The organism is Streptomyces sp. S186, assembly GCF_051603415.1.
Taxonomy (GTDB): Bacteria; Actinomycetota; Actinomycetes; order Streptomycetales; family Streptomycetaceae; genus Streptomyces.
The window spans coordinates 4,331,439-4,789,055 of the sequence record NZ_CP193932.1 but is presented as its reverse complement, the minus strand read 5'-3'; the positions used below and the strand labels follow the sequence as shown (position 1 = coordinate 4,789,055).

Sequence of the window (457,617 nt, the reverse complement as noted above, 5' to 3'; positions counted from 1 at the left end):
TTCGTTGTAGTCGTCTTCGGTGTCGGTCTGGGCCAGTTGCCACTCCAGGGCTTGCATTTCCCCGAGGGCATCTGCGAGTTCCCTGCGTGTCGGAGCTGTGGTGGTGGACATTTCGCCCGCGAGGCCGCTGTAGCAGCAATCCAGTACCGTCACGCGGTACCGCGCCCTGTGGCCTGCCTCCCGCACGACGGCGCGCAGGTCTCCGTAGTTCAGCGTGCCGACTTGTGGGTGATCCGCATCTGCTTTCGCCAGCGCCAGGTTCAACCGGTGGCTGCGGTCACGCAGGCCGTGCCCGGCGAAGTACACCAGCAGCGTGTCGCGGGCCTTCTTGGCCGCGTCGCGCACGGCGGCCTGCACCTCTTCCGCGGAGTGCTCGGCTCCGAGCACCTGAACGTGCTCGGCTGGGAGGCCCCAGACGGACGGGTCACGAAGGAGTTCAGCCAGCCGCCGTGCGCCGGCTGTCGCTTCAGGCATCGGCCGCAGCGCCGGGTGGGTGTAGGCATCGATCCCGATCAGGACCGCGCGGCTCCGGGCGGGGTCAGGAACCGCCATCGCCGTCGTTCTCCACAGACGTACCCTCGGCGGACGCAGAGGGGGGAGGCGATTCCGTCCCAAGCTGCGGCTCGGACGCGGACGCGGACGTGGATGCGGACTCGGACTCGGCGAGGGCGCGTGCGATGCGTGCTGCGTCCTGCTCGGTTCCGTTCTCCACGACCAACCGCACACCGCCGATCTCGATCACCATCCGCGCCCCCGGCCGCAGGCGCGGCGGCAGCGACGCACGGAAGGACCTGTGCGCCCGGAGCAACGACAAGGTGCTGAACCCGGAGGAGACCGCCAGGCTGATCCACTCCACGAGGTCGCCGGACATCGCGCCGTTGGTCGTGTCCGGACGGACGCGTCGCATCTCCGTATGCAGGCCCACATTTCGGTCCTGAGCGAGCCAGTCCGCGAAGTCGGCGGTCAGACGGGCACCCTCGCCCCGCGGCCCACTGCCATCGCCCGTTCCGTCGCTGTCGATCCATACCCGCAAGGCAACCCCCTGGCCACCGGTCAGCGGGGCATGGCTGGCTGATAGCGCCCCCGCTGCACCACCCGGATTCGTCGCCATCACAGTAGGACCGCATCGCCACGAGCGTCCTCAATATGCGGAAACCCACTGGGAACGCCTGCTGCGAACCCTTTCCATGGATATGCCTTCTGGTGGTGCTGGAGAGGCCGCGGCCGGTTGCGTGGCCTGCATCACACGGCTGCGGGTGTGCCAAGTGCGTGTCACGGCTGGCCGACTGTCCCGGCAGGCAACTGTCCCGTCAGGCAAGGGAGGGGCGTGGGTGGGGTGGAGTTATCCACAGGGTCGGCGGGGAGGGGGGTGGAGCTCGTAGGCTTTCGGGGTGGCTCGGCGGACGTGGGAGTGATCGTGGTGGACGTGGACGTGGATCTGGATGTGGCCGGCGGCGCGGAGGGGGCGTCGGGGGGCGGCGAGGCGGTGCAGGTGCTGCGCCGGGTCTTCGGGTACGACGCGTTCCGCGGCGATCAGCAGGAGATCATCGAGCATGTCATCGGGGGCGGGGACGCGGTCGTCCTGATGCCCACGGGCGGCGGCAAGTCGCTGTGCTACCAGATCCCGTCGCTGGTGCGGCCGGGTGTCGGGGTGGTGATCTCGCCGCTGATCGCGTTGATGCAGGACCAGGTCGACGCGCTGCGGGCGCTGGGGGTACGGGCCGGATTCCTCAATTCGACGCAGGATCTGGAGGAGCGGCGGCTGGTCGAGGCCGAGTTCCTGGCCGGCGAGCTGGATCTGCTCTATCTGGCGCCGGAGCGGCTGCGGGTCGAGCAGACGGTGCAGCTGCTGGACCGCGGGAAGATCTCGCTCTTCGCCATCGACGAGGCGCACTGTGTGGCGCAGTGGGGCCATGACTTCCGGCCGGACTATCTGGCGCTGTCGATGCTGCACGACCGCTGGCCGGACGTGCCGCGGATCGCGCTGACCGCGACGGCGACGGAGGCGACGCACACCGAGATCACCTCCCGGCTGCGGATGGACGGCGCCCGGCACTTCGTGGCGAGCTTCGACCGGCCCAACATCCAGTACCGGATCGCGGCGAAGAGCGAGCCCAAGCGGCAGCTGCTGGAGTTGCTGCGGAGCGAGCATGCCGGGGACGCGGGGATCGTGTACTGCCTGTCGCGGGCCTCGGTGGAGAAGACCGCGCAGTTCCTGGTGGACAACGGGATCGACGCGGTCCCGTATCACGCCGGGCTGGACGCCCGGGTCCGCGCGTCGAACCAGGCGCGGTTCCTGCGGGAGGACGGGCTGGTCGTCGTCGCCACCATCGCGTTCGGCATGGGCATCGACAAGCCCGATGTGCGGTTCGTGGCCCATCTGGATCTGCCGAAGTCGGTGGAGGGGTACTACCAGGAGACCGGGCGCGCGGGACGGGACGGCCAGCCGTCCACGGCCTGGCTGGCCTATGGGCTGCAGGACGTGGTCCAGCAGCGGAAGATGATCGACGGCTCGGAGGGCGACGACGCGCACCGGCGCCGGCTGGCCACCCATCTGGACGCGATGCTGGCGCTGTGCGAGACGGTGGCGTGCCGGCGGGTGCGGCTGTTGGCGTACTTCGGCCAGGAGAGCGGCCCGTGCGGCAACTGCGACACCTGCCTCACCCCGCCGCAGACCTGGGACGGGACGGTGCCGGCGCAGAAGCTGCTGTCGACGGTCGTACGGCTGAAGCGCGAGCGGGGGCAGAAGTTCGGCGCGGGGCAGATCATCGACATTCTGCTGGGCCGGAAGACCGCCAAGGTCATTCAGTTCGACCATGACGCGCTGAGCGTCTTCGGGATCGGGGAGGACCTGCGCGAGTCCGAATGGCGGGGCGTGGTACGGCAGTTGCTCGCCCAGGGGCTGCTGGCCGTGGAGGGGGACTACGGCACGCTGGCGCTCACCGAGGCGAGCGGTGAGGTGCTGCGCGGGCAGCGCGAGGTGCCGATGCGGCGGGAGCCGGAGAAGCCGGCGCGCGCGGCCAAGGCGAAGGCCAAGGGCAAGCGGGCCCCGGTGGATCTGCCGGAGGAGGCGCTGCCGCTCTTCGAGGCGCTGCGCGGCTGGCGGGGCCGGACGGCCAAGGAGCAGGGCGTTCCCGCGTATGTGATCTTCCACGACGCGACGCTGCGGGAGATCGCGGTGGCGCGGCCGGCCGGCATCGCCCAGCTGGGCACGATCAACGGCGTCGGCGAGAACAAGCTCGCGAAGTACGGCGAGCAGATCCTGGAGGTGCTGGCCGGAGGGGACACCGGGGGCGATGGGGCCGCACCGGGTGGGGTCGGCGGGCCGGGAGCTGCGGCGGCCGCCGGGACGGCTGTGGCGGAGCCGGCGCCGGAGGAGGAGGTGCTGCCGGAGCCGCCGGATGACATCGACTGGTGAGGTCGGGGGCCGCGGCCCGGCGCGGCGGACCGGCGGACCGGCGGACAGCCGCGGACCGCGGCCGGGGAATGACGACCGGCGGCCGGCGGACGACGGCGGCCGCCGGCCGGCCCGTCACGGGGTGAGCGGCGTGCCCGTAGGCGGCTGAGGCGGGAAGGTGAGAGTGGCGCGGGCGCCGCCGTCGGGTGGGTTGTCGAAGCGGAGGTCGATGCCCAGGACGGCGGCCTGTCCGACGGCGATGGTCAGGCCGAGGCCGTGCCCGCGGCCCCGGCCGGGGGCGTCGGTGCGGAAGCGCTGCGGGCCGTGGCGGAGCAGCTCGTCGGGATAGCCGGGGCCGTGGTCGCGGACCTCGATGGCGGGGGTGCCGCCGGACGGGGCGTCGACGGTGACGGTGGCCGGGGGCCGACCGTGCCGGTGGGCGTTGAGGACGAGGTTGGCGAGGATCCGGTCCAGCCGGCGCCGGTCCGTTTCGACGACCGTGTCGGTACGGATCCGTACCTCGGCGTCGAGGCCGGTGGCGCGCACGGACCGCAGTACCAGCGGGCCGAGTTCGTAGGCGGCGAGGTCGGCGTGCTCGGTGCCGGAGTCCAGCCGGGAGATCTCCAGCAGGTCCTCGGTGAGGCGGTGCAGGGCGTGCAGCCGGTCGTTGATCATCTCCTTGGGGCGGCCCTCCGGGAGGAGCGCGGCGGAGGCGAGGATGCCGGTGAGCGGGGTGCGCAGCTCGTGGGCGACGTCGGCGGTGAAACGCTGTTCGGCCTGGAGGCGGCTCTGGAGGGTGGCGGCCATGGAGTCCAGGGCGGCCGCGACGGCGGCCACCTCGTCCTGTGCCGCCCGCCCGCCGCGGCGCGGCTGACCTGCCGTTTCGCCGACCCTGGCGTCCAGGTCGCCGCCGCTGATCCGGCGGGCGACAGCCGCCGTGCTGGTCAGCCGGCGGCCGATGCGCCGGGCCAGGAAGAGCCCGGCAGCGGCGACGGCGGCGGCCGCGAGCACGGCCGAACCGAGGATCGCGGTGTCGAACTTCTCCAGCGTCCCCCGGGTGTTCGCGTAGGGCGACCAGACGGCCATGATCTGGTTGTCGGCGGGCGCCGCCGCCCACATGACGGGCCGCCCGCGATAGCTGCCGACCATGCTGCCGCGCCGCCCATGGTGCACCAACTTCCGTAGTTCGTCGGGAAGTTGGGGTGGATCGAGGAGGGAGTTGATGCCTTCGCGTGAGGTGCCGTACTCGAAGAGGTCCAGTGCGGTGTCGAGGTCGGCGCGGGTCTCCTTGCGGACCTGGCCGACGGTCTGGCGGGCCACCGCGTTGTGCACGAGCACGCCGAGGACGGCGGCGACCGCGCAGCACACCGCCGTCACGGTCAGCGAGATCTTCCAGCGGAGCGAGACGGCGGGGCGGGGGCGCCTCACGGCGGATTCCCGGCGAGGGGGAGGGCGAGTGCGGGCGCGGGGCCCGGGGTGGCGGCCGGTGTGGCGGCTGACCTGGAGGACTGCGGCTTACGGGCCACGTCGAGGGTGAGGTCCCACAGGCCCATGGTGTGACCGTCCCAGACGTAGTCGGTGACGCTGACATAGCGCGGGTCCTTGGTGGGTTCGCGGACCGCGAGGTGGCCCGCCGCGAGCTCGACGCCGGCCAGCACGGCGCGCAGCGCGAGGATCCTGGTGACCACCCCTTTCCGGACGGTGTAGACGCGCAGCTCGCTGGTGCGGCGGTCGAGGTCGACGACGGCGATCAGGTCGGGCTTGCCGTCGTCGGTGAGGTCGTGCAGCTCCGGGCGGCGTACGGAGCGGGGTGCGGGCGGGGTGCCGCCGGAGGAGGTGAAGTCCGCGTCGAGGACGGCGAGCGGGTCGGCGGCGGCCATGGTGCCGCCGGGGATACGGGGCAGGGCGGGGAGCGGTTTGAGGACGGCCGGGTTCTCGTTCTCCCGCAGCGGGGCGGGCGCATACGTCGGCCAGAGGGCCAGCGGGGCGTTCACCCGGCGCGCCCGGCCCTCGTCCTGGAGGCCCTCGGGGCTGGCGCATCCGGCGAGGAGGGCCAGGGGGACGACGGCGAGCGCGAGAACGGCGGGCACGGCGAGGGCGCGCGGCGCTGCCCCGACGGGGGGCCGCGGCACGGGCCCGGCGAGGGCGCGGGAAATCGCCGCCCGGGTGCGGTGGCGGGGACGGCGGGGGCGGGGGCCGGCGGCCGCTGCGTTCCCTGTAGGGAAAAATGCGGACATAGCCTGACCAAGCTACCCAAGGTGCGGGGCTCGGGAATCTTCGAGACGGCCGTTCCGGCGGCGCGGCCCGGGGCGGCGGGCCCGCTTCGTCACAGGAATGACCACAGCTTCACAGGAATGACCGCAGCTTCGTCACAGGAATGACCAGAGAGGAGGGGCCGGCTGTTACACAACGTACGGGTCGCCGTTATGGACGCTCCGTAGCGTGCTCTCACGTAACGCACCCCAGGGCAGCCGCCGGCCGCCCCCGTCGAGGAGTTCCCATGCGTGCGCAGCGCCGCTCCGTGATCCGCACCGCCACCGTCGCCGCCGGTGCGCTGGCCGTCCTACTGCTCCCCACGGGCGCCGCGTTCGCCGCCGACTCCACCGGCCCGACCGGCCGGACGTCGGTCATCCTCCCCGACGAGGGGCTGCTCGGCCTCGCCGAGAAGGCCGGGCATCTGCCGAAGGCGGGCGTCATCGGCGGCGCCACGGCGCTGGGCGCGGTGGGCGTGGGCGTCGCGGTGCAGCGCCGCCGTCACACGTCGACGGACCGGACCCGCTGATCACGGACCGGACCCGCTGAATCACCGAGGCCGGGCAGCGGAGCCGCTCCGCTGCCGGGCCTTGTCCGTAGCACCCCGACCTCCGGTAGTGCCCCGACGGCCGGTCGCGACAGTGCCCCGACTGCCGGTCGCGACGTCTCCGGCCAGGTGCTGCACCTCCCCGTAGGCCGGCGCATCGTCGATGGCGTACGGCGGGACGGGCCCGGAGCCACGACTCGGCCCCTGCCCCGCGAGCGCGTCCGCCGCCGCGCAGGCCGCCCCCAGGGCCGTACGGAAGAGCAGCGAGCCGGTGCTGATGCGGCGCACGCCGAGTTCGGCCAGGTGGCGAACGGTGTGCCGGCCGGGGGTGAAGAGGATGTTCAGGGGCGCGGCGATCTCGCGGACGAGCACCCTGATGTCGGCGTCGGCGGTGACGCCCGGTACGAAGATGCCGTCCGCGCCGGCGGCCAGGTAGGTCTCCGCCCGGGCGAGCGTCCGCGACAGGGGCGGCGGGGAGTCCGCGAGCCAGTGGGTGTCGATCCGGGCGTTGAGGAAGAGGTCGGGGACGCGTGCCTTCACCGCGGCGATCAACTCGGCCTGGCGGGTAGGTACTTGCAGCCCTCCGCTGCCGGGCAGTCCGTCCTCCAGATTGATCCCGGACGCGCCGCAGTCCGCCAACTCGACTGCCAGCTCGGCGACTTGGACGGGCCCGCCGCCGAATCCGCCCTCGATGTCGACGGTGTACGGGCAGGGCAGCCGGCCCGCGAGCCGGCGGGCCAGGGCGAGCGTGGCGTCCCGGACGGCGGGGAGGCCCTCGCCGTCCGGGTGGCCGTGGGCGGCCGCGATGCCCAGGCTGGTCGTGCCGATCGCGGCGTGGCCGGCGGCGGCGAGCGCGGCGGCCGAGGCGCTGTCCCAGGCGTTGGGGAGCAGCAGCGGGCGGCCGGGGGTGTGGTGGAGGGCGTGAAAGGCGCAGGCATGGACGTGGGCGTGAGCATCGTCGTCGGCGCGGTGCGGGCCGGGCCGCCGTACCGCTTCCTTGCGCGTATCGCTGGTCATGCGGGCACCGTAGGACGATGACGTATCGGCGCTCGCCGAAGTGTCGCGGCGGACAATGGACCCATGACGTCGCCGAAGCGGAAGCGGACACCAGCGAAACCGGCAGGCGCCGCAGTGCCCGACTACAGCCATGACCTGGCCCGGCTGGCCGCGCTGCTGGCGGACCGTACCCGGGCCGCGTTCTGCCTGGCGCTGCTCGACGGGCGGGCCTGGACGGTCGGCGAACTCGCCGCGTACGCGCGGGTGGCGCCCTCGACCGCGAGCGAGCATGTGTCCCGGCTGATCGACGGCGGGCTGCTCGTCGAACGGCGGCAGGGCCGGCACCGTTACGTCCAGCTCGCCGGGCCGCGCGTCGCCGAGCTGCTGGAATCGGTGACCGCGCAGCTCGACCCGCCGGCCGCGGCGCCGCGCGGGCTGCGGGCCGCCACCGCGTCGGCGGCGCTGGCCCGCGGCCGGACCTGCTACGACCACCTGGCCGGGCGCCTCGGGGTCGCCGTCACCGACGCACTGATCCGGCGCGGACTGCTGGACCAGGGCGGCGGATTCGCGCTCACCGACGGCGGCCGGGCGTGGTTCGAGGACGCCCTGGGCGTCCCGCCCGAAGCGCTCCGCGCCGGCCGCCGCCCGCAGGCCCGCGGCTGCCTGGACTGGACCGAACGCCGCGAGCACCTCGCCGGTACGGCCGGCGCGCGGCTCTGCGAACGGCTGCTGGAGCGGCACTGGATCCGCCGGATCGGCACCGGCCGCGCGGTCCGCCTCACCCCGGAGGGTACGACCGCGCTACGGGACCTGCTGGGGATCGACGAGGAGGCGGCCGGCCCGGCGTAACGGACGCGCGCCCCTCAGCACCACAACACCCCGCACGCACCACGGCCCTCAGCCCTGAGCCCTCAGCAGCTCAGCGCTCAACAGCGCCCGCTCCCCCCGGGCCCGCCCACCCGCGCGTAGAGCGTGATCCGCGCCCCGCGCACCTCCGTGCTGCGGCACACCACGAACGCCGAACGCAGCGTGGCCCGTTTGGCCAGCTCCTGGTCGTTGGTGTCGAGCGGCTGCCCGGCCGGGTCGCCGGCGACCACGATGCGGCGGCCGGCCAGCATCCGGTTGCGGATCTCGTCGCCGGACACCTCCGTCCCGTAAAGGCTGTGCGACGCCACCGGGCTCCGGTCCAGGGCCAGATCGCGCAGTCCGCGGAAGTCGTGCGGCCGGGTCGCGCTCCAGATTCGGCGGCGGGACGGCGTGAACAGCAGCCCGTCGCCCGGTTCGGACAACTGCCGGACGGCCTGGGCGACCGCGGTGACGTCGTCGACCCGGCTGTCCGGACTGCGCAGATGGACGTCCACGGGCAGCAGGGCGGCCGGCACCAGCGCCACCGCGGCCAGCCACCCCAGCCGCCGGCCGCGGGTCTGCCCCGCCTCGCCGGCCGGGCGCAGCAGCCGGGCCAGCGCGGCGCCCGCGACCAGCGCGAAACCGGCGACGTAGTAGAGGACGTAACGGTCCACGTAGGCGGGCTCGACGTTCGACAGGAGCAACAGCAGGACGGTGGGCAGGAGGAGCAGCGGGATGCCGAGGGCGCGCAGGCCGATCGGGCCGCGGGAGCACACCGGGACGCGGGCGCAGAGGCCGCCGAGCACGGCGAGCACGGCGAAGGTGAGGAGCTGCACCGGATTCGGCCACAGCAGCCAACTGATCTGAGCCGCCTGGCTGGTGCTGAAGACGGCGACCGGGGTGAGCAGGGCGACGACGGTGCCGGCGGCGTACCTCCACGACCGCCGGACGCGGCGGGGCAGCCGGCCCAGGGCGACGGCGGCGCCGTGCGCGGGCAGCGCCAGCGACGCGAACTCGTGCAGCAGACAGGCCAGCAGCATCAGCGCGGCGTAGCCCGGCCACAGCGCGCGGCGCGAACCGGAGGTGCCGCCGTGCGGCGGCACCTGGGCGCACGCGACCACCAGCAGGTACGAGGCCCAGACCACCAGGGCGCAGACCATCGCGTAGGAGCGGCCCTCCTGCGCGTACTGCTGGACGACCGGGATCAGCGCGAAGGTCAGCCCCGCGCACAGCCCGGCCCGCCGGCCGACCAGGCGCTGTCCGAGCAGGGCCACCCCGGCCGCGGCGGCCGTCATGGCCACGACGGACGGCAGCCGCAGGCCGATCACCGCGCCGAGGGCGTCGCCGAGGGTGGCGTCGTAGACGGCGAACCAGCAGTGCATCAGCGCGTAGTACAGGCCGTGCACGACGTCGACGTGCAGCAGCGTCGCCCACAGGTCGGGGAGGCTGCGGTGCGCCATGTCGTAAGTGACCGCCTCGTCCCGCCAAATGGCGTCCTGGCGGCGGATCCCCCACGCCCCCAGGAACAGCATCAGCCCCGCGGGCACCAGTACCACCGCACTCCGCACGGCCCACGCGGGACGGACACGGACACCGGCGAAGGGGAACGGGAAGCCGGCGACCGCCCCGGCGCCGGCCGACGACTGCTGCGATTGCTGCTGCGGCGCTTGTGACGCGTCGATGGCGGGCTCCGGTCACATCAGGGGGCGGCGGACAACGACCGCCGAGAGAGAGGAAAGGGAAAGGGAAAGGCAAACGGAAAACGGCCGGACGGCCGGGGGATGCTGGCCATCCACCCGGCCGTCCGGCCGTCATCTCAGCCCAGTCGCGTCAGCTTGGCGCCGAACGTGGGCTTGGCCAGGTCCGACTGGAGCGCCACCGGCACCTTCTGCCGGCTCGCGCCGTTGCCGACGGTCAGCTCGCCGACGACGGTCCCGGCCTTCGCCTCGTGCGGAACGGCCTTGCCGCCGCTGTCGACGCTCAACTCCAGCTTCTGGCCCGGCACTCCGACCGCGCTCAGGTCCTTGGTGGCGACGACCGGCGTCAGCCCGTCCAGGCCGTCGTCGACGTAACCGACGACCTGCCCCTTCTTCACCGCCGTGGCCGAGGTCAGCGCGGAGCGCACCGCCTCGATGACCTTCTTGCTGTTGTCCTTGACCATGGTGAGGCTGTTGGAGGCGTTGGGGTCCAGACCCTTGAAGTGCTGGTCCATCATCGCGCCCAGTATCAGCCTGTCCTTGCCGTCCACGGTCTTGTAGGCCGCCCAGGACAGCGTGCCACCGGCCGGCGTGCTGGAACCGGTCTTGATGCCCTTGATGCTCATCCCGGCCAGCAGCAGGTTGTCGTTGTTGTTGTTGATCCGCTTCGGCAGGCCCGGGATCTCGGCGTTGGGCATCGCCACGATCGGCCGGAAGGCGTCGAACTTCATGACGGCCTCGGCCAGCTTGATCTGGTCGACGGCGGTGCTCACCGTCTTGGCGTCCAGGCCACTGGGGTCCGTGTAGGTGGTGTTGGTCATCCCCAGGTCCTTGGCGGCCGCGTTCATCTTCTTGACGAACGCCGCATGGCTATCGGAGTGGGAGTCCCAACGGCCCAGCAGCCGGGCGATGTTGTTGCCGGACGGGATCATCAGCATCTTGAGCATGTCCTGCTCGCTGAACTTCTGCCCCTCCTTGAGCCCCTCGATCCGCGACTCGCCCTCGGCGTTGCCCTCGGCCACCGCCTTGGCGTCGACCTCGATCTGCGGACCCTTCTCGTCCTTCTTGAGCGGGTGCTCCTTGAGGATGACGTAGGCCGTCATGATCTTGGCGACACTGGCGGTCGGCACCGGCTTCTGCTCACCGAACGTGCCCACGTCGCCGGAGCCCACGACCTTGACCGCCGCCTGCCCCTGCGCGGGCCACGGGATGGAGAGCTTGCCGCCCGCGAAGGTGAACGAGGACTTGGCGTCGCCGAGGACCAGCGTCGGGCCGGGCAGCGGCCGCACCGCCTGGACGACCGCGAAGACGATCAACAGCAGCACCACCAACGGGGTCCAGATCTTGAACCGCCGGACGACGGTGCGCAGCTTGGTCTCGGGCGGCGGCGGGGTGTTGGTGAGCTTCGCCAGCAGGTCGAGCGGCGGCAGCGGCTCCTGACGGGTCCGCTCGGATTCGGCCTCGGCCGCGGACGCGCCGGCCTCGGCGGTGGCGCCTGTGGCGGCGGTGCCCGTGGCGGAAGCCGGGGCGGCACCGGCGTCGGGCTTGCGTTCCGGCTTCGGCGGCGCGGCGGGCGGCATGGCACCGGGCGCCTTGCCCGCGGCGGACTTGTCGCCCGCCTTCTCGCCCGCCTTCTCGCCCGCCTTGTCGGCAGCCTTCTCGGGCGCCTTGTCGGGAGCCTTCTCAGGGGACTTCTCAGGCGCCTTCGCCGCGGCGCCGGCCGACGCCGCACCCTTGGTGGCACCCGCCGCGGCCTCGCCGTCCTTCTCCTGGCCCTTCTCCTGGTCCTGCTTGGACTCTTCGGTGCTGCCGGGCTTACGGAGCGGGGTCCGGGGCGCGGTCTTGCCGATCGACCGCTCCGCCGAGCCGTCGTCCGACGACTTCAGCGCCACGAACTGGCTGGTCCGCTCGGCATCCCGCTCATCGGCCCCGGCGACACCGGCGGCAGCGCCCTTTTCCTTGGCGTCGCCCCCCTCGGCCTTGGCGTCCTGACCGGCCTTACCGTCGGAGTCCTCCGCTTCGGCGTCCTTACCGAGCTTGAAGACCGCGGTCGGCTGGTCGACGGGCCCCTCCGCGGCGCCCTTCCCGGACGCCCCCGGCTTTCCGTTCTTCGCTACGGCAAACACCCGCGTCGCGTCATCGGCGGGCGCCTCCCCGGCACTCCCGCCCTTGCCCTGCTCCGCGCCGGCCTTCTTCGATTCACCGGCCTTCTTCGGCTCGACCATCTTGAAGACGGCGGTCGCCTGGTCGACGGCCTTGGCCTCAGCAGGCTTCCCAGCAGCCTTGACCTCCCCGGAAGACTCGGCCTTCCCGCCAGGCTCGGCGCTCTCCGCAGGCTCGCCGTCCGCCGGCTCGCCCTTCGCATCCGCGGACGCGCCGCCCCGAGGACGACCAGCACCACTCTCGGCTTCGGCCGCACCCTCGGCACCGCCCTTGGCGGCCTCCTGAGCCTCCTCAGGAGCCTTCACAGCCTTCTCAGCGGCCCCGGCCGCAGCCGCGGACTCAGCCCCGGCCTCAGCCGCGGTCTCGGCCTCGGAGCCCCCCTTCCCGGAACTCCCGGCCTTCACCGCAGCCTTCGCCGGACCCTTCGCAGCGCCCTTGCCGCCGCCGCTGCCGTTCTTCCCGCTCTTCCCGGTCTCCCCCGCGCCGTCCCGTTCGCCCCGCTCCTCGCGGAGGACCGCCAGCCGCGGGTCCCGTTCGGTGCGCGCCGTCTCCCCCGACGACTGCTCCTTGCCCGACTTCTTGTCCGACTTGTCGGGGGACTCGCCCGCCACCGATGTCTCCTTCACTACGTCGCACTGCCCTGCCTGGTGCCACCTGGTACCGAACGGAACCAGTGTTCCCAAGTCTCCTGTGTCCGAGCTGCCGCCTCGCACCGCCACGCGAACCGGTATCGGCCGCGCCCCTCGGAAGGTGTCGCCGACCTGCTAGACGAGAACGACATACCTACCGGTTCCCTATCGAACCCCCCACGCACCCTCGACAGATGAATGTGAGAGGGGTCACCCTGTCATTCATCCACGCGGGGAGGCTTGGATGGGCAGGAGCCGCAGAACAATTCCGGAGGAGCTTCTGCTGCTGGCTTTGGACCCGGCCACGGGCACCACAGCACAGCCGCAGTCGCTCGACCTCGGCCTGGCCGGGGCCCAGCTAGTGGAGCTGGCCCTGGCAGGACGGATAGCCCCAGACGGGGATCGTATCGCCGTGGTGATGGCACGGCCGACAGGAGATCCGACTCTGGACTCCGCACTCGAACTGCTGCGCCGTCGCGGCAGTCCGGTGCGCGCGGTCCACTGGATCGGCGGGCCCCGGCTGGGGCTGCGCCAGACGTACCTCACCCATCTCGAACGGTGCGGCATGGTGCATGCCGTGGCGGGCCAGATGTGCGGGGTACTGCCGACGACGCGCTACCAGGCGACGGAGACGGCCATCAGCCGGGAGATCAGGGCCCGGCTCGACAACGCGATCCGCACCGGCGTCCCACCGGACCCGCGGACCGCGGCGCTCGCCGCACTGGCCCACGCGGTCGGCCTCGGCAAGCACCTCTACCCAGGGAACGAGGGGCGGTCATCGCGCTCCCGTCTGAGGGATCTGATCCGGCACGACCCGATGGGCGGCCTGGTCGCACACGCGGTCATGGACGTGCAGAACGGCGTCGCCGCACAGCCGCGCCGGGGCTCGGGACCGGGCGGCGGGACGGCACCCCGGAAGACGTCGGGCCGCGCGACGTCCGACACGGCCGGCGTACCCGGCCAGTCACGGCGACACGGGCACGGGCACGGCAGCATGGCGCGGGTCGGCGCCCGCTGAGGCCGCCGGCACCGCGGGACACGCCGGGTACCACCGCGCACCCACACGCACCACCGCGCACCACCAGGGCCGCGCCCGCACACCCGGGCGCGCCCGTCAGCGTCACCGCAGCACCCCTTCCCGGACCCGTTCGGGAGCCGCAGTGAGAAGCACGGGGTGGCGGGCCGGACCGTTCGGACGACGGCCCGGTCTGCCACCCCGTGCACATGTGCGCTCGCCTACTGTGTTCATTTGACTGCGCGCCGTCCACGGGAAGTGGCAGTCTGCTCAACAGGAAATGAAGCAGTACGGAGCCGGAGGTGCACGTACCGTGGCGTCCAACGTCAACCCGACCGTCAGGCGACGCCGATTGGGCCAGGAGCTGCGCAGGCTCCGGGAGGACAAGGGCCTGACGGCGGAGCAGGTGGCCGAGCGGCTGCTGGTCTCCCAGTCGAAGATCAGCCGACTCGAGAACGGCCGCCGCAGCATCAGCCAGCGCGATGTCCGCGACCTGTGCGGGGTCTACGAGGTCGAGGACCGCCGGATAGTGGATTCGCTGATGCAGATGGCCAAGGATTCCCGCCAGCAGGGCTGGTGGCACGCCTTCGGCGACATTCCGTACAGCGTCTACATCGGTCTGGAGACCGAGGCGGCGTCACTGCGGACGTACGAGTCCCTGCTGGTGCCCGGTCTGCTGCAGACGCCGGGGTACGCGGAGGCGGTCATCCCGGGCGCGGTCCCGGAGCTGGCGCCGGAGGATCTGGACAAGCGCATCCAGGTGCGGATGAAGCGCCAGGACCGGGTCCGGGACCCGGAGCGGCCGCTGCGGCTGTGGGTCGTACTGGACGAGAGCGCGCTGCGGCGGGTGGTCGGCAGCCACCTGATCATGCGCGAGCAGCTGGAGCACCTCGTCGAGGTGAGCAGGCTGCCGCATGTGACGGTGCAGGTGCTGCCCTATGGCGCCGGTGCGCACGCCGGGATGTCGGGGACGTTCTCGATCCTGGAGTTCGACGACGCCGCGGATTCCAGCGTGGTCTACATCGAGGGTGTCACCAGCGACCTCTATCTGGAGAAGACCAACGATGTGCACAAATACACCATCATGTACGAGCATCTGCGGGCGCAGGCGCTGAGCGCCGACGCGAGCCGCGAGTTCATCGCGGAGGCCGCCAAGCGGCATGCGGATGCCACGAGTTGATGTCGTGTCGAGGTCGTGGTGTGACCGATGGGGCGGGAGCGGCGGCCCCGGGAGCCCGGAATGTTGAATTCCGGTGAACGGGGTCGCACGGTACACCTGAGCCAGCTGGCCTGAAAAGGGATCACGGAATACGCCATTCGGACGGGTGAACGGCCCTCTGCGGCCGGTGATGTTGGCGCGTAGCGTCGTTCTCACCGAATCCGCGGTAACTCAGAGTAAGATGGAGTGAACATGGCCGTTCAGCCCAATTCCGCGTTCTCCTGGACCAAGTCCTCGTACTCCGGCGGCAACGGCGCCTGCGTGGAGATCGCCACGCCGTCCACTGCGGCCATCGCGGTGCGTGACTCCAAGGTCCCCGACGGTGTGCGCCTCACCTTCGACAACGCCTCCTGGAACAGCTTCGTTTCGGACGTCGCCACGGGCGCGTTCGACCTCTCCTGAACCGCGTCGTCACCGACCACGGTCCGTGTGACACCCACGCGGCAATCCGTGTGAGACCCACGCGGAAACGAGCCCTCTCGACTGGATCGCCGTCCCGGCCGAGGGGGCTCGGCCATGTCCGCGTTCAGGTTCAGCATGCGGGCAGCTCTGCCCGGGTGGCCGGAAAACGTCTAAGCTTCCTGCCGCCCACAGCTAACGGTGGTTAACGCAGCTCACGAGCGAGCGGACCACGAGCGAATTGGAGCTGCCATGTCGAACCCGGCCCCGCGCCTTGCCTCCGCCCCGGTGCCCGAGCTCGCCGCGCGGGCGGCCCGGACCGGCAGCTCGCCCGTACGCGACATCCTGGCGCTGACCGCACGGCCCGAGGTGATCTCGTTCGCCGGCGGGCTGCCGGCGCCCGAACTCTTCGACGCCGAGGGGATATCCACGGCGTTCCGGGAGGTGCTGGCGCAGGCGCCGCGGCGGGTCCTGCAGTACTCGACCAGTGAGGGCGATCCGGCGCTGCGGGCGGCCGTCGCGGCGCGCACCACGGCGCGCGGGCTGCCCACCGACGCCGACGACCTGCTGGTCACCACCGGTTCCCAGCAGGGGCTGACGCTGCTGGCCACGGCCCTGCTGGAGCCGGGCGACGTGGTGCTGGTGGAGGATCCCTGCTATCTGGCGGCGCTGCAGACCTTCTCCCTCGCGGGCGCGCGGGTGGTGCCGGTGCCGACCGACGACGAGGGACTGGACCCGGCGGCGCTGGACGAGATCGCCGCCCGTGAGAACCCCAAACTCCTCTACCTCATACCGACGTTCCAGAACCCCACCGGGCGCACGCTGAACGCGGAGCGGCGGGCCGCGGTCGCCGAGGTCGCCGCGCGGCGCGGGCTGTGGATCGCCGAGGACGACCCGTACGGCGAGCTGCGCTTCGAGGGCGAGCCGCAGCGCTGGGTCGCGTCCTTCCCCGGCGCCGAGGACCGGACGGCGCTGCTCGGCTCGTTCTCCAAGGTGATGGCGCCGGGGCTGCGGCTGGGCACGCTGCGGGCGCCGGCCGGGCTGCGGCGGGCCTGCGCCATCGCCAAGCAGGCCGCCGATCTGCACACCTCGACCGTCGACCAGGCCGCCGCGGCACGGTACTTGGCGGCCTCGGACCTGGACGCGCATCTGGCACGGGTCCGGGACGCCTACCGGGAGCGGCGGGACGCCCTGTTGGCCGGGCTGCCCGCGGCGCTCCCCGAGGGCTCGCGGTGGAACCGCCCGGCGGGCGGGATGTTCGTGTGGGCGACGCTGCCGGCCGGGTACGACGCGACCGCGCTCCTGCCGGAGGTGGTGCGGCACGACGTGGCGTACGTCCCGGGGGCGCCGTTCTTCGCCGGGCGGCCGGATCCGGCGGCGATCCGGCTGTCGTTCGTGACCCATGGGCCGGCGGAGATTGCCGAGGGGTTGCGGCGGCTGCGGACGGGGCTGGCGGCGGCGGAAAATCTGCTTTCCCGCGAGCCCGGCCCGGCCGGATACTGAAGGGTCCAGTCCACGGCATATGCCCCGGGGGAGCCGCTCCGGGGCGTACGGCCCGATGGCCGGCGCCCGCGGCGGTTCGCCCCGAGGGCAGATGGCCCAGGGCCCGCTCAGGAGGCCGGATGACCAGTGGCCCCGATGTGCGGGATCCCGCGGATCCCCCGACTCCCCCGTCCCCCTCTCTCCCCCGGCGCCTGCGGGCCCTGTTGCGCGGCGCCGGCCGGCGGCTCCGCGCAGCCGGGCGCTGGCTGCGCGCGCACGCCCGGCACGCCCTGGTGGTGGGCGTGGTGACGTCCGTCGTCGGCGCGCTCGCCACGTTCGCCTTCGACCAGCTCCCCAAGCTCTACGAGGACCCGCCGCCCTCCTGCCCCGGCACCGGGTGCGACGGCAAGAACCCGCAGGCCACCGGGTGCGGGGTGGACGCGGCGACCTTCGAGCCGACGGAGGGCAACCCGATCCGCCTCCACCTGCGGTACAGCAGGCGCTGCGGTGCGGTGTGGGGCCGGATCACGGCCGGCACGGTCGGCGACTCGGTCACGGTGAGCGTGTCGGGCGGCTCGTCCCACAGCGCACTCATCAGCGCGAACCATGATGTCTTCACGCCGATGGCGTCGGTGGGCGGCACCTTCCGGGTGCGGTTCTGTGCGGTGCCGACGAGTAGTCCTGAGCGGGCCCGCTCGTGGGTGAAGTACTGCTTCGAGGCGACGGCGGGGTCAGCGTGGCAGTAGTTTTTGCGCCTGGCGGCGCGGTGCCCGCCTGACGGCGGGATCGTTGTCCGCTGCGCGGGGCTGTTCGGCCGCGGTGCCGGGCCTCCGGGGCAGGGGGTGTGTCCGGACTGCTGTCGCTTTACGTCCGGACACACCCCCTGCCCCTCCGACCCGTCCCCTCCCGTTTGATGGGTGGTTTCCAGGTGCGTTGGGGCGCGCGCCCGGTGGGCCAGTGCAGGCTCCGAGCTGATGGGTGACTGTCTGCTGACGGGTGACGTCCACTTGATGAGCAGCCGTCAGAGGACCACTGAGGTCAGCCCCCTCCCACCGTCTTCATGACCCTCAACGGGAGGGGACGGGTCGGAGGGGGTGGTGTGCCGGACGTAAAGCGAAGCAGTCCGGCACACCACCCCCGGAGGCCCGTCACCGCACCCGACAGCCCCGCGCAGCGGACAACCAGCCCGCGAAGCGGGCCGGGAAACGCGCCGTCAGGCGCAAGGGCGAACCCCTACGGCGGGAAAGCCGGCTACGTGGGAAGCCAGCCAAGCGCAGCGCTCAGCGGGGGTACCGCGCCAGCCACCCCGCCGCCGACCCCGCGGGCCCGTGCAGGGTAGGCCCCTGCGTCATCTCCATGGCGAAATCATCGGCGAGTTGGAGAATCGTGGCACGGCCCTCCACTTCGACCAGCCAGTCCGGGGGGAGCGCGGTCTCGCCGTGCAGGGTGCCCAGGAGGTTGCCGCAGACGGAGCCGGTGGAGTCGCTGTCGCCGCCGTGGTTGACGGCGAGCAGCAGACCGTGCCGGACGTCCTCGGCGACCAGCGCGCAGTACACGCCGATGGACAGTGCCTCCTCGGCCGTCCAGCCCTCGCCCAGCGACTCGACCCGGGCGGCCGTCGGCATCCCCTGCCGTACGGCGCCCAGCGCGCGTTTGAGGGCGTCGGTGGTCTCCTCGTGGCCGGTGCGGGTGGCGAGGTGGGCCAGGGCCTTCTGGACGGCGCCGTCGAGGTCCTCGCCGCGCGCCAGGGCGTGGCTGATCACGGCGAACGCGCCGGCCGCGAGGTAGCCGGTGGGGTGGCCGTGGGTCTGCGCCGCGCACTCGACGGCGAGTTGGAAGACCAGCTGCGGTTCCCAGCCGACGAGCAGGCCGAACGGCGCGGAGCGCATCACCGCGCCGCAGCCCTTGGAGTCCGGGTTCTTCGGCTGGTCGAGGGTGCCCATCACCTCGTCGCCGAGGCCGCTCAGACAGGCCCGGCCGGGGGCGCGGCGGGCGTAGAGCCACTCCTCGCGGGCGAGCCAGCCGTCGTCCTCCTTGCGCTCGTCGGGGCCCCAGTCGCGCTGGGTGGCGGCCCAGCGGAGGTAGGCGCGGTGGACGTCGGTGGGCGGGTGCCAGGCGCCGGTGTCGCGGCGGACCTGGGCGCGGATCAGGCCGTCCACGGTGAAGAGCGTCATCTGGGTGTCGTCGGTGACCGCGCCGCGGCGCCCGAAGGCGGGCACCATGCCGGTCACGCCCTTCTGGCCGTGTGCCTCGCGGATCGCGTCCAGGGAGTCGAACTCGACGGCCGCGCCGAGCGCGTCCCCGATGGCGCCGCCCAGCAGGCAGCCGCGCACCCGGCTGCGGAAGTCCTGCTGTTCGGCGCGGCCCCAGATGGCGGTGCCGCCCGCCGCTGCGCCCATGTCCACACCTCGCTCCGCTCGGCCTCGACAGTTCGGGGCCTTGCGGTTTGCCCCTGGCTCAGCACTGTATCGACCGGGAATGATCGGAACTGGGCCGGGTTTGTTTCAGCTTCGTATCGTGATGGGGCGGGCGGGACGGCCCACCGTCCGCCCCTCAACGGGGGACGCCATGGCCTCGCCCGGCAGCGGGCACGTACGGGAGCTATCGGGCGCGGCCCCGGACGGCGGTCAACTGGCGCGTTCCCTCTCCGGCCAAGCGTTCGATGATGGGGGATCCGTCCGCTGGGCATGCTCTCCCCATGTCCGAGTACGAGTGGGATCGCACGACGATGGCCGTCGTCGCCTCGGCACTGTCCGGCGACAGCGACGGCGCGGTGGAACTCCTCCGGCCGCTCCCCCAGCGCGATGTGTGCCATGTCGCGGTACGGCTGGCCGCCATGGCCGCGGATGCGCTGATCGTCGCCGCGCAGGACGCCGGCGGGGACCGCGAGGAGGCCCTCTCGCAGTGGCAGCAGTGCATCCTCCAGCACGAGGCGGAGCACGGCGGGGAGTGAGGCACCGGGCCCGGCGGGCAGGAGCAGGCGCCGCCCCGCCAGGCCGGGCCCGCAGCGGACCGCGGGCCGCTGCCCCCTACTCCACGACGGGCAGCAGCTCCGGCAGATGGCCGTCGGACGCCAGCGCGGCGGCCCGGCGCTCGGCGGGGACGTCGGCGTAGGTCGTCGTCCGGGGACGGGCCGGGCGGCCGGCCAGCTCGGCGATGCCGACCAGATCCCGGATGGAGCGGTAGGAGCCGTAACTCGACCCCGCCATACGGGAGATGGTCTCCTCCATCAGGGTGCCGCCGAGGTCGTTGGCACCGGAGCGCAGCATCTCCGCGGCGCCCTCCGTGCCGAGCTTCACCCAGCTGGTCTGGATGTTGGTGACGTGCGGGTGGAGCAGGATGCGGGCCATCGCCGTCACCGCGCGGTTGTCGCGGGTGGTGGGGCCGGGGCGGGCGATACCGGCCAGATAGACGGGGGCGTTGGTGTGGATGAAGGGCAGCGTGACGAACTCGGTGAAGCCGCCCACGCCCTTGGACACCGCGGACTGCTGGATCTCGGCCAGCAGCCGGAGGTGGCCGAGCCAGTGGCGGGGCTGGTCCACATGGCCGTACATCATCGTCGACGAGGAGCGGATGCCCAGCTCGTGGGCGGTCTTGATGACCTCGACCCAGGTGGCGGTGGGGAGTTTGCCCTTGGTGAGGACCCAGCGGACCTCGTCGTCGAGGATCTCCGCGGCGGTGCCGGGGATGCTGTCCAGGCCCGCGGCCTTGGCCTCGCTCAGCCACTCCCGGATGGAAAGGCCGGTGCGGGTCGCCCCGTTGACCACCTCCATCGGCGAGAAGGCGTGCACATGCATGCCGGGGACCCGCTCCTTCACCGCGCGGGCGATGTCGAAGTACGCCGTGCCCGGCAGGTCGGGGTGGATGCCTCCCTGCATGCAGACCTCCACCGCGCCCACGTCCCACGCCTGCTGGGCGCGGTCGGCGACCTGGGAGAGGGAGAGGGTGTAGGCGTCGGCGTCGGTGCGGCGCTGGGCGAAGGCGCAGAAACGGCAGCCCGTGTAGCAGACGTTGGTGAAGTTGATGTTCCTGGTGACGATGTAGGTGACGTCGTCGCCGACCGTGGCGCGGCGCAGGTCGTCGGCGATCCGGCAGAGCGCGTCCAGCGCCGGGCCGTCGGCGTGCAGCAGGGCGAGCGCCTCGGCGTCGGTGAGCTTCGTCGGGTCGTCGGCGGCCTGCGAGAGGGCCTGCCGGACATCGCCGTCCAGACGGGAGGGCACCATGCCGGGGGCGGCGGCCTCGCGCAGCGCCGCCCAGTCGCCGTAGACCTCGTCGAAGTCGTCCCGGCGGTCGGCGGTGCGGCCCTCGGTGTCGATGGTGCGGTGCAGGTCGGTGCGGCCGGAGGCGACGAACCCCTCGTCGGGCTCCTGCCAGGGGCGCCCCGTCACCACGGCGTCCTCCCTGGCCAGGCCCGTCTCCGGGTCGGCGAGGGCGGTGACGTGGGGCAGCAGCCGCGGGTCCAGCCAGGGCTCGCCGCGCTGGACGAACTCCGGGTAGACCGCGAGGCGTTCGCGCATCCGGAAGCCCTCGGCGGCGGACTTCTCGGCGAGTGCGTCGATCTGCGGCCAGGGGCGCTCGGGGTTGACGTGATCGGGGGTGAGCGGGGAGACGCCGCCCCAGTCGTCGATGCCGGCCCGGATCAGCCGGCCGTACTCCTCGTCCACCAGATTGGGCGGCGCCTGGAGGCAGGCGGCCGGGCCCATGATGTGCCGGGCGACGGCCACCGTGGCGACCAGCTCGTCCAGCTCGGCGTCGGGCATGCCGCGCATCGCCGTGTCCGGTTTGGCGCGGAAGTTCTGCATGATCAGTTCCTGGACGCCGTGGTAGGCGCGGGAGATCCGGCGCAGCGCGAACAGCGACTCGGCGCGCTCCTCGTACGTCTCCCCGATGCCGATCAGCAGGCCGCTGGTGAACGGGACGGAGCTGCGCCCGGCGTCCTCCAGGACGCGCAGCCGCACGGCGGGCTCCTTGTCCGGCGAGCCGTAGTGGGGGCCGCCGGGCTCGCTCCACAGGCGCTCGGCGGTGGTCTCCAGCATCATGCCCATCGACGGGGCGACGGGCTTGAGCCGCTGGAAGTCCGTCCAGGACAGCACGCCCGGATTGAGGTGGGGCAGCAGCCCGGTCTCCTCCAGGATGCGGATCGCGATGGCGCGGACATAGGCGATGGTGTCGTCGTACCCCTCGGCCGCCAGCCACTCGCGCGCCTCGGGCCAGCGCTCCTCTGGCTTGTCCCCGAGGGTGATCAGGGCTTCCTTGCAGCCGAGTTCGGCGCCGCGGCGGGCGATCGCCAGCACCTCGTCCGGCGACATGAACATCCCGTGCCCGGCCCGACGGAGCTTGCCGGGGACGGTGGCGAAGGTGCAGTAGTGGCACTTGTCGCGGCACAGGCGCGTCAGGGGGATGAAGACGCTCTTGGAATACGTGATGACACCGGGGCGGCCGGCGGCCTCCAGGCCCGCGTCGCGCACCCGGGCCGCCGAGGCGCACAGCGTCTCCAGATCCTCGCCGCGCGCCTGGAGGAGCACCGCGGCCTCGGTGACGTCCAGCGCCACGCCGTCCCGGGCCCGCTTGAGCGCCCGGCGCATGGCGTTGGCCGTCGGCCGCGGGGCCGCCCCACCCTGGCCGGCCCGGCCCGATGCCTGGTCAGATCCCCGGTGCGACCCCTGGTCGGATCCCTGCGCGCGCGAAGTCATGCCCCGAGCATACGAGCGACCACCGACATCTCCGCTGCCGGAAGGCGGGCGATCGATGTGCCACTGATCACGTCAAACGGAGGTGGTCTCCGCCAGGGCGTTCACCCCTGCTGTCACAGCGAGTTCAGCAGTTCCTCGGAGTACGTCCGGGTCAGGAACTCCATGGCGTGGCCGTCGGGATCGTCGACGTAGACGCCCCGCCCGCCGTCGCGGTGATTGATCTCCTGCGGCCTGCTGTGCATCGGATCGGCCCAGTAGGGCAGCTCGCGCTCCTGGATGCGGGCCAGGATCCCGTCGAACTCCTCCTCCGTCACCAGGAACGCGTAGTGCGTGGGGACGAACTCCCTGTCGCCGGCGACGTGCTCCGCGTAGTCGAGGGTCACCCCGTTGTCCATCTTGAGCGCCGCGAACGGGCCGTACGCCTTGGGTTCGGGGGCGTCCAGCAACGCCGCGAGGAAACGGGCCGAGGCGAAACGGTCCTTGCTGTGCACGATGGTGTGGTCGAGGAGGGGCATGGCGTCTCCTTTGGTCTCCGAGAGCGGATGGTCTCCGAGTCGGAAGTCGGGAGTGCGGTCCGTTGTGCCTTCATCTGTCATCTGTGCCTTCACCAACGACGCTACGCCGGGACGCGTCCGACCGGATCGGTCTGTGGTACCGGCCCCGTGCGGGAGGCCGTACGGCGGTGGTCCTAGTCACTGACCGGCGTCGTGCGTCACTGACCGGCGTCGCGCACGAGCGCTGCGCTCACAGGTACTGCGCGTAGTCGTCCAGCGCCCGCAGGACCTCCGCCTCCCCGGCCGGCGGCAGCTGGAGGACCACTTCGCGCAGGCCTAGGTCCCGGTAGTGCGACAGCTTGCCGGGGGTGGGGCGGACCGCGTACGGGACCACCTCGGGCGCCCCCGTGCGGCCGGCGTCCGCCCAGGCGCGCCGCAGGGCCGGGAGGGTCTTCGAGAGGCCGCCGCCACCGATGGGCAGCCAGCCGTCCGCGGAGGCCGCGATCTCCGCCAGGAGCCTGGGGCCGGCCGCGCCGCCCAGCAGGACGCGCGGTGCGCCGCCGGCCGGCTTGGGGTGGGCGAAGGAGGCGCGGACGGAGCCGAACGCGCCCTCGTAGCCGGTGGGTTCGTCGGCCCACAGGGCACGCATCAGCGCCAGCCGGTCGCGGACCAACGCCCGCCGGGACGACCACTCCACCCCGTGGTCGGCGGCCTCCTCGACGTTCCAGCCGTAGCCGACGCCGAGGGTGAAGCGGCCGCCGGAGAGGTGGTCCAGGGTCGCGATCCGCTTGGCGAGGTCGATCGGGTCGTGCTGGGCGACGAGGGTGATGCCGGTGCCCAGGCGGAGCCGCTCGGTGACCGCGGCGGCCTGGCCGAGGGCGACGAACGGGTCGAGGGTGCGGCCGTATTCACGGGGCAGCGGGTCGCCCATGGGCGCCGGGGTGTCCCGGCAGACGGGGATGTGGGTGTGCTCGGGCAGATACAGGCCGTCGAAGCCGCGCTGTTCCAGCTCGTGGGCCAGCCGGACCGGCCGGATCGTCTCATCGGTCAGGAAGATCGTGGTCGCGATCCGCATGCTGGGGTACCTCCGCGTCGGGCGTGGGTGGGGTGGTCGGGCGGGGTCGTCTGGCGAGGTGGAGTGACCGCATGTTCCGGGTTGAGTGCCCGCATGTTGCCGCACCGTCCGCGAGTTATCCACAGGGCTTTTCCCGCGTGTCACACGCGCGTAGAACAGTTTTCACAACGCGCGACGACGCGGCGGACGACACGAGGGACGAGGGACGAGGGACGAGGGAGGCACGCGGGCCGACGGTTGGCGCGGGCGCGCACGAGGTGCCGTGGCGGACGGGCCACGCCGGGACAGGACGGGAACGGACGAGACGAGGGGGCGGAGAGGGAGATGGAACGACGTGAAGTGCTCAAGCTGTCCGCGGCGGCCGGCGCGGCGGGTGCGCTGACGCTCGGACGGGTGAGCTTCGCCGCGGCGGAGCCGACCGCCGGGCGGGGCGAGGGCGGACCAGTCGGGGGCGGGCCGGCCGGGGGCGGGCCGGCCGGGCAGAGCCGCACGGTCACGGTCACCGGCCATCTCCCCGTCGGCGCACCGGACTTCGTCTATCTCCCGGTGGACGTCCCGCACGGCGTACGGGAGCTCGCGGTCGCGTATCGCTACGACAAACCGCCCGTGCCCGACGGCACCGCGGGGAACGCCTGCGACATCGGCCTCTTCGACGAGCGGGGCACGGCGCTCGGCGGCGCCGGTTTCCGCGGCTGGTCGGGCGGGGCGCGCCCGGAGTTCTTCCTGCGCGCCGACGACGCCACGCCCGGCTATCTCCCGGGCCCGATCAACGCCGGCACCTGGCACATCGCCCTCGCCCCGTACACCGTCGCCCCGCAGGGCCTGGACTACGAGGTCACGGTCACCGTGCGGCACGGCCCCCGGGGGACGACCCCGGCGCCCGTCCACCCGCCGGAGCGGGCCCGGGGCCGCGGCCGCGCCTGGTACCGCGGGGACAACCACCTGCACTCCGTCTATTCGGACGGCAAGCGCACCCCGGCGCAGATCGCGGCGCTGGCGCGGGCCGCGGGGCTCGACTTCATCACCACCACCGAGCACAACACCACCGCCGCACACCGTGCCTGGGAGGGGCTGTGGGGTGACGACCTGCTGATCCTCACCGGTGAGGAGGTCACCACCCGCAACGGGCACGTGGTGGCGATGGGCACCGACCCCGAGGTCTTCATCGACTGGCGCTACCGCGCGCGGGACAACGCCTTCGGCCGCTACGCCAGGGCCATCCGGCGGGCCGGCGGCCTGGTCATCCCGGCGCACCCGCACGCCACCTGTGTGGGCTGCAACTGGAAGTTCGGGCTGAACGACGCGGACGCGGTCGAGGTGTGGAACGGCCCGTACGGCCCCGACGACGAGGCCACGCTCGCCGAGTGGGACAACACCCTGGTCGCCAACTCCCGCCGCGGCGGCGACACCGGCTGGCTGCCGGCCGTCGGGCACAGCGACGCGCACCGCGATCCGGACGTGGTCGGCCTGCCGCAGACGGTCGTCCTGGCCGACGACCTCTCGCGCCGCGCTCTCCAGGAAGGCATCCGTGCGGGCCGGGTCTGGATCGCCGAATCCGCCCGTGTGGACCTCGCGTTCACGGTCACCGGCGAACGCGGCGGACACGCCGGGATCGGCGAACGCCTGGCCGTGCCGGACGCGTCCGCGGTCACCGCGCGGCTGACGGTCTCCGGCGTGCCCGGCTGCACGGTCTCCTTCGTCACCGACCAGGGCCGCAGACACACCGCCCCGCTCCCTCCGTCGGGTGCAGGCACGCTCACCTGGCGCACGACCCCCGCCAACGCCGCCTACATACGTGCCGAGGTCCGCCACCCGTCGCCCTCGGCGGACCTCCCGGGCCCCATGGCAGCACTCACGAACCCGGTGTTTCTGGGCAAGAGGTGAGGTGACGAGGGCCTGAGTTGGAGTCGGAGTCGGAGCGCCGCTGGTCGACTCATGCGGGCGGGGTTGCGCCCCCATCGAGGGCACGGCGAGCCGCTACGGCATCTGTGTACATCTCTGTCGTGAAGTCGTCCCCATGGATGCCGAGTTCACTCATGACGGACCGTACGTCGTCTAGGGCCGCGGGGAGTTCGCGATCTTCCGGAACCATGGTCTCGACTTCCAGGAAAGTTCCTTCGATTTCCGGAATTTGGACCAGTGTGGCGAGCAAGCCGCGGCCATGAGAACTGAATTCGTAGTTTCGGCATCGCTTCTGGAATGCGATCACCGGAACGTACCCGAGTCCCCGCAGCATGGCGTGAACGGCTTCCGGGTTGTCCACGCGCGTTTCGTGCTCCGTCTTCGAGCCGGACTCCGAATCGACGCGAGCACCCTTGTACGTAAGGACGGATCGCGTCGAGTTCGCCCCGTGGATCGTGCGGACTCTCAGTTCTTGATCCCGCGCATCGAGACTTCCCGACGGTTCGTCGTAGTAGGTGTCCCGGTAGACCTCGACCCGCCCTTCGGCCTTCTGATCAAGCTTCCCCAAGACGTAAGCGGGGTTTCGGACATACGCTTTCAGCTCCGCCTCGATCAACACGCGAACCTTCCGCTCAGACGGCACGGATTCCTGTTGCCACCATGGACGAGAACATTCTCTTGAACCCTCGATACAGTGGGCCCCGTGGCGTTTTCATGACCAAGTTGGATGCATTCGGTACCGATAGACCTGAACGTCACAGACGCTTGACAGGTCACGCAACCGAGCCTCGGCCAGTCTGACGCCTCCAGCCAGCGATTCCGTCGATCCCGCGTTCGCCGCTGCGCACGTCGTGCGCCGGCGCAAGGCCGAGCAAGTGCCGGGCGTCATCGGGCATGTTCAGCCCAGTCGCGACGCGTTCGAAAACGTCGAGACGCGTGATCTCCCGCCGCCCGTTGATGATCTCGTTCACACGTGCCTGTGTCATGGCCACGGCCGTAGCGATCCTGGATGGGCTGCCGGAAGAGGAGCTGGCGGAGGTGCTGTGCAGTCGTCTGGCTGCGTGCATCGACGCCGTGGAGGCGGCGGGCAGCGACGGACCCGACCATGCGGAGGGTGCACCCGCGAGGTAGCCGCCCCTCACCCCGGCCAGACAACCGACTGCAGCTCGCTGTACGCATGCAGTGCGTACGAGCCCACGTCGCGGCCGACACCGCTGCGTTTGAAGCCGCCGAACGGTGCCTCCATGTTGCGGCCTACCGTGTTGATGCCGACGCCGCCGGACCGCAGCCGGCTCGCGATCCGGAAGGCCCGGGGCACATCGCCGGTCCAGACGTAGTTCAGCAGCCCGTAGTCGCTGTCGTTGGCCAGCGCGATGCCCTCTTCCTCGTCGTCGAAGGGCACCACCGTCACCACCGGCCCGAAGATCTCCTCGCGGACCGCCCGCATGGCGCCGGTGCAGTCCGCGAAGAGCGTCGGCGCGACATAGAAGCCGCGCGCCGGCGACGGGCGTTCGCCGCCGGTGATGAGCCGGGCGCCCTCCTTCACCGCCAGCGCGACGTACCCCTCGACGCGGTCCCGGTGCGCGGCGGAGATCACCGGGCCGACGACGGTGGCCGGATCCCGCGGGTCGCCGATGGTCAGCCCCTCCGCATACCGCGCCAGACCGGTCACCAGCCGCTGGTAGATGCCGCGTTGGGCCAGCACCCGGGTCGGCGCGGTGCAGATCTGGCCGCTGTAGAAGGAGAAGGTGGTGCCGATCCCGGACACCGCGGACGCCAGGTCGGCGTCGTCGAAGACCAGCGCCGCGCCCTTGCCGCCCAGCTCCATCAGCTGCCGCTTCATCCCGCGGCCGCACTCCTGGGCGATCCGCTGCCCGACCGCGGTGGAGCCGGTGAAGCTGACCATGTCCACGCCGTCGGCCGCCACCGCCGCCTCGCCGACCTCCGGCCGCGTCCCGCTGACGACGTTGACCACCCCCGGCGGGGCCCCGGCCTCCGCCAGCGCCTCGGCCATCCGGTACACCGACAGCGGGTCCTGCGGCGCCGGTTTGACGACGACGGTGTTGCCCATCGCCAGCGCCGGGGCGACCTTGCCCGCCGGGTTGGCCCACGGGTTGTTGTACGAGGTGATGCAGGTGACGACGCCGACCGGGCGGCGGACCGCGACCGCGCCGAAGACGCCCCCGCCCCCCATCGGTCCGGCCGCGTTGACCTGCGGCGGCACCGCGGTCTCGACCGGTTCCAGGGCGCCGCGGGCGTACCGCGCGAAGCGGGCCGCGGCCACCCCTACCTGGAGTGCGCGCGCCGTCCCGGTCGTCGCCCCGCTCTCCGCCTGCGCCAGCTCCGCGTAACCGGCGGCCTCCCGGCGGATCACCCGGGCCGCCCGGTCCAGCACGGCGGCGCGCTCCTCGGGCGCGGTCCGCGACCAGCCGTCGAAGGCGTCCCGGGCGGCGTCCACGGCCGCGGCCACCTGCGCCGGGCTCGCCTCCGGCGCGGGCCCGACGACTTCCTCGGTCGCCGGGTCGATCACGTCGTAGTGCCCGCCCTCGGGCGCCACCCACTCGCCGCCGATGAACAGCCGCGCACCCGCCGAACCCGCCGCCCCGGTCGCGCGCCCGCGCCCCCGACGGCCTCCGGCGCCGGCCCGGCCTCCCTGCCCTCCGGTGCTCACCTGGTGCTCACCGTCCGCGTGTCCCGCCCCGACCGCAGTACGGTCCCGGGCACCGCGCCGGTCACCACGTCGTCCCGGATCGTCTCCACCCCGTTGACGCGTACGCTGACCACGCCGATCGGGCGGGAGTCCAGCCGCGGGCCGTCCCCGGGCAGGTCGTGCACCAGCGTCGCGGCGCCCGCGTCGATCCGTTCCGGGTCGAAGAGCACCAGGTCGGCGTGGTGGCCCTCGGTGATCCGGCCGCGTTCGCGCAGGCCGAAGAGGCGCGCGGGGTCGTCGGTCAGCATCCGCACCGCCTGTTCCAGCCCGACCAGTTTCCGGCCGCGCAGGCAGTCCCCGAGGAAGCGGGTGGTGTACGGGGCGCCGCACATCCGGTCCAGGTGCGCCCCGGCGTCGGAGCCGCCGAGCAGGACGTCCTCGTGCTGCCAGGTCTGCTGCCGCAGGGCCCAGCTGGCGGGGTCGTTGTCGGTCGGCATCGGCCAGAGCACGGTGCGCAGTTGGTCGGCGGCGCAGATCTCGGTCAGGCAGTGGAAGGGGTCCTGTCCGCGTTCGGCGGCGATGTCGCGGACCACGCGGCCGGTCAGTCCCTCGTTGGCCGCGGAGTAGGTGTCGCCGATGACGTACCGGGTGAAGTCGGTCAGCCGGCGGAAGACCCCGGCCTCCTCGCCGTGCGCGCGGCGCAGCATCCCGGCCCGGATGTCCGGGTCGCGCAGCCGGGCGATCCGCTCGGGCACCGGGAGACCGAGGATGTCGCCCCAGCCGGGGATGAGGTTGAGGGCGCAGAAGGTGCCCAGGGACATGTTCATCGGGGTGAGGATCGGCATGGTCAGTGCGACGATGCGGCCGCCGGCCCGGCGGGCGCGTTCGCCGGCGAGCAGTTGCCGGGGGACGCGTTCGGGGACGGCGGAGTCGATGGTCAGTACGTTCCAGTTGAGCGGGCGGCCGGCCGCCGCCGACATCGCCACCAGCAGGTCGATCTCGTCGTCGGTGAAGCGGTCCAGGCAGCCGGCGACGATCGCCTCGGTCTGGGTGCCCTCGTGCTCGGCGACCGCGCGGGAGAGCGCGAGCAGTTCGTCGGGGCGGGCGTGCCGGGAGGCGACCGGCCGGCCGTCGCCGTCGGAGTGGCTGGACGACTGGGTGGTGGACAGCCCCCAGGCCCCGGCGTCCATCGCGTCGTGGAAGAGCCGCAGCATGGCGTCGAGTTGGGCGGCCGTGGGCTGCCCGCCGACCGCGTCCGGGCCCATCACGTACCGCCGCAGCGCGCAGTGCCCCACCATGAAGCCGGCGTTGACCGCGATCCGCCCCTCCAGCGCGTCCAGGTAGTCCCCGAAGCCGTGCCAGTTCCAGGGCGCGCCCTTCTCCAGGGCGACGAGTGACATTCCCTCGACGCGGCTCATCATCCGCCGGGTGTAGTCGGCGTCCTCGGGCCGGTCGGGGTGGAGCGGGGCGAGGGTGAAGCCGCAGTTGCCGCCGGCGACGGTGGTCACGCCGTGGTGGAGGGACGGGGTGGCGTACGGGTCCCAGAACAGCTGGGCGTCGTAGTGGGTGTGCGGGTCGATGAAGCCGGGGGCGAGGACCAGGCCGTGCGCGTCCTCGCTCGTCCGGGCCGCCTCGGTGACGGTGCCGGGTCCGGCGATCACCGCGATCCGCCCGTCCCGGATGCCGACGTCGGCCGCGAAGGCGGGCGCGCCCGTGCCGTCCACGACGGTCGCGGCCTGGATGAGGTGGTCGAGCATGGCGTGCGTCCCTTCTCGGGTGCGGGGCGGATGCGGGCGCATACGGGGCGGCATGCGGAGGGGTACGGAGCGGGTGCCGGGCCCCCGGGCCGGATCGGCGTCAGCCGGCCCCCGTCGTACCCGCCGCCCCCGCCGTACCCGCTCCCCCCGCCGCACCTGCCGCCCCCGCCGCCTGCCGGAAGCGGGTCGTCCGGTGCACCGGATCGGTGTCGATCTTCGGGATGACGTGCTCGCCGATCAGCCTGATGGTGTTCATGGTGTCCTCGTAGGACACCCCGATCGGCAGCCCGAAGGAGAGCTGGTCGGCGCCGGCCTGCTCCCAGCGCTTGCACTGCCGCAGCACCTCGTCGGGGTCGCCGCAGATCATCAGCTCCTCGTCGATCAGCAGCTCGACGAGCTCCTCGGTGTAGTCCGGGAGCAGCGCGGGCCACTCCGGGATGCCGTCCGGGCGCGGGAAGGTGTCGTGGTAACGGAAGAGCAGCGACTGGAGGTAGTTGAGCCCACCGCCCACCGCGATCCGCACCGCCTCCTGGTGCGTCTCCGCGCAGATGGCGGTCGACGTCACCATGACATTGTCATTGACGAAGTCCCCGACCGGCTCGGCGTCCTTGACCGCGTTCTTGTACGAGTCGACGACCCACTCCATGTCGGCGACCTTCTGCACGCTGAAGCCGAGGACCCCCAGCCCCTTCTTCCCGGCCATCGCGTACGAGGACGGCGACCCGGCCGCGTACCACATCGCCGGGTGCGAGGCCCCGTACGGCTTGGGCAGGACCTTGCGCGGCGGCAGCTGCCAGTGCTTGCCCCGGAAACCCTGGTACTCGTCCTGGAGCCACATCTTGGGGAACTCCGCGATGGTCTCCTCCCAGATCTCCTTGGTGTGGTTCATGTCGGTGATGCCCGGCAGGAACCCCAGGATCTCGTGGCTGCCGGCGCCCCGGCCGGAACCGAACTCGAACCGTCCGGCGGAGAGGTGGTCGAGCATGGCGACCTTCTCGGCGACCTTCACCGGGTGGTTGACCGGGGCGAGCGGGTTGAAGATCCCCGAGCCGAGGTGGATCCGCTCGGTCGCATGGGCGAGGTAGCCGAGGTAGACGTCGTTGGCGGAGAGGTGGGAGTACTCCTCCAGGAAGTGGTGCTCGGAGGCCCAGGCGTACTTGAAGCCCGACCTGTCCGCCTGGATGACGTACTCGGTCTCCTCCATCAGCGCGTGGTGCTCGGCCTCCGGGTCGGCCTGCGCTCGCGCGGCGGGCACATAGCCCTGCACAAAGAGCCCGAATTCCAAGGGGGTTCACCGTCCCTCTTCCGCTGCGGCGGCTCCTTCTGACGTACCGTCAGATTTGATGGCATCGACTGTTCCAGCGGCACCGGAGCCCGTCAATACCCGCAGCGAGCAAAGCTGATGGTCCATCAGGTGCAACGCCTCGGGAGCCAGGCCCTCAGAACGGACTCACCCCCGCCAGCCACCCCCCGTCGATCACGAACGGCTGCCCCGTGATGTACGACGAGTCCTCCCCCGACAGGAACAGCGCCAGCCGGGCCACCTCCTCCGGCCGCCCGATCCGCCCGAGCGGCACCAGCTTCCGGTACAGCTCCTCCACCGCCCGCACGGACTCGGCCGGGTCACCCGACGGATCCACCGCCGCCGGATTCGTCATAGGCGTGTCGACCGCCCCCGGGCACACCGCGTTGACCCGGATCCCCTGGGCCGCCAGCTCCAGCGCGGCAACCCGGGTCAGCCCCACCACCGCGTGCTTGGTGGCGGCGTACGCCCCGACGAACGCCATGCCGGTCAGGCCCGCGTACGAGGCGGTGTTGACGATCGTCCCGCCGCCGGCCGCCGCGATCCGGGGTGCCACCGTCCGGATCCCCAGAAAGCACCCGGTCTGGTTGACGTCGAGCACCCGCCGGAACTCCTCCAGCGGGGTGTCCACCAGCGCGTTGAACCGGAGGATCCCCGCGTTGTTCACCAGCCCGTCGATCTTGCCGAACGCCTCCTCGGCGGCCTCGACGAGCGCCGCCCAGTCCCCCTCCACCGCCACGTCCAGCCGCACGAACCGGGCTCGCTCCGCCCCCAACTCGGCCGCCAGCGCCTCCCCCTGCTCCTCCAGCACATCGCCGAGCACCACCCGCGCCCCCTCCGCCACGAACAGCCGCGCCTCCTGCTCCCCCTGCCCCCGCGCCGCCCCGGTGATCACGATGACCCTGCTGTCGAGCTTGCCCATGCCTGCGCTCCTGTGATGTCCGTCCACGAAGGCCCCACCGCCCCGCCCTCCCCCGAGAGAGGATGGGGTCAGTCATTCAGCAACGGGCCGACCTCGGCCCCGAAGGCCGCCATCTGCTCGACCAGTTCCGACCGGCCGCGGCTGCGGAACCGCACCTGGATCTGCCGCACCCCCATCGCCCCGTACTCCCGCAGCGAGGCGGCGATCCGCTCCGGCGCCCCGACGAGCGTCCGCCGCCCGACGTCCCATCCGGGCTCGCCCACGTACACCGGCTCCGCGATCGCCCCGATCTCGATCGGCTCCGCAACCCCCGCCGCCTCCCGCACCCTCAACAACTCCCCTATTTTTCGGGGCAGTTCATCCCGTCCGCCCCCCTGCGGCAGCCACCCGTCCCCCCGCACCGCGGCCCGCCGTACGGCCGCCGGGGACGAGCCGCCCACCCAGACCGGCGGCCGCGGCGTCTGCGCGGGCCGCGGGGCCTGCGCCAGCCCCCCGAACGCGAACCGTTCCCCCTCGACCCCCGGAAACTCCTCCTCCCCCCACACCACCTTCAACACGTCGATCGCCTCGTCGAGCACCGCCCCGCGCCGCGCGAAGTCCACCCCCAACGCCTCGAACTCCTCCCGCACATGCCCGGCGCCGACCCCAAGGATCAGCCGCCCACCCGACAGCCGGTCCAGCGTCGCGTACTGCTTGGCACTGACCAGCGGGTGCCGGAGCCCGACCACGGCCACATGGCTCAGCAACCGCACCTGCTCCGTGATACCCGCCAGATAGGCGAGCGTGGCCACCGGGTCGTACCAGACCGTCCCCATCGCCGCGGCCAGCCGCCGCGGAACCGCGACGTGATCGCAGCACGCCACATACGCGAACCCGCTCCGGTCCGCCACCCGCGCCACTTCCGCCAGGTCCTCCGGCCCGGCCGCCGCCTCCCACCCCTCCGCGAAGATCATGCTCTGCGCCTGCACGGGAAGCTGCATCCCGTACGACAGCCGCCCCGGCGGCAACACCTGCACCATGCCCGCGGCCCTCGTTCGCCCCGACGACGCCACTCCGCGTGGCGTCTCACCGTGCGGTCATGGTGGTACTAGCTGACGCCTCATCAGGCAAGGGCCTGGGGCTGCCCCCGCCCGCCGATGAACTCCCATTCAGAATCGGCCATCTGGCGACGGCCGCCCTCGTCGCACTTCGGCCAGACCACCCGATCAGGCCGACCGCTTCCTCGGCCGGGCCGGCAGCGCCGCCCCCTTCCCCACCACACGCCGCCGGTCACGCCCGCAGTCGGCTTGACAGCGCCATGGCCAGGAACGGCTCCTCAGGCGATATCCACCCTGACCGTAACTACACCCGTACCGTAGGCGATCGTCGCCAACATCATTACGGTCCCTCTCCTAGGCGTCTCCTAGACGAACCTTGGCGACTCCTAGGCAACCCGACACCCGCAGAGAGGGCCAAACCGGCATGACCGAAATCAAGGGCTTCCACACGCTCACCTCCGTCAAGAGCGGAAAACTCCTGGACGTGGCGGGCGCCAGCACCCAGGACGGCGCCAACGTCTACCAGTGGGACGCCAACGGCACCGACGCCCAGGCGTGGGAGTTCCTGCCCGACGGCGAGGCGGGCGTCTACACGCTGCGCGCCCGTTGCAGCGGCAAGGTCCTCGACGTGCACGAGAGCTCGACCGAGAACAGTGCGAACGTCGTCCAGTCAACCGGCAAGGTCGAGCGCCTCAGCCAGAAGTGGCGCCTGACCCCGCTCGGCGAGGACGTCTACACCCTGACCAACGTGCACAGCGGCAAGCTCCTGGACGTCACGGACAACAGCCTGGACGCCGGCGGCAACGTCATCCAGTGGTCCGCCAACGACGGCGACAACCAGAAGTGGCGCGTGGCTGCCACGAAGTAGGCACAGCAGGCGCAGGCAGCCAGCCGAATCATTGAGCACCGGGACTGCTGGCCCGGGTGCTCAATGCGGCGGGGCTGCACCGGCGCGCTCAACAGATGCCCTCAGGCAATCAGCGCCCGAGCCCGTGCCATGACCTCCGGATCGGCGAAGGTAAGGCGTCCGACATGGACCCCGTCGCTGTTGTACGCCGGAACCTTGAGCATCGCGGTCCGGGCCACGGCGACGGTCCATTCGCTGCCGTCCACCGTGAGGCCCTCCGGATGCGGCATGACGGAGAGCCCCCAGCCACTGTCGATGATCCACCGGCCGTACGCTTCCTGCTCGTCCGAGACGTTCGTCGGCAGGTGCCCGCCGGCCACGTCCCACAGGGTCGGGTCACCGTCCGGGACGTCCGGGACCGGAACGGTGGCGACGACGGCCATCGTGTCCTCCCGCGCGTAGGCGAGGACGCAGTGCCCGGACCGCCAACGATGGGTGAACGGGGCCAGCAGCACGCGCGAGTCACGGGTGAGCTTCTTCACGGGGTCCTCCCCGGGGTGCGCCCCGCCCATACGGAGGTGAGCGGGGGCTCGGCTCAAATTCCTTACGACCAGGGCCACTTCTCCCCCATACAACGTGCTCACCTCCGCGAGGTCTCGCCTCATCACCGGCCCCGATCCCGCTGGGGATGACCTCCCGACGACGTCACGCCGACCTCAGGACGGCCTCATGCAGCGCCGGAGCCGGGGGACATCGCCCGTACGAGCTCGTTCGGGGTGTCCAGCCACGGGTGTGCGCCGTCCCGGTCCACGGTCAGCCCGAAGCGCTCGAAGCCCGGCCGCCCTCGTTCGACCCACCACCTGTACGCCGCTTCGACTTCTTCCCAGAGACGTCGCGGACCCGACTGGTACACCTTGGCCTCTGTGGCCGCCGTGGCCTCCGTACGGTCGTCGTCGCGGAAGACGACCACCGCCCATGACATATCGGAGAGTCCGTAGAACCACACGGCGCGCTTGCCGTCGCGCTTGCGATCGGCGAGATGGGCCACGTCGGGCACGCGCAGGCCCAACGCGAAGGTGACCGGATCGAAAGCGCCCGTACCCCCCGTACCGCACAGTTCCGCTTCGGTCACCGGCGTGGTCGACGTCTCCGCGGCGTCCATGGCACCCGCAGCTACGTACGCGTCGTGCCGGGGCCACACGAAGCGCTGGGAGCGCATACGCATGAAGGCAACCGGCCGCGTGAAAGGCCCTGTTGCGCTCCGACGGTCATCGGCTACCACAAGCCGCGCGGTGGCCTCGCCGGGCCCGTAGTAGGTCCCCCAGGGAACGAGGATCACGCCTCCGGGGTTGGACTGTTCCACCCACGCGAACGGGATCTCGCGCAGTCCGCATGTGGCGATGATGCGGTCGTAGGGTGCCTTTTTCGTGCACCCGAGGAAGCCGTCTGCGTGCACCACCTCGACCGGGAGCCCGAAGCGAGCCAAGGACTCCTGTGCCTGGGCGGCGACCGTGCCGTCCACCTCGACGGTGACCACGTTGGCGGCCCCCAGCCGGTGGGCGAGGAGCGCGGCGTTCCAGCCGGTCCCGCTGCCGATCTCCAGCACCCGCTGCCCGGGCCGCACGTCCAGGTCGGACAGCATGGCGAACACCAGGCTCGGCATGGACGACGAAGAGCTGAACGCCTTTCCCGGCTCGCGGCCGTCATGCCGGCCGTCGTCCCACTGCGTGACGATCGGGTCGTCCGAGTCGGCGTGCCTCTGCCACGCCTCAGGGTCCGCCAACCTGTCGACCACGAGATTCCGGCCGGTGGCCATGTCGTGCGGCCACATGAGATCCGGCAGGAAGCCGGCACGGGGCACGGCCTCGAAGCTCGGTGCCCAGTCGGGTGCCATCGCTTTGGTTTCCAGGAGGAGACGGCCCAGCTCCTCACGAGTGGGCCGTTCCCTCTGCTCAGAAGGGCGTGTCACTTCCGGTGCGTCCCGTCGCCAGGGGGCGTCGTCCCGTCCGGGTACGGCTCGTCGGTCGGCGTCCAGGGCTGTCCAGGGTGGTCGTCTCCCCCGCCGCCCTCGTCCTTACCGTGCCCGCCGCCTTGCGCGAAGTGGTTGCCGAATCGGGTGTTCACTGCGTCTCCTTCTTGAGGGGTTGGGATTTGATTACCGTCGTCCTCAACGGGCGAGCCCCGCCGTGCTGAGGTGCGCCGATTGTCTGTTCCGGTCAAGGTGCCGATAAACGGGGTCAGTTACGGGTACGGGCGGACGGTCCCCGCTTCCGATGGGGATTCCGATGAGGATGGCGACGCATCTCGACGTTGCAATCGGTCGCCTTCGACCAGTCGCCGACGGCATAGGCGGCGGCACGCTGCTCGGCCAGCGCCCCGCACACATCGCATCCGGCGACCGGTACCGGCTCCGGCAACGGTTCCTTCAGGTAGACCGGGAGGCCCATGCCGCTCATCAGCCGCTCACCTCAATACCGTGAATCCAGCGCGGCCCGGCATCGATCCCGTGCACCGCGAGCCACAGCGCTCGCCGCCGTACGCGCTGCATTCGCCGTTGTTGCCGTTCCTCGGGCGTGAGGACGTACGGACGGACCAGGGACACGTCCTCGCCGCGCAGCAGCCTCGGCCGCCGCCGGGCGGGTACGCGGGGAACGGCCAGCGTCCCCACGTCCACGCGCCTCGCGGCAGCCGGCGCCCCAGTGCGACGGTGATGCCCTCGCGCGGGCAGTAACAGCCGCAGCAGCGGCTCGAAGATACGGGCGATACAGTGCGGCATGTCGACGCTCCTACGAGGCGTTGGCCATGCCCCCGGGCCGTTCGCCGCGGCCGCGGGGGTCTTGCGTACTGATCGACCGTATGGCGCCCCAGGAAGACGAAGGGCCACAGTATGTAGCCCCTCTGTCACGCCGCGAACGCTCGCATGCGACGGCGAGTTGAGACCTTGCGAAGCGCCAATGGAATCAGCCCCGGTTGGGTGATGGAAGGCCGATCGCTACGCGCCGAGTCCAGCCAGGCGTACCGTGCTGAGTGTCGACGTCAGAACGGAGCCCACCATGGCGCACTTCCCTGACATGCAGGCGGCGGACAGCAACGGCCAGCGACTCGCGCGCATCCGAATGCGGCGTCGGTGGACCCAACAGCGGCTTGCCACGGAGACCGGATACAGCCTCTCAGCAGTAAAGGCTTTCGAGCAGGGGCGCAGGGCGCTGGACCGGCCCGCAGTCATCCTCTCTCTGTGCCGCGCCCTCGACTGCCACCCCACCGAAATCACCGGAGGACCCGTAATCCCGCCGCAATCCGACCTCGCCGGGCAAGCAGCCGTCGCCGGTGTAGCCCCGGTCCGTCGAGCGATCCTTCGGCACGGCCGACCTGCGCGCCCGTCTGAGGAAGAAGCGGCCAACGTAGACCTCGTCGAGCTCCGCACACGGACCCTGGCCGCAAACAACGACCGCCATGCGGCGCAACTGGCAAATACCGGCGAGACTTTGCCGGCCTTGATTCGAGACCTACAGGTAGCCGCCGAGGTTTCCGAAGGCACCGCACGCCGAGCGGCATTCTCTTTGCTGACCACGGCGTACGAATGCGCGATGCAGTACCTGTACAAATTGGGGCACGTCTCAGACGCCACCCTCGCGACAGAACGTGTCGTGTGGTCTGCCGAGGCCACCGGTGATCCGCTGCGCGTGCTGGCAGCGCAGTGGTACGACGCCGGGGAATTCCTGAGCATCGGCGAGCACGACGAGGCGGGTGCCATCATCGATGACGCGCTGACGGCGCTTACGCGGATGCCGTCACCACCCGCCGAGGCAGTGTCACTACGCGGCGCATTCGAGCTGAAGGCCGCGTTGAACCACGCACGCGCAGCTGAGCAGGACACTGCCGAACGACATTGGCGTCGAGCGGAGGCCGCGGCGGACGAGCTCGGCGGGGACCGTAACGATTGGCACCTCCAGTTCGGTCCCACGAACGTAGCGATCTGGGGTGTAAGTCTGCCCGTCGAGATGGGACAGGGGCGCCTGGCCGTCGACCGGGCGAAGAAGGTCAAGCTGCCAGAGACCTACAGTCGCGAGCGCCGCTCACACCACCACATCGACGTGGGGCGCGCACACTTCTACAACGGGCAGCGTGACCTGGCGCTGGAGGCGTTTCTCCACGCTGAGCGCCTTGCTCCGCAGGCAACCAGGATGCATGCCGGAGTACGCGAAACGGTGGGCACGATGCTCCGCACCCAGAAGCGCGGCCGGCTGGTCGAATTGGGCATTCGACTGGGGGTTGTGTGAACAACGGTGGGAACCCGTTGAAATCGCGGCTCGTTGACCCCATGCGCTGCCGGTGAGGATGGCCGGGCGGTAGAGAACGAACGACCGGACCGGAGCGCGGCTCGGTGGAATGCCGGCCAGCGGGACGTCAGGAAACGGGGGAATTCGATGAACAGCGGGTACTCGATCTTCGCGGGGACGATCGCCGACCTCACGTATCCAGAGGTGGAGGCGGCAGCCGGGCGGGGCGCATGCGTCCTGCTGCCTACGGGGGTCATCGAACAGCACGGGCCGCACCTGCCGCTGGGCACCGACGCCTACGGTGCCTACCAGCTCTGCCTGCTCGTGAAGGGGGAGTTGGAGCGGCAGGGAGTGGAGCGGCAGGTGGTGGAGTCGCTGATCGCTCCGCCGGTCTTCTGGGGGATCAACCAGGTGTCGTCGGCGTTCCCGGGAACGTTCCGCACCCGCCCGGAGACCGCTGCGGCACTCCACACCGACATCCTGGACTCGCTGGCCACCGACGGCTTCGATCGCATCTTCGTGATCAACCACCAGGGCGACATCGCCCACAACCGGATGCTGCTGGACGTGGTCCGGCGCCAGCATGAGCAGGGGAACACCGGTGTCGTGCTGCTGGAACCGGACTTCATCGCCGACCGCCTCGACTGCTCGCCCCCCGAGGCGGTGGCCTCCTACGCCATGCAGCCGCTGTTCGAGGGCTTGGAGCTGACGGGTGAACTCGGCGTGCATGCCGAGGAGATCGAATCCGCCCTGATGATGCGCTGGTTCCCCGAACTTGTCGACTACGACGCCATGGCCGAACTGAAGCCAACCGGGCTGGGCCCCGATGACCTGGCGGAATGGCGCAAGGGAGGCGATCACGCCCGGCGGGTGACACCGCAGGGTTTCTTCGGCGCACCCAGCCCACGCGACCCCTTCCTGTGGCGGTTTCACCAGCGGATGGCGACGGCCATGGCAGATCTCGTGCGGACGCGCCTGTCGTCGTAGTCCTTTCCGTGGTCTCGCCGTAGTCCTTGCCGTCACCACTTGCCGGGTACACCCGGGCCTTCGACGGCAGGGAACGGCCGCTCGCTGCGGGGCGTTGAGCCGGCATGGTGATGTTGGCAAGCCTGATGGCGATATTGGTGCCGGTAATCGGTGGATTTCTGCTGGCTGCGGCGCGGCAGGTGGTGCTCAGGTCAGGTCGTCCGGCGTGGCTGCGGCGCCGACTGGCCGGCCGTACTCCGGCCGGCGGCGTGGGCCTGGGCGCCACCATGACCGAGGAACTGCACACGATGTGGAACGGCAACAAGCACATTCAGCTGGAACAGCGTCGGGTGGACATGACCTTGCAGGACGACCAGCACGACGGAGCCCCGCGCCGGACGGGCATCGACTTGGATGCGGGCAGAGCCGTGATACGTCGGCATGGTTAGTCGGCGTGATTAGGCGTCGCGTGAAGGGGTTGGCGTCCTGATCGGGAAACCGCTTGTTCAATGGGGGGCTGCCGACGGCCCCCAAAGCCCCTCCCCCGTCAGTCCAAGCAACTCGATCGCGTTGCCGCGGACGATCCGTTCGACGACGTCGGGGGCGAGGTGACCCATCTGGGACTCGGCGACCTCCCTCGACCTGGGCCAGGTCGAGTCCGAGTGCGGGTAGTCCGTCTCGTAGAGGACATTGGCGACGCCGATCGCGTCGAGGTTCCGCAGGCCGAAGGCGTCGTCGAAGAAGCAGCCGTAGACGTGCTCGGCGAAGAGTTCGGAGGGCGGCCGGAGGACCTTGTCGGCGACACCGCCCCAGGCGCGGTTCTCCTCCCAGACGACGTCGGCGCGCTCCAGGATGTACGGGATCCACCCGATCTGCCCTTCGGCGTACATGATCCGCAGCCGCGGGAAGCGGTCCAACTTGCCGCTCATCAGCCAGTCGGTCATCGAGAAGCAGCAGTTGGCGAAGGTGATCGTGGAGCCGACGGCGGGCGGGGCGTCGGCCGACGTCGACGGCATCTTCGAGGACGAGCCGATGTGCATGGCGATGACCGTGCCGGTTTCGTCGCAGGCGCGCAGGAACGGGTCCCAGTGGGTGGTGTGGATGCTGGGGAGACCCAGGTGGGGCGGGATCTCGCTGAAGCAGACGGCACGGACGCCGCGGGCCGCGTTGCGGCGCACCTCTTCGGCGGCGAGCTCGGCGTCCCAGAGGGGGACGATCGTCAGCGGGATGAGCCGACCGCCGGCCTGCGGGCCGCACCACTCCTCCACCATCCAGTCGTTGTACGCGCGCACGCCCAGCAGTCCCAGTTCGCGGTCCTTGGCCTCGGTGAAGGTCTGTCCGCAGAAGCGGGGGAAGGTAGGGAAGCAGAGGGCGGACTGGACGTGGTTGACGTCCATGTCCGCCAGCCGTTCGGGGACGCTGTAGGAGCCGGGGCGCATCTGTTCGTAGGTGATGCCCTCCAGCCTGATCTCGTCGCGGGGGTAGCCGACGGCGGTGTCCAGGCGGGTCAGCGGGCGGCGCAGGTCCTCGTAGACCCACCAGTCGGCTGTCGGGCCGCCGTCGCCCGGAGCACCCATCGTCGGGGTGAACTTGCCGCCGACGAAGGTCATGTCCTTGATCGGCGCCCGGACGATACGCGGGCCGGTGTCGCGGTACTTCGACGGGAGCCGGTCCCGCCAGACGTCGGGGGGCTCCACGGTGTGGTCGTCGACCGAGATGATCCGGGGGAAGGCTTCGTTCGACCCGTCGGCGTTTGATCCGTCGGCCTTGCTGGAGCTGCTGGAGCTGTTGGATTTGCCGGGTTCCGTGGTCTCCATGGGCGTTACGGTAGCGCTGATCTGACGAAGCGTCAGTAACGCGGGAGGAATGAACGCGGAGGGGAGGGCGTTACTGCGTGGGCGGGCGGGACGGGCAGGACCGGCAGGAGCGGCAATCGGAGAACCGACCGGCCCCGTGCCGCGTGTACGCAGGCGGATCGGGCGAACCGTGGGCACCCGGCGGCCGGTAACGGTCCGCCGGCAGAAACAAACCAGCCAGCCGGGAATGGGGGCCGTGGCCCCGGGTAGGGGGCGACGGGTGCGTGGCGACTACATCGGGAACGCCGCGCGCGGGCGGACCCGTAAGGGGCGCGCAGGCGGGCGGCTTGCGCCGAACACCCCCGCCCACCTGGGCAAACGCCCCGGCGGGCGGCCCGGGCGGCGGCTCGGGGCGGGAACGGAGGGTTCCCCTCCGACGGCCCGGCGGGGCCCGGCGCCAGGCCCGTCCGACCGCACGGGGAGGCTTTGTGCACGCTCCGGACCCCTACTGACGTAGAGGGTCGCGACAGGGCAGACTGACCGTTGCGCTCGGCGCAAAGCTTTGGACGGACGGTCATGACAGCGCGAACGGACGGGACACGGCAGGGGGACACCATGGACGACGGTCCGGGACAGGTGCGGGAGCGGCTCCGCTTCACCGTGCTCGGTCCCGTGCGGGCCTGGCGCGGCGAGACGCCGCTGGCGGCGGGTTCGCCGCAGCAGCGCGCCCTGCTCGCGGCGCTGCTGCTGCGCGGCGGCCGGACCGCCACCGCGCCCGAGCTCGTCGACGCCCTGTGGGGCGACGAACCGCCGCATGCCGCGCTGGCCGCCCTGCGGACCTACGCCTCCCGGCTCCGCAAGGCGCTCGGCGCCGACGCGGAGACCCTGGTCAGCGAGTCCGGCGGCTACGCGCTGCGGCCCGTGGACGGACTGCCCCTGGACCTCGACCACGACAGCGCCGAGCAGTTCGCCGCCGACGCGGAGAAGGCCAAGGCCGCCGGCGACCGCGGCCGGGCCCGCGAACTCCTCGACGCCGCGCTGGACCTGTGGGACGGCGAGCCGCTCGCCGGACTGCCCGGCCCGTATGCCGAGAACCAGCGGACCCGCCTCCAGGAGCGGCGGCTGTCGCTGACCGAGACCCGTCTCGAACTCGACCTGGAGGCCGGCTGCCACGCCGAGGCGGTCTCCGAGCTGACCGCGCTGACCGCCGCGCACCCGCTGCGCGAGCGGCTGCGGGAGCTGCTGATGCTGGCGCTGTACCGCAGCGGCCGCCAGGCCGAGGCGCTCGCGGTGTACGCCGACACCCGCCGGCTGCTCGCGGACGAGCTGGGCGTGGACCCCTGCGCCTCGCTCTCCGAACTCCACCAGCGGATCCTGCGGGCCGACACCGAACTGGACGCACCGGCCGTCGGCGGCGATCAGAACGGCGCCGGGGCGACGTTCGTCCGGCCGCGCCAACTCCCGGCCACGGTCGCCGACTTCACGGGCCGGGCCGCGTTCGTCAACGAGCTGAGCGACCAGCTGGCGACGGCCGAGGGCAGCGTGATGGCGGTCTCGGCCGTCGCCGGGATCGGCGGCGTCGGGAAGACGACCCTGGCGGTGCATGTCGCACACACCGCCCGGGAGCACTTCCCGGACGGCCAGCTCTACGTCGACCTCCAGGGGGCGGGGCACAACCCGGCCGAACCGGAGGCGGTGCTCGGCGCGTTCCTGCGCGCCCTGGGAACGGCGGACTCCGCCATTCCGGACGGCCTGGAGGAGCGGGCGGCGCTGTACCGCTCCGCGCTCGCCGGACGGCGCGTCCTGGCGCTGCTGGACAACGCCCGGGACGCGGCCCAGGTCCGCCCCCTCCTGCCCGGTACGGCGGGGTGCGCGGCCCTGATCACCAGCCGCTCGCGGATGATCGACCTGGCCTCCGCCCATCTGGTCGACCTCGACGTGATGAGCCCCGAGGAGGCCCTGACCCTCTTCACCCGCATCGTCGGCGAGGAGCGCGTCACCTCCGAGCGGAAGGCCGCCATGGCGGTCGTCGGCGCCTGCGGCTTCCTGCCGCTGGCCATCCGCATCGCCGCCTCCCGGCTGGCCGCCCGCCGCACCTGGACGGTCTCGACGCTGGCCAGCAAGCTCGCCGACGAGCGGCGCCGGCTGGACGAACTCCGCGCCGGCGACCTGGCCGTGAAGGCCACCTTCGAACTGGGCTACAAGCAGCTGGAGCCCGCCCAGGCCCGCGCCTTCCGCCTCCTGGGCCTGGCCGACGGCCCGGACATCTCCCTGACCGCCGCGGCGGCCCTCCTCGACCTGGACGCGGAGGCCACCGAGGAACTCCTCGAATCCCTCGTCGACACCTCCCTTCTGGAGTCCGCCGCACCGGGCCGCTACCGCTACCACGACCTCGTCCGCCTCTACGCCCGCGCCTGCGCCGAGCGCGACGAACACCCACCGTCCGAACGGGACGCGGCGCTGTCGCGGTTGCTGGACTTCTACGTGGTGACGGCATCACGGGTGTACGCGCTGGAGCGCCCCGGCGACCGGCTGATCGCGCACCTGGCGGAAACCAGCCACCCGGGCCTGGAGTTCCAGGACCGGGCGTCGGCTCTGGAGTGGCTGTTCAGCGAGGCGGGGTGCGTGCTGGCCTGCGCCCGGCAGTCCACGACCCCGGCCATGCTTCGCCGCGCCGCCGACCTGCTGCTGCTCACCAAGGACTTGGCCGAGTCGGGTGCCGATGCCCTCCAGTACGAGCAGGCGAACACCACGCTGCTGGCGGCGGCCCGCGAGGTCGGCGACGCACACGCCGAGGCCCGCATCCACACGGCCCTCGCGTACGTCCGCACCCTGTCGGGCCGGCTGGAGGACGCCGACGAGAACGCGAAGTCCGCGATGCTGCTCGGTCTCGCCTCCGGAGATGCGTTCTCCTCGTCATACGCACCCAACGACCGCGGCATCATCGCCAACGCGCAGCGCCGCCACAAGGACGCCGAGGCATATCTCCTGCAGGCCCTGGCGGCCTTCCGCGACGACGGGAACCGGCAGTCGGAGGCCAGTGCGCTGTGCAACCTCTCCCGGGTGCACCTGGACACCGGCCGGGTGCAGAGCGCCATCAGCCTGGCGGAGGACGGCATCGCCATCTACCGCGAACTCGGTGCCAAACGCCGCCTCGCCAACGGCATGTACGCGCTCGCCCTGGCATACACCCAGGCCGGGCGGCTGGCCGAGGCATCCGAGCGACTGGCTGCCGCCCTCGGCATTTTCCAGGACAGCCGGCAGCGTTTCTGGGAAGGCATGACCAATTTCCGCCTGGCCGAGGTCGATCTCGCGGCCGGCCGCCCCACTGCCGCCGCCAACCGCGCCGAGCAGGCGCTGACCGCGCTACGCGGAATCGGTGGGGAATCCTGGCGAGCCAGCGCCCTGACCACGCTCGGCCGGGCGTTGAACGAGATAGGGCACAGCGGTCGGGCACGCGTGTGCTGGCAAGAGGCACTGGCCATCTTCGAGCGTCTCGGCTCCGCGGAAAGCACCGCGGTCCGGAACCTCCTTGCCCCGGCGACGGTCGGCTGACCTCCCGTTTCGCCGGTCGCCGCCGACGTTTATCGATCGTTCATCGGTCCGGGCCACTCTTATTCCTACCGATCCGCCGCCTCGGGGGGCAAGCGGCTCGGTGCCCAGGCCGCACAGTTATCGTGAGCGGCCATGTCACGCCCGTCCGGCGGCCAACGGGGGAGTCGCCGGGCGGGCGGACAGCCTCAAGCGCCCATCAGGAGTTGATCGCAATGAGCACCGAGAACACAGTTCAGAATTCGGGGGAGCGAGACGTCGTCGGCCCGCGTGACAGCCACCAGCCGATCGTCACACCGCGTGACAGTCACCAGCCCATCCTCGGCCCCGGCGCCACGCCGCAGGTCCCGCAGCCCCGGGACCGCGAGGTCGTCAGGCCGATGGACAGTCACCAGCCCAGCGCCGCGTCCGACGCCGGCACCGCGGAAGCACCCGCAGGCGCCACCGATAAGACACCGGCCAGGGACAAGAACATCACCACCATGGACAGCCACCAGCCCGTCGGCGGAGTCAAGTAGTCCACCGACGAACGGGGGGATACGGGGGATACGGGGGATACGGGGGATAGGGGGATACGGGGGAGCACGACCGGGGGCCGGGTCCCCCGATGGAAATCCGGGGGACCCGGGGGGAATTCGGGGGAATCCGGGGGATCGCAGGGGTCGTTTTCCCGTGGCTGGGAGGGGAAGCCACGGAAAAACCGGCCCCTGCGGCGTTTCTGCCCGCGAGGTAAAACCTGCGATATTCCGCGACTTTCCCCGACAACAGTCGAACATCTGCACGCACTTAGCGCTAGTTTGTTTCTGGGAACAGCAACGATCCCTGGATCCTTAGGAGTTGGCATGACCCGTAGAAGGAAGTCCCTGGCCGTCGCCGCCATCGCCGTGGCTGCGCTCGGCGCCGCCGCGGTGCCCGCCTTGGCCGACAGCCACATACCCAGCCCGTCGAATTCCGTGACGGCTCGGAGCAGTCACACGCTCGTGGTACCGCAGGACAGCCACATCCCGGTGGCGCCTCAGGACAGCCACATTCCGGTGGCACCGCAGGGGGGCCATGCGGGGCTGTCGCCTCTCGACAACCACATGCCCTGACGCGTCCCGAAGGGTAATTCCCCACTCGCGGCATCGCGGACGGGGCCGGGCGGAAGACCCGGCCCCGTCCGCCTTTCGAGGACCGGAAAGACCGGGAGGACCGGACGTTTTCATTCCGAAACACTCGTCGCGGCGTCGACGAGACAGGCGGCGCCCGCACTAGCTGACGCTACGTCAGCTCCACTGCTACAGTCGCGCCGTCCGGACCGGACCTGCCCCGCCCATCCATCCCAGGAGGCGCGCCGTGTTCGAAGCAGTCGCCCGTGTACGCACGTTGTGGGAACTGGTCGAGTACCGGGCGCGGGCCTCCGGGGGTGCGCCGATGTTCTTCGACGGGGGCGGCGGGCCGGGCGTCACCTTCCGCGAGGTGCGGGACGCGGCGCTGCGCACGGCGGCCGGGTTCCGGGAGCTGGGGATCGGCGCCGGGACGCGGGTGATGTGGCAGTTGCCGACGCGTATCGAGACGATCGTGGCGTCGCTCGCGCTGGCCCGGCTCGGGGCCGTGCAGACCCCGGTGATCCCTCTGCACCGGGCCCGTGAGGTCGGGTTCGTCCTGGCGGAGTCGGCGGCGGAGTTCGTCCTCGTACCCGGGGTGTGGCGGGGGTTCGACTACGCGGCGATGGTCCGTGGGGTGGCCCGGGGGCGTGACGGCGTGCGGGTGCTCTCCGTGGCGGACGGGCTGCCGGACGGGGATCCGGGCACGCTGCCGGAGCCCCCGCTAGACCCCTCGCAAGAATCCCCGCAAGAACCCTTGCGAGAAGAGGACGGCCGCACCCGCTGGATCTACTGCACGTCCGGGACGACCTCCGTGCCCAAGGGAGTTGAGCACACCGACGCCTCGCTCATCGCGGGTGGGGTGGGGCTGGCCACGGCACTGGGGATGGCGGCCGACGACATCGGCTCGATCGCGTTCCCGTACGCGCACATCGCCGGGCCGGACTACGTCATCGCCATGCTGGTCAGCGGCTTTCCGGCGGTCGTACTGGAGACGTTCGACGCGGAGCGGGCAGCCGAGGTCTACCGGCGCCACGGGGTGACCATGGCGGGCGGCAGCACCGCGTTCTACCAGGCGTTCCACGATGCGGCGCGGCGCCGCCGGCAGGCCGCGCCGGACGCCGGGCCGCTGATTCCCTCGCTGCGTCTGCTGTCCGGCGGCGGCGCGCCGCTGCCGCCGGAGCTGTACCGGGCAGCCGGGCGGGAGTTGGACTGCGCGATCGTGCACGGGTACGGGATGACGGAGTGCCCGATGATCGCGATGGGGACGCCGTACGACAGCGACGAGCAGCTGGCGCACACGGTGGGCAGGCCGGTGGCGGGCGCACGGGTGCGGATCGTGCGGGCGGACGGGAGCGAGGCCGCGACCGGGGAGACGGGGGAGGTCACGGTCTCCGGGCCGATGGTCTGCCGGCGGTACACCGATCCCGCGCTGACGGCAGAGGCGTTCACCGCGGACGGCTACTTCCGCACCGGCGATCTGGGCCAACTGCGCGCCGACGGGCACCTGGTGCTCACCGGGCGGCTGAAGGACATCATCATCAGGAAGGGGGAGAACATCTCCGCGCGGGAGATCGAGGACCTGGTGTGCACCCACCCGGCGGTGGCGGAGGCGGCGGTGATCGGCCTGCCGGACCGGGAGCGGGGAGAGCGGGTGTGTGCGGTGGTCACGCTCGCCCGGGATGGGGGTGGGGATGGCGACGGGGACGGGGCGGGGGCGCTGACGCTGGCCTCGCTCGGCGCGCATCTGCTGGCGGCCGGGCTGATGACGCAGAAGCTGCCCGAACAGCTGGAGATCATCGACACGCTGCCGCGCGGCGGACCGCTGAACAAGGTGCTGAAGGCGGCACTGCGGGAACGGTACGGGGGGCGGTAGGCCCCTTCGTGCAGGACGGTGGGCCCTTCGTGCAGGGCGATAGGCCCCCGTACCTTGCCCCTCACACCCATGTCAGGCCATAGAAAGGCGGGCGTCCGACCCAGTCACACCCTTTCACGTGCTTTCACGTGCTTTCACGTGCTTTCGGAAGCGGAGGCCACCCCGTGAGCGACGCCCCCAGTACGCAGCGCCCTACCAGTACGAGGCGCTGACCACGCTCGGGTACCTGGCCGCGGTGACCGAACGGGTCGTGCTGGGGACGTCGGTGCTGGTCGTCCCGCTGCGCGAACCGCTGCTGCTCGCCCGGCAGTCGGCGACTCCGGCGCGGCTGAGCGGCGGCCGGTTCGTGCTGGGCGTCGGAGTGGGGTGGCAGCCCTACGAGTTCGACGCGGCCTGGGTCGGCTTCGGCGACCGGGGCACGCTGACGGACCGTGCGCTGCGGCTGGTACGGCATCTGCACACGGGGGCGGGCGGGCCGTACGACGACGGGCAGCCGGCGTTCGACGGGCGGGCGGTGTTCGAGCTGCGGCCCGAGGAGCCGGTGCCGTTCCTGATCGGCGGGAACTCGGACGCGGCGCTGCGGCGCGCGGCGGAGTTCGACGGCTACTGGCAGGCCGTGGGGCTCGCGCCGCAGGAGTTCGCGGAGCGGGCGGCGCGGCTGCACCGCCGGGCCGCCGGGCGCGGGACGCGGGTGGCGGCCGGGACCCCGATCGGCTGGGACGGCCCGGACCGGACGGCGGCGGAGCTGGCGGCCGAGGTCGCGGCCTGGGAGGCGGCCGGCGCGGCGGACCTCGGGGTGTGGTTCGGGGCGGCGGACGACGGCTTCGCCGACCGGATGCGGGCACTGGCGGAGGCGACGGGGGTGATGGACGGCCGCGTCCCCCACCTCACAGGGCAGTAGAGCCAGCCAGACCGTGCGCTGCCCCTCTAGCCGGACTGCGCGCTGCCCCCTCCCCCACCCGAACCCCCGCCCCTCAGCTGCCCCTTCAGTACCTTTCCGCTGGCGTTGCGCGGGAGCCCAGCGACGAACTCCACCTCCCTGGGCACCTTGTAGTTCGCCATCTCTCGGCGGGACCAGGCGATCAGGTCGTCGGCGGTGAGCCGGGAGCCGGGGCGGCGGACCGCGTATGCCTTGCCGACCTCGCCGAGGCGGCGGTCGGGGACGCCGATGACGGCGACCTCGGTGAGGTCCGGGTGGCGGGTGAGGAGTTGCTCTATCTCGGCGGGATAGGCGTTGAAGCCGCCGACGATGAACATGTCCTTGATGCGGTCGGTGATGCGGAGGTTGCCGTCCGCATCGAGGACGCCGACGTCGCCGGTGCGCAGCCAGCCGTCGGAGGTGATCGCGCGGACGGTGGCAGCCGGGTCCTCGAAGTAGCCGGACATGACGTGGTAGCCGCGGACCAGGACCTCGCCGGGCTCGCCGGGCGGCTGCGGGCGTCCGGCGGCATCCACGATCCGGATCTCGGTGTCCGGTATGGCGCGGCCCGCGGTCGACGCGATCACCTCGGGCGGGTCGCCGCGGCGGCACATGGTGACCAGGCCGGTGCTCTCCGACAGGCCGTAGGCGGTCAGGACGGTGGCCACCTTCAGCTCGCCGCGCAGCCGTTCCACCAGCTCCAGCGGGACGACGGCGGCGCCGGTGACGACCAGGCGGAGCGCCGAGAGGTCGTGCAGGCCGCGGTCGGGGTGGTCGAGGAGCTGCTGGTGGAGGGTGGGCGGGCCGGGGAGGACGGAGATGGCCTCGGCGGCGATGTTGGCGAGCGCGGTCTGCACGCTGAAGACCGGCTGCGGGACCATCGTGGCGCCGCGCAGCAGGCAGGCGACGATGCCGGCCTTGTAGCCGAAGGTGTGGAAGAAGGGGTTGACGATGAGGTAGCGGTCGCCCTGCTGGAGGCCGGCCAGTTCGCTCCAGACGTCGTAGGCGCGCAGGGTCTGGCCGTGGGTGAGCACGGCGCCCTTGGGGTGACCGGTGGTGCCTGAGGTGAAGATGATGTCGGAGGGGTCGTCGGGGCCGAGGGCATCGGCCCGGGCGCGGACCGTGGCGGGCGGCACCGCGGCGCCGCCGGCGAGGAAGTCGCGCCAGGTGGTGAAGTCGGCGGGGGCGTCGTCGGCGAGCACCACGACCCGTTCCAGGTGCGGGAGTCCGGGCAGCGGGCCGCGGCCGTCGCCCCGCTCGGCGGCGCGGCGCAGCGAGGCGACGTAGGACGTGCCGAGGAAGGTGCCGGTGACGAAGAGGACCTTGGCGCGGGTGCGGCGCAGGACGTCGGCCGCCTCGGTGCCCTTGAAGCGGGTGTTGACCGGGACGAGGACCGCGCCGGCGGTCACCGCGCCGAGGGCGGAGACGATCCAGTCGAGGGTGTTGGGCGCCCAGACCGCGACCCGGTCGCCGGGGGCGACGCCGGCCGCGACGCAGGCCGCGGCGGCCCGCTCCACCCGCGCGCCCAGCTCGGCGTAGGACACCCGGGTGCGGCCCTCGACGACGGCCTCCCGGGGGCCGTACCGTGCGGCGGCCGCGCGCACCAGGTGGGCCAGCGAGCCGTACGCCAAGTCCGCCCGCGCATCGAGCCGTTCGCCCATCGCATGCCTCCCGCCGTCGGCAAAGACCCCGCACCACACTGGCTGTCCGTCCGCACTTGCTGACTGGTCGTCAGATTAACGGTAGCCTCCTCCGCTGTCAGCAGTGACGGCCGACCACGGAGGTGGCGATGGGGCCGACCCTCAAGGACGCTACGGCGATCGTCGGTATCGGACAGACACCCTTTGCCAAACGGCTTCCGGAATCCGAGAAGACCTTGGCGTGCCGGGCGATCGTCGCCGCCCTGGACGACGCGGGGATCGCCCCCTCGGAAGTGGACGCCTTCGCCTCCTACACCATGGAGGAGACCGACGAGGTCGAGATCGCCAAGTCCATCGGCGCCGGCGACGTCACGCACTTCTCCAAGGTCGGCTACGGCGGCGGCGGTTCCTGCGCGACGGTGGGGCACCTCGCCGCGGCCGTCGCCACCGGGCAGGCGAGCGTCGGCGTCGCCTGGCGCTCCCGCAAACGCGGCTCCGGACCGCGGCCGTGGACCGACACCCGCGCCCAGCTGCCGACCCCGGGGCAGTGGACCCGGCCCTTCGGCCTGCTCCGCCCCGCCGACGAGATCGGCATGCTGGCCCGGCGCTATATGCACGAGTACGGCGCCACCCGCGACCACTTCTTCAACGTCGCCCTCGCCTGCCGCAACCGCGCCAACCAGAACCCGGCCGCGATGATGTACGACCGCCCGCTGACCCGCGAGATGTACATGACCGCCCGCTGGATCAGCGAACCGCTCTGCCTCTTCGACAACTGCCTGGAGACGGACGGCGCACTGGCCTGTGTGGTGGTGTCCGCCGAGCGCGCCCGCGACTGCCGCCGGCGCCCCGTCTACGTCCACGCCGCAGCCCAGGGCCTGCCCGCCCAGCACCACGGCATGGTCAACTACTGGAACGACGACCCGCTCACCGGCCCGGCCTGGACCGCCGCCCGCCACCTCTGGAAGGGCGCCGATCTCAGCCCGCAGGACGTCGACGTGGCACAGATCTATGACGCGTTCACCCCCCTGATACCCCTCTCCCTGGAGGGCTACGGCTTCTGCGGACGCGGCGAGGGCGCGGCCTTCACCGAGGGCGGCACCCTGGAGATCGGCGGCCGGCTCCCCCTCAACACCGGGGGCGGCGGCCTCTCCGAGGCGTATGTGCACGGCTTCAACCTCATCACCGAGGGCGTCCGGCAGCTGCGCGGCACCAGCACCGCGCAGGTCCCGGACGCCGCCACCTGCCTCGTCACCGCGGGCGAGGGAGTGCCCACCTCCGCACTGCTGCTGAGGAGTTGAGAACCGATGCGCCCGAACCGCGCCCCGTACGACACCACCCCCGATTCCGCGACCTCCCGTGACTCCATGCCCGCCCCCGATTCCGTGACCACCCACCAGCCCGTAACCGCCCGCGATTCCATGACCGCCCCCGACTCCGTAACCATCCGTGATTCCATGACCACAAGCCTGCCACCCGCCACTGACAATCCCCCTGACCCCGGCGCCGACCTGCTGCTTCCCGTCCCCGACGACGACGGGGCGCCGTTCTGGGAGTACGCGGCCCGCGGCGAACTCCGCGTACAGACCTGCACCGGCTGCGACGAACCGCGCTTCCCGCCCCGCCCCTGCTGCCCGCACTGCCAGTCGTTCACCGCCCACTGGCAGCGGATGAGCGGCCGCGGCCGGATCTGGTCCTACGTCGTGCCGCACCCTCCGCTGCTGCCCGCCTACGCCGCCCAGGCCCCCTACAACGCGATCGTCGTGGAGCTGTCCGAGGCCCCGCGGATCCGCCTGGTGGGCAACCTCGTCGCCGCCGCGGACGCCGCCCTGAACTCCGCCGACCGGGCCCGGCTGCGCATCGGCGCGCCGGTGAAGGCCGTCTTCCACACCCTGCCCGGCGGGGTGACCGTCCCCCGCTGGGTCCTGGAGCGGCCATGACGTCCCCCGGAGTCCGCACCGAGACCGACGAAGGGGTCGCCCTGGTCACCCTGGACCGCCCCGCCCGCCACAACGCCCTCGACCTGGCCACCGCCGCCGAACTCGCCGATGTCTGGCGGGAGTTCCGCTACGACGACACGGTGCGCGCAGCGGTGCTCACCGGCGCCGGCGGCCGCGCCTTCTGCACCGGCCTCGACCGCTCCGCCGACGTGCCCCAGCCGGCCTCCCCGTTCTCCCTCGACGACCCGCTGCTGCGGATCGGCCCCAAGTCCAACGACCTGTGGAAACCGGTCCTCGCCGCGGTCGAGGGGATGGCCTGCGGCGGCGCCTTCTACCTGCTCGGCGAGGCGGAGTTCATCATCGCCGCCGAAACCGCCACCTTCTTCGACCCGCACACCACCTACGGGATGGTCAGCGCCTACGAGTCCATCCTCATGGCCCAGCGGATGCCGCACGGCGAGATCGCCCGGCTCGCCCTGATGGGCACCGCGGAGCGGCTAGGCGCCCGCCGCGCCCACGAGGTCGGCCTGGTCTCCGAACTGACGCCGCCCGGCGCCGCGGCCGAGACCGCACTGCGCCGCGCCGCGGTACTGGCCGCACAGCCCACCGACGCCGTCCAGGGCACCGTCCGCGCACTGTGGGCCGCCAAGGAGGCCACCCGGGCCCAGGCCCTGGCACACGCCCCGCAGCTGATCGCGCTCGGCAACCTCCCACCGGACCGCCAGGCGGCCCTGTTCGCCGCCCGCCCGCGGAACACCGGGGGCGCCCCACCGCCCGTCAGATGACACCGCACGCCGCTGCCCACCGGAGGCGCCCAACTGCCGGGGACGTCAACGGCCGCAGCCGTCAACGGCCGGGCTCGGCTCAAATCTTGGACTTGGTCGCCCGCGTGATCTGGCAGGTGTACCAGAACGCCTGCCAGGAGGACTGGTTCAGCGTGTACTTGGCGGTGTAGGTCTCGGTCGCGCCGGGCGCCACCACGACGCTGCGCTGGTGCACCCCGTAGGTCGAGCCGTCCGCGGGCTTGTCCTTCATCCAGTCGATCCGCATGTCGTAGGAGTACGTGCTGGTCGTGGACGGGTTGGTGATGGAGACGGTGTAGGTGAACTGACGCAGCGAGGAGGAGAAGTCGCAGCCGCTGCCGTGGACGTCGGACCGCCCGTCGGGGTCGTAGGTCTCCTGCGTCGGCGACGGCGAGTAGGTGTCGTAACTCGGCGTGTACGAGGACGACGGCGTCGGGTTGGCGGGGTCGTAGCTGGCGGAGGCCGAGGCCGAGGCGCTCGCCCAGCTCGGTGGCACGACGACCTTGGGCCGGCCGAACGCGCAGCCGGCGGCCGTGGCGATCGTCAGCGCCGCCAGCCCCGCCGCGACGCCCGCCCTGAGTCCCTTGCGAACCCGGCCCGTGGTACCCGTGGCGCCCTTGGTGCCTGCGGCGGCCGTGCCCATGCGCGTACGCGTGCGCTGCTCCATGTCCTTCGACCATCCCCCGTTGTTCCGTGCGAAGACGCGCCCACCCCGTGGGTTGACGCGTGCACGGCACCCTAGCAAGCGCCGGGGAGGGCCGGTGCGGGCCCCTGGGCGGAGACGGTCCACATCCGGCCGTGCCTGTCTAGCGGGGGCAGACGGGCAGGCGTAGCGTCGGTCACGAGGCGGGCAGGACGAGTCGAAGCGAGGCGACGCCCGTGGTGCGCAACGTTCTCGGCTCCCTGATCGCCCTCGCCGGAGCGACGGCCGCCGTCTGGAGCCCCTTCCGTCCCTGGTACGACGGCCGTCACGGCAGCGACATCCGGATCGAGGACCTCCTCAACGGCCTCACCGGCAGCGGCGCCACGCTCTTCGGCTCCCTGGTGCTGCCGATGGCCGTCGCGGGACTGCTGACGCTGGCCGGGGTGGCGCTGCGCTCCCGGCTGCTCGTCACCGTCGCCGGGCTGGTCGTGCTGGGCTTCACCGTCCTGTGGATGGTCCGCCAGGCCCAGCGCTCCGGCGAACTCACCGCCGGCGCACACGGACTGGGCGTCGGGGTCGCCAACGCCCTGGGCGGCGGCGCACTGCTGGTCCTGGGCGCCCTGGTGATGCGCGGGCGCACTCGCCGGGTCCTCGCGCACGAGGACGAATACGACGAATACCGCGAATTCGGGGACGCCTACGAGGACGCGTACACGCGCTACGAGCCGCCGCCCGCCCCCTGGGGCCCTGCCCACCGGCCCACCGAGGAGTGGCACCCGGGACCGTACGGCCCGCCGCCCCGCGCCCCGGACCCGACCCGGCCGGACCACCCCGTCCCGCCCCTGTCCCCGCCCCAGCGGCCGACGCCGCCCGTGGAGTGGGGCCGGGAGCTACGGCAACGAGACACGCTGCCCGCCCACGAACACGAAGAGGACGACCGGCCGACCCTGCCGAACCGACCGGCCGCGCCGGACCGACCGACCTCGCCGGACCACCCGACCCTGCCGGACCTCCCGACCCTGCCGGACCGGCCCAACTGGCCGGATGAACGGGAGGCGGCGGACGGAGCCGAGACGCCCAACGAGACGCCCAACAGGCCGGAGAAGCCGGACGGGCCGCAGGGGCCTAACAGGCCGGACGGACCGGACGACCACAGGCCCACCGGGCCGGACCGCGGCTAGCCCGCAACGCCCCGCTGCCAGACAGCCCGACAGCCCGGGGCACAGGAGCCAGGCAGCCCCGAAGTCCCTCCCGCCCTGCCCGCCCGGCCCCGCCTACGGCCGCCGCGCCAGCCCCGTCCCCTTCGCGGCGTCCAGTGCGTACACACAGCGGTCCTTGCTGCAGGCGTAGACCACGCCGCCGACCGCCACCGGCGAGCCGGTGATCTCCCCGCCGGTGGCCAGCTTCCAGCGCAGCTGACCGCCCATCGCGTCGAGGGTGTAGAGGCAGTGGTCGGCCGACCCGAAGTGCACCCGACCCTCGGCGACGACCGGCGAGCCGACGACCTCGGCGCCCGCCTGGAAACGCCAGCGCGGGGTGCCGGTCACCGCGTCGAGGGTGTAGAGCGCCTTGCCGCTGCCCAGGTGGACGGCGCCGTGCGCGACCAGCACCGGCTCGGTGGACTGGCGGGCCTCGGTGGCGATCCGCCAGCGGTCCCGGCCGTCCGCCGCGTCGAGGGCGTAGACCGTGCCCAGATAGTCGGCGAGGTAGAGGCCGCCACCGGTGACGGCGGGGCCGGGCGCGAAGGCGGGCGGGCTCAGGAAGACCGCGGGCGCCTCGAAGTGCCAGCGCAGCTCGCCGCGGACGGCGTCCAGGGCCAGCACCCGGGGGCCGGCGACGACGTACACCACACCGTCCGGCGCGGGCAGCAGCCGCATCGGGACGCCGCCGCAGGACGCCGCGTCGCCGACCGGGTGCGACCAGCGCTCGGTGCCGGTGCGTGCCTCCAGCGCCCTGAGCCGGCCGTCGGCCCAGACGTAGACCGTGCCGTCCTGCTGCACGGGCGCGGACTCCGGGTTCTCGAAGTCGGTCTGGGCGCCGGTGAGCTCCCACAGCAGCTCGCCGGTGGCGGCGTCCCATGCCTGGACGCCGCCGCCCCGGGTGGCGGTGACGACGGTGCCGCGCTCGGCGGTGAGGGCGTAGATCCAGCCGTCGCTGTTCAGCCGCCAGCGCTCGCCGCCGTCGTCGGCGTCCAGGGCGTAGAGCGTGGGGCCGTCGGAGGCGTGGATCCGGCCCTCGGCCACCGCCATCGCCCAGGCGACGTCGCGGGTCTTGAACTTCCGCCGCCCGCTGGCCACATCGAGGACGTGCACCTCGAACGACGTGACGTAGAGCAGCTCGTCGGCGACCACGGGGGTGCCCCAGACGTCGTTGGACATCCGGAAGCGCCAGGGGCGCCAGCGGCCCGGCTCGGCCGGCGATGCCTCCGGCGGGGTGGCCGGCGCGGCCTCGCCGTGGCCGCCGCTGCCCGTGGCGCCGCCCTGCTGCGGCACACCGCCCACGGGGGCGCCGGCCGGCGGGCGGACCCAGTTCGTCGCGGGGGCGGCCGCGCCGTGATGCTGCGGGGCGTCGGCGGCGCGCGGTCCGGGCCCTATCGGGGCGTGCGAACCGCCCAGCCGCACGGGACCGCCGGCACCCTCGGGGGCCGGCGGAGCGGATGGCGGGGCGGCGGAGGCCACCGGGGCGGGCGCGCCACGGGGGTCGGCGGCGCGGTGCGCGCCGGGTCCCGCGCCGATCCGGCCGGGCCAGCCGTCGGCGGCCGGCCGGCCGCTCTCGGGCCGCGGGGCGGGCGGCGGTGACTGCGGCACGGGCGGCGCGGCCACCGGCTCCTGACGGCCGGTGTCACGGGGCGCGGCGGGGGACCGTGCGGCGCTGGGGGCGACGGCGCCCCGGCCGCCGCCGCGCCGCCGCTCGATGAGCGCCACGGCACCGGGCGGCAGCCAGGCCGACGCCGTGCCGCTGTCGTCGCTGCCGGAGCTGAACAGGTGCGGCGCGAGCTGGGACTGGAGGTCGGCCGGGGACGGCCGGTGGGCCGCCTCCATCTGCATACAGGACTCCATCAGCGGCCGGAGATCCTCCGGCAGCCCGGCGAGGTCCGGCCCCTCCCGGAGCAGCATGAAGACCGTCTCGACGGGGTTGGCGCCGTGGAAGGGGGCATGCCCCGTGGCGGCGAAGACCAGGGTGGAGCCGAGCGAGAAGACATCGCTGGCGCCGGTGACGCTGCGGGAGTCGCGGGCCTGCTCCGGTGACATGTAGGCCGGGGTGCCGACGGCGACGTTGGTCATCGTCAGCCGGGTGTTGGACACCCCGGAGGCGATGCCGAAGTCGATCACCCGGGGGCCGTCCTCGACCACCAGGACGTTGGACGGCTTCAGGTCGCGGTGGACGAGCCCGGCGCCGTGGATGGACTGGAGCGCCTCCGCGATCCCGGCGGCCAGCCAGCGCACCGCCTGGACGGGCAGCGGCCCGCACTCATTGACTATCTCCTCCAGGGAGGGCGCGGGGACGTACGCCGTCGCCAGCCAGGGCACCGCGGCCCGCGGGTCGGCGTCGACCACGGCCGCGGTGTAGAAGCCGCTGACCGCGCGGGCCGCTTCTACCTCGCGGGTGAACCGGACCCGGAACAGCTGGTCCTCGGCGAGTTCGGACCGGACCGTCTTGATCGCCACGCGCCGGCCGGATGCCGAGCGCGCCAGATAGACCAGGCCCATGCCGCCGGCCCCGAGACGGCCGAGCACCTCGAACGGGCCGATCCGCCGAGGATCGTGCTGCGTCAGCTGCTCCACCACTTGCCTGCCACCTCCCCGTGGGGCGTAGAACGAGACTCTCCATAGCCACGGGCCGCCGAGAGCCACTGCCCCGCGCAGCGTCTCACCGCCTGGCCGAAACGGCCGTACGCACCCTGATTCTTCCTGGCCGGGCCGACGGTTGCGAACCCGGGGCCTGTCGGCCGTGTCACGACTCACCCCCTGCGATACGCAACAAGGCCATTACCCGGCGTATTCCACCCCGCCCTGACGTGCGTGGATACGTCCGGCGTCGGGCGATTGCCGAGGGGTTACCGGCCGGTTGCGGACTACCCGGAGGGGCCGTACGCGGAACTTCCGCCGCCCTTCGCCCCATCCGGACGGAAGGATTCCGCGCGGACGGGCCGACGGCGGGGCCCCGGACGCCCCGTCGACACCCGGCGGATGCCCGGATCCGCGGCCGACCCCCGTGGCCGAAACTCGTCCATCCCCCCGCCCACGTCCCCCGCCCGTGTCCGTGCGCATGCCCTCCCCCGCGGTCCGCCCAGCATCGGTGGATCACTTCTGCGTCGGATCAATTCTGCGTTGCCCGGGGCGATTTCGGGGCCACGACACCGCGCGTGGCGCACGGATTCCGGCGCCGCCCCGGCCCGGTGCCGCCGGTCCTGCGCCGACCCCTTGTCCACCAAAGTTGTCCACAGGCTGTTGATAACAGCATTCACTGGATCGGACCAATGGCCGCCCATCCGGTCCGGGCCGCGACCGGGCCCGCAACCAGGGCGGCAACGGGCGCCCGACGGCCCGAACTCCCCGGTCCCCATTTGCAGGCAGCCAAATCGCGCTCCGATCACCCCTCGGTAAGCTGACGGCATGACAGGACAAGTTCGAACCGTAGACGGCAGAGTTGCCGGCCGCCGCGGACAGGCGACGCGGCAAAAGCTCCTCGACTGCCTCAGTGAAATGCTCAGTTCGTCCCCCTATCGGGACGTCAAAGTCATCGATGTGGCCCGAAAAGCGGGCACTTCACCCGCGACGTTCTATCAGTACTTCCCCGACGTCGAAGGCGCGGTCCTCGAAATCGCCGAAGAGATGGCGAAAGAGGGCGCGAGCCTGACCGGTCTGGTCGCCGAACGCTCCTGGGTGGGCAAGTCCGGTTGGCAGGCCGCGGAAGAACTGGTCGACGGCTTCCTCTCCTTCTGGCGCAAGCACGACGCGATCCTGCGCGTCGTCGACCTGGGTGCCGCCGAGGGCGACAAGCGGTTCTACAAGATCCGCATGAAGATCCTCAACGCGGTCACCAACTCCCTTACGGAGTCGATCCAGGAGCTCCAGGCCAAGAACAAGGTCGACAAGGACGTCAGCGCGGCGGCCATGGCCGGTTCCCTCGTCGCGATGCTGGCGGCGGTCGCCGGCCACCAGAAGGGCTTCCAGAGCTGGGGCGTCAAGCAGGCCGAACTCAAGCCCAATCTGGCGCTGCTGGTCCACTTCGGCATCACCGGCAAGAAGCCGACCAAGTAGCCGACCAAGTAGCCGACCAGGCAGCTGGCCAAGCAGTCGGCCGATTAGCCAGCCTCCCGAAGCGCCGGCCCCAGTAGTCCGCGCAGGGCCGCCGCACCAGCGGGAACACCGCGCCGCCTGTACGGCCGCATCGCCGGTGCCACCGCGCCGGGAGCGCCGCGCCTCGGCAGCCGCTCTGCCGCCGGGGAAACCGGAGTCTGCCGGAGCTTCCCCGATGTCCCGTCATTTCAGGGGCAGTTCGACCTCCGTCCTGTAACCGTCCTGCCATAGCTGTACACCACACGCAGCCGGGTGCCGACCGCCCTCCAGGGGCCGTACGGCACCTGCTGCGTGTATGGGGTCGGTTCGCGTCGCGTACGGGGCCAGTCCGCGTCGCACCCGGCATCCGGCATCCGGCACACGACACCCCGCATCCGGCATCCCGGCCCCGCCAACTCACCTCCGCCTCAGGGTCCTTGAGGAGATTTCCGGTCCAGGCCGGATGCCCAGCCGCGCACGGCGGTCCCTCAGGCGCCGACCGCCTCTCGCGCCGCCGGATCCGCAACGGCGCCCACGCCCTCCCCGGCCCCGAACAGGCCCGCCCACTCGGCCGCCCGGGCTCGCAGCCGGTGCACGGGCCCCAGCAGCAGCTCGTCGCCGGCCACCCGCTGGAAGCAGAGGTGCGCCGCGCCCTCCCCTGCGGAGCCGACCCCGCCGGGCAACCGCACCGCCTCCCCGGCCACCGCACGCAGCGCCTCCAGCCCCTGGGCCAGCGCCAACGCGCCCACCCCGGGCTCGGCGCGCCCGCCACCCGCCACCCAGGCCGCGTGGTACGCCGCCGAGCGCGCCGCCTGCGCCCCCGCATACAGCTCGACCAGCCGACGCCGCACCGCCTGGGAGGCGCCGTCCGGCCGCCCACCCCGGTTGTGCTCCCTGAACCAGCCGGCCATACGGGACAGCATCGCGTCTGCCGCCCCGACCGCCTCGGCCGCAAGGCACGCGGCCGCCGTCACCCCGGTCGCGGCCAGCGCCACGGCCGCCGCCTCCGACGCGGCGCCGCCGCCCCCGTTTCCGTTCCCGGCTGCCGCCTCTCCCAGCAACTCGGCTTCCACATCGCGGAGTTCGACGCGCGCTTGTGGCCGGGCACCGTCCAGCACCGTCTGCCGGGTCCGCAGCAGCCCCGGCGCCGCCGCCCCTTCCGCCCCCTTCGCCCGTACGGCGAAGAGCAGGGTGCGGCTGCGCGCGAAGCCGCCGGTGTGCGCCGCGACGACCAGCACGTCCGCGGTGTGCCCGTCGAGGACGTGGCCAGCCTCCCCGTAGAGCCGCCAGCCCTTGTCGACGGCCCGCGCCTGGATTCCGCCGGCCCGGCCGCCGCCGGCCCAGTCGCCGTCGTTCGGCCCGGTCAGCGCCAGTGCGGTGGCCAGCCGGCCGCCCGGTACGACGAGTGTGGCGGTCAGCTCCCCGGCGGCGAGGCCCGGCAGCAGTTCGGCACGCAGGCGCTCCCCGGCCAGCGCCAGGATCAGCGGGGCGGCCAGCACGGTGGTGGCGATCAGCGGCGCGGGGAGGACGGCGCGGCCGGTCTCCTCGCAGGCCAGGGCGAGTGCGGTGGGCCCGTGGCCGCGGCCGCCGTACGCGGTGGGCAGGACCAGACCGGGCAGGCCGGTCTCCCGGGCGAGCCGCCGCCACAGCTCCGGGTCGTAGCCCGGGTCGTAGCCCGGATTGCGGGCCGCCGCCCGGGCCTCCTCCGGGCCGCCGCGTTTGTCCAGCAGTGCGCGCAGGGTGCGGCGGATCTCGTCCTGCTCCTCGGTGAACGCGGCATCCATCGGCGGGCTCCTCCCGGCCGTGCGGCGAACCCCGCCCAGCTCGGCCGAGGTCCCGAAACTGACGGGGCGTCATAGTAGGGACAGGGGTGGCACTTTCCTAGGGAGGCGGCGCTCCCTCAATGCGGAGACCATGAAGCCAACCCGGAGCAGCAATGGCTTACCTGATGTACCGTCAAATTATGACGCTGACGTCAGGGCCCCTCTCCCGGATACGCAAGGTCGCCGTCGCCGGAGTCGCGCTCTCCGACTGCGGACGGGTGGACGAGGCCACCCCGTACACCCTGCACGCCCAGGCCGCCCGCCGGGCGCTCGCCGACTCCGGGCTCGACCGGTCGGTGATCGACGGCTTCGCCTCGGCCGGCCTCGGCACCCTCGCCCCCGTCGAAGTCGCCGAATACCTGGGGCTGCGCCCCACCTGGGTGGACTCCACCGCGGTCGGCGGCGCCACCTGGGAGGTGATGGCCGCGCACGCCGCCGACGCGATCGCGGCCGGCCACGCGAACGCCGTCCTCCTCGTCTACGGCTCCACCGCGCGCGCCGACCTCAAGGCCGGGCGCCGCACCGCCAACCTCTCCTTCGGCTCCCGGGGCCCGCTCCAGTTCGAGGTCCCCTACGGGCACACCCTGATCGCCAAGTACGCGATGGCCGCGCGCCGCCATCAGCACCAGTACGGGACCACCCTGGAACAGCTGGCCGAGATAGCCGTCCAGGCACGCGCCAACGCGGCCGCCAACCCCGACGCCATGCACCGCGAACCGATCACCGTGGACGAGGTGCTGTCCGGCCCGATGATCGCCGACCCGTTCACCAAGCTGCACTGCTGTATCCGCTCCGACGGCGGCTGCGCGGTACTGCTGGTCGCCGAGGACTACGTGCCCGACCTGGCCAAACGCCCGGTCTGGGTGCTCGGTTCGGGCACCGCCGTCTCGCACACCACCATGTCGGAGTGGGACGACTTCACCCTCTCCCCCGCCGCCGTCTCCGGCCGCCTCGCCTTCGAACGCGCCGGCGTCCGCCCCGCCGAGATCGACCTCGCCGAGATCTACGACGCATTCACCTATATGACCCTGGTGACGTTGGAGGACCTGGGCTTCTGCGCCAAGGGGGAGGGCGGCGCGTTCGTCGAGAAGGGGCGGCTGCTGCGGGACGGCGCGCTGCCGGTCAACACCGACGGCGGCGGACTGGCCGCCTGCCATCCCGGTATGCGGGGGCTCTTCCTGCTGGTCGAGGCGGTCCGCCAGCTCCGCGGCGAGGCCGGCCCGGGCCGCCAGGTCCACAAGCCGGGCGGCGCCCTGCCGCGGCTCGCGGTGGCGTCCGGTACCGGCGGCTGGTTCTGCTCGTCGGGGACGGTGGTGTTGGGGGCGGGGTGACGCGCGTACGCTGCCCGACATGCCCGATCACACGGATCGCCCTGGTCACACGGATCGCTCTGATCGCCCTGATCGCACGGATCACCGTGCCGACGGGGTCACGCCCGGCCCTGGACCGTCCCCGGAAACCGGCGCCGACAGCGACAGCGACAGCGACAGCAGCAGCGACGCAGGCACCGGCACTGGCACCAGCACTGACGCAGGCGACGACGCTCGCGCGTTCCGTGCGCTGCTGCGCGGCCTGCGGGTCTGGGAGGGGGAGCTGCCGTCCTTCGCCCCGGAGCGGGCGCCCGGCGAGCCGCTGCCGCTGTTCCGGCAGTGGCTGCGGGAGGCCGCCGAAGCCGGCGTCCCCGAGCCGCACACCATGTCGCTGGCCACGGCGGACGCGGCCGGGGACCCGTCCGTGCGCATCGTGATGCTGCACGACGCGGACGAACGCGGCTGGCACTTCGGCACCCACCGCGACAGCCGCAAGGGCCGTGAGCTGGCCGCCCGTCCGCGGGCCGCGCTGGCCTTCTACTGGGCGGCGGTCGGCCGCCAGGTGCGGGTGCGGGGCACGGTGACCGCGGCGAGCCCGGAGGAGAGCGCGGCCGATCTGCACCGCCGCTCCACGGGCGCGCTGGCCGCCGCCCTGGTGGGCCACCAGAGCGCGGTACTCGGCTCGGCCGCCGAGCTGGCTCGCGCCGCGGACGCCGCCTGGGCACGCGCCCGGCGCGAACCGGACGCGCCGGTCCCGAGCTGGACGCTGTATGTGCTGCGCGCCGACGAGGTCGAGTTCTTCCAGGGCGATCAGCATCGACGCCAGCACGTACGCCTCAACTACCGTCGCACGGAGGGTGGTTGGAGGCGAGAGCTGCTCTGGCCGTGAGTCGGGCGCACCGGCCGTCGACAGTCAGCCATCGGCAGCCGGCAGCCGGCAGCCGAAGGGTTCAGGCCGGACGGAAGACCGGTATACGCAAGACCGGTAGGGCATATCCACCGCCCACCGCCGGACCGCCACCGGCCCCCTCTGCCGGCACGGTGCGGAAGTGGACCATGAGCGGCATCCCGATCCGCAGGTCCGGCTCCGCGCAGTCGATCACCTCGGTCATCATCCGGGGGCCTTCGGCCAGTTCGACGACGGCCGCCACGTACGGGACGCGGCCGCCGAAGGGCGGGAGGTCGTTGCGGTGCACGACGGACCAGGTATAGAGGGTGGCACGGCCGCCGGCCGGCTCCCAGCCGACGTCCTCGCTCCAGCAGTACGGGCAGAACTCACGCGGGTAGTGGTGCGCCGCCCCGCACCCCCCGGCCCGGCACCGGCGCAGCAGCAGCCGCCCCTCGGCCGCCGCCTCCCAGTAGGGCCGGGTAAAGGCGTCCACCTCCGGCAGATCGAACCGCGCCACCATCGAACCACCCGCCCTCGCGCTCGCTCTCACCAAATCGACCTGACGGTACGTCAGTTCATCCCATCCCAACCCCGCACCTCTCCACAAGAGGGGGCGACCCAACCTTTACGCCACACACCCATTCCTGACATGACGTCAGTTCAAGTAATCTGACTAAGTGTCAGCTATGGCTGGGCGCGGCGCGGTACGGCGCGCAGTCCACGAGAGCCGTCACACAGGAGCGGGCGTCTGCGATGCTTGGATCGACTCACGGCACCCTCACCACGCACTCCCGGCCGGCCCGCGTCGTGGCCTGCGGGGAGCACTCACCCCACACCGTCCACGGCACCAGCGACCTCGGCGGAACCGACGGCCCGGGGTCCGCCGGCAGCGACGGCTCCGCGGCCGTCCGGGCCGCCGCCGACCGGGACGTCAGCGGCCGCCCGCTGTACGCACCCGTGCCCGACCTGGACCGCTTCTTCCGGCCCGAGTCGGTGGCCGTGATCGGCGCCTCGGACAGCGAGGGCCGCCCCAACACCGGCATCACCCGGCAGCTGATCGCCTGGGCGGAACGGGTCGGCGCCCGGCTCCACCCGGTCAACCCCGGGCGCGAGCAGGTCTTCGGCCTGCCCTGCCACGCCACCGTCGCCGACCTGCCGGAGACCGCCGACCTCGCGGTGCTGCTGGTCGGCGACCCCCTGCCGGTCATCGAGCAACTGACCGAGGCCAAGGTGAAGTTCGCGGTCGCCTTCGCCTCCGGCTTCGCCGAGACCGGCGAGGACGGCGCGGCCGCCCAGGCCCGGCTGGCCGAGGCCGTCGCCCGCTCGGGCCTGCGGCTGCTCGGCCCCAACACCAACCTCAACGCCTTCGAGCGGTTCCGCGACGACCTCGACGGCCCGGCCATCGCCCTGATCACGCAGTCGGGCCACCAGGGCCGGCCGGTCTTCGCCCTCCAGGAGCTGGGCATCCGCCTCTCACACTGGGCCCCGACCGGCAACGAGGCCGATCTGGAGACCGCCGACTTCCTCTCCTATTTCGCCTCCCGTCCCGAGGTCGGCGCGATCGCCGCGTATGTGGAAGGGCTGAAGGACGGCCGTAGCTTCCTGCTGGCCGCCGACCGCGCCGCCCGTAACAAGGTGCCGGTGGTCGTCGTCAAGGTTGGCCGCACCGAGACCGGTGCCCGGACCGCCGCCTCGCACACCGGCAAACTCACCGGCGCGGACGAGGTGGTGGATGCCGCGATGCGGCAGTTCGGTGTGATCCGGGTGGACGGGCTGGACGAGCTCCAGGACACCGCGGCGCTGCTGGCACGGGCCAGGAAACCCACCGCCGAGGGTGTCGCGGTGTATTCGATCTCCGGCGGCACCGGTGCGCACTTCGCCGACCTGGCGACCGCGGCGGGCCTGACCCTCCCCACGCTGTCCGACGCCAAGCAGGCCGAACTCCACCAGTGGATACCGGGCTATCTCCACGTCGCCAACCCGATCGACAACGGCGGGCACCCGGTCGGCGACTGGCGCGGCCGCAAGATCATCGACGCGATCCTCGCCGACCCGTCCGTGGGCGTCCTGATCTGCCCGATCACCGGCCCCTTCCCGCCCATGAGCGACAAACTGGCGCAGGACCTCGTCGGCGCGGCGGAGCACACGGACAAGCTGGTGTGCGTCGTCTGGGGCTCGCCCGTCGGCACCGAGGACGCCTATCGCCGCACCCTCCTCGGCTCCTCCCGGGTGGCGACCTTCCGCACCTTCGCCAACTGCATCACCGCCGTCCACGCCTATCTGGACCACCACCGCTTCACCGCCCACTATCGCTCCCCCTTCGACGACGCCCCCCGCGTGGCCTCCCCCTCCGCCCGCAAGGCCCAGGCCCTGCTGCGCCCCGGCCGGCAGCTCAGCGAGCACGCGGCGAAGCAGCTGCTGCGCGCCTACGGCATCCGCGTACCGCGGGAACAGCTGGTGACCAGCGCGGCGGCGGCCGTCCGGGCGGCGAGCCTGGTCGGCTATCCGGTGGTGCTGAAGGGCTCCGGGCCCGAGCTGGCCCACAAGACCGAACTCGGGCTCGTCAGGGTCGGGTTGACCTCGGCCAGCCAGGTCCGCGAGACCTACCGCGAGCTGACCGAGATCGCCCGCTACGAGGACCTGCCGCTGGACGGCGTCCTCGTCTGCCAGATGATCGAACGCGGCGTCGAGATGGTCGTCGGCGTCACCCCCGACCCGCTCTTCGGGCCGACCGTCTCCGTCGGCCTGGGCGGGGTGCTGGTGGAGGTCCTCCAGGACATCGCGGTGGGCGTCCCGCCCTTCGGGGAGCAGCACGCCCGCACCATGCTCCGCCGCCTGCGCGGCCACGCCCTCCTGGAGGGCGTCCGCGGCATGCCGCCCGCGGACACCGACGCACTGGTCGAGACCGTGCTGCGGGTGCAGCGGATGGCGATGGAACTCGACGGCGAACTGGCGGAGTTGGACATCAACCCGCTGGTCGTCCTGGAACGCGGCCAGGGCGCGGTGGCCCTGGACGCCCTGGCGATCTGCCACTGACCACCACCACGCCGACCGCCCGGCCGACCATCCGCCCGCCGTACTCCGCCCGCTTTCCTGGAGCCGCTCCCCCATGACGTCCACACCTTCCCCCCGTCCCACGGCCGCCGGACCCGCCGAACCCGTCGGCCCGTCCGACCCCACCGAACTCACCGAACCGGCCGAACTCCCCGCCCCCCTCGACTCATTGATACTCCACACCACTGACAACGGCGTCGCCCAGCTCACCCTCAACCGCCCGGACGCCCTCAACGCCCTCACCTCGGAGATGCGCGAACGCCTCATCGGCCTGCTCGCCGACGCCTCCGCCGACCCGGACGTGCGCGCCGTGGTGCTCACCGCGACCGGCAAGGGCTTCTGCGCCGGCGCCGACCTGCGCGGCGCGCCGGCCGCCGGCGACCGGGTCGCGGGCGACGTCGCGCGGATGATCCGGAACGGCGCCCAGCGGTTCATCGCCGCCGTAATGGACTGCGAGAAGCCGGTGATCGCCGCCGTCAACGGCACCGCCGCCGGGATCGGCGCGCATCTCGCGTTCGCCTGCGACCTGGTGCTGGCCGCCGAATCGGCGCGCTTCATCGAGGTGTTCGTCCGCCGCGGGCTGGTCCCGGACGGCGGCGGCGCCTATCTGCTGCCGCGGCTCGTCGGCCCGCAGCGCGCCAAGGAGCTGATGTTCTTCGGCGACGCCGTACCGGCCGCCGACGCCGCCCGGCTGGGCCTGGTCAACCGGGTCGTGCCCGACGGAGAGCTGGCGCCGACCGCCCGGGGGTGGGCCGAGCGCCTCGCCGCCGGCCCCACCCGCGCCCTCGCCCTCACCAAGGCGCTGGTCAACGCCTCCCTCGACGCCGACCGCGGCGCGGCCTTCGCGGCCGAGGCCACCGCCCAGGAGGTCAACATGACGACGGCGGACGCCCGGGAAGGCGTCGCGTCCTTCGTCGAACGCCGCCGACCCACGTTCCGGGGCAAGTGAAGCCCGCGCCCCGCCCACCCTGGTAGCTCACCCCCCAGGGCACTCCGGTACCTCCCGGGTATTACGGGTGCGCACCCCGGGCAGCCATCCCTCCGCCCCCTGCCCGGTGCGCACCAGGTACCACCGCGTGGAGGTGACGCCCTGCTCGTCCCGCACCAGCTGTCCGTCCGGCACCACGCACCGGGCCGTCACCACCTCGCCGTGCCACACCCGGCCCACGGTGTTCCCGCGCGCCGCGTACGCCCGATGCGGGTCCCTGGCCAGCCGCAGCGCGCACTCCAGGGTGTGCGGGGCGCGGCAGGCCGTCTCGCTGTTGTAGACCGTGAGCGGCACCGTCGGCGGCGGCCCGGCCGGTCTGACGTCCACGGCTCCCGGCCGCAGCAGCACCCACCAGACCCCGAGGACCACCGCCGCCACGGCTGCCGCGACCGCCAGCGCGACGGCATACGGGCGCCGCCGCGGCAGCCCGACCACGGTGGCGCCGCCCCGGGACGCCCGGCCCGCCGCCCGCCCGTCCGCCGTGGGCTCCCTGATCCGCTCCCACAGGCCGCCGGGCGTCCCGATCGCCTCGTCGGCCGCCCGCAGTCTCGCCCGCAGCAGGGTCTCGACCTCGTCCTGCCCGCCCGCGCCGTCCCGTCTCCCCGCGCCCACTGTGCCGCTCACCTCCCGGTCTGCCCGTGCTCGGATTCAACGAGGTACGCGCGCAGCCTGTCCAGGGCCCGCGCCCGGTGCCGGGCGGCGGTGCCGCGATGCACCTTCATGATCTTCGCGGCCTGATCGATCGTGTACCCGTCCAGGTCGACGAGGATGACGATGCCCGCCTGCCGGTGCGAGAGCTGCCCCAGCAGCCGCACCGCCTCCAGTTCCGCGTGCCGCCGCGCGACTCCGCCGTCCCACTCGCCGAACCCGCCGCCGGCGGCCGGCCCCGCGCCGACGCCGGCCCCCTCCACCTCGTCGACCTCCTCGACCAGCACCTGCCGCCGCTCCTTGCGGTACGCGTCCCGGGCGACACTGAGGACGGCGGTGAAGGCGTAGGCGTACGGCTCCGGGTGGGCGAGGAAGCGCTGTGGACGGGCGGCGAGCTTGAGGTACGCCTCGTGCACCACGTCCTCCGCGGACTGGCGGGTGCCGGCCAGCATCACGGCCCGGCGGTAGAGCCGCGGCAGCAGCCCGCAGAAGACCTCGTCGAACGCCGCCGCGGGGGTGGCCCCGGAGTCCGGCGGGCCCCCGGAAGCCGTCGGCGACCGCGGCGGGGACGAACTGACGGGGCCACCTGGACGGGCCCCGTGGGAACCTGCATCCGACCCGGAGGTCGGCGGTGTCGCATCGGCCATGTACCGGAACACTCCCCCGTGCTTGGCTACGGCGCGGCCGAGGTGGAAGGTACCCGAGCGCTCGGCAGCCAATCAGGAACGCGTCCCCCAATCTCCCCCGAACCCTTGTGATCCGGCCCACGGTTCACCGCCGAACCACCCGTGTGAGTGGCGCCCGCCATCTTCCCATCTGACGGCCCATCAGCTTCAATGGACGGCATGATGGGACACGCCGGAATGGCGGCCACGGCCATCCACTATCTCCGCTCCGTCGGCGCCCCCACCGCCGCGGCGCCGGCTCCCCCGCCCGCCCGCACCGCCGCCGCGCGCCCCTCGCTGCGCGCCGTCCGCGACGACGAGCGCGCCCCCCTGGACGCGGCCGAATTCCGCTCCGTCCTGGGGCACTTCGCGAGCGGCGTCACGATCATCACGGCCCCCGGTGAGCCGGGCCCGGCCGGTTTCGCCTGCCAGTCCTTCGCCTCGCTCTCCCTGGACCCGCCCCTGGTGGCGTTCATGGTGGGCCGCACTTCGACGACCTGGCCTCGTCTGGCGCGGGCCGGCGTCTTCTGCGTCAACGTGCTCGGCGCCGAACAGGGCGGCCTCTGCCGAGCGTTCGCCGTCAGCGGCGCCGACAAGTTCGCCGGCGTCCACCACACCCCGGCCCCGGTCACCGGTTCCCCCCGCCTCGCGGACGTCCCCGCCTGGGTCGACTGCACGATCCACGCCGTCCACACCGGCGGCGACCACCTCATCGTCGTCGGCCGCGTCGAGGCCCTCGGCACCGACCCGGCCGCCGCACAACAGGGCCCGCTCCTCTTCCACCGGGGCGCGTTCGCCCGCCTCGCCCCGTAGACGCGGCCCCGCGCGAGCAACCGGGACTACCCCCCGAAGACCAGCACCGCCCGCGCCACCCGCCCGCCATGGGTGTCGTCCGCGGCCTTGGCGAAGTCGTCCACCTCATACGTCCTGGTCACCAACTCGTCCAGCAACAGCCGCCCTTCGCGGTACATCCGGGCATAGAGGGCAATGTCCCGCTGCGGACGCGACGACCCGTAACGGCACCCCAGGATGGACTTGTCCAGATACATGGCGGAGACCAGGAAGGACGCCTCGGCGGTGGCCGGCGGGACGCCCAGCAGCACCGCCTGCCCGTGCCGGTCCAGCAGGTCGATCGCCTGCCGGATCAGCCGCGTGCTGCCCACGCACTCGAAGGTGTGGTCGGCCCCGCTCGGCAGGATCTCCTTCACCGCCCGGACACTGTCCGGCACCGCCGACGCGTCCACGAAGTGCGTGGCGCCGAACTGCCGCGCCGACGCCTCCTTCGCCGGGTTGGCGTCCACCGCCACGATCACCGACGCGCCCGCGATCCGCGCGCCCTGGAGCACATTGAGCCCGATCCCGCCGGCCCCGATCACCACCACCGAGTCCCCGCGGTCCACCCGCGCCCGGTTCAGCACCGCGCCCACACCGGTCAGCACCCCGCACCCGATCAACGCGGCCGAGGCAAGCGGGATCTCCTTCGGGATCTTCACCGCCTGCACCGCCTTGACGACCGTACGCTCCGCGAACGCCGAGTTCGAGGCGAAGTTGAACAGCTCCGTGCCGCCCCGCCGGAACGGTTTCGCCGGCATCCCGATCGCCTTGCGGCACATCGTCGGCCGGCCCCGGTCGCACTCCGCGCACGCCCCGCAGTTCGCCAGCGTCGACAGCGCCACATGATCCCCCGGCACCACATGGGCAACGCCCGCCCCGACGGCCTCGACCACCCCCGCACCCTCGTGCCCCAGCACCACCGGCACCGGAAACGGAATCGTCCCGTCGATCACCGACAGATCGCTGTGACACAACCCGGCCGCCCGTATCCCCACCAGCACCTCACCGGGCCCCGGATCCCGTACCTCCAGATCCTCCACAACCCGAACCTGCTCCCCGTCGAACACCACACCCTTCATCCCCACTCCCCTCCGAACAGGCCAACCACCGACAACACCGCCCCCGCACCGGACCACTCACACCAGCCCCCACCCACCGTCTTTCATGACCACCCACGGGAGGGGACGGGTCGGAGGGGCAGGGGTGTGCCGGACGTAAAGCGAAGCAGTCCGGCACACCCCTGCCCCGGAGGCCCGGCACCGCACCCAACAGCCCCGCGCAGCGGACCGGCCCCGCGCCGCAGGCGCAAAAACAACCCACGGCGGGAAAGCCGACAACGTGGGAAGCAAGCCGAGCGCAGCTACTCCTCGGCCCCCGCAGCCCTGGCCATCTCCTCCAACTGCGCCAGCATCGGCATCGGGTCGACCCCCACCGACCCCGCCACCACGTCGGCGACGCGCTCCGGGGTCCAGCCACCCTCGTCGGCGTAAACGGAGCGCAGCTCCCTCGGCTGGGCCCACACCGCGATCTTCGGCCCCGCCACCGTGTACACCTGGCCGGTGACCCCGTCGGCCCGTGCCCGTTCACTGAGCAGGTAGACGACGAACGCCGCCACGTCCTCCGGTTCGCCGATCTCCGTCAGCTCCATCGGCACCTTGGCCGACATCCGCGTCCGGGCGACCGGCGCCACCGCGTTGGCGGTGACCCCGTACTTGTGCAGGCCCAGCGCCGCGCTGCGCACCAGCGAGATGATCCCGCCCTTGGCCGAGGCGTAGTTGGCCTGGGCGACGCTGCCCTGGTGGTTGCCGCTGGTGAACCCGATCAGCGTGCCGGACCGCTGCCGGCGCATCACCGCGGCCGCGGCCCGGAAGACGGTGAACGTCCCCTTCAGATGCGTGGCGACGACCGGATCCCACTCCTCCTCGGACATGTTGAAGAGCATCCGCTCACGCAGGATGCCGGCCACGCACACCACCCCGTCGATCCGCCCGTACTCGGCAAGCGCGGTGTCCACGATCCGCTGCCCGCCGGCCATCGTGGCGACGTCGTCGGCGACGGCCGTGGCGGTGCCGCCCGCCGCCTCGATCTCCTTGACCACGGCCCGGGCCACCTCGCTGCTGGGATCGCCGCCGTCGATGGCGACGCCGTAGTCGTTGACCACCACCTTCGCGCCCTCGGCGGCGGCGGCCAGAGCGACGGCCCGCCCGATGCCGCGGCCGGCGCCCGTGACGGCGACCACCTTGCCGGCCAAGAAGTTCCCCATGCCGCGCCCCTTCCCACGATTTCTGACGGACCGTTAGATTTTTGAGCAGACGCGATACGAGCACAAGCCCCCGAACCAACACCGAACCAACACCGGCCGGCCGGCCACCCACCCCCGCCCCGGAGCCGCCCCCAAGGAGCACCCCATGCCCCTCCCCCAGGAGTTCCACGACATCGCCCGCCGCGTGAACAACTGGGGCCGCTGGGGCCCGGACGACGAGATCGGCACCCTGAACCTGATCACCCCGGACGTGGTGCGCGCCGCCGCCGCAACCGTCCGCAGCGGCCGCCGCGTCCCGCTCGCCCTGCCGCTACGGCAGGACGGCGTGCAGACCGGCGCGATCCCGGGGCGGGTCAACCCGCTGCACACGATGGTCGCCATCAACCAGGAGCTCTTCGGGCCGGGGACCGTCGCCACCTCCGACGACACCGTCACCATGGGCCTCCAGGCCGCCACCCACTGGGACGGCCTCACCCATGTCTCACACTCGGGGCGGCTCTACAACGGCCGGCCCTCCGACGCCGTCACCGCGCACCGCGGCGCCACCGTCCTGGGCATCGAGAAGGCCACCCCGCTCGTCTCCCGCGGCGTGCTGCTGGACGTGGCGCGGGCCCGCGGCACCGACCGGCTGCCGGGCGGGCACGCGGTCACGCCGGAGGACCTGGACGCCGCCGAGGAGTTGGCCGGGACGGCGGTCCGCTCCGGCGACGTGGTCCTGGTCCGGACCGGCCAGCTCCGGCACTACCTGGCCGGCGACCGGGAGGCGTACGCGTTCCCGTCGCCGGGGCTGTCGCTGCGCACCCCGGAGTGGTTCCACGCCCGCGGGGTCGCCGCGGTCGCCAACGACACCCTGACCTTCGAGATCTTCCCGCCGGAGGTCGAGGGCCTGTGGCTGCCGGTGCACGCCCTGCACCTCGTCGAGATGGGCATGCTCCAGGGCCAGAACTGGAACCTGGAGGAGCTGTCGGCGGCCTGCGCGCAGGAGGGCCGTTACGCCTTCCTGCTGTCCGCGGTGGCCGAGCCGTTCGTCGGCGGCACGGGCAGTCCGGTCGCGCCGGTGGCGGTGCTGTGAGGCCCGGCGCACCGTCCAAACCGTCCGCGGTGCCCGACCGGCGCCGGACCGGCCAGGCGGCGGCGCGCGCTGCGCGCCCCGAGCACGGCATCGTGGGCCGCCACCTGGCTCCGGGCCGCGATCCGCACTCGCCAAGGCCGCGGGCCATCGGCCCTGCACGCCCTTGCCGTCCCCTCACGGCGCATCGCTTCCCCAAGAGTGATCACCAGGGAACGCCACGTCAACACCTGGTCTGGACTAATTCCGCGTCAGGCGAACCGATTCAGCGATTTACGACCGATTTGTCGTGACGCTCGTTGACGCTCGTTACGGCGCAAGGCGGGTCATATGCCCCCAGGTCGGCGCCGGCCGCCATCAGCAGCGGCTGCCCGCGGTCGACTTCGCACCAGATCCGCTTGCCGGCTCCCTCGTGCTGCCAGCCCCAGCGGTCCGCGAGGCCGTCGACCAGCTCCAGGCCACGGCCGTTGGTGTCCTCGCCGTCCGCGTGCCGTTGGCGCGGCGGGCGGGCGCTGGCGTCCACCACCTCGACCCGCACGGTGCCCACCACGGCACCCGTGCCCGAGAAGCACATCCGCAGCCGGGCCGACGAGCCCGTGTGCACCACGGCGTTGGTGACCAGCTCCGAGATCAGCAGGATCAGCGTCTCGGCGAGCGGCTCGTCCGCCCCTATTCCCGACCCCGCGAGCCGCGACCGGGCCCACCGCCGCGCCCGCCCCACTTCCGCGGGGTCGGGCCGCACTTCCAACTGCACTTGAAGCACCTGCACCGCTCACACCATCCGAACCGGCGGAAACATCGCCTCGCGCCTCCACGGAGTCACGGTGCGTGACTCCGGCGAAGCACAGCATGGTTGACGTTCAGTCACCGCAACAACCGCTTCGGGCATATTCCAGCGCAAGGGAGTATGCGTGCGGCATACTGTGCGACGCACAGCGCGGGGAGTCGAACATGGGGGGTCGTCGGGGCCTCGCCCGAGGCGAGCGGCGCGCACCCGATGCCCCGGAGCCGTCCTTCCGACGGCACCGTGACATTTGCGCCACAGAACCACTCGCACCCCACGGAGCGTACCCGAGCACGGCGCCGACTCCCCCCTGTGACGAGTCACGCCTAGGACACAACCCGATATCGACCCTCCGTGATCGCTTGTGCGTGAGGGGTCCGACATTTCGCACATCGGTTGGCGGAGTCTGACATCGGCGGCGCGACCCCTGCGCCCGGTACGCCTCCGCGGGCGCCGGCGCACGCCGTCACTCCGCCAGCGCCCGCGCCAGGCGCTCCTCCGCCTCCCGGGCGCCGCCCCAGCGTTCGGCCCGCAACCAGGCCCGTTTGAGGTGCAGATGGACCTCGGCCTCCCAGGTGAAGCCCATCCCGCCGTGCACCTGGAGACAGTCCCGGGCATTGCCCACCGCGGCCTCGTCCGCCAGCAGCTTGGCGCCCGCGATGTCGAGGGCGTCCCCGGTCACCGCCGCCGCGTAGACCGCCGCGCGGGCGAGCTCGGAGCGCACCAGCATCCCGGCACACAGGTGCTTCACCGCCTGGAACGAGCCGATGGGCGCACCGAACTGGGTGCGCTGACGGGCGTACGCCACCGCCGTCTCGACCGTCCGGCCGGCGCTGCCCAGCTGTTCGGCGGCGGTCAGCAGGGCCGCCTCGCGGCGCAGCCGGGACGCGTCCAGGCCCGGCAGCGGGGTGGTACGCGGGCGCCCGGTGACGCGGGCGAGCGGGGTGAGCGGGTCGACGGAGGCGAAGGGCGCGCGGGCCACCTCGGCGGGCGCGCTCCCGTACACCGCGCCGGCGCGCTCCGGCGCACCACCGTCGACGAAGACCAACGCGTCGCAGTGGTCCGGGTGTTCCCACAGCACCGGGTCGGCCGCGCCGTCACACAGGGCGACGATCCGCTCGCCGGTCGCCACGCCGTCCACCGCCCCGGCCAGCAGCTGCCCGGCCACCAGCGGCCCCGGCAGCAGCGCCCGGCCCGCCTCCTCGAAGACCAGCACGGCCTCCGGCAGCCCCAGCCCGACCCCGCCGTCCGCCTCCGGGAGCCGCAGCGCGAAGAACCCGGCGCCGGCCAGTTCCCGCCACAGCCCCCGGTCCGGTGCCGGGGCGTCGACGGCCGCCCGCAGCCGGTCCCGCCCGAAACGGCCGGCCAGCAGCTCCCGGGCCCCGTCCCGCAACGCCCGTTGATCTTCTGTCAATTGGAAGTCCACCTGGCCCGCTCACCGTCCCTTCGGCAGGCCGAGGATCCGCTCGGCGACGATGTTCCGCTGGATCTGCGAGGTGCCCGCGGCGATGGTGTAGGCGAGCGCGGCGAGCCGGTCGGCGACCCAGGGGTGCGCGGCGTCCAGCGCCTGCCCGCCGAGCACCTCGGCCGCCGCGTCGTAGAGCTCCTGGCGGGCGTGCGAGTACCGCAGCTTGAAGACCGAACCGCCGGTACCGGGCACGCCACCCGTACTCTGCGCCTCACTGACGTTCCACTGGGTCAGCCGCCACAGCGCGGCGAACTCGGCGTTCAGCCGGCCCAGACGGCGACGGAGCACGGCGTCGTCCCAGCGCCCGTTGGCGTGCGCGGTGCGGGCGAGTTCCGCGAGCACCCGGCGGCAGGCCACCACCTCGCCGACGAAGGCGGTGCCGCGCTCGAAGGAGAGCGTCACCATCGTCACCCGCCATCCGTCGTGCTCGGCGCCGACGCGGTTGCCGACCGGCACCCAGACCTCGTCGAGGAACACCTCGGCGAACTCCGTGGAGCCGGCCAGCGTCCGCAGCGGTCGCACGGTCACCCCGGGCGCGTCCATCGGCATCGCCAGCCAGCTGATACCGCGGTGCCGGGGGGCCTCCGGGTCGGTGCGGACGAGCAGTTCGCACCAGTCGGCGACCTCGGCGTGCGAGGTCCAGATCTTGCTGCCGGAGACGATGTACGCGTCCCCGTCCCGTACCGCCTTCGTCCGCAGCGCGGCCAGGTCGGAGCCGGCGTCCGGTTCGCTGAAGCCCTGGCACCAGATCTCGTCGCCGCGCAGGATCGGCGGCAGCCAGCGGGCGCGCTGCGCGGCGGTGCCCTCCGCGGCGATGGTCGGGCCCGCGTGCAGCAGCCCGACGAAGTTGGCGCCGACGTACGGGGCGCCGGCCTTCTCGGTCTCCTCCAGGAAGATCAGGTGCTGGGTGGGCGTGGCACCCCGGCCGCCGGCGTCGGCGGGCCAGTGCAGGCCCGCGTACCCCGCGTTGTACAGCATCCGCTGCCAGGCCGCGTCGTAGGCCCGCCGGCCGGGCCAGTCGGTGGCGGCGGGCTTCGGCGGCAGCTTCGGCAGCACCTCGGCGAGCCAGCCGCGCAGCCGGTCCCGGAAGGCTTCTTCCTCGGCGGTGTAGGCGAGGTCCATTTTCTGATGGTGCATCAGATTTCTGGGTCAGGGATACCCCCTGTCGCCGATCGGGCGGAGTCCGTCCGATCCCGCGTACTGGATCAAGGACCTGAACTACCGTGCGTGGACCGGTCGTTACGCGAATGGACCCGAAGCAGGAAACGGAACACGCCATGCCACCGAGGTCGCCGACGACCTCCCCGCCCTCGTCCCCGTCCGTGACAGCAAGGACCAGCACGGCCCCGCGCTCATCTTCTCGGCGGCTGCCTGGTCGTCGTTCGTCGCCGACGTCAAGGGCGGTCAGCCCGGCGGCCGGTAGGAGCTGCTCGCCTGCGCGTACAGCCGGTCCACCTCACCGCGTCCCGTTGCCGGGCCGATGACCAGGACGAGGTGGTAGCGGCCGTTCTGGATCACCGCGAGGTTGCGGGCGTAGAGCCGGCGGCCGGTGGCGTCCGTCCAGGCGAAGGTACCCTCGGCCATCGCCGTCTGACCGACGTCGATCCGCCGCAGTCCGGAGGCCGACGACCAGCCCGCGTCCCGGAACGCCGCCAACTCCGGCTCCCCGGACTGCTGGTACGCCATCGGGTCGGCGCCGAACCGCACGGTGGTGTCGCGGCCGGGCACCACCAGCAGGGTGTAGCCGCCGCCGGTGTAGCGCGCCTGGCCCTGCGGGCTGCCGGTGGCGCGCTGCCAGCCCTCGCGCACCGCTATCCGGAAACCGAGGGGGTCGGTGCGCAGCGCGAAGCCGGGGGCGGCGGTCCCGGGGATGGTGGTCTGCGGGGCGGTGGTGCCCGGCGGGCGGGCGGCGCCCCCGACCGTGCCGTTGCTCTTGCGGTCCGTGTCGGACCCGCCGCCCGCCCCGGACTTCGGCAGGAACACCATGGCGTAGGCGATTCCGGCGACCATCAGCAGCAGGATGACGGTGAGCAGCACCCGCCCCAGGCTGCGCGGGCCCCGCCCCGTCCGCGTCCGCGACCGCTGCGGCGCCGGGCCGACCTCGACCTGGCCCAACAGCTCATGACCCAACAGCTCATGGCCCGGCGGCTCCGGCAGCGCGCCCGGCCAACGGCCCTTGGGCCGCCGCCGGCGCACCAGCTCGCCCCGCCGCCGGACGATCGGCAGCCGCCGCGGATCGGCGGGCCCCGCCGGCGCGGGCAGGGCCACCATCCGGCGGCCCAGATCCGGTTCGGGCGCCGTGCGCACCAGCGCCCGCAGGCGGCCGAGCAGCTCCTCGGCCGTCGGCCGCCCGGCCGGGTCCTGGCACAGCAGCGCCGCGACGACCGGCCGCAGCACCCCGCCGTCCACGGCCTCGGCGGGCCGCTGCGTCCGCACCAGCCGCAGCAGTTCGGCGGCGCTCTCCTCGGGATACGGCGGATACCCCTGCACCGCGCGGAACAACAGCACGCCCACCGCCCACAGATCCGCGGCCGGCCCCACCGGTCCCGCCGGTCCCGCCGGTCCCGCCGCCTCGGCGTTCCCGTCCGCCGGCCCGGCCTGCTCCGGCGCCCAGCGCTCGGCGACCGCGCCGACGAGCTGCAACCGCGCCTGCCGGGCCCGTTCGGCGGCAAGCCCGGTGAGCACCGCGCCGGACGCCGTGTCCACGGCCGCCCCGCCGCCCCCGGCCGCCTCCTTGGCCGGCGATACGGATGCCGACGCCTTGGCCGGCTCCCTCGGCATCGGGTCGTACCCGCACAGCGCCTCCTGCGCCGCGCCCGCCGCCAGGCCCGTCAGGACCGCCCGACCGTCGTCGCAGACCAGGACCGTGCGGGCGGTGATGTTGCGGTGCAGCCAGCCGTGCGCGTGCACGGCGCGCAGGGCGGTGAGCAGATCGGCGGCGAGCTCCGCGGCGCGGTGCGGGCTCAGCGTCCGTCCGGCGAGCAGCTCGGCCAGCGGGCGGGCGGACAGCAGCTCCCCGACGATCCACAGGCTGCCGTCCTGCGCGAAGACGTCGAAGACCTGCTCCAGCAGGGCGTGGTCGGGGAGTTGGGCGGCGGCAGTGGCGGCCTGGACGGCGCGCCGGGCGACCGGGTCCGAGGGGGCGCGCTCGGCACGCCCGCTGACGCTCCCACCGAGGACCGCCGCCGGGCCGCCGCCGAAACCATCCTCCGCACGCCCGTCCGCCGGCCGGCCGTCCGGCGCCAGCACCTCGGCCTCCACCACTTCCGGCAGCGGCACCTGACGGATCAGCACGTCCTGCCGGCTGTAGGTGTCGAAGGCCAGGATCGCGGTGAACGGGCCGGAGCCGTCGGCCGGCGGCGCCGCCAGGCGGTAGCGGTCGGCGAGCACCCGCCCCCCGTCGGCGAGCACCCTCCCCCCGGGCCCGAACGGACGCGGGGACGCCCCCCGTGCGTGCTCGTCCACGATGCGCCTCCCCTCCAGCGGGCGCCACGTCCGCCGGGGCGGCGGCGTACGACTCCGGACTTCTCACGATACGTGGCAGCACCGACAGTTGAGCCCACGGTTGAGCCCGCCGGACCGCCCCACGCGCCGCATCCGTCCCCGGCGACCGCACACCGGACCCGCCAGCCCTACCGCCCTACCGGGGAGTCAGTCCTTGACCGCGAAGGTCCGGAAGGCGGTGTCCCGCAGCTCCCGGCACTCGTCGTCGTCCCAGGCGTCCGCCTGGCAGGTGATCATGATGGCGTAGCCGTGGTGGTCGTCGGCGCGGAAGCCGCGGTTGAGCACCCGCACGTCCTCGCCGCCCTGGTTGCGGGTGAACGCCCAGTCCGCGACGGTCGGATAGCCGCGCCAGCCGATGGCCTTGATGCCCAGCAGGTGGTAGTCGTCGCTGGAGCCGGCCACGCTGGGCTCCAGGCTGCGCCAGGCGGCCGCGGCGTCCTTGCCGGGCGAGTCGTTGTAGTCGACCTGTATGCGCGGGAAGCCGCCGTCGGCGCTGTATATGGCGCCGGAGTGCGACCCCGCCGTGGCGGTCTGGTGGAACCCCTCGGGCATCGCCATGGCGAAGTGGAAGGCGCCGTTGGTGACCTGCGTGAAGCCCTCCGGGGGCGCCGCCCCGTCCTTCTTCCCGCCGTTGCCGTCCTTGGCGTTACCGTCCTTGCCGTCGTTGCCGTTGCCCCCGGTGCCGCCGTCCTTGGCACCGCCCGACGTGCCACCGCCCGACGTCCCGCCGCCCGGGGTGCCCGCGCCGTCCGTGGCGGCGGTACCGCCCGCGTCGGCCGCCTCCGTCGCGTCCCGGCTCGCGGCCGTGCCCTTGGCGCTCTTGCCACCCGTGGCCGCGGAGTCGCCGCCGCTGCTGAACAGCAGTGCCAGCAGCGTCCCGAGGACGACGACCACCACGACGGCCCCGATGATCAGGGTGCGGCGCGGGACGACGTCGGTCACCGAGGCGCGCGGCGGGGCGGGACGGCCGTCACCGTCACCGGGTCTGGAGTCCGGCCGGACCGCCGCGGCGGCGTTCCGCACGGACGCCAGGGCCGCGCGCACCCGCTCCTTGGCGGCGTCCGCGTCGAAACCGGCGCGGGGCGGGGTGCCGGCGCCGGGCGCGGCCGGCCGCGCCACCGCACTGTCCTTGCCGGACTCCCGTGCCGCCGCCGGCTTCGCCGAACCTCCCGAACCGCCGTCCGTGCGCGCGGTGTTCGTCGCGCCCTGAGCCGTCCCGGCGCCGGCACCGGCCGCCGCCGCGGCCGCAGGCTTCGGCTTCTTCGACACCCGCGGCCCGGCCGCGCCACCGGCGGACTTGGTGGCCTTGGCGGACTTGGCGGGCTTGCCACCGGTCCGCTCCGGCCGCTCCGCCCGCTCCCGCTGCTCCGCGGGCACAGTCGGCAGCGTCATCGCCCGCGTCGCGTCCATCGGCGGCTCCGGCTTGGGCTCCGGGGCGTGGATGACCTCCAGCAGCAGGGCCCGCGCCCCGGCCTCGTCCAGCCGGCTCTCCGGGTCCTTCACCAGCAGGCCGTAGATGACGTCCTCCAGCGGGCCGGCGCTCTTGGGCGGCTCGACCGGCTCGGTCATCACGGCGGTGAGGGTGGCGATCGCCGAGCCCTTGTCGTACGGGGGGCCGCCCTCGACGCAGGCGTACAGCAGGCCGCCGAGCGACCACAGGTCGGCCGGCGGGCCCGGCTTCTGGCCGCGGGCCCGCTCCGGCGATATGTACGAGGGCGCGCCGACGAGCATGCCGGTGGAGGTCACCGAGGGGTCGCCCTCGACCTGCGCGATACCGAAGTCGGTGAGCACGACCCGGCCGTCGTCGGAGATCAGGACGTTGGACGGCTTCACGTCGCGGTGCAGGATGCCCTGGCCGTGGGCGGCGCGCAGGACGTCGAGCACCGCGAGGCCGACCTCGGCGGCGCGGCGCGGGGTGAGCGGGCCGTCGTCGCGGACGACCTCGGCCAGCGAGCGGCCCTCGACCAGCTCCATCACGATCCACGGCCGGTCGTCCTCGTCGACCACGTCGTAGACCGTCACCGCGCCGTTGTTGCGGATCCGGGCGATCGCCTTGGCCTCGCGCAGGGTGCGGGTGATCAGGCGCCGCTTCTCGTCCTCCTCGACGCCGCCGGGGAAGCGGAGTTCCTTGACCGCGACCGTGCGGCCCAGGACCTCGTCGTCGGCCCGCCAGACGGTGCCCATCCCGCCCCGGCCGAGAACACCGGCGAGCCGGTACCGGTCGGCGAGCAGCCTGCCCTCCTTGCCGTCCATCTCGACCTCGTCGCCCACGGAATCCCCTCTGCATTCCAGCCGAGTTGACAGCCCCGATACTCCATCGACCGCCAAACTGACCCAACTCGGACAACCCACCCTGGCAGAGCCTTCATTCTCCCTCATCCACGGCCGTGCGGAAGGCCGGGTGGGTGCCGGAAGGTGCCACCCGCCCGTCATGATGTCCCCGACGACGGGAGTTCTTTTTGCCGCTGCGCCCACCTCGCCCGGTCACGCCGGGCCGACCGCACCCGATCGTCCGCCTGCTCCCGGCCGCGCTGGCCGCCCTGTCCCTGACGGCGTGTACGAGCACCCCGCCCGCCTCCGTCGCGCCGACGGCCGGGCCCCGGACCGCCGAGGCGGCCGCGCTGCACCGCCTGGTGGCCGACGGCGCGCCCGGCGCGGCCTCGCTCGTCACCCGGAACGGCCGGCCGTCCTCGTCGCGGTTCGCCGCGGCCGGCGTCGCCGATCTGCGCAGCGGCCGGAAGATGGGCCCCCTGGACCACTTCCGGGCGGGCAGCCTCACCAAGACCCTCGTCGCCACGGTCGTCCTGCAACTCGCCGGCGAGGGCCGGCTCTCGCTCGACGACCGCGCCGCGGACCACCTCCCGCCCGGAATGCCGCTCAGCGGCGCGCACGGCGCGAGCGATCTGCGCCGGGTGACCATCCGCCAACTCCTCGACCACACCAGCGGCCTGTTCAACTACACCGACGACCCCCGCCTCGCCGAACAGCTCTACGGCAAGGGCTTCCTGGCCCACCGCTACGACCGCCACACCCCGGCCGAGCTGCTGCGGATCGCGCTCGGCCACCCGCCGACCGCCGCCCCAGGCGCCCGCTACGCCTACTCCAACACCAACTACCTGGTTCTCGGCCTGGTCATCCGGGGCGTCACCGGGCACCCGTACGCCGAGGAGCTGCGCCGCCGCATCCTGGCCCCGTTCGACCTGCGCGGCACCTCGTTCCCCGGCGACAGCCCGGCGCTGCCCGCGCCGCACGGCCGCGGCTACTCCCGGATCGGCGGCCGCGAGGTGGACAGCACCGCCCTCGACCCCAGCCGGGCCGGCGCGGCCGGCGAGATGATCACCACCCTCGGCGACCTCAACCGGTTCTTCGCCGCGCTGCTCGGCGGCCGGCTCCTGGCGCCCCGCCAGATGGCCGAACTCCGCGGCGAGCAGGCCACCCACGGCGCCTACGGCCTGGGCGTCTACGCCACCCGGCTGCCCTGCGGCGTGACGGTCTGGGGCCACAACGGCGACATCAACGGCTCGTACGCGCAGACCGCCGGCACCGCCGACGGCCGGCACCTGGTCAGCTTCCGGGTCAACACCGACGCCCCGGCCGGCCGGGCCGCCGGCACCGCCGTCCTGGCCGCCGCGTTCTGCCCACCCCACCGCAACCGGCGCGCCTGACCGGAACGGACACGGGGGCCGCCTGCCGCTACGTCAGCGGCACGATGTCCGGCGCCCCCAGCCGGGCCGCGTCCGCCGTCAGGTCGTCCGGCTGGCGCTGCGACTCGCGCTCGGCCTCCACCCGCTTCTCGTAGTGCGCGATCTCCTTCTCGATCTGCGCGCTGTCCCAGCCCAGCGCCGGGGCCATCAGTTCGGCCGCCTCCCGGGCGCTGCGGGTGCCGCGGTCGAAGGTCTCGATGGAGATCCGGGTGCGCCGGGTCAGCACGTCGTCGAGATGCCGGGCGCCCTCGTGCGTACAGGCGTAGACGACCTCGGCGCGCAGGTAGTCGTCGGCGGCGGCGAGCGGCCGGCCCAGCGAGGGGTCGGCCACCACCAGTTCCAGCAGCTCCTCGGTCAACGAGCCGTAGCGGTTCAGCAGATGCTCCGTGCGGGCCACGTGCAGTCCGGTCCGGGCGGCCATCCGGGCCCGCGCGTTCCACAGCGCCCGGTAGCCCTCGGCGCCCGCCAGCGGCACGTCCTCGGTGACGCACTCGGCGACCCGGGCGTCCAGCGCGTGCACCGCCTCGTCCACCGCGTCCTTCGCCATCACCCGGTACGTCGTGTACTTGCCGCCCGCGACGACCACCAGGCCCGGCACCGGGTGGGCCACCGTGTGCTCCCGCGAGAGCTTGCTGGTGGCGTCCGACTCCCCGGCCAGCAGCGGCCGCAGCCCGGCATAGACGCCCTCCACGTCGTCCCTGGTCAGCGGCGTGGCAAGCACCGCGTTCACATGCTCCAGCAGATAGTCGATGTCGGCGCTGGAGGCCGCCGGATGCGCCTTGTCCAGATCCCAGTCGGTGTCCGTCGTCCCGATGATCCAGTGCCGCCCCCACGGGATGACGAAGAGCACGCTCTTCTCCGTCCGCAGGATCAGCCCGGTCGTCGAATGGATCCGGTCCTTGGGGACGACCAGGTGAATCCCTTTCGACGCCCGGACGTGGAACTGGCCGCGCTCCCCGATCAGCGCCTGGGTGTCGTCGGTCCACACCCCCGTCGCGTTGACGATCTGCCGGGCCCGGATCTCGTGCTCCACACCGCCCTCGACGTCCTGCACCCGCGCGCCGACCACCCGCTCGCCCTCGCGCAGGAAACCCACCACCCGCGCCCGGTTGGCGACCTGCGCGCCGTACGCGGCCGCGGTGCGCACCAGGGTCATGACGTACCGCGCGTCGTCCATCTGCGCGTCGTAGTACTGCAACGCGCCGACCAGCGCGTCCTTCCGCAGACAGGGCGCCACCCGCAGCGCCCGCCGGTGCGAGAGATGCCGGTGGACGGGCAGCCCCCGGCCGTGCCCGGAGGAGACCGACATCCCGTCGTAGAGCGCCACACCGGAGCCCGCGTACCAGCGCTCCCAGCCCTTGTGCCGCAGCGGATAGAGGAACGGCACCGGCTTGACCAGATGGGGCGCCAGCCGCTGGAGCAGCAGCCCGCGCTCCTTCAACGCCTCCCGCACCAGCGCGAAGTCCAGCATCTCCAGATAGCGCAGCCCGCCGTGGATGAGCTTGCTCGACCGGCTGGACGTGCCCGACGCCCAGTCACGGGCCTCCACCAGCCCGGTGTCCAGCCCGCGGGTCGCGGCGTCCAGCGCCGTACCGGCACCGACCACACCGCCGCCGACCACCAGCACGTCCAGTTCCCGCTCCGCCATCTGGGTGAGCGCCTTGGCGCGCTGCGCCGGTCCGAGTGTCGCTGTCTTCACCACTGCCTCCCGCTGTGATTCGGAACCGGCCCCCCCGTCCGTCGATTGTGGCCGCGGCCGCCGCTGGCAACCACCGTCCGCCCGCGGGGCAACACCCGGCCACCTTGATCCACCAATACCCATTCTGGGTCAAATATCCGCTTAGTCTACTTATGCCCTTTCGGTGGCCGGCTCCCGCGCACGGCGCCCGGCCGCCACGAGGACACGCGCAGGGCCCACACACTCGCTCGGGAAGGACGGCCGCAGCATGCCCGCAGATCTCGCCGTCATCGGACTCGGTCACCTGGGTCTCCCCCTCGCCCAGGCCGCCACCGCCGCCGGCCTCACCACCCTCGGCTACGACCCCGATCCCCAGGTGGCCGCGCTCCCCGGCAGCGGCGGCCCGCTGTCCGCCACCGAGGTCCGCCGGCTGCTCGCCGCCGGCTTCCGCACCACCGCCGACCCCGCCGCCCTGGGCCGGGTCCGTACGGCCGTCCTGTGCAGCCCCACCCCGCTCGGCGCCGACCGCACCCTGGACCTCTCCGCCCTCGCCGAGGCCGCCCGCACCCTCGCCGCCCGCCTGCGCCCGCACACCACCGTCATCCTCGAATCGGCCGGCTACCCGGGCACCACCGAGAAGTTCCTCCGCCCCCTCCTCGAAGCCGGCTCCGGACTCACCGCCGGCCGCGACTTCCACCTCGCCTGCTCCCCCACCCGCCACGACCCCGGCAACCGCACCCACCGCTACCGCAACACCCCCAAGGTCATCGGCGGCCTCACCCCCGCCTGCACCGAGGCAGCCGCCGCCTTCTACGGCCGGCTCACCGACAAGGTCGTCCGCGCCCGCGGCCCCCGCGAGGCCGAGACCGCCAACCTCCTGGAAACCAACTACCGCCACATCAACATCGCCCTGATGAACGAAATGGCCGTCTACTGCCACGAGATCGGCGTCGACCTGTGGGACGTCATCCGCTGCGCCGAGACCAAACCGTTCGGCTTCCAGTCCTTCCGCCCCGGCCCCGGCGTCGGCGGCCACGCCGCCCCCATCGACCCCAACCACCGCACCCCGCGCGGCAGTTCACCCGGCTCCCCGCTCCGCCTGGTCGAACTCGCCCAGGAAATCAACGGCCGCATGCCGACCTACGTCATCCAGCGCTGCACCACCCTGCTCAACGAACACGGCAAGTCCGCCCGCGGCGCCCGCATCCTGCTGCTCGGCATCACCTACAAGCCCGACCTCGCCGACCTCGCCGGCACCCCCGCCGCCGAGGTCGCCGCCCGCCTGAGCGACCTGGGCGCCCACCTCACCTACCACGACCCCTACGTCCCCCACTGGGAAATCCACGGCCGCCCCGTCCCCCGCGCCGACTCCCTCTACGAAGCCGCCGCCACCGCCGACCTGACGGTCCTCCTCCAACCCCACCGCACCTACGACCTCCAGGGCCTGGCCGTCAAGGCCCAACTCCTCCTCGACACGCGGGGAGCCACCCCCACAGGGGCGGCGCATCGACTCTGAAAGGGGGCGCGCACAGCCGCCCGGACTCCGGAGCTGGTGGCACCCGGCCCCCGCCACGGGTACCGTACGGAACCAGACGGAGCCCATCGCAGAGGCCACTGCGGCAGGCTCCTGAAGATGGACGGAGTGTCCACCCCTAGACCTTTTAGGGGTGGCCGCTCGCCATCACCGCAAAAGGTGGAGCCCACCGCAGAGGGCACTGCGGCAGGCTCCTGATGGATCACGGGTGTCCGCCCCTAGCCTTCTTGGGGGCGGCCGCTCACCATCACCGCAAAAGGTGGAGCCCACCGCAGTGGCCACTGCGGCAGGCTCCTGAAGATGAACGGAGTGTCCACCCCTAGCCTCTATAGGGGTGGCCGCTCACCTTCCGTGAATCCGCAAGATCCACCTCCTCCGGCACTTCACCATCCGAAGACGGATCCGGTCCCAGCGAGTGGGCTTGCGGTGGCGTCCCATGGGCGCCGCCCCCTTCCACGACACCGCCCCATTGGCCCGGTGAGGCGGTCCGTCGGAAATCGGGCCGGGCCCCGACGGCCGGGGTCCGGAACCAAGTCCTTGGAAGGGGGCGCTCCCGAAAGGCCGGGGCGCCACGTGAACGCTATCGGCCCCGGCCCCGTTGACCGGGCCGGATTCGCCGCGAAGACAACCGTGCGCCCCCGCACCACACAAGGCGCCCCCACAGACATCCGGGCATGCGAACGTCCGGGCATGCGAAAGGGCCGGTCACCCGCTCTTGGATGACCGGCCCTTCGTAGGTCCTAGGCTTACCGCCCCGGCGCGACCGTGACCTCAACCCGCTGGAACTCCTTCAACTCCGAGTACCCGGTCGTGGCCATCGCCCGCCGCAGCGCCCCGAAGAAGTTCATCGTCCCGTCCGGCGTCGTCGACGGACCGCAGAGGATCTCCTCGGTCGTGCCGACCGCACCGAGGTCGACCCGCTTGCCGCGCGGGACGTCCTCGTGGACCGCCTCCATGCCCCAGTGGTGGCCGCGGCCCGGCGCGTCCGTCGCCCGCGCCAGCGGCGAACCCATCATCACCGCGTCCGCCCCGCAGGCGATCGCCTTCGGCAGGTCGCCGGAGTACCCGACCCCGCCGTCCGCGATGACGTGCACATATCGGCCGCCGGACTCGTCCATGTAGTCCCGGCGGGCCGCGGCCACATCGGCCACCGCGGTCGCCATCGGGACCTGGATGCCCAGCACGTTGCGGGTGGTGTGCGCGGCGCCACCGCCGAAGCCCACCAGCACGCCCGCCGCGCCGGTCCGCATCAGGTGCAGCGCCGCGGTGTACGTCGCGCAGCCGCCGACGATCACCGGCACGTCCAGCTCGTAGATGAACTGCTTGAGGTTCAGCGGCTCCGCGGCGGACGAGACGTGCTCCGCCGACACCGTCGTCCCGCGGATCACGAAGATGTCCACGCCGGCGTCCACGACCGCCTTGGAGAACTGCGCGGTGCGCTGCGGGGAGAGCGCGGCGGCGGTGACCACACCGGCGTCCCGCACCTCCTTGATCCGCTGCCCGATCAGCTCCTCCTTGATCGGCGCGGCGTAGATCTCCTGGAGGCGCCGGGTCGCGGCGGAACCGTCCAGCTCCGCGATCTCCGCCAGCAGCGGCTCCGGGTCCTCGTAGCGGGTCCACAGCCCTTCGAGGTTCAGCACCCCGAGGCCGCCCAGCTCACCGATGCGGATCGCGGTCTGCGGCGAGACCACCGAGTCCATCGGGGCCGCCAGGAACGGCAGCTCGAAGCGGTAGGCGTCGATCTGCCAGGCGATCGAGACCTCCTTCGGGTCGCGAGTGCGCCGACTGGGTACCACGGCGATGTCGTCGAACGCGTATGCCCGGCGGCCGCGCTTGCCGCGCCCGATCTCGATCTCAGTCACTGGTTCTGCCTTCCTACGGATACGCCCCCAGTATCCCCGACGGGGAAGACTGGGGGCGCATCCGGCCGCCACTCGGCGAAGCGGACCTCGGCGAGGCCGTCAGCTCCGCGCGTAGTTGGGCGCCTCGGTGACCATCTGGACGTCGTGCGGGTGGCTCTCCTTCAGGCCCGCCGCGGTGATCCGCACGAACCGGCCCTTCTCCTTGAGCTCGGGAATGTCGGCCGAGCCGACGTACCCCATGGAGGCGCGCAGACCGCCGACGAGCTGGTGCGCGACCGACGCCAGCGGGCCGCGGTAGGGCACCTGGCCCTCGATGCCCTCCGGCACCAGCTTGTCCTCGGAGAGGACGTTGTCCTGGAAGTAGCGGTCCTTCGAGAACGACTGCGCCTGGCCGCGCGACTGCATCGCGCCCAGCGAACCCATGCCGCGGTACGACTTGAACTGCTTGCCGTTGACGAAGACCATCTCGCCCGGCGACTCCTCGCAGCCGGCCAGCAGCGAGCCCAGCATCACGGTGTCCGCACCGGCCGCGATCGCCTTGGCGATGTCGCCGGAGTACTGCAGACCGCCGTCGCCGATCAGCGGCACGTCCGCCGCGTGGCACGCCTGCGCGGCCTCGTAGATCGCGGTGACCTGCGGGACACCGATGCCGGCGACCACCCGCGTGGTGCAGATCGAGCCGGGGCCCACGCCGACCTTCACCCCGTCCACGCCGGCGTCGATCAGCGCCTGGGCGCCGTCCCGGGTCGCGACGTTGCCGCCGACGACGTCCACGCCGATGTTGGACTTGATCTTGGCGATCATGTCGAGGATGCCGCGGCTGTGGCCGTGCGCGCTGTCCACGACCAGGAAGTCCGCACCGGCCTCGACCAGCGCCTGCGCCCGGTCGTACGCGGAGTCGCCGACGCCCACCGCGGCGCCGACGATCAGCCGGCCCTCGGCGTCCTTGGCGGCGTTCGGGTACTTCTCCGCCTTGACGAAGTCCTTGACGGTGATCAGACCCTTGAGCACGCCCGCGTCGTCGACCAGCGGCAGCTTCTCGATCTTGTGGCGGCGCAGCAGCTCGATGGCGTCCTCGCCCGAGATGCCGACCTTGCCGGTGACCAGCGGCATCGGCGTCATGACCTCGCGGACCTGGCGGCTGCGGTCCATCTCGAAGGCCATGTCGCGGTTGGTCACGATGCCCAGCAGCTTGCCCGCGCCGTCGGTGACCGGCACCCCGCTGATCCGGAACTTGGCGCACAGCGCGTCCGCCTCCGCCAGCGGCGCGTCCGGCCGGACCGTGATCGGGTCGGTGACCATCCCGGACTCGGAACGCTTGACCAGGTCGACCTGGTTGGCCTGGTCCTCGATCGACAGATTGCGGTGCAGCACGCCCGCACCGCCCTGACGCGCCATGGCGATCGCCATCCGCGCCTCGGTGACCTTGTCCATGGCGGCCGAGAGCAGCGGGATGTTCACCCGGACGTTCCGCGAGACACGGGACGCGGTGTTCACGGCGTTGGGCAGCACCTCGGACGCGCCGGGCAGCAGCAGCACATCGTCGTATGTCAGCCCGAGCATGGCGAATTTGGCGGGCATACCCTCGACGTTGTCACTCATGACACCTTCCCCAATGCTCTTGCCTCAGCGCGGACTCCCATGCTAACGGCCTCGTAGAGTGTCCCAACCCACGAGCAATGAGGGCCTCATCACTCGTACGTTCCTACGGCGACTTCCCGCCGCGGACGGGCCTGCGGGACGGGCCAACGGGCCTACGGGACGGCGGCACATCGGAACGCCCGCGCGCATCGCGAACTGCCGGCGGGCTACTGCTCGGCGAGCGCCCGCAGCCTGCTCAGCGCCCGGTGCTGGGCGACCCGCACCGCACCCGGCGACATTCCCAGCATCTGCCCCGTCTCCTCGGCCGTCAGCCCCACCGCCACCCGCAGCAGAACCAGCTCCCGCTGGTTCTCCGGCAGATTGGCCAGCAGCTTCTTGGCCCACTCGGCGTCGCTGCTCAGCAGCGCCCGCTCCTCGGGCCCCAGCGAGTCGTCCGGCTGCTCGGGCATCTCGTCCGACGGCACGGCCGTGCTGCCCGGATGCCGCATCGCGGCCCGCTGGAGATCGGCGACCTTGTGACCGGCGATGGCGAAGACGAACGCCTCGAAGGGCTTCCCGGTGTCGCGGTAACGGGGCAGCGCACACAGCACCGCCACACAGACCTCCTGCGCGAGGTCCTCGACGAAGTGCCGGGCATCGCCGGGCAGCCGGGAGAGCCGGGTACGGCAGTAGCGCAGGGCGAGAGGGTGGACGTGCGCCAACAGGTCGTGGGTGGCCTGCCGGTCCCCCTCGACGGCACGTGCGACGAGAGCGCCGATCTCCTGCTTCCCGTCATCGCGCATCGGTCCATGGTGCCCTGACGCCGAACGATCCGCGGCATCAGGTCCACGCTTGTGCGCTGAAGCGTTGTGCGCGGCAGGTGCGCCGGCTGTCATTTCCTGCGCCCTCCCCTCGTGCCCGACCGGCCCGTCCCCGAGGAACTCCATGCCTCAAGCATGCGGCACCGCGCGGCGAATCGGGCCGCCGTGGCACCGGGCGGCGTGCGGGGCCTCATGCCGCCCCGCCCGCCAGAGGGCGGGCGGGGATCTTCACTCCCCCGCATCGCTGCACGTCACAAGGGTTCAGCGGACCAGACCCCAGCGGAAGCCGAGCGCCACCGCGTGCGCACGGTCGGAGGCGCCGAGTTTCTTGAACAGCCGTCGCGCGTGCGTCTTGACCGTGTCCTCGGAGAGGAACAGCTCACGTCCGATCTCGGCGTTGGAGCGGCCGTGGCTCATGCCCTCCAGCACCTGGATCTCCCGGGCGGTGAGGGTCGGGGCGGCACCCATCTCGGCGGACCGCAGCCGGCGCGGGGCGAGCCGCCACGTCGGGTCGGCCAGGGCCTGGGTCACCGTCGCGCGCAGCTCGGCACGCGAGGCGTCCTTGTGCAGATAGCCGCGGGCGCCGGCGGCGACCGCGAGCGCCACCCCGTCCAGATCCTCGGCCACCGTCAGCATGATGATCCGGGCACCGGGGTCGGCGGACAGCAGCCGGCGCACGGTCTCGACACCGCCGAGGCCGGGCATCCGTACGTCCATCAGAATCAGGTCCGAGCGGTCGGCCCCCCAGCGGCGGAGGACCTCCTCGCCATTGGCCGCGGTGGTCACGCGCTCGACGCCGGGCACGGTTGCAACCGCCCGTCGGAGCGCCTCTCGGGCAAGCGGGGAGTCGTCGCAGACGAGGACGGAAGTCATGACCGCCCTCCGCAGCTGATGCGCGTCACCTTGAGCCTCCAGGCTGGTACGTATCGTCACCTGGGCGATCGACGAACCGCTCGGACACCTGCCCGAGGGCTACCTCTGCCAACCGCCTCCGCACACTCAACGACGGTCACTCGAAAGAGTTACGGCTTCGGCGACCGAGTTCAGCACGCTCCGTGAGGAGCCGGATACGCAAACGTCTTGCTGAGCAGCCGGCATCCGCGCGTGCACCCTATGCCCTATTTGGCTCTGTTTCTTCCATTTTCGCGTTGACTGCGGCTAGATTCGCAATGAGTCATATTTACATCTACTTAGACAGTAGATGTAACGTCGTGAAGACCGAGCCCGAAACGCATCGCTTCCGAGGGGACAAGCAATGGCAGATTTCTCCCGCCTCCCGGGCCCGAACGCAGACCTCTGGGACTGGCAGTTGCTCGCCGCCTGCCGCGGCGTGGACAGCTCGCTCTTCTTCCACCCCGAGGGCGAGCGAGGCGCGGCCCGCAGCGCGCGGGAGGCATCGGCGAAGGAGGTCTGCATGCGCTGCCCGGTGCGGGCCCAGTGCGCGGCGCACGCTCTGGCCGTCCGCGAGCCCTACGGCGTGTGGGGCGGCCTCACCGAGGACGAACGCGAGGAACTCATGGGACGGGCCCGCCACCGGATGGTCCCGGCGAGTTCCCTGCCCGGGCACGCGACCATGCCGGGCGCCTGACCGACCACCCTGACCATCGTTCGCAGAAACGTTCCTGCAGTTATCGGGGCGGACTTCTGCAGTCATCGGGACGGAGCGGCGACCGATGATGCGCGCGTCACCACCCGCCCCACCACCTCAAGATCCGCACGGCCCGCGGCCCGTACCCCGTCGCGGCCCCGCCCCTCCGGGGCCGGCGGCGGTCAGCGGCCCGCGGCGTCCGCGAGCTGGTCGAGCATCGCGCCGACCGCCGGCACATGCGCCAGATCCGGCAGGGTGAGCGCGACGATCTCACGGTGTACGGCGGGCTCCATCCGCACCGTCGCCGCACCCTTGGGCCGTACCGACTCCAGGGTCAGCTGGGGCAGCGCCGCGACGCCCAGGCCGGCGCCGACCAGGCCGATCACCGCCGGATAGTCGTCCGTCGCGAAGTCGATCCGCGGGGTGAAGCCGGCGCGTTCACAGACCTCGACGAGATGGGTGCGGCACCGCGGGCAGCCCGCGATCCACGGCTCGTCGGCCAGGTCCGCGAAGCACGCGGTGCCGGCCCGCGCCAGCCGGTGCCCCTCCGGCACCAGGCCGACCAGCCGGTCCGCCAGCACCGGCCGGACCACCAGGTCCTCCCACTCCGCCCCGGCCGACGGGTCCGCGCCGCGCACCTCCGGATAACGGAAGGCCAGCGCGATCTCGCACTCGCCGTTGCGCAGCAGGTCGATCGAGCGCGGCGGCTCGGCCTCGTCCAGCGACACCCGGACGCCGGGATGGGCGGCCCGCATCCTGGCCAGCGCCGTCGGCACCAGCGTCGAGCTGCCCGACGGGAACGACACCAGCCGCACCCGCCCCGCGCGCAGCCCCGCGATGGCCGCGACCTCGTCCTCGGCGGCGGTGAGCCCGGCCAGGATGCCGGCCGCGTGCCGGACCAGTGCCTCGCCGGCCTGCGTCAGCCGCATCTCGCGGCCGGCGCGCACCAGAAGCGGGGTCCCGGCGGACTGCTCCAGGGCCTTCATCTGCTGACTGACCGCGGGCTGGGTGCAGCCGAGCTCCCGCGCCGCGGCGGAGAAGGAGCCGGTCCGGGCGACGGCGCGCAGCACGCGGAGATGACGGGCTTCGATCACCCTTTGACTATAAGCGATTCTTGGGCAGGTCGCGAAAAACAGCGTGCCGGCTTTTGACCTTTGGCCTATGACCTATGGCCTAGCGTGCGCTCATGGAAGCGAAGCTACTGACCGTGAACATCGGGCGGGCCACCCCCTCTGCCCACACCTCCGCAGAGCGCGGAACGGGCATCGACAAACGGCCCGTGAACGGCCCCGTCGCGGTGGCCGCCCCGGGCCCCAAAGGCACGGCCGGCAGCGGCCTCGCGGGCGACACGGTGGTGGACCTGCGTCACCACGGCGGCGACGACCAGGCCGTCTACGCCTACGCGCGCGAGGACCTGGACGACTGGCAGCGGGAACTGAACCGCGAACTGGCCAACGGCGTCTTCGGCGAGAACCTCACCACCGCCGGCCTGGACGTCACCGACGCCCGGGTCGGCGAGCGCTGGCGGGTCGGCCCGGAGGTACTGCTGGAGGTCACCTCGCCGCGGATCCCCTGCCGGACGTTCCAGGGCTGGCTGGACGAGCACGGCTGGATCAAGCGGTTCACCGAGGCGGCAGTGCCCGGCGCGTATCTGCGGGTACTGGAAGCCGGCGAGATCCGGGCCGGCGACACCGTACGGGTCGAGCACCGGCCGGACCACGACGTGACCATCGGGCTGATGTTCCGCGCCCTGACCACCCGCCGCGAACTGCTGCCGCGCCTGCTGGAGGCGGGCGAGGCACTGCCCCAGGAGGCCCGGGCGACGGCGGCCAAGTATGCGCAGCGGGCGGCGAGCTGACGCGGCGGGGCGGGGGCAGGACGGTGTACGCGCGAGGCGGCGGGCAGCGGAGGGTGGTGCCTGACCCTGCCCCAAGTCTCCCCAACTCGCCGCCCCCGGGCCGCAGTTGGTTGCGACCAACCGCAGTCGGCCCAGCTGGCCGCAGCTGACCAGTGGCAGTCGGCCACACTTGGCCGCAGCAGACGCTACCTGGGGCCGTACTTCCGACCCGTGCGCGAGGTGAGGCCGCCGAGCAGCCCGCGCGGCGCCAGCTTCACGGCGCCCATCAGGGCCTTGTAGCGCGGGTCCGGGATGGACAGGGACTTGCCGCGGGCCAGATCCTTCATGGCGGCGTCCACGAGATTGTCCGCGTCCAGCCACATCCAGCCCGGGATGTTGTCGGTGCCCATCCCGGCCCGCTGGTGGAACTCGGTCCGTACGAAGCCGGGGCACAGCGCCATCAGCCGCACCCCGCTGCCGGCCAGGTCGCGGGCGGCGCCCTGGGTGAACTGCACGACCCACGCCTTGCTCGCGCCGTAGGTGCCGCGCGGGACGAACGCCGCGACCGACGCCACGTTGACCACCGCGCCGCGCCGGCGCTCGCGCATCCCGCGCACCCCGGCCGTGGTCAGCCGCAGCACCGCCTCGCAGTGCACCTTGAGCATCGCCAGTTCGTCAGCCATCGGGACCTCTAGGTACTCGCCCTTGTTGCCGAAGCCGGCGTTGTTGACCAGCAGGTCCACCGGGCGCCTGGTGTCCGTGAGACGCGCCTCGACGGCGGCGATCCCCTCATCGGTCGCCAGGTCGGCGCTCAGCACCTCCGCCTCGATCCCGTGGCGGTCGTGCAGTTCGGTGGCCTGCGCCCGGAGACGCTTCTCGTCGCGGGCGACCAGCACCACGCTGTGGCCGTCGCCCGCGAGCCGACGGGCGAACGCGGCGCCGATGCCGGCGGTTGCTCCTGTGATCAGTGCAGTCGTCATACCGGAACCGTAGCGGGGGGCCTGGGACTTGCCGCGTTGCGGTGGCGGTGGGTTGGCCCTTCCCCCCGGCCTGGCGGCGTCCCCCGCCGGGCCCGCCCGGCCGCCAGGCCGTCTCGGCCACCGGGCCGTCTCGGCCATCCGCAACACCACCCACCGCCGCACACACTCGACCACAACTCGACTACAATCAGTAACGGAGTAGGGAACTCCTCACGCACCGTAATTCGTTGCCGAAACAAGAGGAGGCGGCGGCGCACAGGCAGCGAGGCTCACAGCGGGAGAAGGGGGTCGAGTAATGCACCAACCAGCGCAGTCGCGTCTACACCCAGCAGTGCTCCTGGCCATGGGCCCGGGGATCGCCGAGCGGTTGCTCGGGCAGCCGCAGCGGGAGCGGCTGGAGAGCCTGGCCCGGACGGACCCTCGGGTCGTCGCGCACCGATGGGACGCGCCGGGGCCCGGGGTGGCCGCCGCGCTCGCCGAGGCGGAGGTGCTGTTCACCTGCTGGGGCGCACCGGCACTGACGGCAGAGGTGCTGGCCGCGGCGCCGCGACTGCGGGCCGTCGTGCACGCGGCCGGGTCCGTCAAGGACCATGTCACCGACGCCTGCTGGGCACGGGGCATCGCGGTCAGCTCGGCCGCCGGGGCCAACGCGCTGCCGGTCGCGGAGTACACCCTGGCCGCGATCCTCTTCGCCAACAAGCGCGTGCTGCACGCCGCCCACCGCTACCGCACCCTGCGCGCGCCGCACGACTGGCTGCGCGAGCTGGACGGCGCCGGCAACCACGGCCGCACCGTCGGCATCGTCGGGGCCTCCCGGATCGGCCGGCGGGTCGTCGAACTGCTGCGCCCGTTCGGACCACGGGTGCTGCTGTACGACCCGTATGTGGACGAGGAGGAGGCGGGGCGGCTGGGCGTGGAGCGGGTTCCGCTGGCGGAGCTGTGCGCGGGGAGCGACGTCGTCAGCGTGCACGCGCCGGAGGTGCCGGCCACCCGGCATCTGATCGGCGGGCGCGAGCTGGCGCTGATGCCGGACGGGGCGACGCTGGTCAACACCTCCCGCGGTTCGCTGGTGGACGAGGCGGCGCTGGTCGCCGAGTTGTGCAGCGGGCGGCTCTCCGCGGTGCTCGACGTCACCGAGCCCGCGCTCCCGGCCGCGGACTCGCCGCTGTACGAGCTGCCGAACGTGCTGCTCACCCCACATGTCGCCGGGTCGATGGGGACCGAGCTGCACCGGATGGCCGACCATGCGCTCGACGAGCTGGAGCGGTACGCGCGGGGGCTGCCGTTCGCGGATCCGGTGCGGCGGGAGGAGCTGGGGCACTCGGCCTGACCGGGAAGGGCTGGGGCACTCCGACTGACGGGGAGGGGCTGAGCACTCCGACTGACGGGACACCAGGAAAGGCGAGGGGTATGAGGGGCATGAGGGGCGCGAGGAACGCCTGACGCTCCGTCAAAATCTGATGTCCCGTCAGGGAGAGGCCCGGGAACGAGCCTCGTGAACGGGCAAGGCTCAGGAACGAACGAGGCTCAGGAACGGTCCGGAGCAGGACGTCGGGAACGGCCGGAGCCGGGCGTCAGGAACGGGCGAGGCCCGGCTCGCTGGGGAGCGGGCCGGGCCTCGTCGGGTGCCGGCGCGGGTGCGGCCGGCGGGAAGCGCGGGTCAGTGCGCGTGGCCGTGACCGTGGCCGGCCGCGGCGGGCTCCTCCTCTTCCTTCTTCTCGACGACCAGGGTCTCGGTCGTGAGCAGGAGGGAGGCGATGGAGGCGGCGTTCTCCAGGGCGGAGCGGGTGACCTTGACCGGGTCGATGACGCCGGCCTTGACCAGGTCGCCGTACTCGCCGGTGGCGGCGTTGAAGCCGTTGCCCTTGTCGAGCTCGGCCACCTTGGCGGTGATCACGTAGCCCTCCAGGCCGGCGTTCTCGGCGATCCAGCGCAGCGGCTCGACGGCGGCGCGGCGGACCACGGCGACACCGGTGGCCTCGTCGCCGTCCTTGCCGAGGTTGCCGTCCAGCACCTTGACGGCGTGGACGAGGGCGGAGCCACCACCGGAGACGATGCCCTCCTCGACCGCGGCGCGGGTCGCGGAGATGGCGTCCTCCAGGCGGTGCTTCTTCTCCTTGAGCTCGACCTCGGTGGCCGCGCCGACGCGGATCACGCAGACGCCGCCGGCGAGCTTGGCCAGGCGCTCCTGAAGCTTCTCGCGGTCCCAGTCGGAGTCGGTGGTCTCGATCTCGGACTTGATCTGGGCGACGCGGCCCTGGACGTCCTCGGCGTTGCCGCCGCCGTCCACGATCGTGGTGTCGTCCTTGGTGATGGTCACGCGGCGGGCGGTGCCGAGCACGTCCAGGCCGACCTGGTCGAGCTTGAGGCCGACTTCCTCGGCGACGACGGTGGCGCCGGTGAGGGTGGCCATGTCGCCGAGCATCGCCTTGCGGCGGTCGCCGAAGCCGGGGGCCTTGACGGCCACCGCGTTGAAGGTGCCGCGGATCTTGTTGACGACGAGGGTCGACAGGGCCTCGCCCTCGACGTCCTCGGCGATGATCAGCAGCGGCTTGGAGGCGTTCGCCTGGATGATCTTCTCAAGCAGCGGCAGGAGGTCCTGGATGGAGGAGATCTTGCCCTGGTGGATCAGGATGTAGGGGTCGTCGAGGACGGCCTCCATGCGCTCCTGGTCGGTGACCATGTAGGGCGAGAGGTAGCCCTTGTCGAAGGCCATGCCCTCGGTGAAGTCCAGCTCCAGGCCGAAGGTGTTGGACTCCTCGACGGTGATCACACCGTCCTTGCCGACCTTGTCCATCGCCTCGGCGATGAGCTCGCCGACCTGCGGGTCCTGGGCGGACAGCGCGGCGACGGCGGCGATGTCGGCCTTGTCGTCGATCGGACGGGCGGTCGCCAGCAGGTCGTCGGAGACGGCCTTGACGGCGGCGTCGATGCCCTTCTTCAGGGCGGCCGGGGAAGCACCCGCGGCGACGTTGCGCAGACCCTCGCGGACCAGCGCCTGGGCCAGCACGGTGGCGGTGGTGGTGCCGTCACCCGCGATGTCGTTGGTCTTGGTCGCCACCTCCTTGACGAGCTGGGCGCCGAGGTTCTCGTACGGGTCCTCGACCTCGACCTCGCGGGCGATGGTGACGCCGTCGTTGGTGATGGTCGGGGCGCCGAACTTCTTGTCGATGACGACGTTGCGGCCCTTGGGGCCGATGGTGACCTTGACGGTGTCGGCCAGCTTGTTGACGCCGCGCTCAAGGGCGCGACGGGCGTCCTCGTCGAACTTCAGGATCTTCGCCATGAGTTGCTTCAAGTCCTCTCGTTGCGATCGTCGGCCTCGCCGCCGTGACCGCTATCGCTCATCTCGCTCATACGAACTGCGCCCCTGCCCCGGTCGGTGAGAACGCGGGAACCAGGGGCGCAGATCAGGGCAAATCCGGGTGACTTACTTCTCGACGATCGCGAGCACGTCGCGAGCCGAGAGGACGAGGTACTCCTCGCCGCTGTACTTCACCTCGGTGCCGCCGTACTTGCTGTAGAGCACGACGTCGCCGACCTTGACGTCGAGCTCGACGCGCTTGCCGTCCTCGAAGCGGCCCGGACCGGTCGCCAGGACGACGCCCTCCTGGGGCTTCTCCTTCGCGGTGTCCGGGATGACCAGGCCCGAGGCCGTGGTCTGCTCGGCGTCGAGCGGCTGGACCACGATGCGGTCCTCGAGCGGCTTGATGGCAACCTTGGAGCTGGCGGTCGTCACGATCCGACCTCCCCCTTCGGAGATCTCACGGGGTTAACTGTCTGAGGTGGCGACCAGGTCGATCCGTCGTCGCGGGTGCCGGACCTGCCCGTCGCTGTGTTGGCACTCCCCAACGGAGAGTGCCAACGCTGAGACTATGACGCGGTTAGCACTCGGTCAAGCGGAGTGCTAGGGCCTGTCGCTCGGGGCGGCCGGTGTTCGCCCGGAGGGCGGGCGGGAGTCCGGTGGCCGGGGCCCCGGCCACCGGAGACGCGTACCGTGTCTGCTGCCGGTGGCCGGGCGTGGATTCCGACACACCTCCCGCCCGGCGGCAACCGTGCCCGCGGCCGCCCCCGTCTAGTCCCAGGGACCGCTGACCACCGGGCCGCGACCCGGCCGCCCCGCGGCCCTGACCATCGATGGCGGAGGAACCGTGCGTGGACTGACCAGCGCCCCCCTGGATTCGGGGGGACCGGAGAGCGACGCCGAACGCACCATGACGTTCACCGCGCTGGCCCATGCCCCGAACCGCCGGCGCACCGAGGCATGGCTGCTCGGCTTCGTCGTGCTGATCACCGTCTTCGGCTACGCCTACACCGAGCTGTCGATGAACGGGCGGCTCCCGGGCGGGCTGGCCGGCTTCGCGCTGAGCGTCTTCTTCATCGCGCTGGTACCGCACCTGGTCGTCCGGCGGTTCGCGCCGCGCGCCGATCCGCTGATCCTGCCGCTGGCGACGCTGCTGACCGGGATCGGGCTGGTGCTGCTGCACCGGCTGGACATCACCTACGCGGAGAAACCCCGGCTGAAGATCGCCCAGGCGGCGACCGGGCAGCTGGTGTGGACGGTCATCGGGGTCGCGGTCTGCATCGTGATCCTGATGGTGCTGCGCAACCACCGGCTGCTGCAGCGCTACATCTACCTGACGATGGCGGTCGCGCTGGTGCTGCTGATGGCGCCGGCGTTCTTCGGAGCGGACCAGTTCGGTGCCAAGCGCTGGATCCTGCTCGGGCCGCTGTCGCTGCAGCCCGGCGAGTTCGTGAAGATCATGATCGTGGTGTTCTTCGCGGGCTATCTGACCGTCAACCGCGACGCGCTGGCGCTGACCGGGCGCCGGGTGATGGGGATGCAGCTGCCGCCGGGCCGGCAGCTCGGGCCGATCTTCACGATCTGGGTGATCAGCCTGCTGGTGCTGATCTTCGAGCGCGACCTGGGCACCTCGCTGATCTTCTTCGGCGCCTTCGTGATCATGCTCTACATGGCGACCGAGCGGACGAGTTGGGTGGTCTGCGGTCTGCTGATGGCCGTTGTCGGCGCGGGGGTCGTCGGCTCGCTCGAACCGCATGTCCACGGCCGGGTCACCGCCTGGCTCGACCCCATGCGGGCCTTCACCGAGCAGGGCCGCGCACAAGGCATGTCCGACCAGCTCGGCCAGGCGCTGTTCAGCTTCGGCAGCGGCGGGATAGGCGGCTCCGGGCTCGGCCAGGGCCATCCCGAGCTGATCGGCTTCGCCGGCAACAGCGACTTCATCCTCACCACCGTCGGCGAGGAGCTGGGCCTGGCCGGGGTGATGGCCATCCTGCTGCTCTACGCACTGCTGGCCCAGCGCGGGCTGCGGGTGGGGCTGACCGCCCGCGACCCGTTCGGCAAGCTGGTGGCGGTCGGGCTCGCCGGGGCGCTGCTGCTCCAGGTCTTCGTCGTCACCGGTGGCGTCACCGGCCTGATCCCGCTGACCGGCAAGGCGCTGCCGTTCCTCGCCAAGGGCGGTTCGTCGCTGGTCGCGAACTGGGTGATGGTGGCGGTGCTGCTGCGGATCAGCGACAGCGCCCAGCAGCGGCGGGAGCCGGTCCGGCCGACCGCGCCGCGGCCGGACGCGGACGCGACGCAGCGGGTGCCGCGGGTCGGCGGGCCGGCGTCCGGGGCCTGACCGCGGGCGGCGCGACCGGCCCGCGGGACCGTCCGCGGACCGGTCCGGCCGCTGGCCCACAATGGTGCGGGTGACCGACCTCGACACCTTCTCCGCGCTGCTCGCCCCCGAGGGGCAGGAACTGCTGGCCGTCCTGCGGGACCACGACCCGGCGGACGAGCTGGCGGCCGCCACCCGGCTGCGCCGCGACCACCCCGCGCCGCTGGTCTCCGCGGCGCTCGGGCAGGCCCGGCTGCGGCAGCGGGCGGCCGCGAAGTTCGGCGCGGACGCCGCGCGGATGTACTTCACCCCCAACGGCGTCGAGCAGTCCACCCGCGCCACGGTCGCCGCCCACCGCGCCGGCCGGCTCGCCACGCTCGGCGTGCGGACCCTGGCCGACCTGTGCTGCGGGATCGGCGGCGACGCGCTGGCGCTGGCCCGGGCCGGTATCCGGGTGCTGGCCGTGGACCGCGATCCGCTGGCCTGCGCGGCGGCCCGGGCGAACGCCGAGGCGCTGGGCCTGGCGGAGCTGATCGAGGTGCGGTGCGCGGACGTCACGGAGGTCGACACCGCCGGCTACGACGCGGTGTTCGTGGACCCGGCGCGGAGGACCAAAGCACGCGGTGGCCGGATTTTCGATCCGGAGGCGTACGCGCCGCCGCTGTCCTGGGCGGTGGGGACGGCCCGTTCGGCACCGTACGCGGCGTTGAAGATCGCGCCGGGGGTGCCGCACGAGGCGCTGCCCGAGGACGCCGAGACGGAGTGGATCTCCGACGCGGGGGACGTGAAGGAGGCCGTCCTGTGGTTCGGCACGGGCCGGGGCGGCGCCCGCCGGGCCACCCTGCTGCCGGCCGGCGACTCCCTGCTCGGCGCCGGCCTCCCCGATCCCGAGCCGGGTCCCGTGGGCGACTGGCTCTACGAGCCCGACGGCGCGGTGATCCGCGCCCATCTGGTCGCCGACGTCGCGGAGCAGGTCGGCGGGCGGCTGATCGACCCGACGATCGCCTATGTGACGGCGGACCGGCTGGTGCCGACGCCGTATGCCACCGCCTACGCGGTCACCGACGTGCTGCCGTTCAATGTCAAGAAGCTGCGGGCGCTGCTGCGGGAGCGCGAGGTGGGCGTCGCGGTGATCAAGAAGCGTGGGTCCGCGGTGGAGCCGGAGGAGCTGCGGAAGAAGCTCCGGCTCGCCGGGCCGCACTCCTGCACGGTCTTCCTCACCCGGGTCGCGGGGGCGCCGACGATGCTGCTGGGGCACCCGGCCGGGGAGCGCGCCTGACGGCCGCTCAGGCCAGGTCCGGCAGGCCAGGTCGGTCAGGCCAGGTCGGTCAGTTCGTCGGCGTAGACCTGGGAGAGCGGCTGCGGGCCCACGTACTGCTGGCAGGCGCACTGCCGGGCCTCGTAACGGACGGGGCGGTCGTCCGCGTCCCAGGCGACGGCGGTCCGCACCGCCTCATGGCACCTGCCCTGCTTGTCGTGCTTGGCGAGGTGGTGCTCGCAGCCGCACACCGGGGCAGGCGTCCGGTCGGCGGCCTCCAGGGCCAGGCGGTCCTCCCGGCGCGCCTCGATGAGGGCCAGCTTGCGCTTGTGCCGGGTCTTCAGCGCCGTGCGGACCACGCTCCGCATCCGGGATCCGGCATAGAGCGCCGGCCCGGTCAGCATGAAGAGGTACCACCATTCCATCGCGCCGATCCCCCGTCGTCCCCGTGTGTGCGAGCGGGGCGGCTCCCCGCGCCCCGGCTCTCAGGATAAGGCGTCGCGCGGGGCCTCCCCCGGGCCCCTACGAGTACAGGTTGTCCTTGCTCAGCTCGTGGAAGTGGTCGTGGTCGTGCTCGTGGCCGTGGGTGTGCGCGTCCGGGTCCGGGACGTGGGTCTCGGTGACCGGCAGCGAGGAGTCGGCGGAGAGGTCCCAGGCGGACGCCGGGCGGTTGCGGGCCACCATCTCGGCGCCGAGGGCCGCGACCATCGCGCCGTTGTCGGTGCACAGCTTGGGGCGCGGCACCCGCAACCGGATGCCGGCGTCCTCGCAGCGGCGCTCGGCCATCGCCCGCAGCCGGGAGTTGGCCGCCACCCCGCCGCCGATCATCAGGTGGTCCACGCCGTTGTCCTTGCAGGCCCGGACGGCCTTGCGGGTCAGGACGTCGACGACCGCCTCCTGGAAGGACGCCGAGACGTCGGCGACCGGGACGTCCTCGCCGGCCGCCCGCTTCGCCTCGATCCAGCGGGCCACCGCGGTCTTCAGGCCGGAGAAGGAGAAGTCGTAGGCGGCGTCGCGGGGGCCGGTCAGGCCGCGCGGGAAGCGGATCGCCTCGGGGTCGCCGTCGCGGGCGATCCGGTCGATGACGGGGCCGCCGGGGAAGCCGAGGTTGAGCACCCGCGCCACCTTGTCGAACGCCTCGCCGGCCGCGTCGTCGATGGTGGCGCCCAGCGGCCGGACGTCGGAGGTGATGTCGGGGGCCAGCAGGAGGGAGGAGTGACCGCCGGAGACCAGCAGCGCCATCGTCGGTTCCGGCAGCGGGCCGTGTTCCAGCTGGTCGACGCAGATGTGCGAGGCGAGGTGGTTGACGCCGTAGAGCGGCTTGCCGAGGGCGTAGGCGTACGCCTTGGCGGCCGAGACGCCCACCAGCAGGGCGCCGGCCAGGCCGGGGCCGGCGGTGACCGCGATGCCGTCCAGGTCGGCGGCGGTGACGCCGGCGTCCTTCAGGGCGCGCTGGATGGTGGGGACCATCGCCTCCAGGTGGGCGCGGGACGCCACCTCGGGCACCACCCCGCCGAAGCGGGCGTGCTCGTCGACGCTGGAGGCGACCGCGTCGGCGAGGAGGGTGTGGCCGCGGACGACGCCGACACCGGTCTCGTCGCAGGAGGTCTCGATGCCGAGGACGAGCGGTCCGCCGCGGGAGTCAGCCATGTTCACGTTCCTTGTACGGAGGGTGCTTCGGAGGAGGTCTGGGAGGGGCGGCGCATCACCAGCGCGTCGACGTTGCCCGGCTGGTAGTAGCCGCGGCGGAAGCCGATCGGCTCGAAGCCGAAGCGTTCGTAGAGGCGCTGTGCACGGGTGTTGTCGACCCGCACCTCCAGCAGCACCTCGTGGCATTCGAAGTCGCCGGCGGCGGCGAGCAGTGCGGTCAGCAGCCGGGCGCCGAGGCCGGTGCCCCAGTGGTCGCGGGCGGTGGCGATGGTCTGGATGTCGCCGGTGCCGTCGATCGCGGCCAGCCCGCCGTAGCCGACGATCCTGCCGCCGGCCTCGGCGACGAGGTAGCGGCGGGTGGCCAACGGGCCGCGGGCGTGCGCGAGTTCGGACCAGAACATCCCGGGCGACCAGGCGTCCTCGGGGAAGAGGGCACGCTCCAGCGCCAGCACCGGCTCCACGTCCCACCAGCGCATCTCCCGCAGCTCGACGTGCGGGGACGGGCCGGTCACGTCGGGCCCGCTCACTTCGGGGTGACCACCTTGTAGTTGGCCGGCACCTGGGCGTCGGGGCGGCGCAGGTACAGCGGCCGCGGCGGCAGGAGCTCCTCGCCGGCGGCGAGCTTCTCGGCGGCCAGGCCGGCCAGCGCGGCGGCCGACTGGTGCGCGGGGCCGTCCCGGCGGACGCCGGTGAAGACGGTGTCGTAGAGCAGCGCGCCGGCGCCGACGGCCGGGACGCCGGCGACCTCGTCGGCGAGGTCGGCGGGGCGGTCGACGGCGGGCTCGGTCAGCCGGGTCCGCGCGTCGCCGTAGCGGGCCCAGTAGACCTCCTTGCGGCGGGCGTCGGTGGCCACGACGAAGGGTTCGGTCAGCCCGGAGGCGTAGGCGATGCCGTCGAGCGAGCACAGGCCGTGGACGGGCACGTCCAGCGCCGCCCCGAAGGTGGTGGCCGTCACCAGCCCCACCCGCAGCCCGGTGTACGGGCCGGGGCCCACGCCGACGACGATGTCGGTGACCTCGGCGAGCTTGTGCCCGGCCTCGGCCAGCACCCGGTCGACGGCGGGCAGCAGGAGTTCGCCGTGCCGGCGCGCGTCCACCTCGCCGGCGGCGGCGAGGGTGCGGGAGCCGTCGTGGAGCGCGACGGTGACGGCGGGGGTGGCGGTGTCAAGAGCTAGCAGCAGCACGCCTTAAAGACTACGGCGCGGCCGGCGGTGCCCGTTCCGGTGCTACCGTCGGTCCCCGGCCGGCTCCGGTCGGCCCCGTCCAGCACAGCCAGCCTCCCCGCCCGCGGGCGGGGTCGTACCGAAAGGTGGCACCGCGGTGCCCGCTAAGAGCAGCACGATCGTCACCGGTCTCACCGCGGCCGCCCTGGTCGCGATCGGCGTGCTCGGCTTCCAGGCGTCCGCGTCCGCCTCCGGTCCGCTGACCCCGGTCCGGGGCGACGCCCCGTCGGCCGGCGAGAAGCCCGCCGCCGGCGGCGGGCACGACAAGCAGGACAAGCCGCCGGCCACGGTCCCGGTCCCGGCGCAGTCGGGCACCGGCAAGCGCGTGGTGTACGCGCTGGGCGCCAAGCGGGTCTGGCTGGTCGGCGCGGACGGCGCGGCACAGCGGACGTTCGCGGTGGCGCCGAGCGCGGTGAGCCCGCGGCCGGGGACGTATCCGGTCACCTCGCGGTCGGTGAGCGTGACCGGCTCGGACGGGGTGGCGATCGAGCACGTGGTGCGGTTCGCCGGTGTCGACGGCGTGGTCGTCGGTTTCAGCGCGGCGGTCGACGGCTCCACTCCGACGCCGGGCGGTGCGCACGCGAAGAAGACCGGCGGCATCCGGGAGTCGCGCGAGGACGGCGCGGCGCTGTGGGACTTCGCGGTGCGCGGGGTGAAGGTCGTCGTGGTGCGCTGAGCCCGCGCGCGGGCCCGGCCGCTTCGTCCCTGTGGGTTACGCGGCGTCGCGTCCCGGGGTGGACGGCCCGCCCTCGGGCCGGGTGCCGCCGCGCGCCCCGGCCGCCCCGGGGTTTTCCGCGTCGCCGTTCTCGCCGTTGTCGCCGTTGTCGGCCTTCTCCTCCACCACGCCGTTCCGTTTCTCCGCGCGGGTGTCCTTCGCGGCGTCCTTCGCGGTGTCGGGCGGGGTGGAGACGGCGGTGGCCGCGGCGCAGGCCGCGAGGAGTTCGTTCATCGTCGGCGGGGTCTTCCGCGCGTCCTCGGCGCGCGCGGCCGCCGCGACGGGGCCGCCCGCGCGCCGTGCGGGCGGGGGTGAGGGCTGGTGGGGGGACATGGACGCCTCCCGGGCTCCTGGGCAAGCAACAGCGGTCAGGCTCTACTTAGGCACACCTAACCAGGCTTCTCGCACCCCATGTGACCACGCCCGGGCCCGCGGATGCAACATCTTGCCGACGGCCTGTCGGAAACTACCGCGACGGATGGCCCGACAAGGGCCCATATGCCCCGTTCGTCAGCAGATCGTCAGCAGATCTCCAGCTCCGGAAGCCCGGCGTCCGCCCAGCGCGCACCGACCCCGGTGACCGTCACCTCGCGGACGTCGTCCACGTCCTCCTCGGGGTGCCCGCCCAGTCCGCCGGGGGCGTCCGCCCCCACGGCCCGCCCGATGACGACATGCAGCCGGTCCTCCGCCAGCTCCTCGACCTTGCCCTCGCCCCACTCGACGACCACCACCGACTCCGGCAGCGAGACGTCGAGGTCCAGGTCCTCCATCTCGTCCAGGCCGCCGTCGAGGCGGTAGGCGTCGACGTGCACCAGCGCCGGGCCGCCGGTGAGCGACGGGTGCACCCGGGCGATCACGAAGGTCGGCGAGGTCACGGCGCCCCGCACGCCCAGGGCCTCGCCCAGGCCGCGGGTGAGCGTCGTCTTGCCCGCGCCCAGCTCACCGGTGAGCAGCACCAGGTCGCCGGGGCGCAGCAGCGGCGCCAGGCGGCGGCCCAACTCCTGCATCTGATCGGGGGACTTGACGGTTACGCGGGCGGTGGCGCCAGTGGTGCTCATGCCGCAAATGGTACGGCGCGGACGGGCCCGCGGTCCTGCACCGGGCCGGGGAGCGGCGCCCGGATCCGGGAGCGGCGCCCCGGTCCGGCTTCAGGCCCGCGCGCCGCGCGACCCGCGGGCCGCCGCGCCCACCCGCTCCACCAGCGCCACCAGGTGGTCGTTGACCAGCTCGGGCCGCTCCAGCATCACCAGGTGCCCGGCCTCCGGGACGCACACCAGCTCCGCGTCGGGCAGCACCTCGGCGATGGTCCGGCTGTGCTCGGCCGGGGTGATCAGGTCCTTCTCGCCGGCGAGCACCAGCGCGGGCACCGCGTCGTACGCCACCAGCGCCTCGGTCTTGTCGTGCACCGCGAACGCCGGGAAGAACTCGGCGACCACGTCGATCGGCGTGGCCTCGATCAGCCGCTCCCCGAACCGCGCGATCGCCGGATCCACGTCCTGGGTGCCGAAGGAGTAGCGCTTGATCAGCCCCGCGAAGAGATCGGCCGTGGCCCGCCGCCCGCGCTCGACGATCTCGCTCTGCCGGCCCAGTGCCTTGAGCACCCCCGGCGCCAGCCAGTGGAACGCCTTGGAGCCCATCGACGGCAGCCCGAACCCGACCTCGCTCAGCCGGCCCGCGGACGTCCCGATCAGCGCCACGCCGACCACCCGCTCCGCGACGTACTCGGGGAACTGGTCGGCCAGCGCCATCACCGTCATGCCGCCCATGGAGTGTCCGACCAGCACGATCGGGCCCTCGGGCACCGCGGCGTCCAGCACCGCCTTCAGGTCCCGGCCCAGCAGGTCGATGGTGACCGGTTCCGTGCCGTCGATCTGGGCGTGGCCGCGGCCCGAGCGGCCGTGGCTGCGCTGGTCCCAGTGGACGGTGCGCAGGGTGCCGCGCAGCGCGGCGCGCTGGAAGTGCCAGGAGTCCTGGCTCAGGCAGTAGCCGTGGCTGAAGACCACCGTGGGCGCCGGGGAGCGCCGCCCCAGGGCCGCCAGGAGGCGCCTGTGCAGCCCGCTCCGGGCGTCCTGGGCGGCCCGGGCCGGCTTGCCGGCGCGCCCGCCCTTGGTGCCGTTGACGACCGTCCTGCCGCCCTTGGGGGCCTTGGGCGCCGGGCCGTCCGCCACCTCGTCGACCTCGTAGTACAGCTCGGTGCCGTCCTCGGCGATCGCCGCGCCCGGGGTGCCGCGCAGGGTGCCGTAGGGGCCGGACGCGTCCAGCGCCAGCCGGGCCCGGCGGCGCATCCCGCGGCCGACCGTCAGCCGCTCTATGGCCACCCCGGCCGCGGCGCCCGCCGCGACCACGCCGATCGCCAGGCCGGCGATGCCCGCCTGGCGGCCCGCCCGGGCCCAGTTCCCGGCCGCCTCCGCGGCCGTCTCCACGGCGTGCGCCGCCGCCTCCGTGCCATCCGTCATGCCAGACCCCCCGTGAGCGCGGTGTCGTCCTCGCTGCGGCCCCCGCCCTGGGCGGGCACCTCGCTGTCCACATAGACGCGCGGCACCCGCTTGCCGATCCGCGTGACGATCTCGTACCCGATCGTGCCGGCCGCCCGCGCCCAGTCCTCCACGCTCGGCTCGCCGCGGTCGCCGGGCCCGAACAGCACCGCCTCGTCGCCGGGCTCGGCGTGATCGCCGCCCAGATCGACGACGAACTGGTCCATCGCCACCCGCCCGGCGACCGTCCGCCACTTCCCCGCGACCAGCACCGGGCCCGTCCCGGAGGCGTGCCGCGGGATGCCGTCGGCGTATCCCAGCGGGACCAGCGCCAGCGTCGTCTCCCCCGGCGTCGTGTAGTGGTGCCCGTACGAGACGCCGTGCCCGCCCGGCGCCCGCTTGACCGACGCCAGGGACGCCGCCAGCGTCATCACCGGCCGCAGCCCGAAGTCCTCCGGCGTGCCGATCTCGGGGCTGGGCGAGACGCCGTAGACCCCGATCCCGCTGCGTACGAGGTCGAAGTGGGACTCGGGGAGGGTGAGCAGCGCCGGGGTGTTGGCGAGGTGGCGCACCTCCGGGCGCAGCCCGGCCGCCTCGGCGACCGCCAGCGCCCGGCGGAACTCCGCCAGCTGGGCGGCGATCGACGGGTGTCCGGGCTCGTCGGCGCAGGCGAAGTGCGACCAGACGCCGGTGACCTTCAGCAGACCCTGTGCCTCGGCGGCGCGGGCGGCGGCGGTCAGCTCCGTCCAGTCCGCGGGCGGGCAGCCGTTGCGGCCCAGCCCGGTGTCGATCTTGAGCTGGACGCGGGCGGCGCGGCCGCAGGCCCGCGCGGCGTCCGCGACCTCCCGCAGCGCCCACATGCCGCTCACCGAGACATCGACGTCCTGCTCGATCGCCCGGCCCCAGGGGCCGCCGGGCGTCCACAGCCAGCACAGCAGCCGGCCGGTGTCCCCGGCCGCGCGCAGCGCCAGCGCCTCCTCGGGGAGCGCCGTGCCCAGCCAGGGCGCGCCGGCCTCCCGGGCGGCGCGGGCGCAGCGGATCGCGCCGTGGCCGTAGGCGTCGGACTTGACGACCACCATCAGCTGCGCCCCGGGGGCGAGGTCGCGCAGTGCGCGGACGTTCGACCGCACGGCGGCGAGGTCGATGGCGGCACGGGCTCGCTTCGCTGTCTCGTTCATCCCCCTCAGTGTCGCAGGCGAGGCGCTCCGGCGGCCGCCTTCCCGCGTTGTGGTGGCGGCGCGGTTCGTATTCCGCCACCGCCGGCCGGCCCGCGCGGACCCCTCGGACACGCCCTACGCCAGCACGTTCGCCCATGCCTCGCGCAGGGCGCCGGCGACCTCCGAGGCGGCGATCGGCTCGCCGTGCGGAGCGGACGCGTGGCGGCCCGCGAGGCCGTGCAGATAGGCGCCCACCGAGGCCGCGTCGCGCGGCGCGAGGCCCGCGGCCAGCAGCGACCCGGCCAGGCCGGAGAGCACGTCGCCGCTGCCGGCGGTGGCGAGCCAGCCCGTGCCGGTGGGATTGACCCGCACCGGAACCCCGGCGTCCGGATCGGCCACCAGCGTCGTCGAGCCCTTCAGCAGCACCGTCGCCCCGAACCGCCCCGCCAGCTCCCGCACGGACTCCAGCCGCGCCGCCTCGACCTCCTCACGGCCCCGCCCCAGCAGCGCCGCCGCCTCCCCGGCGTGCGGCGTCAGCAGGGTCCCGGCGGTCCGCCGCCGCACCCGATCGGGCGTCAGGAACCGCAGCCCGTCCGCGTCCACCAGCACCGGCACGTCCGCCGCCAGTACGTCGTCCAGCCCCGCCGACTCGTCGCCCAGGCCCGGCCCGACGACCCACGCCTGGACCCGGCCCGCCTTCCGCGGCGGCCCGGCGTGCACCAGCGTCTCCGGGAAGCGCGCCAGCACCGCGTCGGCCGCCGGCCCCACGTACCGCACCGCCCCGGCGCCGCCGCGCAGCGCGCCGGCCACCGCCAGCACCGCCGCCCCCGGATAGCGCGCCGACCCGGCGACCACCCCGACCACGCCCCGCCGGTACTTGTCGCTCTCCGCGGCCGGCCGCGGCAGCAGCTCCGCCACGTCCGCGTGCTGGAGCGCCTCCACGTCGGCGACGGCCGGCGGGCGCAGGCCGATGTCCACCAGCCGCAGCGCGCCGGCCCGTTCCCGCGCCGGGTCGATCAGCAGGCCCGGCTTGTACGCGCCGAACGTGACGGTGGCGTCCGCCCGGACCGCGTCCCCGGGGACCTCGCCGGTGTCGGCGTCCACCCCGCTCGGCAGGTCCACCGCCACCACGGTCGCCGCCTCCCGGGCCGCGCGGGCGAGCCGGGCGGCCTCCGGGCGCAGCCCGCCGCGGCCGCCGATGCCGACGATGCCGTCCACCACCAGATCCGCCCGGCCGAGGTCGCGCGGCGGGTCGGCCGACACCCGGCCGCCGGCCGCGCGCAGGGCCGCCAGGCCACCGGCGTGGGCCCGTTCCGGCGCGAGCAGCACGGCGGCCACCCCGGCGCCGCGGCGGGCCAGCCGGGCGCCGGCGTACAGCGCGTCCCCGCCGTTGTCGCCGCTGCCCACCAGCAGCACCACCCGGGAGCCGTACACCCGGCCCAGCAACTCGGCGCAGGCGACGGCCAGTCCGGCCGCGGCCCGCTGCATCAGGGCCCCCTCGGGCAAACGGGCCATCAGCTCCTGCTCGGCGGCCCGCACGGTCTGAACGCTGTAGGCAGTCCTCATGCGGCCAGTCTCACACCGGAGCGGGACGGGGCGGAGCATCACGGGCCCGCCCGCCCGCCCACCTCGCACGCCAACTGACGTGACATCAGGTCTCTGCCCGTGCAGGCCCCTACCCCTCGGCGATCACCACCGCCGAGGCCACCCCCGCGTCATGACTGAGCGACACATGCCAGGACCGCACGCCCAGTTCCTCGGCGCGGGCCGCGACCGTGCCGCGCACCCGCAGCCGCGGCCGGCCGCTGTCCTCCACGTACACCTCGGCGTCCGTCCAGTGCAGCCCGCCCGGCGCACCCAGCGCCTTGGCCACCGCCTCCTTGGCGGCGAACCGGGCGGCCAGCGAGGCGATGCCGCGCCGCTCACCGCTCGGCAGTGTCAACTCCGTCCCGATGAACAGCCGGTGCGCCAGTTCCGGCGTCCGCCGCAGCGCCGCCTCGAACCGGTCGATCTCCGCGACGTCGATCCCGACCCCGATGATCACCCGGTCACTCCACCGTCACGGACTTGGCGAGGTTGCGCGGCTGGTCGACCTCGTTGCCGCGGGCGGTGGCCAGCTCGCACGCGAACACCTGCAGCGGCACCGAGGACACCAGCGGCTGGAGCAGCACCGGCGTCCGCGGGATCCGGACGAGGTGGTCGGCATACGGGACCACGGCCTCGTCGCCCTCCTCGGCGATGACGATGGTGCGGGCGCCGCGGGCCCGGATCTCCTGGATGTTGGAGACGATCTTGTCGTGCAGGACGGACCGGCCGCGCGGCGAGGGGACGACCACGACGACCGGGAGGTCCTCCTCGATCAGCGCGATCGGGCCGTGCTTCAACTCGCCGGCGGCGAACCCCTCGGCGTGCATGTACGCCAGTTCCTTGAGCTTGAGCGCGCCCTCCAGCGCCACCGGGTACCCCACGTGGCGGCCCAGGAACAGCACGGTGTTCTTGTCCGCGAGGGAGCGGGCCAGCTCGCGGACCGGCTCCATGGTGCCGAGGACCTGCCGCACCTGCGTGCCGATGGCGGCGAGTTCGCGCACCACGTCCCGGATCTCGTCGCCCCACTTGGTGCCCCGCACCTGCCCCAGGTACAGCGCGACGAGGTAGACCGCGACCAGCTGGGTCAGGAACGCCTTGGTGGAGGCCACCGCGACCTCCGGCCCGGCGTGCGTGTACAGCACCGCGTCCGACTCGCGGGGAATCGTCGAGCCGTTGGTGTTGCAGATGGCGAGCACCTTCGCGCCCTGCTCGCGGGCGTGCCGCAGCGCCATCAGGGTGTCCATGGTCTCGCCGGACTGGCTGATGGCGATCACCAGCGTGCGGTCGTCCAGGATCGGGTCGCGGTAGCGGAACTCGCTGGCCAGCTCGGTCTCGCAGGGGATCCGCGTCCAGTGCTCGATGGCGTACTTGGCGATCATCCCGGCGTGGTAGGCGGTGCCGCACGCCACGATGACGACCTTGGTGACCTCCCGCAGCACCGCCGGCGGGATCCGCACCTCGTCCAGCGAGAGCACCCCGGCCGCGTCCACCCGGCCCAGCAGGGTGTCCGCGACCGCCTTCGGCTGCTCGGCGATCTCCTTGAGCATGAAGTAGTCGTAGCCGCCCTTCTCGGCGGCCGAGGCGTCCCAGTCGACGTGGTACGCGCGGACCTCCGCGGGCGCCCCGTCGAAGTCGGTCACCGTCACCCCGTCCCGGCGCAGCTCCACGACCTGGTCCTGGCCCAGCTCGACGGCTTCCCTCGTGTACGCGATGAACGCCGCCACGTCCGAGGCCAGGAACGCCTCGTCCTCGCCGATGCCCACCACCAGCGGGGAGTTGCGGCGCGCGCCGACGACCACGTCCGGCGCGTCGGCGTGCACCGCGACGAGGGTGAACGCCCCCTCCAGCCGCCGGCACACCAGCCGCATCGACTCGGCCAGCTCCCCGCACGACGAGTACGCCTCGGCCAGCAGGTGCGCGACCACCTCGGTGTCGGTCTCGGACGTCAACGCGTGCCCGCGGTCGGTGAGTTCGGCGCGCAGCGCGGCGAAGTTCTCGATGATGCCGTTGTGGACGACGGACACCCGGCCGGCGTTGTCGAGATGCGGGTGGGCGTTGGCGTCCGTCGGCCCGCCGTGCGTCGCCCACCGGGTGTGGCCGATGCCCACCGTGCCCGAGGGCAGCGGCCGGTCGGCCAACTCCTTCTCCAGATTGGCCAGCTTGCCGGCCTTCCTGGCCGCGGCCAGCCCGCCGTCGGCCAGCACCGCCACCCCGGCCGAGTCGTAGCCCCGGTACTCCAGCCGCCTCAGCCCGGCCAGCACCACCTCAAGGGCGCTCTGCCCGCCCACGTATCCCACGATTCCGCACATGGGGGCAGCCTAAGGGTTGTTCCCCTACCTTCCGCGGGCCATCCGCTCCCGTGCCTCCCGGACCCGTTCGAGGAGTTCCTCGTCGGCCTCCGGGTCGGGGCCCGGCTCGTGGCGGTCCAGGAACTCCGTCAGACCTGCCAGGTCCCCGCCGAGGTCCTCGTCCGGGAACTCCTCGGCCAGCTCGGCGTGCACCCGCGCCGCGAAGCCGTCCGCCGCGGCCCGCGCGCCCGCGGCCCGCAGCCGGCGCTCCCGGGCCCGCTCGCGCAGCAGTTCCCTCAGGCGTGCCCGCACGCCACCCCCCTGTGTGCTCCACGGCGCGCCCCCTGCCGCCGCCCCCGGCCACCGACCGTACCGGGCGCCCGCCCACCGGGTACAGACGCGCAGGTCCGGCCGCACCGGGCGGCGCCGGCACCACCCCGCCGCGGAACGCCCGGGCCCGCCGCGGACAATGGGCCCGTGCCTCTGACGACGGATCCGCAGCAACGACGCCGCTCCGACAGTTCGCCGTACGTCGACCTGACGCGTGCCGAATGGAGCGCCCTGCGGGAGAAGACGCCGCTGCCGCTGACCGCCGAGGAGGTCGAACGGCTCCGCGGCCTGGGCGACGTCATCGACCTCGACGAGGTCCGCGACGTCTACCTCCCGCTCTCCCGGCTGCTCAACCTCTACGTCGGCGCCACCAGCAACCTGCGCGGCGCGCTCAACACCTTCCTGGACGACACCGGCAACGGCCACGGCTCGCAGCCCGGCACCCCGTTCGTCATAGGGGTCGCCGGCAGCGTCGCGGTCGGCAAGTCCACCACCGCCCGGCTGCTCCAGGCGCTGCTGGCCCGCTGGCCCGAGCACCCGCGCGTCGAGCTGGTCACCACCGACGGCTTCCTCCACCCCAACGCCGAACTGCACCGGCGCGGGCTGATGTCCCGCAAGGGCTTCCCGGAATCCTTCGACCGCCGGGCGCTGACCCGCTTCGTCGCCGACGTGAAGTCCGGCAAGGCGGAGGTCACCGCGCCCGTCTACTCACACCTGATCTACGACATCGTGCCCGGCGAGCGGCTCACCGTGCACCGGCCCGACATCCTCATCGTCGAGGGCCTCAACGTCCTCCAGCCGGCCCTGCCCGGCAAGGACGGCCGCACCCGGCTGGGCCTCGCCGACTTCTTCGACTTCTCCGTCTACGTGGACGCCCGCACCGAGGACATCGAGCAGTGGTACCTCGGCCGCTTCCGCAAGCTGCGCGCGACCGCCTTCCAGAAGCCGTCCTCTTACTTCCGCAAGTACACCCAGGTCTCCGAGGAGGAGGCTCTGGACTACGCCCGCATGATGTGGCGCACCGTCAACCGGCCCAACCTGGAGCAGAACGTGGCCCCCACCCGCGGCCGCGCCAACCTGGTGCTGCGCAAGGGCCCGGACCACAAGGTGCAGCGGCTGTCGCTGCGGAAGCTGTAGACATGGCAGCGGGGTCGCTCCCGTGGGGCGGTGGCACCGCCGCACGGGAGCGACCCCGCCCGGACGAACTCCGTTACCCCAGCGCGGACTTGACCGCGTCGGCGAGCCGCTGGGCCACCGCCCGCGCCTGCTCGGCGTCGGCCGCCTCGACCATCACCCGGACCAGCGGCTCGGTGCCGGACGGCCGCAGCAGCACCCGCCCGGTGGCGCCCAGCTCCCGCTCCGCCTCGGCGACCGCCGCGGCCAGCTCGGCGGAGCTGCCCACCCGCGACTTGTCGACGTCGGGGACGTTGATCAGCACCTGCGGCAGCCGCTCCATCGCGGCGGCCAGCTCGGCCAGCGGCCGCCCGGTCGCCGCGACCCGCGCCGCCAGCATCAGGCCGGTCAGCGTGCCGTCGCCGGTGGTGGCGTGGTCCAGCACGATGACGTGCCCGGACTGCTCGCCGCCCAGCGCGTAGCCGTGGGCCTTCATCTCCTCCAGGACGTACCGGTCGCCGACCGCGGTCTGCACCAGCTCGATGCCCGCGCCCTCCATGGCCAGCTTGAAGCCCAGGTTGGACATGACGGTCGCGACGACGGTGTTCTTGCGCAGCGTGCCGGCCTCGCGCATGCCGAGCGCCAGCACGGAGAGGATCTGGTCGCCGTCGACCTCCGCGCCGGTGTGGTCCACCGCCAGGCAGCGGTCGGCGTCGCCGTCGTGCGCGACACCCAGGTCGGCGCCGTGCTCCACGACCGCGGCCCGCAGCTTGTCGAGGTGGGTGGAGCCGCAGCCGTCGTTGATGTTCAGCCCGTCCGGCTCGGTACCGATGGTGACGACCTCGGCACCGGCCCGCGCGAACGCCTCCGGCGAGACCCGGGCCGCGGCACCGTGCGCCCCGTCGATGACGATCTTCAGCCCGTCCAGGCGGTTGGGCAGCACCCCGACCAGGTGCGCGACGTACTTGTCGAAGCCCTCGCCGTACTCGTCGACCCGGCCCACCCCGGCACCGGTCGGCCGCTCCCACGGCTCGCCGGAGCTGTGCGCGCGGTAGGTCTCCTCGATGCGGTCCTCCAGCTCGTCGGCGAGCTTGTGGCCGCCGCGGGCGAAGAACTTGATGCCGTTGTCCGGCATCGGGTTGTGGCTGGCGGACAGCATCACGCCCAGGTCGGCGCCGAGCACCCCGGTCAGATGCGCGACCGCCGGGGTCGGCAGCACGCCCACCCGCAGCACGTCCACCCCGGCGCTCGCCAGGCCGGCGACCACCGCGGCCTCCAGGAACTCCCCCGACGCGCGCGGATCGCGCCCGACCACCGCCACCGGCCGATGGCCTTCGAACGTGCCTGCCTCGGCCAGCACGTGGGCCGCCGCGACCGACAGGCCGAGCGCCAGCTCCGCCGTCAGGTCCGCGTTGGCGACGCCGCGCACACCGTCCGTGCCGAAGAGTCGTGTCACTGCTGTCCTCCATTGCGATCCGCCAGGCGCCGTCCCGGACGCCCGCCGCTGAGTGCCTAAACGAACGCCCCGGCCAGCACTCAGCGTGCCGCCGGGGCGAACGTGCCGTACAAGCAGGCAGCGATTAGCGCTTGCTGTACTGCGGAGCCTTGCGGGCCTTCTTGAGACCGGCCTTCTTGCGCTCGACCGCACGGTCGTCACGCTTGAGGAACCCGGCCTTCTTCAGGGCGGGACGGTTGGCGTCCACGTCCGCCTCGTTCAGCGCACGGGCCACGCCCAGGCGCAGCGCGCCGGCCTGGCCGGAGATGCCGCCGCCGGCGATGCGGGCGATGACGTCGTAGCGGTTGTCCAGCTCGAGCACCTTGAAGGGCTCGTTGACTTCCTGCTGGTGCACCTTGTTGGGGAAGTAGTCCTCAAGGGTGCGGCCGTTGATCTTCCACTGGCCGGAGCCGGGGACGATCCGCACGCGGGCGATGGCGTTCTTGCGGCGGCCCAGGCCGGCGGCCGGCTGCGGCTCGCCGAAGCGGGACGCGAGGGACTCGGAGGTGTACTCGCCCTCCACGACCTCGGTCTCGGTGGTGTACTGCTCGACCTCGACCTCGTCCAGCGGGGTCTCGGGGGTGGTCTCAGCCACGATGCTTCCTCAGATTCTCTGTCGTCTTGGGGTGGCCGGACTTACTGCGCGACCTGGGTGATCTCGAACGGGACCGGCTGCTGCGCAGCGTGCGGGTGCTCGGCACCCGCGTAGACCTTCAGCTTCGAGAGCATCTGACGGCCGAGGGTGTTCTTGGGGAGCATGCCCTTGACGGCCTTCTCGACGGCCTTCTCGGGGTTCTTGTCCAGCAGCTCGTCGTAGCGGACGGAGCGCAGACCACCCGGGAAGCCGGAGTGGCGGTAGGCCATCTTCTGGGTGCGCTTGTTGCCGGAGAGGTGCACCTTGTCGGCGTTGATGATGATGACGAAGTCACCGGTGTCAACGTGAGGGGCGTAAACCGGCTTGTGCTTACCCCGCAGGAGGGACGCGGCCTGGCTGGCCAGACGGCCCAGGACGACGTCCTGCGCGTCGATGATGTGCCACTGGCGCTGAACGTCGCCGGGCTTGGGGCTGTACGTACGCACGTCTTAGCCTTCGCTTCGTGAGTTGGGTACCCCCTCGGTCCCGGGGAACCGTGGGGAAGGGTCCTGTACTGGCACCGCGACTGCTCACACAGCATGTGGCACTACGGGCGACGCAACCCGATCGTCCACCGCTGGTCAGCGACTCGGCTAGCCGGCGTAAGGCCCCTCACGTGAGATAGAGCAAGCCCATACGCATAACGAACCAGCAGGATACTGAACCGACCCCGGACGGGTCAAAACGCGCCCCGGACGCGCGTGCGGACCGGTCCCCCCGCACCCCGTACCGCACCGGTTCCGCTCCGCCCGCCACGGCCGCGAGCCCGCGCACTAGGATGCGCGGCATGAGTTTTGGGCAAGGGGGGCCGTTCGACGGCCCGGGGGGTTCCACTCCGGACTGGGCGGCGCTGGCCGAGGAGAGCGAGGCGCGCTCCCGCCGCAAGCGCTGGCTGCTGATCGGCGGCGGCGCGGTCGCCGCGGTCGCGGTGGCCGGCATCGTCGCCGCCGCCGTGATCACCAGCACCCACTCGTCCGACGACAACCCCTCGGCCCACGCCACCCCCTCCGGCAAGACGGCCGTGCCGGACGACAAGCCGTCCTTCCCCGACGTCTCGGTCCCGCCGCCGCCCAACCCGCGGGACTACATCTCCGACCCCAAGAAGGACACCGCGCCGCTCACCCCGGACACCCTCTTCCCGCAGAAGGCCATGGTCGTCGGCGAGCACAGCTACCCGCAGACCGCCACCGCCGGCACCGCGGACTGCACCGCCGCCGCCCAGGGCCCCCTGGTGTCCTCCCTCACCCACAACGGCTGCAAGCAGCTGCTGCGGGCCACCTACGCCAAGGACGGGGTCGCGGTCACCGTCGGCGTCGCGGTCTTCGACTCGCCCGCCCAGGCCACCGCGGTCATGAACGAGGGCAAGCCCAACCTCATGCCGCTGGCCGGCAACGGCGTGCCCGCGAACTTCTGCCAGGGCAGCAAGTGCCGGATGACCACCAACGCCACCGGCCGCTACGCCTACTTCACCATCGCCGGCTACACCAACGGCAAGGACATCACCACCGGCGAGACCCAGGCCCAGCAGATCGCCCGCGACGGCGGCGCCTACGCCTTCGCCCAGATCGCCCAGCGCGGCAAGGACCAGGCCGCCAGGGCCGCCGCGCAGCAGCTCAAGGAGGCCCAGCGGAAGGCCGGCCGGACCTCCTGACGGCCGCGCCGCTGTCCGCCCCGCGCCCGTAGGCGGCCCGGGGCGGGCACCGGCTCAGCAGCAGCCGCCGCCCGACGGCAGCGACCGCTTGTTGCGCGCCTCCCGGTTCCGGGCGGCCAGCAGCTCGTCGGCCGGGTACCCGACCTCCTCCAGCGTCAGCCCGTGAGGCCGGACGACATGCACCGCGGAGTCCCGCACCCCGGCGGCCAGCACCTTCGCCGGCCAGTCCACCGGCCGGTGTCCGTCGCCCACGAACAGCAGCGCCCCCACCAGCGAGCGCACCATGTTGTGACAGAACGCGTCCGCCCGCACCGTCGCCGTGACGATCCCGTCCGCGCCCCGCTCCCAGCTCAGCTCCTGGAGCGTACGGATCGTGGTCGCGCCCTCGCGCTTCTTGCAGTACGCGGCGAAGTCGTGCTCCCCGAGGAGCCGCCGGGCGGCGTCGTTCATGGCGTCCACGTCGAGCGGCCAGTCATGCCACAGGACGTGGCCCCGCAGCAGCGGGTCCACTCCGCCCGGGTTGTCGGTGACGCGGTAGGCGTAGCGCCGCCAGATCGCCGAGAAGCGCGCGTTGAAGCCCCGCGGCGCCTCCCTCAGGGCCCACACCCGTACGTCCTTGGGCAGCCGCCCGGCGAGCCGCTTGAGCAGCTTGTCGTGGTGCTCGCGCCACACCCGTTCGGGCAGATCGACATGGGCGACCTGGCCTCGCGCGTGCACCCCGGCGTCGGTACGGCCCGCGACGGTGAGCTCGCAGGTCTCGCCGGACCGCGTCACGGTCCGGATCGCGTCCTCCAACTCCCCCTGGACCGTGCGCCGTTCACGCTGTTTGGCCCAGCCGGAGAACTCCGCGCCGTCATACGACAGGTCCAGCCGCACCCGGACGAACCCGGGCTCCACTTCGTCACTCACACCAGCAATCCTCTCAGGCCCGCCGCACGCGAAAGCGGGCCCGCCCCCAAGGGGCGGACCCGCTCACCGCTCAGCGACGACGGACTCAGGCGTCCTTCGACTCCTCGGCGGCCTCGGCAGCCTTGGCCTCGTCGGCCTCCTTGACCGCGCGCTTGGCAGCGGCCTCGGCCTCGGCGACGGTCGCCTTCTTGGCGATCTCGCCCTCGACCAGCTCGATGACGGCCATGGGGGCGTTGTCACCGCGGCGGTTGCCGATCTTGGTGATACGGGTGTAGCCACCCGGACGCTCCGCGAACCGCGGCGCGATCTCGGTGAAGAGCGTGTGCACGACGCTCTTGTCCGTGATCAGCTCCATGACCTGGCGGCGGTTGTGAAGGTCGCCCTTCTTCGCCTTGGTCACCAGACGCTCCGCGAACGGACGCAGACGACGGGCCTTGGCCTCGGTCGTCGTGATGCGGCCGTGCTCGAAGAGGTTGGTCGCCAGGTTGCGCAGGAGCGCCTTCTCGTGCGCAGCGCTGCCGCCCAGACGGGCGCCCTTGGTGGGCTTCGGCATGGTGTATCTCCTTCATTGCTGCACCGGCCGTATCAGGTACCGGTGTCAGGACCCGATGAGCGAGCGCTCACCGGCAATACCCAGCCCCTCGGGGGTCCCCCTGCTCGAAGAGCTTGGGGGAGTTTGAGGAGCGGGGGTCCGGGGGCAGAGCCCCCGAGACGTCAGTACTGCTCGGTCTCCACGAAACCGGCGTCCGCGTCGTCGTCCGCGCCGAACGCGTCGGCGGCGGCCGTCGGGTCGAATCCGGGCGGGCTGTCCTTGAGGGCCAGGCCCATCCCGGCCAGCTTCGCCTTGACCTCGTCGATCGACTTCGCACCGAAGTTGCGGATGTCGAGCAGGTCCGCCTCGGAGCGCGCCACGAGCTCACCCACGGAGTGGATGCCCTCACGCTTGAGGCAGTTGTAGGAGCGGACGGTGAGCTCCAGCTCCTCGATCGGCAGCGCCAGGTCGGCGGCGAGGGCGGCGTCCGTCGGGGACGGGCCCATGTCGATGCCCTCGGCGTCGATGTTGAGCTCACGCGCGAGACCGAACAGCTCGACCAGGGTCTTGCCGGCGGACGCCATGGCGTCGCGCGGCCGCATGGCCTGCTTGGTCTCGACGTCGACGATCAGCTTGTCGAAGTCGGTGCGCTGCTCGACACGGGTCGCCTCGACCTTGTAGGTGACCTTGAGCACCGGCGAGTAGATCGAGTCGACCGGGATCCGGCCGATCTCCTGGCCGACCTGCTTGTTCTGGACGGCGGAGACGTAGCCGCGACCGCGCTCGACGGTCAGCTCCATCTCCAGCTTGCCCTTGCCGTTGAGCGTGGCGAGGACCAGGTCGGGGTTGTGCACCTCGACACCGGCCGGCGGGGCGATGTCGGCGGCGGTGACCAGGCCCGGGCCCTGCTTGCGCAGGTACATCACGACCGGCTCGTCGTGCTCCGAGGAGACGACCAGCTGCTTGATGTTCAGGATCAGGTCGGTGACGTCCTCCTTGACGCCCGGCACGGTGGTGAACTCGTGCAGCACGCCGTCGATGCGGATGGACGTGACCGCCGCACCCGGGATCGAGGAGAGGAGGGTCCGACGCAGGGAGTTGCCGAGGGTGTAGCCGAAGCCCGGCTCCAGCGGCTCGATCACGAACCGGGAGCGGTACTCGTCGACGACCTCTTCGGTCAACGAGGGACGCTGAGCGATCAGCATGGTGTGTGTCCTTCAGTCGTGGACGCCCGCTATTTGACGTCCGCTGTACTGACAAGGGTACGGGCGGTACGGCGCCATCGGCTCCGTACCGCCCCCACCGGTCAGCTCTTTGCTTCGAGCTTTACTTCGAGTAGAGCTCGACGATCAGCTGCTCCTGCACCTGGGTGTCGATCACCTGGCGCTCGGGCAGGCTGTGCACGAGGATCCGCAGCTGCGAGGGGATCGCCTCCAGCCATGCCGGGACGGTCTTCTCGCCGGCCTCCGCCTTGGCCACCTCGAAGGGGGTCATGTTGCGGGAGCCCTCGCGGACCTCGATGACGTCGTGCACGGCCACGCGCGCCGACGGGATGTCGGTCTTGCGGCCGTTGACCTGGATGTGTCCGTGACGGACCAGCTGACGGGCGTGGTCGCGGGACTTGGCGAAGCCGGCCCGGTAGATCACGTTGTCGAGGCGGGTCTCAAGGATGCGCAGAAGGTTCTCACCGGTCTTGCCGGTCTTCTGGTTCGCTTCCTTGTAGTAGTTCACGAACTGCTTCTCAAGGACGCCGTAGATGCGGCTGCACTTCTGCTTCTCGCGCAGCTGCAGCAGGTACTCGCTGTCCTTGGTGCGCCCGCGACCGTGCTCACCCGGGGGGTAAGGACGGATCTCGATCGGGCACTTCGCGCTCTCGCACTTGCTCCCCTTGAGGAAGAGCTTCTGCTTCTCCCGACGGCAACGCTTGCAGTCGGCCCCGGTGTAACGCGCCATTGTCTAGTTGTCTCCTACTTCAGTGGGTCAGACGCGGCGACGCTTGGGCGGGCGGCATCCGTTGTGCGGGGTGGGGGTGACGTCCTGGATCGAACCCACCTCCAGGCCGGTGGCCTGCAGCGAGCGGATCGCGGTCTCACGGCCGGAGCCGGGACCCTTGACGAAGACGTCGACCTTGCGCATGCCGTGCTCCTGCGCGCGGCGGGCGGCCGACTCGGCGGCCATCTGCGCGGCGAAGGGGGTGGACTTGCGCGAGCCCTTGAAGCCGACGTGGCCGGCCGAGGCCCAGGAGATCACGTTCCCGGTCGGGTCGGTGATCGAGACGATCGTGTTGTTGAACGTGCTCTTGATGTGAGCGTGCCCGTGGGCGACGTTCTTCTTCTCCTTGCGGCGCACCTTCTTGGCGCCGGCCGTACGGCCCTTCGGAGGCATTCAAATTCTCCCGTGGAGGTGGTCGGTCCTACAGCGAAGACCGCTGGCGGGGTCCTGCTGAGGACTACTTCTTGCCCGGCTTCTTCTTGCCGGCGATCGCGCGACGCGGACCCTTGCGGGTACGGGCGTTCGTGCTGGTGCGCTGACCGTGCACCGGCAGGCCGCGGCGGTGACGCAGACCCTGGTAGCAGCCGATCTCGACCTTGCGGCGGATGTCGGCCTGGATCTCGCGACGGAGGTCACCCTCGGTCTTGAGGTTGTTGTCCACGTACTCGCGGATCTTGACGAGGTCTTCCTCGGTCAGGTCGCGGACCCGGGTGTCCGGGTTCACGCCGGTCGCGGCGAGGGTCTGCTCCGAGAGCGTCCGACCGATGCCGAAAACGTAGGTGAGGCCGACCACCACACGCTTGTCGCGCGGGAGGTCAACGCCTGCGAGGCGTGCCATTGATGTGGCTCCTGATGGCTATTCGGAGGTCTTCCGCAGCACCGTTCCCGTAAGACTCTGCGGCATTACGAGCCGGGTCCCCGGCCTCCGAGCCGGGGGTGTCGTCCCTCGCGCGCGGCGCGAGAGTCGGGTGACTGCGTATGTACGTGTATTGCTTGCGTCGCGCGAACTGCGAAGTTGCAGGTGGTCGGCGTGCGTCAGCCCTGGCGCTGCTTGTGGCGCAGGTTGTCGCAGATGACCATGACCCGGCCGTGGCGGCGGATCACCTTGCACTTGTCGCAGATCTTCTTGACGCTCGGCTTGACCTTCATGGGATGTGAGGTTCTCCGGGTCAGTGCCAATGCCCCACGGGAGCGGGGCGTCGGCAAGATCTACTTGTAGCGGTAGACGATTCGGCCACGCGTCAGGTCGTAGGGAGAGAGCTCCACGACGACCCGGTCATCCGGGAGGATACGGATGTAGTGCATCCGCATCTTGCCGCTGATGTGCGCGAGGACCTTGTGACCGTTCTGGAGCTCCACCTTGAACATCGCGTTCGGCAGAGACTCGATCACGGTGCCCTCGATCTCGATGGCACCTTGCTTCTTGGCCACGCTTCGCCTTTCGGATCGGCTACCTTGATCAACTCATGTGCTCGTCGGCCGTGAGACATGCATTGGCCACATTTCAAAAAGGTGACCTATCTCCAGGCATACGGATGCACGAGAGCCGACGCGTCAGTCTACGTCAGCGCCTGAGAAAAGACGAATCGAGGATTATTGCCCACGCGCGGAGATCGTTACGCGCGAGGGCCCAAGACAACGCCGGCGGGCCGGCGGCTACGCCAGGGGGTCCGGCGCCGCGGTGATGCCGAGGCTGGCGAGCTTGGCCTTGCCGCCGTCGGGAGCCGTGAGCACCAGCGGGCCGTCCTCGGTCAGCGCGACCGAGTGCTCCCAGTGCGAGGACCAGCTGCCGTCGTTGGTCTTGACCGTCCACTCGTCGTCGAGGACGTGGGTCTTGGCGGTGCCGAGGTTGACCATCGGCTCGATGGCGATGCAGAAGCCGGGCACCAGCTTCGGACCGCGGCCGCGCTTGCGGTCGACGTAGTTCAGCAGATGCGGGTCCATGTGCATCTGCGAGCCGATGCCGTGGCCGCCGTAGTCCTCGACGATGCCGTACTTGCCGCTGGACGGACGGGGCTGGCGGCGGATGTAGCCCTCGATCGCCTTGGAGATGTCCACCAGCCGGTTGCCCTTGGCAACCGCGGCGATCCCCGCCCACATCGACTCCTCGGTGACCCGGCTGAGCTCGACCAGCTCCGCCGCGTGACCGGAGCCGACGAACGCGGTGTACGCGGCGTCGCCGTGCCAGCCGTCGATGATCGCGCCGCAGTCGATGGAGATGATGTCGCCGTCCTGGAGCACGGTGTCGGCGGACGGGATGCCGTGGACGACGACGTCGTTCACGGAGGTGCAGATCGTGGCCGGGAAACCGCCGTAGCCGAGGAAGTTCGACTTGGCGCCGTGCTCGGCGAGGACCTTGCGCGCCGCCTCGTCCAGGTCCTTGGTGGTGGCGCCGGGCACCGCGGTCTCACGGGTCGCCGCGTGAATGGCGGCGACCACCAGCCCCGCCTCGCGCATCTTCGCGATCTGCGCGGGGTTCTTGATCTCCAGCATGCCGGTGCCTGCGCCCTTCTTTGCGGCTGAACCTCCCCCACGCTCAAGGCGTGGGGGGACCCCCTCGCTCTCGCGGAAGTGGTTGCGCTCTGACGTGGTTGCTCAATTACTGGTTGCTGCTGTTCTAACCGTAACCGGTCAACAGCAGATGGCCGCGGCGCCCGTGTCGGGCACCGCGGCCATCTGGGAGTCGCGCCTCTACTCGCCGCGCCCCAGGGCGTTCATCGCCCGCTGGGTGACCTCCGCGACCTTGCCGAGGGCCGGGATCGTCACGACCAGGCCCTGGGCCTTGTAGTAGTCGATGATCGGCTCGGTCTCCGAGTGGTAGACCTCCAGCCGCTTGCGCACGGTGTCCTCGCGGTCGTCCTCGCGCTGGTACAGCTCGCCGCCGCAGGCGTCGCAGACGCCCTCGGTCTTCGGCTGGTTGTACTCGACGTGGAAGACGTGGCTGGAGTCCTTGCGGCAGATCCGCCGGCCGGCGATCCGCTTGACCACCTCGTCCTCCGGGACCTCCAGGTCCAGGACGGCGTCCAGCTTCAGACCCTTGCCCTGGAGGTAGCCGTCCAGCGCCTCGGCCTGGCCGAGGTTGCGCGGGAAGCCGTCGAGCAGAAAGCCCTCGGCCGCGTCGGCCTGGTCCATCCGGTCCTCGGCCATCCCGATGGTGACCGAGTCGGGCACGAGGTTGCCGGCGTCCATGTAGGACTTCGCCTCGACGCCCAGGGGCGTGCCCTGGGAGATGTTGGCCCGGAACAGGTCCCCCGTGGAGATGTGCGGGATCGCGAGGTTCTTGGCCAGGTACGCGGCCTGCGTACCCTTACCGGCCCCCGGGGGTCCGACGAGGACGATTCGCATCAGCGGAGGAACCCTTCGTAGTTGCGCTGCTGAAGCTGGCTCTCGATCTGCTTCACGGTCTCCAGGCCCACACCCACGATGATCAGGATGCTCGTCCCGCCGAACGGGAAGTTCTGGTTCGCGTTGAACAGCACCAACGCCACTGTTGGTACGAGCGCGATCAGCCCCAGGTACAGCGAGCCCGGCCACGTGATCCGGTTGAGCACGTAGCTGAGGTACTCGGCCGTCGGGCGACCAGCCCGGATGCCCGGGATGAAGCCACCATACTTCTTCATGTTGTCGGCAACTTCTTCGGGGTTGAAGCTGATGGCCACGTAGAAGAAGGCGAAGAAGACGATCAACAAGAAGTACGTAACGATGTAAACGGGGTGATTTCCCTTGGTGAAGTTGGAGGCGATCCAGGTCGCCCAGGCCGCCTTCGACCCGCTGAACTGAGCGATCAGCGCCGGGATGTAGAGCAGCGACGACGCGAAGATGACAGGAATCACACCTGCCTGGTTCACCTTGAGCGGGATGTACGTGGACGTACCGCCATAGGACCGGCGCCCGATCATCCGCTTCGCGTACTGCACCGGGATGCGCCGCTGCGCCTGCTCGACGAAGACCACCAGGGCCACCATCGCCAGGCCCACCGCGATCACCGAGAAGAACTCGATCCAGCCGTCGGCCAGCTTGCCGGTCAGCTTGATCTGCCACAGCGCGCCCGGGAAGCCGGCGGCGATCGAGATGAACATCAGGATCGACATGCCGTTGCCGATGCCACGGTCGGTGACCAGCTCGCCCAGCCACATGATGAGGCAGGTGCCGGCGGTCATCGTGATCACCATCGTGATGGTGGTGAAGATCGAGTCGTTGGGCACGATCTGGCTGGCCACGGGGCAGCTCTGGAAGAGCGCGCCGCTGCGGGCGGTGGCCACCAGGCCGGTGCCCTGCAGCACGGCCAGCGCCACGGTCAGATAGCGGGTGTACTGGGTGATCTTCGCCTGGCCGGACTGGCCCTCCTTCTTGAGGGCCTCCAGCCGGGGAATGACCACGGTCAGCAGCTGGAGGATGATGCTCGCCGTGATGTACGGCATGATCCCCAGCGCGAAGATCGTGATCTGCAGCAGCGCTCCACCGCTGAACATGTTCACCAGGGCGAACAACCCGCTGTTGCCGCCGGCCTGCTTCATGCAGGTCTCGACGTTCGCGTAGTTCACCCCTGGGACCGGAATGTGCGCTCCGATCCGGTAGAGCACGATGATGCCCAACGTGAACAGCAGCTTCTTGCGCAGGTCGGGCGTCTTGAACGCTCGGGCGAACGCGGTGAGCACGGTGCCTCCTGCGCCTCCCGCCCTTGGGGGCCGGGAGGTGACGGTCTTGAGGATCGACGAATACGTAGCGGCTGTACCGCGCGGAGCTCCCCCGCGCGGCGGGTGCCGGGGCGGACCCCGGACAAATCAAACAGTGCAGGCCACCTTACCGGCGACCGTACCCCCGTGGAACGACCAACCGGGGATGCCCCAAACGATGGGCATCCCCGGTCAGTTGAACCAACGAACTCAGATGAGCTCGGTGACGGTGCCGCCGGCGGCGGCGATCTTCTCCTTGGCGGAGGAGGAAACGGCGTCAACCGAGACCTGCAGCGCCACGGAGATCTCGCCCTGGCCCAGGACCTTGACGAGCTCGTTCTTGCGCACCGCGCCCTTGGCGACCAGGTCGGCCACCGTGACCTCGCCACCCTGCGGGTAGAGCGCGGCCAGCTTCTCCAGGTTCACGACCTGGAACTGCTTGTGGGCGGGGTTCTTGAAGCCCTTCAGCTTCGGGAGGCGCATGTGGAGGGGCATCTGCCCACCCTCGAAGCGCTCCGGAACCTGGTAACGGGCCTTGGTGCCCTTGGTACCACGACCAGCGGTCTTACCCTTGGACGCCTCACCACGACCGACACGGGTCTTGGCGGTCTTGGCACCCGGGGCGGGCCGGAGGTTGTGGACCTTCAGCGGGTTGTTCGCCGAAGAGTCAGCCATGTCAGTCGACCTCCTCGACCGTCACGAGGTGACGCACGGTGTGGACCATGCCGACGACCTCGGGACGGGCCTCCCGGACGACGCTGTCGTTCAGGCGCTTGAGGCCGAGCGAACGGAGCGTGTCACGGTGGTTCTGCTTGCTACCGATGTAGGACTTGGTCTGGGTGATCTTGATGCGCATCACGCACTCACCCCGGCACGCGCCCGCAGCAGAGCGGCGGGAGCAACGTCCTCCAGCGGCAGGCCACGACGGGCGGCGATCTCCTCGGGCCGCTGCAGGCCCTTGAGCGCCTCCACCGTGGCGTGCACGATGTTGATCGGGTTGGACGAGCCGAGCGACTTGCTCAGCACGTCGTGGATGCCCGCGCACTCCAGGACGGCGCGCACCGGGCCACCGGCGATCACACCGGTACCGGGGGAAGCCGGCTTGAGCAGGACGACGCCCGCAGCCTTCTCGCCCTGGATCGGGTGCGGGACGGTACCGGCGATACGGGGGACCTTGAAGAAGTTCTTCTTGGCCTCTTCCACGCCCTTGGCGATGGCAGCCGGAACTTCCTTGGCCTTGCCGTAACCGACACCTACGGTGCCGTCACCGTCACCCACCACGACGAGCGCGGTGAAGCTGAAGCGACGACCACCCTTGACAACCTTGGCGACGCGGTTGATCGCGACAACGCGCTCAACGTACGCGGTCTTCTCGGCGGCAGCGCCACCGTCGCGACCCTTCCGGTCCCGCCGCTCGCCGCCACCGGCACCGCTTCCGCGGCGCTGGGGTCCAGCCATTGGATTTACCTCTCTCTGTTACGTCCGCTAGCTCCGGAACCGGGGCTTAGAACTTCAGCCCGGCTTCGCGGGCGGCGTCGGCCAGAGCGGCAATCCGCCCGGCGTACTGCTTGCCACCGCGGTCGAACACGACGGCCTCGACACCGGCGGCCTTGGCACGCTCGGCGACCAGGGCGCCAACCTTCTGAGCCTGGGCGCTCTTGTCGCCCTCGCCACCGCGGATCGACGCGTCCAGGGTCGACGCCGACGCCAGGGTGTGACCCTGCACGTCGTCGATGACCTGGGCGAAGATGCCGCGGTTGGACCGCGTCACGACCAGACGCGGACGCTCCGAGGTACCCGAAATCCGCTTGCGGATGCGGATGTGGCGACGCTTGGCGGCAGCGCGCTTGTAGGCGTTGCCCTTAGCGATCTTCACACCGTATGCCATGGCTTACTTACCAGCCTTTCCGACCTTGCGGCGGATGACTTCGCCCTCGTACTTGACGCCCTTGGCCTTGTACGGGTCGGGCTTCCGCAGCTTGCGGATGTTCGCGGCGACCTCGCCGACCTTCTGCTTGTCGATGCCCTCGACGCTGAACTTCGTCGGCGACTCGACCTTGAACGAGATGCCCTCGGGCGCCTCGATCAGGATCGGGTGGCTGTAGCCCAGGGAGAACTCCAGGTTGGAGCCCTTGGCCTGGACGCGGTAACCAACACCGCTGATCTCGAGCTTCTTCACGTAGCCCTGGGTCACGCCGGTGATCATGTTCGCCACCAGCGTGCGGGACAGGCCGTGCAGGGCCTTGTTCTGACGCTCGTCGTTCGGACGGGAGACGGCGATGACGCCGTCCTCACCCTTGGCGACCTCGATGGGCGCCGCGACGGTGTGCGAAAGGGAACCCTTGGGGCCCTTCACGTTGACCGTGCGGCCCTCGATGGTGACGTCCACACCAGCGGGAACCTGGATGGGCAGCTTGCCAATACGCGACATTAGCTATTCCTCCGTTCCCGATTACCAGACGTAGGCGAGGACTTCCCCACCCACGCCCTTCTTGCTGGCCTGCTGGCCGGTCAGGAGACCGTGGGACGTGGAGATGATCGCCACGCCCAGGCCGCCGAGGACCTTCGGCAGGTTGGTGGACTTTGCGTAGACCCGCAGACCCGGCTTCGAGATCCGCTTGATGCCGGCGATCGAGCGCTCGCGGTTCGGACCGAACTTCAGGTCGAGAACGAGGTTCTTGCCGACCTCGGCGTCCTCGACGCGCCAGCCGGTGATGTAACCCTCCTGCTGGAGGATCTCCGCGATGTGCGACTTGATCTTGCTGTGCGGCATCGACACGGTGTCGTGGTACGCCGAGTTCGCGTTCCGCAGACGGGTCAGCATGTCTGCGATGGGATCAGTCATGGTCATGAATTGGCCTTCGGCCTCTCTCGCCGGGGTTTCCTATCTGCGCCATCCCTCTCCCCGATCTCGGTCGGGACGGGTGCGGCGCGGGGACCTACGGCGTAGTAAGCGACGTTATGCGGGTGGTACCCGCGGTCGGTCTCGGGCGGCGGGGCGCCCAAACCCTTCCAGCGTACGGGAAGTGGTTCCGGGCGCCCGCCGACCGAATGCTTACCGAGAGCCTCCGGTAATACCCAACTGGGGGATTACCAGGAGCTCTTGGTCACGCCCGGCAGCTCGCCACGGTGAGCCATCTCACGAAGGCACACGCGGCACAGGCCGAACTTGCGGTAAACGGAGTGCGGACGGCCGCAGCGCTGGCAGCGGGTGTACGCGCGCACACCGAACTTCGGCTTACGAGCAGCCTTGGCAATCAGAGCCTTCTTCGCCATCTCGCTCACGCCTCCTTGAACGGGAAGCCGAGGTGACGAAGCAGGGCGCGGCCCTCGTCGTCGTTGGTCGCCGTGGTCACCACGGTGATGTCCATACCCCGGGTACGGTCGATCTTGTCCTGGTCGATCTCGTGGAACATGACCTGCTCGGTGAGACCGAAGGTGTAGTTGCCCCGACCGTCGAACTGCTTCGGGGACAGACCACGGAAGTCGCGGATGCGCGGCAGCGCCAGCGACAGCAGGCGGTCCAGGAACTCCCACATGCGGTCACCGCGGAGGGTGACGTGGGCACCGATCGGCTGGCCCTCACGCAGCTTGAACTGCGCGATGGACTTACGGGCCTTGGTGACGGCCGGCTTCTGGCCGGTGATCGTGGTGAGGTCGCGCACGGCGCCCTCGATCAGCTTGGAGTCGCGGGCGGCGTCGCCCACACCCATGTTGACCACGATCTTCACGAGGCCGGGGATCTGCATGACGTTCTCGTAGGAGAACTCGTCCTTCAGCTTCCCGGCGATCTCTTCGCGGTAGCGCGTCTTCAGACGCGGCGCGTTGGTGGTGGCAGTCATCAGATGTCCTCACCGGTCCGCTTGGCAACGCGGATCTTGTTGCCCTCGTCGTCAAAGCGGTACCCGACGCGGGTGACGACCTTCTTGCCGTCCTTCTCCACGACCAGCTGAACGTTGCTGACGTGGATGGGGGCCTCGGTCGTCACGATGCCGCCGGTCTGCGCTCCACGAGCGGTCTGTCCGGCCTTGGTGTGCTTCTTGACCCGGTTGACACCCTCGACCAGGACGCGGTCCTCGCGGGGGTAGGCCGCGATGACCTTGCCCTGCTTGCCCTTGTCCTTACCGGTGATGACCTGGACCAGGTCGCCCTTCTTGATCTTCATCGGTTACAGCACCTCCGGCGCGAGCGAGATGATCTTCATGAACTTCTTCTCGCGCAGCTCACGGCCCACGGGGCCGAAGATACGGGTGCCGCGGGGGTCGCCATCGTTCTTGAGGATGACGGCCGCGTTCTCGTCGAAGCGGATGTACGAGCCGTCCGGACGGCGGCGCTCCTTGACGGTGCGAACGATGACGGCCTTGACGACGTCACCCTTCTTCACGTTGCCACCGGGGATCGCGTCCTTGACGGTGGCGACGATGACGTCACCGATGCCCGCGTAGCGGCGACCGGAACCACCGAGAACACGGATGCAAAGGATCTCCTTCGCACCAGTGTTGTCGGCGACGCGCAGTCGCGACTCCTGCTGGATCACGTCTATCTCCTGAATGTCTGCCGGTTCCCCCGGGGCAGTTCAGCGAACTGCCCCGGGAGCCTGGCGGAACTGTTCCTAGGGGGTCCCCCTAGGAGGGATGTGCTTGCCTGTCGAAATCCCCGCAGGGAATGCCCCTTTCGAGGAATTCCCCGCCAGGAATTACTTGGCCTTCTCGAGGATCTCGACGATGCGCCAGCGCTTGGTGGCGGACAGCGGCCGGGTCTCCATCAGGAGGACGCGGTCGCCGACACCGGCAGCGTTCTGCTCGTCGTGCGCCTTGAGCTTGTTGGTACGGCGGATGACCTTGCCGTACAGCGCGTGCTTGACGCGGTCCTCGACGGCGACGACGACGGTCTTGTCCATCTTGTCGCTGACGACCAGACCCTCACGGGTCTTGCGGAAACCGCGCTCGTTCGTCTCAGTCACATTCTTCTCGCTCATCAGGCGCTCTCCACCGTCTCGATGCCGAGCTCGCGCTCCCGCATCAGGGTGTAGATCCGGGCGATGTCCTTCCGGACGGCCTTCAGCCGGCCGTGGTTCTCGAGCTGTCCGGTCGCCGCCTGGAAGCGGAGGTTGAACAGCTCCTCCTTGGCCTCACGAAGCTTGGCAACGAGGTCCTCGTTGTTCAGCTCGCGCAGCTCGGTCGCCTTGGTACCGGCCGCCATCACGACTCACCTGCCTCGCGCCGCACGATGCGGCACTTCATCGGAAGCTTGTGGGCGGCGCGGGTCAGCGCCTCCTTGGCAACCTTTTCGTTCGGGAAAGACAGCTCGAACATCACCCGACCGGGCTTGACGTTCGCGATCCACCACTCCGGCGAACCCTTACCGGAACCCATGCGGGTCTCGGCCGGCTTCTTCGTCAGCGGACGGTCGGGGTAGATGTTGATCCACACCTTGCCGCCACGCTTGATGTGACGGGTCATGGCGATACGAGCGGACTCGATCTGCCGGTTCGTCACGTAGGCCGCGGTCACGGCCTGAATGCCGTACTCACCGAAGGCCAGCTCGGTACCGCCCTTGGCCATACCGTTCCGCTTCGGGTGGTGCTGCTTGCGGTGCTTGACCCTGCGAGGGATCAGCATGTCGGTCAGCCCTCCGTTCCAGGGTTCTCCGCCGGAGCAGCGGCAGCGGCCTCGGCCTTGGGGGCCTCGGCAGCGGCGCTCTGCTGCTGCGGCTTGCGGCCGCGACCGCCACGCTCGCCACCGCGGCGCGGACGCTCGGCGCCACCACCACGGGCCGGGCGGTTGCCCGCACGGGCGGCGGCGTTCTCGGCACGCACCTCGGCGATGTTCTTCACGTCGCCCTTGTAGATCCAGACCTTCACGCCGATCCGGCCGAAGGTGGTCTTGGCCTCGAAGAAGCCGTAGTCGACGTTCGCGCGGAGCGTGTGCAGGGGCACCCGGCCCTCGCGGTAGAACTCCGAGCGGGACATCTCGGCACCGCCGAGACGGCCACCACACTGGATCTTGATGCCCTTGGCGCCGGCCTTCATCGTCGACTGCATGCTCTTGCGCATGGCGCGACGGAAGGAGACGCGGGAGGACAGCTGCTCGGCGACGGCCTGGGCCACGAGCTGAGCATCGGTCTCGGGGTTCTTGACCTCGAGGATGTTCAGCTGGACCTGCTTGCCGGTCAGCTTCTCCAGCTCACCGCGGATGCGGTCGGCCTCGGCGCCGCGGCGGCCGATGACGATGCCCGGACGAGCGGTGTGGATGTCAACGCGGACGCGCTCACGGGTGCGCTCGATCTCCACCTTGGAGATACCGGCGCGCTCCATGCCCTTCGTCATCATGCGACGAATGGCGACGTCTTCCTTGACGTAGTCCTTGTACAGCTTGTCGGCGTACCAACGGGACTTGAAGTCCGTGGTCACACCGAGCCGGAACCCGTGCGGGTTTACCTTCTGGCCCATTACCGGGTTCCTTCCTTGCTGCTGACGACCACGGTGATGTGGCTGGTCCGCTTGCGGATCCGGTAGGCACGGCCCTGGGCACGCGGACGGAACCGCTTCAGGGTCGGGCCCTCGTCCACGTACGCCTCGCTGACGAAGAGCGTGGAGGAGTCCGTGTGGTCGTAGTTGTGCGCGGCGTTGGCAATGGCGCTGTCCAGCACCTTGCCCACCGGCACGCTCGCGGCCTGCGGGGCGAAACGCAGGACCGCCTGAGCCTCCGTGGCATCCATGCCACGGATAAGGTCCACCACGCGGCGGGCCTTCATGGGCGTGACGCGGATGTACCGCGCCTGGGCCCTGGCTTCCATGGTTGTCCCTTCGGTGTCAGTCATAGTCTTCGCACTCCGGTCGATCAGCGACGACGCGACTTGCGGTCGTCCTTCTCGTGGCCGCGGAAGGTGCGGGTCGGCGCAAACTCGCCGAGCTTGTGGCCGACCATCGACTCGGTGACGAACACCGGGACGTGCTTGCGGCCGTCGTGCACCGCGATCGTGTGGCCGAGCATGGCCGGGACGATCATCGAGCGGCGGGACCAGGTCTTGATGACGTTCTTGGTGCCGGCTTCGTTCTGGACATCCACCTTCTTGGCGAGGTGGTCGTCGACGAAGGGCCCCTTCTTGAGACTGCGCGGCATCTAAACCCGCTCCTAGCGCTTCTTGTTCGTCTTGCGGCGGCGGACGATGTACTTGTTGCTGGCCTTCTTCGGCGAGCGAGTACGACCCTCCTTCTTGCCCCAGGGCGAGACCGGGTGGCGACCACCGGAGGTCTTGCCCTCACCACCACCGTGCGGGTGGTCGACCGGGTTCATCACGACACCACGCACGGTCGGGCGGACGCCCTTCCAGCGCATACGGCCGGCCTTGCCCCAGTTGATGTTCGACTGCTCGGCGTTGCCGACCTCGCCGACGGTGGCGCGGCAGCGGACGTCGACCAGGCGGATCTCACCGGACGGCATACGCAGGTGGGCCATGGAGCCCTCCCGCGCCAGCAGCTGCACGGAGGCACCCGCGGAGCGGGCGAACTTCGCGCCGCCGCCGGGCCGCAGCTCGATGGCGTGGATGGTCGTACCGACCGGGATGTTGCGCAGCGGCAGGTTGTTGCCGGGCTTGATGTCGGCGCCAGCGCCGTTCTCAATCCGGTCACCCTGCTGCAGGCCGCGCGGGGCGATGATGTAGCGCTTCTCGCCGTCCGCGTAGTGCAGGAGCGCGATGCGCGCGGTGCGGTTGGGGTCGTACTCGATGTGCGCGACCTTGGCCGGCACGCCGTCCTTGTCGTGACGACGGAAGTCGATCACGCGGTAGGCGCGCTTGTGGCCACCGCCCTGGTGGCGAACGGTCACACGACCGGCGTTGTTACGGCCGCCCTTGCTGTGCAGCGGGCGGACCAGCGACTTCTCCGGCGTGGACCGCGTGATCTCGACAAAGTCGGCGACGCTGGAGCCACGACGGCCCGGGGTCGTCGGCTTGTACTTGCGGATACCCATTTCTCAGTCCTCGTCCGATTTCGGACGATCCGGACCGCCGTCAGGCGGTCGGACCGCCGAAGATGTCGATACGGTCGCCCTCGGCGAGGGTCACGATGGCGCGCTTGGTGTTGGCGCGCTTACCGAAACCGGTGCGGGTGCGCTTGCGCTTGCCCTGCCGGTTGATCGTGTTGACCCCGGTGACCTTGACCGAGAAGACCGCCTCGACGGCCTGCTTGATCTGGGTCTTGTTCGCGCCGGGCGCGACGATGAACGTGTACTTGTTCTCGTCCAGCAGCGCGTAGCTCTTCTCGGACACAACCGGCTTGACGAGGACGTCGCGCGGGTCCGTGAAGGTCTTGCTGGTGACGACAGCCTCAGTCATCAGGCGTCGCTCCCTTCGGTCTCAACGTTGGCCTTGGGGCCAGACACGAAGGACTCGAAGGCGGCCTTGGTGAAGACCACGTCGTCGGAGACGAGCACGTCGTACGTGTTCAGCTGGCCCGGCTCCAGGATGTGGACCTGGGGCAGGTTGCGGGCGGACAGCCACGCGGCCTCGTCGGAGCGCTCGGCGACCAGCAGGACGTTCTTACGGTCGCTGATCTTGCCGAGCAGGCCCTTGGCGGCCTTGGTGGACACCGCGCCGTCGACCACGCCGGAGACGACGTGGATGCGGCTGTGGCGGGCCCGGTCGGAGAGGGCACCGCGCAGCGCGGCGGCCTTCATCTTCTTCGGGGTCCGCTGGCTGTAGTCACGCGGCACGGGGCCGTGGACGACGCCACCACCGGCGAACTGCGGCGCACGGGTCGAACCCTGGCGCGCACGGCCGGTGCCCTTCTGGCGGTAAGGCTTCTTGCCACCGCCGCGGACCTCGCCGCGGGTCTTGGTCTTGTGCGTGCCCTGACGGGCCGCGGCCAGCTGCGCGACGACGACCTGGTGGATCAGCGGAACGCTGACCTTCGCGTCGAAGATCTCCGCGGGGAGCTCGACGGACCCGGCCTTGTCGCCAGCCGGCGAAAGGATGTCAATGGTGCTCATCGGTTACCTCAGGCCCCCTTGGCCGCGGTACGGACCAGGACGAGGCCGCCGTTCGGACCAGGAACTGCGCCCTTGATGAGGAGCAGACCCTTCTCCGCGTCAACGGCGTGGACGGTCAGGTTCTGGGTGGTGACCCGCTCATTGCCCATACGGCCGGCCATCCGCATGCCCTTGAACACGCGGCCCGGGGTGGCGCAGCCACCGATGGAGCCCGGCTTGCGGTGCACGCGGTGGGCACCGTGCGAAGCCTTGCCACCGCCGAAGCCGTGACGCTTCATGACACCGGCGAAGCCCTTGCCCTTGCTCTTGCCGGTCACGTCCACCTTCACGCCCGCCTCGAAGACGTCGGCGCTCAGCTCCTGGCCGAGGGTGTACTCGCTCGCGTCGGCGGTACGGACCTCGACGAGGTGGCGACGGGGGGTGACGTCGGCCTTCGCGAAGTGGCCCTTGAGGGGCTTGTTCACCTTGCGCGGGTCGATCTCGCCGAAGGCGATCTGGACGGAGTCGTAGCCGTCCTGGTCATTGGTGCGCACCTGGGTCACGACGCACGGGCCGGCCTTGACGACGGTGACCGGAACAACACGGTTGTTCTCGTCCCACACCTGCGTCATGCCGAGCTTCTCGCCCAGGAGACCCTTGATCTGCTTAGCCATTCTCAGATCACCGGCCCTCAGAGCTTGATCTCGATGTCGACACCGGCCGGGAGGTCGAGTCGCATCAGGGAGTCAACGGTCTTCGGCGTCGGGTCGAGAATGTCGATCAGGCGCTTGTGCGTGCGCATCTCGAAGTGCTCGCGCGAGTCCTTGTACTTGTGCGGCGACTTGATGACGCAGTACACGTTCTTCTCAGTGGGCAGCGGCACCGGGCCCGCGACCGACGCACCAGTGCGGGTCACCGTCTCGACGATCTTCTTCGCCGAGGAGTCGATGACCTCGTGGTCGTAGGCCTTGAGCCGGATGCGGATCTTCTGTCCCGCCATGGCTACTTCGTAGTCCTGTCTCTCGTAACGCTCTGGGACCCGGTGGGGCCACTGCTCTTCTCCGACCCACGCGGTCGGGCGTGTCGCGCTCCTTCTCGTAAATCTCCACAGGAGAGATCCCTCAAGGAGGGGAGCGTGGGGGAAGAACACCCACCGGGCGCCTGGCCGAGGCACCCCGCTGACGCTTCCCGGAAGATTCCCGTACTTCCGCCTCTGAGAAGAGGTGACGAATACCTGGGACTCGCTTCCGGTCCCCCCGGCGGGAGGCGCGCAGCATCGGCACTCAACCGAGCAACCTGGACAGTGTGCCATACGCGGGATGCGTAAGGCCAATCGGGCCCCAACTGTCAAGAAGCCCCGCCCACCTGGTGGTGAGCGGGGCCTCTCAGACGCTCCGGGGAGCTACCGGGTCGACCGGATCAGCAATTACTTGTTGATCTTGGTGACCTGGCCGGCGCCGACGGTCCGGCCACCCTCACGGATGGCGAACTTCAGGCCCTCCTCCATGGCGACGGGCTGGATGAGCTCCACCTTCATCTCGGTGTTGTCACCCGGCATGACCATCTCGGTGCCCTCGGGGAGGGTCACGACGCCGGTCACGTCCGTCGTACGGAAGTAGAACTGCGGGCGGTAGTTGTTGAAGAACGGGGTGTGGCGGCCACCCTCGTCCTTCGACAGGATGTACGCCTGCGCCTCGAACTCCGTGTGCGGGGTGACCGAGCCCGGCTTGATGATGACCTGGCCGCGCTCGACGTCCTCGCGCTTGATGCCGCGGAGCAGCAGACCGACGTTCTCACCGGCCTGGCCCTCGTCGAGCAGCTTGCGGAACATCTCGATACCGGTGACGGTGGTGGAGGTCTTCTCCTCCTTGATGCCGATGATGTCAACCTGCTCGTTGACCTTCAGCACACCGCGCTCGATACGGCCGGTGACGACCGTACCGCGACCGGTGATCGTGAAGACGTCCTCGATCGGCATCAGGAACGGCTTGTCGACGTCGCGCTCCGGCTGCGGGATCGACTCGTCGACGGCCTTCATCAGCTCGAGGACGGAGTTGCCCCACTCCTTGTCGCCCTCGAGGGCCTTCAGAGCGGAGACCTTGACGACCGGAACCTCGTCGCCGGGGAACTCGTACTCGTTGAGGAGCTCACGGACCTCGAGCTCGACGAGCTCCAGGATCTCCTCGTCGTCCACCATGTCGGCCTTGTTCAGGGCGACAACGATGTACGGAACGCCGACCTGGCGGGCCAGGAGCACGTGCTCCTTGGTCTGCGGCATCGGGCCGTCGGTGGCGGCGACCACCAGGATCGCGCCGTCCATCTGGGCGGCACCGGTGATCATGTTCTTGATGTAGTCCGCGTGACCGGGGCAGTCGACGTGGGCGTAGTGACGCGTCTCGGTCTGGTACTCGACGTGCGCGATGGAGATGGTGATACCGCGCTGGCGCTCCTCAGGAGCCTTGTCGATCTGGTCGAAGGCCGAGGCCTCGTTCAGGTCCGGGTACGCGTCGTGCAGCACCTTGGTAATGGCGGCCGTGAGGGTCGTCTTACCGTGGTCGATGTGACCGATGGTGCCGATGTTGACGTGCGGCTTAGTCCGCTCGAACTTCGCCTTCGCCACTGGGGTCCTCCTGTGGAGTGGTTCTGTACGCCTTACTCATCGGCGCCAGGTGATCTTTGCTGGATAGCCCGGGCCCGGGGGCATTCCGCCGCGGTTCGCGGTGGAATGCCCCGACAGGCACCGGAGTCAAGCCTAGAGCGTGAACTCGGGGGGTGAGTTACTCGCCCTTGGCCTTGGCGATGATCTCCTCGGCGACGTTCTTGGGAACCTCGGCGTAGGAGTCGAACTGCATCGAGTAGCTCGCGCGACCCGACGTCTTGCTGCGGAGGTCTCCGACGTAGCCGAACATCTCCGAGAGCGGAACCAGGCCCGTGACGAGCTTGGCACCGGCGCGGTCCTCCATGGACTGGATCTGACCACGGCGGGAGTTGATGTCGCCGATCACGTCGCCCATGTAGTCCTCGGGCGTGGTGACCTCGACCTTCATCATCGGCTCCAGCAGGGCCGGGCTGGCCTTGCGGGCGGCCTCCTTGAAGGCCATCGAGCCGGCGATCTTGAACGCCATTTCCGACGAGTCGACCTCGTGGAACGCGCCGTCGAGGAGCGTGACCTTGACACCGGTCAGCGGGTAACCGGCGAGCACACCGAACTCCATGGCCTCCTGGCAGCCCGCGTCCACGGACGGGATGTACTCCCGCGGGATGCGGCCACCGGTGACCTTGTTCTCGAACTCGTACCCGTCGCCCTCGAGCGGCTCGAGCGCGATCTGCACCTTCGCGAACTGGCCGGAACCACCAGTCTGCTTCTTGTGCGTGTAGTCGAGCCGCTCGACCGGCTTGCGCAGGGTCTCGCGGTACGCGACCTGCGGCTTGCCGACGTTGGCCTCGACCCGGAACTCACGCTTCATACGGTCGACCAGCACGTCGAGGTGCAGCTCGCCCATACCCGCGATGATGGTCTGGCCGGTCTCCTCGTCGGTGTGCACCTGGAACGAGGGGTCCTCTTCGGCGAGGCGCTGGATGGCGACACCCAGCTTCTCCTGGTCGCCCTTGGACTTGGGCTCGATGGCGACCTGGATGACCGGGGCCGGGAACTCCATCGACTCCAGGATCACCGGGGAGCCCGCGTCGCAGAGGGTCTCACCGGTGGTGGTCTGCTTCAGACCCATGACGGCGACGATGTCGCCGGCACCCACCGAGTCGATCTCCTCACGCTTGTTGGCGTGCATCCGGTAGATCTTGCCGATGCGCTCCTTCTTGCCCTTCACCGAGTTCTGCACCTGCGTGCCGGCCTCGAGGCGGCCCGAGTACACCCGGATGAAGGTGAGCTTGCCCAGGTGGGGGTCGCTCGCGATCTTGAACGCGAGGGCGGCCAGCGGCTCTTCCTCGGACGGCCGGCGCTTGACGATCTCCTCCGGGTCGTTGACCGCGTGGCCCTCGATGGCCTCGACGTCCAGCGGGGAGGGGAGGTAGCGCACGACCGCGTCGAGCAGGGGCTGCACGCCCTTGTTCTTGAACGCGGTACCGCAGAACACCGGGGTGACCGTGGTGTTCTCGGCCTTGCCGGAGGCGATGGTGATACGACGGATCGCGGCGTAGAGCTGCTCCACGGTGGGCTCCTGGCCCTCCAGGTACAGCTCCATGACCTCTTCGTCGTTCTCGGCCACGGCCTCGAGGAGCTTGCCGCGCCATTCGTCGGCGGCCTCGATGTGCGTGTCCGGGATGTCGACGGTGTCGTACATCTCGCCCTTGGCGGCCTCGGCCGACCAGACCAGGGCCTTCATCGTCACGAGGTCGACGACGCCCTTGAAGTCGGCCTCGGTGCCGATCGGCAGCTGCATCACGATCGGGGTCGCGCCCAGGCGATCCGTGATCATGTCGACGCAGCGGTGGAACTCGGCACCCGTGCGGTCGAGCTTGTTGACGAAGCAGATGCGCGGCACGCCGTAGCGGTCCGCCTGACGCCAAACGGTCTCGGACTGGGGCTCGACACCGGCAACGCCGTCGAACACCGTCACCGCACCGTCGAGCACGCGCAGCGAACGCTCCACCTCGACGGTGAAGTCGACGTGGCCCGGGGTGTCGATGATGTTGATGGTGTTGTCGACGTTGTCCAGCGGCCAGTGGCAGGTCGTCGCGGCAGACGTGATCGTGATGCCGCGCTCCTGCTCCTGCTCCATCCAGTCCATCGTGGCAGCGCCGTCGTGGACCTCACCGATCTTGTACGAAACACCGGTGTAGAACAGGATCCGCTCGGTGGTGGTCGTCTTGCCCGCGTCGATGTGGGCCATGATCCCGATGTTGCGGACCTTGGCCAGGTCAAGCGAAGTGGTAGCCATAGTGGCTCAGTCTTCTCTCGGTCTCGATGTGGGTTGCGACTACCAGCGGTAGTGCGCGAAGGCCTTGTTGGACTCGGCCATCTTGTGCGTGTCCTCACGCTTCTTGACCGAAGCGCCGAGGCCGTTGGAGGCGTCGAGCAGTTCGTTCATGAGGCGCTCGGTCATGGTCTTCTCGCGGCGGGCGCGGGAGTAGCCCACGAGCCAGCGGAGCGAGAGGGTGGCGGCGCGGCCGGGCTTGACCTCGACCGGGACCTGGTAGGTCGCACCACCGACGCGGCGGGACTTGACCTCGAGGGTCGGCTTGATGTTCTCCAGCGCGCGCTTCAGCGTGATGACCGGGTCGGTGCCGGTCTTCTCACGCAGACCCTCCATGGCGCCGTAGACGATGCGCTCGGCGGTGGAGCGCTTGCCGTTCAGCAGCACCTTGTTGATGAGGGAGGTCACCAAGGGGGAGCCGTAAACCGGGTCGATGATGACCGGGCGCTTCGGGGCGGGGCCCTTACGAGGCATTCTTACTTCTCCTTCTTGGCGCCGTAGCGGCTGCGAGCCTGCTTGCGGTTCTTGACGCCCTGCGTGTCGAGGGAGCCGCGGATGATCTTGTACCGAACACCCGGCAGGTCCTTCACACGGCCACCGCGCACGAGCACGATCGAGTGCTCCTGCAGGTTGTGGCCCTCACCCGGAATGTAAGCGGTGACCTCGATCCCACTGGTCAGACGCACACGCGCGACCTTACGCAGGGCCGAGTTCGGCTTCTTCGGGGTGGTCGTGAACACACGCGTGCAGACGCCGCGGCGCTGGGGCGAACCCTCGAGTGCGGGCGTCTTGTTCTTCTCGACCTTGTCCTGCCGGCCCTTGCGGACCAGCTGCTGGATCGTAGGCACTACTTCTCCGGTTTCTGTGTGCCAGTCTCGGTAAAGCTAACCTGGAACATTTCCCGACCCACGCGGTCGGGTGTGTCGAATACTGCAGACCTGCCTCGCTGGAACGAGGGGGCGGCAGATTGCGGTGTCAAAACCCGGCTTCCGCGCTGCCGGGACTCTCCGGCCGAACTGGTGGGAGAAGGCGCGCACGGCAGCCCAGGGACACCCCAGGCACAAGGTCAGAGCGTACCTAGCGCATCGGCTGCGGTCAAAACAAATGCACACGCGAAGGACACGCCGGACTCGCCCGGCGCTGCGGCCACCGTAGTGGGAACCACGGGCCTACGGAAGAAGGCACACCCCCGTCAGGCGCGGGTCACCGCCAGCATCGCCATCACCAGGAAGAACAGGGCCCAGGCACCGATCCCGAGCCAGCCGAGCACCAGCCCGGCGATCGCCTGGCCGTCGCCCCGCTCCCCCGTCCGCCGGATCTCGGCCCGCGCCTTGTGCCCCAGGATCACCGCGGGGATCGACGTCAGTCCCCAGGTGAACGGGGCTATCAGCCCGCAGACCAGCGCGCCCGTGGCGGAGCCGTTGGTGGTCTGCGGCATCGGCATCTGCGGCGGGAGAAACGTGGCCGGCACGGCCGGGCGCGGCGCGAACTGCGCCTGCGGCACCGGGCCCTGCGGAAGATCGGCGACCAGCATCTGGAGCTCGGCGTGGGTCTGCGCCTGATAGGCCCGGCCCATCCGCTGCTCGTACTCGGCCTGTGCGAGGCGCCCCTCGGCGAAGCCCGCCTTCAGCACGTCGACCGCGCGCTCGCGATCGGCGTGCGAGGCCCGCATGGCAGGCACCTGATACGGGTTCTGCGCGGGCTGCCCACCCTGCCACGGCTGGAATGCCATGTCGCGAACCTCCCCCCGCTCAACAGTTGTCCCCATCCTCTCATCACAGACGCGGCAATGGGAGGACAAGTTCCCGCGGGCCCCGGCCGGACCGGAAACGCCGCAGGGCGGCCACCCCGTGGGGTGACCGCCCTGTTCAGGCGCGTACGGCCTTACCGGCTCAACCAGGCTTACTGGTTGTACCAGGTTTACTGGTTATACGGACCGTAGTCGTAGTCCTCCAGCGGGACCGCCTGGCCGGAGCCGGTGCCGAACGGCGAGTAGTCGATGTCGTCGTAACCGACGGCCGAGTACATCGCCGCCTTGGCCTCCTCGGTCGGCTCGACCCGGATGTTGCGGTAGCGGGACAGGCCCGTACCGGCCGGGATGAGCTTACCGATGATGACGTTCTCCTTGAGGCCGATGAGGCTGTCGGACTTGGCGTTGATCGCCGCGTCCGTCAGGACTCGGGTCGTCTCCTGGAAGGAGGCGGCCGACAGCCAGGACTCCGTCGCCAGCGAGGCCTTGGTGATACCCATCAGCTGCGGACGGCCGGAGGCCGGGTGGCCGCCTTCCGCCACCACGCGACGGTTCTCGCCCTCGAACTTCGAGCGCTCCACCAGCTCGCCCGGCAGCAGCTCCGCGTCGCCGGACTCGATGATCGTCACGCGGCGCAGCATCTGCCGGATGATGATCTCGATGTGCTTGTCGTGGATCGCCACGCCCTGGCTGTTGTAGACCTTCTGGACCTCGCCGACCAGGTGGACCTGGACGGCACGCTGGCCGAGGATCCGCAGCACGTCGTGCGGGTTGATCGCGCCGACGGTCAGCGGCTGGCCGACCTCGACGTGGTCGCCCTCGGACACCAGCATGCGGGCACGCTTGGAGACGCCGTAGGCCGTCTCGTCGCTGCCGTCGTCCGGCGTGACGATGACCTTCTTGGTCTTCTCGGTCTCCTCGATCCGGACGCGGCCGGCCGCCTCCGAGATCGGGGCGACGCCCTTGGGCGTACGGGCCTCGAAGAGCTCGACGACACGCGGCAGACCCAGGGTGATGTCGTCACCGGCCACACCACCGGTGTGGAAGGTACGCATCGTCAGCTGGGTGCCGGGCTCACCGATGGACTGGGCGGCGATGATGCCGACCGCCTCACCGATGTCGACCAGCTTGCCGGTGGCCAGCGAACGGCCGTAGCAGTACGCACAGGTACCGACCGCGGACTCACAGGTCAGGACCGAGCGGGTCTTGACCTCCTCGACACCGTGCGCGATCAGCTGGTCGATCAGCACGTCACCGAGGTCCACGTTGGCCGGCGCGACGACCTTGCCGTCCACCACGACGTCCTCGGCGAGCATCCGCGCGTACACGGAGGACTCGACGTCGTCCGCCTTGCGCAGGATGCCGTCCGCGCCCTTCGAACCGATCCGCAGCTTGAGGCCGCGCTCGGTGCCGCAGTCCTCCTCGCGAATGATGACGTCCTGGGAGACGTCGACCAGACGACGGGTGAGGTAACCGGAGTCGGCGGTACGCAGGGCGGTGTCCGCCAGACCCTTACGGGCACCGTGGGTGGAGATGAAGTACTCCAGCACGGACAGGCCCTCGCGGAAGGACGCCTTGATCGGACGCGGGATGGTCTCGTTCTTGGCGTTCGACACCAGACCACGCATACCGGCGATCTGACGCATCTGCATCATGTTTCCGCGCGCACCCGAGTCCACCATCATGAAGATGGGGTTGGTCTTCGGGAAGTTCTCATTCATCGCCTCGGCGACCTCGTTGGTCGCCTTGGTCCAGATGTTGATGAGCTCCTGCGTGCGCTCGTCCTTGGTGATCAGACCGCGCTCGTACTGCTTCTGGACCTTCTCGTCCTGGGCCTCGTAGCCGGAGACGATCGCCTTCTTGGCCTCCGGCACGACGATGTCGGAGACGGCGACGGTGACGCCGGAGCGGGTGGCCCAGTAGAAGCCGGCCGCCTTCAGGTTGTCGAGCGTCGCCGCCACGATGACCTTCGGGTAGCGCTCGGCCAGGTCGTTGACGATCGCGGAGAGCTGCTTCTTGCCCACCGAGTAGTCGACGAACGGGTAGTCCTCGGGCAGCAGCTCGTTGAAGAGCGCGCGGCCCAGGGTCGTGCGCAGCCGGAAGCTGTCGCCCTGCTGCCACTCCGGCTCGCCCTCGACCGGGGCCGGCGGGGTCCAGCCGCGCGGCGGCACGGTGCCGATCGGGAAGCGGATGTCGACCTTCGCCTGCAGCGAGAGCTCGCGGGCGTCGAAGGCCATGATCGCCTCGGCGACCGAGCCGAAGGCCCGGCCCTCGCCCTTGACCTCGCGCTCCTCCTCGTCCGTGGTGAGGAAGAAGAGGCCGAGCACCATGTCCTGGGTCGGCATGGTGACCGGACGGCCGTCGGCCGGCTTGAGGATGTTGTTCGAGGACAGCATCAGGATGCGGGCCTCGGCCTGCGCCTCCGCGGACAGCGGCAGGTGCACGGCCATCTGGTCACCGTCGAAGTCCGCGTTGAACGCGGTGCAGACGAGCGGGTGGATCTGGATGGCCTTGCCCTCGACCAGCTGCGGCTCGAAGGCCTGGATGCCGAGGCGGTGCAGGGTGGGCGCACGGTTCAGCAGCACCGGGTGCTCGGCGATGACCTCTTCGAGGACGTCGTACACCACGGTGCGGCCGCGCTCGACCATGCGCTTGGCCGACTTGATGTTCTGCGCGTGGTTGAGGTCCACCAGGCGCTTCATCACGAACGGCTTGAACAGCTCCAGCGCCATGGCCTTCGGCAGACCGCACTGGTGCAGCTTGAGCTGCGGGCCGACGACGATGACGGAACGGGCCGAGTAGTCGACGCGCTTACCGAGCAGGTTCTGACGGAAGCGGCCCTGCTTGCCCTTGAGCATGTCGGACAGCGACTTCAGCGGACGGTTGCCGGGGCCCGTGACCGGGCGGCCGCGGCGGCCGTTGTCGAAGAGCGCGTCGACGGCCTCCTGGAGCATGCGCTTCTCGTTGTTCACGATGATCTCGGGCGCGCCGAGGTCGAGAAGCCGCTTCAGGCGGTTGTTGCGGTTGATCACGCGGCGGTACAGGTCGTTCAGGTCGGAGGTCGCGAAGCGGCCACCGTCCAGCTGCACCATCGGACGCAGGTCCGGCGGGATCACCGGGATGCAGTCCAGCACCATGCCCTTGGGGCTGTTGCGGGTCTGCAGGAAGGCGGAGACGACCTTCAGGCGCTTGAGCGCACGGGTCTTCTTCTGGCCCTTGCCGGTCCGGATGATCTCGCGGAGGCGCTCGGCCTCCTCCTCCAGGTCGAAGGTCTCCAGGCGCTTCTGCAGCGCGGCGGCGCCCATGGAGCCGTCGAAGTACGTGCCGAAGCGGTCCCGCAGCTCGCGGTAGAGGAGCTCGTCGCCCTCCAGGTCCTGGACCTTGAGGTTCTTGAAGCGGTTCCAGACCTCGTCGAGGCGGTCGATCTCGCGCTGCGCGCGGTCGCGCAGCTGCTTCATCTCGCGCTCGGCGCCCTCGCGCACCTTGCGGCGGGCGTCCGCCTTGGCGCCCTCGGCCTCCAGCTCGGCCAGGTCGGTCTCGAGCTTCTTGGCGCGGGCCTCAAGGTCGGCGTCGCGGCGGTTCTCGATCTGCTGGCGCTCGACGGAGACATGGGCCTCCAGCGAGGGCAGGTCGCGGGTGCGGCGCTCCTCGTCCACGTACGTGATCATGTACGCGGCGAAGTAGATGACCTTCTCGAGGTCCTTGGGCGCGAGGTCCAGCAGGTAGCCCAGCCGGCTCGGCACGCCCTTGAAGTACCAGATGTGGGTGACGGGCGCGGCCAGCTCGATGTGGCCCATCCGCTCACGGCGCACCTTGGCGCGAGTGACCTCGACGCCGCAGCGCTCGCAGATGATGCCCTTGAAGCGGACGCGCTTGTACTTACCGCAGTAGCACTCCCAGTCCCGGGTGGGGCCGAAGATCTTCTCGCAGAAGAGGCCGTCCTTCTCGGGCTTGAGGGTGCGGTAGTTGATGGTCTCCGGCTTCTTGACCTCGCCGTGGGACCACTGACGGATGTCGTCAGCGGTGGCGAGGCCGATCCGCAGCTCGTCGAAGAAGTTGACGTCGAGCACTATGCGTCAATCCCTCTCAGGGTCGTGTCTAGATGGTCTGTACGGGGTCCGGGGCGGGGCCGGGAACTCCTGGGAAGAAGCTCCCGGCCAGACCCGTCAGACCTCTTCGACGCTGCTCGGCTCGCGCCGGGACAGGTCGATGCCGAGCTCCTCCGCAGCGCGGAAGACGTCCTCGTCGGTGTCGCGCATCTCGATGGACATGCCGTCCGAGGACAGCACCTCCACGTTGAGGCACAGGGACTGCATCTCCTTGATGAGCACCTTGAAGGACTCGGGGATGCCGGGCTCGGGGATGTTCTCGCCCTTGACGATGGCCTCGTAGACCTTCACGCGGCCGGTGACGTCGTCGGACTTGATCGTCAGCAGCTCCTGGAGGGCGTACGCGGCGCCGTAAGCCTCCAGCGCCCACACCTCCATCTCACCGAAGCGCTGGCCACCGAACTGAGCCTTACCACCCAGCGGCTGCTGGGTGATCATCGAGTACGGACCGGTCGAGCGGGCGTGCAGCTTGTCGTCGACCAGGTGGTGCAGCTTGAGGATGTACATGTACCCGACCGAGATCGGGTCCGGGAACGGCTCACCGGAGCGGCCGTCGAACAGCCGCGCCTTGCCGGACGGGAGGACCATGCGGTCGCCGTCGCGGTTCGGGCGGGTGTTCTCCAGCAGACCGGCCAGTTCGTCCTCGCGGGCACCGTCGAAGACCGGGGTCGCGACGTTGGTGCGCGGGTCGACCTGGTCGGCGCCGATGGCCTGCAGGCGCTGGGCCCACTCGTCGCCGAGGCTGGAGACGTCCCAGCCCTGGCTGGCGAGCCAGCCGAGGTGGATCTCCAGGACCTGTCCCGGGTTCATCCGGGACGGGACACCCAGCGGGTTGAGGATGATGTCGACCGGGGTGCCGTCCTCCATGAACGGCATGTCCTCGACCGGCAGGATCTTCGAGATGACGCCCTTGTTGCCGTGGCGGCCGGCGAGCTTGTCACCGTCGGTGATCTTGCGCTTCTGCGCGACGTAGACGCGGACCAGCTGGTTCACGCCCGGGGGCAGCTCGTCGCCCTCCTCGCGGTCGAAGACGCGGACGCCGATGACCTTGCCGATCTCGCCGTGCGGCACCTTCAGCGAGGTGTCGCGCACCTCGCGCGCCTTCTCACCGAAGATCGCGCGGAGCAGGCGCTCCTCGGGGGTCAGCTCGGTCTCACCCTTGGGCGTGACCTTGCCGACGAGGATGTCGCCGGCGACAACCTCGGCACCGATGCGGATGATGCCGCGCTCGTCGAGGTCGGAGAGGACCTCCTCGGAGACGTTCGGGATGTCCCGGGTGATCTCCTCGGGGCCGAGCTTGGTGTCACGGGCGTCGACCTCGTGCTCCTCGATGTGGATCGAGGAGAGGACGTCGTCCTGCACGAGGCGCTGCGACAGGATGATCGCGTCCTCGTAGTTGTGGCCCTCCCACGGCATGAACGCCACGAGGAGGTTCTTGCCGAGGGCCATCTCGCCCTCTTCGGTGGACGGACCGTCGGCGAGGACCTGGCCCTCGATGACCCGCGCGCCCTCGTCCACGACGACCTTCTGGTTGAAGGAGGTGCCCTGGTTGGAGCGGGTGAACTTGGCGACGCGGTACGTGGTGTACGTGCCGTCGTCGTTGGCGACGGTGATGTAGTCCGCGGAGACCTCCTGGACCACACCGTTCTTCTCGGCCTTGATGACGTCGCCGGCGTCGACCGCGCAGCGGTACTCCATGCCGGTGCCGACCAGCGGCGACTCCGCCTTGATCAGCGGAACGGCCTGGCGCATCATGTTCGATCCCATGAGCGCGCGGTTGGCGTCGTCGTGCTCGAGGAAGGGGATCATGGCGGTCGCGGCCGACACCATCTGGCGCGGCGAGACGTCCATGTAGTGCACCTCGTCGGCGGGGACGAGGTCGACCTCGCCGCCACGCCGGCGGACCAGCACACGGCCCTCGGCGAACCGCAGGTCCTCGGTGAGCTTGGCGTTCGCCTGGGCGATCAGGTAGCGGTCTTCCTCATCGGCGGTGAGGTAGTCCACCTGGTCGGTGACCTGGCCGTCGACGACCTTGCGGTACGGGGTCTCGATGAAGCCGAAGACGTTGACCCGGCCGTAGGACGCGAGCGAGCCGATCAGACCGATGTTCGGGCCTTCGGGGGTCTCGATCGGGCACATGCGGCCGTAGTGCGAGGGGTGCACGTCACGGACGTCCAGACCGGCCCGCTCACGGGAGAGACCGCCCGGGCCCAGCGCCGACAGACGGCGCTTGTGGGTCAGACCCGACAGCGGGTTGGTCTGGTCCATGAACTGGGACAGCTGGCTGGTGCCGAAGAACTCCTTGATGGAGGCGACGACCGGCCGGATGTTGATCAGGGTCTGCGGCGTGATCGCCTCGACGTCCTGGGTGGTCATGCGCTCGCGCACGACGCGCTCCATACGGGCGAGACCCGTACGGACCTGGTTCTGGATCAGCTCGCCGACGTTGCGCAGGCGGCGGTTGCCGAAGTGGTCGATGTCGTCGGTCTCGACGACGATGTTGTTGCCGTTCTCGCCGACCGTCTCGGTCTCGCCCGCGTGCAGCTTCACCAGGTACTTGATCGTGGCGATGATGTCGTCCACGGTCAGCACGCCGGCGTCCAGCGGCTCGTCGCCGCCGAGCTTCTTGTTGACCTTGTAGCGGCCGACCTTGGCGAGGTCGTAGCGCTTGGGGTTGAAGTAGAGGTTCTCCAGCAGCGTCTGCGCGGCCTCACGCGTCGGGGGCTCGCCCGGGCGCAGCTTGCGGTAGATGTCGAGCAGCGCGTCGTCCTGGCCCTGGGTGTGGTCCTTCTCCAGGGTGGCGCGCATCGACTCGTACTCGCCGAACTCCTCCAGGATCTGCTCGGTGGTCCAGCCGAGCGCCTTGAGCAGGACGGTGACGGACTGCTTGCGCTTGCGGTCGATGCGGACACCGACCATGTCGCGCTTGTCGATCTCCATCTCCAGCCAGGCACCCCGGGACGGGATGATCTTGGCGGAGAAGATGTCCTTGTCGGACGTCTTGTCGATCGAGCTGTCGAAGTACACACCCGGCGAGCGGACGAGCTGCGACACCACGACACGCTCGGTGCCGTTGATGACGAAGGTGCCCTTGTTGGTCATGAGCGGGAAGTCGCCCATGAAGACCGTCTGGGACTTGATCTCGCCGGTCTCGTTGTTGGTGAACTCCGCGGTGACGAACAGCGGAGCGGCGTACGTGAAGTCACGCTCCTTGCACTCGTCGATGGAGTTCTTCGGAGGCTCGAAGCGGTGGTCGCGGAACGTCAGCGACATCGACCCGGAGAAGTCCTCGATCGGGGAGATCTCTTCGAAGATCTCCTCCAGACCGGACTTGGTGGGGACTTCCTGCCCACTCTCCAGCGCAGCCTCGACGCGACCCTTCCATGCGGCATTGCCGAGCAGCCAGTCGAAGCTTTCGGTCTGCAGCGCAAGGAGGTTCGGAACCCCGAGGGGCTCCTTGATCTTCGCAAAGGAGATGCGCAGCGGGGCGGTGCTGTCGCCGTTGTTCGTATTGGCAGTCGAGGCGTTGCGCGAGGCGGCCAAGAGGGGGTCCTTCCGAGGGCTCGGACTCACTACGCGCGTACCGGTCCCGAATCGAGCAAAGTGGTCGAGAGGCCCAGGTCAGGGCGGTTCGTTCGGCTTCACTCGGGCTCGGGCATGCCCCTGGTGACGGGCAGGGAGCAGCTAACAGGCAGCGCAAAGGGTCAGTGTAGCCACATGGCCCACTGATGTCCAGAGCGAGTTTCCGGAGACCGGTACCGCACCGCGTCCCGATCTTCTCCCTCCGGGAGGTCATCCCCTCCGTGCCGGAGGAGCCCCTCGTTGTTCTTCACTTCGCCCAATGCCCTGCGCCTGCCGAAAGCCCTTGCGCCAGTGGCGCACACCGATGCTTCCCTCTTCGTCGGCGATCCATGCCTCGGACCCTGGACCGCTTCCGTGCCGCGTCCCGAGAATTGCGCGCCGCGTCCGGTTCGTCAAGGCCCCCCGCCTCTGGGAGATCGTCACATGGAGGTGCGTCCGGACAACGAAGATCACCATACTCGCACTCGGCCGCGGGACGGTGCAGCCGGGGCGGGTACGCGGAAGGGCGACCACCCGTATGGGTGATCGCCCTTCGCGGTGTCCGCGTTACGCCCTCAGGCGCGGCGGACGGGAGTCGTGAGACTCACCGAGGTCACTTGACCTCGACGGAGGCACCGGCGCCCTTGAGGGCCTCGGCGGCCTTCTCGGCGGCGTCCTTGGCGACCTTCTCCAGAACCGGCTTCGGGGTGCCGTCGACCAGGTCCTTGGCCTCCTTCAGGCCGAGGGAGGTCAGCTCGCGCACGACCTTGATGACCTGGATCTTCTTGTCGCCGGCGCCGGTGAGGATGACGTCGAACTCGTCCTTCTCCTCCTCGGCGGCGGCCTCGCCACCGGCGGCACCGCCGGCGACGACGACCGGCGCGGCAGCGGCGGCGGTGACGTCGAACTTGTCCTCGAAGGCCTTCACGAACTCGGAGAGCTCGATGAGGGTCATGCCTTCGAACTGCTCAAGGAGCTCGTCCTGGGTGAGCTTCGCCATGGTGGCGGTCCTTCCACTAAATCGGCTGGTGCCGGATGTACATTTCGGCGGGCGTGCGGCCCGCTGTAACCCGCGCCGGGACGGCGCGGATCATGACGCGAGCCGAATTACTCGGCACCGCCCTGCTCGGCCTGCTTGGCGCGCAGCGCGTCCACGGTGCGGACGAGCTTCGACGGCAGCGCCTGGAAGACGGAGGCAGCCTGGGACTGCTTCGCCTTGAAGGCACCGGCCAGCTTGCTGAGCAGAACCTCGCGGGACTCGAGGTCCGCAAGCTTCTTGATCTCGTCGGCGGAGAGCGCCTTGCCGTCAAGGACACCGCCCTTGATGACGAGGTTCTGGTTCTCCTTGGCGAAGTCACGAAGACCCTTCGCCGCCTCGACCGGGTCACCGGTAACGAAGGCGACGGCCGTCGAGCCACTGAGGTGCTCGTCCAGCGCGGAGATCCCGGCCTCCTTGGCCGCGATCTTGGTCAGCGTGTTCTTCACCACACGGTACTGAGCGTTGTCACCGAGCGAACGACGCAGATTCTTGATCTGCGCAACGGTAAGACCGGTGTACGCGGTCACAACAGCGGCGTTCGAGTTGCGGAACTTCTCGGCAATCTCGTCGACGGCTGCGACCTTGTCGGGCCTCGCCATGAGCCTCGGCCTCCTTCCGGGTGATGAGGACCGCGCAGAAGGGGCTGGGCAACACAAACGCCCCGGCGCAGGGCACGGGGCGTTACTCGACCGAACAGCGAACTGTCCGGGAGTCTCTCCACACAACCTGCGCAGGCCGTCCGCAGCTAGCGGATCCTTCGGCCACCACGCATCCGGTTCCGGACACGCAGAGACAACCAGCGGTCTTTGGCTTCCGGGACACCGTACGGGAAGGGCCCACGCGCAGGCAAATCGGCTGCGTAACGGCTGTGGCGGGACGCCCTCGACGTCCCGCCACGGCCGCGTCCGTCACATGCCGGGGGCGGGCATGGTGTCGCCGGCCGGCGGCGGGGTCACCGTGACCTTGGTCCCGTAGTGCGAGTAGAACATGGTCGAGTCGGTCGCCGTCTTGCCGGCCATCTGCTCACGCTTCTTGACGAGCAGGTTGTCCGGGCCGATCCACAGGTCGATGGTCTCCTTCGTGGCACCGGCCTGCTTGAGCTGCTCCTCCAGCACCTTCAGGTCGGCCGCGCTGAGGCTCTTGGACTGCATCTTGGCCATCTCGGCCACGTCGACCGTGCCGGTGTAGTGGGTGGCCTGGACGCCGCGGACGTCCTCCTTGCCGGCCGCCTGGACCTTGCCGGAGGCGATCAGCAGGTTCACCGACTTGACCGGGTCGTTGTTCTGCATGGAGTCCTTGATCAGGGCGCCGGCCGGACCGCCCTTCTTGGCCAGGGCGTCGTAGTCGTACTTGAGCCAGCTCTTGCCGCCCATCGGCATGCCCATGTTCATGTACATCGCCTGGGGCGTGTACAGCGCCTTCATGGGCTTGCCGGTCGCCATCGGGCCGCCGGTGGTGGTGATGTCGAGCGTCATGTTGATGCCGTTCGACCAGTCCATCGCGCCCTTCATCGTGCGCGTGGTCGGGCCCATCTTCTGCGTGCCGTCGATCTGGGCGGACTTCTTGTCGCTCGTCTGCTGCGAGGCGGTCTTCAGCGAGGCCAGCGCGGCCTCCAGCGGGGACTTCGCCCCCGAGGCGTCGTTGCTGCTCCCGCCGGCGCTGCCGCCGCCGGTGCCGTTGCTCTTGCCGCCGCTGTTGCAGGCGGTCAGACCGGCCATCATGACAACTCCCGCCGCGACGGCGGCGGCTATACGCGTGCTGCGCACTGAGGCTCCCCCTTGATCTCCTCGATGGACCTCGCAGGGGACTGTAGTGCAGGCCGCCGACAGCGCACCCGGCGGCCCTGTTATGAACGCGTCAGGCCCCGCCTTCCGTACGGAAGGCGGGGCCTGTCGTCACGCGTCACGCGCTACGAGGCATCGATCGAAACGATCAGACGGCCTCGTCCTCGACGAGGAGGTTGCGGGTGCGGTTGCTGTCCACCGGGATGCCGGGGCCCATGGTGGTGGTGATCGTCGTCTTCTTGATGTAGCGGCCCTTGGCGGCGGACGGCTTCAGACGGGTGATCTCCTCCAGCGCCGCGGCGTAGTTCTCCACCAGCTTGGCGTCGTCGAAGGACACCTTGCCGATGATGAAGTGGAGGTTCGCGTGCTTGTCGACGCGGAACTCGATCTTGCCGCCCTTGATGTCGGTGACGGCCTTGGCGACATCCGGGGTGACGGTGCCGGTCTTCGGGTTCGGCATCAGACCACGGGGACCGAGCACGCGGCCGAGGCGGCCGACCTTGCCCATGAGGTCCGGGGTGGCGACGACGGCGTCGAAGTCCAGGCGGCCCTTGGAGACCTCGTCGATCAGTTCGTCCGAGCCGACGATGTCGGCGCCGGCGGCCTCCGCGGCCGCAGCACGGTCACCGGTCGCGAAGACCAGGACCCGGGCGGTCTTACCGGTGCCGTGCGGGAGGTTCACGGTGCCACGGACCATCTGGTCGGCCTTGCGCGGGTCGACACCCAGACGCATGGCGACCTCGACGGTCGCGTCGAACTTGGCGGACGCGGTGTCCTTGGCGAGACGGACGGCCTCGAGCGGGGCGTAGAGCCGCTCCCGGTCGATCTTCGCGTCCGCGTTGCGAAGAGTCTTGCTGCGCTTCACTTCTGCTCCTGATGCAGTGGGGTGGAGTCGTGGTACGGACCAGCGCCTGGCCCTGCCACGGAGGTGCCTTGTGGGCTGGGGCTCAGCCCTCGACCGTGATGCCCATGGAACGGGCGGTGCCGGCGATGATCTTCGACGCGGCGTCCAGGTCGTTGGCGTTCAGGTCGGGCATCTTGGTGGTGGCGATCTCGCGGACCTGCGCCTCGGTGATCTTGGCGACCTTGGTCTTGTGCGGCTCGCCGGAGCCCTTCTCCACGCCCGCGGCCTTCAGGATGAGCTTCGCGGCCGGCGGGGTCTTGGTGATGAAGGTGAAGGAACGGTCCTCGTAGACCGTGATCTCCACCGGCACGACCATGCCACGCTGCGACTCGGTCGCGGCGTTGTAGGCCTTGCAGAACTCCATGATGTTGACGCCGTGCTGACCCAGCGCGGGGCCGACCGGCGGGGCCGGGTTGGCGGCACCGGCCTGGATCTGGAGCTTGATCAGCCCCGTGACCTTCTTCTTCTTGGGAGGCATGCTCTCTCCGGGTCCTAGTGAGAGTGAGGTTCGCCCCGCGATCCGGATCATCCGGATGGAGGCATACCGCACAACGATAACGGGTATCGTCGCGCAGCTGAAAACCGCGCAGGTCAGACCAGCTCTGTGCCGGTCTGACCTGGTCGGTGGCCGAAGGTCCGGAAGACGTCAGTTCTTCTGGATCTGGTCGAAGCTCAGCTCGACCGGGGTCTCGCGGCCGAAGATCTCGACCAGGCCCTTGACCTTCTTCGAGTCGGCGTTGATCTCGTTGATCGTGGCCTGGAGCGTCGCGAACGGGCCGTCGGTGACGGTGACGGAGTCGCCCACCTCGAAGTCCAGGACCTGGACCTCGACCTTGCGGGACGGCGCCGGCTTGCCCTCGGCCGCGGCGGCCTCCTTGGCGGCCTTCTCCTCGGCCTCCGGGGCGAGCATCTTGACGATCTCGTCCAGGGTCAGCGGGTAGGGGTCGTAGGCGTTGCCGACGAAGCCGGTGACGCCCGGGGTGTTGCGGACGACGCCCCAGGACTCGTTCGTCAGGTCCATGCGCACCAGGACGTAACCCGGAAGCTTGTTCTGGCGGACGGTGCGGCGGTCGCCGTTCTTGATCTGCACGACCTCTTCCTGCGGCACCTCGGCCTGGAAGATGTAGTCCTCGACGTTCAGCGAGACGGCGCGCTGTTCGAGGTTGGTCTTCACGCGGTTCTCGTAGCCGGCGTAGGTGTGGATGACGTACCACTCGCCGGGGAGCCCGCGCAGCTCGTCGCGGAGGGCGGCCACCGGGTCGGCCGGCTCCTGCTCCTCGGCGTCCTCGGAAGCCTCCGCGGCCTCGTTCTCGTCGGCGGACTCGGCGGATTCGCCGGCGGCGGCGTCCTCGGCGTCCAGCTCGTCGACGTCCTCGGCGTCCTCGGCGGTCTCCGCGGCGCCCTCTTCGTCAGCGATGGCCGCAGTCTCGTCAGCGATGGCCGCCGCGTCCCCCTCGACCTCGGCCGGGACGGCCTCGTCGACCTCGGCCTCTGCAGCCGCGACGGGCTCGGTGGCGTCGTTCAGGTTCGGGTCAGACACGTGGCTGCTTCTTCCTTGCTTCAAGGGGTTGAACGTGCGAAGGGCCGTCCGCAGAGGCAACCCTCCGCGGGATCAGCCGAAGACGTACCCGACGACTCGGTTGATTCCCAAGTCAATCACGGTTACGAGACCAATGATGATGGCTACGAAGACGATCACCACGGTGGTGTACGACGACAGCTGGCTGCGGGTGGGCCAGACGACCTTGCGGAGCTCCGCGATGATCTGGCGGTAGAAGAGCGCGAGACGCGCGAAGGGCCCCTTCTTGCCGCGCTTGCCGCCGCGGCGGGGCTTCTTCTGGGATTCCGTGGTCTCGTCCTCGGAACGACCGCGCTCAGGCATGTCGATGGAGCCCAGGGCGTCCGTCACTCGTCCTCACCTGAATCCGGGTCGTGGCCGTGCCGCGCCCGGCCCGGCCGCACGGCGGTGCATTTCGTACGTACGCGTGCACGCACTCGGTGAATCGGTGCGTGTAGCAGGGCCGGAGGGACTTGAACCCCCAACCGCTGGTTTTGGAGACCAGTGCTCTACCAATTGAGCTACGACCCTTTGTGGTTCCCCCAACCTACCGCATGCGGGCGACTGCACTATGTCGTGTGCCGTACGCCGCGGCGACCCGATGGGAGCCAACGGTCAGCGAGTGTACGTGCTTCGGGGCCGGGCGTCGAACAGGAACCTCCCGTACCGCCCCGCAAACCCGTGTGCCGGGGCCGTCGGCGGTCTGCGACGATGCCCCTATGAGCGCTGCCACTCCCTCCGCATCGTCCCCCGCCGACCGCCGGGTCTCCGTCCGCGTCGGTTCGATCTCCGAGTCCGCCACCCTCGCCGTCGACGCCAAGGCCAAGGCCCTCAAGGCCGCCGGGCGCCCGGTGATCGGCTTCGGCGCCGGCGAGCCCGACTTCCCCACGCCCGACTACATCGTCGAGGCGGCGGTCGAGGCGTGCCGGAACCCGAAGTTCCACCGCTACACGCCCGCCGGCGGGCTCCCCGAGCTGAAGGCCGCGATCGTCGCGAAGACCCTGCGCGACTCCGGCTACGAGATCGAGGCCGCGAACGTCCTCGTCACCAACGGTGGCAAGCAGGCCATCTACGAGGCGTTCGCCGCCGTCCTGGACCCGGGTGACGAGGTCATCGTGCCGGCGCCGTACTGGACCACCTACCCCGAGTCGATCCGGCTCGCGGGCGGCGTGCCGGTCGAGGTCGTCGCCGACGAGACCACCGGCTACCGCGTGACCGTCGAGCAGCTGGAGGCGGCCCGCACCGAGCGCACCAAGGTGCTGCTGTTCGTCTCGCCGTCGAACCCGACCGGCGCGGTCTACCCGCGCGAGCAGGTCGAGGCGGTCGGCCGCTGGGCCGCGGAGCACGGCCTGTGGGTGCTGACCGACGAGATCTACGAGCACCTGGTCTACGGCGACGCGGAGTTCTCGTCACTGCCGGTCGTGGTGCCGGAGCTGCGCGACAAGTGCATCGTCGTCAACGGTGTGGCGAAGACGTACGCGATGACCGGCTGGCGGGTGGGCTGGGCGATCGGCCCCAAGGACGTCGTCAAGGCGGCCACCAACCTCCAGTCGCACGCCACCTCCAACGTCTCCAACGTGGCGCAGGCCGCGGCCATCGCGGCGGTCAGCGGCGACCTGGCGGCCGTCGAGGAGATGAAGGTGGCCTTCGACCGGCGCCGGAAGACCATCGTGCGGATGCTCAACGAGATCGACGGCGTGCTGTGCCCGGAGCCGGAGGGCGCGTTCTACGCCTACCCGTCGGTGAAGGGGCTGCTGGGCAAGGAGATCCGCGGCAGGCGGCCGCGGTCCAGCGTCGAGCTGGCCGAGCTGATCCTGGAGGAGGCGGAGGTCGCCGTCGTCCCGGGTGAGGCGTTCGGCACCCCCGGCTACCTGCGGCTTTCGTACGCGCTGGGCGACGAGGACCTGGTCGAGGGCGTCTCCCGGATCCAGAAGCTGCTGGCGGACGCCAAGTAGCGGGGCGTTCGGGACCACTGAGCGTGCGGGGCCGGGCGGTTCGTCCGGCCCCGCACGCTTTTGCGGGGGTCCCTTCGTTCGGGGCGGGGCCTATGCCGCGGGGCGCGGGTGCGGCAGTATCTCGGGATGGAGCGTGTTCGTGATCTGCGTCAACTGCCGAAGGCCCATCTGCACCTGCACTTCACCGGCTCGATGCGGCCGGCGACCCTGCTGGACCTCGCCGACAAGTACGGCGTCCACCTCCCGGACGCGCTGACCAGCGGCACACCGCCCCGGCTGAGCGCCACGGACGAGCGCGGCTGGTTCCGCTTCCAGCGGCTCTACGACATCGCGCGGTCCTGCCTGCGGACGCCCGAGGACATCCAGCGGCTGGTGCGGGAGGCCGCCGAGGAGGACGTCCGGGACGGCTCGCGGTGGCTGGAGATCCAGGTCGACCCGACCTCGTACGCGCCGCGGCTGGGCGGGCTGATCCCGGCCATGGAGATCATCCTGGACGCGGTGGAGCGGGCCTCCCGGGACACCGGGCTGGGCATCCGGGTGCTGGTCGCCGCGAACCGCGTGAAGCACCCGCTGGACGCCCGTACGCTGGCCCGGCTGGCGGTGCGCCACGCCGACCGCGGGGTGGTCGGCTTCGGGCTCTCCAACGACGAACGGCGGGGCCTGGCCCGGGACTTCGACCGGGCCTTCGCCATCGCCCGGGACGGCGGCCTGCTGTCGGCGCCGCACGGCGGCGAGCTGTCCGGGCCGGCCAGCGTCCGGGACTGCCTGGACGATCTGCACGCCGGCCGGATCGGGCACGGGGTGCGGGCCGCGGAGGACCCGGAGCTGCTGCGCCGGCTGGCGGCCCACGGGGTGACCTGCGAGGTGTGCCCGGCGTCGAATGTCGCGCTGGGCGTCTACGGGAAACCGGAGGACGTACCGCTGCGGACGTTCTTCGAGGCGGGCGTCCCGATGGCGCTGGGCGCCGACGACCCGCTGCTGTTCGGTTCGCGGCTGGCCGCCCAGTACGAGATCGCCCGCGGCGCGCACGCCTTCACCGACGCCGAACTCGCCGAGCTGGCCCGGCAGTCCGTGCGCGCCTCCCGGGCGCCCGGGGAGCTGCGGCGGACGGCGCTGGCGGATATCGACGCCTGGCTGGCCGCCCCGGTGCCGTAGCGGGCCGGCGGACGGCCGCGGGCCCGGGGCGGACGCGCCCTACAGGCTGACGCCGACCGTCACCGGTTCGTTGACGAGGGTGACCCCGAAGGCGTCCCGGACCCCGTCGCGGACCTCGCGGGCCAGGGCGAGCAGGTCCTCGGTGGTGGCCCGGCCGCGGTTGGTGAGGGCGAGGGTGTGCTTGGTGGAGATCCGGGCCGGGCCGCTGCCGTAGCCCTTGGTGAAACCGGCCCGGTCGATGAGCCAGGCGGCGGAGGTCTTCACCCGGCCGTCGCCGTCCGGGAAGGCGGGCGGCGCGATGCCGGGGCCGAGCCGGTCGCGGACCCGGCGGACGAGCTCGGCGTGCTCGGCCCCGGTGAGGACGGGGTTGGTGAAGAAGGAGCCGGCCGACCAGGTGTCGTGGTCCTCCGGGTCCAGCACCATGCCCTTGCTCGCCCGGAGCGCCAGGACGGTCTTGCGGGCGACGGTCAGCGGCACCCGGTCGCCGGTGCCGACACCGAGGGCGCGGGCCGTCTGGTCGTACCTCAGGGGCGCGGAGAGGCCGTCCGCGTCCTCCAGGGCGAAGCGGACGCGCAGCACCACGAACCGCCCGGGGTGCTGCTTGAAGCGGCTGTGGCGGTACGAGAAGCCGCACTCCTCGTTGGAGAGGGTCACCGTTTCACCGGTGCGGCGGTCGTAGGCGACGACCTCGGTGAGGGTCTCGGAGACGTCCTGTCCGTAGGCGCCGACGTTCTGGATCGGGGTGGCGCCGGCCGAGCCGGGGATGCCGGCCAGGCACTCGACGCCGGCCAGTCCGGCCTCGACGGTGCGGGCGACGGCGTCCGACCAGTTCTCGCCCGCGGCGAGCTCCAGGGCCGTGCCGTCGAGGGCGACGCCGCGGGTGGCGATGCGCAGGGCGGTGCCGTCGAAGCCCTTGTCACCGATGACGAGGTTGCTGCCGCCGCCGATGATCAGCAGCGGGGTGCCGGCCTCGTCGGCTTCGCGGACGGCCGCGATCACCTCGTCGTCGGTGGTGGCCGTGACGAGCCGGCTCGCGGGGCCGCCGAGACGGAAGGTGGTCAGCGGGGCGAGGGGGGCGTTCTCTGTTACGTGGCGTTCCTGCACGCGCCCAAGGGTACGGGGGCGGTCCGGCGGCGCCGGGCCGGCCGCCCCACGCGACTCCGTCAGGCGAGCCGGGCCACGGCGCGGGCCATGCCGAGCACCTTCTGGCCTGCGCTCTTGGCGGTGAGGTCGATCCGCACCGTGCGCTCCGCGTCGTCGAGCTTGGCCGCGACCGTGGCGCTGACCTCGATCAGCGCGCCGGTCCCGTCGTTGGGGACGACGACGGGCTTGGTGAAGCGCACGCCGTACTCGGCGACCGCGCCCGGGTCGCCGACCCAGTCGGTGACCACCCGGACCGCCGAGGCCATGGTGAACATGCCGTGCGCGATGACGTCCGGCAGTCCGACCTCCTTGGCGAACTTCTCGTTCCAGTGGATCGGGTTGAAGTCCCCTGAGGCGCCGGCGTACTGGACGAGGGTGGCGCGGGTCACGGGGAAGGTCTGCGCGGGGAGCTCGGTGCCGACCTCGACGTCGTCGTAGGCGATCTTCGCGGGCATCTCAGGACTCCTCAGCGGGCCGGGCGACGAGCTTGGTGAGAGCGGTCACGACGTGCTCACCGGCCTCGTCGTGCACCTCGCCGCGGATGTCGATGACCTCGTTGCCGGCCATGGACCGGATCGCTTCGATGGTGGAGGTCACGGTCAGCCGGTCGCCGGCGCGCACCGGCCGGCGGTAGGCGAACTTCTGGTCGCCGTGGACCACGCGGCTGTAGTCCAGACCGAGTTGCGGGTCGGCGACGACCTGCCCGGCGGCCTTGAACGTGATGGCGAACACAAAAGTCGGCGGCGCGATCACATCGGGGTGACCGAGGGCCTTGGCGGCTTCGGTGTCGGTGTAGGCGGGGTTGGGGTCACCGATCGCCTCGGCGAATTCGCGGATCTTTTCCCGGCCGACCTCGTACGGATCGGTGGGCGGGTATGTGCGTCCGACGAATGACTGGTCGAGCGCCATGGGCTCGCAACCTCCCTGAACTGATGGTGCCAAAGCCGTGAGGCCGCCCCCAGGAAATGGGGACGGCCTCATGGACGAGCCTGAGTTATCGCGTCTCGCGGTGCGCGGTGTGCGAGTTACAGCGGGGGCAGTGCTTCTTCATCTCAAGGCGGTCCGGGTTGTTGCGCCGGTTCTTCTTGGTGATGTAGTTCCGCTCCTTGCACTCCACGCAGGCCAGCGTGATCTTCGGGCGGACGTCGGTGGCAGCCACGTGAGTGCTCCTTGACGGACGGATAGTCGATACGAACGCATAGAAGAGTAGCCGACCGGAGGACCGACCCCACAATCGGCTACTGTCAGTAGCGGTGACCGGACTTGAACCGGTGACACAGCGATTATGAGCCGCTTGCTCTACCGACTGAGCTACACCGCTGTGATGCGGGAGTTCCCCGTCCGAGGACGGGGTCCCCCACACATCAGAGCCCCAAAACGGAATCGAACCGTTGACCTTCTCCTTACCATGGAGACGCTCTGCCGACTGAGCTATTGGGGCGAGCGATGAAGACATTACACGGCCCGCCGCCAAACGTGAAATCCGTATCCGCGTCGCGCCCCAGCAGCCCCCCGCACCACACCGGTACGACTATTTCGCGCCTGCGCGAAGCTCTCCGGGCCGCGCCCTAGGCTCGGATCCACGCCGCGTGATCTTGCACGCCGTGGCTTCGAGGAGCGCGATGTCCGACAACAGTTCACCGCAGCCGGGGAAGCCGGGGGGTGCCGGCCGGTACACCCGGCCGGATTCCGGCGCGCTGGTCCTGTGCGGCGCCCGGCTCGCCGACGGCCGCACCGTGGACGTCCGGCTCGGCGGCGGGCGCATCGAGGCGGTCGGCACGGCCGGCAGCCTCGCGCCGCAGGGCGCCCGGGTGGACCTCGCCGGCTATCTGCTGCTCCCGGCCCCCGCCGAACCGCACGCGCACTGCGACACCGCCCTGACCGCGGACGCCGAGGGGCCCGCCTCCGACTCCGCCGAGGACGTCCAGCGCCGTACGACCGAGGCGGCGCTGCTCCAGCTCGGGCACGGCGCCACGGCCTCCCGGAGCCATGTGCGGATCGGCGGCGTCCAGGGGCTGCGGGCGCTGGAGGCGGTGCTCCAGGCGCGGCGGGCGCTGCGCGGGCTGGCGGATCTGGCGGCGGTGGCGGTGCCGCGGGTGCTGACCGGGGTGGCCGGCGCGAACGGGCTGGCGATGCTGCGGGACGCGGTCAAGATGGGCGCCACGGTGATCGGCGGCTGCCCGGACCTGGACCCCGACCCGACCGGGTACGTGGAGACCGTCCTGGAGATGGCCGGGGAGCACAGCTGCCCGGTGGACCTGCACACCGACGGCGACGACCCGGCGCGACTGGCGCGGGTCGCGACGATGTGCGGCGGGCTGCGGCCGGGGGTGGCGATCGGGCCGTGTGCCGGGATGGCGCGGATGCCGCGGAGCGTGGCGGCGCGGGTCGCGGAGCAACTGGCGGCGGCCGACGTGGCGGTCGTCTGCCTGCCGCAGGGCGACTGCACGGGGCTGGAACGGAACGGCAACCGGGTGTCGCGGCCGGCGCCGGTGCGGCTGCTGCGGGCGGCCGGCGTCCGGGTGGCGGCGGGCAGCGGGGCGCTGCGGGACGCGGCGAACCCGGTCGGGCGCGGCGACCCGTTGGAGGCCGCGTACCTGCTGGCGTCCCTGGGCGAGGCGACGCCCGAGGCGGCCTACGAGACGGTGAGTTCGGCGGCGCGGGCGACGCTGGGGCTGCCGGAGGTGCGCGTCGAGGCGGGATTCCCGGCGGAGTTGCTGGCGGTGCGCGGGGAGCGGATCGCCGGGGTGCTGTCGCTGGCGTACAGCCGGATCGTGGTGCACCGGGGGCGGGTGGTGGCGCGCACCAGCGCGGTGCGCGAGTACTGCGACTCGGTGGACGTGGCGCTGGAGTTGCCCCGGCAGTCGCAGCGTTAGGGCCGGTCGCTGGGGCCGTCGGGCGTGCGGGTGGAGGGCCGACGGCGGGCGGCAGGCGGGGGTTTGACGGCCGGTCCGGGACCTGTCCCCCGGTGTGTCGGGGCGGTTGGGCGTACGGTCGGCAGCATGCGCATTGTCATCGCAGGTGGACATGGTCAGATCGCGCTGCGGCTGGAGCGGTTGCTGCATGCGCGCGGGGACGAGGTGGCGGGGATCATCCGACGGCCGGAACAGGCCGGCGACCTGCTGGCCGCGGGTGCCGAACCGGTGGTCTGCGACCTGGAGTCGGCGTCGGTGGCCGATGTCGCCCGGCACTTGGAGGGCGCGGACGCGGCCGTCTTCGCGGCGGGCGCCGGGCCGGGCAGCGGCGCCGCGCGCAAGGACACGGTGGACCGCGGCGCGGCGACGCTGTTCGCGGACGCCGCCGAGGCGGCCGGGGTGCGGCGCTTCGTGGTCGTCTCGGCGATGGGCGCGGACCGGGAGCCCCCGGAGGGCACCGACCCGGTCTTCGCGGCCTATCTGCGGGCCAAGGGCGCCGCGGACGCCGACGTACGGGCCCGGGCCGGGCTGAACTGGACGATCCTGCGGCCCGGGCGGCTCACCGACGATCCCGGCACCGGCCAGGTGACGCTGGCCGACGCCACCGGGCGCGGCGCGGTCCCGCGGGACGACGTGGCGGCCGTCCTGGCGGCGCTGCTGGACGAGCCGGGCACGATCGGGCGGACGCTGGAGCTGATCGGCGGGGACGTGCCGGTGACGGACGCGGTGCGGAACGTGGCGTCGCACTGAACCGCGGCGCGGCTGGGGCCTGTCGTCGGACTCCCGACTCCCGACTCCCGTCGTCCGCCCGGGCGGCAGGCGGGAGTTCGGTGACAGGGCCTACGGCAGGACGAGGATCCGGCCGAGGTGCGAGCGCTCCTCGATGAGCCGGTGGACGGCGGGCGCGTCGGCCAGCGGGAAGCGCGCGTGCACGGCGGTGCGGAGCCGGCCGGCCGCGGCGTGGCCGGCCAGTTCGGCCCTCTCGGCGCGGGCCTGCTCCGGGGCGGCCGCGCGCCAGGCCGGCAGGGAGAATCCGGCGACCGGCTTCAGGGCGAGCGAGGTGCTCCTGCGGACCGAGTCGATGGTCAGGACGTCGGGCCCGCCGTACTCGTAGTGGCGCACGCGTCACTCGTAGTAGCGTACGCGTCGCATTCCGGCTCTCCTCGATGAGTGGAAGAACACAGCAGTGGGTCGGTCAGCCCTCGCCGGCGGTTCCTGAACTGACTGGAGCCCCAGCGCCCCGCCGCGCCGCCGGCCGCCGGGGCCGCGCCCGGGACGCCGTAGGCCCAGCCGGCCGCGCGACACGCCGGCGGGCGGCGGATTCCCCGGTCCGTGACCCCACACGAAAGAGGGCACAGCAAAAACCCCTGAACCGTATTCCTACGATTCAGGGGTTTTCATGGCTGTGGCGGCGCCAGGATTCGAACCTGGGTAGGCATAGCCGACAGATTTACAGTCTGCTCCCTTTGGCCGCTCGGGCACACCGCCGGGTTGTGTCGTCAGGAGTCCCGCTGTGGGGCGGTGCTCGCCAGCAACGACGTAAACCATACCCGATGGCAGGGGGTGGTCTGCCACTCGCTTCCGAAGCGATGGATCTTGGCCGGGTGGCTAGGCTGGGCAGGCGGTCCGGGAAGGGCCGCATCTCTGATGGATCTACGTACGAGGAGCCAACTCACGATGGCCGACTCCAGTTTCGACATCGTCTCGAAGGTCGAGCGGCAGGAGGTCGACAACGCCCTCAACCAGGCCGCCAAGGAGATCTCGCAGCGCTACGACTTCAAGGGCGTGGACGCGTCGATCCAGTGGTCGGGCGAGAAGATCGAGATGCGGGCCAACGCCGAGGAGCGGGTGAAGGCCGTCCTGGACATCTTCCAGTCCAAGCTGGTCAAGCGAGGCATCTCGCTGAAGGCGCTGGACGCCGGCGAGCCGCAGGCGTCGGGCAAGGAGTACAAGATCTCCGCGTCGATGCAGGAGGGCATCTCGCAGGAGAACGCGAAGAAGGTCGCCAAGATCATCCGCGATGAGGGGCCGAAGGGCGTCAAGGCGCAGGTGCAGGGCGACGAGCTGCGCGTCAGCTCCAAGAGCCGGGACGACCTCCAGGCCGTCCAGCAGCTGCTGCGCGGCAAGGACCTGGACTTCGCGATCCAGTTCGTCAACTACCGCTGACCACCGCTGAGCGCCCCCGGCGGGGGCCTCACGCAGCGAGCCGATGGGGCGGCGCGACACGGGAGCGCGCCGCCCCGTCGGCATTTCCGGAACAGTCCGACGGTCCGCCCGGTGTGCTGCCCGGGCCGTCACCGCGACGGACCAACGCTTCGTGATCAACGCTTTGCCGCTTCGTTATCGCAACGATCCCGGCAACGGCCCGGGACCAGGACAGGAAGGATGTTCCGTCGTGGGAAAGGCATTGCGTGTGATCGCGGGCGCCCTGGGCGCCGGTGCGTTGCTGCTGTCGGTGGCGGGGACGGCCAACGCCGGGGGCGGGGGTGACGGCTTCTTCGAGAACGTGCGGTGCACGCCGTCGTTCAGCCTCAACCTCCTCTTCCCGCCCCCGGAGGGTTGCCGTACGGACCTCTACATCGACAACCACAAGCGGATCACCAAGGTCAATCAGCGTGCCGGCGGCAACGCCAACACCAGCGTGTCGAGCGGTCGGAGAGGCGGCCACTGAGCCAGGCGCCGCGCCCCCGGAGCAATGCGCTCCGGGGGCGCGGCGTTATTTGCAGGAGGGAATCACGGGGAGGGGAACGGAAGCGCGGCGATAAGCGCCGATGGGAATTCCGGCGTCACATTTCGGCTTTGGGCGAGAGGCGAGGCGGGAGAAGAGGGCGAATTATTCGCGCGGCTCCTGCTCCGCCCCGCCCCACCCCCGCGTCTGCGGAAATTCCGTCACGCGCAGAGAAGGACGATGAGTCCCTTGCAGTCGCCTTCATCGCCTTCGCCGTGGCCGCCGCCTTTTCCGTGGTCGCCGCCCAGGTGGCCCCGCTCAAAGAAGCCCCAGTCCTCGTCGTCGCCTCGGGAACCACCCTTGTCCTTGTCGGCGCCGTGCTTGGAACTGCCCTTGCCGGCGCTGTCCTTGTCGGCGCTGTCCTTGTCGGTCGGGTCCGGCTTGGCGGCCGTGGAGTGGCTGCCGCTGGAGTGACTGGAGTGGCTGCTGCCCTTGCTCCCGTTCGGGTCGGGCTTCCCGGCGGCGAAGGCGGCCGTCGGCGCCCCCGCCGCGAGCGCGATGCCCAGGGCGGCACCGACCGCGAATATTCGAGAAACGGTTTTCTGCTGGCGATTCATTCGCGTTGTGTTCATGGAACCACCATGCACACGTCGACGGTAGATTTCGCCCCGAGGACGGCCAATCGGGTGAAACGCGGGAATAGCGGAAATTTGAAGAATGGAATTCCCGCACATGCCCCGATTTGTTCGGTTTCGGGCTTCCGGAATTTTCGAGTGGGCGGATCGGTGCGATGCGGTTCGATGCGGGTGCGGTGCGGGGCTGCCCGGTCAGCGGGTGGCGAAGGGCTGGTCGGTGGGGACGATTTCGCGGCCGAGGGGGAGCAGGGAGATCGGGATCATCTTGAAGTTGGCGATGCCGAGCGGGATGCCGATGATCGTCACGCACTGGGCGACGCCGGTCGCGATGTGGCCCAGGGCCAGCCACCAGCCGGCGAAGATGATCCAGAGCACGTTCCCGAGCGCCGAGCCGGCGCCGGCGTCGTGGCGCTCCACGGTCGTCCGGCCGAAGGGCCACAGGGCGTAGCCGGCGATGCGGAACGAGGCGATGCCAAAGGGAATCGTGACGATGAGGACGCAGCAGATCACGCCCGCGAGGACGTACCCGAGTGCCATCCAGAAGCCGCTGAGGATCAGCCAGAGGATGTTGAGGACGAACTTCATGAGCGGCAGCCTTCCAGGGGCGGGTCGGGAGGGGGTTCCGCCGTCCTAGACGCCGGTGAGCACGGGGAACGTTGCGTCCCGGGCGCTCAGGGGCGGTGGGGGCCGGCCATCTGCTCCAGCCGGGCGATGCGTTCGCGCATCGGGGGGTGGGTGGAGAAGAGGCGGGAGAGGCCCTCGCCGGGGCGGAACGGGTTGGCGATCATCATGTGGCCGGCGGTCTCCAGGCGGGGTTCGGGGGGCAGCGGGAGCTGCTGGGTGCCGATCTCCAGTTTGCGGAGCGCGGAGGCCAGGGCGAGCGGATCGCCGGTGAGCTGGGCGCCGGAGGCGTCGGCCTGGTATTCGCGGGAGCGGCTGACGGCGAGCTGGATCAGCGAGGCGGCCACCGGGCCGAGGATCATGATCAGCAGCATGCCGACGAGGCCGGGGCCCTCGTCGTCGTCGGAGCGGCCGAAGGGGATCAGCCAGGCGAAGTTGACCAGGAACATCACGACCGAGGCCAGGGCGCCGGCCACGGAGGAGATGAGGATGTCGCGGTTGTAGACGTGGCTGAGCTCATGGCCGATGACGCCGCGCAGTTCGCGCTCGTCGAGGATCCGGAGGATGCCGTCGGTGCAGCAGACGGCGGCGTTGCGGGGGTTGCGGCCGGTGGCGAAGGCGTTGGGCGCCTGGGTCGGGGAGAGGTAGAGCCGGGGCATGGGCTGGCGGGCGGCGGTGGAGAGCTCGCGGACCATGCGGTAGAGCTGTGGGGCCTCGAACTCGCTGACCGGGCGGGCCCGCATCGCGCGCAGGGCGAGCTTGTCGCTGTTCCAGTAGGCGTAGGCGTTGGTGGCCAGCGCTACGAGGACAGCGATGATCAGGCCCGTCCGGCCGAAGACGCTGCCGATGGCGATGATGAGTGCGGACAGTCCCCCGAGGAGTACGGCGGTCCTGAGCCCGTTGTGCCGGCGGTGCACGGTACGCCCTCCAAGTGGTGCGGCAGGGGAACCCTTTGCTTCGTTTCTCCACTCTCCAGTGGACCCTTGCTCCCTGGTCAACGCGAGAGCGGCGGGGGTGGTTCCCCGGCGCGTGGCCGGTCGGGCCGGGTGGGGACCGGTGGGCACCGGGTGGGGCCGGCCGCCACCCGGCCCAGAGGAGGGCGCGGGCCGGTCTAGAGGAGGGCGCCGGCGGCGAAGCGGAGGACGAGCTGGGGAGCGCCGGAGAGGGCGACGCCCAGGACGGTGGCGAGGGCCAGGGCGGTGGACAGGGCCGCCGGGATCGGGGCGCGGGGCTGCTCGGCGGGCTCGACGGCCGGGGCCTCGGCGGGCCGGAAGAGGAGCGCGGTCCACTGGAGGTAGTAGTAGAGCGCGATCACGACGTTGACGGCCATGACCACGGCGAGCCAGCCGAGTCCGGCATCGACCGCCGACGAGAAGACCGTGACCTTGGCGAACAGGCCGATGATGCCCGGCGGCAGGCCCGCGAGGCAGAGGAGGAAGAAGCCGAGGGCGAACGCCACCAGGGGGCGGCGGTGGTAGAGGCCCCGGTAGTCGGCGAGGCGGTTGGCGGGGCTGGTGCGGGCCACCAGGGCGGCGACGGCGAAGGCGCCGAGGTTCACCGCGGCGTACATCAGGGCGTAGGCCACGGTGGAGCCGATGGCGTGCGCGGGGTCGTGGGCGTAGCCGGCCGCGGCGATCGGGACCAGCAGGTAGCCGGCCTGGCCGACGGAGGACCAGGCGAGCAGGCGGACGGCGCTGTGGGTGCGGGCCGGGTCCTGGCGGAGCGCGGCGGCGTTGCCGACGGTCATGGTGAGCGCGGCGAGCACGGCCAGCGCCGGGCCCCAGACGTCCGCGTACGCGGGGAACCCCTGGACGGTGACGAGGATCAGGCCGGAGAAGCCGACGGCCTTGCCGACCACGGAGAGATACGCGGCGATCGGCAGCGGCGCACCGACGTAGGTGTCGGGCACCCAGAAGTGGAACGGGGCGGCGGCGGTCTTGAAGGCGAAGCCGACGAGGGTGAGGGCGACACCGGTGCCGGCCAGGGTGGCCAGGCGGGGATCCGGGAGGGCCGTGAGGGCGTGCGCCACCCGGGAGAGGTGGAGGCTGCCGGTGGCGGCGTAGACGAAGCTGACGCCGAGGAGCATCACGGCGGTGGCGGCCACCGAGGAGAGGAAGAACTTCAGTGCCGCCTCGGAGGAGAGCCGGTCGCCGCGGCGCAGCCCGACCAGGGCGAAGGCGGGCAGCGAGGCGACCTCCAGGGCGATGACCAGGGTGGCCAGGTCGCGGGAGGCGGGCAGCAGGGCGGCGCCGGCCGCGGAGGAGAGCAGCAGGAACCAGTACTCGCCCGCGGGCAGGTCGTGGTCCTTGAGGGTGTCGATGGACAGCAGGGCCGTCAGGAGCGCGCCGGCGAGCACCAGGAACTGGATGACCAGGGTGAAGTGGTCGGCCACGTAGCTGCACGCGGTGGGGGTGCCCGTCAGGCAGAAGGTGCGGCGCCGGCCGTCCAGGAGGGGCAGCAGCAGGAGCGCGGCGGCGGCCAGGCCGGCGGTCGCGAGCCAGCCCAGCAGGGACTTCCGGGCGGCGGGCAGGAAGAGGTCGGCGACCAGCACGACCAGGGCGACGGCCGCGGCGAGGGTGGGCGGGGCGATGGCGAGCCAGTCGACGGACTGGACCAGCGAGAGGGCCTGGGTCATCACTTACCGCCTCCGAGGAGCTGCTGGACGGCCGGGTCGGTGAGGCCGAGGAGGGCCGCGGGCCACAGTCCGGCGAGGACGGTCAGGACGGCCAGGGGGCTCCAGGCCGCGTATTCGTAGCGCGCGAGGTCGGGGAGGGCGGGGGCGGTGGCGGGCCCGCCGGTGTCGTCGGGGCCGGCCGGGGAAGCCGGGGCGGCCGGGGCCTTCAGGGTGCCGCCCATGCAGACCCGGCGGACGACCAGCAGCAGGTACCCGGCGGTCAGCAGGGTGCCGAGGCCGGCCAGGGCCATGAACGTCAGGAACGCGGGGCGGCTGAGCCCGGCGGCGGGGTGGAAGGCGCCGAACATCGCCAGCATCTCGCCCCAGAAGCCGGCCAGTCCGGGCAGGCCCAGGGAGGCGACGGCACCAAAGGCGAGCAGGCCGCCGAAGCGGGGGGCCCGGCCGTAGAGGGCGGCGCCGGTGGCGCCCGCCAGCTGATCGAGGTCCGTGGTCCCGGTGCGGTCCTTGAGGCCGCCGACGAGGAAGAAGAGCAGGCCGGTGATCAGGCCGTGGGCGATGTTGGCGAACAGCGCGCCGTTGACGCCGGTGGGGGTCATGCTCGCGATGCCGAGCAGGACGAAGCCCATGTGGCCGACGGAGCTGTAGGCGATCAGGCGCTTGAGGTCGCCCCTGGCGCCCGTGCGCACCAGAGCCAGGCAGGCCAGCGAGCCGTAGACGATGCCGACGGCGGCCAGGGCGGCGAGGTAGGGCGCGAGGGTGTGCAGGCCGTCGGGGGTGATCGGCAGCGCGATCCGGACGAGGCCGTAGGTGCCCATCTTGAGCAGGACGCCGGCCAGCAGCACCGAGCCGGCGGTGGGGGCGGCGGTGTGCGCGTCCGGCAGCCAGCTGTGCAGCGGCCACATCGGGGACTTGACGGCCAGTCCGATGCCGACGGCGAGCACCGCGACGAGCTGGACGGTGTGGCTGAGCTGGGCTTTCGGGCCATTGTCAGTGGCCAGTGCGACCATGTCGAAGGTGCCGGATTTCAGCCCGATGAGGAGGAGGCCGAGCAGCATGACGACCGAGCCGAGCAGCGTGTAGAGGATGAACTTCCAGGCCGCCGCCTGCCTTCCGGCGCCGCCCCAGCGGGCGATGAGGAAGTACATCGGGATGAGGACCATCTCGAAGGCGAGGAAGAAGAGCATCAGGTCCAGGACGGCGAAGGTCGCGAGGGTGCCGGATTCCAGGACGAGGATCAGCGCCACAAATGCCTTGGGGGACGGGCCCGTTGGCATGTTGAAGTAGCTGTAGACGGCGCAGAGGAAGGTCAGCAGCGCGGTCAGGACGAGGAGGGGGAGCGAGATGCCGTCGACACCGAGGTGGACGCGGATGCCGAGAGCCGGGATCCAGCTGAGGTCGGTGGTGGCCTGCATACGCGCCGGGTGAGCGTGGTCGAAGCCGGCGGCCAGCGCGATCGTGGCGGCGAGCACCACGCCGGTGACGGTCACGCCGTGGCGCAGCACGGCCTGGTCGGGGTTCTTCCCCTTGAGGCCGGGCGGGGCCGGGAGCAGCGCGGCGAGCGCGCCGATCAGGGGGAGGACGACGGAGCCCGCGAGGAGGATCTGCATGGCGGTGTGATTCAGGTGCATCGGTCAGGCTCCCGTGCCCGTGGCGACGAGGACGGCGGCGACGGCCAGGACGAGCGCGCCGCCCAGCAGCGCCCCGAGGTAGGTCTGCACGTTGCCGGTCTGGGCGCGGCGGACGGCGGCGCCCAGCCAGCGGGGGGCGGCGCCCGCGCCGCTGACGTAGGTGTCGACGACCGCCCGGTCCAGGAAGCGGACGAGGGTCGCGGCCGCGCGGGTGGGCCGGACGAACAGCGCGGAGTAGACCGCGTCGAGGTGGAAGCCGACGGCCGCGTGGCGGTGCAGCGGGCCGAGCAGGAGCCGGCCGGGGTCGGCCGGGTCCGTGGCGCCGACGGCGTCGCCGTAGGCCGGCGGGTGGGTGACGATGGCCAGCTCCTCGGCGAGGGCGGGGGCGGCGTCCTCGACGACCGCGACGGCACCGATCGGGGCGCGGGCGGCACGGGCGCCGGTGTGGCGCCAGGCGGCGTAGGTGAGCAGGCCGCCGACGAGGGCGGCACCGGTGCCGAGCACGGAGGTGGTGGCGGTCGGTTCGAGCGAGCGCCCGTCGAACCACGCGGGCAGGAGGGGGGCGGTCAGTCCGAAGCCGACGGTGGGGACGAAGAGCACCCACAGGGTGGCGGTCATGGCGAGCGGCTGCTTGCCGTGGTCCGGGACCTCTGGGCCGGTGCCGCGGAAGACGAGCAGCCACAGCCGGGTGGCGTAGGCGGCGGTGAGGAGGGCGGTGAGCAGGCCGGAGACCAGGACGGTCCAGCCGGCGAGGCCGGGGACGCCGGCCGCGTGGCCGGTGGCGGCGTGCTCGGCGGCGCCCAGGACGGCTTCCTTGGAGAAGAAGCCGGCGAACGGCGGGATCGCGGCGAGCGCGAGCAGGGCGACGGCCAGCGTCCAGGCGGCGTCCGGGACGCGCCGGGCCAGGCCGCTCATCCGGGACATGGCGGCCAGCGAGTTGGTGCCCGCAGCGTGGATGATCACGCCCGCGCCGAGGAAGAGGAGGGCCTTGAACGCACCGTGCGCCAGGAGGTGGAAGACGGCGGCGCCGCGGTCGCCGACGGCCAGCGCGCCGGTCATGTAGCCGAGCTGGCCGACGGTCGAGTAGGCCAGCACCCGCTTGATGTCGTCCTGGGCCAGCGCGGCCAGGGCGGAGCCGACCATGGTCACCGCGGCCAGGACGGCGAGCACGACCAGCGCCGCCGCGGAGGCGGCGAAGACCGGGAGGAGGCGGGCGACGACGTACACACCGGCGGCGACCATCGTCGCGGCGTGGATCAGCGCGGAGACCGGCGTCGGGCCGGCCATCGCGTCCGGGAGCCAGGTGTGCAGCGGGAACTGCGCCGACTTGCCGGCGACACCGGCCAGCAGCAGCAGCGCGATCAGCGTCGGGTGGTGCAGCCCGTCGCGGGCGACGTGGCCGAGGATGCCGGTGATCCGGAAGGTCCCGGCGTCGGCGGCCAGCGCGAAGATGCCGAAGAGGAAGGGCACGTCGCCGAGCTTGGTGACGAGGAACGCCTTGAGGGACGCGGCGCGGGCGACCTCGGTCTCCCAGTAGTGGCCGACGAGGAAGTACGAGCAGATGCCCATCACTTCCCAGCCGACCAGCAGCACCATCAGGTCGCCGGTGTAGACGACCAGCAGCATCGCGGAGGTGAAGAGCGAGACCAGCGCGGCGTAGGACGGGTAGCGCGGGTCGTCGCGCAGATACGCCGTGGAGTAGATCTGCACGCAGGTCGCCACGGTGCCGACGAGGACGCCGATCAGCGCGGCGAAGCCGTCGATGTGCAGCGCCAGGTCGATCGGGAGCGAGCCGGTCGGGGTGAGCCGGGTGGCGACGTCGGTGGCCGGTCCGCCGCCCTGGCCGACGGCGACGGCAATGGTCAGCAGCGCCGCGGCGAACGTCGGCAGCACGGCCAGCGGCCGGACGAAGCCGGGCGACCGGCGGCCGGTGAGGAGGCCGGCGACGGCCCCGAGGAAGGGCAGCAGGGGGACGAGTACGGCGGTGGTGGTGAGCGTCACGCGGTGGCCTCCGCCCCGGTGTCCGGCTGCGGCTGCCGCGCCCCGGCCGCACCGACCGGGCTGCCCGGGGCGCCCGGACCGGAGGGCCCGGCCGGCCGCTCGGCGAGGTCGCGGAGCCGGTCGATGTCGGAGCTGCCGCGGTTGCGGTAGACGAGCAGCACGATCGCCAGGCCGATGCCGATCTCGGCGGCGGCGACGGCGATGGTGAAGAGGGTGAGCGCCTGGCCGGCGTGCAGGGTGTCGCGCAGCCAGACGTCGAAGGCGACGAGGTTGAGGTTGACGGCGTTGAGCATCAGCTCGACGGACATCAGCACCAGGATCGCGTTGCGGCGCGCGAGCACGCCGTACAGGCCGGTGCAGAAGAGGAGGACGGCGAGGACCGCCGGGTACGCGAGATGCATCAGCGCCCCTCCCCCGCGGCCGGGGGCGTGGTCTCGGCGGCGCCCTTCGCGCCGCCGCCCCGCCGGGACAGCACGATCGCGCCGACGAGCGCGGCGAGCAGCAGGACGGAGAGCGCCTCGAAGGGCAGCACCCAGTAGCGGAACAGGCTGTTCCCGGAGGCCGCGGCGGATCCCTGGGCGGCCCCGTCGAGGTCGATCCAGGTGGCGCGGAAGGCGTCGGCGACGACCCAGACCAGGGCCGCGGCCGAGGCGCCGGCCACCGTCAGCGCCGCCCAGCGGTTGCCCGAGTCGGCGTCCGGGGACGGCCCGATGGGCGCCTTGGTCAGCATCAGTCCGAAGAGCAGCAGCACGACCACGGAGCCGACGTAGATCAGCACCTGCACCCAGGCGATGAACTCGGCGGTGAGCAGGAGGTATTCGACGGCGATCCCGCCGAGGGCGACCACCAGCCAGAGCGCGGCGTGCACCAGCTGGCGGGAGCCGACGGTCAGCAGCGCGGCGCCGAGGGTGGCGATGCCGACGAGGACGAAGGCGATCTCTACGCCGGTGGGCGAGAGGAAGCCGTGGCTTGCGGCGGCGAGCGTCACGTTCCCTCCCCCTGGGACTGCCGGTGTTCCTGTGCTTCGGCGGCCTGTTGGGCGGCGAGCTTGTCCGCGGTCTTGCGGGCGGCGGCGATCTCCTTGGGCTCCTCGGCCGCCGGGTCCGGGGCGGGCGGCTCGGGCACCGTCCACATCCACTCGCGCAGCTTGTCGCGTTCGTGGGTCAGCTCGCGGATGTCGGTCTCGGCGTACTCGAACTCCGGCGACCAGAACAGCGCGTCGAAGGGGCAGACCTCGATGCAGATCCCGCAGTACATGCACAGCGCGAAGTCGATCGCGAAGCGGTCCAGGACGTTGCGGCTGCGCTCCCGGCCCCCGGGGGCGGCCGGCGGCACCGTCTCCTTGTGGGAGTCGATGTAGATGCACCAGTCGGGGCACTCGCGGGCGCACAGCATGCAGACCGTGCAGTTCTCCTCGAACAGCCCGATGACGCCGCGGGTGCGCGGCGCGAGGTCGGGCTGGACGTCCGGGTACTGCGCGGTGACGGACTTCCGCGTCATCGTGCGGAGGGTGACGGCCAGGCCCTTGGCAAGGCCGGAACCGGGGATGCCCATCTAGGAGATCACCACCTTGACGACGCCGGTGAGGGCGATCTGGGCGAGTGCGAGCGGAATGAGGACCGTCCAGGCGAGCTTCTGCAGCTGGTCCTCGCGCAGCCGCGGGTAGGTGACCCGCAGCCAGATGACGACGAAGCTCAAGCCCACGGTCTTGACCAGCGTCCACAGCCAGCCCAGGCCGTCGGCGCCGAACGGGCCGTGCCAGCCGCCCAGGAAGAGGACCGCGGTCAGGGCGCTGAGCACGACGATGCCGGCGTACTCGGCGAGCAGGAAGAGCGCGAAACGCAGCCCGGTGTACTCGGTGTACGCGCCGAAGATGATCTCCGAGTCGGCGACCGGCATGTCGAACGGCGGCCGCTGGAGCTCGGCGAGGCCGGCGGTGAAGAACACCACCCCGCCGATGATCTGCCACGGCACCCACCACCAGTGGAAGGCGTCGAGGATGCCGGGCAGCGAGAGGGTGCCGGCGGCCATCGCGACGGACGCGGCGGCCAGCAGCATCGGCAGTTCGTAGGCGAGCAGCTGTGCAGCCGTCCGCAGGCCGCCGAGCAGGGAGAACTTGTTCGCCGACGCCCAGCCCGCCATCAGGGAGCCGAGCACGCCGACGCCCATCACGGCGAGCACGAAGAAGACGCCGGCGTCCAGGGCCTGCCCGACGGCGTTGCCCGGCCCGACCGGGATGGCGACCAGGACCAGGAGGTACGGCAGCAGCGCGACCGCCGGCGCGAGCTGGAAGATCCGCCGGTCGGCGCCGGCCGGGACGACGTCCTCCTTCTGCGCGAACTTCACGCCGTCGGCGACCAGCTGCGCCCAGCCGTGGAAGCCGCCGGCGTACATCGGGCCGAGCCGGCCCTGCATATGGGCCATGACCTTGTGCTCGGTCTGGCCGATGACCAGCGGGAAGACCAGGAAGACGACGAAGACGGCGAGCAGGCGCAGAACCAGGGCGAGGGTGTCGCTCACGGGGTGTCGCCTCCTTCGTCTTCGGGCCGTGGGGCGGGCGGGCTGCCGGGCCGCTCCGGGGTGGTGTCCGGAGTGGTCTCCGGGGCCGGTGCCGCTTCGGGCTGCGACGGGGGCGTCGGCTCCGGTGCGTCGGCCTGCCCGGACTCGGGGGCCGGCGCGGGCTTCCCGGCGGCTTCCGCTTCGTCGAAGGCCGGGCGGGCGTGGTGCCAGGGCGCGTCGGCGGAGCGCGGGGGCGCGGCCGGCCGGGCGGCCGCTGCCTGCTGGCTGACCGAGCCCTCGCTCACCGACCGGTTGCGCCGGGGCGGGCGGTCCGGGCGCGCGGCGCGGGCCGGGCGTTCGGCCGGGGTGCCGGCCGGTGCCTCGGCCGCCGGTGCCTCGGCTGCCGGTGTCTGCTGGCTCGCCGAGCCCGCGCTCGCGCTGCGGGTGCGGCGGGGCGGGCGCTCGCCACCGGCGGCCGCCGCCCGCGCACCACGGGCCGGCCGCGCTGGGGCGGGCGGCAGCTGGCCCTTGAGCGGGCCCCACTCGTTGGGGTCGGGGACGCCCGGGGGCAGCATCTGCCGCCGCTTGGGGCCGCCGTGCTCCGACTCGCCGGGCTCCTTCGCGCCCGGCCACGCCTTGGCCACCCGGGCCGCCAGCACGAAGTCCTTGCGCAGCGGATGGCCCTCGAACGCGTCCGGCAGCAGCAGCGGCACGAGGTGCGGGTGGCCGGTGAAGTCCACGCCGAACATCTCGTGGGTCTCCCGCTCGTGCCAGCCGGCGCCCGCGAACACGCCCACGGCGGTGGGCAGCACGGGCGCGTCGTGCGGCACGGTGGTCCGCACGACCAGCCGGCGTACGGCGCCGGGGCGCGCCACATCGGCGAGATGGGCGCAGATCCGGAAGCCGGTGCCGGGCTCGTCGACGGCGCTCAGCCAGTCGAAGTAGGTGCAGCCGAGGGTGTCGCGGGCGGCGGTCAGCGCGGCGATCCAGGCGTCCGCCGGGACGTCGACGGTCAGCAGGTCGTACGCCAGCCCGGCGGTGGCGCCGGGGCCGAAGAGCTCGCCGGCCGGGCCCGGCAGCCAGCCGACGGCCGGCTCGGCGATCGGCTCGGCGGCCGCCGCGGTGTCCTGCCGCTCGGGCTGCTCGGGCTGCGTGGGCTTCTCGGACCGCTCGTGCTGGTCGGGCTGATCGGTCATCGGGGGGCCTCCCCCACGGTTCCGGACGCGTCCGGCGTCGGGGCGGCCGGCGGCGGCACCAGGCCGCTGCGCAGGGCCGCGGCGGACGGCCGGGCGGCGCGCTGGTAGCGCTCGCCGAGCGACTCGCGGGCGATCTTCTCCTGGAGCTTGAGGATGCCCTGGAGCAGCGCCTCCGGACGGGGCGGGCAGCCGGGGACGTAGACGTCCACCGGGATGATCTGGTCGACGCCCTTGGTCACCGCGTACGAGTCCCAGTACGGGCCGCCGCAGTTGGAGCAGGCGCCGAAGGAGATGACGTACTTGGGCTCGGGCATCTGCTCGTAGAGCCGCTTGACGGCCGGGGCCATCTTGTCCGTCACCGTGCCGGAGACGACCATCAGGTCGGCCTGGCGGGGGCCGGGCGCGAACGGGATCACGCCGAGCCGGATGAAGTCGTGCCGGGCCATGGACGCGGCGATGAACTCGATGGCGCAGCAGGCCAGTCCGAAGTTGAAGACCCACAGGCTGTAGCGGCGGCCCCAGTTGAGGACCACCTTCATCGGTTCCGGTGCGAGCCGGGCCAGCGCGCCGAGGCGCCGCGGCTCCGGCAGGAACTCGGGGCCGGCGCTCCGGGGCGCGGCCTCGGAGCCGGCGGGGGCGGGGGTCACGTCCATTGCAGGACGCCCTTCTTGTACGCGTAGAGCAGGCCGACGGCGAGGAAGCCGAGGAAGACGAACATCTCCACCAGCGTCACACCGCCGAAACCGGGCGCGGCGAAGACCGTCGCCCAGGGGAACAGGAAGATCGAGTCGACGGCGAAGACGACGTAGAGGAAGGCGTAGACGTAGTAGCGGACCTGGGTGTGCGCCCAGCCCTCGCCGACCGGGTCCACGCCGCACTCGTACGTCAGCAGCTTCTCGGGCGTGGGCACGACAGGCCGGAGCAGCCGCCCGGCCCCGAAGGCCACGGCGACGAACAGCACCCCGACCACGGCGATGATCCCGACGGCCGAATAGCCCTGGAAATAGTCCGCGGCGACGGTGGTGCGTACGGTCGCGTCCGGCACGTCCGCCCTCGCTCCCTGCCTGCGCTTCTTGAAACGACTTTTACACGATCTGTACGGACGGGAGTCTAGGCCCTGCCCCGGCCGGCCGGGGCAGCCGCGTGAGTGCGGGAGGTGGGGTCGTCTGCACTTCGTCCCGACTTCGCCGTACCTGGGTGGCCGGCAGCGTAGACGGACGGCGCGTTCGCCTCACCAGGCATCTCAGTAGGCGGACGGAAATCGTCCGGCTGGCGGGATGGTGCTGCCTGGGCGGACCGGGACGGGTGCCGGGGGTTCGTTCGTCAGCGCGGGGGGCCGGCGTTGAACGGGGCCCGGGGGTCGGTTGGGGGCGGGGGTGCCTGGGGGCGCACCGGGGGCGGGGGCGCGGTGGGAGGTTGGGCCTGGGGCTGGTGGGCGGGAGCCGGGTGTGGCGGGTGTGGTGGGGGCCGGCGGCGGGACGGGTCGCGGGAGACCGCGCGGTCCATCGTCTCGGCCGCGATCCGGGCCGCCGCCTCCCGCGTCCGGGCGCCCAGCAGCTCGGCGCGGATGGCGCCGCCCGCCGCCAGATGGCGGTCGTAGGGCAGCGGCAGCACCGCCGCGCCGCCGGCGCCCAGATGCGCGGCGGCCCTGCGGACGTCGACGCCGCTGTCCGGCGACGGGTGGGTGAGCACCACGACCGTCGTCGGCAGCAGTCCGGGGTGCAGGCCGCCGACCCAGTCCAGTACGGAACGGGTGGCGGCCACGCCCTCCGGGGTCGCCGGGGTGACCAGGACGCGGGCCTGGGTTGTCACCAGCGCGGTGCGCGCCACCTCGGCGGGCAGCGTCTCGCAGTCCACCACCGTGGCGGCGAAGTGGCGGCGCAGCGAGGTCATCACCACGCGGTAGGTCTCCAGGTCGAGGCGGGTGCCGATGGCGCCCTGGCTGCCGGGCAGCAGCCAGCCGCCGCCGGCGAACGGCAGCAGATAGCCCGTCAGGTCCGTGATCAGCATCGACGGGTCGAGGATCTGCGCCAGGTCGCTGCCCGACCAGCGAACCTCGCGGGCGCCGAGCCGGTGCGGGAGCGTCCCCAGCGCCGGGTCGGCCTCGACGGCGAGCACCGGGTCGGGGCGGTAGTGCGCGAAGGTCAGCGCGAGCAGGGCGGCGACGGTGGACTTGCCCGCGCCGCCGCGGATGCTGGACACCGCGATCTGCCGGCCGCTGGTGACCGGCTGCTGAATGGCGTGCGCGGCCCGGGTGAGGGCGGCGGTCTCGGCGGCCGGCGAGGACGCGAACGCCCGGCGCAGCGCCCGGCCCGCCCGCCGGGCCAGCGGGTCGCCACGGCGTGGCCGGGGCTGCCCGTCGGCCAGCTCGGGCGGCAGCAGCGGTACGGAGACGGGCGTGCGGGCCGGCAGCCCGGGACGCCCGTAGCGCCCGGGGGCGGGCGGGGGCTGGGCGGCCTCGGGGGATGGAGGGATGGGTGGGGCGGTGGGTGTGGGGGGTGCGGTGGGTGTGGGTGGTGCCGGAGGAGCCGCTGGGGCCATGGGAACGGGCGCCGGCGCGGAGGCGGCGGGGACGGGCGGCGCTGCGGGAGCGGGCGCCACTACGGGAGCAGGGGCCGGGGCGGGTGTGTACGTAGGCCCCGGGTCGAACGGAGACACGCCGGGCGCGGCAGGCATCGGCGCAGCCGGCGGCATCGGAACGCCGGCGGGCAGCGCGCCCGGCACACCACCGTTCACCGCCGCACCGCCCTGCGCACTCGAACCGCCTGAACCGCCCGCACCGCCCGGCCCATCGGCCCCGGCGGAAACCGTCCCGCTCACCGCGTCCATGGCCGCACCGCCCACGCCTCCCGTTCCCTCCGGCGTCACCCGGCCCTCACCTCCGCCCTGTCTCCCGTTCCCCATGTCCGCCAACCCGCCCGGTCGTCCTGCCGCCACGTTTCAGAACTCCCGGGCCCGGCCGGAACGTTCCGGCGCCGTCCGGTCCGCACGCGATTCTTCACAGGCTCTCCCCTCAGCCGCCGGCTCCGAGCAGCAGCCCGTAGAGGCCGAACGCACCGAGGCTCACCGGGATCAGCGCCACCACGCTCACCGACTCCACCACATCGAGCCAGCGCCGCAGCCGGTCGCGGAGCGGTTCCGGCGGACGGACGGCGAGCGCGGCCACCGGCAGGGCGGCCAGCAGGCCCAGCGCGGCCAGGGCGAGCGCCGGGCCGCCGCCGTCCGTCGCGCAGAGCAGAACCAGCCGTACGCAGACGGCCGTTCCGGCGGCGAGCAGGGCGACCACCTCGGCGGCCAGCGGGTAGGCGCGGGCCCGGGAGAGCAGGACGACGGCGAGCAGCAGCGCCGTCAGCACCGTCCAGAGACCGGGCCGGCCCGCCGCGAGGACGCCGGCCGCGCCGGCCGAGGCGGCGGTCGCCACGGTGGCCGGGGCCAGCCCCCGGTGGGCGGCGGCCAGCGCGGTGGCCGCCCGCTGGTGGCCGGCCGGGGTGCCGCCGGGGTGCCGGTCGTCGAGCCCGGTCAGTCCGGCCGCGCGCAGGGCCAGGCGGGGCAGCGTCCCGAGGGCCAGTACGGAGAGGAAGCCGAGGGCGACGCCGGTGCGGGCCGGGTCGGTCAGGGCCAGCAGGAGTTCCCAGGCGCCGACCGCGAGCGCGACCGCGGCCGCGCCGGTGAGGCCGCCGCGGCCCAGGCCGGTGCGCAGGCCGAGCAGGGCCAGCGCGGCCGCCGCGGTGAGTCCGGTGGCAGCGAGCCGGGCGGCGCCGCCGGGGGCCGCGTGCCAGGCGGCGAGGAGCCCGAGGGTGGTGCCGGTGAGCAGCAGGGCCGTGCCCGCGGCGCGCCGTCCGGGCGTGGCGGTGAGCGCCGCGCCGCCGCCCGCGGCCAGTACGGCCGCGCCGCCCAGCCACGGGGCGGCGCCGGCCGCGTACCAGGTGGTGGCGGCGATCCCGGCGACGGCGGCGAGCAGCGCGCTCGCGGCGGCCGCGGTCCAGGTGCGGCCGCGGTCGCGCTCTCCGCGGGCCCCCGCCGGGACGACCGCAGCCGCGCCCGGCGTCGCACTCGTCATGTCCACGCGGCCCTTCTGCACCGCAACACCATACGGTCCCGGTGCCGCGCCCTGTCCATGGTGTCCCGGGGCAATCCGGGCCCGGTGGACGGGAGGTGGGGCAAACCCCCGGCCCGCCACCCGACGAACCCCATGGCAGCGCGGCGCGGACCCCGGCAAGCTGGGGCGTATGACGGAAAGTTCCCAGCTCACCGCCGACGCCGACGACGACGGAGTGCCGCTGCCGCCGCCCCGGGCGCCGCTCGACGCCTGGACATGGCGGGAGATCGGCTATCTGCTGGCCAACCTCCCGATGAACGTGGCGGCGTTCGCGGTGCTGGTGGTGTGGCTGACGCTGGGGCTGGGGCTCTCCGTCACGGTCGTCGGACTGCCGCTGCTGGCCGCGGGCCTGACGGTCTGCCGGCTCTACGGGCGGCTGGAGCGGGCCCGGGCGCGGGCCTGGCTCGGGGTGACGGTGGCCGAGCCGAGCCCGCTGCAGAACCGCGAGGGCGGGTTCCTCGGATGGCTGTGGCCGCGGCTGAAGGACCCGGTGGCGTGGCGGCACGCGCTGTTCGCGGTGGTCCGGCTGCCGTGGGGCGTCCTCACCTTCTCGACCGTCCTGGTCTCGCTGTTCGTGGGCTGGCCGGTGCTGCCGTGGGTGGCGCGCTGGCTGGCCGACGTGGACCGGGCGCTGGTGCGGGGGCTGCTGTCGCCCTCCGACGAGCTGGAGCGGCGGATCGCCGAGCTGGAGTCGGACCGGCGGGCGGTCACCGACACCGCCGCCGCCGATCTGCGGCGGATCGAGCGGGATCTGCACGACGGGGCACAGGCCCGGCTGGTGGCGCTCGCCATGGGGCTCGGCCTGGCGAAGGAGAAGCTGGCGGAGGGCCGGGCCGACGAGACCGTGGCCCGGATGGTCGACGAGGCGCACGGCGAGGTGAAGCTGGCCCTCCAGGAGCTGCGGGACCTCGCCCGCGGCATCCACCCGGCGATCCTCACCGACCGCGGCCTGGGCCCGGCGCTGGCATCGCTGGCCGGCCGCTGCACGGTGCCGGTCACCACCTCCGTGGACCTCGCCGAGCGCCCCGCGCCGGCCATCGAGGGGATCGTCTACTTCACCGTCTCCGAGCTGCTGCAGAACGTCGCCAAGCACAGCGGGGCGCGGCAGGCGTCGGTGGAGGTGTGGCGGTCCCGGGACAGGCTGCTGCTGCAGGTCATGGACGACGGGCGGGGCGGGGCGCGGCTCGACGGCGGCAGCGGGATGGCCGGGCTCGCGGACCGGCTGGGGGCGGTGGACGGACTGTTCGTCCTGGACTCGCCGCCGGGCGGGCCGACCCGGGTGACGGCGGAGGTGCCGTGGCGGCCGCGGCCGGAGCCGGGGGCGGGCCGCCGTCCCGGGGGCCGGGGCGGCCACTGAACGGGCCGCGGGCCCGGCGCCGGAGGTGGGGAAAACCCCCGGCGGAAGACTGCGAGCAGCCTCATGGCACGGGCCGCGCCGGTCGCCGACCCTGTAGTGGGCCGACGGGCGCCGGCACCCGGACGCCACCCAGAACGGCACCGGACACCACGCAGACCGGCACCGCACGCCACCCAGAACGGACGGACGACGAGACATGGACACCGCGCACTCCGCGTACTCCGCGCACCCCGACCGCCCCCCGCGGCCCCGCCGCCACCGGGTGCCCGCGGGGCTGCGCGCCCCCTTCTCGGCGCGCACCTGGCGGGAGTTCCTGCACCTGTTGCTGGGCCTCCCGGTGGCGTGTGTGACGTTCGCCTACGCGGTCACCGTGGTCTCGGTGAGCGCCGGGCTGCTGATCACGTTCCTGGGCATCCCGCTGCTGGCCGGGGGGCTGGCCGGGGCCCGGGGGCTGGGCGCCGTGGAGCGGGCCCGGGCGCGGGCCCTGCTGGGGCTGGACGTGGCCGCCCCCGAGCCGCCGCGCCCCGCGAAGCCGGGGCTGCTGCCGTGGGTCGCGGCGGTGCTCAGGAGCGGTGCGTCCTGGCGGCATCTGCTCTACGGGTTCCTGCACTTCCCGTGGGCGCTGTTCGCGTTCGTCCTCGCGGTGACGTTCTGGTCGGTGGGCTGGGCGCTGCTGGCCCTCCCGTTCTGCTACTGGCTGCTGCCCCAGTACGCCGCGCTGCCCCGCCTCCAGCTGTGGGGGGACGGCGGCGCCGTCCTCTACGTGAGCCCGCCGGTGGCGGCCGGCGTGACCGGCGTGCTCGGGCTGCTGGCGGTGCTGGCCGGGCCGTGGGTGATCCGCGGGCTGACGGCGGTGGACGGGCTGCTGGTGCGGGGGCTGCTGGGCCCGTCGTCGCTGGCGACCCGGGTCGGCGAGCTGGAGTCGGACCGCGGGGTGGTGGCCGACACCGCCGCCGCCGACCTGCGGCGGATCGAGCGGGATCTGCACGACGGGGCGCAGGCCCGGCTGGTGGCGCTGGCGATGGACCTGGGGATGGCGAAGGAGAAGCTGGCGGAGGGCCGGGCCGACGAGACCGTGGCCCGGATGGTCGACGAGGCGCACGGCGAGGTGAAGATCGCGCTCCAGGAGCTGCGGGACCTCGCCCGCGGCATCCACCCGGCGATCCTCACCGACCGCGGCCTGGGCCCGGCGCTGGCGTCGCTGGCCGGCCGCTGCCCGGTGCCGGTCGCGGTCGAGGTGGACCTGGACCGCCGCCCGGCCCCGGCCATCGAGGGCATCGCCTACTTCACCGTCTCCGAGCTGCTGCAGAACGTCGCCAAGCACAGCGGGGCGGACCGCGCAACGGTGGACGTCTGGCGCACCGCGGAGACGCTGCTGCTGACGGTGTCGGACGACGGCCGGGGCGGCGCGAGCACCGGGACCGGCGGCGGGCTGGACGGGCTCGCCGAGCGGCTGGACTCCGTCGACGGCCTGCTCGTCGTGGACTCCCCGGCCGGCGGTCCCACCACCGTGACCGCCGAGCTGCCCTGGCGCGGCTGACCGCGCGGGCCGGGAGCGAACCGGGGCGGGGCCGGGACGGGGGTCCGGCCCCGCCCCGGCCGCTCCCGTTCACCCCGGGCCCGGTCCCGTTCCGCCCCGCACCCGCCGCCCCGGTCCGGATGCTGGAATGCTGGGGACCGGCAGACCGGACCGTAGGAGCACGGGGGAAGGACGTCGTGGCGACGTGGTGGACAGGGTGACCGCAGTGGACACAGGGAACGCAGAGGACAGAGTGCGGGTGGTCATCGCCGAGGACTCGGTGCTGCTGCGGGAGGGCCTGACCCGGTTGCTGACCGACCGCGGCCACGAGGTCGTGGCGGGCGTCGGCGACGGCGAGGCGCTGGTACGCACCGTCGACGGCCTGGCCGCCGCGGGCACCCCGCCGGACGTGGTGGTGGCGGACGTGCGGATGCCGCCCACCCACACCGACGAGGGCGTCCGGGCCGCGCTGCGGCTGCGCCGGGACCACCCCGGGGTCGCGGTGCTGGTGCTGTCGCAGTACGTCGAGGAGCAGTACGCGACCGAGCTGCTGGCCGGGTCGAGCCGGGGCATCGGCTATCTGCTGAAGGACCGGGTCGCCGAGGTGCGGGAGTTCGTGGACGCGGTGGTCCGGGTGGCCCGCGGCGGCACCGCGCTGGACCCGGAGGTGGTGGCGCAGCTGCTGGGCCGCAGCCGCAAGCAGGACACGCTGGCGCACCTGACGCCGCGCGAGCGCGAGGTGCTGGGGCTGATGGCCGAGGGGCGGACCAACGCGGCGATCGCCCGCCGGCTGGTGGTCAGCGACGGCGCGGTGGAGAAGCACGTCAGCAACATCTTCCTGAAGCTGGGGCTGACGCCGAGTGACGGGGATCACCGCAGGGTGCTCGCGGTCCTCACCTACCTGGGATCCTGACGAACTGACGCCCTGTCAGATACGGCTGCCTGACGTGGCCGATGCCCGGATTCACCGGCGGCCCGGGGCCAGGTCGTAGAACGATGGCCCTAGCACCAATGACGGAGGCCGGTGCGTCATGAGACAGGGGTGACGGGGGCAGTGATTCGATGACAAACCATGACAGAACGGTGTCTCATCCTGACGTCCAGCATGCGACCGGACCAGGGAAGGGCACCCTTACCCAAGTACGATGGTTATGGGACAACCGGTCGGTACGACCCGTCCCACGCCCTGCGTCCGGCGGGGACGCCGCACCCCTTGAGGGAGGTCCGAAGCAGTGACCAGCCAGGTCAGTAGCACAGCCGAGCAGGCCGACGGAGCGCTAGTCGGGGAACAGCGCACGTCCGGCGACGGCGGCCCGGGCAAGGAAGTCCGGCGCCTGGACCGGGTGATCATCCGGTTCGCCGGCGACTCCGGTGACGGTATGCAGCTCACCGGTGACCGTTTCACCTCCGAGACGGCGTCGTTCGGCAACGACCTGTCGACGCTGCCGAACTTCCCCGCCGAGATCCGGGCCCCCGCCGGGACCCTCCCGGGTGTCTCCAGCTTCCAGCTGCACTTCGCCGACCACGACATCCTCACGCCCGGCGACGCGCCGAACGTCCTGGTCGCGATGAACCCGGCCGCCCTGAAGGCCAACATCGGCGACGTGCCGCGCGGCGCGGAGATCATCGTCAACACCGACGAGTTCACCAAGCGCCCGATGGCCAAGGTCGGCTACGACAGCAATCCGCTGGAGGACGGCTCGCTGTCGGCGTACAACGTCCACCCGGTGCCGCTGACGACGCTGACCATCGAGGCGCTCAAGGACTTCGGGCTCTCCCGCAAGGAGGCCGAGCGCAGCAAGAACATGTTCGCGCTGGGCCTGCTGTCGTGGATGTACCACCGGCCGACGGAGGGGACGGAGAAGTTCCTGCGGGCGAAGTTCGCCAAGAAGCCGGACATCGCCGAGGCCAACGTCACGGCGTTCAGGGCGGGTTGGAACTTCGGTGAGACCACCGAGGACTTCGCCACGTCCTACGAGGTCGCGCCGGCCACCACGGCCTTCCCGACGGGCACCTACCGCAACATCTCCGGCAATCTCGCGCTGGCCTACGGTTTGATCGCCGCGTCCCGTCAGGCCGATCTGCCGCTGTACCTCGGCTCGTACCCGATCACGCCGGCCTCGGACATCCTGCACGAGCTGTCCCGGCACAAGAACTTCGGCGTGCGCACCTTCCAGGCGGAGGACGAGATCGCGGGCATCGGCGCCGCTTTGGGCGCGGCGTTCGGCGGCTCGCTGGCGGTGACGACGACCTCCGGCCCCGGTGTGGCGCTGAAGTCCGAGACCATCGGCCTGGCCGTCAGCCTCGAACTCCCGCTGCTGGTCGTGGACATCCAGCGCGGCGGCCCCTCGACGGGCCTGCCCACCAAGACCGAGCAGGCCGACCTGCTGCAGGCGATGTACGGCCGCAACGGCGAGGCACCGGTGCCGATCGTGGCCCCGCGGACGCCCGCCGACTGCTTCGACGCGGCGCTGGACGCGGCGAGGATCGCGCTCACCTACCGCACCCCGGTCTTCCTGCTCTCCGACGGCTATCTGGCCAACGGCTCGGAGCCCTGGCGGATTCCCGAGATCGACGAACTGCCCGATCTGCGCGTGCAGTTCGCCAGCGGCCCCAACCACCGGCTGGCGGACGGCACCGAGGTCTTCTGGCCCTACAAGCGCGACGGCCAGACCCTGGCCCGCCCCTGGGCCGTCCCCGGCACGCCCGGCCTGGAGCACCGCATCGGCGGCATCGAGAAGCAGGACGGCACCGGCAACATCTCCTACGACCCGGCCAACCACGACTTCATGGTCCGCACCCGCCAGGCCAAGGTGGACGGCATCACCGTCCCCGACGTCGAGGTCGACGACCCGGCGGACGAGAGCGGCCGCGGCGCGGACACCCTCGTGCTGGGCTGGGGCTCGACGTACGGGCCGATCACCGCGGCGGTCCGGCGGGTCCGCGGCGCGGGCCAGCGCATCGCCCAGGCGCATCTGCGCCACCTCAACCCCTTCCCCGGGAACCTGGGCGAGGTCCTGGCGCGTTACGAGAAGGTGATCGTGCCGGAGATGAACCTCGGCCAGCTCGCCACCCTGCTGCGCGCGAGATACCTCGTCGACGCGCGCTCGCACACCCAGGTCAGCGGGATGCCGTTCAAGGCCGAGCAGCTCGCGCAGGTCCTTAAGGAGGCCATCAATGACTGACACGGTCTCGGAGCAGCCCGCGCAGATCGAGGCGCTGTCCCTGGTGCCCAAGGCCACGGCGAAGCAGTCCATGAAGGACTTCAAGTCCGACCAGGAGGTGCGCTGGTGCCCCGGCTGCGGTGACTACGCCGTCCTCGCCGCCGTCCAGGGCTTCATGCCGGAGCTGGGCCTGGCCAAGGAGAACATCGTCTTCGTCTCCGGCATCGGCTGCTCCTCCCGCTTCCCGTACTACATGAACACCTACGGGATGCACTCCATCCACGGCCGCGCCCCGGCCATCGCCACCGGCCTGGCGTCCTCCCGCCGCGACCTGTCGGTCTGGGTCGTCACCGGCGACGGCGACGCCCTCTCCATCGGCGGCAACCACCTCATCCACGCCCTGCGCCGCAACGTCAACCTCAAGATCCTGCTGTTCAACAACCGGATCTACGGGCTGACCAAGGGCCAGTACAGCCCCACCTCCGAGGTCGGCAAGATCACCAAGTCGACGCCGATGGGGTCGCTGGACGCGCCGTTCAACCCGGTCTCGCTGGCGCTGGGCGCCGAGGCGACCTTCGTGGCCCGCACCGTCGACTCCGACCGCAAGCACCTCACCTCGGTGCTGCGCGCGGCCGCCGCCCACCCCGGCGCGGCACTGGTGGAGATCTACCAGAACTGCAACATCTTCAACGACGGCGCCTTCGAGGTCCTCAAGGACAAGACCCAGGCCCAGGAAGCGGTGATCCGGCTGGAGCACGGGCAGCCGATCCGGTTCGGCGCCCCGGCCGCCGACGGCCTCGGCTCCCAGGGCGTGGTCCGCGACGCGGCCACCGGCGACCTCAAGGTCGTCGACGTCACCGAGGAGGGCACCGACGGCGTCCTGGTGCACGACGCCCACACCCCCTCCCCCACCACCGCCTTCGCCCTCTCCCGCCTCGCCGACCCCGACACCCTGCACCGCACCCCGATCGGCGTGCTGCGCGACGTCGAACGGCCCGTCTACGACACGCTGATGTCCGAGCAACTGGACACCGCCGTCGAGCAGAAGGGCAAGGGCGACCTCGCCGCCCTGCTGGCCGGCAACGACACCTGGACGGTCGTCGGCTAGGCCGGCCGGCTCGGCCTGCCGGCCCGGCCGGAAATCCTCCGCGGGTGCCCGCGGGAGCGCCCCACGGCGTTCCCCGCGGGCACCCGCGCGTGCGTTCCGGGCCGGGTGCGCGGGGAGCGAGCGGGCGGCGGTGCGCCCCCGCCCGGCCGCCCCGCGCCGCGCTGCACTCCGGTGTCATGACCGTCATGCGGAACGCACATGACAGCCGGGGCCGGACGGCGCTACCTTGCAACAGCATCGACCGCGCACGACCAGGAGGGCCCCTTGCCGTCTCGAACCGACCAGCGCGCCGGCCTCGCGTACGGCCTCGCCGCCTACACCATGTGGGGCCTGCTGCCGCTGTACTGGCATCTGCTGGACGCCGCCGCGCCGTCGGAGATCCTGGCCCACCGCATGCTGTGGTCGCTGCCGGTCGCCGTGGTCATCCTGGCCGCCCTGCGCCGCTGGTCCTGGATACGCCCGCTGCTGCGGCAGCCCAAGCGGCTCGGGCTGGTCCTGGTCTGTGCCGTGGTGATCTCGCTGAACTGGTTCCTCTACATCTGGGCGGTCAACGCCGGGCACGTCCTGGAAGCCTCGCTCGGGTACTTCATCAACCCGCTGGTGAGCATCGCGTTCGGGGTGCTGGTGCTGCGCGAGCGGCTGCGGCCGCTGCAGTGGGCCGCGGTGGGCGTCGGCACCCTGGCCGTGGTCGTGATGACCGTCGCCTACGGCCGGATGCCCTGGATCGCCCTCGGACTGGCCCTGTCGTTCGCCACCTACGGGCTGGTGAAGAAGGGCATCAGGCTCGACGGCATCGAGGGCTTCAGCGCCGAGACCGCGCTGCAGGCACTGCCGGCACTGGGCTATCTCGTCTACCTCGGGCTGCACGGACAGTCCGCCTTCGTCAGCGGCGGGACGGGGCAGGCACTGCTGCTCGCGGCCTGCGGCATCGCGACCGCAGTGCCGCTGATCTGCTTCGGTGCCTCGGCGGTACGGCTGCCGCTGACCACCGTCGGGATGCTGCAGTACCTGGCGCCGACCTTCCAGTTCCTGCTGGGCCTGACGGTCTTCCACGAGGAGATGCCGCCGGAGCGCTGGGCGGGCTTCGCGCTGGTGTGGGCGGCGCTGGCCGTGCTGACCTGGGACGCGCTGCGGACCGCCCGGCGGGCCCGGAGCGAGCTGGCCGCCGCCGGGGCGCGGGCCGGCGAGGCGGCGGCGGCCGAGGCCGCCCAGGCGGGCCCGGAGGCCGCCCGGGGGCCCGTCAGGCCGTGATGCCCGTCAGGCCGTGATGTCGCGAGTGGTGAACCGCGCCCAGGCCGCCGACCCGAACACCGCCGCGTAGAGCGCCTGGAGGCCGAGGTTCCGCAGGATCCCGTCGACGTAGACGGGGTCGCGGAGCAGGTCCGCGAAGGACAGCCAGTAGTGCGGGAAGAGATACGGCTGGACGGCCTGGAGCTGCGGTATGCCGTCCAGGATCTGGGCGGTCAGCACCAGTCCGACGGTGGTGGCCATGGCGGCGATGCCGCTGTCGGTGAGCGTGGAGACGAACAGGCCGAGCGCCGCCACCCCCAGCAGGGAGAACGCCACCACGCCCGCCACGGCCAGCGCCCGCAGCAGCCCGTCGCCGACGGATATGGACGTCCCCGACAGCAGCGTCACCCTGCCCAGCGGGAACAGCAGCGCACCGGTGACCAGCGCGGAGAGCGCCACGACGAGCGTGCCCGCCAGGCAGAACACCACGACCGTGGCGAACTTGGCGCGCAGCAGGCGGGCGCGGCCGGCGGGGGCGACGAGGAGGTAGCGCAGCGTCCCGGTGTGCGCCTCGCCGGCGAGGGCGTCGCCGGCGATCACCCCGACGGCCATCGGCAGGAACACCGGCAGCGTCACCGCGAGGGCGGTGAAGACCAGGAAGAGGCCGTTGCCGGCGATCCCGGCGAGGAACGCCGGGCCGCGGTCGTCGCCGCCCGCGCCGCCGGGCCGCCCGGCCTCGATCCGGACGGCGACACCGACCAGCACCGGGACGCCCGCGAGCACCGCCAGCAGCACCAGGGTGCGCCAGCGCCGGAAGGTCGTGACGATCTCGCTGCGCAGCAGGTCCGGCGACCATCGCGACGCCCGGGAACGGGACGCGCGGGCCGAATGGGGCGCCTCGGGCACCTGGGGTGCCTGGGGTGCCTGGGGTGCCGCCTCGGCCGGCGGCCGGCGTTCAGCCCGCGACATCGAATCCCTCCCCGGTGAGCCGGACGAAGACGTCCTCCAGCGACGGCCGTTCGGTGCCCAGGGCCCGGACGCGGACGCCGGCACCGACCAGTGCGGCGTTCAGCTCCGCCGGGTCCGGCGGCGGGCCGTCCGGCGAGGCCGCGGGCAGCTCGCCGGTGACCCGGTCGCCGTCGGCCCGCAGGCCGGTCAGACCGTGCTCCTTCAGGACCCGCACCGCGGCGGCCGGATCGGGGGTGGTCACCGCCAGCCGGCCGTGGCCACCCGGGCCGAGGACCGCGGCGGTGAGGCCGGCGACCGGTCCCTGGGTGACCAGCCGGCCCCGGGCCATCACCGCGGCGTGCGTACAGACCTGCTCGATCTCGTCGAGGAGATGGGAGGAGAGGAAGACGGTGGTGCCGTCCGCCGCCAGCTCCCGCACCAGGGTGCGGATCTCCCGCATGCCCTGCGGGTCCAGGCCGTTGGTCGGCTCGTCCAGCACCAGCAGCTCGCGGGGCCGGAGCAGGGCGGCGGCCAGCCCCAGCCGCTGCTTCATGCCGAGGGAGTAGGTACGTGCCTTCTTGCCGGCCGCGGCGGCCAGGCCCACCCGCTCCAGCGCCCGGCCGACCCGCTCGGTGCGGGTACGGGGCTCGGCGGTCGGGTCGGCGGCGTCGAACCGGCGGAGGTTGTCCCGCCCACTGAGGAAGCCGTAGAGCGCCGGGCCCTCGATGAGCGCGCCGACCCTGGGGAGCACCTGGCGGGCCGCGCAGGGCATCGGCCGGCCCAGCACCCGCGCCGTGCCGGCGGTCGGCTCGATCAGGCCCATCAGCATCCGGATGGTGGTGGTCTTGCCGGAGCCGTTGGGGCCGAGGAAGCCGAAGACGCTGCCGCGCGGCACGGCGAGATCGAGCCCGTCGACGGCCGGGCGGCCGCCGCGGTACGCCTTGGTCAGGCCCCGGGTCTCGATCACCCGGTGCGCGCCGGCGGACGCCGCGCGCCCCTCGTCCGCGGCGGGTGGTGGTGACAGTGGTGACACGCTCTCCCCCCAACTCATGGCGCACACCGGCCCGTCGGGGCCGTACGGCCGGGCGCGCGGACCGTGGGCCGGGCCGCGCCGCTCCCCCGGCGGAGGTGCGGCGCGGCCCGGCCGCCGGTCGCGGCCCCTCGCTTCTGCCTGCCTCCGCTACTTCTTCGCGGCGTCGGCCGCGGCTATCAGGGCCTGCTGGTCGACGGCGCCGACGTAGACCCTGCCGTCGTCGGTGATCAGGGCGTTGACCAGGCGGGTGCTGAAGACGTGGCCGGAGCCGAACGCGCCGGACACCTTGCTGCCCAGGCTGTCCAGGAACTTGCCGGCGTCGCCCTTGGCGAGCTGGTCCTTGCCGCCGGGACCGCCGGGGGCCTTGAGGGCGGCGATGGACGTCCACCCCTTGCCGAGCACCTCGAACCCGCCGGCGCCCTTCGGGCCCTGGCCGTCCTTGAAGCCGCCGAAACCACCGAAGCCGCCGAGGCCCTTGCCGCTCTCGCCCTTGCCGTGGGCGGCCCGGTCGCCGTTGACGACCTTGGCGCCCTTGGGCGGGGTGAAGGCGAAGGTGTCCGCTGCCGGGCGGGCGAAGTCGACGCGGGTGTAGCCGACATCGACCGCGGCCGGGCCGCCGCTCTTCGGGGTGAGGGTGAACTTCAGCGGGACGCCGTTGGCGGCGTCCACCGCGACCCGGATCGAGCCGACCGTGGAGGCGGCCTGCTTGGGCTTGATGACGAGCTGGTACGCGTCCCGCCCGGCGACCCGGGCGGTGTCGCCGACGGTCACCGAGGTGGTGTCCCCGGCCGCCTTCAGGACCTCCTTGGCGAGCTCCTGCGGCGTGGCGTTCCGCAGGCCGCCGTCGGGGAGGCCCTCGGGCGCGCCGCGGTGCGCACCGTGACGGGCGTCCTTGGGTGCGGTGTGATGCACGGCGCTGTTGCTGCCGCTGTCGTACGCCCAGACGTCCGCGCCGTTGTGGACGAGGGTGTAGTCGGCGGACTTGCCGACGATCGACACCCGCTGCTTGTCGGGGCCGTCGGCGGCGACCCGCAGGGTGTGCGTGCCGGATGCCAGCTCGGTCAGCTTGCTCTGCGGCGACGCGGAGGCGCCCGCGCCGCCACCGCCCTGTCCGCCGCCGAGGGCGCCGGCGCCCGCGCCGCCCGGCAGGGCGGGCAGGCCGAGGTCGGTGGTGACCTGGACCGTGCCGGACAGCTGCTGGACGTCGGACTTGGCGATCTTCGCTATCAGGTCCTGGGCGGAGATCTTCGGCAGGTCGGGAGAACCTGAGCCGGCGAACGCCGGGACCAGCCCGATCGTCGCGGCCGTCACCCCCGCCACCGCGACCGGCACGCCGTACCGCACCGCCTTACGGCGCCGTGCGGAGCGCCCCCCGTCCCATTCCTCGGTGACCTCGGTCGGTTCGTTCCGTGGCATCTGGCCTACCTCCGTCGTGTGCGGCGGTCCTGCGTCGTCCACTTGTCCACCCGCCGGGCCGTCATGGCCCGCCCCGCCGCTTCGTGGTGCTTTCCATCTCACCAAAAACCGCGGACCCCGGCGTCAACCCGCAGGGCCAACTCCGCGTACTGCTGAGGGATGACACCCCGTCGCGGAGTGGCGGAACCCGTACTCCGCCGGTCGCACCGCCCCGAGGGGAATCCCTAGGGGACGTCAGGGAGGCATGAGGGGAAACCCCGGCCCCCGGCCCCGACCCCGCTCAGCGTGCCCGGTGCACCACCGCGTCGCACAGCTCTTCCAGAGCCGTCTTCGCCATGCACTCCGGCAGCGGCGCCAGCGTCGCGCGGGCGTCCTCGGCGTAGCGCACGGTGTCCTGGCGGGCCTGCTCCAGCGCCGGGTGGGCGCGCAGCCCGGCGAGCGCCTCGGCGTGCCGGGCGTCGTCGGTGAGGTCGCCGGCCAGCAGCTCGCACAGGGCGCGGTCCTCGGCGGTGCCGGCGCTGCTCTCGGCGAGCGCGCGCAGCCGCAGCACGGGCAGCGTCGCGACGCCCTCGCGCAGGTCCGTGCCGGGCGTCTTGCCGGACTCGTGCGAGTCGCTGGCGATGTCCAGGACGTCGTCGGCCAGCTGGAAGGCGGTGCCCAGCCGCTCGCCGTACTGGGTGAGGGTGTTGACGGTGGTCTCGTCGGCGCCCGACATCATCGCGCCGAAGCGGCAGGCGACGGCCACCAGCGAACCCGTCTTGCCCGCGAGGACGTCGAGGTAGTGGTCGACGGGGTCGCGGCCGTCGCGCGGTCCGGCGGTCTCCAGGATCTGGCCGGTCACCAGGCGCTCGAACGCCTCGGCCTGGATCCGGACCGCCTCCGGCCCGAGGTCGGCGAGGATGTGCGAGGCGCGGGCGAAGAGGAAGTCGCCGGTCAGCACCGCGACGGAGTTGCCCCAGCGGGCGTTGGCGCTGGACACCCCGCGGCGCACGCCGGCCTCGTCCATCACGTCGTCGTGGTAGAGCGTCGCCAGGTGCGTGAGCTCCACGACGACGGCCGAGGGCACCACGCCCGGGCTGTAGGGGTCGCCGAACTGGGCGGCCAGCATCACCAGCAGCGGGCGGAACCGCTTGCCCCCGGCGCGCACCAGGTGCTGCGCGGCCTCGGTGATGAACGGCACGTCACTTTTGGTGGCCTCCAGCAGGCCCTCCTCGACAGCCGCCAATCCGGCCTGGACATCGGCTTCGAGAGCCTTGTCCCGCACGCTCAGCCCAATGGGCCCGACGACGGTCACGAGGGATACTCCTGTCTGCTGACGATCAAACCGAATGTCGATCTGTCGCTGTCTCCACCATTGGCCAGCGTATCCGGTCACGGTTGGATCACCACGGGCGCCCGCCCCCCGAACCACTCGGCCAGCACAGAACCCGTCCCGAACCCTTCCCGAGGGTAGGTTCCCGACCGCCGTCAGGCGGGGCTTTCCGTGGAAGCGGTGTGGGGCGGCAGGGACGTGAGTTACCTCAAAAGGCCACCGGTGTCACAGAGGTGACCGGCGCGCCGCGCGGCCGGCGGGGACTGCCGGATACCGCCGGATTCCGTCGGCGGGACGGTGCCGTTCACCGGACCGTTCACTCTCTCCGGTGGACGCGCGGGCACCGCACCGTTCGACCGCGCCGCCCGCCGTACCCATCGGGACCGAATTACGCGTTACGGCAAGGTATTTACCGTATGCGGGGGCCGGTGCGCCGCACGCCGCCGCCCCGCGCGGCGGCGTCCCGTCCCGGAGCCGCCCGTTCCCGGCCGAGGACCGCCCCACCGCCTGATCGCCGGCGGTCGTACCCTGATCGACGGACCCACCGGCCCACGGCACCGCCCCGCTCTCCCCCGGTCCGAGCGGCGGCGCCCCCGTGGCCGACCGCCCACCGGCGACGACGAACGCGAGGAGCAGTGTCCATGCCCGAGCACAGCCCGTTCGACCTGGCAGAAGGCGACCCCTTCGGCCCGCACACCCTCCCCTACGGCGTCTTCAGCACCGCCGACACACCCGGCCTGCGCCGGCTCGGCGTCCGCTACGGCCACCACGTCCTCGACCTGGCCGCCCTGCCGGACGCCCTGCCCGCCACCGCGCCGCACGCCGCACTGCTCACCGCCCCCACCCTCAACCCCCTGCTGGCCGCCGGCCGCCCCGTCTGGCAGCAGGTGCGCGCGGCCGTCCACAGCGCGCTGACCGACCCCGCGCACCGCACCGCGGTGGCCCCGCTGCTGCGCCCGCTGGACGACGTCACCCTGCATCTGCCCTTCGAGGTCGCCGACTACGTCGACTTCTACTCCAGCGAGCACCACGCCACCAACGTCGGCCGGATCTTCCGCCCCGACGGCGCCGCCCTGCCGCCCAACTGGAAGCACCTGCCGATCGGTTACCACGGCCGGGCCGGCACCGTCGTCGTCTCCGGCACCCCCGTGGTGCGGCCGCACGGCCAGCGCAAGTCCCCGGCCGATCCCGCGCCGGTCTTCGGCCCGTCCACCCGCCTGGACATCGAGGCGGAGGTCGGCTTCGTCGTCGGCACCCCCTCCGCGCTGCACGCGCCGGTCGGCCTGGCCGCGTTCCGGGAGCACGTCTTCGGCGTCTGCCTGGTCAACGACTGGTCGGCGCGCGACATCCAGGCGTGGGAGTACCTGCCACTCGGCCCGTTCCTCGGCAAGTCCTTCGCGACCTCCGTCTCCGCCTGGGTCACCCCGCTGGACGCCTTCGACGCCGCCCGGACGGCGCCGCCCGCCCGGGACGTGCCGCCGCTGCCGTACCTCGACGACAGCGCCGCCGAGCCGGGCGGCCTCGACCTGCGGATCGAGGTGCGGCTCAACGGCGAGGTGATCTCCCGCCCGCCGTTCGCCGCGATGTACTGGACGGCCGCCCAGCAGCTGGCCCACATGACCGTCAACGGCGCCTCGCTGCGCACCGGCGACCTCTACGCCTCCGGCACCGTCTCGGGCCCCGAACCCGACCAGCTCGGCTGCCTGCTGGAGCTCACCCAGGGCAAGGGCCCCTACCTCCAGGACGGCGACGAGGTCACCCTCACCGCCTGGGCGCCCGGCCCGGACGGCGCCCGGATCGGCCTCGGCGAGGTCACCGGGCAGGTGCTGCCCGCCGCGGCACTGCCCGACGGCGCCCCGGCATGACCCGGCGGGCGGCGGGAAGCCGGTCCCGCCGCCCGCCCCCGCCCGCCGCGGGCCGCTGCTAGCCTCGCGTCACCTGTCCCACAACGGAGGAGACGCACGTGCGCAAGGCAGCGCAGTTCGCCGGGGCGGCCGCCGTCGCCGCGCTGCTGCTCAGCGGCTGCGGAAGCAGCGGCGACAGCGGCAAGGACACGAGCAGCCCGGGCAAGGCACCGGAGGGCGCCCCGTCGACCGCGGGCGGCGGCGACGGCAAGGCCGCGGACCCCACCGCCGTGGAGGGCGCCTGGAAGGGCGGCACGACGGCCGCCCCGCTGGTCCTGGTGGTCGCCAAGGGCACCGTCGCGTTCAGCAACGGGCACCAGTCCGCCTGCATGGGCAAGGTCGAGAAGATGGCCGGAACGACCATGGCCGTCCTCAAGTGCACCGACGGCGACACCACCCGCACCATGGGCACCCTCAAGCCCGGCGCGGACGGCAGGACCCTGACCGTCAACTGGCAGCACGGCCCGACCGAGAAGTACACCAGGACCGACGACGGCAGCATCAAGATCCCGGACCTGCCCAAGCTGCCGGACCTGCCCAAGAACTGACCGCGCCGCGGAACGTCCGACGGCCGCCGCCCGGCTCCCCCTCGGGGGCGCCGGGCGGCGGCCGTACGGGGCGGCCGGGTCAGCGGACGAACAGCCCCGCGTGCCCGGCCAGATCGAGGAAATACTGCGGCGCCACGCCCAGCACCAGCGTGGCCGCGACGCCGACCGCGATGGCGGTGGACGTCAGGACGCTGGGCACCGCGACCGTCGGGCCGTCCGCCTTCGGCTCGCTGAAGAACATCAGCACGATCACCCGGATGTAGAAGAACGCCGCGATCGCCGAGGCGATCACACCGACCACCACCAGCCAGCCCGCGCCGCTCTCCGCCGCCGCCTTGAACACCGCGAACTTCCCGGCGAAACCGGACGTCAGCGGAATGCCCGCGAAGGCCAGCAGGAACACCGCGAAGACCGCCGCCACCAGGGGCGAACGCCGCCCGAGCCCGGCCCACTTGGACAGGTGGGTGGCCTCGCCGCCGGCATCCCGGACCAGCGTCACCACCGCGAACGCACCGAGCGTGACGAAGGAGTACGCCGCCAGATAGAAGAGCACCGAGGAGATGCCGTCCTTGCTGATGGCGATGACACCGGCGAGGAGGAAACCGGCGTGCGCGATCGAGGAGTACGCCAGCAGCCGCTTGATGTCGGTCTGGGTGATGGCCAGCACCGCGCCGCCCAGCATCGTCACGATCGCCACGCCCCACATCACCGGCCGCCAGTCCCAGCGCATCCCCGGCAGGACGACGTACAGCAGCCGCAGCAGCGCGCCGAACGCGGCGACCTTGGTGGCGGCCGCCATGAAGCCCGTCACCGGCGTCGGGGCGCCCTGATAGACGTCCGGCGTCCACATGTGGAAGGGCACCGCGCCGACCTTGAACAGCAGGCCCATCAGCACCAGCGCCCCGCCGATCAGCAGCAGCGCGTCGTTGCCCATCGTGCCGGCCAGCGCCGGGTCGATCTGCCGGGCGCCGTCCGAGACCACCTCGGCGATCCCGGCGTAGCCCACGGTGCCGGCGTAGCCGTAGAGCAGGGCGATGCCGAACAGCAGGAAGGCCGAGGAGAAGGCGCCGAGGAGGAAGTACTTCACCGCGGACTCCTGTGAGAGCAGCCGCTGGCGGCGGGCCAGCGCGCACAGGACGTACAGCGGGAGGGAGAAGACCTCCAGTGCGATGAAGAGCGTCAGCAGGTCGTTCGCGGCCGGGAAGACCAGCATGCCGCCGACCGCGAAGAGCAGCACCGGGAAGACCTCGGTGGTGGTGAACCCGGCCTTGACCGCGGCCTGTTCGGCCTCGCCGCCGGGGACGGCCGCGGGCTGCGCGGCGAAGGAGTCCACCGCCTTCCCGTGGGCCGCCGGGTCCAGCCGGCGCTCGGCGAAGGTGAAGACCGCGATCAGCGACACCAGCAGGATGGTGCCCTGGAGGAACAGCGCCGGCCCGTCCACCGCGATCGCGCCCATCGCGGCCACCTGCGCCCTGGACGAGCCGAAACCGCCCGCCGCCAGGCCGATCACCGCGGCGAACGCGGCGGCCAGCGCCACCACCGTCAGCAACACCTGGGCGTAATACCGGCCGCGGCGCGGCAGGACCGCCTCGATCAGGACGCCGACGACCGCGGCACCGAGGACGATGAGCGTCGGCGACAGCTGGACGTACTCGATCTTCGGGGCCGGGATCCTGCCCGGCGCCCCGGCCGCCGTCCACAGGCTGTGGACACTTGCCACGGAACTCACTTCGCGGCCTCCCCGTCTTGGGTCTGCGCGGTCCGGCCGTGCCGGCCTCCGCCGGGCACGGCGTCCACCCGCACGGTGGGCTTGGGATCCTTCTTGTCCACGACGGACAGGGTGTGCCGGACCGCCGGGTTGACGATGTCGGTGAGCGGCTTGGGATACACCCCGAGGAAGATCAGCACCGCGATCAGCGGCGCGACCACCACCAGCTCCCGCGCCCTGAGGTCGGGCATCCCGCCGACCTCCGCCCTGACCGGGCCGGTCATCGTCCGCTGGTAGAGGACGAGGACGTAGAGCGCGGCCAGCACGATGCCGACGGTGCCGATGACCCCGATCACCGGATAGCGGCTGAACGTGCCGACCAGGACCAGGAATTCACTGACGAACGGGGCCAGGCCGGGCAGCGACAGGGTGGCCAGGCCGCCGACGAGGAAGGTGCCGGCGAGGACCGGGGCGACCTTCTGCACCCCGCCGAAGTCCGCGATCAGACGCGAGCCGCGGCGGCTGATCAGGAAGCCGGCCACCAGCATCAGCGCGGCGGTGGAGAGGCCGTGGTTGACCATGTAGAGCGTCGCGCCGGCCTGGCCCTGGGACGTCATCGCGAAGATGCCCAGGATGATGAAGCCGAAGTGGGAGATCGAGGCGTAGGCGATCAGCCGCTTGATGTCCCGCTGGCCGACCGCGAGCAGCGCGCCGTAGACGATGCTGATCAGCGCCAGCACCAGGATGACCGGGGTGGCCCAGCTGCTGGCCTCCGGGAAGAGCTGGAGGCAGAAGCGCAGCATCGCGAAGGTGCCGACCTTGTCGACGACCGCGGTGATCAGCACCGCGACCGGGGAGGTCGCCTCGCCCATGGCGTTGGGCAGCCAGGTGTGCAGCGGCCACAGCGGCGCCTTCACCGCGAAGGCGAAGAAGAAGCCGAGGAAGAGCAGCCGCTCGGTGCCGGTGCCCAGGCTCAGCGCGCCGGACGCCCGGGCCTCGACGATCTGCGTGAGCGAGAAGGTGCCGGTGCCCAGCTGGTGCGCGGTGGCGGCGTACAGCCCGATGACCGCGGCCAGCATGATCAGGCCGCCGACGAGGTTGTAGAGCAGGAACTTCACCGCGGCGTACGACCGCTGGGCGGCGGCGTGCTGCTCGCCGCGGCCGCCGGCGCGGTCCCCGAAGCCGCCGATGAGGAAGTACATCGGGATCAGCATGGCTTCGAAGAAGAGGTAGAAGAGGAAGACGTCGGTGGCCTCGAAGGAGAGCACCACCATCGCCTCGACCGCCAGGATCAGCGCGAAGAAGCCCTGGGTGGGGCGCCAGCGACGGTTCGGCTCGGCTCCTTCCAGGGGGTCGGCGTCGTGCCAGCCCGCCAGGATGACGAACGGGATCAGCAGCGCGGTCAGGGCGATCAGCGCGACCGCGATGCCGTCCACGCCGAGGTCGTACCGGACGCCGAAGTCCCGGATCCAGGCGTGGGATTCGGTGAGCTGGAACGGGCCCTTGGCACCCGGGTCGAAGCGCGCCGCGACCAGCAGCGCCGGCGCCAGGGTGGCGAGCGAGAACAGCAGCGCCAGCCACTTGGCGGCGGTGCGCCGGGCGGCGGGCACCGCGGCGGTGGCGACCGCACCGATCGCCGGCACCGCGGCGGTGACCGTCAGCAGGGGAAACGACATGGCTCAGACACCCCTCATCAGCAGGGTCGCGGCGACGAGAACGGCGGCCCCGCCCAGCATCTGGACCGCGTACGAGCGGACGAAGCCGGTCTGCAACTTGCGCAGCCGGCCGGAGAGTCCGCCCATCGAGGCCGCCGTGCCGTTGACCGCGCCGTCCACCAGGGAGTGGTCGAGGTAGACCAGCGTGCGGGTCAGGTGCTCGCCGCCGCGCACCAGGACGACGTGGTTGAAGTCGTCCTGGAGCAGATCGCGGCGGGCGGCCCGGGTCAGCAGCGAACCGCGCGGGGCGGTGGCCGGGACCTCCCGGCGGCCGTACATCAGCCAGGCGATACCGACGCCGGCGACCAGCACCGCCATCGTGGCGGCGGTGACCACACCGGCGCCCACCGGGGAGTGGCCGTGCGCGAACGAGGTGACCGGCTCCAGCCAGCCGACGAAGGCGTCGCCCACGCTGAACAGCCCGCCCGCGAAGACCGAACCGACCGCCAGCAGGATCATCGGGATCGTCATCACCTTCGGCGACTCGTGCGGATGGAACTCCTCGGGATCCCACCGCTTCTCGCCGAAGAACGTCATCAGCATCACCCGCGTCATGTAGAACGCGGTGATCGCGGCGCCCAGCAGGGCCGCGCCGCCGAGGATCCAGCCCTCGGTGCCGCCACGGGCGAACGCCGCCTCGATGATCTTGTCCTTGGAGAAGAAGCCGGACAGCCCGGGGAAGCCGATGATGGCCAGATAGCCGAGCCCGAAGGTGACGAAGGTGACCGGCAAGTGCGTGCGCAGACCGCCGTAACGGCGCATGTCCACCTCGTCGTTCATCCCGTGCATCACGGAACCGGCGCCGAGGAAGAGGCCCGCCTTGAAGAAGCCGTGGGTGACCAGGTGCATGATCGCGAAGGCGTAGCCGACCGGGCCCAGGCCGGCGGCCAGGACCATGTAGCCGATCTGCGACATCGTCGAACCGGCCAGCGCCTTCTTGATGTCGTCCTTGGCGCAACCGACGATCGCACCGAACAGGAGCGTGACCGCGCCGACCGCGACCACGGCGGTCTGGGCGTCCGGCGCGGCGTTGAAGATCACGCCGGAGCGGGTGATCAGATACACGCCGGCGGTGACCATGGTGGCGGCGTGGATCAGGGCCGAGACCGGGGTCGGGCCCTCCATGGCGTCGCCCAGCCAGGACTGCAGCGGCACCTGCGCCGACTTGCCGCAGGCGGCCAGCAGCAGCAGGAGTCCGAGGGCGGTCAGCTTCCCCTCGGACGTGCCGCCGGCCGCGGCGAACACCGGCCCGAAGGCGAACGTGCCGAACGTCGTGAACATCAGCATGACCGCGAGGGACAGGCCCATGTCGCCGACGCGGTTGACCAGGAACGCCTTCTTCGCAGCGGTGGCCGCACTGGGCTTGTGCTGCCAGAACCCGATGAGCAGGTACGACGCCAGGCCCACACCCTCCCAACCGACGTACAGCAGGAGGTAGTTGTCCGCGAGGACGAGCAGCAGCATCGCCGCCAGGAAGAGGTTGAGATAGCCGAAGAAGCGGCGGCGCCGCTCGTCGCGCGCCATGTAGCCGATCGAGTAGATGTGGATCAGTGAGCCGACACCCGTGATCAGCAGGACGAAGGTCATCGACAACTGGTCGAGCTGGAAGGCGACATCGGCTCGGAAGCCGCCGACCGGGATCCAGCTGAACAGGTGCTGGTGCAGCGCCCGGTGCTCGGGGCTCCGGCCGAGCATGTCGGCGAAGAGCACCGCCCCGACGGCGAACGAGGCCACCGCGAGCAGCGAGCCGATCCAGTGGCCGGCGCGGTCCAGGCGTGTGCCGCCGCACAGCAGCAGGGCCGCACCGACCAGCGGTGCCGCGACGAGCAGCGCGATCAAGTTCTCCACTTTGTGCGACCCCTTACAGCTTCATCAGGCTGGCGTCGTCGACCGAGGCCGAATGACGGGTGCGGAAGATCGACACGATGATGGCCAGGCCGACCACGACCTCCGCCGCGGCGACGACCATCGTGAAGAAGGCGATGATCTGGCCGTCGAGATTCCCGTGCATCCGCGAGAAGGTGACAAAGGCGAGATTGCAGGCGTTCAGCATCAGTTCGATGCACATGAACACCACGATGGCGTTCCGCCTGATCAGCACGCCGGCCGCGCCGATGGTGAACAGCAGGGCGGCGAGGTAGAGGTAGTACACCGGATTCATTTCTGGGCCCCCTCCTTCGGCGCCGCGGGGCCGGAACGCTTCTTCCCGTTCTTCCCGGACCGGCCGGGCGCCCGCCCCAGCCACTCCTCGGACCGCTGCTCCAGCGCCTTGAGTTCGGCCAGCGACTGGCCGGAGACGTCCCGCACCTGGCCGCGCTCGCGCAGCGTCGGGCTGACCGTCAGCTCGGAGGCGGTGCCGTCCGGCAGCAGGCCGGGGATGTCGACGGCGTTGTGCCGGGCGTAGACACCGGGTGCGGGCGCCGGTGTCGGAAGGGGCCAGGCGGAGCCTGACGTTGAGGGGCGGTGGTCGGGTGACGGGCGGGCCTGCTTGCCCTCGCGGATGCGGGCCTCGGAGCGCTCCCGCTGGGTGCGGGCGCGCGCGGTGCGCTCCCGGTGGGTGAGGACCATCGCGCCGACCACCGCGGTGATCAGCAGCGCGCCGGTGAGCTCGAAGGCGAAGACGTACTTGGTGAAGATGAGCGCGGCCAGGCCCTGGGCGTTGCCGCCGGCGTTGGCGTCGCCGAGGCCGTTGAACTGCTTGAGCGAGGCGTTGCCGATGCCGGCGATCAGCAGGATGCCGAAGCCGAGGCCGAGCCCGGCGGCGAGCCAGCGCTGCCCCTTGAGGGTCTCCTTGAGGGAGTCCGCCGCGGTGACGCCGACCAGCATCACGACGAAGAGGAACAGCATCATGATCGCGCCGGTGTAGACCACGATCTGCACGATGCCGAGGAAGTACGCGCCGTTGGCCAGATAGAAGACCGCCAGGACGATCATGGTCCCGGCGAGCGAAAGGGCGCTGTGCACGGCCCGCTTCATCAGGATCGTGCACAGTGCGCCGGCGACGGCGACGATGCCCAGGAGCCAGAACTGCACGGCCTCCCCCGAGGAGGCCGCGGCGGCGAGACCCGTCATGCGTGCGCCTCCTCGCCCGGGGCGTCCTGCTGCCCGGCCGGCCCGCCCGCGGCGTCCGCCGGCCGCTCGCCCTTGGAGAGCGCGACCTGCCGGACCGTGCCCGGCGCGGCCTGGGTCACCCGCCCGTTGTAGTAGTCCCGTTCGGTCATGCCCGGGTGGATCGCGTGCGGGGAGTCGACCATCCCCTCCGACAGGCCCACCAGCAGCTCTTCCTTGGTGTAGATGAGCGAGGTGCGGGAGCGGTCGGCGAGTTCGTACTCGTTGGTCATGGTGAGCGCGCGGGTCGGGCACGCCTCCACGCACAGGCCGCACAGGATGCAGCGGAGGTAGTTGATCTGGTAGACGGCGCCGTACCGCTCGCCCGGGGAGTAGCGCTCCTCGTCGGTGTTGTCGGCGCCCTCGACATAGATCGCGTCCGCCGGGCAGGCCCAGGCGCACAGCTCGCAGCCGATGCATTTCTCCAGCCCGTCCGGATGGCGGTTGAGCTGGTGCCGGCCGTGGAAACGCGGCGCCGTCGGCTTCTTCTCCTCGGGGTACTGCTCGGTCAGCCGCTTCTTGAACATGGCCTTGAAGGTCACGCCGAAGCCGGCCACCGGGTTCTGGAACTCAGGCACCGTCGCCCCCCTTTCCGTCGCTCTCATTTCCGTCACTCACAGTGTCCACCCGCCCACTGACAATCAACTCCCCGTCACGGCGCGGGCGTCGGCGCGGCACCGGCGGCAGGGTCTGCCCGGGCAGCGGCGGAACGGGGAATCCGCCGGCCATCGGATCGAACGCGGCCTCGCCGTCGCCGCCCTCCGGCTCCACCCGCCGGAAGAAGTCCACGACCAGCGAGATCAGCAGCAGCGCCACCGCACCGCCGCCCACGTACAGCACGATCTGCGAGAAGTCGTAGCCCTCGTTCTTCAGCGCCCGGACGGTGGCGACGAGCAGCAGCCACACCATCGACACCGGGATGAGGACCTTCCAGCCCAGCCGCATCAACTGGTCGTAGCGGACCCGGGGAAGGGTGCCGCGCAGCCAGATGAAGAAGAACAGCAGCAGCTGCACCTTGACGGTGAACCAGAGCAGCGGCCACCAGCCGTGGTTCGCGCCCGCCCAGAACGTCGAGACCGGCCAGGGCGCCCGCCAGCCGCCCAGGAAGAGGGTGACCGCCACCGACGAGACGGTGACCATGTTGACGTACTCGGCGAGCATGAACATCGCGAACTTGATCGACGAGTACTCGGTGTTGAAGCCGCCGACGAGATCGCCCTCGGACTCCGGCATGTCGAACGGCGCACGGTTGGTCTCCCCCACCATCGTCACGATGTAGAGGAGGAACGACACCGGCAGCAGCAGCACGTACCACTTGTTCTGCTGCGACTCCACGATGGTCGACGTCGACATCGACCCGGAGTAGAGGAAGACCGACGCGAACGCCGCGCCCATCGCGATCTCGTACGAGATCATCTGCGCGCACGACCGCAGACCGCCCAGCAGCGGATACGTCGAACCGGACGACCAGCCCGCCAGCACGATGCCGTAGATGCCCACCGAGGCCGTGGCGAGGATGTAGAGGACGCCGATCGGGAGGTCGGTGAGCTGCATCGGGGTGCGGACCCCGAAGACCGAGATCTCGTTGCCCGCCGGGCCGAACGGGATCACCGCGATCGCCATGAAGGCCGGGATCGCCGCCACGATCGGCGCGAGGACGTACACCGCCTTGTCGGCGCGCCGGACGACCAGGTCCTCCTTCAGCATCAGCTTGATGCCGTCGGCCAGGGACTGGAGCATCCCCCACGGCCCGTGCCGGTTGGGCCCGATCCGCAGCTGCATCCAGGCGACGACCTTGCGCTCCCAGACGATGGAGAACAGCACCGTCAGCATCAGGAACGCGAAGCAGAACACCGCCTTGATGACGACCAGCCACCACGGGTCCCGCCCGAACATCGACAGGTCCTCCTGGGCGGCCAGCGCGGCCACCGGAAAACCGGGATGGTGCATCATGCGTCCACCTCCTTGGCCGGCGCCGGCGCACCAGGGGCGGCGGAGACCTTCACCAGCTCACCGGGGTGCGCCCCGGTGTCGGCGGCGACGCCACCGCCGACGGAGTTCAGCGGCAGCCACACCACCCGGTCGGGCATCGGCGTGATCTGCAGCGGCAGCCGCACCGAACCGGCCGGCCCGGTGACCTCCAGCTGCCCGCCCTCCTCAACCCCCGCCTCCCGGGCGGTGGTTGCCGACAGCCGGGCCACCGCGGCGTGCCGGGTGCCGGCCAGCGCCTCGTCGCCCTCCTGCAGCAGCCCCTGGTCCAGCAGCAGCCGGTGCCCGGCCAGCACGGCCTCGCCGGCGCCCGGACGGGGCAGCGGCCGCCCCGTCTCCCGCGGCTGACCGGCATACGGGCCGCGCCAGCCGCCGAGCCCGTCCAGCTCCCGCCGCACGGCGTGCACGTCCGGCAGGCCGAGGTCGACGTCCATGGCGTCGGCGAGCAAGTGCAGGACCCGCGCGTCCGGCAGCAGCTGCCGCCGGGTCATCTGGTCCGGTTTGAGCGCGGCCTCGAACGACCGGGCCCGGCCCTCCCAGTTGAGGAACGTCCCGGCCTTCTCGACCACCGCCGCCACCGGAAGGACCACATCCGCCCGCTCGGTGACCCGGGAGGGCCGCAGCTCCAGGCTGACCAGGAAACCGACCTCGTCCAGAGCGGTCAACGCCCGCGCCGGATCCGGCAGATCGGCCACCTCCACGCCCGCCACCAGCAGGGCGGCCAGCTCACCGGTGGCCGCGGCCTCGACCATCTGGCCGGTGTCCCGGCCGTGCCGGTGCGGCAGCGCGGCCACACCCCAGGCGGCGGCGACCTCGTCCCGGGCCACCGGGTCGGTCGCCGGCCGGCCGCCGGGCAGCAGCCCGGGCAACGCCCCGGCCTCCACCGCGCCCCGCTCGCCCGCCCGGCGCGGGATCCACACCAGCCGGGCCCCGGTGGCGGTGGCGGCACGCAGCGCCGCGGTCAGCGCCCCGGGGACCGTCGCCAGCCGCTCACCGACGACGATCACCGCGCCGCCCGCGCGCAGCGCCTCCGCTGCGGCCCGCCCCTCGCCGTCCAGGCCCGCCCGTCGCCCGCCACCGCCCTCCCCGGGAAGGCGCTCCGCGCCTGCTGCCTCGTTGCCCGCCAGTGCGTCCAGCCACTCGGTCTCGGTGCCGGGCGCCGACGGCAGCAGCCGCCCGCCGGCCTTGATCAGCCCGCGGGTGGCGTGACCGGCCAGCCCCCAGGTGCGCTGGCCGCGCTTGCGGTGCGCCTTGCGCAGCCGCAGGAAGACGCCGGGCGCCTCCTCCTCCGCCTCGATCCCGGCCAGCAGGACCGCCGGCGCCTGCTCCAGCGAGGTGTACGTGACGCCGTCCCCCGCCAGGTCACGGCCGCGGCCGGCGACCTGCGCGGCCAGGAAGTCGGCCTCCTCGGCGCTGTGCGGCCGGGCCCGGAAGTCGATGTCGTTGGTGTGCAGTGCGACCCGGGCGAACTTGGCGTAGGCGTAGGCGTCCTCGACGGTCAGCCGGCCGCCGGTCAGCACACCGGCCCGGCCCCGGGCGGCCAGCAGACCGCGGGCCGCGGCGTCCAGTGCGGCCGGCCAGCTCGCCGGCTCCAGCTCACCGGAGTCGGCGCTGCGCACCAGCGGGTGCTCCAGCCGGTCCCGGGCCTGCGCGTACCGGAAGGCGAACCGCCCCTTGTCGCAGATCCACTCCTCGTTGACCTCGGGGTCGTCCGCCGCCAGCCGCCGCAGGACCCTGCCCCGGCGGTGGTCGGTCCGGGTCGCGCAGCCGCCCGCGCAGTGCTCGCACACCGACGGCGAGGAGACCAGGTCGAAGGGGCGGGAGCGGAAGCGGTACGCGGCGGAGGTGAGCGCGCCCACCGGGCAGATCTGGATGGTGTTCCCGGAGAAGTACGACTCGAACGGGTCGCCCGCGCCGATGCCGACCTGCTGCAGGGCGCCCCGCTCGACCAGCTCGATCATCGGGTCGCCGGCGATCTGGTTGCTGAAGCGGGTGCACCGCGCGCACAGCACGCACCGCTCGCGGTCCAACAGCACCTGCGTGGAGATCGGCACCGGCTTGGCGAACGTACGCTTCCTGCCCTCGAAGCGGGTGTCGGGGTCGCCGACCTGCATCGCCTGGTTCTGCAGCGGACACTCGCCGCCCTTGTCGCACACCGGGCAGTCGAGCGGATGGTTGATCAGCAGCAGCTCCATCACGCCGCGCTGCGCCTTCTCGGCCACCGGGGAGGTCAGCTGGGTGCGGACCACCATCCCGTCGGTGCAGGTGATGGTGCAGGAGGCCATCGGCTTGCGCTGGCCCTCGACCTCGACGATGCACTGCCGGCAGGCGCCCGCCGGGTCCAGCAGCGGGTGGTCGCAGAAGCGCGGGATCTCGATGCCGAGGAGTTCGGCGGCCCGGATGACCAACGTCCCCTTGGGGACGGAGATCTCGATGCCGTCGATCGTCAGGGTGACGAGGTCCTCCGGTGGCACGGCGGCGGAGCCGGCGCTCGACCCCGTTGTGGTGACGGTCATGCGTTCACCCCCAGGTGAGCGTCGTCGTCGGCCCAGAGGGTCGACTTGGCGGGGTCGAAGGGGCAGCCCTTGCCGCTGAGGTGCTCCTCGTACTCCGCGCGGAAGTACTGGAGCGAGGAGAAGATCGGCGAGGCGGCGCCGTCGCCGAGGGCGCAGAAGGACTTGCCGTTGATGTTGTCGGCGATGTCGGCGAGCTTGTCGAGGTCCTCGGGCCGGCCCTTCCCGGCCTCGATGTCGCGCAGCAACTGCACCAGCCAGTACGTCCCTTCACGGCACGGGGTGCACTTGCCGCAGGACTCGTGGGCGTAGAACTCCGTCCAGCGGGTCACCGCCCGCACCACGCAGGTGGTCTCGTCGAAGCACTGCAGCGCCTTGGTGCCGAGCATCGAGCCGGCCGCGGCGACGTTCTCGTAGTCGAGCGGCACGTCGAGGTGCTCCTCGGTGAACATCGGCGTCGAGGAGCCGCCCGGCGTCCAGAACTTCAGCCGGTGGCCGGGGCGCATGCCGCCGCTGACGTCGAGGAGCTGGCGCAGTGTGAGGCCCAACGGGCCTTCGTACTGGCCGGGGTTGGCGACGTGGCCGCTGAGCGAGTAGAGCGTGAAGCCCGGGGACTTCTCGCTGCCCATCGACCTGAACCACTCCTTGCCCTTGTGGAGGATCGCGGGAACCGAGGCGATGGATTCGACGTTGTTCACCACAGTGGGACAGGCGTAGAGGCCGGCCACGGCCGGGAAGGGGGGACGCAGACGGGGCTGTCCGCGACGGCCCTCCAGGGAGTCCAGCAGCGCGGTCTCCTCACCGCAGATGTACGCGCCGGCGCCGGCGTGCACCGTGACCTCCAGGTCGAGGCCCGAGCCGAGGACGCCCTTGCCGAGGTAGCCCGCCGCGTACGCCTCCCGCACGGCCTCGTGCAGTCGGCGCAGGACGGGCACGACCTCGCCGCGCAGATAGATGAAGGCACGGTGCGAGCGGATCGCGTGACAGGCGATCACGATCCCCTCGATGAGGGCGTGCGGGTTGGCGAGGAGCAGCGGGATGTCCTTGCAGGTCCCGGGCTCCGACTCGTCGGCGTTGACGACGAGGTAGTGCGGTTTGCCGTCGCCCTGCGGAATGAACTGCCACTTCATCCCGGTCGGGAAGCCGGCGCCGCCGCGGCCGCGGAGCCCGGAGTCCTTGACGTAGGCGATGACGTCGTCCGGGTCCATGGCGAGGGCCCTGCGGGCGCCTTCGTAGCCGTCGTGGCGCAGATAGGTCTCCAGCGTCCAGGACTCGGGGTCGTCCCAGAAGGCGGAGAGCACGGGGGCGAGGACCTTCTCCGGGCCGGTCCCTCCGGCGTGCGGCCGGGAGGCGCCGCCGAATTCGGCTGCCACGGTCATCACTCCCCCTCCTCGTGGGTCGGTCCTGCGGCCTCGTCGGTGGGGCCGTCCGCGGTGGTGCGCGGGGCGACGACGTGGTCGGCGGGGCCGGGCGGAGTCTCGCCCCTGGCCAGCCGCAGTCCGGCCAGGGAGGCGGGTCCCGCGCCGCCGGTCGCCTCGACGGCGCCGGGCCGTTCGTCGGGGAAGCCGGCGAGGATCCGCGCGGTCTCCTTGAAGGAGCAGAGGGGGGCGCCGCGGGTGGGTGCGACGGTCCGGCCGGCCCGCAGGTCGTCGACGAGCTGCCGGGCGGAGCGGGGCGTCTGGTTGTCGAAGAACTCCCAGTTGACCATCACCACCGGGGCGAAGTCGCAGGCGGCGTTGCACTCGAGGTGTTCGAGGGTGATCGCGCCGTCCTCGGTGGTCTCGCCGTTGCCGACGCCGAGGTACTCCTTGAGGTCCTCGAAGATGGCGTCGCCGCCCATCACCGCGCACAGGGTGTTGGTGCAGACCCCGACCTGGTAGGCGCCGCCGGCCTCGCGGCGGTACATGGAGTAGAAGGTCGAGACGGCGGTGACCTCCGCGGTGGTCAGTCCGAGCTGCTCGGCGCAGAAGCGGATGCCGGTGCGGCTGACGTGGCCCTCCTCGGCCTGGACGAGGTGGAGCAGCGGCAGCAGCGCCGAACGGGAGTCGGGGTAGCGGGCGATCACCTCCTCGGCGTCCGCGGCGAGCCGGGCCTTGACGTCGGCCGGGTAGTCGGGGGCCGGTAGCCGGGGCATGCCCAGCTGGACGTCCTTGGGTGCCGGAGTGGCGTTCACCGGTCGACGCCTCCCATCACGGGGTCGATGGACGCGACGGCGACGATGACGTCGGCGACCTGGCCGCCTTCACACATCGCCGCCATGGCCTGCAGGTTGGTGAAGGACGGGTCGCGGAAGTGCACCCGGTAGGGCCGGGTGCCGCCGTCGCTGACCACGTGCACGCCCAGTTCGCCCTTGGGCGACTCGACGGCGGCGTACGCCTGTCCCGGCGGGACCCGGAAGCCCTCCGTCACCAGCTTGAAGTGGTGGATCAGGGCCTCCATCGAGGTGCCCATGATCTTCTTGATGTGGTCGAGGGAGTTGCCGAGGCCGTCCGGACCGAGGGCGAGCTGGGCGGGCCAGGCGATCTTCTTGTCGGCGACCATCACCGGCCCCGGCTCCAGCCGGTCCAGGCACTGCTCGACGATCCGCAGCGACTGGCGCATCTCCTCCAGCCGGATCAGGAACCGGCCGTAGGCGTCGCAGGTGTCGGCCGTCGGCACCTCGAAGTCGTAGGTCTCGTATCCACAGTACGGCTGCGCCTTGCGCAGGTCGTGGGGCAGTCCGGCGGAGCGGACGATCGGCCCGGTGGCCCCGGTGGCCATGCAGCCGGCCAGGTCGAGGTAACCGATGCCCTCCATGCGCCCCTTGAAGACCGGGTTGCCGGTGGCGAGCTTGTCGTACTCGACCATGTTCTTCTGCATCTTCTTGACGAAGGCGCGGATCTGGTCGACGGCGCCGGGCGGCAGGTCCTGGGCCAGGCCGCCGGGGCGGACGTAGGCGTGGTTCATCCGCAGGCCGGTGATCAGCTCGTAGATGTCCAGGATCAGCTCGCGGTCGCGGAAGCCGTAGATCATGATCGTGGTGGCGCCCAGCTCCATGCCGCCGGTGGCGATGCACACCAGGTGCGAGGAGAGCCGGTTGAGCTCCATCAGCAGCACCCGGATGACGGTGGCGCGGTCCGGGACGTCGTCGGTGATGCCGAGCAGCTTCTCCACGGCCAGGCAGTACGCCGTCTCGTTGAAGAACGGCGTGAGGTAGTCCATCCGCGTCACGAACGTCGTGCCCTGCGTCCACGTCCGGTATTCGAGGTTCTTCTCGATGCCGGTGTGGAGGTAGCCGATGCCGCAGCGGGCCTCGGTGACGGTCTCGCCGTCGATCTCCAGGATCAGCCGCAGCACGCCGTGCGTGGAGGGGTGCTGCGGGCCCATGTTGACGATGATCCGCTCGTCGTCGGACTTCGCGGCGGCCGCGGCGATCTCGTCCCAGTCGCCGCCGGTGACGGTGTAGACGGGGCCCTCGGTGGTGTCGCGGGGAGTTGCGCGGGACGCCTCGCTGGGAGTGCTCATCAGGTGTACGACCTCCGCTGGTCGGGAGCCGGGATCTGGGCGCCCTTGTACTCGACGGGAATACCGCCGAGGGGGTAGTCCTTGCGCTGCGGGAAGCCCTGCCAGTCGTCGGGCATCATGATCCGCGTGAGCGCCGGGTGCCCGTCGAAGACCAGGCCGAAGAAGTCGTAGGTCTCGCGCTCGTGCCAGTCGTTGGTCGGGTAGACGCCCACGAGCGACGGCAGGTGCGGGTCGGTGTCGGGGACGGCGACCTCCAGCCGGATCAGCCGGTTGTGGGTGATCGACCGCAGGTGGTAGACGGCGTGCAGCTCGCGGCCGGTGTCTCCCGGGTAGTGGACGCCGCTGACGCCGGTGCACAGCTCGAAGCGGAGCGCGGGGTCGTCGCGCAGCGTCCGGGCGACCACCGGCAGGTACTCCCGCCGGATGTGGAACGTGATCTCGCCGCGGTCCACGACGGTCTTCTCGATGACGTTCTCCGGCACCAGGCCCTGTTCGTCGAGGGCGCCCTCCAGTTCGTCGGCGATCTCGTCGAAGACGCCGTGGCCCTCGGTGCCGGCGGGCCCGCCGTAGGGCCGGGTGGCGGCGCCGGGCAGCCGGACGGTGCGGACCAGGCCGCCGTAACCGGAGGTGTCGCCGCCGTTGTTGGCGCCGAACATCCCGCGGCGGGTGCCGATCACCTCGCCGGTGTCCGCGCGCTGCGCCGGGACGGCCTCCTCGGGGGCGTCCGGGCCGTTGGGGTTGGTCGGCTCGCTCACCGCGGCAGCCCCTCCTTCTCCGACGGACAGGGTTTCCCGCCGGAGCGGTCCATCTCGATCAGCGGGAGTGCCCGGAGCGCCGCGGCCTCCTCCTCATGGGCCGCCCGCACCGCGTTGACCCCGAGCCGGCCGCTCTGGATCTTCTGGTGGAGCTTGAGGATGGCGTCCATGAGCATCTCGGGGCGGGGCGGGCAGCCCGGCAGATAGATGTCGACGGGGACGATGTGGTCGACGCCCTGGACGATCGCGTAGTTGTTGAACATGCCGCCCGAGGAGGCGCAAACCCCCATGGAGATCACCCACTTCGGGTTCGGCATCTGGTCGTAGACCTGCCGCAGCACCGGCGCCATCTTCTGGCTGACCCGGCCGGCCACGATCATCAGGTCGGCCTGCCGCGGGGAGCCGCGGAAGACCTCCATGCCGAAGCGGGCCAGGTCGTAGCGCCCGGCGCCGGTGGTCATCATCTCGATGGCACAGCAGGCCAGCCCGAAGGTCGCGGGGAAGACCGATGACTTGCGCACCCAGCCCGCGGCCTGCTCGACGGTGGTCAGCAGAAAGCCGCTGGGCAGCTTCTCTTCCAGTCCCATGGGTGACCCCTAGTCCCATTCCAGGCCGCCGCGACGCCAGACGTAGGCGTAGGCGACGAAGACGGTGAGCGCGAAGAGGAGCATCTCGACGAGCCCGAACAACCCCAGGGCGTCGAAGCTGACCGCCCAGGGGTAGAGGAAGACGATCTCGATGTCGAAGACGATGAAGAGCATCGCCGTCAGGTAGTACTTGATCGGGAAGCGACCGCCACCGGACGGGTGTGGCGTCGGCTCGATTCCGCATTCGTACGCTTCGAGCTTGGCCCGGTTGTAGCGCCTGGGGCCGACGAGCGTGGCCATGACCACGGAGAAGATCGCAAAGCCTGCCCCGAGGGCTCCCAGTACGAGGAGGGGCGCATAGGCGTTCACCGTCCTCGCTCCCTTCAGTCGACGATGACTGGATGGCGGTCCGCTCGGGCCCTTCGGCCGCCCCACGGTGCTCGTGCATGGTGATCGTGCATATGTGAGGCAGTTCACAAGCCCGATGCCCGCATCTTATGCCCGTCGGTCTGTGATCTGCGACACGGGTCCGGACAACGGCTTTGTGATCTTCACCACCTGACGAAGGATCATGAAGCCGGATGACCGGTGATCTCTGCACACGAAGCACGCGAGTGATCACGAGAGGTGATATTCGTCGGGGTTACCGCTGGTCAGCGTGGTTGTTTCATTATCAAGAAGCAGGCCACGCAAGCAAATTGGTGCTGGGCATGGCTCAACTGCTATATGCGCGGCGGCCGTAGACGTGATGCGGTCGTGACCCCGCCGTGATCGTCGGTACGTGTTCCCGTTCACGAGCGGAGGGTGGATCCGGGGAACCGCGAGGGCGGATCCGGGGAACTCCGGGGCGGCGCGCGGCCGGTCGGCGGCCGATGGCCGGTCACGGGAACATAACGGACACTCACGAGTGACCTATCCCACGCGATTTGAAGTCATGAGACCTTGACGCCCGGGAAGCCTTGGCGTGGCGGATCAAGAAGTGGTAAGCGCGCCCGGAGGCCGCGGCGGCCATCAAATGCCGTGCGTAGGAACATGATCGCGAAATTCGGACATCCCGTCAGGACGCCTTCGCCAGACGAAAAGTCCGTTTTATTCGTCGCGTACACGTCAAGTGTGGCGCACCCCACCTTTGTTGGCAGCAACCTGCGGCTCCTGATAGCCGTGGTGCCATGTCCCCGAACGCACTCATACCCAGCCACCGGAAGCCCCGCCGCTCCGCGTCCTCGCGGGCCCTGCGTGCGGGCGTGACCGGTGGCTTCCTCACCCTCGCGGTCACCGGCGCGACCGTGCCGGCCAACGCCATCGAGAAGCCCGTCTCCGAAACCCAGGAGATGCCCACCATCACGATGGCGCTGGCCACCAGCGCCGCCAAGAGCGCCGACGCCGCCCAGCAGGCCGCGTTCAGCTACGAGCGGCAGGCGCTCCAGGACGCCGCCACCGCCCAGGCCGACAAGGCCGCGGACAAGGCGAAGGCCGCCGCGGAGAAGAAGGCCAAGGCCGAGGCCGAGGCGAAGAAGGCCGCCGAAGAGGCCGCCAAGGCCAAGGAGGCCGCGCAGACCCGCGCCTCCCGCTCCGAGGCGCGCACCACCCTCTCCGCCGTCTCCGAGGCGCCCTCCACCGGCAGCGGCAGCGTCGCCACCCTCGTCTCCTTCCTCAAGGCGCAGCTCGGCAAGGCGTACGTCCTCGGCGCCACCGGCTCCTCCTCGTACGACTGCTCCGGCCTGACCCAGGCCGCGTTCTCGCAGATCGGCATCGACCTGCCGCGCGTCTCGCAGAGCCAGTCGACCGCCGGCACCCAGGTCGGCCTCGGCAACCTCCAGGTCGGCGACATCCTCTACTGGGGCAGCGCGGGCAGCGCCTACCACGTCGCCGTCTACGTCGGTAACGGCAACTTCATCGGCGCCCAGAACCCGAGCACCGGCATCGTCGAGCGCCCCCTCAGCTACGACATGCCCACCGGCGCGGTGCGCGTCCTCTGACGACCGGCGCACCCCCGACCGCTCCACGGAACCGCCCCTCCCCCGCTCGGAAGGGGCGGTTCCGCATTTCCCGGGCCCGTCAGGGCCCGCCATGCCCTCGTCAGCCCCTCGTCAGCCCTTGAGGAACTAGCCCTTGAGGAACTCCAGCAGCGGCCCGGCGGACCCGCCCGGAACCGTGCCGGGCCAGATAACGGGCAATCTCCGCACCGCCCGGCGAATGCCCGATCAGGGTCACCCCGGTCAGGTCGAGGTGGTCCAGCAGGGCGGCCAGGTCGTCCGAGGTCGAGTCGGTGTCGTAGCCACCGGCCGGCCGGTCCGAGCGGCCGTTTCATGGGGGTTGGGGCGGACCGGCCGGCGCGCGGGGACGGGCGCCGGCCGTGGCCGGCGGCTCACCAACCCGCGCCCGCCGGCTGCCGGGTGGTGGCGTTGAGCCGGTTGAAGAGGTTGGTCAGCCCGATCGTCAGGACGATCGCCGCCAGCTGCTTCTCGTCGAAGTGGTCGGCGGCGGCGTCCCAGACCGCGTCCGGCACCGGGTCGGAGCTGTCCGCGAGCCGGGTCGCGGCCTCGGTGAGGGCCAGCGCGGCCCGCTCCTCGTCGCTGAAGTACGGCGCCTCCCGCCAGGCGGCCACCGCGAACAGCTTCATGTCGTCGACCCCCGCCTTGCGGGCATTCCTGACCCCGCCGTCCACACAGAAGCTGCACCCGTTGATCTGGCTGGCCCGCAGGTGCACCAGCTCCAGCGTCTCCTCCGACACCCCGCCCGTGCGGGTCGCCCTGGCCACGGCGAGCAGCGGCTGCATGGCCTCCGGAATGACCACCGCGGGGTTCTGCATACGTGCTTCCGGCACTCGTGCGTCCATCACTGCGCTCCTCGCATCTCGTCCGGCGCCTCGGTTCAGCGCCGTCACTGCACCGACGGATCGCGCGCGGAGAACGTGACAGCGGGCCGGCCCCCTTTTTCCGGGGCCGGCCCGCTGCAGCAGCACGCCTGGTCGGCGGCGGCTCACGCCTTCGGCGCGACCTTGCTCAGACCGTTGATGATCCGGTCCATCGCGTCGCCACCCGTCGGATCGGTGAGGTTGGCCAGCATCTTGAGCGTGAAGCGCATCAGCAGCGGGTGGGTCAGCCCGCGCTGGGTGGCGATCCGCATCACCTGGGGGTTGCCGATGAGCTTCACGAACGCCCGGCCCAGGGAGTAGTAGCCGCCGTAGGTGTCCTTGAGGACCTTCGGGTAACGGTGCAGCGCCAGCTCACGCTGGGCGTACGTGGCGCGCGCGTGCGCCTGGACGATCACCTCGGCCGCGATCGCGCCGGACTCCATCGCATAGGCGATGCCCTCGCCGTTGAACGGGTTCACCAGCCCGCCCGCGTCACCGACCAGGAGGAGGCCCTTGGTGTAGTGCGGCTGGCGGTTGAACGCCATCGGCAGCGCCGCGCCGCGGATCGGACCGGTCATGTTCTCCGGGGTGTAGCCCCAGTCCTCCGGCATGGACGCGCACCACGCCTTGAGGATCTCCCGCCAGTCCAGCTCCCGGAAGGCGGAGCTGGAGTTGAGGATCCCGAGGCCGACGTTGCTCGTGCCGTCGCCCATGCCGAAGATCCAGCCGTAACCCGGCAGCAGCCGGTCCTGCGCGCCCCGGCGGTCCCACAGCTCCAGCCAGGACTCCAGGTAGTCGTCGTCGTGCCGCGGCGAGGTGAAGTACGTCCGCACCGCGACGCCCATCGGCCGGTCCTCGCGCCGGTGCAGCCCCATCGCCAGCGACAGCCGGGTGGAGTTGCCGTCGGCGGCCACCACGACCGGGGCGTGGAACGTCACCGGCGTCCTGTCCTTCGAACCGGCCCCCGCCTCGCCGAGCTTGGCGTGCACGCCGGTGATGTGCCCGGTCAGCTCGTTCACGATCGGCGCGCCCACATTGCACCGCTCGTAGAGCCGGGCGCCGGCCTTCTGCGCCTGGCGGGCCAGCTGCTCGTCGAAGTCGTCGCGCTTGCGGACCAGTCCGTAGTCCGGGAAGGAGGCGAGATCCGGCCAGTCCAGCTGGAGCCGGGAGCCGCCGCCGATGATGCGCAGGCCCTTGTTGCGCAGCCAGCCGGCCTCCTCGGAGATGTCGATGCCCATCGCCACCAGCTGCTTGACGGCCCGCGGGGTGAGCCCGTCGCCGCAGACCTTCTCGCGCGGGAACGCGGTCTTCTCCAGGAGCAGCACGTCCAGACCGGACTTGGCGAGGTGGTACGCGGTGGTCGCGCCGGCCGGCCCGGCACCGACGACGATCACATCCGCGCTGTGCTCCGATCGGGGCGCGGTCACGGGCTCGGTCACAGATGCGGACGCGGACGCGGACTCGGTCACGGCATTTTCTCCCGGAAGTCGATATCGGGATATCCGCTGTGGATATCTGGGTGCCGACCGGCACTGGGCAGGTGCAGTCTATGGGGGCCGTGATGATCGGAATCTGAAGGGTTGTCCCATGACCTCTGCGCCCGCCCCGCGGTCCGCGCGCCCCCTCCCCGCCGTCGAACTGCGGGTCCCCACCGAAGAGGACGCGTGGCACTGGCACGGGGTCTTCGACGACCCCGAGGTGATGGAGTTCCTCGGCGGAGGCGCCGCCGAACTCTCCGTCTACGAGGAGCTCACCGCCCGCCAGCGCCGCCACCACGCCGAACGCGGCTTCTGCTTCTACACCCTGGTGGACCCGGCGGACGGCGCGGTCATCGGCTTCACCGGCGCCCAGCCCTGGCCGCGGGAGTGGGGCCCGGCCGGCGAGATCGAGATCGGCTGGAGACTGGGCCGGGCGTACTGGGGCAAGGGGTACGCCACGGCGGCCGCGGAACGGGCGCTGGACGTCGTACGGGCGGCCGGCATCCGGCACGTGGTCGCGGTGATCGACTCCCGCAACGCCCGCTCGATCGCGGTGGCCCGCCGCCTGGGCATGCACCCGGCCGAGACCGTCCCCGTACCGGACGGCAAGCGGACGGCGTCTTGCCACCGACTGGATCTTTGATCCGGGGATCCGGGGATGCGGGACGTACGGGACGTAGGGGCCCGCTCCCCGGATTTGACCGAAAGAAGAGCGCCTCCCACGCATCCATTGCCACGCCCCGGATGTCTCAGAAGACAGCGGCACTCTCAGGTGACCGCAACTGCATGTGACCGCACTGCAGGGGCATTTGGAGCATCCACTTGAACATTGGCATCAAAGGCATCAGGCGCATCAAGGGCATCAAGGGCATGCGGCGCGCGTCCGCCGTGGCCCTCACCACCGGAGCCGTCCTGACCGCCGGGGCGTTCGGCTCCCAGGCGCAGGCCGCCGGCCTCCCGACGCCCAGCATCACCGCCGCCGGCGGTTTCGTGATGAACGACGGCAGCGGGGCGACGCTCTACGGCAAGGCCGCGGACACCCGCCGGTCCACCGGCTCCACCACCAAGATCATGACGGCCCGGGTGGTGCTGGCCCAGAAGAACCTCAACCTGGATTCCAAGGTCACGATCCAGAAGGCGTACAGCGACTACATCGTCAACAACAACTGGGCCTCGTCGGCCCACTTGATCGTCGGCGACAAGGTGACGGTCCGTCAGCTGCTCTACGGGCTGATGCTCCCGTCCGGCTGCGACGCGGCCTACGCGCTGGCCGACACCTTCGGCAGCGGCTCGACCCGGGACGCCCGGGTGAAGTCGTTCATCGGCCAGATGAACGCCACCGCCAAGAGCCTGGGCATGAAGAACACCCACTTCGACTCGTTCGACGGAATAGGGCGTGGTACGAACTACTCGACCCCGCGCGACCTGACCAAGCTCGCCAGCAACGCCATGAAGTTCTCCACCTTCCGCACGGTGGTGGGGACGAAGTCCACCAAGCAGAAGGTCACCACGCAGAACGGCGGCTACCGCTACATGTCGTGGACCAACACCAACAACCTGCTCGGCAGCTACCAGGGCACCATCGGCGTGAAGACCGGCTCGGGCCCGGAGGCCAAGTACTGCCTGGTCTTCGCCGCCACCCGCGGCGGCAAGACCGTCATCGGCACGGTCCTGGCCTCCTCGTCCCTGGACAACCGGACCGCGGACGCCAAGAAACTGCTGGACTACGCCTTCAAGAAGTAACCGGGCCAAGCAGGCGGTGACCGGCGCCCGGTGAACGGGCCCGGTTGAACGGGAGTGAACGGGCTCAGTGAACGAGCCCGGGGCCTGTGGCGGCCCCGGGCCCCGCCACCGGGCCGCCACAGGTCCACCTCGTCCACCGCGCCACCCGACGCAAAGGCCCGCCCCCGACGGCAACAGCCCGACGGGGGCGGGCTCTTCACGTACTGCTCACGTACTGCCGGCACCGGGACCTCCAGGTCCAGGACCGGGACCTCCAGGTCCGGGGCAGCCTTCGACCAGGGCCGGGTCAGCCCTCGACCGGCTTGGTACCCCGGTGCAGCGCCACGACCCCACCGGACAGGTTGCGCCAGGCGACCCCGGTCCAGCCCACGCCCTGGAGCCGGGCGGCCAGCTCGGGCTGGTTGGGCCAGGTGCGGATGGACTCCGCGAGGTAGACGTACGCCTCCGGGTTGCTGCTGACCACGCGCGCGACCGGCGGCAGCGCCCGCATCAGGTACTCGGCATAGACCGTCCGGAACGGCTCCCAGGTCGGCTCGCTGAACTCACAGATCACCACCCGCCCAGCGGGCTTGGTGACGCGGTACAGCTCGGCCAGCGCGGCATCGGTGTCCTGGATGTTCCGCAGCCCGAAGGAGATGGTGACGGCGTCGAACACCCCGTCCGCGAACGGCAGCCGCATCCCGTCCCCCGCCGCGAACGGCAGCCACGGGCGCCGCTTCTTGCCCTCCCGCAGCATCCCGACCGAGAAGTCGCAGGGCACGACGTACGCCCCGGTCCGCGCGAACGGCAGCGAGGACGTGCCGGTCCCGGCCGCGAGATCGAGCACCCGCTCGGCGGGCCGCGCGGCCACCGCACGGTCCACCGCCTTGCGCCAGAGCCGCGCCTGGCCCAGGGAGAGCACGTCGTTGGTGAGGTCGTACCGCGCCGCCACGCCGTCGAACATCGCGGCGACTTCGTTCGGCTGCTTGTCCAGGGATGCTCGGGTCACCCGGCCATTGTCCACCGTCCATCACCGAAGCCAGGCACCGGGCACCGAGCCCCGGGGCACCGGGCACCCGGGTACCCGGGCCCAGGCGCCGGCCGGGCCAAGCCAAGTGGGACGGGGCGACGTGGGCTCGGGTGGGGTGGGCTCGGGTGGCGCGGGCTGGGGTGGGGTGGGCCTGGCGCGGGCTGGGGTGGGGGTGGGCTGGGGCGAGGCGGGACGTGACCGGGGCGGCCAGGTCTCGGCCAGGTCTTTGGTCGGGGACGGCCGTCATGCCCCCCTCTGACATTCCGGGCGGTCGAGCGGTGCGAAACGCATCGTGAGCGGCCGGGCGACGGCCGTCCCCGCGACCAAGATCCTGCCGGGCTGAATCCGCTGTTCCGTTTCCGTTGACACCGACCTGACGCGTGATCGACCGGCCTTGACGAGTTCTTAAGTTCTTGACGGGATTGGCGGAAACGGGGGCGGGAGCGAACGGGGGGCACGGGAGCGGGGGCGTCGCGTGCGCCTTGGGCCGCCTGCCTCCTTCCTCTATCGGCAACGATTACGGAGCGTGAGAAGTTCCGACTTCGTTACGGAGTGTAGTGGAGAGGTGGGCGGCGCGTCAGGGGGTCAGCGGCGGCGGTGGACGAGGCGGCCGGAGAGGACGGTGGCCAGGCAGGTGCCGTCCGGGGCGAAGACGGCGAAGTCGGCCCGGGCGCCGGGGGCGAGGGCCGGGGAGGCGGATGGGGACGCGGAGGGGGACGCCTCGGCGCTCTCCGGGTGGTCGGCGCGCTCCGGGTGGTTGGTCTGGCGGAGGCCGGAGCGCTGGACGGCGGCGCGGACCGCGGGGTGGGTGAACGGGCCCGCCAGGGTGGTGGTGCCGGCGGCCAGGAGGCGTTGGAGGCCGCGGCGGGCGCTGGCGCCCCAGCGGGTCTCGGTCATCGGCAGGGCGGCCAGCGCCGCGCCGGTCAGCGGCTCCGTGCCCAGTTCGGCGGCCTCGCGCGGGTCGGGGTGGTAGGCGGCCTCCAGCAGTGCCGCGCCGTTCGGTTCGTGGCGGCCGGGCGTGAGGATGCCGTCCCACTCCCGGACCCGGAGGCTCGGCCGGGCTCCCGGCTCGGCGCCGACAGGCGGAGCCTCCCCGCCGGCAGACGGCGCGCCCATCCCGTAGGCGTCCGTGCCGTGGGCGTCCGTCCCGTACGTCGCCAGGAGTTCCTCGTAGGGGCCGATGGCGGCCAGGCGGTCGCCGTCGACGAGGACCGCGTAGCCGGGGAGCGGCTCGGTGTCCTCGGTGCGGGTGAGCCGGACGGCCCGGACCCGATGGAGCGTCAGCATCGGTATGCCGGTGGCCAGTTGGCCTCGCCGGGGGTCAGTTGGCCTCGACGAAGGTCAGCTCCGGGTGGGCGGTGCCGCCCTCGATGGCCGTCGAGGAGAGGTGCGAGACGACGCGGTCGTCGACCGGGTCGTCGGCCGGGTCGTCGTGCACGACCAGGTGCTCGTACGTCGTGGCGCGCTGCGCCGGGACCCGGCCCGCCGTGCGGATCATCTCGATCATCTCGCGCAGGTTCGAGCGGTGCTTGGCGCCCGCCGAGGAGACGACGTTCTCCTCCAGCATCACGGAGCCGAGGTCGTCCGCGCCGTAGTGCAGTGTGAGCTGGCCGATCTCCTTGCCGGTGGTCAGCCAGGAGCCCTGGATGTGCGCGACGTTGTCCAGGAAGAGCCGGGCGACGGCGATCATGCGCAGGTACTCGAAGAGGGTGGCCTGCGTGCGGCCCTTCAGGTGGTTGTTCTCCGGCTGGTAGGTGTACGGGATGAAGGCGCGGAAGCCGCCCGTACGGTCCTGGACGTCGCGGATCATCCGCAGGTGCTCGATGCGCTCGGCGTTGGTCTCGCCGGTGCCCATCAGCATCGTGGACGTCGACTCCACGCCCAGCCTGTGCGCGGCCTCCATGATTTCCAGCCAGCGCTCGCCGGACTCCTTCAGCGGCGCGATGGCCTTGCGGGGCCGGGCGGGGAGGAGCTCGGCGCCGGCGCCGGCGAAGGAGTCCAGGCCCGCGGCGTGGATGCGCGAGATCGCCTCCTCGACGGACACCTTGGAGATCCGGGCCATGTGCTCGACCTCGGACGCGCCGAGGGAGTGGATGACCAGCTGGGGGAATTCCTTCTTGATGGCCGAGAAGTGCTTCTCGTAGTACTCGACGCCGTAGTCCGGGTGGTGGCCGCCCTGGAACATGATCTGGGTGCCGCCCAGTTCGACGGTCTCCGCGCAGCGCCGCAGGATGTCGTCGAGGTCGCGGGTCCAGCCCTTCGCGGTGTCCTTGGGCGCGGCGTAGAAGGCGCAGAACTTGCAGGCCGTCACGCAGACGTTGGTGTAGTTGATGTTGCGCTCGATGATGTACGTCGCGATGTGCTCGGTGCCGGCGTAACGGCGGCGGCGGACGGCGTCGGCGGCCTGGCCCAGCGCGTGCAGCGGCGCGGAACGGTAGAGGGCGAGCGCCTCCTCCGGCGTGATGCGGCCGCCCTGCGCGGCGCGGTCGAGTACGGCTGTGACATCAAAAGACTTGAGGTCGGCGTTCTCGGTCACCGGGGCGTCCCTTCGGAGGCGGACGGGCAGTAAGCGCACAGTAAGCGCAGCGAGCGCTTAAGGACTGAACCAGCCTACGCCAGGGGTCTGACAGCGTCGGGAGGGGCCGGTGTCCCCTCCCCCAGCCCCTCAGCTCCTCCCGCCTCTCAGCTCCCCCGCCCCTCAGCTGCCGCTTCTCGTCAGGGTGGCCTTCGGGGTGCCGCCCCGTTTGTCGTCCGAGGCGAAGGTGAGCGTGCCGTCCTTGCCGAGGGTGTACGTCACGGTGGAGGTGTTGCCCGTGCAGCCCGGCCCCTGTTCACCGTCGGCGGTCTCCTGGAGGACGAGGGCGTTGCCGGTGGCCGACAGCAGCTTCGCCTTGGCCTGACAGCGCAGCAGCACCACGTCGTAGGTCGTCCGCACCACGACGTCGCCCTTCTCGCCGGCCTTGATGACGCTGGTCATGGTGCCGTTGGGGATCCCGTTGGCCATGGTGACGGTGCCGTTCCAGGTGCCGAGGAAGCCCTGGGGGACACGGTTGCCGGCGGTCGGGGCGGTGGTCCCGGCGGGCGGGGTGTGCCCGGACGGCGGCTTGGCGGTGCTGCCGCCGCCCTCCGGCCCGTTGAGGACGGCGAAGAACACCGCGGTAGTGGTGGCGACCGCCAGCGCGCCCGCCACGGAGAGCACCAGAGTGCAGCTCATCCTCCGGGGGCGCTCCTTGCCACCGAGCGCGCCGGAGAGGGCGATCCGCCGTTCCTTGGGGCCGTGGCCGTCGGCTGGGGATGGCGCCGAACCGGCCGGGGGTCCCGGTACTGCCGCCGCGCCGGTCGGCAGGTCGGCGAGGCTAGAGGCGGAGGCAGACGCGGACGCGGACGCGGGTGGTGGCACTGCCGGTACGGACGGGGACGCGGGCGGCGGCGGAGGGACGGCCCCGGTGTGCGGTGCGCCGGCCACCGGCCAGGCGGGCGCCCCGGGCCCCGGGCCCGTGCCCGCATCGGGGCCGTCGCCCCGGCCCGCGCCCGCATCTGCCCCCGCTGTGCCTGCCCCCGGCCCCGTCTGCGTAGCCGGCCCCACGCTCTGCGCCGGCGTGTCGAACGGGATCAGCCCGGACACCGCCCCGTACGACGCATCCGGCGGCCCGGAGGCCCCCTCGGTCCCCAACGTCCCACCAGCCCCGAACACCCCACCCGCCCCAGCCGTCGTTCCAGCCCCGGCCGCCCCGGGCCCCTCCGCATCCAGGTTCAGCAGCGCCACCGCCTGGCGGCTGACCTGTTCGACGAGGGGGCCCGGCAGCCAGCCGGCGCGGACCAGGCCGGCCGCGCCGCCGCTGCCGTCCCCGGCGAGCCGCGCCGCGACCTCTTCCGGGGCGGGCCGCCGCGCCGGGTCCTTGGCCAGGCAGGCGACCACCAACTCCCGTAGTGCGCCGGTGAGTTCCGGGCCCAGTTCGGGTTCCTCGTGCACCACCTTGTAGAGCAGCGCGGCGGACGAGTCCCCGGTGAACGGTGCGGCCCCCGTTGCCGCGAACGCCAGGACGGCGCCCAGGGAGAAGACGTCGGCGGCCGCCTCCGCCCCCTGGCCGAGGATCTGCTCGGGCGCCATGTAGCCGGGCGAGCCGACCGAGACCCCGGTGGACGTCAGTGAGGCGGTGCCGTCCGTGGCCCGCGCGATCCCGAAGTCGATCAGCAGCGGCCCGTCCAGCGTCAGCAGCACGTTGGAGGGCTTGACGTCCCGGTGGACGAGGCCCAGCGCGTGCACCGCGACGAGCGCCTCGGCCAGTCCGGCGCCCAGGGCCCGTACGGAGTGGCCGGCGAGCGGGCCGCGGTCGGCGATCGCGCGGGAGAGGGCGGGGCCTGCGACGTAGCCGGTGGCGACCCAGGGGACGGGGGCGTCGGGGTCGGCGTCCAGGACGGGCGCGGTCCAGGCGCCGCCGACCCGTCGTGCCGAGGCGACCTCGCGGCGGAACCGGGCCCGGAACTGGTCGTCGGCGGCGTACTGGGCATGCACCGCCTTGACCGCCACGGTCCGCCCGCCGGCGCTGCGCCCCAGGTAGACGCGGCCCATGCCGCCCGCGCCCAGGCGGCCGAGCAGCCGGTACCCGCCCAGGGTCCGCGGGTCCTCGTCGGTCAGCGGTTCCATGGCGCCCTCCCCCTCCTGACGGCGGCCCCAGCCTATGACCCAGGTCATGCGGTGTTCCCGAAACCCTGGACCCCGCTTTCCCATCAAACAGGGCGTAAACCCACCATCCGCCCCCATGGCCGCCGGCCCAGGGCCCGTCCATCGGGAGAACGACCGTGTCTCACGCCCCCGGGGAGCGCCCGTACGACCCGTGCCAGGAGGCCCGGGGCGGCCGCCGCGGTCTGCGAAGCCGCACCCGACTCCTGGGGCACGCCCGTTCCGCCCGGCGCACACGGGAGCGCGGGCCGGCCTCCCGCCCCCGGTGGCGGATGTCCTTCCTCACCGGCCTCGTGGCCGTGGTCGGCCTTTGCGCCTACCCGACCGTCAAGTACCTGGACGTGCTGAACGACACCGGGGAGCCGATGTCGTTCAGCCGGGCGCTCCCGGACGGTGCCGCGGGCCCGGCGGGGGCGGCCGCGGCCGATCCCGCGGTCCGGATGCCGACCGGTCCGCCGGCCGCGTTCCGCACGGCGGCCACGCTCGACGACGGCACGAAGATCGGCGTCACCACCCTGCACGGCAGGAAGTCCGGCTTCACCGGCAAGGTGTGGATCTGGGCGCCGAAGGAGTACTACGAGGAGCGCTACCGGAACAGCGCCTTCCCGGTCCTGATCGCCCTGCCGGGCAGCTACGGCTACCCCGCCAACTACTGGGCGGCCACCGGCCACAAGCTCCAGCGGACCGTCACCGACCTGGTGGCGCTGGGCCGCAGCAAGCCGTTCATCGTCGTGATGCCGGTCCTGAACGCCGGTAAGCGCTACTACGACGGCAGCGACATCCCCGGGCAGCCGAAGATGGGCACCTGGATGTCCGACGACGTCCCCGACCTGGTCAAGGCCAACTTCCGGACGTTCACCAGCCGCGACGGCTGGGCGTTCATGGGGTCCTCGTCCGGTGGTTTCGTGGCCCTGAAGCAGGTGCTGAAGCACCCGGACCGGTTCAAGGCGGTGATCGCCAGCGGCCCGGACACCCGCCCGGACTCGCCGCTGTGGCGCGGCCACCGGGCGGAGATGCGGGCCAACGACCCGGAGTGGCTGGCGCGGCGGCTGGCCGCCACTCCTGGCGCCCCTGACGTCCATGTGCTGTTCCAGATCGGGACGCGGGAGGGCGGCCGGGCCAATCTGGAGCGCTTCGTCCAGCGGTACGCCAAGGGGCCGGTCCATGCCCGGCTGCATGTCATCGAGGACGGCGGCCACAACGCCCGCAGCTATCTCCGCGGGATGCGGGACGTGAGCCTGGAGGCCCTCAGCAAGGTCCTCCGCGGCCCGACGCCGGCGCCGTAGGCCCCAGGCGGCCCGTGGGACTCCCAGGCGGCCCGTGGGGCCGGGCCGCCGTCCGGCCGCCGTCCGCGCGGCCTAGAAGCGGGCTCCGGCGCCCGCCGTCAGCAGTTCGACCCGTACATCGGCCGGGAAGCCGGTGGTGGGGCCGACCCGCCGGGCGAACTCGGTGACGCCGCGCAGCTGGTCCGGCCCGAAGCGGAAGTCCAGCGTGGTGAAGTACCGCTCCAGCAGTTCCTGGTCGAAGTGCTCCCAGCGGGCGGCCTGCTCGGCGACCTTGCCGACCTCGTCCAGCGACAGGTCGCGGGAGGCCAGGAATGCCTCGTGCACCTTCTGCACCACCGCCGGCTCGCGCTCCAGGTAGTCGCGGCGGGCCGCCCAGACCGCGAAGACGAACGGCAGTCCCGTCCAGTCCTTCCACATCCGGCCGAGGTCGTGGACGTCCAGGCCGAGCTTGGGCGCGTCGTGCAGGTTGGCGCGGAGCGCGGCGTCGCCGATCAGGACTGCCGCATCGGCCTCCTGCATCATCAGCCCGAGGTCGGGCGGGCAGGTGAAGTACTCGGGCCGTACCCCGATCTTCTCGGCGAGCAGCAGCTGCGCCAGACGGACGGAGGTCCGCGAGGTCGAGCCGAGGGCGACGCGGGCGCCGTCCAGCTGATCCAGCGGCTTCTGCGAGACGATCACGCAGGACATGACCGGGCCGTTGCAGCCGACCGCGAGGTCGGGGAAGGCGACGAGGTCGTCGGCGGCCCGCAGGAATTCGACGAGCGTGATCGGCGCGATGTCGAGCTCCCCGCGCACCAGCTGCTCGCTGAGCTTCTCGGGGGTGTCCTTGGTGAGGTCCAGATCGAGGAGGGTGCCCGTACGGGCCAGGCCCCAGTAAAGGGGCAGGCAGTTCAGGAACTGGATGTGGCCCACTCGCGGCCGGCTGCGACGGTGGTCTGCGTCGGCTGCCGCGGGTGCGTCTCCAAAGGTTGAATTGTCCACATGCGGAGGCTAGACCCGTCGGTCCCGGCGCCGGACGCCGGGGGCCCGCTGTGGACTTTTCCGCCCCGAGCCAAACGTGATCTTTAGCTCTTCCACCTTCGGAGCACACCATGCTAGGCTCAGGCCAAGTTGCAGTTTGGTTTCCCTTGCAGTACAGAGCCTGCGGAGCATGTGACCCGCAGGCTTTTGTAGTTTTCAGACTTCTTTGCAGGTTCTGGAGCAGGGCAACCCTTTGGCCCAAGGAGGGCTTATGGCTACCGGAACCGTCAAGTGGTTCAACGCTGAAAAGGGCTTCGGCTTCATCGCCCAGGACGGCGGCGGCCCGGATGTCTTCGTCCACTACTCGGCGATCAACGCCTCTGGTTTCCGCTCGCTTGAGGAGAACCAGCAGGTCAACTTCGACGTCACGCAGGGTCCGAAGGGCCCGCAGGCGGAGAACGTTACGCCGGTCTGAGTTGCCCGCTCCGGTCTTTCTCCTCTGATGGACCGGTAGCACCCAAGGAGCCCCCCTCCGCCTTCGGGCGGGGAGTGGGGCTCCTGCCTTTTTGTACAACCTTTCGTACAGTCTTTCGTGCAGCCGGCCGCTCGGCCGCATTTCCTCCGGCCCGGTGCCCCGGGAAAATGAATACCAGGTGAATACTCCTTCGGTTCCCGGCCGCGGGACGGCGCACAGGCCGGAGCGCCCGCCACCCGGCGCCGCCCCCTTGCGGCCAGGGCGGTCACCCCGGGGCTCGTCGGCGAACGTCCGGCGCCGGGAACGGAGCGGGTAATTCCCGGACCGCCGGCGCCCCGGAAATCCGCGGACATCCGTGGGAAGACCGGGACGGAGATCGGCGGGAAGACCGGGAAGAGGTAAGAGAGTTTGCGCGGGCATTAGCGCGATTCACCGGCCCGGAAAATCCCGTCCAATTCACGGCGGATGCCGCTCCTACAGGCGCCGGGCCGGCCCGCACCACCGCCCTGGCCTGCGGACTCCCCGCGCCGCGCGGCCCGACGCCTCCCGGAACCGGCATCCGTTCGGCGAATTCGGACGCGGCCGGAAAAACCGGACCCGGCCCGATACCGGAAGGCCCTGCCCGGCCGGCGCGAAGACGGCGGATCCGATCACGGAAAGTGGTCGCATGGCCACATGGCAGGTTCTACCGTGGGCAGAATGAGCGAGAGCATGCCTCCGCAGAAGCCGTGTCCGGACTGCGGTGGCGCGGGGACCGTCGAGTGGGAGACCCCCGGCGGCCACAAGGTCACCACGCAGTGCTCCGGCTGCGCCGGCACCGGAACCGTCCTGGCATAGAGGAGGCGGACGCAGACCATGGCGGCCTTCAGCAGAAGCGGCAAGCCGGTGGGCCTGGACGCGCAGTACGTCGGCAGACTCCCGTGCGCCGTCTGCGGGTTGCGGCCGATGAAGCTGCCGGGCAGGGAGGGCGGCGTGTGCATTCCCTGCTATGCGGAGGAGCGGGCGGCGGCCGGGCGGCGGGCCGCGACGGCCGGGGCGTGGGTGGCGGCGAGCTTCGTCGGCGATCCGTGTCTGGCGTGCGGTTCGCGGTCCGTGGATGCCAACGGGTGGGCGTTCTGGTGCAACTCCTGCCATATGCAGACGGCGGTGGCGCTGCCGCCGCGGTGAGCCGGGCGGCGGCCCGTCCCCCGGTGTCCGCGAGGGCGCGGCACGGAACGGCGCGGCGCAGCATGGCATGGCAACAGGAAGACCCCGTGCCACCTCCCCCACAGAGGTGACACGGGGGTTCCAGTTTGACGTGCGAAGGGCCCGGGCTCCAGAGCCGGAGTCACTGCCTTTCGTAAAGGGGTCACTCCCTTTCGTAAAGGTGCGCGATCTCCCGGGCGAAGTCGCGGGCGACGGCGGCGCGGCGGAGTTTGAGGGACGGCGTGAGGTGACCGCTCTGCTCGGTGAACTCCGCGGGCAGGACGGCGAAGCGGCGGATGGACTCGGCGCGGGAGACCAGCTTGTTGGCGTCGTCGACGGCGTGCTGGAGGTCGGCGAGCAGCCGCTCGTCGTGGACGAGTTCGGCGAGCGGGACGTCGCCCTTCCTGGTCATGTGGCGCCAGTGGGCGAGGCCGTCGGGTTCCAGGGTGAGCAGGGCGGTGACATAGGGGCGGTTGTCGCCGACGACCATGCACTGGCCTATGAGGGGGTGGGCGCGGAGGCGGTCCTCCAGGGGCGCGGGGGCGACGTTCTTGCCGCCGCTGGTCACGATGATCTCCTTCTTGCGGCCGGTGATGGTGAGGTAGCCGTCGGCGTCGAGGGCGCCGAGGTCGCCGGTGGCCAGCCAGCCGTCCCGGTCGGCGGCGGGCCGGACGGTGCCGGCGGCGTCCCAGTAGCCGGAGAAGACGTGCGCGCCGCGGAGCAGGACCTCGCCGTCGTCGGCGATGCGGACGGCGCTGCCGGGGAGCGGCCAGCCGACCGTGCCGATACGGGGGCGCAGCGGCGGGGTGACGGTGGCCGCGGCGGTGGTCTCGGTCAGGCCGTAGCCCTCGAAGATCTCGATGCCGGCGCCGGAGTAGAAGGCGGCGAGGCGGTGGCCGAGCGGGGAGCCGCCGCAGATCGCGTAGCGGACGCGGCCGCCGAGGGCGGCGCGGATACGGCGGTAGACGAGCGGGTCGTAGAGCTTGCGGGCGGCCTTGAGGGCGACGCCGGGGCCGGGGCCCGTCCCGTGTTCCCGGGCCTCGACGGCTTCCCCGTAGGCGCGGGCGATACGGACGGCGCGGTCGAAGGAGGCGGCCCGGCCCATCTTCTCGGCGGTGGCGCGGGCGGTGTTGAAGACCTTCTCCAGGACGTAGGGGATGGCGAGGAGGAAGGTGGGCCGGAAGGCGGCGAGGTCGGCGAGCAGGTCGTCGGTCTGGATGCTGGGGGCGTGGCCGAGGCGGACCCGGGCGCGCAGGCAGCCGACGGCGACCATGCGGCCGAAGACGTGCGAGAGGGGGAGGAAGAGGAGGGTGGCGGCGGGCTCCTCGCTGACCGAGGTGAAGACGGGGTGGAGGAGGGCGATGGCGTTGTCGATCTCGGCGAAGAAGTTGGCGTGGGTGAGGGCACAGCCCTTGGGGTTGCCGGTGGTGCCGGAGGTGTAGACGAGGGTGGCGAGGAGGTCGGGGGTGAGGGTGGCGCGGCGTTCGTCGACGCTCTCGTCGGGGAGGTCCCGGCCGGCGTCGACGAGTTGGGCGACGGCGCCGGTGCTGAACTGCCACAGGTGGTCGAGGGCGGGCAGCGCGCCGCGGATCTGGCTGATCAGGCGGGCTTCGTCGACGCTCTCGACGGCGCAAGCGCGGGCCGAGGAGTCGTGCAGGATCCACTGCGCCTGGTGGGCGGAGGAGGTCGGATAGAGGGGGACGGTGACGAGGCCGGCGGCCCAGGCGGCGAAGTCGAGAAGGGTCCAGTCGTAGGTCGTGCGGGCCATGATGGCGAGCCGGTCGCCCGGGCGGAGGCCGTGCGCGATCAGGCCCTTGGCGACGGCGCGGACCTCGGCGGCGAACTCGGCGGCGGTGACGTCGCGCCAGGTGCCGTCGGGGCGCTTGCGGGAGAGGACGGTCTCGTGCGGGGCCTCGGCGGCGTTGGTGAAGGGGATGTCGCCCAGCGAGCCGGTGCGGACGGGCGGGGCGAGTGGGGGGACGGCTGCCTCTCGGACGGTGCCGTCGGTCAATGTCCTTAGGGGTTCGGTGAGTTGGGGAGCGGGGGTGGGGGCTGCGGGGGTGTGCGGGGGTGGGCTGGGGTGGTTGGACACGAGCGGCTCCTTGCATCCCACGTAGTGGTTGCGGTGGGTTCCTGTTCCGCCGGGCTCGGGAGGATTTGGGTTGCTCGTCGTGGCGGCGGCCTGTGGTGTTTGTGGCCGTCCCACGTTGTCTTCTGCGGCGCCGTGCCGGCTGGTGTGGCCTCGCCTACGGCTGGTGGGTGGGGTCGGAGGGGCTGCCCCGGAACCCGCCCTCGGCGCGGGCGCATCTGGTCCGTAGATGAGGAATGCCCCGGCGTTCGCTCCAGATCCTGCGGGCGGGCTCCGGGACATCCCCTCCGGCCCGGCCGGCACGCGGCTTTCCCGCCGTCTCGGTGGCGGGTGGCTGTGCGGGGCGTCCCCTGAGGCGCGGTAGCCGGGTGCCGCTCTCCGGGGGGTGCGGCGGCCGGGTGCGGTCGGCCGGCTGGTTCGCCCGAGGGGGAGCGCAGTTGTGGGATGCGGCAAGGCGTCAGCCCCCTTCGGCACTGACCCGACGGTAACCTTACTGCGCGGTAAATGTACGCGGTGGTGCGGGGCCGGCCAATGGTCTTGCACGGGATTCGTCTGCGGGCGGGGAATTTTGACGGGCCGGCGCCCGGCAGTTTCGTCAGGCCGGGGTCCAGTGTTCGCCGTGCATGCGGTGGCCGAGGCCGGACCAGGCGAAGTTCATCAGGGTGGCGGCGGCTTCCCTGGCCGCCGTCCGTGCGCCGTCGCCGGTGGCACGGGGTGAAGTGCCTTCGGTGGCACCGGCGTTGACCCAGTCGGCGAGCGATTCGGCGGCGCCGATGAGGGCGTGCGCCAGGCCCGCGACCTCGCGGTCGGCGAGTTCGCCGGCGCAGCCCGCCTCCTTCGCGGCGGCGGCGATCAGGCCGGTGACGAAGCGGACGATCTCCGCCCGCATCGCCGCCACTTCGGCCGCGAACGGCTCCCCCTGGGAACGCGCCTGCTGGTGCAACACCGCCCAGCCGTCGGGGTGTTCGGCGGTGTGCGCGAAGAAGCCGGTCAGGCCGCTCCAGAGTTGGCGGTCGGCGGCGGCGCCCCTCTCCACGGCCGCGGTGACGGCCGCCACCAGGGCCGCGGACTCCCGCCGGATGACCGCGCCGAAGAGGTCCTCCTTGGAGTTGAGGTAGAGGTAGACCAGCGGCTTGGAGACGCCGGCCAGTTCGGCGATCTCGTCCATGGAGGCCGCCCGGTATCCGCGCCGTGCGAAGGTCCGCACCGCGGCGTCCATCATCTGCTGCTCCCGGATCGCCCGCGGCACCCGTTTGCCCTTGGCAGCACCCACCCTGAAGTCCCTCCCCGCCCGTTTGCGGCAGTTACCGCAAAGTAAGTTTACGATCTCCGACCTCCTCGGCCGGCCGGTTGACATGATGTGAGACATGGCGAGACGATACGTTTCGTTGCACCTGATGATCTCGGTTGCACGCGTACGCCATGTCCCTGGGAGGTCCGCACATGCCGCAGCAATACGGGAGCACGGAAGCCGTGGAGCGCTTCGTCGACGCCGCTCCGGGGGTCCGGCTGTGGACCGAGCAGCGGGGGCCCGTCGACGCGCCGCCGCTGCTGCTGGTGATGGGCGCGCAGGCGGCCGGCGTGGGCTGGCCGGAGCCACTGGTGGACGCGCTGGCCGCGCGGCACCGGGTGATCCGCTACGACCACCGCGACACCGGCCGCTCCACCTGGTCGTTCGATGAACGGCCGTACCGGATCGCGGACCTCGCGGACGATGTGATCGCGGTGCTGGACGGGCTCGGTGTCGCCCGCGCGCATCTCGTGGGGATGTCGCTGGGCGGCATGCTGGTCCAGATGGTCCTCGCCGATCATCCGGAGCGGCTGTTGAGCGCGACATTGATGGGCACCTGCGCGCTGAGCACCGTCCCGTACACCCGGCCCGACGGCGGCACCGTCCCGGTGGCGGAGCTGCCGGGGATCGCGCCGGAGGTGCTGGAGATGTGGGCGCAGCCGGTGGTGGACCGCGGCGAGGAGGCCGAGATCGCGCGGCGGATCGCGCACTGGCGGGTGCTCGCCGGGGACCGGCTGCCGTTCGACGAGGCGTTCTACCGCGCTCTGGAACGACGGGTCGTCGCGCACACCGGGCACTACCGGGTGGGCACCGCCCACGGGCGCGCCGACGACGGCGGGATGCTGCGCACCGAGGAACTGGCGCGCAACGAGGTGCCCGCGCTGGTGGTCGCCGCCCCGGCCGAGCCGGTGTTCCCGCCGCCGCATCCGCAGCACCTCACGCAGGCAATCCGGGGCGCCGGGCTGGTCGAGATCCCGGGGATGGGGCATGCGCTGCCGCCGGCCGTGCACCGGCCGCTGGCGGAGGCGATCCTGGCGCACACGGGGGCCGTGGACCGGGCGGCGGACGGGGCGGTGCCCGCCGTCGGCTGAGCCGCGCCTGCACACCGGGAGCGGGCGCACAGCGCGGCGCCCCCGCGGCCTCGTACGGGCTGCGGGGGCGCCGCGGTGTACTGCCGGCGGAGTGGGCGCCGGTGTCAGGCCGCGGCCGGGGCGGGCTCGCGGTCGGCGGCGGGCGCCACGGCGTCGGCGGCGGGCTCCGTCTCGCCGATGCGGATGCTGGTGGCGCGGGCGTAGGCGTCGCGGTCCAGGATCTTCTCGCGGGCCGAGACCAGGATCGGGATGACCGCCTGACCGGCGACGTTGGTGGCGGTGCGCATCATGTCCAGGATCGGGTCGATGGCCATCAGCAGGCCGACGCCCTCCAGCGGGAGGCCCAGCGTCGAGAGGGTCAGGGTCAGCATGACCGTGGCGCCGGTGAGGCCGGCGGTGGCGGCGGAGCCGATGACCGAGACGAAGGCGATCAGGACGTAGTCGGCGACGCTGAGGTGCACGTTGAAGATCTGCGCGATGAAGATCGCGGCGATCGCCGGGTAGATCGAGGCGCAGCCGTCCATCTTGGTCGTGGAGCCGAAGGGGACCGCGAAGGAGGCGTACTCGCGCGGTACGCCGAGACGTTCGGTGACCTTCTGGGTGACCGGCATGGTGCCGACCGAGGAGCGGGAGACGAAGGCCAGCTGGATCGCGGGCCAGGCGCCGCGGAAGAACTGGAGCGGGTTGACCTTGGCGACGGTGGAGAGCAGCAGCGGGTAGACGACGAAGAGGACCAGCGCGCAGCCGAGGTAGATGTCGACGGTGAAGGTCGCGTACTTGCCGATGAGGTTCCAGCCGTAGGTGGCGATGGCGTTGCCGATGAGGCCGACGGTGCCGATCGGGGCGAGCCGGATGACCCACCACAGGGCCTTCTGGAGCAGCTCCAGGGCGGAGCGGCTGATCTTGAGGACCGGCTCGGCCTTGTCGCCGAGCTGCAGCGCGGCGATACCGGCGACGGCCGCGATGAAGACGATCTGCAGGACGTTGAGTTCGGTGAACGGCGTGATGACGTCCTTGGGGACGATGCCGGTGAGGAAGTCGATCCAGGAGCCGGTGTGCTGGGGGAGCTTGCCGTCCTTGGGCGTCAGGCCGGTGCCCGCGCCGGGGTTGCTCAGCAGGCCGATGGCCAGGCCGATCGCCACCGCGACGAGCGAGGTGACCATGAACCACAGCAGGGTGCGGGTGGCCAGCCGGGCGGCGTTGTTGACCTGCCGCAGGTTGGTGATCGAGACCAGGATCGCGAAGAAGACCAGGGGGGCGACGGCCAGCTTCAGCATCTGGACGAAGAGGTCGCCGATGTGCTCCAGGGTGGAGCCGAGCCAGCCGATGTCACCGCTCTTGGCGACCCAGCCGAGCAGCACGCCGAGGACGAGGCCGGCCAGGATCTGCACCCAGAACGGGATCTTGGGTATTCGGGAGGACTTCGGGGACTTCGGCGCCGTCGCGGGCGCGGGGGTCTGGGCGGGCGTGGACAACGGACACACTCCGGGAACGGTGAAGGCGTGGGGACGCGGGGCGTCGGGGGGCGGCGTGACAGGGCGCCAGGAGGTCCGTACGTGAGGCGAAGGATCTCCGGCCGCTGGGGGACGTGTCAGCGGCGGCAACAGGCCGCGGACATACAGCGGCAAAGATCGACGTGCAGGCGCGCCACGAGCGGGACGCTCATGGGGGTCGAGGGCGCGGCTGCGGTCTGCATGACATGCACGTTAACACTTGAACTTTGAGGAACCCAAAGAAAATCTTTGGGTGGGGGGCATAGCCGGTGAACCGCCGCGGAAGCGGCGACAGTGCGCAAAAAGGCGCCCGGTCCGGGGAGTTGGAACTCCGCGGACCGGGCGCCGGATGAGGTGGAGGGGTGGGTGGCGCGCCGACGTGATGCGTCTTACAGCGCCGAAAGCAGACCGAAGCGGGCGAAAGCAGGCCGCAGCGGGGAGGGGCCGGCCCGGTGCCTAGAGCTGGTCCTCCATGCTCTGGTTGGCCGCCAGGCGCTCCTTCTGGCGGTCCACCTTGGCCACGATCTGCTCGGACATCGCGTCCCGCTGCTTGCGCAGCAGTACGAAGCTGAGCGGCGCGGAGATCACGATGGCGAGGAGCAGCAGCCAGATGGTGTTGGAGTTGCCGACGCCGAGCGGGATGATCCGGAAGTACGCCAGCACCCACACCACGGCGAAGCAGACGGCGAACAGGCCGATGCGAAGGGCGGTGTAGCGGAGCGTGGCGAACTTGGGGCTACTCACGGTCGGGACCTTCTTCTCAACGGCAACCGAAAGGGTCTCCGTCCAGTCAAGCACAGGAAGCCGGGCGATCTTCCGGGCCCCCGGCACCGGGGGGCGTCAGGCCAGGTCGAGCCACATGGTGACGTCGTCACGGAAGTCGTCGGCGGCGAGCTTGATCGCGCGGGGCGCGCGGCCGATCTCGCGGTAGCCGCAGCGCTCGTAGAAGCGGCGCAGGCCGGTGCCGCCGCGGCAGGTGAGGCGGAGGCCGATGATGCCGTCGAGGGAGCGGGCGGCGCCGGCGACCGCGGCCATCAGGTCCCGGCCGACGCCGCGGCCCTGGAGGGCGGGGTGGACCATGACCGTGTAGACCCACAGCCAGTGGGTGTACATGCGGTGCCGGTTGAGGGTGAGGAACGCGGTGGCCACGATCCGGCCGCCGGCGCCCCGGCCGACGAGCAGCCGCTCGCGGCCCTCGGCGAGCGCCGCGAGATGGCGGACGAGGTCGGGGCGGATGTCCTCGGGGGTCACGGGCGGGACGAAGCCGACCGCGCCGCCCGCGTTGGAGACGTCCGCCCACAACGCGCAGATTCCGTCGCGGACTTCGGGGGAGACGGCAGGGTCCAGCTCGAAGCGTACGCTCGGCACACTCATGGAGCGGACCCTACCGGGGCCCCGGAAGGGGGCGGGGTCGTCGTCAGACCCGCATCGGCTGCGGGGACTCGCGGCGCTCCGGGTCCGGGCCGGGGTACTCGCGGATGGTCTCGTAGCGGGTGTTGCGCTCGACGGGGCGGAAGCCGGCGTCGCGGATCAGCTCCAGCAGGTCGTCGCGGGTGAGCTTGTTCGGCGTGCCGTAGTTGTCGGCGTCGTGCGTGATCTTGTACTCGACGACCGAGCCGTCCATGTCGTCGGCGCCGTGCTGGAGGGCCAGCTGGGCGGTCTGCACGCCGTGCATCACCCAGAACACCTTGACGTGCGGGATGTTGTCGAAGAGGAGCCGGGAGACCGCGAAGGTCTTCAGGGCCTCGGCGCCGGTGGCCATCGTGGTCCGCGCCTGGAGCTTGTTGCGGACCTTGCCGTCCTGCATGTCCACGAAGTCGTGCTGGTAGCGCAGCGGGATGAAGACCTGGAAGCCGCCGGTCTCGTCCTGGAGTTCGCGCAGCCGCAGGACGTGGTCGACGCGGTGGCGGGGCTCCTCGATGTGCCCGTAGAGCATGGTGCAGGGCGTCTTGAGGCCCTTTTCGTGGGCGAGGCGGTGGATCCGCGACCAGTCTTCCCAGTGGGTGCGGTGGTCGACGATGTGCTGCCGGACCTCCCAGTCGAAGATCTCGGCGCCGCCGCCGGTCAGCGACTCCAGGCCGGCGTCGATCAGCTCGTCGAGGATCTCGGAGGCGGACAGGCCGGAGATGGTCTCGAAGTGGTGGATCTCGGTGGCGGTGAACGCCTTGAGCGAGACGCCGGGCAGCGCCTTCTTCAGCTCCCGCAGCGAGCGCGGGTAGTAGCGCCACGGCAGGGTCGGGTGCAAGCCGTTGACGATGTGCAGCTCGGTGAGGTTGTCGTTCTCCATCGCCTTGGCGAGGCGGACGGCCTCCTCGATGCGCATGGTGTACGCGTCCTTCTCGCCCGGCTTGCGCTGGAACGAGCAGTACGCGCAGGACGCGGTGCACACGTTCGTCATGTTGAGGTGGCGGTTGACGTTGAAGTGGACGGCGTCGCCGTTCTTCCGGGTGCGGACCTCGTGGGCGAGGCCGCCCAGCCAGGCCAGGTCGTCGGACTCGTAGAGGGCGATTCCGTCCTCGCGGGTCAGCCGTTCGCCGGCGTGGACCTTCGCCTCCAGCTCGCGCTTGAGGCCGGCATCCATCGACGCAGCCATCGGGTCGCCTCCCACCATCTCTGTCTGTCAACCGGCCGTTTCACGTGAAACCCCGGCAGCTTCCTGCGCTGGCCGTTTCGTGCGGAAAACGGGCCTCGTCGAGCCTACTCCCCCGGTTCCGCGGCGGACGGCGGCCCCTTGGGAGCGGGCCCGGGCCGCCGTCCGCCCTCGGTGTGCGCCCATGGTCCGGGCCCGGCTCAGTCGACCTCGTCGGGGAGTTCGCCGACGCGGTTCTCCCACTTGGTGGAGAGCACGATCGTGGTCCGCGTGCGGGAGACGCCCTTGGTGCCGGACAGCCGCCGGATGGTGCGCTCCAGTCCGTCCACGTCGCCGACCCGGACCTTGAGCATGTACGAGTCGTCGCCGGCGATGAACCAGCAGTCCTCGATCTCGGCGAGGTCCTTGAGCCGGCGGGCGACGTCCTCGTGGTCGGCGGCGTCCGACAGGGAGATGCCGACCAGGGCGGTGACGCCGAGCCCGAGCGAGGCGGCGTCGACCGTCGCCCGGTAGCCGGTGATCACTCCGGCCGCCTCAAGACGGTTGATCCGGTCCGTGACGCTGGGACCGGAGAGGCCGACGAGGCGGCCGAGCTCCGCATAGGAGGCCCTGCCGTTCTCGCGAAGTGCCTGGATGAGCTGCCTATCCACCGCGTCCATGCCCTCAAGCCTTCCAATCTTTCCACGTTTCTGCGTTCTGCATGTAGAATCTAAGGCATACAGGGCTTCGACCCTGCGATTCAGCCAGAATGATCAGTGTCGATCTTTCAACAGGAGTTGTCACCGTGTACTCGATCGAGATGGCCTACGCCCGCATGCGTGAGCTGCAGGACCAGGCCAATCGTTCTCGTGCCGCCCAGCAGTCCGCCACCCCGCGGACCCGGCGCCGCCTGGGCCGCGCCGCCGCCAAGAAGCGCTAACGAGCCTTCGGGGCCTCCCCCTTGGAGCCGCCCCCGAGCTCCCCTTCCCACCGCCGGTACAGCCCGTGCGGCACGCCCGCCGCATCGAGCACCCGGCCCGCGACGAAGTCCACCAGATCCTGGATGTGCGTCGCACCCGCGTAGAACGCCGGAGAGGCGGGCAGCACCACGGCGCCCGCCTCGTCCAGCGCCACCAGATGCTTCAGCGTCGGCCCGTTCAGCGGGGTCTCCCGCACCGCGACGACCAGCGGCCGCCGCTCCTTGAGCGTCACGCTCGCCACCCGCTGCAGCAGGTCCTTCGACAGCCCCAGCGCCACCCCGGCCACACACGCCGTGCTCGCCGGGACGATCAGCATCCCCTTCACCGGATACGAACCGGACGACGGGCCCGCCGCCAGATCCCCGGCCGGCCAGTGCCGGACCGCGGCCAGCGCCTCCTCGCCCACCCGGAAGGTGTCCGGCTTGCCGTCCGCGCCGCGCGCCAGCCACTCCCTGAGGTCGCCGCGCCAGTGCGCGTCCCGGAAGGCGATCCCCGTCTCGTCCAGGAGGGTCAGCCGTGCGGCCCGGCTGACGACGAGATCCACCGCCTCCCCGGCCGCGAGCAACCCGCGCACCACGGACGCGGCATACGGCGTCCCGGACGCGCCGGAGATCCCCACGACCCACGGGCGGCGCCCCGGATCCTGCTTGCTGGTGTCGTTGCTGTGCGGCGGCTCCACGGATCGAGCCTATCCGGCGGAACCAGCGGGGCCGTCACGACCGTTACTACCTGTGCGCCGGTGCGACGCCGGGAGCGGGACCACGGACGCCGACGACGAGGGGGCCTTCAGATGACACCACGCACCGCACGGGCCAGGCCCGCGCTGCTGCTGATGCTGGGCTGGGTGGCGCTGCTGTGGGTCCTGGAGGGCGTCGACACCCTCAGCGGCAACGCCCTCGACGTCTTCGGCATCCAGCCCCGCGATCCGGCCGAGCTGGTCGACGTGGTGCCCGCCGCCTTCCTCCACTTCGGCTTCGGCCACCTGGCGGCCAACACCCTCCCGCTGCTGGTGCTCGGCTTCGTCGCCGCGCTGCGCAGCGGAATCCGCCGGTTCCTCGCCGCGGTGCTGACGATCATCGTCGTCAGCGGGCTGGGCGTCTGGCTGACCGCCCCGCCGCACAGCAACACCGCGGGCGCCTCCGGCGTCGTCTTCGGGCTCTTCGGCTATCTGCTGGTCCGCGGCTTCATCGAACGCAAGCTGCTGGACATCGGGATAGGACTGGGCGTCGGCCTGGTGTACGGCTCGATCCTGTGGGGCGCACTGCCCACCGAGAGCGGCATCAGCTGGCAGGCCCATCTCTTCGGCCTGGCCGGCGGGGTGCTGGCGGCGTTCGTCCTGCGCGAGCGGGGGCGGGCGGTACGGGCACGGGCGGCCGGCGCGGTTGCCGGGCCCGTCCCGTAGCGAGGGCCTGTCGCTGCGCGCCCGCCTGTGCCCTGGTGGAAGCCGGCCGCGCCCGGCCCGGCGCCCCAGGGGCGGAGCCGGCCGCCCGGCCCTCGGATCAGCGCGTCAGAGCGTCAGCCCGCGGGCGAACAGATCGAGTAGCGCGCAGACGAACAGTGCGATTCCGATGAAGCTGTTGACCTGGAAGAACGCGCGGTTGAGGCGCGAGGTGTCGTGCGGGCGCACGATCGCGTGCTCGTAGCAGAAGGCCGCCGCCACGATCACCAGCCCGGCCCAGAAGAAGACCCCGGCGCCGAGGGCGACGCCGTACCACGCCAGCAGCGCGGTGGTGAGGACGTGGCACCAGCGGGCGCCCCAGAGCGCGCCCGGCACGCCGAAGCGGGCCGGGACGGACAGCACGCCGTTGCGGCGGTCCGCCTCGACGTCCTGGCAGGCGTAGATCAGGTCGAAGCCGCCGATCCAGATGCCGACCGCCAGGCCGAGGATCACCGACTCCCAGGACCAGGCGCCGGTGATCGCGATCCAGGCGCCGACCGGGGCCATCGCCTGGGCCAGGCCGAGGATCGCGTGCGGGAAGTTGGTGAAGCGCTTGCCGTAGGGGTAGACCACCATCGGCACGACGGCGACCGGCGCCAGCGCCAGGCACAGCGGGTTGAGCAGCGCGGCCGCGCCCAGGAAGAGCACCACGGCCACCAGCGCGCCGGTCCAGGCGGACCGGACCGACACCGCGCCGGTGACCAGCTCGCGCCCGGCCGTGCGCGGGTTACGGGCGTCGATCTCCCGGTCGATGATGCGGTTGACGGCCATCGCGAAGGTACGCAGGCCGACCATGGCGACGGTGACGAGCAGCAGCCGGAGCCAGTGGACGTGCCGGTCCAGCTGGTGCATCGCGGTGAAGGCCGCGATGTAGGCGAAGGGCAGCGCGAAAACCGAGTGCTCGATGACGACGAGCCGGAGGAACGCCCGTACCCTGCTGTCCGGTTGAGCGGGCCCCGGACCGCCGATGACTCCCTCTGCCGCACTCACAGCCCGTACTCCTTCCAGCGGCGGTCGACCAGCGCCGCGGTCCTCGGGTCCGACTCGACCATGTCCGGCCAGCCGCCGTCGCGGGTGTAGCCCTCCTCGGGCCACTTCCGGGTGGCGTCGATGCCTGCCTTGCCGCCCCAGAACTGCTGGTAGGAGGCGTGGTCGAGGTGGTCGACGGGGCCTTCGACGACGGTCAGGTCGCGGGCGTAGTCGGTGTTGCCCAGCGCCCGCCACGAGACCTCGTGGAGGTCGTGCACGTCGCAGTCCGCGTCGACCACCACGATCAGCTTGGTCAGCGACATCATGTGGGCGCCCCAGATGGCGTGCATCACCTTCTGGGCGTGCTTGGGGTACTTCTTGTCGATCGAGACGATCGCGCAGTTGTGGAAGCCGCCGGACTCGGGGAGGTGGTAGTCCACGATGTCCGGGATGATGATCTTGAGGAGGGGGAGGAAGAAGCGCTCGGTGGCGCGGCCGAGCGGTCCGTCCTCGGTCGGCGGGCGGCCCACCACGATCGACTGGAGCAGCGGGCGGCGCCGCATGGTCACGCAGTCGATCTTCAGCGCGGGGAACGGTTCCTGCGGGGTGTAGAAGCCGGTGTGGTCGCCGAACGGCCCCTCCGGCAGCATCTCGCCGGGCTCCAGCCAGCCCTCGATGACGACCTCGGCGTGCGCCGGGACCTGGAGCGGGACGGTCTTGCAGTCCACCATCTCGATCCGCTTGCCCTGCAGGAAGCCGGCGAAGAGGTACTCGTCGATGTCGCCGGGCAACGGGGCGGTGGAGGCGTAGGTGACGGCCGGCGGGCAGCCGAAGGCGATGGCGACCGGCAGCCGCTCGCCGCGCCGGGCGGCGACCTGGTAGTGGTTGCGGCTGTCCTTGTGGATCTGCCAGTGCATGCCGATGGTGCGCCGGTCGTGGCGCTGGAGGCGGTACAGGCCGAGGTTGCGGACGCCGGTCTCGGGGTGCTTGGTGTGCGTCAGGCCGAGGTTGAAGAAGGAGCCGCCGTCCTTCGGCCAGGTGAACAGCGCCGGCAGCTTCTCCAGGTCGACGTCGTCACCGGTGAGCACGACCTCCTGGACGGGTGCCTCGCCCTTGAGCTTCTTCGGCGGGACGTGCGTCATGTTCGCGAGCTTGCCGAACGCCTCACGGACGCCGACGAAGCCGTGCGGCAGCTCGGGCTTGAGGAGCCCGCCGATCTTCTCGCCGATCTCCTCGTACGCCTTCAGGCCGAGGGCCTTCAGCAGCCGGCGGTCGGTGCCGTAGACGTTCATCGCCAGCGGCATCGACGAGCCCTTGACGTTCTCGAAGAGCAGCGCGGGACCGCCGGCCTTCTGCACCCGGTCCACGATCTCGCCGACCTCCAGATACGGGTCGACCTCGGCCTTGATGCGCGTCAGGTCGCCCTCGCGCTCCAGGGCCCGCAGCAGGGAGCGAAGATCGTCGTAAGCCATGCGCTCCAGTATCCGGTACGCACTACCCTGTACGGGTCACGGGGCCCGCCGAGGGCCTGTCCACACGTGCAGGGGGACCCTCCGCAATGCTCAGGTATCTGCCGTTCCTGTTGGTGCTGGCACTGTGGATCTACGCCTTCATCGACTGCCTCAACACCCCCGAGTCGCAGGTCCGCGGCCTGCCCAAGGTGGTGTGGGTGCTGATCATCCTGTTCTTCGGCGAGGTGCTGATCGGGCCGGTGGCCTGGCTGGTGGCCGGCAAGGAACGGCACCGGGTGGCGGGCGGCGGCGGCAGCACGCCCTCCGAGTGGCACCGCAACCACGGCGCGAACCCCCGGGCGACGTGGGTGGCCCCGGACGACAATCCGGAGTTCCTGCGGTCGCTGCGCGAGGAGAACAAGAAGGACGAGGCGCTGCTGAAGGACTGGGAGGCCGATCTGCGGCGCCGCGAGGAGGAGCTGCGGCGGCGGGAATCCGGGGCCGCCGAGGGCGGGACCGGCGCCGGCGACTCCGACGGCGGTGACGGGACGCACGGCAAGAGCGGCCGGAAGGGCCCCGAGGACACCCCGCCCGCCGCCTCCTGAGGCACCGTCAGGCCCGTCCGGCCCAGCCCCCGTTGCCGGGTCCCGGCCGGGCGGGGAGAGTACCGGCATGGACCAGGCACCGGATCAGGACCGGACGCGGGCGTGGGGGCGGGACCGCGACGCCGTCCGCCGCCACGGCCGCGTGGACGGCCATCACGACGCCGCCGGCGACCCCGCACACCTCCAGGAGCAGGCCCGGGCCATGCTCGCCACCGCCGTCGAGGAGGCGCGGGCGGGGCTGGCCGAGGGCGGCATCCCCATCGGGGCGGCGCTCTACGGGCCGGACGGCACGCTGTGGGGACGCGGCCGCAACCGCCGCGTCCAGGACGGCGATCCCTCGCTGCACGCCGAGATCGCGGCGTTCCGGGCGGCCGGCCGGCAGCGCGACTACCGCGGCACCACGATGGTCACCACGCTCTCGCCGTGCTGGCTGTGCAGCGGGCTGGTGCGCCAGTTCGGCATCTCCCGGGTCGTGATCGGCGAGGCCCGGACGTTCCACGGCGGCCACGACTGGCTGGCCCGGCACGGCGTGCGGATCGTGCTGCTGGACGATCCGGCGTGCGCGGCGACGATGCGCGACTTCATCGGGGCGCGGCCGGAGTTGTGGCAGGAGGACATCGGCGGCCTCTGAGGCCGGGGCCGGCCGCCGCCCCCGTCTGCCCGTCGTGGCGTGCGGGTGGCGCGTAATCCGGTGGTCCGCGGCGCCCGGCCCCGGCAGGATGGGCCGCCATGAGCACCGGCACCACCACCGACGCCGCCGAGCCGTCCCGCCGCATCCGGGCGCTGCACACCGCGGACACCGTCACCGTCTATCAGGCGTACGCGCCGTCCCTGGGCCTGCCGGCCGCGCGGGACGGCCGGTTCCCCGCCGCCTGGAAGCGCGACCGCATGACGTGGATCAAGCCGTCGTTCCTGTGGATGATGTACCGCTGCGGCTGGGGCACCAAGGCCGATCAGGAGACGGTCCTGGCCGTCGAGATCACCCGTGAGGGCTTCGACCGGGCGCTGCGACGGGCCTGCCTGTCGCACTACGTCCCCGGACTGCACCCGGACCGCGAAGCCTGGCAGCGCGCGCTGCGCCACGCCCCGGCCCGGGTCCAGTGGGACCCCGAGCGCGATCTGCGCCTGCGGCCGCTGCCCCACCGCTCCCTCCAGCTCGGCCTGTCCGGCGCGCTGGCGCGGGCCTACGCGGACGAGTGGACGGTCGCCATCCGCGACGTGACACCGCTGGCCCGGAAGATCCACGCCCTGGTCCGCGCCGGCGACGACGCGGCCGCCCGCGCCCTGCTGCCCGACGAGCGCCCGTATCCCGCCCCGGAGGAGGCCCTGGCGCAGCTGCGCTGAGCCGGCCCGGTCACGGCGGCTTTCCGGCCACCCCGGCCGGGCCCGGCTCCCGTTGAGGCGCGGCACGGCGGTCCGCTACCGTGCGGCCTCCTCCAGGGGAGTGGCCGCCTCCCGGTGCCCGTGCCCGGCACCCGGGGGAACTCCCGGGCGTAAGCGGCGTGTCCCCGTCAATCGCCACAAAGGCGTAGCCGGGGCGCTGACCGGCCGGTCGGGCGCTGCCGCAGGTGACGTACAAAACGTAGGAGTGGTCGGCCAACTCGGGTCTGTTCACGGCCATTTGACTCAGCGTTCAGCAACCTCCCCCTGCCCGGGAAACTGCGCCGCCGCCACAGTCGGGACGGCCCACCGAGGCCGCACGCGACTCAGGGAGAGTGGCATTCATGCCGGATATGACCCGACGCAGACTCCTCGGCTCGGCGGCCGGGGCGATCGGTGGCACGGCCGCGCTGTCGTTGCTGCCGCCCAGCGTTCAGAAGGCCGTCGCCGCCGGTCCCCCGCGTCACGGCTCACTGCGCGACATCGAGCACGTCGTCCTGCTGATGCAGGAGAACCGTTCCTTCGATCACTACTTCGGTACGCTGCGCGGCGTCCGCGGCTTCGCCGACCCGCACGCGCTCACCCTCTCCAGCGGGCGGTCCGTCTTCTACCAGCCGGACCCCCAGAACCCCGACGGCTATCTGCTGCCGTTCCGCCTGAACACCCACTCCTCCAGCGCCCAGGCCATCCCGTCCACCAGCCACGCCTGGTCGGTCCAGCACGAGGCGTGGAACGGCGGCAAGATGGACCGCTGGCTGCCCGCGCACCGCAAGGCCGACGGCGTCAACGGCCCGTACGTGATGGGCTACCACACCCGTGAGGACATCCCCTTCCAGTTCGCCCTCGCCGAGGCGTTCACCCTCTGCGACAACTACTTCTGCTCGGTCTTCGGGCCCACCTGGCCCAACCGGCTGTACTGGATGACCGGCACCCTCGACCCGGGCGGCACCCACGGCGGCCCGGTCCTGACCAACACCGCGCCCAAGCCGTACCGCTGGACGACGTACGCGGAGCGGCTCCAGGCGGCCGGCATCAGCTGGAAGGTGTACCAGGAGGAGGACGACTACGGCTGCAACCTGCTGGAGCAGTTCCAGACGTTCCGGGACGCCAAGCCGGGCAGCCCGCTGTACGAGCGGGGGGTGCGGCCGCAGCCGGCCGGCACCTTCGAGGAGGACGCCCGCAAGGACCGGCTGCCGGCGGTCTCCTGGATCATCCCCACCAGTTACCAGTCGGAGCACCCGGACTATCTGCCGGCGGCCGGCGCCGACTTCGTGGCCAGGAAGATCGAGGCGATCGCCGCGAACCCGAAGGTGTGGGCCAAGACCGCCTTCATCCTGAACTACGACGAGAACGACGGGCTCTTCGACCATGTGCCGCCGCCGGTGCCGCCGGCGGGGACCAAGGGCGAGTTCGTCGGCGGCCTGCCGATCGGGGCCGGCTTCCGGGTCCCGTGCCTGATCGTTTCTCCCTGGACGGTGGGCGGCTGGGCGGCCGGCGACGCCTTCGACCACACCTCGGTGCTGCAGTTCCTGGAGCGCTTCACGGGCGTGACGGAGCCCAACATCAGCGACTGGCGGCGGGAGACGTTCGGCGATCTGACGTCGGCGTTCGGCTTCCGCACCCCCGCGCACCGGCCGCCGCGGCTGCCGCGGGACACCGCCGAGAAGCTGGCCGAGGCGCGGTGGGAGGTGGCGCACCTGCCGAAGCCGACGCTGCCGGGGAAGGTGCAGCGGCCGCCGCACCAGGAGCGCGGCGGGCGCAAGCGGCGCTGAGGCGGGCCGCGGCTCCGGCCGAAGGGGCGGCGCGGCTCCCGTACACACGGCGGTGCCGTACGGACCGGCCTGGTGGAGGAGGCCGGGTCCGTACGGCACCGGTGTGTCGTGGGTCGGGCGGGGCGTCAGACGCCGGCGTAGGAGTGCAGGCCGGTGACGAAGATGTTCACGATGAAGTAGTTGAAGAGGTAGCAGACGAAGGCGATCAGGCCCAGCCAGGCGGCCTTGCGGCCCTTCCAGCCGACGGTCGCGCGGGCGTGCAGGTAGCAGGCGTAGGCGACCCAGGTGATGAAGGACCAGACCTCCTTGGGGTCCCAGCCCCAGTAGCGGCCCCAGGCGGCCTCGGCCCAGATGGCGCCCGCGATGATGGTGAACGTCCACAGCGGGAAGACGGTGGCGTTGACGCGGTAGGCGAACTTGTCGAGCGAGGCGGCCGAGGGCAGCCGCTCCAGGACCGAGGTGGCGAAGGCGCCGGGCTGCTTGCCGTCCGGGTCGGCGAGCTTGGCCTCGTAGCGGTCGCGGAAGAGGAAGAGCAGGGTGGCGACCGCGCCGAGGTAGAGCACCGCGCCGGAGAGGATCGCGCAGGAGACGTGGATCCACAGCCAGTAGGAGTGCAGCGCGGGCACCAGCTGGTCGCTGGCGGTGTACAGGACGCTGACGGCCAGGCCCAGGTCGAGCAGGACGGTGGTGACCAGCGGCAGACCGAGCCAGCGGACGTTCTTCTTGAGCAGCAGCAGGACCAGGTAGGCCGTCACCGCGGCCCCGCCCAGGGTCGTGGAGAACTCGTACATGTTGCCCCAGGGGGCGCGCTGCACGGACAGGGCGCGGGTGACGACGCCGCCCACGTGGAGCGCCCAGGCCAGGACGGTCAGCGAGATCGCGATCCGGCCGTAGAGGTCGCCCTTCTCGGTGCCGCCGTGGGCGCCGGGGCCGTCGGGGACGTCACGGCCGCCGGTCGCGGTCCGGGTGACGACCTTGGGGCGCTCCAGGACGGCGGTGCCCCCCCTCTGCGCGCTCTGGGCGCGGGCCGCTGCGGGGGCGGCGGCCTGCGACGTCAGCGCGGCGGCGGTCCGGCCGACCTTGCTGCGGCTGCCGAACACCCACTCGGCCATGTGGGCGACGAAGGCGAGGGTGTAGATCGCCATCGCCGAATAGACCAGCACATTGCTGTTGTGGGCCAGTGTCTCGTTGGCTGCGGCAGCGAGATTCACGCGCGCGCTCCTTCGGAGGGGTCAGCAGGATCGGCAGAGTCGGACGGCTCCGTCGGGTCTTCGGCGGACGTGCCGGGCCCGTCCGCGGTGTCCGCGGCGAGGGGGGCGCTCGGGGTCAGCTCGGCCGCGAGGGCGGCGAGTTCCTCGGCCACCCGGGACGACTCGCTGCGGCCCAGGCCGGCCATCTCGACGACGGTGACGCCGTCGTCGGCGTGCTCCGCGCGGACCCAGACCCGGCGCCGCTGGATGAACAGCGAGGCGGCGAGGCCGAGCAGGGCGCAGACCGCGCCGGTCAGCGCGAGGCCGTTGCCGGGCTGGTGGGTGATCTTGAAGCTGGCCCAGGTCCTGATGCCGTCGAAAGTGATGGAGCCCTGCCCGTCGGGGAGGTTCATCGTGGACTCGGCCGCGAGCTGCTGGGGCGTCAGCTTGGCGCCGGTGTGGCCGAGCATCTGTGCCGCCCGGTCCTTGGGCAGCAGCATCTTCTTGAAGAAGTCGCCGCCGGCGTCCTTGTACTGCGTCATCCGCTTGGTGTCGAGGCGGTAGACGTTCTGCGGCAGGCCGGAGTCCATGCCGAGGTCGCCGTGCCAGGCGTTCACCGACAGGACGGGGAAGTCCGGAGCGGGGAACTGGGAGAACATCGAGCCGGAGTTCTTGCCGCCGAAGGTGGGGACGAACAGCGCCTGGAAGCCGAGCTGGTTGCGCTTGCCGTCCTTGTCCCGCGCGCCGGGGACCTTCACCACGCCGGAGGAGGTGAAGTTCTTCGGATCCTGCGGGAGGAAGGGGACCGCGCCGTGGTAGACGACCTTGCCGCGGCCGTCCTTGACGGTGACGACCGGCGCGTAGCCGTGGGAGAGCAGGTAGACCTTGTTGCCGGCGATGTCGAGCGGGGTGTTCACCTCGATCGACTTCTTGTGCTCGGTGCCGTCGGCGCCGGTGAAGTAGGTGATGTTGGCGCGGAAGGTGCGGGGGGTGCCCTTCTGCGGGCCGGTCCGCTCGTAGGTCGCGTCGAAGGAGTCCATGGTGAAGCCGAACGGCGCCATGGTGTCGGTGTCGAAGAACGGGCCGGAGGAGAAGTCGTCGTACTGGGTGAGGCTGTTGGAGAAGCCGTCGCCCTCGGTGATCAGCTTGCCGCCCTCGGACTTCCACAGACTGCCGGCGGCGAACGCCACCAGCATCACGATCAGCGCGACGTGGAAGAGGAGGTTGCCGGCCTCGCGCAGATAGCCCTTCTCGGAGGCGACCGCGGTGCCCTCCCGGCGGATCCGGAAGCGCCGCTTCCCGAGCATCCGCTCGGCGGCGTCCAGGACCTGCTCGGGCGCGGCGCCGGTGCGCCAGGTGGTGTACGCGGGCAGCCGGGTGAGCCGGCGCGGGGCGGCCGGCGGGCGGCCGCGGAGCTGGCCGACGAACTGCCAGGCGCGCGGCACGATGCAGCCGATCAGCGAGATGAACAGCAGCAGGTAGATCGCCGAGAACCACACCGAGCTGTAGACGTGGAACATCCCCAGCTTGTCGTAGATCCCGCCGAGGGTGGCGTGCTTGTCCTTGAACTCGTCGACCTTGACGGGGTCGATGCTGGTCTGCGGGATCAGCGAGCCGGGGATCGCGCCGATGGACAGCAGGAAGAGCAGCAGCAGCGCCACCCGCATGGAGGTCAGCTGGCGCCAGAACCAGCGCACCCAGCCGGTCGGGCCGAGCGAGGGGAGGGAGACGTCCTCCTTGGGCGCGGTGCTGAGCTGGGATCCGGCGGTGCCGAGATCACCGCTCCCGTCGGCGGCGGCGCCCGGCTCGTCCGTGGTGTCGGTCTTGGTGGACATCAATCAGATCCCAACGGTGATGCTTTGCGTCCAGCTCTGCAGCTGGGACATCAGGGTGTCCCAGACGCCGGTGACGAGGAGGATGCCGAGGGCGATCATCATGCCCCCGCCGGCCCTCATCACCCAGACGTAGTGCCGCTTGACCCAGCCGAAGGCGCCGAGCACCCGGCGGAAGGCGAGCGCCACCGCGATGAACGGCAGCCCCAGGCCCAGGCAGTACGCGACGGTGAGCAGCGCGCCGCGGCCGGCGCTGGCGTCGTAGAAGGAGAGGGTGTTGACGGCGGTGAGGGTGGGGCCGAGGCAGGGCGTCCAGCCGACGCCGAAGAGCACGCCGAGCACCGGCGCGCCGGCCAGCCCCATCGCGGGCTTCCTGTGGAACCTCAGCTCGCGCTGGCCGAACCGCTTCAGGACGCCGGCGAAGGCCAGCCCGAGCAGGATCATCAGCACGCCCAGGACGCGCGAGATGACGTCCTTGTAGTCCTGGAGGGTCTTGCCGAAGAAGCCGAAGAGGGCGCCGCCGGAGACGAAGACGGCGGTGAAGCCGAGGACGAAGAGGGCGGCGCCGGCCAGCATCCGGCCGCGCCGGGCGTCGGCGAGGTCGGTGCCGGTGACGCCGGTGACGTAGGACATGTAGCCCGGGACGAGGGGCAGCACGCAGGGCGAGAAGAACGAGACCAGGCCGGCGAAGAGGGCCAGCGGGACGGCCGCGATCAGGGCGCCGCTGAGGACGGTCCGGTTCTCCGCTGCGGTGGCGGCGAGCGCGATCACGCGATCACTTCTCGGCGATCAGCGGGGCGACCATCTTGCGCAGGTCGTCCTCGGCGAGCGGGCCGATCGACCGTGCGGCGATCCGGCCCTGCCGGTCGATGGCGATGGTGGAGGGGATCGACTGCGGGTTGAGGCTGCCCTTGGGGAAGCGCAGCATCAGCTTGCCGGTGGGGTCGTACAGGCTCGGGTAGGGCACCTTGTGCTCTTCCTCGAACTGGGTGGCCTGCGACTTCTCGGCGTCGCGGGTGTTGATCCCGACGAACTGAACGCCCTTGTCCTTGACGTCGTTCGCGACCTTGGCGAAGTTGGGGGCCTCGGCGATGCAGGGGCCGCACCATGATCCCCAGACGTTGACGATGACGACCTTGCCCTTGTAGTCGGCGACGTCCAGGTGCTTGCCGGTGGTGGTCTCGCCGGACAGGCCGGGTGCCGGCTGCCGCTCGTCGGGCTTGACGGTGTCGACACCGTTCTTGCCCTGGACGAAGCGGGTCTGCGCCGAGCCTCCGGCGGCACCGTCGCCGCAGGCGCTCAGCGTCAGCGAGGCGGCCGCGGCTCCCGCGGCGTACACGGCGAGACGGCGGCGACTGGTGAGGCGGCGGAGGGCGCGGCTGTCACTCATGTGAAAAGTTTCGCATGGGCCGATTACGGATCTTCCGCGCCCCCCTCGCCCCGTCGCGCCCCGGACGAAGGTGCATGTCAGGCCCTGCGGAACGCTTTCTTCCGGCGCGTCCCGCGGGCCTCGCGGGGGTGCCGGGCGGTCAGACCTGGGAGAGGAAGCCGTGCCAGCCGCCGGCCGGCCGCTGGCCGACCCCCATCCCCTGCAGCTTGCGGACGATCCGCGGATCCTGGGCGTCGAGCCAGTCGGTGAACTGCCGGAAGGAGACCAGCCGGACGTCCTTGCGCTTGTCGTCGGCGATGTGCTTGAACGCCTCCTCGACGGCGTCCATGTAGATGCCGCCGTTCCACTGCTCGAAGTGGTTGCCGATGAAGAACGGCGCGCGGTTGGTCTCGTAGGCGCGCGTGAAGCCCTTGACGTACGCCTCGGTGGCCTGCTTGCGCCAGCCCGGGTAGTTGGCCGGCGGCGCCTTGGTGGAGTTCTGGGACTGGTTGGCCAGGATGTTGTAGTCCATCGAGAGCACCTCGAAGGAGTGGCCGGGGAACGGTATCTGCTGGAGCGGGTAGTCCCAGAGGCCGTTCTTCTTGCGGGGCCACACCTGGCGGCCGCCGGGCGAGCTGGCGTCGTAGCGCCAGCCCAGCTTGCGGGCGGTGGGCAGCAGGTTGTCCTGGCCGAGCAGGCAGGGGGTGCGGCCGCCGACGAGTTCCTTGCGGTAGTCGAAGGGCAGCGGCTCGGCGTCGCGGAAACCGGTGTGGGTACGCCACTTGGTGACGAAGGCCATGGCCTGGTCTATCTCGGACTGCCACTGCGCGGGCGTCCAGTGCTTCACGCTGCCCCGGCCGGCGCAGAAGTGGCCGTTGAAGTGGGTGCCTATCTCGTGCCCGTCGAGCCATGCCTGCCGGACGTTGTCGAGGGTCTCGCGTATGTGCCCGTCGCTGAGGTAGCCGATGTCGGAGGCGCCGGGCTTGTTGTTCGGCGGGAGGTAGAGGTGCTTCTTCCCCTCGGGCAGCAGGTACAGCCCGGAGAGGAAGAAGGTCATCGCCGCGCCGTGGTCCTTGGCGAGCTTGCGGAACCGGGGGAAGAGGCCGTTGCCGACCTCTCCCGCCCCGTCCCAGGAGAAGATCACGAACTGCGGCGGGGTCTGCCCCGGCTCCAGCCGCTCGGGCGGGCCGGGCTGGTGGGGCTGCTTGCCGGAGTCGGCGGTCGAGCCGTCGCCGATGGGCTTGGGGCGGGCCGGCGACGCGTCCTTGACCCGCCGGCCCTCGCCGTCCTGCCCGGAGGCGGCACACCCTGCGACGCCCAGGGCGGCGGCCGCCCCCACTCCCATCCCCAGCAGACCCCGCCGACTGATCGCGCCCATGACGTCGTTCCCCATCCGTACTCGAACTCGATATCCAAAATCGGACATCTTCGAAGAGGGTGTGGCGGACGACGGGGTTCCGTGCTATGGACGCGAATTTTTCATGTCCGGCGAGTTTGACATGTCGCTATATGACGCCACGTCAGGCCCCAAATGCCTTGGACTTCCCCTTCGCCGGCTTGGCGCCGGCCAGCAGGTGGGCGGGGACCAGGTCACGCGCCGGTTCGCTGTACCCCACCGAGATGATCTTGTCGCCGTGGAAGGTGAACGACGTCAGCGAGGCCAGGGTGCACTGCCGCTTCCGCGGGTCGTGCCACAGCCGCCGCCGCTCGGCGAAGCTGCGCACGATCCAGATCGGCAGCTGATGGCTGACCGCCACCGCCTCGTGGCCGCGGGCCGCGTCCCGGGCCGCGCCGAGCGCCGCCATCATCCGCACCACCTGCTCGATGTACGGCTCGCCCCACGAGGGCCGGAACGGGTTGGTCAGGTACTTCCAGTTCCCCGGCTTCTTCAGCGCGCCGTCGCCCACCCCGAAGGTCTTGCCCTCGAAGACGTTGGCCGCCTCGATCAGCCGCTCGTCGGTGGCGATCTCCAGGCCGTGCGCCCCGGCGATCGGCGCCGCGGTCTCCTGCGCACGCTCCAGGGGCGAGGCCACCACATGCGTGATGTCCCGGCCCGTGAGGTGCTCGGCGACCTGGTCGGCCATCTTCCGGCCCAGGTCGGAGAGGTGGTAACCGGGCCGGCGCCCGTAGAGCACGCCCTCGGGGTTGTGCACCTCGCCGTGCCGCATCAGGTGGACGACGGTGATCTCGTCGCCACTGGTCCCGCCACTGCTCATCTCGCCCGTCCTCCGGTCCGTGCCGCCGGTGCCGCTCATGCCGTCGCCTCGGCGGCGGCCCGGGCGGCGGCCGGCAGCGCGGCGGCGATCCGCTCGACCGCCGCGTCGTCGTGCGTGGTCGAGACGAACCACGACTCGAACGCGGACGGCGGGAGGTAGACGCCCTGCGCCAGCATCGAGTGGAAGAAGGCGGTGAAGCGGAACGACTCCTGCGCCTTGGCCGACGCGTAGTCCGTCACCTCGCCGTCCGTGAAGAACACCGAGAACATGTTCCCGGCGGCCTGGAGCCGGTGCGCCACGCCCTCCTTGGCCAGCGCCGCGGTGACCAGCCCGCGGATCTCCGCGGAGACCGCGTCGACCTTCCCGTAGGCGGCGTCGTCCAGCAGCCGCAGCTGTGCGACACCGGCGGCGGTGGCGATCGGGTTCCCCGACAGCGTGCCCGCCTGGTACACCGGCCCGGCCGGGGCGAGGTGCGCCATGACGTCGGCCCGGCCGCCGAAGGCCGCGGCCGGGAAGCCGCCGCCCATGACCTTGCCGAACGTCATCAGGTCCGGGCGGACCCCGTCGATGCCGTACCAGCCGGCCCGGCTGACCCGGAAGCCGGTCATGACCTCGTCGGAGATGTAGAGCGCGCCGTTCTCGCGGCAGAGGTCCGCCAGGCCCTGGTTGAAGCCCGGCAGCGGCGGGACGACGCCCATGTTGCCCGGCGACGCCTCGGTGATCACGCAGGCGATCTCGCCCTCGTGCGCGGCGAACGCGGCACGGACGGCGGCCAGGTCGTTGTACGGCAGCACGACGGTGTCGCCGGCCTGCGCGCCCGTCACCCCGGGGGTGTCCGGCAGCCCGAACGTCGCCACACCCGAACCGGCCGCGGCCAGCAGCGCGTCCACGTGCCCGTGGTAGCAGCCGGCGAACTTGATCACCTTGGCGCGCCCGGTGAACCCGCGCGCCAGCCGGATCGCCGACATCGTCGCCTCGGTGCCGGACGACACCAGCCGCACCTGCTCGACGGGCGCGACCCGGGCCACGATCTCCTCGGCCAGTTCGACCTCGCCGGCACCGGGCGTCCCGAAGGACATCCCGCGGGCGACCGCCTCCTGGACCGCGGCGATCACCTCGGGGTGCGCGTGGCCGAGAATCATCGGCCCCCACGAACACACCAGGTCGACGTATTCCCGGCCATCGGCATCGGTGAGGTACGGACCGGTACCGGACACCATGAACCGGGGCGTACCGCCCACGGCCCGGAACGCCCGCACCGGAGAGTTCACGCCGCCGGGCGTCACCACGGACGCGCGGTCGAACAGCGACTGCGAAACAGGGGCTTCATAAGGAAAAGACACTGGGATCCTGACCTGCGTATACGGGGGAGGAGGGCGGCGGCGCACGGACACGGCCCGGCTGACAGCGGTGCGGGAATCGCCCCGCGGACCACCCGGCCCGCCCGTGCGATTCCCCTTCATTCCCTCTTGGTTTCTTTTTTCGTTCCTCTCGCTCGCGACCGGGCGTCAGCCCCCGCGCGTCTGCGAAACTGGGGCGTCGTACGAGTAAGTCACGCAAGCAATGGTCTCAGAGGCGCACGGGGGCGTGCGGCCGGGCGTTTCACGCGCCGGTGACGGGGGAGGTCTCTGGGACGATGATCGGGTTGCGCGGCTGAGGCTGCGAGTGGTCGGGTGGAGATATGCATCGCGGTGGCGAACTGGGCGAGGGAACCAATGACCGGGGTCCCGAGCGCGCCCAGCGCGGCCGTCACCGGCGCGAGGGCTCGGAGAACCCCGGCGACGACCGGCGCAAGGGCACCGAGAGCATTACGGGCGGGGAAAACAGGGGCGGCCGCATGGGGGTGACGTACAAATACTTCGGCGCGCCCAACGGCGCCACGGCCGCCCGGGTCCCGATCTCGATGCGCCCGGAGGAACTCGGCGGCGACGAGCTCGGCATGGGCGGCATGTTCACCAAGATCAAGCCGGAGACCATGGCGGCCATGGTCCTCACCGGTATAGAGGGCATACCGCTGCACAAGGTCCCCCCGCTGGAGCTGGTCGTCCTCCATCCCGACTACGCCGTCGTCAAGCTCCCCATGACCGTGGTCGACCCGCTGCGCGGCGTCGGCGAGGAGTCCGTCGGCGCGGCCGCCTTCATCTGGTCCACCGTCCCCGACCGCGGCGGCCCCCGCGACGCCTTCAGCGTCTACCAGCTCCTCCACGAGTGGCAGGACTTCTCCCACCGCCTCCACGAGGCCGGACATCAGGCTTACTGCCTGGTGTGGCCGTAGGCGGGGAGGCGAGGGCCGGCGGGGCGGGTCGGACCGGGGGTGGAATGACCGGGCCGGGTGGGCGGATCGGTCCGTGTGCCGGCTCCGGCTCGTCGGCTCGGGAGCGTCGGTCCGTTGGTCGGCCCGTTCGTCGGCTCCGGCTCTCGTCGGGGCCGCTCGTCCTCGGGCCGGCGGGGGCCGGGGCGGGCCGTCGGCTCGGGGTTCGCTTCACCACGTCGGGCGGGCCGAGACGCCGCCGTCGACGACGAGATCGTGGCCGGTGATCCAGGAGGCCATCGGCGAGGCGAGGAAGACACAGGCGTCGCCGATGTCCTCGGGCCGCCCCAACCGGCCGGTGGGCGCCGCCTGTTGCCAGCGGGCCACCCCCTCCGGCCAGTCCTCGGCCAGGCCGGGCCGGGCGATCAGCCCCGGCGAGACGCTGTTGACGCGGATCCCGTACGGCCCGTACTCCAGCGCCGCGGCTCGGGCGTGCATCACCACGGCCGCCTTGGACGCGCAGTAGTGGGCGTGCCGCGGCGCCGGGCGGTCCGCCTCGATCGAGGCGACATGGGTCACCGATCCGCCGCCGGCCGCGCGCAGCTCCGGCACCGCGGCCTGGGTGCATGCGAAAACGCTGTGCACATTGGGGTCGGCGACGGCCCGCCAGTCGGCGAGCGTCATCCCGGCCAGCTCCTGGGTGGGCTGCACGCCCGCGTTGTTGACCAGTGCGGTCAGCCGGCCGCGCCAGCCGGCCGCCTCCGTCACCAGCCGGTGGCACTCCGCCTCCACGGCGAGGTCGGCGCGCAGTGCGAGCGCGCTCCCGCCACCCCGCTCGATCTCCTCGGCCAGCGCCCGCGCGGCCGCTCCCCCGGACCTGTAGTGCACCACCACGTCCGCCCCGGCCACGGCGAACCGCATCGCGATCCCCCGGCCGATCCCGCCCGACGCCCCGGTGACCAGCACAACCTGCCCACCGAGATCGGGGAGGCCGGGGTGGCCGGCATGGCCGAATCCGCCCTGCTCGCCGGCCCGTTCGGAAGTACCGGCCACTTCCCCACCGTTCGGCTCATGAGGGGTCCGCGCCACTGTCATGCCCGGCTCAGCGCCCCGATCCGCGCCGCCTCCCGCGGGAACCGCGCGGCCAGTCGCCCCGCCTCCCCGTGCTCGTAGTCCTCGTCGGTGAAGCCGGGCGCCATCGTGCAGCCGAACAGCGTCCAGGAACCGCCGGCGGCGACCTCGGCGGCCATCCAGGTGCCGGCCGGCACCGTGAACTGCACGTGCTGGCCGGCCAGCACGTCCGGACCGAGGACGACCGTACGGGCGGTGCCGGGGCCGACCGCGCCGCCCACGCCACCGGAACCACCGGAGCTACCGGAGCCGCCGGAGCCGCCGGTTTCGGAGAGGAGGAGCAGGGTGAGCGGGTCGCCCCGGTAGAAGTGCCAGATCTCGTCGGCCGGCAGCCGGTGCAGCGCGGAGAAGACGCCCGGCTCGGCGGTCAGCAGCATCACGATCGCCGACCCCTCCGGCCGCCCGTCCGGCCGTTCCTGCCCTACCCAAGTGCGCCGGTACCAGCCGCCTTCCCGGGGCAGCCGGGTCAGTCCGTAGAAGGCGATCAGCTCCTGCGGGAAGTGGTCCCGGGGCATCGCGGGGTGCTCGTCCATCCGTCTGGCCGCCTTCCGCTCGTCCGCCGTGCCGTGGGGTGGTCCACCGGTCCACCCGGCCGGGCGTCCGGCGCCTCCTGGTGGCGCCTCCTGGCCGGTTGCCGCCTCACCCTAGGGGCGGGAGGGGTGCAGGACGCGGAACGAGCGGCAGAATCGGGCCATGTCTGCTCCCGACGCCGTCTCCCCGGTTACCGCCACCGCCGCCAACTCCCCTGCTTTTTCCGGACCTTCACCCGCCTCTCCTGCTGGCACGGTTCCCTGGGACACCATCGACGCGCTCGTCGGCTGGCTCGACCGGGAGAGCGTGCTGCCGGCGGAGCAGGAGCGGCTGCTGCGCCTCCTCAAGCTCTCGGAGGAGGCGGGCGAGGTCGCCCAGGCCGTCATCGGGGCCACCGGCCAGAATCCCCGCAAGGGACGCAGCCACAGTTGGGAGGACGTCCACGCGGAGCTGTGCGATGTGATCGTGACGGCGATGGTGGCGCTGCGGACGCTGACGCCCGAGGCGCGGCAGGTCTTCGAGGGCCATCTGCGGCGGGTCGCCGAGCGGGTGCCAGGGCCTCGCTGCGACCGCCCCCGCTAGGGTCGTTCCGCCGTCATATAGCGCTGGATGGTGGGCGCCAGCCAGGCGACGAGTTCGTCATGGCTGAATTCGACGGCGGGCGGGACCCGCAGGACGTAGCGGCACAGTGCCATGCCCAGGATCTGCGACCCGATCAGGGCGGCGCGGCTCGGTGCCTCCTCCGGTACCGCGCAGATCGCGTCGAGCAGCGGACGCACCTGCTCGGCGAAGATCTGCCGCATGCGTTCGGCGCCCGCCTCGTTGGTGACGCCGACGCGCATCATCCCCGTCAGCGTCTCGTCGCTCTCCCACAGCTCGATGAAGTGGCGGACGAGCCGGGCGCCGCGCTCCTCCGGCGGGACCTTCGTGAGGTCCGGGGCCCGCAGATCGATCTCCGAGGCGGCGGCGAAGAGGCCCTCCTTGTTGCCGTAGTAGCGCATCACCATCGACGGGTCGATGCCCGCGTCCCGCGCGATGGCGCGGATGGTGGCGCGCTCGTAGCCGTCGGCGGCGAAGCGGTCCCGGGCGGCGGCGAGGATCGCGGCGCGGGTGGCGTCGGAGCGGCGGGGACGCGGGTGGACGCCGGCGTCGGCGGCCTCGGCGGCGACCGGGGGCGGGCCGGCGTCGACCTCGGGACGGACCGCGGGGGTGCGGGAACGGGCACCGGCACGACCGGCGGCGGGGGCGCGGGAAGCATCGCGTTCGACCATGCCAACAAATGTAGGCCAACGAGCGTTGACACGCGAGTTGCGAGGGTCGTAGGCTTGCCAACAAGCGTTGACCAACACGCGTTGGCAGGAGGCGGTAATCATGGATGCTCTCAACCGCGAGCCGGAAGTCACCAGCGACGACATCGACGACAACACCGACAGCGGCAGCCCGCGTCCCGGCCGGGAGGCGGACGTGATCGTCGTCGGCGCCGGCCCGACCGGTCTGCTGCTCGCCGGCGATCTCGCCGAGGCCGGTCTCGCCGTCACGCTCCTGGAGCGCCGCGACGACACCACCAGCAATCTCAGCCGGGCGCTTGCCGTGCACGCCCGTTCACTGGAGCAGCTGGACGCCCGCGGGCTCGCCGACGAACTGATCGCCGGGGGCCACCGCCTCCCCGCCCTCCGGATGTTCAGGGGCGCGGCACTCCCCCTGAACCGACTCCCCAGTCGCTTCCCCTTCGTCCTGATAACGCCGCAGTACGAGGTCGAGCGGCTGCTGCTACGCCGCGCCCGGCAGGCCGGCGTCACCTTCCGGCACGGATCCGAGGTGCTGGGCCTCGATCAGGACGCGGAGGGGGTGACGGTGCACTTCCGTACGGTCGAGGACGCGGCGGAGGGGGCGGCGGCCGAGGGCGTCCGGAGCCTGCGCGCCGCCTATGCGGTCGGCACCGACGGCGCCCGCAGTGCGGTGCGCGAGGCGATCGGGCTGCCGTTCCCCGGCAAGGCGGTGATCCGGTCCGTCGTCCTCGCCGACGTCCGGCTGGCCCAGGCACCCGAGTCCCCGTTCACGCTCGACGCCAAGGGTGACTCCTTCGCACTGATCGGCTCGTTCGGCGACGGCTGGTATCGCGTCATCGGCTGGAACCGCCACGCCCAGGCCGCCGACGACGCCCCCGTCGATCTCGACGAGGTCCGCGAGGTCACCCGCCTCGCCTTCGGCACCGACTACGGCATGCACGACGCCCGGTGGATCTCGCGCTTCCGCAGCGACGAGCGGCAGGCGCCCGCCTACCGCGTCGGCCGGGTCTTCCTCGCCGGCGACGCCGCGCACGTCCACTCCCCGGCCGGCGGCCAGGGGATGAACGCGGGCCTCCAGGACGCGGCCAACCTCGGCTGGAAGCTGGCGGCGGTCGTCAGGGGCCACTCCCCCGACGGCCTGCTGGACAGCTATCAGGACGAGCGCCATCCGGTCGGCAAGTTGGTGCTGCGCAGCAGCGGCGCCATCCTCAGGGTCGCGCTGGTGCGCTCCGCGCCGGGCCGGGCACTGCGCGGCCTCATCGGCCGGCTCCTGACGCGGGTACGGCCGTTGGCCCGGCGCGCCATCGGCCAGGTCTCCGGTATCGACCTCGCCTATCCGGCCGGACCGGGTGCCCATCGGCTGGCCGGCCGGCGCGCCCCCGACATCCGCCTCGCCGGCGGCGGGCGGCTCTACGAGCTGCTCCGGAAGGGCAGGTTCGTCCTGATCACCCCCGAGGACGAGCTGCCGCCGGAACTGCCGGAGGGCTCTCGCCCGGTGGCCGCGCCCGACCGGGTCGTCACCGCATCCTGGGCGAGCGGACGGCGGACGGCTCTCCTGGTGCGCCCCGACGGCTATATCGCCTGGGCCACCGATGCCACCGTCCCCGCCGAGCGCGCCGAGGCGCTTCGCACCGCCGTCACCCACTGGACCGGCATTCCGGCCGTCCCCGCCCCCGCCCCCGCGCCTCAGGAGCCGCTGCGCGCCGGCGCGCGGATATGAACCGCCGGTGACCGGCCCCGGCCCCGCCCCGGCCCCGCCCGCCACCGGCCCCTGGCCCCCCTCGCCGTCCGCTGACCTCGCCCGCCCGGTCTGCCTGCTTACGCTGAGCGGCATGCTCATCGCCCGTTCCGCAGTTCTGTTCGTCGTCGCCGCACTCTTCGAGATCGGCGGTGCGTGGCTGGTGTGGCAAGGGGTGCGGGAGCACCGGGGGTGGGCGTGGATCGGTGCCGGGGTGGTGGCCCTGGGGATCTACGGCTTCGTCGCGACGCTCCAGCCGGACGCCCACTTCGGCCGGATCCTCGCCGCGTACGGCGGGGTGTTCGTCGCGGGCTCGCTGGCCTGGGGCATGGTCGCGGACGGCTACCGCCCCGACCGCTGGGATGTCCTCGGCGCGCTGATCTGCCTGGCCGGCATGGGCGTGATCATGTACGCCCCGCGCGGCCGCTGAGGCCCGACCGGCCTCGGGCCGGTCCCCCGGACCCTGCGCCACGCGGCCGGACCCCGCGCCACGCGACCGGTGGGCACGCCCCACGTCCGGTCGGGACGCCCCACGTCCGGTCGGGACGCCCCACGTCCGTTCGGCGCGCCCCTCGACCGTTCGGTGCGCCCCTCGACCGGTCGGCGCGCCCTGCGACCAGTCGGCCCGGAGCCCCCTCCGGCCGCCAACTCGGCGCCCTACCTTGCATATCCTGGCCACACGCACCACCCGCAACACTCGCACCACGGCTCACTGTCCGCACACGCACCGTGTAAAGGGAGCGCACCATGACCGCCGACACCGCCGGCCTCCGTACCGCCGTCGTCACCGGAGCGAGTGGCGGTATCGGCGCCGCCACCGCCCGCGCGCTGGCCGCCGCCGGCTACCGCGTCGTGCTCACCGCCCGCCGCAAGGACCGCATCGAGGCCCTCGCCGACGAGCTGCCGCACGCCGAGGCGTGCGCGCTCGACGTCACCGACCGCGCCGCCGTCGACGCCTTCGCACGCTCCCTCGACCGCTTCCCCTCCGTCGACGTCCTGGTCAACAACGCCGGCGGCGCGCTGGGCGCGGAACCCGTCGCCACCGGCGACCCGGCCGACTGGCGGGCGATGTACGAGGTCAATGTGCTCGGCGTGCTCCATATGACGCAGGCGCTGCTGCCCGCGCTGACCGCCTCCGGCGACGGCACCGTCGTCGTCCTCTCGTCCACCGCCGGGCACGCGACGTACGAGGGCGGCGGTGGATACGTCGCCGCCAAGCACGGCGCCCATGTCATCGCCGAGACGCTCCGCCTGGAGCTGTGCGGCGAGCCGGTACGGGTCATCGAGGTGGCGCCCGGCATGGTCAAGACCGAGGGGTTCGCCACCACCCGCTTCCGGGGCGACGCCGAGAAGGCCGCCAGGGTCTACGAGGGCGTGGACGCGCCGCTCAGCGCGGAGGACGTCGCCGACACCGTCGCCTGGGCGGTCACCCGCCCCCCGCACGTCAACATCGACCTGCTGGTCGTCCGCCCCCGGGCGCAGGCGTCCAACACCAAGGTCCACCGCAGCAGTTGAGCCAGGCGGGAGGCGGAGGGTAGGTACGGGGTGAGGGCAGGAAGGGCCGGCTCCCGACGGCGGCCCTCCCCGCCCCGGCCCCGCACCCCCACGACACCGTCCGCAACCCCGACACCGGCACCGGCCCTGGCACCACCACCCCGGCCCCGGCCCCCGTGCCGCGGCCACCCCCTCACCCCTTCACGCACACCACCTGCTTGAGCTTGGCGACGACCTCGACGAGGTCCCGCTGCTGCTCCATGACGCGCTCGATCGGCTTGTACGCACCGGGGATCTCGTCGACGACCCCGGAGTCCTTGCGGCACTCCACACCCCGCGTCTGCTCCTCCAGATCGCGCGTGGAGAAGCGCTTCTTCGCGGCGTTCCGGCTCATCTTGCGGCCGGCGCCGTGCGAGGCTGAGTTGAAGGACGCGGCGTTCCCCAGGCCCCGGACGATGTACGAGCCGGTGCCCATCGAGCCCGGGATGATCCCGTACTCGCCGCTGCCGGCGCGGATCGCGCCCTTGCGGGTCACCAGCAGTTCCATGCCGTCGTAGGTCTCCTCCGCCACGTAGTTGTGGTGGCAGGAGATCACCGGATCGAAGGCCGGCCGGGCCTTGCGGAACTCCTTGCGGACGACGTCCTGGAACAGCGCCATCATCACCTCGCGGTTGTGCCGCGCGTACTCCTGCGCCCAGAACAGGTCGTTGCGGTACGCCGCCATCTGCGGGGTGTCCGCGACGAAGACGGCGAGGTCCCGGTCGACCAGCCCCTGGTTGTGCGGGAGCTTGCGGGCCTGCTCGATGTGGTACTCGGCGAGCTCCTTGCCGATGTTGCGGGAGCCGGAGTGCAGCATCAGCCAGACCGCGCCGGTCTCGTCGAGGCAGACCTCGATGAAGTGGTTCCCGGACCCCAGCGAGCCCATCTGCTTGGCGGCCCGCTCGTGACGGAACCTGACCGCCTCGGCGACGCCGTCGAAGCGGCCCCAGAAGTCGTCCCAGCCCGCGGCGGGGAAGCCGTGGATCCGGCGCGGGTCCACCGGGTCGTCGTGCATCCCCCGGCCCACCGGGATCGTCTGCTCGATCCGGGAGCGCAGCCGGGAGAGGTCGCCCGGCAGGTCGTTCGCGGTGAGCGAGGTCCGGACCGCGCTCATTCCGCAGCCGATGTCCACGCCGACCGCGGCCGGGCAGACGGCGCCGTGCATCGCGATGACGGAACCGACCGTGGCCCCCTTGCCGAAATGCACGTCCGGCATCACGGCCAGGCCCTTGATCCACGGTAGCGTGGCGACGTTGCGCAGCTGCTGCATCGCGACGCCCTCGACCGTGGCCGGGTCGGTCCACATCCGGATCGGCACCTGGGCGCCGGGCACTTCGGTGTACGACATGACGAACTCTTTCCCCCGGGAAACAGAAAACCGCAAAAGGCGGACAATACGCCTGATATTGGACGGCGAACCGGCGTTCACCTCACGACGTGCGGTAGACATTGTCTCCACCGGCCGCCACTCGGCGGCAACCGCATTTCCGCAGGGAAGGAGCCGCGAACGATGCCGCGCAAGTCGTTCGTACCGGGTGCCGCGCTGCTGGTCACCGCGGCCCTGGCCGCCGGCCTCACCGGCTGCTCCGGCGGTTCCGCCTCCGGCACCGGCGGCACCGACGGCAAGAACGGCGACACCGCCGCCGCCAGCCCGTCCGGCCAGCCCGGCCGCTACCAGACCCTGCCGGAAGCCTGCGGCCTGCCGTCCCCCGGCACCCTCCGCGACATGCTGCCCGGCGACGGGCAGCCGCTGTCGCAGGCGGACGCACAGAAGATCTTCGGCGGCCGGGCCGACGTCACCTACGACACCGACCGCCGGGTGGGCTGCCAGTGGACGCGGGAGACCTCCGCGGGCACCCGCCACCTCACGCTCGACATCCAGCGCGTGGTCTCGTACAACGCCGCGGTCAGCGACGACGACCGGGCGCAGGAGATCTACCTCGGCAAGGAGCGGGCCGCCAAGATCCCGTCCGCGGGCTCCGGCACGCCCTCGGCGCCACCCAGCCCGAAGGACCAGCCCAAGGACCAGCCGACGGGCCAGACGACGGGCCGGCCGAAGCCGCAGGGCGGCGCCACGGACGCCGGCGGCGGCAAGGACGGCGGCAAGGAGGGGAGCGACGGCGGGAAGAAGGCGGACGGCACGGCCGGCACCCCGTCGGCCGCCCCGACGACTCCGTCCGCGTCGCCCTCCGATCCCGGGACGGGCGCCGACAGCCCGCTCGCCCCGCGCGTCCTGGACGGCCTGGGCGACGCGGCCTTCCTCAACGACCAGTTGATCACCACCGACTCCGGGGTGCACCGCGATGTCACTGTGGTCTTTCGCACGTCGAACGTCATCGTGACGCTCGTCTACGACCAGTGGTCCGCGGACAAGAGGCGGTTGCCGGAAAGCCAGGAACTGCAGGACAAGGCCCGTTCCCTGGCCGGCGAACTCGCCGACAGCCTCAGCGAATAGCCCCATACGGGTAGATCGCCCTGAAGGCGAACTTCACCCGGGAAACGCCCGATTCGCCCTGCCTCTCGGTCGCCGCGAACCGGTGCCCCCGTCTCGCTTCGCCGCGTACCGTGCCCTAGTGCCCCAGGACCCGCTCCGACCGGGGGCCGGGCCGCCCGTGCCGCCCGTTCCACCAGGGTCCGCAACGATCCGCAACGACTCGACGACGACGAACAGCGAAGGAACCATGCACCGATCAGCCAAGCGACTCGCCGGCCTCCTCACCTGCGCAGCAGTGCCGATGCTGCTCGTCGCCGGGTGCTCCGGCTCGGACGGCAAGAGCTCCGGTGACAGCACTCCCTCCGGCTCGTCCAGCGCCGCCGGCAGCACCCCGACGCCGACCGTCGCCGCCGCGAAGTTCAAGAAGCTGCCGAACCCCTGCGAGGCGTTCTCCAAGGGCACCCTCGACAAGCTGCTGCCCAAGGTGAAGGACGCCGCCGGCCAGCAGGGCAAGTCCACCGACCCGACCGCCCGCGGCGCCTGCTCCTGGACCAGCTCGGACGACCAGGGCGTCGACGGCACCCAGTTCCGCTGGCTGGACGTCGCCTTCCAGCGCTACGACTCCGACCCGGCCCTCGGCTCGGGCGAGAAGCGCGCCACGGACTTCTCCACGCGGCAGATCAACGACGCCAAGGGCACCCAGGGCGCCAAGAAGGTCGCCGCCGTGCCGACCACGGGCACCGGCGACGCGGCCACCGCCGTCACCTACGACCTCGCGAAGGATGACAACGACTTCAAGAACACGACGATCGTGGCCCGCACCGCCAACGTCGTCGTCACCGTGAACTACAACGGCGCGGGCATGGCCGGCGCCGACGCCCCCAACGGCAACGACCTCCTCAAGGCCGCCCAGGCCGCCGCCAAGGAAGCCGTCGCCGCCGTGGCCAAGGCCAACGCGGCCCCGTCCGGCAAGGGCTGACCGACATCCTTCCGGCCCCTCCCCGGCAGCCCGGGGAAGGGCCGGAAGGCCCGCGGTACGGGCCCCCGCCGCGGGCCGTTCAGCCGCCCAGCAGCCTGCGGACCCGGTCCGCGCCCACCGCGAGCAGCAGCGTGGGCAGCCGGGGGCCGGTGTCGCGGCCGACCAGGAGGTTGTAGAGCAGCGCGAAGAACGCGCGCTGGGCGACCTTCAGCTCCGGCGTCGGCTTGGCCTCCGGGGTCAGGCCCGCCTGGACCTTCGGGACGCCGTAGACCAGCGTCGTCAGGCCGTCCAGCGACCAGTGGTCGTCCAGGCCGTCGAGCAGCAGCCGCAGCGCGCCCCGGGACTGGTCGTCCAGGGAGGCCAGCAGCTCAGCGTCGGGCTCCTCGCGGACGACGGTGCGCTGGTCGGCGGGGACCTGGGTGGTGATCCAGTGCTCCGCCTTGTCGAGCCGCGGCCGCGTCTCGTCCAGGGACGTGACCGGGTTCGCCGGGTCCAGCTCGCTGAGGATGCGCAGGGTCTGCTCGTCGTGGCCGGCGGTGATGTCCACGACGGAGGCCAGCGTGCGGTACGGCAACGGGCGCGGCGTGCGCGGCAGTTCACCGGCGGCGGTGCCGACGGCCCGGGCGTGGGCCGCGGCGTCCGCGGGCTGCGCGGTGCCGTCCGCGACCCTGGCCTCCAGCTTGTCCCACTCGTCGTAGAGCCGCTGGATCTCCTGGTCGAAGGCGATCTTGAAGGACTGGTTGGGCTTGCGGCGGGCGTACAGCCAGCGCAGCAGCGGCGCCTCCATGATCTTCAGCGCGTCGCCCGGCGTGGGCACCCCGCCCTTGGACGAGGACATCTTGGCCATGCCGCTGATGCCGACGAAGGCGTACATCGGGCCGATCGGCTGGTCGGCGCCGAACACCTCGCGGACGATCTGGCCGCCGACGACGAACGACGAGCCGGGCGAGGAGTGATCGACTCCGGACGGCTCGAAGACCACGCCCTCGTAGGCCCAGCGCATCGGCCAGTCGACCTTCCACACCAGCTTGCCGTGGTCGAACTCGCGCAGCGCCACGGTCTCGGAGTGGCCGCAGGCGACGCACTCGTAGGACATCTCGGTCGTCTCGTCGTCGTACGCGATGACCTTGGTGAAGTCCTTGTTGCAGACCGTGCAGTACGGCTTGTACGGGTAGTAGCCCGCGCCGCCCGCGCTGCCGTCGTCCTCGCTGGCCGCGCCGGAACCCTCGGCCGCCTCCAGCTCCGCTTCGTCCACCGGCTTCTGCTGCTTCTTCGGCTTGCCGGTCGCCTTGTCCTTGGTGCGGTAGCGGTCCAGGACGGCGTCGATCTCCTTGCGGTGCCGCATCGCGTGCAGGATCTGCTCGCGGTAGGCGCCGGAGGTGTACTGGGCGGTCTGGCTGATGCCGCGGTACTCGATGCCCAGCTCCGCCAGGGACTCCTCCATGGCGGCCCGGAAGTGGTCCGCCCAGTTGGCGTGCGGGCTGCCGGGCGGGGCGGGCACGGCGGTCAGCGGCTTGCCGATGTGCTCCTCCCAGGACGGGTCGATGCCGGCCGGGACCTTGCGGTACCGGTCGTAGTCGTCCCAGCTCAGGATGTGCACGCACGGGATGCCGCGGCGGCGGATCTCGTCCGCGACCAGGTGCGGAGTCATCACCTCGCGGAGGTTGCCGAGGTGGATCGGGCCGGACGGGCTCAGTCCCGAGGCGACGACGACGCCCGTCCCCGGTGCGGACGCACCTGATGTCACTTTGCCGGGGGCGCGGCGCTCCGCCTCGGCAACGACCTCGTCCGCGAACCTGGAGACCCAGTCGGTCTCGGTGCTCTGCTGAGCCACGATCGGCCCTTCCTCTTCCTGGTGTCCTGATGTCCTGGCGTCCTGATGTTCCCGCTGCGCCCCTGCGCGCTCTCCGGCGCCGCGCTCGGCCTCCGCCCGCTGCGGGCGGAACCGTCCGGACGGGCAGAAGCCTGACGGAGCCATTGTCCCAGACGCCCGCCGCCCGGAAATTCAGTGGTAGTGCCGTGGGATACTCATGGCAAACCCTTTCCACTCCAACGGAACGGCAGCTCAATGGCCCCGGTCACCTCCCTCGCAGCTACGGTCAACCAGCGCGTCGCGGACGCCCTCTCGGCAGCCCTGCCGGAGGCCGGCGCCGCGGACCCGCTGCTGCGACGCAGCGACCGGGCCGACTTCCAGGCCAACGGCCTGCTGGCGCTGGCCAAGAAGCTCAAGGGCAACCCGCGGGAGCTGGCCGGCAAGGTCGTCGACGCGATCGCCGCCGAGGGCCTGCTCAAGGACGTCGAGGTCTCCGGCCCCGGCTTCCTCAACCTCACCGTCGCCGACGCGGCGATCACCGGCACGCTCGCCCGGCGCGCCGCCGACGACCGGCTCGGCGTGCCGTACGCGGCCACCACCGGCACCACGGTCATCGACTACGCGCAGCCGAACGTCGCCAAGGAGATGCACGTCGGCCACCTGCGGTCGGCGGTGATCGGCGACGCGCTGCGCAACATGCTCGACTTCACCGGCGAGAAGACCATCGGCCGCCACCACATCGGCGACTGGGGCACGCAGTTCGGCATGCTCATCCAGTACCTGATCGAGAACCCGGGCGAGCTCGCCCCGGCGGCCGACGTGGACGGCGAGCAGGCCATGTCGAACCTCAACCGCGTCTACAAGGCGTCGCGCGCGGTCTTCGACTCCGACGAGGAGTTCAAGGAGCGGGCCCGCAGGCGGGTCGTCGCCCTGCAGTCCGGCGACGAGCAGACCCTGGAGCTGTGGCAGCGGTTCGTCGACGAGTCGAAGGTCTACTTCTACTCGGTCTTCGAGAAGCTGGACATGGAGATCCGCGACGAGGAGATCGTCGGCGAGTCCGCGTACAACGCCATGATGGCCGAGACGGCCCGGATGCTGGAGGAGTCGGGCGTCGCCGTCCGCTCCGAGGGCGCGCTGGTGGTCTTCTTCGACGACATCAAGGGCAAGGACGACAAGCCGGTCCCGCTGATCGTGCAGAAGGCGGACGGCGGCTTCGGTTACGCGGCCAGCGACCTCTCCGCCATCCGCAACCGCGTCTTCGACCTCGGCGCCACGACCCTGCTCTACGTCGTCGACGTCCGCCAGTCGCTGCACTTCCGGATGGTCTTCGAGACGGCCCGCCGGGCGGGCTGGCTGAACGACGAGGTCACCGCCCACAACATGGGCTACGGCACGGTGCTCGGCGCGGACGGCAAGCCGTTCAAGACGCGGGAGGGCGAGACGGTCCGGCTGGAGGACCTGCTCGACGAGGCGGTGCAGCGCGCCGCCGAGGTGGTGCGGGAGAAGGCACAGGACCTCACCGAGGATGAGATCCAGGAGCGGGCCGCCCAGGTCGGCATCGGCGCGGTGAAGTACGCGGACCTGTCGACGTCCCCCAGCCGCGACTACAAGTTCGACCTGGACCAGATGGTCTCGCTCAACGGCGACACCTCCGTCTACCTCCAGTACGCCTACGCCCGTATCCAGTCCATCCTCCGCAAGGCCGGCGAGACGAAGCCGGCCGCCCACCCGGAGCTCGCGCTCGCCCCGGCGGAGCGGGCGCTGGGCCTGCACCTGGACGCCTTCGGGGACACCGTCGCGGAGGCCGCGGCCGAGTACGCGCCGCACAAGCTGGCCGCGTACCTCTACCAGCTCGCGTCGCTCTACACGACCTTCTACGACCAGTGCCCCGTCCTGAAGGCGGACACCCCCGAGCAGGTGGAGAACCGCCTCTTCCTGTGCGACCTGACGGCCCGCACCCTGCACCGCGGCATGGCGCTGCTGGGCATCCGGACGCCCGAGCGGCTGTAAGGACGCGGCCCGCGCCGGGCACGACGAGCCCCTGACCTGGCCGTCTACACTTGGCAGTTGGCCCGGCGCGGGCCCGCGGAACCACGGAACCATGAGGGCGGCAGGTGCGGGGGCGGAACACGACGGGGCGCAGGCTGCCTGCCCTCATGGCAACGGCCGTGGTCGCGCCGGCCCTGCTGCTGGCGACGGCCCAACCCGCGGACGCCTTCGGCACGGTCAACGCGTTCGGGCAGCACGCGGAGCATGAGCGGATCACACGCGCGGCGCTGGCCTGCGCTCCGGGTGTCCCCTCGGACGGTTCCTGCTTCGAGCCGCGGTCCCTCGCTCAACTCGCAGGACAGCGTTGGACGTTCGGCGCGGTCGGTGCGCCGGATTCGGACGAGGTCCTGAATTCCGCCGCGCACTGCGATGGCGCGGACTATCTGGACACCAAGGGCTATCCGCGGAGTCGGCAGCAGGCCACCGAGGCGCTGCGCGGCTGTATCGCCCACCTGCAAGCGCGGTTCGGGCAAGGCGTCGCCGCGGCCGGCGGCGCCCTCGACGCCCGGGGCCGCGTCCTGGCCTCCGAGACGAACCTGCGGAGAGACTGCACCTTCACGCTCGGCCTGCGCGGCCGGGCCAAGTGCGAGGCGATCGAAGGGTTCGGCCGTGCCCTGCACGGCGTCCAGGACTTCTACTCGCACGGCAACTGGACGGATCGCACCGACCCGTCCCGCCCGGTCGGTGTGGCCAATCCCCCGGGTCTGGGCCGCTCCGCGCCCTCGCCGCTGCTCGACCTCACCGCGCCCGCGCCTCCCCCGCCACAGGCGGTTCCGCGGAATCTGACGACGGGTTGCTTCTCGCTCCTCGTCGGGGTCTGTTCCCGGCGGACAGGGCACGCCGGCCTCAACAAGGACGAGGGGGCCATCGACCCGGTGTCCGGCGCGGCGAGCGCTCCTGCGACGGCGCGCGGCCGAGTGGCGGGGAACTTCGACCGTGCGGTGCAGGGGGCCATCACGGAGTCCCGACACCAGTGGAGCAAGCTCCGCACGGCGCTCCTCCAGCGCTACGGCAAGCAGCGAGGTGAGCGCGTGATCTGCGTGATCACCCACGACAATCCGGTCCGCGACTGCGCCTGACGCCTCCTGGGGACGCGTGGGCGCAGCCGCGGCGTCGCCTAGCCCAGCTTCCGCGCGACCTCCGTCGCCCAGTACGTGAGGATCATGTTCGCGCCCGCCCGCTTGATGCCGGTCAGGGTCTCCAGGATCGCCTTGTCGCGGTCGATCCAGCCCTTCTCGGCGGCCGCCTCGACCATCGCGTACTCACCGGAGATCTGGTACGCCGCCACCGGCACGTCCACCGCGTCCGCGATCTTCGCCAGCACGTCCAGGTAGGGCAGCGCCGGCTTGACCATCACCATGTCGGCGCCCTCCTCCAAGTCGAGCGCCAGCTCGCGCAGCGACTCGCGGAGGTTGGCGGGGTCCTGCTGGTAGGTCTTGCGGTCGCCCTTGAGCGACGAGCCCACCGCCTCGCGGAACGGCCCGTAGAACGCCGAGGAGTACTTCGCGGTGTAGGCGAGGATCGCGACGTCCTCGTGGCCGGTCTGGTCCAGCGCGTCCCGGACGACGCCGACCTGACCGTCCATCATGCCGCTGGGGCCCACGACATGGACACCGGCGTCGGCCTGGACCTGCGCCATCTCGGCGTAGCGCTCCAGCGTCGCGTCGTTGTCCACCCGTCCCTCGGAGTCCAGGACGCCGCAGTGGCCGTGGTCGGTGTACTCGTCCAGGCACAGGTCCGACATGATGACGAGGTCGTCGCCGACCTCCGCCCGCACGTCCCGGATGGCGAGCTGGAGAATGCCGTCCGGGTCGGTGCCCGCCGTGCCGGCCGCGTCCTTGTGCGCGTCCTCGGGGACGCCGAAGAGCATGATGCCGGCGACCCCGGCCTCGACCGCCTCGACGGCGGCCTTGCGCAGCGTGTCGCGGGTGTGCTGGACGACGCCGGGCATCGCGGCCAGCGGCACCGGCTCGGCGATGCCCTCCCGCACGAACGCCGGGAGAATGAGGTCGGCCGGATGCAGGCGGTTCTCCGCGACCATCCGCCGCAGGGCGGGGGTGGTGCGCAGCCGGCGCGGCCGCGCCCCCGGGAAGCTTCCGTACTTCGTCATGCCGTCCACGCTACGCCCGCCCCGGACCCGCCTTTGCCGACGCGGCGTCGGCCGGCCGGGCCGCCGGGTGGCCGACGGACAGGCGGAAGGACGCCCCTGAGAAGAGGCGCCCTTCACCGTGTTCGCGTACTGCCGCTCAGCTGCGGGCCCGCCGGCGCGAGCCCGGCCGGCGCTCGCTGGGCCGGGTCACCGGGTCGCCGGCCTCCAGCGCGGCGTCGCGTCGCGCCGCGCCGAACTCCGCCAGCGCCTCGGCCAGCTTGTGCACCGACGGCTCCGGCGACATCACGTCGACCCGCAGCCCGTGCTCCTCGGCGGTCTTGGCGGTGGCCGGGCCGATGCAGGCGATCACCGTCACGTTGTGCGGCTTGCCGGCGATGCCGACGAGGTTCCGCACGGTGGACGAGGACGTGAAGAGCACCGCGTCGAAGCCGCCGCCCTTGATGGCCTCCCGCGTCTCGGCCGGCGGCGGCGAGGCCCGCACGGTCCGGTAGGCGGTGACGTCGTCGACCTCCCAGCCCAGCTCGATCAGCCCGGCGACCAGGGTCTCGGTGGCGATGTCGGCGCGCGGCAGGAACACGCGGTCGATCGGGTCGAAGACCGGGTCGTAGGGCGGCCAGTCCTCCAGGAGGCCGGCGGCGGACTGCTCGCCGGACGGCACGAGGTCGGGCTTCACACCGAAGGCGATCAGCGCCTTGGCGGTCTGCTCGCCGACCGCCGCGACCTTGATCCCGGCGAACGCCCGGGCGTCCAGCCCGTACTCCTCGAACTTCTCCCGGACCGCCTTGACGGCGTTGACCGAGGTGAAGGCGATCCACTCGTAGCGGCCGGTGACCAGGCCCTTGACCGCGCGCTCCATCTGCTGCGGGGTGCGCGGCGGCTCGACGGCGATGGTCGGGACCTCGTGCGGCACCGCACCGTACGAGACCAGCTGGTCGGAGAGCGACGCGGCCTGCTCCTTGGTCCGCGGCACCAGCACCCGCCAGCCGAACAGCGGCTTGTTCTCGAACCACGAGAGCTGGTCCCGCTGCGCCGTGGCGCCGCGCTCACCGACCACGGCTATGACCGGCTGCCCGCCGTCCGGCGACGGCAGCACCTTGGCGGCCTTGAGCACCTGGGCGACGTTCCCGAGGGTGGCCGTCCAGGTGCGCTGCCGGGTGGTGGTGCCGGCGACCGTGACGGTCATCGGGGTGTCCGGCTTGCGGCCGGCCGCCACCAGCTCGCCGGCGGCCGCGGCCACCGAGTCCAGGGTGGTGGAGACCACCGCGGTGGCGTCGCTGGTGCCCAGCTCGGCCCAGCAGCGGTCGTCGGCGCTGCGGGCGTCGACGAAGCGCACGTCGGTGCCCTGGGCGTCGCGCAGCGGCACACCGGCGTACGCGGGCACGCCGACCGCGGCGGCGATGCCGGGCACGACCTCGAAGACGATGCCCTCGGCGGCACACGCCAGCATCTCCTCGGCGACATTGCCGTCGAGACCCGGATCGCCGGTCACCGCACGGACGACCCGCTTGCCCGCGCGGGCGGCCGCCATGACAAGATTGGCGGTGTCCCGGAGGGCCGAAACGCCACTGGGGCTGCCGGGGTTTGACGCCTCGTCAGCTGACGACCGCAGCGGAACGTCCACCTGCGCACGTGCGTGCACACGCACGACGTCCAGGACCTGCGGATCGGCGACGAGGACGTCCGCGGAGGCCAGCGCCTCCACGGCGCGCAGCGTCAGCAGACCCGGGTCTCCCGGCCCGGCACCGAGGAAGGTGACCTGACCGGAGGCGGAGTGGTTTGGGGCGGTGGGGTTCAAAGTGCTCGCTCCCCCATAAGACCGGCCGCACCCTTTGCGAGCATCTCGGCGGCGAGTTCCCGGCCCATGCGAAGCGGGACCGACTCGTCGTCAAGAGAGGCAGGTACGTGCCCGGTGGTGGACAGCTGCACCAGCGTCGTGCCGTCGAGCGTGCCGACGACACCGCGCAGGTGCATTTCGTTGACAGCCTGCTCGTCGGCCTGCACGTCGGCGAGTGCCGCCACGGGGGCGGAACAGCCGGCCTCCAGGGCGGCGAGCAGGGAACGCTCGGCGGTCACGGCGGCCCGGGTGACCGGGTCGTCGAGCTCGCCGAGCGCGGCGACGAGTTCCGCGTTGGCCGCGGCACACTCGATCGCCAGTGCCCCCTGGCCGGGGGCGGGCAAAACCACGTCGGGCGACAGCAGTTGCGTCGCCTCGTCGATCCGGCCGATCCGGGTGAGGCCGGCGGCGGCCAGCACGACCGCGTCCAGCTCGCCGTTCTCGACGAAGCCGATCCGGGTGTCGACGTTGCCGCGGACCGGGACGGTCTCGATGCGCCTGCCGAGCGCCCTGGCCCAGGCGTTGAGCTGCGCCATCCGCCGGGGCGAGCCGGTACCGATGCGCGCGCCGTCGGGGAGTTCCTCGAAGGTGAGGCCGTCCCGCGCGATCAGCGCGTCCCGGGGATCCTCGCGCACCGGCACGGCCGCCAGGGCCAGCTCGGCGGGCTGCGCGGTCGGCAGGTCCTTCAGCGAGTGGACGGCGAAGTCGATCTCGCCGGCCAGCAGCGCGTCGCGCAACGCGGAGACGAAGACGCCGGTACCGCCGATCTGCGCCAGGTGGGCCCGGGAGGTGTCGCCGAAGGTGGTGATCTCCACCAGCTCGACGGGGCGGCCGGTCAGCGCGTGCACCGCCTCGGCCACCTGCCCGGACTGGGCCATAGCGAGCTTGCTGCGCCGGGTGCCCAGGCGCAGGGGGCTCCTCGTGCTGTCGGTCATGCCCGCTCCCGTGCTGCGTCGTGCTGGTCGGCCCGGCTGACGGCGGCGACCGTCTGCGGGTCGAGGTCGAAGAGCTCCCGCAGGGCGTCCGCGTATCCGGCGCCGCCGGGCTCGCTGGCGAGCTGCTTGACCCGCACCGTCGGCGCGTGCAGGAGCTTGTCGACGACCCGGCGGACGGCCTGGGCGATCTCCGCCCGCTGCTTGTCGTCGAGGTCGGGGAGGCGGCCCTCCAGCCGGGCGATCTCGCTGCTGACGACGTCCGCGGCCATGGTGCGCAGGGCGACGACGGTGGGCGTGATGTGCGCGGCCCGCTGGGCGGCGCCGAACGCGGCGACCTCGTCGGCGACGATGGAGCGCACCTTGTCGACGTCGGCGGCCATCGGGCCGGCCGCCACAGTCGCCTGGTCGGACCCGGTCGCCGACGCCTCGGCCAGCGACTCGATGTCGACCAGGCGGGCGCCGTCGATCCGGTGCGCCGCGGCGTCGATGTCGCGCGGCATGGCCAGGTCGAGCAGCCACATCCGGTCGGCGCGCCCGGCGAGCGCCGCCGTGATCTGCTCACCGGTCAGCAGCAGCCCGGCCGCGCCCGTACAGGAGATCACGATCTCGGCGCGGGCCAGCTCGGCCGCGACGGCGTCCATGGCGACCGCGCGGGCGGTCAGCCCGCCGGCTGCGCCCGGCCCGCCGGGTTCCGTGAGGATCTGTACGAGCCGCTCGGCGCGGGCCACCGTGCGGTTGGCGACGGCCAGTTCACCGACGCCGTTGCGGACGAGGGTGGTGGCGGCCAGCGACGACATCGAGCCGGCGCCGATCACCAGCGCCCGCCTGCCGCGCGCCCAGCCGGCGACGTCCGCGCCGCCGGCCAGCTGCTCCAGGCCGAAGGTGACCAGCGACTGCCCGGCCTTGTCGATCCCGGTCTCGCTGTGCGCCCGCTTGCCGACCCGCAGGGCCTGCTGGAAGAGGTCGTTGAGCAGCCGCCCGGCGGTGTGCTGGTCCTGGGCGACGGCCAGCGCGTCCTTGATCTGGCCGAGGATCTGGCCCTCGCCGACGACCATGGAGTCCAGGCCGCAGGCCACCGAGAAGAGGTGGTGGACGGCGCGGTCCTCGTAGTGGACGTAGAGATGGGGGGTCAGCTCCTCCAGGCCGACGCCGCTGTGGCGGGCCAGGAGGGTGGACAGCTCGGCGACACCGGCGTGGAACTTGTCCACGTCGGCGTAGAGCTCGATGCGGTTGCAGGTGGAGAGCACCGCGGACTCGGTGGCCGGCTCGGCCGACACCACGTCCTGCAGCAGCTTGCCGCGGCCCTCGGGGGCGAGCGCGGCCCGCTCCAGCACGCTCACCGGCGCGCTGCGATGACTCAGTCCGACAACGAGGAGGCTCATGCCGGCATCACGGCGGGCACGTCCCCGTCAGGTCCCTTGCGGTCGGTCGCGACGCCCTCGGAGCGGGCCGGCGCCGCCGGCGGGACGGCGCTCTCCGGGCCGGGCTGGCCGGTCTCCTCGCCCGCCTTGCGCTGCTCGTGGAAGGCGAGGATCTGCAGCTCTATGGAGAGGTCGACCTTGCGTACGTCCACCCCGTCCGGGACGGTCAGCACGGTCGGCGCGAAGTTCAGGATCGAGGTGACACCGGCGGCGACCAGGCGGTCGCAGACCTGCTGGGCGGCGCCGGCCGGCGTGGCGATGACGCCGATCGAGACGCCGTTGTCCCGGATGATCTGCTCCAGCTCGTCGGTGTGCTGGACCGGGATGCCGGCGACCGGCTTGCCCGCCATGGCCGGGTCGGCGTCGATCAGCGCCGCGACCCGGAAGCCGCGGGAGGCGAAGCCGCCGTAGTTGGCGAGCGCGGCGCCGAGGTTACCGATACCGACGATCACGACGGGCCAGTCCTGGGTGAGGCCGAGCTCCCGCGAGATCTGGTAGACGAGGTACTCCACGTCGTAGCCGACGCCTCGGGTCCCGTAGGAGCCGAGGTAGGAGAAGTCCTTGCGCAGCTTCGCGGAGTTCACGCCGGCCGCGGCCGCGAGCTCCTCGGAGGACACCGTGGGGACCGAGCGCTCGGAGAGCGCGGTCAGGGCGCGCAGATACAGCGGTAGCCGGGCGACGGTGGCCTCGGGGATGCCTCGGCTTCGGGTCGCCGGTCGGTGAGTTCGGCCAGTTGCCACGGTGCTCCTGCGGGTAGAGCGGGGCTGTGGACGGCCGTGTGGAACCCGACCGCCCCGTCCAGTGCAGGCTATGTCTTTGTGAACGCGTGCACAAAGATGGTGTCCGGTTTGTCCGGCCAAAGTGACAGGGCTCACGCAGCTTTTACGGGGGTTCTCGGAACCAACTCCCAGGTCACACCGTTCACTCACGTCACCGGCGATTCGCGGCGGCACCGACGGGAGCACACGTTCTCACTCCTCACCGCCACACCCCGGAAAACCTGCGGAACCGCCTCTCGATGGTAAGCAGAACCGTCCGACCCGGGCGCCCCGCGAAACCGGCACAATGGCCCCATGGCCCCCTTGTTCAGCCGCGCCCCCCGCAAGAACCCCGCCGACCGGACGGTCACCCTCATCGGGAAGCCGGGCTGCCACCTCTGCGACGACGCGCAGGCGGTGATCGAGAAGGTGTGCGCGGAGACCGGCGCCTCCTGGGAGAAGAAGGACATCACCGAGGACGCCGAGCTGCACCGCAAGTACTGGGAGCAGATTCCGGTCGTTCTCGTGGACGGCGCCCAGCACGACTTCTGGCGGGTCGACCCCGCGCGCCTGCGCACCGCACTGGGCGCCTGAGCCCCACCGGCCCCGTATGCGGTGCCCCGCCGACCCCTCCCCGGTTGGCCGTAACGCGGCGCCGTCACGCAGCCGTCGGCCTTCCCGGTGCTTCCTGACACGCGCCCGTAACCAGCTGCACCGAACAAACTGGCTACGCTAGCCGCATGGCCCGCCCGTCGCCCGCTCACCGCCCCGACCGGAGCCCCGCCGGGGCACTCTTCCCCACCGGGTGGTTCCCCCGCCGCAGACGACCCGCCACGGCGCGCAGCGTGCTGGCCGGCGAGGCCGCGGCCGAGGCCGCCCGGAAGTCCTCACAGGAGGCGCCGCCCGCCGAGGCCCCCGCCGAGCCGGAGTTCCCGGTCGCCGGCGACGCCAGCGCGGCGGCCTTCTTCGACCTCGACAACACCGTCATGCAGGGCGCCGCCCTCTTCCACTTCGGCCGCGGCCTGTACAAGCGGCACTTCTTCCACAAGCGCGACCTGGCCCGCTTCGCCTGGCAGCAGATCTACTTCCGGCTGGCCGGCTCGGAGAACCCCGAGCACATGGCCGACGTCCGCAACAGCGCCCTCTCCATCGTCCAGGGCCACCGCGTCGCCGAGCTCATGGCCATCGGCGAGGAGATCTACGACGAGTACATGGCCGAGCGCGTCTGGCCCGGCACCCGCGCGCTGGCCCAGGCTCACCTCGACGCCGGCCAGAAGGTCTGGCTGGTGACCGCCGCGCCCATCGAGACCGCGACGATCATCGCCCGCCGGCTGGGCCTGACCGGCGCCCTCGGCACGGTCGCCGAGTCCGTCGGCGGGGTCTACACCGGCAAGCTGGTGGGCGAGCCACTGCACGGCCCGGCGAAGGCCGAGGCGGTGCGCGCACTGGCCGCCGCCGAGGGCCTGGACCTCTCGCACTGCGCCGCCTACAGCGACTCGGCCAACGACATCCCGATGCTCTCGCTCGTCGGCCACCCCTACGCGATCAACCCCGACACCCGGCTGCACAAGCACGCCCGGGAGCACGGCTGGCGGGTGCGCGACTACCGGACCGGGCGCAAGGCCGTCCGGATCGGCATCCCGGCGGCCGCCGGCGTGGGCGCGCTCGCCGGCGGCGCCGCGGCCGCCGCCGCCCTTCAGCGCCGCCGCCGCTGACCGTCCCTGATCACCGCGCGCGGCGCCGGACCAACCGCACTCCCTACCCTCACCGCCGCCCCGTCAGTCCCTTTCCTGCCGGTTAACCACAACACGCCCTTCAACCAGGCAGATTGCGCTCCCTTCCGATCAATACCTGCTCAATATTCGATACTTGATCCGCCACCAACAGGACACGGACCGTAAGTAATCGATGATTTGAGCAACTGGGTGTAGCGCTGCCTGTACGAAGCGTTATTCTCCTCAGACGCATTCCGGAACCCACACGTCCCTACGACGAGTGAACGGTCCCGCACTGCACGTGATGGAAGCTCTGCCTCTGGGAGTCCCGTGTACCCACACGTCGGGGTTGACGCCTCGGGCCTGGCTACGCTGCGTACGACGCTCGTCGACCACCTGCGCAGTTTTGTCCCCACCGCGTACGCCGTCCCCGCATTCGCCACAGCCGTGCCCACCGGCCCCTGCTACGCGCTGGCCGACGGGAGCGCTGCGGTCGGCAAGGCCGCCACCGCCGGCAGAAGCCGCCGCGCGGGCACCGGCACCACCACCGCACGGCGCCCCGCGGACAGCGACAGCCGTCGCATGATGGACCTCGTCGAACGCGCCCAGGCCGGCGAGGCCGACGCCTTCGGCCGTCTCTACGACCAGTACGCCGACACCGTCTACCGCTACATCTACTACCGCGTGGGCGGCCGGGCCACGGCCGAGGACCTCACCAGCGAGACCTTCCTCCGCGCACTGCGCCGCATCGGCACCTTCACCTGGCAGGGCCGTGACTTCGGCGCCTGGCTGGTGACCATCGCCCGCAACCTCGTCGCCGACCACTTCAAGTCCTCCCGCTTCCGCCTGGAAGTCACCACCGGAGAGATGCTCGACGCCAACGAGGTCGAGCGCAGTCCCGAGGACTCGGTCCTCGAATCCCTCTCCAACGCCGCCCTGTTGGAGGCGGTCCGCAAGCTCAACCCCCAGCAGCAGGAATGCGTCACCCTGCGCTTCCTCCAGGGCCTCTCGGTCGCCGAGACCGCCCGCGTCATGGGCAAGAACGAGGGCGCCATCAAGACCCTCCAGTACCGGGCCGTCCGCACCCTGGCGCGGCTCCTCCCCGAAGACGCCCGCTGACGGCCGCCGCTCGCCGCCCGCCCTCCCCAACACCCCGTCAACCGCTCACCTTTGGTGACCGCGCATGCCCGAACGGTCAGATCATCGTGAGTGCGTAACCCGAGTGCCGCGCCGCTCGTTGTCCGGGATGCAGGCTCCACGCGGTCACGCCATGTCCGCTGCGTCTCACTCGTTCGAGTGGCCACGGACAGCGGCGTGCAACCATCCGGCCCGTCTGGATAGTCGATGCCAGTCCGGGGAGTCGAGCGGGATGACGAGAGGAGGTGCCGCCCGTGATCACGAATGTCTCGGTGCACCGGCGGGCCAACGCCTTCGCCCAGGCCCTGGAGGAGCAGGAGCTCAGGGGCGCGGCGACCGAGGACCAGGTCGACAGCGCGGCTCAAGCGCCGGTCGACGCACGGCTGTTGGCGGTCGCCGACGGCCTCGGGGAGCTCCCGAGGCCGGAGATGGCCACCGAGGTCAAGACCGTCCAGCGTGCCCAGCTCATCGCCGCGATGGAGGCCGCCTTCGCCGAAGGCGCCACGTCCGGCGACACCCGGGTGCCCGGGCAACGCGAGGCCAGGGGCGGCCACCGGGCAGGGAAACCGCTCGGCCGGCTGCGCCCGCACTCCCGCCTCTCCAAGGGGCTGGCGGCGGGCGGCCTGACGGTCGGCGTCGCCGCCGGCGCGTTCACCGGCGTCGCCGCGGCCAGCACCGACGCCCTGCCCGGCGACTCCCTCTACGGCCTCAAGCGCGGCATGGAGGACCTCCGGCTCACCATGGCGGGCGACGACTCCGACCGCGGCCGGCTCTACCTCGACCAGGCATCCACCCGCATGATGGAGGCCCGTCGCCTGATGGAGCGCGGCCGCTCCGCGCAGCTCGACCACGAGTCGATCTCCGAGGTCCGCCGGGCACTGGCCGGCGTCCGGCACGATGCGGGCGAGGGCCACCGCCTGCTGCACGCGGCCTACGAACGCGACGGCTCCCTCGGCCCCATCCAGGCGCTGAACTCCTTCGCCAAGTCGCACCGCACCAGCTGGACGCAGCTGCGCGACCGGCTCCCGGTGCAGCTCACCGACGTCCGCGACGAGGTCAGTTCGGTCTTCGACGCCATAGACGACGAGGTCGGACCGCTGCGCTCGCTGCTCCCCTCGGGCCCGGACGGCCACAGCCGCCACCGCGACACCCCCGCCGACAGGGGCGCCACCGGCGACGCCGGCCACCCGTCCCCGGCCGACAGCGAGTCCGCGTCCGGCTCCCACGGCACGGACCGGCACGCCCCGCGTCCCTCGGCCTCGCCGTCCCAGGAGCAGGGCGGGCTGCTCGGCGGCGGCACGGGCGGGCTGCTGGGCTCGCCCGGCAAGGGCAGCGCCTCGCCGCACGCCGGCAGCCACGGCAAGGACGGCAGCGGCCGCCCCGATGTCACGCTGCCGCCGCTGCTGCCCGGCCTCCTGCCCGAGCTGGGCATCGACGGCGACAACCTCTCCAAGTAGCCGGCCCGCCCGTGCCGCGCGGCCCCGCGGCGGCCGGCGCGGCAGCCTCCCGGCGCTCGGTGTTCTTCCGGTACTCCCTCAGAAGAACACCGAGCGCCGCTGCACGAGCAGTTTGTAGAGGGTGTGCTGGATGGTCTCCCGTACCTGGTCGGTCAGGTTGAACATCAGCATCGGATCGTCCGCCGCCTCCGCCGGATAGCCGTCGGTGGGAATGGGCTCGCCGAACTGGATCGTCCACTTCGTCGGCAGCGGCACCGCGCCCAGCGGCCCCAGCCACGGGAAGGTCGGCGTGACCGGGAAGTACGGCAGCCCCAGCACCCGCGCCAGGGTCTTGGCGTTCCCGATCATCGGGTAGATCTCCTCCGCGCCCACGATCGAGCACGGCACGATCGGCACCCCGGCCCTGAGCGCCGTGGAGACGAAGCCGCCCCGCCCGAAGCGCTGGAGCTTGTAGCGGTCCGCAAACGGCTTCCCGATGCCCTTGAAGCCCTCCGGCATCACCCCGACGATCTCCCCGCGCTCCAGCAGCCGCTGGGCGTCCTCCGCGCAGGCCAGCGTGTGCCCGGCCTTGCGGGCCAGCTCGTTCATCACCGGCAGGACGAACACCAAGTCGGCCGCCAGCAACCGCAGATGGCGCTCGGCCGGGTGATTGTCGTGCACCGCGACCTGGAGCATCAGGCCGTCCAGCGGGAGCGTTCCGGAGTGGTTGGCGACGATCAGCGCGCCACCGTCCGCGGGGATGTGCTCCATCCCCTTCACCTCGACCCGGAAGTACTTGTCGTAGAGCGGCCGCAGCAGCGACATCAGGACCTGGTCGGTCAGCTCCTTGTCGTAGCCGAAGTCGTCGACCTCGTAGTCGCCGGTGATCCGCCGGCGCAGGAAGGCCAGCCCGCCCGCGATCCGCTCGTCCAGGGTCCGGCCGGCGGCCGGCCGTGGGGCGGGCGCCGGCTCCTGCTCGGTGCGGGCCTCCGGGACGGGCGCCAGCGCGGTGGCCCGCGCGGCCCGCCGGGCCTTCCGGCGCGCCCGTGGCTCCTCGCCGAAGGGAATGACCTTGGCGTCCGCCATCGTGGGTGAACTCCTCACTGGCTCGGGGCGCGGCGCGCGGACAGCACGCCGGCGAGCCGGTCGACGGTGCGGGCGAGCGACTCGGGCGGCAGCAGCCCGGGCCCGCGGCTGCGGGCGAATTCCTCGAAGGTCTCCGCCGTGGTGTACCGGGGGTGGAAGCCCAGTGTCTCGCGCATCTGCGTGGTCTCGACGACCCGGCCGTGGGTCAGCATCCGGATCTGCTCGGGGGAGAAGTCGGTGATGCCGAGGGACCGCAGGACGGTGCCGGCCCAGGTCACGGTGGGCAGGAAGAGCGGCAGCGTGGGGCGTCCCAGGCGCCGGGAGACCTGCGAGAGGAGCAGGACACCGTCACCCGCGATGTTGAACGTGCCGCTGTTGAGGGTGCCGCGGCGCGGCGCGGCGGCGGCGATCCGCAGCACGTCGATCGCGTCGTCCTCGTGGACGAACTGCAGCCGCGGGTCGTAGCCGAGGACGGTGGGCAGGACGGGCAGCGCGAAGTACTCGGCGAGCGGGGAGTCCGCACACGGTCCGAGGACGTTGGCGAAGCGCAGCACGCAGACCGCCACGTCGGGACGGCGCCGGGCGAAGCCGCGGACGTACCCCTCGACCTCGACGGTGTCCTTCGCGAAGCCGCCGCTGGGCAGCGACTTGGGCGGGGTGTTCTCGGTGAAGACGGCCGGGTCGCGCGGCGCGGAGCCGTAGACGCTGGTGCTGGACCGGCCGCCCCGGCTGCCCAGCGGCGTGCCGTTGACGTCCATGTGGACGACGGTGTCGGCCCCCGTCTCGGCCAGGACCCGGGCGATCGCCGGATGCCGGATGTCGGCCCTGAGGAATTCGGCCCCGCCGAGCGGGTGCTCCGGCACCACGGCATCGACCCCGATCACCCGGTCGACGTCGGGATCGCGCTGGATCCGGCGGACGAACCGGCCCCCCAGCTGCCGTGCGACGCCCGTGACGAGCACGACGTTGCCCAAGATCGGCTCTCCTTCCCGCAGCGGCTGCCACCTGCGCCGAGCTGTGCGGCTCACGCTATCGGGTCGGTGTTGCACGACGATGACCGCACGATGCCCATAACGACATTTGCGTACGACCACCGTCCATACGGCCCACAAAAGCACCACGGCCCCTCACCGCCGGGGCGGTGAGGGGCCGCGAAATCGCGATCCGCGTCGCTTACTTCTTGTTACGACGCTGGACACGGGTGCGCTTGAGCAGCTTGCGGTGCTTCTTCTTCGCCATCCGCTTGCGCCGCTTCTTGATAACAGAGCCCACGACTACCCTCGCTCACTTCGTATCACTCGGTGCGGGGCGTCCGAGCCCACACTACCTACATCGGGCCAGGGTACCCGGCGCCGGCCGTACCGCGTAATCCGAGGGTCGCCGAAGACGCGCGTACGACCCGTCAGGCCGACTCCACCCCCACATACGACTCACGGAGATAGTCGTGGACCGCCTGCTCCGGCACCCGGAAGGACCGGCCCACGCGGATCGCGGGCAGATGACCGCTGTGCACCAGGCGGTACACGGTCATCTTCGACACTCGCATCACCGTGGCAACCTCCGCCACTGTCAGAAACACCACTTCGTTCAACGGCCTCTGGTCCGCAGCCATCACACACCTGCACCTTCCGCATAAGACGGGCACCGGCTTCCCCTCCGGTGACTCTTCGTCGCCATGCGTTCACTCCCCAGATTAGGGGCGGGTGATGCGAGTGGGGAAGAGGAGCAGCTAACGGCCGCCTATCGGGACAACTTTGCCTGATTCAGGACATAGTGCACCAGTGGGCGGTAGTGAGCGGACCGCACGGCATCATCGAGCGGCACCACCGCGGACAGCCGCCCCTCGGCCTGTCCGACGAACGGCGCCGGGTCGTCGGCGTCGGCCAGCCCGATCGCCTCGATGCCCAGCTGACCTGCTCCGCAGACCCATCCATGGTCCCCCACGACCAGCTCCGGAAGCGGCCCCGCGGACCTCGCGGCAGCCTCCAGAACGGTCCGCACCGGCAGCGGAGAATGGGTGTGCACGCCCCCCTCGGAAGGTGCGCCCCGCACGCCGGGCTCGCGCATCAGCGCGACTCCCCGTACGTAACAGAGGACGCGGGTGCGTACGCCGAACCGGGTCGCCATGTCGACACGGTGGCCATACGCGGAGGTGAGGAGGGGGCAGCCGGCCGACGAGAGGGCGTCTGCGAGGGCTGCGTAGAAGTCCAGCAGCCGGTGCGGATGGCCGGTGCCGAGCAGCACCGGCGCCCGTCGGCCAGCCACCGCGGCGAGCCGGTCGGCGAAGGCGTCCAATGCGGCGATCGTCCGGTCGGGGTCGATCACATCCAGACCGGAAGTGTGCGTGGGATCGGCCGAAACCCCGCACTTCTGCCCCATCAGTCCCAGGACATCACCGAAGGACCAGTCCCGTTCGGGGTCCAGCCCCAGCAGCACCCGCGGGTCACGCGCCGCGAAGAGCCGGTAGCGCCGCAGACTCTGCTCCCGCGTGGTCGCGATCGTCCCCGCGAGCCCCGCCTCGATCAGATGCGCCCGCAGTTCCCCGGTGCCCCACACACCCCCATGCTCACCCGCCGACCGCCCGCCCGATGCCCCAACCGACGAGTAGTCACACATCCGGGCCAGCAACCGGGAGGCGACTGCCGGTGCCGGCCCCGTCGGTCGTCGGCCCGTCGGTCGAGCCGGCCCCCTCCCGCCCGCGCCCCGGAATACCTCCCGCCCGCCCCGCGTTGTGGCCCCGCAGGGGGCCCTCGCACCCCCTACGGGTTCTGTTCGCCCACCCCCTACGGCACCCCGCCCCCTCACGGCAGCAGCCCGTGCGCCGGGAACACCGCCCTCCGGGTGGCCAGTACCGCCTGGTCGAGCCGGTCGGCCGGGTCGTAGCCTCCCTCGGCGAACTCCCGCCACTGCGGCGTCCGCCCGTCCGTCATCCGCTGCGGCGCCAACTGCCGTGTCCTGCGGAACACTTCGTGCCGCCACTCCTCCGGCACCCGCGACGTCGGATCGATCGGCCGGTGCCCGGCGATCGCCGCCAGATGCGTCCAGCTGCGCGGCACCACCTCCACCACCGCGTACCCGCCGCCCCCGAGCGCGACCCAGCGCCCCTCCGCGTGCTCGTGCGCCAGGGCGTGGCAGGACTCGGCCACCGCCCGCTGCGCGTCCAGGCTCACCGCGAGATGCGCGAGCGGATCCTCGAAATGCGTGTCGGCGCCGTGCTGGGTGACCAGGACCTGGGGACGGAACGCGGCCAGCAGCTCCGGCACCACCGCGTGGAAGGCCCGCAGCCAGCCCGCGTCGCCGGTCCCGGCCGGCAGCGCCACGTTCACCGCGCTGCCCTCCGCGCCCTCGCCGCCGGTCTCCTCCGGCCAGCCGGTCTGCGGGAACAGCGTCCGCGGATGTTCGTGCAGCGAGATCGTCAGCACCCGCGGGTCCTCCCAGAACGCCGCCTGGACGCCGTCGCCGTGGTGCACGTCCACATCCACGTACGCCACCCGTTCGGCTCCCAGCTCCAGCAGCCGGGCGACCGCCAGCGCCGCGTCGTTGTAGACGCAGAAGCCCGACGCGCCACCGGGCATCGCATGGTGCAGCCCGCCGGCGAAGTTCACCGCGTGCGACGCCTCCCCGCGCCAGACGGCCTCCGCGGCGCCCACCGACTGCCCGGCGATCAGCGCGGACGCCTCGTGCATCCGCGGGAACGCCGGGTCGTCCTCGGTACCCAGCCCGTAGTCCAGCTCCGCGGACGCCGGGTCCGCGGACGCCCGCCGGACCGCCTCGATGTAGTCCGCCCGGTGCACCAGGCCCAGCGTGGAGTCGCCGGCCGGCTTGGCGGCCACCACCTCCAGCGGCCCGCGGTGGAGCTCGAACGCCTCCACCAGACGCATCGTCAGGGCGAGCCGGACGGGGTCCATCGGATGCCCCGGCCCGAAGTCATAGCCCGTTACTGCCTCGTCCCACATCAGCTGTGCGCGGCCGCTCATGGTCGTCACCGTATCGGGCCGGAGACGACCCGAACGAGCGGGCGTACACCAAGGTCACCAGGACCAGCGCCATCGGTACGAGCATCGCTCCGCGACAGCTCCAGACGTCCCCCATCGCCCCCACCAACGGAGAACCGACCAGAAAACCCACATAGTTGAAGATGTTCAGTCGCGTGACGGTCGCATCCGAAGCGCCGGGGCCATGTCGCTCGACGGCGTACCGCCCAGCCGCCGCGAAGGTCTGCGGCACGACGACACACAGCCCGAGCCCCAGCAGGACGAACCCCGCCATCCCGGCCCGCACCACCGCGACCGGCCCGAAGCGCCGCACCCCGAGGTCGCCGACGGCCCGCCCGAGCAGCGTCACCGCCATGTAGGCGTTGTACGGAACAGTCGACAGCTGCTCCGAGCTGCCCAGAACGTCCTTCAGATACTTCGCGCTCCAGTTGGAGACCGTCGCATCCCCGATGTACGCGAACGCCATCACCAGATGGGTAAATGGATCAGCAAACCAATTCGGCCTGCGCTACCAGCAGTTCCGGCCCGATCGCCTACGGTCTCGCACCGCCACCACCCCTAGTGCAACAACTGCGGCAGCTCCGCCATATCCGTGAACAGTGCGGTGGCCCCGGCCTCCACCAGCTTCGCCGCCGGCGTCATCGCCGTGAACCCGTACACGTCCATCCCCGCGGCCACCGCCGCCCGCACACCCAGCGGGCTGTCCTCGACCACCGCACACCGCCCAGGTGCGACCCCCATCTCCCGCGCCGCGTGCAGGAACAAGTCGGGCGCCGGCTTCCCCTGCGCCACGTCCTGCGACGAGAACACGCGGTTCTCGCCGAACCGTTCGAACAGCCCGGTCTTCGTCAGCGCCACCCGGATCCGCTCATGGCTCCCCGACGACCCGACGCAGTACGGCACACCGTCCGCGGCCAGCTTCTCCAGAACGGTCTCCACGCCCGGCACCGCCTGCAACCGCTCCCGGAACGCGCCGAACACCCGCGCATGGAAGTCCGCTTCGAAGACTGCCGGCAGCGCCCGACCGGACTTCTCCAGCACCAGGTCGCGCACACGCTGCATCGACCCGCCCATGAAGTCCCGCAACGATTCCTCGTACGTGGTCGGGTGCCCCAGCTCGGTGAGATAGCCGGCGAGGATTTCATTGGAGATCGGCTCGCTGTCCACCAGGACACCATCGTTATCGAAAATGATCAGGTCGTAGCGCATCTCCCGAGCGTACCTACCCGGGCTTCCCTGCGGCACAACGCAAAAAAGCCTCGCCCCCCGAGTCGAAACTCGGGGAACGAGGCTTTATCAAAATTTGTTCGGCGGCGTCCTACTCTCCCACAGGGTCCCCCCTGCAGTACCATCGGCGCTGAAAGGCTTAGCTTCCGGGTTCGGAATGTAACCGGGCGTTTCCCTAACGCTAAAACCACCGAAACACTATGAAACTTAGAACAACCGTTGGTCTGTTCGTGGCTTCAGAACCAACACAGTGGACGCGAGCAACTGAGGACAAGCCCTCGGCCTATTAGTACCAGTCAACTCCAACCGTTACCGGTCTTCCATATCTGGCCTATCAACCCAGTCATCTACTGGGAGCCTTACCCCATCAAGTGGGAGGGAGCCCTCATCTCGAAGCAGGCTTCCCGCTTAGATGCTTTCAGCGGTTATCCTTTCCGAACGTAGCCAACCAGCCATGCCCTTGGCAGAACAACTGGCACACCAGAGGTCCGTCCGTCCCGGTCCTCTCGTACTAGGGACAGCCCTTCTCAAGACTCCTACGCGCACAGCGGATAGGGACCGAACTGTCTCACGACGTTCTAAACCCAGCTCGCGTACCGCTTTAATGGGCGAACAGCCCAACCCTTGGGACCGACTCCAGCCCCAGGATGCGACGAGCCGACATCGAGGTGCCAAACCATCCCGTCGATATGGACTCTTGGGGAAGATCAGCCTGTTATCCCCGGGGTACCTTTTATCCGTTGAGCGACGGCGCTTCCACAAGCCACCGCCGGATCACTAGTCCCTACTTTCGTACCTGCTCGACCCGTCAGTCTCACAGTCAAGCTCCCTTGTGCACTTACACTCAACACCTGATTACCAACCAGGCTGAGGGAACCTTTGGGCGCCTCCGTTACCCTTTAGGAGGCAACCGCCCCAGTTAAACTACCCACCAGACACTGTCCCTGATCCGGATCACGGACCCAGGTTAGACATCCAGCACGACCAGAGTGGTATTTCAACAACGACTCCACACCAACTGGCGTTGGCGCTTCACAGTCTCCCACCTATCCTACACAAGCCGAACCGAACACCAATATCAAGCTATAGTAAAGGTCCCGGGGTCTTTCCGTCCTGCTGCGCGAAACGAGCATCTTTACTCGTAATGCAATTTCACCGGGCCTATGGTTGAGACAGTCGAGAAGTCGTTACGCCATTCGTGCAGGTCGGAACTTACCCGACAAGGAATTTCGCTACCTTAGGATGGTTATAGTTACCACCGCCGTTTACTGGCGCTTAAGTTCTCAGCTTCGCCCCACCGAAATGGAGCTAACCGGTCCCCTTAACGTTCCAGCACCGGGCAGGCGTCAGTCCGTATACATCGCCTTACGGCTTCGCACGGACCTGTGTTTTTAGTAAACAGTCGCTTCTCGCTGGTCTCTGCGGCCACCCCCAGCTCACACTGCAAGAGTGATCACCGGAAATGGCCCCCCTTCTCCCGAAGTTACGGGGGCATTTTGCCGAGTTCCTTAACCATAGTTCACCCGAACGCCTCGGTATTCTCTACCTGACCACCTGAGTCGGTTTAGGGTACGGGCCGCCTTGAAACTCACTAGAGGCTTTTCTCGACAGCATAGGATCATCCACTTCACCACAATCGGCTCGGCATCAGGTCTCAGCCTCAACGTGTGACGGATTTGCCTACCACACGGCCTACACCCTTACCCCGGGACAACCACCGCCCGGGCTGGACTACCTTCCTGCGTCACCCCATCGCTTACCTACTACAAGTCTGGTCCGTCGGCTCCACCACTCCCCTTTGCCCGAAGGCTCCAGGGCGGCTTCACGGACTTAGCATCGCCTGATTCAGTACTGGGCGCTTCAAAGCGGGTACCGGAATATCAACCGGTTGTCCATCGACTACGCCTGTCGGCCTCGCCTTAGGTCCCGACTTACCCTGGGCAGATCAGCTTGACCCAGGAACCCTTAGTCAATCGGCGCAAGAGTTTCCCACTCTTGTATCGCTACTCATGCCTGCATTCTCACTCGTGAACCGTCCACAACTCGCTTCCACGGCTGCTTCACCCGGCACACGACGCTCCCCTACCCATCACAGCCTCCGTTAGGAGTAATGCTGCAATGACACGACTTCGGCGGTGTACTTGAGCCCCGCTACATTGTCGGCGCGGAATCACTTGACCAGTGAGCTATTACGCACTCTTTCAAGGATGGCTGCTTCTAAGCCAACCTCCTGGTTGTCTCTGCGACTCCACATCCTTTCCCACTTAGCACACGCTTAGGGGCCTTAGTCGATGCTCTGGGCTGTTTCCCTCTCGACCATGGAGCTTATCCCCCACAGTCTCACTGCCGCGCTCTCACTTACCGGCATTCGGAGTTTGGCTAAGGTCAGTAACCCGGTAGGGCCCATCGCCTATCCAGTGCTCTACCTCCGGCAAGAAACACACGACGCTGCACCTAAATGCATTTCGGGGAGAACCAGCTATCACGGAGTTTGATTGGCCTTTCACCCCTAACCACAGGTCATCCCCCAGGTTTTCAACCCTGGTGGGTTCGGTCCTCCACGAAGTCTTACCTCCGCTTCAACCTGCCCATGGCTAGATCACTCCGCTTCGGGTCTAGAGCGTGCAACTCAAACCGCCCTCTTCGGACTCGCTTTCGCTACGGCTTCCCCACACGGGTTAACCTCGCTACACACCGCTAACTCGCAGGCTCATTCTTCAAAAGGCACGCAGTCACGACGCAAGGACAAATCCTTGCGCGACGCTCCCACGGCTTGTAGGCACACGGTTTCAGGTACTATTTCACTCCGCTCCCGCGGTACTTTTCACCATTCCCTCACGGTACTATCCGCTATCGGTCACCAGGGAATATTTAGGCTTAACGGGTGGTCCCGCCAGATTCACACGGGATTTCTCGGGCCCCGTGCTACTTGGGTGTCTCTCAAACGAGCCGCTGACGTTTCAGCTACGGGGGTCTTACCCTCTACGCCGGACCTTTCGCATGTCCTTCGCCTACATCAACGGTTTCTGACTCGTCCCACAGCCGGCAGACTGCAGAAAAGAGATCCCACAACCCCGCACTGGCAACCCCTGCCGGGTATCACACCAATACGGTTTGGCCTCATCCAGTTTCGCTCGCCACTACTCCCGGAATCACGGTTGTTTTCTCTTCCTGCGGGTACTGAGATGTTTCACTTCCCCGCGTTCCCTCCACACTGCCTATGTGTTCAGCAGCGGGTGACAGCCCATGACGACTGCCGGGTTTCCCCATTCGGACACCCCCGGATCAAAGCTCGGTTGACAGCTCCCCGGGGCCTATCGCGGCCTCCCACGTCCTTCATCGGTTCCTGGTGCCAAGGCATCCACCGTGCGCCCTTAAAAACTTGGCCACAGATGCTCGCGTCCACTGTGCAGTTCTCAAGCAACGACCAGCCACCCGTCACAACCCACCAACGTGGATCTTCACCGGGGCCGGCATCGCGAAGGTTCAGACCGTAGTCCGTACCTCGTGCCGAGTAGTCAACGTTCCACCCATGAGCAACCAGCATCAGACACTCGCTGATGTACTGGCCTCTGACCCGAACCAAGTCCGAGTAAGAAGTGCTCCTTAGAAAGGAGGTGATCCAGCCGCACCTTCCGGTACGGCTACCTTGTTACGACTTCGTCCCAATCGCCAGTCCCACCTTCGACGATTCCCTCCCACAAGGGGTTGGGCCACCGGCTTCGGGTGTTACCGACTTTCGTGACGTGACGGGCGGTGTGTACAAGGCCCGGGAACGTATTCACCGCAGCAATGCTGATCTGCGATTACTAGCAACTCCGACTTCATGGGGTCGAGTTGCAGACCCCAATCCGAACTGAGACCGGCTTTTTGAGATTCGCTCCACCTCGCGGTATCGCAGCTCATTGTACCGGCCATTGTAGCACGTGTGCAGCCCAAGACATAAGGGGCATGATGACTTGACGTCGTCCCCACCTTCCTCCGAGTTGACCCCGCAGTCTCCTGTGAGTCCCCATCACCCCGAAAGGCATGCTGGCAACACAGAACAAGGGTTGCGCTCGTTGCGGGACTTAACCCAACATCTCACGACACGAGCTGACGACAGCCATGCACCACCTGTACACCGACCACAAGGGGGCGCCTGTCTCCAGACGTTTCCGGTGTATGTCAAGCCTTGGTAAGGTTCTTCGCGTTGCGTCGAATTAAGCCACATGCTCCGCTGCTTGTGCGGGCCCCCGTCAATTCCTTTGAGTTTTAGCCTTGCGGCCGTACTCCCCAGGCGGGGAACTTAATGCGTTAGCTGCGGCACGGACGACGTGGAATGTCGCCCACACCTAGTTCCCAACGTTTACGGCGTGGACTACCAGGGTATCTAATCCTGTTCGCTCCCCACGCTTTCGCTCCTCAGCGTCAGTATCGGCCCAGAGATCCGCCTTCGCCACCGGTGTTCCTCCTGATATCTGCGCATTTCACCGCTACACCAGGAATTCCGATCTCCCCTACCGAACTCTAGCCTGCCCGTATCGAATGCAGACCCGGGGTTAAGCCCCGGGCTTTCACATCCGACGCGACAAGCCGCCTACGAGCTCTTTACGCCCAATAATTCCGGACAACGCTCGCGCCCTACGTATTACCGCGGCTGCTGGCACGTAGTTAGCCGGCGCTTCTTCTGCAGGTACCGTCACTTGCGCTTCTTCCCTGCTGAAAGAGGTTTACAACCCGAAGGCCGTCATCCCTCACGCGGCGTCGCTGCATCAGGCTTTCGCCCATTGTGCAATATTCCCCACTGCTGCCTCCCGTAGGAGTCTGGGCCGTGTCTCAGTCCCAGTGTGGCCGGTCGCCCTCTCAGGCCGGCTACCCGTCGTCGCCTTGGTGAGCCATTACCTCACCAACAAGCTGATAGGCCGCGGGCTCATCCTTCACCGCCGGAGCTTTCCACGCACAGACCATGCGGTCGCGCGTCATATCCGGTATTAGACCCCGTTTCCAGGGCTTGTCCCAGAGTGAAGGGCAGATTGCCCACGTGTTACTCACCCGTTCGCCACTAATCCCCGACCGAAGCCGGTTCATCGTTCGACTTGCATGTGTTAAGCACGCCGCCAGCGTTCGTCCTGAGCCAGGATCAAACTCTCCGTGAATGCTTACCGGTAATCCGGCAAAAACACTCGCGTTGAGCGGAACCGTGGGGAGGAATAATCCCCACGGTTCACAGCGTCCTCGCTGTGTGTGCCTCCCGAACAGGTCGGAAGGTCTTTCAAAGGAACCTCGTCCCAACGTGATGTTGGAGACGGGGTATCAACATATCTGGCGTTGACTTTTGGCACGCTGTTGAGTTCTCAAGGAACGGACGCTTCCTTCGGCCTGCCCTCGCGGGCTTCCTCCGGGCGCTTCCCTTCGGTCTTGCGTCTCCGACTCTATCAGATCCTTTCGGCTCTGATTTTCGCCGGTGCGATCCGGCCTTTCGGCTTTCTCGCGGTTCCAACCTTACCAGATCCGTTTCCGTCTCTGGCCCCCTGCTGGAGCGGGGTCGGCCGTTTCGCTTTCGCTTTCCGGCCTTTCCGACTTTATCAGATCTTCTTTCCGTTCCGGTCCGCTTCTCGGTGAGTTGCGGGCGGTTCGAATTTCGATCCGATTCCCCTGTCGGCGGGGTGTTCACTACTTTAGCGGAATTCCTCGGTGACGCCTAATCAGGTGTCCGGAACGAATTTCGGCATGCGGAATTCAGTCCCGTTGAGGGGCCGTGCAGTAGTGAGTTGCCGCGAAGCGGCGGAATGGCTGCCGCAGAACCGTTCCGGCTCGTTGGCAACTCGGAGAACACTACGGATCGGGAAGGGGCGTGTCAAACCGGGGTCAGTCGAGGTCGCTCAGGCGGCCGTCGGCGTCCGGCTGGGTGTCCTCGACCCGGCGCAGCAGGCGGGTCAACGCGTCGCCGAGGATGCGGCGTTCCTCGCCGGAGAGGTCCTGGAGGAGATCCTCCTCGAAGACCGTCGCCATGCGCATCGCCTCCGTCCACTTCTCGCGACCCTCGTGGGTCAGCTCGACGATGACGCGGACGCGGTTGGCCTCGTCGCGCTCGCGGGTGACCAGGCCCTCGTTCGCCAGTCGGTCGATGCGGTGGGTCATGGCGGCCGGCGTGAGGCCGAGGCGCTTGGCGAGTTCGCCGGGGCCCATGCGGTAGGGCGCGCCGGAGACGACGAGGGCCTTGAGGACCTCCCATTCGGCGTTGCTGATGCCGAGGGTGGCGGTCTGCCGTCCGTAGGCGACGTTCATCCTCCGGTTCAGGCGCTGGAGTGCGGAGACGACCTGCTCCACCTGGGGGTCGAGGTCCTGGAACTCGCGCTGGTAGGCCGCGATCTGTTCCTCGAGGCTCGGCTCGGTGCCGCCGGTGGCCGCATCTGAGGGCTCTGACATGCGGCGCAGTATGACACGAAAGTCATTGGCGTTGAAGTTCTTCGTCATGTAGTCTTTAGCTTCGAACTTTAGGGTCGAAGTCTTGAGGGTGTGACTGTCCGGTCTCGGACGTCCGGGCGTCGTGGACGCCGCCTTGGCTTGGCTCGGCTCGGGTTCCGACTCGTATCCGTCTTCATGACCTGACCTAGGTAGGTGAGTGTGACCACCGCGATGGGCGCCGCGCTGCGCCGGATCCAGCTGGGGAACGCGCTGAGCGCGTTCGGCAACGGCTTCACCGTGCCGTATCTGTACGTCTACGTGGCGAACGTGCGGCATCTCGGTGCGAGTACGGCTGGTGTGGTGCTGGCGATGCTGGCGATCTCCGCGCTGGTCGTGCTGCCGCTGACGGGGCGGGCCATCGACCGGCGGGGGCCTCTGCCGGTGGCCGTCGTCGGTACGGTCGCGGCGGCCGTCGGGTCGCTGGGGATCGGGCTGTCGGAGACCGAGCCGATGGTCGTCGCGTCGGCGGTGGCGCTGGGGGCCGGTATCGCGGTGATCCAGCCGGCGCTGGCCACGATGATCGTGTGGTGCTCGACGACGGTGACCCGCTCGCGGGCGTTCGCCACGCAGTTCTTCCTGAACAACCTGGGTCTGGGCATAGGCGGCCTGGTCGGTGGTCAGCTGGTCGACGAGGCGCACGCGTCGAGCTTTGTGCGGCTGTTCGCCATCGAGGCCGTGATGTTCCTGGTGCTGGGGGCGGCGATCGCGACCGTGCGGCTGCCGCGGGCGCCGAAGGTCGAGGACGCGGTGCCGACCGAGGAGCGGGCCAGGGGTGCCTGGCGGGCGCTGTTCGGCGACCGGCGGATGATGTGGCTGTGCCTGCTGGGCTTCGTGATGTTCTTCGCCTGCTACGGGCAGTTCGAGTCGGGGCTGGCGGCGTATGCCACGGAGGTCACCCGGATCGAGCCGGCCACGCTGGGGATCGCGCTGGCGGCCAACACCGCGGCGATCGTGGCGGCGCAGTTCGTGGTGCTGAAGCTGGTCGAGCGGCGGCGCCGGAGCCGGGTGATGGCGCTGGTGGGCATGGTCTGGACGGTGGCGTGGATCGCCGCCGGGCTGTCCGGGCTGGTGCACGGGAGTCAGATGGTGGCGACCGTGCTGCTGGTCTCCACGTATGCGCTGTTCGGCATCGGGGAGTCGCTGCTGTCGCCGACGGTGGCGCCGCTGGTGGCGGATCTGGCGCCGGCCTCGCTGATAGGCCAGTACAACTCGGCGTTCGCGCTGGTCAAGCAGTTGGCGCTGGCGGTCGGGCCGGCCGTGGGGGCGCTGATGGTCGGGCACGGGATGTATGCCGCGTACATCGCGATGCTCGTGGCGTGCGCGGTGGGGATCACGGTGCTGGCGCTGCGGCTGGGGCGGATGCTCGGCCCGGCCCAGGACCAGCCGCACCGGGCGGTCGCCGTGCCCGCGCAGCGGGTGGAGGCCGAACCGATACCCGCGGCCGTGTGAGGTGCGGGCCGGTGCGGCGCCCGCCGGTGGCGCGGCACCGTACTGGTCGGCCCGTACCGGTCGTGGGACGGCGGACGGGCCCGGTCCGTGGCCGGGTCTCGGCGCGTCGCCCCGGGTCAGCCCCTGGGCAGGGCGAATTCGCACCAGACGGCCTTGCCTCCGCCGGGGGTGCGGCGGGAGCCCCAGGACGAGGCGATGGTCGCGACGATCGAGATGCCGCGGCCGGTCTCGTCGACGGGCTCGGCCCGCCGGCGGCGGGGCAGGTGGTCGTCGCCGTCGGTGACCTCGATGATCAGGCGGCGGTCGGTGCGGCGCAGCCGTAGGCGCATCGGCGGGGTGCCGTGCTGGAGGGAGTTGGCGACGAGTTCGCTGGCGGCCAGGACCCCGAGGTCGTGGAGTTCCGGGGAGAAGCGCCAGGAGGCAAGGACGCCGGAGGCGAAGGCGCGGGCGCGGGGTGCCGCCTCGGTGCCGCCGTGGAGTTCGAGGGCGGCGTTGTGGAACAGCTCGGCGTCGTGCCCGGTGCGGACCGGGTTCTGGATGACGAGGATGGCGACGTCGTCGTCGTGGGCGGCGGTGATGCCCAGGGAGCGCAGCAGCCGGTCGCAGACGATGTCGGGGGTGCCGGTGGCGCCGGCGAAGGCGCGTTCCAGAGCGGCGACGCCGTCGTCGATGTCCTTGTCGCGGCGTTCGACGAGGCCGTCGGTGTAGAGGACGGCGCTGCTGCCGGGGCTGAGCGGGACGGAGCCGGAGGTGTGCAGCCAGCCGCCGGTGCCGAGCGGCGGGCCGGTGGGTTCGGCGGCCCGGCGGACGGTGCCGTCGGCGTCGCGGACGAGCATCGGCAGATGGCCGGCCGAGGCGTAGACCAGGCGGCCCTCGTTGGGGTCGTGGACGGCGTAGACGCAGGTGGCGATCTGGCTGGCGTCGATCTCGGCGGCCAGGCCGTCCAGGAGCTGGAGGACCTCGTGGGGCGGGAGGTCGAGGCGGGCGTAGGCGCGGACGGCGGTGCGGAGCTGGCCCATGACGGCGGCGGCGCGCACCCCGCGGCCCATGACGTCCCCGATGACCAAGGCAGTGCGGCCGGCGCCGAGGGTGATGACGTCGTACCAGTCGCCGCCGACCGCTGCGTCGGTGCCGCCGGGCTGGTAGGTGGCGGCGACGCGCAGGTCGTCGGGCTGCTCCAGTTCCTGGGGCAGGAGGGAGCGCTGGAGGGTGACCGCGGCGGCGCGCTGGCGGGCTTCGCTGGCGCGCAGCCGTTCGGCGGACTCGATCTGGTCGGTGACCTCGGCGCCGAAGACCAGGACGCCCTTGTGCGGGGCGACGCAGGCGACCTCGGGGTCGGGCGCCGGGCCGCTGGCGGCGACCTCGATGGGGGTGCAGGTGAAGGTGTAGTAGCCGTCGCGGGTGCGGTCGCCGCCGGCGCCGGCCGGGACCTTGCGGGACTTGACGGTGCGTGGTTTTCCGCTGCGCAGGACCTGGTCCATGAGGGGCAGCAGGCCCAGTTCGCCGAGTTCGGGGAGGGCCTCGCGGGCGGTGCGGCCGGCCGGGCGGGGGCCGAAGACGCCGGCGTAGGCGCTGTTGACGTAGGCGATGCGGTGCTCGGGGCCGTAGACGACGGCGACCAGGGCGGGGATGGTGCCGAGGATGTCGTGGACGGAGAGCGCGTCGACGGTGGGAGGCGCGGCGGGCGGCGGGGTGTCCTCGCCGGTGGGGTCCTCGGCGCGGGCGGCGGGGACGGCGGCGGGCGCATCGTCGGCGGCCGCGGGCGCGGCGGGGTGCGGCGTGGGTCCCGCGGGCGGGGTGGCGGCGTGGTCGGAGCGGGCGGCGGTGCGCCGCTGCGTGCCGGGGAACTTGGCGCTCCAGCGCGTGAAGATCACGGAGGGGTACCTCTTACTTCGCGTCGTCGCGCGGGGTCGGGCCGTCGGTGTGGGGGCAGGCCCCGGGGCGGAGCGGGGCGCACGGTCGGCACCCTCTGGCGGAATGCAGCAAACGTCCTGAATCCTCGCGATTGTCACTCTTCGCAGATACGAGCCCACCCATGGTCACACGTCCAGTGTGGCCGACCGGACGGTCTTCCGTCAGACGCCGGGCGCCGGGGCGTAGTGCGCGGTGCGCGGGCGGCCGTCGTGCGGCGGCCGGGTGGGTGGTCAACGTCCCTGGTGGGGCGGCCGGTCAGCTGGTTTCGTTGTGCCGGCCGGTGCCCGCGGCGAGTTCGAATTCGGCGCGCGGGTTCTCCAGCGAGCCGAGAGAGACGATCTCGCGTTTGAAGAGCCCGGCGAGGGTCCATTCGGCGAGGATCCGGGCCTTGCGGTTGAAGGTGGGCACCCGGCTGAGGTGGTAGGCGCGGTGCATGAACCACGCCGGGTAGCCCTTGAGTTTGCGGCCGTAGACGTGGGCGACGCCCTTGTGCAGGCCGAGCGAGGCCACCGAACCGGCGTAGGCGTGCTCGTAGTTGCGGATCTCGCCGCCGCGCAGGGCGGCGGTGAGGTTTCCGGCGAGCACCCTGGCCTGGCGGACGGCGTGCTGGGCGTTGGGGGCGCAGGTGGCGCGGGGGGCGTCGGGGGTGGCGGGCGGCGGGGCCGTGAGGTCGGGGACGGCCGCGGCGTCGCCAGCCGACCACGCGTGTGCCACGCCGTCCACCTGGAGCGCGGCGGTGCACTTGAGCCGGCCGCGGTCGGTCAGGGGGAGCCCGCTCGCGGCCACGAGGGGGTGCGGTTTGACGCCGGCGGTCCACACCACCGTCCTGGTGGGGAAGCGGGAGCCGTCGCTGAGCCGGACGACGCGCTTCTCGCAGGACTCCAGGCGGGTCTCCAGCCGGACGTCGATGTTGCGGGCGCGCAGCTCGCGGACGGTGTAGCGGCCCATGTCGGGGCCGACCTCGGGCAGGATCCGGCCGGTCGCCTCGACCAGCATCCACTTCATGTCCTCGGGGCGGACGTTGTGGTAGTAGCGGGCGGCGTAGCGGGCCATGTCCTCCAGCTCGGCCAGGGCCTCCACGCCGGCGAAGCCGCCGCCGACGAAGACGAAGGTCAGCGCCGCGTCGCGGATCTCGGGGTCGCGGGTGGAGGAGGCGATGTCGAGCTGTTCGAGGACGTGGTTGCGCAGTCCGATGGCCTCCTCGACGGTCTTGAAGCCGATGCCGACGTCGGCCAGTCCGGGGACGGGGAGGGTGCGGGAGACCGATCCGGGCGCGAGGACCAGTTCGTCGTAGGCGACGGTGAGGGCGGCGGCGCCGGCCTGCTCGGCGGCCAGGGTGGAGACGGTGGCCCGGCGCTTGTCGTGGTCGATGGCGGTGACCTCGCCGATGACGACGGTGCAGTGCGGCAGGACGCGGCGCAGCGGGACGACGACATGGCGCGGGGAGATGGCACCGGCGGCGGCCTCCGGCAGGAACGGCTGGTAGGTCATGTACGGCTCGGGGTCGACGACGACGATCTCGACCGTGCCCTGCCGCAGCTCCTGCCGGAGCGTCCGCTGCAGCCGCAGGGCGGTGTACATCCCCACGTAGCCGCCGCCGACGACCAGGATGCGCGCCACGGCGTCCGAGTACTCCGAGGACACAGTCTTCACAGAGGTTCTCCTCGCGGTGTCGACCAGGCCGGGGCGCCACCGAGCGGGCGGCCGGGCGGGCGGCGCGGCCACCGTCGGGTGCTGTGCCCCCGGCGCGCACAGCACTGTTCCATGACGCACTGCCGGGGCGTCTTTGTCCACAGGCGGGGCGAAAAGTATGTCCGCGGCGGGCGGGGGTGTGGAGCCGGACATTCCGGCCGAGCGGTGCGAAGTACGCTGGTCAGGCGGAGATTGGCGCGGAGTGGGAGGACGGGCGAGCAGGACGGATCGGGTCCATTGGGCCGATCGGGGGGCACGGGGTGCGGAGCGCCCCCTTCAATCTTGACGCGGGCTCAACTATGTTCGTATGTCGTTGGGGTGCACCCTCTCGTCGGGTGGCCCCGACCGTCAGGGCGGGGAGTCTCCGGGGGGAGACGTCATTACCGGGGGATCACTTATGCACATTCAGGGCTCTCAATGGCCGGCGGCGGTCGCGGTGACCACTGCCTCCGACGGTGCCAACGGCGCCGGCGGCAACGGAACGGGCGCGACGACCGGCGCCAACGGCCGGAGCACGCCGCTGCGGGTGGACGCCCAGCGCAATCTGGAGCATGTGCTGCGGGCGGCCCGTGAGGTCTTCGGCGAGCTGGGGTACGGCGCGCCGATGGAGGACGTGGCGCGGCGCGCCCGGGTCGGAGTGGGGACGGTCTACCGCCGTTTCCCGAGCAAGGACGTGCTGGTCCGGCGGATAGCCGAGGAGGAGACCTCCCGGCTGACGGAGCAGGCGCGGGCCGCGCTGGGCCAGGAGGACGACCCGTGGTCGGCGCTGGCGCGCTTCCTGCGGACGTCGGTCGCCTCGGGGGCCGGGCGGCTGCTGCCGCCGGGCATCCTGCGGGTGGACGCGGGCGGGGAGCGGGCGCCGGGCGGCGCGGGCGAGCCGCGGCTGCCGGAGGGCGGCACCGAGGCCCGGGTGCCGTTGCAGCGGGTGGCGCCCGGTGAGGCGGATGCGCCGCGGGCGGGCGCGGAGTCCGAGGAGACGCCCGGCGGGCAGGCGCTGCTGGACGTCGTCGGGCGGCTGGTGGAGCGGGCCCGGGCGGCGGGTGCGCTGCGGGCCGATGTCACGGTCTCCGATGTACTGCTGGTCATCGCCACGGGCGCGCCCGCGCTGCCCGATCCGGGGCAGCAGCAGGCGGCGTCCGCTCGGCTGCTGGAGATCCTGCTGGAGGGGCTGCGCTCGCGTCCCGCCCGGTGAGCTGCGGCGACCGGCTCCGCGACGGGTGTGCCGGACGGGGCACTTCCGTCGCGGAGCCGGTGCGCGCGTCGGGGAGTCCCGGGTGCGGGGCCTCCCGATGGGGCGGCGGCCTCTGGGGGTGCCGGTCGCGGGCGGCCGTTCCGTACGGGTGAACGCCAGTGCGGTCGCCCCGGATGAGTGGTTGCCCCGCCCGAGCCCTGAAGCCCGGGCGGCGGGTGTGGCACGCTTGCGCGGTGGTGCGGTGCGACGGCGGCTTCGGGGGCCTGGGCGATGGGTGTTGACGGGCGGGACGAGCGGCGCGACGAGAGCGCGGAACGGCCGTCGGACCGGCTGCCGGGCCAGGCCGGGCCGCCGGATGCGGTGCCCCCGGGCGACGGCACGGAGGAGACCGGGCCCAGTGTGCCGGCGCAGCGCAGCCGCTCCCCGCGGCGGGAGCGGCCCTCCGACGCGCCGGTGGACGGGGCGGACGGTGAGCGGGGCGCGGGGCTGCCGCCGTCCGACGCCGCGCTCCTCGCCGCGTTGCGGGCCGGGGACGTCAGCGCCTACGAGGAGCTGTACCGCCGGCATGCCGAGGCGGTGCGCCGGTACGCGCGCGGCTGCTGCCGGGACGCCCACACCGCCGAGGACCTGACCGGCGAAGTCTTCGCGCGGACCCTTCAGGCGGTGCGCGGCGGGGCGGGGCCGGACGCGGCGGTGCGCGCCTATCTGCTGACGACCGTCCGGCGGGTCGCCGCGCACTGGGCGCGGACGGCCCGGCGGGAGCAACTGGTCGAGGACTTCGCGGTGTTCGCGGTGTCGGCGGCCGGTGCGTCGCCGGCCGCCGACACCACGGATCCGGGCGCGGACGTGCGGGCGATGCACGAGGCCGAGCAGACCATGGCGGTACAGGCGTTCCGCAGCCTGCCGGAGCGCTATCAGACGGTGCTGTGGCACACCACCGTCGAGGACGAGTCGCCGAGCGAGGTCGCGCCGCTGCTCGGGCTGACCGCCAACGCCACCGCCGTGCTGGCACACCGCGCCAGGGAAGGGCTCAAGCAGGCGTATCTGCAGGCGCATGTGAGCCAGTCGCTGACCGCGGGCGGCGACTGCGCGCGGTACGCCGACCGGCTCGGCGCGTACGCCCGGGGCGGGCTGCGGATGCGGGCCGAGCGGGGGCTGCGCAAGCATCTGGAGGAGTGCGCGCGGTGCCGGAGCGCGGCGCTGGAGGTCGCGGACGTCAACGAGCGGATCGGGGCGCTGCTGCCGGTCGCGGTCGTCGGCTGGTTCGCGGCGGGGTACGCCGTCAAGGGCGCCGCCGCGGTGGCCGGAGCCGCCGGCGCGGGGGCGGCGGCCGGGGCCGGGGCGGCCGCCGCCTCGGGGTCCGGTTCCGGGGCCTCGGGCGGCGCCGGCGGGGCGGCCGCGGGTGAGGGGCTGGCCGCGCCGGTGAAGATCGGCATCGGGGCGGGGCTGGTGGTCGCGGCGGGCGCGGCGCTGGCGTTCGCGCTGGCCGGGTCGCCGGAGTCGGCGCCGCACCCGCGGGCGCAGCCGCGGCCGTCGGCCGTGCCCGCCCCGGCGCCGTCGCACACCCCTCGGCCGCCGGTCGGCGCGCCGGGTGCCAAGCCGGTCCCCGAGCCGACGCCGACTCCGACTCCCACGCCGACCCCGGCGCCGTCCGAGACGGTCCGTACGCCGGCCGGCCCCGGGCCGGCGCCCACTTCGGCGCCGCCGACGCCCACTCCTTCGGCCACCCCCGGGCCGACGCCCGCGCCGACGCCCTCTCCTTCTACGACGCCGGCTCCTGTTCCCACGCCGACTCCTGTCCCGACGCCGCCGCCGACGGTCTATCAAGTGGGTGCGCTGGCTTACGACTTCGCGGGGGACGGCAGCGAGCCGGAGGTCCGTACGCTCGACAGCAGCTGGCTGTGGCGGCGGCACCACCCGAGCATCGGCGGGACGGTCTACCCCGACGGGGTGAGCGTGCACGCCGCATCCTCGGTGGTCATCGACCTCAACCGGCAGTGCACGGCGTACGACGCGGTGGCCGGCGTGGACGACCTCGGCCTGGGTCCGGGGGCGCTGCGCTTCTCGGTGTACGCGGACGGGGTGCGGCTGTGGCGGTCGGCGGTCGTGCACGGCGGGGAGGCGGCGGTGCCGGTGCATGTCCCGTTGGCGGGCCGGAAGACGCTGCGTCTGGTGGTCGAGCCGCGGGGGGCGGGGGATCTGGTGGCGCTGGGGGACTGGGCGGGGGCGCGGATCAGCTGTCGGTGAGGGGTGGGGGCTGCGTCGGGGGCCCTGTTCGTCGGTGCTCTGGTCGCCAGGCCCCCCGTTCGTCTGTGGTGCCGGGGCCGGGGACGGAGGGGTGGGTTGTCGGACTGCTGCGCTTTACGCTCCGCCTTCGCTCTCTTATAGCCCCTCCGGAAGCGAAGCCCGACAACCCACCCCTCCGCCCCCGGCCCCTCCTGTCAGTGGTCCACCAAGACATTGAGAGCCCAACGGGACGCAATGAGCCCACCGGCCGTAGCGGCCCGCCGGGACGTGGGCGGATCCAACTGGCCGTAGCTGCCCACTCAGACGCGGTGAGCGGATCCACCGGGCCGTAACGGGCCCTCGGGAGGCGCCAGGCAGGGCAGCCATGACGGAATCGCCAGGGGAGCCGCCGGGGGCGGTCGTCGGTGTGCGTCGCGGTCGGTGTGCGTCGCGGTCGCCCGCGGGTTGGGCTCTCCCCCGGCGCGCAAGCCCGCCGTGCGCCGGAGGTCCGCGCCGTTCTGCCGGGCGCACCAGGGAGTGGGTGTACGCCGGATGTCCGCCCTCGGGGGACGGTGGGGTGGGGCGGTCGGTGGGAAGGGGGCGTCCTGGGGTGGCGGGGCCGGGTGCCGGGGCGGTTCAGGTGAGGCGTGCGCGGGGGACGCCCCCGGCGAGCGCCCGTTGGCGGGGTGCCTCCGCGCCCGTCCAGCATGAGCCGCGGCGGGCCAGCAGTCGGCGCAACCACAGTTCCGTGGCGGCCAGTTCGGCCAGGCCGTCCAGGGGGAGCGGGGCGCCGTCGGCCGCCGCCCGGAGCGCGCTGCGGACCACCCGGGCCTCGATCAGCCCGGCGTCCGCGAGCAGCGGTGCGTCGAAGAGCCGGAGCAGTTCGCCGACCGCGGCGCGCAGGCCGGCGCGGGCGGCGGCGGTGTGGGGGTGCTGGGCGGCGGCGCCCCAGCCGGGCGGCAGGTCCCGTACGCCGGCGCCGGCCAGGACCGAGCGCAGGACGGACGCCCGGGCGTCGGGCTGGACCCGGAGGGTGTCGGGCAGCGCGCGGCAGGCGAGCACCACCTGGTTGTCCAGGAAGGGGGCGTGCAGCCGCTGGCTGCGCACCTCGACGGCCTGCTCGAAGACCCGGTGGTCGGCGGCCTGGCGGGCCAGGGCGGCGCGGGCCCGCCGTTCGCCGGGGCGGCCGGCGGCGGGCGCGCGGTGCGCGGCCTCCCCGAGGCGAACCGATACTTCGGCCAGGGCCTCGCCGGTGAGCCAGCGGGCCGCGGGCCCGGGGCGGCACCAGGTGAGCGCGGCCAGTGAGGCGTCCACCGCGCCGGCGGCCACCGGCTCGTCGGCGAACCGCCGCTCCAACAGGAGGCGCGCGGCCTCCGCGATCCCGGTGGCGTAGGGGGTGCGGGCGAGCTTCCGGGCGGCGCGGTAGACGGTGAACGGGACCAGCACCGAGTGCGCGGACGGGCCGTCGGCCCTGGCCAACGCGGTGACCGGGCGCAGCAGATGGCGTCGGCGGCGGTCCATGAGGAGGTCGGCGAGGCGGGCCGGGTGGGCGTCGAGGACCTGGCGGGCGCCGTTGCCGACGAAGTGGTCGGCGCCGCCGGACAGCAGGCGTCTGCGGTGCCGGCCGGCGAGGGTCAGCGAGGGGCCGGGCTCGTCCGTGAGCGGGAGGGCGTCCAGGCCGGTGTACGGGAGGGCCTCCTCGCCGGCCGCGACGACGACGTGGTGCAGCCGGGGGTTGGCGGCGAGGCCGCGGGCGCGCTCCAGCTCCGCCTCGTGCTGGGCCCGGTCGCCGTGCGCGGCGCGGTCGTTGAAGGTGACCGCCAGCAGGCGCTCGCCGTGGCCGTTGATCCGCCCGGGCTGCCCGGGGAGGCCGGCGGCCAGGAGGGCGAGCGTGCCGGAGGCGCTGCCCCCGGAGAGGTCGGCGCCGATGCCGGGGGCGGGGCCGCCGCGCGCCGCGCGCCGCTCCGCGGGGCCCATGCCGGGCACCGGGCCGGGGTCGAGCCGGTCGGGCCCGTCCGGGTCGGGCGCGAAGCGGGGGGCCGCCAGGCGGGCGCGGACGGCCTCCACGAGGGCTTCGCGGACGCCGTTCACGGCCTGTTCCGGGGCGAGTTGGGGGGCGGCGACGGCCAGGGACGCGGGCGGCTCGTAGGAGGCGATCTCGCTGCTGCCGGTGCGCAGCACCAGGGCGTGGCCGGGCGGGATCCGGCGGACGCCGTCGTAGGGGGTGCCGGTGCCCAGTGCCTCGGGGGCGTCGGGGCAGGCCAGGCGGGCGGCCAGGTGGCCGACGTCGAGGCCGGCGCCGACGAGGTCGGCGAGCGGCAGGGCGGCGGTGGCGAAGGCGGTCCCGCCGGCCCACCGGGTGTGGAAGACGGGGCGGGCGCCGGCCAGGTCCCCGGTGACGGTGATCCGGCGTCCCACCCGGGCGACGGCGGTGTAGCTGCCCGGCCAGGCGGTGAGGTGCCGCAGCGCGCCCCCGCGGGCGGCGAGCAGGCCCACTTTCAGCTGGTCGTCGGTGGCGCCGCAGACCCCGAGGACGGCGAGCCGGGTCTCCGGGTCGGACTGGACGACGCGCACCTCGTGGGGCCGCCAGTCGCCCACCGCCCAGAGGGGATCGGGGTCGCCCCACAGGAGCTGGGCGCCCACGGGCAGCAGCGTCCGGCACTCCTTGCCGGTGGTCGCGGCACTGCTCCATCCCACCAGCCAGCGCATCGCCGCCTCCACCCGATTCCCCGTCCGCCGGGGTGGCCGGGACCGCCCCGTACAGCGGATTCCCCAGCTGTCGTGCGGACCATGCTGCCATGGCGGTGGCCGGTGGGAGGTGCCGGAGGAGGCCCGGACGCGGGTGGGCGGCGGGCGCGGTGGGGCGGCGCACAAGGGCGCGCGATGCCCCGGGGGGGCGGGCGGAGGTGCGCGCCGGCGGCCCCGGGTGACCCCCCGTGTGGCCCCCGGGGCGGCCGACGGCGTGAAAGCACCACCCGTCGCTTTTCGGCCAAACTCCGTACGCGGCAGACGAGTTGGCGCGCGGAGCCGTGATGGGCCACGGCGCCGTGCGGCACGGCGACCGGTCCCGTCCCGGTCCCCGCGACGGTCCGGGAAGCGGGCTGCGCCTCCCGGACCGGACCGCCACCCGCGGGGAATGAGGTGGCGGTGTCCCCCAGCCCACTGGATCCAGTGCAGCGGGCCGACCCACGCGGAACTCATCGAAGCGCGGGGGCTGTTGAGCGGCCAGCGCGCACACACGGGCGCATGGGCACACGTACCCGGAGCACATGCCAATTCCCGCACCCCCGTTTGAACACGAATCTCGCCATCCAAGACACCGACTCTTAACGGTAGGGATCCGGCGAACTACTCTGGGTGGACGCATGCCCCGGGGTACGGGGCGGCTGTCGCTGTGTCGAGGGGTGCGCATGTCCAGCAATACACGCGGGCCGAACGAAAAGCTCGGCACCGTTCTCGCCCTCGCGGGGATCAGCAACGCCGGACTGGCGCGCCGGGTCAACGACCTCGGTGCGCAGCGCGGCCTGACGCTTCGCTACGACAAGACGTCGGTGGCCCGATGGGTCTCCAAGGGCATGGTGCCCCAGGGCGCCGCGCCCCATCTGATCGCGTCGGCGATCGGCAGCAAGCTCGGGCGCCCGGTACCGCTGCACGAGATCGGGCTGGCCGACGCCGATCCGGCGCCCGAAGTGGGGCTCGCCTTCCCTCGCGACGTCGGCGCGGCGGTGCGTTCGGCGACCGAGCTGTACCGTCTCGATCTCGCCGGGCGGCGGGGCAGCGGCGGCGGCATCTGGCAGAGCCTGGCCGGATCCTTCGCCGTCAGCGCGTACGCCACCCCCACGTCCCGCTGGCTGATATCGCCGACCGACAGCTCCGTGGCGCGGGAGGCGGCCGAGGCGCGGGAGAAGGACGCCGCCGCCGCCGGTGACGCGGGCGTTCCGCAGCACGTCGGCCACAGTGACGTCACCAAACTGCGCGAGGCGGCCGAGGACGCCCGGCGCTGGGACTCCAAGTACGGGGGCGGGGACTGGCGTTCGTCCATGGTGCCGGAGTGCCTCCGGGTGGACGCGGCGCCGCTGCTGCTCGCCTCGTACAGCGACGAGGTGGGCCGGGCGCTCTTCGGGGCGACGTCCGAACTCACCCGCCTGGCGGGCTGGATGGCCTTCGACACCGGTCAACAGGAGGCCGCCCAGCGGTACTACATCCAGGCGCTGCGGCTGGCCCGGGCCGCCGCCGACGTCCCGCTGGGCGGGTATGTGCTGGCGTCGATGTCGCTGCAGGCGACCTACCGCGGGTTCGCCGACGAGGGCGTGGATCTGGCCCAGGCCGCTCTGGAGCGCAACCGCGGGCTGGCCACCGCGCGCACCATGAGCTTCTTCCGCCTGGTGGAGGCGCGAGCGCAGGCCAAGGCCGGTGAGGCGCGGGCCTGCGAGGTGGCGCTGAAGGCGTCCGAGGGCTGGCTGGAGCGGTCCCGCGGCGGCGACCCCGATCCGTCCTGGCTCGACTTCTACTCCTACGAGCGCTTCGCGGCCGACGCCGCCGAGTGCTATCGGGACCTGCGGCTGCCCCGTCAGGTGCGGCGCTTCACCGAACAGGCGCTGTCCCGGCCGACGGAGGAGTTCGTCCGGTCGCACGGGCTGCGCCTCGTCGTGTCCGCCGTCGCCGAACTGGAGTCCGGCAATCTGGACGCGGCCTGCGCCGCCGGGGCCCGGGCCGTCGAGGTCGCCGGGCGGATCTCCTCGGCCCGCACCACGGAGTACGTCCGCGATCTGCTGCACCGCCTGGAGCCGTACGGGGACGAGCCCCGGGTGGTCGAACTCCGCGAGCGGGCACGGCCGTTGCTGGCGGCGCCGGCATAGCGGCGCGGACGGGCAGTGGGAGCGGTCGGCGGAGCCCGCGGAGAAGGGGAGCCGGGCGGCGGCCGCCGGGGGCGTCGCCGCGCGTTCTGTCGCCGCGCGTTCTGTCGCCGCGCGTTCTGTCGCCGCGCGTTCTGTCGCCGCGCGTTTGGTCGCCGCAGGTCAGGCAGGTCACTGCGGATTGTCGGTGGGGCCCGTCATGATGGACTACGTCGTCGGCGTTGACGCGCGGGCCCGCGGCGACGGGCGGGCCGGCGGTCATGCGGTTGGGGAGGTGCAGTGGCGGCGTACGACTGCGATGTGCTGGTGATCGGTGCCGGGATCGTGGGGCTTTCCACGGCCCATGCCCTCACGCGCGCGGCGCCGGGCATACGCGTCGTGGTGCTGGAGAAGGAGGACGGCGCGGCCCGCCACCAGACGGGGCGCAACAGCGGCGTGATCCACAGCGGCATCTACTACCCGCCGGGCTCGCTGAAGGCCCGCTTCGCCCTGCGGGGGTCGGCGGAGATGGTGAAGTTCTGCGCCGAGCACGGCATTCCGCACGAGGTCACCGGCAAGCTGATCGTCGCCACGGACCGCGCCGAGCTGCCCCGGCTGCACGGCCTCATCCAGCGCGGCCGCGAGCACGGCCTGCCGGTGCGGGAGCTGGGGCCCGCGCAGATCGCCGAGTACGAGCCCGAGGTCCGCGGTCTGGCCGCCATCCATGTGGGCACGACCGGCATCTGCGACTTCGGTGCGGTGGCCCGGCAGCTGGGCCGCCTCGCACAGGAGGACGGCGCGCGGGTCGTGCTCGGCGAGGAGGTCACCACGATCGCCCGGCGACCGGGCCGGGTCGCGGTCCGCACCGCCGGCGGCACGGTCTACCGCGCCCGCGCGCTGGTGAACTGCGCCGGGCTGCACTGCGACCGGGTGGCGCGGCTGGCGGGCGACGCCCCGGGCATGCGGATCGTCCCGTTCCGGGGCGAGTACTTCACCCTGGCGCCGGAGCGCGCCGCCCTGGTCCGCGGCCTGGTCTACCCGGTCCCCGACCCGGCCTTCCCGTTCCTGGGCGTCCATCTCACCCGGGGCGTCGACGGCTCCGTCCACATCGGGCCGAACGCCGTGCCCGCGCTGGCCCGCGAGGGCTACGACTGGCGCACCGTCCGCCCCGCCGAGCTCGCCGGGACGCTCGGTTATCCCGGCTCCTGGCGGATAGCCCGCCGCCACTGGCGCTACGGCGCGGGCGAGCTGCACCGCTCGCTGTCCCGCCGCGCCTTCGCGGACGCGGTGCGCCGGCTGCTGCCGGCCGCCCGCGAGGAGGATCTCCGCCCGGCGCCGGCCGGGGTCCGCGCCCAGGCCGTGCTGCCCGACGGCACCCTCGTCGACGACTTCCTCTTCGCCGAGTCCCCCGGCATGATCCACGTCCTCAACGCCCCGTCCCCGGCCGCGACGGCCTCCCTGCCGATCGGGCGGGAGGTGGCCGGGCGGGTGATGCGGCTGCTGGGGATACCGGAGGGAGCGGCGGGGGGCGGGGGCCTGGGGGTCTCGGGGGCGTCGTAGGGGGACGGGCCGCCGGGCGGGCCCTCGCGCGGCTGCCGGCGGGGGCCGGCGGTTGGGGCGCGCCGACCTGCGGGTACGGGGCGGTGCCGGGCTGCGGGTACGGGCGTCGGCGTTCCCGTCCGCCGCGGCGGCGTCCGCGGACCGGAGAGACATCCGTGGACCGCAGAGGCATCCGTAGAATCGATAACACTGTGTCCGAGAATCCCGCCACCCCCGAGACCACCGCCCCCGACGCCGCCGCCACGGGCGCGGACGCCGCGGTGCCCGCCGCCGTGCGCCCGCTCGGCGCCACCGCCGCCTCGGCCGCCGTGCCCCGGCGCGGCGCCCCGATGTTCCCCGACGGGACGGGCCCGGCGGCCGACCCCGCGGGCTCGCACCACGAGCGGCGGATCCGGTCCTTCCAGCCCCGCCGCAGCCGCGTCACCGCTTCCCAGGCCGGGGCCCTGCGCCGACTGTGGCCCACGTGGGGCGTGGACGTCGACGGGCTCTCCCGCCTCGACCTCGACGCGTTCTTCGGCGGGCTGCCGGTCGTCCTGGAGATCGGCTTCGGGATGGGCGAGGCCACCGCGCAGATGGCCGCCGCCGACCCGGGCACCGGCATCCTCGGCTGCGATGTGCACACCCCTGGCCAGGGCAATCTGCTCGGTCTCGCGGAGCGGAACGGCCTGTCCAACATCCGGGTGGCCAACGGCGACGCGATCATCCTGCTGCGCGAGATGCTCGCCCCGGAATCCCTCGCCGGCCTGCGCGTCTACTTCCCGGACCCCTGGCCCAAGAAGCGCCACCACAAGCGCCGGCTGATCCAGCCCGAGTTCGTGGCGCTGGCGGCCACCCGGCTCGCACCCGGCGCCCTGGTGCACTGCGCCACCGACTGGGAGCCCTATGCCGAGCAGATGCTGGAGGTCCTCTCCGCCGAGCCGACGCTGGAGAACGTGCACTCCGGCTACGCGCCCCGGCCCGACTTCCGGCCGCTCACCAAGTTCGAGGGCCAGGGGCTGGACAAGGGGCACGTCGTGCACGACCTGCTCTTCCGCCGGCGGGGCTGACGCCGCTGCCGGGAGCCACGGCCCGCGGAAGATCACGGCCCGGGCCCGGTAAACCCGTATGCCCACGGTCCGCCGCCCTCGTTAGGGTCGATGGGTGTACCCGTCACCGCCGCCGCTCCCCGAGCACGCCGCCGGCCCGTCGCCGTACACATCCGCCGACGCCCACCGGGGGCATCGGCGCTGGTCCGCGCCCTGGCAGAGCAGGACCGTCCGGGCCGTCGCACTGGCCGCGCTGCTCACGCTCTCCGGGGTGCTCATCCTCGGGATAGTGCGACGGCAGACCGGTACCGAGGGGTTCCTGGTCGGCGTCGGGCTGGCCGTCTTCCCGGTGCCGCTGCTGATCGCGGCCTTCTGCTGGCTGGACCGGATCGAGCCCGAGCCCTGGCGGAACCTCGCGTTCGCGTTCGCCTGGGGGGCGTGCGCCGCCACCCTGGTCGCGGTCCTGGCCAACGGCTTCGCCACCGACTGGCTGACCAACAACATCGCCTCGACGTCGCCCACCGAGGCCCAGGCGTGGGGCTCGACGGTCATCGCCCCGATCGTCGAGGAGGTGATGAAAGCCGCCGCCGTCCTGCTGCTCTACCGCTTCCGCCGCCGGGACTTCGACGGCATCACCGACGGCATCGTGATCGCCGGGATCACCGCCACCGGCTTCGCCTTCACCGAGAACATCCTCTATCTGGGCAGCGCCTTCGGCGAGGACCAGTCCATGGGGCACACCGGCCTGAACTCCCTCACCGCCGGCACCTTCTTCGTGCGGATCGTGGTCTCCCCGTTCGCACATCCGCTCTTCACGATCCTCACCGGGCTGGCGGTCGGGGCGGCGGCGGCCCGCTATCCGCGGCGCCGCCGGGCCCGCGCCGGGCTCGTCCTCCTCGGCCTGGCCACCGCCGTCCTGCTGCACGGCATCTGGAACGCCGCCTCCGACCTCGGCGACGCCGGCTTCCTCAGCGTCTACGGCCTGTTCATGGTCCCGGTCCTGCTGGCCCTGACCTGGCTGGCGCTCTGGGCCCGCCGGCAGGAGCTGCTCTCCGTCCGCGAGCATCTCGCCCCGTACGTCGCCACCGGCTGGCTGGCCTCGCCGGAGCCCACCGCGCTCTCCTCCCTGCGCACCCGCGCGCTGGCCCGCGACATCGCCCGCCGCGCCCACGGCCCGGCCGCCGCCCGCGCCGTCACCGCCTACGTGGCCCTGGCCACCGCCCTCTCCTTCCACCGCCGCCGCGCCCGTCTGGCGGGCCCGCCGCCGGACTTCGCCACCCGCGAGCGCGAACTGCTGGAGAGCCTGTGGCACCACCGCCCGTGGGCAGGCCCAGCACTCCTCCAGGCGTGGGCGGGCGTGGCGGGGATGCCGGGCCCGGCCGTGTCAGCGGCCCGCGACGGGCACCGGGAGCGGTGAACGACGGTGTTCCGTGGCGAGCCGCGGGAGAATATCCGCATGCCCACCATCCCCTCGTCTCCCGGCGTCTCCGCCCGTATGAGCCTTCAGGCCCGGCGGGACACCCGACCCGAAATGGCTGTGCGGCGCCTCTTGTACGCCTCAGGTCATCGCTACCGGTTGCAGCGCCGTGTGCCCGGGTTCCCCCGCCGCACGATCGACATCGCCTTTCCCGGGCTCAAGGTTGCCGTGTTTCTTGACGGCTGCTTCTGGCACGGCTGCCCGGAACACGCCACTCATCCGAAGGCGAATGCCGACTGGTGGCGCGAAAAGCTGGACGGCAACATCGCCCGTGACCGGGAGACAACGGAACATCTCCTGTCGGCGGGCTGGACCGTCCTGCGCTTCTGGGAACACGAGGACCCGTCCGTTGTGGCGGATCACATCGCATGCGCGCTTGCCGACATCCGGAGCAAGCTGCACCCCACTGACCATCCGGAATAGCCCTGTTTCGAGCGATTTCTTCCCGTAGTCGGTCCTGCGTGCCACGATCACCATTGATCGCCTGGCTCCACGCGCTCACGTAAGTGCAGGGGAGGTAACGGCCGTTCGGCAGTTCGGCGTCCCTGCAACCGACAGCGTGTCCTCCACCTGTACTCACGATGCGGAGGCGTGCATCACATCGGCCAGGGGAGAGCCGAGGCAACCATCGGTGACTCTTCGGTGAAGGGCGACGCGGGAAGGGGGCAGCGGGGCGGAGTGCGGTGCCGTCCATTTGCGCCTCATTCGTCGCCCCGACGTCGGCTGAACGCGGCGGACGTGGCGTGGCCCGATTCACCGGCACCGGCTTCTCGCACGACGACCGCATGATCCAGAATTGACCGGAATCCCGTCAGGGCGCGGGCCCCGCTCCCGCCCATAAGCGAACGCAGGAGGGCCAACGGTGTCATCCCACCGCTTCACATCACTCGAGGTCTGCGCCGGTACCGGTGGCCAGGCGCTCGGTCTGGAGACGGCGGGTTTCGACCCGGTCGCCCTGGTGGAGAACGACCGGCACTCGTGCACGACTCTGAGGACCAACCGCCCCGAGTGGAACGTCCTGGAAATGGATCTCCTGGAATTCGACCCGGCCGAGCATCCGTACACGTACGACGTGGACCTGCTGTCCGCCGGACCCCCACGAGTGCGGTCCGTGGCGGCCGCCTCGCGCGGCAACGACGATCACGAGCAGAAACTGCTGTTGGCCGTCGTGATGCTGGCATCCACCGTGCTGCCTCGAGCGGTACTCATCGAGAACGTTCCCAAACTCGTCACAGCGGAGGAGTTTTCAGGCCTGCGCGCAGAACTCACGGCCGAGCTGGAGCACCTCGGCTACCAGCTGCACTGGGGAACGCTCAATGCCCTGGACTTCGGAGTCGCGCAGGACCGCGAGCAGGGCGTGCTGGTCGCGCTCAGGGGGGAACCGGGCGATGTCTTCAAGTGGCCGGAGAAGATGGCGACGCCGCCCCGGACGGTGGGCGACGTCCTGCACGCCTCGATGGCTGCTCGTGATTGGCCGTACGCCGACAGATGGGCAGCCGGAGCACAACGACCGGCCCCCACGTTGGTGGGCGGTTCGAAGAAGCACGGCGGCCCCGACCTGGGCCTCACCGGCACGAAGAAGGCATGGGCAGCCATGGGCGTGAACGGCTGGGGCGTCGGGGACATTGTTCCGGGACCCGAGACCGAGTGGGTCGAGCCAGGAGGCGACGGCAAATCGCTGCCCAAGCTCACCATCCCGCAGATCGCCTTGCTGCAGGCTTTCCCGACGGACTGGCGAACCTGCGCCGGCAAGACCTCCCAGTACCGACAGCTGGCCCAGGCCGCGCCGCCCCCCGTGGCCGCTGCGCTGGGGCGCAACATCGCGGCCGCACTCTCGTCGGCCCCGACCCCCCGTACTCGGCTCACGTGACGTACACCGGGTCCCACTTGCCCCACGGCCGGCTAAACTTCACACTCATGACCAGTGCATCCTCCGCCGAATCCCCCACTGAGCCGATCAAGGTGATCGACCTCTTCTCGGGAGCCGGAGGACTCACGACCGGATTCCACTCGTACACGCCGGACGGCCACGCCGCATCGCCCTTCAAGTCGGTCGCGGCAGTCGAGTTCGACAAGTCGGCAGCGTCCACGTACGCAGCGAACTTCCCTGGCGCGACGGTGCACGCAGGTGACATCGCCGACTGGGACCCCGGTGACTTCACCGACGCAGAAGTGATCTTGGGAGGTCCTCCCTGCCAGGGGTTCTCCGGGTTGGGGAAGGAAGATCCGAACGATCCACGCAACCTGCTGTGGCAGGAGTACAAGCGCGTGGTGGAGAAGGTCTCCCCGAAAGTCTTCGTGATGGAGAACGTCGACCGCTTCCTGCGGTCCCCTCAATTCGAAGACCTCCAGAGAGCCGTTGAGCACGGCAGCCTGAGTGATTACGCACTGCGGGTGGAGATCTTGAACTCCGCGGACTACGGGGTACCGCAAGCGCGACGCCGAGTAATCGTCATCGGCACACGCAAGGATCTGACGCCGGTGAAGCATCCCACGCCGACTCACGACCGGCGCCCCGACAGGTGGCAGCCACCGCTCGGATCGGACGAGTCAGCCGAGCCGCCGCTGCCCTGGGTCGCGGTCGGGCCGGCCGTCTTCGCGCGCACGGACAGCATGGAGATCAAGGGCGTGGACCTACCGGGTCGACCGGGCAGCGACGACTCGCCGCTCGGTCTCCGTAAGCCGGGGCCGTTTCTCACCACGGAGCTCCACATCGGGCGCACTCCGGAACCGCTCTCGCTGGCACGGTACGCGGCCATTCCCCCCGGCGGAAATCGTCACGACCTCCGCGGAAAGTACGCCAGGATCAACGGCGAGCGGGTCTACCTCTCGACCAAGAGCTGGGACGAGCACAACGCCGGTTCCGGAGATGTCATGGGCCGCATGCACTACGACAGGCCGTCGGTGACGATCCGCACCGAACCGCACAAGCCGGAGAAGGGCCGCTATCTCCATCCCACGGCCCCCCGGCCCATCACCTACTACGAAGCGGCCCTGATCCAGGGTTTCCCTGACACCTTCAAGTGGTACGGCACCAAGATCGAGATCGCTCGGCAGATCGGCAACGCCGTACCGATCGGGTTGGCCAAGGCACTGGCCCACGTGGTTCACGAAGCGCTCAGGGGCTCCTCCCCGGCCTGTCGGCACTGAACGTTCCCGGAATCCAACGGCGTCGCTTCTGCTCCCTCTCCCTCGCCCTTCTGCCCCCGCACCTTGGCGACGGCGAGTAGTTCACGGAACCACTCGACCAACGTCTCCACGGAATGCTTACTCACGCCTCCGTCGTCCGGCCCCAGGGGCAGTCGGTCACCGGGCGCCGCCATTGCTGAGTCGCGGGACTCGATCCAGTCCTGCAGCGCCCCGAAATCCTGTGGATCGTCCGGAGCAAGCACCTCGTAGATCTTGGTGGCGGAAGCCGCGAAGGCGAGCTTTGTGAGTGCGTTCACCTGACGCCCGGTCCGCATCATCTCCTGCTCCAGCATGCGCACCACGGCTCGGGCCGCAGGTCGATAGGTGACCAGCTCCTGACGCAGGTAGGTGTTGAGTACATCCTGGTTCCGACAGGCGATCTCGGCCGGACCGTAGTCCTTCCCGTCGCGGAATATCTCTGCAGCCCACCACAGCCGCGAGAAGCACTGGGTGAACCACGGACCACAGAAACGAGCAGCCTGTCCAACCTCGCGGCGATCCCCGTCTTTCCACCGTCCCCAACGCCATTGCACGAAGTCCGGTGCCACGCAGAGTGCCAGGAAATTCCACAGCGCTGACTCGGTGGCTTCCGCTCGGGTCATACGCAGTGTGTAATGCAAACGTGGCGCAAGCCACGCGTCCGAAGCAGCCGGCGAGTCGTCCTTGAACCTCTGCATGGCTTCGTCGCACAGGTCGCGGATCGCATCGGAGTTCCAGCGTTCGGATGCGTCCGGCGGAGGTGTGGACACCGTCTCGAGACGCTGGGCGGGGATCTGCTCGAATCCCCGGAGAACTCCGGAGGTCAGCACCCGGAGGGCTGCCGAATCCGAAAGGCGTCCGATTCTTCCTTCGGGAACTGCACTCCTGGTGGGCTTCACACCGTCTCCTTGGTGGCCAACCGCCCCAACGTCTTGAGGGCGTTCGTCACTGCCTTGGGCTTCCTGGACTGAAGGGTGGCGGTGTGCATGAGACGCCGCTGCAGATCACCGCCGCCTTCTCCCTCTGTCCGACGCTCGACCAGTTCGGCAAGTGCCTCACCGGGAGCGCGGTCCGGAAACATGTCCGGCAGCATGCGGCGCAGGACGTCCTCGTGCCATCCTCCGGGCCACTGCGCCTCTCCGTCCTCCGTCTCGACGGCGTAGGTGGCGGCGTTGAACATGGCAACCCACGCCTCCGCCGCGATCTGCGAAGCCATGATTTCTCGTACGACCTTCTGTTCCGGAGCAACGGCCTTGTCGAGAACGGCTCGCAAGCCTTCCACTGCGGAATTCAGATAGAGAACCGGTTCGTCCGCTTGGCCGTCCAACAACCAGGGATCATCCCGAAAGTCATTCAGGTCGGGATTCGCCTCGTCCGTGAAATCCTTCCACACCATCTTGATGGATCGCTGCCGCGTGGGGGCGAGTGCCTCGAAGTCGGCGTGCCAGACGTCCTTGGCTCTTCCTATGAGACGTCCGTACTCGCCTCCGACTTCAGCCACGATCCAGGCATCGATCTCGCACCGACCGATGTGCTCACCGCGACGAAGTTCGACCTGCCCGGTCCACCGCCCGGAACCGTCCGGCTGCAGCGGGAAGGTGTGTCGAATCTTTGTCCGCCGATTGCGCACGACCGCCACGCAGGCCACCGCATTCCACGGGCCACCCGTCAGCTCAGCCCCGTCCGCAGTGACCGTGACCTTGACCCGGATCTCGTTCCAATCGCCTTTCACCTCGTGCAGAGCAATCACATGCTCCTGATCGGACACGCTGTCCCAGCGGCGCGGCGTGTTGTCCACGAAAACCCGATCGACGGCCAGGTCGACATCACCCGTCAGTACCGAGTACGGGAATATGGCCTTCACTGCACTGCCTCCTTGGCCCGCGGCACGTCCACCTCGATACTCGACATCGCCGCCGGCACGGGATGGCTGGCCACATCGGTCACTCCGCTGAACGTCCCTCGGCGCCCTTGACGGAACATCAGGTTCCCGTGCTGCGTCAGCTCACAGTTCTGCTCCGGCACCAGTTCCGACCAGGCGACCGGGAAACCGCCGCCGTCGCGCCCGGCAAAACGGACGACCGGGGCCAGCACCCAGGGGTCCTCCCGCTCCGGGTACTTCACGGTCACGCGGACATGCCATGCCGATTGGTCGTCGAGCCACCCCTCGACGGAATGGACGGCTGGAAAGCCCTGGGCACGAGTTGCCCTGGGCGGGTCCAGGCGAATCAACTCCTTGAGGATCTCCGGCGCCTCGTCCTCGCTCTCCTCCGCCTCCTGACCACGGAGGACATCGCGCACACGTTGCTCGGCGTCCTTCTGGAAATCGCGGATGCGCTGTTGAGCACCGCGCACGTACGTGGCCGTGAGGTCCTCGGTACCTGTCCAATCGTTGTGGTCCGGCGGCTCCGCGGTTCGCAGCAATCGTTCGGCAGCCTCTGCGTCGGAAGACACCCTTCCGGTGGCGGCCCCGGCAAGCAGAACCGCCTGAAAGCTTCGATGCCCGAGCGGCAGGTCGCTGATCCTCTTGCTCTTCACCACCATGCGCGTGGCGCGCATGTACGAGATCCGATCCACCTGCCCCTCGGTTTCGTCAGCAGGCGTGATGAGCAGAACCGCATCGTGTGACTCCGGCACCGAATGTTCCGGTGCGGATGATGCCTTTTCCCGCGGCAGTCTGAGGGTTACCGAGGTCTCCAGGACATCGTCGCGCCCCGTGATCTCGGACACCGTACGGCCGTCGAGGAATGCCTGGACCGCCCTGGCCCGAGCAGGTTCGTGGTGGTGCGGATCGACGTACTGCTCGGGTATCACGCTCCGGCCGTTGCGCCACGAGGCGACCGAAGCACGCAGCAGGGGCTCGGACCGCTCACCGCCGACCATGGATGCCCAGAAGTTACGTGCGACCCCACGCACCAGGAGATCATGCATCTCCTCCAACTGCTCGGCGTCACCGGAACCGTCGTAGGCGCCGACCACCAGGAAGGAGGTTCCAGGCGTTGCCTCGTCGCGCTCCAGATAGAGACTGCGCGCGGTCTCGGGATCCCCCCACCAGGATCGCGCCGCGTTCTCGCGGTCGTGATCGATGGCACCGAACCACGCGGGTCCAGCGAACTCCTCGGCACCGATCGCGTGCCAGGGAAGTTCGAGTCGGCCGGCCATCCGACGCTCGCTACGCCCGTCCTGAGACTCGGAAAGCGTGCTGTTCACCAGCACGAGGCCGAAACGGCTCGCCGCCCACAGCGCCGCCTTGCCCAAGCCGTACGAGCCCCCGAGGGCGCCGTCCTTGCCACTGTCGAGCGTCCTCCGGATCACCCGCGCGAATCGACCGTCTTCGTACTCCGGTCCGGTAAGGCCCGTGGCGTTGTAGTCGTCGACCCGCAGCAGGACGAGCCGCTGAGTGCGCGCAAGCTCGTGCAGGCCGTCGAGAAGGACGCGTCCGACCTTCTGTCCCGGATCCGCGGCCGCGCGCACGTGCTGCTCGATCTCGCTCCAACGCAGAGCCGCCAAAAAGTCCTGGAGGTGCTGCCCACTCAGCTCGTGCAGCACGAACCGCGAGACGACCGGCCGGCCATCAAGCCGCTCGTCGAGGCTGTTCTGGGTGGCCTCACGCGCGAGGACTTCCAGGTTCGCAGCGAAGGCGAACGCTGCCGCGTTGCCACCTTCCCGCCCGCCATCCTTCGGCGCCTCGCGGAACATCCACGCCAACTCGGATGACGAAGTTCCTGGCGTCCGTAGGTCCACCGCGTCTTCGACCGAAACCCCGAGCGCCGCCGCGATGAGCTTGATCTTCTCGAGACGCGGGACGGAGCGGCCGTTCACCCATCCGTTCACAGCCGCCGGCGTCACCTCGATCATCTCCGCCAACGCCTTCTGGGACATCGCGCGTTGCCGCAACATGCCCACGAGCCACTCCGCAAAGTCTTGTGGCACGCGACTCACTCCCCTCCTCGAACGGTCGTGCCCGCACAGTAGCGCGCTTAATTCCGATCGATCAAATTAAGTTTGCTAGCATCGCGACTCGCGCAAATCGGACATTCTGTTACATTCTCACCCGCTAGCGAAGTCTTTCGATCAGCGACTGGACATTCGCGCGCAAGCCTGTCCATCATGTGCAACCACGGGAAACCGGGGGGCGACAGGACTATCGGGCGCGGCTCCGGCGTGATTTCGACGGATATCCCGGGTCACGCAGCTGCACCCCGCGGCACTCCGTATCTCCACTCCAGGCGCCATTCCGGATAGGCGCCTGAATACTCAAAGATGAAACTAGACAAAACGGAAAAGGGGGGCGAAATGCCCAGCGAGCGGGAAGTACTCCTCGAGTACGGAGCGAACGCCAAGGGATCGGCCCGCGTGATCCAGACGCCTGAGGGAGTGGCGATCGAGATGGACGGGGACAAGCCGAACCTCATCGCGGTTCACGAATACGAACAGCGCGTCAAGGAGGAGTGACCAGGGCCGACTTGCTTCCTCGTACCTACAGGCACCGGTGCAGCTGGGTATGCCGGCGGGTCCACCGGTCAGGGGTGCGGGGTACGGCCCGAAGCGGAAGATGCAGGCGCGCGGAGTTGGGCGAAAGGGCGGGGCGGGACGAATGCGCTACGTCTCGCCCCGCCTCGTACGTGCGCCAGCCGTCAGGCCGATGCCTCCGTGAGGAGGGTGAGCTCGGCGTCGGTGAGGATGAGGTCCTGCACGGCCAGGAGGGCCGGGAGTTGGGAGACCGTGCGGGCGCTGGCGATGGGGGACGCCACGGTGGGCTGCGCGGCGAGCCAGGCGAGGGCGACGGTGGTCGGCTCGGCGTCGTGGGCCGCGGCGACGGTGTCGAGGGCCTCCAGGACGCGAGGGCCGCGGTCGGTCGCCAGATAGGCGGCGGCCTTCTCCGAACGGGCGCTGTCGACGCCGGCGCCCGGGCGGTACTTGCCGGTCAGGAAGCCGGAGGCGAGCGCGTAGTACGGGACCGCGGCGATGCCGTTGCGGGCGGCGACGTCGGCGAGTTCGCCCTCGTAGCGGTCGCGGGCGACGAGGTTGTACTCGGGCTGGAGGGCGACGTAGCGGGCCACGCCCTCGCGGTCGGAGAAGTCCAGCGACTCCTGGAGGCGCCGGGCGGAGATGTTGGAGGCGGCGATCTCCCGGACCTTGCCCGCCCTGACGAGGTCGTCGAGGGCGGTGAGGAACTCGCCGACCTCGACGGACTCGTCGTCGTAGTGGGTGTAGTAGAGGTCGATGTGGTCCGTGCGGAGGCGGCTCAGGGAGAGGTCGACGGCGGCCTTGATGGTGGCGGCGGACAGGCCCTTGTAGTCGGGGTGGGCGCCGACCTTGGTGGCGATGACGACGTCGTCGCGGTTGCCGCGGGAGGCGAGCCAGTTGCCGAGGACGGTCTCGGACTCACCGCCCTTGTTGCCGGGGGCCCACGCCGAGTACACGTCGGCGGTGTCGATGAAGTTGCCGCCGCCGGCGACGTAGGCGTCGAGCACGGCGAAGGACTCGGCCTCGTCGGCCGTCCAGCCGAAGACGTTGCCGCCGAGGCAGAGCGTGGAGACGGACAGCGAACCGAGCGACTTCGGGGCGGGCGTGGAGCTCTGGGCGTGTGTCACGTTCATGATCCGTGGAACACCGGGACGCCGGAGGGTGTTCCCCGCGCGGAGCCGCCGGCGCGTCGCACGTGCCCGGCCCGGAGCGTGCGTCGGCTGCCCACCGGGCGGTGGGCAGCCGGCCGGTCCGTCAGACGGCGGCCCCGCGGTCGCGCAGCCAGGGCAGCGGGTCCGCCGGGGCGCCGGCGTCCGGACGGACCTCCAGATGGAGGTGCGGGACGGTGGCGTTCCCGGTGGCGCCGACGCGGCCGATCACGTCGCCCGTGTGGACCCGGCCCGCCGTTCTGACCATCGAGGACAGGTGGCAGAACCACAGCTCCGTGCCGTCGTCGAGGGTGAGGACGATGCGGTAGCCGTAGGCACCGGCCCAGCCCGCCTGGGTGATGGTCCCGTCGTGAACGGCCTTGACCAGCGTGCCCGTTGGGGCGGTGAAGTCCTGCCCGGTGTGCTCCGCGGCCCAGCGGTCACCGGCCTGCCCGAAGCCGGTGCCGAGGGTGTACGAGGAGACCGGGGCGGCGACGGACGTCTTCGCCTGGTGGGCGGGGTGCTCGGCCTCCGCCACCGGGTGCCGGGCCTCCGGCGCCGCCGCCTGGTGCTCGGTCTCCGCGGCCGCCGTGCCCTGCGGCTGCGCCGCCTCCTCCGTGGTCGCGGTCGGCTCCGCGGCCTCCGGCTGAGGGCCGGGCGCGTCCTGGGCCGTCTGCGGGGCGGCGGCCTGCTCCCCGGTGCCCTGCCGGGTGTCGGCCTGCTGGAGGATGCGGTGGCGCAGCGCCTCGGCCGGGCCCGCGGGGCGGGTGGCCCCGGCGGCCTCGGGGGCGGCAGCGGCCCGGGAGGGCGCCGCGGTGCTGCCGGCGGCCGCGGCGGAGAGCGTCGCGGGCGCGTCCTGGAGCGTCCCGGCGGTGTCGTCGACCGCCCCGCCGGGGTCGGGCATCGATATCGGCACCGGCGGCCGGCCCTCGGCCGCGGCCACCCCGCTCGCGCCGACCGCCGCGATCACGCCGACGCCGAGCGCCGTGCCGCCGCGCGCGAGACCGACGCCGCGCGGTCTGGCCACCCGGTGCCGGCCGCGGAGAGAGCGGCCGGCGTCGCCGTCGTCCGCCTCGTCGCCCGGGAGCCAGTCGTCCGCGTCGCCGTCGCCCGCGAGGCCGGGGGCCGGCTCGTCACCGGACGGCCGGCCCTGCGCCGGCTCGCCCTGGGGCCCCTGGGGTGCCTGGGGCACCGGCGATGTCCGGGCCGCCTGGGAGGACTGGTCATGGAGGAACGGCTCCTGAGGCGGCATGCCGTCCGTCAATTCCCCGTGGGCCACGGGGAATTGGGCCGGCACGACGGGAGAGCCGGGACCGGTGGGGACGCCGAGACCGGCGGGGCCACCGAGACCGACCGCGGCACCGAAGTCGGCGGGGCCGCCGAGGCCATGGGTGGACGGGCCATGAGGCGCGGGCCTGTTGGACGCCACGGGGGCGCTCTCCTTTCCTTCCTTCTCGCCTACCGGGTTAGCTGACGGGTTCGGAGCAGGAAGGTCTCCTACAAGCACCCCCTGGCGAGAGGCGCCCGATTCACCCCAAGATGGTGGTTCCCCGGTTCCCTCGACTCAATTCCCGGCATTTCCAGGCGGACCCGACAGCGCCCGCGAAACCGGCCGATCCGGGCGAGTCGACACGGGTCGAGGCACGGGTCGCAACCGTTCGAACCGTCGGCTCGGGCGGGTGACATGAGGGCGTTCTGGACGTGCGGGAACAGCGCGTACAGGATTCGGCGTCGGCGCACGGTGCCGCCACTGGCGACGGCTGGGACGACCGCGCTCCGTTATCGGACAGTAATAGAGACGGCGAGGGAAATCCAAGCGTTCCCACGAATCCGCGGGCGTTCCGAAAGCCCCTCACAGGAGCCCGGGCGAGGACTTTTGCTGTCATCTCGTCCGTAAACGGGGCGAGTTGACACCGCTCGACCAAACGATCTCGCAACGATTGTGCGCCAGTTGTTATGCGGAGGGGCGCATCGCGATCACGGAGCGTGAGGGCGATAACGTCGCCTCATGGTCGTCAACGTCGCGAACACCGGAAACGCCGGGAACTCCGTCAGCAACCCGCAGGAAGTGGCGGCCAGGTACCGGGAGTTCTCCTGGCAGCAGGCGCGGGGCCGGTCCGACGCCCACGAGGAGCTGGCCGCCCGGATCGGCCGGGACGACGAACTGTGCGAGCTGCTCGCGGCCTCGCTGCCGGCCGGCAACAAGCAGCAGCCCAACCTCCTGCTCGCCGCGGTGCGCTATCTCGACGGCCCGCACGCGGAGTCGGGACCGCGCGGCGAGTCGGCGTACGGGCGCTGGCGCGAGTGGACCATCCGGCACTGGGACGAGGTCCGCGCGGTGATCATGAGCCGCGCCACCCAGACCAACGAACCGGCCCGCTGCGCCACGCTGCTGCCCCTGCTGGCCCGTCTGCCGCAGCCGCTGGCCCTCCTGGAGGTCGGCACCTCGGCGGGGCTGTGCCTGCACCCGGACCGCTACCGCTACCGGTACGTCCAGGAGGGGCGGCCCGGGGAGTACGGCCCTTACGGGAGCGACGGCGGGGAAGGCGGCGCGGTCCTCACGGGCGGCGCCGCGGACAGCCCGGTCACCTTCACCTGCCGGACCAGCGGCCCCCCGCCCGGCGGCGACGGCGACGCGGCGGCACTGCCCGGCACGCCGCCCGAGATCGTCTGGCGCGGCGGCATCGACCTGGACCCGCTCGACCCGGTCGGCGAGCCGGACGACCTGCGCTGGCTGCGCGCCCTCGTCTGGCCCGGCGACGAGGCCCGTACGGCGCGGCTCTCGGCGGCCGTCGAGGCGGTGCGGGGCGCGCCGCGCCCGGTCCTGGTGCGCGGCGACCTGATCGACGAGCTGCCGGCGCTGGCCGCCCAGGCGCCGCCCGAGGCGACCCTCGTGGTGTTCCACAGCTCGGTGCTGAACTACCTTCCGCCCGCCCGGCGCGAGGAGTTCGCCCGCCTCGTGCGGTCGCTGCTCGCCGAACGGGACGGCGGGGGCCACTGGATCTCCCAGGAGCACCACAGCGTGCTCCCGTGGATCGGCGCGCCGGAGCACCGCTCCACGGGGCCGGACGACGGCCTGCTGCTGACCCTCGCCCTGGACGAGCGCCCGGTCGCCCTGACGGGCCCGCACGGCCAGCACGTGCGCTGGCTCGGCCCCGCACTGCCGTAGGCGCACGGGGCGGCCGAGCTCGGCCCGGAGGAGGCGCCCTCAGTGCCCTATGCCCCCAGGGGGCGCTGGACCGCCACCAGGGCCATGTCGTCCGCGGGGCCCCCGCGGGTGTGCCGGGCGACGTCCTCGACCACCACGTCCAGCAGGTCGTCGGGCCCGCTGAACTGACTGCCGCGCAACCGGGCGCGCGGGTCGTAGAACCGGCCGGCCCGGTCCCGGGCCTCGGTCACCCCGTCGGTGAACAGGAGCAGCAGCGCCCCGGCCGGGAGGAACGTCTCGTCCGAACGGTCCGGCCGGCCGCCCAGGTCGCCCAGGCCGAGCGGCAGCGCGGCGGTGGACGGGACCAGCTCCCGCAGGCCGCCTTCGGGGGTGAGCAGCAGAGGGGGCGGGTGGCCGCGGTTGAGGACGCGCAACAGGGACCGGTCGCCGGCGGGGATCTCCGCCAGTACGGCCGTGGCGAAGCCCTCCTGCTCATCGAGGCCGGCGCGGCGCGCGCCCTCCCGTCGGAGGGCCCGTTCCAGCCGGTGCGCGACCGCCTCCAGGGTGGCCTCCTGCTCCGCCGCCTCCCGGAAGGCGCCGACCACGACCACCGCGGCCTCCACCGCCTCCAGGCCCTTGCCCCGGACGTCGCCGACGATCATCCGCACGCCGTGCGGGGTGTCCTGGACGGCGTACAGATCGCCGCCGATACGGGCGCCGGCCCGGGCACCGACGTAGCGCGCGGCGATCGCGAGACCGGCCAGACGGGCGGGCGGCACGGGCAGGACGGCCCGTTGGGCGGCCTCCGAGACGTCCCGCTCGGAGGCCAGCCGGGCCTCGCCGGCCCGGACGACCCGGTTGATGGCGAGCGCGAGCAGGGCCACCACGACGACGGTGCTGACCTCGGTCGCCGACTGCTGGTAGTCCTCGACACCGTGGAAGACGGCGAGCAGGAGTTCGCTGACGACGGCGGCCAGGGCGATGCCGGCGGTGGCCCACAGGGGGTACAGCGGGGCCGCGATCAAGGGGGCGGCCGAGAAGAACGGGGCCGCGGTGTACCGGGCCGGCGTGGCGACGTCGAAGAGCACGCCGATGACGACCAGGGCGACGGGGAGCCGGCGCGCGAGCCGGCGGCCGGGCGGGGTCGTCCGCTCCCGGCGCGCCCGCCGCGCCGCCTCGCCGCCTCGAAGCATCCGCACCGGCCTCCACTCCGCCCGCCCGGTGACGCCCGGCGCGGTCCCGGCACCGCCGCGGCCGCCGCGCGCCGCCGTTCCGCTGCCGGCCGCCGCCGTGCCGTCGTACGCCGTTCCCACGGGTCGTGCCGCTTCCAGGCTTGCCAACACCGCACCACCCGGCGAGTCCTCCTGAGCCGAACGGGGTAGAAGCAGGCTGGGGCCACCCCACCCCCTACGGGCCTCGTCCCCTCACCCCTTACGGACCACCCCGCCCCCGGCCACCGCCCCGCCCCCTCCTCCGCCCTCGCACTGACGGACCGTGGCGTGCGCATGGGCGAGGAAGCGCCGGGTCAGCGGGTGCCCGTTGTGCCGCGGGAAGACGATCTGCAGCGGCATCAGGGGCGCGTCGGGGATCGGCACGAAGGAGACGAACGGGTGCACCCGCTGCCGCCCGATCGACTCCGGGACGACCCCGACGCCCCGGTTCCCGGCGACCGCTTCCAGCCACTCGTCGAAGTTCCCGCAGCGGACGGCGATTTCCGGCCGCTCGCCGGGCGGCCACTCCGAAGCCTCCGTCGTCCCGCCGGTCTCGTTCAGCACCAACGGCATACGGGCCAGCTCCCGCCAGCCGACCTCGTCCCGCGCCGCGAGCGGGGAGCGCACCGACACCGCCGCGATCCGCCGCTCGTGCAGCAGCGTCTCGGCGGCCAGGCCCGGCACGGCGATGTCCCCGCGCAGGATCGCGACATCGACGTCGCCGCTGTCCACTCCGGCCAGGGCCGCGTCCCGCCGGTAAACCCGCGCCCCGACCCCGGTCTCCGCCTCGAACCGTTCGATGGCGGCCTGCGGCCAGGTGGCCGGAAATCCCCAGGCGAAGCCGATACGGAAGAGGGGCGCGTCCAGGTCCGGGAGGAGCGCCGCCTCCAAACGGGGCAGCAGCTCGCGGAGTTCGCCGTACAGCCGCTCGCCGGCCGCGGTGAGCGCGACCTGGCGGGTGGTGCGCTCCAGGAGGCGCCGGCCGAGCAGCTCCTCCAGGCGGCGGATGGTGCGGCTCACCGTCGGCTGCGACAGGCCGAGGCGGTCGGCGGCGCGGGTGAAGTGGCGCTCCTCGGCGAGGGCCAGATAGCAGCGGAGGTGGTGCAGCTCGATCCCCGGTATCGCCATGATCGAAATCCTAGGCGGCCGTGTGACGGGCCGGGCGGGGGCCGGGCGGCCCGGGCCGTCCGACGCACCGCGCAGGGCGCCCACGCCCCCTTCCCGGCCCGCCCCGCCCCACCTCCGCGCCTCAACCGGCCGCCGCACCACCGTCGTTCACCGCCCCGCGCCGTCGCCGTCCACCGTCCCCGTGCTCCTGCCGTCACCGTCCCCGCGGGCCCGCCGTTCAGCGTCCCCGTGCCGCGGCCGTCCCCCGCCGCGCCCGCGTCCCCGCCCCGATCACCAGGAACGCCGCCCCGGCCACCCCGCACAACAGCCACATCGCCGCCTGGTTGCCCCGGAGGAAGAGGTCGCCGGCGAGCGCCTCCACGGCACGCCCGTCCCACCCGGTGTGCGCCCGCAGCAGCCCGGCGCCCGCGGCGGGATCGGCGACGGCCCGCGCCGTCCACGCCCCGCCCGGCAGATGGTGCGCGGCGAGCGCGGCGTCCAGCGCGTCCCGCGCCGCCCAGCGGTAGACGGCCATCCCCACCGCCAGCCCGATCGCCCCGCCCAGGTTGTGGAAGGTCCAGGACGAGCCGACCGCCGTCCCCGCCAGCCGCTCCGGTACGGCCGACAGCGCGGCCACGGTGGCCGGCCCGAGGACGAGGGCCCAGCCGATGCCCATCAGCGCGAACGCGACCACCACGGACGCGAGCCCGCTGTCCCGGTCGAACCGCGCCTGGAGCGCCGCCGACAGCCCGAACGCCACGAACCCCCCGCAGAGCAGCAGCCTCGGCGGGCAGCGGTCCACCAGCCGGCCCACCACGGGCGACAGCACCGCCATCACCGCCGTGCACGGAAGCAGCATCAGTCCGCTCGCGGCGCCCCCGTAGTGGCGTACGGACACCAGGTACAAGGGCATCAGAAAGAACGCCAGGCAGTAGAAGAACGCCAGGGAGAAATCGGCGGTGAGCGCACCGAGGAAAGTGCGGTTCGCGAACAGCCGGAAATCTATGAGCGGCGCCGCGACTTTCCGCTCCACGACGCAGAACGCCGCGACACCGGCGATTCCCACGGCCAGCAGACCGAGAATGCGGCCGGACGCCCATCCCCACGAATCGCCGAGTGTGAGAGCGAGAACAACTGCGGGCAGGGCGAGGCTGATCAGCGTCAACCCCGGCCAGTCCGGCTTTCCCACCTCCGCGTCGCGCGCCCGCGATTCCCGTACCGCGGAAACGCACACCGCCAGCCCGACGGCGGTCAGCGGCACGTTCAGCCAGAACACCCACCGCCAGTCCAGCCAGCCGACCACGAACCCGCCCAGCATCGGCCCGATCGCCAGGCCGAGGCCGTTGACGCCGTAGAGCGCCCCGATGGCCCGGCCGCGCTGCTCCGGCGGGAAGGTGTCGGAGACCAGGGCGCCGGTACTGGTGTAGAGCACGGCACAGGCCGCCCCCTGGACGAAACGGCAGAGGATCAGCACCCGTACGTCCCCGGCGAACCCGGCCGCCAGTGAGGCGACGCCGAACACCGCGGTCCCCGTGTACAGGACCCGCCGCCGGCCGTGGTGGTCCGCGAGCCGCCCCATCGTCACCGTGAACATCGACAGCGCGACGATGAAGATGTTGACGATCAGCTGGAGCTCGGTGACCGTGGCCCCCATGTCCCGCTGAACGGCCGGCGCCGCGGTATTGACGATGGTGAGATCGATACATCCGAGGAAACTGATGATGCTCAGCCCGGCGAATGCCCGCCATCTCCGGGCCGCCCCGCCCCTTTTGCCGGCGGGCCGCGCATCCCGCACGTCCCCGCCCCTCGCGCACTCAGCAGAATTCACGCACTCGGTCGCCACAATTCCCCACCCTCGGACCGGCGGACAATACCCACGCCACTCCCCCGTCTTTCCGTCTTCCGTCTTTCCCCGACGACGCTAGGCAGGGCATCCCGCCCGGACAAATAGCCGCCCCGTCCGACTCATACGCCCGCCACATCAATCCGCGAACCGCCCCCCGGCGGCGTACTGCCCGCCCCGCCGCGCCGCCCCGGCACCCGCACACGACAAACGGCGCCCCGACCGCCGTACCGGTCGGAGCGCCGCTCCTCACCTCACCGGAGCACCATGTGCTCCCTCTGGTGGGCCATCAGGGGCTCGAACCCTGAACCAATGGATTAAAAGTCCACTGCTCTGCCAATTGAGCTAATGGCCCGCACCGAGCAGCATAGCCCGAGGACGCGCCAGAGCCCGAAGGCATTGTGGATCTGGCCGATCCCCGGCGTGCCGCGGGCCCGCCCCGCCGCCCGCGATTCCGCAGCTACGGGCCGTATGCCGCACTCCCGGAAGGCGCCCCGCAGTACCGCGCACCCGGTACGGCACGCGCCCCGCAACGCGCCAACACGCACGCCGCCACCCCCGCCACGCGTCCCCCGCGACGTCTCAACGCACAGGGCCCGTACGGCACTTCCGTGCGGTACGGGCCCTGGAGAGCCGTGAAGGCTACCGGCACCGGCCATGGGCCGGGCGGCCGGCAGGGGCCGGGTCAGCCGTTGCGCTTCCAGCGCGGCTTGTCCTCGCGGCGGCCGAAGCCGGACGCGCTGTTGGAGCCGCGGTGGTCGTCCCGCCGGCCGTACGGGCGGTCGCCGCCGGAACGGTAGCCGGAGGTCGGCCGGCCGCCGGGGCGGTCGTCACGGTTGAACGGGCGGTCGCCGCCGCCGGAACGGTAGCCACCGGAGGGGCGGCCGCCGCGGTCATCGCGGCCGAACGAACGGGCCGGGCGCTCACCGCGGTCCCGGTGGAAGCCGCCGCGGTCGTCGCGCCGGTCGTCACGACGGTCGAAGGAACGGCCACCACGGTCGTCACGACGATCCCGAGCGAAACCACCGCGGTCGTCACGACGCTCGTCACGACGGTCATCGCGACGCTCGAAGGAACGGCCACCACGGTCGTCACGACGATCCCGGTCACGATCCCGACCGAAACCGCCCCGCTCGTCACGCCGCTCGTCACGACGGTCGAAGGAACGGCCACCACGGTCGTCACGACGATCCCGAGCGAAACCACCGCGCTCGTCACGACGCTCGTCACGACGGTCATCGCGACGCTCGAAGGAACGACCACCACGGTCATCCCGACGATCCCGGTCACGATCCCGACCGAAACCGCCCCGCTCGTCACGCCGCTCGTCACGACGGTCGAAGGAACGGCCACCACGGTCGTCACGGCGGTCGTCGCGACGCTCGTACGGCCGGCGGTCGCCCGGGCCGGGCTGTGCCGGCACGGAGGCCGCCGCGGCCTCGGCCACCGTCTCCGCGGCGGCCTTGGCGGACGCCGCCAGCGCCTCCGCCGGGTCCTCGCCGCGCTCGCGGGCGGCCCGCGCGGTCAGCCGGTCGGCCTCCTCGCGCAGCTCCGCGGCGCGGCGCTGGACCCGCTCCAGCTCCTTGGTGAGGACGCCGACCTCGCGCTCCGCCTGCTTGGCGGTGTTGTTCGCCGACTCGGCCTGGACCTCGGTGAGCGAGCGCGCGCCCGTGATCCGGGCCAGGTCCTCGTCGAAGGCGCCGGCGCCGCCGACGATGTGCCGCGAGGCGTCCACGCCCGCGTCCTCCATCAGGCGGAAGATCTGCCGGCGCTGGTGCGGGAGGGAGAGGGAGACGACGGTGCCGGACTGGCCGGCGCGGGCGGTACGGCCCGAGCGGTGCAGGTAGTCCTTGTGGTCACCGGCCGGGTCGACGTTGAGGACCAGGTCGATGCCGTCGACGTGGATGCCGCGGGCGGCGACGTCGGTGGCGACCAGCGCGTTGAGGTAACCGTCCTTGAAGTCCGCGAGCACCCGCGTACGGGCGCCCTGCGTCATGCCGCCGTGCAGCGCGTCCGCCGTCACGCCCGCCTCGATCAGCTGCTCGGCGACGCGCTCGGCGCCCAGCTGGGTGCGGACGAAGATGATGGTGCGGCCCTTGCGGGCGGCGATCGCGGCGGTGACCGGCGCCTTGTCCTTCGGCTTCACGACGAGGACGTGGTGGGTCATGGTCGTGACGTTGCCCTGGGCGCTGTCGACCTCGTGGCTGACCGGGTTGGTGAGGTAGCGCTTGACCAGCGTGGAGATCTCGTTCTCCATCGTGGCCGAGAACAGCATCCGCTGGCCGCCGTCGGGCACCTGGTCCAGCAGCTCGGTGACCTCGGGCAGGAAGCCCAGGTCGGACATCTGGTCGGCCTCGTCGAGGACGGCGACCTGGACGTCCTCCAGGGAGCAGGCACCGCGGTTGATGATGTCGCGCAGCCGGCCCGGGGTGGCGACGAGGATGTCGACGCCGCGCTCCAGGGCGTAGATCTGGTTGCCCATGGACGTGCCGCCGCAGACGACCTTCATCTTCAGGCCGAGCACGTCGCCGTAGGGCTGGAGGGCGTCCGCGACCTGCATCGCGAGCTCGCGGGTCGGGGTGAGGATGACCGCGCGCGGCTTCTTCTTCTCGGTGCGGCCCTCGGCCAGACGAGCCAGGGTCGGCAGACCGAAGGAGAGCGTCTTGCCGGAGCCGGTGCGGCCGCGGCCCAGGATGTCCTTGCCGGCCAGCGCGTCCGGGATGGTCGCGGCCTGGATCGGGAAGGGGGTGGTGACGCCGTTCTGGGCGAGCTTGCGGACGACGCCCTCGGGCAGGCCGAGGTCCGCGAAGGTCACGGTGGCGGTGTCGCCGTCCTCGGCGGCGCCGGCGGCGTCGTCCTCGGCCGCGACGGTCTCGACGGTCTCGACGAGCTCGACGGTCTCGGGCGCGGTGGCCTCGACCGTCTCGGACGCCGGCTGCTCGGGCTGCTCGTCGTGCGCGGGCAGGACGGACTGATCAATGGAAACGGACATGCGAAATGCGAAACCTTCCGGAGTCTCGGCACGCGCCCACAACTCCGTGTGATTTCACCAAGACCGCCTCTATGCGGTCAGCCACGGTAAGGGAGAGAACGCGCCACACGGCGCGCTGTTTTCAAGGCGCCGGGCAAATGGGATCAAACGATCTACCACCATACGCACCCAGGCACCCACAACGCAAATGGCCTCGTCCGGGCCCGTTTCTCAGGCGTCCCACTCCACCTGGGGCGACACCGGCGAGGACAGCGAGGCCATGCCGCCGCCCGGCTCGGACCCGTGCGCGGGGGCCGACGCGGACGCGGCGGCCGACGACTTCGGGGAGTACTTCGGGGCGAGCGGCGACGGCCCGGACGCCTGGGCGCCGCCGCCCGGCGACGCGGAACCGCCCGGCGGCCGGCTGGGCGGCGCGCTCGGCGAGCCGGGCGCCGGCGCGCTGGACGACGGCGGCGGGCCGGACCGGGACGGCGAGGGCCGCGCGGATCCCGAGGAGCCGCCCGGGCCGGAGGTCGCGCCGTGCCCGGGGCCCGGCTCCGGGCCGGACGGCCGGGCCGGCCGGTCGGGCGCGGCCGGCACCGCCGGCGAGACGGACGGCACCGCGCTCGGCGACGCCCCGGCGTCCCCCTCGCGGTCCTTCACGGCGTCGCCGCCCGCCGGACGGCCGGGGCCGTGGCCCGTCCGCCGGTGCCCGTCGCCCCGCCCGTCGGCGGTCGGCCCGCCGCGGCCGGGAGCCCCCGCCTTCCCGTCGCCGGGCCGGGCGGCGCTGCCCGACGGCGCGGGGCGCCCGGGATCGCTGACGCTCATGCAGCCGGCCAGCGCGACGGCGCACGCGGAGACGGTCACCGCCGCGGCCGCGACCCGTGCCATCGAGCGCGCGCCCGGCCGCCGCGCGGGCACCCTGGCGGTGGACGGGTCGGCGGCGGACGACGGGCGAGGGGGCATCGGGCACACGGGCGGGACCTCCGGGATCCGGGGCGCAGGGACGGCGTCGGACGCCCTGCCCAACTCCCGCCCCCCGCTTGAGGACACGCGGCGCCGGACACCCGCGCCGCATCCGCCCGCCAGACTTCCGCGCGCCCCGGCCCGCCGCCCCTCAGCCGTAGCCGAGCGCGTGCAACCGCGCGTCGTCGATGCCGAAGTGATGCGCGATCTCGTGAACGACCGTCACCTCGGTTTCCGTGACCACGTCCTCCTTGGTGGCGCACATGCGCAGTGTCGGACCGCGGTAGACGGTGATCCGGTCGGGCAGGACGCCCGCGTACCACTCGCCGCGTTCGGTGAGCGGGGTCCCCTCGTAGAGCCCGAGCAGGCCGGGGTCGTCGGCCGGGGGCTCGTCCTCGACGAAGACCGCCACGTTGTCCATGAGCCGGGTCAGCTCCGGCGGGATCCGGTCCAGCGCCTCGGCGACCAGTTCCTCGAACTCCTCGCGCGTCATTTCCAGCACGTGGCCATTGTCCGCCACCGGGCCCCGGCCGGGCCCGCGCCGGCGGGGCGTCTCCCGGCGGCCTTCCGCGGGCCCCGTCCGCCGCCGAAGCGGAGCCGTCCCGTCCCGCATGACGGACGGGCACGGCGGGCATACGGGACCAATGGCCCGCGCCGCGCGCTCCCGGACACCACGACCCGACCCGCCAGGCCGCCACCGTCTCCGCCTGCCGGGCCCCCGCCGCCCCGGCCACCGCCGCGCCGCCGCCCGCGAGCGGTCCGGCGCACCGGGGAAGCTGTTCACCGCCCTCCGCCGCCGGTCCCGCCCGTCCGGCCGTACGGCCCCGGGCAGCCGGCTCGCGCCGGCCGCGCGCCCGTATGCCCGGGCCCTCGGGCTGGTGGCGGTCAGCCTGCTCGGTGCCTGGCTGGGGCTGCTGCTGCTCGGCGGCGTCCGGGCGCCGGTCGGCCCGATGGACACCAGCATGACGCTGCGCCCCTCGCTGACCGGCGGCACCCGGATCACCGTCCCGCCCCTGGGCGACCTGGAACTGGACAGCCACGCCGCGCCGGTCCGCCTCGACGTCGCCGTCGACCGGCTGGACCCGGTCCGCTCCGCCGCGCTGGTCGACCACCCGGAGCGGTTCGCCGGGCTCCAGCGGCAGGTCACCCACGACGTGCTGCGCGGCGCCGCCGGCCTGGTGGTGACCTCCTGTGCCGCGGTGGCCGGCGGCGCCACCGCGCTGGGCCTGGTCGTCTACCGCCGGCCGCGCCGCGCGCTGGCCGCCGGCGGCCTCGCCCTGGCCCTGCTCAGCGCCTCCGGGGCCGCCGCGTACGCCACGTGGAACCCCAGGTCCGTCCTGGAGCCGCGGTTCTCCGGGCTGCTCTCCTCGGCCCCGTCCGTGGTCGGCACGGCGCGCAGCATCGTCAGCGAATTCGACGTCTACCAAAAGGAGTTGGCGCGCCTGGTCACCAACGTCAGCAAGCTCTACGACACCGCCTCGACGCTGCCCGCCTACCGTCCCGACCACACCACCCTCCGCGTCCTGCACGTCTCCGACATCCACCTCAACCCGGCCGGCTGGCACCTCATCGCCTCCCTGGTGAAGCAGTACCGGATCGACGTGATCATCGACACCGGCGACACCATGGACCACGGCTCGGCCGCCGAGAACCACTTCCTGGACCCGGTCGCCGCCCTCGGCGCCCCGTACGTCTGGGTCCGCGGCAACCACGACTCGCGCACCACCCAGCGCTATCTGGCCGGCCGCCGGCACGTCACGGTCCTCGACGACGGCCGGGTCACCCAGGTGGCGGGGCTGCGGATCGCGGGCGTCGGCGACCCGCAGTTCACCCCGGACCGCTCGGTGGCACCGGCCGGCGACACGGCCGAGCGCACCGCCGGCGGCCGGCTCGCCGACGCGCTGCGCACCCAGCGGCTGGCGGGCACCCCGGTGGACATCGCGCTGGCCCACAACCCGGTCGCGGCGGCACAGACGGACGGCCTGGTGCCGCTGGCCCTGGCGGGCCACCTCCATCAGCGCGTGACCAGCACCCTGTCCCGGGGCACCCGGCTGATGGTCGAGGGCACCACGGGCGGCGGCGGGCTGCGCGCGGTCCAGGACAAGAAGCCGGCGCCCGTCGAGGCGTCGGTGCTCTACCTGGACCGCACCACCAAGCGGCTCCAGGCGTGGGACGAGATCACGCTGGGCGGTCTGGGGCTGACCCGTGCCGAGGTCAGCCGCCATCTGGCGCGCGAGAACCAGCCCGGGACACCGGGCGCGACCCCCTCCCCGAGCCCGTCGGCGAAGCCGTCCGGCCGGTCCGGGTAAACCGTTTTGGCGAACGGTCCTCCCATCCCATATGCTTCTCACGTCCCCGACGGGGCCGGTAACGGCACCAAGGCGGGCCATCAGCCCTCATCGTCTAGTGGCCCAGGACGCCGCCCTTTCAAGGCGGTAGCACGGGTTCGAATCCCGTTGGGGGCACGCACCACCGTGTGCGAGACTGGTTCACGCCACTCGCGCAATGCAAGGTCCTGTGGAGCAGTTTGGAGTGCTCGCCACCCTGTCAAGGTGGAGGCCGCGGGTTCAAATCCCGTCAGGACCGCTGCGGCTGGGTAGCTCAGTTGGTACGAGCGTCCGCCTGAAAAGCGGAAGGTCGCCGGTTCGACCCCGGCCCCAGCCACACCCATTGGGAGAAGGTCCCGGTTCACTGCGAACCGGGACCTTCTTCGTTGTCCGGGTTCCCGGGGCCCCCGGGTTCGTTGTCCGGATGCCCTCCGAGTCGTCCCGGACGTCCTCCGATCGAGTACCGCTCTCCGAACGAGTACCGCTGCCGGGTCCCTTCGCCGGGGGGCGGGCCCGCGCGGGGCCCGCCGGGTCAGGCGCCGGCGGCGTGCGCGGGCGCGGGGGACGGCTCGCGGCCGCCCGGATGGCGGTGCCGCCAGACCCAGAACACCGTGCAGGAGACCGCCGACCAGCCGGCCAGCACCAGGAACGGGAAGGCGTGCTGGTGGCCGCCGAAGTAGACCGCGGTGTGCTGGGCGTTGACCGAGGCGCCGGGCGGCAGCCAGCGGCCGATGGCGCCGAGGACGGACGGGAGCAGCGGCCAGGACACCGCGCCGCCGGACGAGGGGTTGCCCAGGAGGACCATCAGGCCCCAGGTGGGGATCATCGCCCAGCGGCCCATCAGGGTGTTGAACATGGTGAAGACCATGCCGGACGTGAACATCGTCAGCGCGAGGATCATCCAGGACTCGACGAACGGCAGCCGGAGCGCGCCCAGCCACCAGTCGGCCACCGCGGCGATGGCGAAGCCGCCGAGCAGGGCGTAGGCGAGGATGAACGCGATCCGCTCGGGCGGGTTGAGGCCGCGGGCGTGCACGCTGAGCTGGATGGCGCCGACGAAGCCGATGATCACGGCCGCCAGGGAGATGTAGAACAGCGCCAGGCCGCGCGGGTCGCCCTTCTGCAGCGGCTTGATGTCGCGGACGGTGACGTGCACGCCGGTGGCCGGGCCGACCTTGGCGGCGGCCTCGGAGAGCAGCTGGGCGACGGACGCGCCCGAGGCGCCGGCGACGTCCAGTTCCACGCCGGAGCCGCGGGCGCGCAGCACCGCGTACTCGCGCTGCTCGTCGACGGCGTTCCGGGCGGCGTCGTAGGTGGCGTACCCGGTGAGCCGGAGGGAGGCGTCGAGGGCCTTCTCCATGCCGGCGACGAACGCCTTGTGCTGCGGGGCGGCGGGGGTGGTGACCACGGCGGTGGGGATGTGCCGGGGGGCCGGGTTGGCCATGGCGTAGGTGTAGGAGCCGGCGAAGAGGCCGGCCGCGGCGGCGAGGATGAACATCAGGACGACCGCCGGGAGGAACGGCGATCTCTTGAAGGCCGCCCAGTGTTCGGGCCAGGTCCGGGGCCGGCCGTGTGCGCCGTGCGGGACGGTGTCGCCTTCATGATCATGCATGACAAACACGCTAAGGCACTGATGTCGGACATACCGCCCGGGGCCTGCGGTCCCGGCCGCCGGGCCGGCGCGGGGACCGCCGGGAAATGGTTCGCCAGTCTTTTCCGCGAGGTGAGATCCTGGGGAGCGTATGTCCAGTCAGCCTGCCTCCGCCCCGTCCGACGGCGCCGCCCCCACGCTGCCCTCCCTGCTGAAGCGACTTCCCGAGCTGATGCTGCGCGACCAGCAGCGGCTGGGGCGCCGCCTCGACGGCGCGCGCCGGATCCGCAAGCCCGAGGCCCGGGCGGCGGTGCTCGCCGAGATCGCCGGCGATCTCGACGCGGCGGAGCTGCGCGTGGCGCAGCGGCGCGCCGCGGTGCCGGAGGTGAGGTATCCGGAGGAGCTCCCGGTCAGCCAGAAGAAGGACGACATCCTGGCGGCCATCCGCGACCACCAGGTGGTGATCGTCGCGGGCGAGACCGGCTCCGGCAAGACCACCCAGATCCCCAAGATCTGCCTGGAGCTGGGGCGCGGCGTCCGCGGGCTGATCGGGCACACCCAGCCGCGGCGGATCGCGGCCCGCACGGTCGCCGAGCGGGTGGCCGAGGAGCTGAAGAGCCCGCTGGGCGAGGCGGTCGGCTGGAAGGTCCGCTTCACCGACCAGGTCGGCGACGACACCCTCGTCAAGCTGATGACGGACGGCATCCTGCTCGCCGAGATCCAGACGGACCGCGAGCTGCGCCAGTACGACACGCTCATCATCGACGAGGCACACGAGCGCAGCCTCAACATCGACTTCATCCTGGGCTATCTCGCCCAGCTGCTGCCCAGGCGCCCGGACCTCAAGGTGGTCATCACCTCCGCGACGATCGACCCGGAGCGGTTCGCCCGGCACTTCGGGGACTTCGCCGCCGTCGACGGGCGGCCGGAGAGCGGGGACGGGGGCCAGGACGGCGACGGCGGGCGGCCGAGCGCGCCGATCGTCGAGGTCTCCGGCCGGACGTATCCGGTGGAGGTGCGCTACCGCCCCCTCCTGGAGGAGGGCGGCCAGGACAGCGACCGCGACCAGATCACCGCGATCTGCGACGCGGTGGACGAGCTGCGGGCCGAGGGCCCCGGCGACATCCTCGTCTTCCTCTCCGGTGAACGGGAGATCCGCGACACCGCGGACGCGCTCAACAAGAAGAACCTCCCCGCCACCGAGGTCCTGCCGCTGTACGCCCGGCTGTCGCACGCCGAGCAGCACCGGGTCTTCCAACGCCATACGGGCCGGCGGATCGTGCTGGCCACCAACGTCGCCGAGACCTCGCTGACCGTCCCCGGCATCAAGTACGTCATCGACCCGGGCATGGCCCGGATCTCCCGCTACAGCTTCCGCACGAAGGTGCAGCGGCTGCCCATCGAGCCGGTGTCGCAGGCCAGCGCCAACCAGCGCAAGGGCCGCTGCGGCCGGACCAGCGACGGCATCTGCATCCGGCTGTATTCGGAGGAGGACTTCCTCTCCCGCCCGGAGTTCACCGACGCGGAGATCCTGCGCACCAACCTCGCCTCCGTCATCCTGCAGATGACCGCGGCCGGCCTCGGCGACATCGAGAAGTTCCCGTTCATCGACCCGCCGGACCGCCGCAACATCAAGGACGGCGTCGACCTGCTGCGCGAGCTGGGCGCGCTGGACACCACGCAGAAGGACGTCCGCAAGCGGCTGACCCCGCTGGGCCGCAAGCTCTCCCAGCTGCCGGTCGACCCGCGGCTGGCCCGGATGGTGCTGGAGGCGGACCGCAACGGCTGCGTCCGCGAGGTCATGGTGATCGCCGCGGCGCTGTCCATCCAGGACCCGCGGGAGCGCCCGTCGGACAAGCAGCAGCAGGCCGACCAGCAGCACGCCCGCTTCAAGGACGAGACGTCGGACTTCCTGGCGTTCCTCAACCTCTGGCAGTACGTGCGCGAACAGCAGAAGGCGCTGTCCTCGTCCGCGTTCCGCCGGATGTGCCGTACGGAGTTCCTGAACTATCTGCGGATACGCGAGTGGCAGGACATCTACTCCCAGCTGCGCACGGTCGCCAAGGGCATGGGCGTCCACCTGAACGACACCGACGCCGCGCCCGAGCACATCCACACGTCATTGCTCTCCGGTTTGCTTTCGCACATTGGACTCAAGGACACCGAGGCCAAGAACGAGTACCTCGGCGCCCGCAGCGCGAAGTTCGCGGTCTTCCCCGGCTCCGCGCTCTTCAAGAAGCCGCCGCGCTGGGTGATGTCGGCGGAGCTGGTCGAGACCTCCCGGCTGTGGGCGCGGGTGAACGCCCGGATAGAGCCCGAGTGGATCGAGCCGCTGGCCCAGCACCTGGTGAAGCGGACCTACAGCGAACCGCACTGGGAACAGAAGATGGCCGCGGTGATGGCGCACGAGCGGGTGACGCTCTACGGCGTCCCGATCGTCGCCCAGCGCAAGGTCAACTACGGCCGGATCGACCCCGAGGTCTCCCGCGACCTGTTCATCCGCAACGCCCTGGTGGAGGGCGACTGGCGCACCCACCACCAGTTCTTCCATGACAACCGCAAACTCCTCGGCGAGGTCGAGGAGTTGGAGCACCGCGCCCGGCGCCGCGACATCCTCGTCGACGACGAGACGCTCTTCGACTTCTACGACCAGCGGATCCCGGCGCACGTGGTCTCCGGGGCGCACTTCGACTCCTGGTGGAAGCAGAAGCGCCGGGACGAGCCGGACCTGCTCACCTTCGAGCACTCGATGCTGATCAACGAGTCCGCCGAGGCCGTCACCAAGGACGACTACCCGGACTCCTGGCGGCAGGGGAAGCTGAAGTTCAAGGTCACCTACCAGTTCGAGCCGGGCGCGGACGCGGACGGCGTGACCGTCCACATCCCGCTGCAGGTCCTCAACCAGGTCTCGTCCGAGGGCTTCGACTGGCAGATCCCGGGCCTGCGCGAGCAGTTGGTGACCGAGCTGATCCGCTCGCTGCCCAAGCCGATCCGCCGCAACTACGTCCCGGCGCCGAACTTCGCCGCCCGCTTCCTGGACACCACCGTGCCCCTCCAGGGCGCGCTGGCGGCCTCGCTGGCCGCCGGCCTGCAGCGGATGGTGGGCGTGCCGGTGGAGGCCGCGGACTTCGACCTCGCCAAGGTCCCCGACCACCTGAAGATCACCTTCCGGGTGGTCGACGAGCGTCGCCGCAAGCTCGCCGAGGCCAAGGACCTGGAGGCGCTCCGGCTCCAGCTCAAGCCGAAGACCCGGGCCGCCCTCTCCCGGGCCTTCGAACAGGCCGAGCAGCGGCCCGGCAAGGACCGCAGGAGCGGCGGGGGCGGCGGGGACGAGACCGCGCCGGCCGGCCCGGAGCAGCGCACCGGCCTGACGTCCTGGACGGTCGGCACGCTGCCGCGCACCTTCGAGACCCGGCGCGGCGGCCAGCCGGTGAAGGCGTACCCGGCGCTGGTCGACGAGGGCAGCACCGTCGCGGTGCGGCTGTTCGACACCGAGGCCGAGCAGCAGGCCGCCATGTGGGCCGGCACCCGCCGGCTGATCCTGCTCAACGTCCCCGCCAACCCCGCCAAGTTCGCCCAGGACAAGCTGAGCAACCAGCAGAAGCTGGCGCTCTCCCGCAATCCGCACGGCTCCATCGCGGCGCTCTTCGAGGACTGCGTGACGGCCGCCGCGGACCGGCTGATCGCGGCCCGGGGCGGCCCGGTGTGGGACGAGGAGTCCTTCCGCAAGCTGTTCGACGCGGTGCGGGCCGACCTGGTCGACGCGACGCTGAAGACCATCCAGCAGGTGCAGGAGGTGCTGGCCGCCTGGCAGGCGTGCGAGCGCCGGCTGAAGGCGACGGCCTTCCCCTCGCTGCTGCCGTCGCTGGCGGACGTCAAGGAGCAGCTGGCGGAGCTGATCAGGCCCGGCTTCGTCACCGCGCACGGCACCCGGCGGCTGCCGGACCTGATGCGCTATCTCGTGGCCGCAGACCGCCGCCTGACACAGCTGCCCACCAACGCCGAACGGGACCGCAGCCGGATGGCGAAGATCAAGGAGATGCAGGACGAATACGCCTGGCTGCTGGAGCAGTTCCCCCAGGGGCAGCCGGTGCCGGCCGCGGCCCGGGAGGTCCGCTGGATGATCGAGGAGCTCCGGGTGAGCTACTTCGCGCACGCCCTGGGAACGGCGTATCCGGTCTCCGACAAACGGATCATGAAGGCGGTGGACGCCGCGGCGCCGTAGGACGGCCCGAGCGCGGGAGCGGTGACCGGGACCGGGTTCGACCGCACCCCCTGACCTGCTGTACAGTCTTGCTTCGCAGCCCGCCGCAAGCGGAAAGCACATCGCAAGGTCCTGTGGAGCAGTTTGGAGTGCTCGCCACCCTGTCAAGGTGGAGGCCGCGGGTTCAAATCCCGTCAGGACCGCCTCTCACGGCCCGCACCGTTCTCCGGTGCGGGCCGTTCTGTTCTCCGGCCCGCACCCGGCCCTCGTCCGGTGCGGGCCGTCGCGCTGTCCGGGACGGACGGGGCACGCGTACGGGTGCCGGCGGGCCCGGCACCCGGGCCGGGCTCCGGGTGACCCGAAGGCGGGGGCGGAAGCGGGCGGCCGTCTTGACGGCGGCACCTGCCGCCGGTACTCAACTCACCAGAGGACGTGGGGCCGGGAGGTGGCGTGCGATGACGACCGCGGTACGGCACGAGACGAGGGCGCTGCTGCGCGCCCACCTGTCGGCGGCCCTGCGCTACGGCTACCGCCACCGCACCCGGCAGTGCCCCGTCTGCCACCAACTGCTGCGGCTCGCCATGGAGCCGCCCGGCGCCCGTTCCGGGCCCGCCGCACCCCCGGCCGCCCCGGCCCCCTCCCAGGCCGCCTCCGAGCCGCCGACGGAGGACGAAAGTCCCGCCGGCCGGTGACCAACGACGCCTGCGCCACCGCCCGCGCGGTGGGAGGCTGTTGAGAGCAGGACGACGGGAAGGTGCTATACCCCAGCACCGTGCGCCGTTCAAGAAGTCCGCGCTGTGACGGGAGTCACCGAACATGTTTCACGGGATGGGGAACTCACCGCTCCCCCGCACCCCGTCAATTTAATATGTGCAATTGCACCACCCTCCCAGCTCCCCGAACAAAACCGCCAGGTCTGGTCTGACGGGCCCCCTCAAAGCCCCTGAAGGGGCCCTGGCGCGCCTCCCGGGGGCAGCAGGCGCCGGGGCGGCCCGAGCGCCGCGAGCGGCCCGGGAGCGGCCGCACACAAAAAAGAGATCGCGCCGGACCCGGCGGAGTCCAGCGCGATCGACGACGTACCCGGTGGAGCGGATGTGGGGCCTGTTGGGGCAGGCACCGCGTCGTATGAGCTCTGTTGGAGCGTGGTGAAGCAGGTGGAGCTGTGGCGCAAAAACGGGCGTTTCCGGGTTGGGGGGCCCGAAAACAGCCTGGTTATGCGGTTATTCAGGACTCGCTGCGCTGCTGCGGAATACCCGCGAGCAGTGCGCGGACCTCAGCCTCGCGGTAACGCCGGTGCCCTCCGAGCGTGCGGATGGACGTGAGCTTGCCTGCCTTGGCCCAGCGGGTCACCGTCTTCGGGTCCACGCGGAACATCGTGGCGACCTCGGCGGGGGTAAGCAGCGGCTCGGCGTCAGGGGTGCGAGCGGTCATGAGCGGCCTCCTCGGGAGAACCGAACCATCACGGTTCTTTCCTCTAAATTCTGCACCTTGACCCACGTTGCCCGAAATGGCAGACGCGGGCCGAGTCGGTTATAGGACGAACGGCTTGTCCTCGGCACTACAACTACACCATCTGTCCAGCCACGTCGGCCAAACCGATGGAATTGCCCTCTCAGGTGTTCAACCTTGGCGGATGCCGATGGACCGTGCCATAGCGGACAGTCACACCCCCGTGACGATCAGTCACAACGTGCCCAGCCGCCACGAGACCCCTCAAGGAGCGCAATACCGATCTATCCGCCCTTAGTTGGACGGAAGGAGCCCAAGTCAGGCTCCTTGTCCTATTTTGGCACGAGGGTGCACCTTGGGAGCAAGACCCGAAGTCAGTGCTTTAGGTCACGCTTGGGGCAATAGCCCGGATCGGGACCTACGTCCCGTACGTCCCGACAGCGGACGTCCTCGCCGGCAACTCCGCCCCCGGCCCCCGGCGTTCAGCTGGAGAACTGGCGCTCGCGCACTCCGCGCCACCGCCGGGAGAGCTTCTCGTACGCGGCACCGGCCCGCTCGCCGTCCCCCTCGCGCAGCGCCGCCAGCCCTTCCGCCACCTCCGCGACGGAACGGTCCCCGGCGAGCTGCCCCTCGGGCACCGCGTGCACCAGCCCTCCGTAGTCCAGCTCCACGAGCGAACGCGGGTGGAACTCCTCGAGCCAGCGCCCCACATCTACCAGGCCGTCGATCAGCGGCCCCTCTTCCAGGGCATCCCGAAGCGTACGCAGTCCGCGCGCGACCCTGCGACGCGCCTGCGCCATCGGCGTGCGGTAACGCAACAGAGCCGCCGGGTCACCCTTCGCGTACTCCCGCTCGGCGTCGTCGAAGAGGACGAACCAGCGCACCGGGACGTGCCAGGTGGCCGCGCGGATCCAGGGCCGGGCGTCGGGGTTGCGCGCGCGCCAGCGCTCGTAGTCGGTGGCCGCCTGGCGGCGCACCACCGGGGGCAGCGCGGCGTCCAGCACCGGCGCCGGCAGCAGCTCCTCCAGGTCCTGCAGCGCCTGCCAGCCGCGCAGCCGGGTCCGCCACGGGCAGACACAGGTCACGTCGTCCACGACGGCGACGAAGGCGTCACCGCTCTCGTGGACCGGCACCGGCACCGGCGGGGTCGGCAGCAGGTCGGCCAGCGCCCGGCGCTGCTCGTCCACGGCCGTGGGGGTGTCCTCGCGGGTGGCGTAGCGTGCCCAGTAGGAGCGCTCCGGCTCGGGGAACGCCGCCAGTGGCTCGTACACCCGCAGATACGCCACGTACGGGACCCGCACCGACGACGCCAAGGCCACGCCCGCTCCTCCAAAGGAAAGTCCACCGCCCGGAGTTGCCTGCCCCCGCCCGGTCCGGTTACGGCAGATCGTGCCACGCCCGTCCCCCGGGAGGGGGTGATCCTCCCGACCTGACCGATCAACCCGCCCTCCAGGTCTTACGCTCGTCCCAACCGGCCCTCCCCACCCACAGGAGGGCGTCCTCCGCGACTATGGGAGTCACCACCGTGACCGACGTACGTCCTGCCCCTGCAGACGCTTCCGGCGGCGTGCTGCAGACCCTGTTCCGCACGGAGCAGGGCGGCCACGAGCAAGTCGTGCTCTGCCAGGACCGGGCCAGCGGCCTCAAGGCCGTGATCGCCCTCCACAGCACCGCCCTGGGCCCGGCCCTGGGCGGTACGCGCTTCCACCCCTACGCCTCCGAGGACGAGGCCGTGCTGGACGCCCTGAACCTCTCGCGCGGCATGTCGTACAAGAACGCCCTGGCCGGGCTGGACCACGGCGGCGGCAAGGCGGTGATCATCGGCGACCCCGAGCTGATCAAGACCGAGGAACTGCTGCTCGCCTACGGCCGGTTCGTGGCCTCCCTCGGCGGCCGCTACGTCACCGCCTGCGATGTCGGCACCTACGTCGCCGACATGGACGTGATCGCCCGGACGAACCGCTGGACCACCGGCCGCTCGCCCGAGAACGGCGGCGCCGGCGACTCCTCCGTCCTGACCGCCTACGGCGTCTTCCAGGGCATGCGGGCCTCCGCCCAGCACCTGTGGGGCGACCCCACGCTGCGCGGCCGCCGGGTCGGCATCGCAGGCGTCGGCAAGGTGGGCCACCACCTGGTCGAGCACCTGCTCAAGGACGGCGCCGAGGTCGTGATCACCGACGTCCGCGCCGAGTCGGTGGAGCGGATCCTCGCCCGGCACCCCCAGGTGACCGCCGTCGCCGACACCGACGCGCTGATCCGCACCGAGGGTCTGGACGTCTACGCGCCGTGCGCGCTGGGCGGCGCGCTGAACGACGCCTCGGTGCCGGCGCTGACCGCGAAGGTGGTGTGCGGCGCGGCCAACAACCAGCTCGCGCACCCCGGGGTGGAGAAGGACCTGTCGGACCGCGGCATCCTCTACGCCCCCGACTACGTCGTGAACGCCGGCGGCGTGATCCAGGTCGCCGACGAGCTGCACGGCTTCGACTTCGACCGGTGCAAGGCCAAGGCGGCGAAGATCTTCGACACCACGCTGTCGATATTCGCTCGTGCGAAGGCCGACGGCATCCCGCCGGCCGCCGCGGCCGACCGGATCGCGGAGGCGCGCATGGCGGAGGCGCGCCGCGCCTGAGCAGCACGCCCGGCGGGTGTGGCCGGAAACACACCCTTGCGCGGCCCCTGGCGGGTGGTTGGCGAGACATCCCTCACCACCCGTCGGCGGGTCGCCGTACAGGACAGGTTAAAATCGCAGTTGACCAGCGTGGACGGGGCGCCGTGCCGGTCATGCCGAGCGGTGGGTGATGCGGGCGACGTACCGTATGGCCGCGGAAGCAGGTACCGTTAAAGCCCTAGGGGCCGGTCTCTCTTTTGAGAGCCCGCTCCGAATCATGAACGCGTGTCAAGACTCTGGGGCCGACGAGCCCCGTCACTGAGGGGGTCGACCCATGGGGCGCGGCCGGGCCAAGGCCAAGCAGACAAAGGTCGCCCGCCAGCTGAAGTACAGCAGCGGTGGGACGGATCTCTCGCGACTGGCCGACGAGCTTGCATCGCAGTCGAACCAGCAACCTCCGAACCGAGAGCCGTTCGAGGATGACGAGGACGACGACCCGTACGCGCAGTACGCAGAACGCTACAACAGCGAGGACGACGAGGACGAGGGCCACTCCTCGCACCAGCGTCGTCGCGCCTGACACTCTGCGCGCTCGCGGGGCTCACAACACCATCACGGACCCGGTCCAGGGAATTCCCCGGGCCGGGTTCTCTGCTGCGCGCGGGACCACCGGGCCGGTGATCCCGCGCGGCGGCGGTGTCAGCTCGCGTAGGCACCGGTGAGGGTCACTGCCTCGGCGTGAGCGCCCCGCTCGACGATCTCCCCGCTGACCCAGGCGTCCACGCCGCGGTCGGCGAGGGAGGTCAGGGCGACATCCACCGACTCCTGCGGGACGACGGCGATCATGCCGACACCCATGTTCAGGGTCTTCTCCAGCTCCAGGAGCTCCACCGAGCCGGCGCTGCCGACCAGGTCGAAGATCGCGCCCGGCGCCCAGGTGGCGCGGTCGACGGTGGCGTGCAGGCCGTCCGGGATCACCCGGGCCAGGTTGTTGGCCAGGCCGCCGCCGGTGATGTGCGAGAAGGCGTGCACGTCGCAGGTGCGGGTGAGGGCCAGGCAGTCCAGCGAGTAGATCTTGGTGGGCTCCAGCAGCTCCTCGCCGAGGGTGCGGCCGAGCTCCGGGACCTCCTGGTCCAGGGAGAGGCCGGCCCGGTCGAAGAGGACGTGACGGACGAGGGAGTACCCGTTCGAGTGAAGTCCGGAGGACGCCATCGCGATCACCGCGTCGCCCGTACGGATACGATCCGCGCCCAGGACCCGGTCGGCCTCGACCACGCCGGTGCCGGCGCCGGCGACGTCGAACTCGTCCGCGCCCAGCAGGCCCGGGTGCTCGGCGGTCTCCCCGCCGACCAGCGCGCAGCCGGCCAGCACACAGCCCTCGGCGATGCCCTTGACGATCGCGGCGACCCGCTCCGGGTGGACCTTGCCGACGCAGATGTAGTCGGTCATGAACAGCGGCTCGGCGCCGCAGACGACCAGGTCGTCGACGACCATGGCGACCAGGTCGTGGCCGATGGTGTCGTAGACGCCCATCCTGCGGGCGATGTCGACCTTGGTGCCGACGCCGTCGGTGGCCGAGGCCAGCAGGGGACGCTCGTAGCGCTTGAGCGCGGAGGCGTCGAAGAGACCGGCGAAGCCGCCGAGCCCGCCGACGACCTCGGGACGGGTGGCCTTGGCCACCCACTTCTTCATGAGATCCACGGCACGGTCGCCGGCCTCGATGTCGACACCCGCGCTCGCGTAGCTGGCACCGGTTGATTCAGCGGACATGGCTGAGAACTTTCGTTTGGGTGGGTACGAGCTCTACGGGCGACGCAGCGCGTCGGCGCCGCCGATCCCCGCGGTGAGCGTCCGGACGCCGTCCACGTCCGAGGCGGCCGGGGCCTTGGTCTCGGACTCCAGGAGGTGCTTGCCGAGCAGCTCCGGGTCCGGCAGCTCCATCGGGTACTCGCCGTCGAAGCAGGCGCGGCAGAGGTTCGGCTTGGCGATCGTGGTCGCCTCGATCATGCCGTCGATGGAGATGTACGCCAGCGAGTCGGCGCCCAGCGACTTGCCGATCTCCTCGACGCTCAGCCCGTTGGCGATCAGCTCCGCGCGGGTGGCGAAGTCGATGCCGAAGAAGCACGGCCACTTGATCGGCGGGGAGGAGATCCGGATGTGGACCTCGGCGGCGCCGGCCTCGCGCAGCATCCGGACCAGGGCGCGCTGGGTGTTGCCGCGGACGATCGAGTCGTCGACGACCACCAGGCGCTTGCCGCGGATGACTTCCTTGAGCGGGTTGAGCTTGAGGCGGATGCCGAGCTGGCGGATGGTCTGCGAGGGCTGGATGAAGGTCCGGCCGACGTAGGAGTTCTTGACCAGGCCGGAGCCGTAGGGGATGCCGCTGGCCTCGGCGTAGCCGACGGCCGCCGGGGTGCCGGATTCCGGGGTCGCTATCACCAGGTCCGCGTCGGCGGGCGCCTCGGCGGCCAGCTTGCGGCCCATCTCCACCCGGGAGAGGTAGACGTTGCGGCCGGCGATGTCGGTGTCCGGGCGGGCGAGGTAGACGTACTCGAAGACGCAGCCCTTGGGGCGGGCCTCGGCGAAGCGCGAGCTGCGCAGGCCGTTCTCGTCGACGGCGATCAGCTCGCCGGGCTCGATCTCCCGGATGAAGCTGGCGCCGACGATGTCCAGGGCGGCGGACTCGGAGGCGACCACCCAGCCGCGCTCCAGCCGGCCGAGGACCAGCGGGCGGATGCCCTGCGGATCGCGGGCGGCGTAGAGGGTGTGCTCGTCCATGAAGCACAGCGAGAAGGCGCCCCGGACCTTCGGGAGGACGCGCGGTGCGGCCTCCTCGACGGTCAGCGGCTTGCCGTCCTCGTCGACCTGGCCGGCCAGCAGGGCCGTGACGAGGTCGGTGTCGTTGGTGGCCGCGACCTGGGTGGCCCGGCCGCCCTCGCGGGGCAGCGCGGCGACCATCTCGGCCAGCTCGGCGGTGTTGACCAGATTGCCGTTGTGGCCGAGCGCGATCGAACCGTGCGCGGTGGCACGGAACGTCGGCTGGGCGTTCTCCCACACCGAGGCACCGGTGGTGGAGTAGCGGGCATGGCCCACGGCGATGTGGCCCTGGAGGGAACTGAGGGAGGTCTCGTCGAAGACCTGGGAGACCAGGCCCATGTCCTTGAAGACGAGGATCTGGGAGCCGTTGCTCACCGCGATGCCCGCGGACTCCTGTCCACGGTGCTGCAGCGCGTACAGCCCGAAGTAGGTGAGTTTGGCGACCTCTTCTCCCGGGGCCCAGACACCGAAGACGCCGCAGGCGTCCTGGGGGCCCTTCTCACCGGGGAGCAGGTCGTGGTTGAGTCGTCCGTCACCACGTGGCACGTCCCAGAGTCTAGGCCAGGTCGCGCATTCATCCGAACCGGGGACGGCCGGGAAGCTGGAGGAGTGCATGAACGGGATGTCCCGCTCGCTTGACGTGGCCACGTCCTTCCGGCGACGTTTTTCGGCCATGCGGGCCCCACAGCCCTTGGGGCGCCTGGCGCGCCACCGGGTGCGACGCCGCGCGGCGCTCCTCGTGCGGCGCCGCCGCGTCGGCCTCGGCGGGGCGGCCGGCCCGCCCTGTCGCCGTGTGTGAGATGCGCGACGTCGTGCCGTTCGCGGGGCGCCGGCGGGCACTGACTGCGACCACACCGGCCCGACGGGTGGCCGCTCCGCGCCCGCTCAGCTCATGACGGGCAGCAGGGCGCCGAGGTCGGCCCGCTCGCCACTGGCGACGGCAGTGGCCGCGGCCACCGCCTCGGCCCAGTCCGTGCGGCCGGTGGCCAGCCGTATCCACGTCAGCGGGTCGGTCTCGACGACGTTGGGCGGGGTGCCGCGGGTGTGCCGGGGGCCCTCGACGCACTGCACCACGGCGAACGGCGGCACCCGGACCTCGACCGAGCCGCCGGGCGCCTTGGCGGCCAGCGCGTCGGCCAGCAGCCGGGTGGCGGTGGCCAGGGCGTGCCGGTCGAAGGGGATCTCCCGGCCGAGGGCGGCGGCCAGATCGTCGGTGTGCACGACGAGTTCGACGCAGCGGGTGACCAGATAGTCGGCGAGCAGCATCGCGCCGGGGCGGCACGGGACGACCCGGTCGTCCGGCTCGGGCGCCACCGCCTCCTCGTACTCCCCGGCGGTGCGCTCCAGCAGCTCCGCCGGGTCCTGCCCGGCCGCCAGCCGGTGGACGAACTCGTCTGTCCCGGCGGCGTACCGCGCGGTCGCCGACGGCCAGTCCAGCAGGGTGACCTCCGCCGCGGCCGGGGCCGGCTGCCGCAGCGCGCGGGTCACACTGCCGACGGCCATGGACAGATGCGCGGCCAGCTCCCGCACCGTCCAGTCGCCGAGCCGGGTGGGCAGCGCGAGCTGCTCCGGCGTCAACTCCCGCACGGCCCGGCGGACATGGGCGTACTGGACCGTCACGGCGGCGCGGGTCTTGGCCGGGTCGTACCGGCGGGCGCGCGGTGCGCGCGTGGCAGGTGACATACGGCAAGCCTAGGCGGCACCACTGACAGCCGGCCCGGCATTCCGGGGAGGGTCAGGGGTGCCGCCCGGGTGTCCCGGCCGCGGACGGCCGGGCGCGGGCCGGCGGCCGTCAGCCGCTGCTGAGGCGGCGGCCTCCCCAGGCGTACGCCCCGACGACCAGGGCCAGGCCCCACGCCGTGCCGGCGAAGTAGGACAGTCCCTCCACATACGTGTCCTCGTAGGCCAGGTGGAGCTGCACCGCGAAGGCGAAGAGCGCGGTGCCCAGCGCGGTGAGCGCTATGGCAGCGGGCCAGAGAGCGCGGTTGTCGTACACGTGGTTCCTCCCCAGGAGTCGGCCGGGCGTCAGCGCCCGGCGGCAATCAACATCACCAGCAGCGGCACGACCCGCTCGACCGGCACTTCGTAGCGGCCGCGGGCGGCCGTCTGGAGCCAGCCGGCAGTGGTCAACTGCCGGAGGTGGTGGTAGATCTGGCCGGACGTGCCCATGCCGTCGAGCGCGGTGAGTTCCGCGGCGGTGCAGCGACCGCCGAGGATCTCGCGCAGCAGCCGCAGCCGCACGGGCTGACCGAGCGCCGCGAAGGACTCCGCGGCCGCCGCCCAGTCACCGTCCATGACGGTGTCGGTGGGCAGGCCGTACTGCCATTCGTAGCGCAGCCCGGCCGGCGTGCGTACGGCGCCGGTGAACATCACGCCCCCGTTGACCGCGCCCAGGCCGGCGAACTGCTCCTTCAGTCCGTTCAGGGCCCACAGCGCGTCGCCGGGGTCCCGCACGGGCGGGGCAGCGGGCGTCGGCCCGGCGAGCCGGGCGCCGCCCTCTCCGAGGGCCGCCTCCAGCCCGGCCAGGCGGCGCTCCAGCTCGGCCACCCGCTGCTCCAGATCCACCCCAGCAGATTACGTAATTACGTAATTGCGAGCAAGGGGGGAGGGTCATCGCGAGGGCGCCCGTCGGTCGCGCGGTGCCGGAAACGGCGGAACGGCCCGCCAGGCACTCCTGGCGGGCCGTTCCGGCACGGTGGGGCGAGTGGGGCGCGCGGCCCGGCCCCGTCAGCGCGCGCTGGTACTCCTAGGCGATCAGCCCCGGGACGGTGGCCTCGTGGGCCTCCCGCAGCTCGGCCAGCGGGAGCGTGAACTGCCCCTGGACCGCGAGCTCTTCGCCGTCGACGACACCGATCCGGGTGGCCGGCAGCCCCCGCGCACCGCACATGTCGGTGAAGCGGAGCTCCTCGCTGCGCGGCACCGCGACGATCGCCCGGCCCGCCGACTCCGAGAAGAGGAAGACGAACGGGTCCAGCCCGTCCGGGACGACCAGGCGGGCGCCCTTGCCGCCGTGCAGGCACGACTCGACCACGGCCTGGACCAGGCCGCCGTCGGAGAGGTCGTGCGCGGCGTCGATCATGCCGTCGCGGGAGGCCGAGATCAGGATCTCCGCCAGCAGCCGCTCGCGCTCCAGGTCGACCCTGGGCGGCAGTCCGCCCAGGTGGTCGTGGACCACCTGCGACCAGGCCGAACCGCCCAGCTCCTCCCGGGTGTCGCCGAGGAGGTAGAGCAGCTGCCCCTCCTCCGCGAAGCCGACCGGGGTGCGGCGGGTGACGTCGTCGATGACGCCGAGCACCGCGACCACCGGGGTCGGGTGGATTGCCGCCTCCCCGGTCTGGTTGTAGAGCGAGACATTGCCGCCGGTGACCGGCGTGCCCAGCACCTGGCAGCCGTCGGCGAGACCGCGGGTGGCCTCGGCGAACTGCCACATCACCGCCGGGTCCTCGGGCGAGCCGAAGTTCAGGCAGTCGGAGACGGCCAGCGGCCGGGCGCCGGTGGCGGCCACGTTGCGGTACGCCTCGGCCAGCGCCAGCTGCGCGCCCGCGTACGGGTCGAGCTTGGCGTACCGGCCGTTGCCGTCGGTGGCGACCGCGACGCCGAGGTTGGTCTCCTCGTCGATCCGGACCATGCCGGAGTCCTCGGGCTGCGCCAGCACGGTGTTGCCCTGGACGAAGCGGTCGTACTGGTCGGTGATCCACGCCTTGGACGCCTGGTTGGGCGAGCCGACCAACCGGAGTACCTGGGCGCGGAGTTCCTCGGCGTCCGCCGGGCGGGGCAGCCTGGCCGCGTCGTCGGCCTGGAGGGCGTCCTGCCACTCCGGGCGGGCGTACGGGCGGTGGTAGGTCGGGCCCTCGTGGGCGACCGAGCGCGGCGGGACGTCGACGATCTGCTCGCCGTGCCAGAAGATCTCCAGCCGCGAGCCGTCCGTCACCTCACCGATGACGGTGGCGATGACGTCCCACTTCTCGCAGATCTCCAGGAAGCGGCCGACCTTGTCCGGCTCGACGATCGCGCACATCCGTTCCTGCGACTCGCTCATGAGGATCTCCTCGGGCGAGAGCGAGGAGTCGCGCAGCGGAACGGTGTCCAGCTCGACCCGCATACCGCCGGAGCCGGCGCTGGCCAGCTCGCTGGTGGCGCAGGACAGCCCGGCGCCGCCGAGGTCCTGGATGCCGGCGACCAGCTTCTCCCGGAAGATCTCCAGGGTGCACTCGATGAGCAGCTTCTCCTGGAACGGGTCGCCGACCTGGACGGCGGGGCGCTTGGCCGGTCCCGTGGAGTCGAACGTCTCGGAGGCCAGCACGGAGACGCCGCCGATGCCGTCGCCGCCGGTCCGGGCGCCGTAGAGGATGACCTTGTTGCCGGCGCCGGACGCCTTCGCCAGGTGGATGTCCTCGTGCTTCATCACGCCCACACACAGGGCGTTGACCAGCGGGTTGCCCTGGTAGCAGGGGTCGAAGACGACCTCGCCGCCGATGTTGGGCAGGCCCAGGCAGTTGCCGTAGCCGCCGATGCCCGCGACCACGCCCGGGAGCACGCGCTTGGTGTCGGGGTGGTCGGCGGCGCCGAACCGCAGCGGGTCCATCACGGCGACCGGGCGGGCACCCATGGCCAGGATGTCGCGGACGATGCCGCCGACGCCGGTGGCCGCGCCCTGGTAGGGCTCGATGTACGAGGGGTGGTTGTGCGACTCCACCTTGAAGGTGACCGCGTAGCCCTGGCCGACGTCCACGACACCGGCGTTCTCGCCGATGCCGACGAGGAGGGCGTCGTTCTCAGGGGCCTTCTCGCCAAACTGCTTCAGGTGGACCTTGCTCGACTTGTACGAGCAGTGCTCCGACCACATGACGGAGTACATGGCGAGTTCCGCCCCGGTGGGCCGCCGGCCGAGGATCTCCCGGATCCGGGCGTACTCGTCCTCCTTCAGGCCGAGTTCGGCCCAGGGCTGGTCGGCGTCGGGCGTCTCGGTGGCGTGCTTGACGGTGTCGAGGCTCATGCGTTGACCAGCTTCTTCAGGATCGAGGTGAAGAATCCGAGCCCGTCGGTGCGGCCGGTGCCGATCAGCGGCTCGACGGCGTGCTCGGGGTGCGGCATCAGGCCGACGACGTTGCCCGCCTCATTGGTGATGCCGGCGATGTCGCGGAGCGAGCCGTTGGGGTTTCCGTAGCCGTCGGCGGCCGGGCCGCCGGTGACGTAGCGGAACGCCACCCGGCCCTCGGCCTCCAGCATGTCCAGCGTGCGTTCGTCGGCGACATAGCGGCCGTCGATGTTCTTCAGCGGAATGCTGATCTCCTGGCCCGGCGCGTAGTCGGTGGTCCAGGCCGTGGCGGTGTTCTCCACCCGCAGCTTCTGGTCGCGGCAGACGAAATGCAGGTGGTTGTTGCGCAGCATCGCGCCGGGCAGCAGGTGGGTCTCAGTGAGGACCTGGAAGCCGTTGCAGATGCCCAGGACCGGCATCCCGGCCCGGGCCTGTTCGATCACGGTCTCCATCACCGGCGAGAACCGGGAGATCGCCCCGGCCCGCAGGTAGTCCCCGTACGAGAAGCCGCCGGGCAGGACCACGGCGTCGACCTGGTGGAGGTCCTTGTCGCGGTGCCACAGCGGCACCGCCTCGGCCCCGGCCGCCCGGACCGCACGCTGGGTGTCGCGGTCGTCGAGCGTGCCGGGGAAAGTGACGACTCCGACCCGAGCTGTCATGACTCGGCCCGCACGGCTTCGTCGACCCGGACGGTGAAGTCCTCGATGACGGTGTTGGCGAGGAAGGTCTCGGCCATCTCGTGGATACGGGCGAGGGCGGCCTCGTCGACCGGGCCCTCCACCTCAAGTTCGAAACGCTTGCCCTGACGGACGTCGGCGATCCCCTCGAATCCCAGGCGTGGCAGTGCGCGCTGCACCGCCTGCCCCTGCGGGTCGAGGATCTCCGGCTTGAGCATGACGTCGACTACGACGCGTGCCACTGGCACTCCCGGTGGTGTGGTGCGTAAGGCGGTGACCTCACAGTACCGTGTTCGAAAATCTACGCGCATAGATATGCGGCGGCCCCGATCACGGGCCGGTATCGGCGGGAGTACCCGCCAGGGAAAATCTCCGAAAAGAACGGGGGGCCGGATTGCGGCAGGACACGCTGACGAAATTAAATGGGCTTCACAATGCAATGCCCATCGCTGTACAAATGAAAAAGCATTGATCCCAATCAGCCGGATCCGGAGCATCACTCCATGTCAACAAGGGGTAGCTCCACGAAAGGACCGATATCCGTGGCGCAGCGCGTAGTAGTGACGCTCTCCGATGACATCGACGGAGGAGAAGCCGCAGAGACGGTCATCTTCGGTTTGGACGGGAAGTCGTACGAGATCGACCTCAATCCCGCCAATGCGAAGAAACTGCGCGGCGCCCTCGCTCCGTTCGTGGAGGCCGGCCGCAAGCGGGCGAAGTCCGGCAAGGCTTACCACCGGACCGCGGTGACCCCCGACCCGGCGGCGGTGCGCGCCTGGGCCCGCTCGCACCAGATGGACGTCCCGCCGCGCGGCCGGATCCCCAAGAAGGTCTACGAAGCCTTCAACGCGGCCAACCACTAACCGACTTGCCGGCATCCCCGGGCCCGCACACCGCCGACTTGCACAGCACCCCCACTGATCAGCTAGAGTCTGGAGCACGCCGAGGGGCGAGGCCGAAAGGCCGAACCCCGAGGAGTCACGCGGGTGTAGCTCAGTAGTAGAGCGCCCCCTTTCCAAGGGGGAGGCGCAGTGTGCAATCCCTGTCACCCGCTCTGACAGTTCAGCCGGTCCAAAGGATCAGGTAGAGTAGCTGTCGCGCCACTGGGTGAAAGCCGAGTGGATGCCTGCGGACGTAGCTCAGTTGGTAGAGCGCAACCTTGCCAAGGTTGAGGTCGCGAGTTCGAGCCTCGTCGTCCGCTCAGAGAAAAGGCCCCGATCTTCGTGATCGGGGCCTTTGTCGTTTTCCCGGCCGAAATGGCGGGCCGTTCGCTCCGGGATCTTGCGGGCGGTCCGGTCCGGCCGGTCCGGGGATCTCGGGTGGTTGCCGTACGGGGTGGTGCGGCGCGCCTTTTCGCGGGAAATAGCGGCCGTGGCGGACGGGCGGGTCCGCGGTGGGGCGGCACGCGGACGGGCGGGCGGCGGCCGGGGCCGCCGGGGTGTGGCGATGGACACAGGGGCGGGGCCGGGCGGCGGGTGCGGGCCGGGCCGCGGGCCGGTGGTGCGGCCGGCGGAGCGGGGGTGCCGGGCGGCGGCGAACGCCGCGGCTCCGGAGGTGAGTTGCGCCGGGGAAGACGGTGGTCCGGCCGGCGGCGGGCGGGGCAGGCCGGAGCACCGGGCGGGCGCGGGTGCGGGGTGCGGCGGCGGGGGCCGGTGTGCGAAGGCGTGCAACGGCGGCCGGGAAGTTGGCTATAGTGGGGCTCGCACCGCGCGGTGGCGACCGGAAACGGAAGCCCGGCACGGAGCATGCGGACGTAGCTCAGTTGGTAGAGCGCAACCTTGCCAAGGTTGAGGTCGCGAGTTCGAGCCTCGTCGTCCGCTCAGAGAAAAGGCCCCGGTCAGTGCGACCGGGGCCTTCTTCGTGGGCCGGGGCGGGCGTCAGGCCCAGGGGTGGCCGGTGAGGCGCTCGTACGCCTCCAGGTACTTGGCGCGGGTGCGGTCGACGATCTCCTGCGGGAGCGGCGGCGGGGGCAGCTCGCCGGTGCGGTCCCAGTCCGCGGCGGGCGAGGTCAGCCAGTCGCGGACGAACTGCTTGTCGAAGGACGGCTGGGGGCGGCCCGGCTGCCACTGGTCGGCGGGCCAGAAGCGCGAGGAGTCGGGGGTGAGGACCTCGTCGGCCAGAGTGAGCCGCTCCTCGCGGAAGCCGAACTCGAACTTGGTGTCGGCGAGGATCAGGCCGCGCTCGCGGGCGATGTCGAGGGCCCGGCCGTAGATCGCGAGGGTCAGCTGGCGGAGCTCGGCGGCGGTCTCGGCGCCGACCTGGCGGGCGACCTCCTCGTAGGAGACGTTCTCGTCGTGGTCGCCGACGGCGGCCTTGGTGGCCGGGGTGAAGATCGGCGCGGGGAGCTCGGAGCCGTCGGTCAGGCCCTCGGGGAGCGCCAGCCCGCAGACCGTGCGGGACCGGCGGTACTCGGCGAGCCCGGAGCCGGTGAGGTAGCCGCGGGCGACGCACTCCACCGGGACCATCGCCAGCGAGTGGCACACCAGGGTGCGGCCGGCCCAGTCGGCGGGGGCGCCCTCGGGGACCTCGGTGGACAGGACGTGGTGCGGGACCAGGTCCGCGAGCTGGTCGAACCACCACAGGGAGAGCCGGGTCAGCACCCGGCCCTTGTCCGGGATCTCGGTGGGGAGGACCCAGTCGTAGGCGGAGATGCGGTCGCTGGCGACCATGACGAGGTCGCCGTCGGCGTTCTGGTAGAGGTCGCGCACCTTGCCGGTGTGCAGGTGGGTGAGTCCCGGGACCTGCACGGGCTCGGGCTTTTCTACGAATCCGGACACGCTGCCTCCGCGTAGGTTGATCCAGGAGTCCTGGTGATTCTCCCGTATGCGGGGTGGCGGCTCCGCCGCAGGGTCGGGGTCGGCGGGGCGGCGGCCCCGTTTGCGGCCCGTTTCAGGAGAGCGAAGCGGAGTGCCGGGCTCCGGGGCGGAGCAGCGCGGCGAGGGTGAGCAGGGCCAGGACGGCGACGCCGGTGAGGATCGCCGGCGGGGCGAACGCGCCGCTGAGCACGGTGACCCCGTAGGGCGTGAGGAAGCCCAGGTAGCAGACGGCCCAGAAGCGCGCGGTGAGGCGGGCGAGGTGGTGCGGCGGCGCCAGCGCGGCGACCTCGGTGAGGCCGTAGGCGACGCAGAGGCCGTAGCCGGCGCCGAGCAGGGCGGCGGCGAGCAGGGCGGCCGCCGGCTGGGCGTGGGCCGCGGCCAGGGCACCGAGGAGCAGCCCGGCGGCGGTGACGAGCAGGCCGGCCACGGCGGTGGCGAGGCGGTGCCGGGCGGTCAGCCGGCGGGCGAGCGGGGCGACCAGGAGGCCGGCGCCGGGCGTGACGGCGGTGACGATCCCCGCGTAGACGGTCTGCCAGCCGTGCAGGCGGGCGTCGACGAGGCCGGGGAGGACCGCGAAGGCAAGGGCGGGGCCGGCGAAGACCCAGGGGGCGACCGGGACGACGAGGCGGCGGAAGGGGATGCGGTGGGCGGGGGCGGCGGGTTCGGTGGCCGCCGTGCGCGGGGCCCGGGCCGGGGCGGTCTCGGGGGCGCGGGCGGCGCTCAGCGCGGCGGCCGCGGACAGGGCGAGGTGCGGGACGTAGGCCAGCACCATCGGGTGCGGGGCCCACTGGGCTATGAGGGAGGCGGCCAGGCCGCCGGTGGCGAAGCCCGCGGAGAGGAAGAGGCCGGAGCGGCGGGCGGCGGCACCAGGGGTGGGGGCGGTGCCGTACGGCGGGGTGGAGAGCTCCTTGATCCAGACGCTGCCGGCGGTGAGCAGGGTGCCCGCGCCGACGCCGGTGAGGAAGCGGCCGGGCCACAGCAGCGCGGGGGCGGCCGGGCCGGTCATCAGCAGGCAGGTCGCCAGGGCCGAGACGCCCAGGCCGGCCAGGGCGACCCGGCGGCGGCCGAGGCGGTCGGCGAGCGGGCCGCCCAGGAGGAGGGCCGGGATCAGGCCGAGGACGTAGACGGCGAAGAGGGCGGTGGTGGTGGCGGCGGTCAGACCGAGGTGGGCGCGGTAGGCGCCGAGGAGGGAGGAGTACTGGTTGGCGCTCCACCCGGAGGCGGTCATCAGCCAGCCGGCGCGGAGCCAGTGGCGGGGGGCCGGGGCCGCGGTGGCGGCCGGGGTGCCGGCCTGGACCGTCGGGGTGTGTGTCAGGGGCATGGGGGAGGTTGTACGACGCGGGCGGGCGGGCGCGCCGCCTCCGTTCAGGAATCGTGAACGGCCCGCGGACGGGGCCGCGGGCCCGGCTTATCGTGGCGCGTATGGATCTGCGCCGGCTGTCTTCGTTCCTGGCGGTGGTCGAGGAGCAGCACTTCGGGCGGGCCGCGACCCGGCTGTTCCTGTCGCCGGCCGCGGTCACCCAGCATGTGCAGCAGCTGGAGCGGGAGTTCGGGACGCGGCTGCTGGACCGCGGGCGGGGCCCGGTGGTGCCGACGGTCGCCGGGCGGCGACTGGTGTCGCACGCCCGGACGCTGCTGGCGGCCGCGAACGCCGCGGTGGAGGACGTGGCCGAGGCCGCCCGGGGCCGGCCGGCACCGGGGCGCGGGCTGCGCGTCGGGGTGATGAGCCACGGGTCGGCGGAGGTGACCCCGGCCGCGGTGAACGCCTTCCGCCGGGCCCGGCCGGACGTGCCGGTGACGCTGGTGCAGCTGGACTTCACCGAGCACTGCAGCGCGCTGCGCGAGGACCGGGTGGACGTGGCGTTCGTCCGGCCGCTGGTACGGGCCGAGGGCATCGAGGTGGACGTCCTGACGACCGAGCAGCGGATCGTGGCGGTCTCCGCGCGGTCGCCGCTGGCGGACGCGGCGCGGGAGGGGGTGCGGATCGCGGACGTCATCGATCTGCCGTTCCTGCGGCTGCCGGCGCGCACCCCGCGGCCGTTCGTCGACTACCTCTACTTCCAGGACGGCGAGCGGCGGGCGCCGGACTGCGCGCTGAACCCGCACGATGTGCTGACGAGCGTGGCGGCGGGGCGCGGTGCGGGGTCCGGGCTGAAGTCCTTCGCCCGCTACTACCCGTGGCCGGGGACGGTGTTCGTGCCGGTGCTGGACGCGCCGCGCGCGCAGAGCGTGCTGGCGACGCGGTCCGGCGACCCGCATCCGGAGGTGCGGATCTTCCGGGCGCTGACGGTGGCGCTGGCGCGGGAGCTGGGGGAGTACGCGGCGCGGTAGCGCCGGCCGGCGGCGGTCGGCTGCGGGGTTCAGTCGCGCTTGCAGATGCGGTCGAGGAGGTTGGCCGTGGCGCGCTGGACGCGCTGGTCGATGTGGCCGGGGCGGTCCAGGGCCGGGGACCAGGCGAAGGTGCCGGACGCGAAGACCAGGGCGCCGCTGGGCGCGCGGTACAGCGAGGTCTCCTGATGGCGGCGGACGCCCTCGCCGTCGTGGTACGGGGAGTGGGAGAGCAGGATGCGGCGGGTGTGGGCGGGGAGGCTGGTGCGCGGGAAGTAGCGGTCGGCCTCGCCGGCCACCAGGCCGGGGAGTTCGTCGCCCTCGTGGGCGCCGGTGGCCTCCCACAGCCAGTGGTCGGCGTTGCGCACGACCAGGGGGGCCGGCTCGGGGACCCGGCCGGCGTACTGGATGCCCATCAACCGCTGCTCGGGACTGCCCAGTTCGCGCCAGAGGGCGGGGCGGCCGGGGCCCTGGCGTTTGCGGCAGGTGAGCAGGGAGTCGGGGCCGGCCGGCGAGCGGGAGAGCTCGACCTGCCAGTACAGGGTGTTGGCGGAGAGGAAGACCAGGGAGGTGCCGGCGTCGCGGGCGGCCTCGATCGTGCGGCGCATGGGCACCGACCAGTACTCGTCGTGGCCGGGGAAGACCACGCCGCGGTAGCGGGTGGCGTCGACCCGGCCGGCGTGCAGGTCGCGGGCGTCGGCGTAGGCGAGGTCGTAGCCGTAGCGCTCGGCCCAGCGGATGAAGTCGTAGGCGTGGCCGACGTGGAGGGGGAGGCCGGCGCCGGCGTAGGGGCGGTCGAAGGAGACGGTGGTGGCGGCGTCCCCTTCGCCGAGGAGGGCGCCCTTCTCGTCCCAGGCGTGGTAGAGGCTGGCGCCGGTGCGGCCGTCCTCGGGGTAGAGGTTGTACGCCTGCCAGGTGATGTCGGGGAGCAGCAGCAGGAGGTCGGCGGGCTGGTCGTCGCGGACCGTAAAGGGGATGTGGGAGCGGTAGCGGCCGTCGGCCGTGGTCAGGACGGCCACGTAGGCGCCGAGCTGCCAGTACGTGGGGACCTGGAGGCGCCAGGACAGCCACCAGTGGTGGCAGGAGACGGTGCGGTCGACGAGCAGCGGGGCGGGCTGGACGATGCCGGCGAGGCGGGGGCTGGTGGTGATCTTGGCGGCGCCGGCGCCGGCGTAGTGGCCGATGCGGTAGACGTCGATGCTGAAGGGCTGCGGCGGGTCGACCGAGACCCGGAAGTCGATGGCCTCGCCGGGGGCCACCGCGCCGGGGACGGTGAAGCCCTTGATCTGGCGGTGGACGTCGTCGGCGGTGCGGGGGCCGTTGTGTTTTCGGGGGGCGGGCAGCCGCAGGTCGCCGTGGGCGACGGCGGGGTCGGCGTACCAGGGGATGATCCGGCCGGAGTCGAAGTAGGTCTCGCTGCCGCGCAGCCAGGGCAGCGGGCCCTGCCCGAACGGATCCGTGACCGCGTGGGCGAGGGCGCCCGATTCCCAGCGCCTGATCTGTTCCGTCGCCACCTTCCACTCCCCTCCCGCGTCCCCCATGGCCGCGGCCGACCGGGCCTTACCCATCCCCCAGCACATCACATTACGCACTCACTTCGTCACCCTTCGTCGTGAATTTAGGGGCCCTTGGCCCGAAGCACGAACTGGAAGGGAACATTCAGCCGCCCCGCCGGGCGGCGGCCCCCGGGGTCAGGCGAGCCGGACCGGCTTCTCCGGGCGGACGCCGATCCGGTGCAGCCAGCCGCGGAGCGGTTCGGCGTCGCCGTCGTCGACCAGGCTGAGGACCGGGCGGCCCAGGTCGGAGCGGCGGGTGCCGTCCACGAGGAGGGCCGGGCCGTCGAGCCAGTCCAGGCCGGGGGCGGCGCCGGCGGTGTCCACGGCGGCGCAGCAGACCATCGCCGTGACGTGGTCGGCGAGGAGCTCGCGGGCCGTGCGGGGCGGCTGGAGGGGGAAGAGCGGGAGGCCGTCGGCCGGGCCGTCGCCCCATACGACGCCGGCGGTGGCGGTGCCGCCGGGCGGTGCGGAACGGTCCCGGGCGGCCTGGCGGGCGGCCTCCTCGCGCTCCTCGCGGGCGACCTCGGCGCCGAGCCGGGCGGCGAGCAGATCGCCGGCGCCGGTGTCGTGGGCCAGGCGGTCGATGACCCGTTCCAGGGTCGGAGCGGCGGGCGGGGCGGCCGCGGACGGGGCGGGGTCGGCGGCGGGGGTCTTTGCCGCCCGCTCGGCGTCGAGGGCGCGGGCGGGGCCCACGGGGTGGTGCGCGGCGGGCGTACGGCCGCGGGCGCCGGCGTAGGTGAGGCGCGGGGCGACGGCGGGGGCCGGGGCGTCCGCGGGGGCGGCGGGGCGGGCCGGGGCCTCCCGGCCGGGATCGTGCGGGCCGGTCGGCGGGAGGGCGTCGAGGACGCGGTGCAGCCGGGCCGCCTCCAGGCGCCACTTGCGGTCCACGATCTCCTGCGGATACTGCTGCCAGCCGACCGGCGACCAGTCCGGACCGGGCTCGGCCGGGCCGCCGTGGAAGAGCCGGGCGGCGAGCAGAGAGGCGGCGCGGTCGATGGTGCCGGGCTCCTCCAGGAGATCGCAGGCGGGCCGCTCGCCCAGACGGGAGGCGAACCCCTCGGCGAGGCGGTCGCGGCGGGAGAGCTCGGTGAGCGCGGAGACCACACCGGCGTCCAGCCGGGAGGGCCAGCGGCCCAGCCGCCAGGCGGGCAGTGCGACCCTCGTCAGCAGGCGGTCCCAGCCCGCGTAGGCCAGGCCGACCTGTTCCTGGGCGACGATCCGCAGGCCGTGGTCGACGCCCTGGGCGCGCTCGGAGGCGGCGGCCGCGACCCCGCGCTCCATGAGCATGGCGTGCTCGCGGGCGGCACGCAGCAGCAGCCGGGCGACCCGGCCGACGAAGCGGAGCGGGAGGGCGCGCAGCGGATCGCGGGACCGGGCGGCGACCGCGGCGGCCGCGTCCAGGCCGCGGATGAAGCGGCGGGCGGCGGCTATGTCCGGGTGCGCGGACGGGCCGGTGCCGGCGACCACGGGGGCCAGCAGGGCGCGCAGCTCGGCGACCCGCATCCACCACAGGAACGGCGAGCCGATGACCAGGACCGGGGCCACGGACGCCCGGCGGCCGGCCCGCCCGGCGGGGCGCGGCGGGCCGTGCGCGCGGTGCGTGCGGTCCTCCAGCCAGCTGTCGCAGTCGGGGGTGAGCGCTATCGCCGAGGGGGCGGGGACGTCGAGGCGGTCGGCGAGGTCGCGGACCAGGCGGTAGAGATCCGGGGCGGCGTCCTCGGAGATCGGCACGGAGGGGCTGAGCGCGGGCCGGGCGCGGGCGACGACGGCGGCGACCAGCGCGGCCGGCAGGAGGCTCGCCAGGGTGAGCCCGCCGACCGCCCAGCGGGCGAGGGCCCAGCCGCCTTCGGTGCCGAGCCGCCCGGTGGCGCCGCCCACGAGGAGGACCACGGCGGCCGCGGCCGGCAGCAGGGCCACCGCCAGCGCCGCACCGCGGACGCGGAGCACCGCGAGGGCGCGGGCACGCGCCACCAGGACGCCTGTTTCCGGACTTGCCACGAGCCTGTACACCCCCAGCGGTCCTGACGGAGCGGGACGGAGAGATCGGAGTGGGACAAAGAGAACACGGGACGGACGACGGTCGTACGGTGTGCGGACGAGCGAGCGAGCTCACTCCCCACCCACTGTGGCACCGGCCACTGACATCGCAATGTCGGTGGGCCAGTTGCCGGACGCCCGCCGGGGCGCTCGCCCCGGTGCGGGCACCGGTCCCGCCGGAGCGGCGGACGCCGCACCCCCTGCCGCCGGGTACCGCCGGCCGCAGGACGCTTGCGCGGCACCCTAGTTGGGGGTTCCGGGTTCGTCAGCCGGATACCCGCGCGGTCACTCGATGGAATGGCTTTGGGTAAAGCAACGGACCGGAAAGGGGCGGGTCTGGGTCGCGTTTCGACCGGCGACACGTCCCCCGGAGCGCGACCAAGGCATATGCCGGCGAAATCCCCGGAGATCCGGAGATGCGGACATATGCCTTGGTCTTAGTGGATGTCGTCGTGGATACGGGGCTGGTCGCGAACGCGAAGGACGTACGGGCCGCGGCCGGGCGCCGCCCCTACTCCCCCGCCGCCGCCTTCGCGGCGATGTCGGTGCGGTGGTGCGAGCCGTCGAGGGAGATCCGGCCGACGGCGCGGTAGGCGCGCTCCCGGGCGGTGGCCAGGTCGGCGCCGGTGGCCGTGACGGACAGCACCCGGCCGCCCGCGCTGAGCACCGCGCCGGACGCGTCGCGCCGGGTGCCGGCGTGCAGCACATAGGCGTCCGGGGCATCCTGCTCGGCGACCGCGGCCAGGCCCTCGATCGGGTCGCCGGTGCGCGGGGTGCCCGGGTAGTTGTGGGAGGCGATGACGACGGTGACCGCGGCGCCGTCGTTCCAGCGCAGCTGCGGGAAGGCCGCCAGGGTGCCGGTGGCGGCGGCGTGCAGCAGACCGGCCAGCGGGGTCTTCAGACGGGCCAGCACGACCTGGGTCTCCGGGTCGCCGAAACGCGCGTTGAACTCGATCACCCGGACCCCGCGGGAGGTGATCGCCAGACCCGCGTAGAGCAGTCCGGAGAAGGGGGTGCCGCGCCGCCGCAGCTCGTCGACGGTGGGCTGCAGGACGGTCCGCAGCACCTCGTCGACCAGCTCGGGGTCGGCCCAGGGCAGCGGGCTGTAGGCGCCCATGCCACCGGTGTTGGGGCCCGCGTCGCCGTCGTGGGCGCGCTTGAAGTCCTGGGCGGGCTGGAGCGGGACGACGGTCTCGCCGTCGGTGACGGCGAAGAGCGAGACCTCCGGACCGTCGAGGAACTCCTCGATCACGACGCGGTCGCAGGCCAGCGCGTGCGCGCGGGCGGTCGCGAGGTCCTCGGTGACGACGACGCCCTTGCCGGCCGCCAGACCGTCGTCCTTGACGACGTACGGTGCGCCGAAGGCGTCCAGGGCGGCGTCGATCTGCTCCGGGGTGGCACAGACGTAGCTGCGGGCGGTGGGCACGCCCGCGGCGGCCATCACGTCCTTGGCGAACGCCTTGGAGCCCTCCAGCTCGGCGGCCCGCGCCGACGGGCCGAAGACCGGGATGCCGCGCTCGCGGACCGCGTCCGCGACGCCCGCCACCAGCGGCGCCTCCGGGCCGACCACGACGAGGTCGGCCTCCAGGCGCGCGGCGAGGTCGGCCACCGCCCGGCCGTCGACGGCGTCGACCCCGTGCAGTTCGGCCACCTCGGCGATGCCGGCGTTGCCGGGGGCGCAGTGCAGCGCGGTGACGTCGGGGTCGAGGGACAGAGAGCGGCACAGGGCGTGTTCGCGGGCGCCGCCGCCAATGACGAGGACCTTCACGACGTGCAGCCTAGACGAACGCACCAAGCGGGCGGCCGCCGGGCGTGCCCCGATCGCACAAGAGGGGCCCCGACCGGAAACCGCCGGTGTCGTCGGCAGGCGGCGGCGCCGGCGCCCTCGTCGTCCGCCCGCGCGGCGGCAACTCTTTCGGGTGAGATCCGCGCACGTCCTATACCGGATCCCCCACCACTTCCGGGCGGAAAACGGGCGATCTTGGGACAGAGGCCAGCCGTTCGGCGGTAGGAAAGGGGGCGGTGCGCAGACGTTCCGCAGGCCAGCCATGCGCGCACCCCACGGATCCGCGTACGAGGGAGCGCACGGGTGAGTCAGCCGGAGATGCAGCCCGAGGGGCCCCCTCGGGGCGAGGGCGGGGCCGACCGGGGCCGCGGGCGTTCCCCGGAGCCGCACCGGAACCACGGCCGGCCCGAGCGGCGCCCCGCCGGCCCGCTCCGCGGCCGCGGCGATCTCGTGGGCCGGGCGTTCCCGCACGGCGACTGGGGGGAGCCGGGCAGCCGGCTGGACGCGCTGTATCTCTGGAGCGAGGAGGGCGCGCTGCGCACCGCCGACTGGTATCTGCGCGACCGGCTGGCCAAGCGCCGCGGGGCGCGGGCGCTGCGGCTGGGGGCCGCCGCCGCGGGGACCGCGAGCGGGACGCTGCCGCTGCTCGACCTCGCCGGTGTCTGGGGGCACGGGGCGCCGTGGGGCGCGCTGACGCTGCTGCTGGCGGCGGTGTGCGTGGGCTGCGACCGGTACTTCGGGCTGACCGCGGGCTGGATGCGGGACCTGGCCACCGCGCAGGCCATCCACCGGCGGCTGGAGGCGCTGCAGTTCGACTGGGCGGCGGAGAGCGTGCGGGAGGTGCTGGGGCCGGCCGAGGGGACCGCGAGCGAGGCGGCGGAGCGCTGCCTGGGCGTGCTGCGGCGGTTCAACGAGGACATCGGGGAGCTGGTGCGCACGGAGACGGCGGACTGGATGGTGGCGTTCCGGTCGGCTCCGGTGCCGCAGGCCACGCACGCGGCGCTGCCGTGGTCGGCGGCGCGGCAGGAGGGCCCGGGGCCGGGGCGGTATCCGCGGCAGCCCGGTACGCGGCCGAACATGCCGCGGCAGCGGCCGCCGGAGGCGCCGCGCTGAGCCGGGGCCGGCGGGGCCGGGGCGCGCCGCCCCGCCGGTCCGGCCCGTTCAGCTGAAGACGATCATGGAGCCCTGGCCCAGGCTCCGGGTGGCGGCGGCGTGCAGTCCGAGCCAGACGTGCCGTTCCCGGGCGAACGGGCCGTCGTCCAGGGGGGCCGCGGCGGCCCGCTCCTCCAGGGAGGTGGGGCCGGCCGGCGGCGCGGGGGCGGCCGGCGGGTTGGCCGGGTCGATGCCGAGCGCCGGGGCGACCAGTTCGAGGTCCCGCAGCAGTCCGTGGGAGGAGCCCAGGGGCCCGCCGCCGGACAGCAGTTCCTCGGTGGCGAGCGGGTGCGGGAAGTCGACCGGGACGTAGGCGCCCGCGTGGTCGTAGTGCCAGACCAGGTGGGACTGCTGTGCGGTGGTCTCGAACATCTCCAGCAACTGCTCGTAGTCGCCGCCGAGTTCGTCGACCGGGGTCACCTCCAGGCCGCACAGCCGCAGCAGGTAGGCGCGGCGCAGGAAGTGCAGGGCGTCGTAGTCGAAACCGGCGACCGGCGCCACGTCACCGGAGAGGCCCGGCATGTAGCTGAAGACCGGGATCTCCGGCAGGCCGGCGCCCACCAGGGCGTCGTTGTAGGCGGCGATCTCTTCGGAGAACGGGTTGTCGGGGCTGTGGCACAGCACGTCGACGAGGGGTACCAGCCACAGATCACATGCCACGGGTGAGGGCTCGCTTCCGGTCGGGGACGGGGGCACCGGCGCACGTACGGCCGCGGAGGACGGCCCCTTTGCGGCCGATGGTCGGGACAGCGTAGTGCTACCCGGCCGTTCCCACGAGGGCGAGGGAGTGCGCGTTGTAGTCGGCGATCAGCCGCTGGGCGTCCGGCAGGTCGTGCCGCAGCAGGGCATCGGCCAGTTCGCTGTGGCCGTGCCAGAGGCGGCCCTTGAGGTGCGGCTCGCGGCGCAGCAGCGGCACCGCGAACATCCAGGTCTGGACGCGGATCCGGTCCAGGAAGTCGCTGATGTAGGCGTTCTGGACGATGCCGCTCAGCTCGCGCCAGAACCGCAGGTCGTAGCCGATGAGGACGTCCAGGTCGCCGGCCCGGGCGGCGCGTTCGGCCTCCTCGGCGCGGCGGCGGATGGAGATCAGCACCTCGGCGGGGGTGGCCAGCAGCGCCCGTTCGGCGTTGCTGCGGAAGATGCCCTCGATGATCAGGGTGCGGGCCTCGACCATGGCGCGGAAGTCGTCGGTGGTGAAGGCGTGGACCTTGAAGCCGCGGTGCTGTTCGACGTCGAGCAGGCCCTGGGCGCACAGGTCGAGCAGTGCCTCGCGCACCGGCGTCGCGGAGACGCCGTACTGGTCGGCGATCTCCTTGACGGTGAAGGGGTGGCCGGAGGGCAGCCGGCCGGCCAGGATCTCGTCGCGCAGCGCGTCGGCGATCTGCTCGCGCAGGGTGCTGCGCCGTATCACTGAGCTGTCCGGGCCCGGGGCCATGCGGTGCGTCTCCTTCGACGTCCATGGCCGCGTCGGCAGCGGCCCTCCTCACCATAGGCGAGGCGGGTGCCGCGGTTTCACGTGAAACGACGCGGCGCGGCCCCCGCCCACGATAGGCGAGGACCGCGCGGCCGCCGTCCGGCGGGGCGCTCAGGCGGTGTGCGCGTCCGCCGCCGCCAGGGCCTCGTCGAGGGCGGCCAGGCCCTCCTTGGCCTCGGCCTCGGTGACGGTGCAGGGCGGGACGACGTGGGTGCGGTTCATGTTCACGAACGGCCACAGGCCGCCGCGCTTGCAGGCCGCGGCGAACTCGGCCATCGGGGCGTTGTCGGCGCCGGCCGCGTTGTAGGGCACCAGCGGCTCGCGGGTCTCCTTGTCGCGGACCAGGTCGAGGGCCCAGAAGACGCCCAGGCCGCGGACCTCGCCGACCGAGGGGTGCCGCTCGGCGATCTCGCGCAGCGCCGGGCCGATGACCTTCTCGCCGATCTCCGCGGCGTTCTCCACGATCCGCTCCTCGGCCATCGCGTTGATCGTGGCGACGGCGGAGGCGCAGGCCAGCGGGTGGCCGGAGTAGGTCAGGCCGCCGGGGTAGGGCCGCTGGTCGAAGGTGGCGGCGATCTCGGCGCTGATCGCCACACCGCCCAGCGGGACATAGCCGGAGTTGACGCCCTTGGCGAAGGTCAGCAGGTCCGGGGTGACGCCGAAGTGGTCGGCGGCGAACCAGTGGCCGGTGCGGCCGAAGCCCGCCATCACCTCGTCGAGGATGAAGACGATGCCGTGGCGGTCGCAGATCTCGCGGACGCCGGTGAGGTAGCCGGGCGGCGGGACCATGATGCCGGCGGTGCCGGGCACGGTCTCCAGGATGATCGCGGCGATCGACCCGGGGCCCTCGAAGGCGATGGTCTGTTCCAGGTGGGCCAGGGCGCGCTCGCACTCCTGGGCCTCGTTCCCGGCGTGGAACGGCGAGCGGTAGAGGAAGGGGCCCCAGAAGTGGACGACGCCGGCGGCGCCGGTGTCGGAGGGCCAGCGGCGGGGGTCGCCGGTGAGGTTGATCGCGGCGGCGGTGGCGCCGTGGTACGAGCGGTAGGTGGAGAGCACTTTGGGGCGGCCGGTGTGCAGCCGTGCCATCCGGACGGCGTTCTCCACCGCCTCGGCACCGCCGTTGGTGAAGAAGATCTTGTCGAGGTCGCCGGGGGTGCGCTCGGCGATCAGCCGGGCGGCCTCGGAGCGGACGTCCACCGCGAAGCCGGGGGCGAGCGTGCACAGCTTGCCGGCCTGCTCCTGGATGGCCGCGACGACCTTGGGGTGCTGGTGGCCGATGTTGGTGTTGACCAGCTGGGAGGAGAAGTCGAGGTAGCGGTTGCCGTCGTGGTCCCAGAAGTACGAGCCCTCCGCGCCGGCGACCGGCAGCGGATCGATCAGGCCCTGGGCGGACCAGGAGTGGAAGACGTGCGCGCGGTCGGCGGCCTTGACGGCGGCGCCGGCGGCGGGGTCGGGATGCGGCGTGGTCACGGTCGGTACCTCGGATCGGGTCGCTCGGTTCCGCCGCCGGACGGCGCGGCGGACGGCCCCCAGCCTAGGGATCACGTTCCGTCGGCCGGTACCGACACTGTGTATGGCGCTCACCACGGGGGCGGACAGAATGTCTACGGTCCTGGAGGAAACTCCAGGGATGCCCGGGAGTTGGGTGCCTGCCCCCGGGCACCGTCAGGATCCGCGGCGTTCGGGGCGTAACGCCCCGCACACGTCTCAGGCCGCCGCGGCCGCGGGGAACGCGGTCCGGACCGGGCCGCGCCAGTGGTTGGCGTAGAGGTGCGGGCGGAGCGCCGACAGCCCGCCGCAGTACTTGGTGAAGTCCGCGGCCGGGACGCCGGATCCGGCCAGCAGCCGGTCGGCCTCGGTGAGCCGGCCGGCGGTCTTGGTCTCGACGACGACCAGACCGCCGTCGGCCCGTACGGAGCGGCCGGTCTCCGGGTCGCGGCAGACGAGCGCGGCGTCGCAGGTGACGCGCTGGCCGTCGGCGACGAAGGTGGCGCGCTGGTAGTCGGTCTCGATGGAGCGGCCCAGTTCGGTGGGGGCCTGGATGCCGTAGGAGCGGTCGAGCACGGTGGCGAGGAAGTCGCGCGGGGCCGCGCCGAGGGCCGGGTCGCCGGGCATCAGGGGCCGCCGGTGCTTGACCGTGCGGCCGTGCTCGCCCTTGAGCTTGACCTCGAACTGCCGCTCCCCGGTGTCCGCGTAGAGCCGCTCGCGGATCTTGAAGCGGAGCGCGGTGCGCTGCCGGTGGTCGTGGAAGGAGCGCAGGTCGGGGGTGTCGTAGTAGACGGAGCGGTAGCGGAACCAGCGGCGGCCGTTGATGCACAGCGCCGCGAACGGGCCGCCGGGGCGGTGGCGGTCGGTGAGTTCGGCGGCGAAGGCGGCGAAGACGTCGACCGGGACGAGGTAGGTGGTGCTGAAGCGCGCGAGGAGTTCGGCGCGCGCCTGGACCTCGGCCAGCGGGACGGGGCGGGCGGCCATGGTGGCGCGCGCGATGGCTCGTACGGCGGGTATCACACGGTCTCCTTGCGGAAAGGGGGACGGGGGATCGTGCGGGTCCTGTCGTCGCTCTCTGCGGTTTTTCTCCTTTCTTTACGATCGATAACCGCGGGAAGTTCCGGGACGCGGAATCAGACATCCAGTCCGTCATCTCCCGGACGGCGCCCGACTCTTGACGCGATGTCGCCCCACCTGCCCGCTTGCCCGCGGCGGCCGGCCGCTCCCTGGTGGGCAGCACCGGCGCGCTCCGCCTCCGAGGCGCGTGCCTTGGCCGAATACCGCCCCACCGTCCGTGCGCACGGCCTCGATATCCTCACCGCGGACGAGCGGCCGCTCCCGCAGGCGGAGGCGGGCGGGCCGGGCGAAGGGGCGGCGGAGCAATGGCACAGGCGAGGCAGCGGGGACCGGCCGGACGGCTCGGGGGACTGGCACCGCTCGGCGCCCACGATCCCCGGCGGATCGGCGACTACCGCCTGCTCGGACGGCTCGGCGAGGGCGGCATGGGCCGGGTGTTCCTGGCCCGTTCGGACCGCGGCCGGACCGTCGCGGTCAAGTTGGTGCGCACGGAACTGGCCGACCAGGAGGAGTTCCGGGCCCGTTTCCGCCGCGAGGTGCGGGCCGCCCGGAAGGTCGGCGGGGAGTGGACCGCGCCCGTCCTGGACGCGGACACCGAGGCCGGGACGCCCTGGCTGGCCACCGGCTACATCGCCGGCCCCTCCCTCCAGCAGGCCGTCGCCGGCGGCGGCCCGCTGCCGGAGCGCACGGTGCGGATCCTGGCCGCCGGGCTCGCCCGCGCGCTGCGCTCCGTCCACGCCGCCGGCCTCGTCCACCGCGACCTCAAACCGTCCAACGTCCTGCTCACCCTCGACGGCCCGCGGGTCATCGACTTCGGCATCGCCCGGGCCCTGGAGGGCCTCGGCACGAGCGCGGTGACGACCACCGGTTCCGCGGTCGGCTCCCCCGCCTTCATGGCGCCCGAGCAGGTCCGCGGCGAGCCGCTCGGCCCGGCCTGCGACGTCTTCTCGCTCGGCTCGGTGCTGGTCTACGCGGCCACCGGCCGCCAGCCGTTCGGCACCGAGACGACGCTGCCGCACGCGATGATGTACCGCATCGCCCAGGAGGAGCCGGACCTGACCGGTCTCCCCGAGGGACTGCGCGGACTGGTCGCGGACTGCCTGGCCAAGGACCCCGCGCGGCGGCCGGCTCCCGAGGAGCTGGCGGCGCGGGCGGAGGACGGCCTGCCCGGCGGCGGGGCGGCCGACGACGAACCCTGGCTCCCGGGGGCGCTGGTCGCCCGCCTGGGGCGGCACGCCGTGGAGCTGCTGGAGGCCGAGGACCCGCAGCACGGCGCGGAGCGGACGGCGGCCGCGCCGACCGCCGTCCACCCCCACGGGGGTTCCGCCGCGGCCCCGGCCGGGCCGGCGTCCGCCACCGTCGCCCCGCGGGCCGGTGCGGCCCCGGCGCGTCGGGGCCGCACCGGCCGGATGCTGCTGCTCGCGGCCGGACTGGTGCTGGCCGGGACGGCCGCAGCCACCGCGTACGCGCTGCTGGGCGGCCCGGACGGCAGCGCCGCCGCCACCGAGAAGACCCCGGCCCCCACGACCCCGCCGGGCGGCATCCCGGCCGGCTATCTGGGCGTCTGGTCGACGACGGTGGGCGACTCCGGCCTGGACGTCCGCCGCTTCACCCTCGTCCAGGGGAAGCCCGGGGAGACCGTACTCCGTATGCAGGCCACCGGCCCCACGTACGACTGCCGGTTCACCGCGACCCTCAAGAGCGCCGGCCCGCCGGTGCGGCTCGGCCCGTCCACCGTGGTCTCCGGCCCGCCCGACACCTGCCGGGCCGGGTCCCCCAGCACCCTGGAGCTGATGGCCGGACAGCTGCGGCGCACCTTCGACGACGCGGGCGGCCTGGCGCCGCTGCTGTACACGAAAACGGGGTGACGGCGAAGGCACCGCGCCTTCGCCGTCACCCCGGGAACGGCCCGGTCAGGACAGGAACGAGTTGATCTCGATCGTCTCGTCCCGGCCGGGGCCGACGCCGATCGCGGAGATCGGGGCGCCCGACATCTCCTCCAGCGCCCTGACGTACGCCTGGGCGTTCTTCGGCAGGTCGGCGAAGGTCTTCGCCTGGGTGATGTCCTCGGACCAGCCCGGCAGCATCTCGTAGACGGGCTTCGCGTGGTGGAAGTCGGTCTGGCTGTAGGGGAGTTCCTCGACGCGCTCGCCGTCGATCTCGTAGGCCACGCAGACCGGGATCTGCTCCCAGCCGGTGAGGACGTCGAGCTTGGTGAGGAAGAAGTCCGTCAGGCCGTTGACGCGCGTGGCGTAGCGGGCGATCACCGCGTCGAACCAGCCGCAGCGGCGGTCCCGGCCGGTGGTGACGCCGCGCTCGCCGCCGATCCGGCGCAGCGCCTCGCCGTCCTCGTCGAACAGCTCGGTCGGGAACGGGCCGGCGCCCACGCGGGTGGTGTACGCCTTGAGGATGCCGATGACCCGGCTGATCTTCGTGGGGCCGACGCCCGCGCCCGTGCAAGCACCGCCCGCGGTCGGGTTCGAGGAGGTGACGAAGGGGTACGTGCCGTGGTCGATGTCGAGCAGGGTGCCCTGCCCGCCTTCGAAGAGCACGACCTTGTCGTCGTCCAGGGCCTGGTTGAGGATCAGGGTGGTGTCGGCGACGTAGCCCTTGATCTTGTCGGCGTAGCCCAGCAGCTCCTCGACGACCTGTCCGGCCTCGATGGCACGGCGGTTGTAGAGCTTGGTGAGCAGCTGGTTCTTGACGTCGAGGGCCGCCTCGACCTTCTGGATCAGGATCGACTCGTCGTAGAGGTCCTGGACGCGGATGCCGGTGCGGTTGATCTTGTCGGCGTAGGTCGGGCCGATGCCGCGGCCGGTGGTGCCGATCTTCCGCTTCCCGAGGAAGCGTTCCGTCACCTTGTCGATGGTGATGTTGTACGGCGTGATCAGGTGCGCGTTACCGCTGACGAGCAGCTTGGACGTGTCGACGCCGCGGTCGTTGAGCCCGCTCAGCTCGGAGAGCAGGACCGCCGGGTCCACGACGACGCCGTTGCCGATGACCGGGGTGCACCCCGGCGAGAGGATTCCGGAAGGGAGGAGGTGCAGTGCGTACTTCTGGTCGCCGACGACGACCGTGTGGCCGGCGTTGTTGCCGCCCTGGTAGCGCACCACGTAGTCCACGGATCCACCGAGCAGGTCGGTGGCCTTTCCCTTGCCCTCATCACCCCACTGAGCACCGAGCAGCACAAGTGCGGGCACAGGCGTACACCCCTTCCGGGCGGGGCATGTCCAACGTGCGTGGATGGCGCGGCGCACGCGTGGTCACGCGTACGTCGTCGCCGGAGCCGTCGGACCGGTGCCCCGGAATAGACGAAGCCCCTGGCGCAATAGCGCAAGGGGCTCTTGCACCGAGATGCTACCTGAGGAAGGACCGAGGTGTCGGCGCAGTCTTCTGGGCACTCTCCCGCGGACTCCGTTCGGGGGTGCCCCCTGCTTGTGGTCATCGACCCGGTCGCCCGCAGGACGGACGGCGAATCCGTGCGCATCGCGAAGGACGTCCTGTGCGCCGGCGCGGGGGCGAAGATCTGCCTGCCGGAGGGGCCGGAGGAATTCCTCCAGGCGCTGGCCCGGCGCGGCCGGCGCCACCCCGTGGTGGTCGGTGACGACCGGGCGCTGCTGCGGGCGGTGGGCCTGCTCCACAGGGAGCGCGAACTGTCCGGAGTGCCGCTGTCGCTGGTCCCGGTGGGCACGCCGGAGACGGTCGCGCTGAGCCGGACCCTGGGCGTCCCCACGGACGCGGTGGCCGCCGCGCGGACCGTCCTGGACGGCGGGGAGCGGCCGATGGACCTGCTCACGGACGACAGCGACGGCATCGTGCTGGGCGGCCTGCGGATCCCGTGCGGGGACGCGGACGGGGCACTGCCGGAGTACACGGTGTACGGCGCCGCGGAGGAACGCACCGGCCGGGCGGTGCCGGAGGCGGCCGGGTGCCCGGAGCGAGCCGCGGCCCCCGGGGGCGCGGGCCCCGGCGCGGTGGATCCGGGGGACGGCCTCCGCGCCTGGTGGCGGCCGGCCGCCCGCACCGCCCGTACGGCGCTGTCGCTGCTGGCCGCGCCCGCGGCCGTGCGGCGGGCGCGGGTACCCGCGCAGCGGCTGCGGCTGCGGATCGAGGCGGACGGGGCGCTGCTGGCGGATCTGGACCGGCCGGTGCGCGGGGTGTCGGTGATGCCGGGCGCCGCGGACCGCGCCTCCGGGACCGACGGGGCCAACGGGGCCGACGGCCGCGCGGGGTGGCCCGGCGGGCTGGCCGAGGTGGTCGTGCACTGGCCGGGCGAGGAGCGGCCGGTGCGGGTCCGGGCGCGGGCCGTGACGGTGTCCGGCGCGGACTTCCGCTACCGGGCGGACGCGCTCGTCGGCGGGCCGGTGCGGACCCGGACGTGGACGGTGCAGCCGGGGGCCTGGCGGCTGCGGCTGCCACGGCAGGGGTGAGGCGTGGCCCGGCGCCCGGACGGGCGGGGCGGTGGCCGGACCCCGGGGCCCCGGGGTCAGCGCCGCGCCGGGCCGTTCTCCCGCCGGGTCTCCGCGGTCGCCGGGCCGCCCTCCTGCTCCTCCGTGCGGAGCTCTTCGAGGTGCTCGCGCCAGCGTTCCATCATGCCCATGAGCTCCTGCTGCATGAACTCCGTGAAGGCCAGGGTCTCGCCGAGGCGGCGGCCGGCGGCGCTCTGCGGGCCGAGGCTGTCCACGCCCTCGCGCAGCACGTCCTCCCAGCGGGTCAGGACGCTGTCCCGGCGGGTCAGGGCCTCGTACCACTGGTCGCTGTGGACGCGGTAGCGGTCGCGGCGGGAGCCGGGCTCGCGCTCGCGGCTGACCATGCCGACCTGGGAGAGATAGCGGATCGCGCCGGAGACGGCCGCCGGGCTGACCTGGAGCCGCTCGCCCAGCTCGGCGGAGGTCAGGACGCCGGAGTCGGACGCCAGCAGACAGGAGAAGACCCGGGCCGGCATCCGCTGCATGCCGGCGTCGACCATCTGCGCCGCGAAGCGCTCGACGAACGTCAGCACCGCCGCGTCGTCGCGGCCCGCCGTCGCGCCCGTTTCCCGCTCTCGCTGCTCGCTCATGTCCGCATCATCTCCCCTGTTCAGCGCCGTTCCCACAACTTTATACGGTTTCTTAACTTCACAAATTTGTGAAAGTAGCGTACCTTCGGAACCATGACGAAGGCGCATCCCTTCCCCGCGATCCAGGTGTCCGGCCTGGCCAAATCCTTCGGCCGGACCCGCGCACTGGACGGCCTCGACCTCCGGGTCGAGGCCGGTGAGGTGCACGGCTTCCTCGGGCCCAACGGCGCGGGGAAGTCCACCACCCTCCGCGTCCTGCTGGGCCTGCTGCGCGCCGACCGCGGCACCGCGCGGGTCCTCGGCAAGGACCCCTGGCAGGACGCCGTCGAGATCCACCGCCGCGTCGCCTACGTCCCCGGTGACGTCACCCTGTGGCGCAATCTCTCCGGCGGCGAGGTCATCGACCTGTACGGGCGGCTGCATCAAGGCAGCGGCGCGAAGCGCCTCCCGTGGACGGGTGGTGGCGGGCGACGGGAGGGCGGACTCAATGCCGCGCGGCGGAGCGAGTTGCTGGAGCGCTTCGAGCTCGACCCCACCAAGAAGGGACGCACCTACTCCAAGGGCAACCGCCAGAAGGTCGCCCTGGTCGCCGCCTTCGCCTCCGACGTCGATCTGCTGATCCTCGACGAGCCCACCTCCGGGCTGGACCCGCTGATGGAGGAGGTCTTCCAGAGCTGCGTGGCCGAGGAGCGCGCTCGCGGCCGCACGGTCCTGCTCTCCAGCCATGTGCTGTCCGAGGTCGAGGCGCTCTGCGACCGCGTCAGCATCATCCGCAAGGGCCGCACCGTCGAGTCCGGCTCGCTGGGGGAGCTGCGCCATCTGACCCGCACGACCGTCGTCGCCGAGCTTGCCGGCCCGCCGGCCGGACTCGACGGGCTGGCCGGCGTGCACGGCCTCGCCGTCCAGCCGCTCCCCGGCGGCGGCTGCCGCGTCCGGCTCCAGGCCGACACCGACCGGCTCGGCGCGGTGCTCGGCCCGCTCGGCGCGGCCGGCCTGCGCAGCCTCACCAGCACCCCGCCCACCCTGGAGGAGCTCTTCCTGCGGCACTATCAGGACGACCTCCGCCCCGACGCCCGCCACCGGGACGGCGCCCGGGCCGAAGGGACGGCCGGCCGATGAGCGCCCCGACCGCACCGGCCGCCGCCCGCCCCGGCCGCCCGCGCCATCTGGCCGGCACCGGCACCCTGCTGCGGCTGGCCCTGCGCCGCGACCGGCTGATGATCCCGGCCTGGGTGCTCGCCCTCGGCCTGTCCGTCACCGCCATGGGCCCGGCCTTCGCCTCGCTCTACGCCACCGCCGCCGAGCGCGCCGGACTGGCCGCGTCGATGAACGCCAGCGGCTCGCTGCGCGCGCTGTACGGGCCGGTCTTCGGCGACTCCGTCGGCGGCCTGGTCGCCTGGCGGATGGCCGGGCTCGGGGCGGTGCTGGCGGCCGTGATGAGCCTGCTGATCGTCGTCCGGCACACCCGGGAAGAGGAGGAGACCGGCCGCCAGGAGCTGCTCTCCGCCGCCATGGTGGGCCGGCGGGCACCGCTGACCGCGGCCCTGCTGGCGGCGCTGCTCGCCGACGCCGGGGTCGCGGCGCTGACCGCCGCCGGGCTGACCGCGGCCGGACTGCCGGCGGGCGGATCGCTCGCCCTGGGCGTCGCGATCGGCGGCACCGGCCTGCTCTTCGCCGCGCTGGCCGCCATCGCCGCCCAGCTCACCGAGAGCGCCCGGCCGGCCAAGGGGCTGACCGGCGCGGTGCTGGGCGCCGCCTTCGCGCTGCGCGCCACCGGTGACGCCGCCGCCGACGGCGGCTCCCCCGGGAGCGGCGCCGGCCCCGCGCTCACCTGGCTCTCCCCCGTCGGCTGGGCGCAGAATCTGCGCGCCTACGCCGGCGAGCGCTGGTGGGTGCTGCTGCTGCCCGCCGCCGCGACGGCGCTGGCGACGACGGCGGCCTACGCCCTGACCGCCCGCCGCGACATCGGGATGAGCTTCCTGCCGGCCCGTCCCGGCCCCGCCCGGGCGCCCCGCTCGCTCGGCGGTCCCGGCGGCCTGGCGTGGCGGCTCCAGCGGACGGCCCTGGCGGGCTGGACGGCCGGTTTCGCGCTCGCCGGTGCGGTGTTCGGCGGGATCGCCAAGGGGGCCACGAGCCTGGTCGGCGGCAATCAGCGGACCCGGGAGATCTTCGAGCGGCTCGGCGGGCAGCAGTCCCTGGCGGACGCCTTCCTGGCCTCGGTCACCGGCCTGCTCGGCATGATCGCGGCGCTCTGCGCCGTGGGCGCGGTGCTGCGGATACGCGCCGAGGAGACCGGCGGGCGGGCCGAGCCGGTCCTGGCCGGCGCGGTGGGCCGGCTGCGCTGGGCGGCCGGGCATCTGGTCCTGGCGCTGGCCGGCACCGCCGTGGTGCTGGCCGCCGGCGGCCTGACCCTGGGGATCGCCTACGGCGCCTCGGCCGGCGATGTCGCCGGCGGCACCGGCCGGGTGCTGGCCGCCGCGCTGGCCCAGGTCCCGGCGGTGTGGACGCTCGCCGGGGCGGCGACGGCCGTCCTCGGCCTGTTCCCCCGCGCCACCGGTGCGGTCTGGGCGCTGACCGGCGGCTGCCTCGCCGTCGGCTGGCTCGGGCCGGTGCTGCGGCTCCCCCAGTGGGCGATGGACCTCTCGCCGTTCGGGCATCTGCCCAAGCTGCCCGGCGGCGCGGTGACGGCCGCGCCCTTCCTCTGGCTGACGGCCCTCTCGGCGGTCCTGATATCCGCCGGTCTCGCCGGCCTCCGCCGCCGCGACATCGGCTGATTCCCGGGCCCCGCCCGTCGTACGCCGCCGGAGCCGCAGCGGACTCCGGCGGCGCGGTACGCGGTCCGCGCCCCACCGTCCACAGGGTGTGGACAGCGGGGCGGGCGGCGCCGTCAGCCGCCCGGCGTCACCAGCCGCGCCTCGTAGGCGAAGACCGCCGCCTGGGTCCGGTCGCGCAGCCCCAGCTTCACCAGGATCCGGCTGACGTGCGTCTTCACCGTCGACTCGGCGACGACGAGATGGGCGGCGATCTCACCGTTCGACAGACCCTGCGCCACCAGCACCAGGACCTCGGTCTCCCGCTCCGTCAGATCGCCGATGCGCTCCTGGGCCGGGGCGCGCGGCGAGCCCAGCCGGGAGAACTCGTTGATCAGCCGCTTGGTGACGGTCGGGGCGAGCAGCGCCTCCCCGGCGGCGACGATCCGCACGCCCTCGGCGAGCTGGCCGGCCGAGGCGTCCTTGAGCAGGAAGCCGCTGGCCCCGGACCGCAGCGCCTGGTAGACGTACTCGTCCAGATCGAAGGTGGTCAGCACCAGCACCTTGGCGTCCGCGTCGGCGGCGACGATCTCGCGGGTCGCCTCCAGGCCGTTCATCTCCGGCATCCGGATGTCCATCAGGACGACGTCCGGCTTGAGGAGCGAGACCTTCTCCACCGCCTGCCGGCCGTCGACGGCCTCCCCGATGACCTCGATGTCGGGCATGGCGTTGAGCAGCACGGAGAAGCCCTCGCGGACCATCACCTGGTCGTCGACGATCAGTACCCGGATCATGCCCCGCTCCCGCCCCGCGCGCTCTCGCCGGCGGTGTGCGCCGGCAGGAAGGCCGCGACCTCGAAACCGCCGTCCTCGGTGTGGTCGGCCGTCATCTCACCGCCGAGCATCTGCACCCGCTCCCGCATGCCGAGCAGTCCGTGGCCGGCGCCCGGCGAGGGCTTGGCGAGCCGGCTCGGGGCGCCGTTGACGATCCGCAGCCCCAGCCCGCCCAGGACGTAGGAGATCTCCACCCGCGCGTCCGCGCCCGGCGAGTGCCGCAACGCGTTGCTCAGCGCCTCCTGCACGATCCGGTACGCCGACAGCTCCACGCCCTGCGGCAGCGGCCGGGCGGACCCGGTGATCACCGCTTCGACGGTCAGCCCGGCGCCCCGGACGCTCTCCAGCAGCCCGTCCAGGCTGGCCAGCGTCGGCTGCGGGGCCTCCGGGTCGCGCTCGGCGAAGGCGTCCGGGTCCTCGGAACGGACCACGCCGAGGATGCGGCGGAGCTCGGTGAGCGCGGCGACGGCGTTCTCGCGGATGGTGGCGAAGGACTTGGCGAGCTCGGGCGGCGGGTCGGCGACGCGGTAGGGCGCGGCCTCGGCCTGGATGGCGATCACCGACATGTGATGCGCGACCACGTCGTGCAGTTCCCGGGCGATCAGCGCGCGCTCCTCCAGCAGGGTGCGGCGGGAGCGCTCCTCGGCGGTGACGCTGCGGGTCTCCACGACCTGCCGGCGCTCCTCCCGCCAGGCCCGGACCGCGGCGGCCGAGACCAGCACCACCCCGGAGAAGAACGCCACCGGCGGCATGTCGCCCAGGGCGCCGCTTCGGACGAGCACCGAGACCACTGCCCCCAGCCCGAAGGTGACCCCCCACATCTCCACCGCCAGCCGCGGCCGGGTGCGCAGCACCACCAGCGTCATCACGGCGAGATGCACGATGAAGGCGGAGCTCCAGACGCTGGCGTACGGCGAGAAGAACCGGGAGCCGAGCGCCTCCACGAAGAACGCCGCCAGCGACAGCCAGAACGCGCCCACCGGCCGGAACAGCACCAGCACCACCGGCACCGCCATCATCAGCGCGAGGACGACGTCCAGCATCTGCCGCGTCGCACTGGCGTCGTAAGCGGGGCCGACGGACCCCAGGAAGATGCAGGCCGCGAGGAAGCCGACGGCGCCGTGCGGGAGCCAGCGGGCCCAGTGGCGGGCCCGCTCCGGCAGCCAGGACAGCCGCCGCGCCAGCTTGGCGTCGTCCAGCGGCGGCAGCGGGCGGAGGGCGAAGGCACCGGCGAACAGGTCCTGGCGCAGGGTGTGCAGCACGCCGTGGGCTATCCGCGCCTCGGAATGCAGGTCGCCCGGTGTCTGGGGGGTCTCGTTCACGTACACCACGGTAAGCAGGCGCGGCCCGTAGAGGCGTCCCCACCGAAGCGGATCTGCCGGGGTCCGTCTCAAGTACTACGCGGGGCAGGAACCACGTGGGTCAGGCACTACGCAGGTCAGGCACTACGCGGTGCGGCCGGCGCCCGGCGGTTCCGCGGCGGCCTCAGCGGCCCCCGGTCCGCCGCCGCGGATCAGTTCCAGCAGCGTGCGGAAGGCGTCGGTGCCGGGCGTCATCGGGGCGTAGTGGCCGGTGCCGGGCAGTTCGCGCAGCGTGGTCGCGGCGGGGTGGGCGGCGGCGTAGCGGCGGGAGAGCTCCGGCGGGACGTCCGGGTCGTCGGTGCCGTGCAGCAGCGCGACGGGGATGCCGGCCGGCGGATGGCGGACCGGATCGGCGTCGGCCAGCCGGCCGGCGAAGCCGGGGCCGGCGCCGAGCAGCCCGGCCACCGCGCCGTCGCTCAGGCCCAGCTCATGGGCGCGGGCCAGATCGGCGACCGGGGCCACCGCGACGACCCGGGTCACCGGCGGGCGGGGACGGGCGGCGGCGAGCAGCGCGAGATGGCCGCCCGCGGAGTGCCCGACGAGCACGATCCCGCGGGGCGGCGCCCCGGCTCGCGCCCCCGCGCCGGCCGCGGCCGCCACGGCCGCCCGGACGTCCTCGAACGTCCACGGCGCGCCGCCGCCCGCGCCGACCCTGCGGTACTCGGCCAGCGCGACCGGCAGCCCGTGCCGGGCCAGCTCCGCCGCGCACGGCGAGAGGTGGTGCCGGTCGTACGCGGCCCGCCAGAACCCGCCGTGCAGCAGGACGACGAGGGGCCCGGTCCCGGGCCACGGGCCGTGGAAGTCGACGACCTGGTCCGGGTGCGGGCCGTACGCCACCGTGCGGGCCGGCGCCACCGGGGCGAGCCCCAGCAGCGCCGCCTCCTCGTCGGCCGCGGTCACCCCGCGCCGCCGCCCGCCGTGCCGTCCCACTCCTGGCCCGCCGGCCCCGGCCCCGCTCCGGCTGCCGGCTCCGCTCCCGCTTGCGGCTCCGCCGCGGCCTGCTCCCGCAGCACCTCGCCGAGCACCCACGCCGCCCGCTCGGCGTCCGCGAAGGTGGTGTAAAGCGGGGTGAAGCCGAAACGCAGCACGTCCGGGGGGCGGAAGTCGCCGACCACCCCGCGGCGGATCAGCTCCGCCATCACCTCGCCGGCCCCCGGGCACGCCAGCGAGATCTGGCTGCCGCGCCGCCGGTGCTCGGACGGGGTGACCGAGCGGACCCGCCCGGGCGGCACATACGCGGCGACGCACTCCAGGAAGAAGTCGGTCAGCGCCAGGCTCTTGGCCCGCACCTCCTCGACGGCGACGCCCTCCCACGCCTCCAGCGCCGCCTCCAGAGCGAGCATCGAGAGGATGTCGGGGGTGCCGACGCGGCCGCGCAGCACGCCGTCGGCCGGGGTGAAGCCGGGGTCCATCCCGAACGGGTCGGCGTGCGAGTTCCAGCCCGGCAGCGGCGACTCGAACCGCTCCTGGAGGCTCTGCCGGATGTAGAGGTACGCGGGCGAACCGGGGCCGCCGTTGAGGTACTTGTAGGTGCAGCCCACCGCGAGGTCCGCCCCGCAGGCGTCCAGCGCGACCGGCAGCGCGCCGGCGCTGTGGCACAGGTCCCAGACCGCCAGCGCGCCCGCGGAGTGCAGCGCGGCGGTGATCCGGTCCATGTCGTGGAGCTCGCCGGTGCGGTAGTCGACGTGGTTGACCAGCGCCAGCGCGGTCCGCTCGGTGACCTCGTCGGCGATCCGGGCCGGCTCGACCGGCCGGACCGCGAGGCCGGCCATCCGGGCCGCGGAGCGGGCGACATAGCCATCGGTGGGGAAGGTCGTGGCGTCGACCAGGATCTCCGTGCAGCCCTTCCCGGCCATCCGGATGCCGCCGGTCACCGCCTTGAAGACGTTGACGCTGGTGGAGTCGCCGACCACCACCTGGCCCGGTGCCGCCCCGACGAGCGGGGCGATCTTCTCGCCGATCCGCTCGGGCGCGGTCCACCAGCCGGCCTCGGTCCAGGACCGGATGCGCAGCTCGCCCCACTCGCGTGCGATCACCTCGGCGATCCGGCCGGGCACCGACCGGGGCAACGCGCCGAGGGAGTTGCCGTCGAGATAGCTGGTGGTGTCGTCGAGGACGAACCGGTCGCGGGTGGCGGTGAGCGGCCCGGCCGCGTCCAGTTCGGCGGCGCGCCCGGCCTCCGTACGTGCCGGGGCGGCGGGGCCGGGGCGCTGCGGGGTCTCGCGGCTCTCAGACATGGCTTCGCGCCGTCCACAGCTCGGGGAAGACGTTCTTACGGGCCCGCTTCTCCAGCCAGGCGACTCCCGCGGACCCGCCGGTGCCCATTTTCGCGCCCATCGCCCGCCGGGTCGCCACCAGATGGTCGTTGCGCCAGCGCCAGACCAGCTCCGCGACATCGGTCAACAGCTCGCCGAGCCGGGCGAGTTCACAGTCCTGCGGTCCGGCGAAGACGGCGGCCCAGACCTCCTCGACGGCTGGGTCCGGCTCGTAGCGCTCGGCCACGTCGCGCCGCAGGACGGCCTCCGGGACCGGGTGGCCGCGGCGGGCCAGCAGCCGCAGCACCTCGTCGTACAGGCTCGGTTCGTGCAGCGCCTTCTCCAGCGCGGCGTGGTCCTCCGCGGAGCCGCGGTGCGGCACCAGCATCGACGCGGACTTCTCGCCGAGCAGGAACTCCAGCCGCCGGTACATCGCGGACTGGAACCCGCTGCCCTCGCCGAGCGCGCCGCGGTAGGCGTTGAACTGTGCCGGCGTCAGCCGGGCCAGCGGCTTCCAGGCGGCGTTGAGCGCCTCCAGCTCCCACGTGGAACGGCGCAGCGCGTCCGTGGCCACCGGCAGATCGTCCCGGCGCAGCGCGTCGGCGGCGGTCTGCCACTCGTGGACGATGACGGTGAACCACAGCTCCATCACCTGGGTGGTCACCAGGAAGACCATCTCGCCCGGGTCGTCGGACTGGAGCTGCTGGAGATGGGTGAGGACGCTCGCGCGGACGTAGTCCTCGTACGGGGTGGTGGCGCCGGCGCCGATGCTCAGATCGGGGCCGAGCGGCGGTTCCGTCTCGGGGGGCGCGGTGTCCGGCGCGGTGTCCGGCGCCGGGGCCTGATGCGCGGAACGGGTGGGAGACGGTTGCGACATGAGGGACTCCTCAGGTGCGAACTACCGGGTAGCGGTCCGCTCCTTCCTGGTCGGCTCGGGAGCCCCGGTCCCCTCGGGCGCGGGATGACCCGGCCCACTGAAATCATCGGTGCTGCACCACCACCGCGCAAGGGCCGGGCACGATCTTGCGCCCGGCCCGGGCCGCCCGCCCCGGGGTCGGGGCGGGCGGTCGGGGCGGGCGGTCGGGGCGGCTCAGGAGAGCGTGTCGGCCGCGGTCGGCGAGGAGTCCCGGAGGAAGGCCGAGCAGCGCTCGTACTCCTCCTGCTCGCCGATGGCCTGCGCGGCGCGGGCGAGGGCGTGCAGCGCGCGAAGGAAGCCGCGGTTGGGCTCGTGCTCGAACGGCACCGGGCCGTGGCCCTTCCAGCCGGCCCGGCGCAGCGCGTCCAGGCCGCGGTGGTAGCCGGTACGGGCGTAGGCGTACGACTCGACGACCCGGCCGGCCTCGAAGGCGTCGTCGGCGAGCTGGGCCCAGGCCAGGGAGGAGGCCGGGTACTTCGCGGCGACGTCGGCGGGCGCGGTACCCGAGGCGAGCAGCGCGCGGGGCTCCGGGTCGTCGGGCAGGTGCGTCGGGGGCGGGCCCCCTAGGAGGTTTTCGTGAATGGGCATGGACCCTAGTCTGCCCTTCCGCTGCGCTTGGCCGGCATCCCACGTTGTCGGGTTTCCCGCCGTGCGGGGGGCGTCTTTGCGCCTTCGGCGCATGGAGTCCGCTGCGCGGGGCTGTTCGGCCGCGGTGCCGGGCCTCCGGGGCAGGGGTGTGCCGGACTGCTTCGCTTTACGTCCGGCACACCCCTGCCCCTCCGACCCGTCCCCTCCCGTGGGTGGTCATAGAGACGGTGGGTTGGGGCTGGCGTGAGTGGTCCCGTGCCGGTGCGGCAGTCAGGGCGGCGGCTTGGGCCGAGGGTGCTGGGCGGGGGAGTCCGGGGTGCCGGGGTCGAGGGGTGGGGCGTTTACGGCGCAGTGATAGGTGCATTCGGCGTGGCAGGGTTCGGGGGCTTGCGGTGGGGTGGGATGGAGGATGTCGCGACGGACGGTCAGCCAGGCGATCAGGGCGCCGGCCAGCAGGATCGCGGCGCACAGCGGCATGGCGCGGCGGAAGGCGGCGGCGAAGGCGGGGGCCGAGCGGTAGGTTTCGGGGCCCATGCCGGCCAGCAGCGGGAGGGCGGCCACCGCGACCAGGCCGGCGGCGCGGGCGGCGGCGTTGTTGATGCCGCTGGCCAGGCCCGCCCGGTCGACGTCCACGGACGCCAGCACGGTGGCGGTGAGCGGGGCGACCAGCGTCACCATGCCGGCGCCCAGCACCACCAGGGCGGGCAGCACGTCGGCGAGGTAGGAGGCGCCCGGGCCGACCCGGGTCATCAGCAGCATGCCGGCCGCGCAGAGCGCCGGGCCGACGGTGAGCGGGATCCGCGGTCCGATCCGCTGGCCCAGTTCGCCGGAGCGGGCCGACAGCAGCAGCATCAGCACCGTCGTGGGCAGCAGCGCGGTGCCGGCCTGGAGGGCCGAGTAGCCGACGACGACCTGGAGCTGGAGCACGGAGAGGAAGAAGAAGCCGCCGAACGCGGCGTAGACGCAGACCGTCACCGCGTTGACGGCGGTGAACTGGCGGATGGTGAAGATCGCAGGGGGCAGCATGGGGGCGGGCCGGCGCCGTTCCACGTGGAGGAAGGCCGCTCCGAGCAGGACCCCGGCCACGGCGGGCACGATCACCGCGGGTGAGGCGCCGCGGCCCGGCGCCTCGATCAGCGCGTAGCTGACGCCGGCCAGCGCCAGCGCGCCCAGTACCGCCCCGGGTACGTCGAAGCCGCGGGCCCGGCCGGTGGCCCGCTCGCGGGTCTCGGGGACGTGCCGCAGCGCGATCGGGACGCAGGCCGCCGCCAGCGGCACGTTGAGGAAGAACACCCAGCGCCAGCCCGCGCCGTCCACCAGCCAGCCGCCGACGAACGGGCCGACGGCCGCGGCCACCCCGCCCAGGCCGGACCACGCGCCGACGGCGCGCGCCCGGTCGTCGGGGTGGAAGACGGCCTGGATGAGCGCGAGGGAGCCGGGGGTGAGCAGGGCGCCGCCGATGCCCTGGAGCGCGCGGGCGGCGACCAGCACCCCGGCGTTCGGGGCCAGCCCGCACAGCAGCGAGGCCACCGCGAACCAGACGACGCCGATGACGAAGATCCGGCGCCGGCCGTACCGGTCGCCCAGCGAGCCGCCCAGCAGGATCAGCGAGGAGAGGGTGAGCATGTAGGCGGTGACGGTCCACTGAAGGACCGCGAGGTCCGCGTCGAGATCCGCGCCGATCCTGGGCAGCGCGACATTGACGACCGTGCTGTCGAGCATCGCCATGCCCGAGCCGAGGACGGTCGTGGCCAGCACCCGGCGGCCCTGTGGCGAGGCCAGCCGGACCCGCCCCGGCGCGCTCCTGACGGGTTGCTCCATACGGTGAGCATGCCCCGTTCCGCGGGCGCCCGCCCCACGGACGGCGAAGGGCCCCGCAACCGGCACGGCTGCGGGGCCCGGGGAGCCGCCGGGCGGCTACTTCAGCCTGGTGCCCGTGGAGCGCAGGTTGGCGCACGCCTCGGTGACGCGCTTGGCCATGCCGGCCTCGGCCAGCTTGCCCCAGCTGCGCGGGTCGTAGGTCTTCTTGTTGCCGACCTCGCCGTCGACCTTCAGCACACCGTCGTAGTTGCGGAACATGTGGTCCGCGACCGGGCGGGTGAAGGCGTACTGGGTGTCGGTGTCGAGGTTCATCTTGACCACGCCGTTCTCCAGCGCGGTGGCGATCTCCTCCTCGGTGGAGCCGGAGCCGCCGTGGAAGACGAAGTCGAACGGCGACGCCTTGCCGTACTTCGCGCCGACGCCCTCCTGGAGGTCCTTCAGCAGCTCGGGGCGGAGCACGACGTTGCCCGGCTTGTAGACGCCGTGGACGTTGCCGAAGGAGGCGGCGAGCAGGTAGCGGCCCTGCTCGCCCAGGCCCAGCGCCTCGGCGGTGCGCAGCGCGTCCTCGACCGTGGTGTAGAGCTCGTCGTTGATCTCGTGGGTGACGCCGTCCTCCTCGCCACCGGTCGGGGTGATCTCGACCTCAAGAATGATCTTGGCGGCGGCGGCGCGGGGCAGCAGCTCCTGCGCGATGGCGAGGTTGTCGGCGAGGGTCTCGGCGGAGCCGTCCCACATGTGCGACTGGAAGAGCGGGTTGCGGCCGGCCTTGACGCGCTCCTCGGAGATCGCGATCAGCGGGCGGACGTAACCGTCCAGCTTGTCCTTGGGGCAGTGGTCGGTGTGCAGGGCGACGTTGACGCCGTACTTCTCGGCGACCACGTGCGCGAACTCGGCCAGCGCCACCGCACCGGTGACCATGTCCTTGCTGTACTGACCGCCCAGGAACTCCGCACCACCGGTGGAGATCTGGATGATGCCGTCGCTCTCGGCCTCGGCGAAACCGCGCAGCGCCGCGTGCAGCGTCTGCGTGGACGTCACGTTGATGGCCGGGTAGGCGAACTTGCCTGCCTTCGCCCGGTCCAGCATCTCGTTGTAGACCTCAGGGGTTGCGATGGGCATCTGTCCGCTCCTTGTGTGTGCGGGGTGTGCGTTCTTGGCCCTGACCAGGGGGCGACGACTTCGCCGTGGCACATCTTCCCAGACTCACTGGATTGCTCCACATCGCCCGTGCGGCCCCCGGCCGGGGGGCAGGACGCGGCGTGCCGTGCCACGGCACCCGGTGTTTCACGTGAAACACTGCGCGGTTTCACGTGAAACACCGGGCCGTGGGTCATGCCACGGGCCGGCGAGAACGACCCGATCGGGTCGTCAGTCCAGACCGAGGTCACCGAGCTGGTAGCCGGTGAGGTACGGGAGCCCGGCGTCCGCGATGGCCGAGGCGGCACCCCGGTCGACGATCGTCGCGACCGCAACGACCTCGGCGCCGGCCTCCCGCGCCGCCTCGACAGCGGTCAGCGGCGAGCCGCCGGTGGTGGAGGTGTCCTCGACGACCAGGACCCGGCGGCCCGTGATGTCCGGGCCCTCGATCCGGCGCTGCATGCCGTGGGCCTTCTGCGCCTTGCGGACGACGAAGGCGTCCAGCCGGCGGCCGCGGGCGGCGGCGGCGTGCAGCATCGACGTCGCCACCGGGTCGGCACCGAGCGTCAGACCGCCGACCGCGTCGAAGTCCAGATCGGCGGTGAGGTCGAGCATCAGCTGACCGACCAGCGGCGCCGCCTGGCTGTCGAGGGTGATCCGGCGCAGGTCGATGTAGTAGTCGGCCTCCTTGCCGGAGGAGAGCGTCACCTTGCCGTGCACCACGGCCTTGTCCTTGATCTGCTGCAGCAGCTCGCCGCGCACGTCGTCAGTCATGCGCACGAGCTTAGGACAGCGCCCTCACCACGGCGTCCGCGGCTACAGGGCACGCCAGCTCCAGGTCGTGGAGACCTCCAGCGGATCGATCGGGGTGACCAGGCGGGGCGCGGTGTTCAGCCCGTTCGGGGGGCCGGACTGCGGCTCCACGCAGACCGCCGCCTCCTGCTCGTCGTAGACCACGACCCACTCGGCGCGGCTGGAGACCGTCAGCTCCAGCCGGTCCGGCCAGGTCAGCGTCACCTCGACGCCGCGCGGCATCCCGAAGCAGTCGTCCCAGGGACCGGGCTTCGGCGTGATCCGACGGCCGACGGGGAGGTGGTCGGGGCCGCGCTCCTCCTGCCACTCGGGAGCGAAGTCAATACGGACATCGCCGCCCTCGCCGAGGTCGCGCAGGAACCACGGGTGCCAGCCGGCCTGCGCCGGGAAGGAGTCACCGGTCGCCTCGACGCCCATGGTGAGGGTGAGCGAGCCACCGTCCTCGGCCAGTTCGACGACCTGGGTGACGGTCCCCGGATACGGCCAGGGAGCCGCGGGGTCGGCCAGGTCGTAGGTGAAGGCGGCCGCGGTGTCGCCGCTCCGCGCGGTGCGCCAGCGCAGGTCGCGGCCGGTGCCGTGGATGGCGTGCGGCGGCGAGTTGACCGGCATCCGGTGCTCTTCTCCGCCGTTGCGGAACCGCCCGTGGTCGATCCGGCCGCACCACGGGACCATCGGGAAGCAGCCGTACTTGTCGCCCTGGCGCAGCAGCTCGGTGCCGCCGATGCGCAGGCTGCCGATCCGGCAGCCGTTGTCCGGGTGGACGGTCAGTTCGGCGTCCCCGGCGGACAGTCGTACGCCGCGCTCCCGCGCCGCGCTCTGCGTGGTGTTCTCGGTGCTCACGGAAGCGACCCTAACGGTGGGCCCGGCCGCACGCCCGGATCCGGACGGTGGGCAGACCGCGCGGCCGGCGGTACGCGCCCCGGCAGACGGCCCTTCCCGCACGGTCAGCGGCGCCGCCGCAGCACCCGTCCGACCACCACGGCCGAGGCCAGCACCACCGCGGCGGCGGGCGCCGCCCAGCGCAGCGGCACCGAGCTTCCGCCGGGCTCCGGCGCGGGCACCGGCGCGTACCGGCCGCGCGGCGGGGCGTGGTCCACCTCCTCCGCGCTGCGCCCGATCATCGTCCGGCGGGCGTGCGCGGCCTCCGCGGGCACGCCGCCGGACAGCTCCTCCGGGCCGCCCGTGGCACCCGGCCCGTCCTCGTCGCCGGCGGCGAACGCTGCCTCTTCCAGGACGTCGTCGACGTCGCCGAGCGGATCGGGGGACGAGGGCGGGACCTCGGTGTCGAAGAGGCCCGGCGCCACCGGCCCGGGGGCCTCCTCGACCGGGCGGTCCGTCAGATCCACCGCGAGGTTCTCCGCGAAACGGTCCAGCAGGCGCCGTCCGGCGGCCGCCGCGGACCGGCCGTCCGCGGCGGCCAGCCGGCCCTCGCTGCGGACCGCGCCGGTGCACACCAGCGTCGTCCCGGGAGCGGGCTCGGCAGCCGGGGTCGGCCGGACGGTCAGCGTCAGCGCCACGCTCCCCTCGCCCCGGATCTCGGTGCCGCTCGCCTCGATGATCACCGGGGCGGCCGTCCCGCCGGCCCCGGAAGTGCCGTCCCCCTGGCCGTCGTCCGGGCCGCCGCCGACCGTCAGCGCGCCGCGATAGGTGATGGTGGAGCCTCCGATACGCAGCCGCAGCCGGCCCTCGGGGCGGTGCGGGGCGGCATCGGCGTCGAGCTGGACTCCTGGGACGCAGCGCGCCACCCGCTCCGGTTCGGTGAGCGCCTGTCGCACGGTCCCGACGGGAAACGGCACGTACACCTCATGCTCCATGGCATGGGAGCCTAATTCCTTCCCCGGCGCCGCGGGGACCCCCTGGTCGGTGTCCGTGGCGAGGGATGCGGCTCCGTCCCGGCCGGCGGACGCCCGCGGGGCGCCCCCGGCGCTCACTGGAGATAGCGCGGATGCATCAGCGTCGAGGGCGGCAGTCCGGGGATCCGCTCCCGGGCCTCGCCGCGCCAGCCGGTCCACAGGGCGCCCGGGGAGAGAGCAGTGGACGGGGCGTCCGGGGCGGTGCCGAGACGGGGCGGCCGGCGGGCGGTGAGGACGAAGCCCCAGTACTGCCGTGTGCCGGAGCGCGCGGCCGGGCCCCCGTCCGGCGGGGCGAAGGGGCCGGCCGAGCGGTCCGGACCGGCCGAGAACCCCGAGCGGCGGCCGGGGACGGGGATCCGGTACGGCAGGGTCCGCAGGCCCACCGAGCGCAGCGTCGCCTCCACCGTCCAGTACGTCCGCGGCCGGACCTGCGGGGGCCCGGCGTGCACCACCAGCCGTCCGCCGGGGGCCAGCATCCGCGCGGCGAGTCCGTAGAACTCCTGGGAGTAGAGCTTGGTGCTGGCGGTGATCCCGGGGTCGGGGAGGTCGGAGACGATCACGTCGTAGCGCGCCGGCCGGCGGCCGGCCGAACGGCCCTGCCCGCGCAGCCAGTTGAAGGCGTCGGCGGTCACCACCCGGACCCGGGGGTCGCCGAACGCATGGCGGTTGAGGACGGACAGCCCCGGGTCCGTACGCGCCAGCCGCACCACTTCCGGGTCGAGCTCGACGACCGTCACCGACCGGACGGAGCGGTAGCGCAGCAGCTCGCGCACGGCCAGGCCGTCGCCGCCGCCCAGGACCAGCACCCGGCCGTGCGCGCCGCCGGCCATCGCGGGGCCCACCAGCGCCTGGTGGTAGAGGCCCTCGTCGCCCGAGTCGACCTTCAACCGCCCGTCGAGGAACAGCTCCAGCGGACTGCCGGAACCTTTCCTCCCCCGTCCCGAGCCCGCCCCGCTCCCGGCCGCACCGCCCGTGCCGCCCGTGCCGCCGGTGAGCACCACCTCCTGGACGCCGGTCTGCTCCGCGATCCGGGCCGACGCGCCGTACACCGCCCGGCGCGCGGCCTGCTCGAAGGGGCCGGCCAGCACCACGCCCGCGCCCAGCAGGGCGAGCACCAGCACATTGACGGCGCACAGCGCCCACCGCGCACGGGTCGTCAGGTCGCGGCCGAAGAGCCACAGCACCAGCACCGCGCCGGCGAGGAGGTTGACCGCGCCGGTGACGAGCGCGCCGGTCAACTGCCCCAGGCAGGGCAGGAGAAGGAAGGGGAAGGCCAGGCCGCCGACGAGCGCGCCCACATAATCCGCGGCGAAGAGGTCGGCCACCGCGCCGCCGGCGTCCTGCCGGCGCACCCGCTGGATCAGCGTCATCAGCAGCGGTATCTCGGCGCCGATCAGCACACCGATGCCGAGCGAGAAGCCGACCAGCGCGCAACGGGACTGGCCCAGCCAGGCGAAGCAGGCGTAGAGCGCCATCGCGGAGCCGCCGCCGACCAGTGCCAGCACGGCCTCCACCGCGCCGAAGCCGATCGCGGCGCGGCAGCGCAGCCGCTTGGCCAGCAGCGCCCCGACGCCCATCGCGAAGACCATGAAGGACAGCACGACCGACGCCTGGGTGACCGAGTCGCCGATCAAGTAGCTTGCCAGCGCGACCAGTTCGAGCTCGTAGACCAGGCCACAGGCGGCGCAGACGAAGACCGCGGCGAGCACCAGCAGCCGGCCGAGCGCGGACGGCACCGGCAGCCGCGCCGGAGTCAGGGCCTCCGACGGCCCTTGCGAGCCGGCGACAAAAGGCTCTGGCGGGTCGATCATGACATGAACGCTACGTGACGATTCGGTGCCCCTGTGTCACCCACACGAGTGCAGTCTGTGTGCCATGCGCATCAGTTGAAGCAGTCACGAATGAAGCAGTCACGAACAGGGTGCGCAGAGGTCCGGAGCGCCCGACGTCAGACCGCGACCACCGCCCGCACCCCCACCCGCGTACGGGTCGCCACCAGCCGCCCCTCCTGCGGATACGCGTGCCAGGTACGCCAGCGCACCTGCCCCTGCCGGCGCTGCGCCAGCATCGCGGTGAAGGCGTACGGCGAGCCGGGAAAGGTGCCGGCCAGGCCGTGCGGATGCTCGGCGACCAGGGCGAGCAGCTCCTGCGCGCGCCCCGCGAACGAGCCGCGGGAGAGCGTCTCGACGTGCGCGGCGAACTCGTACTCCCAGTCGCCCAGCCGTTTGGCCACGCCCAGCGGCAGCGGTGTGCTGCTGCCCGGCATACAGGCCACGGTCTCCGAACAGGTGCCGCGCTCCTCTTCGAGCAGCACCTGGTGAGAAGCCCCCAGCAGCCTCAACTGCACCTGGGCGTCTTCGAGTTGAAGGTCCAGTACGGCCAGCGCCGGCAGGGGTTCCCTGCCCAGGGCCCAGGCCAGGTCGGATGCTCGGGTATCGGTGTAAGCCGTCTTCAAGGTGGTGAGCATGGGTCGGCTCCGCAAGCACGCAGGGGATGGTGGGCCGGCCCGCCCGAGATGGGGATCAGGGATGAATGACTGCCTGCCGGCTCGTGCCCACGCGAAGGTCCGAGAACTGGGGGATTCTCAAGGGAGAGGGAATCACGGATGGCGTGGCACCCACAGCGTTTTTACCCATCTTCGCCCTGGTTTCCATCCCCTAGAGGGCCATGCAGTTCACCTGTTCAACACCCCATCGCACAACCGTTGTTGGGCGGTTTCACGCCACGCGCCAGGCGCATATTCAAGGCTGCATGAGCGGAGCGCATGTGTGGCCGCGCGGGGGTGTCGAAGGGCGCGGAACGAGGGCCGGGGCGGCTCGGCGGCCCCGGGCGTCGCGCTCAGGAACCACCGCCGCAGCCGCCCCCGCCGCCGCAGGAGGAGCCTCCGCCGCAGGAGTGCCCGCCGTGGTGGCCGCCGCCCCCGCCGCACGCGTGGTGATGGTGATGCCCGCCGCCGGAACCGGAACCGTCACCGCCGCCGGCCACCCACCAACTGCCCCCGCCGCCAACGGCGTTGCCCGATCCCCGGTACCCGCCGCGTGTACCGCTCCCCTTGCGGGTGCCGCCCCGCGCGACCAGGGCCCCCACTCCCAGCACCGCGCACACGACCACCGCGATCAGCGCGAACATCGCCAGCCCCATGACCACTGCCTCACACTCCTTTCGTCCCCCGAAGCGCGGGGGCACCTCCCACGCCCTCAAGGCAGTGGGTCCGCCGGCACCCCGTGCGCCGCCGCGCCGCCGTTCCGCGCCGCGCGACCGCCCTGGTCGGCGGCCGTTCTCGTCCTTGCTGCGGGGCTCCTGCCCGGACCCGGCCGACTCAAAAGCGCAGTTGAGGAACTCCAGAGGTTCGGCGGAGGATGGCGTCCATGGACCGACCGCTGCTCAACCGACGCCTCGCCGCCTTCGGCACCACGATCTTCGCCGAGATGTCGGCACTCGCCCAACGCACCGGCTCGATCAACCTCGGCCAGGGCTTCCCCGACGCCGACGGCCCTGAGGAGGTCCGGGAGGCCGCGGTGCGCGCCCTCCGGGACGGCCGCGGCAACCAGTACCCGCCCGGTCCCGGCGTCCCCGAACTCCGCACCGCCGTCGCCGCCCACCAGCAGCGCTTCTACGGGCACCTGGGGCTCGGCTACGACCCCGACACCGAGGTCCTGGTCACCGCCGGGGCCACCGAGGCCATCGCCGCATCGCTGCTCGCCCTCCTCGAACCGGGCGACGAGGTGATCGCGCTGGAGCCGTACTACGACTCGTACGCCGCCTGCGTCGCGATGGCGGGCGGCCAGCGCGTCCCGGTGACGCTGCGTCCGTCGGCGGAGACCGGCACCTACCGCCTCGATCTCGACGAGCTGCGCGACGCCATCACCGGCGACACCCGCCTCATCCTTCTCAACACCCCGCACAACCCCACCGGCACCGTCCTGTCCCGGGACGAGCTGGCCACCGTCGCCGCCCTGGCCGTCGAGCACGACCTGCTGGTGATCACCGACGAGGTCTACGAGCACCTGGTCTTCGAGGGCGAGCATCTGCCGCTCGCGTCGTTCCCCGGCATGCGGGAGCGGACCGTCACCATCGGCTCGGCCGGCAAGACCTTCTCGTTCACCGGCTGGAAGGTCGGCTGGGTCACCGCACCGCCCGCGCTGATCAGCGCCGTCCGCTCGGCCAAGCAGTTCCTCACCTACGTCTCGGCCGGCCCGTTCCAGTACGCCGTGGCCGAGGCGCTGGCGCTGCCCGACTCCTACTTCACCGGGCTCCGCGACGATCTGCGCGCCAAGCGCGACATCCTCGCCGGCGGCCTCGCCGACGCCGGCTTCGGGGTCTTCCGGCCGGCCGGCACGTACTTCATCACCACCGACATCCGCCCCCTCGGGGAGACCGACGGCTTCGCCTTCTGCCGCTCCCTCCCCGAGCGCGCGGGCGTCGTCGCCATCCCCAACGCCGTCTTCTACGACCACCAGGACGAGGGCGCCCCCTTCGTGCGCTTCGCCTTCTGCAAGAGCGCCTCCGTACTGGAGGAGGCGGCGGCCCGGCTGAAGCGGCTGTAGCCGGCGGCGGCACACACGACGCGGGCCCCGGTACCGAGCGGATCGGCACCGGGGCCCGCGCAGCGGGGCGGGGACGGCGATCAGTCCTCGTCGTCGCCCGGCTTGTTGTCGGCGTCGCCTTCGATCTCGGCCTCCAGACCGAGCTGCTCGACGAGCCACCTGTCGAATTCGATCGAGGCACGCACCCAGCTGACCGTGCTCGACACAAAGTGTTCGAGCGAGACACCGGTGCCTACCAGCATCGATGCCTCACCGATCAGACGGACACTGCCGTCGTCGTGGGTGTGGGTGTACACCTTCGGCCAGAGCGTCCGACGGTTCCAGTCGTCGATCGCCTCCAGCACCTTCAGTTTCTCTTCGATGCCGTGGACGCGGTCGTAGAACGTACGGACGGAGAAGATCTCCTGCTCCGCCTCACCACGGAACATGAAGTACGTGCGGAACTGCTCCCACGGGGCGGCGAGGTCACCCTCCTCGTCGACGACGTACTTCAGCTCCATCTGCTCAAGGAGCTGCTTGACCAGGTCCTGGTCGGGGACGACGGGACCATCAGGCCCCGACGGCTGAGGTTCGGGCTGGCCCCCGAAATTCGGAATCGAGGACGGGTCGATGCTCACCGTGGAATTCCCTTCGTATGGTCCCTGCCATCCTCCCCCATACGCGCCCGGTCCTGGCAACCCCGGGACGGCGGAGCGGCGCATACGGGGGCGGCGGAGGCGGCGGCGCGACGTCCGGCCGGCACCGTCAGGCCGCGGGGCGGACCGCCGCGACCGACAGGCGCTCACCGTCGCCGGTGTCGGCGGCGGTGTCCACGTCGACCCGGACCGTGTCCCCGTCGAGCACGTCGCCGGCCAGGATGGCGCGGGCCAGCTGGTCGCCGATGGCCGTCTGGATCAGGCGGCGCAGCGGACGGGCGCCGTAGGAGAGGTCCGGGGCGGGGGCGTCCGCCACCGGCTCCTGGCCCAGCCAGGCGAGCCACGTCAGCGCCCGGTCGGTGACGTCCAGGGTGAGCCGGCGGTCGCCCAGGCGGCGCTGGAGGTGGTCCAGCTGGATCCGGGCGATCCGCTGCAGCTGCTCGGTGCCGAGCGGGTGGAAGACGACGAGGTCGTCCAGGCGGTTGAGGAACTCGGGGCGGAAGGCGGACCGGACCGTCTGCAGCACCTTCTCCTTCTTCTGCTCCTCCTTCAGCAGCGGGTCCATCAGGAAGTTCGAGCCGAGGTTGGAGGTGAGGATGAGGATGGTGTTGCGGAAGTCGACGGTGCGGCCCTGGCCGTCGGTGAGCCGGCCGTCGTCGAGCACCTGCAGCAGGATGTCGAAGACCTCGTGGTGCGCCTTCTCCACCTCGTCGAGCAGCACGACGCTGTACGGGCGGCGGCGCACCGCCTCGGTGAGCTGGCCGCCCTCCTCGTAGCCGACGTAGCCGGGGGGCGCCCCTACGAGGCGGGCCACCGAGTGTTTCTCGCCGTACTCGCTCATGTCGATCCGGACCATCGCCCGCTCGTCGTCGAAGAGGAAGTCGGCCAGCGCCTTGGCCAGCTCCGTCTTGCCGACGCCGGTCGGGCCGAGGAAGAGGAACGAACCCGTGGGCCGGTCCGGGTCGGCGATGCCGGCGCGGGTGCGGCGTACCGCGTCGGAGACCGCGCGCACCGCCTCGCCCTGGCCGACCAGCCGCTTGCCCAGCTCCTCCTCCATGCGCAGCAGCTTCTGGGTCTCGCCCTCCAGCAGGCGCCCGGCCGGGATGCCCGTCCAGGAGCCGACCACGTCCGCGATGTCGTCCGGGCCGACCTCCTCCTTGACCATCGACTCCTTGCCGGCGCCGGCGCCCTTGGCCGCCTCCTGCTCGGCCTCCGCCTCCGCGGCCTCCTCCAGCTCCCGCTCCAGGGACGGGATCTCCCCGTACAGCAGCTTGGAGGCGGTGTCGAAGTCGCCGTCGCGCTGGGCGCGCTCGGCCTGGCCGCGCAGGTCGTCGAGCTTCTCCTTGAGCTCACCGACGCGGTTGAGGCTCTGCTTCTCCTTCTCCCAGCGGGCGGTCAGGCCGCGCAGTTCCTCCTCCTTGTCGGCGAGGTCCTTGCGCAGCTTCTCCAGGCGCGCCACGGAGCCGGCGTCGGTCTCGTTCTTCAGCGCCAGCTCCTCCATCTTCAGACGGTCGACGGCTCGCTGGAGCTCGTCGATCTCCACGGGCGACGAATCGATCTCCATACGGAGGCGGGAGGCGGCCTCGTCGACCAGGTCGATGGCTTTGTCGGGGAGGAAGCGGGAGGTGATGTAGCGGTCGGAGAGGGTGGCCGCGGCGACCAGCGCGGAGTCGGCGATCTGGACCTTGTGGTGCGCCTCGTAGCGCCCCTTGAGGCCGCGCAGGATCGCCACGGTGTCCTCGACGGTCGGCTCGGCGACCAGCACCTGCTGGAAGCGCCGCTCCAGCGCCGGGTCCTTCTCGATCCGCTCGCGGTACTCGTCGAGGGTGGTCGCGCCGACCATCCGCAGCTCGCCGCGGGCCAGCATCGGCTTGAGCATGTTGCCCGCGTCCATGGCCGAGTCGCCGCCGGCGCCCGCGCCGACGACCGTGTGCAGCTCGTCGATGAACGTGATGATCTGCCCCTCACTGGCCTTGATCTCGGCCAGGACGGTCTTCAGCCGCTCCTCGAACTCGCCGCGGTACTTCGCGCCGGCGACCATCGCGCCCAGGTCGAGGGCGACCAGCCGCTTGTTGCGCAGCGACTCGGGCACGTCCCCCTTGACGATCCGCTGCGCCAGCCCCTCCACGACCGCGGTCTTGCCGACGCCCGGCTCACCGATCAGCACCGGATTGTTCTTCGTCCGGCGGGAGAGCACCTGCACCACCCGCCGGATCTCCTGGTCCCGCCCGATGACCGGGTCGAGCTTGCCCTCGCGGGCCGCCGCGGTGAAGTCCGTGCCGAACTTCTCCAGCGCCTTGTACGTGCCCTCCGGGTCCGGGTTGGTGACCCGCTGCGTGCCGCGGCTCGCCTCGAAGGCGGCCAGCAGCTTCTTGGCGGTGGCGCCCTGCTGCTCCAGCAGCTCACCGGTGCGGCCGCCCTTGGCGGCGATGCCGACGAGCAGGTGCTCGGTGGAGATGTAGGCGTCGCCCAGCTCCTTGGCGCGCTGCGCGGCGTCGGCGATGACGGCGAGCAGCTCGCGGTCCGGCTGCGGCGGGGCCACGGTCGAGCCCTGGACGCTGGGCAGCCCGGCGAGCTGCCGCTCGGCACCGGACCGCAGCTGGGCGGCGTCCGCCTCGACGGCCACCAGCAGGTCCATGACGTTCTCGTTGTCCTGCCCGGCGAGCAGCGCGAGCAGCAGGTGCGCGGACGTCATGTCCGCGTGCCCGGCGGCGACGGCCCGCTCACTGGCGGCGCTCAGCGCCTCCCGGCTCTTGTTGGTCAGCTCGGCGTCCACGTCTGCCTGGTCCTCCTCGTGTCCTCGTGCGTCCGGCGCCCGGCGCGCTTCCCTATCCAATCCTGACGTTTCCAACGTGCGATAAGTTGAGTCTATTCCACTCAAGGCGTTCGCTCACGCTTACGAGTGAAGATCCGATCATCGGCCTCTTTCCGCAGGCGGCGGCCCGTGACACTGGCCTTCGACCACAAGGAGGTGCAGCATGACGGCTATGGCACACGAGCCGATGGCGACTGAAGTAGAGACCCTCCTGGATTACTTCCTCGCCCTTGAGGTCCCCGAGGGCTTCCGGGCTGAGCTGATCGAGGGGGAGATCATTGTGACGCCGCCGACTGACGGAGATCACGAGGACTACCTGAGCACGCTGAAGCGGCAGATCCTCAGGAAGTCCACAGCCGATATGGACGAATCCGCCAACAAGGGCATCAAGGCGCCCAGCGGCAATCAAGAGCAAGACTTCGACAATCGACTCATCCCCGATGCCGTCTACGCCCCACGCGAGTTGCGCATCTTCCGAGGGGCAGAGCCGTGGATGCCATGCGACGGCATCACCATGGTCGTCGAGGTGACATCGACCAAGCCCCGTAAAGACCGCGAGGACAAGAGACGCGCCTACGCCCGCGCCGGCATTCCGCTCTACCTTCTCGTCGACCGCGAGAAGTCCACGGTGACCTTGTTCAGCGAGCCTTCCGCGGAAGACTACGTGGGCAACACCACCATCCCCTTCGGCAAACCCCTCCCTCTCCCCGCCCCCTTCTCCTTCGACCTGGAGACGGCCGACTTCGTGTGACCAGCCAGGGGCCGCCCGCCGCGGCCCCCACTACCCTGGCCCCCATGGCCCACGACCTCTCCGCCCTCTCCCCCGAGTACCTCGCCTTCTGGGGCGAGTACCAGATGCCGACCCTCACGACCCTGCGGGCCGACGGCACCCCGCACGTCGTCCCGGTCGGTGTGACCTACGACGCCGGGCAGCGGATCGCGCGGATCATCACGCGCAAGGACAGCACCAAGGTCAGGAACATCCTCGCGGCCGGCGCCGACGGGGCGCGGGTGGCGGTCTGCCAGGTGGACCGCGGCCGCTGGGCGACCCTGGAGGGCGTCGCCCGGGTGCGGACGGACGCCGTGACGGTGGCCGACGCGGTGCGCCGGTACGCCGAGCGGTACGGCCGGACCCCGGAGCCCAACCCCGACCGCGTCATGATCGAGATCGCGGTGACCAAGGCCCTCGGCCGCGCCTGAGGCCCGCCACGTCCCCTTCTGCCGACGCCCCGCGCTGCCGCCGGCCCGTCCCGCCGCCGTCGCCAGGTCCGTACCTGGCCGAAACCGGACCCCGTGAATCCGCCGCCGCGCGCCCACCTGGTACTCAGGAACGGCAGGAACCGAACACCTCCGCGCAAGGACGAGCGGCAACGGACCTGTCCCGGGCAAAAAGACGGCAGCTGGAGGCCGCATGGCGTCGGCGTTGGGCAGTACCACGACGACCGTTCCGCGCCGTCGCCCCCACAAGCGGACGGTCCGGCCCCGCCCGGCCGCGGAGAACTGCCCCCGGTGCGGCGGCCAGTTGGCCGTGAACCAGGACGGCTGGAAGATCTGCCACGCCTGCGGATACGCGTCGCCGCCCGGCGTCGCCCCTCCACCCCGGGCCCCCGGCGGGGGTATCGTCGCCCCCACAGTCGCCACGCCCCGGAGGGCACGATGAACTCGGTCCGAGTGACGGCGATCGCCTGCCTGATGCCGCTGTCCGAGCTGGACGAGGATCCGTTCCTGGTCGACGACCGCAGCCAGCACGCCATGTGCAAACAGTGGGCGGCTGCCCGTGACTACCGCCTGACCTGCCAGCTGAGCCTGCACCAGCTGCGCGCCGACCACAGCGCGCTGTGGCACGACGTCGAAGAGGGCCTGGTCGATGTGTTCGTCACGCCCAACCGGCGGGCGCTGGAGTACGCCATCGACGGCGCCGAGGAGTTCGGCGCCCGGTGCGCGGCCGCGGGGGTCCGGCTGGAGACCGCCGACCTGGACGAACCGGTCTACACCCTGGCGATGAAGTCGCAGGTGCACCGGCGGCTGTCGATGCCGACGGCGGGGTACAACGGCTGCTGACCGCCGGCGTCACGGACACCCGGAGATACTCGGAGACACCCGCGGACACCCGCGGACCCGGCGGCGTGACGCATGACGAAGGACCGGGGTGGTGCGCCCACCCCGGCCCTTCGTCACGTCGGCGACGGCCTCACAACAGCCTCACTCCGAGGACCGCTTGGGCCGCCAGACCACCAGCGCGCTGGACTGCTGCACGTCCTGATACGGCACCAGGTCGCGGCGGTAGGAGGCGTGCACCGCCGCCTCCCGCTGCCGCATCGCGCTGGCCGCGCCCTCCAGGGCGCCCTGCAGCTCGGCGACCCGCTGCTGGAGGGCCGCGACCTGGTTCTCCAGCTCGATGATGCGCTTGATGCCGGCGAGGTTGATGCCCTCCTCCTGCGACAACTGCTGGACGGTACGCAGCAGTTCGATGTCGCGGGCGGAGTAGCGCCGGCCCCGCCCGGCCGTACGGTCGGGCGAGACCAGGCCCAGGCGGTCGTACTGCCGCAGGGTCTGCGGGTGCAGGCCGGAGAGCTGGGCCGCGACGGAGATGACGTACACCGGCGATTCGTCGGTCAGTTCAAAGGGGTTACGACGCTGCCCGCCCCGGCTGTCCATCTCATGCTCCCTTCGCGGCCTGGAACAGCTCCGCCCGCGGGTCGGGGCCCGCGGTCGCCTCGCGATAGGACTCCAGCGCTTCCTTCGCCTTGTCGCCGAGGTCCCCGGGAACGACGACCTCTATGGTGACCAGCAGATCACCTCGGGTGCCGTCCTTGCGGGCCGCGCCCTTGCCGCGGGCCCGCATCGTGCGTCCGTTGGGCGTGCCGGCCGGCAGCTTCAGCGTGACCGCCGGGCCGCCCAGCGTCGGCACCTTGATCTCGCCGCCGAGCGCGGCCTCCGGGAAGGTGACCGGCACCGTGACGGTGAGGTTGTCGCCCTTGCGGCCGAAGACCGGGTGGGCGCCCACGTGGACGACGACGTACAGATCGCCGGCCGGGCCGCCGTGTTCGCCCGGGGCGCCCTTGCCGCGCAGCCGGATGCGCTGCCCGTCCGAGACGCCCGCAGGGATGCGGACCTGCATCGTGCGGGAACTGGACGCGCGCCCGCTGCCCTTGCAGACCTCGCAGGGCTCCTGGGCGATCAGGCCGCGGCCCTTGCAGTCGGCGCACGGGTCGGTGAGCGAGAAGCCGCCGCCCGCGCCCCGGCTGACCTGGCCGGTGCCGACACAGGTCGGGCAGACCCGAGGCGTACCGTTTTTGTCGCCGGTGCCGGAGCACGCCTTGCAGGGCGCCTGGCTGGACATCCGCAGCGGGACCGTGGCCCCGTCGACCGCCTCGGTGAAGCTGAGCGTCACCTCGGACTCGATGTCCTGGCCGCGGCGCGGCTGCGTACGGGTGCCGGTGCCGCCGCCGCGGTTGAACAGGCCGCCGAAGACGTCCCCGAGCCCGCCGCCGAAGCCGCCGGAGCCGCCCGCGCCCCCGGCGCCCCCGAAGAGGTCGCCGAGGTCGAAGTTGAAGCTCCCGCCCCCGCCGGGGCCGGCCCGGAAGCCGCCGTTGCCGAACAGCGCCCGGGCCTCGTCGTACTCCTTGCGGCGCTTGGCGTCGCCGAGCACGTCGTTGGCCTCGGAGATCTCCTTGAAGCGCTCCTCGGCCTTGGCGTCGCCCTTGTTGGCGTCCGGGTGGTTCTCCCGGGCCAGCTTGCGGTACGCCTTCTTGATCTCCGCCTCGGTGGCGTCCTTGGGGACGCCGAGGACCTTGTAGTAGTCCTTCTCGACGAAGTCCTTGGTGCTCATCCCCGACGTCCCTCCTTCCGGGCGGTTCTCGCGTCGGCCCCTACGTCAGCCCTCGTCCGGGCCACCGTTCTCCTTGTCCGCGGCCTTGGCACCCTTGGCTCCCTTGCCGCCCTTGGCACCCTTGGCCTCCTCGTCGGAGGCCGGCTTGGCGCCCTGTGCGCCCGGCTGCGGCTCGGCGACCGCGACCCGCGCGGGGCGGATCGTGCGCTCACCGATGCGATACCCGGGCTGCAGGATGGCGACGCATGTCGTCTCCGTGACGTCCGGCGCGTACGAGTGCATCAGCGCTTCGTGGATCGTCGGGTCGAAGGGCTCGCCCTCCTTGCCGAACTGCTGCAGGCCGAGCTTGGCGACCACGGTCTCCAGCGACTCACCGACCGACTTGAAGCCGCCGACCAGTTCGCCGTGTTCCCGGGCCCGGCCGATGTCGTCGAGCACCGGCAGCAGTTCGGAGAGCAGGTTGGCGACCGCGACCTCCTTGACCGTCACACGGTCGCGCTCCACCCGGCGGCGGTAGTTCTGGTACTCCGCCTGGAGCCGCTGGAGGTCGGCGGTGCGCTCGTTGAGCGCGGTGCGCACCTGGTCCAGCTGGGCCTGGAGCGCTACGTCCTGGACGTCCCCGGCCGGGGCCGAGCCCGCCGTGTCGGCGGACTCGGCCCGTGCCGCGTCTTCGGGAGCGGCATCGGAAGGGACGTCGGGCTTCTCCTCGAAGCCCGGGGTCTCCTCCGTCACGCCGCACCGTCCTTCTTGGGCTTCTCGTCGTCGACGATCTCGGCGTCGACGACGTCGTCCTCGGCCTTGGGCTGCTGGCCGCCGGCCTGCGCGCCCTCGGCGCCGGCCGCACCCTGGGCGGCCTGGGCGTCGGCGTACATGGCCTGGCCGAGCTTCTGCGAGACGGCCGCGACCTTCTCCGACGCGGTGCGGATCTCGGCCGTGTCCTCGCCCTTGAGCTTCTCCTTCAGCTCGCCGACGGCGGTCTCGACCTCGGTCTTCACCTCGGCGGGCACCTTGTCCTCGTTGTCCTTGAGGAACTTCTCGGTCTGGTAGACCAGCTGCTCGCCCTGGTTGCGGGTCTCGGCGGCCTCGCGGCGCTTGTGGTCCTCCTCCGCGTACCGCTCGGCCTCCTCGCGCATCCGGTCGACCTCGTCCTTCGGCAGCGAGGAGCCGCCGGTGACGGTCATCTTCTGCTCCTTGCCCGTGCCCAGGTCCTTGGCGGTCACGTGCATGATGCCGTTGGCGTCGATGTCGAAGGAGACCTCGATCTGCGGGACGCCGCGCGGGGCCGGCGGCAGACCGGTCAGCTCGAACATCCCGAGCTTCTTGTTGTACGCCGCGATCTCGCGCTCGCCCTGGTAGACCTGGATCTGCACGGACGGCTGGTTGTCCTCGGCCGTCGTGAAGATCTCCGACCGCTTGGTCGGGATGGTCGTGTTCCGCTCGATGAGCTTGGTCATGATGCCGCCCTTGGTCTCGATGCCGAGGGACAGCGGGGTGACGTCGAGGAGCAGAACGTCCTTGACCTCGCCCTTGAGGACACCGGCCTGGAGGCTGGCGCCCATGGCGACGACCTCGTCCGGGTTGACGCCCTTGTTGGCCTCCTTGCCGCCGGTCAGCTCCTTGACGAGCTCGGCGACGGCGGGCATACGGGTCGAGCCGCCGACCAGGACCACGTGGTCGATCTCGGACAGCGAGATGCCGGCGTCCTTGATGACGTTGTGGAACGGGGTCTTGCAGCGGTCGAGGAGGTCCGCGGTCAGCTGCTGGAACTGCGAGCGGGTGAGCTTCTCGTCCAGGTGCAGCGGGCCCTCGGCGGAGGCGGTGATGTAGGGCAGGTTGATCGTCGTCTCGCTGGACGACGACAGCTCGATCTTCGCCTTCTCCGCGGCCTCGCGCAGGCGCTGGAGCGCCATCTTGTCCTTGGAGAGGTCGACGCCGTGGCCGCCCGCGAACTGCTTGACCAGGTAGTCGACGATGCGCTGGTCCCAGTCGTCACCACCGAGGTGGTTGTCGCCGTTGGTGGCCTTCACCTCGACGACGCCGTCGCCGATCTCCAGCAGCGACACGTCGAAGGTGCCACCGCCGAGGTCGAAGACGAGAATGGTCTGGTCTTCCTTCTCCAGGCCGTAGGCCAGGGCGGCGGCGGTGGGCTCGTTGACGATGCGCAGGACGTTGAGGCCCGCGATCTCACCGGCCTCCTTGGTGGCCTGGCGCTCGGAGTCGTTGAAGTACGCCGGGACGGTGATGACCGCGTCGGTGACCTTCTCGCCGAGGTAGGACTCCGCGTCCCGCTTCAGCTTCTGCAGGATGAACGCGGAGATCTGCTGCGGGTTGAAGTCCTTCTCGTCGACGTTGATCTTCCAGTCGGTGCCCATGTGACGCTTGACCGACCGGATCGTCCGCTCGACGTTGGTCACCGCCTGGCGCTTGGCGACCTCACCGACCAGCACCTCGCCGTTCTTGGCGAAGGCGACGACGGACGGCGTGGTCCTGGCGCCCTCGGCGTTGGTGATGACGGTGGGCTCACCGCCTTCGAGAACACTGACGACGGAGTTAGTCGTGCCCAGGTCGATGCCGACCGCACGTGCCATTTCGATTCCTCCAGCTGACTTGAGTGGAACAGGCTCAAGGGTGCAGCACCGATCCCGACCTGTCAACAGACCTGAGTCGAGCGCGCTCAACTTTTATATCGCCCTTATCGTCACCGGCCCGTCCGGGAGGACGCCGCGCGCGGGCGGCCGGTTGCCCGCGCGACACAGATCACCGGCCGGGCGGCTACAAGGGGCCCGGAATACTGGGTAACCTCAGCCGCAGACCTGAAAAGTTACCGCTTAGTAGTTCCGCTCGGATCTCCGCCGGCCCGGCCGTCCCGATCACGCGGAACCCCTTCGATTTCGCCCGCTCTCGCAGGTTCGAGGAGCCACCCATGCAACTCGCCGCGATCATCGTGTCGCTGGTCCTAATCGCGGTCGGCGTCGCGCTGTTCGGCCGTGCCATCCTGCAGATCTACCGCCACATGCGGCTCGGTCAGCCGGTGCCCGCCGGCACCCGCACCGACGCCCCCGCACGGCGGACCGTCACCGTGGCCAAGGAGTTCCTCGGCCACACCCGGATGAACCGCTGGGGCATCGTCGGCGCGGCGCACTGGTTCGTGGCGGTGGGCTTCTTCTCCCTGCTGCTGACGATCGTCAACGCCATCGGGCAGCTCTTCAAGGCCGACTGGATCCTGCCGGTCATCGGCGACTGGACGCCGTACAACGTCTTCGTCGAGTTCCTCGGCACGATGACGACGCTCGGCATCCTGACCCTCATCGTCATCCGGCAGCTGAGCAAGCCGAACAAGCCGGGCCGCAAGTCCCGTTTCGCCGGCTCCAACTTCGGCCAGGCGTACTTCGTCGAGGCCGTCATCCTCATCGTCGGCGTCTGCATCTTCACGCTGCACGCGCTGGAGGGCGCCCAGCACCACGTCGACGGCTACGAGGCGTCGTTCTTCGTCTCGTACCCGGTCGTCGCGTGGCTGAAGGGCATGAGCGTCGCCACGCTCCAGAACCTCACCTACTTCTTCGCCGGCCTGAAGATCGCGACCTCGTTCATCTGGATGATCACGGTCGCCCTGAAGACCGACATGGGTGTGGCCTGGCACCGCTTCCTGGCCTTCCCCAACATCTGGTTCAAGCGCGAGGCGGACGGCGGCGTCGCCCTCGGCGCGCTGCAGCCGATGGTCTCGGCCGGCAAGCCGATCGACTTCGAGGACCCGGGCGAGGACGACCAGTTCGGCGTCTCCCAGATCGAGCACTTCTCGTGGAAGGGCCTGCTGGACTTCGACACCTGCACCGAGTGCGGCCGCTGCCAGTCGCAGTGCCCCGCCTGGAACACCGGCAAGCCGCTCTCCCCGAAGCTGCTGATCATGTCGCTGCGCGACCACGCGCACGCCAAGGCGCCGTACCTGCTCGCCGGCGGCGGCAAGGACGCCGAGGGCAACGAGAAGGCCACCGAGGAGCAGCTGGCCGGCGTCCCCGCCGCGGCCCTGGCCGAGGCCGAGCGCCCGCTGATCGGCACCCTCGACGCTGCATCCGACAGCGGCTCCGCCGCGGGCGGCGTCATCGACCCCGACGTCCTCTGGTCCTGCACCACCTGCGGCGCCTGCGTCGAGCAGTGCCCGGTCGACATCGAGCACGTCGACCACATCGTCGACATGCGCCGCTACCAGGTCATGATCGAGTCCGCGTTCCCGTCCGAGGCGGGCACGATGCTCAAGAACCTGGAGAAGAAGGGCAACCCCTGGGGTCTGGCCAAGAAGCAGCGGCTGGCCTGGACCAAGGAGGTCGACTTCGAGGTCCCGGTCGTCGGCAAGGACATCGAGGACCTGACCGAGGTGGACTACCTCTACTGGGTCGGCTGCGCCGGCGCCCTCGAAGACCGCGCCAAGAAGACGACGAAGGCGTTCGCCGAACTCCTCCACATCGCGGGCGTCAAGTTCGCCATCATGGGCGGCGACGAGGCGTGTACCGGTGACTCCGCCCGCCGCCTGGGCAACGAGTTCCTCTTCCAGCAGCTCGGCCAGCAGAACGTCGAGGCCCTCAACGCGGCCTTCGGCGAGACCGGCGACGACGGCGACTCCGCCGCGGGCGACGAGTCCGCCAGGAAGCCGAAGTCGTCGAAGAAGATCGTCGCCACCTGCCCGCACTGCCTGAACACCCTCGGCAACGAGTACCCGCAGCTCGGCGGCGACTACGAGGTCATCCACCACACCCAGCTGCTGCAGCACCTCGTCGACGAGGGCAGGCTGATCCCCGTCACCCCCGTCGAGGGCATCATCACCTACCACGACCCGTGCTACCTGGGCCGCCACAACAAGATCTACACGCCGCCGCGCGAGATCATCGGCAAGGTCCCGGGCCTGCGGAACGAGGAGATGCACCGCCACAAGGAGCGCGGCTTCTGCTGCGGCGCCGGCGGCGCCCGGATGTGGATGGAGGAGCGGATCGGCAAGCGCATCAACAACGAGCGTGTTGATGAGGCACTGTCGCTGAACCCCGACATCGTGTCGACGGCTTGCCCGTTCTGCCTGGTCATGCTGACCGACTCGGTCAACGGCAAGAAGAACGACGGCAAGGCCAAGGAGTCGATCCAGGTCGTGGACGTCGCCCAGCTGCTGCTGGAGTCCGTCAAGACGCCGGTGGATCCGCCGGCGGACGAGGAATCGGCGGCGGGGGCGCCGGAGTCGGCGCCGGCGAAGTAGTTTCCCGGCGTCCCGGACGCCGTGACGGACGGTCGGCCCCTCGGGGCCGGCCGTCTCCCTTTTTGCGCCTGGTGGCGCCGATCCGCTGCGCGGGGCGTGTCCGGCCCGCTTCGCGGGCTTGTTGTCCGCTGCGCGGGGCTGTTGGGTGCGGTGACGGGCCTCCGGGGGTGGTGTGCCGGACTGCTTCGCTTTACGTCCGGCACACCACCCCCTCCGACCCGTCCCCTCCCGCTGAGGGTCAGATTTCAGGCCAGTTGAGCCTCATGCCCGGTGGGCAAGTGCCGGCCCCGGACTGATGGGTGACCGGCAATGGGTGAGCGAGCCGGCACGGGACCACTCACGCACGCCCCCACCCACCGTCTCCATGACCACCCACGGGAGGGGACGGGTCGGAGGGGCAGGGGGTGTGTCCGGACGTAAAGCGACAGCAGTCCGGCCACACCCCCTGCCCCGGAGGCCCGGCACCGCGGCCGAACAGCCCCGCGCAGCGGACAAGCAATGCGCCGCAGGCGCAAAACAGGAACCCGCACGGCGGGAAAGCCGACGACGTGGGGGGCGCACCCCGGAGGGGAAACCCCTAGGGGATGTCACAGCATGGCTCCAAAGGAGCCATGGAATTCCGTCGGGACCCACCCGCCCCGCGGGACCAGGTACTTTCGAGGGCGTGGCTGGATTCAGGATGGGGCGCGGACGGGATGCCCGCCCCGCGCAGGACGGACAGCAGGCGGGGCCCCAGGGGACCCAGGGGCCGCACGCGTACGGGCCGCCGGCGCCGTACGGGCAGCAGTCCCCGCCCCCGCAGGGTCAGTGGCAGGCGGCACCGCGGCCGTACGGCGGGCCGGCGCCGCAGGGGCAGCCCGAGTACTTCACCGACGGCGGCCACCAGGCCCAGGAGCCGCCGTACGCGCCCTACGACAACCGCGACAACGCCCCGGGCCACACCCAGCAGTTCAGCGTCGGCGACGCTCCGGACTCCTACGGGTCGTACGACGGGGCGTACGACGACCGGTACGGCGGCGACGGCCAGTACGCGCAGGGCGGCACCTACCGCGCCGGCCAGACGAGCGCGCCGCCGGCCGGTCCGCGGCTGCACTGGAAGCAGCTGCTGTCCGGCATCGTGCTGCGGCCCACGCCGACGTTCTGGCAGATGCGGGACCACGCGCTGTGGGGCCCGGCGCTGCTCGTCACCTTCGGCTACGGCCTGCTCGCGGTGTTCGGCTTCGACAAGGCCCGCGCGGACGTGCTCAACGCCACACTCGGCAACAGCATCCCGTGGGTGCTGATCACCGCGGTGATGTTCATCGTGGGCAGCCTGATCCTGGGCGCGGTCACCCACACCATGGCCCGCCAGCTGGGCGGCGACGGTGCCTGGCAGCCGACGGTCGGCCTGTCCATGCTGGTCATGACGATCCCGGACGCGCCGCGGCTGCTCTTCGCGATGTTCCTGGGCGGCGACAGCCCGCTGGTGCAGGTCCTGGGGTGGGCCACCTGGCTCGCCACCGGCTACCTGCTGACCTCGATGGTCGCCAAGTCGCACGACCTGCCGTGGCCCAAGGCCCTGGGCGCCTCCGCGATCCAGCTGGTCGCGCTGCTGGCCCTGGTGAAGCTCGGCACGCTGTAGCCGACGCCCGTTCGCGGTCCGGCCCACGGCAGAGGGGCCCGCTCCGGGAGTGGTGCCTGACGTACCTCGCGTACCTCAGGCACCTCCCGGGACGGGCCCCTCGCCCGTACGGACGGCCTTCGTCCGCGCTCCCGCCGCCCGCGGGCGGTCAGGCGAACCGCTGCGCGGCCGAGCCGTCGCACTTCTGGAGCCGCAGGGGGTCCTTCGCCGCCCCCAGCGTCAGGCAGAGCGACGCCGCCGCGGCCGGCCGGAGGCTTCCGCTGCCGCCGTCCCGGACGAACTGCTGGTTGGCCGCCCCCGAGCAGTTCCACAGCACCAGCGCGGCCCCCGTCTCGTACCGGGCACCCGGCACGTCCAGGCAGCGGGCCTGGGTCAGCTCCACGTGCAGCGACCTGCGGTCCGGGTCGTACCACCAGCCCTGGTTGCGCTGCCCGTTGCAGTCCCAGCCGCCGACCGCGGTGCCGTTGCGGGACAGTCCGCCGGTGGCGTCCAGGCAGCTGCCGGTCGCGGCGTTCCTCAGCGGGCGGTAGGCGTCGTCCCAGGCACCGGGGTACAGCTCGAGCCGCCCGGTGCCCGCCGGATCGGCGCAGGACGCCTCGCGCAGCTGCGGCGCCGCGTAGAGCCGGGTCAGGCAGGACGCGAACGCGCCGTGCCCGCGGGCGTTGGGGTGGAAGGACTGGCGGACCGAATTGGCGTCCGGCGGGAAGGGGTTGGAGATGTTGACGTACAGCCCGCGGGCCCAGGTGTCGGCCATGCACACCTCGTGGCCGTGGAAGAGCCGCGAGGCGTCGAGGTAGGTGACGCCGGTGTCCTGCGCGATCTTGCGGACGCCGCGTTCGAAGGCCGGCACGGCGGCGTTCCGCCCCCACCCGGCATCGGACGTGTATCCCGTGCACCCGCCCGGGATCTTCCCCGGATAGTGCGGGTTGTCCTCGACGTCCGGGCCGATCGGGCTCGGGTACGACATCACCACGAACCGGTAGTCGTCGTCGGCGTACCCGGCGTCCCGCATCACGGTCCGCAGGTCCCGCACGGTCGCCTCGACCTTCGGCACCAGGCCGTCGACGCGCGCCTGCCACCCCGGGCGGTACTTCGGCTCGCAGGTCCCCTGGAACAGGAACCAGCGCTCGACGCAGTCCGTCATCACCGGACCGAACTGGAGGTCGTCGTTGGCGCCGGCGACCAGCAGCACCATTTTCAGCCGGGTGTTGCGCGCCGCGATCGCCAGGCTGTCGCTCTGCACCAGCTCGTCGGCGTACTGCTTGCTGCCCCCGATCCGGATGTTGCCGGTGTACGCGCCCGAGCACGCCGCGTTGTACGTCACGTCGGCGGCGATCCCGGTCCGGTGGATCGCCGCGTCCGGCGACCGGTGGCACCAGTTGGCGGGCCCGTCGGTCCCCGGCTCGTACGTCCCGACGCCCTCCCCGGAGATCTCGCTGTCCCCCAGCGAGATCAGCGAGGTCTTCCGTTCGCCGAGCGGCCGCACGGCGGCGTCGCCGTACAGCTTCGTCGCCTCCCGCGCCCGGATCCGCTCCAGGTCCGGCGCCAGCGGCCGGACGGCCGGCCGCCCGGCCGTCGCCGCGGTACCCTGCGGCGCGCCGCCGGCCCCGGCGGCACTGGCCCCGCCCGCCGTCACCGTGAACGCGGCGGTCAGCGCCGCCGCCGACACCGCCACGGCGGCCCGCAGCCGCCGCCCTCGCCCGCGTCTCGCACGCACCATGGGCCTCCCCTCCGGTCTGCTGTTACCGCCGGTTTGTACTCGGAGGTAGTGACAGGGGGAACACCCGGAACGGAACTGGCCGGAACGCGCGCCACAAAGCGCCACAAAACGCCCGCGAGCCCACGAAGTACGCGGGCTCGCGGGAAGGGGAAGCGCCGGACGGGCGCCCTGCTCAGGCGTCCAGGATCTGGCCCTCGCGCCGGACCACCGGCGGCTCGACGCTCCACGGGAAGTTGATCCAGTCGTCCGTGCGCTTCCAGACGTACTCGCACTTCACCAGCGAGTGCGGCTTCTCGTAGATCACCGCGCTGCGGACCTCGGCGACGGTCCCCAGGCAGAAGTCGTGCACCAGCTTCAGCGTCTTGCCGGTGTCGGCGACGTCATCGGCGATCAGCACCTTCTTGTCCGAGAAGTCGATCGCGTTGGGCACCGGCGCGAGCATCACCGGCATCTCCAGGGTGGTCCCCACCCCGGTGTAGAACTCGACATTCACCAGGTGAATGTTCTTGCAGTCCAGCGCGTACGCCAGACCGCCGGCCACGAACACCCCGCCCCGGGCGATCGACAGCACGATGTCGGGCTCGTACCCGTCATCCGCGATCGTCTGCGCCAGCTCACGGATCGCTCCGCCGAAGCGCTCGTACGTCAGGTTCTCCCGCACGTCACCCACGACTCTCCCAGACCTTCTCTTCGTCTCCGGGGCCCGTGCCGGCCCCGCCTCGCACCCGCGCGCGAGGTACCTCACACCTGCGTACGGTGGAAATTCTTGAACGACCGGGACGGCGTCGGACCGCGCTGTCCCTGGTAACGCGAGCCGTAGCGCTCGCTGCCGTACGGATGCTCCGCCGGCGAGGCCAGCCGGAACATGCACAGCTGCCCGATCTTCATGCCCGGCCACAACTTGATCGGCAGCGTCGCGACGTTGCTCAGCTCCAGCGTCACGTGCCCGCTGAACCCGGGATCGATGAATCCGGCCGTCGAATGCGTCAGCAGCCCCAGCCGCCCCAGACTCGACTTCCCCTCCAGGCGCGAGGCGAGATCGTCGGGCAGCGTGATGACCTCGTACGTCGAGGCCAGCACGAACTCGCCGGGGTGCAGGATGAACGCCTCGTCGCCCTCCGGCACGACCTCACGGGTCAGGTCGGGCTGCTCGACGGCGGGGTCGATGTGCGGGTAGCGGTGATTCTCGAACACCCGGAAGAAGCGATCGAGCCGCACATCGATGCTGGACGGCTGCACCATCGCCTCGTCGTAGGGGTCGATGCGCACCCGACCTGCGTCGATCTCGGCCCGGATGTCCTTGTCTGAGAGAAGCACGCAGTCGAGGATACGCGCCCGCACACCCCCCTCCGCACGACGAGGGCCCGGCCCCACCAGGGACCGGGCCACCGCGACCTCACCTCGACGTTCGCGTTCGTCGTCGCGTTCATCGCGTTCGAAGATCACCGCCGACCTTCCTCGCGACCCCGCGACCGCCGCTACCGCTTGGCGTGCTCCACGGGCACCGAGTGCCGCAACCGAGCACAGCGCGGGCAGCGCAGCAGCCGTCCGGGGCCGAGCCGGTCGGTGGTCTGCATGGGGAACGAAGCGGTGCTGAAGACGTGCCCCTCGGCACAACGTACGACGGTGCGCTCCATCAAGTCCCTCTCCCAACTGCGTGGACAACAAAAGCCACATTAGGGGATGAACTGGGTGCGCTCGCAGGCGGCACTCCGGTGCCCCACCGTACGCCTCAACTCCCTTCCCCCGCACCCGCGTCCCGCCCCCGGGACCACCGGCGCACCCGCCCCCGGACAGGCCAAATGCACCGCCGGGCGGTGATGGGGTAGAGTGTGCGACGACGCTCCGCCTCCAGAATGGAAGCGGTGTTACGCGGGTGTAGTTTAATGGTAGAACATGAGCTTCCCAAGCTCAGAGCGCGGGTTCGATTCCCGTCACCCGCTCCAAGCTTGAGCCCCAGGTCAACGGCCTGGGGCTTAGTTATTGTCTAGACCATTTTTGGGTCGCGTGCCAGTTGCACGCCACAAGGGACCGATTAACGCGCGGAGTTGGCAACCGCAAGGCCCTCCCGGGCGATTCGATCGGCCGTCATCTCGAATCGCGAGACGCAATTTATGTGGCCTGAGGCACCTGGCGCTGGATGGTCAGCGACGATGCACTCGCGAACACGGCCGGCGGGCACGCCTTGGTTCGCTCCAGCGGATGGGGAGAGAGCCCAGCGTCCTGATCGCCGGGGTGACCGACCAGGTGAGTGCGGTCTCGTCAATGGCCAAGCGCAGGCCGGGGAGTTCGCGGAGCAGGGTGTGGAGACCGATGCGGACCTCAAGGCGTGCGAGTTCGGCTCCGAGGCAGTGGTGGGCGCCCCGGCCGAAGGCCAGGTGGCGGTTAGGGGTGCGGGTGAGGTCGAAGCGGTGGGGATTCTCGAAGATCCGGGGGTCGCGGTTGGCCAGGGCGAACGCGACTGCCGCACGGTGCCCGGAGCGGGTTGCGAGGCGGGGCACGCTCACGGTGTGCGCGGGGGAATAACGCAGGGCTTCTTCGACCGCACCGTGCAGGTGCTGAGGGTGCGCCCGCAGGCAGGCGAGCTGGGTCGGGTGCAGGAGCAGACACAACAGGGCGTTGGCGAGCTGGGCTGTTGCGAGGAGGTGGCCGTCGAAGAACAGCGACGCGCATAACCCTTCGAGCTCCCTCTCGGTGAGTTTCCCTGCGCCGGTCTTCTGGATGAGCAGGTCCAGGAGTCCTCGGCCGGGGCGGCGGTGCAGTTCGCCGAGCACCAGACGCACCGTGCGGTGCAGTTCGACCTCGGCGCGGTGGACTTCACGGCCGCCGGCGTCAGCGCTGGCGGAGCGGGCCAGGGACCAGTGGTACAGCGCGGGCCTGGCCGGGCGGGGCACGCCGAGGACATCGCAGTGCGTGGTGAAGGCAAACGGCCTGCAGAACTGGCCGATCGCCTCCGCGGGACCGCCGGCTGTACGCAGGCGCGCGACGAGAGCCTGGGCAAGGCGCTCAAGGGCAGGGCGACGGGCTTGGACCGTCCGAGCGGAGAAAGCCGAGTTCAACAGCCCACGGAAGCGGGCATGGCGCGGCGCGCCCATCTCGGTGAGGGACATCGCGGAAGCCGGCCCGACCGGCACCACCTGCACCCCGACTCGGGACCAGGCAGAACCAGCAAGGAAGTGCCGCGCCTCGCCATAGTCGCTGATCAGCCGGTGGCCTGCAGAATCTGCGGACACCGGACAGACCAGGGCTTCCCGCAACGCGCCCGATATGAACGCCCGACCGCCCTTGCCGTGCTGTGCAGGCATGCCCCCTCCTGTTCGACCATTGGGTCAGGTCAGTGCATACAGGGAAAGCCGACCTGGCCCAAGACCGCCTTCAATCAAAGTCGGCACGAGAGGGGTATGCCGCGGGCCGGCCTTCTTCCGTGCCTTGCGGTACTTGCGTCCGAAGGTGGACCGGCGGGCTGGCGGAGGTCAGTGAGCACGGAACCGGGGCAGCACGATCTCCCGTTTGCCGGCACGGGGCTCCGGGTCGCCGAGTACCCGGCGGCCCGTGGTCAGCTCCGGGGCAGCACGCTTGACCCAGACCCCCCTCGTCCAGGTCCACGTTTTTGCGCCGCAGCTCCGCGAGCTCCTCGGGGCGCATCGAGGCGAACGCGCCGAGGAGGATCATCAGCCGCCAGCGCAGCCCGATGGCGTCGGCGAGGTCGAAGACCTGCTCGACGGTGGCGATCGGACGCTCGTCATCGACCGCGGTCTCCGTGATCGTTTTGAGGAGGCGGTAGGACTTGGCGACCTGGTCGCGCCAGTCTCCTTCAGGCGCTCAGCCCGCCACGTCCGCACCCTCGACGGACCGATCTCGTTGACGTCCAGCTCGCCGAAGGTGGGCTCCAGGTGCAGGCGCAACAGCCTGCGGTACAGCTCGTCCGTGGTTGCGGCGAGCCCTCGCTCGTCGATCCACTTCGTGGCGTACGCAAGGAAGTTGACCGCCCCGGCGTGCGGGTCTGTCCAGTCGCCGCGTATCTGGTCGGCCTCGGTATGGGTGAGCCAGATCTCCGCGTCCGTCTTGATCTCGAAGGTCTCCGGCGCCGCCCGCAGGTCTCCGTTCGCATCCGGGTAGCGGGCCTGCCAGCGTCCCGAGGGGCGCCGGCGCACGGATCCGTAGCGTCGCCGCTGCGGCTTGCGCTTGCGGGCCCATCAGGCCGTCAGCCGGTAGCCGATGCGGGGGCGGGGGTGGCGCACCGGCTCTACGGTGCGGGCCTCGATGTACGCGTCGAGCGCGCTCTGCGGGATGCGGACGTGGCGGCCGGCCCGAGACCTCAACCGCCTCCGTACCACCCCGGGGCTGCTCGCCGCCTTGCGGCAGGCCGGGCGAAGCAACGCCGCCCGCTACCCGCTCAGCGCCACCGCCAAGGCCCTGACCGAGCTCGGCCACCGGATCAGTTGACCACCCCGCCACGTTCCCCGGCCGGGCCCGCCCGTCTCACTACGCCGACGGGCGGGCCCGCAACGCGGCCTCGGAGATGTTCATGGAAGACAGCCCCCACCAGATCGAGCAACTCGTGGCGGGCGGCGTCCGCGACAAGGTCCACCTCGGTGCGGTGTGGGCCGTCGGCGACGCCACAGGCCCGAAGGCCGCAGGCACGGCCGGCGTCCTAGACCCCGCCGAGCCGGACATCCCCATGCGGCCGGACACGATCTTCGACGTCGCCAGCCTCACCGAGATCCTGGCCGTGTGGTCCACGACCGGCGCCCTCTGGGAAGACGGCGCCCTCCCGCTCGACGAACCCCTCGGCACCTTCTGGCCCGAGGTCACAAGCCACCCCCTCGGCCAGGTCACCGCCCGCCAACTGCTCACCCACACCGCCGGCGTACCGCTGCGAGCCCAGCTCAAGAACCTCTACGGCATCGACCCGGCCACCATCCGGGCCGGCGTCCTCCACGAAGCCCTGCACCGGCCGCCCGGCGAGGCCGTCGAGTACACCGACCGGGCCGCTCTCATCCTCGGCTACCTCGCCGAAAAACTCTCCGGCCAGAGCCTCGACGAGCTCGCCCACAACCGCGTCTGGCAGCCCCTGGGCATGACCCGCACCCACTTCGGCCCGCTGGCACCCGAACTGACCGTCCGCTGCGCCCCGACCGAGCTCGACGAAGACACCGGTCGCCACCTCAAAGGCACCGCCCACGACTTCTCCGCCCGCCTCCCCGACGGCGTCTGCGGCATCGCCGGCACCTTCTCCATCCTCGACGACCTCGCCCGCTTCCTGCAGTACATGCTCGACCCCATGACGGCCCCCACAGCACCGGGATTCGGGCCGAGCTGGGTCGAGGAACCCTCAACGCCCAAACCGGAACCCTGGAGCCCGTGCGCGGCCTCTTCCGGCACCCCGCCCCCGCCACCGACCCCGCCAACCGCCCCTACGTGCACTACGGCTTCACTGGCACCGGCATGTGGATCCCCCCTGAACGGGGAACCTGGGCCGTCCTGCTGACGAACAAGCTGTACTACACCCGCGACCGCGAGCCGTTGGCCCGCATCCGCAATACCTTCCGAAGCCTGGTCTTCAGTTGCCGAAGCTGCGCGGTCCGAACCCATTTCGTGCATGACGGACCAGCCAGCCACCACGGCACGGCGCGACCGCTCGTCCTGGTGCGTCAAGGCCGTCAGAACGCCGACCCAGGCCAGCCACACGGGATGCCGGAGGCCCGCTCCTTGAGGGAACAGGACAGCCATTCCTCCAAGGAACAGACGGCTCGCCCCCGCGGGGAACGGCTGGGGAGCGCCCCTCTGCGCAGCCCTGCTTCGGAGAAGCCGCTATTTCCTCTTCCCGTCATGAATCTCCCCGCATACAGGGTGCGATACACGCGGTGTTCGTTCCTGCGAGATCCGCCCCGGACTGGCGGTCATTGGCTCGCACCGTCTGGCCTGCCAGCTCCTGGGCATGCCGCAGTCCTGGTTCTACAAGTGGCGCGACAAGCCCACCACCGCGTGTGAGGTCCGGCGCGGACGGCTGTCGACGCGGTCCGGCAGATCTTCAAGGGCTCCGGCGACACCTACGGCTCCCCGAAGGTCCGGCTCGTCCTGGTCCGCGAGGACTGGCGTGTCTCGGCGAACACAGTCGCCCATCTGATGACCGAACTTGGCCTGGCCGGACGGAAGATCCGCTGCCAACGCGGGCTGACCCGGCCCGGCGAACGGCCGGCGGCCCCGAACTTCGTGCGACGGGGCAGCGCCGCCCCGGGCGCCGGCCTGCCCGCGCCGACCGGTTCCGCTCGGGGCTGCCGCTCGGTCCGCAGTCGGATCGGGCGAGGCCGTCATCACTGCAGCCTGCTGAGGGAGGGTCATTCGGCCGGATCGATCGAATGCTTCACTCCAGCCCGCGTGTAGGTCGCTGAAGCAGCTGCGTAGGAAATGCCGCCAAGTGCACTCAACCGCGAGAACGTGCCACCGAATTCACCGTGAATCAGCTCGTAGAATGTGCCGCACACAAGCACGAGCATCAGCACGTTCGCGGTCGTCGCCCCCGCCCTCCAGTTGATCAGGCGGCGGCGTTCATCCTCCTCGTGCCCGCTGAACTGCGCGGCGATGTCGCTGTGCCCCGCAAACAAGGTGACGGACAATCCGTACCCGATGATGATCAGCGGCAGCACGATGGCCAGAGCGATCTCACCACGCACCGCCATGATTACTGCCATGGCCGCTCCCCCGACCAAGGTCACCGCGAGAACGGCCCACCGGGTCGCCGCGCGGCGGGCGCTAGGCGTCGTCAACATGGAAGATCTCCTCAACGGTGAGCCCGAAGTGTCGGGCGAGTCGTATGGCCAACGGTAGCGACGGGTCGTAGCGGCCCTGCTCGATCGCGTTCACTGTCTGCCGGGAAACCCCCAATGCCGCACCCAGTGCTTGCTGGGAGAGCCCTAGGGCAACTCGCAGGCGGCGAACCTCATTCCGCATGGATGGAAAGTAAGCTTTACACCCCACCCTGTCAAAGGTGGCTTGCCCGTCCGGGCCATCCTTCTTACGCCGGAGGGATGTCAGGTCCTGCCCGGGGCACCGACTCAGGCCGGAACTATCCCGTTCAGTCGATACGAGGCTTCTGGGCTCGGTAGCGCGGCGCAAGGGACGGTGCAGTCCGGATCCCGTACTTACGGCGCAGGACCGAAAGAGCAGCGAGGTAGCCGGACATACCGTGAACGCTGGGGCCAGGCGGGGTGGAAGCCGAGCACAGATACACGTCCCGCAAGGGGGTGCGGTAGGGGTCGATCTGGGGCGCCGGGCGCAGGATGCTCTGTGCGAGTGTCATGGCCCCGGATGCGATGTCCCCGCCCACGTAGTTCGGGTTGTACGCCTCGTATGCGGCGGCAGAGATGCCCTGTTGGGCAAGAATGGTGTCGGTAAATCCAGGGGCATAGCGTTCGATGCGGGTGCGCACGATCTCGACGGGGTCCCGCGTGTCGCCGTTCGGTACGTGCGCGTACGCCCACACCGGGCGCTTGCCGGGCAAACCCCGCCCGGGGTCGGCTGTCATGGGATCAACGACGAGTACGAACGGCTCGGCGGTGGCAATGCCCTTTGCATTCAGGGTCTCCTGGCGGAACATCTCACGCTGCGTGCCACCTAGATGGACCGTCCCGGCCCTGCCCACCTCAGGGTCGGCCCAGGGGATCGGGTCAGAGACAAGGAAGTCGACCTTGGCGGCGGCAGGTCCGTAGTGGAAGCGCGCGAGGCGACGGATGTAGCGCACGGGCAACCTGGCGCCGGCGATCCGTACCAAGCCCTTCGGGCTGGTATCGAGCAGCACAGTGCCGGCGTGTTCGAGTTCCCGCAGATCGGTGATGTGCCGCCCGGTGTGGATCTCGCCTCCATGCGCCGTGATGTCCTCTGCCATGGCCTGGGCGATACGGATACTGCCGCCCCGCGGAATGGGCCAACCTGTGCCGTGCGCGAGGTGCCCCAGCAGCAGGGCGACCGCACCGGCAGCGATGCTGGGCAGTCTCCCAACGGCATGCGCAGCGACACCAGTTAGCAACGACCGTGCCTGCTCAGTACGGAACAATCCGTGGGCGAGAGGACTGCCGTGGGCGAGAACTCTGGGAGCCAGCAAGAAGGGAGCAACAAGGTCACGGGGAATTCCGCGCTGGCCAGAGAGGATCAGGTCCACGACACCGGCGCTGTGACCGAGCAGAGGCTCCATCGTCGCCCGCCAGCGACCCCCGTCACGGCCAAGATGCTCGCAGGTGGCATCCAGATCGCGAAACGCGAGGCCCGCGTGGGCGCCATCCAGAGGGTGGGCGTAGCTGATCTCGGGATGCAGGAGTTCCACGCCGCGGGCAGCGAGGTCGAACTCGCGAAAGAACCGTGAAGCTGCAGCCATCGGGTGTACAGCCGCACAGACGTCATGGACTACTTCGCTGTCGAAGAGCGGTTTGCTGCGCAGTCCTCCGCCGATATCTCCCGCGGCCTCATATAGCTCGACGTGCAGTCCGGCGCGGGCCAAGGTCACTGCGGCCGCCAGGCCGTTGGGCCCTGTGCCCACAACGGCTGCGTCGGTGCGGCTCATGGATGTCTCGTACCTTCTCTCTCAGAGCTCGACGGAGATGACGAGCAGAAGCAGCGACAGAAGGACAACCTCGTATCGAGCTGCCGACAGAGCCGTTCTGATGTCCGACCGTTGATCGCGGTCCGTTCGGGGACATCGGCTGACGCCCAGCAAGAAGCCGACGGCCAGGAGCGCGCCGCCCAATGCCCACACTGTTGACGGAACAGAGAGCCAGTCACCGATGCGCCGCACGATGAAAAGAAGAGTGACCCCGAAAGCGATACTGAAGCCGAAATGTACATGGTATATCTTCCTGGGGAATCTACGCCATGCCACGAAGAAAACAGGACCTGCTGCCCCTACGCTGCACAGCACTGTCAGCACCATTTGAGAGAGGCCATGTGCAGGATACTCCGTTTCGGGAGCGAGCCCCAGCAAACGTTTCCCGATAGCGTCGACAGGCTGATCCGTATTGGAGAGAACAACTACACCCTGGTGGCTGGACCGGTCGAACCCCATATAGGAAGCAAATCCCCCGGTTGAGCCGTTATGCCAAGTGATTTCTCGACCCTGCATGCGGGTGGTGTACCACCCCAGCCCAATCTTCCCAGCGTCAGCAGCATCGAACCGTGGCACAGCTGCTTCGGCACCTGGTGCCGTGCTCTGTAGCTCGGCCAGCACGAGGCGTGCGAGGTCTTCACTTGTCGACCAGATGTCGCCGGCCGGCGTGTAGCCCGATGTCAGCCAGTGCTGCATATGAGCACCGTTGGCTTTATATCCCGTCGCGCTGTTACGTGGTACAGCCGCGTCAGAGTGGACCATTCGGGTACTTCTCATTTTCAATGGCGCAAGCACGTACTGTCGCAGGAGCACTTCATATTCCTGGCCCACGACACGAGCGGCCGTCTGGCCGGCAAGCGCCATACCAAGATTTGAGTAGCGAAATGTCCCCGTTCCGCTGGAACCGGCATTTTGCCCGGCCGTAAAGACGTCCGCTTCAGTCATCCCCCGATAGGGGTCCTTGCCCATGATTCGCAGCTCCACTCCGCGCATGAATATATGGAGGTTCGCTGGCATCAGGTCGAGCCCGGCCCGATGGCTTGCCAGGTCCCGGAGGGTGGCCGAGCCCAGTGCAGGGTCACCAAAACGCATGTCGGGCAGGAGCTTCTGCAGGGGCACGTCAAGGCGCAGTTTCTTTCGGGCCGCGAGTTCCGCGAGGAGCATGCCCGTCATCGGCTTTCCGAGTGAACCGGCCTCAAAAACCGTGGACTTGTCGACACCTGGTCGCTTGGGGTTGCCTGAGTCTCCCAGTCCTGCGAAACGAACCCGGTCGCGGTTGATGGCGGCTACAGCGAGGCCACGATATCCGCGTCCGCCGCCCGCCGCCGCCCGTACCTGAGCGGCGAGCGCGGCGTCGCCTGTCGTCGCGCTGCTGAGAGTTGCCGGACGGGGTGTGAAGAATATCCAGGAGGCCAGCACAACCATAAACGTGATGCCCAGTAGGAGAAGGCCGAGGCGCTGGTAGCGCACCATATAGGCCAACCTCACACCGACCGTCCTTGATTCTGATGCCACGCCTACCTCAGACGACGTTAATCGCTGGTTCGAGGCGGCCGCGCTTACCGACTACCTTTTGCACCTTTGCGGCAAGACGGCGGTAGTGCCCATCTCCCATGATGAGCAATTCCAGTGCAATCATGGTCAAGGAGAATGTAATGAGCCCGCTCATGAAAATGGCTATTCCCAGGTGCAGGAGAATCCCACAGGTGACAGCGAAGGGCCGCAAGGAACGCTTCAGCAGGAGGAACGAGAACGCGAGCTGGAAAAACACGGTCGCGTATGTCATTGCCACCACCAGGGTGGCGTGCTCGTAGATGAGGTGATTGACGCCCGGCCATCCGAACTCGCCCACGCGAAGGACGTAATAGAGGGCGGTCCCGTTCTGCCAGCGTTCGCCCTGAACCTTGTACATTCCCGAAACGAGGTAGATCGTGCAGACCTGAAGAATGACGGCCAGCAAGCCGGCGTGGTGCAGGAGCGATGCGATCCGGTACCTCATGGATCCGGCATCAGGCTTCACTTGCTTCCGGCGGCGCAGCCGGGCATCCAGCGAGATGCGGGAACCGGAATCGATGAATACGAAGAAGACAAGGGCGATGACGGTTGCGTTGTCACCACCGTCCAGAAGCAGAGGATTTCTTTGCTGAAGGGACCAAAGGAAGATGTAGTGCAGGACCGTCATCGCCCGGGTCTTCCAGCCCAGCATGAACAGCAGGGCGATCACTGCACCGGCATGGAACGCCAACTGGAACCATGTCTCGGATCTGCTGAGCGAGTACACGGAGAACCCGCCGTTGTGCGATCCGGTGAAGTTCTCCCAGGGCCAGACACCTTCAGGCCCCCAGAGAAAGCTTCGGTGCAAATAGTCCCGCAGATAGTAGTAGAGCCCGATAGCCCCCAACACAATTCTCGTGAGGGCCGCTCCGACCAGTGCCTGCCGTCTGCCGCTGAATCTCTCAAGCAGGTCGTAAGCCATCGTCTTCATGCTGGACAATACGGCATTGTCCCCGGCACCGGTTCGGATTTCTGTTTCCGTCATCGTTCAACCTTAACCGGCTTCATCCACGCCAGATCATAGTAAGAAACCTTGCCCTTGGCGTCTCGCGCGTAGCGTTGCGAGAACCTGGGGAATTCGTTGGTTACGATCCGGACCTGCACGTATTCGACATCCGGCCCCCAGAGCTTGCTTGCTTGAGTGCTGGCGAACGACTGGGCGAATCGGATGGCCTCGTCTCGGGAATCTTTTTCACCCTCGCTGAGGGGAGGATCCTCCTTCTCCTTCTTGCCTGTTTTCACCCCTTTGCCCGGACTATCGGCCACCTGGTTCTTATTTCTCAACTTTTCGAGTTCAGGATCGCGCCAGGATTCGAGTAGCTGCGGCAGGCCGGTAGCAACACGGATCTCCCTGGAAGGCCAGAACCGCTCGCCATAAAGTTGCTGCAGGGCCGGTGACGTCACGTCGGTCCACTGTGTGGTGACTGTCGATCCGTCCGGCTGACGCTTTTTAGCCCGCACGAGCACGCCCCTGTCCTTAGCTATGGGGTCAGGCGCAAACAGATGCCAATCCTGGACGAAGTACGGAAAGATGTACGAAGTAATTTCTTCGCCGTACTTCTCCTTGACCGGGTTGAACGGCATTTCATAAAGAGCCGTCATGCCGAAATGAAAGGACAATGCAAGGGGGACGGCAGCGCCAACTGCCAAGAGAGTACGCCTCCTGGTTCTGTTCCATTGCGCGAGCGGCGCACTTTCAGGACTCGAATCTTCCACCGTTCCAGATGCCTTCCGGGCGAGGCTGTGCGGCGGGCCCGACGTACGTGCCCGCCGCACAGGAATGATCAAGCGGTCTTTCTATCGTCAGTCGAATGCGCGAGACATTGCGGAAGCACTGACTTCCGAGCGGACAGGAATTCCGCCCCTCATGAAGTAGCCCTTCGGCTTCGCCGGGTGATTCATCGCATACTTCGCGGCTTCGTAGGCCGCGTTTCCGACGACCCCCTGGGCAACGCCCCTGGCGAAGCCGGCCCAGCCGCAACGCGGTTCCATACGGCCGTCACCGCCGACAACGTTCTCCGGCTTGGTGGCCGCCTCCTGGAAGGCAACTGCAGCGGTTTCGCCCTTGCTGGGAGATTCCGCAGATGCACTGGTCGCCGTAACGGCCGTGGCGCAAACGGCCACCGCTGCTCCCGCGATAACGAGCTTGATCCTCTTCATTTTGTTCCCCTCTTGAATTATGCACTCATAGCCGGAGTTGAGATTTCAAATCCGTGACCATAAGCGCCGCTCACGACTTTACAAGAGGGAGCGATTTTGGCAAGTGTCAGAAATCACAAAATGATTGGAGTTCGCGACAGGGGTTCGTTAAATTAATGCGCTGCACGGGTTCGTTGCGCATTAATTCGCGGGCGAGCAGGCGTCAATTCTCCGAATGAGCGGTGACTGAACGAGAGAGGATTTCGTGCGTTCAACTAAAGGTTCATCTTCGATGCGCTTCAGTATCTGCTCGAAGTGTCTGGTTCCTGACGCGGAGACGTGCACCAGGGCGTCGGCGTACCCCGTGACGGTGGATGCAGATACCACTTCGGGGTAGTTCGACAATCCACGTCGGATCATCTCGGGTGTCGTATTGCGGTGGCAGTAGAGCTCGATGATTCCCTCGGTCTGCCGACTGGCCGAGTCTGGATTGATCCGGACTGTAAAGCCCAGGATCGCGCCTTCCTCGCACAGCTTGTCCACACGGCGTTTGACGGCTGAGGCAGAACGGCCTACCTCAACACCGATATCCGCATAGGAACGGCGAGCGTCTCCGGACAAAGCCCGCACTATGCTCTCGTCAATGTCGTTCTTCTTACGCACGATGGGTGGATTACTCTTCCGCTGTCGCCAGCCTGGAGCGACGTCTGCCGTACCCGAAATAGAAGGCGAGTCCCGCCGCCATCCAAATCCCGAAGACCTCCCACGTCACGGCGTCAAGGTCGAACATCCTCCACACGCACAGGATGAAGCCGACAGCCGGGACAAGGGGGAACAGGGGGGCGCGAAAAGTACGCGGCATGTCAGGGCGGGCCCGCCGCAGAACGATCACGGCGACGTTGACGAGAGCGAAGGCGAACAGGGTGCCGATGCTCGTAGCCTCGGCGAGCTGCCCCAGAGGCACCGCGGCGGCGAGGAAGCCACAGAAGAGCGACACGATCACCGTATTCGCGCGCAGAGCGCCCGTGCGAGGGTGGACTCGTGCGAACACCCTAGGGATCAATCCGTCCCTCGACATCGCGAAAAGAATTCGCGTCTGTCCGTACAAAACGGTCAGTACCACGCTGGCGATGGCTACGACGGCGCCGGCTGCCAGCAGCACGGCCCAGAAGCTCTGGCCGGTGACACTTTTCATGATCTCGGCAAGTGCGGCTTCCGAACCCTTGAAGCCTTGCCAGGGCGTGGCACCTACGGCGGCCGCGGCCACGAGGCAGTACAGCAACGTGACGATCGCGAGGGAGAGCATGATGGCGCGCGGAAGGTCCCGTTGCGCGTTGCGCGCTTCCTCGCCTGCCGTGGAAGCAGCGTCGAAGCCGACGTACGAGAAGAAGAGTGTCGTGCTTGCAGCGCTGACGCCGGCCACACCAAGCGGCATGAACGGCGCATAGTTGCCGGCCCGGATACCCAGGAATGCCACAGCACAGAAGAGCGCCAGCGTCGCGATCTTCACGACAACCATGATGGCGTTCGCGCGGGCGCTTTCCCTTGCTCCGCCTAGCAGGAAGACCATTGCGAGCAGTACAACGAGCAAGGCCGTGAGGTTGAAGTAGCCGCCCTCACCTGGCGGTGAGGCCAGTGCGGCAGGGATCGTCACCCCGAGGGTTCCGTCCAAGAGCTCGTTCAGGTACTGGCCCCAGCCCACAGCTACGGCTGCGACTGACACCCCGTATTCAAGGATCAGACACCACCCGCAGATCCAGGCGGCGAGTTCTCCAAGCGTGACGTACGTGTACGAATACGAAGACCCGGACACCGGCACAGCGCCGGCCAGCTCCGCGTATGAGAACGCCGAGAACAGGGCCGTCAGCCCCGCGATGACGAAGGAAATGACAACCGCGGGGCCCGCCTTGGGTACGGCTTGCCCCAGCACGACGAAAATTCCGGTGCCCAGCGTCGCACCGACGCTGAGCATCGTGAGCTGCCACACGCCCAACGAGCGGTGCAGCGAACCCCCTTGCCCCTGGCCGCCTTCCGAGATGAGCTGTTCGACTTGTTTGCGCCGAAAGAGCGCAAAGCTTCTTGACGTAGTGGCCAGAGTGGTCAGCTCTGAACCTGGTTCTGACACGGAAGTGCCCCCGTTTAACGCCGTGACCAGCAAAGATCAACGGCGCTGAGTCTAGGACCGCCCGAGGTTTGGCGTAATACACCTTCGTTGCAAAAGCGTGGCTGATCGTTGCGCGTCTTGGCGCTCGAAGTGGACTTAGTGCAGTTTTCAACATGATTTATATGTGCATTCAGGCACAATCCGGGACATGCATGCGCGTCGAACTCGGAGGCCCTCATGCCTATGCGGCGGTTTTCTTGCACCCATTCGGAATGTTGAAGTCCGGATGACTCTGCAATGGGTGGCCGAAAATCTCTCTTGTGGTCTTGACTCGGGGCGTGATGACGTCCACCCGTTCGGCCCGGGGCGAAGCCCGTCAGAGACAGGCGCGTGGCCTGGCCAGGATCTTGTTGGCAAGGGAAACTTGTGAAGATTAAAAATTTTGTTGCGGCTGCAGGCTTGGTCACAGCGGGCGTTGCATGCGCCATCTCCGCTCAGGGCAGCGCGCAGGCGGTGTCGGCCCAGTCGATGTCAGCTGTGACGGGGCCCAGCGGGACCCAGGCGGACTGGAGGCCCCCAGCCGGATATGTTCTTGAACGTACACTTATGGGCGACGATGCCTCCTGCCGAAAGGAAGGCGATCGAGGAGCACGTGGAGGAAAGTGGCGACACTATGCCTGCCACGGGAAGATGGTGAAGATCGCCGATGTTTGGGCGCTTTACCAGGACCTGTACGTTAAGAAATGAGAAATCCCCGGGGCTGCAAGCAGACACTGTTGCGGCCCCGGGGTCGGCTTAGTCGTCGAGATACAGAAGCCGCAGTCGACGTTGCCTGTGCCGCATCGGACGGACTCGGCTGTGTGGCTGCCGCGGCAGTTCCGGCGATCGCCGGAGCTGTTGTCGGTTACTGCGGTGCATGGGCCGGCCACCGCAGGAGGGATCCGCGGCGCGAGAGCTGGGCGCGCGGGAAGGACCTTGTATCTGCTTGTATCCGGACGCAGTGGGGCGGCGTTCGTGCGGCTCCGCTTCCAAGCCGTGGGCTCGGTGGCCGTGCCTCTGAAGCGCACCTCGCCGAGGTCCTGTGCGGCGATCCATGCCATGGCCCAAAGCGGGCGGCTGGGCACCCCGTACTTCGGCCCCGGCAGGAGCATCCCTTCGCGCAAGCAATCCGGATCCCGTCGGCAGCAGTGCCTGTGGCACGCAGCGCTCCAGCGTCTGCGGAAATGGTCCGGCCCGGGACGCATCGGCCGCCGTGCCACTGTCGTGCCAGATGGACCGGTAGACAACGGTCACCAAGGAGCAGAGATCCAATCGGGCACCTCCACACCAGCTGCGGCGCCTTCGCAGGCAGAACAGCAACGGACGTCTGCGGCCCGCCCATCCCGCCGGTACTGCTGCTGAGTTGAGCGCGTGCGGTGCTGGCTTGCGGCGCCGGCTCACGGCTCCGCTATTCGGTCTTGCCGAGTACCGGTAGTCAGTGTTACGTTCTACCAGTACTCAACGACACCGAATAGCTCGGGAAGGAGGTGTTCCATGGCCAAGCTGCTGACGGAGATGCTCAAGGGCACGCTGGAGGGCGTCATTCTCGCGTCCCTGTCCGGCCGGCCCGCCTACGGCTACGAGATCACGGCACGGCTGCGGGAGCAGGGTTTCTCCGACATCGCCGAAGGGACCGTCTACGCGCTGCTCATCAGGATGGAGAAGCGGGGTCTCGTCGACGTGGAGAAGGTCCCCTCCGAGAAGGGGCCGCCCCGCAAGGTGCACTCCCTCAACGCTCAAGGGCGGGAGTACCTCGAAGAGTTCTGGAGGACCTGGAGCTTCCTCACGGAACGACTGGAACAGCTCCGCGAAGGGGGAAAGTGACCATGTCCGAGGTCGAAAAGAGCGGCATCATCGCGAAGGTGATCGGGCCCAAGAAGCGCTGGCGGGCGTACAAGGCGCGCGTCAAGGAGCTTCCCGAGAACCACCGCACGGCGGTCGAAGCGATCGAGCGGTACCTGATGCACTTCGTACCGGCCGACAGCGACAGCGCCGAGTCGATGTTCGAAGACCTCGCGGACCTGTTTGAACGGGCCGCGGCGGACGGAACGTCGATCCGCGAGATCGTCGGCGAGGACCCGACGGAGTTCGTCAAGACATTCGCCCAGAACTATTCGGAGGGCGGTTACGTCCCCGCCCGCACGCGGAAGCAGCTGACCGACGCCATCGAGCGCGCCGCCGGCTGAGGCACCGGAAAAGCAGGCAAGACGGCCTGAAAACGGCCCAGCGCATCGCGCCCGGCATCGGGCAGCACTGTCATCGGCTTTCTGCGCTACGCGGCCATGGAGTCATGCCCGGCCATGGCTTCGTACACGGCAAGGAGCAGCATCTCGACGGCAGTTCGGGCGGCGCCACGGCTCTCGGCGCCTTTCGATGTGCACGACTCCGGGAGGCAGTGCGACGCCGGACGGCAGTTGTTGCCGTCCCGGCGTCTGCGGCCTGCGACGAGCTGAGACAAAAGAGCGCTGGCTACAGAGCGCCGGCTACGGGGAATGGACGTGCGTACGGTCGCGCCGTAGCCGACTTCCCCACCATCGGCTCGGGGGGGGCCTCCCGAAGGCACGCCTGACGAGCGTGTATGTCATGAACACTTCATCCATGCGCGGCCTGAGGGCTGCGAACTGAGCACACCGAGCGAGCCCGGGCACCGGCCACACACAGCCCATGAGCGCCACGCCGGGACGGGTTTCGCAAGTTCGAACACTGTGTGTATCCAACACTCTTATGCAGGGGGATTGATGAGGGGAACAGGCAAGAGCGGCTTCTCCGAAGCAGGGCTGCGCAGGCTGCGCGAGGTACTGGCGCGGTATGTCGACTCCGGGAAGATCCCCGGGCTGGTCGCCCTGGTCAGCCGGGGCGAGCAGACGCACGTCGAGGCGATCGGGACGATGCGCCATGACGGTGGCGCGCCGATGCGCCGGGACACGATCTTCCGGATGGCCTCGACGACCAAGCCGGTCGCGGTCGCGGCGGCGATGGTCCTGCTGGACGAGTGCCGGCTGCGGCTGGACGACCCGGTAGACCCGTGGCTGCCGGAACTGGCCGACCGGCAGGTGCTCAAGCGGCCCGACGGCCCGCTGGACGACACCGAGCCGGCGCGACGCCCGATCACCGTACGGGACCTGCTCACCTCCACGTTCGGGCTCGGACTGGATATGACGGCGATGGGCTCCCCGATGATGGGCGCGCTCTTCGAGCGCAGGGTCTACGGCGAGAACGGATGGCTGCTGCCGGCGGTCGAGCCGGACGAGTGGATGCGCCGCCTGGGCACACTGCCGCTGATGTACCAGCCCGGCCAGCGGTGGCAGTACAACATCAGCAACGACGTGCTGGGCGTGCTGGTGGCCAGGGTCACCGGCCAGTCCTTCGAGTCGTTCCTGCGCGAGCGCCTCTTCGCCCCGCTGGGCATGAAGGACACCGGCTTCCACGTGCCCGCCGACAAGATCGACCGGCTGCCGCCCCTGTACGCCCCCGACCCGCAGACCGGACAGTTCACCGTGGAGGACCCGGCCGAAGGGGGACACCACAGCAAGCCCCCGGCCTTCGCCTCGGGCGGTGGCGGACTGGACTCCACCGCCGACGACTACCACGCCTACTTCCGGATGCTGCTCAACGGCGGCATGCACGCAGGCGAGCGGATCCTGTCCCGGGCCGCTGTTGAGCTGATGACCACCAACAGCCTCCCCGCCGAGCAACTGGCCGCCCGGGAAACCCTGGCCCGCAACGCCGTCCACCTGGCCTACGGCCAAGGCCAGCACGGCGGCTGGGGCTTCGGGATGGCGGTGCGCACCTACCGAGGTGACTACGCGCCCGTCGGCCAGTTCGGCTGGGACGGCGGATCCGGCACCACCACCTACGCCGACCCGCACAACCAGCTCGTCGGCATCCTGCTCACCCAGGTCGGGATGTCCACCCCGGACTCGGCGCGGGCCATCCACGACTTCTGGACCACGCTCTACCAGGCAATCGACGACTGACCCGCCTGCCTGCCTGGTCGAGGCCGGCCCGATAGCAGACCCCGACCAGGCTCCGGCCGGCCTTCGACGCCGCCACGTTCCGCGATCAGCCGCATGACCGGCTCAAGGCAAGCGCTCACGCCGTCTTCGAGGGGCTCGGCGCCGCGGGGCGCCGGGCCCCTCACAACAGCGAGGGACGGGAGCGGCCCCCTCCGGGGGAATGACCGCGACCAGGCCCAGGCCCGCGCACCACGTGCGGCACCGAAGAGACGTCGCGTACGACACCTCACGCAACCAAGGAGGAACACATGACGAAGAACGGTACGTCCTCGACCACTTCACCGTGGACCGGCATGCTGCCAGTGGACGATTCGGCCCTGGCTGTCACCGACACCGGCGGTCCCGGCATCCCTGTGCTCTACCTCAACGGCCACTTCGCCACGCAGGGGTACTGGCGGAGGGTCATCGCCGAACTGGGGCCGGGGTGGCGGCACATCACCTACGACATGCGGGCCCGCGGCAAGTCGAAGCGTTCGGCAGACCCCAATTCGTTCGAGACGCACCTGCGGGATGTCGATGCCGTTCTCGCGGCCAGGAGTGTGGACCGGGCGCTGGTGGTGGGCTGGTCCTACGGAGCGTTCCTCGCGGCGCACTGGGCCAGCCGGAATCCCGGCCGTACCGTGGGCGCGGTCCTGGTCGAGGGCGCGCAACCGGACGACTGGCTGGACGAGGCCATGGAGCAGCGGATCCGGAAGCTGTTCCGGCGGCTGAGCCCGCTCATGGTGCTGCTGCGCCCGACGGGCCTGACCCCGCGGATGACCGCCGAGCAGATGGCGAACAGCAACATCGAGGGCGGCGTACTCGCCCGCAACCTGGACCCCGTGCTGGACAACATCACCGTCCCGACCCGGTACGTGATCGCCTCGGGGAAGTCCTTCGGAAGCAAGGATGGCGAGCACGAACGGCACCGCGCCACCCTCCCCGCGGTGGCCGCCCGCAACCCGAACATCACCATCCACCCGAAGGTCGCCAGCACCCACGGTACGATCCTGAAGAAGGACTTCCGCGCCGTCGCCGCGGCCGTACGCAAGGTCGCCGCCCCCGGCCGCGCGAAGGTCCCGAAGCCCTGACCAGCGCACCGGCTGACCGGCGCGCCACGACGCCTCGGCTCCGGCCATGGCTGGTGCGGATCGGCCGAGTTGCTTCGCAGGTCCAGCCCCCCCCAGCACACCGCTGTCCGAAAGCGTCCGAAAGCGGGCCCCTGCTCGACGCCGATGACGACAGGGGCGCGTGGCCTACGGCAACCTGCGTCGAGCGGGGCGGGAGCCGGTGCTGATGCGGAGACATCCAACGACGCTTGGTGCCGCACCCCCCTTCTCCATCGCCGCCCGTCCCAGAAGCAGTTGAGCGAGGACAGGCGCCGGGGCGGCTCAGCGCGGAGCGTCCTTACCCGGGCGCCGGTGGCGGAGGGCGTCCTGGGAGTCGACGTACTTGAGCATGAGGCGAGCGAACTCCAGGCGCTCCCGCTCGGGCCAGTCAGCGGTGATGCACTCGAAGGCCGAGCGCTGATGGCGGACGAAGCGGGCCATCAGCTCACGGCCCTCGGGGCTGAGCTGGAGGACGGTGCGGCGGCCGTCCTGCTGGGAGGCCGCGCGGACCAGATAGCCGGCCGCGATGCAGTCGGAGACCATGCGACTGGCCACCGACGGATCCACGCCCAGGTGCCGGGCGACAGCGCCGACGGTGATCTCGCCGGCACCGGACTGCCCGCCCGCCTCACCCTCCGTGGCGTCCTGCTCGGCTTCCAGGACGATTCTGAGAACCAGCGTGCGGCTCAGGTCCTTGTGGGAAATCGGCTCCTCGACCTCCAGGAGCGAGGAGCGCCGCAGCTTTCCGAAAGCCGGACCCACGGCGTCCAGCAGTTCCTCCGCGGTCTTCGGCTCGCGCTTCGTCATGCCCTCATCGTACAGACATGAATGACTCCACGAAGGCATGTGTTGACTAGCAAACGTGTGCATGATTGCATGCATATGCCTTTGAGCAATGGACGAACGGAGCATTCCATGACCACCCTCATCACCGGCGCCCGCGGAAGGATCGGCCAGGCGATCGTCAGCCGCCTGCAATCGGCCGGTCTCACCGTCCGCGCCGCCAGCGCCAACCCCGCCGAACTGACCGTCCCGGACGGCGTCGACGTCGCCGAGCTCGCCCTCGACCGGCCCGAGACCTTCGACTCCGCACTCCGCGGCGTCCGCCGGGTCTTCCTCTACCCCGAGCCGGCCGGCATCCGCGAGCTGGTCAAGGCCGCCGAGGCCGCCGGCGTCGAGCACGTCGTCCTGCTCTCGTCCTCCTCGGTCCTGGGCCCGGATGCCGAGCACGATCCGCTCGCCGGCCACAGCCTCCAGGTCGAGCGCGCCCTCGCCGGCTCCGACCTCGCCTGCACGTTCCTGCGCCCGGACGCCTTCGCCAGCAACTCCCTCGGCTGGGCCCACTTCATCGGCCGGTCGATGCCGATCCCCCTCGCCTACCCGGACGCGCACCTCGCGCCCATCCACCCCGAGGACATCGCCGACATCGCCGTCGAGGCGCTGACCGGCACCTCCCTCACCAGCCGCTCGGTCACCCTGACCGGCCCCGACTCGCTCACCTTCCGCGAACAACTCGCCGTCCTCGCAGACACCCTCGGCCGCCGGATCCCGGTCGAGCACATCACCCGCGCCGAGGCCGAGCAGCAGATGGGCCGCCACCTGCCCGCGCCGATGGTCACCTCGCTGCTCGACCTGTGGGAGGCCGCCAACCACGGTCCGGCCGCCATCGCCGACACCACCCAGACCCTCCTCGGCCGCCCCGCCCGCACCTTCCGGCAGTGGGCCCGCGAGAACGCCGCCGCCTTCACCCGGCACTGATCCGGGCGGGCCCACACCACACAGGCCCGTCCCCTCCTCCTAAGGGATTCCATGTCCACGGCCTTGAACCAGGCCCCCGCCACCCCACAGACCAGGACCGACCGCCGCCGCTGGGCCGTCCTCGCCGTCGTCCTCTTCGCCGCCGTCCTCGACCTCCTCGATTCCACGATCACCAACATCGCCGCCCCGACCATCGCCACCGACCTGCACGGCGGGGACGCCCTCGTCCAGTGGCTGGGCGCCGGTTACGCCCTGGCCATGGGCGTCCTGCTGGTGGTCGGCGGCAGGCTCGGCGACAAGTTCGGCCGCCGCCGCCTGTTCCTGACCGGCCTCACCGGCTTCACGCTCGCGTCCGTCGCCTGCGGCCTGGCCACCGGACCCGCCTCCGTCATCGGGTTCCGCCTGCTCCAAGGAGCCTTCGGCGCCCTCGTGATCCCACAGGGCTTCGGCATCCTCGGCGCGGTCTTCCCCCCGAACGAGATCGGCAAGGCGTTCGGCGTCTTCGCCCCCTGCCTCGGCCTCTCCGCGATCAGCGGCCCGGTCCTCGCCGGGTTCCTCATCGACAGCTTCGGCTGGCGCTCCATGTTCCTGATCAACATCGCACTCGGCGGCCTCACGATCGCCCTGGCCGCCCGACTGCTGCCCCGCGACGCCGGAGACCGGACGGTCACCGTCGATGTTCCGGGCTCCGGTCTGCTCGCCGCCACGATGTTCGGCCTGCTCTACGGCCTGATCGACGGCTCCGGCCACGGCTGGACGCCCGTCCCGATCCTCTCCCTCACCGCCGGCGCTCTGCTCTTCGCGCTGTTCTGCCTGCGTCAGCGAAGCGCCGCCGGCCCACTCATCGAGCCCTCGCTGCTCAAGAACCGTGGCTTCACCTCCGGCCTGATCCTCGGCCTCGTCTTCAACGCGGCCGTCGCCGGTCTGCTCCTCGTTCTCTCCCTCTTCCTCCAGGACGGGCTGCACCGCACCCCGACCCAGACTTCGCTCGGCCTCGCCCCGGTCGCCGCCGGCATCATCCTCGCCTCGATCGCCGCGCACCGTCTGATGGCCCGCCTCGGCCGCACGCTCATCCTCATCGGCCTGCTGCTCACGCTGACCGGCACGCTGTCGCTGCTCGTCCTGGTCCACGCCACCAGCCCGACGGCGTGGACGCTCCTCGCCCCGGTCTTCGTCACCGGCCTTGGTCTCGGCTCCTGCTTCGGCACCGTCTACGAGGTCACCCTCGGCGACATCGGCCCCAGGGAATCGGGCAGCGCCAGCGGTGCACTCTCCGCCGTCGCACAACTCGCCAACAGCATCGGCGCCGCGGCCATCACCACCGTCTACTTCCACACCGCCGGCGCCCCCGCATCCGCAGCCGTCCACAGCCTCGCCACGGTCGCCGTCGGCATCCTCGCCTGCTGCGCCCTCGTGCGGCTACTGCCGCGCAGGGCCCGGCCCCGGCATCACTGACCCGCTCCGGAGCACGACATGAAGCCCATCGGTTACTGGCTCAGCCGCACCGACAAGGCCCTCACCTGCCACATGAACGCGATGCTGACCGAGTTCGGCCTCACCCGGACCTCCTGGCAGGTCCTCAACGTCATCGAGAAGGATCCGCAGACCACCGACACCGAAGTGCTGACCGTCCTTGCCGCCAACGCGGACCTCGTCACCCTGACCACCGCCATCGGGACAGTCATGGCCGACGGCTGGATCGCCCGCCCGGAGCCGGGCCGCCTCGCCCTGACCGACGACGGCCGCGCCCGCCTCACCGACGTCGCCGAGCGCGTACACGCCTTCCGCGACCTGTCGGCGACCGGCATCACCCACGAGGAATACCGGATCGCCGTCACCGTCCTGGAACGGATGACCCACAACCTGGAGAACGGAGCAGAACCATGAGTTCGCCCAAGCCTCAGCCCTCGTAACCAACTTCCCGCCAGCACGGGCAGAAGGTGAGTTCACCGAGTTCACCGGTGGTCCGGGGGGGTTCGGTGGATCAGCACGTGACGTTGGCCGTTGGCGCTGTGCCCGTATGCGTCCGCTCCGCGATCCACCCTGCCATGGCCCGGACGGCGAGGCTGATGGCCCGCTCGTCCGGATCGAAGTCGGGGTAGTGCGGGTAGCCGGTGGTGATGGGCGCGCCGGGGGAACGGACGCCGAGGAAGGTGAACGTGCCGGGGACGCGGTCCAGGTAGAGGGCGAAGTCTTCGCCGCTGAAGGGCGGGAAGGCGGCATGGAGCTCGGTGACCGCTTCTCGGCCGAGGGTGCGCCGCAGGTGGCGGGCGAGTGTGCGGGCGTCGCGTTCCGGGCAGACCATGGCCGGGAACGGCTCGGCGGGGAAGCTGACCTGGGCTCCCGCGTACGACGTGGCCAGGCGGCGGATGTCCGCGCGGACCTCCGGGTACCGTTCCTGCGGCCAGCAGCGGTAGGACACGGTCACTTTGCCGGCCTCCGGCGCCTGTGCCCGGACGACCACGAACCGGGCCAGTGGCCCGTCGGGTGTCTGGGCGTCGGCGACCAACCGCTCGATGTCCGCTGGTGTCCGTGGCAGCGGCACCGTGGAGAGTGCGCCGATCTCGGCGGCCAGTCGTCGCGCAGCGTCGGGCGCGTCCGGCCGGGGCAGAACGACCTCCGCCTTGTCCAGACCAGGCAGCCCGTAGCCCGGGGTGAGCGCGAACTGGCCGACGGGAAACGGCCCGCAGTGCAGCGCGTGAATCTCTTCCACGCCGGTGCGCTCCAGCACGCCCGTTTCGAGCACTGCGCGGGCCCCGCTCAGGGTCTCCTCGGCAGGCTGAAAGAGGAACACCACCGTTCCGTCCAACTGCCTCCGCATACGCGCCAGGACCCGTGCGATGCCGAGCGCCACGGTGGTATGGACATCGTGCCCGCACAGATGGGCCGCCGCCGGACCGCCGCCGACGATGTCCTTGGGCGGCACCGCGTCCATATCCGCCCGGTACGCAACGGTCCGGCCCGGACGCGAGCCCCGCAGGACACCGACGACACCGTGGCCACCCACCCCGGTGGTGACGGCCAGCCCGGCTGCCCGCAGCTCCCGGGCCACCGCACCGGCCGTGCGCCGCTCCTGCCCCGGCGCCTCGGGATGCCGGTGGATGTCGCGCCGCAGCCTGATCAACCTCCACTTCAGGCGCGCCACCTCGGCGTCCACCGCCCCTTGCTCCACCGGCTGTCGCCACCCGCCGGCGACGGCCTCCCCCGCAGTTCCCCACACGATTCCCGCACCGGCTGCCGCCGCGCCGGCCAGCAACGTACGACGTGCGAGAGCACGCTCGATGGGACGCCCCACTGTTCCCCCTCCACCAGACGAACGGAAGACCCGGAGGCACCATGGTTGCCGCACGCCGCCGCCGCGCCCATCCGGCCGACCACCACTTCAAGGTGGGGATAACCACAACAGGGCACGCCAATGGCCCGGCTCAGGGTGCAAATCCCGGGCCGGGCTTCTTTGTTGCGAGGCGAGGGTTGCCGGGGCCGGTGTTGTTCAGGGGGTGAGTGTGGTCTCGGCGAGGCGGGGCCAGTCGGTTCGGGTGGTCTGTCGGGAGAGGTCGGTGAAGCGCGTGTTGCCGAGGTGGTGCCGCGTGGTGTGCTCGATCCGGGCGGCGTCGGGGTGGGAGCGGTCCCAGAGGCCGCGCACCCGCGCGCTCGTCGCGAGCAGCCGGACGGCCTGCTCGTGCTCGTCGCGGCGCAGGGCCAGGTCCGCGATCCCGACGAGCACCTGCGCGATCAGCGGCGCGTGGCCGGCCTCGGCCGCCGCCGCGCAGGCCGCCGCGCGGTGCGCCCGGGACTCGTCGAGGTCGTCGGTGAGGTAGCCGAGCAGGTCGTGGGTGGCCGCGCGGACGTTCGCCCGTTCCGCCTCGTCGCCCAACGCGGCCGTGGCGCCGGCGAGTTGGCGGCGCGCCTCCTCGGTGTCGCCATCCCAGCGGGCGAGTTCCGCCTTCACGAGGGCCAGCTCGGCCAGCGCGTTCGGCCAGGTGACCCGCTCCGCGCACCGCTGCGCCTCGGCGACGGCGGCCGCGGCGGCGTCCTCGTCGCCCAGCAGCCGGTGCAGGCGCGCCTGCCGCGCCCGCATCCCGATGAGGTCCTCGGTGGCGCCGATCTCGGTGACGGCCGCGACCGCCCGCTCGTAGTGCGCGCACGCGGCGGCGAACTCGCCGCGCACGGCGAGCCGGTCCGCCAGTTCGGTGAGCGCGAACGAGATGCCGAACCGTTCGCCGAGCGCCCGGAACTCGGCGAGCGCCGCCTCCAGGTACGCGTCGGCCTCCCGCCCCTCCCGGCCGAGCACGATCCGCATCTTGCCCAGGTGCAGCCGGGCGAGTGCGCGCGCCCAGGGGTCCTCGTCGTCCAGCAGCGGCTCGAAGGCGGACAGGAACGCGTCCGGCGATCGGAGCATGCGTTCCAGCGGGGCGACGAACCCCAGCAGCGGGTGGCGCCGGCGGCTGCGCAGGCTGAGTTCGTACGCCCGGTGGATCCACTCCGCGGCGCTGTGTTCGTCGCCCCATCCGGAGTTCAGGAACAGCACGACCAGGGCGTACACCGTGGCCCGGACGTCGTCGGTGGTCTCGCCGGGCGTCCTGGTGGCGGCGGTGATCAGCTCCAGGCCCTCGGTCTTGCGGCCGCTGAGCCACCAGTACCAGCCGGCGCCCGCCGCCAGCCGCATCGCCGCCGGTGCCTCGCCGGCCGCGAGGGCGCCGCGCATCGCCGCGCCGATGTTGTCGTGCTCGGCCTCCAGCGTGGCCAGCCGGCGCAGTTGGCCGGCGCGGCGCAGGTGCGGCTCCGCGGTCTCGGCGAGTTCGGTGAAGTACGCGAGATGCGCGTGGCGCGCCGACTCCGCCTCCCCCGCTTCGGCGAGCCGGTGTGCGGCGTACTCCCGGATCGTGCCGATCATGCGGTAGCGCGGGGCGGCGCCGCCCTCGGCGCGCAGCAGCGACTTCTCGGTCAGTGAAGTGAGCAGTTCGAGCGTCTGCTGCGGCTCGACCGCGTCGCCGGCGCAGACGCGTTCGGCCGCTTCCAGGCTCGCCCCGCCGGCGAACACCGAGAGCCTGCGCAGGACCGTCCGCTCGGCGCCGGTGAGCAGCTCCCAGCTCCAGTCGACCGCCGCGCGCAGCGTCCGGTGCCGCGGCAGCGCGGTCCGGCTGCCGCCGGTCAGCAGGCGGAACCGGTCGTCGAGCCGGCCCGCGAGCTGGTCGACGGACAGGGTGCGCAGCCGGGCCGCGGCCAGTTCGATCGCCAGCGGCATCCCGTCCAGCGCCCGGCAGACGCGCACCATCGTCGCCAGCGTGCGGGCGTCGGCCGGCAGATCCCGGCGCACCGCCGCGGCCCGGTCCCGCAGCAGCCGGACGGCGGGGGCGGACGCGCTCTCGTCCGGGCCGGCGCCGCCCTCCGGCAGGGCCAGCGGCTCGACCGGCCACAGCGCCTCACCGGTGATCCCGAGCGGTTCCCGGCTCGTCGCCAGGATCCGCAGCCGCCGGCACTCGCCGAGCACCCGGTGGGCGAAGAGCGCCGCGGACTCGATCACGTGCTCGCAGTTGTCCAGGATCAGCAGCGCCTCCCGCTCGCGGACCGCGGCGACGAGCCGGGCCGTCGGCTCCGCGTTCGGCGCCCCGCCGAGCAGGGCGTCCCGGAGGCCGAGGGCGGTCAGCGCCGCCCGCGCGACGTCGCCCACGTCGCCGTCCGCGCCGAGGGAGGCCAGCTCCACCAGCCAGGCGCCGTCCGGCAGTTCGCCGAGCAGCGTGCGCGCGGTCTCGGTGGCCAGCCTGGTCTTGCCCGAGCCGCCCGGCCCGGTCACGGTGGTGAGCCGGTGACCGGCCAGCAGCGCGCGGACCTCGGCGAGATCGGCGTCCCGGCCGACGAAGGTGGTCAGCTCGGCCCGCAGATTGGTCCGGCGGCCCGCTTCCCCCCGTCCCGGCTCGCCGCGCCCCAACTCGCCGCGCAACAGCGCGAGGTGCAGCGCGGCCAGCTCCGGCGAGGGGTCGGCGCCCAGCGCGTCGGCCAGGGCCTCGCGTGCGCGCTGGTACACCAGCAGCGCCTCGCTGTCGCGGCCGGCCGCGGCCAGGGCGCGCATCAGCGCGGCGACGAGCCGTTCCCGCACCGGGTGGGCGGCCACCAGGTCGGTCAGCTCCGCGACCCGCTCCGCACCGCGCCCGAGGGCGATCTCCGCGTCGGCCCACTCCTCCGTGGCGGACAGGCGCAGCGCCTCCAGCCGGACGACCGCGGCGTCGAGCGCGGCGCTGTCCCGCGGGCCGGCGTCCTGCATGGCCGCGCCCCGCCACAGGTCGAGGGCCTCGCGCAGCAGCCGCGCCCGCCGGGCGGTGTCGTCGGTACGGGCCCGGCCCGCGACGACGAGGCGCTCGAACCGCACGGCGTCGACGGCGTCGGCCGGCAGCGTCAGGCGGTAGCCGTCCGGCCGCCCCTCGACCACCCCGGCCGGCAGCGCCTTCCGCAGCCGGGACACCAGGCGCTGGAGGGCGTTCGACGCCTCGGCGGGCGGGTGCTCCCCCCAGATCCAGTCGACGAGCGCCGCCTTCGGGACCACGTGCCCCGGCCTGAGCGCGAGCGCGATCAGCAGCCCGCGCAACCGCGCGCCGGGCACCTCGGCCAGGCCGCCGTCGTCCGTGCGCACCTCTAGTGGCCCCAGCATCCCGATCTGCACGCACCGATTCACGCGCTGATTTTGGCACGGGCGTTCGGCGGCGCAGGAGGGGAGTTGAGGCCCCGGGGCCGTGGCCGGCACGGCCCCGGGGGTGGTTACAGGGCGAGCAGGGCGCGGGCTGTGAGGGCGGTGTCGCGGAGGGGTTTGAGGGCCAGGTGGACCAGGGCCAGGGGGTTGTCGTCGCCGGCGATGCGGTTGGCGCTGAGGCGGGCGCAGGACAGGCACTGGTGGATGAGCAGCCATTCGCCGTCCGGCCGGACGGACAGGCCCACCGCCTCCATGCGGCCGCGGCAGTCCGCGGCGCGGTCGCCGGGGGTCCGGTCGTCCAGGTGGAGGCTGGTCAGGCAGTTCGGGCAGTGGTTGCGGTGGGCGGTGCCCGGGGCGGCCACCGGCACGTCGAGCCGGCAGCCCGCGCAGCGGAAGGCGTCGGCGCGGTGGCCGTCCGGGTGCCGTTCGTGGCGGACGGACGTGTGGCGCTGGGGGCGGCGCGGGCGGGCGCGGCCGGGTGCGTGAGTGCGTCGTGGCATGGTGCGGTCCCTCCTTCCGGGCGGGTCAGAGGGTGCCGAACGCCTCTAGCGGGAACGGCGGTTGGGCGAGTGGCCGGACCGCCATCCGCAGGAGGACGAGCTGGTTGTCGTCGGTGCAGACGGGGCTGGAGGTCAGCTCGTCGCAGCGCACGCAGCGGTGGACGACCCGCCAGTCGCCGGTGCGCAGCACGGCGATGGCGATCGGGGACATCCGGCCGTGGCACGTGCTGGGGCCGCCCTCGACGTGGTCGAGGACGTGCCGGGAGTGCAGGCACGCGGGGCAGTGGTTGCGCCGGGCGCCGTCGGCGGCGTACGCGGAGACGGTCAGACCGCACCAGGCGCAGGCGAAGGTGTCGATCTTGAGGGTGGGGTGCCTGTCGGGGGTGGCGTTCCGGTCGGCGTTCGCGGGGTTGGTCGGGTGGGACACCCGGAGCTCCTTGCTGGGAAGTGGGTCATGACAGCAAGAGCAGGCCGAGCGGCCTCGATGAGGAGGGGGCACCGGCGACGGACGTCCGGCAGCGGCCGCGGGAAGGGCGGCGGAAGAGGCGGACGGTTACGCGGTACGACGAGGCGCACTCGGCGCGGGCCGGAACATAGACACCCATTTCCAGGGCCGGAGCCCAGAGGAGGACGGATCGCGGAGCGCTCGCCCGCGACCCTCAGCCAACCGGCGCGGCCCCTTGGGTGTCAACGGATTTATCGCGGGGCGGCTGATGCGGGCGGGGCCGCGGGTGCTCGGCGCGGCCCGTTGGGCTCTTCGCGGTCCGTGATCAACGGCACACGTACTGCGCGGTAACAAGCGGGGGGTCGCGGGCCTAGAGTGTGCGCCGTTGGCCGGCTCCGGGCCGGGTGATCGGTGCGACTGGGAGGCAGCGTGCGCTCTCCGAAGGACTTTTTCCGTCCGTTGGCCGTCGGGGCTCCGGAACCGGTGCGGGAGGTGCCGTTCCGACCGTCACGGATGATCCACTTCTTCGACCCGGGCAATCCGCGGATGGCGGCCAAGGTGCCGGACATCGCGCCGGACGTCGATGTGCTGCTGGGGAACCTGGAGGACGCGGTCGCCGCGGACCGCAAGGAGGCGGCGCGCAACGGGCTGGTCGAGATCGCCCGCGCGACCGACTTCGGCGAGACGCAGCTGTGGACCCGGATCAACAGTCTGGACTCGCCGTGGGCGCTGGACGACCTGCTGACGCTGGTCACCGGGATCGGCGACAGGCTGGACGTGATCATGGTGCCGAAGGTCGAGGGCGCCGAGGACATCCACTATGTCGACCGGCTGGTGGCGCAGTTGGAGGCGAAGGCCGGGGTGCGGCGGCCGATCCTGCTGCACGCGATCCTGGAGACGCCGCGCGGGGTCGCCAACGTGGAGGAGATCGCCGGGGCCAGCCCGCGGATGCAGGGGATGTCGCTGGGTCCGGCGGACCTGGCGGCGAGCCGGCGGATGAAGACGACGCGGGTGGGCGGCGGCCACCCCGGCTACCTCGTCCGGGAGGACCCCGTTCCGGGGGCGGCGGACGCACCGCGGGCGGTGTTCCAGCAGGATCTGTGGCACTACACGATCGCGCGGATGGTGGACGCCTGCGCGGCACACGGGATCCTGCCGTACTACGGGCCGTTCGGCGACATCAAGGACACCGTGGCGTGCGAGGACCAGTTCCGCAACGCGTTCCTGCTGGGCTGCGTGGGGGCGTGGAGCCTGCACCCGGTGCAGATCGGGATCGCGAAGAAGGTGTTCTCGCCGGCGCCGGCGGAGGTGGCCTGGGCGCGCCGGGTCATCGCGGAGATGGGCGACGGCACCGGTGCGGTGATGATCGACGGGAAGATGCAGGACGACGCCACGTTCAAGCAGTGCCGGGTGGTGGTGGAGCTGGCCGAGGCGCTGGTGGCCCGGGATCCCGCGCTGCGGGCGGCGTATGCGGAGGCGAGCGGCGAGGGAGCGGAGTAGGACGATGGGTGCGACGGGCGAAGGGCAGGGAAGCGTGCGGGCGCGGCGGTCGGTGCTGTACATGCCGGGCGCCAACGAGCGGGCGCTGCAGAAGGCGGCGTCGCTGCCGGCGGACGGGCTGATCCTGGATCTGGAGGACGCGGTCGCGCCGGACGCCAAGGAGGCGGCGCGGGAGCGGGTCGCGGCGGCGGTGGCCGGCGGCGCGTACGGCCGCCGGGAGGTGACGATCCGCGTCAACGGGCCGGGGACGCGGTGGTTCGCGGACGATCTGCGGGCGGCGGGGCAGGCCGGTCCGGACGCGGTGGTGGTGCCGAAGGTGGAGTCCGCGGAGACCGTGCGGGAGGTCGAGCGGCGGCTGGAGGCGGCCGGTGCCCCGGACCGCACGGCGATCTGGGCGATGGTGGAGACGCCGCGGGCGATGCTGGACGCCCGTGCGGTGGCGGGCGCGAGCGAGCGGCTGACGGTGCTGGTGATGGGCACCAACGACCTGGCGAAGGAACTGCACGCCGCGCATGTGCCGGGCCGGGCGCCGCTGCTGACCGGGCTGTCGCTGGCGCTGCTGGCGGCCCGGGAGGCGGGGAAGGCGATCCTGGACGGGGTGTTCAACGACGTCAAGGACCTCGCCGGGTTCGAGGCGGAGTGCGTCCAGGGCCGGCAGTTCGGGTTCGACGGCAAGACGCTGATCCATCCGTCGCAGATCGAGCCGTGCAACCGGGCGTTCGCGCCGGCCGAGGCGGAGGTGGCCCGGGCGCGGAAGATCATCGACGCGTTCGAGGCAGCGGGCCGGGAGGGCCGCGGGGTGGTCACCGTGGACGGCCGGATGATCGAGAACCTGCATGTGGAGGAGGCGCGGCGGGTGCTGACGCTGGCCGCGGCGGTGGCGGACGCCGGGGAGTAGGACGGGCCCCACGTGCCGTACGGGTGCGGCGGCGCCGCGGCGCCGGTCAGGCCGGGCGGAGGAGCAGCTCGGGGGCCGGTTCGGTGGTCAGGGTGCCGGGGGCGAAGCCGTCGGCGAGGCGGTCCAGCAGGGCGCCGAGCCAGCGGGCGTCCTCGGCCGAGGCGTGGCGCAGCCGCAGCCGGTGGCTCTGGAAGGGGACGATCCGCAGTTCCCGCAGACGGCCGGTGCCGGGCTCCAGGGCCGGGAGGTAGAGCGGGCGCAGATCGTCGCGGTAGCGCTCGTAGCCGGTGATGCCCTCGTAGTCGTCGATGAAGTCGCCGCACCCGTGGAGGATGAGCTTCCCCGCGTACAGCTCCACGGGGCGCGGGTGGTGCGAGGAGTGGCCGTGGACGAGGTCCGCGCCAGCGTCGATCAGGGCGTGCGCGCAGGCGGTCTGGGCGCGGGGGACGGCATAGCCCCAGTGCACCGAAACCATGGCCAGGTCGCCGGTCCGCTTCCGGGCACGCAGCTGGGCGCCCACCGCGGCGGCAGTGGCCGGTGAGGGGCCGTCCGCCCAGTGGACACCGCTGTGCCGGGCGGTCGCGGCCCAGGTGTGGGGGATGCCGCTGGACGGCATGCCGAGGGCGACGACGAGCAGGCGGCGGCCACCGGGCAGGTGGACGATCGCGGGGCGGCGGGCCGCCTCGGCGTTGTCGCCCGCACCCGCCGTGCGCAGGCCAGCGGCGGCCAGGCTCCGCAGGGTCTCCGCCAGCCCCTCGCGGCCGAAGTCCAGGACGTGGTTGTTGGCGAGGACGCAGACGTCGGGGCGGGCGGCGGCCAGGCAGGGAAGGTTCGCCGGGTGCATCCGGTAGTGGATCTCCCGGCCGGGGGCGAAGGTGCCGTGCCGGGTGACGGAGGTCTCCAGGTTGAGCACCCGGGCCGCGGGCGCGGCGGCATCGAGGGCGGCCAGGGCGTCGCCCCAGGGGTAGCGGAAAGCGACCGGGCGGTGCACCGGGCCGTTGACCGCCTCGGCCAGTCCGACGTAGATCCGGGCGTCCTGGACGTAGGGTTCGCGCAGCTCGGGGTCGCCGGGAAAGGGCAGGATCTGGTCGACTCCGCGGCCGAGCATCACATCGCCGCAGAGTGCGAGGGTGACGGATTCAGCGGTCATCGACGCGCACCGGCTTCCTTTTCCCAGGTTAGGGGCCGAGGGGTGAGGTGGCCGGGCGGGCGGCGGGCGGTGTTTCACGTGAAACACGCTGTTTCACGTGAAACGGCGCGCCGTCGCCGGCGCCCGGGCCGAAGCGGCGGCGGTAGGCGGACGGGGCCAGGCCGGTCTCGCGGTGCATCAGGGCGCGCAGATGGGCCGCCGTGCCCAGGCCGCTGCGGCGGGCAACCGTATCGAGGCGGGTCTCGCCGCGCTCGATCAACCGGCAGGCCAGCGCGATCCGTTCGCCGGTGAGCCAGGCCAGCGGGGTGGTGCCCAGTTCGGCGCGGAAGCGACGGTGGAGGGTGGCGGGGCTGACCGCGGCGCGGGCGGCCAGGTCGGCCACCGTGAGCGGGGCGTCCAGGCGTTCCTGGGCCCAGGCCAGGAGCGGGGCGAGTGAGGCGTCGGGGATGCGGGGCACCGGGCGTTCCACGAACTGCCGCTGGCCGCCGTCGCGGTGGGCGGCGAAGACCAGCCGGCGGCTGACCGCGTTGGCGATCTCCGCGCCGTGATCCCGGCGGACCACATGCAGCCCCAGGTCGAGCGCGGCCGCGCTGCCCGCCGCGGTGAGGATGTCGCCGTCGTCCACGAACAGCACATCGGGCTCCAGGCGGACGGCGGGGAAGCGGGCCCGGAAGGTGTCCGCCCACTGCCAGTGCGCGGTGGCCCGGCGGCCGTCGAGCACGCCGGCCTCGGCGAGGGTGAAGGCGCCGCTGCAGAAGCCGAGCAGCCGGGCGCCGCGGGCGTGGGCCCGGCGGACGGCGTCCAGCACGGCGGGCCGACGGGGCACCTCGACGTCGGGGCGGTTGGGGACGATCACGGTGTCCGCGGTGTCGGTCGCCTCCAGGCCGGCGACACCGGCGAGGGTGAAGAAGCCGTCGCGCATCACGGTCCGCGGCTCCGCCGAGCAGAGCGCGAAGTCGTAGAGCTCCCGGCCGATTTCGGGGCGGCGCAGGCCGAACACCTCGGTCGCACAGCCCAGTTCGAAGGGGTTGGAGTTCTGATCGACGATGACGACGACGCGATGCGGGCGATCGGGGCGGTCCGCTGCGCGGCCCGGTATCCGGTCCGGTTGCGAGGATCGTTGCGGCATATGCGATTTCTAGCACTCACGGCGGCCGGGCGGGGCGGGCCAGGATCAGGTCATGAGCACACACGCATCTCAGCCCCTGGAGCTCGGCGCCGCGCTGGCCTCCTTCGACGCCCTGTGGAGCCCCCGGATCGTCACCCGGGTCAACGACTACGACGTCCGGGTCGCCAAGGTCACCGGCGACCACCTGTGGCACGCCCATGACGACACCGACGAGTTCTTCCTGGTGCTGGAGGGGGAGTTGCTGATCTCGCTGCGCGAGGAGGCCGGGGAGCGCACCGTCCGGCTGCCCAAGGGCGCCGTGTTCACCGTCCCGCGGGGCACCGAGCACAAGCCGTCCGCCCCGTCCGGCGCCTCGCTGCTGCTCTTCGAGCCCACCGGGACGTCCACGGTCGGCGACCGGCACGAGGAGGTCCCCGACCACGTGGACGCCACCACGGGGCACGCGCTGGGGTGACCTGCAGGGCGGCCGCCCCGCCGGCCGGCTGACGTCGGACGGAGCCGGGCCGCCCGCCCTGGGCGGCCCGGCTTCCTGCTACTTCGGGCAGGACACGTCCCCCTGCGGCCACCGGCCGTCCCGCAGGTAACCGGTCACCGTCCGGTCCCCGCAGGCGTTCCCGTGCGCCAGGTACACCCCGTGCCCGCCGTGGTCGAGGGTCACCATGCGGGCCCGCTGACCGAGCGCCGTCCGCATGTGCCGCGCCCCGAAGTAGGGCGTCGACGGGTCCCGGAGGTTCTGGATCATCAGGACGTTGGCCGGCCAACGGTCGGTGATCCGGACCGGCTCGTCGACCGGCCGGTCCTTCCAGAACGCGCAGGGCGTGACGTTCGCCGGCATCCCGGCGGTGAGCGGGTGCCGCACCCGGTCGGCGGCCACCGCCCGCCGGTAGCGCGCCACGTCCCGCGGCCACGCCACGTCGTTGCAGATCGTCGCCACCATCACGGCCGCGTCCGGGTCGGGCAGCGGCCCGGCCAGGTCGTCCGGGAGCCGCGGCGTCGCGGCGGGGTCCCGGGCCGCCCTGATCAGTCCGGCCAGCCGGCCGAAGGCGGCCTCGTCGCCGTAGAGCGCGGACTGCATGGCCTGCCGCAGCCGGTTCCCGGTCAGCGGGGCCCCCGGCACGTTCGACGGCTTGGGCCTGCGGTCCAGCTCCGCGGCGAGCGCGAGCACCAACGGGCGGACCTCATCGGCCCGTTGGGCCAGCCGCAGGCCGTCCGCCACCCGCGCCGGGTCCGCCGCCCAGGCCGCGAAGTCGGGGAACCGGTCGTCCGCCCCCTGTGCCATGTTGGCCAGCCAGCCCCGCTCCACCCGCCGCGGATTCGGGTCGCCGGTGCTGTCCAGCACCCACCGGTCGGTCCGCTCCGGATACTTCTGCGCGTACACCGCCGCCACATACGTCCCGTACGACACACCCCAGGCGGACAGTTTCCGCTCGCCCAGCGCCTGGCGCAGCCGCTCGATGTCCCGCACCTCGTTCGCCGTGCTCATACTGCGCACCAGTGCGCCTCCGTTGCGGGCGCACGCCTCGGCGATCCGGCGGGACCGTGCGACGTTCTCCGCCGTCCCGCCGTCCGCCGCCGGCCAGGACCGCAGCGTCACCAGGTCCCGGTCGCCGGCGTCCAGCCCGCAGCCGGCCCTGGTGCTGCCGCCCACGCCGCGCGGATCGAAGCCGACCAGGTCGTAGGCGCCGGCCAGCTCCCGTTGCAGCGCCGCGCCCTTCTGTGCCAGCCGACTGATCCCGGAGCCGCCCGGACCGCCCGGGATCACCAGCAGCGTGCCCCGGCGGGCCGCCGGCCGGTCGCTGCGCAGCCGGCTCACCGCCAGCGTGATCTGCCGTCCCGCCGGGTCGCGGTAGTCCAGCGGCACCGGCAGCTCGGCGCACTCCTGCCCCGCCGGCCCACCGGGGCGCTCGCAGGGCCGCCATGCCGGCCGCGGGGCCTTGGCTGCGTCGTCCTTCCGGCCTCGGTCCGCCGCCCGGACGCCCGGTGCCGCGGCGCTCAGCGTCGCCGCGGCCATCAGCCCCGACAGCCCCAGCAGCAGCGCCCTCTGGGCCTTTCGTCCCCTGTAACTCGTCATGGGGAAAGGCTCGTTGGCCCGCTCGTGCCCGGCCATCCGGCGGGCCGCCCGGTCGTGGTGGGGTTCTCCCCCGCCCGCACCCGCGGCCGGCGGGACTCGCCGGGCTGTTGGGCCACCCGGCTGAATATGGCTCGCGAGCGTTTGGAATCCCTGCGGGTTGTCAGCGGAGGCGGTGGAAATCCGCAGGACGATACGTCTGCGACCAGCAGGCCGATCACGCAAGGAGCGTCGTGAAAAGACTAGTGCAGGCGGGAACCATCGCCGGGGCGGCATGCGGTCTGGTGCTGTTCAGCACCGGATTCACACAGGCACAGACCCCTCCGGACAATTCCCTGCTCGGCGCGGCGGTGGGTGCCGACCTGGGCACCATCACCGGCATGATTTCCGGCGTGATGTGCAACAACCGCCTCGCCGACTTCAACTACCGTTCACCGCAGGTGAAATCGCCGCACCCGTGCGTCAACGGGCCGGTCCGCAGCGGAAACAGCAAGAACAGCAATAACTTCCTCAACCGCGGCAACCCGGTGAACAGCGGAAACATCGAGACGGCCGCCGGTTCCACCAACAGCCTCAACTCCGCCACCGGTTCGGAGAGCGGCAGCCGGAACGACATTTCGAAGGTCCTCAAGGTCCTGCCCTGAGCCGGGCGTCCGGAACTCGTCCGGACCGACACAAAATGCCTCAGGCCCCGGAATTCCGGGGCCTGAGGCATGTGCCGGCACTGGGCCGTCAGCTCACAGGTGCACGCTGGCGCCGCCGTCGTCGTCGACCCGCAGCTCCTGCTTGTTGGAGCTGCCCGACGTCGAACCACTGCCGGTGGAACCGGAGTTGTTTGATCCGCTGTTGCTCGTCGGGGTTCCGCTGGAGCTGGGATTCCCGTTGATCCCCACGTTCTGGGCGTTCTTGATATTGCCGCTGTTGACGGGGCCGTTGATGCAGTAGCGCGCCCGGCCCTCGCACTCGAACGTGGCGATGAATTTGTTGAAGGTGTCTCCGTTCGCATTGAACGGACCGTCCCCCCAAGCCGAGGCCATGGCCGGCGACGCGCCGTTACCGACCAGGAGCAGGCCGAAAAGGCCCGCAATCGCCATCTTCTTGGGACTCAATCTCTTCACAGTGTGGTCCTGCCCCTCGCGGTTGGTAAACCCGCAGTCTTGCTACCGGCAGTCCTCACATCGACCAAGCCTGAGGGGCGGCCGGTCTTCCGCGTTCACTCTGACCGACCACCCGGATTCACCGTGACGGACCCTTCGCCTTCCTCAGTCGTCCACACGCAGAATCTGCCCGGGAAAAATATGGTCGGGCCCCTGGGGAAGGCGGCCCTTGTTGAGGGTGTAAAGGGCGTCCGCACCACCGGGGGTGTGCTGCCGGCGCGCGATGGCGGCGAGATGGTCGCCGAGGCGGACGACATAGGTGCCGGCTTCCGCCGTGAGTGCGGGGGACGTGGGGCGGGCGCGGGGCGCACGGTCTCCGGACGAGCCGGCCATGCGGCCGCAGTTGGGCCAGGGCGACAGGCCGCGGTCCTGGACGATCCGCTCGCCGATGGCGATCTGCTCGTCACGGGTGGCGAGGTCGGCGCGCGGCGCGTAGCGCTCGCCACCGTAGGCGCGCCAGGTGGCCGGCGAGATCTGCAGTCCGCCGTGGTAACCGTTGCCGGTGTTGATGTGCCAGTCGCCGCTGCTCTCACAGGCGGCGATCTGGTCCCAGTCGGTGCCCGACGGTGGTGAGGGGTCGGCGGCCGCGGGGCCCGCGGCCGCCATCACGAGGGAGAGCAGTCCCAGCAGCGCGGACGGAATCGGTCCGGCGGTGCGTCCGGCGAGCGACGACGGCATGGCACTTCCTCCTGCATGCTCCAGCGGCGTCGCGACGTCGAGTGCGCCACGACTGAGGGGCAGGCACCAGGTAACCCGTAGCCGTGGCACACGGCAGGTCCGGGTGAGCCATGCGAATGGTTTTTCACCCGCGCGGATCCCCGACGGGAGGAATGCGCGGATGTTGCGACGTCAATTTTGGCTGGTTGACGGGTGTTTCCCGCTTCGGGGCATGGGACGGGGCGCGGCGTACACAGAAGTACATAGAAAGTGACAGGCGGCGCCCGGCCAATGCCTACCTGCGGACGATCCCTCCGTCCGAAGTGAACGAGAGGCTGGTGTGCGTCGGCCGGCACCGCATCGGCGACCTCGGCTGCTTCCACGACAAGGGGTGGGAATTCATGAAGGGCATCGCCGTCGGCATTCTGCTGGCGATCGTGGGCGTCATCCTGTGGCTCACCACCAGGGAAGTGGAGACGCCGGTCGTCTCCCTGCACAAGATCGGGCTGGTCCTGGCGATCGTCGGCGGCGCGGAGGCGCTCTTCGCCGTACTGGGCCTGGGGAAGAAGACCACGAAATAGCGGCACGGGCCCCTCGCCGCTCGCCCCCGCATGCCAAAGCGCCGCCCGGTCGGACGGCTGCGGGCCGGCAGAACGCGACAACGTCGCGCTGCGACTGCCTGTACGCCACACGGCGGCGGGCTCGCGCGGCCCGGCGTGCGGCGGTGTGTGACCCGTCCCGACGGCAGGGCCGCCGATCCGTCGAACGCGAACGACCCTCTTCCGTGCGCTGTTTCACGTGAAACCAGCGGATGCCCGCGGTGCGCTGCGGTTCCTGCGGTGGCTTCTCGTGCCCGGCGGTGGGGTCTCGTCCTGCTCGACGTCGGACGCGACGTCACATCAAAGTCTGTGGGTACTGCTCCGGATCCTGCTGTGCTGCGAACCTGGCTCCGGCCTCAGGCCGGCCCGTCGCTCGCGTGCTTGGCGCCATCGTGCTTGGCGTCATGGTGCTCGTCGGTGTGGTGCGTGCTGCCGGCGTGCCTGTTGTCGTCGTGCGGCCGGTGTGCGGCAGCGGACCGGGTGGTGTGTCGTGCGGTCGGCGCGTGGGTGCGCGGAGGCGGCTCAGGCGGCACGGGCGGTGGTGCGCTCGCGGCGGCGGGCCGCCGGAATGGTCGGCTGGACCGGGGCGGTGCCGAAGTACGCCTCGGCGCCGGAGGCGACGCCGGCGAGCGACTGGCCGCGGTTGCCGCGGTTGATGCGGGCGGTGGGGGAGGCGCCGTGTGCCTCGGCCCGGATGCGCTGCTTGATGGTCGGCGGCAGGGTCGGCAGCGGGACGCTGCGGCGGACGGAGCCTTCCTGGCCGTACCGGGGAGCGGTGCGCGCGGCGGGTACGAAGGGCTTGGCCGTCCTCGCGGCGGGTGGCAGTGGCCCTGGATCGTGTTCGGGTTCGGCACCGCTCGCCGCGTCGGGGCCGTCGCTGCCCGGGGCGGTGCCGCCCAGGGTCCGCTCGTAGAGCGCGGCCTCCCGGCGGGCCGCGGAGGCGGCGGCGGAGACGCCCAGTGACGCCAGCAGCTTGCCGAGTACGGCCAGGCAGGCCGCCCAGAACTGCATGACCTTGTTCGCAGCCATGATTCCTCGCTTTCGGTCGGGACCCCTCAGCGGGATCCACACGTCCCTTCTGTTGCGTTTTCTTATGATGAGTACGCAATGGGAGGAATCACGGACCGACGCCGCTGGAACGGCGTTCTTCTGATGAACACCACTCGTGCGCAGTAACGGGATGCGGAAAGGCGCAGGCCGCAGCGGGATCGGGGCGGCCGGGACGGCCGGGGCCGCGCGGTTGCGGGGGCGTCGGAGCGGGGTCTGCGGATGCGCACACCGGGTCGCCGAGGTATGACGGTCGTCGGGAGGCGGGGGCGGGCCGGGTTGCCTTCCCGCGCGCGCAGCGCGCCCTCAGGCCGGTGTCGGACCTGTCGTCAGGCCGGTGTCGGTGTTCCGGTCCGGGCCGTCTCTGCCATCGTCCGGACCGCGTCGGGTTCGGGGGTCCCGGGCGGGAGGATCAGCAGGTCCCAGCGGCCGACGCCGGCGGAGACCAGGCAGAGGGTGTCCGGGCCGGGGCGGTTGGTGGTGCGGCGCAGCCGGACGACATGACCGGCGACGAGGATGTGGCCGGGCAGCGCGGGCCAGCCGGAGCCGTTCACCGTGGCATGGGTGATCCGCGGCCAGTCGAAGGGCAACGCGGCGAGGAGTTCGGGGAGTTCGGCGACGAGGTCGGTGGAGTGCGGCCACCACACCCCGTCGAGCCTCCGCGTCACCTCGCTGTGCGGGGCGATGGCCAGGCGCGCGACCGGTGGCGGTGCGGGGTGTGGTGTGGGGCGGGGGTGCGGGGAGCGGCCCTCGGGGGCGGTGGTCATACGGCGCTCCTGACGCGACGGGCGGCGGGGGTCACCGGTGGTCGTCCGGCTCCCGGGAGGGTGGCGGGCCTGTCGTGTGCGGCCCCGGGGCGACGCCGTGCGGGTGCCTGTGCAGCCGCCGCTGGAACGTCTCCTTCAGGTGCGTGTAGCGGTGCGGGGCGGGGCGCCCGACGGTCTGGTCGTTGACCCGGATGAGGAACAGCACGCCCAGCACGATCAGGGCCAGCAGCACGAGCACGGACAAGAAGGTCTGCATGGCGCTCACCCGCATACTCCCGGGCCGTCCCTGGCCGGGTTTCCCGGGCTTCGTCGGAAACACTTCGCTTTGCGGTGGTTTTTCCACCGTACTCCGGGCACAGGCGCCATATCGCACCAAAGCTGGCCACAGCGGCAGGGGGTGACCTTCGCACGTCTTCTACAGGGTTGTAGATTTTACTTACGCATGACCAAACGCATGCCTGAAGCATGCCCAGGGCCCGCCCTCCGCATGCTCGCCGCACGACCAGCCCAGGAGATTCACATGGCGCTGTGGGACCGGATCAAGGACTCCGCGCAGACGATGCAGAACCAGCTCGTCGCCAGGAAGAACGACCTCAAGAGCGGCGCCTTCCGCGACGCGAGCATGGCGATGTGCGCGCTGGTGGCCGCCGCGGACGGCGTCGTCGACCCGTCGGAGCGGCGGCGGGTGGCGCAGCTGATCGCCACCAACGAGGTGCTCCAGAACTTCCCGGCGGACGACCTCCGACTCCGTTTCGAGGGCTGCCTGGACAAGCTCGCCGCCGACTTCGACTTCGGGAAGGTCGCGCTGATGCAGGAGATCGGGAAGGTGAAGAAGAAGCCGGTGGAGGCGCGGGCGGTGGTGCAGATCGGCATCGTCATCGGCGGCGCGGACGGCGACTTCGACCCGACCGAGCGCGCCGTGGTGCGTGAGGTGTGCTTCGCACTTGGGATCTCCCCGGCCGAGTTCGACCTCTGAACACACGGCCGCGGGCGGGGGTTTCACGTGAAACCCCCGCCCGCGCCGCGTCAGACGTTGACGCCGAAGTCCGCCGCGATGCCCGCCAGCCCCGAGGCGTAACCCTGGCCCACGGCGCGGAACTTCCACTCGCCGTTGTGGCGGTAGAGCTCGCCGAAGACCATCGCGGTCTCGGTCGAGGCGTCCTCGGTCAGGTCGTAGCGGGCGAGTTCGGCGCCGCCCTCCTGGTTGACGACGCGGATGTAGGCGTTGCGCACCTGGCCGAAGTTCTGGCCGCGGCTGTGCGCCTCGTGGATGGAGACCGGGAAGACGATCTTCGTGATCTCCGCGGGGACGCCGTTCAGCGCGATGTTGATGGTCTCGTCGTCGCCCTCGCCCTCGCCGGTCAGGTTGTCGCCGGTGTGCTGCACCGAACCGTCGGGGCTGGTGAGGTTGTTGTAGAAGACGAAGTGCTGGTCCGAGGCGACCTTGCCGGCGTCGGTGCACAGCAGTGCGCTGGCGTCGAGGTCGTAGTCGGCGCCGGTGGTCGTCCGTACGTCCCAGCCGAGCCCGACCGATACCGCGGTCAGGCCGGGTGCCTCCTTCGTCAGCGAGACGTTGCCGCCTTTGGCCAGCGAGACTCCCATGGCTTCCCTCCAGATGAATGGCCGGGCCGGTTGCCGTTGCCGGTCCCCGGCGGTGAACTAGGACCTGGCGGAAAAACTACAGGAGTGTAGAAGTAAGTCGGCAGAGCGCGACGCCGGCGGGCGCATTCCGTGCAGCGGCCCCGGGGGGCGGCGTCCGGCGCCGTAAAATGCCTCGGCGTCCCGGCCCGCGGGGCGCCCGCTGCGACGGGAGGCGACGACATGGGCGGAACACCCTTCGGCACGGCCCTCGGCGGCGACGGGCGGGACCGGGCCCGGCGCGGCCAGGGCCAGTTGGAGGCACAGGTGCTGGCCGCGCTGCACCACGCACCCGGCCCGGCCACCGCGGCCTGGGTGCAGGAGCGGCTCGGCGGCGACCTCGCCTACACCACCGTGATGACGATCCTGTCCCGTCTGCACGCCAAGGGGGCGGTCACCCGCGAGCGCGCCGGGCGGGCCTACGCCTGGACACCGGCGGCCGACGAGGCCGGGCTCGCCGCGCTGCGGATGCGCCGCGTCCTGGACGGCGAACCGGACCGGGACGCCGTGCTGACCAGCTTCGTCTCGGCCCTCTCGGCCCATGACGAGGAGGTGCTGCGCGGCCTCCTGGCCCGCGCCGAGGACCACGGCAGAGCCCCGGACGCCGGCCCCGGGGCGGGCCGCGCGGACACCTCGGACGAAGCACGCGGAGGGTGACCGGTGGGCGTCTTCGTCTTCCTGCCGCTCGTCCTGCCGCTGACCGCGCTGCCGATCGCCCGGCTCGCGGAGCAGCACCTCCATCCCCGGGTCACCACCCGGCTGCTGACCCTGCTGGCCGTGGTCCTCGGCGTGTGCAGCACGCTCTGCCTGGGGCTGCTGGTCGTCGTCGGGACCGCCCAACTGCCCGGAAATCCGCTGCCGGACGGCTGGTCGGACCCGGAGGTGCGGGCCGCGGTGCCGTACGCCGAGGTGGCCGGGGTCGCGGCGATCTTCGCGCTGTCCGCCGCGCTCGCGGTGTGCGGTGTCGCGCTGCGCCGGGACCACCGGATCCGGGAGCGGGCGCACCGCGCGCTGGCCGTACTGCCGGCCGGCGCCGACCCGGTGGTGCTGCCGGACGACGAACCGTACGCCTACGCGGTGCCGGGCACCGGTGGGTGGCCGGGGCGGCCGGCCCGGCCCGGGCGGATCGCGGTGTCCCGGGGGATGCTGCACAGCCTCGACGACGACGAGCGGCGCGCCCTGTTCGCCCATGAGCGGGCGCATCTGCAGGGCGGTCACCACCGCTACCTGCTGGCCGTGCGGCTGGCCGGCTGCGTCAACCCGCTGCTGCTGCCGCTGCGTTCCGCGGTCGCCTTCAGCGCCGAGCGCTGGGCGGACGAGGAGGCGGCGGGGGCGGTCGGCGACCGGCGGCTGACCGCCCGCGCGGTGGGGAAGGCCGCGCTGATCTCGCGGCCGGCGCCGTACCCGGTGGTGGCGCAGTTCGCGTCGCCCGAACCGGGGCCGGTGCCGCGGCGGGTGGCGGCGCTGCTCGGGCCGGTGCCGTCGGCGCGCACCTGGCCGCCGGCGCTGACCCCGGCGGGGCTGGCCGCGCTGGTCGCGGCGGCGGGCACCGCGGCCTCCGCGCTCTCCTCGCTGAACGCGGCGGTCGCTCTGTTCCTCGTTCTGAAGGCGGCGACGCCGTGGTGAGGGCACACTGATCCCGGACTCTCCAGCGCGCCACGCGACGGATATCTTTTTGTGACCCGGAGCACAGCGACGAACTTCTACAGCGTTGTAGAAGTTATCGGTAGGGTTGCGTCCGACATGCGCAACGGGCGCTGCCGGAGGGGGAGATGGCGACGAGGTGCGGACCCCTGACCTGGGACAGCCCGCCTCCTGAGGCGGAGGTGCGATGGGTCTACCAACCGGTCGAGGTCCAATATCCCGACGGCGCCTGGGCATTGGGCCGGATCAGTGCCTGGTGGACGGACGACGAGGGCGGACAGTGGTGTCTGCTGCGCACCCTGCCCGGCGACGGCCGCCCGCGGTGGCTCCGCTACGACCCGGAGTCCGTACGGCTGCTGCCCACCGAGGGCATCTGACCCGTCGCGGCGGCCCGCCGCTCCGCGGTCCCCGGCCGGCACCGCCGCCCGCCGGCGCCGTGCGCTCCCCCATACCCCCACCTCTCTCACCGCAGCAAGACCGACTCCAGAAGGACCAGAAGGGCCATCGGCGTGCATGACAGGACGACGCACAGGCAGGCGGCCCGACGGGGCGACCGGAGCGGCCGGGCTCCGGTGGCGGACGGCGAGCGTGCCGCGGGCGGCCGGGCCGAGCGGCGGCGGGCCGACGGTTCCGGCAAGGCCGGGAAGGCCCGGATGACGCGGCGCGGCCGGATCGTGGCCTGGACCGGCGGCGTGGTCGGCGTGCTCCTGCTGGGCACGGCCGGGACCGGCGTGTGGGTGTACCAGCACCTGAACGGCAACATCCACGGCGCGGACGTGGGCAGCCTGCTCGGCGGCGACCGGCCGGTGAACCTCAGCCCCGGCTCCAAGAACATCCTGGTGGTCGGCTCCGACAGCCGGGCGGGCACCGGCGGGAAGTACGGCAGCGGCCTGACCACCATGCAGTCGGACACGCTGATGGTGCTGCACGTCTCCGCCGACCACAAGTGGGCCACCGCGGTGTCCTTCCCGCGCGACTCCTGGGTACGGATCCCGTCCTGCGACAAGGGCGACGGCGGAACGTCGTCCCCGCACCACTTCAAGATCAACGAGGCGTTCTCCATCGGCGGGCTCAGCGGCGACGTCCGCAAGGCGGCCGCGTGCAGCATCAAGACCATCGAGAAGAACACCGGGCTGCGCATCGACCACTTCGTCTCGGTCGACTTCCAGGGCTTCAAGGGCATGGTCAACGCGCTGGGCGGCATCGAGGTCTGCCCCAAGCACGCCATCCACGACAAGAAGGCCCACCTCGACATGGACGCCGGCTGCCAGAACGTCACCGACGAGAAGGCGCTCGGCTACGTCCGCACCCGCTACAGCGTCGGCGACGGCTCCGACCTCGGCCGGATCGGCCGCCAGCAGGAGTTCATGAAGGCGCTCGCGGCCAAGGCCCAGTCCAAGCTGACCAGCCCGACCGACCTCTACAACTTCCTGGACTCGGCCACCAAGTCCCTCACCACCGACCAGGACCTGGCCGGGATCAAGCCGCTGTACGACCTCGCCTCCACGGTCAAGGACATCCCCTCGGACCGCCTCACCTTCCTCACCGTCCCGACCTATCCGCGCGAGGCCGACGTCCCCACCGACAAGGCCAACGTGATCTGGCAGTACCCGCAGGCGAGCGAGCTGTTCGGCGCTCTCGCCCACGACCGGGAGGTCGGCGCCGCGGAGAAGAAGAAGTTCGCGGAGGCGGAGAAGAACCCGGTGACCGCGCACTCGGTCCGAGTGCGGGTACTCAACGGCGCCGGCACTCCCGGCCTCGCCGCGGAAGGCGCCCAGAAACTGCGCGGGCTCGGCTTCACGGTCCTCTCCACCGCCAACGGCTCGTCCACGGACAAGACCACCATCAGCTACCCGCCCGGTCTGAAGGCCCAGGCCGAGGTGCTCGCCGCGCGGCTGCCCGGCACCAAGGCGGAGGAGTCGGCGCAGGCGGCACCGGGCGCGGTGACGCTCACGCTCGGGCCGGACTTCTCGTCGAAGGACGGCTGACGCGGGTGCGCCCGGGCGGGCCGGTGCCGTCCGCCCGGGTGCCGCGCCGCCGGCCCGTCAGGCGTGCAGCCGCTCGACGGGGCGGGCGGTGTGCACCTCGATGTCGTGCGCGGCGCGGCTGAGCAGCTGATGACTGAGGTCCGCCAGCGCCCGCGCCACCGACAACTCGTCCCCGATGGCGGGGACGTTCTCGTCCGCCGGATTGCACCGGGCGGTTCCCGCACCGACGATCTGCCCGCCCTCCTTGCCCCGCAGCCGGGCCTCGGCCCGCACCTCGCTGCCGGACTCGACGATGCTGATCTCGGCGTTCCACACCTTCGCGTTGCCACGCATACCCGTGCCGCTCACCGGAAGCCTCCTCCTGCCGCAGCGGAACACTCCCCCTTCTCAGCGTGGCACCGGCGCCCGGGGGCCGCACCCGGAGGCAGGCCCCCGCCGGGATGCGGGGGTTAGCCCCATGGCCGGGCGGGCCGCGGGCTGCCTAAGGTCGGGCGGTGGGCCCGGAGCGGGCGGCCGGCGGGCCGTGGCACGGGCCCGGCCAGGGGCGACGGGCATCCGCCCGGAGCCGTGAACGGACCGGATTCCGGGGGGATTTCATGCACAGGCACGTCCGCTTCACCGGGGTGGTGGCGCTGGCCGCGGCCGGGGTACTGGCGCTCGGCGCGTGCGGGCTGGTGGTCGGCGAGAGCTTCTCCGACGACGCCACGGTGTCGCAGAGGATCACGTCGGTGCGGGTGGACACGTCCAACGGCGGCGTGACGGTGCACGGCGGCAAGGGCGGCAGCACGGTCGGCGTGCACCGCAAGGTCACCTACCGGGGCGACCGGCCGCAGGGGCCGACGCACCGCGTCGAGGGCGGGACCCTGGTCCTCGGCGGCTGCGGCGACGGCTGCTCGGTGACGTACACGGTGGACGTGCCCGGCACGGTTCCGGTGACCGGCGAGACCTCCAACGGTGCGCTGAGCCTGTCCAAGGTCGCCTCGGCGAAGGTGACCACCAGCAACGGCGCGATCGACCTGGACGGGGTGTCCGGCGCGGTGGACGTCCACAGCACCGACGGCGCGATCACCGGGCGGGGCCTGGCGGGCGACGGCATCAAGGCCGAGACCTCCAACGGCGAGATCGAGCTCACCGCGACCAGGGCGCAGGACGTCCGCGCGAAGTCGTCCAACGGAGCGGTCACGGTCACCGTGCCGGACGCCCGCTACCAGGTCTCCGCCCAGACCGACAACGGCGGCAAAAAGATCGGGGTCCGCAACGATCCGGCCGGCCGCTACCGGCTCGAACTGTCCACCAGCAACGGGGCGATCCACGTGGCGACGGCCGGCGGCTGAGCCCGCCCGGGGCACGGACCCGACAGCGCACTGTCGGGGGGGGAACCACCACGTCGGAAAGCCGCCGGACCGCGGGGGCGGCGGCTGCTGGACTGAGGGCACCGCAACGGGTCGCCTCTCAGGACGGACGGCATGACGACCATCGACAGCACCGCGCCCACCCCCGCCGGATCCCGGCCGCGCTCGACGGCCCGCCGGGGCTCCGGGCCCGCGACGCCCCCGGCCCCGGCGGGCCGTTCGCCCCTCAAGGGCCGGCTCGCCGTGCTCGCCGTGACCCTGGGCATCTTCACCATCGTCACCAGCGAGATCCTGCCGATCGGTCTGCTGACGCGGATCGGGGACGACTTCGGGGTCTCCGACGGCACCGCGGGGCTGATGATGACGCTCCCCGGCCTCCTCGCCGCGTGCGCCGCACCGACGGTGATCCCGGCCACCGCGCGGATCGACCGGCGGCTGATGCTCTGCGCGTTCATCGCCCTGCTGGCGCTGGCGAACCTCCTGGCCGCGGTCGCGCCGGCCTACTGGCTGGTGCTGCTGTCGCGGGTCCTGGTCGGCGTGGTGATCGGGGGGTTCTGGTCGATCGGGGCCGGGCTCGCCGCGCGGCTGGTGCCGGCGGAGTCGGCCGGCCGGGCCACCGCGGTGGTCTTCTCCGCGGTGCCGCTGGGCTCGGTGGTCGGGGTCCCCGCCGGGACCTTCCTCGGCGATCTGGCCGGCTGGCGCCTCGCCTGCGCCGCGGTCGGCGCGCTGGCGGTGGCGGTGCTGGTACTGACCGCGCTGGTGCTGCCGCCGCTGCCGGCGGTCCGCGCCACCGGCCCGGCGGCGCTGCGCGAGGTACTGCGCGGGGTGCACACGCGGTTCGCGTTGCTGATGACGTTCCTGATCGTGCTGGCGCACTTCGGCGCGTACACCTATGTGACGCCGTTCCTGGAGCGGACCGCCCATGTCGCGTCGGCGGGGACGGTGACGGTGTTCCTGCTGGTCTACGGCGTCGCGGGGGTGGTGGGGAACTTCGCCGGCGGTGCCGTGGTGGGGCGGCGTCCGCGCACGGTCTTCGGGCTCGCGGCCGGGCTGCTGGCGCTCGCCACGCTGCTGCTGCCGGTCCTGGGCCGTGGCCCGGTCGGCGCGCTGGCGCTGCTGGTGGTCTGGGGCGTCGCGTACGGGGCGGTGCCGGTGACCTCGCAGACCTGGTTCGCCAAGGCGGCGCCCGGTGCGCCCGAGGCGACGTCGGTGCTCTTCACCGCGTCGTTCCAGGCGACGTTCTCGCTCGGCGCGCTGGCCGGCGGGCTGGTGGTGGACCGGACCTCCCCCGCGGCGGTGATGACGCTGGGCGGGGCGACCGCGGTCCTGGTGGTCCTGGCCGCGTGGCTGCACTTCGCCAAACGGCTTGAGTGGCCGCGGAGTTGAGTGGACGGGACCCGAAGCGGGAGGGGAGAGCGGGGCGGTGTTTCACGTGAAACACCGCTCCGCCGCGCTCTCTTCGCGCCTCTCAGTCCTCGCCCTCCAGCTCGCCCTCGGTCTCCAGGAACGCCTCCCGCAGCGCCGCGAGCGTCTCGGCGTCCGGCTTCTCCCACATACCGCGGGACTCCGCCTCCAGGAGGCGTTCGGCGATGCCGTGCAGCGCCCAGGGGTTGGCCTCCTGGAGGAACGCGCGGTTCTCCGGGTCGAGGGCATAGGTCTGGGCGAGCTTGTCGTACATCCAGTCGGCGACGACACCGGTCGTGGCGTCGTAGCCGAACAAGTAGTCCACGGTCGCGGCGAGTTCGAAGGCACCCTTGTAACCGTGGCGGCGCATCGCCTCGATCCAGCGGGGGTTGACCACACGGGCCCGGAAGACCCGGGACGTCTCCTCCACCAGCGTCCTGGTGCGAACGGTCTCGGGGCGGGTCGAGTCGCCGATGTACGCCTCCGGGGCCTTGCCCTTGAGCGCCTTGACGGTGGCGACCATGCCGCCGTGGTACTGGAAGTAGTCGTCGGAGTCGGCGATGTCGTGTTCGCGGGTGTCGGTGTTCTTGGCGGCCACCGCGATGCGCTTGTAGGCGGTCTCCATCTCCTCGCGGGCCGGGCGGCCCTCCAGCCCGCGCCCGTAGGCGTAGCCGCCCCAGACGGTGTAGACCTCGGCGAGGTCGGCGTCGGTGCGCCAGTCGCGGGAGTCGATGAGCTGGAGCAGACCCGCGCCGTACGTACCGGGGCGGGAGCCGAAGATCCGGGTGGTGGCGCGGCGTTCGTCGCCGTGCGCGGCGAGGTCCGCCTGGGCGTGGGCCCGGACGAAGTTGCTCTCGGCCAGCTCGTCGAGACCGGCGGCGAGCCGGACCGCGTCGTCGAGCAGCCCGATGACGTGCGGGAACGCGTCGCGGAAGAAGCCGCTGATGCGGAGGGTGACATCGATGCGGGGGCGGCCCAGCTCGTCGAGCGGGATGGCCTCCAGGCCGGTCACCCGGCGCGAGGCGTCGTCCCACACGGGGCGGACGCCCAGCAGCGCCAGCGCCTCCGCGACGTCGTCGCCGGAGGTGCGCATCGCGCTGGTGCCCCACAGGGACAGGCCCACCGACTCCGGCCAGTCGCCGTTGTCGTCGCGGTAGCGGCCGAGCAGCGAGTCGGCGAGCGCCTGCCCGGTCTCCCAGGCGAGCCGCGACGGGACGGCCTTGGGGTCGACGGAGTAGAAGTTGCGGCCGGTCGGCAGGACGTTGACCAGGCCGCGCAGCGGCGAGCCGGACGGGCCGGCCGGGACGAAGCCGCCGTTCAGGGCGTGCAGGGCGTGGTCCAGTTCGTCGGTGGTGGCGGCCAGCCGCGGGACGACCTCCCGGGCGGCGAAGTCGAGGATGTCGGCGACCGCCGCCGGGTGGCCCTCGGCGACCCGGGCCGCGGCGGCGGGGTCCCAGTCCGCGTCCTCCATGGCCTGGACGAGGCCGCGGGCGACGGCCTCGGCGTCGTCGGCGGCGGTGCGGGTGGCGGCGGACTCGTCCAGGCCGAGCGCCTCCCGGAGTCCGGGCAGTGCGGCGGTGCCGCCCCAGATCTGCCGGGCGCGCAGGATGGCCAGGACGAGGTTGACCCGGGCCTCGCCGGCCGGGGCGGCGCCCAGCACGTGCAGGCCGTCGCGGATCTGCGCGTCCTTGACCTCGCAGAGCCAGCCGTCGACGTGCAGCAGGAAGTCGTCGAAGCCGTCGTCGTCGGGGCGCTCCTCCAGGCCCAGGTCGTGGTCGAGCTTGGCGGCCTGGATGAGGGTCCAGATCTGCGCGCGGATGGCGGGCAGCTTGGCCGGGTCCATCGAGGAGATCGCGGCGTACTCGTCGAGCAGCTGCTCCAGGCGCGCGATGTCGCCGTAGGAGTCGGCGCGGGCCATCGGCGGGACGAGGTGGTCGACGAGGGTGGCGTGCACCCGGCGCTTGGCCTGGGTGCCCTCGCCCGGGTCGTTGACCAGGAACGGGTAGACGAGCGGGAGGTCGCCGAGCGCCGCGTCCGGGCCGCAGGCGGCGGAGAGCCCGGCGTTCTTGCCGGGCAGCCACTCCAGGTTGCCGTGCTTGCCGAGGTGGACCATGGCGTCGGCGCCGAACCCGCCGTCGGCGGCGGGCGCGGCGATCCAGCGGTAGGCCGCCAAGTAGTGGTGGGACGGCGGCAGATCGGGGTCGTGGTAGATCGCGATCGGGTTCTCGCCGAAGCCCCGCGGCGGCTGGATGAGGATCAGCAGATTGCCGCGGCGCAGGGCGGCCAGCACGATGTCGCCCTCGGGGTTCCGGCTGCGGTCGACGAACATCTCGCCGGGCGGCGGGCCCCAGTGCTCCTCGACGGACTCCCGCAGCTCCTGCGGCAGCGTGGCGTACCAGCGGCGGTAGTCGGCGGCGGGGATGCGGACCGGGTTGCGGGCCAGCTGTTCCTCGGTCAGCCACTCCTGGTCGTGGCCGCCGGCCTCGATGAGGGCGTAGATCAGCTCGTCGCCGTCGCCGGACGCGAGGCCGGGCACCGGTTCGTCGCCGAAGTCGTAGCCCTCGGCCGCCAGGCGGCGCAGCAGCTCGACGGCGCTGGCCGGGGTGTCCAGGCCGACCGCGTTGCCGATCCGGGAGTGCTTGGTGGGGTAGGCGGAGAGCACCAGCGCCAGCCGCTTCTCAGTAGCCGGGATGTGGCGCAGCCGGGCGTGCCGGACGGCGATCCCGGCGACCCGGGCGGCTCGCTCGGCGTCGGCGACGTAGACCGGGAGGCCGTCCTCGTCGATCTCCTTGAAGGAGAACGGCACGGTGATCAGCCGCCCGTCGAACTCCGGCACGGCGATCTGCGAGGCGGCGTCGAGCGGGGAGAGGCCCTCGTCGTTCTCCTCCCAGGCGGCGCGCGACCCGGTCAGGCAGAGCGCCTGGAGGATCGGCACGTCCAGGGCGGCCAGTGCGCCCGCGTCCCAGGACTCGTCGTCGCCGCCCGCGGACGCCTCGGCGGGCCTGGTGCCGCCCGCGGCGAGCACGGTGGTGACGAGGGCGTCGGCCGCGCGCAGCTCCTCGATCAGCTCCGGCTCGGGGGCCCGCAGCGAGGCGACGTACAGCGGCAGCGGACGGCCGCCGGCGCGCTCGATCTGGTCGCACAGGTCGTGGACGAAGCGGGTGTTGCCGCTCATGTGGTGGGCGCGGTAGTAGAGCACCGCCACCGTCGGGCCGGCCGCCTCCGTCGCGGCGCGCTCCAGCGGGCCCCAGGACGGCGCGGCCGCGGGCGGCTCGAAGCCGTGGCCGGTGAGCAGGACGGTGTCGCTGAGGAAGCGGGCCAGCTGGGAGAGGTTGGCCGGGCCGCCGTGCGCGAGGTAGGCGTGTGCCTCGGCGGCGATGCCGACGGGGACCGTGGACGCCTCCATGAGCTGGGCGTCGGGGGCCTGTTCGCCGGTGAGCACGACGACCGGGCGGTGCTGGTCCGCGGCCAGCAGCACGTCCAGGCCGTCCTCCCAGGCGCGGAGGCCGCCGAGGAGGCGGACGACGACGAGGTCGGCGCCCTCCAGCAGGCCGGGGAGTTCGGCGAGGTCGAGGCGGGCGGGGTTGGCGAGCCGGTACGGCACGGGGCCGGTGGCCGCGCGTGCGCTGAGCAGGTCGGTGTCGGAGGTCGACAGCAGCAGAATCACGGCGCAGCCCTTCCTCGGGGTGTCCACGCCCCGGGTGGTCGTATGGACGGCGGGAGTTCCTGGCTCACCCGGCGGTGGCCGGGTTCACAGTGGCGGGACCGCGCCGGATTCTCACCGGGCTTCCTCCCTTGGCGCCGTCGCTGGCGTCCGGCGGGTCAGCCGACCCGCCGACCTGCATAGTAAGGGCTGCCGCCGGACCGCGGGAGCGGGCCTACGCGGCCGTCTCACCCGATCCCCTCGACCCGGTTCCGGGCGCCACCGACGTAGGTATGCTCGCCGCCATGCCGCCCACCCCCGCACCCCGCCCCGACCGGCCCGGACCGCCGGTACGGGACCGCGGTGACGCCTGCCCGGGAGCGCTGCGGCTGCACTCCGCCGCCGACGGCCGGCTGGCCCGAGTGCGGGTGCCCGCCGGGGACTTGACGGTGCGCCAGGCCAGCGCGCTGGCGGACGCCGCGGACCGCCTCGGCGACGGCCGTCTCTCGCTCACCTCCCGCGGCAACGTCGAACTCCGCGGCCTGCCCGACGACTGCGGGCAGGCGCTCGCCGGTCTGCTCGCCGACGCCGGGCTGCTGCCGTCCGTCCGCCATGAGCGGATCCGCAACGTGCTGGCCTCACCGCTGGCCGGACTGGACCGGCACACCCCCTCCGACGTGCGGTTGTGGGCCCGGAGCCTGGACGCACTGCTGTGCGCGAGCGAGCCGGCGACGGCGCTCTCGGGCCGTTTCCTGTTCGTCCTGGACGACGGACGGGGCGATGTGGCGGACCTGGGCGGCGATGTGACCTTGCTCGCAGAATCCGGCCGGCGGGCCCCGGCGGACACCGCGTATCCGCCGGACACCGCGTCCGGGTACGGGGCGCTGCTGCGGGTCGGCGACGAGCGGGCGGTGCTGCGGATCGCGGCGGACGACGTCCCGCGGGCGGCGCTGACGGCCGCGGAGGTCTTCCTGGCCGCCGCCGCGGAGCGCGGCGACGGCGCCTGGCGGGTCCGCGAACTGCCCGCAGCGCGGCCGCTGACCGCCCGGGAGGTGCAGCGCGCGCTGCGGACCGCGGGCATCGCCGCGGAGTACGCGGACGCCGCCGGCCCGCGGCCGGCCGTGCCGTACGCCGATGCCACCGCCCCCGGTGCGGTCGACGGACCCGACGGCCGCCGCGCCGTCGTGGTCCTCGCGCCGCTCGGCCGTCTGTCGGTGGCCCAATGGCGGTTGCTGGCCGGGATCGCCGACGACGACGGTTGCGGCACGCTGCGCCTCACGCCCTGGCGCGGCATCGTCGTCCCCGGCCTGCCCGCCGCCCTGGCCGCCCGGCGGCTGACCGACCTCGCCGCCGCCGGACTGGTCACCGACCCCGACTCCCCCTGGCGCCGGGTCACCGCCTGCACGGGCCTGCCCGGCTGCGCCAAGTCCCGCAGGGACGTGCGGAGCGAGGCGGCGGCCGCGCTCTCCGTGGGCCGGCCCGTCCCGGCGGACGGCTCCGCAGTGCCCGCCAGGCTGCCCGTCCACTGGTCGGGCTGCGAACGGCGCTGCGGCCATCCGCACGGCGCCTGGGTCGATGCGCTGGCGACGCCCGAGGGCTACCGCACCACCGCGGTGGGCCCCAACTCCCCGCCGCCACCGACGGTTTCACGTGAAACATCTCAACTGGCCGCCGTTTCACGTGAAACGGCCTCACCGGCGCCGGTTTCACGTGAAACATTGCCCCCGCCCGGTGCTCCGCCGTCTGCCCCCTCTGCTTCTCCTTCCACCCCTCAACCCACCAACCCGAGGCCCCAGTGACCGCGTTCGACTACGAAAAGGACGGGGCGGCGATCTACCGCCAGTCCTTCGCCACCATCCGCGCCGAGGCGGACCTCTCGGGCCTGCCCGCCGACGTCAGCCGGGTCGCGGTCCGTATGATCCACGCCTGCGGCATGGTCGACCTCGTCCGCGACCTCGCCTTCACCCCGGGGGTGGTGGCCAGTGCCCGCGCCGCGCTGCGCGCCGGTGCGCCGATCCTGTGCGACGCCACCATGGTGGCCAGCGGAGTGACCCGGAAGCGGCTGCCCGCCGACAACGAGGTGCTGTGCACCCTCGGCGACCCGTCCGTCCCGGAGCTGGCCGCGCGGCTGGGCACCACCCGCAGCGCCGCCGCCCTCGAACTGTGGCGGGATCGCATGGAGGGCGCCGTGGTCGCCTTCGGCAACGCCCCCACCGCGCTCTTCCGGTTCCTGGAAATGATCGAGGAAGGCGCGCCGCGCCCTGCCGCGGTCCTCGGTATCCCCGTCGGTTTCATAGGCGCGGCCGAGTCCAAGGACGCGCTGATCGACCACCCGGCGAAGCTGGACCACATCGTGGTGCGCGGGCGGCGCGGCGGCAGTGCCATGGCCGCGGCCGCGATCAACGCCCTGGCGAGCGAGGAAGAGTGAGCGTGAGCGAGCAGCAGGCCAGCAGCGGTGCGGCGGACCAGCCGGCCGCGCCCTCCCCTGAGCGTTCCACCGGCCGCCTCTACGGCGTCGGCCTGGGCCCCGGCGACCCGTCCCTGATGACCGTGCGGGCGGTGGAGATCATCGCCGGGGCCGATGTGGTGGCGTACCACAGCGCCCGGCACGGACGCTCCATCGCGCGGTCCATCGCCGCCGGGCACATCCGCCCGGACCACATCGAGGAAGCCCTCGTCTACCCGGTCACCACC

The 457,617-nt window shown here is 71.8% G+C and carries 407 protein-coding genes, 13 tRNA genes, 3 rRNA genes, 6 pseudogenes and 2 riboswitches (2 of these 431 running past the window's edge); of the genes and pseudogenes, 145 read left to right on the top strand and 284 right to left on the bottom strand.

What is annotated here, in order from left to right; genetic code table 11:
* Positions 1–552, bottom strand: the start of a protein-coding gene (locus tag ACRAS8_RS20715; protein ID WP_438487487.1) for a caspase family protein. It extends 1,197 nt beyond the left edge of the window; the window shows 552 of its 1,749 coding nt (coding positions 1–552); the start codon lies at positions 550–552; its stop codon lies beyond the left edge, outside the window.
* The gene (locus ACRAS8_RS20710) at positions 539–1,111 is read right to left on the bottom strand and encodes an effector-associated constant component EACC1 (RefSeq protein WP_438487486.1); all 573 of its coding nucleotides are present in this window, start codon (positions 1,109–1,111) and stop codon (positions 539–541) included. The genes ACRAS8_RS20715 and ACRAS8_RS20710 overlap by 14 nt, the downstream gene beginning before the upstream one ends.
* A 333-nt stretch (positions 1,112–1,444) precedes the next feature.
* Between ACRAS8_RS20710 and recQ the strand changes: the two genes are divergently transcribed.
* On the top strand, positions 1,445–3,418 hold the full coding sequence (gene recQ, locus ACRAS8_RS20705; protein WP_438490552.1) for a DNA helicase RecQ: 1,974 nt from the start codon (positions 1,445–1,447) through the stop codon (positions 3,416–3,418).
* A 114-nt stretch (positions 3,419–3,532) separates the two neighbouring features.
* Here the strand turns inward: recQ and ACRAS8_RS20700 are convergent, their stop codons facing one another.
* Positions 3,533–4,825, bottom strand: coding sequence for a sensor histidine kinase (locus ACRAS8_RS20700; protein ID WP_438487485.1), 1,293 nt, complete (start codon positions 4,823–4,825; stop codon positions 3,533–3,535).
* A complete protein-coding gene (locus ACRAS8_RS20695) occupies positions 4,822–5,487 on the bottom strand; it encodes a hypothetical protein (protein WP_438487484.1) in 666 nt (221 codons plus the stop codon). The genes ACRAS8_RS20700 and ACRAS8_RS20695 overlap by 4 nt, the downstream gene beginning before the upstream one ends.
* A gap of 410 nt (positions 5,488–5,897) precedes the next feature.
* Here ACRAS8_RS20695 and ACRAS8_RS20690 point away from each other — a divergent pair, with 410 nt between their 5' ends.
* Complete coding sequence (locus tag ACRAS8_RS20690; RefSeq protein WP_438487483.1) at positions 5,898–6,179, top strand: hypothetical protein; 282 nt, start codon at positions 5,898–5,900, stop codon at positions 6,177–6,179.
* 21 nt (positions 6,180–6,200) lie between these two features.
* Here the strand turns inward: ACRAS8_RS20690 and ACRAS8_RS20685 are convergent, their stop codons facing one another.
* The gene (locus tag ACRAS8_RS20685) at positions 6,201–7,214 is read right to left on the bottom strand and encodes an isocitrate lyase/PEP mutase family protein (RefSeq protein WP_438487482.1); all 1,014 of its coding nucleotides are present in this window, start codon (positions 7,212–7,214) and stop codon (positions 6,201–6,203) included.
* Positions 7,215–7,277: 63 nt separating this feature from the next.
* Between ACRAS8_RS20685 and ACRAS8_RS20680 the strand changes: the two genes are divergently transcribed.
* Positions 7,278–8,042, top strand: coding sequence for an ArsR/SmtB family transcription factor (locus tag ACRAS8_RS20680; protein ID WP_438487481.1), 765 nt, complete (start codon positions 7,278–7,280; stop codon positions 8,040–8,042).
* Between the two features lie 77 nt (positions 8,043–8,119).
* Here the strand turns inward: ACRAS8_RS20680 and ACRAS8_RS20675 are convergent, their stop codons facing one another.
* Both ACRAS8_RS20675 and ACRAS8_RS20670 read right to left on the bottom strand, forming a co-directional pair.
* On the bottom strand, positions 8,120–9,595 hold the full coding sequence (locus tag ACRAS8_RS20675) for a glycosyltransferase family 39 protein (RefSeq protein WP_438487480.1): 1,476 nt from the start codon (positions 9,593–9,595) through the stop codon (positions 8,120–8,122).
* 260 nt (positions 9,596–9,855) lie between these two features.
* The gene (locus tag ACRAS8_RS20670) at positions 9,856–12,510 is read right to left on the bottom strand and encodes a D-alanyl-D-alanine carboxypeptidase (RefSeq protein WP_438487479.1); all 2,655 of its coding nucleotides are present in this window, start codon (positions 12,508–12,510) and stop codon (positions 9,856–9,858) included.
* A 262-nt stretch (positions 12,511–12,772) separates the two neighbouring features.
* Between ACRAS8_RS20670 and ACRAS8_RS20665 the strand changes: the two genes are divergently transcribed.
* The 5 genes from ACRAS8_RS20665 (at position 12,773) to ACRAS8_RS20645 (ending at position 17,389) form a co-directional block, all read left to right on the top strand.
* The gene (locus ACRAS8_RS20665) at positions 12,773–13,546 is read left to right on the top strand and encodes a GOLPH3/VPS74 family protein (RefSeq protein ID WP_438487478.1); all 774 of its coding nucleotides are present in this window, start codon (positions 12,773–12,775) and stop codon (positions 13,544–13,546) included.
* 310 nt (positions 13,547–13,856) lie between these two features.
* Positions 13,857–14,723 (top strand): helix-turn-helix domain-containing protein, encoded by an 867-nt coding sequence (locus ACRAS8_RS20660; protein WP_438487477.1) that lies wholly within the window; start codon positions 13,857–13,859, stop codon positions 14,721–14,723.
* A 231-nt stretch (positions 14,724–14,954) separates the two neighbouring features.
* On the top strand, positions 14,955–15,164 hold the full coding sequence (locus tag ACRAS8_RS20655; protein ID WP_018538654.1) for a DUF397 domain-containing protein: 210 nt from the start codon (positions 14,955–14,957) through the stop codon (positions 15,162–15,164).
* A gap of 249 nt (positions 15,165–15,413) precedes the next feature.
* Positions 15,414–16,664 carry a PLP-dependent aminotransferase family protein gene (locus ACRAS8_RS20650; RefSeq protein WP_438487476.1) on the top strand — a complete coding sequence of 417 codons (1,251 nt, stop codon included), beginning with the start codon at positions 15,414–15,416 and terminating at the stop codon, positions 16,662–16,664.
* A gap of 119 nt (positions 16,665–16,783) precedes the next feature.
* Entirely contained in the window at positions 16,784–17,389 is a 606-nt protein-coding gene (locus ACRAS8_RS20645; RefSeq protein ID WP_438487475.1) for a DUF2690 domain-containing protein, read from the top strand.
* A 534-nt stretch (positions 17,390–17,923) separates the two neighbouring features.
* On the opposite strand, the gene ACRAS8_RS20640 is transcribed toward ACRAS8_RS20645, so the two are convergent.
* The gene (locus tag ACRAS8_RS20640) at positions 17,924–19,042 is read right to left on the bottom strand and encodes an ADP-ribosylglycohydrolase family protein (RefSeq protein ID WP_438487474.1); all 1,119 of its coding nucleotides are present in this window, start codon (positions 19,040–19,042) and stop codon (positions 17,924–17,926) included.
* A gap of 299 nt (positions 19,043–19,341) precedes the next feature.
* Here ACRAS8_RS20640 and ACRAS8_RS20635 point away from each other — a divergent pair, with 299 nt between their 5' ends.
* Positions 19,342–19,596, top strand: a complete 255-nt coding sequence (locus tag ACRAS8_RS20635) for a hypothetical protein (protein ID WP_100606676.1) — start codon at positions 19,342–19,344, stop codon at positions 19,594–19,596.
* Positions 19,597–19,672: 76 nt separating this feature from the next.
* On the opposite strand, the gene ACRAS8_RS20630 is transcribed toward ACRAS8_RS20635, so the two are convergent.
* The 3 genes from ACRAS8_RS20630 to ACRAS8_RS20620 all read right to left on the bottom strand — a co-directional run bounded on the left by ACRAS8_RS20630 (position 19,673) and on the right by ACRAS8_RS20620 (position 23,905).
* Positions 19,673–22,336 carry a bifunctional FO biosynthesis protein CofGH gene (locus ACRAS8_RS20630; protein ID WP_438487473.1) on the bottom strand — a complete coding sequence of 888 codons (2,664 nt, stop codon included), beginning with the start codon at positions 22,334–22,336 and terminating at the stop codon, positions 19,673–19,675.
* Positions 22,337–22,449: 113 nt separating this feature from the next.
* A complete protein-coding gene (locus ACRAS8_RS20625; RefSeq protein ID WP_438487472.1) occupies positions 22,450–22,851 on the bottom strand; it encodes a VOC family protein in 402 nt (133 codons plus the stop codon).
* A gap of 229 nt (positions 22,852–23,080) precedes the next feature.
* Positions 23,081–23,905 (bottom strand): TIGR03619 family F420-dependent LLM class oxidoreductase, encoded by an 825-nt coding sequence (locus ACRAS8_RS20620; RefSeq protein WP_438487471.1) that lies wholly within the window; start codon positions 23,903–23,905, stop codon positions 23,081–23,083.
* A 324-nt stretch (positions 23,906–24,229) separates the two neighbouring features.
* Here ACRAS8_RS20620 and ACRAS8_RS20615 point away from each other — a divergent pair, with 324 nt between their 5' ends.
* Positions 24,230–25,789, top strand: coding sequence for a CehA/McbA family metallohydrolase (locus tag ACRAS8_RS20615; RefSeq protein ID WP_438487470.1), 1,560 nt, complete (start codon positions 24,230–24,232; stop codon positions 25,787–25,789).
* Between the two features lie 49 nt (positions 25,790–25,838).
* On the opposite strand, the gene cyaB is transcribed toward ACRAS8_RS20615, so the two are convergent.
* From cyaB to ACRAS8_RS20580, 7 genes are all read right to left on the bottom strand, one after another.
* On the bottom strand, positions 25,839–26,423 hold the full coding sequence (gene cyaB, locus ACRAS8_RS20610) for a class IV adenylate cyclase (RefSeq protein ID WP_438490551.1): 585 nt from the start codon (positions 26,421–26,423) through the stop codon (positions 25,839–25,841).
* Positions 26,424–26,580: 157 nt separating this feature from the next.
* Complete coding sequence (locus ACRAS8_RS20605; RefSeq protein WP_438487469.1) at positions 26,581–26,778, bottom strand: hypothetical protein; 198 nt, start codon at positions 26,776–26,778, stop codon at positions 26,581–26,583.
* Between the two features lie 167 nt (positions 26,779–26,945).
* Entirely contained in the window at positions 26,946–28,364 is a 1,419-nt protein-coding gene (locus tag ACRAS8_RS20600) for an aldehyde dehydrogenase family protein (protein ID WP_438490550.1), read from the bottom strand.
* Positions 28,365–28,474: 110 nt separating this feature from the next.
* Positions 28,475–30,214 carry an N-acyl-D-amino-acid deacylase family protein gene (locus ACRAS8_RS20595; protein ID WP_438487468.1) on the bottom strand — a complete coding sequence of 580 codons (1,740 nt, stop codon included), beginning with the start codon at positions 30,212–30,214 and terminating at the stop codon, positions 28,475–28,477.
* Positions 30,215–30,314: 100 nt separating this feature from the next.
* The gene (locus ACRAS8_RS20590) at positions 30,315–31,499 is read right to left on the bottom strand and encodes an LLM class flavin-dependent oxidoreductase (RefSeq protein ID WP_438487467.1); all 1,185 of its coding nucleotides are present in this window, start codon (positions 31,497–31,499) and stop codon (positions 30,315–30,317) included.
* A gap of 154 nt (positions 31,500–31,653) precedes the next feature.
* Positions 31,654–32,439: an SDR family NAD(P)-dependent oxidoreductase gene (locus tag ACRAS8_RS20585; protein WP_438487466.1), complete on the bottom strand. Its 786-nt coding sequence runs from the start codon at positions 32,437–32,439 to the stop codon at positions 31,654–31,656.
* A gap of 68 nt (positions 32,440–32,507) precedes the next feature.
* Complete coding sequence (locus tag ACRAS8_RS20580; RefSeq protein ID WP_438487465.1) at positions 32,508–33,458, bottom strand: TIGR03619 family F420-dependent LLM class oxidoreductase; 951 nt, start codon at positions 33,456–33,458, stop codon at positions 32,508–32,510.
* A 442-nt stretch (positions 33,459–33,900) separates the two neighbouring features.
* Between ACRAS8_RS20580 and ACRAS8_RS20575 the strand changes: the two genes are divergently transcribed.
* Entirely contained in the window at positions 33,901–34,344 is a 444-nt protein-coding gene (locus tag ACRAS8_RS20575; RefSeq protein WP_438487464.1) for an RICIN domain-containing protein, read from the top strand.
* Between the two features lie 101 nt (positions 34,345–34,445).
* On the opposite strand, the gene ACRAS8_RS20570 is transcribed toward ACRAS8_RS20575, so the two are convergent.
* From ACRAS8_RS20570 to ACRAS8_RS20550, 5 genes are all read right to left on the bottom strand, one after another.
* Complete coding sequence (locus ACRAS8_RS20570) at positions 34,446–34,865, bottom strand: hypothetical protein (protein WP_438487463.1); 420 nt, start codon at positions 34,863–34,865, stop codon at positions 34,446–34,448.
* Between the two features lie 185 nt (positions 34,866–35,050).
* Positions 35,051–36,217, bottom strand: a complete 1,167-nt coding sequence (locus tag ACRAS8_RS20565; protein WP_438487462.1) for a methyltransferase domain-containing protein — start codon at positions 36,215–36,217, stop codon at positions 35,051–35,053.
* A gap of 71 nt (positions 36,218–36,288) precedes the next feature.
* Positions 36,289–36,447, bottom strand: coding sequence for a hypothetical protein (locus tag ACRAS8_RS20560; protein ID WP_438487461.1), 159 nt, complete (start codon positions 36,445–36,447; stop codon positions 36,289–36,291).
* 113 nt (positions 36,448–36,560) lie between these two features.
* Positions 36,561–36,779, bottom strand: coding sequence for a hypothetical protein (locus tag ACRAS8_RS20555; RefSeq protein WP_438487460.1), 219 nt, complete (start codon positions 36,777–36,779; stop codon positions 36,561–36,563).
* Positions 36,779–37,099 carry a hypothetical protein gene (locus tag ACRAS8_RS20550; RefSeq protein WP_438487459.1) on the bottom strand — a complete coding sequence of 107 codons (321 nt, stop codon included), beginning with the start codon at positions 37,097–37,099 and terminating at the stop codon, positions 36,779–36,781. The genes ACRAS8_RS20555 and ACRAS8_RS20550 overlap by 1 nt, the downstream gene beginning before the upstream one ends.
* A 277-nt stretch (positions 37,100–37,376) precedes the next feature.
* Here ACRAS8_RS20550 and ACRAS8_RS20545 point away from each other — a divergent pair, with 277 nt between their 5' ends.
* The 3 genes from ACRAS8_RS20545 (at position 37,377) to ACRAS8_RS20535 (ending at position 40,018) form a co-directional block, all read left to right on the top strand.
* Positions 37,377–38,603: a helix-turn-helix domain-containing protein gene (locus ACRAS8_RS20545; RefSeq protein WP_438487458.1), complete on the top strand. Its 1,227-nt coding sequence runs from the start codon at positions 37,377–37,379 to the stop codon at positions 38,601–38,603.
* Positions 38,604–38,750: 147 nt separating this feature from the next.
* Positions 38,751–39,590 carry a creatininase family protein gene (locus tag ACRAS8_RS20540; RefSeq protein WP_438487457.1) on the top strand — a complete coding sequence of 280 codons (840 nt, stop codon included), beginning with the start codon at positions 38,751–38,753 and terminating at the stop codon, positions 39,588–39,590.
* Positions 39,591–39,694: 104 nt separating this feature from the next.
* On the top strand, positions 39,695–40,018 hold the full coding sequence (locus ACRAS8_RS20535; RefSeq protein ID WP_438487456.1) for a DUF6191 domain-containing protein: 324 nt from the start codon (positions 39,695–39,697) through the stop codon (positions 40,016–40,018).
* Between the two features lie 57 nt (positions 40,019–40,075).
* On the opposite strand, the gene ACRAS8_RS20530 is transcribed toward ACRAS8_RS20535, so the two are convergent.
* Positions 40,076–41,386: an amidohydrolase family protein gene (locus ACRAS8_RS20530; RefSeq protein ID WP_438487455.1), complete on the bottom strand. Its 1,311-nt coding sequence runs from the start codon at positions 41,384–41,386 to the stop codon at positions 40,076–40,078.
* 594 nt (positions 41,387–41,980) lie between these two features.
* Here ACRAS8_RS20530 and ACRAS8_RS20525 point away from each other — a divergent pair.
* The 5 genes from ACRAS8_RS20525 to ACRAS8_RS20505 all read left to right on the top strand — a co-directional run bounded on the left by ACRAS8_RS20525 (position 41,981) and on the right by ACRAS8_RS20505 (position 48,779).
* A complete protein-coding gene (locus tag ACRAS8_RS20525; protein ID WP_438487454.1) occupies positions 41,981–44,920 on the top strand; it encodes an AfsR/SARP family transcriptional regulator in 2,940 nt (979 codons plus the stop codon).
* 212 nt (positions 44,921–45,132) lie between these two features.
* Positions 45,133–45,435: a hypothetical protein gene (locus ACRAS8_RS20520; protein ID WP_438487453.1), complete on the top strand. Its 303-nt coding sequence runs from the start codon at positions 45,133–45,135 to the stop codon at positions 45,433–45,435.
* Positions 45,436–45,759: 324 nt separating this feature from the next.
* On the top strand, positions 45,760–46,008 hold the full coding sequence (locus ACRAS8_RS20515) for a hypothetical protein (RefSeq protein WP_438487452.1): 249 nt from the start codon (positions 45,760–45,762) through the stop codon (positions 46,006–46,008).
* Positions 46,009–46,252: 244 nt separating this feature from the next.
* Positions 46,253–47,878: a class I adenylate-forming enzyme family protein gene (locus ACRAS8_RS20510; RefSeq protein WP_438487451.1), complete on the top strand. Its 1,626-nt coding sequence runs from the start codon at positions 46,253–46,255 to the stop codon at positions 47,876–47,878.
* Between the two features lie 118 nt (positions 47,879–47,996).
* A complete protein-coding gene (locus ACRAS8_RS20505) occupies positions 47,997–48,779 on the top strand; it encodes an LLM class flavin-dependent oxidoreductase (RefSeq protein WP_438487450.1) in 783 nt (260 codons plus the stop codon).
* Positions 48,780–48,805: 26 nt separating this feature from the next.
* Here ACRAS8_RS20505 and ACRAS8_RS20500 read toward each other — a convergent pair whose 3' ends face one another.
* Entirely contained in the window at positions 48,806–50,458 is a 1,653-nt protein-coding gene (locus tag ACRAS8_RS20500; protein WP_438487449.1) for a FadD3 family acyl-CoA ligase, read from the bottom strand.
* Between the two features lie 128 nt (positions 50,459–50,586).
* Here ACRAS8_RS20500 and ACRAS8_RS20495 point away from each other — a divergent pair, with 128 nt between their 5' ends.
* From ACRAS8_RS20495 to ACRAS8_RS20485, 3 genes are all read left to right on the top strand, one after another.
* Positions 50,587–51,738 carry a lipid-transfer protein gene (locus ACRAS8_RS20495; protein WP_438487448.1) on the top strand — a complete coding sequence of 384 codons (1,152 nt, stop codon included), beginning with the start codon at positions 50,587–50,589 and terminating at the stop codon, positions 51,736–51,738.
* A 156-nt stretch (positions 51,739–51,894) separates the two neighbouring features.
* Positions 51,895–52,377 carry a Zn-ribbon domain-containing OB-fold protein gene (locus tag ACRAS8_RS20490; RefSeq protein WP_438490549.1) on the top strand — a complete coding sequence of 161 codons (483 nt, stop codon included), beginning with the start codon at positions 51,895–51,897 and terminating at the stop codon, positions 52,375–52,377.
* Positions 52,374–53,162: an enoyl-CoA hydratase/isomerase family protein gene (locus ACRAS8_RS20485; RefSeq protein WP_438487447.1), complete on the top strand. Its 789-nt coding sequence runs from the start codon at positions 52,374–52,376 to the stop codon at positions 53,160–53,162. The genes ACRAS8_RS20490 and ACRAS8_RS20485 overlap by 4 nt, the downstream gene beginning before the upstream one ends.
* A 79-nt stretch (positions 53,163–53,241) precedes the next feature.
* Here the strand turns inward: ACRAS8_RS20485 and ACRAS8_RS20480 are convergent, their stop codons facing one another.
* A complete protein-coding gene (locus ACRAS8_RS20480) occupies positions 53,242–53,847 on the bottom strand; it encodes a hypothetical protein (RefSeq protein WP_438487446.1) in 606 nt (201 codons plus the stop codon).
* Between the two features lie 212 nt (positions 53,848–54,059).
* Here ACRAS8_RS20480 and ACRAS8_RS20475 point away from each other — a divergent pair, with 212 nt between their 5' ends.
* On the top strand, positions 54,060–55,004 hold the full coding sequence (locus ACRAS8_RS20475; RefSeq protein ID WP_438487445.1) for a hypothetical protein: 945 nt from the start codon (positions 54,060–54,062) through the stop codon (positions 55,002–55,004).
* A 93-nt stretch (positions 55,005–55,097) separates the two neighbouring features.
* Here ACRAS8_RS20475 and ACRAS8_RS20470 read toward each other — a convergent pair whose 3' ends face one another.
* Complete coding sequence (locus tag ACRAS8_RS20470; protein ID WP_438487444.1) at positions 55,098–57,611, bottom strand: outer membrane protein assembly factor BamB family protein; 2,514 nt, start codon at positions 57,609–57,611, stop codon at positions 55,098–55,100.
* Between the two features lie 828 nt (positions 57,612–58,439).
* Here ACRAS8_RS20470 and ACRAS8_RS20465 point away from each other — a divergent pair.
* Positions 58,440–59,087 carry a TetR family transcriptional regulator gene (locus tag ACRAS8_RS20465; protein WP_438487443.1) on the top strand — a complete coding sequence of 216 codons (648 nt, stop codon included), beginning with the start codon at positions 58,440–58,442 and terminating at the stop codon, positions 59,085–59,087.
* Positions 59,088–59,593: 506 nt separating this feature from the next.
* Here the strand turns inward: ACRAS8_RS20465 and ACRAS8_RS20460 are convergent.
* Positions 59,594–60,889 (bottom strand): acyl-CoA dehydrogenase family protein, encoded by a 1,296-nt coding sequence (locus ACRAS8_RS20460; protein ID WP_438487442.1) that lies wholly within the window; start codon positions 60,887–60,889, stop codon positions 59,594–59,596.
* Positions 60,890–61,068: 179 nt separating this feature from the next.
* Between ACRAS8_RS20460 and ACRAS8_RS20455 the strand changes: the two genes are divergently transcribed.
* Together ACRAS8_RS20455 and ACRAS8_RS20450 are read left to right on the top strand one after the other, a co-directional pair.
* Positions 61,069–62,259, top strand: a complete 1,191-nt coding sequence (locus ACRAS8_RS20455; RefSeq protein WP_438487441.1) for a thiolase C-terminal domain-containing protein — start codon at positions 61,069–61,071, stop codon at positions 62,257–62,259.
* Positions 62,260–62,278: 19 nt separating this feature from the next.
* On the top strand, positions 62,279–63,127 hold the full coding sequence (locus tag ACRAS8_RS20450; protein ID WP_438487440.1) for a pyridoxine/pyridoxamine 5'-phosphate oxidase: 849 nt from the start codon (positions 62,279–62,281) through the stop codon (positions 63,125–63,127).
* A 61-nt stretch (positions 63,128–63,188) separates the two neighbouring features.
* On the opposite strand, the gene ACRAS8_RS20445 is transcribed toward ACRAS8_RS20450, so the two are convergent.
* Positions 63,189–63,647: a Zn-ribbon domain-containing OB-fold protein gene (locus ACRAS8_RS20445; RefSeq protein WP_438487439.1), complete on the bottom strand. Its 459-nt coding sequence runs from the start codon at positions 63,645–63,647 to the stop codon at positions 63,189–63,191.
* Between the two features lie 233 nt (positions 63,648–63,880).
* Here ACRAS8_RS20445 and ACRAS8_RS20440 point away from each other — a divergent pair, with 233 nt between their 5' ends.
* Together ACRAS8_RS20440 and ACRAS8_RS20435 are read left to right on the top strand one after the other, a co-directional pair.
* On the top strand, positions 63,881–66,163 hold the full coding sequence (locus ACRAS8_RS20440) for an acetate--CoA ligase family protein (RefSeq protein ID WP_438487438.1): 2,283 nt from the start codon (positions 63,881–63,883) through the stop codon (positions 66,161–66,163).
* A 73-nt stretch (positions 66,164–66,236) separates the two neighbouring features.
* Complete coding sequence (locus ACRAS8_RS20435; protein WP_438487437.1) at positions 66,237–67,130, top strand: enoyl-CoA hydratase/isomerase family protein; 894 nt, start codon at positions 66,237–66,239, stop codon at positions 67,128–67,130.
* Between the two features lie 27 nt (positions 67,131–67,157).
* Here ACRAS8_RS20435 and ACRAS8_RS20430 read toward each other — a convergent pair whose 3' ends face one another.
* Together ACRAS8_RS20430 and ACRAS8_RS20425 are read right to left on the bottom strand one after the other, a co-directional pair.
* Complete coding sequence (locus ACRAS8_RS20430; protein ID WP_438487436.1) at positions 67,158–67,781, bottom strand: hypothetical protein; 624 nt, start codon at positions 67,779–67,781, stop codon at positions 67,158–67,160.
* An 8-nt stretch (positions 67,782–67,789) separates the two neighbouring features.
* Positions 67,790–68,464 carry an RNA polymerase sigma factor gene (locus ACRAS8_RS20425; protein WP_438487435.1) on the bottom strand — a complete coding sequence of 225 codons (675 nt, stop codon included), beginning with the start codon at positions 68,462–68,464 and terminating at the stop codon, positions 67,790–67,792.
* Positions 68,465–68,653: 189 nt separating this feature from the next.
* Between ACRAS8_RS20425 and ACRAS8_RS20420 the strand changes: the two genes are divergently transcribed.
* Positions 68,654–69,295 carry a flavin reductase family protein gene (locus ACRAS8_RS20420; RefSeq protein WP_438487434.1) on the top strand — a complete coding sequence of 214 codons (642 nt, stop codon included), beginning with the start codon at positions 68,654–68,656 and terminating at the stop codon, positions 69,293–69,295.
* Positions 69,296–69,321: 26 nt separating this feature from the next.
* On the opposite strand, the gene ACRAS8_RS20415 is transcribed toward ACRAS8_RS20420, so the two are convergent.
* Together ACRAS8_RS20415 and ACRAS8_RS20410 are read right to left on the bottom strand one after the other, a co-directional pair.
* A complete protein-coding gene (locus ACRAS8_RS20415) occupies positions 69,322–70,395 on the bottom strand; it encodes a Zn-dependent alcohol dehydrogenase (RefSeq protein ID WP_438487433.1) in 1,074 nt (357 codons plus the stop codon).
* Positions 70,396–70,676: 281 nt separating this feature from the next.
* Positions 70,677–71,579 (bottom strand): SDR family NAD(P)-dependent oxidoreductase, encoded by a 903-nt coding sequence (locus ACRAS8_RS20410; RefSeq protein WP_438487432.1) that lies wholly within the window; start codon positions 71,577–71,579, stop codon positions 70,677–70,679.
* Between the two features lie 145 nt (positions 71,580–71,724).
* Here ACRAS8_RS20410 and ACRAS8_RS20405 point away from each other — a divergent pair, with 145 nt between their 5' ends.
* Positions 71,725–72,651 (top strand): cyclase family protein, encoded by a 927-nt coding sequence (locus ACRAS8_RS20405; RefSeq protein WP_438487431.1) that lies wholly within the window; start codon positions 71,725–71,727, stop codon positions 72,649–72,651.
* A gap of 262 nt (positions 72,652–72,913) precedes the next feature.
* On the opposite strand, the gene ACRAS8_RS20400 is transcribed toward ACRAS8_RS20405, so the two are convergent.
* From ACRAS8_RS20400 to ACRAS8_RS20390, 3 genes are all read right to left on the bottom strand, one after another.
* A complete protein-coding gene (locus ACRAS8_RS20400; RefSeq protein ID WP_438487430.1) occupies positions 72,914–73,417 on the bottom strand; it encodes an ATP-binding protein in 504 nt (167 codons plus the stop codon).
* A 481-nt stretch (positions 73,418–73,898) separates the two neighbouring features.
* The gene (locus ACRAS8_RS20395; RefSeq protein WP_438487429.1) at positions 73,899–74,858 is read right to left on the bottom strand and encodes an acyl-CoA dehydrogenase family protein; all 960 of its coding nucleotides are present in this window, start codon (positions 74,856–74,858) and stop codon (positions 73,899–73,901) included.
* A gap of 9 nt (positions 74,859–74,867) precedes the next feature.
* A complete protein-coding gene (locus ACRAS8_RS20390; RefSeq protein ID WP_438487428.1) occupies positions 74,868–76,022 on the bottom strand; it encodes an acyl-CoA dehydrogenase in 1,155 nt (384 codons plus the stop codon).
* 82 nt (positions 76,023–76,104) lie between these two features.
* Here ACRAS8_RS20390 and ACRAS8_RS20385 point away from each other — a divergent pair, with 82 nt between their 5' ends.
* Positions 76,105–76,323: a DUF397 domain-containing protein gene (locus ACRAS8_RS20385; RefSeq protein WP_438490548.1), complete on the top strand. Its 219-nt coding sequence runs from the start codon at positions 76,105–76,107 to the stop codon at positions 76,321–76,323.
* Here the strand turns inward: ACRAS8_RS20385 and ACRAS8_RS20380 are convergent.
* Both ACRAS8_RS20380 and ACRAS8_RS20375 read right to left on the bottom strand, forming a co-directional pair.
* The gene (locus ACRAS8_RS20380) at positions 76,305–78,311 is read right to left on the bottom strand and encodes a protein kinase (RefSeq protein ID WP_438490547.1); all 2,007 of its coding nucleotides are present in this window, start codon (positions 78,309–78,311) and stop codon (positions 76,305–76,307) included. The genes ACRAS8_RS20385 and ACRAS8_RS20380 overlap by 19 nt on opposite strands.
* A gap of 240 nt (positions 78,312–78,551) precedes the next feature.
* Positions 78,552–80,675, bottom strand: a complete 2,124-nt coding sequence (locus ACRAS8_RS20375; RefSeq protein ID WP_438487427.1) for a protein kinase domain-containing protein — start codon at positions 80,673–80,675, stop codon at positions 78,552–78,554.
* A 188-nt stretch (positions 80,676–80,863) separates the two neighbouring features.
* Here ACRAS8_RS20375 and ACRAS8_RS20370 point away from each other — a divergent pair, with 188 nt between their 5' ends.
* Positions 80,864–82,069 carry a serine hydrolase domain-containing protein gene (locus ACRAS8_RS20370; RefSeq protein WP_438487426.1) on the top strand — a complete coding sequence of 402 codons (1,206 nt, stop codon included), beginning with the start codon at positions 80,864–80,866 and terminating at the stop codon, positions 82,067–82,069.
* Positions 82,070–82,097: 28 nt separating this feature from the next.
* Here ACRAS8_RS20370 and ACRAS8_RS20365 read toward each other — a convergent pair whose 3' ends face one another.
* Positions 82,098–83,807: a glycerol-3-phosphate dehydrogenase/oxidase gene (locus ACRAS8_RS20365; RefSeq protein WP_438487425.1), complete on the bottom strand. Its 1,710-nt coding sequence runs from the start codon at positions 83,805–83,807 to the stop codon at positions 82,098–82,100.
* A gap of 247 nt (positions 83,808–84,054) precedes the next feature.
* On the opposite strand from ACRAS8_RS20365, the gene ACRAS8_RS20360 reads away from it, so the two are divergent.
* Positions 84,055–85,302 carry a nucleotide sugar dehydrogenase gene (locus ACRAS8_RS20360; protein WP_438487424.1) on the top strand — a complete coding sequence of 416 codons (1,248 nt, stop codon included), beginning with the start codon at positions 84,055–84,057 and terminating at the stop codon, positions 85,300–85,302.
* 764 nt (positions 85,303–86,066) lie between these two features.
* On the opposite strand, the gene ACRAS8_RS20355 is transcribed toward ACRAS8_RS20360, so the two are convergent.
* The 4 genes from ACRAS8_RS20355 to ACRAS8_RS20340 form a co-directional block, all read right to left on the bottom strand.
* On the bottom strand, positions 86,067–87,182 hold the full coding sequence (locus tag ACRAS8_RS20355; protein WP_438487423.1) for a GuaB3 family IMP dehydrogenase-related protein: 1,116 nt from the start codon (positions 87,180–87,182) through the stop codon (positions 86,067–86,069).
* Between the two features lie 99 nt (positions 87,183–87,281).
* Positions 87,282–88,784 carry an IMP dehydrogenase gene (gene guaB, locus ACRAS8_RS20350; protein ID WP_438487422.1) on the bottom strand — a complete coding sequence of 501 codons (1,503 nt, stop codon included), beginning with the start codon at positions 88,782–88,784 and terminating at the stop codon, positions 87,282–87,284.
* Positions 88,785–88,990: 206 nt separating this feature from the next.
* Positions 88,991–89,566, bottom strand: coding sequence for a sigma-70 family RNA polymerase sigma factor (locus ACRAS8_RS20345; RefSeq protein ID WP_018538709.1), 576 nt, complete (start codon positions 89,564–89,566; stop codon positions 88,991–88,993).
* Positions 89,567–89,845: 279 nt separating this feature from the next.
* Positions 89,846–90,457: a response regulator transcription factor gene (locus ACRAS8_RS20340; protein WP_003948568.1), complete on the bottom strand. Its 612-nt coding sequence runs from the start codon at positions 90,455–90,457 to the stop codon at positions 89,846–89,848.
* A 382-nt stretch (positions 90,458–90,839) separates the two neighbouring features.
* Here ACRAS8_RS20340 and ACRAS8_RS20335 point away from each other — a divergent pair, with 382 nt between their 5' ends.
* Positions 90,840–91,172 (top strand): WhiB family transcriptional regulator, encoded by a 333-nt coding sequence (locus tag ACRAS8_RS20335; RefSeq protein ID WP_018538710.1) that lies wholly within the window; start codon positions 90,840–90,842, stop codon positions 91,170–91,172.
* A gap of 182 nt (positions 91,173–91,354) precedes the next feature.
* Here the strand turns inward: ACRAS8_RS20335 and ACRAS8_RS20330 are convergent, their stop codons facing one another.
* The gene (locus ACRAS8_RS20330; RefSeq protein WP_438487421.1) at positions 91,355–92,266 is read right to left on the bottom strand and encodes a LysR family transcriptional regulator; all 912 of its coding nucleotides are present in this window, start codon (positions 92,264–92,266) and stop codon (positions 91,355–91,357) included.
* 92 nt (positions 92,267–92,358) lie between these two features.
* Here ACRAS8_RS20330 and ACRAS8_RS20325 point away from each other — a divergent pair, with 92 nt between their 5' ends.
* On the top strand, positions 92,359–93,030 hold the full coding sequence (locus tag ACRAS8_RS20325) for an MOSC domain-containing protein (RefSeq protein ID WP_438487420.1): 672 nt from the start codon (positions 92,359–92,361) through the stop codon (positions 93,028–93,030).
* A gap of 185 nt (positions 93,031–93,215) precedes the next feature.
* Here ACRAS8_RS20325 and ACRAS8_RS20320 read toward each other — a convergent pair whose 3' ends face one another.
* The gene (locus ACRAS8_RS20320; RefSeq protein WP_438487419.1) at positions 93,216–93,989 is read right to left on the bottom strand and encodes an SDR family NAD(P)-dependent oxidoreductase; all 774 of its coding nucleotides are present in this window, start codon (positions 93,987–93,989) and stop codon (positions 93,216–93,218) included.
* 295 nt (positions 93,990–94,284) lie between these two features.
* On the opposite strand from ACRAS8_RS20320, the gene ACRAS8_RS20315 reads away from it, so the two are divergent.
* On the top strand, positions 94,285–95,319 hold the full coding sequence (locus ACRAS8_RS20315; RefSeq protein ID WP_438487418.1) for a hydroxyacid dehydrogenase: 1,035 nt from the start codon (positions 94,285–94,287) through the stop codon (positions 95,317–95,319).
* A gap of 330 nt (positions 95,320–95,649) precedes the next feature.
* On the opposite strand, the gene groL is transcribed toward ACRAS8_RS20315, so the two are convergent.
* Positions 95,650–97,275, bottom strand: a complete 1,626-nt coding sequence (gene groL, locus ACRAS8_RS20310) for a chaperonin GroEL (RefSeq protein ID WP_438487417.1) — start codon at positions 97,273–97,275, stop codon at positions 95,650–95,652.
* A 144-nt stretch (positions 97,276–97,419) separates the two neighbouring features.
* Complete coding sequence (gene groES / locus ACRAS8_RS20305) at positions 97,420–97,728, bottom strand: co-chaperone GroES (protein ID WP_233658908.1); 309 nt, start codon at positions 97,726–97,728, stop codon at positions 97,420–97,422.
* Positions 97,729–98,203: 475 nt separating this feature from the next.
* Here groES and ACRAS8_RS20300 point away from each other — a divergent pair, with 475 nt between their 5' ends.
* Together ACRAS8_RS20300 and ACRAS8_RS20295 are read left to right on the top strand one after the other, a co-directional pair.
* Positions 98,204–99,631: an FtsW/RodA/SpoVE family cell cycle protein gene (locus ACRAS8_RS20300; RefSeq protein ID WP_438490546.1), complete on the top strand. Its 1,428-nt coding sequence runs from the start codon at positions 98,204–98,206 to the stop codon at positions 99,629–99,631.
* Between the two features lie 61 nt (positions 99,632–99,692).
* Complete coding sequence (locus ACRAS8_RS20295) at positions 99,693–100,889, top strand: class I SAM-dependent methyltransferase (RefSeq protein WP_438487416.1); 1,197 nt, start codon at positions 99,693–99,695, stop codon at positions 100,887–100,889.
* 35 nt (positions 100,890–100,924) lie between these two features.
* Here ACRAS8_RS20295 and ACRAS8_RS20290 read toward each other — a convergent pair whose 3' ends face one another.
* From ACRAS8_RS20290 to tsaB, 4 genes are all read right to left on the bottom strand, one after another.
* Positions 100,925–101,293, bottom strand: coding sequence for a hypothetical protein (locus ACRAS8_RS20290; protein WP_438487415.1), 369 nt, complete (start codon positions 101,291–101,293; stop codon positions 100,925–100,927).
* 97 nt (positions 101,294–101,390) lie between these two features.
* The gene (tsaD, locus tag ACRAS8_RS20285; protein WP_438487414.1) at positions 101,391–102,518 is read right to left on the bottom strand and encodes a tRNA (adenosine(37)-N6)-threonylcarbamoyltransferase complex transferase subunit TsaD; all 1,128 of its coding nucleotides are present in this window, start codon (positions 102,516–102,518) and stop codon (positions 101,391–101,393) included.
* 2 nt (positions 102,519–102,520) lie between these two features.
* A complete protein-coding gene (gene rimI, locus ACRAS8_RS20280; RefSeq protein WP_438490545.1) occupies positions 102,521–102,994 on the bottom strand; it encodes a ribosomal protein S18-alanine N-acetyltransferase in 474 nt (157 codons plus the stop codon).
* Positions 102,995–103,041: 47 nt separating this feature from the next.
* On the bottom strand, positions 103,042–103,701 hold the full coding sequence (gene tsaB, locus ACRAS8_RS20275) for a tRNA (adenosine(37)-N6)-threonylcarbamoyltransferase complex dimerization subunit type 1 TsaB (protein ID WP_438487413.1): 660 nt from the start codon (positions 103,699–103,701) through the stop codon (positions 103,042–103,044).
* Positions 103,702–103,837: 136 nt separating this feature from the next.
* On the opposite strand from tsaB, the gene ACRAS8_RS20270 reads away from it, so the two are divergent.
* A complete protein-coding gene (locus ACRAS8_RS20270) occupies positions 103,838–104,416 on the top strand; it encodes a hypothetical protein (protein ID WP_438487412.1) in 579 nt (192 codons plus the stop codon).
* A 36-nt stretch (positions 104,417–104,452) separates the two neighbouring features.
* Here ACRAS8_RS20270 and ACRAS8_RS20265 read toward each other — a convergent pair whose 3' ends face one another.
* The 8 genes from ACRAS8_RS20265 to ACRAS8_RS20230 form a co-directional block, all read right to left on the bottom strand.
* Entirely contained in the window at positions 104,453–104,788 is a 336-nt protein-coding gene (locus ACRAS8_RS20265) for a hypothetical protein (protein ID WP_438487411.1), read from the bottom strand.
* A 188-nt stretch (positions 104,789–104,976) separates the two neighbouring features.
* Positions 104,977–105,513, bottom strand: a complete 537-nt coding sequence (gene tsaE, locus ACRAS8_RS20260; protein WP_438487410.1) for a tRNA (adenosine(37)-N6)-threonylcarbamoyltransferase complex ATPase subunit type 1 TsaE — start codon at positions 105,511–105,513, stop codon at positions 104,977–104,979.
* Between the two features lie 90 nt (positions 105,514–105,603).
* Positions 105,604–106,911: an alpha/beta fold hydrolase gene (locus ACRAS8_RS20255; protein WP_438487409.1), complete on the bottom strand. Its 1,308-nt coding sequence runs from the start codon at positions 106,909–106,911 to the stop codon at positions 105,604–105,606.
* The gene (gene alr / locus ACRAS8_RS20250; protein WP_438487408.1) at positions 106,908–108,107 is read right to left on the bottom strand and encodes an alanine racemase; all 1,200 of its coding nucleotides are present in this window, start codon (positions 108,105–108,107) and stop codon (positions 106,908–106,910) included. Before alr ends, ACRAS8_RS20255 begins: the two co-directional genes overlap by 4 nt.
* 114 nt (positions 108,108–108,221) lie before the next feature.
* Positions 108,222–109,652, bottom strand: a complete 1,431-nt coding sequence (locus tag ACRAS8_RS20245; RefSeq protein WP_438487407.1) for an NAD(P)H-hydrate dehydratase — start codon at positions 109,650–109,652, stop codon at positions 108,222–108,224.
* Positions 109,653–109,761: 109 nt separating this feature from the next.
* Positions 109,762–110,130, bottom strand: coding sequence for a holo-ACP synthase (locus tag ACRAS8_RS20240; protein WP_221905349.1), 369 nt, complete (start codon positions 110,128–110,130; stop codon positions 109,762–109,764).
* A 4-nt stretch (positions 110,131–110,134) separates the two neighbouring features.
* The gene (gene glmS / locus ACRAS8_RS20235) at positions 110,135–111,982 is read right to left on the bottom strand and encodes a glutamine--fructose-6-phosphate transaminase (isomerizing) (protein WP_438487406.1); all 1,848 of its coding nucleotides are present in this window, start codon (positions 111,980–111,982) and stop codon (positions 110,135–110,137) included.
* Positions 111,983–112,006: 24 nt separating this feature from the next.
* On the bottom strand, positions 112,007–112,273 hold the full coding sequence (locus ACRAS8_RS20230; protein ID WP_438487405.1) for a hypothetical protein: 267 nt from the start codon (positions 112,271–112,273) through the stop codon (positions 112,007–112,009).
* A gap of 165 nt (positions 112,274–112,438) precedes the next feature.
* On the opposite strand from ACRAS8_RS20230, the gene coaA reads away from it, so the two are divergent.
* Complete coding sequence (gene coaA / locus ACRAS8_RS20225; RefSeq protein ID WP_438487404.1) at positions 112,439–113,428, top strand: type I pantothenate kinase; 990 nt, start codon at positions 112,439–112,441, stop codon at positions 113,426–113,428.
* Positions 113,429–113,501: 73 nt separating this feature from the next.
* Here the strand turns inward: coaA and glmM are convergent, their stop codons facing one another.
* The 3 genes from glmM to rplM all read right to left on the bottom strand — a co-directional run bounded on the left by glmM (position 113,502) and on the right by rplM (position 115,979).
* On the bottom strand, positions 113,502–114,860 hold the full coding sequence (gene glmM / locus ACRAS8_RS20220) for a phosphoglucosamine mutase (protein WP_438487403.1): 1,359 nt from the start codon (positions 114,858–114,860) through the stop codon (positions 113,502–113,504).
* A gap of 124 nt (positions 114,861–114,984) precedes the next feature.
* The gene (gene rpsI / locus ACRAS8_RS20215) at positions 114,985–115,494 is read right to left on the bottom strand and encodes a 30S ribosomal protein S9 (RefSeq protein ID WP_221905354.1); all 510 of its coding nucleotides are present in this window, start codon (positions 115,492–115,494) and stop codon (positions 114,985–114,987) included.
* Between the two features lie 41 nt (positions 115,495–115,535).
* Positions 115,536–115,979: a 50S ribosomal protein L13 gene (rplM, locus tag ACRAS8_RS20210; RefSeq protein WP_221905355.1), complete on the bottom strand. Its 444-nt coding sequence runs from the start codon at positions 115,977–115,979 to the stop codon at positions 115,536–115,538.
* 341 nt (positions 115,980–116,320) lie between these two features.
* Between rplM and ACRAS8_RS20205 the strand changes: the two genes are divergently transcribed.
* Positions 116,321–117,184 carry a hypothetical protein gene (locus ACRAS8_RS20205; protein ID WP_438487402.1) on the top strand — a complete coding sequence of 288 codons (864 nt, stop codon included), beginning with the start codon at positions 116,321–116,323 and terminating at the stop codon, positions 117,182–117,184.
* Positions 117,185–117,238: 54 nt separating this feature from the next.
* On the opposite strand, the gene truA is transcribed toward ACRAS8_RS20205, so the two are convergent.
* The 47 genes from truA to ACRAS8_RS19970 form a co-directional block, all read right to left on the bottom strand.
* Positions 117,239–118,093: a tRNA pseudouridine(38-40) synthase TruA gene (truA, locus tag ACRAS8_RS20200; RefSeq protein WP_438487401.1), complete on the bottom strand. Its 855-nt coding sequence runs from the start codon at positions 118,091–118,093 to the stop codon at positions 117,239–117,241.
* 85 nt (positions 118,094–118,178) lie between these two features.
* Positions 118,179–118,646 carry a 50S ribosomal protein L17 gene (gene rplQ, locus ACRAS8_RS20195; protein WP_039635402.1) on the bottom strand — a complete coding sequence of 156 codons (468 nt, stop codon included), beginning with the start codon at positions 118,644–118,646 and terminating at the stop codon, positions 118,179–118,181.
* 161 nt (positions 118,647–118,807) lie between these two features.
* The gene (locus ACRAS8_RS20190) at positions 118,808–119,830 is read right to left on the bottom strand and encodes a DNA-directed RNA polymerase subunit alpha (protein WP_003956430.1); all 1,023 of its coding nucleotides are present in this window, start codon (positions 119,828–119,830) and stop codon (positions 118,808–118,810) included.
* 121 nt (positions 119,831–119,951) lie between these two features.
* On the bottom strand, positions 119,952–120,578 hold the full coding sequence (gene rpsD / locus ACRAS8_RS20185; protein WP_438487400.1) for a 30S ribosomal protein S4: 627 nt from the start codon (positions 120,576–120,578) through the stop codon (positions 119,952–119,954).
* Between the two features lie 27 nt (positions 120,579–120,605).
* Complete coding sequence (gene rpsK, locus ACRAS8_RS20180; RefSeq protein WP_004571845.1) at positions 120,606–121,010, bottom strand: 30S ribosomal protein S11; 405 nt, start codon at positions 121,008–121,010, stop codon at positions 120,606–120,608.
* A 64-nt stretch (positions 121,011–121,074) separates the two neighbouring features.
* Positions 121,075–121,455 (bottom strand): 30S ribosomal protein S13, encoded by a 381-nt coding sequence (gene rpsM / locus ACRAS8_RS20175; protein WP_018538741.1) that lies wholly within the window; start codon positions 121,453–121,455, stop codon positions 121,075–121,077.
* 197 nt (positions 121,456–121,652) lie between these two features.
* Positions 121,653–121,766, bottom strand: a complete 114-nt coding sequence (gene rpmJ, locus ACRAS8_RS20170; RefSeq protein WP_003956441.1) for a 50S ribosomal protein L36 — start codon at positions 121,764–121,766, stop codon at positions 121,653–121,655.
* Positions 121,767–121,826: 60 nt separating this feature from the next.
* Positions 121,827–122,048, bottom strand: a complete 222-nt coding sequence (infA, locus tag ACRAS8_RS20165) for a translation initiation factor IF-1 (RefSeq protein ID WP_003956442.1) — start codon at positions 122,046–122,048, stop codon at positions 121,827–121,829.
* 225 nt (positions 122,049–122,273) lie between these two features.
* The gene (gene map / locus ACRAS8_RS20160; protein ID WP_018538742.1) at positions 122,274–123,110 is read right to left on the bottom strand and encodes a type I methionyl aminopeptidase; all 837 of its coding nucleotides are present in this window, start codon (positions 123,108–123,110) and stop codon (positions 122,274–122,276) included.
* Between the two features lie 198 nt (positions 123,111–123,308).
* Entirely contained in the window at positions 123,309–123,962 is a 654-nt protein-coding gene (locus ACRAS8_RS20155) for an adenylate kinase (protein WP_438487399.1), read from the bottom strand.
* Entirely contained in the window at positions 123,962–125,275 is a 1,314-nt protein-coding gene (secY, locus tag ACRAS8_RS20150; RefSeq protein WP_438487398.1) for a preprotein translocase subunit SecY, read from the bottom strand. Before secY ends, ACRAS8_RS20155 begins: the two co-directional genes overlap by 1 nt.
* Before the next feature lie 228 nt (positions 125,276–125,503).
* Complete coding sequence (rplO, locus tag ACRAS8_RS20145; protein ID WP_438487397.1) at positions 125,504–125,968, bottom strand: 50S ribosomal protein L15; 465 nt, start codon at positions 125,966–125,968, stop codon at positions 125,504–125,506.
* Between the two features lies 1 nt (position 125,969).
* Positions 125,970–126,152 carry a 50S ribosomal protein L30 gene (rpmD, locus tag ACRAS8_RS20140; protein ID WP_031050958.1) on the bottom strand — a complete coding sequence of 61 codons (183 nt, stop codon included), beginning with the start codon at positions 126,150–126,152 and terminating at the stop codon, positions 125,970–125,972.
* Positions 126,149–126,751, bottom strand: coding sequence for a 30S ribosomal protein S5 (gene rpsE, locus ACRAS8_RS20135; RefSeq protein WP_018538747.1), 603 nt, complete (start codon positions 126,749–126,751; stop codon positions 126,149–126,151). Before rpsE ends, rpmD begins: the two co-directional genes overlap by 4 nt.
* A gap of 46 nt (positions 126,752–126,797) precedes the next feature.
* Entirely contained in the window at positions 126,798–127,181 is a 384-nt protein-coding gene (gene rplR / locus ACRAS8_RS20130; RefSeq protein WP_018538748.1) for a 50S ribosomal protein L18, read from the bottom strand.
* A gap of 3 nt (positions 127,182–127,184) precedes the next feature.
* Positions 127,185–127,724, bottom strand: coding sequence for a 50S ribosomal protein L6 (gene rplF, locus ACRAS8_RS20125; protein WP_018538749.1), 540 nt, complete (start codon positions 127,722–127,724; stop codon positions 127,185–127,187).
* 21 nt (positions 127,725–127,745) lie between these two features.
* Positions 127,746–128,144, bottom strand: coding sequence for a 30S ribosomal protein S8 (gene rpsH / locus ACRAS8_RS20120; RefSeq protein ID WP_438487396.1), 399 nt, complete (start codon positions 128,142–128,144; stop codon positions 127,746–127,748).
* A 239-nt stretch (positions 128,145–128,383) separates the two neighbouring features.
* Positions 128,384–128,569, bottom strand: a complete 186-nt coding sequence (locus tag ACRAS8_RS20115) for a type Z 30S ribosomal protein S14 (RefSeq protein ID WP_003956452.1) — start codon at positions 128,567–128,569, stop codon at positions 128,384–128,386.
* A gap of 5 nt (positions 128,570–128,574) precedes the next feature.
* Positions 128,575–129,135, bottom strand: a complete 561-nt coding sequence (gene rplE / locus ACRAS8_RS20110; protein ID WP_018538751.1) for a 50S ribosomal protein L5 — start codon at positions 129,133–129,135, stop codon at positions 128,575–128,577.
* Positions 129,135–129,458 carry a 50S ribosomal protein L24 gene (rplX, locus tag ACRAS8_RS20105; protein ID WP_018538752.1) on the bottom strand — a complete coding sequence of 108 codons (324 nt, stop codon included), beginning with the start codon at positions 129,456–129,458 and terminating at the stop codon, positions 129,135–129,137. Before rplX ends, rplE begins: the two co-directional genes overlap by 1 nt.
* 3 nt (positions 129,459–129,461) lie before the next feature.
* Positions 129,462–129,830, bottom strand: coding sequence for a 50S ribosomal protein L14 (gene rplN / locus ACRAS8_RS20100; RefSeq protein ID WP_003998823.1), 369 nt, complete (start codon positions 129,828–129,830; stop codon positions 129,462–129,464).
* Positions 129,831–129,989: 159 nt separating this feature from the next.
* Entirely contained in the window at positions 129,990–130,271 is a 282-nt protein-coding gene (rpsQ, locus tag ACRAS8_RS20095; protein ID WP_006604882.1) for a 30S ribosomal protein S17, read from the bottom strand.
* Positions 130,271–130,495 (bottom strand): 50S ribosomal protein L29, encoded by a 225-nt coding sequence (gene rpmC / locus ACRAS8_RS20090; RefSeq protein WP_004950453.1) that lies wholly within the window; start codon positions 130,493–130,495, stop codon positions 130,271–130,273. The genes rpsQ and rpmC overlap by 1 nt, the downstream gene beginning before the upstream one ends.
* Positions 130,495–130,914, bottom strand: coding sequence for a 50S ribosomal protein L16 (gene rplP, locus ACRAS8_RS20085; RefSeq protein ID WP_016571059.1), 420 nt, complete (start codon positions 130,912–130,914; stop codon positions 130,495–130,497). Before rplP ends, rpmC begins: the two co-directional genes overlap by 1 nt.
* Positions 130,915–130,919: 5 nt before the next feature.
* Positions 130,920–131,744 carry a 30S ribosomal protein S3 gene (gene rpsC, locus ACRAS8_RS20080; RefSeq protein ID WP_438487395.1) on the bottom strand — a complete coding sequence of 275 codons (825 nt, stop codon included), beginning with the start codon at positions 131,742–131,744 and terminating at the stop codon, positions 130,920–130,922.
* A complete protein-coding gene (gene rplV, locus ACRAS8_RS20075) occupies positions 131,744–132,091 on the bottom strand; it encodes a 50S ribosomal protein L22 (protein ID WP_018538754.1) in 348 nt (115 codons plus the stop codon). Before rplV ends, rpsC begins: the two co-directional genes overlap by 1 nt.
* A 44-nt stretch (positions 132,092–132,135) precedes the next feature.
* Positions 132,136–132,417 carry a 30S ribosomal protein S19 gene (gene rpsS / locus ACRAS8_RS20070; RefSeq protein WP_004571826.1) on the bottom strand — a complete coding sequence of 94 codons (282 nt, stop codon included), beginning with the start codon at positions 132,415–132,417 and terminating at the stop codon, positions 132,136–132,138.
* 12 nt (positions 132,418–132,429) lie between these two features.
* Positions 132,430–133,266, bottom strand: coding sequence for a 50S ribosomal protein L2 (gene rplB / locus ACRAS8_RS20065; RefSeq protein WP_016571056.1), 837 nt, complete (start codon positions 133,264–133,266; stop codon positions 132,430–132,432).
* A 40-nt stretch (positions 133,267–133,306) separates the two neighbouring features.
* Positions 133,307–133,630: a 50S ribosomal protein L23 gene (gene rplW / locus ACRAS8_RS20060; RefSeq protein ID WP_018538756.1), complete on the bottom strand. Its 324-nt coding sequence runs from the start codon at positions 133,628–133,630 to the stop codon at positions 133,307–133,309.
* Positions 133,630–134,283, bottom strand: coding sequence for a 50S ribosomal protein L4 (gene rplD, locus ACRAS8_RS20055; RefSeq protein WP_438487394.1), 654 nt, complete (start codon positions 134,281–134,283; stop codon positions 133,630–133,632). The genes rplW and rplD overlap by 1 nt, the downstream gene beginning before the upstream one ends.
* A gap of 8 nt (positions 134,284–134,291) precedes the next feature.
* The gene (rplC, locus tag ACRAS8_RS20050; protein WP_018538758.1) at positions 134,292–134,936 is read right to left on the bottom strand and encodes a 50S ribosomal protein L3; all 645 of its coding nucleotides are present in this window, start codon (positions 134,934–134,936) and stop codon (positions 134,292–134,294) included.
* Positions 134,937–134,953: 17 nt separating this feature from the next.
* Positions 134,954–135,262, bottom strand: a complete 309-nt coding sequence (gene rpsJ / locus ACRAS8_RS20045) for a 30S ribosomal protein S10 (RefSeq protein WP_003948644.1) — start codon at positions 135,260–135,262, stop codon at positions 134,954–134,956.
* A 426-nt stretch (positions 135,263–135,688) separates the two neighbouring features.
* Positions 135,689–136,882, bottom strand: coding sequence for an elongation factor Tu (tuf, locus tag ACRAS8_RS20040; protein WP_438487393.1), 1,194 nt, complete (start codon positions 136,880–136,882; stop codon positions 135,689–135,691).
* A gap of 157 nt (positions 136,883–137,039) precedes the next feature.
* Positions 137,040–139,160 (bottom strand): elongation factor G, encoded by a 2,121-nt coding sequence (gene fusA / locus ACRAS8_RS20035; protein WP_438487392.1) that lies wholly within the window; start codon positions 139,158–139,160, stop codon positions 137,040–137,042.
* A gap of 39 nt (positions 139,161–139,199) precedes the next feature.
* The gene (gene rpsG, locus ACRAS8_RS20030) at positions 139,200–139,670 is read right to left on the bottom strand and encodes a 30S ribosomal protein S7 (RefSeq protein ID WP_018538761.1); all 471 of its coding nucleotides are present in this window, start codon (positions 139,668–139,670) and stop codon (positions 139,200–139,202) included.
* Between the two features lie 2 nt (positions 139,671–139,672).
* Positions 139,673–140,044 carry a 30S ribosomal protein S12 gene (rpsL, locus tag ACRAS8_RS20025; protein WP_003948652.1) on the bottom strand — a complete coding sequence of 124 codons (372 nt, stop codon included), beginning with the start codon at positions 140,042–140,044 and terminating at the stop codon, positions 139,673–139,675.
* A gap of 344 nt (positions 140,045–140,388) precedes the next feature.
* A complete protein-coding gene (locus ACRAS8_RS20020; RefSeq protein WP_438490544.1) occupies positions 140,389–140,868 on the bottom strand; it encodes a DUF1707 and DUF4190 domain-containing protein in 480 nt (159 codons plus the stop codon).
* A 248-nt stretch (positions 140,869–141,116) separates the two neighbouring features.
* Positions 141,117–145,016, bottom strand: a complete 3,900-nt coding sequence (locus tag ACRAS8_RS20015; protein ID WP_438487391.1) for a DNA-directed RNA polymerase subunit beta' — start codon at positions 145,014–145,016, stop codon at positions 141,117–141,119.
* Positions 145,017–145,112: 96 nt separating this feature from the next.
* Positions 145,113–148,598 (bottom strand): DNA-directed RNA polymerase subunit beta, encoded by a 3,486-nt coding sequence (gene rpoB / locus ACRAS8_RS20010; protein ID WP_438487390.1) that lies wholly within the window; start codon positions 148,596–148,598, stop codon positions 145,113–145,115.
* Between the two features lie 631 nt (positions 148,599–149,229).
* The gene (rplL, locus tag ACRAS8_RS20005; protein ID WP_438487389.1) at positions 149,230–149,616 is read right to left on the bottom strand and encodes a 50S ribosomal protein L7/L12; all 387 of its coding nucleotides are present in this window, start codon (positions 149,614–149,616) and stop codon (positions 149,230–149,232) included.
* 107 nt (positions 149,617–149,723) lie between these two features.
* Positions 149,724–150,254, bottom strand: coding sequence for a 50S ribosomal protein L10 (rplJ, locus tag ACRAS8_RS20000; protein WP_438487388.1), 531 nt, complete (start codon positions 150,252–150,254; stop codon positions 149,724–149,726).
* Positions 150,255–150,563: 309 nt separating this feature from the next.
* Positions 150,564–151,421 (bottom strand): hypothetical protein, encoded by an 858-nt coding sequence (locus ACRAS8_RS19995; RefSeq protein ID WP_438487387.1) that lies wholly within the window; start codon positions 151,419–151,421, stop codon positions 150,564–150,566.
* A 166-nt stretch (positions 151,422–151,587) separates the two neighbouring features.
* Positions 151,588–152,304: a 50S ribosomal protein L1 gene (gene rplA / locus ACRAS8_RS19990; RefSeq protein ID WP_438487386.1), complete on the bottom strand. Its 717-nt coding sequence runs from the start codon at positions 152,302–152,304 to the stop codon at positions 151,588–151,590.
* 82 nt (positions 152,305–152,386) lie between these two features.
* Positions 152,387–152,821: a 50S ribosomal protein L11 gene (gene rplK, locus ACRAS8_RS19985; RefSeq protein ID WP_085925679.1), complete on the bottom strand. Its 435-nt coding sequence runs from the start codon at positions 152,819–152,821 to the stop codon at positions 152,387–152,389.
* Positions 152,822–152,989: 168 nt separating this feature from the next.
* A complete protein-coding gene (gene nusG / locus ACRAS8_RS19980; RefSeq protein WP_438487385.1) occupies positions 152,990–153,883 on the bottom strand; it encodes a transcription termination/antitermination protein NusG in 894 nt (297 codons plus the stop codon).
* 72 nt (positions 153,884–153,955) lie between these two features.
* A complete protein-coding gene (gene secE, locus ACRAS8_RS19975) occupies positions 153,956–154,252 on the bottom strand; it encodes a preprotein translocase subunit SecE (RefSeq protein ID WP_018538770.1) in 297 nt (98 codons plus the stop codon).
* Between the two features lie 107 nt (positions 154,253–154,359).
* A tRNA-Trp gene (locus ACRAS8_RS19970) sits at positions 154,360–154,432 on the bottom strand.
* A 188-nt stretch (positions 154,433–154,620) separates the two neighbouring features.
* Here ACRAS8_RS19970 and ACRAS8_RS19965 point away from each other — a divergent pair.
* Both ACRAS8_RS19965 and ACRAS8_RS19960 read left to right on the top strand, forming a co-directional pair.
* A complete protein-coding gene (locus tag ACRAS8_RS19965) occupies positions 154,621–155,856 on the top strand; it encodes a pyridoxal phosphate-dependent aminotransferase (RefSeq protein WP_438487384.1) in 1,236 nt (411 codons plus the stop codon).
* Positions 155,857–155,982: 126 nt separating this feature from the next.
* The gene (locus ACRAS8_RS19960) at positions 155,983–157,011 is read left to right on the top strand and encodes an adenosine deaminase (RefSeq protein ID WP_438487383.1); all 1,029 of its coding nucleotides are present in this window, start codon (positions 155,983–155,985) and stop codon (positions 157,009–157,011) included.
* A gap of 39 nt (positions 157,012–157,050) precedes the next feature.
* Here ACRAS8_RS19960 and ACRAS8_RS19955 read toward each other — a convergent pair whose 3' ends face one another.
* The 6 genes from ACRAS8_RS19955 to ACRAS8_RS19930 all read right to left on the bottom strand — a co-directional run bounded on the left by ACRAS8_RS19955 (position 157,051) and on the right by ACRAS8_RS19930 (position 159,595).
* A complete protein-coding gene (locus tag ACRAS8_RS19955; protein WP_438487382.1) occupies positions 157,051–158,115 on the bottom strand; it encodes a UDP-N-acetylmuramate dehydrogenase in 1,065 nt (354 codons plus the stop codon).
* A 59-nt stretch (positions 158,116–158,174) separates the two neighbouring features.
* On the bottom strand, positions 158,175–158,609 hold the full coding sequence (locus tag ACRAS8_RS19950; protein ID WP_438487381.1) for a MaoC family dehydratase: 435 nt from the start codon (positions 158,607–158,609) through the stop codon (positions 158,175–158,177).
* A gap of 1 nt (position 158,610) precedes the next feature.
* Complete coding sequence (locus ACRAS8_RS19945) at positions 158,611–159,063, bottom strand: MaoC family dehydratase N-terminal domain-containing protein (RefSeq protein ID WP_018538775.1); 453 nt, start codon at positions 159,061–159,063, stop codon at positions 158,611–158,613.
* A gap of 85 nt (positions 159,064–159,148) precedes the next feature.
* Complete coding sequence (gene rpmG, locus ACRAS8_RS19940) at positions 159,149–159,313, bottom strand: 50S ribosomal protein L33 (RefSeq protein WP_003956487.1); 165 nt, start codon at positions 159,311–159,313, stop codon at positions 159,149–159,151.
* Positions 159,314–159,402: 89 nt separating this feature from the next.
* Positions 159,403–159,475: transfer RNA gene (locus ACRAS8_RS19935), tRNA-Met, on the bottom strand.
* A gap of 47 nt (positions 159,476–159,522) precedes the next feature.
* Positions 159,523–159,595, bottom strand: a tRNA-Thr gene (locus ACRAS8_RS19930).
* Between the two features lie 181 nt (positions 159,596–159,776).
* Between ACRAS8_RS19930 and ACRAS8_RS19925 the strand changes: the two genes are divergently transcribed.
* Complete coding sequence (locus ACRAS8_RS19925; protein WP_438487380.1) at positions 159,777–161,030, top strand: amidohydrolase family protein; 1,254 nt, start codon at positions 159,777–159,779, stop codon at positions 161,028–161,030.
* Positions 161,031–161,156: 126 nt separating this feature from the next.
* Positions 161,157–161,819 (top strand): NAD(P)H-binding protein, encoded by a 663-nt coding sequence (locus ACRAS8_RS19920; protein WP_438487379.1) that lies wholly within the window; start codon positions 161,157–161,159, stop codon positions 161,817–161,819.
* A 90-nt stretch (positions 161,820–161,909) separates the two neighbouring features.
* On the opposite strand, the gene ACRAS8_RS19915 is transcribed toward ACRAS8_RS19920, so the two are convergent.
* Positions 161,910–162,191, bottom strand: coding sequence for a zinc-binding dehydrogenase (locus ACRAS8_RS19915; RefSeq protein WP_438487378.1), 282 nt, complete (start codon positions 162,189–162,191; stop codon positions 161,910–161,912).
* Between the two features lie 284 nt (positions 162,192–162,475).
* Positions 162,476–162,557, bottom strand: a tRNA-Tyr gene (locus ACRAS8_RS19910).
* A gap of 189 nt (positions 162,558–162,746) precedes the next feature.
* Here ACRAS8_RS19910 and ACRAS8_RS19905 point away from each other — a divergent pair.
* Positions 162,747–163,235: a YajQ family cyclic di-GMP-binding protein gene (locus ACRAS8_RS19905; protein ID WP_221905384.1), complete on the top strand. Its 489-nt coding sequence runs from the start codon at positions 162,747–162,749 to the stop codon at positions 163,233–163,235.
* A 229-nt stretch (positions 163,236–163,464) separates the two neighbouring features.
* Positions 163,465–163,740, top strand: a complete 276-nt coding sequence (locus ACRAS8_RS19900) for a hypothetical protein (RefSeq protein ID WP_438487377.1) — start codon at positions 163,465–163,467, stop codon at positions 163,738–163,740.
* A gap of 218 nt (positions 163,741–163,958) precedes the next feature.
* Here the strand turns inward: ACRAS8_RS19900 and ACRAS8_RS19895 are convergent, their stop codons facing one another.
* From ACRAS8_RS19895 to ACRAS8_RS19825, 15 genes are all read right to left on the bottom strand, one after another.
* Positions 163,959–164,369 carry a hypothetical protein gene (locus ACRAS8_RS19895; protein WP_438487376.1) on the bottom strand — a complete coding sequence of 137 codons (411 nt, stop codon included), beginning with the start codon at positions 164,367–164,369 and terminating at the stop codon, positions 163,959–163,961.
* A gap of 195 nt (positions 164,370–164,564) precedes the next feature.
* Positions 164,565–164,957 (bottom strand): YccF domain-containing protein, encoded by a 393-nt coding sequence (locus ACRAS8_RS19890; RefSeq protein ID WP_438487375.1) that lies wholly within the window; start codon positions 164,955–164,957, stop codon positions 164,565–164,567.
* Positions 164,958–165,043: 86 nt separating this feature from the next.
* Entirely contained in the window at positions 165,044–165,910 is an 867-nt protein-coding gene (htpX, locus tag ACRAS8_RS19885) for a zinc metalloprotease HtpX (protein WP_438487374.1), read from the bottom strand.
* A gap of 194 nt (positions 165,911–166,104) precedes the next feature.
* Entirely contained in the window at positions 166,105–167,628 is a 1,524-nt protein-coding gene (locus ACRAS8_RS19880) for an NADH-quinone oxidoreductase subunit N (protein ID WP_438487373.1), read from the bottom strand.
* On the bottom strand, positions 167,628–169,235 hold the full coding sequence (locus ACRAS8_RS19875; protein WP_438490543.1) for a complex I subunit 4 family protein: 1,608 nt from the start codon (positions 169,233–169,235) through the stop codon (positions 167,628–167,630). The genes ACRAS8_RS19880 and ACRAS8_RS19875 overlap by 1 nt, the downstream gene beginning before the upstream one ends.
* Before the next feature lie 24 nt (positions 169,236–169,259).
* A complete protein-coding gene (locus ACRAS8_RS19870; protein WP_438487372.1) occupies positions 169,260–171,257 on the bottom strand; it encodes an NADH-quinone oxidoreductase subunit 5 family protein in 1,998 nt (665 codons plus the stop codon).
* On the bottom strand, positions 171,254–171,658 hold the full coding sequence (gene nuoK / locus ACRAS8_RS19865; protein ID WP_438487371.1) for an NADH-quinone oxidoreductase subunit NuoK: 405 nt from the start codon (positions 171,656–171,658) through the stop codon (positions 171,254–171,256). Before nuoK (ACRAS8_RS19865) ends, ACRAS8_RS19870 begins: the two co-directional genes overlap by 4 nt.
* Positions 171,658–172,245: an NADH-quinone oxidoreductase subunit J family protein gene (locus ACRAS8_RS19860; RefSeq protein WP_438487370.1), complete on the bottom strand. Its 588-nt coding sequence runs from the start codon at positions 172,243–172,245 to the stop codon at positions 171,658–171,660. Before ACRAS8_RS19860 ends, nuoK (ACRAS8_RS19865) begins: the two co-directional genes overlap by 1 nt.
* Positions 172,242–172,811, bottom strand: a complete 570-nt coding sequence (locus ACRAS8_RS19855; protein ID WP_438487369.1) for a NuoI/complex I 23 kDa subunit family protein — start codon at positions 172,809–172,811, stop codon at positions 172,242–172,244. Before ACRAS8_RS19855 ends, ACRAS8_RS19860 begins: the two co-directional genes overlap by 4 nt.
* Positions 172,812–173,777 carry a complex I subunit 1/NuoH family protein gene (locus tag ACRAS8_RS19850; protein ID WP_438487368.1) on the bottom strand — a complete coding sequence of 322 codons (966 nt, stop codon included), beginning with the start codon at positions 173,775–173,777 and terminating at the stop codon, positions 172,812–172,814.
* Positions 173,774–174,952, bottom strand: a complete 1,179-nt coding sequence (locus tag ACRAS8_RS19845; protein ID WP_438487367.1) for an NADH-quinone oxidoreductase subunit C — start codon at positions 174,950–174,952, stop codon at positions 173,774–173,776. Before ACRAS8_RS19845 ends, ACRAS8_RS19850 begins: the two co-directional genes overlap by 4 nt.
* Positions 174,949–175,605, bottom strand: coding sequence for an NADH-quinone oxidoreductase subunit B (locus ACRAS8_RS19840; protein WP_438487366.1), 657 nt, complete (start codon positions 175,603–175,605; stop codon positions 174,949–174,951). The genes ACRAS8_RS19845 and ACRAS8_RS19840 overlap by 4 nt, the downstream gene beginning before the upstream one ends.
* The gene (locus tag ACRAS8_RS19835; RefSeq protein WP_438487365.1) at positions 175,596–175,997 is read right to left on the bottom strand and encodes an NADH-quinone oxidoreductase subunit A; all 402 of its coding nucleotides are present in this window, start codon (positions 175,995–175,997) and stop codon (positions 175,596–175,598) included. The genes ACRAS8_RS19840 and ACRAS8_RS19835 overlap by 10 nt, the downstream gene beginning before the upstream one ends.
* Positions 175,998–176,275: 278 nt before the next feature.
* Positions 176,276–177,493 carry a hypothetical protein gene (locus ACRAS8_RS19830; RefSeq protein WP_438487364.1) on the bottom strand — a complete coding sequence of 406 codons (1,218 nt, stop codon included), beginning with the start codon at positions 177,491–177,493 and terminating at the stop codon, positions 176,276–176,278.
* Positions 177,494–177,965: 472 nt separating this feature from the next.
* Positions 177,966–179,033: a secretion protein snm4 gene (locus tag ACRAS8_RS19825; protein ID WP_438487363.1), complete on the bottom strand. Its 1,068-nt coding sequence runs from the start codon at positions 179,031–179,033 to the stop codon at positions 177,966–177,968.
* A gap of 148 nt (positions 179,034–179,181) precedes the next feature.
* On the opposite strand from ACRAS8_RS19825, the gene ACRAS8_RS19820 reads away from it, so the two are divergent.
* From ACRAS8_RS19820 to rarD, 6 genes are all read left to right on the top strand, one after another.
* A complete protein-coding gene (locus ACRAS8_RS19820; protein ID WP_438487362.1) occupies positions 179,182–180,408 on the top strand; it encodes a sensor histidine kinase in 1,227 nt (408 codons plus the stop codon).
* A 196-nt stretch (positions 180,409–180,604) separates the two neighbouring features.
* Positions 180,605–181,948 carry a sensor histidine kinase gene (locus ACRAS8_RS19815; RefSeq protein WP_438487361.1) on the top strand — a complete coding sequence of 448 codons (1,344 nt, stop codon included), beginning with the start codon at positions 180,605–180,607 and terminating at the stop codon, positions 181,946–181,948.
* Positions 181,949–182,180: 232 nt separating this feature from the next.
* Entirely contained in the window at positions 182,181–182,840 is a 660-nt protein-coding gene (locus tag ACRAS8_RS19810) for a response regulator transcription factor (RefSeq protein ID WP_438490542.1), read from the top strand.
* Between the two features lie 319 nt (positions 182,841–183,159).
* Positions 183,160–185,112 (top strand): 2-oxoacid:acceptor oxidoreductase subunit alpha, encoded by a 1,953-nt coding sequence (locus ACRAS8_RS19805; protein WP_438487360.1) that lies wholly within the window; start codon positions 183,160–183,162, stop codon positions 185,110–185,112.
* Entirely contained in the window at positions 185,105–186,199 is a 1,095-nt protein-coding gene (locus ACRAS8_RS19800; protein ID WP_438487359.1) for a 2-oxoacid:ferredoxin oxidoreductase subunit beta, read from the top strand. Before ACRAS8_RS19805 ends, ACRAS8_RS19800 begins: the two co-directional genes overlap by 8 nt.
* Before the next feature lie 264 nt (positions 186,200–186,463).
* On the top strand, positions 186,464–187,450 hold the full coding sequence (gene rarD, locus ACRAS8_RS19795; RefSeq protein ID WP_438487358.1) for an EamA family transporter RarD: 987 nt from the start codon (positions 186,464–186,466) through the stop codon (positions 187,448–187,450).
* A gap of 6 nt (positions 187,451–187,456) precedes the next feature.
* On the opposite strand, the gene ACRAS8_RS19790 is transcribed toward rarD, so the two are convergent.
* The 4 genes from ACRAS8_RS19790 to ACRAS8_RS19775 form a co-directional block, all read right to left on the bottom strand.
* The gene (locus ACRAS8_RS19790) at positions 187,457–188,398 is read right to left on the bottom strand and encodes an ABC transporter permease (RefSeq protein ID WP_438487357.1); all 942 of its coding nucleotides are present in this window, start codon (positions 188,396–188,398) and stop codon (positions 187,457–187,459) included.
* A complete protein-coding gene (locus tag ACRAS8_RS19785; RefSeq protein WP_438487356.1) occupies positions 188,385–189,428 on the bottom strand; it encodes an ATP-binding cassette domain-containing protein in 1,044 nt (347 codons plus the stop codon). Before ACRAS8_RS19785 ends, ACRAS8_RS19790 begins: the two co-directional genes overlap by 14 nt.
* A 129-nt stretch (positions 189,429–189,557) precedes the next feature.
* Entirely contained in the window at positions 189,558–190,826 is a 1,269-nt protein-coding gene (locus tag ACRAS8_RS19780) for a LolA family protein (RefSeq protein WP_438487355.1), read from the bottom strand.
* Positions 190,827–191,106: 280 nt separating this feature from the next.
* On the bottom strand, positions 191,107–192,120 hold the full coding sequence (locus tag ACRAS8_RS19775) for a polyprenyl synthetase family protein (protein ID WP_438487354.1): 1,014 nt from the start codon (positions 192,118–192,120) through the stop codon (positions 191,107–191,109).
* Positions 192,121–192,779: 659 nt separating this feature from the next.
* Between ACRAS8_RS19775 and fahA the strand changes: the two genes are divergently transcribed.
* Both fahA and ACRAS8_RS19765 read left to right on the top strand, forming a co-directional pair.
* Positions 192,780–194,003, top strand: coding sequence for a fumarylacetoacetase (fahA, locus tag ACRAS8_RS19770; protein ID WP_438487353.1), 1,224 nt, complete (start codon positions 192,780–192,782; stop codon positions 194,001–194,003).
* 98 nt (positions 194,004–194,101) lie between these two features.
* Positions 194,102–194,590, top strand: a complete 489-nt coding sequence (locus tag ACRAS8_RS19765; RefSeq protein WP_438487352.1) for a hypothetical protein — start codon at positions 194,102–194,104, stop codon at positions 194,588–194,590.
* A gap of 79 nt (positions 194,591–194,669) precedes the next feature.
* On the opposite strand, the gene nuoN is transcribed toward ACRAS8_RS19765, so the two are convergent.
* From nuoN to ACRAS8_RS19695, 14 genes are read right to left on the bottom strand one after another with little or no spacing between them, the layout of a single operon-like run.
* Positions 194,670–196,319 (bottom strand): NADH-quinone oxidoreductase subunit NuoN, encoded by a 1,650-nt coding sequence (gene nuoN, locus ACRAS8_RS19760; protein ID WP_438487351.1) that lies wholly within the window; start codon positions 196,317–196,319, stop codon positions 194,670–194,672.
* On the bottom strand, positions 196,316–197,974 hold the full coding sequence (locus ACRAS8_RS19755; protein WP_438487350.1) for an NADH-quinone oxidoreductase subunit M: 1,659 nt from the start codon (positions 197,972–197,974) through the stop codon (positions 196,316–196,318). The genes nuoN and ACRAS8_RS19755 overlap by 4 nt, the downstream gene beginning before the upstream one ends.
* A gap of 3 nt (positions 197,975–197,977) precedes the next feature.
* On the bottom strand, positions 197,978–199,861 hold the full coding sequence (nuoL, locus tag ACRAS8_RS19750) for an NADH-quinone oxidoreductase subunit L (protein WP_438487349.1): 1,884 nt from the start codon (positions 199,859–199,861) through the stop codon (positions 197,978–197,980).
* Between the two features lie 13 nt (positions 199,862–199,874).
* Positions 199,875–200,174 (bottom strand): NADH-quinone oxidoreductase subunit NuoK, encoded by a 300-nt coding sequence (gene nuoK, locus ACRAS8_RS19745; protein WP_016573026.1) that lies wholly within the window; start codon positions 200,172–200,174, stop codon positions 199,875–199,877.
* Positions 200,171–201,085, bottom strand: a complete 915-nt coding sequence (locus tag ACRAS8_RS19740) for an NADH-quinone oxidoreductase subunit J (RefSeq protein WP_438487348.1) — start codon at positions 201,083–201,085, stop codon at positions 200,171–200,173. The genes nuoK (ACRAS8_RS19745) and ACRAS8_RS19740 overlap by 4 nt, the downstream gene beginning before the upstream one ends.
* Positions 201,082–201,699: an NADH-quinone oxidoreductase subunit NuoI gene (gene nuoI, locus ACRAS8_RS19735; RefSeq protein ID WP_438487347.1), complete on the bottom strand. Its 618-nt coding sequence runs from the start codon at positions 201,697–201,699 to the stop codon at positions 201,082–201,084. The genes ACRAS8_RS19740 and nuoI overlap by 4 nt, the downstream gene beginning before the upstream one ends.
* Entirely contained in the window at positions 201,692–203,074 is a 1,383-nt protein-coding gene (nuoH, locus tag ACRAS8_RS19730; protein WP_438487346.1) for an NADH-quinone oxidoreductase subunit NuoH, read from the bottom strand. The genes nuoI and nuoH overlap by 8 nt, the downstream gene beginning before the upstream one ends.
* Positions 203,071–205,626 carry an NADH-quinone oxidoreductase subunit G gene (locus ACRAS8_RS19725; protein ID WP_438487345.1) on the bottom strand — a complete coding sequence of 852 codons (2,556 nt, stop codon included), beginning with the start codon at positions 205,624–205,626 and terminating at the stop codon, positions 203,071–203,073. The genes nuoH and ACRAS8_RS19725 overlap by 4 nt, the downstream gene beginning before the upstream one ends.
* Positions 205,623–207,002, bottom strand: a complete 1,380-nt coding sequence (gene nuoF / locus ACRAS8_RS19720; protein WP_438487344.1) for an NADH-quinone oxidoreductase subunit NuoF — start codon at positions 207,000–207,002, stop codon at positions 205,623–205,625. Before nuoF ends, ACRAS8_RS19725 begins: the two co-directional genes overlap by 4 nt.
* Positions 207,002–207,757, bottom strand: a complete 756-nt coding sequence (gene nuoE, locus ACRAS8_RS19715; protein WP_438490541.1) for an NADH-quinone oxidoreductase subunit NuoE — start codon at positions 207,755–207,757, stop codon at positions 207,002–207,004. The genes nuoF and nuoE overlap by 1 nt, the downstream gene beginning before the upstream one ends.
* Positions 207,758–207,792: 35 nt before the next feature.
* The gene (locus ACRAS8_RS19710; RefSeq protein WP_438487343.1) at positions 207,793–209,127 is read right to left on the bottom strand and encodes an NADH-quinone oxidoreductase subunit D; all 1,335 of its coding nucleotides are present in this window, start codon (positions 209,125–209,127) and stop codon (positions 207,793–207,795) included.
* Positions 209,127–209,882: an NADH-quinone oxidoreductase subunit C gene (locus ACRAS8_RS19705; RefSeq protein WP_438487342.1), complete on the bottom strand. Its 756-nt coding sequence runs from the start codon at positions 209,880–209,882 to the stop codon at positions 209,127–209,129. Before ACRAS8_RS19705 ends, ACRAS8_RS19710 begins: the two co-directional genes overlap by 1 nt.
* Entirely contained in the window at positions 209,879–210,469 is a 591-nt protein-coding gene (locus tag ACRAS8_RS19700) for a NuoB/complex I 20 kDa subunit family protein (protein WP_438487341.1), read from the bottom strand. The genes ACRAS8_RS19705 and ACRAS8_RS19700 overlap by 4 nt, the downstream gene beginning before the upstream one ends.
* Positions 210,470–210,478: 9 nt before the next feature.
* Entirely contained in the window at positions 210,479–210,838 is a 360-nt protein-coding gene (locus ACRAS8_RS19695) for an NADH-quinone oxidoreductase subunit A (RefSeq protein ID WP_438487340.1), read from the bottom strand.
* Between the two features lie 800 nt (positions 210,839–211,638).
* Between ACRAS8_RS19695 and ACRAS8_RS19690 the strand changes: the two genes are divergently transcribed.
* A complete protein-coding gene (locus tag ACRAS8_RS19690; RefSeq protein WP_438487339.1) occupies positions 211,639–212,448 on the top strand; it encodes a C40 family peptidase in 810 nt (269 codons plus the stop codon).
* Positions 212,449–212,548: 100 nt separating this feature from the next.
* Here the strand turns inward: ACRAS8_RS19690 and ACRAS8_RS19685 are convergent.
* From ACRAS8_RS19685 to ACRAS8_RS19675, 3 genes and pseudogenes are all read right to left on the bottom strand, one after another.
* Positions 212,549–212,761, bottom strand: a pseudogene (locus tag ACRAS8_RS19685) (alpha/beta fold hydrolase); the annotation flags it as partial.
* Between the two features lie 76 nt (positions 212,762–212,837).
* Positions 212,838–213,308 carry a carboxymuconolactone decarboxylase family protein gene (locus ACRAS8_RS19680; protein WP_438487338.1) on the bottom strand — a complete coding sequence of 157 codons (471 nt, stop codon included), beginning with the start codon at positions 213,306–213,308 and terminating at the stop codon, positions 212,838–212,840.
* Between the two features lie 143 nt (positions 213,309–213,451).
* On the bottom strand, positions 213,452–214,753 hold the full coding sequence (locus ACRAS8_RS19675) for a geranylgeranyl reductase family protein (protein ID WP_438490540.1): 1,302 nt from the start codon (positions 214,751–214,753) through the stop codon (positions 213,452–213,454).
* A gap of 160 nt (positions 214,754–214,913) precedes the next feature.
* Between ACRAS8_RS19675 and ACRAS8_RS19670 the strand changes: the two genes are divergently transcribed.
* Both ACRAS8_RS19670 and ACRAS8_RS19665 read left to right on the top strand, forming a co-directional pair.
* The gene (locus ACRAS8_RS19670; RefSeq protein ID WP_438487337.1) at positions 214,914–215,447 is read left to right on the top strand and encodes a GNAT family N-acetyltransferase; all 534 of its coding nucleotides are present in this window, start codon (positions 214,914–214,916) and stop codon (positions 215,445–215,447) included.
* A 227-nt stretch (positions 215,448–215,674) separates the two neighbouring features.
* Positions 215,675–216,547: a D-alanyl-D-alanine carboxypeptidase family protein gene (locus ACRAS8_RS19665; RefSeq protein WP_438490539.1), complete on the top strand. Its 873-nt coding sequence runs from the start codon at positions 215,675–215,677 to the stop codon at positions 216,545–216,547.
* A 286-nt stretch (positions 216,548–216,833) separates the two neighbouring features.
* Here ACRAS8_RS19665 and ACRAS8_RS19660 read toward each other — a convergent pair whose 3' ends face one another.
* The 4 genes from ACRAS8_RS19660 to ACRAS8_RS19645 form a co-directional block, all read right to left on the bottom strand.
* The gene (locus ACRAS8_RS19660; RefSeq protein ID WP_438487336.1) at positions 216,834–217,535 is read right to left on the bottom strand and encodes a demethylmenaquinone methyltransferase; all 702 of its coding nucleotides are present in this window, start codon (positions 217,533–217,535) and stop codon (positions 216,834–216,836) included.
* A gap of 606 nt (positions 217,536–218,141) precedes the next feature.
* Positions 218,142–218,843: an imidazolonepropionase-like domain-containing protein gene (locus tag ACRAS8_RS19655; protein ID WP_438487335.1), complete on the bottom strand. Its 702-nt coding sequence runs from the start codon at positions 218,841–218,843 to the stop codon at positions 218,142–218,144.
* A gap of 34 nt (positions 218,844–218,877) precedes the next feature.
* Positions 218,878–220,092: a cyclic dehypoxanthinyl futalosine synthase gene (gene mqnC / locus ACRAS8_RS19650; RefSeq protein ID WP_438487334.1), complete on the bottom strand. Its 1,215-nt coding sequence runs from the start codon at positions 220,090–220,092 to the stop codon at positions 218,878–218,880.
* A gap of 162 nt (positions 220,093–220,254) precedes the next feature.
* Positions 220,255–222,204 carry a serine/threonine-protein kinase gene (locus ACRAS8_RS19645; RefSeq protein WP_438490538.1) on the bottom strand — a complete coding sequence of 650 codons (1,950 nt, stop codon included), beginning with the start codon at positions 222,202–222,204 and terminating at the stop codon, positions 220,255–220,257.
* 308 nt (positions 222,205–222,512) lie between these two features.
* Between ACRAS8_RS19645 and ACRAS8_RS19640 the strand changes: the two genes are divergently transcribed.
* Complete coding sequence (locus ACRAS8_RS19640) at positions 222,513–223,526, top strand: alpha/beta hydrolase (protein ID WP_438490537.1); 1,014 nt, start codon at positions 222,513–222,515, stop codon at positions 223,524–223,526.
* Between the two features lie 72 nt (positions 223,527–223,598).
* On the opposite strand, the gene ACRAS8_RS19635 is transcribed toward ACRAS8_RS19640, so the two are convergent.
* A complete protein-coding gene (locus ACRAS8_RS19635) occupies positions 223,599–224,507 on the bottom strand; it encodes a menaquinone biosynthetic enzyme MqnA/MqnD family protein (protein ID WP_438487333.1) in 909 nt (302 codons plus the stop codon).
* Positions 224,508–224,757: 250 nt separating this feature from the next.
* Here ACRAS8_RS19635 and ACRAS8_RS19630 point away from each other — a divergent pair, with 250 nt between their 5' ends.
* The 3 genes from ACRAS8_RS19630 to ACRAS8_RS19620 all read left to right on the top strand — a co-directional run bounded on the left by ACRAS8_RS19630 (position 224,758) and on the right by ACRAS8_RS19620 (position 226,128).
* Positions 224,758–224,961: a cold-shock protein gene (locus ACRAS8_RS19630; RefSeq protein WP_003984261.1), complete on the top strand. Its 204-nt coding sequence runs from the start codon at positions 224,758–224,760 to the stop codon at positions 224,959–224,961.
* A 699-nt stretch (positions 224,962–225,660) separates the two neighbouring features.
* Complete coding sequence (locus ACRAS8_RS19625; protein ID WP_157846767.1) at positions 225,661–225,798, top strand: hypothetical protein; 138 nt, start codon at positions 225,661–225,663, stop codon at positions 225,796–225,798.
* Between the two features lie 18 nt (positions 225,799–225,816).
* A complete protein-coding gene (locus ACRAS8_RS19620; RefSeq protein WP_438487332.1) occupies positions 225,817–226,128 on the top strand; it encodes a hypothetical protein in 312 nt (103 codons plus the stop codon).
* 181 nt (positions 226,129–226,309) lie between these two features.
* On the opposite strand, the gene ACRAS8_RS19615 is transcribed toward ACRAS8_RS19620, so the two are convergent.
* Positions 226,310–228,238 carry an AMP-dependent synthetase/ligase gene (locus tag ACRAS8_RS19615; protein ID WP_438487331.1) on the bottom strand — a complete coding sequence of 643 codons (1,929 nt, stop codon included), beginning with the start codon at positions 228,236–228,238 and terminating at the stop codon, positions 226,310–226,312.
* Between the two features lie 592 nt (positions 228,239–228,830).
* The gene (locus tag ACRAS8_RS19610; RefSeq protein ID WP_438487330.1) at positions 228,831–229,508 is read right to left on the bottom strand and encodes a TetR/AcrR family transcriptional regulator; all 678 of its coding nucleotides are present in this window, start codon (positions 229,506–229,508) and stop codon (positions 228,831–228,833) included.
* A 200-nt stretch (positions 229,509–229,708) separates the two neighbouring features.
* Here ACRAS8_RS19610 and ACRAS8_RS19605 point away from each other — a divergent pair, with 200 nt between their 5' ends.
* Entirely contained in the window at positions 229,709–230,617 is a 909-nt protein-coding gene (locus ACRAS8_RS19605) for an alpha/beta fold hydrolase (protein WP_438490536.1), read from the top strand.
* 104 nt (positions 230,618–230,721) lie between these two features.
* On the opposite strand, the gene ACRAS8_RS19600 is transcribed toward ACRAS8_RS19605, so the two are convergent.
* The 5 genes from ACRAS8_RS19600 to ACRAS8_RS19580 all read right to left on the bottom strand — a co-directional run bounded on the left by ACRAS8_RS19600 (position 230,722) and on the right by ACRAS8_RS19580 (position 235,359).
* A complete protein-coding gene (locus tag ACRAS8_RS19600; protein WP_438487329.1) occupies positions 230,722–232,092 on the bottom strand; it encodes a dicarboxylate/amino acid:cation symporter in 1,371 nt (456 codons plus the stop codon).
* 474 nt (positions 232,093–232,566) lie between these two features.
* A complete protein-coding gene (locus ACRAS8_RS19595; protein ID WP_438487328.1) occupies positions 232,567–232,854 on the bottom strand; it encodes a DUF4229 domain-containing protein in 288 nt (95 codons plus the stop codon).
* 96 nt (positions 232,855–232,950) lie between these two features.
* Positions 232,951–233,484, bottom strand: coding sequence for a GNAT family N-acetyltransferase (locus ACRAS8_RS19590; protein ID WP_438487327.1), 534 nt, complete (start codon positions 233,482–233,484; stop codon positions 232,951–232,953).
* A gap of 43 nt (positions 233,485–233,527) precedes the next feature.
* Positions 233,528–234,691: an aminofutalosine synthase MqnE gene (gene mqnE, locus ACRAS8_RS19585; protein ID WP_018538855.1), complete on the bottom strand. Its 1,164-nt coding sequence runs from the start codon at positions 234,689–234,691 to the stop codon at positions 233,528–233,530.
* Positions 234,692–234,900: 209 nt separating this feature from the next.
* Entirely contained in the window at positions 234,901–235,359 is a 459-nt protein-coding gene (locus tag ACRAS8_RS19580; protein WP_018538856.1) for an Lrp/AsnC family transcriptional regulator, read from the bottom strand.
* Between the two features lie 125 nt (positions 235,360–235,484).
* On the opposite strand from ACRAS8_RS19580, the gene ACRAS8_RS19575 reads away from it, so the two are divergent.
* Positions 235,485–235,619: a hypothetical protein gene (locus ACRAS8_RS19575; protein ID WP_018538857.1), complete on the top strand. Its 135-nt coding sequence runs from the start codon at positions 235,485–235,487 to the stop codon at positions 235,617–235,619.
* Here ACRAS8_RS19575 and ACRAS8_RS19570 read toward each other — a convergent pair.
* On the bottom strand, positions 235,616–236,338 hold the full coding sequence (locus tag ACRAS8_RS19570; protein WP_438487326.1) for a UbiX family flavin prenyltransferase: 723 nt from the start codon (positions 236,336–236,338) through the stop codon (positions 235,616–235,618). The two genes, ACRAS8_RS19575 and ACRAS8_RS19570, sit on opposite strands and share 4 nt — an antisense overlap.
* 111 nt (positions 236,339–236,449) lie before the next feature.
* Between ACRAS8_RS19570 and ACRAS8_RS19565 the strand changes: the two genes are divergently transcribed.
* Positions 236,450–237,061, top strand: coding sequence for a rhomboid family intramembrane serine protease (locus ACRAS8_RS19565; RefSeq protein WP_438487325.1), 612 nt, complete (start codon positions 236,450–236,452; stop codon positions 237,059–237,061).
* Positions 237,062–237,166: 105 nt separating this feature from the next.
* Here the strand turns inward: ACRAS8_RS19565 and mqnP are convergent, their stop codons facing one another.
* Positions 237,167–238,087, bottom strand: a complete 921-nt coding sequence (mqnP, locus tag ACRAS8_RS19560) for a menaquinone biosynthesis prenyltransferase MqnP (protein WP_438487324.1) — start codon at positions 238,085–238,087, stop codon at positions 237,167–237,169.
* The gene (locus ACRAS8_RS19555) at positions 238,084–239,538 is read right to left on the bottom strand and encodes a menaquinone biosynthesis decarboxylase (RefSeq protein WP_438487323.1); all 1,455 of its coding nucleotides are present in this window, start codon (positions 239,536–239,538) and stop codon (positions 238,084–238,086) included. The genes mqnP and ACRAS8_RS19555 overlap by 4 nt, the downstream gene beginning before the upstream one ends.
* Before the next feature lie 86 nt (positions 239,539–239,624).
* Here ACRAS8_RS19555 and ACRAS8_RS19550 point away from each other — a divergent pair, with 86 nt between their 5' ends.
* The 4 genes from ACRAS8_RS19550 (at position 239,625) to ACRAS8_RS19535 (ending at position 243,274) form a co-directional block, all read left to right on the top strand.
* Positions 239,625–240,122 (top strand): PLD nuclease N-terminal domain-containing protein, encoded by a 498-nt coding sequence (locus ACRAS8_RS19550; RefSeq protein WP_438487322.1) that lies wholly within the window; start codon positions 239,625–239,627, stop codon positions 240,120–240,122.
* A gap of 67 nt (positions 240,123–240,189) precedes the next feature.
* Positions 240,190–240,753, top strand: a complete 564-nt coding sequence (locus tag ACRAS8_RS19545) for a nucleoside deaminase (RefSeq protein WP_438487321.1) — start codon at positions 240,190–240,192, stop codon at positions 240,751–240,753.
* A gap of 98 nt (positions 240,754–240,851) precedes the next feature.
* On the top strand, positions 240,852–241,466 hold the full coding sequence (locus ACRAS8_RS19540; protein ID WP_438487320.1) for a DUF4291 domain-containing protein: 615 nt from the start codon (positions 240,852–240,854) through the stop codon (positions 241,464–241,466).
* Positions 241,467–241,846: 380 nt separating this feature from the next.
* Positions 241,847–243,274, top strand: coding sequence for an alkaline phosphatase family protein (locus tag ACRAS8_RS19535; protein ID WP_438487319.1), 1,428 nt, complete (start codon positions 241,847–241,849; stop codon positions 243,272–243,274).
* 125 nt (positions 243,275–243,399) lie between these two features.
* Here the strand turns inward: ACRAS8_RS19535 and ccsB are convergent, their stop codons facing one another.
* The 7 genes from ccsB to hemL form a co-directional block, all read right to left on the bottom strand.
* A complete protein-coding gene (gene ccsB / locus ACRAS8_RS19530) occupies positions 243,400–244,485 on the bottom strand; it encodes a c-type cytochrome biogenesis protein CcsB (protein WP_438487318.1) in 1,086 nt (361 codons plus the stop codon).
* Positions 244,482–246,299, bottom strand: a complete 1,818-nt coding sequence (gene resB, locus ACRAS8_RS19525; protein ID WP_438487317.1) for a cytochrome c biogenesis protein ResB — start codon at positions 246,297–246,299, stop codon at positions 244,482–244,484. Before resB ends, ccsB begins: the two co-directional genes overlap by 4 nt.
* 3 nt (positions 246,300–246,302) lie before the next feature.
* Positions 246,303–247,067 (bottom strand): cytochrome c biogenesis CcdA family protein, encoded by a 765-nt coding sequence (locus ACRAS8_RS19520; RefSeq protein WP_438487316.1) that lies wholly within the window; start codon positions 247,065–247,067, stop codon positions 246,303–246,305.
* A gap of 4 nt (positions 247,068–247,071) precedes the next feature.
* Positions 247,072–247,686: a TlpA family protein disulfide reductase gene (locus ACRAS8_RS19515; RefSeq protein WP_438487315.1), complete on the bottom strand. Its 615-nt coding sequence runs from the start codon at positions 247,684–247,686 to the stop codon at positions 247,072–247,074.
* Positions 247,687–247,825: 139 nt separating this feature from the next.
* Positions 247,826–249,043, bottom strand: a complete 1,218-nt coding sequence (locus tag ACRAS8_RS19510; protein ID WP_438487314.1) for a hypothetical protein — start codon at positions 249,041–249,043, stop codon at positions 247,826–247,828.
* Positions 249,044–249,185: 142 nt separating this feature from the next.
* Entirely contained in the window at positions 249,186–249,881 is a 696-nt protein-coding gene (locus ACRAS8_RS19505) for a histidine phosphatase family protein (protein ID WP_438487313.1), read from the bottom strand.
* A gap of 35 nt (positions 249,882–249,916) precedes the next feature.
* Positions 249,917–251,224 (bottom strand): glutamate-1-semialdehyde 2,1-aminomutase, encoded by a 1,308-nt coding sequence (hemL, locus tag ACRAS8_RS19500; protein ID WP_438487312.1) that lies wholly within the window; start codon positions 251,222–251,224, stop codon positions 249,917–249,919.
* A 338-nt stretch (positions 251,225–251,562) separates the two neighbouring features.
* On the opposite strand from hemL, the gene ACRAS8_RS19495 reads away from it, so the two are divergent.
* A complete protein-coding gene (locus ACRAS8_RS19495; RefSeq protein ID WP_438487311.1) occupies positions 251,563–252,156 on the top strand; it encodes a hypothetical protein in 594 nt (197 codons plus the stop codon).
* Between the two features lie 207 nt (positions 252,157–252,363).
* Here ACRAS8_RS19495 and ACRAS8_RS19490 read toward each other — a convergent pair whose 3' ends face one another.
* Positions 252,364–253,227 carry an SDR family NAD(P)-dependent oxidoreductase gene (locus ACRAS8_RS19490; protein WP_438487310.1) on the bottom strand — a complete coding sequence of 288 codons (864 nt, stop codon included), beginning with the start codon at positions 253,225–253,227 and terminating at the stop codon, positions 252,364–252,366.
* Positions 253,224–253,796: a cupin domain-containing protein gene (locus ACRAS8_RS19485; protein ID WP_438487309.1), complete on the bottom strand. Its 573-nt coding sequence runs from the start codon at positions 253,794–253,796 to the stop codon at positions 253,224–253,226. Before ACRAS8_RS19485 ends, ACRAS8_RS19490 begins: the two co-directional genes overlap by 4 nt.
* A 160-nt stretch (positions 253,797–253,956) precedes the next feature.
* Here ACRAS8_RS19485 and ACRAS8_RS19480 point away from each other — a divergent pair, with 160 nt between their 5' ends.
* A complete protein-coding gene (locus ACRAS8_RS19480) occupies positions 253,957–254,376 on the top strand; it encodes a MazG-like family protein (RefSeq protein WP_438487308.1) in 420 nt (139 codons plus the stop codon).
* Here ACRAS8_RS19480 and ACRAS8_RS19475 read toward each other — a convergent pair.
* Positions 254,373–255,065, bottom strand: a complete 693-nt coding sequence (locus ACRAS8_RS19475) for a TetR family transcriptional regulator (RefSeq protein ID WP_438487307.1) — start codon at positions 255,063–255,065, stop codon at positions 254,373–254,375. The two genes, ACRAS8_RS19480 and ACRAS8_RS19475, sit on opposite strands and share 4 nt — an antisense overlap.
* A gap of 100 nt (positions 255,066–255,165) precedes the next feature.
* On the opposite strand from ACRAS8_RS19475, the gene ACRAS8_RS19470 reads away from it, so the two are divergent.
* From ACRAS8_RS19470 to ACRAS8_RS19460, 3 genes are all read left to right on the top strand, one after another.
* Positions 255,166–256,803, top strand: coding sequence for an FAD-dependent oxidoreductase (locus ACRAS8_RS19470; protein ID WP_438487306.1), 1,638 nt, complete (start codon positions 255,166–255,168; stop codon positions 256,801–256,803).
* Between the two features lie 112 nt (positions 256,804–256,915).
* A complete protein-coding gene (locus ACRAS8_RS19465; RefSeq protein WP_438487305.1) occupies positions 256,916–257,251 on the top strand; it encodes a YnfA family protein in 336 nt (111 codons plus the stop codon).
* A gap of 317 nt (positions 257,252–257,568) precedes the next feature.
* The gene (locus tag ACRAS8_RS19460) at positions 257,569–258,336 is read left to right on the top strand and encodes an SDR family NAD(P)-dependent oxidoreductase (RefSeq protein WP_438487304.1); all 768 of its coding nucleotides are present in this window, start codon (positions 257,569–257,571) and stop codon (positions 258,334–258,336) included.
* Positions 258,337–258,508: 172 nt separating this feature from the next.
* On the opposite strand, the gene ACRAS8_RS19455 is transcribed toward ACRAS8_RS19460, so the two are convergent.
* Entirely contained in the window at positions 258,509–259,702 is a 1,194-nt protein-coding gene (locus tag ACRAS8_RS19455) for an RtcB family protein (RefSeq protein ID WP_438487303.1), read from the bottom strand.
* Positions 259,703–259,864: 162 nt separating this feature from the next.
* Here ACRAS8_RS19455 and ACRAS8_RS19450 point away from each other — a divergent pair, with 162 nt between their 5' ends.
* Positions 259,865–260,809: a hypothetical protein gene (locus ACRAS8_RS19450; RefSeq protein ID WP_438487302.1), complete on the top strand. Its 945-nt coding sequence runs from the start codon at positions 259,865–259,867 to the stop codon at positions 260,807–260,809.
* Positions 260,810–261,035: 226 nt separating this feature from the next.
* Positions 261,036–261,767: a DUF3558 domain-containing protein gene (locus tag ACRAS8_RS19445; protein WP_438487301.1), complete on the top strand. Its 732-nt coding sequence runs from the start codon at positions 261,036–261,038 to the stop codon at positions 261,765–261,767.
* A 79-nt stretch (positions 261,768–261,846) separates the two neighbouring features.
* Here ACRAS8_RS19445 and lysS read toward each other — a convergent pair whose 3' ends face one another.
* Entirely contained in the window at positions 261,847–263,601 is a 1,755-nt protein-coding gene (gene lysS / locus ACRAS8_RS19440; RefSeq protein ID WP_438487300.1) for a lysine--tRNA ligase, read from the bottom strand.
* 234 nt (positions 263,602–263,835) lie between these two features.
* On the opposite strand from lysS, the gene argS reads away from it, so the two are divergent.
* Both argS and ACRAS8_RS19430 read left to right on the top strand, forming a co-directional pair.
* Positions 263,836–265,590, top strand: coding sequence for an arginine--tRNA ligase (gene argS, locus ACRAS8_RS19435; RefSeq protein ID WP_438487299.1), 1,755 nt, complete (start codon positions 263,836–263,838; stop codon positions 265,588–265,590).
* A 146-nt stretch (positions 265,591–265,736) separates the two neighbouring features.
* Entirely contained in the window at positions 265,737–266,708 is a 972-nt protein-coding gene (locus ACRAS8_RS19430) for a CinY protein (RefSeq protein WP_438487298.1), read from the top strand.
* A gap of 38 nt (positions 266,709–266,746) precedes the next feature.
* On the opposite strand, the gene hemB is transcribed toward ACRAS8_RS19430, so the two are convergent.
* The 5 genes from hemB to ACRAS8_RS19405 form a co-directional block, all read right to left on the bottom strand.
* Complete coding sequence (gene hemB, locus ACRAS8_RS19425) at positions 266,747–267,739, bottom strand: porphobilinogen synthase (RefSeq protein WP_438487297.1); 993 nt, start codon at positions 267,737–267,739, stop codon at positions 266,747–266,749.
* A gap of 136 nt (positions 267,740–267,875) precedes the next feature.
* Entirely contained in the window at positions 267,876–269,534 is a 1,659-nt protein-coding gene (locus ACRAS8_RS19420; protein WP_438487296.1) for a uroporphyrinogen-III synthase, read from the bottom strand.
* Positions 269,531–270,508 (bottom strand): hydroxymethylbilane synthase, encoded by a 978-nt coding sequence (gene hemC, locus ACRAS8_RS19415; RefSeq protein WP_438487295.1) that lies wholly within the window; start codon positions 270,506–270,508, stop codon positions 269,531–269,533. Before hemC ends, ACRAS8_RS19420 begins: the two co-directional genes overlap by 4 nt.
* Entirely contained in the window at positions 270,505–271,890 is a 1,386-nt protein-coding gene (locus tag ACRAS8_RS19410; protein WP_438487294.1) for a glutamyl-tRNA reductase, read from the bottom strand. The genes hemC and ACRAS8_RS19410 overlap by 4 nt, the downstream gene beginning before the upstream one ends.
* The gene (locus tag ACRAS8_RS19405) at positions 271,887–272,669 is read right to left on the bottom strand and encodes a redox-sensing transcriptional repressor Rex (protein ID WP_438487293.1); all 783 of its coding nucleotides are present in this window, start codon (positions 272,667–272,669) and stop codon (positions 271,887–271,889) included. The genes ACRAS8_RS19410 and ACRAS8_RS19405 overlap by 4 nt, the downstream gene beginning before the upstream one ends.
* Positions 272,670–273,002: 333 nt before the next feature.
* Between ACRAS8_RS19405 and ACRAS8_RS19400 the strand changes: the two genes are divergently transcribed.
* From ACRAS8_RS19400 to ACRAS8_RS19385, 4 genes are all read left to right on the top strand, one after another.
* Positions 273,003–273,281 carry a glutaredoxin family protein gene (locus ACRAS8_RS19400; RefSeq protein WP_438487292.1) on the top strand — a complete coding sequence of 93 codons (279 nt, stop codon included), beginning with the start codon at positions 273,003–273,005 and terminating at the stop codon, positions 273,279–273,281.
* 251 nt (positions 273,282–273,532) lie between these two features.
* Positions 273,533–274,402 (top strand): HAD family hydrolase, encoded by an 870-nt coding sequence (locus ACRAS8_RS19395; RefSeq protein ID WP_438490535.1) that lies wholly within the window; start codon positions 273,533–273,535, stop codon positions 274,400–274,402.
* 330 nt (positions 274,403–274,732) lie between these two features.
* A complete protein-coding gene (locus ACRAS8_RS19390; RefSeq protein WP_189857057.1) occupies positions 274,733–275,521 on the top strand; it encodes an ECF subfamily RNA polymerase sigma factor, BldN family in 789 nt (262 codons plus the stop codon).
* A 272-nt stretch (positions 275,522–275,793) separates the two neighbouring features.
* Complete coding sequence (locus ACRAS8_RS19385) at positions 275,794–276,996, top strand: DUF5667 domain-containing protein (RefSeq protein ID WP_438487291.1); 1,203 nt, start codon at positions 275,794–275,796, stop codon at positions 276,994–276,996.
* A 78-nt stretch (positions 276,997–277,074) separates the two neighbouring features.
* On the opposite strand, the gene ACRAS8_RS19380 is transcribed toward ACRAS8_RS19385, so the two are convergent.
* The 12 genes and pseudogenes from ACRAS8_RS19380 to ACRAS8_RS19325 form a co-directional block, all read right to left on the bottom strand.
* Positions 277,075–278,061: a lysophospholipid acyltransferase family protein gene (locus ACRAS8_RS19380; protein WP_438487290.1), complete on the bottom strand. Its 987-nt coding sequence runs from the start codon at positions 278,059–278,061 to the stop codon at positions 277,075–277,077.
* 14 nt (positions 278,062–278,075) lie between these two features.
* Positions 278,076–279,035 carry an NAD-dependent epimerase/dehydratase family protein gene (locus tag ACRAS8_RS19375; protein ID WP_438487289.1) on the bottom strand — a complete coding sequence of 320 codons (960 nt, stop codon included), beginning with the start codon at positions 279,033–279,035 and terminating at the stop codon, positions 278,076–278,078.
* A gap of 199 nt (positions 279,036–279,234) precedes the next feature.
* Complete coding sequence (locus tag ACRAS8_RS19370) at positions 279,235–279,333, bottom strand: 30S ribosomal protein bS22 (RefSeq protein WP_003948845.1); 99 nt, start codon at positions 279,331–279,333, stop codon at positions 279,235–279,237.
* A 130-nt stretch (positions 279,334–279,463) separates the two neighbouring features.
* The gene (locus ACRAS8_RS19365; protein WP_014144137.1) at positions 279,464–279,673 is read right to left on the bottom strand and encodes a helix-turn-helix domain-containing protein; all 210 of its coding nucleotides are present in this window, start codon (positions 279,671–279,673) and stop codon (positions 279,464–279,466) included.
* A gap of 128 nt (positions 279,674–279,801) precedes the next feature.
* Entirely contained in the window at positions 279,802–280,617 is an 816-nt protein-coding gene (locus ACRAS8_RS19360; RefSeq protein ID WP_438487288.1) for a phosphatase, read from the bottom strand.
* A gap of 245 nt (positions 280,618–280,862) precedes the next feature.
* Positions 280,863–282,038, bottom strand: a complete 1,176-nt coding sequence (locus ACRAS8_RS19355; protein WP_438487287.1) for an acetoin utilization protein AcuC — start codon at positions 282,036–282,038, stop codon at positions 280,863–280,865.
* A pseudogene (locus ACRAS8_RS19350) lies at positions 281,989–282,528 on the bottom strand (MFS transporter); the annotation flags it as partial. The pseudogene ACRAS8_RS19350 and the gene ACRAS8_RS19355, both read right to left, overlap by 50 nt.
* 86 nt (positions 282,529–282,614) lie before the next feature.
* Positions 282,615–283,265 (bottom strand): HAD family hydrolase, encoded by a 651-nt coding sequence (locus ACRAS8_RS19345; protein ID WP_438487286.1) that lies wholly within the window; start codon positions 283,263–283,265, stop codon positions 282,615–282,617.
* Positions 283,266–283,361: 96 nt separating this feature from the next.
* Positions 283,362–283,478: ribosomal RNA gene (rrf, locus tag ACRAS8_RS19340) — 5S ribosomal RNA — on the bottom strand.
* A gap of 71 nt (positions 283,479–283,549) precedes the next feature.
* A 23S ribosomal RNA gene (locus tag ACRAS8_RS19335) occupies positions 283,550–286,671 on the bottom strand.
* Between the two features lie 222 nt (positions 286,672–286,893).
* Positions 286,894–288,421, bottom strand: a 16S ribosomal RNA gene (locus ACRAS8_RS19330).
* The 16S, 23S and 5S rRNA genes sit together here, the layout of an rRNA operon.
* Positions 288,422–289,133: 712 nt before the next feature.
* Positions 289,134–289,694, bottom strand: a complete 561-nt coding sequence (locus tag ACRAS8_RS19325; RefSeq protein ID WP_438487285.1) for a MarR family winged helix-turn-helix transcriptional regulator — start codon at positions 289,692–289,694, stop codon at positions 289,134–289,136.
* A 198-nt stretch (positions 289,695–289,892) separates the two neighbouring features.
* On the opposite strand from ACRAS8_RS19325, the gene ACRAS8_RS19320 reads away from it, so the two are divergent.
* Positions 289,893–291,182 (top strand): MFS transporter, encoded by a 1,290-nt coding sequence (locus ACRAS8_RS19320; protein ID WP_438490534.1) that lies wholly within the window; start codon positions 289,893–289,895, stop codon positions 291,180–291,182.
* 116 nt (positions 291,183–291,298) lie between these two features.
* Here ACRAS8_RS19320 and ACRAS8_RS19315 read toward each other — a convergent pair whose 3' ends face one another.
* Positions 291,299–293,056, bottom strand: a complete 1,758-nt coding sequence (locus ACRAS8_RS19315) for a SpoIIE family protein phosphatase (RefSeq protein WP_438487284.1) — start codon at positions 293,054–293,056, stop codon at positions 291,299–291,301.
* Between the two features lie 295 nt (positions 293,057–293,351).
* A complete protein-coding gene (locus ACRAS8_RS19310) occupies positions 293,352–294,749 on the bottom strand; it encodes an NAD(P)/FAD-dependent oxidoreductase (RefSeq protein ID WP_438487283.1) in 1,398 nt (465 codons plus the stop codon).
* Positions 294,750–295,185: 436 nt separating this feature from the next.
* Between ACRAS8_RS19310 and ACRAS8_RS19305 the strand changes: the two genes are divergently transcribed.
* Together ACRAS8_RS19305 and ACRAS8_RS19300 are read left to right on the top strand one after the other, a co-directional pair.
* Entirely contained in the window at positions 295,186–295,980 is a 795-nt protein-coding gene (locus tag ACRAS8_RS19305; RefSeq protein WP_438487282.1) for a TetR/AcrR family transcriptional regulator, read from the top strand.
* 270 nt (positions 295,981–296,250) lie between these two features.
* Positions 296,251–298,227, top strand: coding sequence for a sigma-70 family RNA polymerase sigma factor (locus ACRAS8_RS19300; protein ID WP_438487281.1), 1,977 nt, complete (start codon positions 296,251–296,253; stop codon positions 298,225–298,227).
* 615 nt (positions 298,228–298,842) lie between these two features.
* Here the strand turns inward: ACRAS8_RS19300 and ACRAS8_RS19295 are convergent.
* Entirely contained in the window at positions 298,843–300,915 is a 2,073-nt protein-coding gene (locus ACRAS8_RS19295; protein WP_438487280.1) for an asparagine synthase-related protein, read from the bottom strand.
* Between the two features lie 701 nt (positions 300,916–301,616).
* Here ACRAS8_RS19295 and ACRAS8_RS19290 point away from each other — a divergent pair.
* The 7 genes from ACRAS8_RS19290 to ACRAS8_RS19260 all read left to right on the top strand — a co-directional run bounded on the left by ACRAS8_RS19290 (position 301,617) and on the right by ACRAS8_RS19260 (position 310,253).
* The gene (locus ACRAS8_RS19290; protein ID WP_438487279.1) at positions 301,617–303,065 is read left to right on the top strand and encodes an MFS transporter; all 1,449 of its coding nucleotides are present in this window, start codon (positions 301,617–301,619) and stop codon (positions 303,063–303,065) included.
* A 276-nt stretch (positions 303,066–303,341) separates the two neighbouring features.
* On the top strand, positions 303,342–304,601 hold the full coding sequence (lhgO, locus tag ACRAS8_RS19285) for an L-2-hydroxyglutarate oxidase (protein ID WP_438487278.1): 1,260 nt from the start codon (positions 303,342–303,344) through the stop codon (positions 304,599–304,601).
* Positions 304,602–304,792: 191 nt separating this feature from the next.
* On the top strand, positions 304,793–305,647 hold the full coding sequence (trmB, locus tag ACRAS8_RS19280; protein ID WP_438487277.1) for a tRNA (guanosine(46)-N7)-methyltransferase TrmB: 855 nt from the start codon (positions 304,793–304,795) through the stop codon (positions 305,645–305,647).
* 94 nt (positions 305,648–305,741) lie between these two features.
* A complete protein-coding gene (locus ACRAS8_RS19275; protein ID WP_438487276.1) occupies positions 305,742–307,043 on the top strand; it encodes a PrsW family intramembrane metalloprotease in 1,302 nt (433 codons plus the stop codon).
* 39 nt (positions 307,044–307,082) lie between these two features.
* Positions 307,083–307,526 (top strand): very short patch repair endonuclease, encoded by a 444-nt coding sequence (locus ACRAS8_RS19270; RefSeq protein WP_438487275.1) that lies wholly within the window; start codon positions 307,083–307,085, stop codon positions 307,524–307,526.
* 439 nt (positions 307,527–307,965) lie between these two features.
* Complete coding sequence (locus tag ACRAS8_RS19265) at positions 307,966–308,973, top strand: DNA cytosine methyltransferase (protein WP_438487274.1); 1,008 nt, start codon at positions 307,966–307,968, stop codon at positions 308,971–308,973.
* Positions 308,974–309,020: 47 nt separating this feature from the next.
* Positions 309,021–310,253 (top strand): DNA cytosine methyltransferase, encoded by a 1,233-nt coding sequence (locus ACRAS8_RS19260; protein ID WP_438487273.1) that lies wholly within the window; start codon positions 309,021–309,023, stop codon positions 310,251–310,253.
* Here the strand turns inward: ACRAS8_RS19260 and ACRAS8_RS19255 are convergent.
* The 3 genes from ACRAS8_RS19255 to ACRAS8_RS19245 are packed head-to-tail and all read right to left on the bottom strand — an operon-like array spanning position 310,211 to position 314,204.
* Complete coding sequence (locus ACRAS8_RS19255) at positions 310,211–311,170, bottom strand: DUF6339 family protein (protein ID WP_438487272.1); 960 nt, start codon at positions 311,168–311,170, stop codon at positions 310,211–310,213. The two genes, ACRAS8_RS19260 and ACRAS8_RS19255, sit on opposite strands and share 43 nt — an antisense overlap.
* Entirely contained in the window at positions 311,167–312,135 is a 969-nt protein-coding gene (locus tag ACRAS8_RS19250) for a hypothetical protein (RefSeq protein WP_438487271.1), read from the bottom strand. The genes ACRAS8_RS19255 and ACRAS8_RS19250 overlap by 4 nt, the downstream gene beginning before the upstream one ends.
* Positions 312,132–314,204: a helix-turn-helix transcriptional regulator gene (locus ACRAS8_RS19245; protein WP_438487270.1), complete on the bottom strand. Its 2,073-nt coding sequence runs from the start codon at positions 314,202–314,204 to the stop codon at positions 312,132–312,134. The genes ACRAS8_RS19250 and ACRAS8_RS19245 overlap by 4 nt, the downstream gene beginning before the upstream one ends.
* A 363-nt stretch (positions 314,205–314,567) precedes the next feature.
* Here ACRAS8_RS19245 and ACRAS8_RS19240 point away from each other — a divergent pair, with 363 nt between their 5' ends.
* On the top strand, positions 314,568–314,726 hold the full coding sequence (locus ACRAS8_RS19240; protein WP_438487269.1) for a hypothetical protein: 159 nt from the start codon (positions 314,568–314,570) through the stop codon (positions 314,724–314,726).
* A gap of 182 nt (positions 314,727–314,908) precedes the next feature.
* Here ACRAS8_RS19240 and ACRAS8_RS19235 read toward each other — a convergent pair whose 3' ends face one another.
* Both ACRAS8_RS19235 and ACRAS8_RS19230 read right to left on the bottom strand, forming a co-directional pair.
* On the bottom strand, positions 314,909–315,874 hold the full coding sequence (locus tag ACRAS8_RS19235; RefSeq protein WP_438487268.1) for an aldo/keto reductase: 966 nt from the start codon (positions 315,872–315,874) through the stop codon (positions 314,909–314,911).
* Between the two features lie 121 nt (positions 315,875–315,995).
* Positions 315,996–317,318, bottom strand: coding sequence for a M23 family metallopeptidase (locus tag ACRAS8_RS19230; protein ID WP_438487267.1), 1,323 nt, complete (start codon positions 317,316–317,318; stop codon positions 315,996–315,998).
* Positions 317,319–317,329: 11 nt separating this feature from the next.
* Positions 317,330–317,476, bottom strand: a riboswitch (cyclic di-AMP (ydaO/yuaA leader).
* A gap of 421 nt (positions 317,477–317,897) precedes the next feature.
* Between ACRAS8_RS19230 and ACRAS8_RS19225 the strand changes: the two genes are divergently transcribed.
* Positions 317,898–319,058 carry a DUF2332 domain-containing protein gene (locus ACRAS8_RS19225; protein WP_438487266.1) on the top strand — a complete coding sequence of 387 codons (1,161 nt, stop codon included), beginning with the start codon at positions 317,898–317,900 and terminating at the stop codon, positions 319,056–319,058.
* A 47-nt stretch (positions 319,059–319,105) separates the two neighbouring features.
* Here ACRAS8_RS19225 and ACRAS8_RS19220 read toward each other — a convergent pair whose 3' ends face one another.
* From ACRAS8_RS19220 to ACRAS8_RS19190, 7 genes are all read right to left on the bottom strand, one after another.
* Positions 319,106–320,230: a PP2C family protein-serine/threonine phosphatase gene (locus ACRAS8_RS19220; RefSeq protein ID WP_438490533.1), complete on the bottom strand. Its 1,125-nt coding sequence runs from the start codon at positions 320,228–320,230 to the stop codon at positions 319,106–319,108.
* Positions 320,231–320,461: 231 nt separating this feature from the next.
* Positions 320,462–321,376 carry a LysR family transcriptional regulator gene (locus ACRAS8_RS19215; RefSeq protein ID WP_438487265.1) on the bottom strand — a complete coding sequence of 305 codons (915 nt, stop codon included), beginning with the start codon at positions 321,374–321,376 and terminating at the stop codon, positions 320,462–320,464.
* A 217-nt stretch (positions 321,377–321,593) separates the two neighbouring features.
* Positions 321,594–323,150 (bottom strand): MFS transporter, encoded by a 1,557-nt coding sequence (locus tag ACRAS8_RS19210; protein ID WP_438487264.1) that lies wholly within the window; start codon positions 323,148–323,150, stop codon positions 321,594–321,596.
* 327 nt (positions 323,151–323,477) lie between these two features.
* Positions 323,478–323,553: transfer RNA gene (locus ACRAS8_RS19205), tRNA-Lys, on the bottom strand.
* A gap of 330 nt (positions 323,554–323,883) precedes the next feature.
* A complete protein-coding gene (locus ACRAS8_RS19200) occupies positions 323,884–326,190 on the bottom strand; it encodes a DEAD/DEAH box helicase (protein WP_438487263.1) in 2,307 nt (768 codons plus the stop codon).
* A 210-nt stretch (positions 326,191–326,400) separates the two neighbouring features.
* Positions 326,401–327,135, bottom strand: coding sequence for a hypothetical protein (locus tag ACRAS8_RS19195; RefSeq protein ID WP_438487262.1), 735 nt, complete (start codon positions 327,133–327,135; stop codon positions 326,401–326,403).
* Between the two features lie 151 nt (positions 327,136–327,286).
* A complete protein-coding gene (locus tag ACRAS8_RS19190) occupies positions 327,287–327,637 on the bottom strand; it encodes a metallopeptidase family protein (protein ID WP_438487261.1) in 351 nt (116 codons plus the stop codon).
* Between the two features lie 142 nt (positions 327,638–327,779).
* Here ACRAS8_RS19190 and ACRAS8_RS19185 point away from each other — a divergent pair, with 142 nt between their 5' ends.
* The 4 genes from ACRAS8_RS19185 (at position 327,780) to ACRAS8_RS19170 (ending at position 329,799) form a co-directional block, all read left to right on the top strand.
* Positions 327,780–329,444, top strand: a complete 1,665-nt coding sequence (locus ACRAS8_RS19185) for a metallophosphoesterase family protein (RefSeq protein WP_438487260.1) — start codon at positions 327,780–327,782, stop codon at positions 329,442–329,444.
* Between the two features lie 83 nt (positions 329,445–329,527).
* Positions 329,528–329,600 (top strand) — tRNA-Glu (locus tag ACRAS8_RS19180).
* Positions 329,601–329,646: 46 nt separating this feature from the next.
* Positions 329,647–329,721 (top strand) — tRNA-Asp (locus tag ACRAS8_RS19175).
* A gap of 4 nt (positions 329,722–329,725) precedes the next feature.
* Positions 329,726–329,799 (top strand) — tRNA-Phe (locus tag ACRAS8_RS19170).
* 195 nt (positions 329,800–329,994) lie between these two features.
* Here ACRAS8_RS19170 and ACRAS8_RS19165 read toward each other — a convergent pair.
* On the bottom strand, positions 329,995–331,074 hold the full coding sequence (locus tag ACRAS8_RS19165; protein WP_438487259.1) for an ABC transporter permease: 1,080 nt from the start codon (positions 331,072–331,074) through the stop codon (positions 329,995–329,997).
* A gap of 130 nt (positions 331,075–331,204) precedes the next feature.
* Between ACRAS8_RS19165 and hrpA the strand changes: the two genes are divergently transcribed.
* The 3 genes from hrpA to ACRAS8_RS19150 all read left to right on the top strand — a co-directional run bounded on the left by hrpA (position 331,205) and on the right by ACRAS8_RS19150 (position 335,949).
* The gene (hrpA, locus tag ACRAS8_RS19160) at positions 331,205–335,278 is read left to right on the top strand and encodes an ATP-dependent RNA helicase HrpA (protein ID WP_438487258.1); all 4,074 of its coding nucleotides are present in this window, start codon (positions 331,205–331,207) and stop codon (positions 335,276–335,278) included.
* Between the two features lie 107 nt (positions 335,279–335,385).
* Positions 335,386–335,460 (top strand) — tRNA-Asp (locus ACRAS8_RS19155).
* 252 nt (positions 335,461–335,712) lie between these two features.
* A complete protein-coding gene (locus ACRAS8_RS19150) occupies positions 335,713–335,949 on the top strand; it encodes a DUF6274 family protein (RefSeq protein WP_438487257.1) in 237 nt (78 codons plus the stop codon).
* A 532-nt stretch (positions 335,950–336,481) separates the two neighbouring features.
* Here the strand turns inward: ACRAS8_RS19150 and bldC are convergent.
* Both bldC and ACRAS8_RS19140 read right to left on the bottom strand, forming a co-directional pair.
* Positions 336,482–336,688, bottom strand: a complete 207-nt coding sequence (bldC, locus tag ACRAS8_RS19145; protein ID WP_003980577.1) for a developmental transcriptional regulator BldC — start codon at positions 336,686–336,688, stop codon at positions 336,482–336,484.
* Positions 336,689–337,188: 500 nt separating this feature from the next.
* On the bottom strand, positions 337,189–338,025 hold the full coding sequence (locus tag ACRAS8_RS19140) for a hypothetical protein (RefSeq protein WP_438487256.1): 837 nt from the start codon (positions 338,023–338,025) through the stop codon (positions 337,189–337,191).
* Between the two features lie 191 nt (positions 338,026–338,216).
* On the opposite strand from ACRAS8_RS19140, the gene ACRAS8_RS19135 reads away from it, so the two are divergent.
* Both ACRAS8_RS19135 and ACRAS8_RS19130 read left to right on the top strand, forming a co-directional pair.
* Entirely contained in the window at positions 338,217–339,335 is a 1,119-nt protein-coding gene (locus tag ACRAS8_RS19135; RefSeq protein ID WP_438487255.1) for a Leu/Phe/Val dehydrogenase, read from the top strand.
* 313 nt (positions 339,336–339,648) lie between these two features.
* A complete protein-coding gene (locus tag ACRAS8_RS19130; RefSeq protein ID WP_039635030.1) occupies positions 339,649–339,894 on the top strand; it encodes a DUF3073 domain-containing protein in 246 nt (81 codons plus the stop codon).
* Between the two features lie 119 nt (positions 339,895–340,013).
* On the opposite strand, the gene purM is transcribed toward ACRAS8_RS19130, so the two are convergent.
* From purM to purS, 8 genes are all read right to left on the bottom strand, one after another.
* Complete coding sequence (gene purM / locus ACRAS8_RS19125) at positions 340,014–341,084, bottom strand: phosphoribosylformylglycinamidine cyclo-ligase (RefSeq protein WP_438487254.1); 1,071 nt, start codon at positions 341,082–341,084, stop codon at positions 340,014–340,016.
* 33 nt (positions 341,085–341,117) lie between these two features.
* Positions 341,118–342,677 (bottom strand): amidophosphoribosyltransferase, encoded by a 1,560-nt coding sequence (gene purF, locus ACRAS8_RS19120; protein WP_018539419.1) that lies wholly within the window; start codon positions 342,675–342,677, stop codon positions 341,118–341,120.
* Positions 342,678–343,016: 339 nt separating this feature from the next.
* Entirely contained in the window at positions 343,017–343,814 is a 798-nt protein-coding gene (locus ACRAS8_RS19115; protein WP_438487253.1) for a sterol carrier family protein, read from the bottom strand.
* A gap of 109 nt (positions 343,815–343,923) precedes the next feature.
* Complete coding sequence (locus ACRAS8_RS19110) at positions 343,924–344,127, bottom strand: hypothetical protein (protein ID WP_438487252.1); 204 nt, start codon at positions 344,125–344,127, stop codon at positions 343,924–343,926.
* 29 nt (positions 344,128–344,156) lie between these two features.
* Entirely contained in the window at positions 344,157–344,696 is a 540-nt protein-coding gene (locus ACRAS8_RS19105) for an ArsR/SmtB family transcription factor (RefSeq protein ID WP_438487251.1), read from the bottom strand.
* A 181-nt stretch (positions 344,697–344,877) separates the two neighbouring features.
* Complete coding sequence (gene purL, locus ACRAS8_RS19100; RefSeq protein ID WP_438487250.1) at positions 344,878–347,127, bottom strand: phosphoribosylformylglycinamidine synthase subunit PurL; 2,250 nt, start codon at positions 347,125–347,127, stop codon at positions 344,878–344,880.
* Positions 347,124–347,828 carry a phosphoribosylformylglycinamidine synthase subunit PurQ gene (gene purQ / locus ACRAS8_RS19095; protein WP_438487249.1) on the bottom strand — a complete coding sequence of 235 codons (705 nt, stop codon included), beginning with the start codon at positions 347,826–347,828 and terminating at the stop codon, positions 347,124–347,126. The genes purL and purQ overlap by 4 nt, the downstream gene beginning before the upstream one ends.
* Positions 347,825–348,088, bottom strand: coding sequence for a phosphoribosylformylglycinamidine synthase subunit PurS (purS, locus tag ACRAS8_RS19090; RefSeq protein WP_018539413.1), 264 nt, complete (start codon positions 348,086–348,088; stop codon positions 347,825–347,827). The genes purQ and purS overlap by 4 nt, the downstream gene beginning before the upstream one ends.
* A 300-nt stretch (positions 348,089–348,388) precedes the next feature.
* Between purS and ACRAS8_RS19085 the strand changes: the two genes are divergently transcribed.
* The 4 genes from ACRAS8_RS19085 to ACRAS8_RS19070 all read left to right on the top strand — a co-directional run bounded on the left by ACRAS8_RS19085 (position 348,389) and on the right by ACRAS8_RS19070 (position 349,666).
* Positions 348,389–348,709 carry a histone-like nucleoid-structuring protein Lsr2 gene (locus ACRAS8_RS19085; RefSeq protein WP_066928651.1) on the top strand — a complete coding sequence of 107 codons (321 nt, stop codon included), beginning with the start codon at positions 348,389–348,391 and terminating at the stop codon, positions 348,707–348,709.
* A gap of 119 nt (positions 348,710–348,828) precedes the next feature.
* A tRNA-Gly gene (locus ACRAS8_RS19080) sits at positions 348,829–348,900 on the top strand.
* A 74-nt stretch (positions 348,901–348,974) separates the two neighbouring features.
* Positions 348,975–349,047: transfer RNA gene (locus ACRAS8_RS19075), tRNA-Gly, on the top strand.
* A 546-nt stretch (positions 349,048–349,593) separates the two neighbouring features.
* Positions 349,594–349,666, top strand: a tRNA-Gly gene (locus ACRAS8_RS19070).
* Positions 349,667–349,723: 57 nt separating this feature from the next.
* Here the strand turns inward: ACRAS8_RS19070 and ACRAS8_RS19065 are convergent.
* Both ACRAS8_RS19065 and ACRAS8_RS19060 read right to left on the bottom strand, forming a co-directional pair.
* Positions 349,724–350,623, bottom strand: coding sequence for a phosphoribosylaminoimidazolesuccinocarboxamide synthase (locus ACRAS8_RS19065; protein ID WP_438487248.1), 900 nt, complete (start codon positions 350,621–350,623; stop codon positions 349,724–349,726).
* Positions 350,624–350,735: 112 nt separating this feature from the next.
* Positions 350,736–351,983, bottom strand: a complete 1,248-nt coding sequence (locus tag ACRAS8_RS19060; protein ID WP_438487247.1) for an MFS transporter — start codon at positions 351,981–351,983, stop codon at positions 350,736–350,738.
* A 101-nt stretch (positions 351,984–352,084) separates the two neighbouring features.
* Between ACRAS8_RS19060 and ACRAS8_RS19055 the strand changes: the two genes are divergently transcribed.
* Positions 352,085–352,993 carry a LysR substrate-binding domain-containing protein gene (locus ACRAS8_RS19055; protein WP_438487246.1) on the top strand — a complete coding sequence of 303 codons (909 nt, stop codon included), beginning with the start codon at positions 352,085–352,087 and terminating at the stop codon, positions 352,991–352,993.
* A gap of 29 nt (positions 352,994–353,022) precedes the next feature.
* On the opposite strand, the gene ACRAS8_RS19050 is transcribed toward ACRAS8_RS19055, so the two are convergent.
* From ACRAS8_RS19050 to purD, 3 genes are all read right to left on the bottom strand, one after another.
* Entirely contained in the window at positions 353,023–354,504 is a 1,482-nt protein-coding gene (locus tag ACRAS8_RS19050) for a N,N-dimethylformamidase beta subunit family domain-containing protein (protein WP_438487245.1), read from the bottom strand.
* A 177-nt stretch (positions 354,505–354,681) separates the two neighbouring features.
* Positions 354,682–356,544, bottom strand: a complete 1,863-nt coding sequence (locus tag ACRAS8_RS19045; protein WP_438487244.1) for a hypothetical protein — start codon at positions 356,542–356,544, stop codon at positions 354,682–354,684.
* 550 nt (positions 356,545–357,094) lie between these two features.
* Complete coding sequence (purD, locus tag ACRAS8_RS19040; RefSeq protein ID WP_438487243.1) at positions 357,095–358,351, bottom strand: phosphoribosylamine--glycine ligase; 1,257 nt, start codon at positions 358,349–358,351, stop codon at positions 357,095–357,097.
* A 321-nt stretch (positions 358,352–358,672) separates the two neighbouring features.
* Between purD and ACRAS8_RS19035 the strand changes: the two genes are divergently transcribed.
* The gene (locus ACRAS8_RS19035) at positions 358,673–359,482 is read left to right on the top strand and encodes an SLATT domain-containing protein (protein WP_438487242.1); all 810 of its coding nucleotides are present in this window, start codon (positions 358,673–358,675) and stop codon (positions 359,480–359,482) included.
* A gap of 48 nt (positions 359,483–359,530) precedes the next feature.
* On the opposite strand, the gene ACRAS8_RS19030 is transcribed toward ACRAS8_RS19035, so the two are convergent.
* The 4 genes from ACRAS8_RS19030 to ACRAS8_RS19015 all read right to left on the bottom strand — a co-directional run bounded on the left by ACRAS8_RS19030 (position 359,531) and on the right by ACRAS8_RS19015 (position 363,503).
* Positions 359,531–360,181, bottom strand: a complete 651-nt coding sequence (locus ACRAS8_RS19030; RefSeq protein ID WP_438487241.1) for a hypothetical protein — start codon at positions 360,179–360,181, stop codon at positions 359,531–359,533.
* A 97-nt stretch (positions 360,182–360,278) separates the two neighbouring features.
* On the bottom strand, positions 360,279–360,956 hold the full coding sequence (locus ACRAS8_RS19025) for a GntR family transcriptional regulator (protein WP_438487240.1): 678 nt from the start codon (positions 360,954–360,956) through the stop codon (positions 360,279–360,281).
* 150 nt (positions 360,957–361,106) lie between these two features.
* Positions 361,107–362,465 (bottom strand): aspartate aminotransferase family protein, encoded by a 1,359-nt coding sequence (locus ACRAS8_RS19020; protein ID WP_438487239.1) that lies wholly within the window; start codon positions 362,463–362,465, stop codon positions 361,107–361,109.
* Between the two features lie 237 nt (positions 362,466–362,702).
* A complete protein-coding gene (locus tag ACRAS8_RS19015) occupies positions 362,703–363,503 on the bottom strand; it encodes a polyphosphate polymerase domain-containing protein (protein WP_438487238.1) in 801 nt (266 codons plus the stop codon).
* A 362-nt stretch (positions 363,504–363,865) separates the two neighbouring features.
* Between ACRAS8_RS19015 and ACRAS8_RS19010 the strand changes: the two genes are divergently transcribed.
* Positions 363,866–365,428, top strand: coding sequence for a serine/threonine-protein kinase (locus ACRAS8_RS19010; protein WP_438487237.1), 1,563 nt, complete (start codon positions 363,866–363,868; stop codon positions 365,426–365,428).
* A 45-nt stretch (positions 365,429–365,473) separates the two neighbouring features.
* On the opposite strand, the gene ACRAS8_RS19005 is transcribed toward ACRAS8_RS19010, so the two are convergent.
* The gene (locus ACRAS8_RS19005; RefSeq protein WP_438487236.1) at positions 365,474–366,760 is read right to left on the bottom strand and encodes an adenylosuccinate synthase; all 1,287 of its coding nucleotides are present in this window, start codon (positions 366,758–366,760) and stop codon (positions 365,474–365,476) included.
* 237 nt (positions 366,761–366,997) lie between these two features.
* Between ACRAS8_RS19005 and ACRAS8_RS19000 the strand changes: the two genes are divergently transcribed.
* Complete coding sequence (locus ACRAS8_RS19000; RefSeq protein WP_438487235.1) at positions 366,998–367,990, top strand: hypothetical protein; 993 nt, start codon at positions 366,998–367,000, stop codon at positions 367,988–367,990.
* A 56-nt stretch (positions 367,991–368,046) separates the two neighbouring features.
* On the opposite strand, the gene ACRAS8_RS18995 is transcribed toward ACRAS8_RS19000, so the two are convergent.
* Positions 368,047–368,619, bottom strand: coding sequence for a GbsR/MarR family transcriptional regulator (locus ACRAS8_RS18995; RefSeq protein ID WP_438487234.1), 573 nt, complete (start codon positions 368,617–368,619; stop codon positions 368,047–368,049).
* A gap of 93 nt (positions 368,620–368,712) precedes the next feature.
* Here ACRAS8_RS18995 and ACRAS8_RS18990 point away from each other — a divergent pair, with 93 nt between their 5' ends.
* Complete coding sequence (locus ACRAS8_RS18990) at positions 368,713–369,738, top strand: ATP-binding cassette domain-containing protein (RefSeq protein WP_438487233.1); 1,026 nt, start codon at positions 368,713–368,715, stop codon at positions 369,736–369,738.
* A complete protein-coding gene (locus ACRAS8_RS18985) occupies positions 369,735–371,393 on the top strand; it encodes an ABC transporter permease (RefSeq protein WP_438487232.1) in 1,659 nt (552 codons plus the stop codon). Before ACRAS8_RS18990 ends, ACRAS8_RS18985 begins: the two co-directional genes overlap by 4 nt.
* A 113-nt stretch (positions 371,394–371,506) precedes the next feature.
* On the opposite strand, the gene ACRAS8_RS18980 is transcribed toward ACRAS8_RS18985, so the two are convergent.
* The 13 genes from ACRAS8_RS18980 to ACRAS8_RS18920 all read right to left on the bottom strand — a co-directional run bounded on the left by ACRAS8_RS18980 (position 371,507) and on the right by ACRAS8_RS18920 (position 385,413).
* On the bottom strand, positions 371,507–372,163 hold the full coding sequence (locus ACRAS8_RS18980; protein WP_438487231.1) for a response regulator: 657 nt from the start codon (positions 372,161–372,163) through the stop codon (positions 371,507–371,509).
* Positions 372,160–373,530: a sensor histidine kinase gene (locus ACRAS8_RS18975; protein WP_438490532.1), complete on the bottom strand. Its 1,371-nt coding sequence runs from the start codon at positions 373,528–373,530 to the stop codon at positions 372,160–372,162. Before ACRAS8_RS18975 ends, ACRAS8_RS18980 begins: the two co-directional genes overlap by 4 nt.
* Before the next feature lie 117 nt (positions 373,531–373,647).
* The gene (locus ACRAS8_RS18970; protein WP_438487230.1) at positions 373,648–374,463 is read right to left on the bottom strand and encodes an alpha/beta hydrolase family protein; all 816 of its coding nucleotides are present in this window, start codon (positions 374,461–374,463) and stop codon (positions 373,648–373,650) included.
* Positions 374,460–375,800, bottom strand: a complete 1,341-nt coding sequence (gene kynU / locus ACRAS8_RS18965; protein WP_438487229.1) for a kynureninase — start codon at positions 375,798–375,800, stop codon at positions 374,460–374,462. Before kynU ends, ACRAS8_RS18970 begins: the two co-directional genes overlap by 4 nt.
* Entirely contained in the window at positions 375,793–376,695 is a 903-nt protein-coding gene (locus ACRAS8_RS18960; protein ID WP_438487228.1) for a tryptophan 2,3-dioxygenase family protein, read from the bottom strand. Before ACRAS8_RS18960 ends, kynU begins: the two co-directional genes overlap by 8 nt.
* A 213-nt stretch (positions 376,696–376,908) precedes the next feature.
* On the bottom strand, positions 376,909–377,322 hold the full coding sequence (locus ACRAS8_RS18955; RefSeq protein WP_438487227.1) for a DUF3151 domain-containing protein: 414 nt from the start codon (positions 377,320–377,322) through the stop codon (positions 376,909–376,911).
* A 270-nt stretch (positions 377,323–377,592) separates the two neighbouring features.
* Entirely contained in the window at positions 377,593–379,143 is a 1,551-nt protein-coding gene (locus ACRAS8_RS18950; RefSeq protein WP_438487226.1) for an MFS transporter, read from the bottom strand.
* A gap of 96 nt (positions 379,144–379,239) precedes the next feature.
* Positions 379,240–380,262: a class II fructose-bisphosphate aldolase gene (fbaA, locus tag ACRAS8_RS18945; RefSeq protein ID WP_438487225.1), complete on the bottom strand. Its 1,023-nt coding sequence runs from the start codon at positions 380,260–380,262 to the stop codon at positions 379,240–379,242.
* A 249-nt stretch (positions 380,263–380,511) separates the two neighbouring features.
* Positions 380,512–381,054 (bottom strand): orotate phosphoribosyltransferase, encoded by a 543-nt coding sequence (gene pyrE, locus ACRAS8_RS18940; RefSeq protein ID WP_438487224.1) that lies wholly within the window; start codon positions 381,052–381,054, stop codon positions 380,512–380,514.
* Between the two features lie 42 nt (positions 381,055–381,096).
* Positions 381,097–381,933, bottom strand: a complete 837-nt coding sequence (locus tag ACRAS8_RS18935) for an aldose 1-epimerase (RefSeq protein ID WP_438487223.1) — start codon at positions 381,931–381,933, stop codon at positions 381,097–381,099.
* 104 nt (positions 381,934–382,037) lie between these two features.
* A complete protein-coding gene (locus ACRAS8_RS18930; protein ID WP_438487222.1) occupies positions 382,038–382,907 on the bottom strand; it encodes a carbon monoxide dehydrogenase subunit G in 870 nt (289 codons plus the stop codon).
* 113 nt (positions 382,908–383,020) lie between these two features.
* Positions 383,021–384,757 (bottom strand): polyamine aminopropyltransferase, encoded by a 1,737-nt coding sequence (locus tag ACRAS8_RS18925; RefSeq protein ID WP_438487221.1) that lies wholly within the window; start codon positions 384,755–384,757, stop codon positions 383,021–383,023.
* A 137-nt stretch (positions 384,758–384,894) separates the two neighbouring features.
* Positions 384,895–385,413, bottom strand: coding sequence for a DUF2617 family protein (locus ACRAS8_RS18920; protein WP_438487220.1), 519 nt, complete (start codon positions 385,411–385,413; stop codon positions 384,895–384,897).
* A gap of 901 nt (positions 385,414–386,314) precedes the next feature.
* Here ACRAS8_RS18920 and ACRAS8_RS18915 point away from each other — a divergent pair.
* Positions 386,315–387,493: a pyridoxal phosphate-dependent aminotransferase gene (locus ACRAS8_RS18915; RefSeq protein ID WP_438487219.1), complete on the top strand. Its 1,179-nt coding sequence runs from the start codon at positions 386,315–386,317 to the stop codon at positions 387,491–387,493.
* A gap of 80 nt (positions 387,494–387,573) precedes the next feature.
* Here ACRAS8_RS18915 and ACRAS8_RS18910 read toward each other — a convergent pair whose 3' ends face one another.
* Complete coding sequence (locus ACRAS8_RS18910) at positions 387,574–388,110, bottom strand: YbjN domain-containing protein (RefSeq protein ID WP_438487218.1); 537 nt, start codon at positions 388,108–388,110, stop codon at positions 387,574–387,576.
* Positions 388,111–388,237: 127 nt separating this feature from the next.
* Positions 388,238–390,904, bottom strand: a complete 2,667-nt coding sequence (clpB, locus tag ACRAS8_RS18905) for an ATP-dependent chaperone ClpB (protein WP_438487217.1) — start codon at positions 390,902–390,904, stop codon at positions 388,238–388,240.
* Between the two features lie 202 nt (positions 390,905–391,106).
* Here clpB and ACRAS8_RS18900 point away from each other — a divergent pair, with 202 nt between their 5' ends.
* The 3 genes from ACRAS8_RS18900 to ACRAS8_RS18890 all read left to right on the top strand — a co-directional run bounded on the left by ACRAS8_RS18900 (position 391,107) and on the right by ACRAS8_RS18890 (position 393,004).
* Entirely contained in the window at positions 391,107–391,694 is a 588-nt protein-coding gene (locus tag ACRAS8_RS18900; RefSeq protein WP_438487216.1) for a Uma2 family endonuclease, read from the top strand.
* 44 nt (positions 391,695–391,738) lie between these two features.
* Positions 391,739–392,143, top strand: coding sequence for a pyridoxamine 5'-phosphate oxidase family protein (locus ACRAS8_RS18895; RefSeq protein WP_438487215.1), 405 nt, complete (start codon positions 391,739–391,741; stop codon positions 392,141–392,143).
* 456 nt (positions 392,144–392,599) lie between these two features.
* Positions 392,600–393,004, top strand: a complete 405-nt coding sequence (locus ACRAS8_RS18890) for a hypothetical protein (protein WP_438487214.1) — start codon at positions 392,600–392,602, stop codon at positions 393,002–393,004.
* 141 nt (positions 393,005–393,145) lie between these two features.
* On the opposite strand, the gene ACRAS8_RS18885 is transcribed toward ACRAS8_RS18890, so the two are convergent.
* Genes ACRAS8_RS18885 through dnaK form a run of 4 tightly spaced genes read right to left on the bottom strand, consistent with a single transcriptional unit; the run spans position 393,146 to position 397,363 of the window.
* A complete protein-coding gene (locus ACRAS8_RS18885; protein WP_026247484.1) occupies positions 393,146–393,601 on the bottom strand; it encodes a heat shock protein transcriptional repressor HspR in 456 nt (151 codons plus the stop codon).
* Position 393,602: 1 nt separating this feature from the next.
* Entirely contained in the window at positions 393,603–394,775 is a 1,173-nt protein-coding gene (gene dnaJ / locus ACRAS8_RS18880; protein WP_438487213.1) for a molecular chaperone DnaJ, read from the bottom strand.
* Between the two features lie 45 nt (positions 394,776–394,820).
* Complete coding sequence (gene grpE / locus ACRAS8_RS18875; protein WP_438487212.1) at positions 394,821–395,507, bottom strand: nucleotide exchange factor GrpE; 687 nt, start codon at positions 395,505–395,507, stop codon at positions 394,821–394,823.
* Positions 395,504–397,363 (bottom strand): molecular chaperone DnaK, encoded by a 1,860-nt coding sequence (gene dnaK / locus ACRAS8_RS18870; RefSeq protein WP_438487211.1) that lies wholly within the window; start codon positions 397,361–397,363, stop codon positions 395,504–395,506. The genes grpE and dnaK overlap by 4 nt, the downstream gene beginning before the upstream one ends.
* 335 nt (positions 397,364–397,698) lie before the next feature.
* Here dnaK and ACRAS8_RS18865 point away from each other — a divergent pair, with 335 nt between their 5' ends.
* Entirely contained in the window at positions 397,699–400,014 is a 2,316-nt protein-coding gene (locus tag ACRAS8_RS18865; protein ID WP_438487210.1) for a (Fe-S)-binding protein, read from the top strand.
* Positions 400,015–400,693: 679 nt separating this feature from the next.
* Positions 400,694–401,635 carry a YIP1 family protein gene (locus ACRAS8_RS18860; RefSeq protein WP_438490531.1) on the top strand — a complete coding sequence of 314 codons (942 nt, stop codon included), beginning with the start codon at positions 400,694–400,696 and terminating at the stop codon, positions 401,633–401,635.
* Positions 401,636–401,783: 148 nt separating this feature from the next.
* Here ACRAS8_RS18860 and ACRAS8_RS18855 read toward each other — a convergent pair whose 3' ends face one another.
* From ACRAS8_RS18855 to ACRAS8_RS18840, 4 genes are all read right to left on the bottom strand, one after another.
* A complete protein-coding gene (locus ACRAS8_RS18855) occupies positions 401,784–403,355 on the bottom strand; it encodes a ricin-type beta-trefoil lectin domain protein (protein ID WP_438487209.1) in 1,572 nt (523 codons plus the stop codon).
* A 172-nt stretch (positions 403,356–403,527) separates the two neighbouring features.
* Positions 403,528–404,025, bottom strand: a complete 498-nt coding sequence (locus ACRAS8_RS18850; RefSeq protein ID WP_274914834.1) for a phosphoribosyltransferase — start codon at positions 404,023–404,025, stop codon at positions 403,528–403,530.
* A gap of 71 nt (positions 404,026–404,096) precedes the next feature.
* The gene (gene dcd, locus ACRAS8_RS18845) at positions 404,097–404,672 is read right to left on the bottom strand and encodes a dCTP deaminase (RefSeq protein ID WP_438490530.1); all 576 of its coding nucleotides are present in this window, start codon (positions 404,670–404,672) and stop codon (positions 404,097–404,099) included.
* A gap of 161 nt (positions 404,673–404,833) precedes the next feature.
* Positions 404,834–404,992, bottom strand: a complete 159-nt coding sequence (locus tag ACRAS8_RS18840; protein WP_016573140.1) for a hypothetical protein — start codon at positions 404,990–404,992, stop codon at positions 404,834–404,836.
* Between the two features lie 235 nt (positions 404,993–405,227).
* On the opposite strand from ACRAS8_RS18840, the gene ACRAS8_RS18835 reads away from it, so the two are divergent.
* Positions 405,228–405,301, top strand: a tRNA-Gly gene (locus tag ACRAS8_RS18835).
* 198 nt (positions 405,302–405,499) lie between these two features.
* Here ACRAS8_RS18835 and ACRAS8_RS18830 read toward each other — a convergent pair.
* Positions 405,500–406,660, bottom strand: a complete 1,161-nt coding sequence (locus tag ACRAS8_RS18830; protein ID WP_438487208.1) for a cytochrome P450 — start codon at positions 406,658–406,660, stop codon at positions 405,500–405,502.
* Positions 406,661–406,765: 105 nt separating this feature from the next.
* Positions 406,766–407,509: pseudogene (locus tag ACRAS8_RS18825) on the bottom strand (tyrosine-type recombinase/integrase); the annotation flags it as partial.
* Between the two features lie 154 nt (positions 407,510–407,663).
* On the opposite strand from ACRAS8_RS18825, the pseudogene ACRAS8_RS18820 reads away from it, so the two are divergent.
* The 3 pseudogenes from ACRAS8_RS18820 to ACRAS8_RS18810 all read left to right on the top strand — a co-directional run.
* Positions 407,664–407,801, top strand: a pseudogene (locus ACRAS8_RS18820) (glycosyltransferase); the annotation flags it as partial.
* A gap of 82 nt (positions 407,802–407,883) precedes the next feature.
* Positions 407,884–408,923 (top strand): annotated as a pseudogene (locus tag ACRAS8_RS18815) (serine hydrolase domain-containing protein); the annotation flags it as partial.
* Positions 408,924–409,379: 456 nt separating this feature from the next.
* Positions 409,380–409,742, top strand: a pseudogene (locus tag ACRAS8_RS18810) (IS3 family transposase); the annotation flags it as partial.
* Here ACRAS8_RS18810 and ACRAS8_RS18805 read toward each other — a convergent pair.
* The 9 genes from ACRAS8_RS18805 to ACRAS8_RS18765 all read right to left on the bottom strand — a co-directional run bounded on the left by ACRAS8_RS18805 (position 409,697) and on the right by ACRAS8_RS18765 (position 417,751).
* Positions 409,697–410,050: a hypothetical protein gene (locus ACRAS8_RS18805; protein WP_438487207.1), complete on the bottom strand. Its 354-nt coding sequence runs from the start codon at positions 410,048–410,050 to the stop codon at positions 409,697–409,699. The pseudogene ACRAS8_RS18810 and the gene ACRAS8_RS18805 sit on opposite strands and share 46 nt — an antisense overlap.
* Before the next feature lie 61 nt (positions 410,051–410,111).
* Entirely contained in the window at positions 410,112–410,309 is a 198-nt protein-coding gene (locus ACRAS8_RS18800) for a helix-turn-helix transcriptional regulator (RefSeq protein WP_438487206.1), read from the bottom strand.
* Between the two features lie 124 nt (positions 410,310–410,433).
* On the bottom strand, positions 410,434–411,915 hold the full coding sequence (locus ACRAS8_RS18795; protein WP_438487205.1) for a phytoene desaturase family protein: 1,482 nt from the start codon (positions 411,913–411,915) through the stop codon (positions 410,434–410,436).
* Between the two features lie 21 nt (positions 411,916–411,936).
* Positions 411,937–413,427: a serine hydrolase domain-containing protein gene (locus ACRAS8_RS18790; protein ID WP_438487204.1), complete on the bottom strand. Its 1,491-nt coding sequence runs from the start codon at positions 413,425–413,427 to the stop codon at positions 411,937–411,939.
* 49 nt (positions 413,428–413,476) lie between these two features.
* Entirely contained in the window at positions 413,477–414,493 is a 1,017-nt protein-coding gene (locus ACRAS8_RS18785; RefSeq protein WP_438487203.1) for an HTTM domain-containing protein, read from the bottom strand.
* Positions 414,490–415,296 carry a DUF5819 family protein gene (locus ACRAS8_RS18780; protein ID WP_438487202.1) on the bottom strand — a complete coding sequence of 269 codons (807 nt, stop codon included), beginning with the start codon at positions 415,294–415,296 and terminating at the stop codon, positions 414,490–414,492. The genes ACRAS8_RS18785 and ACRAS8_RS18780 overlap by 4 nt, the downstream gene beginning before the upstream one ends.
* A 15-nt stretch (positions 415,297–415,311) precedes the next feature.
* Entirely contained in the window at positions 415,312–415,668 is a 357-nt protein-coding gene (locus ACRAS8_RS18775; RefSeq protein ID WP_438487201.1) for a hypothetical protein, read from the bottom strand.
* A 180-nt stretch (positions 415,669–415,848) separates the two neighbouring features.
* The gene (locus tag ACRAS8_RS18770; protein WP_438487200.1) at positions 415,849–416,310 is read right to left on the bottom strand and encodes an Lrp/AsnC family transcriptional regulator; all 462 of its coding nucleotides are present in this window, start codon (positions 416,308–416,310) and stop codon (positions 415,849–415,851) included.
* A 10-nt stretch (positions 416,311–416,320) separates the two neighbouring features.
* Entirely contained in the window at positions 416,321–417,751 is a 1,431-nt protein-coding gene (locus ACRAS8_RS18765) for an amino acid permease (RefSeq protein WP_438490529.1), read from the bottom strand.
* 1,533 nt (positions 417,752–419,284) lie between these two features.
* Between ACRAS8_RS18765 and ACRAS8_RS18760 the strand changes: the two genes are divergently transcribed.
* The 4 genes from ACRAS8_RS18760 to ACRAS8_RS18745 all read left to right on the top strand — a co-directional run bounded on the left by ACRAS8_RS18760 (position 419,285) and on the right by ACRAS8_RS18745 (position 422,876).
* Positions 419,285–419,614 carry a PadR family transcriptional regulator gene (locus ACRAS8_RS18760; protein WP_438484759.1) on the top strand — a complete coding sequence of 110 codons (330 nt, stop codon included), beginning with the start codon at positions 419,285–419,287 and terminating at the stop codon, positions 419,612–419,614.
* A gap of 2 nt (positions 419,615–419,616) precedes the next feature.
* Entirely contained in the window at positions 419,617–419,976 is a 360-nt protein-coding gene (locus ACRAS8_RS18755) for a DUF1048 domain-containing protein (RefSeq protein ID WP_438487199.1), read from the top strand.
* 552 nt (positions 419,977–420,528) lie between these two features.
* The gene (locus ACRAS8_RS18750; RefSeq protein ID WP_438487198.1) at positions 420,529–421,767 is read left to right on the top strand and encodes a serine hydrolase domain-containing protein; all 1,239 of its coding nucleotides are present in this window, start codon (positions 420,529–420,531) and stop codon (positions 421,765–421,767) included.
* Positions 421,768–422,054: 287 nt separating this feature from the next.
* Entirely contained in the window at positions 422,055–422,876 is an 822-nt protein-coding gene (locus ACRAS8_RS18745; protein WP_438487197.1) for an alpha/beta fold hydrolase, read from the top strand.
* A 300-nt stretch (positions 422,877–423,176) separates the two neighbouring features.
* Here the strand turns inward: ACRAS8_RS18745 and ACRAS8_RS18740 are convergent, their stop codons facing one another.
* Complete coding sequence (locus ACRAS8_RS18740; protein WP_438487196.1) at positions 423,177–423,701, bottom strand: MarR family winged helix-turn-helix transcriptional regulator; 525 nt, start codon at positions 423,699–423,701, stop codon at positions 423,177–423,179.
* Positions 423,702–423,809: 108 nt separating this feature from the next.
* On the opposite strand from ACRAS8_RS18740, the gene ACRAS8_RS18735 reads away from it, so the two are divergent.
* From ACRAS8_RS18735 to ACRAS8_RS18725, 3 genes are read left to right on the top strand one after another with little or no spacing between them, the layout of a single operon-like run.
* Positions 423,810–424,652 (top strand): NAD(P)H-binding protein, encoded by an 843-nt coding sequence (locus tag ACRAS8_RS18735; RefSeq protein WP_438487195.1) that lies wholly within the window; start codon positions 423,810–423,812, stop codon positions 424,650–424,652.
* A gap of 51 nt (positions 424,653–424,703) precedes the next feature.
* Entirely contained in the window at positions 424,704–426,107 is a 1,404-nt protein-coding gene (locus tag ACRAS8_RS18730) for a DHA2 family efflux MFS transporter permease subunit (RefSeq protein WP_438487194.1), read from the top strand.
* 18 nt (positions 426,108–426,125) lie between these two features.
* The gene (locus ACRAS8_RS18725; RefSeq protein WP_438487193.1) at positions 426,126–426,539 is read left to right on the top strand and encodes a MarR family winged helix-turn-helix transcriptional regulator; all 414 of its coding nucleotides are present in this window, start codon (positions 426,126–426,128) and stop codon (positions 426,537–426,539) included.
* 97 nt (positions 426,540–426,636) lie between these two features.
* Here ACRAS8_RS18725 and ACRAS8_RS18720 read toward each other — a convergent pair whose 3' ends face one another.
* The 4 genes from ACRAS8_RS18720 to ACRAS8_RS18705 form a co-directional block, all read right to left on the bottom strand.
* Positions 426,637–427,809, bottom strand: coding sequence for a M20 metallopeptidase family protein (locus tag ACRAS8_RS18720; RefSeq protein ID WP_438487192.1), 1,173 nt, complete (start codon positions 427,807–427,809; stop codon positions 426,637–426,639).
* A 333-nt stretch (positions 427,810–428,142) separates the two neighbouring features.
* Positions 428,143–431,310 (bottom strand): BTAD domain-containing putative transcriptional regulator, encoded by a 3,168-nt coding sequence (locus tag ACRAS8_RS18715; protein ID WP_438490528.1) that lies wholly within the window; start codon positions 431,308–431,310, stop codon positions 428,143–428,145.
* 95 nt (positions 431,311–431,405) lie between these two features.
* Entirely contained in the window at positions 431,406–431,837 is a 432-nt protein-coding gene (locus tag ACRAS8_RS18710) for an RNHCP domain-containing protein (protein WP_438487191.1), read from the bottom strand.
* Between the two features lie 25 nt (positions 431,838–431,862).
* Positions 431,863–432,195 carry an RNHCP domain-containing protein gene (locus ACRAS8_RS18705; RefSeq protein WP_438490527.1) on the bottom strand — a complete coding sequence of 111 codons (333 nt, stop codon included), beginning with the start codon at positions 432,193–432,195 and terminating at the stop codon, positions 431,863–431,865.
* Between the two features lie 516 nt (positions 432,196–432,711).
* On the opposite strand from ACRAS8_RS18705, the gene ACRAS8_RS18700 reads away from it, so the two are divergent.
* The gene (locus ACRAS8_RS18700; RefSeq protein ID WP_438487190.1) at positions 432,712–433,782 is read left to right on the top strand and encodes an HpcH/HpaI aldolase/citrate lyase family protein; all 1,071 of its coding nucleotides are present in this window, start codon (positions 432,712–432,714) and stop codon (positions 433,780–433,782) included.
* 4 nt (positions 433,783–433,786) lie between these two features.
* Positions 433,787–434,680: an HpcH/HpaI aldolase/citrate lyase family protein gene (locus ACRAS8_RS18695; RefSeq protein ID WP_438487189.1), complete on the top strand. Its 894-nt coding sequence runs from the start codon at positions 433,787–433,789 to the stop codon at positions 434,678–434,680.
* Positions 434,681–434,726: 46 nt separating this feature from the next.
* Here the strand turns inward: ACRAS8_RS18695 and ACRAS8_RS18690 are convergent, their stop codons facing one another.
* Positions 434,727–435,830 carry a CapA family protein gene (locus ACRAS8_RS18690; RefSeq protein WP_438487188.1) on the bottom strand — a complete coding sequence of 368 codons (1,104 nt, stop codon included), beginning with the start codon at positions 435,828–435,830 and terminating at the stop codon, positions 434,727–434,729.
* A 28-nt stretch (positions 435,831–435,858) separates the two neighbouring features.
* Entirely contained in the window at positions 435,859–436,959 is a 1,101-nt protein-coding gene (locus ACRAS8_RS18685; RefSeq protein WP_438487187.1) for a helix-turn-helix domain-containing protein, read from the bottom strand.
* A gap of 52 nt (positions 436,960–437,011) precedes the next feature.
* Here ACRAS8_RS18685 and ACRAS8_RS18680 point away from each other — a divergent pair, with 52 nt between their 5' ends.
* Entirely contained in the window at positions 437,012–437,413 is a 402-nt protein-coding gene (locus ACRAS8_RS18680; RefSeq protein WP_438487186.1) for a cupin domain-containing protein, read from the top strand.
* Between the two features lie 78 nt (positions 437,414–437,491).
* Here ACRAS8_RS18680 and ACRAS8_RS18675 read toward each other — a convergent pair whose 3' ends face one another.
* The gene (locus ACRAS8_RS18675) at positions 437,492–439,030 is read right to left on the bottom strand and encodes an alpha/beta hydrolase (RefSeq protein ID WP_438487185.1); all 1,539 of its coding nucleotides are present in this window, start codon (positions 439,028–439,030) and stop codon (positions 437,492–437,494) included.
* A 230-nt stretch (positions 439,031–439,260) separates the two neighbouring features.
* On the opposite strand from ACRAS8_RS18675, the gene ACRAS8_RS18670 reads away from it, so the two are divergent.
* Positions 439,261–439,671 (top strand): hypothetical protein, encoded by a 411-nt coding sequence (locus tag ACRAS8_RS18670; RefSeq protein WP_438487184.1) that lies wholly within the window; start codon positions 439,261–439,263, stop codon positions 439,669–439,671.
* A gap of 93 nt (positions 439,672–439,764) precedes the next feature.
* On the opposite strand, the gene ACRAS8_RS18665 is transcribed toward ACRAS8_RS18670, so the two are convergent.
* Both ACRAS8_RS18665 and ACRAS8_RS18660 read right to left on the bottom strand, forming a co-directional pair.
* The gene (locus tag ACRAS8_RS18665) at positions 439,765–440,145 is read right to left on the bottom strand and encodes a hypothetical protein (RefSeq protein WP_438487183.1); all 381 of its coding nucleotides are present in this window, start codon (positions 440,143–440,145) and stop codon (positions 439,765–439,767) included.
* A gap of 144 nt (positions 440,146–440,289) precedes the next feature.
* On the bottom strand, positions 440,290–440,862 hold the full coding sequence (locus tag ACRAS8_RS18660; protein ID WP_438487182.1) for a transglycosylase family protein: 573 nt from the start codon (positions 440,860–440,862) through the stop codon (positions 440,290–440,292).
* Between the two features lie 302 nt (positions 440,863–441,164).
* Between ACRAS8_RS18660 and ACRAS8_RS18655 the strand changes: the two genes are divergently transcribed.
* Entirely contained in the window at positions 441,165–441,422 is a 258-nt protein-coding gene (locus ACRAS8_RS18655; RefSeq protein WP_438487181.1) for a DUF5708 family protein, read from the top strand.
* Between the two features lie 540 nt (positions 441,423–441,962).
* Here ACRAS8_RS18655 and ACRAS8_RS18650 read toward each other — a convergent pair.
* The 3 genes from ACRAS8_RS18650 to ACRAS8_RS18640 form a co-directional block, all read right to left on the bottom strand.
* Positions 441,963–442,469 (bottom strand): DUF6344 domain-containing protein, encoded by a 507-nt coding sequence (locus tag ACRAS8_RS18650; RefSeq protein ID WP_438487180.1) that lies wholly within the window; start codon positions 442,467–442,469, stop codon positions 441,963–441,965.
* Between the two features lie 347 nt (positions 442,470–442,816).
* A complete protein-coding gene (locus ACRAS8_RS18645) occupies positions 442,817–443,254 on the bottom strand; it encodes a DUF5994 family protein (protein WP_438487179.1) in 438 nt (145 codons plus the stop codon).
* 31 nt (positions 443,255–443,285) lie between these two features.
* Positions 443,286–443,510, bottom strand: a complete 225-nt coding sequence (locus ACRAS8_RS18640; protein ID WP_438487178.1) for a hypothetical protein — start codon at positions 443,508–443,510, stop codon at positions 443,286–443,288.
* Positions 443,511–443,774: 264 nt separating this feature from the next.
* Here ACRAS8_RS18640 and ACRAS8_RS18635 point away from each other — a divergent pair, with 264 nt between their 5' ends.
* On the top strand, positions 443,775–444,230 hold the full coding sequence (locus tag ACRAS8_RS18635; protein WP_438487177.1) for a tellurite resistance TerB family protein: 456 nt from the start codon (positions 443,775–443,777) through the stop codon (positions 444,228–444,230).
* Positions 444,231–444,280: 50 nt separating this feature from the next.
* On the opposite strand, the gene ACRAS8_RS18630 is transcribed toward ACRAS8_RS18635, so the two are convergent.
* Positions 444,281–444,856 (bottom strand): TerD family protein, encoded by a 576-nt coding sequence (locus tag ACRAS8_RS18630; RefSeq protein ID WP_438487176.1) that lies wholly within the window; start codon positions 444,854–444,856, stop codon positions 444,281–444,283.
* A 219-nt stretch (positions 444,857–445,075) separates the two neighbouring features.
* On the opposite strand from ACRAS8_RS18630, the gene ACRAS8_RS18625 reads away from it, so the two are divergent.
* The 4 genes from ACRAS8_RS18625 to ACRAS8_RS18610 all read left to right on the top strand — a co-directional run bounded on the left by ACRAS8_RS18625 (position 445,076) and on the right by ACRAS8_RS18610 (position 448,524).
* A complete protein-coding gene (locus tag ACRAS8_RS18625; RefSeq protein WP_438487175.1) occupies positions 445,076–445,549 on the top strand; it encodes a BlaI/MecI/CopY family transcriptional regulator in 474 nt (157 codons plus the stop codon).
* A 3-nt stretch (positions 445,550–445,552) separates the two neighbouring features.
* On the top strand, positions 445,553–446,518 hold the full coding sequence (locus tag ACRAS8_RS18620; RefSeq protein ID WP_438487174.1) for a M56 family metallopeptidase: 966 nt from the start codon (positions 445,553–445,555) through the stop codon (positions 446,516–446,518).
* A gap of 146 nt (positions 446,519–446,664) precedes the next feature.
* Positions 446,665–446,913 (top strand): hypothetical protein, encoded by a 249-nt coding sequence (locus tag ACRAS8_RS18615; RefSeq protein ID WP_438487172.1) that lies wholly within the window; start codon positions 446,665–446,667, stop codon positions 446,911–446,913.
* 276 nt (positions 446,914–447,189) lie between these two features.
* Positions 447,190–448,524, top strand: coding sequence for an LCP family protein (locus ACRAS8_RS18610; RefSeq protein ID WP_438490526.1), 1,335 nt, complete (start codon positions 447,190–447,192; stop codon positions 448,522–448,524).
* Between the two features lie 57 nt (positions 448,525–448,581).
* Here the strand turns inward: ACRAS8_RS18610 and ACRAS8_RS18605 are convergent, their stop codons facing one another.
* Positions 448,582–448,857 carry a DUF1876 domain-containing protein gene (locus ACRAS8_RS18605; protein ID WP_438490525.1) on the bottom strand — a complete coding sequence of 92 codons (276 nt, stop codon included), beginning with the start codon at positions 448,855–448,857 and terminating at the stop codon, positions 448,582–448,584.
* A 263-nt stretch (positions 448,858–449,120) separates the two neighbouring features.
* Here ACRAS8_RS18605 and ACRAS8_RS18600 point away from each other — a divergent pair, with 263 nt between their 5' ends.
* The gene (locus tag ACRAS8_RS18600; RefSeq protein ID WP_438487170.1) at positions 449,121–449,858 is read left to right on the top strand and encodes a DUF4097 family beta strand repeat-containing protein; all 738 of its coding nucleotides are present in this window, start codon (positions 449,121–449,123) and stop codon (positions 449,856–449,858) included.
* Positions 449,859–449,990: 132 nt separating this feature from the next.
* Positions 449,991–451,262: an MFS transporter gene (locus tag ACRAS8_RS18595; protein ID WP_438487169.1), complete on the top strand. Its 1,272-nt coding sequence runs from the start codon at positions 449,991–449,993 to the stop codon at positions 451,260–451,262.
* Positions 451,263–451,344: 82 nt separating this feature from the next.
* Here the strand turns inward: ACRAS8_RS18595 and cobN are convergent, their stop codons facing one another.
* Entirely contained in the window at positions 451,345–454,947 is a 3,603-nt protein-coding gene (cobN, locus tag ACRAS8_RS18590) for a cobaltochelatase subunit CobN (protein WP_438490524.1), read from the bottom strand.
* Positions 454,948–454,981: 34 nt separating this feature from the next.
* A riboswitch (cobalamin riboswitch) is annotated at positions 454,982–455,131 on the bottom strand.
* A gap of 85 nt (positions 455,132–455,216) precedes the next feature.
* Here cobN and cobG point away from each other — a divergent pair.
* The 3 genes in view from cobG to ACRAS8_RS18575 are tightly spaced (each overlapping or abutting the next) and all read left to right on the top strand, a layout consistent with a single transcriptional unit that may run on beyond the window.
* Positions 455,217–456,722, top strand: a complete 1,506-nt coding sequence (gene cobG / locus ACRAS8_RS18585; RefSeq protein ID WP_438487168.1) for a precorrin-3B synthase — start codon at positions 455,217–455,219, stop codon at positions 456,720–456,722.
* Positions 456,719–457,351, top strand: coding sequence for a precorrin-8X methylmutase (locus tag ACRAS8_RS18580; RefSeq protein WP_438487167.1), 633 nt, complete (start codon positions 456,719–456,721; stop codon positions 457,349–457,351). Before cobG ends, ACRAS8_RS18580 begins: the two co-directional genes overlap by 4 nt.
* Positions 457,348–457,617, top strand: partial view of a precorrin-2 C(20)-methyltransferase gene (locus ACRAS8_RS18575; protein ID WP_438487166.1) — the start only. It continues 1,302 nt past the right edge of the window; the window shows 270 of its 1,572 coding nt (coding positions 1–270); its start codon is at positions 457,348–457,350; its stop codon lies off the right edge, out of view. Before ACRAS8_RS18580 ends, ACRAS8_RS18575 begins: the two co-directional genes overlap by 4 nt.

Coding starts and splice junctions, on each gene's coding strand:
- ACRAS8_RS19260 (WP_438487273.1), top strand. CDS start 309,021: ATGACCAGTGCATCCTCCGCCGAATCCCCCACTGAGCCGATCAAGGTG.
- ACRAS8_RS20490 (WP_438490549.1), top strand. CDS start 51,895: ATGACCACAAGCCTGCCACCCGCCACTGACAATCCCCCTGACCCCGGC.
- ACRAS8_RS19590 (WP_438487327.1), bottom strand. CDS start 233,484: ATGAGTGTGCCGAGCGTACGCTTCGAGCTGGACCCTGCCGTCTCCCCC.
- ACRAS8_RS19200 (WP_438487263.1), bottom strand. CDS start 326,190: ATGTCCGTTTCCATTGATCAGTCCGTCCTGCCCGCGCACGACGAGCAG.
- ACRAS8_RS20650 (WP_438487476.1), top strand. CDS start 15,414: ATGTCGAACCCGGCCCCGCGCCTTGCCTCCGCCCCGGTGCCCGAGCTC.
- ACRAS8_RS19510 (WP_438487314.1), bottom strand. CDS start 249,043: ATGGGCGCGATCAGTCGGCGGGGTCTGCTGGGGATGGGAGTGGGGGCG.
- ACRAS8_RS18740 (WP_438487196.1), bottom strand. CDS start 423,701: ATGACGAAGCGCGAGCCGAAGACCGCGGAGGAACTGCTGGACGCCGTG.
- ACRAS8_RS19220 (WP_438490533.1), bottom strand. CDS start 320,230: ATGCTTCGAGGCGGCGAGGCGGCGCGGCGGGCGCGCCGGGAGCGGACG.
- ACRAS8_RS20690 (WP_438487483.1), top strand. CDS start 5,898: ATGCGTGCGCAGCGCCGCTCCGTGATCCGCACCGCCACCGTCGCCGCC.
- ACRAS8_RS18925 (WP_438487221.1), bottom strand. CDS start 384,757: ATGATCGACCCGCCAGAGCCTTTTGTCGCCGGCTCGCAAGGGCCGTCG.
- ACRAS8_RS20575 (WP_438487464.1), top strand. CDS start 33,901: ATGACCGAAATCAAGGGCTTCCACACGCTCACCTCCGTCAAGAGCGGA.
- ACRAS8_RS18755 (WP_438487199.1), top strand. CDS start 419,617: ATGTCCGAGGTCGAAAAGAGCGGCATCATCGCGAAGGTGATCGGGCCC.
- ACRAS8_RS20710 (WP_438487486.1), bottom strand. CDS start 1,111: ATGGCGACGAATCCGGGTGGTGCAGCGGGGGCGCTATCAGCCAGCCAT.
- rplJ (WP_438487388.1), bottom strand. CDS start 150,254: ATGGCGAGGCCCGACAAGGTCGCAGCCGTCGACGAGATTGCCGAGAAG.
- ACRAS8_RS18615 (WP_438487172.1), top strand. CDS start 446,665: ATGGCGACGAGGTGCGGACCCCTGACCTGGGACAGCCCGCCTCCTGAG.
- ACRAS8_RS20415 (WP_438487433.1), bottom strand. CDS start 70,395: ATGAAGGGTGTGGTGTTCGACGGGGAGCAGGTTCGGGTTGTGGAGGAT.
- dnaK (WP_438487211.1), bottom strand. CDS start 397,363: ATGGCACGTGCGGTCGGCATCGACCTGGGCACGACTAACTCCGTCGTC.
- ACRAS8_RS18695 (WP_438487189.1), top strand. CDS start 433,787: ATGGGTGCGACGGGCGAAGGGCAGGGAAGCGTGCGGGCGCGGCGGTCG.
- ACRAS8_RS19785 (WP_438487356.1), bottom strand. CDS start 189,428: ATGAGTTGGGGGGAGAGCGTGTCACCACTGTCACCACCACCCGCCGCG.
- ACRAS8_RS19270 (WP_438487275.1), top strand. CDS start 307,083: ATGCCCACCATCCCCTCGTCTCCCGGCGTCTCCGCCCGTATGAGCCTT.
- ACRAS8_RS18745 (WP_438487197.1), top strand. CDS start 422,055: ATGACGAAGAACGGTACGTCCTCGACCACTTCACCGTGGACCGGCATG.
- ACRAS8_RS18955 (WP_438487227.1), bottom strand. CDS start 377,322: ATGCCCATTCACGAAAACCTCCTAGGGGGCCCGCCCCCGACGCACCTG.
- ACRAS8_RS19830 (WP_438487364.1), bottom strand. CDS start 177,493: ATGGCCCCAGCGGCTCCTCCGGCACCACCCACACCCACCGCACCCCCC.
- ACRAS8_RS19565 (WP_438487325.1), top strand. CDS start 236,450: ATGACACCACGCACCGCACGGGCCAGGCCCGCGCTGCTGCTGATGCTG.
- ACRAS8_RS19010 (WP_438487237.1), top strand. CDS start 363,866: ATGGCACAGGCGAGGCAGCGGGGACCGGCCGGACGGCTCGGGGGACTG.
- rplB (WP_016571056.1), bottom strand. CDS start 133,266: ATGGGTATCCGCAAGTACAAGCCGACGACCCCGGGCCGTCGTGGCTCC.
- guaB (WP_438487422.1), bottom strand. CDS start 88,784: ATGAGTGACAACGTCGAGGGTATGCCCGCCAAATTCGCCATGCTCGGG.
- ACRAS8_RS20360 (WP_438487424.1), top strand. CDS start 84,055: ATGCCCGCAGATCTCGCCGTCATCGGACTCGGTCACCTGGGTCTCCCC.
- ACRAS8_RS18995 (WP_438487234.1), bottom strand. CDS start 368,619: ATGAGCGAGCAGCGAGAGCGGGAAACGGGCGCGACGGCGGGCCGCGAC.
- rpsS (WP_004571826.1), bottom strand. CDS start 132,417: ATGCCGCGCAGTCTCAAGAAGGGGCCCTTCGTCGACGACCACCTCGCC.
- ACRAS8_RS18800 (WP_438487206.1), bottom strand. CDS start 410,309: ATGCGGAATGAGGTTCGCCGCCTGCGAGTTGCCCTAGGGCTCTCCCAG.
- ACRAS8_RS19025 (WP_438487240.1), bottom strand. CDS start 360,956: ATGGCCCCGGGCCCGGACAGCTCAGTGATACGGCGCAGCACCCTGCGC.
- purQ (WP_438487249.1), bottom strand. CDS start 347,828: ATGACAGCTCGGGTCGGAGTCGTCACTTTCCCCGGCACGCTCGACGAC.
- rplO (WP_438487397.1), bottom strand. CDS start 125,968: ATGGCTGACTCTTCGGCGAACAACCCGCTGAAGGTCCACAACCTCCGG.
- ACRAS8_RS19215 (WP_438487265.1), bottom strand. CDS start 321,376: ATGGCGATACCGGGGATCGAGCTGCACCACCTCCGCTGCTATCTGGCC.
- ACRAS8_RS19790 (WP_438487357.1), bottom strand. CDS start 188,398: ATGTCGCGGGCTGAACGCCGGCCGCCGGCCGAGGCGGCACCCCAGGCA.
- ACRAS8_RS18985 (WP_438487232.1), top strand. CDS start 369,735: ATGAGCGCCCCGACCGCACCGGCCGCCGCCCGCCCCGGCCGCCCGCGC.
- ACRAS8_RS19700 (WP_438487341.1), bottom strand. CDS start 210,469: ATGGGACTGGAAGAGAAGCTGCCCAGCGGCTTTCTGCTGACCACCGTC.
- hemC (WP_438487295.1), bottom strand. CDS start 270,508: ATGACCGACAGCACGAGGAGCCCCCTGCGCCTGGGCACCCGGCGCAGC.
- ACRAS8_RS19490 (WP_438487310.1), bottom strand. CDS start 253,227: ATGACAGTGGCGCGGACCCCTCATGAGCCGAACGGTGGGGAAGTGGCC.
- ACRAS8_RS18950 (WP_438487226.1), bottom strand. CDS start 379,143: ATGGAGCAACCCGTCAGGAGCGCGCCGGGGCGGGTCCGGCTGGCCTCG.
- ACRAS8_RS20615 (WP_438487470.1), top strand. CDS start 24,230: ATGGAACGACGTGAAGTGCTCAAGCTGTCCGCGGCGGCCGGCGCGGCG.
- ACRAS8_RS20425 (WP_438487435.1), bottom strand. CDS start 68,464: ATGGCCGATGCGACACCGCCGACCTCCGGGTCGGATGCAGGTTCCCAC.
- ACRAS8_RS18785 (WP_438487203.1), bottom strand. CDS start 414,493: ATGACGGAAACAGAAATCCGAACCGGTGCCGGGGACAATGCCGTATTG.
- ACRAS8_RS19945 (WP_018538775.1), bottom strand. CDS start 159,063: ATGGCGCTCGACCAGTCATTCGTCGGACGCACATACCCGCCCACCGAT.
- ACRAS8_RS19895 (WP_438487376.1), bottom strand. CDS start 164,369: ATGAACACAACGCGAATGAATCGCCAGCAGAAAACCGTTTCTCGAATA.
- ACRAS8_RS20465 (WP_438487443.1), top strand. CDS start 58,440: ATGACAGGACAAGTTCGAACCGTAGACGGCAGAGTTGCCGGCCGCCGC.
- ACRAS8_RS18960 (WP_438487228.1), bottom strand. CDS start 376,695: ATGTCGCAACCGTCTCCCACCCGTTCCGCGCATCAGGCCCCGGCGCCG.
- ACRAS8_RS20460 (WP_438487442.1), bottom strand. CDS start 60,889: ATGGATGCCGCGTTCACCGAGGAGCAGGACGAGATCCGCCGCACCCTG.
- rpsQ (WP_006604882.1), bottom strand. CDS start 130,271: ATGAGCGAGAAGAATGTGACTGAGACGAACGAGCGCGGTTTCCGCAAG.
- nuoH (WP_438487346.1), bottom strand. CDS start 203,074: ATGATGCACCATCCCGGTTTTCCGGTGGCCGCGCTGGCCGCCCAGGAG.
- ACRAS8_RS18930 (WP_438487222.1), bottom strand. CDS start 382,907: ATGGAGCATGAGGTGTACGTGCCGTTTCCCGTCGGGACCGTGCGACAG.
- rpsH (WP_438487396.1), bottom strand. CDS start 128,144: ATGACCATGACTGATCCCATCGCAGACATGCTGACCCGTCTGCGGAAC.
- ACRAS8_RS20255 (WP_438487409.1), bottom strand. CDS start 106,911: ATGACGGATGGCACGGAGGCGGCGGCGCACGCCGTGGAGACGGCCGCG.
- ACRAS8_RS19880 (WP_438487373.1), bottom strand. CDS start 167,628: ATGACCCAGGCCCTCTCGCTGGTCCAGTCCGTCGACTGGCTCGCCATC.
- ACRAS8_RS19475 (WP_438487307.1), bottom strand. CDS start 255,065: ATGGTCGAACGCGATGCTTCCCGCGCCCCCGCCGCCGGTCGTGCCGGT.
- ACRAS8_RS20500 (WP_438487449.1), bottom strand. CDS start 50,458: ATGGGCGAACGGCTCGATGCGCGGGCGGACTTGGCGTACGGCTCGCTG.
- hemB (WP_438487297.1), bottom strand. CDS start 267,739: ATGACGAAGTACGGAAGCTTCCCGGGGGCGCGGCCGCGCCGGCTGCGC.
- ACRAS8_RS18730 (WP_438487194.1), top strand. CDS start 424,704: ATGTCCACGGCCTTGAACCAGGCCCCCGCCACCCCACAGACCAGGACC.
- ACRAS8_RS19400 (WP_438487292.1), top strand. CDS start 273,003: ATGGCCCCCTTGTTCAGCCGCGCCCCCCGCAAGAACCCCGCCGACCGG.
- ACRAS8_RS19875 (WP_438490543.1), bottom strand. CDS start 169,235: ATGCAGATCCTCCTCGCGGGCTCCGTCGTCCTCCCCCTGATCGGCGCG.
- ACRAS8_RS20685 (WP_438487482.1), bottom strand. CDS start 7,214: ATGACCAGCGATACGCGCAAGGAAGCGGTACGGCGGCCCGGCCCGCAC.
- ACRAS8_RS20495 (WP_438487448.1), top strand. CDS start 50,587: ATGGGGCCGACCCTCAAGGACGCTACGGCGATCGTCGGTATCGGACAG.
- ACRAS8_RS19640 (WP_438490537.1), top strand. CDS start 222,513: ATGTCCTTCCTCACCGGCCTCGTGGCCGTGGTCGGCCTTTGCGCCTAC.
- ACRAS8_RS20345 (WP_018538709.1), bottom strand. CDS start 89,566: ATGCGCGATGACGGGAAGCAGGAGATCGGCGCTCTCGTCGCACGTGCC.
- ACRAS8_RS18900 (WP_438487216.1), top strand. CDS start 391,107: ATGACGGCTATGGCACACGAGCCGATGGCGACTGAAGTAGAGACCCTC.
- ACRAS8_RS19235 (WP_438487268.1), bottom strand. CDS start 315,874: ATGAACGTGACACACGCCCAGAGCTCCACGCCCGCCCCGAAGTCGCTC.
- ACRAS8_RS20635 (WP_100606676.1), top strand. CDS start 19,342: ATGTCCGAGTACGAGTGGGATCGCACGACGATGGCCGTCGTCGCCTCG.
- ACRAS8_RS19555 (WP_438487323.1), bottom strand. CDS start 239,538: ATGGCTTACGACGATCTTCGCTCCCTGCTGCGGGCCCTGGAGCGCGAG.
- ACRAS8_RS18860 (WP_438490531.1), top strand. CDS start 400,694: ATGGGGCGCGGACGGGATGCCCGCCCCGCGCAGGACGGACAGCAGGCG.
- ACRAS8_RS18685 (WP_438487187.1), bottom strand. CDS start 436,959: ATGCCGCAACGATCCTCGCAACCGGACCGGATACCGGGCCGCGCAGCG.
- ACRAS8_RS19450 (WP_438487302.1), top strand. CDS start 259,865: ATGCCGCGCAAGTCGTTCGTACCGGGTGCCGCGCTGCTGGTCACCGCG.
- rpsE (WP_018538747.1), bottom strand. CDS start 126,751: ATGGCTGGACCCCAGCGCCGCGGAAGCGGTGCCGGTGGCGGCGAGCGG.
- ACRAS8_RS20155 (WP_438487399.1), bottom strand. CDS start 123,962: ATGCGAATCGTCCTCGTCGGACCCCCGGGGGCCGGTAAGGGTACGCAG.
- ACRAS8_RS20655 (WP_018538654.1), top strand. CDS start 14,955: ATGGCCGTTCAGCCCAATTCCGCGTTCTCCTGGACCAAGTCCTCGTAC.
- ACRAS8_RS18915 (WP_438487219.1), top strand. CDS start 386,315: ATGGACCGACCGCTGCTCAACCGACGCCTCGCCGCCTTCGGCACCACG.
- ACRAS8_RS20245 (WP_438487407.1), bottom strand. CDS start 109,652: ATGAGGACTGCCTACAGCGTTCAGACCGTGCGGGCCGCCGAGCAGGAG.
- ACRAS8_RS18725 (WP_438487193.1), top strand. CDS start 426,126: ATGAAGCCCATCGGTTACTGGCTCAGCCGCACCGACAAGGCCCTCACC.
- ACRAS8_RS18710 (WP_438487191.1), bottom strand. CDS start 431,837: ATGCCACGACGCACTCACGCACCCGGCCGCGCCCGCCCGCGCCGCCCC.
- fbaA (WP_438487225.1), bottom strand. CDS start 380,262: ATGCCCATCGCAACCCCTGAGGTCTACAACGAGATGCTGGACCGGGCG.
- ACRAS8_RS19380 (WP_438487290.1), bottom strand. CDS start 278,061: ATGGCGGACGCCAAGGTCATTCCCTTCGGCGAGGAGCCACGGGCGCGC.
- ACRAS8_RS20520 (WP_438487453.1), top strand. CDS start 45,133: ATGAGCACCGAGAACACAGTTCAGAATTCGGGGGAGCGAGACGTCGTC.
- ACRAS8_RS19455 (WP_438487303.1), bottom strand. CDS start 259,702: ATGTCGTACACCGAAGTGCCCGGCGCCCAGGTGCCGATCCGGATGTGG.
- rpsD (WP_438487400.1), bottom strand. CDS start 120,578: ATGGCGCGTTACACCGGGGCCGACTGCAAGCGTTGCCGTCGGGAGAAG.
- glmS (WP_438487406.1), bottom strand. CDS start 111,982: ATGTGCGGAATCGTGGGATACGTGGGCGGGCAGAGCGCCCTTGAGGTG.
- map (WP_018538742.1), bottom strand. CDS start 123,110: ATGCTGGAGATCAAGAACCCCGCGCAGATCGCGAAGATGCGCGAGGCG.
- argS (WP_438487299.1), top strand. CDS start 263,836: ATGGCCCCGGTCACCTCCCTCGCAGCTACGGTCAACCAGCGCGTCGCG.
- ACRAS8_RS18990 (WP_438487233.1), top strand. CDS start 368,713: ATGACGAAGGCGCATCCCTTCCCCGCGATCCAGGTGTCCGGCCTGGCC.
- ACRAS8_RS18605 (WP_438490525.1), bottom strand. CDS start 448,857: ATGCGTGGCAACGCGAAGGTGTGGAACGCCGAGATCAGCATCGTCGAG.
- rplW (WP_018538756.1), bottom strand. CDS start 133,630: ATGACTGAGGCTGTCGTCACCAGCAAGACCTTCACGGACCCGCGCGAC.
- fusA (WP_438487392.1), bottom strand. CDS start 139,160: ATGGCTACCACTTCGCTTGACCTGGCCAAGGTCCGCAACATCGGGATC.
- rpsK (WP_004571845.1), bottom strand. CDS start 121,010: ATGCCTCCGAAGGGCCGTACGGCCGGCGCCAAGAAGGTGCGCCGCAAG.
- rpsJ (WP_003948644.1), bottom strand. CDS start 135,262: ATGGCGGGACAGAAGATCCGCATCCGGCTCAAGGCCTACGACCACGAG.
- ACRAS8_RS19445 (WP_438487301.1), top strand. CDS start 261,036: ATGCACCGATCAGCCAAGCGACTCGCCGGCCTCCTCACCTGCGCAGCA.
- ACRAS8_RS19470 (WP_438487306.1), top strand. CDS start 255,166: ATGGATGCTCTCAACCGCGAGCCGGAAGTCACCAGCGACGACATCGAC.
- ACRAS8_RS20325 (WP_438487420.1), top strand. CDS start 92,359: ATGGAAGCGAAGCTACTGACCGTGAACATCGGGCGGGCCACCCCCTCT.
- ACRAS8_RS20335 (WP_018538710.1), top strand. CDS start 90,840: ATGGCAGATTTCTCCCGCCTCCCGGGCCCGAACGCAGACCTCTGGGAC.
- ACRAS8_RS20630 (WP_438487473.1), bottom strand. CDS start 22,336: ATGACTTCGCGCGCGCAGGGATCCGACCAGGGGTCGCACCGGGGATCT.
- ACRAS8_RS20410 (WP_438487432.1), bottom strand. CDS start 71,579: ATGGGGAACTTCTTGGCCGGCAAGGTGGTCGCCGTCACGGGCGCCGGC.
- ACRAS8_RS19690 (WP_438487339.1), top strand. CDS start 211,639: ATGTCCCCGAACGCACTCATACCCAGCCACCGGAAGCCCCGCCGCTCC.
- kynU (WP_438487229.1), bottom strand. CDS start 375,800: ATGTCTGAGAGCCGCGAGACCCCGCAGCGCCCCGGCCCCGCCGCCCCG.
- ACRAS8_RS19135 (WP_438487255.1), top strand. CDS start 338,217: ATGGGAGTCACCACCGTGACCGACGTACGTCCTGCCCCTGCAGACGCT.
- ACRAS8_RS18840 (WP_016573140.1), bottom strand. CDS start 404,992: ATGGAGCGCACCGTCGTACGTTGTGCCGAGGGGCACGTCTTCAGCACC.
- groL (WP_438487417.1), bottom strand. CDS start 97,275: ATGGCGAAGATCCTGAAGTTCGACGAGGACGCCCGTCGCGCCCTTGAG.
- ACRAS8_RS19580 (WP_018538856.1), bottom strand. CDS start 235,359: ATGGACGCGGTGGATAGGCAGCTCATCCAGGCACTTCGCGAGAACGGC.
- ACRAS8_RS19645 (WP_438490538.1), bottom strand. CDS start 222,204: ATGGAACCGCTGACCGACGAGGACCCGCGGACCCTGGGCGGGTACCGG.
- rpsC (WP_438487395.1), bottom strand. CDS start 131,744: ATGGGCCAGAAGGTAAACCCGCACGGGTTCCGGCTCGGTGTGACCACG.
- ACRAS8_RS18680 (WP_438487186.1), top strand. CDS start 437,012: ATGAGCACACACGCATCTCAGCCCCTGGAGCTCGGCGCCGCGCTGGCC.
- ACRAS8_RS20680 (WP_438487481.1), top strand. CDS start 7,278: ATGACGTCGCCGAAGCGGAAGCGGACACCAGCGAAACCGGCAGGCGCC.
- rplK (WP_085925679.1), bottom strand. CDS start 152,821: ATGCCTCCCAAGAAGAAGAAGGTCACGGGGCTGATCAAGCTCCAGATC.
- ACRAS8_RS19630 (WP_003984261.1), top strand. CDS start 224,758: ATGGCTACCGGAACCGTCAAGTGGTTCAACGCTGAAAAGGGCTTCGGC.
- rplQ (WP_039635402.1), bottom strand. CDS start 118,646: ATGCCGAAGCCCACCAAGGGCGCCCGTCTGGGCGGCAGCGCTGCGCAC.
- ACRAS8_RS19115 (WP_438487253.1), bottom strand. CDS start 343,814: ATGTCACCTGCCACGCGCGCACCGCGCGCCCGCCGGTACGACCCGGCC.
- ACRAS8_RS20545 (WP_438487458.1), top strand. CDS start 37,377: ATGGCGCACTTCCCTGACATGCAGGCGGCGGACAGCAACGGCCAGCGA.
- ACRAS8_RS19965 (WP_438487384.1), top strand. CDS start 154,621: ATGAGCGCTGCCACTCCCTCCGCATCGTCCCCCGCCGACCGCCGGGTC.
- mqnE (WP_018538855.1), bottom strand. CDS start 234,691: ATGGATGCCGGCCTCAAGCGCGAGCTGGAGGCGAAGGTCCACGCCGGC.
- nuoE (WP_438490541.1), bottom strand. CDS start 207,757: ATGCCCCGGCTACCGGCCCCCGACTACCCGGCCGACGTCAAGGCCCGG.
- rpsG (WP_018538761.1), bottom strand. CDS start 139,670: ATGCCTCGTAAGGGCCCCGCCCCGAAGCGCCCGGTCATCATCGACCCG.
- ACRAS8_RS18650 (WP_438487180.1), bottom strand. CDS start 442,469: ATGGCTGCGAACAAGGTCATGCAGTTCTGGGCGGCCTGCCTGGCCGTA.
- ACRAS8_RS19815 (WP_438487361.1), top strand. CDS start 180,605: ATGGACACCGCGCACTCCGCGTACTCCGCGCACCCCGACCGCCCCCCG.
- ACRAS8_RS20265 (WP_438487411.1), bottom strand. CDS start 104,788: ATGTCCCCCCACCAGCCCTCACCCCCGCCCGCACGGCGCGCGGGCGGC.
- ACRAS8_RS20525 (WP_438487454.1), top strand. CDS start 41,981: ATGGACGACGGTCCGGGACAGGTGCGGGAGCGGCTCCGCTTCACCGTG.
- ACRAS8_RS19725 (WP_438487345.1), bottom strand. CDS start 205,626: ATGACCGTCACCACAACGGGGTCGAGCGCCGGCTCCGCCGCCGTGCCA.
- ACRAS8_RS18750 (WP_438487198.1), top strand. CDS start 420,529: ATGAGGGGAACAGGCAAGAGCGGCTTCTCCGAAGCAGGGCTGCGCAGG.
- alr (WP_438487408.1), bottom strand. CDS start 108,107: ATGAACGAGACAGCGAAGCGAGCCCGTGCCGCCATCGACCTCGCCGCC.
- ACRAS8_RS19495 (WP_438487311.1), top strand. CDS start 251,563: ATGCATCGCGGTGGCGAACTGGGCGAGGGAACCAATGACCGGGGTCCC.
- ACRAS8_RS19855 (WP_438487369.1), bottom strand. CDS start 172,811: ATGGGCATCCCCGGTTCCGGCCTTGCCAAGGGCCTGGCCGTCACCCTC.
- ACRAS8_RS18895 (WP_438487215.1), top strand. CDS start 391,739: ATGGCCCACGACCTCTCCGCCCTCTCCCCCGAGTACCTCGCCTTCTGG.
- ACRAS8_RS18645 (WP_438487179.1), bottom strand. CDS start 443,254: ATGACCACCGCCCCCGAGGGCCGCTCCCCGCACCCCCGCCCCACACCA.
- ACRAS8_RS19365 (WP_014144137.1), bottom strand. CDS start 279,673: ATGGCTGCGGACCAGAGGCCGTTGAACGAAGTGGTGTTTCTGACAGTG.
- rplX (WP_018538752.1), bottom strand. CDS start 129,458: ATGAAGATCAAGAAGGGCGACCTGGTCCAGGTCATCACCGGTAAGGAC.
- ACRAS8_RS18980 (WP_438487231.1), bottom strand. CDS start 372,163: ATGATCCGGGTACTGATCGTCGACGACCAGGTGATGGTCCGCGAGGGC.
- ACRAS8_RS20535 (WP_438487456.1), top strand. CDS start 39,695: ATGGTGATGTTGGCAAGCCTGATGGCGATATTGGTGCCGGTAATCGGT.
- ACRAS8_RS18885 (WP_026247484.1), bottom strand. CDS start 393,601: ATGGACAGCCGGGGCGGGCAGCGTCGTAACCCCTTTGAACTGACCGAC.
- ACRAS8_RS20485 (WP_438487447.1), top strand. CDS start 52,374: ATGACGTCCCCCGGAGTCCGCACCGAGACCGACGAAGGGGTCGCCCTG.
- ACRAS8_RS19225 (WP_438487266.1), top strand. CDS start 317,898: ATGGTCGTCAACGTCGCGAACACCGGAAACGCCGGGAACTCCGTCAGC.
- rplC (WP_018538758.1), bottom strand. CDS start 134,936: ATGGCTAAGCAGATCAAGGGTCTCCTGGGCGAGAAGCTCGGCATGACG.
- ACRAS8_RS20320 (WP_438487419.1), bottom strand. CDS start 93,989: ATGACGACTGCACTGATCACAGGAGCAACCGCCGGCATCGGCGCCGCG.
- ACRAS8_RS19905 (WP_221905384.1), top strand. CDS start 162,747: ATGGCCGACTCCAGTTTCGACATCGTCTCGAAGGTCGAGCGGCAGGAG.
- ACRAS8_RS20640 (WP_438487474.1), bottom strand. CDS start 19,042: ATGGGCGCAGCGGCGGGCGGCACCGCCATCTGGGGCCGCGCCGAACAG.
- ACRAS8_RS19150 (WP_438487257.1), top strand. CDS start 335,713: ATGACGACCGCGGTACGGCACGAGACGAGGGCGCTGCTGCGCGCCCAC.
- ACRAS8_RS18660 (WP_438487182.1), bottom strand. CDS start 440,862: ATGCCGTCGTCGCTCGCCGGACGCACCGCCGGACCGATTCCGTCCGCG.
- ACRAS8_RS20530 (WP_438487455.1), bottom strand. CDS start 41,386: ATGGAGACCACGGAACCCGGCAAATCCAACAGCTCCAGCAGCTCCAGC.
- ACRAS8_RS18865 (WP_438487210.1), top strand. CDS start 397,699: ATGCAACTCGCCGCGATCATCGTGTCGCTGGTCCTAATCGCGGTCGGC.
- ACRAS8_RS18595 (WP_438487169.1), top strand. CDS start 449,991: ATGACGACCATCGACAGCACCGCGCCCACCCCCGCCGGATCCCGGCCG.
- cobG (WP_438487168.1), top strand. CDS start 455,217: ATGCTCGCCGCCATGCCGCCCACCCCCGCACCCCGCCCCGACCGGCCC.
- ACRAS8_RS19665 (WP_438490539.1), top strand. CDS start 215,675: ATGCGGCGCGCGTCCGCCGTGGCCCTCACCACCGGAGCCGTCCTGACC.
- ACRAS8_RS18690 (WP_438487188.1), bottom strand. CDS start 435,830: ATGACCGCTGAATCCGTCACCCTCGCACTCTGCGGCGATGTGATGCTC.
- ACRAS8_RS19625 (WP_157846767.1), top strand. CDS start 225,661: ATGAGCGAGAGCATGCCTCCGCAGAAGCCGTGTCCGGACTGCGGTGGC.
- ACRAS8_RS19295 (WP_438487280.1), bottom strand. CDS start 300,915: ATGCGCTGGCTGGTGGGATGGAGCAGTGCCGCGACCACCGGCAAGGAG.
- ACRAS8_RS19345 (WP_438487286.1), bottom strand. CDS start 283,265: ATGCGCTACGACCTGATCATTTTCGATAACGATGGTGTCCTGGTGGAC.
- ACRAS8_RS19460 (WP_438487304.1), top strand. CDS start 257,569: ATGACCGCCGACACCGCCGGCCTCCGTACCGCCGTCGTCACCGGAGCG.
- ACRAS8_RS20450 (WP_438487440.1), top strand. CDS start 62,279: ATGCCCGATCACACGGATCGCCCTGGTCACACGGATCGCTCTGATCGC.
- rplP (WP_016571059.1), bottom strand. CDS start 130,914: ATGCTGATCCCTCGCAGGGTCAAGCACCGCAAGCAGCACCACCCGAAG.
- ACRAS8_RS20205 (WP_438487402.1), top strand. CDS start 116,321: ATGAGTTTTGGGCAAGGGGGGCCGTTCGACGGCCCGGGGGGTTCCACT.
- rimI (WP_438490545.1), bottom strand. CDS start 102,994: ATGCGCTGGTGGGACGTGGAGCCGGTGCTGGCGCTGGAGCGTGCCCTC.
- ACRAS8_RS19130 (WP_039635030.1), top strand. CDS start 339,649: ATGGGGCGCGGCCGGGCCAAGGCCAAGCAGACAAAGGTCGCCCGCCAG.
- ACRAS8_RS18625 (WP_438487175.1), top strand. CDS start 445,076: ATGGGCGGAACACCCTTCGGCACGGCCCTCGGCGGCGACGGGCGGGAC.
- ACRAS8_RS19325 (WP_438487285.1), bottom strand. CDS start 289,694: ATGTCAGAGCCCTCAGATGCGGCCACCGGCGGCACCGAGCCGAGCCTC.
- ACRAS8_RS18790 (WP_438487204.1), bottom strand. CDS start 413,427: ATGGTGCGCTACCAGCGCCTCGGCCTTCTCCTACTGGGCATCACGTTT.
- ACRAS8_RS18775 (WP_438487201.1), bottom strand. CDS start 415,668: ATGAAGAGGATCAAGCTCGTTATCGCGGGAGCAGCGGTGGCCGTTTGC.
- ACRAS8_RS19960 (WP_438487383.1), top strand. CDS start 155,983: ATGGAGCGTGTTCGTGATCTGCGTCAACTGCCGAAGGCCCATCTGCAC.
- ACRAS8_RS19545 (WP_438487321.1), top strand. CDS start 240,190: ATGGACCAGGCACCGGATCAGGACCGGACGCGGGCGTGGGGGCGGGAC.
- hrpA (WP_438487258.1), top strand. CDS start 331,205: ATGTCCAGTCAGCCTGCCTCCGCCCCGTCCGACGGCGCCGCCCCCACG.
- ACRAS8_RS20555 (WP_438487460.1), bottom strand. CDS start 36,779: ATGAGCGGCATGGGCCTCCCGGTCTACCTGAAGGAACCGTTGCCGGAG.
- ACRAS8_RS19845 (WP_438487367.1), bottom strand. CDS start 174,952: ATGACCGATCAGCCCGACCAGCACGAGCGGTCCGAGAAGCCCACGCAG.
- ACRAS8_RS19670 (WP_438487337.1), top strand. CDS start 214,914: ATGACCTCTGCGCCCGCCCCGCGGTCCGCGCGCCCCCTCCCCGCCGTC.
- ACRAS8_RS19740 (WP_438487348.1), bottom strand. CDS start 201,085: ATGACGGGTCTCGCCGCCGCGGCCTCCTCGGGGGAGGCCGTGCAGTTC.
- ACRAS8_RS20645 (WP_438487475.1), top strand. CDS start 16,784: ATGACCAGTGGCCCCGATGTGCGGGATCCCGCGGATCCCCCGACTCCC.
- ACRAS8_RS18675 (WP_438487185.1), bottom strand. CDS start 439,030: ATGACGAGTTACAGGGGACGAAAGGCCCAGAGGGCGCTGCTGCTGGGG.
- ACRAS8_RS19290 (WP_438487279.1), top strand. CDS start 301,617: ATGTCCAGCAATACACGCGGGCCGAACGAAAAGCTCGGCACCGTTCTC.
- ACRAS8_RS19680 (WP_438487338.1), bottom strand. CDS start 213,308: ATGGACGCACGAGTGCCGGAAGCACGTATGCAGAACCCCGCGGTGGTC.
- nuoF (WP_438487344.1), bottom strand. CDS start 207,002: ATGACCGTGGCAGCCGAATTCGGCGGCGCCTCCCGGCCGCACGCCGGA.
- ACRAS8_RS20340 (WP_003948568.1), bottom strand. CDS start 90,457: ATGACTTCCGTCCTCGTCTGCGACGACTCCCCGCTTGCCCGAGAGGCG.
- tsaE (WP_438487410.1), bottom strand. CDS start 105,513: ATGAGCACCACTGGCGCCACCGCCCGCGTAACCGTCAAGTCCCCCGAT.
- ACRAS8_RS19515 (WP_438487315.1), bottom strand. CDS start 247,686: ATGAGTGACAGCCGCGCCCTCCGCCGCCTCACCAGTCGCCGCCGTCTC.
- ACRAS8_RS20585 (WP_438487466.1), bottom strand. CDS start 32,439: ATGGGCAAGCTCGACAGCAGGGTCATCGTGATCACCGGGGCGGCGCGG.
- ACRAS8_RS18890 (WP_438487214.1), top strand. CDS start 392,600: ATGAACTCGGTCCGAGTGACGGCGATCGCCTGCCTGATGCCGCTGTCC.
- ACRAS8_RS20300 (WP_438490546.1), top strand. CDS start 98,204: ATGACGTTCACCGCGCTGGCCCATGCCCCGAACCGCCGGCGCACCGAG.
- ACRAS8_RS19840 (WP_438487366.1), bottom strand. CDS start 175,605: ATGGACGTGACCCCCGCCCCCGCCGGCTCCGAGGCCGCGCCCCGGAGC.
- ACRAS8_RS20405 (WP_438487431.1), top strand. CDS start 71,725: ATGCCCCTCCCCCAGGAGTTCCACGACATCGCCCGCCGCGTGAACAAC.
- purM (WP_438487254.1), bottom strand. CDS start 341,084: ATGTCCGCTGAATCAACCGGTGCCAGCTACGCGAGCGCGGGTGTCGAC.
- ACRAS8_RS18630 (WP_438487176.1), bottom strand. CDS start 444,856: ATGGGAGTCTCGCTGGCCAAAGGCGGCAACGTCTCGCTGACGAAGGAG.
- ACRAS8_RS20550 (WP_438487459.1), bottom strand. CDS start 37,099: ATGCCGCACTGTATCGCCCGTATCTTCGAGCCGCTGCTGCGGCTGTTA.
- pyrE (WP_438487224.1), bottom strand. CDS start 381,054: ATGACTGACGACGTGCGCGGCGAGCTGCTGCAGCAGATCAAGGACAAG.
- ACRAS8_RS19710 (WP_438487343.1), bottom strand. CDS start 209,127: ATGAGCACTCCCAGCGAGGCGTCCCGCGCAACTCCCCGCGACACCACC.
- ACRAS8_RS20445 (WP_438487439.1), bottom strand. CDS start 63,647: ATGGTGGCGCGGTTCGATCTGCCGGAGGTGGACGCCTTTACCCGGCCC.
- rplR (WP_018538748.1), bottom strand. CDS start 127,181: ATGGCATACGGTGTGAAGATCGCTAAGGGCAACGCCTACAAGCGCGCT.
- ACRAS8_RS19780 (WP_438487355.1), bottom strand. CDS start 190,826: ATGCCACGGAACGAACCGACCGAGGTCACCGAGGAATGGGACGGGGGG.
- ACRAS8_RS19060 (WP_438487247.1), bottom strand. CDS start 351,983: ATGCCCCTGACACACACCCCGACGGTCCAGGCCGGCACCCCGGCCGCC.
- ACRAS8_RS18795 (WP_438487205.1), bottom strand. CDS start 411,915: ATGAGCCGCACCGACGCAGCCGTTGTGGGCACAGGGCCCAACGGCCTG.
- ACRAS8_RS19300 (WP_438487281.1), top strand. CDS start 296,251: ATGGGTGTTGACGGGCGGGACGAGCGGCGCGACGAGAGCGCGGAACGG.
- ACRAS8_RS18610 (WP_438490526.1), top strand. CDS start 447,190: ATGACGCGGCGCGGCCGGATCGTGGCCTGGACCGGCGGCGTGGTCGGC.
- ACRAS8_RS19925 (WP_438487380.1), top strand. CDS start 159,777: ATGTCCGACAACAGTTCACCGCAGCCGGGGAAGCCGGGGGGTGCCGGC.
- ACRAS8_RS19485 (WP_438487309.1), bottom strand. CDS start 253,796: ATGGACGAGCACCCCGCGATGCCCCGGGACCACTTCCCGCAGGAGCTG.
- ACRAS8_RS19355 (WP_438487287.1), bottom strand. CDS start 282,038: ATGAGCGGCCGCGCACAGCTGATGTGGGACGAGGCAGTAACGGGCTAT.
- purL (WP_438487250.1), bottom strand. CDS start 347,127: ATGAGCCTCGACACCGTCAAGCACGCCACCGAGACGCCCGACGCCGAC.
- rpmJ (WP_003956441.1), bottom strand. CDS start 121,766: ATGAAGGTCAAGCCGAGCGTCAAGAAGATCTGCGACAAGTGCAAGGTG.
- ACRAS8_RS20665 (WP_438487478.1), top strand. CDS start 12,773: ATGGGCAGGAGCCGCAGAACAATTCCGGAGGAGCTTCTGCTGCTGGCT.
- ACRAS8_RS18855 (WP_438487209.1), bottom strand. CDS start 403,355: ATGGTGCGTGCGAGACGCGGGCGAGGGCGGCGGCTGCGGGCCGCCGTG.
- ACRAS8_RS19430 (WP_438487298.1), top strand. CDS start 265,737: ATGGCAACGGCCGTGGTCGCGCCGGCCCTGCTGCTGGCGACGGCCCAA.
- ACRAS8_RS19165 (WP_438487259.1), bottom strand. CDS start 331,074: ATGCATGATCATGAAGGCGACACCGTCCCGCACGGCGCACACGGCCGG.
- ACRAS8_RS18600 (WP_438487170.1), top strand. CDS start 449,121: ATGCACAGGCACGTCCGCTTCACCGGGGTGGTGGCGCTGGCCGCGGCC.
- ACRAS8_RS18760 (WP_438484759.1), top strand. CDS start 419,285: ATGGCCAAGCTGCTGACGGAGATGCTCAAGGGCACGCTGGAGGGCGTC.
- ACRAS8_RS20440 (WP_438487438.1), top strand. CDS start 63,881: ATGCTTGGATCGACTCACGGCACCCTCACCACGCACTCCCGGCCGGCC.
- ACRAS8_RS18805 (WP_438487207.1), bottom strand. CDS start 410,050: ATGGCAGTAATCATGGCGGTGCGTGGTGAGATCGCTCTGGCCATCGTG.
- ACRAS8_RS20315 (WP_438487418.1), top strand. CDS start 94,285: ATGCACCAACCAGCGCAGTCGCGTCTACACCCAGCAGTGCTCCTGGCC.
- ACRAS8_RS19820 (WP_438487362.1), top strand. CDS start 179,182: ATGACGGAAAGTTCCCAGCTCACCGCCGACGCCGACGACGACGGAGTG.
- ACRAS8_RS18635 (WP_438487177.1), top strand. CDS start 443,775: ATGGCGCTGTGGGACCGGATCAAGGACTCCGCGCAGACGATGCAGAAC.
- ACRAS8_RS19195 (WP_438487262.1), bottom strand. CDS start 327,135: ATGCCCCCTCGCCCGTCGTCCGCCGCCGACCCGTCCACCGCCAGGGTG.
- ACRAS8_RS18735 (WP_438487195.1), top strand. CDS start 423,810: ATGACCACCCTCATCACCGGCGCCCGCGGAAGGATCGGCCAGGCGATC.
- ACRAS8_RS20455 (WP_438487441.1), top strand. CDS start 61,069: ATGACGCTGACGTCAGGGCCCCTCTCCCGGATACGCAAGGTCGCCGTC.
- bldC (WP_003980577.1), bottom strand. CDS start 336,688: ATGACCGCTCGCACCCCTGACGCCGAGCCGCTGCTTACCCCCGCCGAG.
- ACRAS8_RS19535 (WP_438487319.1), top strand. CDS start 241,847: ATGCCGGATATGACCCGACGCAGACTCCTCGGCTCGGCGGCCGGGGCG.
- ACRAS8_RS20290 (WP_438487415.1), bottom strand. CDS start 101,293: ATGGAATGGTGGTACCTCTTCATGCTGACCGGGCCGGCGCTCTATGCC.
- ACRAS8_RS19185 (WP_438487260.1), top strand. CDS start 327,780: ATGGCCCGCGCCGCGCGCTCCCGGACACCACGACCCGACCCGCCAGGC.
- nuoK (WP_438487371.1), bottom strand. CDS start 171,658: ATGCATCTCGCGTACCCGGCGGTCCTCGCCGTCCTCCTCTTCTGCACC.
- ACRAS8_RS20480 (WP_438487446.1), bottom strand. CDS start 53,847: ATGGAGCAGCGCACGCGTACGCGCATGGGCACGGCCGCCGCAGGCACC.
- ACRAS8_RS20420 (WP_438487434.1), top strand. CDS start 68,654: ATGGACGGCATGATGGGACACGCCGGAATGGCGGCCACGGCCATCCAC.
- ACRAS8_RS19950 (WP_438487381.1), bottom strand. CDS start 158,609: ATGCCCGCGAAGATCGCCTACGACGACGTCGAGGTCGGCACCGAGCTC.
- ACRAS8_RS19240 (WP_438487269.1), top strand. CDS start 314,568: ATGCCCAGCGAGCGGGAAGTACTCCTCGAGTACGGAGCGAACGCCAAG.
- ACRAS8_RS20540 (WP_438487457.1), top strand. CDS start 38,751: ATGAACAGCGGGTACTCGATCTTCGCGGGGACGATCGCCGACCTCACG.
- ACRAS8_RS19055 (WP_438487246.1), top strand. CDS start 352,085: ATGGATCTGCGCCGGCTGTCTTCGTTCCTGGCGGTGGTCGAGGAGCAG.
- ACRAS8_RS19800 (WP_438487359.1), top strand. CDS start 185,105: ATGACTGACACGGTCTCGGAGCAGCCCGCGCAGATCGAGGCGCTGTCC.
- nuoK (WP_016573026.1), bottom strand. CDS start 200,174: ATGAATCCGGTGTACTACCTCTACCTCGCCGCCCTGCTGTTCACCATC.
- fahA (WP_438487353.1), top strand. CDS start 192,780: ATGCCCGAGCACAGCCCGTTCGACCTGGCAGAAGGCGACCCCTTCGGC.
- ACRAS8_RS20625 (WP_438487472.1), bottom strand. CDS start 22,851: ATGCCCCTCCTCGACCACACCATCGTGCACAGCAAGGACCGTTTCGCC.
- ACRAS8_RS20565 (WP_438487462.1), bottom strand. CDS start 36,217: ATGGCACCCGACTGGGCACCGAGCTTCGAGGCCGTGCCCCGTGCCGGC.
- ACRAS8_RS19550 (WP_438487322.1), top strand. CDS start 239,625: ATGCTCAGGTATCTGCCGTTCCTGTTGGTGCTGGCACTGTGGATCTAC.
- ACRAS8_RS20595 (WP_438487468.1), bottom strand. CDS start 30,214: ATGCTCGACCACCTCATCCAGGCCGCGACCGTCGTGGACGGCACGGGC.
- ACRAS8_RS19890 (WP_438487375.1), bottom strand. CDS start 164,957: ATGAAGTTCGTCCTCAACATCCTCTGGCTGATCCTCAGCGGCTTCTGG.
- ACRAS8_RS19540 (WP_438487320.1), top strand. CDS start 240,852: ATGAGCACCGGCACCACCACCGACGCCGCCGAGCCGTCCCGCCGCATC.
- tsaD (WP_438487414.1), bottom strand. CDS start 102,518: ATGGCTGACTCCCGCGGCGGACCGCTCGTCCTCGGCATCGAGACCTCC.
- rplD (WP_438487394.1), bottom strand. CDS start 134,283: ATGAGCACCATTGACATCCTTTCGCCGGCTGGCGACAAGGCCGGGTCC.
- ACRAS8_RS20390 (WP_438487428.1), bottom strand. CDS start 76,022: ATGGACCTCGCCTACACCGCCGAGGAAGAAGCCTTCCGGGACCGGCTG.
- ACRAS8_RS20295 (WP_438487416.1), top strand. CDS start 99,693: ATGGTGCGGGTGACCGACCTCGACACCTTCTCCGCGCTGCTCGCCCCC.
- rplV (WP_018538754.1), bottom strand. CDS start 132,091: ATGGAAGCCAGGGCCCAGGCGCGGTACATCCGCGTCACGCCCATGAAG.
- ACRAS8_RS18920 (WP_438487220.1), bottom strand. CDS start 385,413: ATGCTCACCACCTTGAAGACGGCTTACACCGATACCCGAGCATCCGAC.
- rpmC (WP_004950453.1), bottom strand. CDS start 130,495: ATGGCGGCCGGTACCAAGGCGACCGAGCTGCGCGAGCTGAACAACGAG.
- ACRAS8_RS20580 (WP_438487465.1), bottom strand. CDS start 33,458: ATGGTGCAGGTGTTGCCGCCGGGGCGGCTGTCGTACGGGATGCAGCTT.
- rpsM (WP_018538741.1), bottom strand. CDS start 121,455: ATGGCACGCCTCGCAGGCGTTGACCTCCCGCGCGACAAGCGTGTGGTG.
- ACRAS8_RS19755 (WP_438487350.1), bottom strand. CDS start 197,974: ATGTCGTTTCCCCTGCTGACGGTCACCGCCGCGGTGCCGGCGATCGGT.
- ACRAS8_RS20515 (WP_438487452.1), top strand. CDS start 45,760: ATGACCCGTAGAAGGAAGTCCCTGGCCGTCGCCGCCATCGCCGTGGCT.
- ACRAS8_RS19505 (WP_438487313.1), bottom strand. CDS start 249,881: ATGAGCAGTGGCGGGACCAGTGGCGACGAGATCACCGTCGTCCACCTG.
- ACRAS8_RS20020 (WP_438490544.1), bottom strand. CDS start 140,868: ATGCGGGCCTCGCACGCCGATCGCGAGCGCGCGGTCGACGTGCTGAAG.
- ACRAS8_RS20620 (WP_438487471.1), bottom strand. CDS start 23,905: ATGCGGATCGCGACCACGATCTTCCTGACCGATGAGACGATCCGGCCG.
- ACRAS8_RS20115 (WP_003956452.1), bottom strand. CDS start 128,569: ATGGCGAAGAAGGCTCTGATTGCCAAGGCTGCTCGTAAGCCGAAGTTC.
- ACRAS8_RS19410 (WP_438487294.1), bottom strand. CDS start 271,890: ATGAGCCTCCTCGTTGTCGGACTGAGTCATCGCAGCGCGCCGGTGAGC.
- ACRAS8_RS19465 (WP_438487305.1), top strand. CDS start 256,916: ATGCTCATCGCCCGTTCCGCAGTTCTGTTCGTCGTCGCCGCACTCTTC.
- dnaJ (WP_438487213.1), bottom strand. CDS start 394,775: ATGAGCACCAAGGACTTCGTCGAGAAGGACTACTACAAGGTCCTCGGC.
- ACRAS8_RS19480 (WP_438487308.1), top strand. CDS start 253,957: ATGTCTGCTCCCGACGCCGTCTCCCCGGTTACCGCCACCGCCGCCAAC.
- ACRAS8_RS20190 (WP_003956430.1), bottom strand. CDS start 119,830: ATGCTGATCGCTCAGCGTCCCTCGTTGACCGAAGAGGTCGTCGACGAG.
- rplF (WP_018538749.1), bottom strand. CDS start 127,724: ATGTCGCGTATTGGCAAGCTGCCCATCCAGGTTCCCGCTGGTGTGGAC.
- ACRAS8_RS19305 (WP_438487282.1), top strand. CDS start 295,186: ATGCACATTCAGGGCTCTCAATGGCCGGCGGCGGTCGCGGTGACCACT.
- ACRAS8_RS19620 (WP_438487332.1), top strand. CDS start 225,817: ATGGCGGCCTTCAGCAGAAGCGGCAAGCCGGTGGGCCTGGACGCGCAG.
- rplL (WP_438487389.1), bottom strand. CDS start 149,616: ATGGCGAAGCTCACCCAGGACGAGCTCCTTGAGCAGTTCGAAGGCATG.
- rplE (WP_018538751.1), bottom strand. CDS start 129,135: ATGACTGCCACCACCAACGCGCCGCGTCTGAAGACGCGCTACCGCGAA.
- ACRAS8_RS20435 (WP_438487437.1), top strand. CDS start 66,237: ATGACGTCCACACCTTCCCCCCGTCCCACGGCCGCCGGACCCGCCGAA.
- ACRAS8_RS18640 (WP_438487178.1), bottom strand. CDS start 443,510: ATGCAGACCTTCTTGTCCGTGCTCGTGCTGCTGGCCCTGATCGTGCTG.
- ACRAS8_RS19655 (WP_438487335.1), bottom strand. CDS start 218,843: ATGCTGACGCTCCATCGGGTCCGGGCCGTCCGGCTCACCCGCACCGAG.
- resB (WP_438487317.1), bottom strand. CDS start 246,299: ATGTCCACCAAGACCGACACCACGGACGAGCCGGGCGCCGCCGCCGAC.
- ACRAS8_RS19920 (WP_438487379.1), top strand. CDS start 161,157: ATGCGCATTGTCATCGCAGGTGGACATGGTCAGATCGCGCTGCGGCTG.
- ACRAS8_RS18830 (WP_438487208.1), bottom strand. CDS start 406,660: ATGCCTGCACAGCACGGCAAGGGCGGTCGGGCGTTCATATCGGGCGCG.